The 461,373-nt window shown below is 64.1% G+C and carries 406 protein-coding genes, 1 tRNA gene and 3 pseudogenes (1 of these 410 running past the window's edge); 171 read left to right on the plus strand and 239 right to left on the minus strand.

The genetic code is table 11. From position 1 onward, the window contains the following. The 6 genes from ACN9M1_RS19985 to ACN9M1_RS20010 form a co-directional block, all read right to left on the minus strand. Window positions 1–1,039, minus strand: partial view of a TIGR03364 family FAD-dependent oxidoreductase gene (locus ACN9M1_RS19985; protein ID WP_426400291.1) — the 5' portion only. Its footprint begins 182 nt before the window's first position; the window shows 1,039 of its 1,221 coding nt (coding positions 1–1,039); its start codon is at window positions 1,037–1,039; its stop codon lies off the left edge, out of view. Window positions 1,040–1,048: 9 nt separating this feature from the next. Further along, entirely contained in the window at window positions 1,049–2,065 is a 1,017-nt protein-coding gene (locus ACN9M1_RS19990) for a putative 2-aminoethylphosphonate ABC transporter substrate-binding protein (RefSeq protein WP_426400292.1), read from the minus strand. Window positions 2,066–2,119: 54 nt separating this feature from the next. Further along, window positions 2,120–2,998 carry a phosphonoacetaldehyde hydrolase gene (phnX, locus tag ACN9M1_RS19995; protein WP_426400293.1) on the minus strand — a complete coding sequence of 293 codons (879 nt, stop codon included), beginning with the start codon at window positions 2,996–2,998 and terminating at the stop codon, window positions 2,120–2,122. A gap of 33 nt (window positions 2,999–3,031) precedes the next feature. Further along, window positions 3,032–4,783, minus strand: coding sequence for a putative 2-aminoethylphosphonate ABC transporter permease subunit (locus ACN9M1_RS20000; RefSeq protein ID WP_426400294.1), 1,752 nt, complete (start codon window positions 4,781–4,783; stop codon window positions 3,032–3,034). A gap of 7 nt (window positions 4,784–4,790) precedes the next feature. Continuing rightward, window positions 4,791–5,897, minus strand: coding sequence for a putative 2-aminoethylphosphonate ABC transporter ATP-binding protein (locus ACN9M1_RS20005; RefSeq protein WP_426400295.1), 1,107 nt, complete (start codon window positions 5,895–5,897; stop codon window positions 4,791–4,793). Between the two features lie 111 nt (window positions 5,898–6,008). After that, window positions 6,009–6,881: a LysR substrate-binding domain-containing protein gene (locus ACN9M1_RS20010; RefSeq protein ID WP_426400296.1), complete on the minus strand. Its 873-nt coding sequence runs from the start codon at window positions 6,879–6,881 to the stop codon at window positions 6,009–6,011. A 327-nt stretch (window positions 6,882–7,208) separates the two neighbouring features. Between ACN9M1_RS20010 and ACN9M1_RS20015 the strand changes: the two genes are divergently transcribed. Beyond that, entirely contained in the window at window positions 7,209–8,930 is a 1,722-nt protein-coding gene (locus ACN9M1_RS20015; RefSeq protein WP_426400297.1) for a M30 family zinc metallopeptidase, read from the plus strand. A 105-nt stretch (window positions 8,931–9,035) separates the two neighbouring features. On the opposite strand, the gene acnB is transcribed toward ACN9M1_RS20015, so the two are convergent. The 3 genes from acnB to ACN9M1_RS20030 all read right to left on the minus strand — a co-directional run bounded on the left by acnB (window position 9,036) and on the right by ACN9M1_RS20030 (window position 13,009). Next, window positions 9,036–11,621 carry a bifunctional aconitate hydratase 2/2-methylisocitrate dehydratase gene (gene acnB, locus ACN9M1_RS20020; RefSeq protein WP_426400298.1) on the minus strand — a complete coding sequence of 862 codons (2,586 nt, stop codon included), beginning with the start codon at window positions 11,619–11,621 and terminating at the stop codon, window positions 9,036–9,038. Window positions 11,622–11,789: 168 nt separating this feature from the next. Continuing rightward, window positions 11,790–12,197, minus strand: coding sequence for a VOC family protein (locus tag ACN9M1_RS20025; protein WP_426400299.1), 408 nt, complete (start codon window positions 12,195–12,197; stop codon window positions 11,790–11,792). Window positions 12,198–12,394: 197 nt separating this feature from the next. Beyond that, window positions 12,395–13,009: a TetR/AcrR family transcriptional regulator gene (locus ACN9M1_RS20030; RefSeq protein ID WP_426400300.1), complete on the minus strand. Its 615-nt coding sequence runs from the start codon at window positions 13,007–13,009 to the stop codon at window positions 12,395–12,397. 147 nt (window positions 13,010–13,156) lie between these two features. Here ACN9M1_RS20030 and fdxA point away from each other — a divergent pair, with 147 nt between their 5' ends. Then, window positions 13,157–13,495: a ferredoxin FdxA gene (gene fdxA / locus ACN9M1_RS20035; protein WP_426400301.1), complete on the plus strand. Its 339-nt coding sequence runs from the start codon at window positions 13,157–13,159 to the stop codon at window positions 13,493–13,495. A gap of 21 nt (window positions 13,496–13,516) precedes the next feature. Then, window positions 13,517–14,335 carry a crotonase/enoyl-CoA hydratase family protein gene (locus tag ACN9M1_RS20040; RefSeq protein WP_426400302.1) on the plus strand — a complete coding sequence of 273 codons (819 nt, stop codon included), beginning with the start codon at window positions 13,517–13,519 and terminating at the stop codon, window positions 14,333–14,335. 15 nt (window positions 14,336–14,350) lie between these two features. On the opposite strand, the gene ACN9M1_RS20045 is transcribed toward ACN9M1_RS20040, so the two are convergent. Continuing rightward, window positions 14,351–14,884 (minus strand): DUF962 domain-containing protein, encoded by a 534-nt coding sequence (locus ACN9M1_RS20045; protein ID WP_426400303.1) that lies wholly within the window; start codon window positions 14,882–14,884, stop codon window positions 14,351–14,353. A 160-nt stretch (window positions 14,885–15,044) separates the two neighbouring features. Between ACN9M1_RS20045 and ACN9M1_RS20050 the strand changes: the two genes are divergently transcribed. After that, the gene (locus tag ACN9M1_RS20050; RefSeq protein ID WP_426400304.1) at window positions 15,045–15,776 is read left to right on the plus strand and encodes a Crp/Fnr family transcriptional regulator; all 732 of its coding nucleotides are present in this window, start codon (window positions 15,045–15,047) and stop codon (window positions 15,774–15,776) included. Window positions 15,777–15,900: 124 nt separating this feature from the next. Beyond that, entirely contained in the window at window positions 15,901–18,003 is a 2,103-nt protein-coding gene (fusA, locus tag ACN9M1_RS20055) for an elongation factor G (RefSeq protein WP_426400305.1), read from the plus strand. Window positions 18,004–18,057: 54 nt separating this feature from the next. Here the strand turns inward: fusA and ACN9M1_RS20060 are convergent, their stop codons facing one another. After that, window positions 18,058–18,963, minus strand: coding sequence for a LysR family transcriptional regulator (locus tag ACN9M1_RS20060; protein ID WP_426400306.1), 906 nt, complete (start codon window positions 18,961–18,963; stop codon window positions 18,058–18,060). Between the two features lie 129 nt (window positions 18,964–19,092). Between ACN9M1_RS20060 and ACN9M1_RS20065 the strand changes: the two genes are divergently transcribed. Next, a complete protein-coding gene (locus ACN9M1_RS20065) occupies window positions 19,093–19,926 on the plus strand; it encodes an aldo/keto reductase (RefSeq protein ID WP_426400307.1) in 834 nt (277 codons plus the stop codon). Here ACN9M1_RS20065 and ACN9M1_RS20070 read toward each other — a convergent pair. The 5 genes from ACN9M1_RS20070 to imuA form a co-directional block, all read right to left on the minus strand. Continuing rightward, window positions 19,923–21,107 (minus strand): SLC13 family permease, encoded by a 1,185-nt coding sequence (locus ACN9M1_RS20070; RefSeq protein ID WP_426400308.1) that lies wholly within the window; start codon window positions 21,105–21,107, stop codon window positions 19,923–19,925. The genes ACN9M1_RS20065 and ACN9M1_RS20070 overlap by 4 nt on opposite strands. Before the next feature lie 158 nt (window positions 21,108–21,265). Further along, complete coding sequence (locus ACN9M1_RS20075; protein WP_426400309.1) at window positions 21,266–21,796, minus strand: helix-turn-helix domain-containing protein; 531 nt, start codon at window positions 21,794–21,796, stop codon at window positions 21,266–21,268. Window positions 21,797–22,343: 547 nt separating this feature from the next. Next, window positions 22,344–25,574 (minus strand): error-prone DNA polymerase, encoded by a 3,231-nt coding sequence (locus ACN9M1_RS20080; RefSeq protein WP_426400310.1) that lies wholly within the window; start codon window positions 25,572–25,574, stop codon window positions 22,344–22,346. Window positions 25,575–25,581: 7 nt separating this feature from the next. Further along, window positions 25,582–27,168 carry a Y-family DNA polymerase gene (locus ACN9M1_RS20085; protein WP_426400311.1) on the minus strand — a complete coding sequence of 529 codons (1,587 nt, stop codon included), beginning with the start codon at window positions 27,166–27,168 and terminating at the stop codon, window positions 25,582–25,584. Continuing rightward, a complete protein-coding gene (gene imuA / locus ACN9M1_RS20090) occupies window positions 27,101–28,057 on the minus strand; it encodes a translesion DNA synthesis-associated protein ImuA (RefSeq protein ID WP_426400312.1) in 957 nt (318 codons plus the stop codon). Before imuA ends, ACN9M1_RS20085 begins: the two co-directional genes overlap by 68 nt. Window positions 28,058–28,273: 216 nt before the next feature. Between imuA and ACN9M1_RS20095 the strand changes: the two genes are divergently transcribed. Beyond that, the gene (locus ACN9M1_RS20095) at window positions 28,274–28,459 is read left to right on the plus strand and encodes a hypothetical protein (RefSeq protein ID WP_426400313.1); all 186 of its coding nucleotides are present in this window, start codon (window positions 28,274–28,276) and stop codon (window positions 28,457–28,459) included. A gap of 14 nt (window positions 28,460–28,473) precedes the next feature. Then, window positions 28,474–29,868 carry an ATP-dependent RNA helicase DbpA gene (dbpA, locus tag ACN9M1_RS20100; RefSeq protein ID WP_426400314.1) on the plus strand — a complete coding sequence of 465 codons (1,395 nt, stop codon included), beginning with the start codon at window positions 28,474–28,476 and terminating at the stop codon, window positions 29,866–29,868. Between the two features lie 75 nt (window positions 29,869–29,943). Here dbpA and ACN9M1_RS20105 read toward each other — a convergent pair whose 3' ends face one another. Next, window positions 29,944–30,648, minus strand: a complete 705-nt coding sequence (locus ACN9M1_RS20105; protein ID WP_426400693.1) for a hypothetical protein — start codon at window positions 30,646–30,648, stop codon at window positions 29,944–29,946. 92 nt (window positions 30,649–30,740) lie between these two features. After that, on the minus strand, window positions 30,741–31,313 hold the full coding sequence (locus ACN9M1_RS20110) for a DUF4337 domain-containing protein (protein ID WP_426400315.1): 573 nt from the start codon (window positions 31,311–31,313) through the stop codon (window positions 30,741–30,743). 281 nt (window positions 31,314–31,594) lie between these two features. Between ACN9M1_RS20110 and ACN9M1_RS20115 the strand changes: the two genes are divergently transcribed. Together ACN9M1_RS20115 and ACN9M1_RS20120 are read left to right on the plus strand one after the other, a co-directional pair. After that, complete coding sequence (locus ACN9M1_RS20115; protein ID WP_426400316.1) at window positions 31,595–32,797, plus strand: sterol desaturase family protein; 1,203 nt, start codon at window positions 31,595–31,597, stop codon at window positions 32,795–32,797. 17 nt (window positions 32,798–32,814) lie between these two features. Continuing rightward, window positions 32,815–33,330, plus strand: a complete 516-nt coding sequence (locus ACN9M1_RS20120; protein WP_426400317.1) for a cupin domain-containing protein — start codon at window positions 32,815–32,817, stop codon at window positions 33,328–33,330. 355 nt (window positions 33,331–33,685) lie between these two features. On the opposite strand, the gene ACN9M1_RS20125 is transcribed toward ACN9M1_RS20120, so the two are convergent. From ACN9M1_RS20125 to ACN9M1_RS20195, 15 genes are all read right to left on the minus strand, one after another. After that, window positions 33,686–34,783, minus strand: a complete 1,098-nt coding sequence (locus tag ACN9M1_RS20125) for a porin (RefSeq protein WP_426400318.1) — start codon at window positions 34,781–34,783, stop codon at window positions 33,686–33,688. Between the two features lie 165 nt (window positions 34,784–34,948). Next, window positions 34,949–35,905: a PDR/VanB family oxidoreductase gene (locus ACN9M1_RS20130; RefSeq protein ID WP_426400319.1), complete on the minus strand. Its 957-nt coding sequence runs from the start codon at window positions 35,903–35,905 to the stop codon at window positions 34,949–34,951. 21 nt (window positions 35,906–35,926) lie between these two features. Beyond that, window positions 35,927–36,889: a VOC family protein gene (locus tag ACN9M1_RS20135; RefSeq protein WP_426400320.1), complete on the minus strand. Its 963-nt coding sequence runs from the start codon at window positions 36,887–36,889 to the stop codon at window positions 35,927–35,929. 75 nt (window positions 36,890–36,964) lie between these two features. After that, on the minus strand, window positions 36,965–38,245 hold the full coding sequence (locus ACN9M1_RS20140) for an MFS transporter (RefSeq protein WP_426400321.1): 1,281 nt from the start codon (window positions 38,243–38,245) through the stop codon (window positions 36,965–36,967). 28 nt (window positions 38,246–38,273) lie between these two features. Beyond that, window positions 38,274–39,770 (minus strand): aldehyde dehydrogenase, encoded by a 1,497-nt coding sequence (locus ACN9M1_RS20145; protein ID WP_426400322.1) that lies wholly within the window; start codon window positions 39,768–39,770, stop codon window positions 38,274–38,276. Between the two features lie 16 nt (window positions 39,771–39,786). After that, the gene (locus tag ACN9M1_RS20150) at window positions 39,787–40,590 is read right to left on the minus strand and encodes an aspartate dehydrogenase (RefSeq protein WP_426400323.1); all 804 of its coding nucleotides are present in this window, start codon (window positions 40,588–40,590) and stop codon (window positions 39,787–39,789) included. 32 nt (window positions 40,591–40,622) lie between these two features. Further along, window positions 40,623–42,338 (minus strand): thiamine pyrophosphate-binding protein, encoded by a 1,716-nt coding sequence (locus ACN9M1_RS20155; RefSeq protein ID WP_426400324.1) that lies wholly within the window; start codon window positions 42,336–42,338, stop codon window positions 40,623–40,625. Further along, entirely contained in the window at window positions 42,331–43,134 is an 804-nt protein-coding gene (locus ACN9M1_RS20160; RefSeq protein ID WP_426400325.1) for an SDR family oxidoreductase, read from the minus strand. The genes ACN9M1_RS20155 and ACN9M1_RS20160 overlap by 8 nt, the downstream gene beginning before the upstream one ends. A 2-nt stretch (window positions 43,135–43,136) precedes the next feature. After that, window positions 43,137–43,964 (minus strand): IclR family transcriptional regulator, encoded by an 828-nt coding sequence (locus ACN9M1_RS20165; protein ID WP_426400326.1) that lies wholly within the window; start codon window positions 43,962–43,964, stop codon window positions 43,137–43,139. 12 nt (window positions 43,965–43,976) lie between these two features. Further along, window positions 43,977–44,879, minus strand: a complete 903-nt coding sequence (locus ACN9M1_RS20170; RefSeq protein WP_426400327.1) for an alpha/beta fold hydrolase — start codon at window positions 44,877–44,879, stop codon at window positions 43,977–43,979. 4 nt (window positions 44,880–44,883) lie between these two features. Further along, window positions 44,884–45,420, minus strand: a complete 537-nt coding sequence (locus tag ACN9M1_RS20175) for a cupin domain-containing protein (RefSeq protein ID WP_426400328.1) — start codon at window positions 45,418–45,420, stop codon at window positions 44,884–44,886. Between the two features lie 44 nt (window positions 45,421–45,464). Continuing rightward, window positions 45,465–46,238, minus strand: a complete 774-nt coding sequence (locus ACN9M1_RS20180) for an SDR family oxidoreductase (RefSeq protein WP_426400329.1) — start codon at window positions 46,236–46,238, stop codon at window positions 45,465–45,467. Next, window positions 46,231–47,298 carry a Rieske 2Fe-2S domain-containing protein gene (locus ACN9M1_RS20185; protein WP_426400330.1) on the minus strand — a complete coding sequence of 356 codons (1,068 nt, stop codon included), beginning with the start codon at window positions 47,296–47,298 and terminating at the stop codon, window positions 46,231–46,233. The genes ACN9M1_RS20180 and ACN9M1_RS20185 overlap by 8 nt, the downstream gene beginning before the upstream one ends. Before the next feature lie 72 nt (window positions 47,299–47,370). Next, window positions 47,371–47,676: a recombinase-like helix-turn-helix domain-containing protein gene (locus ACN9M1_RS20190; RefSeq protein ID WP_426400694.1), complete on the minus strand. Its 306-nt coding sequence runs from the start codon at window positions 47,674–47,676 to the stop codon at window positions 47,371–47,373. Window positions 47,677–47,869: 193 nt separating this feature from the next. Continuing rightward, window positions 47,870–48,439, minus strand: coding sequence for a TetR/AcrR family transcriptional regulator (locus ACN9M1_RS20195; RefSeq protein ID WP_426400331.1), 570 nt, complete (start codon window positions 48,437–48,439; stop codon window positions 47,870–47,872). Window positions 48,440–48,528: 89 nt separating this feature from the next. Between ACN9M1_RS20195 and ACN9M1_RS20200 the strand changes: the two genes are divergently transcribed. Continuing rightward, window positions 48,529–48,942 carry a helix-turn-helix transcriptional regulator gene (locus ACN9M1_RS20200; protein ID WP_426400332.1) on the plus strand — a complete coding sequence of 138 codons (414 nt, stop codon included), beginning with the start codon at window positions 48,529–48,531 and terminating at the stop codon, window positions 48,940–48,942. Here ACN9M1_RS20200 and ACN9M1_RS20205 read toward each other — a convergent pair. Next, window positions 48,939–51,905 carry a Tn3 family transposase gene (locus ACN9M1_RS20205; protein ID WP_426400333.1) on the minus strand — a complete coding sequence of 989 codons (2,967 nt, stop codon included), beginning with the start codon at window positions 51,903–51,905 and terminating at the stop codon, window positions 48,939–48,941. The genes ACN9M1_RS20200 and ACN9M1_RS20205 overlap by 4 nt on opposite strands. A 3-nt stretch (window positions 51,906–51,908) precedes the next feature. Further along, entirely contained in the window at window positions 51,909–52,508 is a 600-nt protein-coding gene (locus tag ACN9M1_RS20210) for a recombinase family protein (RefSeq protein WP_426400334.1), read from the minus strand. Between the two features lie 151 nt (window positions 52,509–52,659). Between ACN9M1_RS20210 and ACN9M1_RS20215 the strand changes: the two genes are divergently transcribed. Further along, window positions 52,660–53,904, plus strand: coding sequence for a glycosyltransferase (locus ACN9M1_RS20215; RefSeq protein WP_426400335.1), 1,245 nt, complete (start codon window positions 52,660–52,662; stop codon window positions 53,902–53,904). Between the two features lie 263 nt (window positions 53,905–54,167). Here ACN9M1_RS20215 and ACN9M1_RS20220 read toward each other — a convergent pair whose 3' ends face one another. The 3 genes from ACN9M1_RS20220 to ACN9M1_RS20230 all read right to left on the minus strand — a co-directional run bounded on the left by ACN9M1_RS20220 (window position 54,168) and on the right by ACN9M1_RS20230 (window position 55,936). After that, window positions 54,168–54,653: a DUF1348 family protein gene (locus ACN9M1_RS20220; protein WP_426400336.1), complete on the minus strand. Its 486-nt coding sequence runs from the start codon at window positions 54,651–54,653 to the stop codon at window positions 54,168–54,170. 134 nt (window positions 54,654–54,787) lie between these two features. After that, window positions 54,788–55,255 carry a GNAT family N-acetyltransferase gene (locus ACN9M1_RS20225; RefSeq protein ID WP_426400337.1) on the minus strand — a complete coding sequence of 156 codons (468 nt, stop codon included), beginning with the start codon at window positions 55,253–55,255 and terminating at the stop codon, window positions 54,788–54,790. Between the two features lie 444 nt (window positions 55,256–55,699). Continuing rightward, window positions 55,700–55,936, minus strand: coding sequence for a DUF2798 domain-containing protein (locus ACN9M1_RS20230; RefSeq protein WP_426400338.1), 237 nt, complete (start codon window positions 55,934–55,936; stop codon window positions 55,700–55,702). A gap of 106 nt (window positions 55,937–56,042) precedes the next feature. On the opposite strand from ACN9M1_RS20230, the gene ACN9M1_RS20235 reads away from it, so the two are divergent. Beyond that, window positions 56,043–56,960: a LysR family transcriptional regulator gene (locus ACN9M1_RS20235; protein WP_426400339.1), complete on the plus strand. Its 918-nt coding sequence runs from the start codon at window positions 56,043–56,045 to the stop codon at window positions 56,958–56,960. Window positions 56,961–56,963: 3 nt separating this feature from the next. Here the strand turns inward: ACN9M1_RS20235 and ACN9M1_RS20240 are convergent, their stop codons facing one another. The 5 genes from ACN9M1_RS20240 to ACN9M1_RS20260 are packed head-to-tail and all read right to left on the minus strand — an operon-like array spanning window position 56,964 to window position 61,496. Beyond that, window positions 56,964–57,443, minus strand: a complete 480-nt coding sequence (locus tag ACN9M1_RS20240; protein WP_426400340.1) for a hypothetical protein — start codon at window positions 57,441–57,443, stop codon at window positions 56,964–56,966. A 17-nt stretch (window positions 57,444–57,460) separates the two neighbouring features. Next, window positions 57,461–58,234 (minus strand): FAD:protein FMN transferase, encoded by a 774-nt coding sequence (locus tag ACN9M1_RS20245; RefSeq protein ID WP_426400341.1) that lies wholly within the window; start codon window positions 58,232–58,234, stop codon window positions 57,461–57,463. Between the two features lie 8 nt (window positions 58,235–58,242). Further along, on the minus strand, window positions 58,243–58,803 hold the full coding sequence (locus tag ACN9M1_RS20250; protein ID WP_426400342.1) for an FMN-binding protein: 561 nt from the start codon (window positions 58,801–58,803) through the stop codon (window positions 58,243–58,245). A 37-nt stretch (window positions 58,804–58,840) separates the two neighbouring features. After that, entirely contained in the window at window positions 58,841–60,217 is a 1,377-nt protein-coding gene (locus ACN9M1_RS20255) for a porin (protein ID WP_426400343.1), read from the minus strand. A 37-nt stretch (window positions 60,218–60,254) separates the two neighbouring features. Beyond that, window positions 60,255–61,496, minus strand: a complete 1,242-nt coding sequence (locus ACN9M1_RS20260; protein ID WP_426400696.1) for a cytochrome-c peroxidase — start codon at window positions 61,494–61,496, stop codon at window positions 60,255–60,257. A 375-nt stretch (window positions 61,497–61,871) separates the two neighbouring features. Between ACN9M1_RS20260 and ACN9M1_RS20265 the strand changes: the two genes are divergently transcribed. Beyond that, complete coding sequence (locus ACN9M1_RS20265) at window positions 61,872–62,873, plus strand: alpha/beta fold hydrolase (protein WP_426400344.1); 1,002 nt, start codon at window positions 61,872–61,874, stop codon at window positions 62,871–62,873. Window positions 62,874–63,038: 165 nt separating this feature from the next. Continuing rightward, complete coding sequence (locus tag ACN9M1_RS20270; protein WP_426400345.1) at window positions 63,039–63,263, plus strand: hypothetical protein; 225 nt, start codon at window positions 63,039–63,041, stop codon at window positions 63,261–63,263. 16 nt (window positions 63,264–63,279) lie between these two features. On the opposite strand, the gene ACN9M1_RS20275 is transcribed toward ACN9M1_RS20270, so the two are convergent. Both ACN9M1_RS20275 and ACN9M1_RS20280 read right to left on the minus strand, forming a co-directional pair. Beyond that, window positions 63,280–63,807: a surface-adhesin E family protein gene (locus ACN9M1_RS20275; protein ID WP_426400347.1), complete on the minus strand. Its 528-nt coding sequence runs from the start codon at window positions 63,805–63,807 to the stop codon at window positions 63,280–63,282. A gap of 64 nt (window positions 63,808–63,871) precedes the next feature. Beyond that, window positions 63,872–64,744: a D-amino-acid transaminase gene (locus ACN9M1_RS20280; RefSeq protein WP_426400348.1), complete on the minus strand. Its 873-nt coding sequence runs from the start codon at window positions 64,742–64,744 to the stop codon at window positions 63,872–63,874. Between the two features lie 160 nt (window positions 64,745–64,904). On the opposite strand from ACN9M1_RS20280, the gene ACN9M1_RS20285 reads away from it, so the two are divergent. Further along, window positions 64,905–65,414 (plus strand): GNAT family N-acetyltransferase, encoded by a 510-nt coding sequence (locus tag ACN9M1_RS20285; protein WP_426400349.1) that lies wholly within the window; start codon window positions 64,905–64,907, stop codon window positions 65,412–65,414. Window positions 65,415–65,509: 95 nt separating this feature from the next. Then, on the plus strand, window positions 65,510–65,848 hold the full coding sequence (locus ACN9M1_RS20290) for a hypothetical protein (protein WP_426400698.1): 339 nt from the start codon (window positions 65,510–65,512) through the stop codon (window positions 65,846–65,848). Between the two features lie 18 nt (window positions 65,849–65,866). Here ACN9M1_RS20290 and ACN9M1_RS20295 read toward each other — a convergent pair whose 3' ends face one another. From ACN9M1_RS20295 to ACN9M1_RS20310, 4 genes are all read right to left on the minus strand, one after another. Further along, window positions 65,867–66,610 (minus strand): ABC transporter ATP-binding protein, encoded by a 744-nt coding sequence (locus ACN9M1_RS20295; protein WP_426400350.1) that lies wholly within the window; start codon window positions 66,608–66,610, stop codon window positions 65,867–65,869. A gap of 11 nt (window positions 66,611–66,621) precedes the next feature. Continuing rightward, the gene (locus ACN9M1_RS20300; RefSeq protein ID WP_426400351.1) at window positions 66,622–68,448 is read right to left on the minus strand and encodes an ABC transporter permease subunit; all 1,827 of its coding nucleotides are present in this window, start codon (window positions 68,446–68,448) and stop codon (window positions 66,622–66,624) included. A gap of 4 nt (window positions 68,449–68,452) precedes the next feature. Continuing rightward, window positions 68,453–69,505 carry a branched-chain amino acid ABC transporter permease gene (locus ACN9M1_RS20305; RefSeq protein ID WP_426400352.1) on the minus strand — a complete coding sequence of 351 codons (1,053 nt, stop codon included), beginning with the start codon at window positions 69,503–69,505 and terminating at the stop codon, window positions 68,453–68,455. A 126-nt stretch (window positions 69,506–69,631) separates the two neighbouring features. Further along, a complete protein-coding gene (locus tag ACN9M1_RS20310; protein WP_426400353.1) occupies window positions 69,632–70,513 on the minus strand; it encodes an IclR family transcriptional regulator in 882 nt (293 codons plus the stop codon). Between the two features lie 275 nt (window positions 70,514–70,788). Here ACN9M1_RS20310 and ACN9M1_RS20315 point away from each other — a divergent pair, with 275 nt between their 5' ends. From ACN9M1_RS20315 to prfH, 5 genes are all read left to right on the plus strand, one after another. Then, window positions 70,789–71,748, plus strand: a complete 960-nt coding sequence (locus ACN9M1_RS20315) for an MBL fold metallo-hydrolase (protein ID WP_426400354.1) — start codon at window positions 70,789–70,791, stop codon at window positions 71,746–71,748. A 2-nt stretch (window positions 71,749–71,750) separates the two neighbouring features. Further along, window positions 71,751–73,430 carry an FAD-dependent oxidoreductase gene (locus ACN9M1_RS20320; RefSeq protein WP_426400356.1) on the plus strand — a complete coding sequence of 560 codons (1,680 nt, stop codon included), beginning with the start codon at window positions 71,751–71,753 and terminating at the stop codon, window positions 73,428–73,430. A 5-nt stretch (window positions 73,431–73,435) separates the two neighbouring features. After that, window positions 73,436–73,642: a DUF2783 domain-containing protein gene (locus ACN9M1_RS20325; RefSeq protein WP_426400358.1), complete on the plus strand. Its 207-nt coding sequence runs from the start codon at window positions 73,436–73,438 to the stop codon at window positions 73,640–73,642. Between the two features lie 261 nt (window positions 73,643–73,903). Next, a complete protein-coding gene (locus ACN9M1_RS20330) occupies window positions 73,904–75,031 on the plus strand; it encodes an RNA ligase RtcB family protein (RefSeq protein WP_426400359.1) in 1,128 nt (375 codons plus the stop codon). Further along, a complete protein-coding gene (gene prfH, locus ACN9M1_RS20335; RefSeq protein ID WP_426400360.1) occupies window positions 75,031–75,663 on the plus strand; it encodes a peptide chain release factor H in 633 nt (210 codons plus the stop codon). The genes ACN9M1_RS20330 and prfH overlap by 1 nt, the downstream gene beginning before the upstream one ends. Here the strand turns inward: prfH and ACN9M1_RS20340 are convergent. The 4 genes from ACN9M1_RS20340 to kduI all read right to left on the minus strand — a co-directional run bounded on the left by ACN9M1_RS20340 (window position 75,660) and on the right by kduI (window position 79,344). Next, the gene (locus ACN9M1_RS20340; RefSeq protein WP_426400361.1) at window positions 75,660–76,712 is read right to left on the minus strand and encodes an aldo/keto reductase; all 1,053 of its coding nucleotides are present in this window, start codon (window positions 76,710–76,712) and stop codon (window positions 75,660–75,662) included. The two genes, prfH and ACN9M1_RS20340, sit on opposite strands and share 4 nt — an antisense overlap. Before the next feature lie 101 nt (window positions 76,713–76,813). Next, window positions 76,814–77,650, minus strand: coding sequence for a DNA-binding transcriptional regulator KdgR (gene kdgR, locus ACN9M1_RS20345; protein ID WP_426400362.1), 837 nt, complete (start codon window positions 77,648–77,650; stop codon window positions 76,814–76,816). 67 nt (window positions 77,651–77,717) lie between these two features. Beyond that, a complete protein-coding gene (kduD, locus tag ACN9M1_RS20350) occupies window positions 77,718–78,503 on the minus strand; it encodes a 2-dehydro-3-deoxy-D-gluconate 5-dehydrogenase KduD (protein WP_426400363.1) in 786 nt (261 codons plus the stop codon). 4 nt (window positions 78,504–78,507) lie between these two features. Further along, the gene (kduI, locus tag ACN9M1_RS20355; protein WP_426400699.1) at window positions 78,508–79,344 is read right to left on the minus strand and encodes a 5-dehydro-4-deoxy-D-glucuronate isomerase; all 837 of its coding nucleotides are present in this window, start codon (window positions 79,342–79,344) and stop codon (window positions 78,508–78,510) included. A 290-nt stretch (window positions 79,345–79,634) separates the two neighbouring features. On the opposite strand from kduI, the gene kdgT reads away from it, so the two are divergent. The 3 genes from kdgT (at window position 79,635) to ACN9M1_RS20370 (ending at window position 82,074) form a co-directional block, all read left to right on the plus strand. Continuing rightward, window positions 79,635–80,651 (plus strand): 2-keto-3-deoxygluconate transporter, encoded by a 1,017-nt coding sequence (kdgT, locus tag ACN9M1_RS20360; protein WP_426400364.1) that lies wholly within the window; start codon window positions 79,635–79,637, stop codon window positions 80,649–80,651. A gap of 46 nt (window positions 80,652–80,697) precedes the next feature. Beyond that, on the plus strand, window positions 80,698–81,156 hold the full coding sequence (locus ACN9M1_RS20365; protein ID WP_426400366.1) for a nuclear transport factor 2 family protein: 459 nt from the start codon (window positions 80,698–80,700) through the stop codon (window positions 81,154–81,156). Window positions 81,157–81,225: 69 nt separating this feature from the next. Further along, a complete protein-coding gene (locus tag ACN9M1_RS20370; RefSeq protein WP_426400367.1) occupies window positions 81,226–82,074 on the plus strand; it encodes an ureidoglycolate lyase in 849 nt (282 codons plus the stop codon). Here ACN9M1_RS20370 and ACN9M1_RS20375 read toward each other — a convergent pair. Then, window positions 82,071–82,988, minus strand: a complete 918-nt coding sequence (locus tag ACN9M1_RS20375; RefSeq protein WP_426400369.1) for a LysR family transcriptional regulator — start codon at window positions 82,986–82,988, stop codon at window positions 82,071–82,073. The genes ACN9M1_RS20370 and ACN9M1_RS20375 overlap by 4 nt on opposite strands. A 142-nt stretch (window positions 82,989–83,130) precedes the next feature. Between ACN9M1_RS20375 and ACN9M1_RS20380 the strand changes: the two genes are divergently transcribed. The 4 genes from ACN9M1_RS20380 to ACN9M1_RS20395 all read left to right on the plus strand — a co-directional run bounded on the left by ACN9M1_RS20380 (window position 83,131) and on the right by ACN9M1_RS20395 (window position 88,376). Continuing rightward, window positions 83,131–84,519, plus strand: coding sequence for an MFS transporter (locus tag ACN9M1_RS20380; RefSeq protein WP_426400370.1), 1,389 nt, complete (start codon window positions 83,131–83,133; stop codon window positions 84,517–84,519). 58 nt (window positions 84,520–84,577) lie between these two features. Then, the gene (gene hmgA / locus ACN9M1_RS20385; RefSeq protein WP_426400371.1) at window positions 84,578–85,936 is read left to right on the plus strand and encodes a homogentisate 1,2-dioxygenase; all 1,359 of its coding nucleotides are present in this window, start codon (window positions 84,578–84,580) and stop codon (window positions 85,934–85,936) included. Between the two features lie 308 nt (window positions 85,937–86,244). Beyond that, window positions 86,245–87,516 carry a fumarylacetoacetase gene (gene fahA, locus ACN9M1_RS20390; protein ID WP_426400372.1) on the plus strand — a complete coding sequence of 424 codons (1,272 nt, stop codon included), beginning with the start codon at window positions 86,245–86,247 and terminating at the stop codon, window positions 87,514–87,516. Window positions 87,517–87,833: 317 nt separating this feature from the next. After that, complete coding sequence (locus tag ACN9M1_RS20395) at window positions 87,834–88,376, plus strand: phosphatase PAP2 family protein (RefSeq protein ID WP_426400373.1); 543 nt, start codon at window positions 87,834–87,836, stop codon at window positions 88,374–88,376. Window positions 88,377–88,450: 74 nt separating this feature from the next. On the opposite strand, the gene ACN9M1_RS20400 is transcribed toward ACN9M1_RS20395, so the two are convergent. The 4 genes from ACN9M1_RS20400 to ACN9M1_RS20415 all read right to left on the minus strand — a co-directional run bounded on the left by ACN9M1_RS20400 (window position 88,451) and on the right by ACN9M1_RS20415 (window position 93,564). Beyond that, on the minus strand, window positions 88,451–89,092 hold the full coding sequence (locus tag ACN9M1_RS20400) for an FMN-binding negative transcriptional regulator (protein WP_426400374.1): 642 nt from the start codon (window positions 89,090–89,092) through the stop codon (window positions 88,451–88,453). A 121-nt stretch (window positions 89,093–89,213) separates the two neighbouring features. Beyond that, window positions 89,214–90,512, minus strand: a complete 1,299-nt coding sequence (locus ACN9M1_RS20405; protein WP_426400375.1) for a nitrate/sulfonate/bicarbonate ABC transporter ATP-binding protein — start codon at window positions 90,510–90,512, stop codon at window positions 89,214–89,216. Between the two features lie 5 nt (window positions 90,513–90,517). Further along, complete coding sequence (locus tag ACN9M1_RS20410) at window positions 90,518–92,251, minus strand: ABC transporter permease (protein ID WP_426400376.1); 1,734 nt, start codon at window positions 92,249–92,251, stop codon at window positions 90,518–90,520. Window positions 92,252–92,406: 155 nt separating this feature from the next. Then, entirely contained in the window at window positions 92,407–93,564 is a 1,158-nt protein-coding gene (locus ACN9M1_RS20415; RefSeq protein WP_426400377.1) for an acyl-CoA dehydrogenase family protein, read from the minus strand. A gap of 112 nt (window positions 93,565–93,676) precedes the next feature. Here ACN9M1_RS20415 and ACN9M1_RS20420 point away from each other — a divergent pair, with 112 nt between their 5' ends. Then, window positions 93,677–94,588 (plus strand): LysR substrate-binding domain-containing protein, encoded by a 912-nt coding sequence (locus tag ACN9M1_RS20420; protein ID WP_426400378.1) that lies wholly within the window; start codon window positions 93,677–93,679, stop codon window positions 94,586–94,588. Window positions 94,589–94,597: 9 nt separating this feature from the next. On the opposite strand, the gene ACN9M1_RS20425 is transcribed toward ACN9M1_RS20420, so the two are convergent. Continuing rightward, the gene (locus ACN9M1_RS20425; protein ID WP_426400379.1) at window positions 94,598–95,515 is read right to left on the minus strand and encodes a LysR family transcriptional regulator; all 918 of its coding nucleotides are present in this window, start codon (window positions 95,513–95,515) and stop codon (window positions 94,598–94,600) included. A 123-nt stretch (window positions 95,516–95,638) separates the two neighbouring features. Here ACN9M1_RS20425 and metE point away from each other — a divergent pair, with 123 nt between their 5' ends. After that, the gene (gene metE, locus ACN9M1_RS20430; RefSeq protein ID WP_426400380.1) at window positions 95,639–97,960 is read left to right on the plus strand and encodes a 5-methyltetrahydropteroyltriglutamate--homocysteine S-methyltransferase; all 2,322 of its coding nucleotides are present in this window, start codon (window positions 95,639–95,641) and stop codon (window positions 97,958–97,960) included. A gap of 151 nt (window positions 97,961–98,111) precedes the next feature. Beyond that, a complete protein-coding gene (locus ACN9M1_RS20435; protein ID WP_426400382.1) occupies window positions 98,112–98,486 on the plus strand; it encodes a hypothetical protein in 375 nt (124 codons plus the stop codon). 16 nt (window positions 98,487–98,502) lie between these two features. On the opposite strand, the gene ACN9M1_RS20440 is transcribed toward ACN9M1_RS20435, so the two are convergent. The 5 genes from ACN9M1_RS20440 to ACN9M1_RS20460 all read right to left on the minus strand — a co-directional run bounded on the left by ACN9M1_RS20440 (window position 98,503) and on the right by ACN9M1_RS20460 (window position 105,465). Further along, on the minus strand, window positions 98,503–99,291 hold the full coding sequence (locus ACN9M1_RS20440; RefSeq protein ID WP_426400383.1) for a crotonase/enoyl-CoA hydratase family protein: 789 nt from the start codon (window positions 99,289–99,291) through the stop codon (window positions 98,503–98,505). Between the two features lie 43 nt (window positions 99,292–99,334). Beyond that, on the minus strand, window positions 99,335–102,445 hold the full coding sequence (locus ACN9M1_RS20445) for an efflux RND transporter permease subunit (RefSeq protein WP_426400384.1): 3,111 nt from the start codon (window positions 102,443–102,445) through the stop codon (window positions 99,335–99,337). Beyond that, entirely contained in the window at window positions 102,442–103,611 is a 1,170-nt protein-coding gene (locus ACN9M1_RS20450) for an efflux RND transporter periplasmic adaptor subunit (RefSeq protein ID WP_426400385.1), read from the minus strand. Before ACN9M1_RS20450 ends, ACN9M1_RS20445 begins: the two co-directional genes overlap by 4 nt. Beyond that, entirely contained in the window at window positions 103,608–105,191 is a 1,584-nt protein-coding gene (locus tag ACN9M1_RS20455) for an efflux transporter outer membrane subunit (RefSeq protein ID WP_426400386.1), read from the minus strand. Before ACN9M1_RS20455 ends, ACN9M1_RS20450 begins: the two co-directional genes overlap by 4 nt. Before the next feature lie 118 nt (window positions 105,192–105,309). Beyond that, a complete protein-coding gene (locus ACN9M1_RS20460; protein ID WP_012430511.1) occupies window positions 105,310–105,465 on the minus strand; it encodes a DUF3309 family protein in 156 nt (51 codons plus the stop codon). A 187-nt stretch (window positions 105,466–105,652) separates the two neighbouring features. Here ACN9M1_RS20460 and ACN9M1_RS20465 point away from each other — a divergent pair, with 187 nt between their 5' ends. Both ACN9M1_RS20465 and ACN9M1_RS20470 read left to right on the plus strand, forming a co-directional pair. Then, window positions 105,653–106,534 (plus strand): Rossmann-like and DUF2520 domain-containing protein, encoded by an 882-nt coding sequence (locus tag ACN9M1_RS20465; RefSeq protein ID WP_426400387.1) that lies wholly within the window; start codon window positions 105,653–105,655, stop codon window positions 106,532–106,534. 88 nt (window positions 106,535–106,622) lie between these two features. Beyond that, window positions 106,623–107,837, plus strand: a complete 1,215-nt coding sequence (locus ACN9M1_RS20470; protein ID WP_426400388.1) for a CynX/NimT family MFS transporter — start codon at window positions 106,623–106,625, stop codon at window positions 107,835–107,837. 7 nt (window positions 107,838–107,844) lie between these two features. On the opposite strand, the gene ACN9M1_RS20475 is transcribed toward ACN9M1_RS20470, so the two are convergent. The 5 genes and pseudogenes from ACN9M1_RS20475 to ACN9M1_RS20495 form a co-directional block, all read right to left on the minus strand. Next, complete coding sequence (locus ACN9M1_RS20475; protein WP_426400389.1) at window positions 107,845–108,417, minus strand: DNA-3-methyladenine glycosylase I; 573 nt, start codon at window positions 108,415–108,417, stop codon at window positions 107,845–107,847. A gap of 19 nt (window positions 108,418–108,436) precedes the next feature. Next, entirely contained in the window at window positions 108,437–109,408 is a 972-nt protein-coding gene (locus tag ACN9M1_RS20480) for a magnesium and cobalt transport protein CorA (protein ID WP_426400390.1), read from the minus strand. 18 nt (window positions 109,409–109,426) lie between these two features. Further along, window positions 109,427–109,912, minus strand: coding sequence for a MarR family winged helix-turn-helix transcriptional regulator (locus ACN9M1_RS20485; protein ID WP_426400391.1), 486 nt, complete (start codon window positions 109,910–109,912; stop codon window positions 109,427–109,429). Window positions 109,913–109,971: 59 nt separating this feature from the next. Continuing rightward, a complete protein-coding gene (locus ACN9M1_RS20490) occupies window positions 109,972–111,573 on the minus strand; it encodes an MFS transporter (protein WP_426400392.1) in 1,602 nt (533 codons plus the stop codon). 161 nt (window positions 111,574–111,734) lie between these two features. Beyond that, window positions 111,735–112,701: pseudogene (locus tag ACN9M1_RS20495) on the minus strand (sensor domain-containing diguanylate cyclase); the annotation flags it as partial. Window positions 112,702–112,792: 91 nt separating this feature from the next. On the opposite strand from ACN9M1_RS20495, the gene tnpA reads away from it, so the two are divergent. From tnpA to tnpC, 3 genes are read left to right on the plus strand one after another with little or no spacing between them, the layout of a single operon-like run. After that, window positions 112,793–113,260, plus strand: coding sequence for an IS66-like element accessory protein TnpA (tnpA, locus tag ACN9M1_RS20500; RefSeq protein WP_426396463.1), 468 nt, complete (start codon window positions 112,793–112,795; stop codon window positions 113,258–113,260). Beyond that, entirely contained in the window at window positions 113,236–113,586 is a 351-nt protein-coding gene (gene tnpB, locus ACN9M1_RS20505) for an IS66 family insertion sequence element accessory protein TnpB (RefSeq protein WP_426396465.1), read from the plus strand. The genes tnpA and tnpB overlap by 25 nt, the downstream gene beginning before the upstream one ends. A 31-nt stretch (window positions 113,587–113,617) precedes the next feature. Then, on the plus strand, window positions 113,618–115,192 hold the full coding sequence (gene tnpC, locus ACN9M1_RS20510) for an IS66 family transposase (RefSeq protein ID WP_426400700.1): 1,575 nt from the start codon (window positions 113,618–113,620) through the stop codon (window positions 115,190–115,192). A gap of 25 nt (window positions 115,193–115,217) precedes the next feature. Here the strand turns inward: tnpC and ACN9M1_RS20515 are convergent. The 5 genes and pseudogenes from ACN9M1_RS20515 to ACN9M1_RS20535 form a co-directional block, all read right to left on the minus strand. Beyond that, window positions 115,218–115,790 (minus strand): annotated as a pseudogene (locus tag ACN9M1_RS20515) (PDC sensor domain-containing protein); the annotation flags it as partial. 545 nt (window positions 115,791–116,335) lie between these two features. Beyond that, window positions 116,336–116,905, minus strand: coding sequence for a TetR/AcrR family transcriptional regulator (locus tag ACN9M1_RS20520; RefSeq protein ID WP_426400393.1), 570 nt, complete (start codon window positions 116,903–116,905; stop codon window positions 116,336–116,338). A gap of 173 nt (window positions 116,906–117,078) precedes the next feature. After that, window positions 117,079–117,681 (minus strand): TetR/AcrR family transcriptional regulator, encoded by a 603-nt coding sequence (locus tag ACN9M1_RS20525; protein WP_426400394.1) that lies wholly within the window; start codon window positions 117,679–117,681, stop codon window positions 117,079–117,081. Window positions 117,682–118,197: 516 nt separating this feature from the next. Continuing rightward, entirely contained in the window at window positions 118,198–118,920 is a 723-nt protein-coding gene (locus ACN9M1_RS20530; RefSeq protein WP_426400396.1) for a hypothetical protein, read from the minus strand. A 185-nt stretch (window positions 118,921–119,105) separates the two neighbouring features. After that, on the minus strand, window positions 119,106–119,477 hold the full coding sequence (locus tag ACN9M1_RS20535; protein WP_426400397.1) for a hypothetical protein: 372 nt from the start codon (window positions 119,475–119,477) through the stop codon (window positions 119,106–119,108). Window positions 119,478–119,837: 360 nt separating this feature from the next. Between ACN9M1_RS20535 and ACN9M1_RS20540 the strand changes: the two genes are divergently transcribed. From ACN9M1_RS20540 to ACN9M1_RS20605, 14 genes are all read left to right on the plus strand, one after another. After that, entirely contained in the window at window positions 119,838–120,782 is a 945-nt protein-coding gene (locus ACN9M1_RS20540) for a hypothetical protein (RefSeq protein ID WP_426400398.1), read from the plus strand. A gap of 136 nt (window positions 120,783–120,918) precedes the next feature. Then, a complete protein-coding gene (locus ACN9M1_RS20545; RefSeq protein WP_426400400.1) occupies window positions 120,919–121,245 on the plus strand; it encodes a hypothetical protein in 327 nt (108 codons plus the stop codon). 639 nt (window positions 121,246–121,884) lie between these two features. Then, on the plus strand, window positions 121,885–122,595 hold the full coding sequence (locus ACN9M1_RS20550) for a hypothetical protein (RefSeq protein WP_426400401.1): 711 nt from the start codon (window positions 121,885–121,887) through the stop codon (window positions 122,593–122,595). Window positions 122,596–122,892: 297 nt separating this feature from the next. Further along, complete coding sequence (locus ACN9M1_RS20555; protein ID WP_426400402.1) at window positions 122,893–123,408, plus strand: hypothetical protein; 516 nt, start codon at window positions 122,893–122,895, stop codon at window positions 123,406–123,408. A 107-nt stretch (window positions 123,409–123,515) separates the two neighbouring features. Further along, window positions 123,516–125,387, plus strand: a complete 1,872-nt coding sequence (locus tag ACN9M1_RS20560; protein WP_426400404.1) for a hypothetical protein — start codon at window positions 123,516–123,518, stop codon at window positions 125,385–125,387. A 58-nt stretch (window positions 125,388–125,445) separates the two neighbouring features. Further along, on the plus strand, window positions 125,446–126,282 hold the full coding sequence (locus tag ACN9M1_RS20565) for a hypothetical protein (protein WP_426400405.1): 837 nt from the start codon (window positions 125,446–125,448) through the stop codon (window positions 126,280–126,282). A gap of 23 nt (window positions 126,283–126,305) precedes the next feature. Then, a complete protein-coding gene (locus ACN9M1_RS20570; protein ID WP_426400407.1) occupies window positions 126,306–127,079 on the plus strand; it encodes a hypothetical protein in 774 nt (257 codons plus the stop codon). A gap of 4 nt (window positions 127,080–127,083) precedes the next feature. After that, entirely contained in the window at window positions 127,084–127,728 is a 645-nt protein-coding gene (locus tag ACN9M1_RS20575) for a hypothetical protein (protein ID WP_426400408.1), read from the plus strand. 77 nt (window positions 127,729–127,805) lie between these two features. Next, on the plus strand, window positions 127,806–128,657 hold the full coding sequence (locus tag ACN9M1_RS20580) for a lysozyme inhibitor LprI family protein (protein WP_426400409.1): 852 nt from the start codon (window positions 127,806–127,808) through the stop codon (window positions 128,655–128,657). Window positions 128,658–128,726: 69 nt separating this feature from the next. Continuing rightward, window positions 128,727–129,332, plus strand: coding sequence for a hypothetical protein (locus ACN9M1_RS20585; protein WP_426400410.1), 606 nt, complete (start codon window positions 128,727–128,729; stop codon window positions 129,330–129,332). A gap of 348 nt (window positions 129,333–129,680) precedes the next feature. Beyond that, on the plus strand, window positions 129,681–130,064 hold the full coding sequence (locus ACN9M1_RS20590; protein WP_426400412.1) for a hypothetical protein: 384 nt from the start codon (window positions 129,681–129,683) through the stop codon (window positions 130,062–130,064). Window positions 130,065–130,387: 323 nt separating this feature from the next. Then, a complete protein-coding gene (locus ACN9M1_RS20595) occupies window positions 130,388–130,831 on the plus strand; it encodes an Hsp20/alpha crystallin family protein (RefSeq protein ID WP_426400413.1) in 444 nt (147 codons plus the stop codon). Between the two features lie 33 nt (window positions 130,832–130,864). Then, window positions 130,865–131,284: an Hsp20/alpha crystallin family protein gene (locus ACN9M1_RS20600; RefSeq protein ID WP_426400414.1), complete on the plus strand. Its 420-nt coding sequence runs from the start codon at window positions 130,865–130,867 to the stop codon at window positions 131,282–131,284. Window positions 131,285–131,377: 93 nt separating this feature from the next. Further along, a complete protein-coding gene (locus ACN9M1_RS20605) occupies window positions 131,378–131,632 on the plus strand; it encodes a hypothetical protein (protein ID WP_426400415.1) in 255 nt (84 codons plus the stop codon). A 70-nt stretch (window positions 131,633–131,702) separates the two neighbouring features. Here ACN9M1_RS20605 and ACN9M1_RS20610 read toward each other — a convergent pair whose 3' ends face one another. After that, window positions 131,703–136,748 (minus strand): putative Ig domain-containing protein, encoded by a 5,046-nt coding sequence (locus ACN9M1_RS20610; protein ID WP_426400417.1) that lies wholly within the window; start codon window positions 136,746–136,748, stop codon window positions 131,703–131,705. A 500-nt stretch (window positions 136,749–137,248) separates the two neighbouring features. On the opposite strand from ACN9M1_RS20610, the gene ACN9M1_RS20615 reads away from it, so the two are divergent. The 5 genes from ACN9M1_RS20615 (at window position 137,249) to ACN9M1_RS20635 (ending at window position 139,752) form a co-directional block, all read left to right on the plus strand. Then, window positions 137,249–137,782 (plus strand): phage tail protein, encoded by a 534-nt coding sequence (locus ACN9M1_RS20615; protein WP_426400418.1) that lies wholly within the window; start codon window positions 137,249–137,251, stop codon window positions 137,780–137,782. 10 nt (window positions 137,783–137,792) lie between these two features. Next, the gene (locus ACN9M1_RS20620; RefSeq protein ID WP_426400420.1) at window positions 137,793–138,326 is read left to right on the plus strand and encodes a phage tail protein; all 534 of its coding nucleotides are present in this window, start codon (window positions 137,793–137,795) and stop codon (window positions 138,324–138,326) included. A gap of 14 nt (window positions 138,327–138,340) precedes the next feature. Further along, the gene (locus ACN9M1_RS20625) at window positions 138,341–138,862 is read left to right on the plus strand and encodes a phage tail protein (protein WP_426400421.1); all 522 of its coding nucleotides are present in this window, start codon (window positions 138,341–138,343) and stop codon (window positions 138,860–138,862) included. A gap of 71 nt (window positions 138,863–138,933) precedes the next feature. Next, window positions 138,934–139,233, plus strand: coding sequence for a DUF6916 family protein (locus ACN9M1_RS20630; RefSeq protein WP_426400423.1), 300 nt, complete (start codon window positions 138,934–138,936; stop codon window positions 139,231–139,233). A gap of 18 nt (window positions 139,234–139,251) precedes the next feature. After that, a complete protein-coding gene (locus ACN9M1_RS20635; protein ID WP_426400424.1) occupies window positions 139,252–139,752 on the plus strand; it encodes a GNAT family N-acetyltransferase in 501 nt (166 codons plus the stop codon). A 71-nt stretch (window positions 139,753–139,823) separates the two neighbouring features. On the opposite strand, the gene ACN9M1_RS20640 is transcribed toward ACN9M1_RS20635, so the two are convergent. From ACN9M1_RS20640 to ACN9M1_RS20695, 12 genes are all read right to left on the minus strand, one after another. Continuing rightward, window positions 139,824–141,527, minus strand: coding sequence for a hypothetical protein (locus ACN9M1_RS20640; protein WP_426400426.1), 1,704 nt, complete (start codon window positions 141,525–141,527; stop codon window positions 139,824–139,826). 185 nt (window positions 141,528–141,712) lie between these two features. Continuing rightward, window positions 141,713–143,185 (minus strand): GDL motif peptide-associated radical SAM/SPASM maturase, encoded by a 1,473-nt coding sequence (locus ACN9M1_RS20645; protein WP_426400427.1) that lies wholly within the window; start codon window positions 143,183–143,185, stop codon window positions 141,713–141,715. Between the two features lie 98 nt (window positions 143,186–143,283). Then, window positions 143,284–143,868 (minus strand): DUF1842 domain-containing protein, encoded by a 585-nt coding sequence (locus ACN9M1_RS20650; RefSeq protein WP_426400428.1) that lies wholly within the window; start codon window positions 143,866–143,868, stop codon window positions 143,284–143,286. 51 nt (window positions 143,869–143,919) lie between these two features. Beyond that, on the minus strand, window positions 143,920–144,555 hold the full coding sequence (locus ACN9M1_RS20655) for a DUF1842 domain-containing protein (protein ID WP_426400429.1): 636 nt from the start codon (window positions 144,553–144,555) through the stop codon (window positions 143,920–143,922). A gap of 57 nt (window positions 144,556–144,612) precedes the next feature. Further along, window positions 144,613–144,804 (minus strand): DUF1843 domain-containing protein, encoded by a 192-nt coding sequence (locus ACN9M1_RS20660; RefSeq protein WP_426400430.1) that lies wholly within the window; start codon window positions 144,802–144,804, stop codon window positions 144,613–144,615. A gap of 552 nt (window positions 144,805–145,356) precedes the next feature. After that, window positions 145,357–146,418 (minus strand): tryptophan 7-halogenase, encoded by a 1,062-nt coding sequence (locus tag ACN9M1_RS20665; RefSeq protein WP_426400431.1) that lies wholly within the window; start codon window positions 146,416–146,418, stop codon window positions 145,357–145,359. After that, window positions 146,415–149,417 carry a LodA/GoxA family CTQ-dependent oxidase gene (locus tag ACN9M1_RS20670; RefSeq protein ID WP_426400433.1) on the minus strand — a complete coding sequence of 1,001 codons (3,003 nt, stop codon included), beginning with the start codon at window positions 149,415–149,417 and terminating at the stop codon, window positions 146,415–146,417. Before ACN9M1_RS20670 ends, ACN9M1_RS20665 begins: the two co-directional genes overlap by 4 nt. 375 nt (window positions 149,418–149,792) lie before the next feature. Then, window positions 149,793–150,812: an alpha/beta hydrolase gene (locus ACN9M1_RS20675; protein WP_426400434.1), complete on the minus strand. Its 1,020-nt coding sequence runs from the start codon at window positions 150,810–150,812 to the stop codon at window positions 149,793–149,795. Between the two features lie 37 nt (window positions 150,813–150,849). Beyond that, complete coding sequence (locus ACN9M1_RS20680; protein ID WP_426400435.1) at window positions 150,850–151,275, minus strand: organic hydroperoxide resistance protein; 426 nt, start codon at window positions 151,273–151,275, stop codon at window positions 150,850–150,852. A gap of 144 nt (window positions 151,276–151,419) precedes the next feature. After that, window positions 151,420–151,881 (minus strand): MarR family winged helix-turn-helix transcriptional regulator, encoded by a 462-nt coding sequence (locus ACN9M1_RS20685; protein ID WP_426400436.1) that lies wholly within the window; start codon window positions 151,879–151,881, stop codon window positions 151,420–151,422. A 121-nt stretch (window positions 151,882–152,002) separates the two neighbouring features. Beyond that, window positions 152,003–154,300: a LamG-like jellyroll fold domain-containing protein gene (locus tag ACN9M1_RS20690; RefSeq protein WP_426400437.1), complete on the minus strand. Its 2,298-nt coding sequence runs from the start codon at window positions 154,298–154,300 to the stop codon at window positions 152,003–152,005. A gap of 501 nt (window positions 154,301–154,801) precedes the next feature. Next, on the minus strand, window positions 154,802–155,827 hold the full coding sequence (locus tag ACN9M1_RS20695; protein ID WP_426400439.1) for a response regulator transcription factor: 1,026 nt from the start codon (window positions 155,825–155,827) through the stop codon (window positions 154,802–154,804). 385 nt (window positions 155,828–156,212) lie between these two features. Here ACN9M1_RS20695 and ACN9M1_RS20700 point away from each other — a divergent pair, with 385 nt between their 5' ends. After that, window positions 156,213–156,626 (plus strand): response regulator transcription factor, encoded by a 414-nt coding sequence (locus ACN9M1_RS20700; RefSeq protein WP_426400441.1) that lies wholly within the window; start codon window positions 156,213–156,215, stop codon window positions 156,624–156,626. Between the two features lie 101 nt (window positions 156,627–156,727). On the opposite strand, the gene ACN9M1_RS20705 is transcribed toward ACN9M1_RS20700, so the two are convergent. Next, window positions 156,728–157,744 carry a helix-turn-helix transcriptional regulator gene (locus ACN9M1_RS20705; protein WP_426400443.1) on the minus strand — a complete coding sequence of 339 codons (1,017 nt, stop codon included), beginning with the start codon at window positions 157,742–157,744 and terminating at the stop codon, window positions 156,728–156,730. A 128-nt stretch (window positions 157,745–157,872) separates the two neighbouring features. Next, window positions 157,873–159,210 (minus strand): hypothetical protein, encoded by a 1,338-nt coding sequence (locus ACN9M1_RS20710; protein WP_426400444.1) that lies wholly within the window; start codon window positions 159,208–159,210, stop codon window positions 157,873–157,875. Window positions 159,211–159,766: 556 nt separating this feature from the next. Between ACN9M1_RS20710 and ACN9M1_RS20715 the strand changes: the two genes are divergently transcribed. After that, window positions 159,767–161,176 carry a type IV pilus assembly protein FimV gene (locus tag ACN9M1_RS20715; RefSeq protein ID WP_426400445.1) on the plus strand — a complete coding sequence of 470 codons (1,410 nt, stop codon included), beginning with the start codon at window positions 159,767–159,769 and terminating at the stop codon, window positions 161,174–161,176. Window positions 161,177–161,219: 43 nt separating this feature from the next. Here the strand turns inward: ACN9M1_RS20715 and ACN9M1_RS20720 are convergent, their stop codons facing one another. From ACN9M1_RS20720 to ACN9M1_RS20735, 4 genes are all read right to left on the minus strand, one after another. Continuing rightward, a complete protein-coding gene (locus ACN9M1_RS20720) occupies window positions 161,220–161,930 on the minus strand; it encodes a hypothetical protein (RefSeq protein WP_426400446.1) in 711 nt (236 codons plus the stop codon). Next, window positions 161,833–162,618, minus strand: a complete 786-nt coding sequence (gene istB / locus ACN9M1_RS20725) for an IS21-like element helper ATPase IstB (RefSeq protein WP_426393935.1) — start codon at window positions 162,616–162,618, stop codon at window positions 161,833–161,835. Before istB ends, ACN9M1_RS20720 begins: the two co-directional genes overlap by 98 nt. Further along, entirely contained in the window at window positions 162,608–164,134 is a 1,527-nt protein-coding gene (gene istA / locus ACN9M1_RS20730; protein WP_012760797.1) for an IS21 family transposase, read from the minus strand. Before istA ends, istB begins: the two co-directional genes overlap by 11 nt. A gap of 98 nt (window positions 164,135–164,232) precedes the next feature. After that, on the minus strand, window positions 164,233–165,144 hold the full coding sequence (locus ACN9M1_RS20735; protein ID WP_426400448.1) for a hypothetical protein: 912 nt from the start codon (window positions 165,142–165,144) through the stop codon (window positions 164,233–164,235). A gap of 541 nt (window positions 165,145–165,685) precedes the next feature. Here ACN9M1_RS20735 and ACN9M1_RS20740 point away from each other — a divergent pair. Continuing rightward, window positions 165,686–165,886, plus strand: coding sequence for a hypothetical protein (locus ACN9M1_RS20740; RefSeq protein ID WP_426400449.1), 201 nt, complete (start codon window positions 165,686–165,688; stop codon window positions 165,884–165,886). Between the two features lie 64 nt (window positions 165,887–165,950). On the opposite strand, the gene ACN9M1_RS20745 is transcribed toward ACN9M1_RS20740, so the two are convergent. Then, the gene (locus ACN9M1_RS20745; RefSeq protein WP_426400451.1) at window positions 165,951–168,335 is read right to left on the minus strand and encodes a dockerin; all 2,385 of its coding nucleotides are present in this window, start codon (window positions 168,333–168,335) and stop codon (window positions 165,951–165,953) included. A 307-nt stretch (window positions 168,336–168,642) separates the two neighbouring features. Between ACN9M1_RS20745 and ACN9M1_RS20750 the strand changes: the two genes are divergently transcribed. Next, a complete protein-coding gene (locus ACN9M1_RS20750; protein WP_426400453.1) occupies window positions 168,643–169,596 on the plus strand; it encodes a LysR family transcriptional regulator in 954 nt (317 codons plus the stop codon). A gap of 50 nt (window positions 169,597–169,646) precedes the next feature. On the opposite strand, the gene ACN9M1_RS20755 is transcribed toward ACN9M1_RS20750, so the two are convergent. Then, window positions 169,647–170,654, minus strand: a complete 1,008-nt coding sequence (locus tag ACN9M1_RS20755; RefSeq protein WP_426400454.1) for a zinc-dependent alcohol dehydrogenase family protein — start codon at window positions 170,652–170,654, stop codon at window positions 169,647–169,649. A 142-nt stretch (window positions 170,655–170,796) separates the two neighbouring features. Between ACN9M1_RS20755 and ACN9M1_RS20760 the strand changes: the two genes are divergently transcribed. The 18 genes from ACN9M1_RS20760 to ACN9M1_RS20845 all read left to right on the plus strand — a co-directional run bounded on the left by ACN9M1_RS20760 (window position 170,797) and on the right by ACN9M1_RS20845 (window position 188,554). Then, window positions 170,797–171,195, plus strand: a complete 399-nt coding sequence (locus ACN9M1_RS20760; protein WP_426400455.1) for a winged helix-turn-helix transcriptional regulator — start codon at window positions 170,797–170,799, stop codon at window positions 171,193–171,195. Window positions 171,196–171,343: 148 nt separating this feature from the next. Next, window positions 171,344–171,775 carry a YciI family protein gene (locus tag ACN9M1_RS20765; RefSeq protein ID WP_426400456.1) on the plus strand — a complete coding sequence of 144 codons (432 nt, stop codon included), beginning with the start codon at window positions 171,344–171,346 and terminating at the stop codon, window positions 171,773–171,775. Window positions 171,776–171,798: 23 nt separating this feature from the next. Then, on the plus strand, window positions 171,799–173,070 hold the full coding sequence (locus ACN9M1_RS20770; RefSeq protein WP_426400457.1) for an RNA polymerase sigma factor: 1,272 nt from the start codon (window positions 171,799–171,801) through the stop codon (window positions 173,068–173,070). Between the two features lie 353 nt (window positions 173,071–173,423). Beyond that, window positions 173,424–174,005 (plus strand): FMN reductase, encoded by a 582-nt coding sequence (msuE, locus tag ACN9M1_RS20775; RefSeq protein WP_426400458.1) that lies wholly within the window; start codon window positions 173,424–173,426, stop codon window positions 174,003–174,005. 51 nt (window positions 174,006–174,056) lie between these two features. Further along, window positions 174,057–175,193, plus strand: coding sequence for a dimethylsulfone monooxygenase SfnG (gene sfnG / locus ACN9M1_RS20780; RefSeq protein WP_426400459.1), 1,137 nt, complete (start codon window positions 174,057–174,059; stop codon window positions 175,191–175,193). A gap of 90 nt (window positions 175,194–175,283) precedes the next feature. After that, window positions 175,284–176,198, plus strand: a complete 915-nt coding sequence (locus ACN9M1_RS20785; RefSeq protein WP_426400460.1) for an ABC transporter ATP-binding protein — start codon at window positions 175,284–175,286, stop codon at window positions 176,196–176,198. After that, complete coding sequence (locus ACN9M1_RS20790) at window positions 176,195–177,094, plus strand: branched-chain amino acid ABC transporter permease (RefSeq protein WP_426400461.1); 900 nt, start codon at window positions 176,195–176,197, stop codon at window positions 177,092–177,094. Before ACN9M1_RS20785 ends, ACN9M1_RS20790 begins: the two co-directional genes overlap by 4 nt. Before the next feature lie 12 nt (window positions 177,095–177,106). Beyond that, a complete protein-coding gene (locus tag ACN9M1_RS20795; RefSeq protein ID WP_426400462.1) occupies window positions 177,107–178,186 on the plus strand; it encodes a branched-chain amino acid ABC transporter permease in 1,080 nt (359 codons plus the stop codon). Between the two features lie 57 nt (window positions 178,187–178,243). Then, window positions 178,244–179,566, plus strand: coding sequence for an ABC transporter substrate-binding protein (locus ACN9M1_RS20800; protein ID WP_426400463.1), 1,323 nt, complete (start codon window positions 178,244–178,246; stop codon window positions 179,564–179,566). A 53-nt stretch (window positions 179,567–179,619) separates the two neighbouring features. Next, window positions 179,620–180,885, plus strand: coding sequence for a monooxygenase (locus ACN9M1_RS20805; RefSeq protein ID WP_426400464.1), 1,266 nt, complete (start codon window positions 179,620–179,622; stop codon window positions 180,883–180,885). An 11-nt stretch (window positions 180,886–180,896) separates the two neighbouring features. Beyond that, a complete protein-coding gene (locus ACN9M1_RS20810; protein ID WP_426400465.1) occupies window positions 180,897–181,673 on the plus strand; it encodes an ABC transporter ATP-binding protein in 777 nt (258 codons plus the stop codon). A gap of 39 nt (window positions 181,674–181,712) precedes the next feature. Further along, window positions 181,713–182,915: an acyl-CoA dehydrogenase family protein gene (locus ACN9M1_RS20815; protein WP_426400466.1), complete on the plus strand. Its 1,203-nt coding sequence runs from the start codon at window positions 181,713–181,715 to the stop codon at window positions 182,913–182,915. A 24-nt stretch (window positions 182,916–182,939) separates the two neighbouring features. Continuing rightward, the gene (locus ACN9M1_RS20820) at window positions 182,940–184,097 is read left to right on the plus strand and encodes a sigma-54 interaction domain-containing protein (protein ID WP_426400467.1); all 1,158 of its coding nucleotides are present in this window, start codon (window positions 182,940–182,942) and stop codon (window positions 184,095–184,097) included. Between the two features lie 41 nt (window positions 184,098–184,138). Beyond that, window positions 184,139–185,272, plus strand: coding sequence for an acyltransferase family protein (locus ACN9M1_RS20825; RefSeq protein WP_426400468.1), 1,134 nt, complete (start codon window positions 184,139–184,141; stop codon window positions 185,270–185,272). Between the two features lie 89 nt (window positions 185,273–185,361). After that, a complete protein-coding gene (locus ACN9M1_RS20830) occupies window positions 185,362–186,201 on the plus strand; it encodes a transporter substrate-binding domain-containing protein (protein WP_426400469.1) in 840 nt (279 codons plus the stop codon). A 35-nt stretch (window positions 186,202–186,236) separates the two neighbouring features. Then, the gene (locus ACN9M1_RS20835; protein ID WP_426400470.1) at window positions 186,237–187,025 is read left to right on the plus strand and encodes an amino acid ABC transporter permease; all 789 of its coding nucleotides are present in this window, start codon (window positions 186,237–186,239) and stop codon (window positions 187,023–187,025) included. Then, on the plus strand, window positions 187,018–187,701 hold the full coding sequence (locus tag ACN9M1_RS20840; protein ID WP_426400471.1) for an amino acid ABC transporter permease: 684 nt from the start codon (window positions 187,018–187,020) through the stop codon (window positions 187,699–187,701). The genes ACN9M1_RS20835 and ACN9M1_RS20840 overlap by 8 nt, the downstream gene beginning before the upstream one ends. Further along, window positions 187,688–188,554, plus strand: a complete 867-nt coding sequence (locus ACN9M1_RS20845) for an amino acid ABC transporter ATP-binding protein (RefSeq protein ID WP_426400473.1) — start codon at window positions 187,688–187,690, stop codon at window positions 188,552–188,554. Before ACN9M1_RS20840 ends, ACN9M1_RS20845 begins: the two co-directional genes overlap by 14 nt. 11 nt (window positions 188,555–188,565) lie before the next feature. On the opposite strand, the gene metC is transcribed toward ACN9M1_RS20845, so the two are convergent. Both metC and ACN9M1_RS20855 read right to left on the minus strand, forming a co-directional pair. After that, window positions 188,566–189,789, minus strand: a complete 1,224-nt coding sequence (metC, locus tag ACN9M1_RS20850) for a cystathionine beta-lyase (RefSeq protein ID WP_426400475.1) — start codon at window positions 189,787–189,789, stop codon at window positions 188,566–188,568. Then, window positions 189,786–191,423 carry a rhodanese-like domain-containing protein gene (locus ACN9M1_RS20855; protein ID WP_426400476.1) on the minus strand — a complete coding sequence of 546 codons (1,638 nt, stop codon included), beginning with the start codon at window positions 191,421–191,423 and terminating at the stop codon, window positions 189,786–189,788. Before ACN9M1_RS20855 ends, metC begins: the two co-directional genes overlap by 4 nt. Window positions 191,424–191,772: 349 nt before the next feature. On the opposite strand from ACN9M1_RS20855, the gene ACN9M1_RS20860 reads away from it, so the two are divergent. Further along, window positions 191,773–192,378 (plus strand): cysteine dioxygenase, encoded by a 606-nt coding sequence (locus ACN9M1_RS20860; protein ID WP_426400478.1) that lies wholly within the window; start codon window positions 191,773–191,775, stop codon window positions 192,376–192,378. 10 nt (window positions 192,379–192,388) lie between these two features. Here ACN9M1_RS20860 and ACN9M1_RS20865 read toward each other — a convergent pair whose 3' ends face one another. Then, window positions 192,389–193,207 (minus strand): class I SAM-dependent methyltransferase, encoded by an 819-nt coding sequence (locus tag ACN9M1_RS20865; protein ID WP_426400479.1) that lies wholly within the window; start codon window positions 193,205–193,207, stop codon window positions 192,389–192,391. Window positions 193,208–193,343: 136 nt separating this feature from the next. Continuing rightward, window positions 193,344–194,294, minus strand: coding sequence for a LysR family transcriptional regulator (locus ACN9M1_RS20870; protein WP_426400480.1), 951 nt, complete (start codon window positions 194,292–194,294; stop codon window positions 193,344–193,346). Between the two features lie 111 nt (window positions 194,295–194,405). Here ACN9M1_RS20870 and pcaD point away from each other — a divergent pair, with 111 nt between their 5' ends. Next, a complete protein-coding gene (pcaD, locus tag ACN9M1_RS20875) occupies window positions 194,406–195,221 on the plus strand; it encodes a 3-oxoadipate enol-lactonase (RefSeq protein WP_426400481.1) in 816 nt (271 codons plus the stop codon). A gap of 107 nt (window positions 195,222–195,328) precedes the next feature. Then, a complete protein-coding gene (locus ACN9M1_RS20880; RefSeq protein ID WP_426400483.1) occupies window positions 195,329–195,949 on the plus strand; it encodes a TetR/AcrR family transcriptional regulator in 621 nt (206 codons plus the stop codon). Window positions 195,950–195,952: 3 nt separating this feature from the next. Here the strand turns inward: ACN9M1_RS20880 and paaE are convergent, their stop codons facing one another. The 8 genes from paaE to ACN9M1_RS20920 form a co-directional block, all read right to left on the minus strand. Continuing rightward, window positions 195,953–197,047, minus strand: a complete 1,095-nt coding sequence (gene paaE, locus ACN9M1_RS20885; protein ID WP_426400485.1) for a 1,2-phenylacetyl-CoA epoxidase subunit PaaE — start codon at window positions 197,045–197,047, stop codon at window positions 195,953–195,955. A gap of 41 nt (window positions 197,048–197,088) precedes the next feature. Continuing rightward, window positions 197,089–197,601, minus strand: coding sequence for a 1,2-phenylacetyl-CoA epoxidase subunit PaaD (paaD, locus tag ACN9M1_RS20890; protein WP_426400486.1), 513 nt, complete (start codon window positions 197,599–197,601; stop codon window positions 197,089–197,091). Further along, a complete protein-coding gene (paaC, locus tag ACN9M1_RS20895; protein ID WP_426400487.1) occupies window positions 197,595–198,395 on the minus strand; it encodes a 1,2-phenylacetyl-CoA epoxidase subunit PaaC in 801 nt (266 codons plus the stop codon). The genes paaD and paaC overlap by 7 nt, the downstream gene beginning before the upstream one ends. 9 nt (window positions 198,396–198,404) lie before the next feature. Continuing rightward, the gene (gene paaB / locus ACN9M1_RS20900; protein ID WP_426400488.1) at window positions 198,405–198,704 is read right to left on the minus strand and encodes a 1,2-phenylacetyl-CoA epoxidase subunit PaaB; all 300 of its coding nucleotides are present in this window, start codon (window positions 198,702–198,704) and stop codon (window positions 198,405–198,407) included. Between the two features lie 9 nt (window positions 198,705–198,713). Beyond that, window positions 198,714–199,733 (minus strand): 1,2-phenylacetyl-CoA epoxidase subunit PaaA, encoded by a 1,020-nt coding sequence (gene paaA / locus ACN9M1_RS20905; RefSeq protein ID WP_426400489.1) that lies wholly within the window; start codon window positions 199,731–199,733, stop codon window positions 198,714–198,716. A gap of 159 nt (window positions 199,734–199,892) precedes the next feature. Further along, window positions 199,893–201,341 carry a DHA2 family efflux MFS transporter permease subunit gene (locus tag ACN9M1_RS20910; RefSeq protein WP_426400490.1) on the minus strand — a complete coding sequence of 483 codons (1,449 nt, stop codon included), beginning with the start codon at window positions 201,339–201,341 and terminating at the stop codon, window positions 199,893–199,895. A gap of 99 nt (window positions 201,342–201,440) precedes the next feature. Then, window positions 201,441–201,872 (minus strand): VOC family protein, encoded by a 432-nt coding sequence (locus tag ACN9M1_RS20915; protein WP_426400491.1) that lies wholly within the window; start codon window positions 201,870–201,872, stop codon window positions 201,441–201,443. Between the two features lie 89 nt (window positions 201,873–201,961). Continuing rightward, a complete protein-coding gene (locus ACN9M1_RS20920; protein WP_426400492.1) occupies window positions 201,962–202,393 on the minus strand; it encodes a YybH family protein in 432 nt (143 codons plus the stop codon). Between the two features lie 125 nt (window positions 202,394–202,518). Between ACN9M1_RS20920 and ACN9M1_RS20925 the strand changes: the two genes are divergently transcribed. From ACN9M1_RS20925 to ACN9M1_RS20935, 3 genes are all read left to right on the plus strand, one after another. Then, a complete protein-coding gene (locus ACN9M1_RS20925) occupies window positions 202,519–203,163 on the plus strand; it encodes a TetR/AcrR family transcriptional regulator (protein ID WP_426400493.1) in 645 nt (214 codons plus the stop codon). A gap of 162 nt (window positions 203,164–203,325) precedes the next feature. Then, window positions 203,326–204,165 carry a hypothetical protein gene (locus tag ACN9M1_RS20930; RefSeq protein ID WP_426400494.1) on the plus strand — a complete coding sequence of 280 codons (840 nt, stop codon included), beginning with the start codon at window positions 203,326–203,328 and terminating at the stop codon, window positions 204,163–204,165. A gap of 5 nt (window positions 204,166–204,170) precedes the next feature. Next, window positions 204,171–205,589: an LLM class flavin-dependent oxidoreductase gene (locus ACN9M1_RS20935; protein ID WP_426400495.1), complete on the plus strand. Its 1,419-nt coding sequence runs from the start codon at window positions 204,171–204,173 to the stop codon at window positions 205,587–205,589. Window positions 205,590–205,651: 62 nt separating this feature from the next. Here the strand turns inward: ACN9M1_RS20935 and ACN9M1_RS20940 are convergent, their stop codons facing one another. Genes ACN9M1_RS20940 through ACN9M1_RS20950 form a run of 3 tightly spaced genes read right to left on the minus strand, consistent with a single transcriptional unit; the run spans window position 205,652 to window position 212,586 of the window. Then, complete coding sequence (locus tag ACN9M1_RS20940; RefSeq protein ID WP_426400496.1) at window positions 205,652–206,551, minus strand: transglutaminase family protein; 900 nt, start codon at window positions 206,549–206,551, stop codon at window positions 205,652–205,654. Then, window positions 206,551–209,139 (minus strand): circularly permuted type 2 ATP-grasp protein, encoded by a 2,589-nt coding sequence (locus ACN9M1_RS20945; RefSeq protein ID WP_426400497.1) that lies wholly within the window; start codon window positions 209,137–209,139, stop codon window positions 206,551–206,553. The genes ACN9M1_RS20940 and ACN9M1_RS20945 overlap by 1 nt, the downstream gene beginning before the upstream one ends. A gap of 36 nt (window positions 209,140–209,175) precedes the next feature. Then, complete coding sequence (locus ACN9M1_RS20950) at window positions 209,176–212,586, minus strand: DUF2126 domain-containing protein (RefSeq protein WP_426400498.1); 3,411 nt, start codon at window positions 212,584–212,586, stop codon at window positions 209,176–209,178. A 244-nt stretch (window positions 212,587–212,830) separates the two neighbouring features. On the opposite strand from ACN9M1_RS20950, the gene ACN9M1_RS20955 reads away from it, so the two are divergent. Further along, complete coding sequence (locus ACN9M1_RS20955) at window positions 212,831–213,919, plus strand: zinc-binding metallopeptidase family protein (RefSeq protein WP_426400499.1); 1,089 nt, start codon at window positions 212,831–212,833, stop codon at window positions 213,917–213,919. A 111-nt stretch (window positions 213,920–214,030) separates the two neighbouring features. Further along, on the plus strand, window positions 214,031–214,546 hold the full coding sequence (locus ACN9M1_RS20960) for a hypothetical protein (RefSeq protein ID WP_426400500.1): 516 nt from the start codon (window positions 214,031–214,033) through the stop codon (window positions 214,544–214,546). A 65-nt stretch (window positions 214,547–214,611) separates the two neighbouring features. On the opposite strand, the gene ACN9M1_RS20965 is transcribed toward ACN9M1_RS20960, so the two are convergent. After that, the gene (locus ACN9M1_RS20965; protein WP_426400501.1) at window positions 214,612–215,565 is read right to left on the minus strand and encodes a chemotaxis protein; all 954 of its coding nucleotides are present in this window, start codon (window positions 215,563–215,565) and stop codon (window positions 214,612–214,614) included. Window positions 215,566–215,685: 120 nt separating this feature from the next. After that, window positions 215,686–216,591: a LysR family transcriptional regulator gene (locus ACN9M1_RS20970; RefSeq protein WP_426400502.1), complete on the minus strand. Its 906-nt coding sequence runs from the start codon at window positions 216,589–216,591 to the stop codon at window positions 215,686–215,688. A 105-nt stretch (window positions 216,592–216,696) separates the two neighbouring features. Here ACN9M1_RS20970 and ACN9M1_RS20975 point away from each other — a divergent pair, with 105 nt between their 5' ends. The 7 genes from ACN9M1_RS20975 (at window position 216,697) to ACN9M1_RS21005 (ending at window position 220,661) form a co-directional block, all read left to right on the plus strand. Then, window positions 216,697–217,758 (plus strand): SDR family oxidoreductase, encoded by a 1,062-nt coding sequence (locus ACN9M1_RS20975; protein ID WP_426400503.1) that lies wholly within the window; start codon window positions 216,697–216,699, stop codon window positions 217,756–217,758. 98 nt (window positions 217,759–217,856) lie between these two features. After that, window positions 217,857–217,933: transfer RNA gene (locus tag ACN9M1_RS20980), tRNA-OTHER, on the plus strand. A gap of 165 nt (window positions 217,934–218,098) precedes the next feature. Then, on the plus strand, window positions 218,099–218,629 hold the full coding sequence (locus ACN9M1_RS20985; RefSeq protein WP_426400504.1) for an Arm DNA-binding domain-containing protein: 531 nt from the start codon (window positions 218,099–218,101) through the stop codon (window positions 218,627–218,629). A 53-nt stretch (window positions 218,630–218,682) separates the two neighbouring features. Further along, complete coding sequence (locus ACN9M1_RS20990; protein WP_426400505.1) at window positions 218,683–218,820, plus strand: hypothetical protein; 138 nt, start codon at window positions 218,683–218,685, stop codon at window positions 218,818–218,820. Window positions 218,821–218,937: 117 nt separating this feature from the next. Then, complete coding sequence (locus tag ACN9M1_RS20995) at window positions 218,938–219,255, plus strand: hypothetical protein (RefSeq protein WP_426400506.1); 318 nt, start codon at window positions 218,938–218,940, stop codon at window positions 219,253–219,255. Between the two features lie 165 nt (window positions 219,256–219,420). Further along, a complete protein-coding gene (locus ACN9M1_RS21000; RefSeq protein WP_426400507.1) occupies window positions 219,421–219,705 on the plus strand; it encodes a hypothetical protein in 285 nt (94 codons plus the stop codon). A 95-nt stretch (window positions 219,706–219,800) separates the two neighbouring features. After that, on the plus strand, window positions 219,801–220,661 hold the full coding sequence (locus tag ACN9M1_RS21005; protein WP_426400509.1) for a transglutaminase-like domain-containing protein: 861 nt from the start codon (window positions 219,801–219,803) through the stop codon (window positions 220,659–220,661). Window positions 220,662–220,676: 15 nt separating this feature from the next. On the opposite strand, the gene ACN9M1_RS21010 is transcribed toward ACN9M1_RS21005, so the two are convergent. Both ACN9M1_RS21010 and ACN9M1_RS21015 read right to left on the minus strand, forming a co-directional pair. Then, window positions 220,677–220,937, minus strand: coding sequence for a hypothetical protein (locus tag ACN9M1_RS21010; protein WP_197386899.1), 261 nt, complete (start codon window positions 220,935–220,937; stop codon window positions 220,677–220,679). 723 nt (window positions 220,938–221,660) lie between these two features. Next, window positions 221,661–222,086 carry a universal stress protein gene (locus tag ACN9M1_RS21015; RefSeq protein WP_426400511.1) on the minus strand — a complete coding sequence of 142 codons (426 nt, stop codon included), beginning with the start codon at window positions 222,084–222,086 and terminating at the stop codon, window positions 221,661–221,663. Between the two features lie 505 nt (window positions 222,087–222,591). Between ACN9M1_RS21015 and ACN9M1_RS21020 the strand changes: the two genes are divergently transcribed. The 3 genes from ACN9M1_RS21020 (at window position 222,592) to ACN9M1_RS21030 (ending at window position 225,666) form a co-directional block, all read left to right on the plus strand. Beyond that, a complete protein-coding gene (locus ACN9M1_RS21020; protein WP_426400513.1) occupies window positions 222,592–224,565 on the plus strand; it encodes an APC family permease in 1,974 nt (657 codons plus the stop codon). Window positions 224,566–224,698: 133 nt separating this feature from the next. Beyond that, window positions 224,699–225,064, plus strand: coding sequence for a PAAR domain-containing protein (locus ACN9M1_RS21025; RefSeq protein ID WP_426400514.1), 366 nt, complete (start codon window positions 224,699–224,701; stop codon window positions 225,062–225,064). 128 nt (window positions 225,065–225,192) lie between these two features. Continuing rightward, on the plus strand, window positions 225,193–225,666 hold the full coding sequence (locus ACN9M1_RS21030; protein ID WP_426400515.1) for a hypothetical protein: 474 nt from the start codon (window positions 225,193–225,195) through the stop codon (window positions 225,664–225,666). Between the two features lie 134 nt (window positions 225,667–225,800). Here ACN9M1_RS21030 and ACN9M1_RS21035 read toward each other — a convergent pair whose 3' ends face one another. From ACN9M1_RS21035 to ACN9M1_RS21065, 7 genes are all read right to left on the minus strand, one after another. Next, window positions 225,801–226,031, minus strand: a complete 231-nt coding sequence (locus ACN9M1_RS21035) for a hypothetical protein (protein ID WP_426400516.1) — start codon at window positions 226,029–226,031, stop codon at window positions 225,801–225,803. A gap of 276 nt (window positions 226,032–226,307) precedes the next feature. Continuing rightward, the gene (locus tag ACN9M1_RS21040; protein WP_426400518.1) at window positions 226,308–226,565 is read right to left on the minus strand and encodes a hypothetical protein; all 258 of its coding nucleotides are present in this window, start codon (window positions 226,563–226,565) and stop codon (window positions 226,308–226,310) included. A 108-nt stretch (window positions 226,566–226,673) separates the two neighbouring features. After that, window positions 226,674–227,432, minus strand: coding sequence for a helix-turn-helix transcriptional regulator (locus ACN9M1_RS21045; RefSeq protein WP_426400519.1), 759 nt, complete (start codon window positions 227,430–227,432; stop codon window positions 226,674–226,676). Window positions 227,433–227,605: 173 nt separating this feature from the next. Then, window positions 227,606–228,553, minus strand: a complete 948-nt coding sequence (locus ACN9M1_RS21050) for a SphA family protein (protein ID WP_426400520.1) — start codon at window positions 228,551–228,553, stop codon at window positions 227,606–227,608. A gap of 100 nt (window positions 228,554–228,653) precedes the next feature. Next, window positions 228,654–228,833, minus strand: a complete 180-nt coding sequence (locus tag ACN9M1_RS21055; protein WP_426400521.1) for a hypothetical protein — start codon at window positions 228,831–228,833, stop codon at window positions 228,654–228,656. A 30-nt stretch (window positions 228,834–228,863) separates the two neighbouring features. Continuing rightward, window positions 228,864–229,631: a coniferyl-alcohol dehydrogenase gene (locus ACN9M1_RS21060; protein WP_426400522.1), complete on the minus strand. Its 768-nt coding sequence runs from the start codon at window positions 229,629–229,631 to the stop codon at window positions 228,864–228,866. Between the two features lie 37 nt (window positions 229,632–229,668). Next, complete coding sequence (locus ACN9M1_RS21065) at window positions 229,669–231,147, minus strand: benzaldehyde dehydrogenase (protein ID WP_426400524.1); 1,479 nt, start codon at window positions 231,145–231,147, stop codon at window positions 229,669–229,671. Between the two features lie 330 nt (window positions 231,148–231,477). Between ACN9M1_RS21065 and ACN9M1_RS21070 the strand changes: the two genes are divergently transcribed. Further along, the gene (locus ACN9M1_RS21070) at window positions 231,478–233,358 is read left to right on the plus strand and encodes a sigma 54-interacting transcriptional regulator (RefSeq protein ID WP_426400526.1); all 1,881 of its coding nucleotides are present in this window, start codon (window positions 231,478–231,480) and stop codon (window positions 233,356–233,358) included. Here the strand turns inward: ACN9M1_RS21070 and ACN9M1_RS21075 are convergent. Next, on the minus strand, window positions 233,344–235,224 hold the full coding sequence (locus ACN9M1_RS21075; protein ID WP_426400527.1) for a feruloyl-CoA synthase: 1,881 nt from the start codon (window positions 235,222–235,224) through the stop codon (window positions 233,344–233,346). The two genes, ACN9M1_RS21070 and ACN9M1_RS21075, sit on opposite strands and share 15 nt — an antisense overlap. Before the next feature lie 102 nt (window positions 235,225–235,326). Beyond that, window positions 235,327–236,160, minus strand: a complete 834-nt coding sequence (locus tag ACN9M1_RS21080; RefSeq protein WP_426400528.1) for a p-hydroxycinnamoyl CoA hydratase/lyase — start codon at window positions 236,158–236,160, stop codon at window positions 235,327–235,329. 182 nt (window positions 236,161–236,342) lie between these two features. Here ACN9M1_RS21080 and ACN9M1_RS21085 point away from each other — a divergent pair, with 182 nt between their 5' ends. Continuing rightward, window positions 236,343–236,807, plus strand: a complete 465-nt coding sequence (locus ACN9M1_RS21085; RefSeq protein WP_426400530.1) for a MarR family winged helix-turn-helix transcriptional regulator — start codon at window positions 236,343–236,345, stop codon at window positions 236,805–236,807. Here ACN9M1_RS21085 and ACN9M1_RS21090 read toward each other — a convergent pair. Further along, window positions 236,804–237,748, minus strand: coding sequence for a PDR/VanB family oxidoreductase (locus ACN9M1_RS21090; protein ID WP_426400531.1), 945 nt, complete (start codon window positions 237,746–237,748; stop codon window positions 236,804–236,806). The genes ACN9M1_RS21085 and ACN9M1_RS21090 overlap by 4 nt on opposite strands. Continuing rightward, the gene (locus tag ACN9M1_RS21095) at window positions 237,739–238,794 is read right to left on the minus strand and encodes a Rieske 2Fe-2S domain-containing protein (RefSeq protein WP_426400532.1); all 1,056 of its coding nucleotides are present in this window, start codon (window positions 238,792–238,794) and stop codon (window positions 237,739–237,741) included. The genes ACN9M1_RS21090 and ACN9M1_RS21095 overlap by 10 nt, the downstream gene beginning before the upstream one ends. 136 nt (window positions 238,795–238,930) lie before the next feature. Between ACN9M1_RS21095 and ACN9M1_RS21100 the strand changes: the two genes are divergently transcribed. After that, window positions 238,931–239,830 carry a LysR family transcriptional regulator gene (locus tag ACN9M1_RS21100; protein ID WP_426400533.1) on the plus strand — a complete coding sequence of 300 codons (900 nt, stop codon included), beginning with the start codon at window positions 238,931–238,933 and terminating at the stop codon, window positions 239,828–239,830. Between the two features lie 21 nt (window positions 239,831–239,851). Here the strand turns inward: ACN9M1_RS21100 and ACN9M1_RS21105 are convergent, their stop codons facing one another. Next, window positions 239,852–240,322, minus strand: coding sequence for an Lrp/AsnC family transcriptional regulator (locus tag ACN9M1_RS21105; RefSeq protein ID WP_426400535.1), 471 nt, complete (start codon window positions 240,320–240,322; stop codon window positions 239,852–239,854). Window positions 240,323–240,530: 208 nt separating this feature from the next. Here ACN9M1_RS21105 and ACN9M1_RS21110 point away from each other — a divergent pair, with 208 nt between their 5' ends. Then, entirely contained in the window at window positions 240,531–242,009 is a 1,479-nt protein-coding gene (locus tag ACN9M1_RS21110) for an aminotransferase class V-fold PLP-dependent enzyme (RefSeq protein WP_426400536.1), read from the plus strand. Window positions 242,010–242,072: 63 nt separating this feature from the next. Here ACN9M1_RS21110 and ACN9M1_RS21115 read toward each other — a convergent pair whose 3' ends face one another. From ACN9M1_RS21115 to ACN9M1_RS21125, 3 genes are all read right to left on the minus strand, one after another. Further along, window positions 242,073–244,670 (minus strand): 2-oxoglutarate dehydrogenase E1 component, encoded by a 2,598-nt coding sequence (locus ACN9M1_RS21115; protein WP_426400537.1) that lies wholly within the window; start codon window positions 244,668–244,670, stop codon window positions 242,073–242,075. A gap of 297 nt (window positions 244,671–244,967) precedes the next feature. Continuing rightward, a complete protein-coding gene (locus tag ACN9M1_RS21120) occupies window positions 244,968–246,581 on the minus strand; it encodes a methyl-accepting chemotaxis protein (RefSeq protein WP_426400538.1) in 1,614 nt (537 codons plus the stop codon). Window positions 246,582–247,140: 559 nt separating this feature from the next. Continuing rightward, window positions 247,141–249,243, minus strand: a complete 2,103-nt coding sequence (locus ACN9M1_RS21125) for a 3-hydroxybutyrate oligomer hydrolase family protein (protein WP_426400701.1) — start codon at window positions 249,241–249,243, stop codon at window positions 247,141–247,143. 485 nt (window positions 249,244–249,728) lie between these two features. Between ACN9M1_RS21125 and chrA the strand changes: the two genes are divergently transcribed. Then, window positions 249,729–250,964: a chromate efflux transporter gene (gene chrA, locus ACN9M1_RS21130; RefSeq protein WP_426400539.1), complete on the plus strand. Its 1,236-nt coding sequence runs from the start codon at window positions 249,729–249,731 to the stop codon at window positions 250,962–250,964. A gap of 70 nt (window positions 250,965–251,034) precedes the next feature. Here chrA and ACN9M1_RS21135 read toward each other — a convergent pair whose 3' ends face one another. The 12 genes from ACN9M1_RS21135 to ACN9M1_RS21190 form a co-directional block, all read right to left on the minus strand. Beyond that, window positions 251,035–251,463 (minus strand): HU family DNA-binding protein, encoded by a 429-nt coding sequence (locus ACN9M1_RS21135; RefSeq protein WP_426400540.1) that lies wholly within the window; start codon window positions 251,461–251,463, stop codon window positions 251,035–251,037. Between the two features lie 107 nt (window positions 251,464–251,570). After that, a complete protein-coding gene (locus tag ACN9M1_RS21140) occupies window positions 251,571–253,082 on the minus strand; it encodes a hypothetical protein (RefSeq protein ID WP_426400542.1) in 1,512 nt (503 codons plus the stop codon). A gap of 67 nt (window positions 253,083–253,149) precedes the next feature. Then, window positions 253,150–253,965 (minus strand): hypothetical protein, encoded by an 816-nt coding sequence (locus ACN9M1_RS21145; RefSeq protein WP_426400544.1) that lies wholly within the window; start codon window positions 253,963–253,965, stop codon window positions 253,150–253,152. Window positions 253,966–254,190: 225 nt separating this feature from the next. Further along, a complete protein-coding gene (locus tag ACN9M1_RS21150; RefSeq protein WP_426400545.1) occupies window positions 254,191–255,660 on the minus strand; it encodes an NAD-dependent succinate-semialdehyde dehydrogenase in 1,470 nt (489 codons plus the stop codon). Between the two features lie 26 nt (window positions 255,661–255,686). Then, window positions 255,687–256,775 carry a tartrate dehydrogenase gene (locus tag ACN9M1_RS21155; RefSeq protein WP_426400547.1) on the minus strand — a complete coding sequence of 363 codons (1,089 nt, stop codon included), beginning with the start codon at window positions 256,773–256,775 and terminating at the stop codon, window positions 255,687–255,689. Window positions 256,776–256,793: 18 nt separating this feature from the next. Beyond that, entirely contained in the window at window positions 256,794–258,434 is a 1,641-nt protein-coding gene (locus ACN9M1_RS21160) for an ABC transporter ATP-binding protein (protein WP_426400548.1), read from the minus strand. A gap of 2 nt (window positions 258,435–258,436) precedes the next feature. After that, a complete protein-coding gene (locus ACN9M1_RS21165; protein WP_426400702.1) occupies window positions 258,437–259,345 on the minus strand; it encodes an ABC transporter permease in 909 nt (302 codons plus the stop codon). Window positions 259,346–259,369: 24 nt separating this feature from the next. Further along, window positions 259,370–260,326, minus strand: a complete 957-nt coding sequence (locus ACN9M1_RS21170) for an ABC transporter permease (RefSeq protein ID WP_426400549.1) — start codon at window positions 260,324–260,326, stop codon at window positions 259,370–259,372. 33 nt (window positions 260,327–260,359) lie between these two features. After that, window positions 260,360–261,979, minus strand: a complete 1,620-nt coding sequence (locus ACN9M1_RS21175; protein WP_426400551.1) for an ABC transporter substrate-binding protein — start codon at window positions 261,977–261,979, stop codon at window positions 260,360–260,362. Window positions 261,980–262,054: 75 nt separating this feature from the next. Beyond that, a complete protein-coding gene (locus tag ACN9M1_RS21180) occupies window positions 262,055–263,344 on the minus strand; it encodes an NAD(P)/FAD-dependent oxidoreductase (RefSeq protein WP_426400552.1) in 1,290 nt (429 codons plus the stop codon). A gap of 43 nt (window positions 263,345–263,387) precedes the next feature. Further along, complete coding sequence (locus tag ACN9M1_RS21185; RefSeq protein ID WP_426400553.1) at window positions 263,388–264,053, minus strand: haloacid dehalogenase type II; 666 nt, start codon at window positions 264,051–264,053, stop codon at window positions 263,388–263,390. Between the two features lie 205 nt (window positions 264,054–264,258). Continuing rightward, window positions 264,259–265,788 (minus strand): aldehyde dehydrogenase family protein, encoded by a 1,530-nt coding sequence (locus ACN9M1_RS21190; RefSeq protein ID WP_426400555.1) that lies wholly within the window; start codon window positions 265,786–265,788, stop codon window positions 264,259–264,261. 194 nt (window positions 265,789–265,982) lie between these two features. Here ACN9M1_RS21190 and ACN9M1_RS21195 point away from each other — a divergent pair, with 194 nt between their 5' ends. The 6 genes from ACN9M1_RS21195 (at window position 265,983) to ACN9M1_RS21220 (ending at window position 272,432) form a co-directional block, all read left to right on the plus strand. Then, complete coding sequence (locus ACN9M1_RS21195; protein ID WP_426400557.1) at window positions 265,983–266,870, plus strand: GNAT family N-acetyltransferase; 888 nt, start codon at window positions 265,983–265,985, stop codon at window positions 266,868–266,870. A 41-nt stretch (window positions 266,871–266,911) separates the two neighbouring features. After that, window positions 266,912–267,844, plus strand: coding sequence for a 2-hydroxyacid dehydrogenase (locus tag ACN9M1_RS21200; RefSeq protein ID WP_426400559.1), 933 nt, complete (start codon window positions 266,912–266,914; stop codon window positions 267,842–267,844). 527 nt (window positions 267,845–268,371) lie between these two features. Further along, window positions 268,372–269,772, plus strand: a complete 1,401-nt coding sequence (locus ACN9M1_RS21205) for an aspartate aminotransferase family protein (protein ID WP_426400560.1) — start codon at window positions 268,372–268,374, stop codon at window positions 269,770–269,772. Window positions 269,773–269,842: 70 nt separating this feature from the next. Then, window positions 269,843–270,337 (plus strand): Lrp/AsnC family transcriptional regulator, encoded by a 495-nt coding sequence (locus ACN9M1_RS21210; protein ID WP_426400561.1) that lies wholly within the window; start codon window positions 269,843–269,845, stop codon window positions 270,335–270,337. A gap of 20 nt (window positions 270,338–270,357) precedes the next feature. Then, the gene (locus tag ACN9M1_RS21215) at window positions 270,358–271,086 is read left to right on the plus strand and encodes a cupin domain-containing protein (RefSeq protein ID WP_426400563.1); all 729 of its coding nucleotides are present in this window, start codon (window positions 270,358–270,360) and stop codon (window positions 271,084–271,086) included. A gap of 20 nt (window positions 271,087–271,106) precedes the next feature. Next, window positions 271,107–272,432, plus strand: a complete 1,326-nt coding sequence (locus tag ACN9M1_RS21220) for an NAD(P)/FAD-dependent oxidoreductase (protein WP_426400564.1) — start codon at window positions 271,107–271,109, stop codon at window positions 272,430–272,432. A 20-nt stretch (window positions 272,433–272,452) separates the two neighbouring features. Here ACN9M1_RS21220 and ACN9M1_RS21225 read toward each other — a convergent pair whose 3' ends face one another. The 5 genes from ACN9M1_RS21225 to ACN9M1_RS21245 all read right to left on the minus strand — a co-directional run bounded on the left by ACN9M1_RS21225 (window position 272,453) and on the right by ACN9M1_RS21245 (window position 277,773). Next, window positions 272,453–273,646 carry an amidohydrolase gene (locus ACN9M1_RS21225; RefSeq protein WP_426400565.1) on the minus strand — a complete coding sequence of 398 codons (1,194 nt, stop codon included), beginning with the start codon at window positions 273,644–273,646 and terminating at the stop codon, window positions 272,453–272,455. Then, window positions 273,643–274,341 carry an HAD-IA family hydrolase gene (locus tag ACN9M1_RS21230; RefSeq protein WP_426400566.1) on the minus strand — a complete coding sequence of 233 codons (699 nt, stop codon included), beginning with the start codon at window positions 274,339–274,341 and terminating at the stop codon, window positions 273,643–273,645. Before ACN9M1_RS21230 ends, ACN9M1_RS21225 begins: the two co-directional genes overlap by 4 nt. 267 nt (window positions 274,342–274,608) lie before the next feature. Continuing rightward, on the minus strand, window positions 274,609–275,613 hold the full coding sequence (locus ACN9M1_RS21235) for a GlxA family transcriptional regulator (RefSeq protein WP_426400568.1): 1,005 nt from the start codon (window positions 275,611–275,613) through the stop codon (window positions 274,609–274,611). Between the two features lie 113 nt (window positions 275,614–275,726). After that, on the minus strand, window positions 275,727–276,623 hold the full coding sequence (gene choW, locus ACN9M1_RS21240; RefSeq protein WP_426400569.1) for a choline ABC transporter permease subunit: 897 nt from the start codon (window positions 276,621–276,623) through the stop codon (window positions 275,727–275,729). Next, window positions 276,616–277,773 carry a quaternary amine ABC transporter ATP-binding protein gene (locus ACN9M1_RS21245; RefSeq protein WP_426400570.1) on the minus strand — a complete coding sequence of 386 codons (1,158 nt, stop codon included), beginning with the start codon at window positions 277,771–277,773 and terminating at the stop codon, window positions 276,616–276,618. The genes choW and ACN9M1_RS21245 overlap by 8 nt, the downstream gene beginning before the upstream one ends. 376 nt (window positions 277,774–278,149) lie before the next feature. Between ACN9M1_RS21245 and purU the strand changes: the two genes are divergently transcribed. Beyond that, the gene (gene purU, locus ACN9M1_RS21250) at window positions 278,150–279,022 is read left to right on the plus strand and encodes a formyltetrahydrofolate deformylase (RefSeq protein ID WP_426400571.1); all 873 of its coding nucleotides are present in this window, start codon (window positions 278,150–278,152) and stop codon (window positions 279,020–279,022) included. Window positions 279,023–279,093: 71 nt separating this feature from the next. Here the strand turns inward: purU and ACN9M1_RS21255 are convergent, their stop codons facing one another. The 10 genes from ACN9M1_RS21255 to ACN9M1_RS21300 all read right to left on the minus strand — a co-directional run bounded on the left by ACN9M1_RS21255 (window position 279,094) and on the right by ACN9M1_RS21300 (window position 291,476). After that, window positions 279,094–279,963: a glycine betaine ABC transporter substrate-binding protein gene (locus tag ACN9M1_RS21255; RefSeq protein WP_426400572.1), complete on the minus strand. Its 870-nt coding sequence runs from the start codon at window positions 279,961–279,963 to the stop codon at window positions 279,094–279,096. Between the two features lie 108 nt (window positions 279,964–280,071). Then, window positions 280,072–281,220, minus strand: coding sequence for an FAD-binding oxidoreductase (locus ACN9M1_RS21260; protein WP_426400573.1), 1,149 nt, complete (start codon window positions 281,218–281,220; stop codon window positions 280,072–280,074). 15 nt (window positions 281,221–281,235) lie between these two features. Next, window positions 281,236–282,486 (minus strand): aromatic ring-hydroxylating oxygenase subunit alpha, encoded by a 1,251-nt coding sequence (locus ACN9M1_RS21265; RefSeq protein WP_426400574.1) that lies wholly within the window; start codon window positions 282,484–282,486, stop codon window positions 281,236–281,238. 48 nt (window positions 282,487–282,534) lie between these two features. Beyond that, complete coding sequence (locus ACN9M1_RS21270; protein WP_426400575.1) at window positions 282,535–283,320, minus strand: electron transfer flavoprotein subunit beta/FixA family protein; 786 nt, start codon at window positions 283,318–283,320, stop codon at window positions 282,535–282,537. Then, complete coding sequence (locus tag ACN9M1_RS21275; RefSeq protein ID WP_426400576.1) at window positions 283,317–284,483, minus strand: electron transfer flavoprotein subunit alpha/FixB family protein; 1,167 nt, start codon at window positions 284,481–284,483, stop codon at window positions 283,317–283,319. Before ACN9M1_RS21275 ends, ACN9M1_RS21270 begins: the two co-directional genes overlap by 4 nt. Before the next feature lie 4 nt (window positions 284,484–284,487). After that, window positions 284,488–286,413 carry a (Fe-S)-binding protein gene (locus ACN9M1_RS21280; protein ID WP_426400577.1) on the minus strand — a complete coding sequence of 642 codons (1,926 nt, stop codon included), beginning with the start codon at window positions 286,411–286,413 and terminating at the stop codon, window positions 284,488–284,490. A gap of 4 nt (window positions 286,414–286,417) precedes the next feature. After that, entirely contained in the window at window positions 286,418–288,481 is a 2,064-nt protein-coding gene (locus tag ACN9M1_RS21285) for an FAD-dependent oxidoreductase (protein WP_426400578.1), read from the minus strand. 59 nt (window positions 288,482–288,540) lie between these two features. After that, window positions 288,541–289,074, minus strand: a complete 534-nt coding sequence (locus ACN9M1_RS21290) for a DUF5943 domain-containing protein (RefSeq protein WP_426400580.1) — start codon at window positions 289,072–289,074, stop codon at window positions 288,541–288,543. 127 nt (window positions 289,075–289,201) lie between these two features. Then, window positions 289,202–290,173, minus strand: coding sequence for a dipeptidase (locus ACN9M1_RS21295; RefSeq protein WP_426400582.1), 972 nt, complete (start codon window positions 290,171–290,173; stop codon window positions 289,202–289,204). 28 nt (window positions 290,174–290,201) lie between these two features. Beyond that, entirely contained in the window at window positions 290,202–291,476 is a 1,275-nt protein-coding gene (locus ACN9M1_RS21300) for a serine hydroxymethyltransferase (RefSeq protein ID WP_426400583.1), read from the minus strand. Window positions 291,477–291,947: 471 nt separating this feature from the next. Between ACN9M1_RS21300 and ACN9M1_RS21305 the strand changes: the two genes are divergently transcribed. After that, window positions 291,948–292,979 carry a GlxA family transcriptional regulator gene (locus ACN9M1_RS21305; protein WP_426400584.1) on the plus strand — a complete coding sequence of 344 codons (1,032 nt, stop codon included), beginning with the start codon at window positions 291,948–291,950 and terminating at the stop codon, window positions 292,977–292,979. Window positions 292,980–293,051: 72 nt separating this feature from the next. Here the strand turns inward: ACN9M1_RS21305 and fdhA are convergent, their stop codons facing one another. After that, on the minus strand, window positions 293,052–294,245 hold the full coding sequence (gene fdhA / locus ACN9M1_RS21310; protein WP_426400585.1) for a formaldehyde dehydrogenase, glutathione-independent: 1,194 nt from the start codon (window positions 294,243–294,245) through the stop codon (window positions 293,052–293,054). Between the two features lie 276 nt (window positions 294,246–294,521). Here fdhA and ACN9M1_RS21315 point away from each other — a divergent pair, with 276 nt between their 5' ends. Continuing rightward, window positions 294,522–295,952, plus strand: coding sequence for an MFS transporter (locus ACN9M1_RS21315; protein ID WP_426400587.1), 1,431 nt, complete (start codon window positions 294,522–294,524; stop codon window positions 295,950–295,952). A 194-nt stretch (window positions 295,953–296,146) separates the two neighbouring features. Here ACN9M1_RS21315 and ACN9M1_RS21320 read toward each other — a convergent pair whose 3' ends face one another. The 7 genes from ACN9M1_RS21320 to ACN9M1_RS21350 form a co-directional block, all read right to left on the minus strand. Further along, window positions 296,147–297,307 carry a porin gene (locus ACN9M1_RS21320; protein ID WP_426400588.1) on the minus strand — a complete coding sequence of 387 codons (1,161 nt, stop codon included), beginning with the start codon at window positions 297,305–297,307 and terminating at the stop codon, window positions 296,147–296,149. 150 nt (window positions 297,308–297,457) lie between these two features. After that, a complete protein-coding gene (locus ACN9M1_RS21325; RefSeq protein WP_426400589.1) occupies window positions 297,458–297,904 on the minus strand; it encodes a dihydroneopterin aldolase in 447 nt (148 codons plus the stop codon). Next, the gene (locus tag ACN9M1_RS21330) at window positions 297,901–298,533 is read right to left on the minus strand and encodes a sarcosine oxidase subunit gamma (protein WP_426400590.1); all 633 of its coding nucleotides are present in this window, start codon (window positions 298,531–298,533) and stop codon (window positions 297,901–297,903) included. Before ACN9M1_RS21330 ends, ACN9M1_RS21325 begins: the two co-directional genes overlap by 4 nt. Continuing rightward, window positions 298,523–301,546, minus strand: coding sequence for a sarcosine oxidase subunit alpha family protein (locus tag ACN9M1_RS21335; protein ID WP_426400591.1), 3,024 nt, complete (start codon window positions 301,544–301,546; stop codon window positions 298,523–298,525). Before ACN9M1_RS21335 ends, ACN9M1_RS21330 begins: the two co-directional genes overlap by 11 nt. Further along, window positions 301,543–301,857, minus strand: a complete 315-nt coding sequence (locus tag ACN9M1_RS21340) for a sarcosine oxidase subunit delta (RefSeq protein WP_426400592.1) — start codon at window positions 301,855–301,857, stop codon at window positions 301,543–301,545. Before ACN9M1_RS21340 ends, ACN9M1_RS21335 begins: the two co-directional genes overlap by 4 nt. A 25-nt stretch (window positions 301,858–301,882) precedes the next feature. Beyond that, window positions 301,883–303,127: a sarcosine oxidase subunit beta family protein gene (locus ACN9M1_RS21345; RefSeq protein WP_426400593.1), complete on the minus strand. Its 1,245-nt coding sequence runs from the start codon at window positions 303,125–303,127 to the stop codon at window positions 301,883–301,885. A gap of 16 nt (window positions 303,128–303,143) precedes the next feature. Beyond that, on the minus strand, window positions 303,144–304,529 hold the full coding sequence (locus ACN9M1_RS21350) for an L-serine ammonia-lyase (RefSeq protein WP_426400594.1): 1,386 nt from the start codon (window positions 304,527–304,529) through the stop codon (window positions 303,144–303,146). 275 nt (window positions 304,530–304,804) lie between these two features. Between ACN9M1_RS21350 and ACN9M1_RS21355 the strand changes: the two genes are divergently transcribed. From ACN9M1_RS21355 to ACN9M1_RS21370, 4 genes are all read left to right on the plus strand, one after another. Then, window positions 304,805–305,917, plus strand: coding sequence for a GlxA family transcriptional regulator (locus ACN9M1_RS21355; protein WP_426400595.1), 1,113 nt, complete (start codon window positions 304,805–304,807; stop codon window positions 305,915–305,917). Between the two features lie 582 nt (window positions 305,918–306,499). Further along, window positions 306,500–306,799, plus strand: coding sequence for a hypothetical protein (locus ACN9M1_RS21360; RefSeq protein WP_426400596.1), 300 nt, complete (start codon window positions 306,500–306,502; stop codon window positions 306,797–306,799). Window positions 306,800–306,808: 9 nt separating this feature from the next. Continuing rightward, window positions 306,809–308,551 (plus strand): DUF2334 domain-containing protein, encoded by a 1,743-nt coding sequence (locus ACN9M1_RS21365; protein WP_426400597.1) that lies wholly within the window; start codon window positions 306,809–306,811, stop codon window positions 308,549–308,551. A gap of 147 nt (window positions 308,552–308,698) precedes the next feature. Then, entirely contained in the window at window positions 308,699–308,992 is a 294-nt protein-coding gene (locus ACN9M1_RS21370; protein ID WP_426400598.1) for a hypothetical protein, read from the plus strand. Window positions 308,993–309,022: 30 nt separating this feature from the next. Here the strand turns inward: ACN9M1_RS21370 and ACN9M1_RS21375 are convergent, their stop codons facing one another. Beyond that, window positions 309,023–309,925: a type III effector protein gene (locus tag ACN9M1_RS21375; RefSeq protein ID WP_426400599.1), complete on the minus strand. Its 903-nt coding sequence runs from the start codon at window positions 309,923–309,925 to the stop codon at window positions 309,023–309,025. A 325-nt stretch (window positions 309,926–310,250) separates the two neighbouring features. Here ACN9M1_RS21375 and ACN9M1_RS21380 point away from each other — a divergent pair, with 325 nt between their 5' ends. Then, window positions 310,251–311,837 carry a glycoside hydrolase family 28 protein gene (locus tag ACN9M1_RS21380; RefSeq protein ID WP_426400600.1) on the plus strand — a complete coding sequence of 529 codons (1,587 nt, stop codon included), beginning with the start codon at window positions 310,251–310,253 and terminating at the stop codon, window positions 311,835–311,837. Between the two features lie 10 nt (window positions 311,838–311,847). Here ACN9M1_RS21380 and ACN9M1_RS21385 read toward each other — a convergent pair whose 3' ends face one another. Further along, on the minus strand, window positions 311,848–313,161 hold the full coding sequence (locus ACN9M1_RS21385; protein WP_426400601.1) for a hypothetical protein: 1,314 nt from the start codon (window positions 313,159–313,161) through the stop codon (window positions 311,848–311,850). Window positions 313,162–313,424: 263 nt separating this feature from the next. Between ACN9M1_RS21385 and ACN9M1_RS21390 the strand changes: the two genes are divergently transcribed. Next, window positions 313,425–315,743, plus strand: a complete 2,319-nt coding sequence (locus tag ACN9M1_RS21390) for a TonB-dependent siderophore receptor (RefSeq protein ID WP_426400602.1) — start codon at window positions 313,425–313,427, stop codon at window positions 315,741–315,743. A gap of 18 nt (window positions 315,744–315,761) precedes the next feature. Here the strand turns inward: ACN9M1_RS21390 and ACN9M1_RS21395 are convergent, their stop codons facing one another. Next, complete coding sequence (locus ACN9M1_RS21395) at window positions 315,762–316,151, minus strand: hypothetical protein (RefSeq protein ID WP_426400603.1); 390 nt, start codon at window positions 316,149–316,151, stop codon at window positions 315,762–315,764. A gap of 481 nt (window positions 316,152–316,632) precedes the next feature. Between ACN9M1_RS21395 and ACN9M1_RS21400 the strand changes: the two genes are divergently transcribed. From ACN9M1_RS21400 to ACN9M1_RS21415, 4 genes are all read left to right on the plus strand, one after another. Further along, window positions 316,633–318,009, plus strand: a complete 1,377-nt coding sequence (locus ACN9M1_RS21400) for a hypothetical protein (RefSeq protein ID WP_426400604.1) — start codon at window positions 316,633–316,635, stop codon at window positions 318,007–318,009. Window positions 318,010–318,078: 69 nt separating this feature from the next. Further along, entirely contained in the window at window positions 318,079–319,275 is a 1,197-nt protein-coding gene (locus ACN9M1_RS21405) for a hypothetical protein (RefSeq protein WP_426400605.1), read from the plus strand. A 137-nt stretch (window positions 319,276–319,412) separates the two neighbouring features. Further along, window positions 319,413–320,012 (plus strand): hypothetical protein, encoded by a 600-nt coding sequence (locus ACN9M1_RS21410; protein WP_426400606.1) that lies wholly within the window; start codon window positions 319,413–319,415, stop codon window positions 320,010–320,012. After that, window positions 319,975–321,492 carry a leucine-rich repeat domain-containing protein gene (locus ACN9M1_RS21415; protein WP_426400607.1) on the plus strand — a complete coding sequence of 506 codons (1,518 nt, stop codon included), beginning with the start codon at window positions 319,975–319,977 and terminating at the stop codon, window positions 321,490–321,492. Before ACN9M1_RS21410 ends, ACN9M1_RS21415 begins: the two co-directional genes overlap by 38 nt. Window positions 321,493–321,565: 73 nt before the next feature. Here the strand turns inward: ACN9M1_RS21415 and sctC are convergent, their stop codons facing one another. The 10 genes from sctC to ACN9M1_RS21465 form a co-directional block, all read right to left on the minus strand. After that, window positions 321,566–323,335 carry a type III secretion system outer membrane ring subunit SctC gene (gene sctC / locus ACN9M1_RS21420; RefSeq protein WP_426400609.1) on the minus strand — a complete coding sequence of 590 codons (1,770 nt, stop codon included), beginning with the start codon at window positions 323,333–323,335 and terminating at the stop codon, window positions 321,566–321,568. Between the two features lie 185 nt (window positions 323,336–323,520). Further along, a complete protein-coding gene (locus ACN9M1_RS21425; protein ID WP_426400611.1) occupies window positions 323,521–324,957 on the minus strand; it encodes a helix-turn-helix transcriptional regulator in 1,437 nt (478 codons plus the stop codon). Window positions 324,958–325,087: 130 nt separating this feature from the next. Continuing rightward, window positions 325,088–325,948 carry a type III secretion system export apparatus subunit SctT gene (sctT, locus tag ACN9M1_RS21430; protein ID WP_426400612.1) on the minus strand — a complete coding sequence of 287 codons (861 nt, stop codon included), beginning with the start codon at window positions 325,946–325,948 and terminating at the stop codon, window positions 325,088–325,090. A gap of 34 nt (window positions 325,949–325,982) precedes the next feature. Beyond that, window positions 325,983–326,480 (minus strand): flagellar FliJ family protein, encoded by a 498-nt coding sequence (locus tag ACN9M1_RS21435; protein WP_426400613.1) that lies wholly within the window; start codon window positions 326,478–326,480, stop codon window positions 325,983–325,985. Then, complete coding sequence (gene sctN, locus ACN9M1_RS21440; RefSeq protein WP_426400614.1) at window positions 326,477–327,796, minus strand: type III secretion system ATPase SctN; 1,320 nt, start codon at window positions 327,794–327,796, stop codon at window positions 326,477–326,479. Before sctN ends, ACN9M1_RS21435 begins: the two co-directional genes overlap by 4 nt. Next, window positions 327,793–328,527, minus strand: coding sequence for a type III secretion system stator protein SctL (gene sctL / locus ACN9M1_RS21445; RefSeq protein ID WP_426400615.1), 735 nt, complete (start codon window positions 328,525–328,527; stop codon window positions 327,793–327,795). The genes sctN and sctL overlap by 4 nt, the downstream gene beginning before the upstream one ends. Continuing rightward, window positions 328,512–329,162, minus strand: coding sequence for a type III secretion protein HrpB4 (locus ACN9M1_RS21450; protein ID WP_426400616.1), 651 nt, complete (start codon window positions 329,160–329,162; stop codon window positions 328,512–328,514). Before ACN9M1_RS21450 ends, sctL begins: the two co-directional genes overlap by 16 nt. Further along, on the minus strand, window positions 329,159–329,971 hold the full coding sequence (gene sctJ / locus ACN9M1_RS21455) for a type III secretion system inner membrane ring lipoprotein SctJ (protein WP_426400617.1): 813 nt from the start codon (window positions 329,969–329,971) through the stop codon (window positions 329,159–329,161). The genes ACN9M1_RS21450 and sctJ overlap by 4 nt, the downstream gene beginning before the upstream one ends. After that, window positions 329,971–330,366 (minus strand): type III secretion protein HrpB2, encoded by a 396-nt coding sequence (locus ACN9M1_RS21460; RefSeq protein ID WP_426400618.1) that lies wholly within the window; start codon window positions 330,364–330,366, stop codon window positions 329,971–329,973. The genes sctJ and ACN9M1_RS21460 overlap by 1 nt, the downstream gene beginning before the upstream one ends. Window positions 330,367–330,396: 30 nt before the next feature. After that, complete coding sequence (locus ACN9M1_RS21465) at window positions 330,397–330,897, minus strand: HrpB1 family type III secretion system apparatus protein (protein ID WP_426400619.1); 501 nt, start codon at window positions 330,895–330,897, stop codon at window positions 330,397–330,399. A 287-nt stretch (window positions 330,898–331,184) separates the two neighbouring features. Here ACN9M1_RS21465 and sctU point away from each other — a divergent pair, with 287 nt between their 5' ends. The 10 genes from sctU to ACN9M1_RS21515 all read left to right on the plus strand — a co-directional run bounded on the left by sctU (window position 331,185) and on the right by ACN9M1_RS21515 (window position 339,731). Continuing rightward, entirely contained in the window at window positions 331,185–332,252 is a 1,068-nt protein-coding gene (gene sctU, locus ACN9M1_RS21470; RefSeq protein WP_426400620.1) for a type III secretion system export apparatus subunit SctU, read from the plus strand. A gap of 195 nt (window positions 332,253–332,447) precedes the next feature. Further along, window positions 332,448–334,460, plus strand: a complete 2,013-nt coding sequence (locus ACN9M1_RS21475) for an FHIPEP family type III secretion protein (protein ID WP_426400621.1) — start codon at window positions 332,448–332,450, stop codon at window positions 334,458–334,460. 14 nt (window positions 334,461–334,474) lie between these two features. Further along, entirely contained in the window at window positions 334,475–335,083 is a 609-nt protein-coding gene (gene sctP, locus ACN9M1_RS21480) for a type III secretion system protein SctP (protein WP_426400622.1), read from the plus strand. Between the two features lie 42 nt (window positions 335,084–335,125). Then, a complete protein-coding gene (gene sctQ / locus ACN9M1_RS21485; protein WP_426400623.1) occupies window positions 335,126–336,190 on the plus strand; it encodes a type III secretion system cytoplasmic ring protein SctQ in 1,065 nt (354 codons plus the stop codon). After that, window positions 336,177–336,827, plus strand: a complete 651-nt coding sequence (sctR, locus tag ACN9M1_RS21490; RefSeq protein WP_426400624.1) for a type III secretion system export apparatus subunit SctR — start codon at window positions 336,177–336,179, stop codon at window positions 336,825–336,827. The genes sctQ and sctR overlap by 14 nt, the downstream gene beginning before the upstream one ends. 11 nt (window positions 336,828–336,838) lie before the next feature. Continuing rightward, complete coding sequence (gene sctS / locus ACN9M1_RS21495) at window positions 336,839–337,099, plus strand: type III secretion system export apparatus subunit SctS (protein WP_024978147.1); 261 nt, start codon at window positions 336,839–336,841, stop codon at window positions 337,097–337,099. A 10-nt stretch (window positions 337,100–337,109) separates the two neighbouring features. Then, complete coding sequence (locus tag ACN9M1_RS21500; protein WP_426400625.1) at window positions 337,110–338,051, plus strand: type III secretion protein HrpV; 942 nt, start codon at window positions 337,110–337,112, stop codon at window positions 338,049–338,051. Further along, window positions 338,048–339,022: an HrpD5 family protein gene (locus tag ACN9M1_RS21505; RefSeq protein WP_426400626.1), complete on the plus strand. Its 975-nt coding sequence runs from the start codon at window positions 338,048–338,050 to the stop codon at window positions 339,020–339,022. The genes ACN9M1_RS21500 and ACN9M1_RS21505 overlap by 4 nt, the downstream gene beginning before the upstream one ends. A gap of 52 nt (window positions 339,023–339,074) precedes the next feature. Then, on the plus strand, window positions 339,075–339,320 hold the full coding sequence (locus ACN9M1_RS21510) for a type III secretion protein HrpX (RefSeq protein ID WP_426400628.1): 246 nt from the start codon (window positions 339,075–339,077) through the stop codon (window positions 339,318–339,320). 210 nt (window positions 339,321–339,530) lie between these two features. Continuing rightward, window positions 339,531–339,731: a serine kinase/phosphatase gene (locus tag ACN9M1_RS21515; RefSeq protein WP_426400629.1), complete on the plus strand. Its 201-nt coding sequence runs from the start codon at window positions 339,531–339,533 to the stop codon at window positions 339,729–339,731. 227 nt (window positions 339,732–339,958) lie between these two features. Here ACN9M1_RS21515 and ACN9M1_RS21520 read toward each other — a convergent pair whose 3' ends face one another. After that, window positions 339,959–340,132, minus strand: coding sequence for a hypothetical protein (locus ACN9M1_RS21520; RefSeq protein ID WP_426400631.1), 174 nt, complete (start codon window positions 340,130–340,132; stop codon window positions 339,959–339,961). Between the two features lie 258 nt (window positions 340,133–340,390). On the opposite strand from ACN9M1_RS21520, the gene ACN9M1_RS21525 reads away from it, so the two are divergent. The 3 genes from ACN9M1_RS21525 (at window position 340,391) to ACN9M1_RS21535 (ending at window position 341,459) form a co-directional block, all read left to right on the plus strand. Then, a complete protein-coding gene (locus tag ACN9M1_RS21525) occupies window positions 340,391–340,591 on the plus strand; it encodes a serine kinase/phosphatase (protein ID WP_426400633.1) in 201 nt (66 codons plus the stop codon). A 175-nt stretch (window positions 340,592–340,766) separates the two neighbouring features. Next, window positions 340,767–341,000 carry a serine kinase/phosphatase gene (locus ACN9M1_RS21530; RefSeq protein ID WP_426400635.1) on the plus strand — a complete coding sequence of 78 codons (234 nt, stop codon included), beginning with the start codon at window positions 340,767–340,769 and terminating at the stop codon, window positions 340,998–341,000. 3 nt (window positions 341,001–341,003) lie between these two features. After that, window positions 341,004–341,459, plus strand: coding sequence for a molecular chaperone Tir (locus ACN9M1_RS21535; RefSeq protein WP_426400636.1), 456 nt, complete (start codon window positions 341,004–341,006; stop codon window positions 341,457–341,459). Between the two features lie 140 nt (window positions 341,460–341,599). On the opposite strand, the gene ACN9M1_RS21540 is transcribed toward ACN9M1_RS21535, so the two are convergent. After that, the gene (locus ACN9M1_RS21540; RefSeq protein WP_426400637.1) at window positions 341,600–342,421 is read right to left on the minus strand and encodes a spermidine synthase; all 822 of its coding nucleotides are present in this window, start codon (window positions 342,419–342,421) and stop codon (window positions 341,600–341,602) included. Window positions 342,422–342,803: 382 nt separating this feature from the next. On the opposite strand from ACN9M1_RS21540, the gene ACN9M1_RS21545 reads away from it, so the two are divergent. The 3 genes from ACN9M1_RS21545 (at window position 342,804) to ACN9M1_RS21555 (ending at window position 347,915) form a co-directional block, all read left to right on the plus strand. Continuing rightward, window positions 342,804–343,118 carry a hypothetical protein gene (locus ACN9M1_RS21545; protein ID WP_426400638.1) on the plus strand — a complete coding sequence of 105 codons (315 nt, stop codon included), beginning with the start codon at window positions 342,804–342,806 and terminating at the stop codon, window positions 343,116–343,118. A gap of 132 nt (window positions 343,119–343,250) precedes the next feature. Next, on the plus strand, window positions 343,251–346,889 hold the full coding sequence (locus tag ACN9M1_RS21550; protein WP_426400639.1) for a hypothetical protein: 3,639 nt from the start codon (window positions 343,251–343,253) through the stop codon (window positions 346,887–346,889). A gap of 288 nt (window positions 346,890–347,177) precedes the next feature. Then, window positions 347,178–347,915, plus strand: coding sequence for a winged helix-turn-helix domain-containing protein (locus tag ACN9M1_RS21555; protein WP_426400640.1), 738 nt, complete (start codon window positions 347,178–347,180; stop codon window positions 347,913–347,915). 192 nt (window positions 347,916–348,107) lie between these two features. On the opposite strand, the gene ACN9M1_RS21560 is transcribed toward ACN9M1_RS21555, so the two are convergent. The 3 genes from ACN9M1_RS21560 to ACN9M1_RS21570 all read right to left on the minus strand — a co-directional run bounded on the left by ACN9M1_RS21560 (window position 348,108) and on the right by ACN9M1_RS21570 (window position 350,243). After that, window positions 348,108–348,635 carry a response regulator transcription factor gene (locus ACN9M1_RS21560; RefSeq protein ID WP_426400641.1) on the minus strand — a complete coding sequence of 176 codons (528 nt, stop codon included), beginning with the start codon at window positions 348,633–348,635 and terminating at the stop codon, window positions 348,108–348,110. 151 nt (window positions 348,636–348,786) lie between these two features. Continuing rightward, window positions 348,787–349,737: a FecR domain-containing protein gene (locus tag ACN9M1_RS21565; RefSeq protein ID WP_426400643.1), complete on the minus strand. Its 951-nt coding sequence runs from the start codon at window positions 349,735–349,737 to the stop codon at window positions 348,787–348,789. Continuing rightward, a complete protein-coding gene (locus tag ACN9M1_RS21570) occupies window positions 349,734–350,243 on the minus strand; it encodes a sigma-70 family RNA polymerase sigma factor (RefSeq protein WP_426400644.1) in 510 nt (169 codons plus the stop codon). The genes ACN9M1_RS21565 and ACN9M1_RS21570 overlap by 4 nt, the downstream gene beginning before the upstream one ends. 244 nt (window positions 350,244–350,487) lie before the next feature. Between ACN9M1_RS21570 and ACN9M1_RS21575 the strand changes: the two genes are divergently transcribed. Both ACN9M1_RS21575 and ACN9M1_RS21580 read left to right on the plus strand, forming a co-directional pair. Then, window positions 350,488–350,862, plus strand: coding sequence for a hypothetical protein (locus ACN9M1_RS21575; protein WP_426400645.1), 375 nt, complete (start codon window positions 350,488–350,490; stop codon window positions 350,860–350,862). Between the two features lie 153 nt (window positions 350,863–351,015). Further along, complete coding sequence (locus ACN9M1_RS21580) at window positions 351,016–354,996, plus strand: type III effector protein (RefSeq protein ID WP_426400646.1); 3,981 nt, start codon at window positions 351,016–351,018, stop codon at window positions 354,994–354,996. 151 nt (window positions 354,997–355,147) lie between these two features. Here ACN9M1_RS21580 and ACN9M1_RS21585 read toward each other — a convergent pair whose 3' ends face one another. Continuing rightward, window positions 355,148–356,998: a leucine-rich repeat domain-containing protein gene (locus tag ACN9M1_RS21585; protein WP_426400647.1), complete on the minus strand. Its 1,851-nt coding sequence runs from the start codon at window positions 356,996–356,998 to the stop codon at window positions 355,148–355,150. 524 nt (window positions 356,999–357,522) lie between these two features. On the opposite strand from ACN9M1_RS21585, the pseudogene ACN9M1_RS21590 reads away from it, so the two are divergent. The 3 genes and pseudogenes from ACN9M1_RS21590 to ACN9M1_RS21600 form a co-directional block, all read left to right on the plus strand. After that, window positions 357,523–357,945 (plus strand): annotated as a pseudogene (locus tag ACN9M1_RS21590) (lytic transglycosylase domain-containing protein); the annotation flags it as partial. Between the two features lie 717 nt (window positions 357,946–358,662). Further along, window positions 358,663–359,109 carry a VirK family protein gene (locus ACN9M1_RS21595; RefSeq protein ID WP_426400649.1) on the plus strand — a complete coding sequence of 149 codons (447 nt, stop codon included), beginning with the start codon at window positions 358,663–358,665 and terminating at the stop codon, window positions 359,107–359,109. 133 nt (window positions 359,110–359,242) lie between these two features. Then, window positions 359,243–360,409 (plus strand): methyltransferase, encoded by a 1,167-nt coding sequence (locus ACN9M1_RS21600; protein WP_426400650.1) that lies wholly within the window; start codon window positions 359,243–359,245, stop codon window positions 360,407–360,409. Between the two features lies 1 nt (window position 360,410). Here the strand turns inward: ACN9M1_RS21600 and ACN9M1_RS21605 are convergent, their stop codons facing one another. Genes ACN9M1_RS21605 through ACN9M1_RS21615 form a run of 3 tightly spaced genes read right to left on the minus strand, consistent with a single transcriptional unit; the run spans window position 360,411 to window position 362,324 of the window. Further along, window positions 360,411–361,673 (minus strand): NAD(P)/FAD-dependent oxidoreductase, encoded by a 1,263-nt coding sequence (locus ACN9M1_RS21605; RefSeq protein WP_426400652.1) that lies wholly within the window; start codon window positions 361,671–361,673, stop codon window positions 360,411–360,413. A gap of 34 nt (window positions 361,674–361,707) precedes the next feature. Next, window positions 361,708–362,049 carry a type II toxin-antitoxin system RelE/ParE family toxin gene (locus tag ACN9M1_RS21610; protein WP_426400653.1) on the minus strand — a complete coding sequence of 114 codons (342 nt, stop codon included), beginning with the start codon at window positions 362,047–362,049 and terminating at the stop codon, window positions 361,708–361,710. After that, on the minus strand, window positions 362,049–362,324 hold the full coding sequence (locus ACN9M1_RS21615) for a type II toxin-antitoxin system Phd/YefM family antitoxin (RefSeq protein ID WP_426400654.1): 276 nt from the start codon (window positions 362,322–362,324) through the stop codon (window positions 362,049–362,051). Before ACN9M1_RS21615 ends, ACN9M1_RS21610 begins: the two co-directional genes overlap by 1 nt. Window positions 362,325–362,499: 175 nt before the next feature. Here ACN9M1_RS21615 and ACN9M1_RS21620 point away from each other — a divergent pair, with 175 nt between their 5' ends. Beyond that, entirely contained in the window at window positions 362,500–363,336 is an 837-nt protein-coding gene (locus tag ACN9M1_RS21620) for a class I SAM-dependent methyltransferase (protein ID WP_426400656.1), read from the plus strand. A gap of 93 nt (window positions 363,337–363,429) precedes the next feature. Here the strand turns inward: ACN9M1_RS21620 and ACN9M1_RS21625 are convergent, their stop codons facing one another. From ACN9M1_RS21625 to ACN9M1_RS21640, 4 genes are all read right to left on the minus strand, one after another. Then, a complete protein-coding gene (locus ACN9M1_RS21625; RefSeq protein ID WP_426400657.1) occupies window positions 363,430–363,888 on the minus strand; it encodes a fimbrial protein in 459 nt (152 codons plus the stop codon). Between the two features lie 636 nt (window positions 363,889–364,524). Beyond that, window positions 364,525–365,082: a fimbrial protein gene (locus tag ACN9M1_RS21630; protein WP_426400658.1), complete on the minus strand. Its 558-nt coding sequence runs from the start codon at window positions 365,080–365,082 to the stop codon at window positions 364,525–364,527. 85 nt (window positions 365,083–365,167) lie between these two features. Next, window positions 365,168–365,917 (minus strand): fimbrial biogenesis chaperone, encoded by a 750-nt coding sequence (locus ACN9M1_RS21635; RefSeq protein WP_426400659.1) that lies wholly within the window; start codon window positions 365,915–365,917, stop codon window positions 365,168–365,170. 302 nt (window positions 365,918–366,219) lie between these two features. Beyond that, window positions 366,220–366,495, minus strand: coding sequence for a hypothetical protein (locus tag ACN9M1_RS21640; protein WP_426400660.1), 276 nt, complete (start codon window positions 366,493–366,495; stop codon window positions 366,220–366,222). Window positions 366,496–367,047: 552 nt separating this feature from the next. Between ACN9M1_RS21640 and ACN9M1_RS21645 the strand changes: the two genes are divergently transcribed. The 4 genes from ACN9M1_RS21645 to ACN9M1_RS21660 all read left to right on the plus strand — a co-directional run bounded on the left by ACN9M1_RS21645 (window position 367,048) and on the right by ACN9M1_RS21660 (window position 373,149). Continuing rightward, window positions 367,048–367,284, plus strand: coding sequence for a hypothetical protein (locus ACN9M1_RS21645; protein ID WP_426400661.1), 237 nt, complete (start codon window positions 367,048–367,050; stop codon window positions 367,282–367,284). Window positions 367,285–367,781: 497 nt separating this feature from the next. Beyond that, a complete protein-coding gene (locus ACN9M1_RS21650) occupies window positions 367,782–368,252 on the plus strand; it encodes a hypothetical protein (RefSeq protein WP_426400662.1) in 471 nt (156 codons plus the stop codon). 246 nt (window positions 368,253–368,498) lie between these two features. Next, entirely contained in the window at window positions 368,499–372,137 is a 3,639-nt protein-coding gene (locus ACN9M1_RS21655; protein WP_426400663.1) for a YadA family autotransporter adhesin, read from the plus strand. 265 nt (window positions 372,138–372,402) lie between these two features. Then, window positions 372,403–373,149 (plus strand): response regulator, encoded by a 747-nt coding sequence (locus ACN9M1_RS21660; RefSeq protein WP_426400665.1) that lies wholly within the window; start codon window positions 372,403–372,405, stop codon window positions 373,147–373,149. 45 nt (window positions 373,150–373,194) lie between these two features. Here the strand turns inward: ACN9M1_RS21660 and ACN9M1_RS21665 are convergent, their stop codons facing one another. The 14 genes from ACN9M1_RS21665 to ACN9M1_RS21730 all read right to left on the minus strand — a co-directional run bounded on the left by ACN9M1_RS21665 (window position 373,195) and on the right by ACN9M1_RS21730 (window position 392,393). Next, window positions 373,195–376,188 carry an ATP-binding protein gene (locus ACN9M1_RS21665; protein ID WP_426400666.1) on the minus strand — a complete coding sequence of 998 codons (2,994 nt, stop codon included), beginning with the start codon at window positions 376,186–376,188 and terminating at the stop codon, window positions 373,195–373,197. Between the two features lie 134 nt (window positions 376,189–376,322). Next, the gene (locus ACN9M1_RS21670; protein ID WP_426400667.1) at window positions 376,323–379,607 is read right to left on the minus strand and encodes an autotransporter outer membrane beta-barrel domain-containing protein; all 3,285 of its coding nucleotides are present in this window, start codon (window positions 379,605–379,607) and stop codon (window positions 376,323–376,325) included. Between the two features lie 435 nt (window positions 379,608–380,042). Next, window positions 380,043–380,747, minus strand: coding sequence for an outer membrane protein (locus ACN9M1_RS21675; RefSeq protein WP_426400668.1), 705 nt, complete (start codon window positions 380,745–380,747; stop codon window positions 380,043–380,045). 244 nt (window positions 380,748–380,991) lie between these two features. Next, entirely contained in the window at window positions 380,992–381,525 is a 534-nt protein-coding gene (locus ACN9M1_RS21680) for a fimbrial protein (protein ID WP_426400669.1), read from the minus strand. Between the two features lie 2 nt (window positions 381,526–381,527). Beyond that, window positions 381,528–384,368, minus strand: a complete 2,841-nt coding sequence (locus tag ACN9M1_RS21685; RefSeq protein ID WP_426400670.1) for a fimbria/pilus outer membrane usher protein — start codon at window positions 384,366–384,368, stop codon at window positions 381,528–381,530. Window positions 384,369–384,487: 119 nt separating this feature from the next. Continuing rightward, a complete protein-coding gene (locus ACN9M1_RS21690) occupies window positions 384,488–385,234 on the minus strand; it encodes a fimbrial biogenesis chaperone (RefSeq protein ID WP_426400671.1) in 747 nt (248 codons plus the stop codon). A gap of 70 nt (window positions 385,235–385,304) precedes the next feature. Beyond that, window positions 385,305–385,877, minus strand: a complete 573-nt coding sequence (locus ACN9M1_RS21695) for a fimbrial protein (RefSeq protein ID WP_426400672.1) — start codon at window positions 385,875–385,877, stop codon at window positions 385,305–385,307. 291 nt (window positions 385,878–386,168) lie between these two features. After that, complete coding sequence (locus ACN9M1_RS21700; RefSeq protein ID WP_426400673.1) at window positions 386,169–386,831, minus strand: response regulator transcription factor; 663 nt, start codon at window positions 386,829–386,831, stop codon at window positions 386,169–386,171. Beyond that, window positions 386,828–388,267, minus strand: coding sequence for a sensor histidine kinase (locus ACN9M1_RS21705; protein WP_426400674.1), 1,440 nt, complete (start codon window positions 388,265–388,267; stop codon window positions 386,828–386,830). Before ACN9M1_RS21705 ends, ACN9M1_RS21700 begins: the two co-directional genes overlap by 4 nt. A gap of 14 nt (window positions 388,268–388,281) precedes the next feature. Further along, complete coding sequence (locus ACN9M1_RS21710) at window positions 388,282–389,145, minus strand: M23 family metallopeptidase (RefSeq protein WP_426400675.1); 864 nt, start codon at window positions 389,143–389,145, stop codon at window positions 388,282–388,284. A 380-nt stretch (window positions 389,146–389,525) separates the two neighbouring features. Continuing rightward, window positions 389,526–390,419 (minus strand): LysR family transcriptional regulator, encoded by an 894-nt coding sequence (locus ACN9M1_RS21715; protein WP_426400676.1) that lies wholly within the window; start codon window positions 390,417–390,419, stop codon window positions 389,526–389,528. A gap of 71 nt (window positions 390,420–390,490) precedes the next feature. Continuing rightward, window positions 390,491–391,201 (minus strand): cysteine hydrolase family protein, encoded by a 711-nt coding sequence (locus ACN9M1_RS21720; RefSeq protein ID WP_426400677.1) that lies wholly within the window; start codon window positions 391,199–391,201, stop codon window positions 390,491–390,493. Window positions 391,202–391,225: 24 nt separating this feature from the next. Continuing rightward, a complete protein-coding gene (locus tag ACN9M1_RS21725; RefSeq protein ID WP_426400678.1) occupies window positions 391,226–391,834 on the minus strand; it encodes a cysteine hydrolase family protein in 609 nt (202 codons plus the stop codon). A 250-nt stretch (window positions 391,835–392,084) separates the two neighbouring features. Next, the gene (locus ACN9M1_RS21730) at window positions 392,085–392,393 is read right to left on the minus strand and encodes a diguanylate cyclase domain-containing protein (protein WP_426398920.1); all 309 of its coding nucleotides are present in this window, start codon (window positions 392,391–392,393) and stop codon (window positions 392,085–392,087) included. 557 nt (window positions 392,394–392,950) lie between these two features. Between ACN9M1_RS21730 and ACN9M1_RS21735 the strand changes: the two genes are divergently transcribed. Next, window positions 392,951–395,155, plus strand: a complete 2,205-nt coding sequence (locus ACN9M1_RS21735) for a M1 family metallopeptidase (protein WP_426398921.1) — start codon at window positions 392,951–392,953, stop codon at window positions 395,153–395,155. Window positions 395,156–395,251: 96 nt separating this feature from the next. Here ACN9M1_RS21735 and ACN9M1_RS21740 read toward each other — a convergent pair whose 3' ends face one another. The 6 genes from ACN9M1_RS21740 to ACN9M1_RS21765 all read right to left on the minus strand — a co-directional run bounded on the left by ACN9M1_RS21740 (window position 395,252) and on the right by ACN9M1_RS21765 (window position 402,763). After that, the gene (locus tag ACN9M1_RS21740) at window positions 395,252–395,575 is read right to left on the minus strand and encodes a P-II family nitrogen regulator (RefSeq protein ID WP_426398922.1); all 324 of its coding nucleotides are present in this window, start codon (window positions 395,573–395,575) and stop codon (window positions 395,252–395,254) included. Further along, entirely contained in the window at window positions 395,572–398,721 is a 3,150-nt protein-coding gene (locus tag ACN9M1_RS21745; RefSeq protein ID WP_426398923.1) for an efflux RND transporter permease subunit, read from the minus strand. Before ACN9M1_RS21745 ends, ACN9M1_RS21740 begins: the two co-directional genes overlap by 4 nt. Then, window positions 398,718–399,938, minus strand: a complete 1,221-nt coding sequence (locus tag ACN9M1_RS21750; protein ID WP_426398924.1) for an efflux RND transporter periplasmic adaptor subunit — start codon at window positions 399,936–399,938, stop codon at window positions 398,718–398,720. Before ACN9M1_RS21750 ends, ACN9M1_RS21745 begins: the two co-directional genes overlap by 4 nt. Beyond that, complete coding sequence (locus ACN9M1_RS21755) at window positions 399,935–401,284, minus strand: TolC family protein (RefSeq protein WP_426398925.1); 1,350 nt, start codon at window positions 401,282–401,284, stop codon at window positions 399,935–399,937. The genes ACN9M1_RS21750 and ACN9M1_RS21755 overlap by 4 nt, the downstream gene beginning before the upstream one ends. A gap of 113 nt (window positions 401,285–401,397) precedes the next feature. Then, on the minus strand, window positions 401,398–401,925 hold the full coding sequence (locus ACN9M1_RS21760) for a hypothetical protein (RefSeq protein WP_426398926.1): 528 nt from the start codon (window positions 401,923–401,925) through the stop codon (window positions 401,398–401,400). Window positions 401,926–402,034: 109 nt separating this feature from the next. Further along, window positions 402,035–402,763 carry a pyridoxine 5'-phosphate synthase gene (locus tag ACN9M1_RS21765; RefSeq protein ID WP_426398927.1) on the minus strand — a complete coding sequence of 243 codons (729 nt, stop codon included), beginning with the start codon at window positions 402,761–402,763 and terminating at the stop codon, window positions 402,035–402,037. 303 nt (window positions 402,764–403,066) lie between these two features. Between ACN9M1_RS21765 and ACN9M1_RS21770 the strand changes: the two genes are divergently transcribed. Further along, window positions 403,067–403,501, plus strand: coding sequence for an Rrf2 family transcriptional regulator (locus ACN9M1_RS21770; RefSeq protein WP_426398928.1), 435 nt, complete (start codon window positions 403,067–403,069; stop codon window positions 403,499–403,501). Between the two features lie 90 nt (window positions 403,502–403,591). Next, window positions 403,592–404,203 carry an NAD(P)-dependent oxidoreductase gene (locus ACN9M1_RS21775; protein WP_426398929.1) on the plus strand — a complete coding sequence of 204 codons (612 nt, stop codon included), beginning with the start codon at window positions 403,592–403,594 and terminating at the stop codon, window positions 404,201–404,203. Between the two features lie 10 nt (window positions 404,204–404,213). Here ACN9M1_RS21775 and ACN9M1_RS21780 read toward each other — a convergent pair whose 3' ends face one another. Further along, the gene (locus tag ACN9M1_RS21780) at window positions 404,214–405,701 is read right to left on the minus strand and encodes an ATP-binding protein (RefSeq protein WP_426398930.1); all 1,488 of its coding nucleotides are present in this window, start codon (window positions 405,699–405,701) and stop codon (window positions 404,214–404,216) included. Continuing rightward, window positions 405,698–406,375 carry a response regulator gene (locus ACN9M1_RS21785; protein WP_426398931.1) on the minus strand — a complete coding sequence of 226 codons (678 nt, stop codon included), beginning with the start codon at window positions 406,373–406,375 and terminating at the stop codon, window positions 405,698–405,700. The genes ACN9M1_RS21780 and ACN9M1_RS21785 overlap by 4 nt, the downstream gene beginning before the upstream one ends. Before the next feature lie 361 nt (window positions 406,376–406,736). Between ACN9M1_RS21785 and ACN9M1_RS21790 the strand changes: the two genes are divergently transcribed. The 3 genes from ACN9M1_RS21790 to ACN9M1_RS21800 all read left to right on the plus strand — a co-directional run bounded on the left by ACN9M1_RS21790 (window position 406,737) and on the right by ACN9M1_RS21800 (window position 410,517). Next, complete coding sequence (locus ACN9M1_RS21790; protein ID WP_426398932.1) at window positions 406,737–408,062, plus strand: Nramp family divalent metal transporter; 1,326 nt, start codon at window positions 406,737–406,739, stop codon at window positions 408,060–408,062. Window positions 408,063–408,207: 145 nt separating this feature from the next. After that, on the plus strand, window positions 408,208–409,317 hold the full coding sequence (locus tag ACN9M1_RS21795; protein ID WP_426398933.1) for a diguanylate cyclase: 1,110 nt from the start codon (window positions 408,208–408,210) through the stop codon (window positions 409,315–409,317). Between the two features lie 66 nt (window positions 409,318–409,383). Further along, on the plus strand, window positions 409,384–410,517 hold the full coding sequence (locus ACN9M1_RS21800; RefSeq protein WP_426398934.1) for a mechanosensitive ion channel family protein: 1,134 nt from the start codon (window positions 409,384–409,386) through the stop codon (window positions 410,515–410,517). Here ACN9M1_RS21800 and ACN9M1_RS21805 read toward each other — a convergent pair. The 8 genes from ACN9M1_RS21805 to ACN9M1_RS21840 all read right to left on the minus strand — a co-directional run bounded on the left by ACN9M1_RS21805 (window position 410,507) and on the right by ACN9M1_RS21840 (window position 422,360). After that, complete coding sequence (locus ACN9M1_RS21805) at window positions 410,507–411,394, minus strand: hypothetical protein (RefSeq protein WP_426398935.1); 888 nt, start codon at window positions 411,392–411,394, stop codon at window positions 410,507–410,509. The two genes, ACN9M1_RS21800 and ACN9M1_RS21805, sit on opposite strands and share 11 nt — an antisense overlap. Window positions 411,395–411,396: 2 nt before the next feature. Then, a complete protein-coding gene (locus ACN9M1_RS21810) occupies window positions 411,397–413,115 on the minus strand; it encodes a DUF2334 domain-containing protein (RefSeq protein ID WP_426398936.1) in 1,719 nt (572 codons plus the stop codon). Between the two features lie 14 nt (window positions 413,116–413,129). Continuing rightward, the gene (locus ACN9M1_RS21815) at window positions 413,130–413,597 is read right to left on the minus strand and encodes a hypothetical protein (RefSeq protein WP_426398937.1); all 468 of its coding nucleotides are present in this window, start codon (window positions 413,595–413,597) and stop codon (window positions 413,130–413,132) included. Window positions 413,598–413,606: 9 nt separating this feature from the next. Next, window positions 413,607–414,863, minus strand: coding sequence for a non-hydrolyzing UDP-N-acetylglucosamine 2-epimerase (gene wecB, locus ACN9M1_RS21820; RefSeq protein WP_426398938.1), 1,257 nt, complete (start codon window positions 414,861–414,863; stop codon window positions 413,607–413,609). A gap of 249 nt (window positions 414,864–415,112) precedes the next feature. Further along, window positions 415,113–416,849 carry an NfrA family protein gene (locus ACN9M1_RS21825; RefSeq protein WP_426398939.1) on the minus strand — a complete coding sequence of 579 codons (1,737 nt, stop codon included), beginning with the start codon at window positions 416,847–416,849 and terminating at the stop codon, window positions 415,113–415,115. Continuing rightward, window positions 416,846–418,990 carry a glycosyl transferase family protein gene (locus tag ACN9M1_RS21830; RefSeq protein ID WP_426398940.1) on the minus strand — a complete coding sequence of 715 codons (2,145 nt, stop codon included), beginning with the start codon at window positions 418,988–418,990 and terminating at the stop codon, window positions 416,846–416,848. The genes ACN9M1_RS21825 and ACN9M1_RS21830 overlap by 4 nt, the downstream gene beginning before the upstream one ends. 747 nt (window positions 418,991–419,737) lie before the next feature. Further along, window positions 419,738–421,558 carry a methyl-accepting chemotaxis protein gene (locus ACN9M1_RS21835; protein WP_426398941.1) on the minus strand — a complete coding sequence of 607 codons (1,821 nt, stop codon included), beginning with the start codon at window positions 421,556–421,558 and terminating at the stop codon, window positions 419,738–419,740. Window positions 421,559–421,655: 97 nt separating this feature from the next. Next, complete coding sequence (locus ACN9M1_RS21840; protein WP_426398942.1) at window positions 421,656–422,360, minus strand: glycine zipper 2TM domain-containing protein; 705 nt, start codon at window positions 422,358–422,360, stop codon at window positions 421,656–421,658. Window positions 422,361–422,624: 264 nt separating this feature from the next. Here ACN9M1_RS21840 and ACN9M1_RS21845 point away from each other — a divergent pair, with 264 nt between their 5' ends. Further along, window positions 422,625–423,557: a 2-hydroxyacid dehydrogenase gene (locus ACN9M1_RS21845; protein WP_426398943.1), complete on the plus strand. Its 933-nt coding sequence runs from the start codon at window positions 422,625–422,627 to the stop codon at window positions 423,555–423,557. Between the two features lie 24 nt (window positions 423,558–423,581). On the opposite strand, the gene ACN9M1_RS21850 is transcribed toward ACN9M1_RS21845, so the two are convergent. After that, a complete protein-coding gene (locus ACN9M1_RS21850; protein ID WP_426398944.1) occupies window positions 423,582–424,823 on the minus strand; it encodes a branched-chain amino acid ABC transporter substrate-binding protein in 1,242 nt (413 codons plus the stop codon). Window positions 424,824–425,073: 250 nt separating this feature from the next. Between ACN9M1_RS21850 and ACN9M1_RS21855 the strand changes: the two genes are divergently transcribed. From ACN9M1_RS21855 to ACN9M1_RS21865, 3 genes are all read left to right on the plus strand, one after another. Continuing rightward, window positions 425,074–425,748 (plus strand): TetR/AcrR family transcriptional regulator, encoded by a 675-nt coding sequence (locus ACN9M1_RS21855; protein WP_426398945.1) that lies wholly within the window; start codon window positions 425,074–425,076, stop codon window positions 425,746–425,748. 41 nt (window positions 425,749–425,789) lie between these two features. Further along, window positions 425,790–427,235 carry an MFS transporter gene (locus ACN9M1_RS21860; RefSeq protein ID WP_426398946.1) on the plus strand — a complete coding sequence of 482 codons (1,446 nt, stop codon included), beginning with the start codon at window positions 425,790–425,792 and terminating at the stop codon, window positions 427,233–427,235. 84 nt (window positions 427,236–427,319) lie between these two features. Next, window positions 427,320–427,769: an HIT family protein gene (locus ACN9M1_RS21865; protein WP_426398947.1), complete on the plus strand. Its 450-nt coding sequence runs from the start codon at window positions 427,320–427,322 to the stop codon at window positions 427,767–427,769. A 9-nt stretch (window positions 427,770–427,778) separates the two neighbouring features. On the opposite strand, the gene ACN9M1_RS21870 is transcribed toward ACN9M1_RS21865, so the two are convergent. The 4 genes from ACN9M1_RS21870 to ACN9M1_RS21885 are packed head-to-tail and all read right to left on the minus strand — an operon-like array spanning window position 427,779 to window position 433,794. Beyond that, complete coding sequence (locus ACN9M1_RS21870) at window positions 427,779–430,955, minus strand: efflux RND transporter permease subunit (RefSeq protein ID WP_426398948.1); 3,177 nt, start codon at window positions 430,953–430,955, stop codon at window positions 427,779–427,781. Between the two features lie 11 nt (window positions 430,956–430,966). Next, window positions 430,967–432,172 (minus strand): efflux RND transporter periplasmic adaptor subunit, encoded by a 1,206-nt coding sequence (locus ACN9M1_RS21875; RefSeq protein ID WP_426398949.1) that lies wholly within the window; start codon window positions 432,170–432,172, stop codon window positions 430,967–430,969. Window positions 432,173–432,205: 33 nt separating this feature from the next. After that, window positions 432,206–433,435, minus strand: a complete 1,230-nt coding sequence (locus tag ACN9M1_RS21880) for a TolC family protein (protein WP_426398950.1) — start codon at window positions 433,433–433,435, stop codon at window positions 432,206–432,208. 41 nt (window positions 433,436–433,476) lie between these two features. After that, window positions 433,477–433,794, minus strand: a complete 318-nt coding sequence (locus ACN9M1_RS21885; protein ID WP_426398951.1) for a hypothetical protein — start codon at window positions 433,792–433,794, stop codon at window positions 433,477–433,479. Window positions 433,795–434,027: 233 nt separating this feature from the next. On the opposite strand from ACN9M1_RS21885, the gene ACN9M1_RS21890 reads away from it, so the two are divergent. Both ACN9M1_RS21890 and ACN9M1_RS21895 read left to right on the plus strand, forming a co-directional pair. Next, window positions 434,028–434,702: a heavy metal response regulator transcription factor gene (locus ACN9M1_RS21890; RefSeq protein WP_426398952.1), complete on the plus strand. Its 675-nt coding sequence runs from the start codon at window positions 434,028–434,030 to the stop codon at window positions 434,700–434,702. Between the two features lie 8 nt (window positions 434,703–434,710). Then, on the plus strand, window positions 434,711–436,129 hold the full coding sequence (locus tag ACN9M1_RS21895) for a heavy metal sensor histidine kinase (protein WP_426400703.1): 1,419 nt from the start codon (window positions 434,711–434,713) through the stop codon (window positions 436,127–436,129). A 4-nt stretch (window positions 436,130–436,133) separates the two neighbouring features. On the opposite strand, the gene ACN9M1_RS21900 is transcribed toward ACN9M1_RS21895, so the two are convergent. After that, complete coding sequence (locus ACN9M1_RS21900) at window positions 436,134–436,496, minus strand: DUF2917 domain-containing protein (protein ID WP_426398953.1); 363 nt, start codon at window positions 436,494–436,496, stop codon at window positions 436,134–436,136. 254 nt (window positions 436,497–436,750) lie between these two features. Between ACN9M1_RS21900 and ACN9M1_RS21905 the strand changes: the two genes are divergently transcribed. Further along, entirely contained in the window at window positions 436,751–437,707 is a 957-nt protein-coding gene (locus tag ACN9M1_RS21905; RefSeq protein WP_426398954.1) for a TauD/TfdA dioxygenase family protein, read from the plus strand. Between the two features lie 2 nt (window positions 437,708–437,709). Here the strand turns inward: ACN9M1_RS21905 and ACN9M1_RS21910 are convergent, their stop codons facing one another. Beyond that, window positions 437,710–439,242, minus strand: coding sequence for a M20 family peptidase (locus tag ACN9M1_RS21910; protein ID WP_426398955.1), 1,533 nt, complete (start codon window positions 439,240–439,242; stop codon window positions 437,710–437,712). A 159-nt stretch (window positions 439,243–439,401) separates the two neighbouring features. On the opposite strand from ACN9M1_RS21910, the gene ACN9M1_RS21915 reads away from it, so the two are divergent. From ACN9M1_RS21915 to ACN9M1_RS21925, 3 genes are read left to right on the plus strand one after another with little or no spacing between them, the layout of a single operon-like run. Next, entirely contained in the window at window positions 439,402–440,211 is an 810-nt protein-coding gene (locus tag ACN9M1_RS21915) for a MetQ/NlpA family ABC transporter substrate-binding protein (protein ID WP_426398956.1), read from the plus strand. A 20-nt stretch (window positions 440,212–440,231) separates the two neighbouring features. Beyond that, entirely contained in the window at window positions 440,232–441,368 is a 1,137-nt protein-coding gene (locus ACN9M1_RS21920; protein WP_426398957.1) for a methionine ABC transporter ATP-binding protein, read from the plus strand. Next, complete coding sequence (locus tag ACN9M1_RS21925) at window positions 441,349–442,002, plus strand: methionine ABC transporter permease (protein WP_426398958.1); 654 nt, start codon at window positions 441,349–441,351, stop codon at window positions 442,000–442,002. Before ACN9M1_RS21920 ends, ACN9M1_RS21925 begins: the two co-directional genes overlap by 20 nt. Window positions 442,003–442,628: 626 nt before the next feature. Here the strand turns inward: ACN9M1_RS21925 and ACN9M1_RS21930 are convergent. The 4 genes from ACN9M1_RS21930 to ACN9M1_RS21945 all read right to left on the minus strand — a co-directional run bounded on the left by ACN9M1_RS21930 (window position 442,629) and on the right by ACN9M1_RS21945 (window position 447,052). Beyond that, window positions 442,629–444,479: a family 2A encapsulin nanocompartment cargo protein cysteine desulfurase gene (locus ACN9M1_RS21930; protein ID WP_426398959.1), complete on the minus strand. Its 1,851-nt coding sequence runs from the start codon at window positions 444,477–444,479 to the stop codon at window positions 442,629–442,631. Continuing rightward, window positions 444,454–445,392 (minus strand): family 2A encapsulin nanocompartment shell protein, encoded by a 939-nt coding sequence (locus tag ACN9M1_RS21935; protein WP_426398960.1) that lies wholly within the window; start codon window positions 445,390–445,392, stop codon window positions 444,454–444,456. Before ACN9M1_RS21935 ends, ACN9M1_RS21930 begins: the two co-directional genes overlap by 26 nt. Before the next feature lie 90 nt (window positions 445,393–445,482). Continuing rightward, a complete protein-coding gene (epsC, locus tag ACN9M1_RS21940; RefSeq protein ID WP_426398961.1) occupies window positions 445,483–446,484 on the minus strand; it encodes a serine O-acetyltransferase EpsC in 1,002 nt (333 codons plus the stop codon). Between the two features lie 49 nt (window positions 446,485–446,533). After that, window positions 446,534–447,052, minus strand: coding sequence for a rhodanese-like domain-containing protein (locus ACN9M1_RS21945; protein WP_426398962.1), 519 nt, complete (start codon window positions 447,050–447,052; stop codon window positions 446,534–446,536). A 270-nt stretch (window positions 447,053–447,322) separates the two neighbouring features. Here ACN9M1_RS21945 and ACN9M1_RS21950 point away from each other — a divergent pair, with 270 nt between their 5' ends. Further along, on the plus strand, window positions 447,323–448,741 hold the full coding sequence (locus tag ACN9M1_RS21950; protein WP_426398963.1) for a PLP-dependent aminotransferase family protein: 1,419 nt from the start codon (window positions 447,323–447,325) through the stop codon (window positions 448,739–448,741). An 80-nt stretch (window positions 448,742–448,821) separates the two neighbouring features. Beyond that, the gene (locus tag ACN9M1_RS21955) at window positions 448,822–449,277 is read left to right on the plus strand and encodes a DUF3005 domain-containing protein (RefSeq protein WP_426398964.1); all 456 of its coding nucleotides are present in this window, start codon (window positions 448,822–448,824) and stop codon (window positions 449,275–449,277) included. Window positions 449,278–449,288: 11 nt separating this feature from the next. On the opposite strand, the gene ACN9M1_RS21960 is transcribed toward ACN9M1_RS21955, so the two are convergent. Beyond that, on the minus strand, window positions 449,289–450,014 hold the full coding sequence (locus ACN9M1_RS21960; protein ID WP_426398965.1) for an NUDIX hydrolase: 726 nt from the start codon (window positions 450,012–450,014) through the stop codon (window positions 449,289–449,291). Between the two features lie 97 nt (window positions 450,015–450,111). On the opposite strand from ACN9M1_RS21960, the gene ACN9M1_RS21965 reads away from it, so the two are divergent. Both ACN9M1_RS21965 and ACN9M1_RS21970 read left to right on the plus strand, forming a co-directional pair. Continuing rightward, window positions 450,112–451,152 carry an SPFH domain-containing protein gene (locus ACN9M1_RS21965; RefSeq protein ID WP_426398966.1) on the plus strand — a complete coding sequence of 347 codons (1,041 nt, stop codon included), beginning with the start codon at window positions 450,112–450,114 and terminating at the stop codon, window positions 451,150–451,152. Continuing rightward, a complete protein-coding gene (locus ACN9M1_RS21970; RefSeq protein WP_426398967.1) occupies window positions 451,149–452,081 on the plus strand; it encodes a sugar kinase in 933 nt (310 codons plus the stop codon). Before ACN9M1_RS21965 ends, ACN9M1_RS21970 begins: the two co-directional genes overlap by 4 nt. A gap of 49 nt (window positions 452,082–452,130) precedes the next feature. Here ACN9M1_RS21970 and ACN9M1_RS21975 read toward each other — a convergent pair whose 3' ends face one another. From ACN9M1_RS21975 to ACN9M1_RS21985, 3 genes are read right to left on the minus strand one after another with little or no spacing between them, the layout of a single operon-like run. Next, window positions 452,131–452,904, minus strand: coding sequence for an enoyl-CoA hydratase (locus ACN9M1_RS21975; protein WP_426398968.1), 774 nt, complete (start codon window positions 452,902–452,904; stop codon window positions 452,131–452,133). Next, window positions 452,901–453,335, minus strand: coding sequence for a MarR family winged helix-turn-helix transcriptional regulator (locus ACN9M1_RS21980; RefSeq protein ID WP_426398969.1), 435 nt, complete (start codon window positions 453,333–453,335; stop codon window positions 452,901–452,903). The genes ACN9M1_RS21975 and ACN9M1_RS21980 overlap by 4 nt, the downstream gene beginning before the upstream one ends. Further along, window positions 453,332–454,219 carry a serine aminopeptidase domain-containing protein gene (locus ACN9M1_RS21985; protein ID WP_426398970.1) on the minus strand — a complete coding sequence of 296 codons (888 nt, stop codon included), beginning with the start codon at window positions 454,217–454,219 and terminating at the stop codon, window positions 453,332–453,334. The genes ACN9M1_RS21980 and ACN9M1_RS21985 overlap by 4 nt, the downstream gene beginning before the upstream one ends. A gap of 118 nt (window positions 454,220–454,337) precedes the next feature. Between ACN9M1_RS21985 and ACN9M1_RS21990 the strand changes: the two genes are divergently transcribed. Continuing rightward, window positions 454,338–454,694 (plus strand): ArsR/SmtB family transcription factor, encoded by a 357-nt coding sequence (locus ACN9M1_RS21990; protein WP_426398971.1) that lies wholly within the window; start codon window positions 454,338–454,340, stop codon window positions 454,692–454,694. Continuing rightward, on the plus strand, window positions 454,678–455,637 hold the full coding sequence (locus tag ACN9M1_RS21995) for an SRPBCC family protein (RefSeq protein ID WP_426398972.1): 960 nt from the start codon (window positions 454,678–454,680) through the stop codon (window positions 455,635–455,637). The genes ACN9M1_RS21990 and ACN9M1_RS21995 overlap by 17 nt, the downstream gene beginning before the upstream one ends. Here the strand turns inward: ACN9M1_RS21995 and ACN9M1_RS22000 are convergent. Together ACN9M1_RS22000 and ACN9M1_RS22005 are read right to left on the minus strand one after the other, a co-directional pair. Then, window positions 455,627–455,752, minus strand: a complete 126-nt coding sequence (locus ACN9M1_RS22000) for a hypothetical protein (protein WP_426398973.1) — start codon at window positions 455,750–455,752, stop codon at window positions 455,627–455,629. The genes ACN9M1_RS21995 and ACN9M1_RS22000 overlap by 11 nt on opposite strands. An 8-nt stretch (window positions 455,753–455,760) precedes the next feature. Then, a complete protein-coding gene (locus ACN9M1_RS22005) occupies window positions 455,761–456,153 on the minus strand; it encodes a tautomerase family protein (RefSeq protein ID WP_426398974.1) in 393 nt (130 codons plus the stop codon). Between the two features lie 103 nt (window positions 456,154–456,256). Between ACN9M1_RS22005 and ACN9M1_RS22010 the strand changes: the two genes are divergently transcribed. From ACN9M1_RS22010 to ACN9M1_RS22020, 3 genes are all read left to right on the plus strand, one after another. Then, window positions 456,257–457,111: a LysR family transcriptional regulator gene (locus ACN9M1_RS22010; protein ID WP_426398975.1), complete on the plus strand. Its 855-nt coding sequence runs from the start codon at window positions 456,257–456,259 to the stop codon at window positions 457,109–457,111. A 76-nt stretch (window positions 457,112–457,187) separates the two neighbouring features. Beyond that, a complete protein-coding gene (locus tag ACN9M1_RS22015; RefSeq protein WP_426398976.1) occupies window positions 457,188–457,619 on the plus strand; it encodes a helix-turn-helix domain-containing protein in 432 nt (143 codons plus the stop codon). A 34-nt stretch (window positions 457,620–457,653) separates the two neighbouring features. Further along, a complete protein-coding gene (locus ACN9M1_RS22020; protein WP_426398977.1) occupies window positions 457,654–458,757 on the plus strand; it encodes an alpha/beta hydrolase family protein in 1,104 nt (367 codons plus the stop codon). Window positions 458,758–458,788: 31 nt separating this feature from the next. Here ACN9M1_RS22020 and ACN9M1_RS22025 read toward each other — a convergent pair whose 3' ends face one another. Next, a complete protein-coding gene (locus tag ACN9M1_RS22025; protein ID WP_426398978.1) occupies window positions 458,789–459,910 on the minus strand; it encodes a beta-ketoacyl-ACP synthase III in 1,122 nt (373 codons plus the stop codon). Between the two features lie 188 nt (window positions 459,911–460,098). Beyond that, entirely contained in the window at window positions 460,099–461,325 is a 1,227-nt protein-coding gene (locus ACN9M1_RS22030) for a M20/M25/M40 family metallo-hydrolase (protein WP_426398979.1), read from the minus strand. Between the last annotated feature and the right edge of the window lie 48 nt (window positions 461,326–461,373).

Consider the following 461,373-nt stretch of genomic DNA (forward strand, 5'->3'; position numbering starts at 1 on the left):
CCGGAAGATGGCACTTGGCGCCATACACGCCCTGCCAGCGCTCCACCACGCGCAGCTTGCCGCCGAAGGTGTCGCGGGCGAGGTCCAACAGGATGTTGTCGACCGACTCGGCGTTGAACGGGCGAGCGTCCTGGCTGTAGTCGTGCGAATCGCCGACGATCCAGTCGCCATAGGGCGTGGGGCTGACCAGCAGGTGGATGCCGTGGCGTGCCAGTTCGGGGCGTTGATGCTCGATCTGCATGGCGAGCGCCTGGGCGGTTGGCAGATCGGCAAACGCGCCGTAGTGCGTGCAGGACAGGCCGGTCAGCACGGCATGTTCTAGCTGGAAGCCGTCTTCCGGCGTGACGCGCAGCATCTGCAGGCGGCACACCTGGGGCTGCAGCGCGCGCAGTTGCTCGGCGCACAGCGTCTGGTAGTCGTGGCCGCTGCAGACGATGACGCGCTGGGCGTTGCACACGCCTGCCGTGGTCTCCAGCCGGCCGCCTTCCACGTGGCGCACCAGCGTGCCGAAGTGAAAGCGCACGCCTTGCGTCGCCAGCCACGTTGCCAGCGCCGGAATCGCTTCACGCGAATAGAGCTGCAAGTCGTCAAAACCTTGCAGCGCGGCGCGATGGCGCAAGAAACGTCCGCCGTAGAGGTTGGCTAGATCGGCGCTGCGCAGCAACTTCACGTTGTAGCCGAAGGCAGGCGCGCGGGTAGACATGAACTCGTCCAGCACCGCCTCTTCTGCCGTATTGCGCGCGAACAGCAGTGCGCCGTTGGCGCGCGCAAAAATGCCGGCGCGCTCTGCCCAGTCGAGATACAGCGCGCGGCTTTCGCGTGCGAGATCCAGCATGATGCCGGGCGGCTGGCCGGTCACCAGCATCTGCCCGAAGTTGCGGATGGAGGCGCCGACGGCCATTTCGCTGCGCTCGAACACCGTCACGCGCAGGCCGCGTTTGACGGCCGCAGCCGCGTGCGCCAAGCCCAGAATGCCCGCCCCGACGATGGCGACGTCGGTGCTGGCATCCAGGCTCCCAGGAGTTGCGGGAGCTTGCATTGGCATCGCTTACTTCTTCTCCGACTTGCCGTCGTAGCGCTTGGTCCACTCGGCGAGGATGCGGTCGCGATTGGCGCTGGCCCACGTGAAGTCGTTTTTGATCAGGCGCTTCTCGTAGTCGGCCGGCAGCAGCGGATCGGGCTTGGAGAAGCCCGGCGTGGCGACCACGGCAAAGTTCTTCTCGTACAGCGCCATGGCGGCCGGGCTGGCGGAGAAGTCAGCCAGTTTCTTGGCGGCGTCAAGGTTCTTCGTGCCCTTCATGATGCCGGTGGCTTCCACGTCCCAACCCAGGCCTTCAGACGGCAGCACGATGTCGATCGGCGCGCCTTCCTTCTTGGACTTCACAGCGCGGTATTCAAACGCGATCCCGATCGGGAACTCGCCCGACGCCGCCATCTTGCAAGGCTTGGAGCCCGAGTGCGTGTACTGGCCGATGTTCTGGTGCAGCGCGTCCATGTAGGCCCAGCCCTTCTGCTCGCCCAGCATTTGCAACCACGCGCTCACATCCAGATAGCCCGTGCCCGATGAGGCCGGGTTCGGCATGACGATCTTGCCGGCGTACACGGGCTTGGTCAGGTCGGCCCACGAGGTCGGCTTCGGCAGGTTCTGCTTTTGCGCCTCGACCGTGTTGAAGCAGATGGCAGCGCCCCAGGCGTCCATGCCCACCCATGCTGGCGGGTTGGCCTTGTCGCGGTACGTGGCACCGATCTTCGACAGATCGGTCGGCGCGTACGGCGTCAGCATGCCTTCCTTGTCCAGAATGGCCAGGCTCGATGCAGCCAGGCCCCACACCACGTCGGCGCGCGGGTTGGCCTTCTCGGCCAGCAGCTTGGCGGTGACGACGCCGGTAGAGTCGCGCACCCATTTGATTTCGATGTCCGGATTGGCCTTCTCGAAGGCGTCCTGGTACGCCTTCACTTGGTCAGCTTCCAGCGCTGTGTAGACGGTCAGCGTGGTCTTGGCAAAAGCCGACGTGGCGAACGCCATCGTAGCGGCAGCAGCCAGCAGGGAAAGACGTGCGGTCATGGTTTCCTCGATGTGTGTGATGCAAGGGAAAGGACAACAAACAGGACGACAAACTCAGAGGCACTGTGGGCGTTCACCGCGCGCCAGGCGGCGGTTGATGTCGGCCACGACTTCAGGCAGATCGGCAATCGTGTCGATCTCGTAATGGGGGCGGCAGGCGGCAAAGCCGGCCGAGATGGCAACGCGATGGTGGGCACGCTCGTCGGCCGACAGCGCGGCGTATTGCTCGTACGGCAAGCCCAGCGCGTTACCCGACATCAGCAGCGCCACCGTCCACATGCCGGCGCGGCGGCCCTCTTCGATACCGGGCACGGTGTCGTCCACCTTCACGCAGGCCGCTACGTCGCCAATGGCGAGATCGACCACGCAGCGCAGTGCCTGCGCTGGCCATGGGCGTGCACGCGGCACTTCATCGCAGGCGACCACGCAGTCGGGCGTGTAACCCGCCTGGGCGGCCAGATCGACCACGCGGTCCATCACCACGCGCGGGTAGCCCGAGCACGTGCCGATCTTCAGGCCCGCTTCGCGCAGCGCAGCGATGGTCTCCAGCGCGCCAGGAATCAACGCGGAATGCGCGCCCACCTTCTCGATCTGCAGCGGCATGAAGCGGTTGTAGATGGCGGTGACGTCGTCATCAGTCGGCATGCGGCCATGCGCGAGCGAGAAGCGCGCGGCAATCGCGCCGTCGTTGCACAGCGTGCGGATGTGGTCCCACTTGCCCAGCCCCATCGGGCCGCGCGCTTCGTCCAGCGTGATGGCGATACCGAATTCGGCAAACGCTTCGACGAAGATCTGCGTGGGGGCAAATGAGCCGAAATCGACCACGGTGCCGGCCCAGTCGAGCACGGCGGCTTCCAGGCGCAGCGGCGCGCTGCCCGGGTTGAGGCGGTCTGCGCCAGCCTGGCGCGCCGTGATTGGGGAGGAGTCACCCATGTGCATGCTTCCTTTGTTCTACAGACAACGAATTCAATGAGATGCCGTACGCCATGCCTGCGTGCGACGCACGATGCCGCGCATGGCAAATTCCAGCAGCAGCGATACGACAATCGACGTGACGAGAATGAGCGTGGACATGGCCGCAGCGGGGCCGATATCACCGGCGTCGTCCATGTTCAGCACGGCCACGGAGGCCAGCACGGTGTCGGGGCTGTAGAGGAAGATCACCGCCGACACGGTGGTCATGGCCGACACAAACAGATAGCGCGCGCACGACAGCACGGCCGGCAGGCACATCGGCAGCGTCACGCGCCAGTACGTGCGCAGCGCCGAGACCTTGAGCGAAGCCGATACCGCCTCAAACACCGGATCCATCTGCCCCAGCGCCGCCACCGACGTGAGGTGCGCCGCCGTGGCGCAATGCATGATCGTGCAGAGCACCATCAGCGCCATGCCGCCATACAGGCCGTTCAGCGGATTGGCTGGATGGTTGAAGAAGAAGACGTAGCCGAGACCCAGCACCAGGCCTGGCACCGCCATCGGCAGCAGCACGGCAAAGCGGATGGCCGCGTGCAGCCACGCTGCCGGGCGTGTCTTTTCGACCAGCCATGCGCCGGTAAAGATGAGCGCGGTGCCAAACACGGTGGTGAGCGCGGCCAGCTTCAGGCTGTTGCGGTACGCCAGCCAGCCGCCGCCGTCCATGTTGTCGAAGTCGTAATTGCGCAGCGATAGCTCAAGGTTGTACGGCCACAGCTTGACCAGCGACGCGCCCACGGCAGTCGCTAGCATCAGCAGAATCCCGCCGACCACCAGCAGGCTCAGTAGCAGGAAGAGTCCATCGCGCACGCGGTCGGGTTGCGGGTGATACGGCTGCGCCCGGCTGGCCAGCGCGGCGTGCTGACGACGTTGCACGAGGCGCTCCACCGCAAACGTCAACAGCGCTGGTAACAGCAGCATCAAACCGATGACGGCGCCGCGCGCAAACTGCTGCTGGCCCACCACGGCCTTGTAGGCTTCCACGGCCAGCACCTGATAGCTGCCGCCCACGACGGTCGGCACGCCAAAGTCCGTAGCAACCAGCGTGAAAACCAGCGCAAAGGCGCCAAACAGGCCGTAGCGTGCACCCGGCAGTGTGACCGTGCGGAACGTGCGCCACGGGCTGGCGCCCATTGCACGCGCGGCGTCATACAAGCGGCCATCCGCCAGCGTGAGCGTAGCCAGCAACAGCATCAGCGCATACGGAAACGTGTAGAACACCTCGCCCAGCACAATGCCCCAGAAGCCGTAGATGTTGCTGCCGCCCAGCCATGCCTTGAACAGCCCCTGGTTGCCGAACAGATAGACCAGCGCAATCCCCGGCAGCAACGACGGCGCAAACAGCGGCAGCATCGCGAGCGTGCGCAGCGTGCCTCGCAACGGTATGCGCGTGCGCTGCACCGCGTAGGCCAGCGCAAACGCCATCGGCACGACCATGCCAGCCACCGCACTGGACACCGCCAGCGTGCGGCCGACCATGTCGAGAAAGTTCGGCCCCTGCACCACATGCGCGACCAGCGCCAGGCCGTGCTCGTCCGTACTGCGCGCGCTGGCGACCAGGCCCGTGGCCTGCAGCAGCATCATCGCCGTGGGCAGCAGCAAGCCGATGGTCAACAGCAACAGCCAGCCGAGCTTCATGCCGGCCAATACCGGCACATCGGTGCGCCAGAACGGCGTGCGCGCGGCGCGGGTGGATTCGGGTCGGGCGGCGGCAACCACGTTGGCCTCTGGCGGCAACATCGACATGGCCGCCTCAGGCACGGTCGTGCGGATACAGCCGCAGGCCGTTGCGCTCCAGCGCGATCCACAACTTGCTGTCGCCCAGATCGCGGCCCAGCGCGCCCGATGCCACTTCGGCAACGACCGGCGCATCGGCCAGTCCGTCGATGGCCAGCGTCACGCGCGTGCGGCTGCCCAGGTAGATCTGGTCGACCACGCGGGCGAGATGGCGGTTGGGGGCATCGGCGTCCGGGTTCAATGTCACGGCTTCCGGGCGGCAGAACAGGCGGCCGTGGGCCGGCGCGGCGTCCGCAAAGGCGGGATCGAGCAGCAACGGCTGGCCTGCCAGCGTGGGCGTGCCGTCTTCCGTGCGCTCCAGCGGCAGCCAGTTGGCTTGCCCGACAAAGCCGGCGACGAACGCCGTGGCCGGGCGCGCATAGATGTCTGCCGGAGCGCCCGTCTGCTCGATGCGGCCGTTGGACATGACTGCAATGCGATCGGCCATCGCCATGGCCTCGTCCTGGTCGTGCGTGACCATCAGCGTGGTGATGTTCAGCTTGCGCTGCAGGCGGCGCAGCTCGGTGCGCAGATGCTCGCGCACCTGGGCATCCAGCGCCGACATCGGTTCATCCAGCAGCAACAGCGACGGCGCGGGCGCCAGTGCGCGGGCCAGCGCCACGCGCTGCTGCTGGCCGCCCGACAGTTGCGAGGGGTACTTGGCTTCGCTGCCGCCCAGGCCGACCAGCGACAGCATCTCCGACACCCGTTCCTGCGTGCGTGCGCGGTTGCCATTGCGGGTATCCAACCCGTAGGCGACGTTCTGCGCGACGGTCAGGTTCGGAAACAGCGCATACGACTGGAAGACAATGCCGTAGTCACGCTCGCGCGGCGCCAGATTGGAGATATCGCGTCCGCCGGCGACGATCTGGCCGCCGTCCTGCGCTTCCAGCCCCGCGATGATGCGCAGCAGGGTCGTCTTGCCGCAGCCCGAGGGGCCGAGCAGGCAAACGAACTCGCCCTGCGCCACGTCCAGCGATACGCCTTCGAGCGCGGTGAATGTGCCGAAGCGGCGCGACACTTGCCGCACAGACAAAAACGGCGTGGCGAAACCCGACGTCGGGTCATTGGCAGGCAGGGGCATCGGCGGGGGCGGTAGCGAAAACGCTCGCCACTGTAGCCAGCCGACATGTACCGCATGTGGCAGTTACCGCAAAAACGCCAATGCGCGCATTTCCGGATTTGGGTTGCGGAGTTACGCCACAGGGCGGACTTCCGCGAGGAAGGCGGCGATGAGCCGGGCATCGCGGCGGTCCTGCAGGCAGTAGAGGTACTCGCTCAGTTCCGGCGCCCCGCCCTCAATGCCCTCAAACGGCAGCACGCGCAAGTCTGTGTGGCTGGGCACCTCCTGGCGGGCGATTACGCTTACGCCCAGGTTGCGCATGATGGCCTCGCGGATGGACTCGCGGCTGCCAATCTCCACGGTGGAGGCTGCTGTCACGCCCGCCTGCGCCATCATCGTTTCGGTCATCGCGCGGGTGGTAGAGCCCACCTCCCGCACCAGCAGCCGGCATTGCGAGAGCGCGGTCACCGGCACGCTCGTCTGCGTGGCCAGCTGGTGGCTGCGATGCACCACCAGCACCAGCGGATCACGCGCCAGCTCAATGCGCAGAAACCGCGCGTCGTCCACCCGCTGCGACGACGAAGCCACGTCCACACGGTATTCCTGCAGCGCATCCAGCATCTGCACGGAGTTGCCCGCCTCGATGCTCACGTCGATGCCGGGGTGGCTCTTGCAGAAGCGGTCAACGATATCGAGCACGTAATACGGCGCCGTGGCGCCAATGCGCAGGTGGCCCGCGCCCATGTCGCCGGAATTGCGCAGGAAGAAGTCGATCTCGGTTTCCTGACGCACGAGCTGGTCAACCAGCGGCATCAGCCGCACGCCTGCATCCGACAGCGCCAGCCGACGCCCGCCCCGGTAGAACAGTTCCACGCCGTAGGCGTCTTCCAGGGCGCGGATCTGCGAAGTCACGGTCGGCTGAGACAAGCCGAGCTGCTTGGCGGCCAGCGTGATGCTGCCCAGGCGGGCGACCATGAAGAAGGATTTGAGCTGCGCGACGAGCATTGGCGGGTGGCGAATGAAGCACCGGGCGGTGCCGTGAGCGCACTGTGCGCAAACGCCGGCCATTCTAGCGGAGCGCTCCGCCCTTACCTTCCATGTGCGCGAGCCGGCTCTCGTCCGTTTTCTGCATCTACATCCTGCGGCTACGACTTTTTCAACCTTTTCGCCAACGCAAATGCTGCGCACCCCCGAATCGTGGGGAATTGGAGGCCGCCGGCCCTTTATTTCCACGGATCGAATTCATCACCCCGCCGGGAGAATCCATTCGCGCGCCACAGTCACGAGCCGACCGCGCGCAGCTTTCGGTGTTGGGGATTTGGAGAGAAGTGGATGGAACGCATCAGCAGCAACGTGCGCGGCAAGCGCGCGTTTAAGAAGCAGTGGACCGTCGCAATGATGGTGGCAGCAGCAGGCACGCTGGCAGCCTGTGGTGGTGGCGGTGGCAGCAGCAGTTCGGGGGCGACGCCCGCCGCTACGCAAAGTACGGCGTCCAACATCACCCTGGCACCGGCATGCAGCGGCAGTGGCTGTGGGGCACTGGGCAATACCTACGCCGGGTCCGGCGTGGGTGTGTGGCAGGCAACGAATACGGGTGGCACGGCCGGCACGGTGAATGTGTCGATCGCCGGGCTCACCGGCCAGAACGTCACGTTGGTCTACACCAACCAAGGAGCCACTGCGCAGCCGATGCCATCGGTGTCCCTCTCCATCTTGTCAAATAGCACCAGCCCATCGGTTGCCAAGCCGGCGGCGGATGTGGCGGGCAACGACGGCAATGCCGCGTTCGATCGCCAGCTCTCCGATTTCAACGCGCACGCACTGGACGGTTATGCCACGGGCGCCGCGCCAGGCACCAGCGCACTCAAAACGCAGAGCACGTCCAACAGCACGGTACTGCGTCCGCAATCCGTAGCGAGCGTGGGCGCACAGCGCTCGTGGAACCACCAGCGGCCGGACGGCACCGCCGTCGTCATCTCGGCAACGCTGCACCAGCAAACCACCGCCACGGACGGCCGCATCGTCAACCTGTGGGTGCAAGACACGGAATACGGCAGCAGCAAGATTTCCGACGGCATCATCAACACGCTGGTGACCAAGTTTGCATCGGGCGGCCAGTCGGTCTATTCGCTGGCGACTTCGCTGGTGGGCCAGCCGTGGGGCAGCTACTCCAGCTCCGCCAGCCTGATCGATCCGAACCAGGCGCTCGACATCGTCGTGCTCAACATCCAGCCCGATGGTCAGGCCTATGGCCGCGTGGGCTATTTCTGGGCGCGCAACAACTTCACGACCAGCGCACAGCCGCTGTCGAACCAGTCGCTGTCGTTGTACGTGGATTCGGAAACCATTTACCTGGGCGGTACGTCGGGCTTGAATACGGTGGTCTCCACCCTCGGCCACGAGTTCACCCACATGGCCAACTTCTACCAGCGTGGCGTGCTGCACGGCTCGCAATACATGTATGGCACGTGGCTGGAAGAAATGACGGCCATGACGATGGAAGACGTGCTCTCCAGCCAGATCGACCCGAGCTTCAACAACGTGCGCGACAGCCGCTTCCCGGCCTGGCTCCAAAGCGCCTATGACTGCTCGCTGACGGCGTTCGACCCATCGCTCAGCGCGTCGTGCCCGGGGTATCCGATCTCTGGCAGCCTGGGCGGCTTCCTGCTGCGCCAGTACGGCATTACGTATTACACGAACCTGCTGCAGAACTTCTCGTCCACCGACTCGGCCACGATGCTGAGCAACGCCATCCAGGCCGGCGGCGGCGCGGGCCTTGGGGATGCCGTGGGCCGCTGGGGCACGGCGGCGGCGCTGTTGCCGGTACCAGGCAGCCCGGCCGGCTTCGCGTATCCGGCGCGCTCGGACAGCGGCTTCTCGATTCTCGCCATCAATGGCCAGAACTACAGCGGCCAGCGTACGATGCCCAGCTCCGTGCCGGCCACGCTGCAAGGCTTCGGCCAATTCCCGGTCGCACGCGGCTTCAAGGTCGGCACGTATGCCGAAACGATTACAGTGCCAGCCAACTCCACCGTGTCGATCATCGCTAACTGAGTCGCCTCACGAAGCGGCAAAGAAAAAAGCGCCGCAGGCATTCCACCTGCGGCGCTTTGCTTCATCACGACGGCGAGGCTAACTCGCTGTCGTCCGACTGCATGCTTACATCTGCACGGTGTCGGCCACTTCCTTGAAGTCTTCGATCTGGTCGAAGTTCATGTACTGATAGATCTTGTCGCCGTTGGCGGTGAGCACGCCCATGTCGGCCATGTACTCTTCCTTGGTCGGGATCTTGCCCAGACGCGAGCAGATCGCCGCCAGTTCCGCCGAGCCGAGGTACACGTTCGTGTTCTTGCCCAGGCGGTTCGGGAAGTTACGGGTCGACGTCGACATGACCGTCGCGCCTTCGCGCACTTGTGCCTGGTTACCCATGCACAGCGAGCAGCCCGGCATTTCGGTACGCGCACCGGCCGTGCCGAACACGCCGTAGTGGCCTTCTTCGGTCAGCTGCTTCTGGTCCATCTTGGTCGGCGGCGCGACCCACAGCTTGACCGGGATGTCGCGCTTGCCTTCCAGCAGCTTCGACGCGGCACGGAAGTGGCCGATGTTGGTCATGCACGAGCCGATGAACACTTCGTCGATCTTGGCGCCGGCCACGTCGGACAGCGTCTTCACGTCGTCCGGGTCGTTCGGGCAGGCCACGATCGGCTCGTGGATGTCGGCCAAGTCGATCTCGATGACGGCCGCGTACTCGGCATCGGCATCCGGTTGCAGCAGTTCCGGGGCGGCCAGCCAGGCTTCCATCGCCTTGATGCGGCGTTGCAGGCTGCGGGCGTCTTGGTAGCCCTGGGCGATCATCCACTTGAGCAGCGTGATGTTGCTGTTCAGGTATTCGATGATCGGTTCCTTGTTCAGGTGCACCGTGCAACCGGCAGCCGAACGCTCAGCCGACGCATCCGACAGTTCGAACGCTTGCTCGACCTTCAGATCGGGCAGGCCTTCGATTTCGAGAATGCGGCCCGAGAAGATGTTCTTCTTGCCTTGCTTGGCGACCGTCAGCATGTCTTGCTTGATCGCGTACAGCGGGATCGCGTTGACGAGGTCACGCAGCGTGACGCCCGGCTGCATCTTGCCCTTGAAGCGGACCAGCACCGATTCCGGCATGTCCAGCGGCATCGTGCCGGTGGCGGCCGCGAACGCGACCAGGCCCGAGCCTGCCGGGAAGCTGATACCGATCGGGAAGCGCGTGTGCGAATCGCCGCCGGTGCCAACGGTGTCGGGCAGCAGCATGCGGTTCAGCCACGAGTGGATCACGCCGTCGCCCGGACGCAGCGCGATACCGCCGCGCGTGCTGATGAAGTTCGGCAGCGTCTGGTGTGTTTTCACGTCCACCGGCTTCGGATACGCGGCGGTGTGGCAGAACGACTGCATCACGAGGTCGGCCGAGAAACCCAGGCAGGCCAAGTCCTTCAGTTCGTCGCGGGTCATCGGGCCCGTGGTGTCCTGCGAGCCGACAGAGGTCATCTTCGGTTCGCAGTACGTGCCCGGGCGCACGCCCTGGCCTTCCGGCAGACCACATGCGCGGCCAACCATCTTCTGCGCCAGCGAGAAACCCTTGCCGCTGTTGGCCGGCTGGTGCGGCAGGCGGAACAGCGTCGACGGGGCTAGGCCCAGCGCTTCACGCGCCTTGGCGGTCAAGCCGCGGCCGATAATCAGCGGAATACGACCGCCAGCGCGCACTTCGTCAAACAGCACGTCGGACTTGACCTGGAATTCGGCGATGACCTTGCCGTCCTTCAGCGCCTTGCCTTCGTACGGGCGCAGTTCAACCACGTCGCCCATTTCCATTTGCGACACGTCGAGTTCGATCGGCAACGCGCCGGCGTCTTCCATCGTGTTGTAGAAGATCGGGGCGATCTTGCCGCCCAGGCACACGCCGCCGAAACGCTTGTTCGGGACGAACGGGATGTCTTCACCCGTGAACCACAGCACCGAGTTGGTGGCCGACTTGCGCGAAGAGCCGGTGCCGACCACGTCGCCCACGTAGGCGACCAGGTGACCCTTTTCCTTCAGCGACTCGATAAACTTGACCGGGCCGCGCTTGCCGTCTTCTTCAGGCGTGATGCCGGGGCGTGCGTTCTTCAGCATCGCCAGCGCGTGCATCGGGATGTCCGGGCGGGTGGTAGCGTCCGGGGCCGGCGACAGGTCGTCGGTGTTGGTTTCGCCCGTGACCTTGAACACGGTGATGGTCAGGCTTTGCGGCACTTCCGGACGGCTCGTGAACCATTCGGCGTCGGCCCAGCTTTGCAGCACGGCCTTGGCGTTCGCATTGCCCTTGTCGGCCAGTTCCTTCACGTCGTGGAACTGGTCGAACATCAGCAGCGTCTTTTTCAGCGCTTCGGCAGCGGTGGCGCCCACTTCGGCGTCGGACAGCAATTCGATCAGCGGCTGGATGTTGTAGCCGCCCAGCATCGTGCCGAGCAGTTCGGTAGCGTGGGCACGCGAGATCAGCGCGCAGGCGGTCTCGCCCTTCGCCACGGCGGCCAGGAAGCCGGCCTTCACGCGGGCGGCTTCGTCCACGCCGGCGGGCACACGGTGGGTGATCAGGTCGACCAGGGTCTGCTCTTCGCCAGCGGGCGGATTGGTCAGCAGTTCGACCAGTTCAGCGGTCTGTTGAGCCGTCAGCGGCAACGGGGGAATACCGAGCGCGGCGCGAGCGGCCACGTGAGCGCGATAGTTTTCAAGCATGGAAGACCTGCTGAGATGACGTTACTGGGGAAGGCTTTCTGGTTTCTGGCACCCCGAGGCGGACCACGGGCGCTGCGTGGGCGCGATTTTAATCGCAACATCCATACAACGTCAAATGTCTTATATCTTATATAAGACTGACCACTGGATCGCCCCCCCCTTTCCCGATCAATCGTCAAAGGTCCCCTGATATTCCGGGGCCGCATCCGCGCGCGTATTCAGCTCAAACATGACGCCGCCCGGCGCGCGGCAGAAGAAACGCGACCCGCGGCCATTGTTGAACACATCGGTTTCCATCTTCACGCCCTCTGCCTGGAAACGCGTATGCAGTTCCCGCACGGTGTCCAGGCTCGGCAGCTCGAAGCCGACGTGGAAATTCCGCGGCCAGTCCGGCGCTTCGCCATTGACATGGTCGATCACGACATCGAAGCCGGCCCGCTTGAGGATGCAAGACTTCTCCCACATTCCGGCGAGCGTGAAACCCAGGTGACGCTCGAAGAATTGGGCTGTTGCGAGGGCGTCGGCCGAAGGAAAGCTCAGGTGATTGAGCTTCATGTGTTGAATGATGGCTGTCATCGTCGTTCTCTGTTGGTGGCGGTGGCCCAATGCCGTAACCGCCTGACGACGTCAGAATATTGGCCAAAGCCCATACCCAACAACTCGCATCGAGCCAGGCCGCGCGTTGCCCGCAAACCCTTACCGCAGCTCGGTTTGCAGCGTGACGCGGGCCATGCCGAACTCGCTTGCTCACATTGCTGACGGCCAGCGCCCGTTTAGCGCCGGCCCGTTCTGGCCAGATAGCCGAACACGGCGGCGCCGACGCGGCGTTGCAGATCGTCGATGTCGCGTTCGCCGCGCTCGCCCGCCGCGTCGACCATGCCGCGAATCATGGCGAACAGGTCGTCCGCAGCCACTTGCGGTTGCGGATGCCGAGGCGCTGCACGCCGCACGATCGCGCCGACGAGCGCCTCCAGATCGGCGTCGTCCGCCTCTTCACGCAAGATGGGACGGCGCCCCTCTTCCATGTCGAGCAGCTTGGCCAGCACCGGGCGCTGCAACTGTTGCCGCACCGACGCCTGCAGCAGCGCCGCCAACGCCGCCTTGCCGCTACGCATGGCCAGCGCCGTGGCGATGTCTTCTTTGAACCGCGCCTTCTCACGCCGGATAAGGGCCGCCGTGAGCGCATCCTTGCCGGGGAAATATTGGTAGAGCGAACCGATGCTGACACCTGCGCGCCGGGCCACCGCGTTGGTGTTGAACCCGTCAAACCCATCCAGCTCCAGAACCTGCGCTGCCGCCTCGATGATGACGGCCACCGTTTCCTCGGAACGAGACTGGCTGGGCGCCTTCCTGGGCCGCAGCGCCGTACGTGGCGACCTTGAATTCATGCGAGAGAAGTGTGAACGGAGGAGGTAACTGCGTACGCGGTCGGCAGTGGTTGTCGGCAGTCATTCAATCGGTGCACACGTTGCTCCAGTCGGGATTCAAATCGATACGGCATAATTTTGGACAAATTTCGAAAGCTCCGCACCGCTATGCCGTACGTCGTCACCCAATCCTGCATCCAATGTAAGTACACCGACTGCGTAGCCGTCTGCCCCATGGACTGCTTCCACGCCGGACCCAACTTCCTCGTCATCGACCCGGACGAATGCATCGACTGCTCGATCTGCGTACCCGAATGTCCGGTGGGCGCGATCTATCCGGCGGCAGAAGTGCCGGCGGATCAGCAAGAGTTCATTGCCTTGAACGCGCAACTCTCACGCCGCGCAGATTGGCCCCGCCTGACCCAGATGGAGCCGCCACTACCCGACCATGCGCACTGGGCGCAGGTCAAAGACAAGCGCGATGCGTTGATCATCAGCGCCGAATAACACCTCCACACGGAACCCCTCATGACTGAACGCATCCTGCTCAGCATCGACGCTGGTGTTGCTGAAGTCCGGCTCAATCGGCCAGACAAGATGAACGCCATCGACCCAGCCATGTTCGAGGCGCTGGTCGACACGGGCACGCGGTTGATGCATGAGCCGGACCTGCGCGCTGTGGTGCTGTCCGGCGAGGGCCGCGCCTTCTGTGCGGGCCTCGACATGGCCAGCATGGCAAGCTTGGGCAATGGCACGGGGGCCGACATGGCCGGTGGCCGCCTCGCCAAGCGTACGCATGGTTTGGCCAATCTGCCGCAATACGCCTGCACGGTGTGGCGCGATCTGCCGGTGCCCGTTCTAGCAGCCGTGCATGGCGTCGCCTACGGCGGTGGCCTGCAGATTGCCCTCGGCGCCGACGTGCGCTATGTGCGCGCCGACACGCGGCTATCGATCATGGAAATCAAATGGGGCTTGGTGCCCGACATGGGCGGCATGGCGCTCGCGCGCGGCTTGGTACGGCCAGACCAGTTGCGGGCGCTGATCTACAGCGGCCGCGTCGTCAACGGCGAAGAAGCCTGCGCCCTCGGCTTGGCCACGCAGGTGGTGGACGACCCGCGCGCGGCGGCACTGGCTGCAGCGCGCGAGATCGCACAAAAGAGCCCCGATGCCATTCGCGCCGCCAAACGCCTGATGCGCGTGACGGAAGACGGCGACACCGCCACTATTCTGCTGGCGGAATCGGTCGAGCAGGACCGCTTGATCGGTGGCGCCAACCAGCGTGAAGCGGTGATTGCCGCGATGGAGAATCGCGCGCCAGTCTTTCAACCGGACGCGACAGACAACTAAGCGCAGGCGACGCACTCAGGCGGCAACGGGCTTGCCAGCCAAAGCCGCTCGCATCGCCTGCGAGCGGCTTACCACCTCATCGCGCAACGGTGCGCGCAAGCCCATCGCAAACGCCGTCTCCGCCACCAAAAATAGCGGGCCAATCACCAGCCCGACCAGATCGTCTACGAACGCCGGTTTGCGCCCCTCGTAATAGTGGCCGACAAACTGGATAATCCAGCCGATCACGAACAGGCCAAGTCCAGCCGACAGCCACGCTGCCATTGAGTGCGCCGCCACATGGCCGCCCACCCACACGCACACGCCGATCAGCGCAAACATCACCACGCCGAACGCCGCATCCAGACGCAGGTAGAACACCGTCACCGCCGTCAGGAGGATGAGCGCGGGCGTCACCGCTACACCGCCGAAGTCCGCCAACACAGGCCGCGACAGCAAGATCGCCACCGCCAGCACAATGGCCGGAATACCAACAAAGTGGGTGGCGATATTGCGGCCGTCCTGGTGGTAGGCGGCGTAGTTGGAAAGGTGGTCGGACAGGGTGCGCATGGGGCCTCCGATTTTGTGCGTTTGCAGCATGGACGCTGCCGTTTTCCGCTCGTTATGATCCTTTCATCGTAGTCAGTGGATTGCACTGTGTTCTGTCGCATAGCCGACACATTGGCCATCCGAGGCCACCTCTTCGCCCCAGCAACGCCGGCAACGCCCCATGGACCACCCTATTACGTCATCCGCCGCATCCGACGTCTCGCCATACCGCGAACGCCTGCGTGCCAGCAGTTGGTTCGGCACGCTTGCATCGCCATTGCAAGACGCATTGCTCGGCATTGCCACCGTCTGCCGCCTGCGTGCCGGCGAAGTGCTCTTCCGGCGCGGCGATCCGCCAGATGGGTTGTACTGCGTGATGGACGGCACGATTTGCATCGGCGCCACCAGCGCAGACGGGCGTGAAGCCTTGCTGGCCGTGCTGGAGCCGGTCAATTGGTTTGGCGAGATCGGCGTATTCGACCGCCAGCCGCGCACGCATGACGCCCGCGCGGATACCGCCGCGACCTTGCTGCACATGCCGCAAGCCGCGCTCATCGCCTTGCTCGAGGCCAACCCTGCGTTGTTGCACGCTTTCGCCCTGCTGCTCACCCACAAGCTGCGCCTGACTTTCACCGTGCTCGAAGAAACCGCCCTGCTGCCCGCCCCCGTGCGCGTGGCCCGGCGCCTGCTACTGATGGCCGATGGCTATGGCGACCTGCGCCTGGGCACCCGCCGTGTGCTGCGCGTGCCGCAGGAGCAGTTGGCGCAGTTGCTGGCGCTGTCCCGCCAGACCGTCAACCAGGTGCTGAAAGACTTGCAGGCGCGCGGCATCCTCAAACTGGCCTATGGAGAGATCGAGTTGCTGGACCTTGAAGGCCTGCAGGCACTGGCTCATACAATCGGCCGGGGGTGAAATTTCATCCAATACCCCTACATGCGGTGAGATAGGACAAATCCTATAATGTGTTCCCACTCGCACATTCGCCCTTCGCATGGTGTGGAGGGCGCGATGCGAGTCTTTCTCGAAGAGAACCATCATGCCCCGCCAGACCCCCATCGAGCGCTATCGCAACATCGGCATCTCGGCGCACATCGACGCCGGCAAAACCACCACGACCGAGCGCATCCTGTTCTACACCGGGGTCAATCACAAGATTGGCGAAGTGCATGATGGCGCCGCCACCATGGACTGGATGGAGCAGGAGCAAGAGCGCGGCATCACCATCACGTCCGCTGCGACCACCGCCTTCTGGAAGGGCATGGGCGGCAACTACCCCGAGCACCGCTTCAACATCATCGACACCCCGGGCCACGTGGACTTCACCATTGAGGTGGAGCGTTCCATGCGTGTGCTGGATGGCGCGTGCATGGTGTACTGCGCAGTGGGTGGCGTGCAACCGCAGTCGGAAACGGTCTGGCGCCAGGCCAACAAGTACAAGGTGCCGCGCATCGCGTTCGTCAACAAGATGGACCGCATCGGCGCAGACTTCTTCCGCGTTGAACGCCAGATGCGCGAGCGGCTAAAGGGCAATCCGGTGCCGGTCGTGGTGCCGATCGGCGCCGAAGACGGCTTCCGCGGCGTGGTTGACCTCGTCAAGATGAAAGAGATCCTGTGGGACGATGCCTCGCAGGGCGTGAAGTTCGAGTACACCGACATTGACCCCGCGCTGCTGGCCACCGCGCAGGAATGGCGCGAAAAGATGGTCGAAGCCGCAGCCGAGGCGGATGAAGAACTGCTCAACAAATACCTCGGCGGCGAAGAGTTGACCGAGGCAGAGATCAAGCGCGCCCTGCGCGAGCGCACGATCCGAGGCGAGATCGTGCCGATGCTGTGCGGCTCGGCCTTCAAGAACAAGGGCGTGCAGGCCATGCTCGATGCGGTGGTCGACTACCTGCCCTCGCCGGTGGACATTCCCGCCATCGTGGGCCACGGCGAGAAGGACGAGCCGCTGGAGCGCCATCCGAGCGACAGCGAGCCGTTCTCCGCGCTTGCCTTCAAGATCATGACCGACCCGTTTGTCGGCCAGCTCGCGTTCTTCCGCGTGTACTCGGGCAAGATCAATTCGGGCGACACGGTCTACAACTCGGTCAAGCAGAAGAAGGAGCGTCTGGGCCGCATCCTGCAGATGCACGCCAACCAGCGCGAAGAGATCAAGGAAGTGCTGGCGGGCGACATTGCCGCCGCCGTGGGCCTGAAAGACGTGACGACCGGCGAAACGCTGTGCGACCCGGATCACGTGATCGTGCTGGAGCGCATGGAATTCCCCGAGCCCGTCATCAGCCAGGCTGTGGAGCCCAAGACCAAGGCCGACCAGGAAAAGATGGGCATCGCGCTGAACCGCCTGGCACAGGAAGATCCGTCGTTCCGCGTGAAGACGGATGAGGAATCCGGCCAGACCATCATCTCGGGCATGGGCGAGCTGCACCTGGAAATTCTGGTCGACCGCATGAAGCGTGAATTCGGCGTGGAAGCGACCGTCGGCAAGCCGCAGGTGGCGTACCGCGAGACCATCAAGAAAGCCGCCGAAGACGTCGAAGGCAAGTTCGTCAAGCAATCGGGCGGGCGCGGCCAGTATGGGCATGCAGTCATCACGCTCGAGCCGAACGAGGGCAAGGGCTACGAGTTCGTCGACGAGATCAAGGGCGGCGTGATCCCGCGCGAGTTCATCCCGGCGGTGGACAAGGGCATCCGCGACACGCTCAATACCGGCGTGCTGGCTGGCTACCCGGTGGTGGATGTGAAGGTGCGCCTGACCTTCGGCTCCTACCACGATGTGGATTCGAACGAAAACGCGTTCCGCATGGCTGGCTCGATGGCCTTCAAGGACGCCATGCGCAAGGCCGGCCCGATCCTGCTCGAACCGATGATGGCCGTGGAAGTAGAAACGCCTGAAGACTACATGGGCAACGTGATGGGCGACCTCTCTTCACGGCGCGGCATGGTGCAAGGCACGGAAGACATTCCGGGCGGTGGCGGCAAGATCGTGCACGCCGAGGTGCCGCTGGCCGAGATGTTTGGGTACTCGACCGCGCTGCGCTCCGCCACGCAAGGCCGCGCGACGTACACGATGGAATTCAAGCACTACGCGGAAGCACCGCGCAATGTGTCCGAAGCGGTGATCTCGGCCAAGAAGGTCTGACGTTTCTTGCTTCACTCGTTGCGGCCGCCTCGTGCGGCCGCAGTGCTTTGTGAGCTAGCCCGCCGGCAGATTCTCGACGCAGAAGTCGATGAATGCATGCACCTTGGCCGGCAGATAGCGCCGCGACGGATACAGCGCATACAACGCAAAGCGCTCGTCCGGCCAGTCAGGAAACAGGTCGACCAGTTGGCCGCTGCGCCGCAGGTCTTCCGTGCCGAGCGCCATCACCTGGGCAATGCCCGCCCCCGCCACGCACGCCGCGTGCATCGTGCGCACGTCCGACACCATCAGCCGCCCAGCGGGCCGGATCTCGATACGCTCGGCGCCACGCCAGAACTCCCACTCGTAGGGGCGTCCCGTTACAGGGTTGTAGAACAGGATGCGTTCGTGTGATGGGACATCATGCGGATGCGCGGGCCGCCCATGCCGGGCAATATAGTCAGGCGACGCCACGGTGATGATGCGCGTCTCCACCAGCTTGCGCGCCACGAACGAGCCCACGGGCGGCGGCCCAAAGCGGATCGCCAGATCAAATCCATCCGCCACCAGATCGCCCACGTCGTCGCGCATGATGAGTTCGAGCGACAGATCCGGATGGCGCTCCAGAAAACCCGCCACCGGTGTAGCCAGCGCCATCCGCGAGAAAAACGGATCGACGTTCACCCGCAATCGCCCCTGCACCGCGCCGACCGCGCCCGAGGCCATCGCCGCGGCATCGGCAATACCGGTCAGGTGCGGGCTGACTTGCTCATAGAGGCGTCGCCCCTCATCCGTGAGCGTGAGCGAACGCGTGGTCCGCTCGATCAAGCGCACACCGATACGCGCCTCCAGCCGGCTGACCGCGCGGCTCACCCCCGACGGCGATAACCCCAATGCGTCGGCCGCGCGTACAAAACTGCCGCTTTCCACTACTGCTGCCAGCAGGGTAATGCCAGAGAACAATTGCCCATCGAATGTCATGCCACGCCCTTTCGCACGAAATCATTACGAGAGTTTTTTCACGAATGATTTGCATGGTACGCACTTTATTCAAAGATCGGCAGTCGGCACCATAGCGTCCATTCTTCCGGCAACCCAAAGGAGCCACAAATGCAGCAAGTCGTACATACGCAAGGTGTTTCCATTCCCCGCCTGGGGCTCGGCACATTCCGCATGCCCGGCAGCGACTGCCAGCCCGTGGTCGAGAGCGCGCTGGCGCTCGGCTACCGGCATATCGATACCGCCGCAATGTATGCCAACGAGGATGCGGTAGGCGCGGCCATCGCGGCATCGGGTCTGCCGCGCGATGCGGTCTTCGTCACCACCAAGGTCTGGCACGACCAACTGGCGCCGCACGCCATCCCGCAGGCGTTGGAGCAGAGCCTTGCCAAATTGAAGCTGGATTACGTGGATCTATACCTCGTCCACTGGCCGGCGCCCGACATGGACATGGCCGCAACGATGGAAGCCATGACGGCATTGCGCGAAAGCGGCCGCGTACGGGCCATCGGCGTGTGCAATTTCACCCTGCCGATGCTCAAAGCTGCGATCGACACGATCGGCGCGCCGCTGGCCTGCGTGCAGGTGGAATACCACCCGTTTCTGGATCAATCGGCACTGCTGGAGTATCTCGGTGGCAAGGGGATTCCGCTCACCGCCTATGCACCGCTGGCGCAGGGGCGCGCAGCCCAAGATGCCACACTGCAGGCCATCGACGATAAGCACGGCGCATCGGCATCGCAAGTGGCCATTGCGTGGCTGATGGATCAGCCCAACGTCATCGCCATCCCCAAGGCCCAGCGGCAAGCAAGCCTGCAAGCGAATCTCGATGCACTACGCCTGCACCTGGACGACGCCGACCGCGCCGCCATTGCCGCCCTGCCCAAGACGCTGCGCTATGTGCAACCCGCCTTCGCGCCGGATTGGGATGCCGTGCCGGCTTAACGCAACCACCTAAGCCACGCATACACGATGCCCGCCGCCGCAACCAGGAACGGCATCGAGTACGCGTGAAACACCCACCAGGCACGCCGGTCGCCCAGCATGCGCAACGCGATCAGGTTGGCCAGGGAACCGATCAGCGTGCCAAAACCACCCACGCTCACGGCAAAGGCAATGATGGGCCAGTCGTGTGAATACTCAGCCAGCAAAATCGCCGCCGGCACGTTGCTGATGAACTGCGACACGCCAATGCCCGCCCAGTACAGGTGCATCGGGTTACTCAGCGCCAGCGCATCCAGCGCCTGCCGCACGACACCAAGCTGCGCCACCAGCCGCAGGTCGATGAACATGAGCACGAACACCAGCAGCAAGCCCCAATCCACGCGCGCCAGCACATAGCGTGCGCCGACGAGGTACAGCACGATCAACCCCGCTGCGGCCGCCAGCGGGTGTCCCAGATCGGTCAACACCAGAAACGGCACGTACAGCACCAGTGCGGGCAACAGCAGGCGCTTGTGCAGCTCCACGTCGTCGGCCTCGGCATGCAGATGAATTTCGTGCGACGAAAACGCCAGCCACGTCAGTGCCAGCAGCAAAACCATCAGCAGCACCACCATCGGCGCCATCTGCCAAACAAATGCGCCGAACGACAGACCCGATTGGTGCCACAGGAAGAGGTTCTGCGGATTGCCGATCGGCGTGAGCGCGGACCCGGCATTGACCGCCAGCGCCTCGAATATCACCAGCCGCGACACCGGCAGCTTCGCCACCTCTCGCAGGCTCACGGTCAGCGGCACGATCACGAACAGCGCCACATCGTTGGTCAGCACTGTCGAGAGCACCGCTGAAGCTGCAACCAGGCTGAGCGCCAGCACACGCTGGCTACTGACCACCTCGACGAGGCGCCTGCCGAGCAGTTGCAGCATCCCGCTGGCTTCAACCGCCTTGGTGAGTATCAGCAACCCGGCCAACGCGGCGATGGTGTGCCAGTCCACCAGGCTCGGATACTCGGGAATCCGCCGCGGCGCCACGAGCGTGAGCGCCCCGCAAATCGCCAACAGCGACCAGAAAAAAACGTCCTGCTTGAGGTTGTGCCAGAACGGCGGGTGGGAATGCGCGGCAGACGCGGAAGAAGAAGGCGACACGGCTTCTGCCGTGCGCGAGCGAGGCGGATCGCCGTGCATAGAGACAAAAAAGGAAACGTTGGCGCAGGCGCGCACAAACCAACCGGGCGCGGTTTGCCCGGCGGATTGTACGTGCGCCGGCCTCGGGCGCTCAATCGCAGACCGGGCACGCCTGCTGGGCGCGCCCGATCAAAGCCCGGCGACTTAGCTCAGTTGGCTCAGGATTCGCGCGAGCCAGAACCCGAGCCCGGGCGGTCCGAACCACCCCCTGACGTGCCGCCCGCAGCCGGCCGGTCAGACGTGGCCGTGCGTGAACGGTCTTCGGTGTTGCCGGCATGCGGCGCGCCCTGTTGGCCCGCTTGGCTATGCGACGAAGCGCTCGGGTGATAAGCCGACTGCGGATGGCGCTCCGGGCCGCGGTACTGGCCCGCCAACCCATGGCCGCCGGTCGACCCACCCATCGAACCCGCTTGGCTGACGTCCGAGCTACCGGTGCTGCCGGACAGCGGCTGGGTCGGGTGACTGGCGATCACGCGTTCGATCTCGGCAACCGCCTCGCGCGGGGCCAGCACCACTTCCAGGCCCAGCGCGCCGGCCACGGCCATCAGCGTCGACAGGCGCGGGTCAGCACGACCGGATTCCGCGCGCAAATACGCCTCGCGGGAGATGCCAGCCATCTTGGCCACATCTTCCTGTTTGAGCTTGCGCGACTTGCGCAGACTGTGCAACTGCTTGAAGGGCTGTTCCATCTGTTCGCTCCTGCACCTGAGATGGGAAACACCGCCGGGCCGGGGAGACCCGTGCGATGGGCTGAAAATATGCGGATATCGGGTGGGCTGCACCTTGTCCGCGGTCATACACAAGCGCGGCAGCGGCGCCTTCGGAACAGTTACGTTGCCGATTGCACACCGTTGCACACGTTTTGGGTGGCGGCCTCCGTGATGTGTTTTCTACAGAGTAGACGTAATTTCGACTGCACCCAACATTGACGCGTGATGAAAGCGCATCCCGCCACGCCTCCTCTTGGTGACACGCCAGACGGGCTGTCGGTTCCCTCGCAAATGCCGCTTTCTGCGCTTGATGCACCGTTTTTGTGATGCATCAAGCGCAAATCCTGGCACCTGCACCCTGATCCGTCGATCCGCGCTTGCCCTATCCGTCAATCGGAGGAGAGCGCGGCGAGAGAGGACCACCGGCGTCTCCTACGTCACGGACGGGGTACTGCGCGCGGTTTCCGTCACGCAAATGCCGTGCCGGGACGTGACGCGGCGGCCAGTTGGCGGCGGGGCAAAAAGCTCAATGGAAGTCGCGGCTGGAGGTCGCCAGACGGCCCAGAAGTGGGGTCAGATCGACCAGGTGTTGGGCGACGAGGTGACGGGTCTCGCGCTCGCACTGCCATTTGCCGTAGACGCCCAGCAATTGGGCGTGCAGCACTTCCCGGCGCTGGCGCTCGATCAGGTGCGGCCAGAGGATGATGTTGATGGCGCCGGTTTCGTCTTCAATGGAGACGAAAATCGTACCGTTGGCCGTGCCCGGCCGCTGCCGCACGGTGACCAGACCGCAGGCGCGCGCCAGTTGGCCGTTGCGGTAGCCTCCCAGCGTAGCAGCCGTGGCAAAGCGCATGCGCGAGAGCCGATCCCGCAGCAGGCTCACCGGATGGCTTTGCAGCGACAAGCCCAGGCTGCCGTAATCGGCCATCACTTCTTCGCCGATGGGCGGTGCGGACAACACGAGCGGCGCCTCCACCGGGCGGGCTTGGCGCAGCAAGGCGTGGTCGTGACCGGGTTCTTGCAGGGCGAGCGTTTGCCATAGCGCCTGCCGACGGTTGCCGGCCAGCGGTTTGAGCGCGTTGGCGGCGGCGAGCACGTTCAGGTCATGGCGATCGAGGTCAGCACGGTGTGCGAGGTCGTCGACGCTGGTGAACGGCGCTTGGGCACGGGCTGCTTCGATACGCTCGGCGGCCGGCTGACGCATGCCTCGGATGCGGTTGAAACCCAGGCGGATATCGGGTTGCCCGGTACCGTCGTCGTCGGCGCGAGGGTGCAGCGTGCTGTCCCACATGCTGGCGGTGACATCGACAGGTAGCACCCGCACGTGGCTGCGCCGCGCCTCCTGCACCAGTTGCGACGGCGAATAAAACCCCATCGGCTGGCTATTGAGCAGGGCCGCAAAAAACGCCGCTGGCTCGTGGCATTTCAAGTAGCTGCTGATATAGGCCAGCTTGGCAAAGCCAGCAGCGTGGCTTTCGGGAAAGCCATATTCGGCAAAGCCTTCCATCTGATCGCACAGCGCTTTGACGAACGCGGGGTCATAGCCCTTTTCTTCCACCATCACCCTGAGCAACCGCTCCTGATGTTGCGTGAGATTGCCCTTGCGCTTCCAGGCGGCCATGTCGCGGCGCAGGCGATCGGCCTCATCGGGGGTGAAGTCTGCAGCGTCAATGGCGATCTGCATGACCTGCTCCTGGAAGATCGGCACGCCGAGCGTGCGCTTGAGCACGCCCTCCACCTCCTTGCCGGGATACGTCACGCAATCGGTTTGCCCGTTGCGCATGGCTTCGCGCCGCTGCAGATACGGATGCACCATGCCGCCCTGGATCGGCCCCGGGCGCACGATGGCGACCTGGATTACCAGGTCGTAGTACGTTTCGGGCCGCAAGCGCGGCAGCATCGACTGTTGCGCGCGCGATTCGATCTGGAACACGCCGATGGTGTCGGCGCGGCAGATCATCTCGTAGGTTTTCTGATCGCCATCGGGCAGGTTCTGCATGGCGATCTTGCCGGAGGCCTTGTAGTGCTCGTGACGCCCTGGCAGCGCATCGACCATATCCAGCGTGCGGCGGATGGCGGTGAGCATGCCAAGCGCCAGCACGTCGACTTTCAACAAGCGCAGCGATTCAAGATCGTCCTTGTCCCACTGGATGACGCGGCGGTTTTCCATGGCCGCGTTCTCGATCGGCACCAGGCGTGACAGCTTGCCCTGTGCAATCACGAACCCACCCACGTGCTGCGACAGATGGCGCGGGAAACCACGCAGTTGGTCCACCAGTTGCGCCCAGCGCAAGACCAGTGGCGATTCCGGGTCCAGCCCCTGCTGCCCGGCGCGCTGAGCGAACTCCTTGCGGCTGTCCCACCACGCTTGTCCCTTGGCCACCTGCTCGATGATGCCCAAATCAATGCCGAGCGCACGTCCAACATCGCGCAACGCGCTGCGCGTGCGGTAGGTGATAAGTGCGGCCGCCAGCGCGGTGCGCGTCACGCCGTATTTGTTGTAGATGTACTGGATGACTTCTTCACGGCGCTGGTGCTCGAAATCGACATCGATGTCGGGCGGCTCGTTTCGTGCGCGCGAGAGAAAACGCGCAAACAACGTGTTACCGCTTTCCGGGTTGACTTCGGTAATACCCAGGCAGTAGCACACCGCCGAGTTGGCCGCCGAGCCGCGCCCCTGGCAAAGAATGTCTTGGCTGCGGGCAAACTTGACCACGTCATAGACGGTGAGGAAGAACGGCTCGTAACGCAGTTCCGAGATCAGCCCGAGCTCTTCTTCAATCTGTTCACGCACCCTGCTGGGGATACCCTTCGGAAAGCGCAGAGCAGCGCCCGCCTCCACTTCGGCCCGCAGGTATTGCGCTGGCGTCATGCCCTCGGGCACGACTTCGCTCGGGTATTCGTATTCGATCTGGTCAAGTTCGAACGTGCACAGGCGCGCCAGCTCCACCGAGCGCAGCAACGCCTGCTCACCGCGTTTGCCCCGATAGAAGAATGCGAGTTGCATGCGCGTGCGCATGGCTTGCTCGGCGCTGGGAGCGAGTTCCAGACCGCATTCGGTCAGCGGCTTGGACAAGCGGATGGCCGTCAGCACGTCGTGCAGCGGCTTGCGCTGACGCGTGTGCATCTGCACGCCGCCGGTGGCAACCATGGGCACGTCGGTCTGCTCCGATACCGCGGCCACCGTGCCGCGATGGCGGTCGTCCGCATGGCGCAGCGGCATCTCCAGCGCAATCGATAGCCGGTCGCCAAACACGTGCTGGCACCACAGTGTCTGAGCCAGCAGGTGCTGTGGATCGGGGTCGTAATCGGGTAGCAGGATCGCCAGACAGCGGGGGACGCCGCACAGGTGGGTGAGCTCGCCTTTCGGTGCGGCTAGATCGTCAGCCAGCAGGCGGTATTCGCCCTTGGGCGCAGCCAGCCGGGCGTGTGTGATGACCTCGCTCAGGTTGCCGTAGCCTTCGATATCTTGTGCCAACAGCACCAGTCGCAGCCACGGTTCGCCTTGCGCATCACGCACGGTGAAGCGGCTGCCGATGATGAGCTTCACGTCCTCATCCCTGGCCGCCACGAGCGCGCGTGCAGTACCGGCCACGGAGCATTCGTCCGTCAGCGCCAGCGCTTGGTAGCCGTACAGCTTGGCACGCTCCACCAACTCCTGCGGATGCGACGCGCCGGTCAGGAACGTGAAGTTGCTGATGCAATGCAGCTCCGCATACTCGGGCAGGAGGATGGACGTTGGCGTGGTCGCAGCCATGATGTGCCTACCCAAACAGGCCGTGCAGATACCAGCGACCGTCTTCGTCGCTGGTCTGGGTAACGGCAGAAACGCGCTCGCGGTAGAGCCAGTAGCGCACGCCGCCCTCGCCTTCTGCGATGAAGTAGTCGCGCTTGATGAGCTCGTCATCCCACCAGCCCGATTCAATGCGCTCGGGCATCGACACCAGCCGCAGCGGCCCGCGGTAATACGGATAGTGCTGGCGCGTCAGCAGCGGGATCGGTTTCTCCAGCAGCCACAGCGGGCGCTCGGGCTGCTGTGCGTGCCATTGCGCAAGCGCCTGGCGCGCGGCGGCGCGGCTCTGGGCTGTCGTGGCGGCGTTCACGTCGACCCAGTGGTTGGCACGCTCGGGGCGGTGGTCGGCGCACGGTTGCGGGTGCCGTACGTTGCCGGCACCCAGGCGGGCGATGAGCGTGTCGATCAGCCGGGCGGCATCTTCAGCGCGGCCGCCTGGCTCGGGAAACAGCGACTCCGTGGGCGGGCTCAGCGGCGTGGCGTCAGTCACCGTCAAACGCAGTTCAACCACCGGCGCGATCAGCGCGAGACGATGCACGCGTTCGTGCAGCACACGGGATAGATGCGCCAGCGTGCGGACCGGCTGGGCCAGCGCGATCTCCACCGGCGTGGAGGATGCGGCATCTTCACTGCTCCGGCCGCGCCGACGTTCGTGCTCCAGCGTGAGCCGATACGTCTTGGCACCCAGCTGATGCGCCGATAACCAGCCGACCAATTGCAGCAACAGTTGCTCCGATGCCGCCAGTACCCCTTCCGCGCTGTCGATGCGGCCGGGCAGTTCCAGCGGCACATCAAAGCGCAGGGGCGCGGCAAACCACGTGAAGCTCTCGTGCCCGTTGCCCCCATTTCCATAGGCCGCATCCAGCGTATCGACCAGCAGCGCCCCGCAGCGACGGCGCAGGCCCGCGCGTGGCAAATCACGCAAATCCGCCAACGTGCGGCAACCCAGACCTTCGAGCCAATCGGGGCGCGTGAGACGAGCTACGGCATCGGCCGACAACTGATCCAGCAACGAAGACAGGCGCTCCTGCCGCACGGCGCGCCGCACGCAACCCTGGCGTGCCGCACGACGACGTCCCCGACTTGGCACCGGCCGTGCACTGGCCAACCATGCCGCGCCACGTGCCGTCGGCCCCGCGCCAAGCTGCGGCATGGCGCCCAGCCGAATCGCGCAATATTTCACCGCCCGGCACAACGCGCGATGTCCGCCAAACAGCCGCAGACTGGCTTCGACCTCCAACAGCACGGTCGCCTCATCCACCACATCCAAGGTGACATGCGGCGTGAAGGCCAGCAGCGCCAACGCCAGCGACTGCATCAGCCTCGCCTCGGCGGCCGGATCGCGCTCCAACTGAACGGCATGCGGCACCAGCGCCTGCGCGCCCGCCCTCCGCAAGCCAGCGTGCACGCCTTCGCGCATCGCCAAGCGGTTGGCCGCCACCACGCGCTCCTGCTCCAGCACCACCACCGGCAGAGGCAACGCAGCGGGGTCAGACCACTGGGGACGAAGTGCGTCGAGGGGCAGACGGGGCAGATGCACCGCGATCCAGAACGGCATGATCGAAGGTGTCCTGATCGGCAGCGCCCGATACGGCATCGAGCGCAGCAAAAGACGAAGGAGACGAAAGTGCAGCCAGCAACGCCGCCGTGGCCGGGTCCATGGTGAAGGTCTCGGCGGGCAGCACGGGCAACGGACGCACGGAGGCGCGGCCAGCCCGCAGCGGATCGGCCAGCGGCAGCAGCAACGGTGTTTCACGCAACGGCCCACGCCGCTTGTGGACGCGGATAGACAGCGCATCGCCCCCTGCCGGCTCCAGCCCCAGGCGCAGCACGGCCGGCGACGACTCGCGCAGCGCCTGCTCCGGCCGGAACACCCAGATCGCGCTCTCGCCGGCTTGGGCCAGCACCTGCAGCCGGCGCAACGCCCCGGGGCGCACCTGGTTCAACCAGATCAATACGCCGCCGAAGGCTTGGCTGCGCACGATCTGCTCGGCGGCCCATAGCAGGTCAGCCGGTTTGTCGGCGCGCACCCAGACGATCTGTTCAGGAGAGAAATCCCAGCCGACCAGTCGTACGGCATTCGGCAGATACGGCGGGCCGACCAAAGCTATGCGCCCGGCGCTTTCGCACAACGTGGATAACGCCGGACGCAGCAGCCGGCATTCGCCAATGCCGGGTTGCGGGCACAGCAGCTCCGTCAATCCGCCGAGGGGCCAGCCGCCACCGGGCAACTCGGTATTCAGTGCGTCATAACCCGTAGCCAGGACCCGTCCGCTGGCCCGCGCCAAGCTGCCGGCACGCCACAGCGCCGGGTGCAGCGTTTCGGGCGCTGGTACTATCCGGGCTCTTTGCGTAGTCTGGCGCGGCCCGTCCACCGCCGGCCCAGGGGCGACGAGGCGATCCGCTTCACCTTCAGCGGGAAAAAGAGACGGGGACGACGCAAACATGGAAAGCGCAAGGGCAAGCCGCGAATACTGTATGGATATACAGTATCACAACTTCTGCCCTATGTTGCCCTGTTTCTAAAGCATCCTCGTGCGTCTTCTTTCTGACAGACCCACCAGTGAAACCGGACCAGCGTTACCCTGTTTAACATTGCCGGGCGCGTTCCCGCCCCAGCCACCTCGTCACCGGGGTGCCACCGAATCCATTTAGAGAAAACCGTGTTCACTTGCATCAACCAAAGCTGCCGCGCGCAGTGGGAGCCGTCCGACGTCGTCATCAAGGATGAGGGCCAGGGGCCACTGTTCCGCTGCGCGCTATGCGGCGCGCGCAACTATGTCAAACGCGTCGAGACCAAAGACGGCCGGGTCATCTACAAGCAAACCGAAGGCAAGCCGCTCAAGTGATCCAACGCAATAACATGACCATCGAACCGACCGCCACGCCCTTTAGCACCCTTGCGCTCGCCCCCGCCGTGCTCGCGAATCTCGCGCAGCTTGGCTACACCGACATGACGCCGATCCAGGCGGCGAGCCTGCCGATTGCGCTCGCAGGCCACGACCTGATCGCGCAGGCGAAGACCGGCAGCGGTAAGACTGCGGCGTTCGCGCTTGCCTTGCTCGCACGGCTCGACGCACGCCGCTTTGATGTGCAAGCGATGGTGCTCTGCCCGACGCGCGAACTCGCCGATCAGGTCACGCAGGAAATCCGCCGTCTCGCGCGCGCCGAAGAAAACGTCAAGGTGCTGACGCTCTGCGGCGGCACGCCGATGCGTCCGCAGGCGGAGAGCCTCGAGCACGGCGCGCATATCGTCGTCGGCACGCCGGGGCGCATCATGGACCATCTCGAACGCGGCAACCTCACGCTCGGCGCGCTGAAGACGCTGGTGCTGGACGAAGCTGACCGGATGCTCGACATGGGCTTCTTCGACGATATCGCGACGGTTGTGCGCCAGTGCCCGACCGACCGGCAGACGCTGCTGTTTTCGGCGACCTACCCGGACGGGATCGCGAAGCTGAGCCAGCGCATCCTGCGCAATCCGAAGGAAGTGAAACTCGAAGAACGCCACGATGACAGCAAGATTCGTCAGCGCTTCTACGAGGTGACCGATAGCCAGCGGCTGCATGCGGTCGGACTGTTGCTCAAGCACTATCGGCCGGTCAGCACGCTGGCGTTCTGCAATACGAAGCAGCAATGCCGCGACCTGCTCGACGTGCTGCGTGCGCAGGGCATTCACGCGCTCGCGCTGCATGGCGAACTTGAGCAGCGCGAGCGCGATCAGGTGTTGATCCAGTTTGCGAACCGGAGCTGCTCGGTGCTCGTGGCGACCGACGTTGCCGCCCGCGGGCTCGACATCGCGCAGCTCGAAGCGGTGATCAACGTTGACGTGACGCCTGACCCCGAGGTGCACGTGCACCGGATCGGCCGCACGGGGCGTGCCGATCAGGACGGCTGGGCACTGAGCCTGGCGAGCATGGACGAGATGGGGCGTGTCGGCAACATCGAAGAGATGCTCGGGCGCGAGGTCGAATGGCACAAGCTCGATGAGCTCGATACCGGCAACGACGCGCCGCTGCTGCCGCCCATGGAAACGCTGCAGATTCTCGGCGGGCGCAAGGAGAAGATCCGCCCCGGCGATGTGCTCGGTGCGCTGACCGGCGACGCAGGTTTTCGCGGTGACCAGATCGGCAAGATCAACGTGACTGAGTTTTCGACCTATGTCGCGGTGGAGCGCAGCATTGCACGCGATGCGCTGCGCAAGCTCAACGGGGGCACGGTCAAGGGCAAGAAGGTCAGGGTCCGGTTGATGGACTGACAACCACCGCGCCCGCAAGGCAAAAAAGGCCGCTCCAACCTCAGTCGGAGAGGCCTTTTTTCTATGGATTGCCCGTCAGCGCTTGGCCGGCGCTTTGCACAACGCCTGGTTGTACAGGATCGCCTTGCTGGTCGATGCGTAGTTGTCGGCATCGCACGGGGGTAGGAAGCTGGAGCTATCGCCCTGCGAGCGCACGGCCACGGTATCGGATAACGCCGCCAGGCATTGCGCGCTATCGCCGCGGTGGTATTCCGTAACGGCGAGGTCGCTGCGGGCCTTGTCGCGTTCAATCCAATCCATGAAGGGGTCGCATTCGGAGAGCAACGCGCGCAGCGTCGTGCGGGCGGCGTCGTAGTTCTTGGCGGCGTATTGCTTGTGTGCCTGCCCGATGCGCGCCGTGCGCTGGCGATCGGTACAGGCGGCCGGCGCGCGGCGGTATTCACCGTCGAACATGGCGCGCATGCCGCAGAACCCACGGCAGGCGTCTTCTGTGGCCGAGGTGTCGATCTTGAGCGTGCCGTCGTTCGATACGCTCGAGATGGCGATGTGGCAGGCGTCGGCTACGCCAGTGCGGCCCTTGAGCGTGCCATCCACCGAACACGAATGGCAGTTCCCACCCATGGTTTCGATGTTGAAGCTGTTGCCCTTGATGCTCAGTACGCCGTGGGCGCTGCCGCCTTCAACGTAGACGTACTCGCCAGGCTCGACCGCCGGCGTTGGGCCAGCCGCCATGGCCAGCGTGCTCGCTGAAAAGCCCAGAACCATCAATGCGCGCCGCATGCGCATGCCGAGTGTCATCGTCTTTGCTCCAGATTGTGTGGGCGCCATTCTGGCGGTTGCGCTTGGCGCCGCGCAACCTCAATGCGATGAACTCAGATATGCAGCATGGCCAGCACAGCCAGCACGCCGCCCACAGCCCCCACGCCATACGACAACCCCTGCAGCCAGCGGCGCCGCGACAGCAGCGTGATGGCCGCCAGCGCAATCGACACCTGAATGGCCACCACCGCCTGCGCCCACCGGTGGTGATGGTGTACGGCAAGTTCGCTGGCTTCGTCGGCTTCCTTGGCCTGGCGCTCCTGGTCTTCGGCCTGGCGGCGGATGTCTTCTTTCTCGGCGGCGTAGCGTTGCGCGTCGCGTTTGGCGGCGGCCTGGTCGGTACCGGGCAGTTGCGCGGTCAACTCGGCAATCGCTTGCTTCTGCCCCTTGGCCTGGTAGTAGGCCCAGCGGTTGGCGGCCTCAGTCTTGTGGATGGCGGCTTCGTTCTTGGCGAGCAGCGCGGCGTTCTGTGTGGCGCCGCCCTGGTAGCCGAAGATGGCGCCGGCCGTCGACAGAATGGCCGTCATAACGGCGATGCGGCCGGCAAAGCTGTCGGCGTGGCCGCTTTCTGCGGCGTGTTCGAGCACGTGGTCGTGCGCCCCGTGCACGTGGAATCCTTCAGACATGTTGTTCCCCGTTTGATCTTGTGGTCCTGCGCCTGAGTTCCCGCTCGGCGCGGGCCTCACAATGCATGCACTTGCCGGGAAACGCAACGCCCCGGCGCGCAGCCAGTTCGCCCGGCCAGAATTGCCCAGGCGACAAAGAAACCGCCGTGCATTCACTGCCTCGGCTTTAACCCCGCACTCACGCAACCGTATAATCGCGCGGCGATGCGAACGGGGGCTGATGTTCAATCAATCGGCAGTCGCATTGTTAATAAAAGAAAACAATACGCGCGAACCAGCAAATGGATACCGAAAATAAGCCATCAATCTCACCCGAGGCGGGGCGTTCTCCCGTCATCGTTCGCGTGGCCGATGCCACGATCCGCGATGCCAATACGCTGCTGCACGCCAGCGGCGGGCTTCAATTCGGCAAGGGCATGATCGCGACGATCCTGGCGCTGGTGCTGGGTTTTCTGAGCCTGATGGGCGTGCTGGCCTTTCATTTTCCGCAGTACCTGACGACGCCGGAATTGCGCCACGCCTATTCGGTGGATGTGCTGCGGCAAATCCTGTTTGTCTCGCTGCTGATTTCGGGCGGGTTATCGCTGGCGAATATCGTGCTGGATAACCGCCGCCGCCTGAACGGGCTGGCGTTTTTGTTTGTGGTGGCGGCTGTGGCTCTGGGCGGCTCGCGCGTGCCGGTGGGCGACTTTCCGGATCACACGCCGTATATCGGCATGGATTGGTTCATTCTCGATCTGCTCGGCTCCACGGCGATCTTCGTGCTGCTGGAAAAGCTCTTCCCGCTCTACAAAAAGCAGCCGGTGTTCCGCGCTGAATGGCAGACCGACATGGTGCACTTTGCGGTGAACCACTTCATCGTCGGGCTGGTGCTGCTGGTGGTGAACTTCCTCATCCACCGCGTGTTCGGGTGGATGGTGCACGCGGATTTCCAGCAGATGGTGGCGCACATCTGGTTCATCCCGCAGTTGCTGCTGTGCATGCTGGTGGCCGATCTGATGGAATATGTCACGCACCGCGCGTATCACGAGGTGCCGTTCCTGTGGCGCTTCCATGCCGTGCACCACAGCGTGAAGACGATGGACTGGCTGGCCGGTTCGCGCCAGCACATTCTTGAGTTGATCGTGACGCGCGTGGCGGTGCTGGGACCGCTGTTCGTGCTCGGTTTCGACAAAGCCGTGGTGGATATCTACATCATCATCGTGGGCTTCCAGGCGGTGTTCAATCACGCCAACGTGCACCTGCCGTGGGGGCCGCTGAAATACATCTTCGTCACGCCGGATTTCCACCACTGGCACCATTCGTCGGAAGACGAGGCCATCGATAAGAACTACGCCGCGCACTTTGCCTTTATCGATTACCTGTTCGGTACGGCCGTGAAATCGAAGAAGGCGTTTCCGGAGAAGTACGGCGTGGTGGGTGACTACATGCCCGACGGCTTCGTCAACCAGCAGCGCTTTCCGTTCCGTCGTCAGCAGAGCTGAGTCGAAGGTTTCTCACCATGTCCATCACGCCCGCTGCACAGCGCCTCATCAGCCGCCTCGGTCTCGAACCGCACCCGGAAGGCGGCTTCTATCGCGAAACCTATCGCAGTGAGGAACGCGTCCAGCGAGGCATCCCGCCCGTCGAACGTGCGGCTGCCACCGCCATCTACTACTTGTTGGCCGATGATGCATATTCCGCCTGGCATCGGATCCAATCGGATGAGGTGTGGCACTTCCATGCGGGCGACTCACTCAATGTGCATGTGTTGGAAGACAACGGTACGGTGCGCACGCATCGTCTGGGCCATGCGGCCGAGGATGCGGTGGCGGTGTACCAGGCGGTGGTGCCGGCTGGCCGCTGGTTTGCGGCGGAGCGTGTGCCGGGCGAGCATGGGTATACGTTGGTTGGCTGTACGGTTGCACCCGGGTTCGAGTTCAGCGAATTCGAACTGGCGGACGGTCAGGCACTGCTGGCGAGCTATGCGGCACATGATGATCTGATCCGGCGGTTGTTACCCAAACCGGCGCGCTAATCAGCACCAGACCACACTTTCATAACCGACGGTACGGCGATAGACATTCATGCCCCGCCACGTGCTGTACTCCATGTACGCGCATGTCAGAACGACGATCCAGTTGGCTGCGTTGGTAGACATATCCCCTCCCATCCTTGCCTGTCCGATAGCTGTGTTATCGGCACGTTTTCAGTCTATGAGAGGGGTGCGCCAAACCATTGCGTGAGCAATGACGCTTCTTGGCGCTTATTCGCAGCCCTGGCTTTCGGGTGGGCACAACGCGCCGCTTGCATGCCGTAACCACCGCTACTCGCGCGCGCCGGAATGAATAGCAAATCACACCCGGCGCGCGCTCCCTCAGCGGATCAACCCATCAGAACGAGTGATGCACGCCCGTGCTCACCACAAGCTGACTGCGGTTGGCGGATACGCCCACACCGTTGATCGACGCGGATGGCGCATCGCCAGACGCCCGCTGATACGTCCCCTGCACATACACCTGCGTGCGCTTGGAGAACGCATACACGTTGCCGACGCTGAACTGGTTCCAGCGCGCGCTTTCGTACTTGCTGAAGGTGTAGCCAACATTGAGCGTGTTGGCCGCGCTGTAGTGCCATGCGGTGCCCAGATCGACGTTCTGCGCACGCGCATCGGCACCGCCCAGGGTGATGCGCGTTTGCGTATAGACCGCGTTGATCTGCACCGGCAGCCCCGTGAACTGATACAGCGCCCCAGCCCCGAATGATTTGACCGAATCCATCGATCGCATACCGGGCACCAGCGTTGTGCCCAGCGTATTGGTAATGCCCAATCGGCCTGCTATGTCGAGCGGCCGATCATTCGATGCGGTGTACGCCGCCGCCGCACGGAAACCGCCGTTGGTGTAATACGCGCCCAGGCTATAGCTGCGGCTCTTGGACGGGGAGCCCGGCACCTCGCCAAAGCCATACATACCGCCCAGTTGCAGCCCACCGAAGATGGGCGAGACGTAGCGCACGGCGTTGTCGATCTGGAACTGGTTGGCCAGGTTGTCGAAGTTGCCCGGATGGAACAGGTAGAAGTTGGTGAGCTGGAAGCCGTTACTCAGCCGCCCGAGGTAGTCGAACATGAAGTCCGCCTGGTGACCGAGCTGCAGGTTGCCGAAGGTCTCGTTGGACAGGCCAACCCACGCTGTCCGGTTGAACAGCTTGCCCGGCACGATGCTGGCACCGGTGTCACCAAAGAAGCCCGATTCCAGCTGAAAGATTGCCTGCGTGCCCTGCCCCAGGTTTTCCGAGCCCCGCAAGCCGAAGCGGTCCGGCTGCATGGTGCCAGGGTCCATGCGCACGGCCGAACCGCTGGTTGTGCCGTTCTTGATGTTGTTGATGTAGGCCAACCCCTGGTCGATGCTGCCGTACAGCGTCACGCTGCTTTGCGCAGCGGCCGTGCCAGCCAAGCCCATCGCCGCCATGGCGAGCAGTGTCTTCCTCATGTCATTCCTCCGGTGGCTGGGGGTTGGTTTGAGCCCCCTGCCGGTTGTTATCGCCGCCCTTTGGGGGCGGACTCTTGGTTATTCGTTTCGTATACGAAACGTTGTTTGATAAAAGAACCACAGACAAAAAAGAACGCGCGGCTGGTCAGGCACGCGCGCTCAGGCTTAAAGATCAATGACCAGGCGCTTACCCTTGCAGCCCGATACGCAGACCATCATGGTCTGGTTGGATGCGCGCTCGCTCTTGGAGAGCACGCTGTCGCGGTGCTCCGGTTCGCCTTCCAGCACGCGCGTTTCGCACGAGCCGCATACGCCCTCCTTGCAGCTGTGCTCCACCTCCACGCCCACTTCCAGCAGCGCGTCGAGCAGCGACTTGCCCGCCGGCACGCACAGCTCGGAACCCGTGCGCGCGAGCTTGACGGTGTATTCGCCCTCCTGCACCGACGCCACTGTGGCGTCCGCCGCAAAGCGTTCGATGTGGACGTTGGTGTAGCCGTGCGCCTCGCACGCCGCCTCGAAAGCGCGCAACATCGGGCCCGGGCCACAGCAGTAGAAATGCGTGTCTGCGGGGTGTCCAGCCAGCAAGTCCTTCAGATCGGGTGGGCCACCAGCTTCGGCATCAAAATGGAATCGCACCGCATCGCCATGCGCGGCCAGTTCATCGGCAAAGGCCGCTTCCTCACGCGAGCGCGCGCAGTACAGCATCGAGAACGCCTTACCGCGTTCCGCCAGCCGCCGCGCCATGCAGACGATCGGCGTGACGCCGATACCGCCAGCGACGAGCACCGTGCGTGGGGCTTCCTCATCCAGCGCAAAGTGATTGCGCGGGCCGCCAATCTTGAGCGTCGAACCCACGCGCAGTTGCTCATGGACATAGCGTGAGCCGCCGCGGCTGTTGCGATCGAGCAGCACACCAACGACATAACGGTCTCGCACTTCCGGCGCGCCGCACAGCGAATAGCTGCGTGTCAGACCATTGCCCAAATGCAGTTCGATATGCGCGCCGGGCGTGTACTCAGGCAGCGTGTTGCCGGCCACATCGCGCAGCTCCACGCTGACGATGCCCTGGGCTTCGTAGCGCATGGCCTGCACGCGCAAGTTGAGGGGGGGATTGGTACTCATGGCACGTCTCTCTGCAACGGTTCAGCGCTTCTCGGTCAGGAACTTGCCTTCCGGGCCACCAACGTTCTTCTGGCGGCGCGTATTGCCGTCGATTCCGCCTTCGATGGCCCATTCGGCAAACACGGTGGGGCCGGGCTCAAAGTCGCGCGGCTGCCATTCGCCGTTGAGCTGGTCCTCGTCGGCGTAGTACTCGATCAGCCCGCCGGCGGGGTTCTTGAAGTACCAGAAGTACGCCGACGAAATCGGGTGGCGTCCCGGGCCCAGTTGCGTATCCCAACCGCAACGCGACACATGCATGCCGCCGCCAAACACTTCGTGGATATCGCGCACGGTGAACGCGACATGGTTCAGCCCGCTCTTGGCCTGCGGCGTTTGCAGCAGGAACAAGTCATGGTGGCCACCTTCCGGCTCGCAGCGCAGGAACGCACCGCGCCCTGGGTAGTGGTCGGATGGCACGAAGCCGAGTTTTTCGACGTAGAAGCGCTCGGTGGCCACCACGTCCTTCACGAAGAACACCACGTGCCCGACTTCAATCGGCGTAGCGCGTTCGTAGATGGGGCTTGGCTGGTTCAGACGCGGCTTGTCGGTCCAGGTGTTCATGGCCGCGCATTGCACGTCGATGTCGCGCTTGGCCGTCAATTGCACGCGCACGGCCAGGCCGTTCGGGTCGGTGCAGCCGACGCGACCATCGGCATTGAGGTAGCCGGGTTGATCAGCCAGCTTGTCCGCCAAGCGGTCGAGCACGGCTTGCGAATCCGCACCCCAGATCACCTCGCGCAGCGTGGGGCCGGCTTCCATGGCCGGTGGCAACGTGGCGTCATCCGCGCGCTTGACGCGTACACGGCAACCGTTGAGCGTTTCGAACAGCAGGCCGCCTTCGTCTTCTGACTGCAGCGCGAGGCCCCAATCCAGAAAGAACTGCTTGCATGCCGCCAGGTCATCGGCACCGTAGACGATCTCGTCGATGCCCCGAATGGTGTTCATCTTCCTCTCCTGCTTTACGCCGCATGGCCCACGTGGCCGGCGGTCGCTTTGATTCGTTGCTGCGCGTGCGGTGGGTTACTTGTGCGCGACCGGCTGCGCACCGTGGGGCACGTTCTGCGAGGCTTGCGCGCCGTTGCGCAACAAGGCCAGCCCGCACAACAGCACCACGACCTGCGTGCCAACCAGGCTGCCAAAACCTGCCGCCAGGCCACCACCACTGCCCATTGCGATCACGACACCCATCAGGGCCGGCATGAACCCCGCCACCAGGGCGCCCACGCCATTGGTCACGCCAAAGGCGCACGCTACGTGTTCCGGTGCGGCGTGGTACTGCACCGTGCTGGGGATCGCCGGGCTCTGCAGGCCCCAGCACAAGCTGGCAGCGGTCAGCCAGTACGCGGCGGCATAACGGTCCGTGCTATTGATGGCCAGCAACACCGCCACGGCCACGCCAATGCTGCCCAACACAAAGATCAACGGGATACGGCGGCGCGGCAGAATGTCCAGCAGCAACCCGCCCAGGAACACGCCTGCCACCGCTGCGTACTGCGGCATGGATGCCATCCAGCCCATCTCGCGCAGAGAGAAGCCGCGCGCCTCCTTCAGATACGTCGGCAGCCAGTTGCTGCTGCCCCACAGGTAAGAGAGGAACGCGGCCGTCAACACCGTCATGGTCAGGATGTGGCGCGTATGGAAAGCGCCGCGGAACATCCCGCCCACCGTGCCCAGCGCAGCCCCGAAGGAGTCCGGCCGGGGAATCGCCGCATAGCGCGCCGGCATGCGCACGAACGCCAGCACCAGCGGAATACCGAGCAGCAGGTTGAGTAGTCCCAACAGGTGGAAAGACGCCTCCCAGTCGACACTGGCAATGGCATACCCGACCAGCGGATAGCCCACCGCCAAGCCAACGCCCGTGCCCATGTTGAAGATGGCATTCGGCTTGCCGCTTTCCCGGCTATCGAAGTGCGCCTTGATGTATGAGGCGCCCAGCGAAAACAACGGCCCTTCGGCAAAGCCCAGGATGAAGCGGGACGCCAACAGTTCAACGTAGCTGTTGAACCAGGGCGAAGCCATGGTAATCACACCCCACAGCGCGAGCCCGTAGATGAGGCTGCGGCGCACCCCAAACAGCGCGGCACAGAACGGCGTGAACACAATCGCCGACAACCCGTAGCCGGCCATGAACGCCGTGGCCAGCAGGCCCTGGCCACTACGATCGGTAGCCGCCAGACCCACGTGCTGAAGAAAATCGTGCTGCGTAATCAGTACGGCGATGTTGATGCGATCGACGTACGAAATGGCGACCACCAAAAACAGCGTGATCACGCCCAGCCAGCGTTGCGCTTTTGTATTCATGTTGTCTCCTCCACTCTGCTCTGTCGCGTCAGTTCGCCCAGGCCAGCGGTTGTTCGTTCAGGCCCCAGTAGAGGCTCTTCTGTTCCATGTATTGCAGGATGCCCAGGCGGCCCTTCTCGCGGCCCAAGCCGCTGTCGCGCCAGCCGCCAAACGGCGTCGAGATCGAGAACTGCTTGTACGTGTTGATCCACACGTTGCCGGCCTGCACGGCGCGGCCAACGCGCCAGGCGCGTTTGTAATCGCGAGTCCAGATGCCAGCGGCCAAGGCGTAGACGCTGTCGTTGGCTTGCTCGATCAGCTCGTCTTCATCATCGAACGGCATGGCGACGAGCACGGGGCCGAAAATTTCTTCCTGACAGATGCGCGCGCTGTTGTTGAGGCCTTCAATGATGGTGGGCGTGTAGAAGTAGCCCGACTCGCAGCCAGCGATGTGAGGGCGCAAACCGCCCGTACGCAGGTGTCCGCCGTCTTCCACACCCATGGCCACGTAGCGCTCGATGGACTCGCGGTGGCGATCGGTAATCAGCGGGCCCATCTGCGTAGCCTCATCGGCTGGGTTGCCAACGCGCAGGCGTGCGGCGCGAGCAGCCAGGCGATCCATAAACGCCTCATAGAGCGCGCGCGCCACAAACAAGCGCGACCCCGCAATGCACGACTCGCCCGACGAACTGAAGATGCCGTACAGCACGCCATTCACCGCATGGTCGAGATCGGCATCCTCAAACACCATGGTGGGCGACTTCCCGCCCAACTCCAGCGACACCGGCATCATCTTGTCGGCCGCGATGTGAGCGATATGTTTGCCCGTGGTCGTGCCACCCGTGAACGACACGCGGCGCACCAGCGGGTGCTTCGTAATCGCATCGCCAATGATCGAGCCTTTGCCCGGCAACACGCTGATCAGGCCCTTGGGCACGCCCGCCTCTTCGCAGATGGCGGCCAGCTCCAGCGCCATCAGCGGCGTGACTTCAGCGGGCTTGACGACGACGGCGTTGCCGGCCGCCAGCGCAGGCGCCATCTTCTGCGCTTCACTGGCGATGGGTGAATTCCACGGCGTGATAGCCGCCACCACGCCCATGGGCTCGTACACGCTCATCGTCAGGCAGTCGCCACGCTGCGGGGTGAGGCTTTCCTCCAGCGTCTCGCACGCGGCGCCAAAGAACTGGAACGTAGCAGCGGCACTCGCCACCAGGGCGCGTGTTTCGTTGATGGGCTTGCCGTTGTCCAGGCGCTGGCGCTGGGCCAGCGCTTCGCTGCGGGAGCGGATCAACTCCGCCACCCGGTACAGCACCGCTGCTCGCTCATGCAGTTTGCGTTGGGCCCAGCCGCTGGAGAGAAAGGCGCGGTAGGCGCCCGCAACCGCTTCTTCCACGTCGGCCACGCTGGCGGCATTGAGTTCGGCTACGACCTCGCCCGTGGCGGGGTAGCGCGTGGCATAGCGCTCGCCGGTGCCGAGCCGCCATTCGCCGGCAATGCAGATAGGCAGCAAGGAGGTTGCGGTTGCGTGCATGGTGGGATGCGTCATGGCGCAGGGATCTCGCTTAAATCGAAACGGCATGCGCGCGGTTGCCCAGCGCACGCACCACGCTGAACACCGTCAGCGCAGAAGTCTTGGGATTGGCAGCCAACGGCTTGCCGCGCATCGTCAACTCGAAGCCGCCGAACGCGCCGCGCGCTTCCACGTGGTGGACGTTCTCGTCGACCGTCGGGTCGGCCAGCAGCTTCACCTGCGTCTGCTCCAGCCCCAGCCCTGCCAACGACAGCGTGGCTGCCACGTTGGCGTTCTTGGGGAACAGGTGCGCGGCTTCGCGGGCGTTGCCCTCAAAGATCACGGTCGGCTCGCGCAACGCGTCGAGGTCGAACTGCGCTTCGGCTGGCGTGTCTTTCCAGGCACGCGGCGGTTTGCGGCCGGTGTAGACCACGGCATCCAGCCCACCGACGCGCGCTGCGGCCAGCGCGTCAATGGCACCGATGGCGCCCGACAGCAATTGCACCTGCGCATTGCCGCGCCGTGCGGCCGCTTCCAGCCGCTCAGCCAGGCCGGGCTCTGACAGCGCACCGACCGACACCACCAGGCAATCAATGCCCTGCTCCAAGGCGGGCACCACGTGCTCTTCTAGGGCAGCGTGGCCAGCGCACTCCACGAGCAAGTCGGGGTGTGCATCGGCAGACAGATGTGTCGCCACACGCGCATTCGGGGCAAGCGGTGCGATGGCTTCGCGCGCCTTGTCCATGGCTTGCTCGGGCACGATCACCGTGTCAAAGCAGACGTCGGGATCGCTCTTGAGCAGTTCCAGCACGCCCTGCCCGATCGCGCCACAACCGACCATCGAAACATGCAGCATGTCCGGCTCCTGGGTTCGGTACGGTTGCGCGCTCACGCCGCCACCGTGGCGGTTTCGGTCTGGCTTGCCGGGGCCTGCTGGTTGACCGGCGGCCCCGCGAAGATGGTCTTGAAGCTGCCGATGGAGAGCATGTCGATCTCCAGCAGGAACGGGCCTTCGCCAGAGTTCGCTTCGTTCAGCGCCTGACCGATATCAGCCAGATTCGACACACGGCGGTGACGCAATTGCAACGACTGCGAGAGCGCCGCGTAATCCGGCGTATGCAGGTCGACGTAGTGGCGGCGGCCACCGTATTGCGCGTCCTGGATGTTCTTGATGACGCCGTAGCCCTTGTCGTTCATCAGCACGATGACGAGGTCGGCGCGTTCCTGCACCGCAGTGGCCAGTTCGCCCAGGTTCAGGATGAAACCGCCGTCGCCAGCCAGGCAGAAGGTCTTCTTGCCCGACTCCGTCGCGGCTGCGCCGATGGCTGCGCCAATCCCCATCGCCAAGCCCTGCCCGATACCGCCGCCCAGCGCGTGCACGCCAGCGCGGGAATCAAAGATACGGAGTTGGCGATTGCCCCAGGTGCTGTTCGACACGGTCACGTCGCGCACCCAGTTGAACGCGCGGCCCACGGCTGCTTGCAGTGATTCCACCAGCGCCGCGTAGGGCCCAAGACCGTCCACCAGACCGCCGACGGCCTTGTCATGCGCCGCGCGCAGATCGCCCGCAAATGCTGCGTCGATCTGCAGTTTCTTTTCCAGACGATCAGCCAGGCCATCCAGCGCGAGGGCCGAGTCGCCGCAGACGAAATAGTCGCTGGCGTAGCAGCGGCCTTCCGCAGAGGCGTCTGCATCAATGCGGTACAGCGGGCGCGGCAGCTTCAGTTCGTACTTGAGCGTTTCGTTGCCGCGCAGGCGGGAGCCGACCACGAGCATGGCATCGCACGTCTGATAGAACGCTTCCACCGGCTTGTGCAGGTTGAATGCGCCCAGCGAGCGCGGGTCGTCTTCCGGCACGATGCCGCGGCCCTGCGTGCTGGTGACCACGCCAAAGCCAAGGTCCATCAGGCGCTTGACCTGTTCGGCAGCATGGCGGGCACCACCGCCCAGCCACAGCATCGGACGGCGCGCGCGCGACAGGCGCTCGGCCAGTTCATCCAGCGCGTGTGCCGAGGGCACATGCTGCGGCACCTGCAGCGGGCGCAGATCATCCGGCATCGGGATCAGCGCGGCCTGAATGTCGATCGGAATCTCCACGCTCACCGGGCCGGTGGGGGCCGTGAGCGCGGTCTGCACGGCCAGCTTCATCGTGCTGATGGCGGTGTCGGCGCTGCGCACGCGGAAGGCGGCCTTGGACACGGCCTTGAGCATGGTGAGCTGGTCCGGCGCTTCGTGGATGTAGGCCAGGCTCTGGTCGAGATATGGCGTTTCGATCTGCCCGGTGATGTGCAGCAGCGGCGTGCCAGCGGTCAGCGCTTCAACCATCGCGCCCGCAGCATTGCCCGCAGCCGTGCCCGTGCTGGTGAAGCAGACACCCAGGCTGCCAGTGGTACGGGCGTAGGCATCTGCCATGTTCGTGCCGCCCGCTTCGCCGCGCGCCATGATGAAGCGGATCTTGTCGCGCTCGCCCATCGCATCCAGGATGGGCATGTTGTGGATCGAAATCACACCAAAAGCGGCCTTGACCTCGCAGGCCTCCAGGAAGGCCGCAATCGCGTGGCCTACCGTGACCAGTTGTGGTGCCTGTTGTTGTCGTTTAAGCATGACGGGAGTGTCCTCCGGAGATATCGATATGGCTGCCCGTGGTGTACGAAGACAACGGCGAGGCAAGGAACAGAATGGCGCGGGCCGCCTCTTCGGGCAGGCCCAGGCGGCCGAGGGGAATATGCTTTTGCGCGGCAAGGCGGCGCGTCCACGCGGCCCAGTCGAGATGGCGATCTTCTTCGGGGCGCGCTTCAAAGCGGCGCCGCCACTGGCCGGACTCCACCAGCCCGATCAGGATGCCGTTCACACGGACGCCCTTCGGCGCAAACTCGGTCGCCATCGAGCGCACGAGGTTCAGCACACCGGCACGCGCCGCCGACGTGGCGACCATGTGTGGCTCGGGCTGCTGCGCCAGCAGTGAGTTCACGCAGACGATGGCGCCGTGTTCCGAACGTTCCAGCTGCGGCAAAAACGCCCGCGTTGGGTGAATGACCGAGAAGAATTTGAGATGCAGTTCATCCGTCCAAGCCGCATCTTCGGTATTGGCGAAGGTCGACACGCGGCCCTGGCCGGCGTTGTTCACCAGCATGTCGACGGGGCCGAGCGCCTGCTCCACCGCAGCGCCAAATGCGTTCATCTGCGCGGCATCGAGCACGTCGCACGTGGCAGCGAACAGTTTGCCGTCGGGAAAGCGATGACGCAGTCCTTGTTCTGCGGCCGCCAAACGCTCGGCATTGCGGCCGCACAGCGCCACGGCTGCACCCGCGTCCAGCAGCAATTCCACGGTGGCCAAGCCGATGCCGGAGGAGCCCCCCGTCACCACGGCCACCTTGCCGGTCAGGTCGATCATCGGCATGACTATTCCCGGAACAGGTTGACGACTTTGCCGGCAGCCGGGCGGTAGTCGAGCAGGTACGACAGCTCGCCAGCAGCGGCGCGCACCTTCTCGATCATCGGGTCCAGTTGCGCGGGGTCGATACGCGGGGATGGGATCGTCGTGCCAAGCGCGGCTACCACCTTGCCGGCGCGGTCGAGTACCGGCGCGGCAATGGTCGAGATGTTGGCCTCGAAGAAACCCTCTTCCAGCACGTAACCGTGTTCGCGGTCACGCTGCACCATCTCGAACAGGTCTTCCACCGTGCGCGGCGTGTTGTTTGAGAACACCTCCAACTGCGGCTCGGGATAGAGCTGGCGCAACTCGGCCAGCGACAGGTCCGCCAGCAGCACGCGACCCAGCACCGTGGCATGTGCGGGCAGACGCGTGCCGACATTCACCGAGCTCGTGAACGGCGTGGGCGCCACGGACTTCGCCACATAGACGATCGAGCGGCCATCACGCACGACAAGGTTGCACGGGTAGTGAATGTCGTCACGCAGGCGATCGAGCAGCGGGCGGCCCAGCTCGGTCAACTCCAGCGAGGCAAGGTATTCAAAGCCCAACCGCAGCACCGCCATGCCGAGGCGGAAATCGCGGCCGCCGTCCACGCGCTCGACAAAGCCCATCACTTCAAGCGTGGTCAACAGGCGGAACACTGTCGAGCGGGGCACTTTCAACCGGCGGGCCAGCTCGGGCGCCGACAGCACGCGGTCTTTATGGCTGAACTCGCACAGCAGGCGCAGGCCGCGTTCGAGCCCGGGCACGATGTATTTTTCCTGCACGTCTTCTGAGATGAGGTCGTTGCTCATACGTCTTCGCGCTTAGGCGTTTTGGAGTTGAGAGAGCGCAGCGTGTTCGATCCAGCCGGCAACCGCGTCGGGCGCATCGATATAGGAGGCATGGCCAGCGGCGGGCACCAGCGCAAAGGGCAGGCCAAACGCATCGGCCAGTGCCCGGCAGCCTTGCGGCGGCGTAATGCCATCCGCATCGCCACAGACGATTTGCGCAAGTGTCGATGCGGGCCGCTTGCGCAGATAGGCGCCAATGTCGTCGCCGCTGAGCATCGCCACGGCCTGGCGATAGCCGCCATCGTTCAGGCGTGCCATGTTCCAGCGCACCCATGCACATTCTTCGCTGGTGGCATCGGGGCGCAGCAGGTGCGCGTGGCGCGATTCGGCCATCCCCTCGATACCCAGTTGGTCAAGCGTGGCCAGGCGCTGCGCTTGCACACTGCGGGACTTGGCTTCCTGCCCCCGCTGGCCGTAACCCTGTGCAGGGTTCAACAGCAACAGGTGCTTCGGCTGCATCGCCAGCGGGGCGTCGGCCACGTAGGCGGATGCCATCAATGCGCCGAGGGAATGCCCGACAAGCACGTCCGGCTTGACGTGCAGCGCGGCGAGCCAGGCGCGCAGCCGCGCTGCATAGTCAGCCGCGCGCGGCTCGTGCCGCTCCAGGGGCGTGGAGTTGCCGTAGCCCGGTGCATCCCATGCAAGCACACGCGTGCTTTGCGAAAGCAACTGCGCGCAAAGCAGCCATGACGCCGCGCTGGAGCTGATGCCGTGCAACAGCACCACCACCGGCCCGCGATCGCCCCATTGTCGATAACCGACGCGATCGCCGCGCTCGCTGATCACAGCGGTGCGTTCGGCAAACTCAGCGCCCAGCAACGCCAGCGCATCGGCAACGCGAAATGGATGAGAAGACATGACAGCCTGCGCGCTCATGACATCAACGCTTGATCTTGGCGAGCGGATGCTCGGGCGGATACGTGGGCGTGATCGGCTTCTTGGCACCGAGCATCACGCACATCAGCGCGTCTTCGTCGCCGATGTTGATTTCTTCGCGGTACACGCCGGGCGGCACCGAGACGAGATCGCGGTCGGTCAGGATGGTCTCAAAGCGTTCGCCGTCCTTTTCCAACACCAGCTTGAGCTTGCCGCGGATGACGAAGAACACCTCTTCCACATCGGTGTGGAGGTGCGACGGGCCTTCGTGACCCGCCGGAATCACCATGGTCGAAAACGTGAAGTGCTCAGACGGCACCGTGTTGGTGTCAGCCGCCACGCCCGTGCCGCCCGTGCCCAGGTAGCGCATTTGCGCGCGGCGGTACTTCGGGTCGTAGTCAGCCTGGAACTTGAGGGCATCCCAGTCGTAACGGCGGGTGGCGAAACGCGCCACGCGGCTGTTCATCCAGTCTTCAAACGACGCGCCTTCCGGGCGGTCCCACGTACGTTGGATTTGCTGTTGTTCGGAGAGATCGCTCATCGAAATACCTCTTCTGAATGATGTGTGGTTGCAGGATGGGGGCGTTACTGCATGACAAAACCGCCGTTGACGGCCAGCGTCTGGCCCGTCACGAATCGGGAGAGATCGGACAGCGCGAACAGCACGGCGCCGCACACGTCGTCGGGCACTTGGTCGCGCGAGATGGCGCGCTGGTCGCGGTACAGCGCATGCCGATGCGCCGGCACGTATTCGGTGGCTTCCACCAGCGTCAGTCCCGGCGCGATGGCGTTGACGGTGATGCCGTCCGCGCCGCACTCGCGCGCCAATGACTTGGTCATGCCGATGATGGCGCTCTTGCTGGCCACATAGGCCAGCAGGTTCGGCGCGCCCCACAGCGGCGTGTCCGACGCCAAGTTGACGATGGCGCCGTGGCCTGATGCCTTGAGCGCCGGCAGGCAGGCCGTCGTCATCAACCAGGTGCCGCGCACGTTGACGTTCATCACGCGGTCCCAGGTGTCGACGTCGATGGACGATGCATCGCGCCCACCCGAGTTGGTGATGGCCGCGTTGTTGACGAGGCCGTCGAGCCCGCCCAGTGCCTGCGCAGCCGCAGCAGCGCAAGCCTGGATGGAAGCCGGGTCACCGAGATCCAGCGTGAAGCCATGAGCCAGGAAACCGGCTGCACGCAGCGCTGCAGCTTCTTCCTGCACGCGCTCGCCCAGAATGTCAGCCAGGGCAACCGCACCACCGGCTTCAGCGATGGACTTGGCGAACGCCAGACCCAGCCCGCGTGCGGCGCCCGTGACGAGCACCTTGCGGCCGGCCAGCAGCCCGGTGGTTGGATTGCGCTCAGGCATGTTGGGCTTCCACGGCAACGGGCTTGAGCATCGCGACCGGTGCATCCGCCAGTTCGGCGGCAGCGCGGCGCGCAAGAATGCGCCGGATGCGCGTGATACCGATGTCGTGCTGATACAGCGTTTCGTGATCGCGTGCTTCGGGCGCCAGCGATTCAAGCACCACGCGGTCTTGCTCGAGCACATCCCAGTGCAGGCCTTCCAGACGGTTGCGATACAGGAAGCGCCACACATCGCGCTCCCAGCCCTGCACGTGGCGCGTGCGCCAGAAATAGACGATGCAATGCTCTTCATCCACCGGCGTGGTAATACCGATGATGGTGAATGGGCCGCCCGGGCCCACCTTCGGCTGATACGGAATCGACAGGCGCAGCCACATCGTGCCGGTCTCGCCAAACTCGGTCCAATCGAAGTTCACGCCGCGCTGGCCGGTCTTCTGGAACATGATGCCGTGCTCGGTTTCGAGCACTTCCATCACGGCCTTTTTCTCGCCGCTGGCCATCGAGTGCGACACCGCGTGCAGATACGCGCCGTGCATCGGGTCCATGACGTTGTCGATGGCGTAGCGGTAGTTGACGTTCCAGTGCGCGAAGCAGAGGAAGTGGCTGTGCTCGTCGCTGGTCAGCTCTTCGGGCAGGCGCAGCGTGCTAACGGCGGCGTCGTATTCAGACGGGGCCTTGTCGCCAAACCACAGGAAGATCGCGCCGGCACGCTCTTGCACCGGGTAGCTGCGCACGCAGGTCTTGCCCTCCATCGGGCAGCTATCGACTGCCGGCACGCTGGTGACGGTGCCTGCGCCATTCACCTCAACGCCGTGGTACCAGCAAGCCACCTTGTCGCCCAGGTTCCAGCCCATCGACAGGCGCGCGCCGCGGTGCGGGCAACGGTCTTCCAGCGCATGCACCTGGCCTTCGGTGTCGCGCCACAGCACGATGTTCTGGCTCAGGCGGGTGATCCCCACCGGGGCGTTCTTCACATTCCACGACGCCGCCACCGGATACCAGTAGTTGCGCAGACCGGTGTTGATACGCGCTTCCTTCTGCGCTTCCTTGTTGCCTTCCATTGCTTACCTCGCTTGATGGGGTTGCGCCGGATCACCTCTGCGGGCGGTTCGGCGTCGAATCGTGTGCGGTGATCAGGCGCCCAGGCGGCGCATCTCGGCAAGGAACGCGTCTTCCGTCCAAGCCTCCCCGCCGGCCGGGTTGCGCGGGCCGCGTTCGTTCAGCACGGCGACGATGTCCGCAGGCGTCTTAGCGCCACCGAGAAACGCGGCTTCAAGCGAATCGCCCAGTTGGTTCTCATACGGGGTCGGCTCGGCTGCGCGCGTCTGCCACACCAGATTGGCCACTTGGCCCGGGCGCTCAACTCGGCCCTTGCCAGCAACGTTGTTCGGAGAAATCGGCTCCCACGGAGCGAGGTCGGGGTTGTATTGCGGCTGCATTTCTGTCGACTCCATCACGTTTCAGTTGTTTTACCTATGAAACGTCTGTTAATATCTGGAACACAGGTGCAACTATAGACCGCGTCTTCAAAATCGAAGATGCGGGATTACCCTATGGTTTTGTGAAAAATGGTGCGCCTGAAACCGTCCGATCCGGCGGATGGCGCGCCCGGCGCGGGTCTTCGCGCTACCCTTATTTCAACCGCGCGAGCAGACGTCGCCCGGCGTCCACAGCGGAGCGCTCGCCGGTCATCTGAAAGCGGACGATCATCCCCTCCACGCAGAGCAGCGCCTCCTCGGCAATCGCCTTCGGGCGCGCGTAGCCGAGGCGCTTCGCCAGTTCAGCCAGATAGACGCCCAGGTCGGCCTTGTGTGCCACGGCCTTCTCAATCAACTGCTCATCACCGGTTTCAGTGCCGGACTCGGCCACCAGGTTGATGAAGGCACAGCCGCGGTAGGTCTCGGTGGCAAACCATGCCGCCAGCACGTCGGCCAACACATCCAGATTCGCGCGCTTGGCGGTGCGGGCTTCGGCTTCTTCCCGGAACCACGCCATCCAGGTTTCATGCCGGGCATCCAGAAAGGCCGTGATCAAGTCGGTCTTCGACGGGAAATGCCGGTACAGCGACATCTTTGCCACCCCCGACTCGGCGATGATCCGGTCGATGCCCGTGGCCCGAAAGCCCTCCTGCAGGAATAGGCGCTCGGCCGTTTCCATGATTCGTTCGCGGGCGGAGAGGGTGTCGGCTGCTGCCTTGGCCATGTCGATGTGCCTTGTGCTTGCGTGGGATTAGCGCAGTATGGTCTTGACAGACAGACCTGTCTACTCAACGATGTAGACAGACCTGTCTCATGAAAATCTCGGGATCGCCCTCTGTGCCAAGCCTTGCACCCGCCGCCTTCAACAATTGCCGCCCCGCCGTATTGGCGCGTACACGGCCCGCGCTTTCGCCGCTGCCGCTATGGCGGCTGAAACTGGCCACCGCGTATATCGAAGCCAATCTGGGGCAGACGGTGCGATTGGAAGACGTAGCGCGCGCCGCGGGCCTCACGCGGATGCACTTTGCTGCGCAGTTCCGCGCGGCCACCGGCGTGCGCCCGCACGACTACCTGCTACACCGCCGCGTCGAACGGGCCAAGACGTTGTTGATGCACGCGGAGGCCCTTCTGGCGGACGTCGCGCTGGAGGTCGGCTTTCAGAATCAGGCGCACTTCTCGACGGTGTTCAAGGGGGCGTCTCAGAAAACGGATCGCAAAGTACGTTAAGCCGGTTGCAGCGGTCTTAGCGGCCTGAACTTACCCGCGCCGATCTTGGCGCTGCCACGCCAGAGGTAATCGCCGGTCAGGTTGATGTGCTCCCAGCCCAGCGGCGACAGGTACTGCAATAGCGCGGCATCAACGGCGTGGCCGTGACCGCACAAGGCGTTTGCAGCCCGCTCCAGATAGACTGTGTTCCACAGCACAATGGCCGCGGTGAGCAGGTTGAGGCCGCTGGCCCGGTAGCGCTGCTGCTCGAAACCACGGTCACGGATCTCGCCCAGCCGGTTGAAGAACACGGCGCGGGCCAGCGCGTTGCGGGCCTCGCCCTTGTTCAGCCCGGCATGCACGCGGCGGCGCAGCTCGACGCTTTGCAGCCAGTCGAGGATGAACAGCGTGCGCTCGATGCGCCCCAGCTCGCGCAGGGCAATGGCCAGGCCGTTCTGGCGTGGATAACTGCCGAGCTTGCGGAGCATCAGCGAGGCCGTCACCGTGCCCTGCTTGATCGAAGTGGCCAGCCGCAGGATTTCGTCCCAATGGGCGCGCACGTGCTTGATGTTGAGCGTGCCGCCAATCATCGGTTTCAGCCCGTCATAGGCGGTGGCGCCCTTCGGGATGTAGAGCTTGGTGTCGCCCAGATCGCGGATGCGTGGCGCGAAGCGGAAGCCCAACAGGTGCATCAAGGCGAAGACGTGATCGGTGAAGCCAGCCGTGTCAGTGTAGTGTTCCTCAATACGCAGGTCGGATTCGTGGTACAGCAGGCCATCGAGCACGTAGGTCGAGTCGCGCACGCCGACGTTGACAACCTTGGTGTGGAACGGCGCGTACTGGTCAGAGATGTGGGTGTAGAACGTTCGCCCTGGGGTGCTGCCGTATTTGGGGTTGATGTGGCCGGTGCTTTCGGCCTTGCTGCCGGTGCGGAAGTTCTGGCCATCCGACGATGAGGTGGTGCCGTCGCCCCAATGCTCGGTGAAGGGATGGCGGAATTGCGCGTTGACCAACTCGGCCAGCGCCGTCGAGTAGGTTTCGTCACGGATGTGCCAGGCTTGCAGCCAAGCCAGTTTGGCGTAGGTCGTGCCAGGGCACGATTCCGCCATCTTCGTCAGGCCCAGATTGATGGCGTCGGCCAGGATCGTGGTCAGCAGCAGGTTCTTGTCCTTGGTCGGATCGCCCGACTTCAGATGCGTGAAGTGGCGGGTGAAACCCGTCCATTCGTCAACCTCCAGCAGCAGTTCGGTGATCTTGACGTGCGGCAGAATCATCGCTGCCTGGTCAACCAGTGCCTGCGCGGTGTCGGGCACAGCCGCGTCAAGCGGCGTTATCTTCAGGCCAGACTCGGTGATGATGGCGTCCGGCAGCGCGTTGGCCAGCGCCATACGGTTGACCATGGCGAGCTGCGTTTCCAGCAGCGTCAGCCGCTCGTGCAGGTACTGGTCGCAGTCGGTGGTCACGGCCAGCGGCAATTCGCTGGCCTGCTTGAGGCTGGCGAACTTCGCGGGCGGAACCAGGTAGTCCTCGAAGTCCTTGAACTGGCGCGAGCCTTGTACCCAGATGTCGCCGGAGCGCAGCGCGTTCTTCATCTCCGACAGCGCGCACAGCTCGTAGTAGCGCCGGTCGATGCCGGTGTCGGTCATCACCAGCTTCTGCCAGCGCGGCTTGATGAAGGCGGTCGGCGCATCGGCGGGAACCTTGCGGGCGTTGTCGCTGTTCATGGAGCGCAGCACTTCGATGGCGTCGAGCACGTCCTTGGCGGCAGACGCGGCTCGCAGCTTGAGCACGTTGAGGAATTCCGGGGCGTAGCGGCGCAGCGTGGCGTAGCTCTCGCCGATGCGGTGCAGGAAATCGAAGTCTTCGGGTTGCGCGAGCTTCTGGGCCTCGGTGACGCTCTCGGCGAAGGCATCCCAGGACATGACCGCCTCGATGGCGGCGAATGGATCGCGGCCAGCTTGCTTGGCTTCGATCAGCGCCTGCCCGATGCGGCCGAACAGGCGCACCTTGGCGTTGATCGCCTTGCCAGATGCCTGGAACTGCTGCTGATGCTTCTTCTTGGCATCATTGAACAGCTTGCCGAGAATGCGGTCATGCAGGTCGATGATTTCATCGGTGACGGTGGCCATGCCTTCGATGGCCAGCGCCACAAGCGTGGCGTAGCGGCGTTGCGGCTCGAACTTGGCCAGGTCGGCGGGCGTCATCTGGCCACCCTCGCGGGCGATCTTGAGCAGCCGATTCTGATGCACCAGGCGCTCGATGCCGGCGGGCAGGTTGAGCGCCTGCCATGCCTTGAGGCGTTCGATGTGTTCCAGCATGTGCCGCGAATTCGGCTTGGCCGGTGACTGGCGCAGCCAGGCCAGCCAGGTCGTTTTGCCGTTGTTGCGGCGCTTGAGCAGGTCGTCGAGGCGGTGGCGATGCGAGTCCAACAGCGGTTCGACCAAGGTGTCGTAGATGCGACGGTTGGCACGGGTGATCGCCTCGGCGCAGATGCGCTCGATGACGCCGGGTGTTGGAAGAAGCACGCTCTTTCGGCGCAGGCTATCCACCAAAGCCGTGGCCAGCACAATGCCCTTGTCGGTTTGCCACGCCAGTTCGTCCAGGTCGTGAACGGCCGGGCGGTAGTGGCTCATAGTGAAAGTTTGGAAGCCAAAGGCCGTTTGCAATTCCGATAGGTGCTCGCGCCGCGTCTCGGCACGCTCACCGTACTGGCTCCAGGCGTCCACCGACACCTTGAGCTGCCCAGCCACCATGCGCAGCAGCGGCGCGAACGGCGGCGCATCGGCTGCCAGCATCACCCCCGGAAACCGCAGGTAGCAAAGCTGCACCGCAAAGCCCAGCCGGTTCGCCGGCCCCCGCCGCTGGCCGATGAGCGCCAGGTCGGCATCGCTGAACGTGTACAGCCGAATCAGTTCGTCGCGGGCCTCGGGAATTGCCACCAAGCCATCGCGTTCGGTGGCCGAAAGAATGGCGCGGCGCGGCATCGTTTACTTCGCCGGCGCTGCGGCGGATGATCGGGTTGCCTTCGGGCTCGGCTTACGCAAGTAGCAATACAAGGTCTCGCGGCAGATGCCCAGGTCGCGCGCGATGTCGCTCTTGCGCTCACCTTCGGCGACCCGGCGCATCAGTTCAGCCACTCCTTGTGCATCCAGCGACGGCTTGCGGCCTCGGTACACACCGCGCTGCTTGGCGAGCGTGATTCCCTCGCGCTGTCGCTCGCGCAGCAAGGCCCGCTCGAACTCGGCAAACGCCCCCATTACCGACAGCATCAGTTGCGCCATCGGTGAATCCTCGCCGGTGAATTTCAACCCTTCCTTGACGAACTCGATGCACACGCCGCGCGCCGTCAGCTCCTTGACGGTCTGACGCAGGTCGTCCAGGTTGCGCGCCAGGCGGTCCATGCTGTGCACCACCACGATGTCGCCCTCGCGCACGAAGCGCTTTAGCGCGATCAGCTCAGGCCGCGCCACGTCCTTGCCCGAAGCGCGGTCGGTGAAGCAGCGATCCAGTTCGATGCCTTCGAGCTGCCGGTCGGTATTCTGTTCAAGGGTGCTTACGCGCACGTACCCCACTCGCTGGCCCTTCATGGCGATCTCTTGTCCAGTTGAAATCTATGACCCTCGTCGGTGCTTGTCAGATAATCAGCAAGCGAACTCTAAACTGACGCGCTAGCGTATGGTCGCCTGACATCCGGTTAGGGTATAGCCTATTTTCACAACAGATGAGGAATCAGGGCAAATGGAAATTGTCGTCGTCGCAATCGGAAGCGCCGGGGACGTGCACCCATTCATGGGGGTCGCGATCCAACTCCAGCAGCGCGGCCATGCCGTCACGGTCTTGGCTAATGCCAGTTTCGAGCGGTCAGTGCTGAGCGCAGGTCTTCGGTTCCATCCAGTGGGCGATCCCGATGCCTACGCCAGGGCTGTCGATGACCCTGCCCTTTGGGACGCCAAGAAAGGAGTGGAGGTACTCTGGCGAGGCGTTTGCGAGCCGGCGGTGCGGCCCACATACGAATTCATCCGGTGCAAAGCAGCATCTGCGACGTGCATAGTGCTGGCTTCGCCCATGGCTTTCGGTGCCAGACTCGCGCACGAAACGCTTGGCGTTCGGTTGATCACCGGCTACCTCGCTCCCCAAAACATTCGGACGTGTCATGGCGCTCTTCGGATTGCGGGCTCAATAATCCCTGCGTGGGTGCCTCAATGGTGCCGTCGAATGCTGTGGCGCCAAATTGATCGGCGCATCCTTGACCCCTTGGTTTGCCCTTCACTGAACGAGTATCGGCGTGAGTTGGGTCTTGACCCTGTGCGGCGCGTATTCGATGACTGGTATCGGAAGGCAGATCTCTCGATCACGCTGTTTCCCGAGTGGTTTGCAGAGCGCCAACCTGATTGGCCCGAAAATCTCAAAGTGGGTACCTTCCCTCTGTTCGATAGTGCGTCGACCCATGAACTTCCGCCTGAGCTTGAAGCGTTCCTGGTCGAGGGTGATCGGCCTGTGGTCTTCATGCCTGGTTCGGCGATGCGACACGCGCAGGAATTTTTCCAGACATCGCTGGATGCCTGTGTCGCACGGGGATACCGAGCGATTTTCCTGACCCAGTTCCGTGAGCAGATACCGACCATCCTTCCGTCATCGGTGCGACATTTCGCCTACGTTCCGTTCGGCCAGCTCTTGCGGCGAACCGCCGGCCTGGTGCACCACGGCGGCATCGGGACTTGCGCCCAGGCGTTGCGAGCGGGAGTGCCACAACTCATCATGCCAATGGCCTACGATCAGTTCGATAACGCAGCGCGAGCCAAAGCGCTTGGTGTCAGCGACTCAGTGGCGCCGAACTTGTATAAGAACCCCTTGGTGGGGCAGCGGCTATACGCTCTCTTGAACTCGGAGAGTGTTCGAAAGAAGTGCCAAGAAGTCGCTCAGCGGCTTGGGGCCACCAATACAACTGACAAGGTCTGCCGGTTCGTGGAAGCACTGGCCTAACGTACTTTGCGATCCGTTTTCTGAGGCGACCCCTTCAAGCGGCTGGCCGGCGCCAGCCCGTCAAGCTGGCGGCGCCGCGTGCTCGACGCGCTGCATGGCTGACACCACTTAGCGCCGCTAACAAAACTGTCCTGGCTAGGCATGCCGACGCAGACAGTACAAGTCGTACCGAATGTTCGGCACTGCGGGAGGCGCAACGACGCCAGGGCGGTTTTGTTAGCGGCGCTTAGACAACGCCCGGCGCATGACCGGGCGTTGCTGCATCACAAGCCAAGGTCCGACAGGCCCGGGTGATCATCCGGACGGCGGCCCAGCGGCCAGAAGAACTTGCGCTCATGCGCCTGGATCGGCGCGTCGTTGATGCAGGCATAACGGCGCTGCATCACACCGTGCGCGTCGAACTCCCAGTTCTCGTTGCCGTATGAGCGATACCAGTTGCCGGAATCGTCGTGCCACTCATAGGCAAAGCGCACGCCGATCCGATTGCCGCCAAAGGCCCACAGCTCTTTGATGAGGCGATAGTCGAGTTCCTTCTGCCACTTGCGCGTGAGAAAGCCGACGATCTGCTCGCGGCCGGTCACAAACTCAGCACGGTTGCGCCACTGGCTGTCAGGTGTGTAGGCCAGCGCGACCTTCTCGGGGTTGCGGCTGTTCCAGCCGTCTTCAGCCAAGCGGACTTTCTCGGTGGCGGATTCCAGCGTGAACGGCGGGACCGGGGGACGTGTCGATTGGGCTTCGTTGGCAGACATGGGTGGCTCCTGTGGGCTCAGTTGGCCGCCCGCATAACGGCAAGACGGCATGCATTCAGTCTGCCGACCTGCCCCACATCGCGATATCGAGATCGCACGGCGCTTTGCCGAAGCGCACGATCAACTGCAACGGCTTAGAACAACTTGCGATAGACCACGAAGCCTGACTTGTCCGCCACCGCGTCGTACAAGCGCATGGCTGTCGTGTTGGTTTCGTGCGTCTGCCAGTAAACGCGTGGCAAGCCGTCGGCCTGCGCGCGACGATAGACCGCCTCGATCAATGCCCGCCCCACCCCCTGCCCGCGCGCGGCCTGCGCGGTGAACAGGTCCTGCAGATAGCAGCTCATGCCGATCTGCGTGGTGCTGCGATGGTAGAGAAAATGCACGATGCCGAGCAACGCACCCTCCCGCTCGGCGACCAGCGCGTAGACGGGCTCGGCCTCGTCAAAGAAGCGCTGCCACGTCGTCTGCGTGACGATCTCGGGCAAGGCGGTTTCGCCGGCGCGGCCGTAGAAGGCGTTGTAGCCGTCCCAGAGCGGTTTCCAGGCGGCAAAGTCGGCTTGGCGGATGGGGCGGATCTGCAGTTCGGCAGGCGTGGACATGGCGGCGGCGTAGTGTTGCGTTGCGTTGGGGAAACGCCATTTTGCCAGTGGGCCGGCGGGCCACTCACGACGCCGTTGCGTGCGGGTAAGCCCTGATCGGCCGCGAAAGTTTGGCGAAAGCCAGGAGGCCATACAGTGCACTCGCTGCTTGGCGAATTGATCTCTGTGCACGACAAGGCGGAGTCGGTCGGGTGTCAGGTAGACGCGCCTGGCGATAGCGCACGGCAAGCATGGGCTTGGGACGTGATTGGGGAATCCGCGCCACGGGCTCGTTGGAAGCTTGCCGTGCCGGTATTGCCATGCGCGATAGGGTTGGCGACGTCGCGAACGGGACTTCTGCGCGCCGCCAGCTTGGTATCGCACCGATTTTGATCGGTCTTTCCTGCTGTCAACCTTCCGGCCCGCCGGCCCTCCTGGCGGGCCTTTTCTTTGGGTGTCGGCGCGTCAGGGCGTCACCAGGCGCTGCGTCAGGCGCTGCACGGCGGGCGCGGCGATCAGCACGATGGTGAATGCGGCCGGCCACGCCAGCCCAAAGGCGTGTGCCCAGCGGGCCAGAAAGTCGGCGCTCAAGCCGGCGCTGATCCAGCCAATCCAGGCCGTCATCAACAGCGACATCAGGCCGGACATCAACCACGCAAACGTGACACGAAGGCGCGTGGGTGTCGAAACGAGTGTGGACATGGTGGTTCTCCTGCAACGTCATCGAATGTGATGAACGGTATGCTAGACAACCGCGTTTCAAGAAACTATAGACGTTTATTGAAACTTAAATTCCGAAAATGGAATCATGCTCGACGTACTCGACGATCTGGCCCTCTTCGTTTCCATCGTGGACCACGGCAGCCTGCAAGCTGCCGCCCGCCATGCCGACCTGCCCCCGGCCACGCTCACGCGGCGCCTGCAAAAGCTCGAAGCCACGCTCGGCTGCCAGCTCCTGCTGCGTAGCGCCCGCAGCCTGAAGCCCACGCCGGAAGGCCAGCAGTATTACGAGCAATGCCGCCCGCTGCTGATCGCGCTTGCGCAAACCACCGCCACGCTCGATGACGACCTCAACCAAGTCAAAGGCACCCTGCGCGTATTGGCGCCGCTCAACCTGTCGCGCGGGCTCTTTGCACCGGCGTTTGCGAGCTTCATGGCGATGTGGCCGGAGATCCGGCTGGAGTTGTCGCTCAGCAATCGCAATGAAGACGTGTGGCGGCACGGCGCCGATCTCGCCATCCGCGTCGGGCAGCAGGATGACCCCAAGCTGCGGCAGCGCCGGCTGGGTGTGATCGAGATGGTGTTGGTCGCCTCCCCCGCCTACGTGGCCGAGCATGGTGCGCCAGCGCACCCGCGTGAACTGGAGGCGCACCGGCTGCTGGTGTCGTCACCGCTTTCGACGTGGCGCTTCACCTCGCCCGACGGCGCAGAGACCGTCGAGCTGCAGCCGCAGGGTCGGTGCGATTTGAACGACATCGAGCTGGCGGTGACCCTGGCTGAAGCAGGCCTCGGATTGCTGTATTGCCCGCACACGCTCTGCCACGCAGCACTGCAGGCTGGTCGATTGGTTCGCCTGTTGCCGACGTGGCGCATGCCGCAGCGCCCCATCTATGCGGTTTGGCCGCAGCAGCAGTTGCCGCGCAAGGTGCGCACGCTGCTCGAACATCTCGCGGCCTTCGCGGCGGCCACACCGTTGCTGCAGGGTGAGCTTGAGCAGCCCACCTGACGCTCACATCTGGAACGCCGACACGGCCTTGCGCTTGCGGCGCCCGATCACGATGTGCACCCACAGCGCAATGCAGACGACAATACCCGCCACCCAATGCAGGATCTCCGCCCCCTGGCGCGGCAGTTCGCCGTTGACGTAGTACAGCGCATAGCCCGTCACGACCAGTACTGCGGTCAGCGAGCCAAACACGGCACCTGCCGCGCGGTTACGCCGACGCACCCAAGCATTGCGAATATGCGGGCCCCACAGCATGCCCAGCAGATACAAACCCGCCATGGCCGCCGCGCCATGCAGCTTCATGCTCCATGCCAGCGCGAGCATGCCCCCCTCGCTGCCGTCATCCAGAAAATGGAGCGCCAGCCAGACCAGCCCCGTCAGCAGCAGCACTGCGAATACGCCATACACCGTCCAGCGCCGGCGGCGGCTCAGGCGGAAAGCGCTTTCACGCAGATGATGAGAAAAACGGGGGGTAGCAGACATGACGGGCGGGCAACCGGTTAACCCGGCGAGTATACGACCACCGCCGCGCCGTATTCCGCCAGCAGCGGATGCGCGACATCGCCCGTGGCGAGCACGATCTTGGTCAACGCATCGGCCAACATGCAGGCAGGCGCCTGCACCGTCGCCCCCGCGAGCGCGGGTACAAGCTTACGCCGGGCGTCGTGGATGCGCGACGCGCCTTCGGCCTGTGCGCCCAGCCCCCCTGCCGTTGAGCTGGCAAGTGCCGCATTGTCGAGCGATACCGACGCCGCAACCCGCGCTGCATTGCGCGGATCACGCACCTGCACCGTCATCGGCCGCACGCCGTAGTGGCGCACATCCCCGCCCGCATTCACGACGGCGCGTTCGATGGCGAATGTGCGCAGCACCGCGATCGCACAGTCCACGGCATGGCCTTTGGCGATGCCACCGAGGTCCATCGGTGCGTCAGTCTGTTTGATGACGACATCGCCATCGAAGGCAACGGGAAAGCGCGCATCCGCTGGCGCGTCGACACGGCAATCGAATGCGCGCGCTGACGTCTCATACAACGCAGCCGCCAAGTGCAGCACCGCCCGTGTCCGGGGATCGACATGCTGCCGCGCACCGAGCGCCGCACGGTTGATCACCTGCAATTCGCTGTCGTGCGCATGAAAGCTCAGCAACGCATGCACGGCGGCAATCTCGTCAAAGGCTGCCGCCACAGCGGCATCCGCATCCGGCCCCTCAGCCTGGATATCGACAAGCGTGCCGAGCAGCGGACGCGCGCGCCTGCAAATCACCGCGTCCACCACGTGCCTCAGCGCTTGACCAGCGCGAGTTGCGCCATCACCGCAATACGCCGGATGCCGTCGGTCAGGTGCGTGCACGACAGCGTTGCGCCGCTGATGTTGTTGATGTCGTCGCCAATGCGTAACGCCGACTTGGCCGACTTGCCGAGAAACTGGGCGCGCCACGGTTTGTTGCGGACCTCGTAGCCGTGGCTCTCGCGGTAGGTGAGGATCTCGACGCCGCTGATCTCGCCTGCGGCATTCAAACCCACGGCGTAGTTGATCAGCTCGAACTTGCCGATGACGGCATCGGTCACGAAGTAGCCGAGCGTCTTGTCACCTTGCTTGGCCTGCCACGCGCGCCAGGCGCCGGGCTTGGCCGGGCCACCGGCGCGGTCGGCCAGTTGCTTGAGCTGATCGGCCGACAACGTGAGCAATACCGGCTCAAAGCTGGTGGCATCGGGAAACATCGCCTTCTGCGCCTCGGCCGCGGTCATGTAATCCGCTGCAAAGGCCTGGGTGATGACGACACCCGGTGCGCCCACGGCGGCGGCACACACGAGAACGATGGGCACTGGCTGGTAACGCATGGCTTGCGCCTCCTTCGGTTCGTTGGATCGCGGTGGCTTAGAACGAGACGCCCAGGCCCAGGTCGACGCGCGAGAAATCGCGGTTCTGCTTGAAGCGCTGGTAGTCGATCTTGAAGACCACGTTCGGGTTCAGGTAAAAGTTCGCGCCAATGGTGTACACCGTGTCCGCCAGCAACGGCCAGCCCGACGGCGATGCAAAGCCCGGTGCCAGGCCCTCGACCTTCTCAGCCATGTTGTAGCGCTCGTAGCGGACGAACGGTGCGACACGATAGTCGCCCTTCTGCCAGATGTTATAGGCGGCTTGCACGAACCAGCCGTAGAACGCCGAGGGCATCGGGTTGGCCGCGCCCGGATTCATTTGGTTGGCCATGTCGGCGTTGCTGAGCGTGCCGCGTGCGTACAGCGCCGACAGATCCCACTTGCCCGGCGTCCAGCGCGCGTGCGCCTCATACAGCGTGGCGCGCTGCTCCGGCAGCGGCGCATCGCTGCTCGAACGGCTGCTCTTGCCTGTAAAGACCGAGCCGCCCAGCGTCACGCCCGGAATGCCCGAGTAGTTGAGCGCCACGTACTGCGACAGGTTCTTCGCGCTCGCCAGCCCCAGTTCTTGGTGCGTCTGCTGCAGCGGGCCCGCGCCGTTGTTCTGCATCTCCAGGGCGGAGTTGAACAGTGGGTTTTCTGGGTTGAAATTCCACTTGGCCAGGTTCAGCCCAGTGGTCAGGCCCACATTCCAGTTCAGGCCAAAATCGGTATCGCCATACAGCGAGAGACCGCCCTCGCGCCACGTGCTCGGAATGATCAGCGTCTCGACAAAATTGCGATGCACGCCGTAGTAGTTGGTCGGCTCGTGGTTGCGGTTGATAAAGCCTGTCGGGATCAGAAACAGGCCCGCATTCAGGCCAACCTTGTCGGTCAGCTTGTGGTCGATGTAGAACTGCTCGACCTCGAACTCACCCGAGTCGGACGACGAGGCGATGGCATGCTCGACTTCAAACTCCGAGTTGAAGCGGGTCTTGTCGTTGAACTTGTAGCCGATGCCGAACACCGCGCGCGCAAGGTCCATCTTGGTGTCTTCGGAGCGGCGCGTCGGGCGGCTGTAGTTGACCTCGCCATAGCCCCACAGCGTGAGGTTGTCGAGCGGCGACGGCCGGGTCGATGCGAGCTGTGCCGTCTGCACGGTCTGCTGCACATCCTGCAGGGCAGCGGTCTGCTGCGCCTGGGCTGTCGCCTGTGTCTGCTGCTGCGTGGCCAGCGTCGCGTTCTGCGCCTTCACTTCCTTCAGCTCGGCCTTGAGCGCTTCGATCTGTGCGGCCATGGCATCGAGTTTCTGTTCGAGTTGCGCGGTGGTGGCGGCATTGGCTGCGCCGGCCCCCATCAGCGCAATGGCGGCGGCTACCGACAAGGCGGTTCGTTTCATGCTGTGACGCTCCCTGGTCTTTGAATTTTGAGTTGGTTTATTGGCTCGTTGCCGTGTTGCCCGGCGTGGCTCCGCCGGTAGAAACAGCTTGGATACGAGCGGCGCCCACGCTGGTTGCAGTGGACCCGCATTGCGCCGGCACGCGATAGGCCGACGGATTGGCCGGATCAAACCCATCGGTGAGCGTGCACAGGAAATGCACGAGATCGCTCATCTCCTGGTTCGTCAGCGACGGTGCCTTGGCCGGGTTGTATGGCACTTCCGCCACATTCACATTGCCATCGAATGCGACCGGCAGATCGTTGTACGGCACGTCAGGGGTCCCATCGACCTTCACATACCAGCGACCCGGATCGGTATCGCGCGTGACGTACCACGCCACCACTTGGTCCAGTGTCTGGAACACGCCGTTGTGGAAATACGGGCCGGTCAGCGCGATGTTGCGCAGCGTCGGCACCTTGAACTGGCCACACGTCGAGCCACCCACGCGGAAGTCGGTTCGCAGCGGGCCGCACAGGCCCATGTCGTAGTAGCTGTAGTTGGGATCGCCCAGCGCCAGGCCGTTCTTGGGCACATACGGCAGCGTGGTGCCTTCCTGGTTGGCGGCCATGCTCCAGTTGCGCGGAATGCCGACGTTGTCGTACGTGAAGTCGGTAAACAACGCCGGCGTGCTGCCCTTGCCGGTCGAGATATGGCAAGCGTTGCAGTTGCCCTTGGTCGGGTTATTGAACAGCAGCAGGCCGCGTGTCTCGGCATCCGTCAACGTTGTCTTGCCGGCGAGGTACGCATCGAATTTGCTGTCGAAGGTGTGGAAGCTCGGGTCTTCACTCTGGAATGCTGCCAGCGCACGGCCGATACTCTGCATCGCGGTCGCGCTGTCCTGCGTGCTGGCCGGGGTGAACACGGCCTTGAACTGATCCAGGTACGGGCGGGTCAGCAGCGTCTTGAATACATCGTCGGCCGAGCCGTTGGCCATCTCGAACGCGTTGGTGAACGGCTGCTGCGCCTGATCTGCCAACGATGCCGAACGGCCATCGCGGAAGAAACCACCGGAAGCCTTGCCGGTACTGTCAATCTTGAAGTTCGGCGTGAACGAAGCGTAATTCAGCGACGGCGCGTTCCGCAGACCGGGCAAATCAGAGTTTGGCCCGCCGATCGACACAGCCAGGTTGTTCGGATCGGCAAACCCACGCGCCGGGTCATGGCACGACGCGCAAGACTGCTTGCCCGAGGCCGAGAGCGCCTGATCGAAAAAGATCTGCTTGCCCACCTGCGCCATGGGCGAAAGCGTGTCAGTCGATGCTGATGCCGTCGATGACGTGCCGTTGCCGCCATCCCCGCCGCCGCACGCCGCTGCGAGCATGGCTGAAACCACAAGCCACACCACACGCATCGACACGCGCACGCCGTCTCCTCTCTGCTGTTTTTCTTGCATTTTCCTGATGCCGGCGGCTCTGCGGCCATCTCGGTCGGCTCAAATAATGGTAATAGGAACAATTCGCGTTCGCATTCTATGGACGTTTCTGCGGGAAAGCACGAAATTTGTTACGGCGCGCACGCACAACGTTAGGACCATTGCGCATTGTCAAACGGCGGAAGAGGCGCCTACCATGCCATCGATCGATGTCACCCTTGATCGACATGGAGCGCCCCGATGTCCATACCTGCCGCCTCCGCGCGCCCGAACAACGGTTTTCCATCCGCCGCCCGGCAGTCGTCCCACGTCGTGCGCTCAGGTGACGTCCGCCTGCATGCCCGCCTGAGCCAGCCCACTGATCCTTCTGCACGGCAGCGCCCCGCCATCGTTCTGGTGCACGGCTATCCAGACGACAGCTCCGTCTGGGATGGCGTGCGCGATGCGCTGGCGAGCCATGGCCGCGTCATCACCTTCGACGTGCGCGGCGCCGGCCTGTCGGACGCACCGGCCGACACGAGCGGCTACGGCATCCATCAGTTCGCTAATGACCTAGCCGCCGTGGCTGACGCATTGCTGCCCGGCGAGCGCTTCCACCTGGTCGGGCACGACTGGGGCTCCATCCACAGCTGGGAGTCAGTCACCACCGATCGACTGCGCGGGCGCATCGCGTCCTACACGTCGATCTCAGGGCCCTGTCTCGACCACGTTGGCCACTGGGTGCGCACGCAGTTGGACGCCGGCACATGGGCCGCCAAGCGCGCGGTATGGAAGCAGCGGCTGCAATCCTGGTACATCGGCTATTTCCACCTGCCGCTGGTGGCGGAGTGGTCTTGGCGGCTAGGGATGGCGCGCGCGTGGCCATGGTGGCTGCGCAAGACGGAAGGCGTACAGGGTGCGGCGCAACGGCCATCGCTCCTGCGCGATGCGTGCAATGGCCTGCAGATGTATCGCGCCAATTTTCGCGAGCGACTGGCGCAGCCTCAGACGCGTGCACCGCATGCGCCGGTGCAGCTGATCGTGCCGACGCGCGACCGCTACGTGAGCCCCGACGTCACCCGTGCGCTCGAGGCGTGGGTCTCGCACTATTGGCGTCATGAAGTCGACGCGGGCCATTGGTTGCCGCTGCATCGCCCCGAGTGGGTGGCCGATTGCATCCGCCGCTTTGCCGACTACATAGAGTCGGGCCACGAACCCGCTGCACTGCAGCAAGCACGGGTGCCTGGCACGTTGCCATATTAGAAGATCGCGTCAAACGCAAACGTTGACGTCCATTGCATCTGGCTGCAATCATCGTCCGCCAACCAACTGACGGCGCGCCACGACCTGGCGGCCGGACAGTTCGAGCCGCCAGCGTCGCGCGAACCGCGACGCCCGGTCATCGACACAAAAGACAGGGACAGGACAATGAAAAGCAAGGTCGTGGTGTACGGACCACTGTATGGGAAGTGGTACGCGATTCTCGTCAACGATGGCGTGGCCGCCGAGTCGAACCAGTTCGAGTCATACGAGGCCACCATCGATTTCGCCGCCCGCCGGTATCCGGAGCTCGAACAGGAACGGCAGCCCTACGCACGCGGGCGTGAAGACGACGACAACACCGGCTGCTCAGAGGAAGCCGCCCAGGTCTGAGCGGCTTTAAGGGGCGTTAGGGGTGCGGCACCGCGCAGAAGCGCCCGGCGATCCAATCGAACACGCTGCCCTCGCGCAGCGAGCGGCTTTGCGCGTCGTCACCATAGCGAATCTGGTAGAGCGGTTTGCCGCTGGCGTTGCGCGCGCGATAGAGCGTCTGTGCGATCACGGTGTAGGTGCGCTGCGCGCAGTCCAGCACTACTTGCTTGACCGACGAACGGATCGGCTGGCCGTCTGCCGTCTTGATCGTGAAGTCGGGCAGCACATTGCGCAGCAGTTGGAACTGCACGGTGTGCTGGCTGCTGGAGCCGGTATCCGCTGCGGCGCGGAGTGATTGCTTGTCGACGTAGGACACGACACCGGTGGCGCCCACAAAGCGGCGCCAGTGGCTATCGCTTCCAGGCTGCTCAGGCGCAACGGTTGCCGCCGGCGCAACGCTCAACGGCACGGAAGTTTGCGCAAACACGGGCACAGATGCCCACAGCGTAACGGCCAACGTGGTCGCCGCAATGGCGCCTCGCCGGCGCCAGCCTCCTGCTTTCATGGTGTCTCGCCTGGCTGCAAAAAACTGAGCGGGCGATTTTACCGTGCTGGCGTAACCGCTTTCGTCACATCTGATTGGCTGGCTCGGCCACATCCACGCCGGCAAAGCGCAGATACAGCACGCGCAGCGCCTGTGTGAGCGGCCCCGGCTGGCCATTGCCGATCTGCACACCATCAATGGACGCCACCGGCATCACGAACGTCGACGCGCTCGTGTAGAAGGCCTCGGCCGCCTGCTGGGCTTCCTGCACGGTAAAGGTGCGCTCTTCCAGCATCAGGCCGTGTTCGCGCGCCAGCGCCAGGATCGACACACGCGTGATGCCCGGCAGCACGGCGTTCGACAGCGGGCGCGTAATCAGGCGCTTGTCTGCGGTGATGATGAACGCGGTGGACGAGGCGCCTTCGGTCACGTGGTCGCCGTCGGTCATCCAGGCTTCGTGCGCGCCGGCGCGGGCGGCGATCTGCTTGGCCATCACCTGCGGCAACAAGCCGACGCTCTTGATATCGCAGCGCTTCCAGCGCAGGTCGGGCACCGTCACGACGGTGGCACCTTTCTTTGCCAAGGGGCTATCGACAATGGTCTTGACCTGCGTAAACGCCACGGCCGTCGGCGTGATGTCTGCGGGAATGCCAAAGTCGCGCTCGGCCACGCCACGCGTGACTTGCATGTACACCACGCCCTCGTCCAGCCCGTTGCGCGCCACCAGCTCTTCGCACACGCGAGTCCACTCCGCTTCGGTGTACGGGTTGTCGATGCCGATTTCGGACAGCGAGCGGGTCAGGCGTGCGAGGTGTGCGTCGTTGTCGACGAGCTTGCCGCGCGCCACGGCGGTCACTTCATAGATGCCATCGGCAAAGGTAAAGCCTCGGTCCATGATGGAAACGGTGGCCTCGGCGGCCGGCACGTATTGGCCGTTCAGGAAGACGATTCGGGACATGCTTGCAAGAAGAAATGGGGCAGCGGGACGACCCCGCAACGCACCCGACAGGATACGTGCGCCACGCTGCAAATGCCGGCGTGAGCCCCAGTTATGCGCAAACGGCATGAGGGCCGATGTGCGTCCGGTAAACTCGGCGGTTTTCCGCTCCACCTGCCCCATGTCCGAGCTCACCATTCGCCCGATCGTCGCGCACGACTTGCCCGGCATCTTGGCCGTGCAGCAGGCTTGCTACGGCGATGGCTTCCTCGAGCCGGGCGACGCGTTGGCCAGCCGCTGGGCGCGCAGCCCTGCCATGTGCCTGGTCGCGGTGGAGGGGACGGAGATCGTCGGCTACCTGCTCTCGCATGCATGGCATGCATGGAGTCCGCCCAAGTTGCACGTGCCGTTGCCGAAGGCGGATGCTGCGGATGTGCTCTGGTTCGTGCACGACATGGCCATCGCACCCGCCGGCCGTGGCCGCCGCCTGGGCGAACGCCTCTACACAACGGCCCGAAACGCCGCACAGTCCCACGGCCTGCGCCAATCGCGCCTGGTCGCCGTACAGGGCGCCGACGCCTTCTGGCAACGACTCGGCTATCGGCCTGCCCGGCTCGACGCCAAATCGGTCGCCACGCTACACAGCGTCTACGGTAACGACGCCCTGTTGATGGAGCGCACGCTCGCCTGACGCGACTTCGTTACATCTGGTAACGCCCGTATATTTTTTGTAAGACCGCGAGCATGCCACTCGACTACAGTGCAGCCGTGTCGAAGGAACTCATCATGCAAAAGCATTTGGCGCTGTGTGCGCTGGCCGCGCTCGCGGCATTGTCGTCCCAGGCTGCGCTGGCCCGGGTCAATGTGGATATCGGCATCGGCGTTCCGGTCGCCCCGGTCTATGTCGAGCCGGCGCCGGTTTATGCACCGGCACCCGTCTATGCTCCTCAGCCGGTGTATGCCCCCCAACCTGTGTACGTCCAACCGCAGCCGGTGGTGGTCGCGCCCGGCTACTACGAGGACGACTGGCGCGCCCGCAAGTGGCAGGAAAAGCAATGGCGTGAGCAACGCAAGTGGGAACGCAGGGAGTGGAAACATCGCCATCGCGACGATGACGACGATTGATCGCTTGCCCGGCGGCGCTCAAGCCGCCTTCTTTGCCAGTCCCAGATAGGTTTCGATGACGCGCGGGTTGACGGCCAGTTCATGCGCCGGGCCTTCGAGCGTCATGTCGCCCGTTTCCAGCACATAGCCGTAGTCGGCCACCTGCAAAGCGGCACGCGCGTTTTGTTCGATCAGCAGGGTTGCCACGCCGGTTTTGCGCAGGTCGCTGATGATGTGGAAGATCTCTTTCACGATGAGTGGCGCAAGACCGAGGCTCGGCTCGTCCAGCATCAGCAACTGCGGCTTGGCCATCAGCGCGCGGCCCACAGCCAGCATCTGGCGCTCGCCGCCGGAGAGCGTACCGGCTTCCTGCACGCGGCGCTCCTTCAGACGCGGGAAGAGGTCGTAGACCACCTCCATCTGGTCCAGGTAGTTGCGCTCGCCCGCACGCTTGCGGCGGTACGCGCCCAGCACGAGGTTGTCTTCCACGCTCATGGTGGCGAACAGCTCGCGCTTTTCCGGCACCAGGCACATGCCCCGCGCCACGCGCTTTTCCACCGGCAGCCCAGTCAGGTTGTGACCCAGATACGAGACCACGCCGCTGGCCGACCCTGTCGTCGGCAGTGCGCCCATGATGGCGCCTAGCATGGTCGACTTGCCCGCGCCGTTCGGGCCGATGACGGTGACGATCTGCCCCGCCCCCACCTTCAGGTTGGCGCCATGCAGCGCCTCCACCTTGCCGTAGCGGACGTACAGGTCTTTCACTTCGAGGATGACTGACATGCGCGTTCTCCTTATTCCACGCCGCCTAGGTAGGCTTCCAGAACGGCCGGGTTCTGCTGCACTTCCTGCGGCAACCCTTCGGCGATCTTGGTGCCGAATTCCATCACGACCAGCCGATCGGTCAGGTTCATGACAAAGTCCATGTCGTGCTCGACCAACAGCACGCTCATCCCCTCAGCCTTGAGCTTGGTGAGCAGCGCGGCCAAGGCCTGTTTCTCCTTGTAGCGCAGGCCAGCGGCAGGCTCATCGAGCAACAGCAATGCCGGATCGCAGCACAGCGCGCGGGCGATCTCCAGAATCCGTTGCTGGCCGAGCGCTAGGCTGCCGGCTTCCTGATACATGCAATCGGCCAGGCCCACGCGCTCCAGCTGGCGGCGGGCTTCGAACAACAGCTTCTGCTCTTCGGCTTGGTTCATGCGGACCACGCTGGCTAGCACCCCACCCTGCGCCGCGAAGTCACCACGCAGGTGAGCGCCGAGCGCCACGTTCTCGAGCACCGTCATGCCCGACAGCAGTTGCACATGCTGGAACGTGCGGCCGATGCCACGCTTGACGATCTCGCGCGAAGGCTTGCCGCTGATGCGTTCACCTCGGTAGAGCACCTCGCCGCGCGTGACTGGCAGCACGCCGGTGACGAGGTTAAAGGTGGTCGATTTTCCCGCGCCGTTGGGGCCGATCAGGCCGATGATCTCGCCGGCCCTCACCTGGAAGCTGACGTCGTTCACGGCGACAAGACCACCAAACTCCTTGCGCGCGGCGCGTACATCGAGAATCAGCTCGCCCGCCGCCGGCTTGTTACGCAGCCTGAGTTGCGGCGCGCTATCGGGCGCACGGGCTGTCGGCGCGGAAGGAAACAGCTTGCGGATGAACGGCCACACGCCATCACGCGCGTATTGCAGCAACAGCACCAGCAGCACACCAAACACGATGATCTCGAAGTTGCCGTTGGAGCCGAGCAGCTTGGGCAGGATGCTCTGCAGGCTGTCTTTCAGGATGGTCAGCAGCCCCGCGCCGAGCACCGCGCCCCACACGTGGCCCACGCCACCCACCACCGCCATGAACAGATATTCGATACCGTAGTTCAGGCCAAACGGCGTCGGGTTCACCGCGCGCTGCAAGTGCGCATACAGAAAGCCCGAGATGCACGCCAGCACCGCCGCAAACACGAAGATCACCACCTTCATCCACGCCGTGTTCACGCCCATGGCCTCGGCCATGGTGCCGCCGCCCTTGAGCGCGCGGATGGCGCGGCCCGGGCGGGAGTTCAACAGGTTCTGCACGGCCAGCACGGCCGCCACCACCACGGCCCAGATTAGGTAGAACATCTCGCGCCCGGTCTGCAGCGGCTTGCCGAGGAAGTTCAACACCGGAATGCCATTCAGCCCGTCGTATTTGCCCAGGAACTCCAGATTGCCAAACAGGAAGAACAGCGACAGCCCCCAGGCAATCGTCGCCAGCGGCAGGTAGTGGCCCGACATGCGCATCGTGATCAAGCCGATCACATAGGCCGACACCACCGTGATGACCAGCCCCGCCAGCAGGCCGATCCACGGCGACACACCATACTGCGTCGTCAGATACGCCGTGCTGTACGCGCCCAGGCCAACGAACGCCGCCTGCCCGAACGAGGTCAGGCCGCCCACGCCAGTCAGCAGCACCAGCCCCAGCGCGACAAGGCTATAGAGCCCGATGTAATTCAGCAGCGTGATCCAGAATTCGGGCGTAGGCACGATGGGGATCAACGCAAGCACGACCACGAACAAGGCGGTCAGCACGCGGTTGCGTGTGAGCCAGCCGCGTTGTGCCGCGTTCTCGGAAGATTTGATGAGCGTGTTCATCGGCTTATTCTTCTTCCTCGACATGCTTGGTGGTGAGCGACCGCCACAGCAGCACGGGAATGATGAGCGTGAACACGATCACCTCCTTGAACGCCGACGCCCAGAACGATGAATACGACTCCAGCAGCCCCACCAGCAGCGCACCCAGAGCCGCCACCGGATAGCTCACCAACCCGCCCACGATCGCACCCACGAAGCCCTTCAGGCCGATCAGGAAACCCGACTCGTAGTAGACCGTGGTGAGCGGTGCGATCAGGATGCCGCACAACGCGCCAAGCGCCGCCGCCAGCGTAAAGGCCAACCGCCCCGCCTGCGTGGTGCCGATGCCCACCAGCCGTGCGCCCAGCCGATTCACGGCCGTCGCCCGCAGCGCCTTGCCCGACACAGTGCGGCCAAAGTAGAAGTACAACCCCACAATCATCAGCACCGACACGGCCACCACCCACAGGCTCTGTCCCGACACCGAGAGCGCGCCCAGATCAAAGCGCGCATCGGAAAACGCGTCCGTACGCGAACCCTCCGCGCCGAACATGACGAGGCCGAGGCCCACCATCGCAAAGTGCACGCCCACCGAGACGATCAGCAGCACCAGCGTGCTCGCCTCGGCCAGCGGCTCGTAGGCCAGGCGGTAGATCATCGGGCCCATGGGAATGACGATCAGCAGCGCGAGCGCTACCTGCACGGCCATCGGCAGCGTCGTCGGCGCGAGCATGCGGGACGCCGCGTACACGGCGATCGGAAAGATCAGGTATTTGCCGGCGTAGATGGCGCCCGTGCGCAGCGCATGCAGGCGCAACTCCGGTTGCAGCAGCGTGCGGCCCATCTCCACGAGGAAGGTCAACACGCCAAGCACAACCAGCATGGAAGCGGACAGCGGTGCCTTATTGGCTTGGATCGCCGCCAGCGTGAGCGCGCCATAGGCCACGAACTCGCCCTGCGGGATGAAGATCACGCGCGTGACCGAAAACACCAGCACGAGCGCCAGTGCCAGCAGCGCGTAGATCGCGCCCGATGTCACGCCGTCTTGCGCCAGGATGGCGGCAATCGACAAATCCATGAGTTTCCTCGTTATGGGTGTCGCGGAATTCGCGCCGGCATGCCCCAAAAGCGGGGCCAGCGCGAGGGGGCGCCACGAGTTACGAGATAGTAAATTTCTTACGGCAGGATGAAATTGGCGACAACCCTAACGGGCCGGCTTCACACGTCGGGTTGCCTTGGGCGGTTCCGGCGCCGGAGTTTGCAGCATGGACGAAAGCTGGCTCACGAAACTGCGCAGCGTCGCCTCCAGCTCGCCGCCGCGTTCGGCATGAAACAGCGTTTGCAGATTCAACGCGATCAGCACCAACGCCAGGTGCCCGCGTGCGCCAAACACCGGCAGCGAGAGCGCGCTCACGCCCGGCAGCAGGCTGCCTGTCACCCACGCTGCGCCTTCGGTGCGGATGTCTTCGCACAGGCGGTAGTAATCGGTGAGGGACCGCGGCAACCCGGGCAGATCGTCGGTGGCACGCTCGTGCAGTTCGCGCTCCACCAGCGGCAGCGTCTGTTCGATCGGCAGATAGGCACCGAACAAGCGGCCGGTGGCGGAGTTGAGCATCGGCATGACATCGCCAATGCGCAGGTTCACACCCGGGGCGCCGCCTGCCTTTTCCCAATGCACCACCGTCGGGCCACGGTCGCTCCATACGGCAATGCCGATGGTGTGGCCGGTCTGGTCGCGCAAGCCGGCCAGCAAGGGCCGTGTGCGGACGATGGCCTCGGTCCGGTTCAGGCTGGCCAGCCCCAGGCGCAAGGCAAACGGGCCCAGTTCATAACGACCGGTGAGCGGATCCTGCGAGACCGCGCCCACACGTTGCAAGCTCACCAGATAGCGGTGTGCCTTGGAGGGATGCATGCCCGCCGCGCGCGCCAGATCGCCGAGCGCCATGGCGCGCATGGCCCGCGTCAAGGCCACCAGCAATTGCGAGCCAACTTCGATGGATTGAATACCCGAGCGGTCGCGACTGGCGCGCGCGTCTTCCGCATCGCCATCGGATGGCAGGTCGTCTTCGGCTTCAATGGTCTCCATGTCTCGGGGCGTATTGGCTAGGGCCGGCCGGCAAAGTGCTGGGAGCGTAGCATGCTGCGCGGCTTGGGCGGTCACATTCAATTTTTATGCATTGTATAAACGAAGCATCTAATCATAATCAACGTATACCCTAGAGGCAGGCGAAAACCGCGCGGTCTATCATTCGCCACGAGCGGCACCGCCTGACACCTGCGTGTCTCCAACCACGCTTTCGGGCTGAACTACGCCGCACAACAATTCCCCCAACCGTAATCCACTACACCAGGAGTGACAGAATGGCCAAAGCCTTCGCCTCGCAAGCTGATCTCGAGGCCAAACAAGTCACCTTCACCCAGCTCTCCCCCAACGCTTACGCCTACACCGCCGAGGGCGACCCGAACTCGGGCGTCATCATCGGTGACGACTCCGTGCTGATCGTCGACACCACGGCCACGCCGGCGATGGCGCAAGACCTGATTGCGCGCATTCGTGCCATCACCGACAAGCCGATCAAGCACGTGGTGCTGTCGCACTACCACGCGGTGCGGGTGCTGGGCGCGTCGGCCTACTTTGCCGAGGGCGCGCAGAACATCATCGCCAGCCGTGGCACGTACGAGATGATCGTCGAGCGGGGCGAGGCCGATATGAAATCCGAGATCGAACGCTTTCCGCGCCTGTTTGCCGGCGTGGAAACCGTGCCCGGCCTAACGTGGCCGACGCTGGTGTTCGAGCGCGAACTCACGCTGTTCCTGGGCAAGCTGGAAGTGAAGATCCTGCACCTTGGCCCCGGCCACACGAAGGGCGATACGGTGGTGTGGATTCCATCTCAGAAGGTGCTCTTCTCGGGCGATCTGGTCGAATACGACGCCGCCTGCTACTGCGGTGATGCGCAACTTGCAGAATGGCCCGCCACACTGGATGCCCTGCGCGCGCTCGGCGCCGACAAGCTGGTACCCGGCCGCGGCCCCGCGCTGCTGAATCCGGCCGAAGTCGAAAAGGGCCTCGCCTATACGCGCGATTTCGTGTCCACGCTACTTGAGCGCGGCAAGGAAGCCGTCGCCCAGAAGATGGACCTGAAAGCCGCCATGGCGCACACCCGCGCGGCAATGGACCCGAAGTTCGGCAACGTCTTCATCTACGAACACTGCCTGCCGTTCGACGTGACGCGCGCCTTTGATGAGGCCAGCGGCATCAAGCATCCGCGCATCTGGACAGCTGAGCGCGACAAGGAAATGTGGGCCGCCCTGCAAGGCTGAACATGAACGCCGACTTCCAGAACCGCGTCTTCGCGTACGCGCCATGCGCAGAGCAACAGGCCGGCGCATCAGCCGCACCTCGCCCCGTCGTCATCGTTGGTGCGGGGCCAGTGGGTTTGGCTACGGCCATCGATCTGGCGCAGCAAGGTGTGCCCGTCGTGCTTGTGGATGACGACTGCACGCTGTCCACCGGTTCGCGCGCGATCTGCTTTTCCAAGCGTTCGCTGGAGATTTTCGATCGCCTCGGTTGCGGCGATTGCATGGTCGAAAAAGGCGTGAGCTGGAACGTCGGCAAGGTCTATCTGAAGAACGAACTGCTCTACAGCTTCGACCTCCTGCCCGAAGCCGGGCACCGCCGGCCGGCGTTCATCAACCTGCAGCAGTACTACGTGGAAGGGTTTCTCGTTGAACGTGCGCAGGCCTTGCCGAACATCGAGCTGCGCTGGAGGAACAAGGTGACCGGCCTCACGCAGGATGCCGATGGCGTCACGCTCACCATCGAGACACCCGACGGCACGTACGAACAGCGCGCGCAATACGTGGTCGCCGCGGACGGCTCGCGCAGCCCAGTGCGCCAAATGATGGGCCTCGAGGCCCACGGGCAGACGTTCAAGGATCGCTTCCTGATCGCCGATGTGCGCATGGACGCGCCCTTCCCCAGTGAGCGCTGGTTCTGGTTTGATCCGCCGTTTCACCCGAACCAATCGGTGCTGCTGCACCACCAGCCCGATAACGTCTGGCGCATCGACTTCCAGCTCGGCTGGGACGCGGACCCGGTGGCCGAAAAGCGGCCCGAGCGCGTGATCCCGCGCGTGCGCGCATTGCTCGGTGAAGGTGTCGACTTCGAGCTGGAGTGGGTCAGCGTCTACACCTTCTCGTGCGAGCGCATGGACCGTTTCCGCCACGGCCGCGTGCTCTTCATCGGCGATGCGGCGCATCGCGTGTCGCCGTTCGGCGCACGCGGCGCCAACAGCGGTTTGCAGGATGCGGAGAACCTCGCATGGAAACTGCGCATGGTGCTCAATGGCGATGCGCCCGACACGCTGCTCGACACCTACGCGAGCGAGCGCGAATTCGCCGCCGACGACAACATCCGCCACTCCACCCGCTCGACGGACTTCATCACGCCCAAGAGCGCAGTCAGCAAACTCTTCCGCGATGCCACACTGCGCCTGGCCAAGCACTACCCGTTTGCGCGCACGCTGGTAAACAGTGGGCGGTTATCGGTGCCGACGGTGCTGGAAGGCTCCTCACTTTCCACCGCTGACGAGGCGCCCTTCACCTGCGCCCTTGTGCCGGGTGCCGTCGCCTTGGATGCACCGGTGCGCACCGCCGATGGTCGCGCCGCCTGGCTACTCAGCCATCTGTGCAGCGGCTTCACAGCACTGCGTTTCTGTCGTGCAGGAGAACACGTCGATGCGCTGCCGTTGCCGACGGTTGCCATCTTTCCGGCCGGTGGCGTGGGCGCGGTTTCGGCCAACGTGACGGCCCTTGAGGACATCGACGGACTCGTGGCACAGCGCTATGACGCACGGCCCGGCACGACGTATCTGCTCCGCCCGGACCAACACGTCTGCGCGCGCTGGCGTGCATTCGACCCGGCCAAACTGGCTGCTGCCTTGCTTCGTGCCTGCGGCCACGCCACCGCTGCCACCCCATCACGCACCGCCGCCACGGCCTGATTGCCATGCCGCTGAACACGCAACCCAACCTGCCACGCCCCGATGATTTTTACGAAGCGCTGATCGACGCGCACCGCAACCTGAGCGACGAGCACAGCGCGATGCTCAACGCGCAACTCATCCTGTTGCTCGCCAACCATATCGGCGATATGGCGGTGCTGCGCGAGGCGCTGGCGGCTGCGCGATTGGCATTGCCCGCAACCCCTGCGTGAGCGCACTCGCGTTTCCACAATCCAACACTCGCACTGCATCGCACTTGCGACTGCGCAAAGTGCAGTGCTAGTATCCGCCCCGCTTACCGATCAACCATTTTGCACAGGAGGAAAAACATCATGCGTCACCAAGCCTTCCCCTTTGCAGGCCCTCGCCTGGGTTGATCGAATCTCTCGCGCTGTAGTTCACAGCGTCTTCGCATTGCCCCGGCCTCCGGCCTGCCACATCAGATAGTTCTTCAGACCTGATATGGAATATTCATGGGCAATTGCATCTTGCATTTGTTCGACGGCGTCACCCTGATCGCCTCGGACGACACCTGGATCGAAGGCAACGCGATCCAACAACTTCAAACCACCAAAGCACTCGACGGCATGCGCCATGTGGCTGGCATGCCGGATCTGCACCCCGGTCGCGGCTACCCCGTCGGCGCCGCGTTTTTCTCCGTTGGCCGCTTGTATCCGGCACTGATCGGCAACGACATCGGCTGCGGCATGGCGCTGTGGGCCACCGATATGGATGCCAACAAGGTCAGCTTCGACAAGCTAGAAAAGCGGCTCGGCAACATCGACCCGCCGCTCGATGAAAGCTGGCGCGAGCTTGCCGCATCGTTGGCACCGGCTGGCACTGGCTTCGATGCAGCGTTGGGCACCATTGGCGGCGGCAACCACTTTGCCGAGCTGCAGCGCATCGACGAGATTTACGACGCCAGCGAACTGCCGCTGGACCCGCGCCAGCTTCTGCTGCTCGTGCACAGCGGCTCGCGCGGGCTCGGCCAGGCCATCCTGGCAGAGCAGGTGCGCGCGTATGGGCACGGCGGCCTCGCACAGGACGACGCCGCCTGCGCGGCCTACCTGGCGCGGCACGACACGGCGCTGCACTTCGCCAAGGCCAACCGCGAATTGATCGCACGGCGCATGCTCGATCGGCTGCATGCGCAAGGCAAAGCGTTGCTCGACGTGCACCACAACTTTGTCGCACCGGCCACGGTGTTTGGTGAACGCGGCTGGCTGCATCGCAAGGGCGCGACACCATCGGATGCGGGCGTGGTGGTCATCCCCGGTTCACGCGGGGATTACAGCTACCTCGTATCGCCGCGCCCGAGCGAGCATGGATTGTTTTCGCTCGCCCACGGCGCGGGCCGCAAGTGGATGCGCAGCGAGTGCAAAGACCGCCTCGTCCGTCGCTTCACCGCGGCGCAGCTCAACCGCACCAAGCTGGGCAGCCACGTCATCTGCGAAGACAAGCAGTTGATCTACGAAGAGGCCCCCGAGGCCTACAAGCCGATCGAAAGCGTCATCGCGCCGCTGGTGGATGCCGGCCTGGTGAAGGTGCTCGCGCGACTGCGCCCGGTGTTGACATACAAGACGCGTGGGGAGTGCTGCTGATGGTGTTGCTGCAACTCTCTTCTGCGCAAGGGCCGGCCGAATGCGAACTGGCGGTAGCGAAAGCGCTGGCGCGCCTGCAACGCGAATCGGCCGACGCAGGCGTCCAACTCGAACTGCTGGAACAGGAGGATGGCGAGCGCGCGGGCACGTTGCGCTCTGCCTTGATCAGCCTGGAAGGCGATGCTGAAGATGCCTTGGCGCGGGCATGGGAAGGCACGATCCAATGGACGTGCCCAAGCCCCTACCGACCACGGCATGCACGCAAGAACTGGTTCTTTGGCGTGGCGCGCTGTGCCGCGCCGTCGGAAACGCTGCCGAGCGAGATTCGCTTTGATGCCACGCGCTCGTCCGGTCCGGGCGGGCAGCATGTCAACAAGACGGAATCGGCGGTAAGGGCCACGCACATCGCCACGGGCATCAGCGTGAAGGTGCAGACCGAGCGCAGCCAGCACGCCAACAAGCGGCTGGCTGTGCTGCTGCTCGCGCACAAGCTGGCAGACCATGACGCGGCGGCCAACGCGGCGCAGCGTGCGGAGCGGCGCTCGCTCCATCATCAGGTGGAACGCGGCAACGCGCGCCGCATGTTCAAGGGCGAGCGGTTTGAGCCGCTTGGGCCAACCGCCGATGCCTAACGCCCGACCTGCCGCGTCCCAGCAAGCTGGCCACGGCGATACTCGCCTTGGCGCTCCAGCATCCAACCTGGGTACTCGGCGGGGAGTTTGCTCAGTTCATTGAGCTGCGCCAACTCTTCCGTCGTCAGTTCCACCTTGGTCGCGGCGATGTTGTCGTCGAGCTGTTCGACCTTCTTGGCGCCGACGATCACGGTGGTCACGGCATGCTGGTGCAACAGCCACGCCAGGGCGATCTGCGCGACAGACACCTTGCGCAGTTCGGCCATGACGCGCATCGCATCGATACAGGTATAGGCGCGTGCCTGATCCACGGGTGGGAAGTCGAACTTGTTGCGGCGGCTGTCATGTTCGCCGTGCTGCTCACGCGTGTACTTGCCGCTGAGCAAGCCGCCGGCCAGCGGGCTCCACACCATCAGGCCCAGGCCTTCGCTCTTGAGCATCGGCACCAGTTCGCGCTCCAGGTCACGGCCGGCGATGGTGTAGTAGGCCTGCAGGCTTTCAAACCGCGCACAACCCAGGCGCTCGGCAATGCCCAAGGCCTTGACGATCTGCCACGCAGCCCAGTTCGATACGCCCACGTAGCGCACATGCCCGTGCTGCACGAGCGTGTCCAGCGCACGCACGGTTTCTTCAATGGGCGTGGCCGGGTCGAAGCCGTGGATTTGATAAAGATCGATGTGGTCGAGCTGCATGCGTTTCAGGCCCGCCTTGATGCCATCCATGATGTGAAAGCGCGAGGCGCCCCGTGCGTTCACGCTCTCGCCCGTCTGGCCGAACACCTTGGTGGCGACAACCACGCTGTCGCGCGACACCTTCAGGTTCTTGAGCGCCTGGCCGGTCATCTGTTCGGCGACACCGTTCGAGTACACGTCGGCCGTGTCGATGAAATTGATGCCGGCGTCGAGTGCGCGGCCGATCAATCGCTCGGCATCAGCCTGCTGCAAATCACCGATGTGCTGCCAGATGCCATCGTTGCCGCCAAAGGTCATGGTGCCCAGGCACAGCTCCGAGACAAACAGGCCGGTCCGGCCCAATTGGTTGTAACGCATGTGATCGACTCCAATACGATGGGAATGGAATGCTGAGCGCACAGGCTCAGATGCGGAAGGCAACGCAGAGGATAGGACGGACTGACCAGTCTTGCAGGCGGTTACTCGGCCGGGTGATACCCGAGCCGGGACGAGATGGCCGCGCCGGCTTGCTGAAGCAGCGCCACGTAATGCGCCTTGGTATCCGCCCCGCACCGCATGGTCGGGAACGAGATCGACAGCCCGGCAATCACACGGCCGAACCGGTCCAACACGGGCACGGCAATGCACAGCAGCCCGTCTTCCTGCTCTTCATTGTCTTCGCCAAAGCCTTGCTGGCGCACGCGCGGCAGGATGCTGAGCACAGCCTCGGCCGAACCGAGCGTCTTCTGCGTGGACTTTTTGAACTCCACCTTCGACAGCACATCGCGTGCCTCTTCCAGCGGCATGTACGCCAACAGCACCTTGCCGATAGCCGTGCTGTACAGCGGATTACGTCGGCCGATGCGCGACTGCATGCGCAAGCCGTAATCGGCATCGATCTTGTGGATATAGATGATGGCGTCTTCGTCAAAGGCGCCCAGGTGCACGGCCTCGCGTGTGAGTTGGCCGATGCGCCGCATCTCGGTGTCGGCCTCGCGGACGAGGTCGACATTTTCCAGGGCCTTGGCGCCAAGCTCGAACAGGCGAATGGTCAGACGATAGCGCTCGGTGTCACCCTCCTGCGCCACGTAGCCGAGGCTCTTGAGCGTTTGCAGGAAGCGGTGCACGGTGGTCTTGGACATGCCGAGCCGCTGCGACAGTTCGCTGGGGCCGACCGCGCCAAGCTCGCCCATCGCGCCGAGAATGGTGAACACCTTATCGACCGCCGAAACCGATTCGGCTTTGTCCGCACCGCTTTCCGCAGCTTCATTGGTGGACGTGTCTTCCGGCTTGCGTGGCCGGCGCGTGGCTTTCATCTCTCGTGGTTCCGTGGAATCGAAATCGGGAGAGAGCATAACCGGTCTCATACCGTTATCCGCCGCACTAGCGCGCCAGCCAGCCGCCATCAACGGCGAGCGTATGGCCATGCACATAGTCCGACGCGGCCGAAGCGAGGAAGACCACCGCACCGGCAAGGTCGTCCGGCACACCCCAGCGCCCGGCCGGAATGCGCGCGAGGATCTCTTCGCTGCGTTGCGGGTCTTCGCGCAATTGCGCCGTGTTGTCGGTTTCCATATAGCCCGGTGCGATGGCGTTGACGTTGATGCCGCGCCCTGCCCATTCGTTGGCGAGCAGCCGTGTCAGCCCCAGCACGCCGCTCTTGGACGCCGTATACGACGGCACGCGAATGCCACCCTGGAATGACAGCATCGACGCCACGTTGATGATCTTGCCGCCGCGCTCCTGCTTCACAAGCTCGCGCGCCACGGCCTGCGAGAGAAAGAACACGCCCTTGAGGTTGACGTCGATCACCGCGTCCCAATCGGCCTCGGAAAATTCGAGCGCATCGCAACGGCGGATGATGCCCGCGTTATTGACGAGAATATCGACGCGGCCAAACGCGTCCATCGCGGCTTCGACAATGCTGTCGATGGGTTCGAGCGAAGACAAGTCCGCACGCACGTCAACGAACCGGCGACCAGCGGCTTCCACGCGTAATGCTGTCTCTGCCGGGTCGGAGCGGTTGGCGCCCACGATGTCGCAACCGGCGGCCGCCAGCGCCGTCGCCATGCCGGCGCCCAGCCCCGTGTTGCAGCCGGTAACGATGGCGACCTTACCCGTCAGGTCAAACAGACTGGCAGCCTGAAGATAGGGATTCTCGAGCCGCATGGTGTCAGCGCAGGTCGGCAATGGCGATGTGATCCATGTCGTGGAACACCTGGTTCTCGCCGACCATGCCCCAAATGAAGGTGTACGCCTGCGTGCCTACGCCCGAGTGGATCGACCAGCTCGGCGAGATCACGGCCTGCTCGTTGTGGACGAGGATGTGGCGCGTCTCCTGTGGCTCGCCGAGCATATGAAAGACGGCGGCGTTGTCCGGCAGGTTGAAGTAGAAATAGACCTCCATACGGCGCTCGTGCGTGTGGCACGGCATGGTGTTCCACAGGCTGCCGGGCTCAAGCTTGGTCATACCCATCGAGAGCTGGCAGGTGGGCAGCACGTCCGGCACGATGAACTTGTAGATCGTGCGCCGGTTGCTGGTGGCCGGATCGCCCAGGGTTTCGGGCGATGCCTGGGCCAGCGTGATCGTGCGTGTCGGATACGCCGTGTGGGCCGGCGCGCAGTTGATGTAGAACTTGGCGGGCCGCGCCGCATCGTCGCTGCCAAACACGACGTTCTGCCCGCCTTGGCCGATGTAGATGGCCTCTTCATTGCCGGCGGCGTGGCGCGTGCCGTCCACTTCCACCCAGCCCGGTCCGCCGATGTTGATGGCGCCCAGCTCCCGCCGCTCCAGCAGATGGCTCACGCCCATCGACTTGGCGAGCGACGCAGGCACCTCCACCGGCCGCGTTGCCGGCCACGCACCGCCCACGATGATGCGGTCGATATGGCTGTACGTGAGCTGGAGCGTATCGCGCGCAAACACCCGCTCCACCAGAAACTGGCGGCGCAACCCCGCCGTGTCGAGCGTCTTTGCGTGTTCGCTGTGGATACCCTGTCGTACTTCCATCGGTACTTCCATGCTGTTTCTCCGTGGAGGATGCACCGACACCTACCGCACAGCCGGCTGTTCTGGGTTGGATTGAAGCACAAAAGTCATCAATACGGAACGCCGATCCATATTCGTGATTTGGCGTGTGGCCCGGATGAATAGAGAAAGCCCGAGTGTAATTCTGGCAGTCGGGTAAACGATCACCCGATGAAACCAAAAACATGGAACATCGTTCCACATCATCCACTATAGTCACCCCACGATGCTGGACCCAACCAACCGAGCCCAGAGAGGCGCATGGAGGAGACGTGAAGATCAAGAAGGCGATTGACCGCATTCCGGGCGGGCTGATGCTCGTACCGCTGCTGCTGGGCGCTTGCGTGCACACGCTTGCACCCGACGCAGGCAAGTACTTCGGCTCGTTCACCAATGGCCTGATCACCGGCACAGTGCCGATCCTGGCGGTGTGGTTCTTCTGCATGGGCGCGACCATCGACCTGCATGCCACCGGCGTAGTGCTGCGCAAGTCGGGCACGCTGCTCATCACCAAGATTGCCGTGGCGTGGCTCGCAACGCTGGTGGCAGCGCAGTTCATTCCGGATGAGGGCATCAAGACGGGCATCCTTGCCGGCCTCTCGGTGCTGGCGATCACCACGTCGATGGACATGACCAACGGCGGGCTCTACGCCGCCGTCATGCAGCAGTACGGCACCAAGGAAGAAGCTGGCGCGTTCGTGCTGATGTCCATCGAGTCCGGCCCGCTGGTGAGCATGCTCATCCTGGGTGCGACGGGCATTGCGGTGTTCGAGCCGCGCCTGTTCGTGGGCGCGGTGCTGCCCTTCCTGGTCGGTTTTACGCTGGGCAATCTCGACAGCGACCTGCGCGAGCTGTTCGGCCGCTGCGTGCATCCGCTCATTCCGTTCTTCGGTTTTGCGCTGGGCAACGGCATTGACCTGCACGTGATCGCCAAGAGCGGGCTCCCCGGCCTAGTGCTGGGCCTGACGGTGATCGTCATCACGGGTGTGCCACTGATCCTCGCCGACAAGTTCGTCGCCGGCGGCAACGGGGCCGCGGGGCTGGCGGCATCGTCCACAGCGGGGGCGGCGGTCGCCAACCCGGCGATCATCGGCGAGATGATTCCCAAGTTCAAACCCCTGGTGCCGGCCGCAACCGCACTGGTGGCCACGGCCTGTTTGGTGACGGCGATTCTTGTGCCGATCCTCACCGCCATGTGGGTGCGGCGCATGGGCCGTGCGGCGCCATTGCCGGAACCGGAAGCCGCAGGCCTGCCACCGCACGCCGCACACCGCGAAGCCCATTTCTAAACACGCCCGCGATGCCCCCTACACAAAACCAGAGAGGAGAAGCTCAATGCTGTTGCACACGTTCGCCCGCCGCACTGCAGGCGTTGTCATGACCGCCGTACTGGCTGCCGGTAGCGCCCTCGCCTATGCCGCCACCGATGCTGACACGGTCGCGCAGGCCGTGGAGCGCATGCGCGTCGCCATGGTCGCCAGCGATGGCGCAACGCTCGCCAAGCTGATCGAAAACGATCTCACTTACGGCCATTCGTCGGGCAAGCTGGAAGACCACGCGGCCTTTCTCAAAACGCTGGACGGCACGAATTCGTTCAAGTCGATTGCGCTGAGCAACCAGACCGTCAAGGTGGACGGTGACAACGCCTGGGTGCGCCACGTGTTCGATGCCGTCAACAACCTGCCCGATGGCAAGACCAGCACCGCGCATATCGGCGTGCTCCAGGTATGGAAGAAGCGCCCGGACGGCTGGCGCCTGTTTGCGCGTCAGGCTTATCTTTTGCCGAAGGAGTGATGCGCGAATCGACGGCGGCGGGTCAAATTGATACCGTGATGCCTTCCCCCCAACCGATCTGAACCTTTCATGAAACTGCTGCGCTTCGGCCCTCAGGGCCAAGAGAAACCGGGCCTGCTCGATGCGTCCGGCACCATCCGCGATCTGTCTGGCATCGTCGATGACATTGCAGGCAACGTGTTGTCGGACGCATCGCTTGCCAAGCTGCGCGAGATCGATGCATCCAAACTGCCCACGGTGACCGGCCAACCACGCATCGGCCCGTGCGTCGGCCGTGTCGGCAAGTTCATCTGTATCGGTCTGAACTATGCTGACCACGCGGCGGAATCCGGCCTACCCGTGCCGACCGAACCCGTTGTCTTCAATAAATGGACCAGCGCCATCTGCGGCCCGAACGACAACGTCGAAATCCCGCGCGGCTCCGTCAAGACCGATTGGGAAGTCGAGCTGGGCGTGGTGATCGGCAAGCCGGCCAAGTACATCGACGAGGCCAACGCGCTCGATTACGTGGCGGGCTACTGCGTCATTAACGACGTCTCGGAACGCGAATGGCAGATCGAGCGCGGCGGCCAGTGGGACAAGGGCAAGGGCTTCGATACGTTCGGCCCACTCGGCCCGTGGCTCGTCACGCGTGACGAGGTGCCTGACCCGCAAGCGCTCGACCTGTGGCTAGAGGTGGACGGCTACCGCTACCAGAACGGCAACACACGCACGATGGTGTTTGGCGTGGCGCAACTAGTGGCCTATCTGAGCCGCTGCATGAGCCTGCAGCCGGGCGATGTCATCTCGACGGGTACGCCGCCAGGCGTGGGCCTGGGGATCAAGCCGACCCCGGTTTACCTCAAGCCGGGGCAGACGATGCGATTGGGCATCACCGGCCTGGGTGAGCAGTTGCAGCGCACGGTCTCGGCGGGCTAACGCTCAATCTCTGCAAACCGCTGCGCGACCACGTTGCGCAGCCACTGGTTGCCGGCATCCTGATGAAAGCGCCGGTGCCAGAACACGTTGGTCTGCAACGCCGGTAGCTTGAGCGGCGGCGCCACAAACTCCAGCCCAAACGGCGGCGCCGCGCGCTCGGCCAGCTTGCGCGGCACCGTCACCACCAAGTCCGTCGTGCTGATGATGTACGGCACCGCCACGAAGTGTGGCACCGAGAAGCGCGCCGACTGCGTGATCCCCGCCTTGTCGAGCAACGGCCCAATCGCGTTGTACGGACTGGCCGAACTCGCCACCACGAGGTGCGACGCGGCGCGAAAACGCTCCAGCGTCAACTCGCCCTCCGATAGCGCATGGCCGCGCCGAAACATCGTCACGTAGTCCTGCTGGAACAGGCGACGCTGGAAAACGCTCTCGCCCGACAGATCGTCAAACGCGCCGATGGCTAGGTCGATGGCGCCCGCCTCCATCTCCGCCTTCATATCGAACCCGCCTGCGCGCCGGGTGTCGATGCGCACGCCGGGCGCCTGCTCGGCACACAGTTGGGCCAGCACCGGCATGAAATACACCTCGCCGACGTCGCTCATTGCGATGGTGAAGGTGCGCATGGAGCTGGCCGCCTCAAAGTGCGTGCGCTGGCCGAAGGCGCGTTGCAGCGTGTCGAGCGCCATGGCCACCGGCTCGGCCAACTGCTCGGCAAGTGCAGTCGGCATCATGCCGCGCGGGGTACGCACGAACAGCTCGTCGTCGAAGGTCTGGCGCAATCGCGAAAGTGCATTGCTTACCGCCGGCTGTGACAGGCCCAACCGCTCGGCCACGACGGAAATGCGCTTCTCGCGCAGGATTTCCTGAAACAGCACCAGCAGGTTCAGGTCGACATCCCGCAGGTTCAGCATGGCAGCGCCTCGACATTCATAAAATCAATAGCATCCATTCTCGCATTGATATTCCAAATTTTCAGCCAATCCGGACAATACGCCTCACCCGAACCAGAACGACAGAGCGGCCGACAGATGCCGCCGATACCGGAGACCATCCATGCGCCCTGCCACCGCTGCACCTGCAGCGCCGTCCCCCGCCATTGACCTCGCCCGCCTGATCGACCAGGGCAAAGTCGGCGGCTTCCAGATGCTGCTGCTCGCCATCTGCGGGCTGTGCCTGATCATCGACGGCTTTGATGTGCAGGCCATGGGCTACGTGGCGCCGGCCATCATCAAGGACTGGGGCATCACCAAGGCGAGCCTAGGGCCGGTCTTCGGAGCGGGCCTGTTCGGCATGCTGGTCGGCTCGCTCGTGTTTGGCGTGCTGGGTGACCGCTTCGGGCGGCGGCCGGTGTTGATCGTTGCCACGTTCTTCTTTGCGGCCTGCATGCTGGCCACCACGCAGGTGCAGACGGTGCAGGCGCTGCTTATTCTTCGCTTCATCACCGGGCTGGGCCTGGGCTGCATCATGCCCAACGCGATGGCGCTGGCCGGCGAGTTCAGCCCCGCGCGCTCGCGCGTGACGTGGATGATGCTGGTGTCCTGCGGCTTTACCGTCGGCGCGGCACTGGGCGGCTTTGTGAGCGCGGCGCTGCTATCGCGCTTTGGGTGGCCGGCGGTGTTTCTCGTGGGCGGTCTGGTGCCGCTCGTCATTGGCGTGATGATGGTGCTGTGGCTGCCCGAATCCCTGCAATACCTTGTTCTCAAGGGCGATCCACAAACGCGCCATCAACGCCTCGCGCGCTGGCTGGGCAAGCTTGATCCGACGCTGCGTGTCGATGCGCAAACGCAGTTCGCGGTGCCCGAATCGGCCGCGCAAGGCATGCCGGTCTCTGCGCTCTTCACCGAGGGCCGCGCCAAAGTCACGCTGGTGCTGTGGGTCATCAACTTCATGAACCTGATTGACCTGTACTTCCTGTCGAACTGGCTGCCGACGCTGATTCGCGATGCGGGCTACCCGACCGATACCGCTGTACTGGTGGCGACCGCGCTGCAGGTGGGCGGCGTGATCGGCACGCTCACGCTCGGTCGGTTGATTGATCGCCTCGGCTTTGTGCGCGTGCTGGCCGTGTGCTTCCTGATTGCCTGCGCCACCGTCGCGCTGATCGGCCATGTGGCGGCGGCGCTGCCGGTGCTGGTTGCCATGGTGTTTATCGCCGGCTTCTGCATCGTCGGCGGGCAGCCTGCGGTGAATGCGCTGGCCGCCACGTATTACCCGACCACACTGCGCGCGACCGGCATCGGCTGGAGCCTGGGCGTGGGCCGCATCGGTTCGGTGATCGGCCCCGTGATCGGCGGGCAACTGATCGCCATGCAGTGGAGCGGCCCGGCGCTGTTCTCGGCTGCGGCGGTGCCGGCCCTGGTGTCGTTCGGGATGGTGCTGGCGTTGACGCTGGCCGCCAGTGGCCCGGACGCCGCACGCTTTGCCGCACGCAAACCTGCCTGATCCGTGCGCAACGACTACGCTTTCCTTTGATGCACCTCTTCAACTTGAGGACTTCACCATGAACATGCTCGCTCCGACGGCCCAGAGCGCATCCCCCCTCGCATTCACCCCCGCGTCGCTGGACCACCCCGCTTACCAAAGCGGCTTCGGCAACGAGTTCGCCACCGAAGCCCTGCCGGGCGCGCTACCGCATGGCCAGAACTCTCCGCAGAAGGCGCCGTATGGCCTGTATGCCGAGCAGCTTTCCGGCACCGCGTTCACCGCGCCGCGCGCGCACAACCGTCGCTCCTGGATGTACCGCATCCGCCCGGCGGCCGTGCATCTGCCGTTCGAGGCCATCAGCCAGCAGCGCTTCCACAGCAACTTCAACGAGGTGCCGCCCTCGCCCAACCAACTGCGTTGGGACCCGCTGCCCGCACCCGCCGCCGGCACGGATTTCATCGACGGCATCGTCACCTTCGCCGGCAATGGCGGCCCCGACGCGCAAACCGGCTGCGGCATCCACCTATACGCCGCCAATGCGTCGATGACCGACCGCTTCTTCTACAACGCTGACGGCGAACTGCTGATCGTGCCGCAGCAAGGCCGTCTACGCCTGCTGACGGAGATGGGCGTGGTCGATGTCGAGCCACTGGAAATCGTCGTCATCCCACGCGGCGTACGCTTCCGCGTCGAGCTGCCGGACGGTGAAGCGCGCGGGTACATCTGCGAGAACTTCGGCGCGCTCTTCCGCCTGCCGGATCTGGGCGTGATCGGCTCCAACGGCCTGGCCAACCCGCGTGATTTCCTCACGCCGCACGCCTGGTATGAAGACCGCGAAGGTGATTTCGAACTCGTCGCCAAATTCCAGGGCAACCTGTGGACCGCCAAGATCGGCCACTCCCCGCTGGACGTGGTGGCTTGGCACGGCAACTTCGCACCGTACAAGTACGACCTGCGCCTGTTCAACACCATCGGCTCGATCAGCTACGACCACCCGGACCCGTCGATCTTCCTGGTGCTGCAAAGCCCCTCCGACACGCCGGGCGTGGACACCATCGACTTCGTGATCTTCCCGCCGCGCTGGCTGGCGGCCGAAAACACCTTCCGCCCGCCCTGGTTCCACCGCAACGTCGCCAGCGAATTCATGGGCCTCATTCAAGGCGTGTACGACGCCAAGGCCGAAGGCTTCGTACCCGGCGGCGCCAGCCTGCACAACTGCATGAGCGGCCACGGCCCTGACGCGGAAACCTTCGAGAAAGCCAGCAACGGCGACACCAGCAAGCCGCACAAGGTAGACGCCACCATGGCCTTCATGTTCGAAACGCCGGCGGTCATTCGACCAACGCGCTTCGCAGCCGAATCGGCACAACTGCAAGCCAAGTACTTCGAATGCTGGCAAGGCCTGAAGAAGCATTTCGACCCAACCAAGCCCTAAAAAGAAGAAACATCCACCTCGGCGCCAAGGCAAGCCCCCAGAAGGTGTGGCCGTTGATGCCCTAGATGGCGCCTTGAATTTCTGTTGCAGATAGGAAAAAGGAAGGGGAACTGTCTGAGCGCAGCGAGTTTTCCCCTTCCCCTCTCTGCGACATAAATTCAAGGGGAAGTCGCCATCTCGGGCGCGCCTTTCTTTGCTTACTTTCTTTGGCAAGACAAAGAAAGTGAGTCGCCCCCGGCAGGGGGTGAAACAGAGGGTGAACCGACAGCGTCAACACAAACCGACAACAAACAAACCACCGCCCCATCATGACCAAACGCCAACTCAGCTGGCTCGAATCCGCCAACACCCCCGACACCCACTTCCCGCTGGAGAACCTGCCCTTCGGCATCTTCTCCACCAAAGAGAACCCCTCCCCGCGCGCCGGCGTAGCCCTGGGCGACCAGGTCATCGACCTCGGCGCGCTGGATGACGCAGGCCTGCTGCCCGCATCCACGCGCGGCGTGTTCCGCACCGGCAAGCTCAACACCTTCATCGCCCTGGGCAAGCCCGTGTGGCACGAAACCCGCAAGAAGCTGCAAGCACTCTTCAGCGTGGCCGACACGCACGTGCGCGACAACGCCACGCTGCACGCCCGCGCCCTCGTGCCGCAATCCCACGCCGTGATGCACCTGCCGATCGACATCCCCGGCTACACGGATTTCTATTCCTCCAAGGAGCACGCCACCAACGTCGGCCGCATGTTCCGCGACCCGGAAAACGCGCTGCTCCCCAATTGGCTGGAAATCCCCATCGGCTACAACGGCCGCGCCAGCTCGGTGGTCGTGAGCGGCACACCACTGCACCGCCCGATGGGCCAGATCAAGCTGCCCGACCAGCCGCGCCCCATCTTCAGCGCCTGCCGCAAGCTGGACTACGAACTGGAAATGGCCTTCGTGGTTGGCAAGCCGAGCTCGCTTGGCGAGGCGGTGTCCGTGGATGCCGCACCGGACCACATGTTCGGCGTGGTGCTGCTCAACGACTGGAGCGCCCGCGACATCCAGCAATGGGAATACGTGCCGCTGGGCCCGTTCAACTCGAAGGGGTTCGGCACGTCGATCTCGCCCTGGATCGTGACGATGGAAGCGCTGGAGCCGTTCCGCGTGGCCAACCCGGTACAGTCGCCAGAGCCGCTGGAATATCTGCGCCAAAGCAAACCCAACGCTTACGACATCGCCCTCGAAACTGCCCTGCGTCCGCACGGTGGCCAGCGCACCACCATCGCCCGCACGAACTTCCGCGCGATGTACTGGACGATGGCGCAGCAGTTGGCGCACCACACCGTGTCCGGCTGCAACGTGCGTGTGGGGGATCTGATGGGCTCCGGTACCATCAGCGGCACCACGCCCGATTCGTACGGCAGCCTGCTGGAGCTGACCACCAATGGCAAGCAGCCGCTGCAACTCGGCGATGGCACAACGCGTGCCTTCCTGGAAGACGGCGACGAAGTCATCATGACTGGCTGGTGCCAGGGCGACGGCTATCGCGTCGGCTTTGGTGACGTGCGCGGCGAAGTGCTGCCGGCTCGCAGCGTGAAGTAAGGCCCTAAAGCCCGGTTAAAGATCCGCCGACCCGGCTTCCGCAAATCATCGCGGGAGCCGCTTCAACGCCAGTTGAGTGCGTAAAGACATCGCTCGGATTGCGCAGCGTTTTTTTAAAAACCGCCAATTATGATCAATCGTTAATACAACGAACAACGCATTGGCTCGCCTAATTCCCCTTGGTCATGCATAATCCCGGCCCTTAAACGCTGAACGGGCCTCGCCGTTAAGCGCATCACTGACCTTGCAGGCGTGTCACACCTCGTCGTTCGATGCATACCTCTGACTACATTATCAATCTGACGCTGAGCGCCATCATGATTGTGGGTGCCTACCAGTTCTACTTCTGGTGCCAGCGCAACCCAATGCGCCCGACCCGCACGTTCCGCTCCCCGCTTGATGAAGCGATTCCGTATTGGCCTTTCTGGGCCTGGATCTACAGCTTCCTGTATTACCCTGCCATTCTGTATTTGAACCTGCTGGCGCCCAGCCCGGCAGCATTCACGCGCATGGCCATCAGCTTTATCCTCCTGCTGTTCATGCAGATGGTGTTCTTTGTGATCTTTCCGGTTGAAACGCCGGAGCACTGGCGCGAATTGAACCAAGGTAAAGGATTGAGCGAGCGCTTCCTGCAATTCGTGCGCCGGTTTGATGCCGCATCGAACTGCTTCCCGAGCATGCACACCTCGGTTGCCATGCTCACGGCGTTGTTTGCGCTGCCGACGATCGGTCCGATTGCGTTTGCGTTTCCGCTGCTGATCGGTTTGAGCTGCCTGTTCACCAAGCAGCACTACGTGCTGGATCTGCCCAGCGGCGCCGCGCTCGGCTGGCTGGCCTACCAATTCCACGGTTGGCTGTAATCGACTGACTCAAACGCAGCCTGCTCCGCAGATCATGCGGATGTCAGGCTGCCGCTGCTGCCTTTCCCCGCGTTTCAGCTCTCTGCCTTCGCCGCAAGTGCGGCCAGCATGGCGTCACCTACCACGTCTTCGCCGTTGGCTTTGAGCGCCTCCCCCGCGCCGCGAATATCGCGCGCTTCCTTGTTCTGGCTCAGCTTGAGCTTGCCTTCCAGGCGCGTGATTTCGATCTCGATGCCGACAATCATGTTGAGCAGCGAATCGGTGTAGTCCGCCGGCGCATCCGACATCTTCCACGGCACCGGCTGCGCGGCCTCATGCGTGCGCGTGAGGCGTGCGACCACGCCGCGCACAAAGCGCTCATCGTCGCGGATGGTGATGCGGCCATGTGCGTGCGCCACGCGGTAGTTCCACGTCGGCACCTGCTTGTGGGCTTCGTGCTTGCTCGGGTACCACGTGGGCGAGATATACGCGTCGCCCGCACGGAAGATGACCAGCACCTCATCGCCGTTGGCCACGTCTTGCCACACTGGGTTGGCGCGCGCTACGTGGGCGTGCAACACACCGAGCTGGCCCTCTTCCGGCAGCAGCAGAAACGGAATGTGGTTCGCGTCGAGCCCATTCTTGCCATGCGTGACCAGCGAGCCAAACGGGTTCTGCGCGATCAGCGTGTGGAGCACCCCGGTGCGCGATTCATCGAAGTGGGCGGGAACGTACATAACAAGCTCCAAAGCAGTGGCGGTGGACACGCAAATCAGCGGACATTGTGGCGCCAAACCGGCACGCGATATAGAGCCAGCACGCTACCGTTTGCGGGTACCAAGCCCCACGCCGGCTACGTCAAGCGGCGCTGAACATGTGCGTGCGGTCGTCGTAGTTGAAGAGGCCGGCGTAGCGGCCCCAGTCGATTGCGGTACGCAAGCTGGCTTCAGCATCGGCGGCATTGAGGTGGTCTTGCAGCTCGAGTGCGAAACGGGCACGTGGCGCGCGGCGCCCCTCGCGCTCTCTCAGTACGTCCAGGATGCGCGCCGCCAGTGGCACAAACCGCTGCAGGTGCTCGCGGAACAGACGCTTGCGCGTGTCGTCGTCGCTTTGCGCAAAGACGCGGCCGGCGGCCGTCAGCTTGAGCGTGCCGCCATGCAGGTCGGCAAACTCGAGCATGTGCAGCGCGGTGGCAATCGGAAACAGATCATGCAGCGACAGCATGAGTGCCGCGGCAATCTTGGGCAGCTCCACGCAATTGGCGTTTGCGGGGGCGGCCAGCGCTTCGATCAACTCGTCGATCTGGTGGCCAGACACCGCCGGTAGACGCATGGCCAGACCGCTGCGCGCCTGTGCCCGCGCATCCAGCGTGTCAGTCAGGCGCGCCGTCAAGATGGCATAGATGTCGTTGACGATGCTCTGGAATGCCGCATCCAGCCGGTTGCGCGGCTGTGGCAGCGGCACCTCGATCTCCGCCACGATATGGCCCGGATGGGCGCCCAGCACGAGGATGCGGTCGCACATCAAGACCGCCTCTTCGATGTTGTGCGTGACCATCAGCACGGCCCGCGTCGACAACTGCTGCTGGCCCCATAGATCGAGAAAATCCGTGCGCAGCGTCTCGGCGGTGAGCACGTCCAGGGCAGAGAACGGCTCGTCCATCAGCAGCAGCGTCGGCTCGCTGACCAGTGCGCGCGCAAACCCGACACGCTGGCGCATACCACCCGACAGCTCGCGCGGAAACGCCGATTCAAAGCCATCCAGCCCGATCAATTCAATGGCCGCCATTGCACGCTTGCGTGCCTCGTTCAACGGCAGGTTGAGGGCATCCAGCCCCAGTTCGACGTTGTCGAGCACCGTCAGCCATGGGTAAAGCGCAAAGGTCTGGAACACCACCGCAATGCCTTGTGCCGGGCCGGCGAGCGGCTGGCCGCAATAGCGCACCTCGCCCGATGTCGGTTGGACCAGCCCTGCAGCGATACGTAGCAAGGTCGATTTGCCCGACCCGGAGCGGCCCAGCAGCCCGAGGATCTCGCCGTCGTGCACCGCCAGGTCAATACCGGAAAGCACGGCAAGGGGCTCGCCAGACGGCTTGGCAAACGACTGACAGACTGCGCTCAACGCGATGATGGGGGCGGCAGTAGACGGTTTCGACATGGCGTTCAGTCCAGCCGCATGCGGCGCTCCGCATAGGCATACAGGGGCCGCCACACCAGGCGGTTCGTAGTAATCACCATCAACGACATGACCGCAATGCCGAGGGCAATGCGTGGGTAGTCGCCAGCCGCCGTCATTTGGGCGATATAAGCGCCCAGTCCGTCGGCGTGCAACTGCACAGCGCCCCAACTCACGGCTTCCGCGACGATGCTGGCATTCCAGGCGCCGCCCGATGCGGTAATCGCGCCCGTCACATAGTAGGGAAGGACGCCCGGCAGCATCACCTTGCGCCACCAGTTGGGCGGACGGATGCGGAAGCTGGTGGCGGTTTCGCGCAGGTCACTGGGGAACGCCGCCGCCCCCGCGATGACGTTGAAGAGGATGTACCACTGCGTCCCCAGAATCATGAGCGGGCTCAGCCAAATATTGGGTGACAGCCGGAAATGCACGATCAGGAACACCGCCACTGGAAACAGCAGGTTGGCCGGAAACGCCGCCAGAAACTGCGCCACGGGCTGCACCCGGGCGGTCCAGCGCGGGCTCAGGCCCACAGCCACGCCGATCGGCACCCAGATGACGGACGCCAGCGCAATCAGCACCGCCACGCGTGCGAGTGTGAACGTGCCAGCGCGCGCCACGGTAGCAACGTCCGCCCACGACACGGCCGGCCCCGCAATGCGGTAGAGCGCCATCGCGGCATAGCCTACGCCCGCCGCGCACAGCACCACCCAGAGCGCATCTGTCAGGCGGCGCGGCATGGCCACCCTCCACGCATCCGGCACAGGCGTCCAACGCAGGCGTGCACGCGCGGCCTTGTGCAGAGCGACGCCCACGGGCGCCGTCAACCGCTGCATCCAGACGGATCGGTGGAACAGATCAAGCAGCCAGCTTTTTGGCGCGACCTGGCTGGCCGTCTGCTCGAAGCGAAACTTGTCAGCCCACGTCACCATCGGACGGAAGAGCAACTGGTCAACCAGCACGATCGCCACGGCCATCGCCAGGATGGCCCAGCCGACCGCGCCCAGATCCCGCTGTGCAATCGCGCGCGCCACATACGCGCCGACGCCCGGCAGCGCAACCTGCACGTCGCCCACCGCAATCACCTCGGACGCCACCACAAAGAACCACCCGCCCGACATCGACATCATCATGTTCCAGACAAGACCGGGCATGGCGAACGGCACTTCCAGCCGCCAGAATCGCTGCCAAGCGGACGCGCGAAAACCTCGGCTTGCCTCGTCCAGATCCGTGGGGATGGTGCGCAGTGCCTGGTAGAAGCTGAACGCCATATTCCAGGCCTGGCTGGTGAAGATGGCGAAGATGGCGGCCAGCTCTGCCCCCAGCACATTGCCCGGAAACAGCGCCATGAAGAACACCACGGTGAAGGACAGATAACCGAGAATCGGCACCGATTGCAGCACGTCCAGCAGCGGAATCAGCACCCTCTCGGCACGCCGGCTCTTGGCCGCCAGCGTTGCGTAGGTCACGGTGAAGAGCAGGGACAACGCCAGCGCGGCCAGCATGCGCATCACGGTGCGCAGCACATACCCCGGCAGCGCCAATGGCGAAAGCGAAACATCGGGCTGGGTGGCCACCACGAGCGGCCCCACCATCTGCCGCGCGCCACCGCCCAGCAGCAGCACCATGCCAAGCACAAGCAGCATGGCCAGCAGGTCTCGCCAACGCGGAATATGCGGCAGCCATCGGCCACCGTTCAGCACCTCGGCATGGTGCTCCATGGTCTTCCCCTTCGGGCCAGCGGGCACGGGCACGGGCGCCGGCAATACCGGCCGCCCCACCCACCATCAAATATGGTGGACGAAGCAGCGAACCGGCCGTTGATGCACATCAACGGCCTGGGGTTCGTCATGGAACCGTCATCAGGACGGGCAACTCAGTCGCGCAGGAGGTTCTTGGCGATGATGAGCTGCTGGATCTGCGTCGTGCCCTCGTAGAGGCGCAGCAGACGCACATCGCGATAAAAACGCTCCACCTTGTATTCGGCGATGTAGCCCGCGCCGCCGTGAATCTGCACAGCGCGGTCCGCCACGCGGCCGACCATCTCGGTGCAGAACATCTTCGTGCAGGAGGCCAGCATGCTAACTTCATGGTCCTGCTTGCCGACAGGCTTGGCGTCATAGCGGCGGGCGCAGTCGCGCACCATCGACATGCCGGCGTACAGCTCGGCCTGGCTGTCAGCCAGCATGGCCTGGATCAGCTGAAAATCGGCGATGGGCTGGCCGAACTGCTTGCGCTCCTTGGCGTACGCCACAGCGTCGGTAATCAGGCGGTGCGCCATGCCGCATGCCAGCGACGAGATATGCAGCCGGCCGCGATCGAGCACCTTCATCGCCGTCTTGAAGCCCTGCCCTGCCACGCCGCCGATGATGTTGGCAGCGGGCACACGCACGTTCTCGAGCACGACGTCGCACGTCTTGGTGCCGCGCTGCCCCATCTTCTTGTCCGGTTTGCCGAGCGTGATGCCCGGCGTATCGGCCGGCACGATGAAAGCCGAGATGCCACCCGCGCCTTCGCCACCCGTGCGCGCCATCAGCGTAAAGGCTCCGGCGCGTGGTGCATTGGTGATGAAGCGCTTGGTGCCGTTGATGACGTAGTGGTCACCCTCCAGCGTGGCGCGGGTCTGCAGCGACGCCGCATCCGAACCCGCGCCCGGCTCCGTCAGCGCAAACGAGATGATCAGATCACCGCTGGCGATGCGCGGCAGGTAATCCGCCTTTTGCGCATCGGTGCCGTCCATCAGAATGCCCTGCGAGCCGATGCCGACGTTAGTGCCGAATACCGAGCGGAAGGCCAGCGCCGTGTGCCCGAGGTCGTACCCCACCTCGCATTCCTGCGCCATCGACAGGCCAATGCCGCCGTGCTCCTCTGGAATCGACAGCCCGAACAGGCCCATCTCCTTCATGTCGGCCACGATGTCGGCGGGCACGTCGTCCTCGTCTTCGAGGATGTTTTCCGCGGGCACCAGCCGTTCGTTGATGAAGCGCTGCACCGATTGCTGCAGCAGGCCGAAGGATTCGTCGTCGAGTGCCATGTCGCTGGTTCCTGTGGGATGTTCCCAACGATGGTACCGGGTTGTCGTGTTTTGACAATCTCACCCTATATCAACAGAATGTCGAATCGCCTTCACCAATTGCACCCGCTCTATGGACCTCAACGCGCTCAAGCTGTTCGTGGAAATCGTCGATGCGGGCAACCTGTCGGCGGCGGCGCGCAAGCTGCAGACCACGCGCTCCAACGTCAGCCACCGGCTCAAGGCGTTCGAGCGCGCGCTGGGCGTGCAGCTGCTGCGCCGGACCACCCGCCGCGTGGAGCCCACCGAGGTCGGCGCCGGCATCTATGAACACGGGCGCAGCATCCTGCGCGAGATGGCGGCGGCCGACGCGCTGGTGTCGTCGCTTGGCAAATCGCTGCAAGGGAGCGTGCGGTTGTCGGTGCCGACGGGGCTCGGGCATCTATTGGTGTCACCGCTGCTGGTGGCGTTCAAGCGCGCGTATCCGGACATCCGGCTCGACGTGCGGTTCGACAACCGTGTCTCCGACCTGATTGGCGAAGATGTCGATGTCGCGCTGCGCATCGTGTCGAACCCACCGGAATCACTCGTCGCCACGCTGCTGGATGAGGTGGATTGGGTGCTGTGCGCCGCGCCCGATTACCTCGCAGCGCACGGCGTGCCGAAGACGCTGGAGGCGCTGACCGAACACACCATCGTCAGCGCACCGGCGGTAGGGCAGCCATTGCGGCTATCGGCGCAACTGGGGGATGAGCGCACCCTCGTCACGCTCGACCCGGCTGTTTCGTCCGACAACTACTTGTTCTTGCAAGCAGCGGTGCGTGCCGGCAATGGGCTCGGCATCCTGCCCTACTACGCTGCTGCCGATGATTTGCGCGAGGGGCACGTCAAGCGCGTGTTGCCGGGGTATCGGTTCAGCGTGTTCGGCAGCCGGCTTTATATGCTGGCCATGCCGAGCCGGTATCGCACGCTGGCGACGCGGCATTTGCTGGATTTCTTGAAGGCGGGGTTGCAGGGGAAGTTGCCGCGATTAGCCCAGAAATAACGGGCTTGACTAGGCCTCCAACGGCATCAACCCCGGCAACTGCGCAAAACAAATCGCCTTGGCCGTCTCAATAAAATCCTGCGCGAACGGCGCCTGCGCATACTCGCGCGTCATGGCGGCGTAAAGGTCGCTCCACAGGCCCTCCTTGCCGACGCGCTTGGCCACCACGTACTCGTAGTCGACGTAGTTTTTGATGCCCCAACTCGGCAGCGCGGCCAAGCCGCGGCGGCTGGCGACGAGCTGCAGCACCGCAATCGTCAACTCCGCCGTGCGGCGATTGAACGTGATGCCTGAGGGCGCCAGCACCTGGCGAATCAAATCGATGCGCTCTTCGGGCACCGGGTAGGTGATGAGCGTCTGGTCGGCAAAGTCCTTCGCTTCCAGCCATTTCCTGTTGCGCAGTGCGTGGTCGACCGGCAGCACAGCCTGGATTTCGAAGCGGAACAGCGGCGCAAACACCACGCCCCGGCGCATCTTGGCGTCGGAGCCGATGATCACATCCGCGCGGCCGTCCTTGAGCAGCGCCAGCGGATCGGTGTGGAAGCCGGAGACGAGGTCCATCTCCACCTCTGGCCAGCGCTGGCGGAAAGCGTCCATCACGGGCATTAGCCAGTCGAAGCAGGTGTGGCATTCGAGTGCGATCCGCAGTGTGCCGGCCGCACGGCCTTTGATGCGCTCCAGATCCCGCTCGGTAGTCTGGATGTCGGCGACGACCTTTTGCGCCAATTCGAGCAGCCGCTCGCCAGCTTCGGTCAGCTCTACCGTCTGGCCCTTGCGGCGCACGACGGCCAACCCGTAGTGCGATTCCAACGCGCGCAACTGGTGTGACAGCGCCGATTGCGTCAGATGCAGCCGCTCAGCCGCCCGTGACACCGAGCCGCCATCGGCCAGGGCGATCAAGGTCCGCAGATGTCGAATTTCCAGCATGGCAAGGCGATTCCGAAATATGAATTTCATTCAATGTTATCGAAAATAATATCATTGGATTCATGATCGATCGTCGCCCATCATCGCAGGACTCCAAAACACATCCGCTCTCCTGCGACTCCTATGACGACCATCCACACCCTCGGCTACCCGCGCATCGGCGCGCAACGCGAGCTGAAGTTCGCCCTCGAATCGTTCTGGAAAGGCGCGTCCACTGAAGACGACCTGCGCGCCACTGGTCGTGCATTGCGCGAGCGCCACTGGGCGGCCCAGCGCGACGCCGGCCTCGACTACGTGACCGTTGGCGACTTCGCCTGGTACGACCAGGTGCTACAAACCGCGGCTCTGCTCGGCGCCATTCCCACACGCTACGGCTTCGACGCCGCGGAATTGACGCTGGCGCAATCGTTCGTACTCGCGCGCGGCAATGCCGACCACGCAGCCATGGAAATGACCAAGTGGTTCGACACCAACTACCACTACCTCGTGCCTGAACTCACGCCAGACTCGCGCTTCGGCCCCGGCACCGAATGGCTGTTCGACGAAGTACGTGAAGCACAGGCGCTCGGCCACTGCGTGAAGGTGGCGCTCGTCGGGCCGGTCACGTTCCTGCATCTGGCCAAGGCACGCGGCGGGCTAGCCGACAAGCTCGCGCTGCTGCCGCAACTGCTGCAGGCCTACACGAGTGTGCTGCAGCGCCTGGCCGCGCTCAACGTGGAATGGGTGCAGATCGACGAACCAGCGCTGGTGTTGGATCTGCCAAAGGCCTGGGTTGAAGCATTCGGCCCCACGTATCAGGCACTGGCTGCAGCCAACGGCCCGAAGCTGCTGCTGGCCACGTACTTTGAAGCTGCCTCACACCATGCTGCGTTGATTCAGTCGCTGCCCGTGGCCGGCGTGCATCTGGATCTCGTGCGTGCGCCGGAACAGCTCGCTGCGTTCGCGCCGTGGCCCGCCGACAAGGTGCTATCGGTTGGCGTCGTTGACGGCCGCAATATCTGGCGCGCAGATCTCGCCCGTGTGCTGGAGCGCGTGGCGCCCCTGGCCAAGGAACTCGGCGACCGCCTCTGGATTGCGCCGAGCTGCTCGCTGCTGCACGTGCCGGTCGACCTGTCCGCCGAAACCAAGCTCGACGACGAACTCAAGGGTTGGCTGGCCTTTGCACGCCAGAAGCTGGACGAACTGGCCGTGCTCAAACGCGCATTGGTCGAAGGGCCTGCTGCCGTGCAGAAGGCGCTGGACGACAACCGAGCCGCCATTGCATCACGCACCGCATCGCGTCGCGTGCACAACGCGGGCGTCAAGAAGCGCGTGGCGGCCATCCGCGCGGAACATGCTGAGCGCGCAGCCGAGTATCCGGTTCGCGCTCAAGCCCAACAGGCTCGCCTAAACCTGCCGTTGCTGCCCACCACCACCATCGGCTCGTTCCCGCAGACGGCAGAGATCCGCCAGGCACGCGCGCAACACAAGCGCGGCGAGTTGCCCGCACTGGACTACCTGCAACGCATGCGCGCCGAAATTGCCGACGTCGTGCGCCGCCAGGAGGCCCTCGGCCTGGACATGCTCGTGCACGGCGAAGCCGAGCGCAACGACATGGTCGAATACTTTGGCGAACTGCTGTGGGGCTATGCCTTCACGGCAAACGGCTGGGTGCAGAGCTACGGCTCGCGCTGCGTGAAGCCGCCCGTCATCTACGGTGATGTGTATCGCCCCGAGCCGATGACGGTCGAGTGGTCCAAGTACGCGCAGAGCCTGACGACCAAGCCGATGAAGGGCATGCTGACCGGCCCGGTGACCATGCTGCAGTGGTCGTTCGTGCGTGATGACCAGCCGCGCGAGCAGACCGCTTTGCAGATCGCCCTCGCCCTGCGCGACGAGGTGTGCGACTTGGAAGCGGCCGGCATTGCCGCCATCCAGATCGACGAGCCGGCGTTCCGCGAGGGCCTGCCGCTGCGCGCCACCGACGTACCTAGCTACCTAGAGTGGGCCGCGCGCGCATTCCGCGTGTCGGCCTCGGGCGTGCGCAACGACACACAGATCCACACGCACATGTGCTATTCGGAGTTCAACGACATCCTGCCGGCTATCGCGTCGATGGATGCCGATGTGATCACCATCGAGACCTCGCGCTCGAACATGGAGCTGCTGGATGCGTTTGGCGAGTTTGCCTACCCGAACGAGATCGGCCCCGGTGTGTACGACATCCACTCGCCGCGCGTGCCTCGTGTGGAAGAAATGGAAGCGTTGCTCGACAAGGCGGCGCAGGTGGTGCCGGTGCAGCGCCTGTGGGTGAACCCGGATTGCGGCCTGAAGACGCGCGGCTGGCCAGAAGTGGAAGCGGCACTGCAAGGCATGGTGGAGGCCACGCAGCGCTTGCGTGCCAAGCACGCCAAAGCGCGCCACGCGGGCAGCCACGCCGCGCTGGTTGAAGACGTGCCCGCCTGAGCGTGGGGCCACTCGGCATGCAAACGAGTGGCCCAGGACTAGCGTTCTGCCGCAACAACCGTGACGATCGCCCTCTGTTTGGAAAAGGATGGGCTGGCTAGGCTGACGACAGTCAGACCTTTGTCTGGCACCTTTTCCGAACGGAGCTCACATGCAAGCCAATCAACCCGCAATCGCAAACCACGCAAACACCATCTGGCAGTGGGTCAACAACGGTTGCCCCGGCACGGTCACCATCCTGCAACGCCCCAGCGCAGAGCAGTACCCGAATACCTTCGTGCTGATCTGGAGCAACCTCAATCTGCCGGGCGGCATCCAGCAGATCAGCCTGGATGTTCACTACCAAGGCACGCAACTGCAAGCCGGACAGCCTCTGCAGGCACTCGGCAGCCTATGGGTGAAAGGGATGACTGGCGCCCTCAAACCCGAGCAGCAGGCCACGCAGACACAGAAGCAACACCTGCTCGCGCAGATTGGCAATACGTCGCCCGACCCAAGCCTGTACGCCAAATACGGCAACTACTGAGCCGCCGGTATACCGCTCAGGACGCCGCGGCTGCACCTTCGCCGTGACGCCCTGCCCCGGCCACAAAGCGGGCGGCACCCGCCGCGCCCTCGGCAAACACCATCGGCGTGCCGCGCGCGCCCTCCTGGCGCAACGCGTCGGCCAGCGATAGATTCCACTGCTCGTAGGCCGACGCGCGGTCCGCCAGCATGCATTGCTGAGGAAACGCGGCAATCTCGCGCGCCAGTTGTTGTGCAATGGACAGCGATTCACCTGGCTCGACCACGCGGCTGGTGAGCCCTATGGCGAGTGCCTCTTCAGCGTGCACTGCGCGGCCGGTCAGGATCATGTCCAGCGCCCGCCCCATGCCAACGATGCGCGGCAAACGTACCGTGCCACCATCGATGAGCGGCACACCCCAGCGGCGGCAAAACACGCCGAACACCGCGTCGCGCTCCATCACGCGCAGGTCTGCCAGCAACGCCAGTTCCAACCCGCCCGCCACGGCATAGCCGCTCACCGCGGCGATGAGCGGCTTGGATAACGCCATGCGTGAGGGCCCCATCGGCCCAGGCGCCCCGCCATCGGGGTCGAGGTGGTTACGCCGCGCCGGATCACTCACGGCCGTCAGGTCGGCCCCTGCGCAGAAATGTCCGCCGGCACCGCCGAGCACCGCCACGCGCAGCGCCTCATCGGCCTCGAAGCGTTCAAACGCGGCAAGCAGGTCAGCGGCAGTCGGTCCATCCACCGCGTTGCGGCATTCGGGTCGGTTGAGCAGGATCGTGCAAACTGGGCCATCGGTCTGGAACAACACGGTATCGCGCATGGGCGGTCTCCTGTTCTGGGTCGATCTGGCCGATCACCCGAGGCTACATCTGCTGTGACGAGCGCTCCTGTGCAGGTTCAGGCTCGCGCTCGTTACGCTCGTGGTGGCGCGCACCCCGCAACTTGCGCAGCGCCCACTCCTTCACGTCGTCCACCTTTTCGAACACCACTGGCACCACCAGCAGGCTCAGCAGCGTGGAGGTCAGCAGACCGCCGATCACTGCGACGGCCATGGGCGCGCGGAAGCCCGCATCGCCTTCCAAACCGAGCGCCATCGGCACCATACCGGCCGTCATCGCCACCGTGGTCATGACGATCGGGCGGGCACGCTTGTGGCATGCGTCGATGATGGCCTCCGTGCGCGACATTCCCAGATCGCGCCGCGCGACGATGGCGTATTCCACCAGCAGGATCGAGTTCTTCGTCACGATGCCCATCAGCATCAGCAGGCCGATCAGCGCGGGCAGCGATAGGCTGAAGCCGAACAGTGCCAGTAAGCCGAACGCGCCACCCACCGACAACGGCAGCGCCGCCAGAATCGTCACCGGTTGCGTGAAGTCGTGGAACAGCAGCACCAGCACGGCATACACGCACAACACGCCGGCAAACATGGCGAGCAGGAATCCGCCGAACAATTCCTGCATGCCTTCCACATCGCCTGCAGCAATGCGGCGCACACCCGGCGGCAGGTTCTTGATGGACGGCAACGCCTCCACCGCTTGGTTGGTGTCGCCCAGGGCGCGGCCTTCCAGCCCCACGCTGATGGTGACATTGCGGCTGCGGTCGTAGCGGTCGATCTGCGCGGGGCCGCTGGCGATGGAGATATCGGCGATGTTCTCCAGCGGCACGGCACCGTTGCGACCCGGCACGCGCAGCTGCCGGATCGTGTCGATCTGGTGGCGCGCCTTCGGGTCCAGCTCCACGCGGATGTACACCTGCCGCTCTGGCAAGTTCAGCTTGGGCAGGTTGACGTCATAGTCACCCGCCGTGGCCACACGCACAGCTTGGCCGATGGCGGCGGCCGTCACGCCCTGCTGCGCAGCGCGCGCAAAGTCCGGGCGAATGACGATTTCCGGCCGCAGCAGACTCGCCGATGACGTAATCGCACCCAACCCCGGCACGGTACGCAAGTCGCGCATCACATCGCGCGAAACCTGCTGCAGCGTGGCCGGGTCATCGCCCGCCAGCACCACCTGCAATTGCTCGCCCGAACCGACGGCGCCAAAGGAAATGCGCACGCCCGGCACGCCCTCCAGCATCTCGCGCAACTGGCGCTGTACCTCTTGCTGTTTGAGGTGCCGATCATGCCGGTCCGTCAGCGAGATGGTGAGCGTACCGGTGCGCACCTCGCCACCGCTCGAACCCGGCACACCAGCCATCACGCCCGAGCCGATGGCCGTGTACACGCGCCGCACCTCCTTGTGCTGCATCACGATCTTGCGCACGCGCTCGGTGTTCTCGCGCGTCTGGGTGATGGTGCTTCCGGGGGCGCTCTCTACCGTCATCTGCAACTGCGCCCAATCTTCGGGCGGCAGGAACGTCGCGGGAATCAGCCCAATGATGGCGACCGACACCACGAAGAATGCGGCCGCCATGCCACCTGTCTTCCACGGATGCACGAGGCACCAGCGCGCGGCCTGCAGATAGCGCGTCATGATCCAGCCGTCGCGGTTGGGCTCGGCCTGGGGCTTGAGCATGTACGCGGCCATCATGGGTGTCAGCAACCGCGCCACCAGCAGCGAGGCCAGCACCGCCAGCGATGCCGTCCACCCGAACTGCTTGAAGAACTTGCCCGAGATGCCGCCCATGAACGCGGTGGGCAAGAACACCGCCACCAGCGTGAGCGAGGTGGCGACCACCGCCAGGCCGATTTCCTGCGCGGCCTCCATCGCTGCCTCAAACGGTTTCTTGCCGTTGCGCAGGTGGCGCACGATGTTCTCCACCTCCACGATGGCATCGTCGACCAAGATGCCGACCACCAGCGTGAGCGCCAGCAGTGTGATGCCGTTGAGCGTGAAGCCCAGCATGTCCATCGCCGCAAAAGTCGGGATGATGGACAACGGCAGCGCCACAGCGGACACAAACGTCGCGCGCCAATCGCGCAGGAACAGCCAGACCACCAGCACCGCCAGGATCGCCCCCTCATACAGCGCATCCATCGACGCCTTGTACGAATCCTCCACGGGCTTGACCATGTTGTAGACCTCGGTCACGTGCACGTTGGGGCGTTCGGCCTGCAGCTTGGCAATCGCCGCGCGCACCCCTTTTGCGACTGAGATTTCACTGGCACCGCGCGAGCGAAACACCTGGAAGCTCACCACCGGCTTGCCGTCGAGCAAGGCCATCTGGCGCGGCTCGGCAGCCGTGTCGCGCACGTCAGCCACGTCCGACAGGCGAATGCGACGCCCATCCGACAGTGGGATGTCCATCTGCGCCAGTTCGCGTGCGCTCTTCACGGTGCCGAGCGTGCGCACCGCCTGCTCCTGACCGCCGATGTTGCCGCGTCCGCCCGGCGCCTCCTGCTGCATGCCGCGCACCTGCGCGCTGATGTCGGCGGCCGTCACGTTCAACGCCTGCAGTCGCACAGGGTCGAGTTGCACACGCACCTCGCGGTCCACCCCGCCCTGGCGCGTCACCTTGGCCACGCCATGCACCGACAACAGCCGCTTGTTGACCGTGTTGTCGACGAACCAGGACAGGTCCTCCGGGTCCATGTCGGACGCATCCACCGCGTAGGTCAGCACCGGCAAGCCGGCAAAGGTCACGCGAGAGATCACGGGCTCCTGCACGTCCGACGGCAATTGCGCGCGAATGCGACTGACCGCATCACGCACGTCGTTCACTGCCTCCTGCACATCCTTTTCCAGCTCGAACTCGACCATCGTTGTCGAGCTGCCATCGTTGATGGTGGAGGTGATGTGCTTGATCGCGCCGATGCTCGCAATGCTGTCTTCAATCTTGCGCGTGACCTCGGTCTCCATCTGCGTGGGCGTGGCGCCGGGCAGGCTGGCCGTGACCGACACGGCGGGGAAGTCAATGTCCGGAAAATTCTGGATCGACAGCATCTTGAACGACACCAGCCCCGCCACCGTGATCAGGATGAACAGCAGGATCGACGGAATCGGCTTGCGGATCGCCCAGGCGGAAAAGTTCATCGCGTGGCTCCTATGGCTGCGGGTGCGGAGGCAGCGGGCGTTGAAGCCGCTGCCCCGGGCGCCACCACGCGCACGAAGTCACCATCGCTTAGGAAGGCGGCGCCCACGGCGACCACCGCATCGTTCTGGCCGATGCCCTGCAAGATCTCGACCTGACCGCCCTGGCGGCGGCCAAGCGCCACCTTGGTCTGGCGCACACGCCCTTGCGAAGCCACCACCATGACGTAGTCATAGCCATCGCGCGAGAACACGGCCGTCTCGGGCAAGGTCATGGCCGGCGCATCGCCCAGCAGCACATCGCCTGACAGATACATGCCCGCCTTCACGCCAGACGTTGCAGCCTCCGGCGGCAGATCGACATAGACGAGGCCGTTGCGCGTGTTGGCGTCGACCGTGGGGGCGACCTGGCGCACGCGGCCGTTCACGATGCCGCCGTCCATGCGGCGCAAGTGCACGGTCTGGCCGGGTTGCACGCGCGGCAGTACGTCGCCGTGCATTTCCGCGCGCCACTCCAGCCGGTTCTTGCGGATCAGCTTGAACAGCTCCGTGCCGGACGACACCACCGCACCCACGGTGGCCGTGCGCGCGCTGATCACGCCATCATCTGGCGCCACCACGCGCGTATAGCGCAAACGCAGTTGTTGGCTGTCGAATTGCGCGCGGGCGGCTGCCAGCTTGGCGGCAGCCGTCTTGGCCTGCGTGTCGTATTGCACAAGATCCTGCTGGCTGATGGCGCCGCTCTTGTCGAGCTCATGCGCGCGGCGCGCCTCACCAGCGGCCTGCGCGGCGGACGCTTCGGCCTCCGCCAATGTGGCGCGTTGCGCGGCCACATCGGCACGCACGGTTTCATCCGACATGCGCGCGAGCAATTGCCCTTGCTTGACCACATCGCCCACGTTGACGAGCACCTCCGCCAGCTTCAGCCCGTTCACCTCTGCGCCGATGCTGGCCTCCTGCCATGGCTGCACCGCGCCGCTGGCCGTGGCAGTGCGCGGCCACACTTGCTGTCCCATCTGCGTCACGTTGACGGCGAGCGCCGGCTTGGCCACCGGCTGGTCCTTGCTCTTGCCCTCGGACGCGGCCTTGCCGCACGCCGCAAGGGTGCCAGCCAGCATCACGGCAAATACGGCCAATGCTGCGGCCTTCCAAACACGTTGTCCTGTCATGAAGCGTTTCCGATGTGCGCGGGGCGCTGTGCGGCCGGCGCGGGAACTTGAGAAGAGTCTTGTTGAGGTTGAGCGGAAACATCCGTCGCGCCATCGTCGCGCCAACCACCGCCTGCCGCTTTGTATAGCGCCACCCACGCCTGCGCACGTTCAAGCCGAACGGCTGCCAACGATTGCGACGCCTGCAACGCCGTGCGCCGCACGTCTTCAAGCTGCAGCAGGCTGCCGGCGCCAAGGCGGTAACGCGCACTCGCGGCATCGAGCACCTTGGCGTATTGCGCATCTGCCGTAGAAGCGGCATCGACTCGCCGATCAGCGGCGTCCAGACGCACCAGCGCGTCTTCCACTTCTTGCACGGCCTGCCGCACCTTCGCGCGATAGCCGGCGAGCGCCTGGTCGTAGCGGGCGCGCGCCGTTTCTACACGGGCTGCGCCCGCCCCGCCATCGAAGATCGGCAGCGACACCGCTGGCCCGAACGACCACGATTTGCTCGTCAACGATTGGCCGCCAAGCCGATAGGAATTGATGCCGATGGACCCGGCCAGCGTCAGCGATGGCAAGCGGCTCGCCACGGCCACGCCAATGTCCGCGCTCGCGCCGGCCACTGCGCGCTCTGCTGAGGCCACATCCGGCCGCTGCGACAACACCTGCGCCGGCACATCCGGCACACCCGCATCCGGCGGCGCAGGAATCTGCGCATTGGCCTTGGCGAGCAAGCCGTTCAACGTGTCGTGGTCCAGCCCCGTGAGGGTAACCAGCTTGTCGATCCCCTGTGCGCATTGCGCGCGCTGGCCCTCGAGCACATTGGCCGCATCGGCCACGGTAGCCTGGGCTTGCGCGTAATCAGCGGGGGCGATAAAGCCTGCGCGGAACTTGCGCTCGGTCAGTTGCAGCGTCTCTTGCCGCGAGGCGAGCGTCGTTGCATCAATGTTGACCAGCGCTTCACATTGGCGCTGCTGCAGGTAGGTATTGGCGACCTCCGCCGCGAGGGAGACGCGAGCGTCATGCCAATCGGTCTCGCTGGCCGTCAGGCGCGCGTCTGCGCCCTCCAGGCTGCGGCGCTTGCCGCCGAATAGATCGATCTCCCACGAGGCATCGGCTTGCGCGGCCAGCGTGGTGATGGTGCCCAACCCCAGCGTGGGGTTGAGCGTGCTGGCACCGAGGCCGCCAGCGCCAAGCTGACTGCCTCCAAACCCGCCCTGCCGCGTGGCCGAGCCACTGCCCTTCAACTGCGGAAACAGCCCCGCCTGACTGCTCGAAACCGTGGCACGCGCCTCGCGCACGCGGCCCACCGCCTGGGCGATGGTCGGGCTGGTGGCGTCGGCCTGCTCCACCAATTGGGTGAGCACCGGGTCGTGAAACTGCTCCCACCAGCGCGCCAGCGCCATGCGACTGCCATGGTGTGGCAGCGTGGCATGCCAACCTGCAGGGGCTTCGGTGCCGCTCAGTTGCGGGGTCTTGTAGTCAGGCCCGACCGCGCAGCCGGCAAGCAGCATCGCCAGCCAGGGCGAAGCCAGCGGCAATGCATATCGCGCAAGACCGCCGGGCCATCGGCCGCCGGCGTGTCGACCAGTCTTCATGTGAGGTGTCCATTGGGAACGCAGCCGGAATTATGCCCAGTCAAGCGTCCGCAAGACACCCGCTCTGCCGTGATGCTCAGCTAACCTTCACGTTCGGCAAAGATCGAGCCCCTCTGTGTCAGATATAGCCGAGCAACACAAGAATGACGACGATCACCACAATCAGCCCGAGCCCGCCTGTCGGCCCGTAACCCCAACTGCGGCTGTACGGCCACGACGGCAACGCGCCAATCAGCAGCAGAATCAAAACGATGATGAGAATGGTGCTTAGCATGGGGCCTCCTGGCATTCATGTAGGTATGCCGCCGCGCGCTATTGCGACGGGCTTGTTCGCCACCTAGCACGCCCTGTTCCCATGCAAGCCTCGTCTTGTGGTCGTGGAAAAATCCTGGCGGTTAATTGCGCATATTCAGCATCACTCGGCTTATGATCCGGCCGGTTCTGACCAGGGAGTTGTAGGCATGCCTTCCATTGCGATCGAATCTCCGGCCTCGCTCGGCTGGATCGGTGCGGGGCGCTTGGCGCGAGCGCTGGCGGTGCGCGCACATGGCGTGGGCGTACGCACCGTAGCCGTCGCCAGTCGCACGCCGGCAACTGCCGCCTGGCTGGCCGGAGCGACCGATGCCCGGGCATTGGATGCACAAGGCGTGGCGGACGCTGCGGACTGGGTCTTCATCACCGTGCCGGATGACGCTATTGCCGATGTTGTTGGCAATGTGCGTTGGCGGCCCGGCCAGCTCGTCATCCATTGCAGCGGCGCAGGCGAGCGCGACCTACTGGCCGCCGCAGAACAGGCCGGCGCGCAGACCGCCAGCTTCCACCCGCTCTTCCTTTTTGCCGGTTTGCCGGACGACGCCGAGCGCCTGCGCGGCGCTTCCATCACCATCGATGCGGATGCGCCCCACGATGCCGTGCTGGCCAAATTCGCCATCGGGCTGGGCTGTACGCCGCTGCTGATGCAAGCCGGGCAACGCGCGCTGTACCACGCCGGTGCGAACTACGCCGCCAGCTTTCTGCTGTGCGCCCTACACGAAGCCGCCACCTTGTGGGCCGCAGCCGGTATCGACCGCGAAGCGGCCGTCGCCGCCATGTGGCCGCTGGTGGACGGCACGCTGGCCGCCGCCCGAGCGCGCGGCTTGCCCGGCGCATTGGCGGGCCCCGTTTCGCGCGGAGATTGCAGCGTCATTGATAAGCATCTGCAGGCTCTCAATACACTTGGCGGCGACCACGCGGCGCTGTACAGGGCACTCACACGACGGGCCCTGGCATTAGCCGCAGAACGTGGAGCGCCACCCGCCGACGTGCTGGCTGATTTAGCGAAACGGCTCGACACCGCGCAATAACTGCGTCGGCATCAATGGGATTGGGCTCGTGTGCACCCATCGGGTGCACGCCCTACAATCGGCACCCTCTCCGCAAACCCATCCCACCATGTCTTCCACGCCGCCGTCCTCTGCCGTATCCCACCCTCAGCATCGCTCGACAGGAGCGCTCGCGCTGTTGGTGATCGGCCTGGTGCTGGTGGGCGTTAACCTGCGGCCGGCGCTGTCGAGCCTGTCGCCGGTGCTCAAGCAAGTGGCGGCGGGCACGGGGTTATCGGGCGCCACAGCGGGCCTGCTGACGACCTTGCCCGTGCTGTGCCTGGGCGTGTTCGCGCCAGCGGCCGCCGTACTGGCCCGGCGCTTTGGCGCGGAACGTGCCGTGGGCGGTTTGCTGATCGCGCTGGCGGCGGGCATCGCATTGCGTAGCGCGGGCGGCGTGCTGCCGCTCTTCATCGGCACGGTGGCGGCGGGCGCATGCATTGGTGTCACGGGCATCCTGCTGCCGAGCATTCTCAAACGAGACTTCGGCCGGCAAGCGGATCTGATGACCGGCGTCTACACCATGGCGCTGTGCTTTGGGGCCGCCGTTGCCGCTGGCGCCAGCGCCCCGCTGTCGGCATGGCTGGGCGGATGGCAGCCCGCGCTGGCGTTCTGGGCGCTACCTGCGCTGCTGGCTTTCATCGGCTGGTGGCCGCACATGCGGCATGTGCATGGAAAGAATGCAGCGGCGCGCGTCGAACGGGTATCGCTATGGCGCCGGCCGATCGCCTGGCAGGTGACGCTGTATATGGGGCTGCAATCGTCGCTGGCGTACTGCGTGTTCGGCTGGTTGCCGGTCATTCTGCAAGACCGCGGGCTCTCGGCGCTGCAATCGGGGATGGTGGTGGCGGTGTCGATTCTCGTGCAGCTCATCACCGCGCTGGGCGGGCCGTTCATTGCGCGGCTCGGGCGGGATCAGCGCCCCGCCGTGCTGCTGATGATGCTGATGTGCTGGGCCGGCCTGTTGGGCTGCCTGTATGCGCCGCTCTCCACGCTGTGGTGGTGGGCCGTGCTGCTGGGACTGGGCCAGGGTGGCAACTTCAGTGTGGCGCTGTCGCTGATCGTGCTGCGCTCGGCCGATGCACGCGTGGCGGTCAGCCTTTCCGCCATGACGCAGGGCATCGGCTATACCCTCGCCGCGGCCGGCCCGTACCTCATGGGTGTACTGCATGACCTGACCGGCAACTGGGCCGTCATGGGCTGGCTGTTCAGCGCGATTGCGCTGGCTGCCGTCGTTGCAGGTGCCCTGGCGGGCCGCAATCGCACGCTGCACGCAAGCGAGTGAGCCGCGCCTACTTGGCCTTGGCCTTCGACTTGCCGGCGCGAAAGCACCCAGCCTCGTGGTCATCCACCATGCCCGTCGCTTGCATGAAGGCATAGCAGATGGTGGGACCGACAAACTTGAAGCCGCGCTTGACCAGCGCCTTGCTCATCGCCTTGGACGCATCGGTGGCAGCGGGCGCGTCGCGGTAGCTGTCCCAACGGTTGACGATGGTCTTGCCATCGACGAACGCCCACAGAAAAGCATCGAGCGAACCCACTTCTTCCTGCAGTTCGAGCACCTTGCGCGCGTTGATGACGGCGCCCTCCACCTTGGCGCGGTTACGCACGATGCCCGGGTCGGCGAGCAGCTTTTCGATGCGCGCGGGCGTGAAGCGCGCCACGCGTGCTGGATCAAACCCCTCGAACACTTCCTGGTAGCGCGCCCGCTTGCGCAGGATGGTCTGCCACGACAGTCCAGCCTGCGCGCCCTCCAGAATCAGCATTTCGTAGAGATGGCGATCATCGTGCGAAGGCACACCCCATTCGGTGTCGTGATAGTCGATCATCAATGGGTCGTCATTGACCCAGCAGCAGCGGGACATCTCAACGTCTCCTAATTGGCTAAATCCAACCGGACTTGCGCAGCTTGCGATACAGCACCACGCAGGCCAGCGCCGTGCACGTCAGCACGATGGGGTAGCCGGCCGGATGCTCCAGCTCCGGCATGCCTTTGAAGTTCATCCCGTAGTTGCTGAACACCACGGTCGGGATGGCGAGAATTGCGCCCCACCCCGCCAGCCGCTTCACGATGTCGTTCTGCGTCACGGACACCAGCGCCACATTCACGGAGATGGCCGTGGTCAGCATTTCGCGAATTACGTCGAGCGCGCCCACCACGCGGTGCGCATGGTCGGCAATGTCGCGGAAGTACGCGCGCAGCTCCTTGGGCACCACGTCTTCGTGCAGGCGCACGAGCTGGCCGGCGATGTCTTCCACCGGCAGCGCTGCATTGCGCAGGCGCAAGAGCTGACGCTTGAGCGTGTACAGCCGCTCGATGGCGGCGCGATCGAACGAGTCGCCAAAGATACGGCTCTCAATGGCCTCAAATTCTTCCTGCAGGCTCTCCAGCACCGGCTGGTAGTTGTCGACCACAAAGTCCATGACCGCATACAGCGCAAACGGCGCGCCCTTCGCCAGCAGTTGCGGCGTGCGTTCGCAGCGCTCGCGCACTGGCGAATACGACGCCGACGGCCCGTGCCGCACCGAGACAAGAAAATCCTTGCCGACAAACAGGTGCGTCTCGCCAAAGACGACGTTGCCCTGCTCTAGCTGCGCCGTGTTCAACACGATGAACAGCGTCTCGCCATAGACCTCCAGCTTGGGGCGCTGGTGGGCGTTGCGCGCATCTTCAATGGCGAGATCGTGCAGACCGAATTCTTCCTGCACGCGGTCGAGCATCGCGTTGTCCGGCTCATGCAAACCCAGCCAGACAAAGGAGCCGGGTGTGTGCAGCACGTCGCTGATGGCCTCGACAGAGAGGTCGCGTTCGCGCTTGCCGTTGCGGTACAGCGCGCTGTTGATCACCATGGGCATGGCGGGTCTCCGAGCACGTCAGCGGTCTTCGCGCTGATCGGCGCTTTTGGCATCAGGTGTGCCGGCAAGTACGGGCACTGCGGCAATGCGGTTTTCGATCTGCGCCAGCGCTTCGGACAGTGCGTGCACGAGATCGTCCGGCAGCCCATCGAGCGTGGCATTGAGGAAGGCGATGCGGCGCGGCATGCACTCGAGCACCACGGCCGAGCCGGCGTCTGACAGCGTGACGTTGGTCAGGCGGTTGTCGCGCGCGTCGGTGGTGCGTTCGATCCAGCCGAGCTGGTCGAGCACCTTGAGTTGGCGGGTCAGCGCGCCGGGGTCCATCTGCAGGCGCTCGGCCAGCTGCTTCTGCGCCATGCCGCCGCCGGTGTTGTCATGCAGCGCAAGCAGAATGCGCCAGCGCGGGATCGGCTGGCCGACATGCGCCTCGAAGGCGGCCATGAACGCACGGTACGTGCGTCCAAACTGGTGCATGACGGCGAAGCGTTCGCGTTCAGTGGTCATCGATCAGGGCTGAGATTGCTGGTGAACCGCGCATCCTAACCGCTCCGGCGCCTTCCCGCCTATTCAGGCTGTTGCACCGGCTCGACATGATGCAACGCCACCGGCGGCACCCGGCGCACGCGCCACAGGCCCACGAGTGCCACCACGGTGGCCACAATCAGGCCGATGTGGATGGCGCCCACCAGCACGTGCCGGGCCGCCTCCAGCAGCGCAGCGCCGTCATGGCCGGCCGCATGCATCTGCGCAAGCACGGCGGTTTGCGCGTCATGATCGATGAGAATTTCGGGATCGGCAAGCTGGTGCTGCCATTGCGCGGCATCGTCCGCACGCAGGACATCGCCCACGCCAGACGCATAGCGCTCGCTGACCAGCGTGCCGACCAGTGCGGTGCCGACCATCCCGCCCACCATGCGCAGCGATTGCAGCAGCGCCGTAGCGATCCCCAGGTGTGCGCGCCCTGCGGTCTGCTGCGCAAACACCGTCAGGTTGGGCAGCACAAAACCGAGCCCCAAGCCAGCGACCAGCATTAAACCCGTCAACACCACGTGCGGCATCGACCTTGACGACACCGACATGCCCGCCAGCGCCAGCGTCAGCAACGCAAACCCCGCGTAAAGCATGCTATTCGGCTTGGGAATGCGCGTGACAATACGCCCGTTGATGATGCTGCCCAACGTAATGCACACCACCAGCGGCGTGATGATCAGCCCCGCCTCTTGCGGCGACATGCCGAACCCACCCTGGAACAGCAAGGGCGCATAAAACAGCACCGCAAACATCGCAAAACCGGACAGCAGCGCCAGCATGAACAGCGCTGCCAGCGACGGATTGCGCAGCATGTCGAACGGCAGCAGCGGCTGCTCGGCACGCTGTTCCCACCACCAGAGCGCCACAAACGCGGCGGCTGACAGCGCCAACCAACCCAGCATCGGCAGCGACAGACCATGACGCGGCAGCCACTCCACGAACAGCTGCAGCGCGCCCAGCGCCACCGTAATCAGCAGCGCGCCCTGCCAGTCCAGCCGCATCTTTCCACCATGGCCGGTATGCGCGTTCTGGCGCAGATGCGGTAGAAAGCGCCACGCAAAACACAGCCCCATCACGCCAAACGGAATGTTCACGTAGAACACCGAGCGCCAGCCATACGCCTGCGTCATCCACCCACCCAGCGTCGGGCCGATGGCATTGGCGATGCCAAATGACGCGCTCAGCAGCACCTGCCAGCGCAACCGCACACGTGCATCCGGAAAGAGATCCGGGATACAGGCGTAGGCCGTGCCGACCAGCATGCCGCCGCCGACGCCCTGCAGCGCCCGCGACCACACCAGAAACGTCATGCTGCCGGCCATGCCGCACATCACCGAGGCCAGCGTGAACACGACGATGGACGCGATCACAAACGGCTTGCGCCCGTAGAAATCGCCCAGGCGGCCAAAGATCGGCACCGTCACCACCGAAGTCAGCAGATACGACGTCGCCACCCACGCGTACAGTTCGAAGCCTTTGAGCTCCGCCACCACCGTGGGCAGCGCCGTGCCGACCACCGTCTGGTCAAACGCAACGAGCACGACGACAAAGCAAATGCCGATCATCGCCAGCAGCGATTCTTTGAACGGCAAGACCTGGGTATGGGAATGCGGGAGCGCGGTGTGGACGGCCATGGCGGCGAGATGACGATACAAATGATACATCAATGATTGATGTGTCAATTAAATTGTAGCGAAATTCGGCGGGCTCTGCTTGGAGGTGATAGGGGGAAATAATGTCCGTCGGAGTGCACCATGTGTGACTCCACTGAAAGCTCGGGCCGCCACGCGCTCGCCTACACGAGACGTGGTTCCGACTGGGCCACCATATTGCGCCCAGCCGCCTTCGCGTCGTACAGCGCCTGATCAGCAGCCCGGATCACCGCGCTGACGTCAACATCCGCATCGGGCGTCCACGCTGCCGTACCAATGCTGGCCGTCACCCGCCCATAGCGACTCAGCGCGTGCTCGATGCCCAGATCGGAAATCGCCGTGCGGATCTTTTCGGCCATCGACACCGCGCCTTCCGGTGGTGTATCGGGCAGATACGATCACAAACTCTTCACCACCGTACCGTGCAGCGCTGTCGCCGGGTTGGCGAATGTTCTCGCCGATGCATTTCGCGACGGCCGCCAGCGCATCGTCTCCCGCCTGGTGCCCATAGGTGTCGTTGAAGAGCTTGAACCAGTCGATATCGACGAACAGCAGTGACAACACACTGTGGTTTCGCTTGGCGCGCCGCCACTCCTGATCGAGAATTTCGCCAAGCGTGCGCCGATTGTTCAGCCCCGTGAGCCCATCGGTACGCGCGAGCAATGCCAACTCCGATTCCGCGCGCATCCGGCGCTTGAGTTGCACCCCGAACGCAATGGAAAGGCCAACGAATCCAACGGCCAGCGCCCCCATCACCGACGCGATGACCAGCGCACGATGCCGCCACGCGGCGTAGATGTCGGAATGCGCCTGCGCCACCATGATGATGAGCGGCAGATTCGGAAGGTTCTTGAAGTAGTACTGTCGTTCAATCCCGTCAATCGTCGAGGTATCTGAGAAGCTTCCTTCCGGCGCCTGCAGGAACTGCTTGAACGTACTGGCGTTGCGGATATTGCGCCCAATGACTTTCTCATCGTAGGGCTGTCGCATGATCATCGCGCCGTCCCTGCCGATCAATGCGACCGACCCGTGCGGCCCCAGCGACAGCGTAGCGAACAGGTTACGAAAGTAGTCGAGTTGAACGGCAATCAGCACCACGCCCGCGAATGATCGTAAGGCGTCAATTATTGACGCCCTGGCGTCGCGCTGAGGGTTCACAGATGCTACGTGTCCATGTTGATGAACGTGGACAGGTGCACACATGGACGAGAGGGAAGAGAGTTTGCAGGATCGCCTCGTCATCGGCCGCAAGCGAGATGGCCGGCGGCAGTATGACGAGGTGGCTAAAGAGGAACTGATACAAGCCTGCTTAAAGCCAGGAGCTTCTATCGCCCGCACGGCAATGAAGTATGGCGTCAATCCGAATCTCGTGAGGACATGGATAGCAGCACACCAGCGCAAGCATCGCTGCACTACGGCGGTTGTCGACGAGCAGGAAGGCGGCGCCGACACCATTGAGTTGCCGCCCTCACGAGATGCATTTGTTCCCGTTGTCGCCGAGCCGGCATCGCTGGCAGGCCGACCGCCCAGCGTCGGCATGGCAATCGCCTTGCACGTGCGTTTGCCCAATGGAGTCGAGTTCGAATTAGGCGAAGCCAATCTCGATGAACTGGCCACGATCGTCCAGATGCTGGGGAGGCTGCCGTGTTCCGGTTCGACGACGGCCTGAAGGTCTTCCTGCATCGCGAGCCCGTCGACTTCCGGCTTGGCATCAACGGCCTGTCGATCCTGGTCGAGCAGGCGATGGCGCTCAATCCGATGGCCCAAGCCTTGTACGTGTTCGGCAATCGCCGGCGCGACCGCATCAAGATTCTCGGCTGGGGCGGCAACGGCTTCTGGATGTTGCTCAAACGATTGGAGGCCGACCGGTTCATCTGGCCCGACACGTCCGACATCGTCAAACTGAGCGTCGAGCAACTGCACTGGTTGCTCGACGGCATCGATATCGCCGTGGTCAAGAAGCATCCGCAGCGTTTCTACGCACGCGCAAGCTGAACCGCACCTGGGTATGTCGGTCCAAGCCGACATGCCCATCAACGTCACGATCGCCGCCGAGGAACTCCAGGAACTGCTGGCTGCGCGCGAGGCGCTTGGCCAGCTCCAGCGGGATCACGATGTGCTGCGTGGCGAGCTGCGCTTGGCAAAGGCCGAACGCGATCTGGCCGAGGAACGGTTGCGTGCCTATCGCCGCGAACTGTTCGGCGCGACCAGCGAGGCCCGCGATGCAGGCCAGCTCGGTCTGTTCAACGAAGCCGAAGCACTGACGGCCAGCGCGCAACCCGCACAGGAGGATGTCCCCGGCACGAAGGTCGCCGCGCACACGCGCAAGAAGCGCGGGCGCAAGCCGCTTGATCCCAATCTGCCTCGCGAAGTGGTGCGTCACGATCTGCCCGAGGCCGAGCGTTTCTGCGTCAACGATGGTCATGCGCTGGTCGAGATCGGCGTCGAAACCAGCGAGCAACTGGACGTGATTCCAGAACAGGTCCGCGTCATCCAGCACCAGCGCGTCAAGTACGCCTGCCCGTGTTGCGACCTGGGAATCAAGGTCACGCCGGCGCCGGCACGCATCATCCCTCGTGGGCTGTTCACCGAGTCAGCGCTGGCGTGGATCGCTACGGGCAAGTACCAGTTCGGCATGCCGCTGTACCGTCAGGCCGGCTTGCTGCGCCGCTTCGGCGGCGACATCTCGGCCAACACGATCGCCGCCAGCATGGTCCGCGTGGGCTTGGCGGTGCAGCCCGTGATCAACCTGCTGCGCGATACGCTGTTCGAGTCGGATCTGATCCATGGCGACGAGACGACATTCCAGGTCCTTAAGGAGCCAGGGCGCCGAGCGCAAGCCAAGAGCTATATCTGGGCGCAGATGAACGGATCGGGACCACCCGTGCGGCTGTTCAGTTACGCGCCGGGGCGCGGCGCTGCGCACGCCCGCGCGATCTACGCCGGAATCCGGCCGGGCACGGCATTGATCACCGACGGCTATGAACTCTACAACGGCCTGGCCGTCGACAACCAGCTCGTCCACTTGGGCTGCTGGGCTCACGCGCGCCGTGGCTTCATCAAGGCCGAGGAGGCGGTGCCGAAAGCCGCGCGCACGCCGCAGTTGACGGCTACGCGCTTCGTCAAGCTCATCGGTAGGTTGTTCGCTGCGGAATCGCGTTCGGCAGACTGGCCGGCGGCGCGCAGACAACGGCTGCGCCAGCGCTACAGCGCCCACGTCCTGCAGGCCATCGCAGCGTTGCTGCGCGAGCAGATGCCGGCCGTAGTGCCTGGCAGCTTGCTGGGCAAAGCCATGCAGTATCTACACGGCCAGTGGCACAAGCTCGCCCGCTACGTTGAGGACGGTACTTGGCCCATCTCCAACAATCCTTGCGAGAACGCGATCCGCCCGTTCGTGCTCGGAAGAAAGGGCTGGTTGTTTGCGACCACCGTGGCCGGCGCCAACGCAAGCGCCAACCTCTACTCGCTGGTCGAGACCTGCAAGGCCAACGGCGTCGATCCGTACCAGTATCTCGTCTGGCTGTTCAGGAAACTCCCGCTGGCGACAACCGTCGATGACTACGCCGCGCTCTTGCCGTGGGCCATGGCTGCGACACGCTGAGAGGCGTCGTTTAAAGACTGCTTACGAATGATCCATCAGGGCGCGAGAGCCGACGAGTCAGCGGAATACTCAGCGCCCCGCCACGCAATCGAGAGGCAAAGGGATCGCCAACATAGAGCCCAGCATTCGGATTGTCACGATGCACCTTGAAGTACTGCCGGTCCGAGAAGTTGCCGTGCCTTGGCGAATCGTAGGCGGCATCGATGACGATATTGCCTTGTGCGTCCAATACCAGCATCGACCCCAGATACGTCGCCGTCGCAGCGTGATCGAACAGGGCGAAGCCGCGCAACCGGGGCGACGCGGCCGCCACTTCAGGATCATTCACACGGTCGACGACGGCTTGAAGCGACAGGGAATAGAGTTCGAAATTACGTTCGATATCGCGCTCGGCAAGCAAGGCCAGGCTGCGCGAGGTAGCAGACGCGTGCGCCATCGCGTCCAGCCGGCTCTGGTACAGCACGGTCGCGCAAATCGATACCATCAACAGCGCCACCGCCGCACCCGCAATGACAATCGCACGGGGCGCCGTCAATCTCCGGTAATCCCACTGGCCCAAAAACCATCGCAGCGGGTTGATCTTGTTGCCGTCGGTCACTGTTGCACCCGATTCGTCCGGTCCGATAAGAAGTCCCTAGCAAGCTAGAGCCCTGCGGCAGCAACATTGCACTCGCGGCAACGGTCAACAGCTCAGGTCAGGGCTCGGCATGCACATGTCAGCATTTTCCACATCCTGCTGCCAAGTTGCACACTGTTCTTCAGTCCCGAGCCTGCAGACATTCACCCTAGCCGGCGTCTGAAACCAAGGGGCAGTCCGCTGAGATTCAAGCCGCGCAAGTGTGCGGATTGAGACCACGCCAGAACTCAGCATTTCAGTGAGAGCGATCCGAACTATCAGGATTCGGCCCAGATTGCGCACGCCTGCGCTGCATGGGCCAAGCACATGGCAATCATCGAAGGGCAATCGGAACGTACCGGAGGCTTCATCGCCGGTGCGTCATTCAGCTTGGACGACATTTCGATCGGCCTCTCGGCCAACCACTGTCCTGCCCCTCCCCCTTCACACTTGTCCCAGATGGGCTAGGCGTCTGCTCCTTGCCCGCCGATAGCTGGTTCAACCGCGATCGAAGCGCAAGTCTGCATTCAGGCGTGCCGCATGGCATCTTCGAGCAGCGCCTGAGCCGATTCCCAAGCGTGATTCGCAACATCAGGATCCCCATACGCACGCGCAGCTGCAATCGCCCCATCCAGGAACAATGCGTAGGTTTCGGCCAGTTGCTCTGCCCGGCGATGCGGAAGCAGTGTCCGCAAAATATCGGCCATGCGGCCCTGCAATGTCCGCTTGTAGCCAATGGCTACGTCCGAAATCCCGGTGGCATCTGTACCGAATTCCGAAAGCGCCCGCTCGAACAGGCACCCAGCAAATTCGGGCGTACGAAACCATGCGCCGTACCAGTCGAAGATGCCTTTGATCTTCCCCGCTGGATCGGGAATCGGTTTTAACGTTTGCTCGATGCTGACCAGAATGTCGGTGTACCGCTTCTTGAGGACGGCACGCACGAGGTCGTCCTTGTGTGGGAAGTGGCCATATAACGCCGGCAGCGAAACACCAGACGCATCGATCACCTGGTCGACGCTGACAACGTGAAAACCTCGCTTCGAAAAGAGCTCGGTCGCCTTGATCAAAATCTGGTTGCGCGTTTCCTGGTCCATGCCTATTCCCTAGCCTGCTGTATCCGAATTGCCTTACGACGCGCCAAGCGATGGATGGCAACGGCACGGCCCACCAGTATCACGAAAACAATCCGGCAAAGCTCAAGAATGCTGATGTGGTCTGGCAAACATGCCGCTGTAGGCAAGATCGACAAAGATCCTGCGCAGAGCACTCAACCCTGACGGCTACGCACGCTGCGAGCGCTGTCTGCTGCGGCTTTCGCCTGATCCAGCAGCACCTTGGCCGCCTGCCACGCTTGAGCGGCCGCGCGTGGATCGCCAATGGCGCGCGCGTCTGCCGTTGCGCCACTCAGCAACATCACGTACACGCCGGCGAGCTGACGAGCTCGGCTAGGCGGAATGATCTCGGACAGCAGTTGCTCCATGATGGCCAACAGGTCATCGCGGTAGCGCACCGCCACGTCGGTCGCCTTGGGACAGGTCGCGCCAAACTCAGCCAGCGCGCGTTCGAATAGACAGCCCGCAAACTCGGGGGTACGAAACCAGGCTCCATACCAGTCGAAAATCCCCTTCAAGCGCGCTTCGGCATTTGGCATAGGTTCGAGCTTGGCTGCCAGGCTTTCCATGATGAAGGTGTAGCGCTGTTCCAGCACTTCCTTGATCAGATCTTCCTTGCCCGCGAAGTGGTGATAGAGCGTCATGCGGGCAACGTCCGCCTCGGCGATGATCCAATCGATGCCGACCGGATGAAAGCCGTGGCGGGAAAACAGCTCACTGGCCTTATCCACCACTTGCTGGCGTTTGCTCGCGCGCATGCATCCGTCTCCTGACTATGGGGCGGCATCTTAGCACTGCACCCGCCGACGCAATTCCGCCGCCAAGTCGTGTTAAGCCGCTTCAGTACGTCTTGCTCCAGACCAGAATGGTGTCGCTCCTGAAATTACTGTAGACGTTCCCCGGCACTTGCGGCTCGCGCGTGGCGACATGCGTGCGCATTAACACGCTGACCGTACGCTCGTTCACTTCGATATAGATGTTTGGTCGAACATCTTGCCCCCCAGCCATCGGGGGGTGTCCTCGCGAGCCACACGGTGCGGCACGTGCTCGTCTCTGAATATCTCAGCGAGATCGACCACGGACTCATGCTCGATATCGTCAATCGAGGTCCAGCGCACGCGGGCGGGCGGCGGAAAAGTGGGCGGCCCTGCTCGGTTGATCGGTGGTAGAAGACCCGCCGGAAGGCATGAAGGTATGGGCAGATCGAGAACAACTGCGCTGTGCGTTTGGCAAGCTGGGATAGGGGTTTCATGATCCCCCAATGCCAGGGCGTTTCAGCAAGGCACCCGGCCACCGCCCATCATGCACCAACGCTGCGTCTCTTGTGGTGGTGGCGCATACGGCAATCCAGTCCTCGGATTAATCCCGTCGTATTGATGCGTGGGGTGCCTAGCCCTCCAATCCGCCATCTCCGCATACTGCTGCTCAACCGCAGCGTGCTGTTGAGCAAGATCCGCCTTTTGGGCGTCATCCAGTTTCTTTGTCATGGTGACCAGCCGCGCAAACTTTGGATCGCGCACATCCTGCAAGGGAGGCAGAGGTGCCGCTGGCGGCATGATAAGAAATGGGCCGTTGTACTTCGGTATCGGCAACTTCGATGGCCTCCCCCAGCTTGCTGCCAGATTGATCTCCCACATGGCAGCGTTCATGCCGAGCACAGATTCGTAGTCTCGATTCACGACTGCCAGCGTGGCAGGCCCCGACAGTGGAGGCAACGGCCGCAGAGCAGGCGGCAGCGCCTGCCGAGCCTCGGGATAGACGACGCGAACCCAACTCCCCGCAGCGGCTGAGTACTGCTGAAGAACGGCTTCATACGCTTCCAGTATTTGCGTACGGCTGTAGCTGCCTGGATTCTCGAACATCGGCTTATAGGCCAACACGCTTTGGGCATACCGCGCATTCGCATTCCGCTGCTCCACGACAAACTGCAGTTGCGGATCGACCGGCGCGGGTGTCGATATGGCAGCGCATCCGGAAAGCACACTGACGATGAACACAAGGCCTGCGGTTGCTCGAGCGGCCCGCCCCATATGACGTGAGATGACTGCCACCGCTCCATGCTTTCTCTGTGTGGCACAGCGAGTAGAAGGCTTAACCATCTTGAATAGAGTCCCAGTCATAACTGTGGATACAAAGCGCCGCACTTTGAAACACGCGAAGCCCCATTGCATTGAGATGAACATCAATCCAACACGCACCGCATGAGGATGCCTCGATCGACGAGCAACGCCAGCAACCCCGTATATGTCGGGCATGGCTCGGCAGCGTTGCGTGCCAGCACATCGTCGATTTCAGCGTTGTCACGACGCACGCACGCATACTGCCGCGCCGTAGAGGCGTGCAGCCGCGCAAAGGCGCCGCACACATGCACAAACGCAACAACTTCCTCAAACATTCTCATGTTGATCTCGATGGCGACCATCATCTCGGAGCCGTACCCGCACTCCGCATCGACCTTTGCGGTATAGGCCCGCATGTCATAGGCGGGTAGCCAGTGTGGGCCCAGCCCGTCGAGACACCGGGCGATTTCGTTGATGCTGGCTGCCAGAGTCATGTGAAATGTCGGTCTAAACGGCGCTCAACGGCCTCGCCCACCTGCCGCAACGCGCTAACTTGGGTGAGGCGACGCTGGGTGAAATCAATGTATACCAGTCAGTCTATTTTGACTAGACTCCTGAGCGCACGCTTGGATCACGACCTTGGTTACCAAACGATCATCATCGGAAACTAGATAGATCGGTATAGTTTCATTTCATGAATCCACCGCCGCGCAGCATCGGCACATGCCAGTCGCCAGCCGGCGAAGGCGGTTCCACGATTCATTGAAGGCAGCTCGCATGGCTTGATTGCCATTTGCCCGCGCACGGCAGGGTCGTGCATGCAGGTTCCGTTTGCATTTTTTCAAGGTGAATTCATGAAAACCGCTGCGCTGATCGCAATGACTTGTGTTGCACTCACTGCCTGTGGCGGCGGTGACCAGGCCTCTACGTCAGCGAGCGGCCCAAACACGGGAACGGGCACTGGCTCGGGCTCCAACAGCGGCGGCACGCTCACGCTGCGCTATGAAGCCCTGTCGCCCGCAGCAGATGCAGCGAGCTTCCTGGCGCTACTAAACAGCGAAGGCGCAAAAGGCTTCCGCTACTTGAGCGATCGATTCAACGCGTCGGGCAGCACGACGCCTTCGGTCTTCGTCAACGACGGTACCGCGCAGACATACACATACGAATTGGTTAGCGCACAGAGCGGCGAGTCCGCCTTTCTCGCGCAGGCCAATGCTGAGGGCGCACGCGGTTATCGCTTTGAAGGTCCGCTGACGTATGGAAACCTGTATCGCAGGGATGGTGGGTCATCTGCAACCTATACCTACGCGGCCGTGGCGTGGCCGACCAGCCAGGCCGCGTTCCTTACGCAGGCCAACGGGCAAGGACAGTCGGGCTACTGGCTGGTCGGCCCGATCATGCTCAACTCGACGAGCACAAGCCTGTACATGAAGAACAATGCCTCGAACGCGACCTATGCCTACCATGCGCTGACGCTGCCGACAACATCGAGCGATTTCATTGCGCAGACGAACAGCGAAGGTGCAAATGGCTATCGCGCGAAGGGGGCGCTGGCGTTCGGCACCGACTCCGCGTGGGTCTACGTCAAGGATCAGACTCAATCGCCCTCCTTCACGTACCAGGCGGCGACCATGCAAACGGCAAGCGCAGCGTACATCCAGCAACTGAACGACCTTGGCGCGCAAAGCAACGCATACCTTGGGGACCTCATGCTCGGCACGTCCGCGTCCTACTACTTCAAGGCCAGCAACTGCAGCGGATTCCTCTGCACGACGCTGAATCCGCTGACGCAGAACTAAAGGCCATCCCGTGTCACATCGGATACCCGACGCAGCCTGCGACTGAGTTGGCAGGATAAATGCCCGCTGTGGGTCCACTAAGAATCTCGGGCCCCTGTCCGGGCAGGCACCCCCTCCCTCTTTTCAAGGAGAAACCATGAAGAAAGCCCTGCATTGCACCGCACGAACCGCGCTGGGAATCGCCGTTGCAAGCTTCGTGTTGTCCGCTTGTGGCACGACGCAGATGAACATGGTCGACGTCCAGACCTCGACCGCAAAGACGCTCGGTCTCGCGTCGTCGGACGAGATCACGATCGCGAACGTGCAGTATGGGAAGAAGGACGGGCTGGGCGGTCAGAAAGTGAGTTACGACGCGACGACCGGCAAAGGGCGCCGTTTCAGCTGTACGGTGTTCATGATTCCGGGGCTCACGCCGATCGATCAGCCGACATACAACAACTGGGAATGCCATCCTCGACGCTGATGGCCACGAGATCGACGGCGCCCGTTGCTAGGCGCCCGTCGAACGCTTGGGTGGACGAGCAGCGCCCGACGTCTGGACATGATCGAACTGCTCGATTTCGTGCGGGTATTGGAAACTAACCCTCATCCCTTCATCAACATCCCTCTAGATGCACAGATGACGGCGTTGCCACGCTGCCGGAGCAATCGCGAAGAGCATCCCCCCGTATTAGCGAGGTCTCGTTGACCTCACGCCCCAGCAATCGGCTGACGAAGATGTCGCTGATATGTCTGCCACATATCGAACACACAGAGCGCTCAGCCAACGTATACCAGTCCGTCTACTTTGACTAGAATTCCGCAGAATCAGGGCATACGTGCAAAGAGATGGCAGCCGATTTGTTTCCGTTTCTTAATGTCTCTGAAGTGAACCCGAGCCTCACCCGCATGGCTCGGGCGTCTATGACTTGCTGAAACAGTTCGCGCTCTCGCAATCCCTGCTATGCCGCTTCGCTCTTCCCTATTCGCCTTCGCAACCACTACCGCATCGGACGCCCTCCACGGTGCGGCGCTAGGGCTCAGCCTCGCACTCGCAATACCGGCCGTTGCGCAAACGAATGCGCCTGCGCCACGCGTGGTGTCCGAGTTGAAGGACATCCGCATGAAGGCGCTCACCAACCTGCCCAGGGCAGGCGGCAGTGCAAGCGACCGCGATAGCTGCCCGCAGCTGGTCACCCAGCCGAAGTCGCCGGCCGCGAAACAGATCGCCGCGCAAGGCTGGGCTGTCATGTCGGACGTGCCACTGGGTTCCTACCGCGCTGTCAGCTTTGCAGGCCAGATGGAGGCCGCGACCAGCGGCGCTTGCAACGTCACGCAAGGCAACCTGGCCGTGTTTGACAACAACAGGCTCGTTGCACTGGCCTACGGTAAATCGGCAGAAGACACCGCGATTGGCAGATTGAGCCCGCTCGAAGGGGGCGCCGTGCGCGTATGGGACGGTGACATCTCCCCATTGCCTGTGGGTGACCTGCACGTCGACGACGACGGCACCCTGCGCCTGTCAAAGGTGGCCGACGAAGACAGCGTCTGTCAGGGCCGCGCCAAGGTGCCGAACGTCTACAACATGCCGATCGACAAGGCACGCAAGGCGCTGGCCGCCAAGGGTTGGAAGCCCGTACAGGGCGGCGCCAGCCGTGAGCCGCGTCAGGCTGCACTGGTCAAACGAGGCATCGTCGAGGCCGAGTCCTGCGCAGGCACGGGGTTCGCCTATTGCGATTTCAGTTACGTTGGTCCCGCTGGCAAGCTGGCCTTGACCACCGTCGGTGAAGACGCGCTGCCACATGTCGCGGAGTACAGCGTCAAGTGCCGCTGATGCTCCATCGTTGGCGCCCCACACTCCAAGCCCTAAGCGTGCTTTATGCAACGTCTAGCCATGCGAACCTTGCCCCATGTTCCGTGCGTGCTGTCTGCCTGCGCCCTGCTGGTCTGCCTAAGTGCGTGCGAGCGTAGCGCGCCACCCGCTAGCCAAAGCGCTGGACCTGTCTCCGCTGCGTCCGCCTCTGTAGCAGGAACGCCGGCGAAAACTGCGGCATCCCCCCTGCAAGCGCTGCTGGGTGTATTCGGAGGCCAGACCGCCGCCGGTTGGCCCACGTTCGACAACATAGCCGGCGTGCACTGGGATGACGCGAAGCCGCTCAACAACCCAGACGCCAACTCCCCCGACACCACGCACTACCGCGGCGGCAGCATGCTGCTCACGGGCTTTGGCGAGGTGGACGTGCCTGACGGCAAGGCTGGTGCAGAAGCCGGCATCAAGAAGGACAACGAAGGCCATGTCGGCGTCGTGCTCAACGGCGACGCCACCACCGTCGTGTCGATCGTGCTGCAGAAGTTCTATCCGAGTGATGACACGCAAAGCATCCTGCAGCGGCAGTTCGGCGGCGATGCCACGGTCAAGCCGATCGCCGACACCTGCATGCTCGACTACGGCACGACTGCCCCGAACATGCAAAAGAACGCGTTCTATCAAATCAGCATTGGCAACGCTGCCGTGCCGGTATTTGCGGAAACGTATGTCGATGAAGACGGCGGCAACCAGGGGCCAGGCATGACGAACTTTGTGTTCTATCGCGCCAAGCCGAACCAGCGGATCACGAGCATGCAGTGCAAGAGCGCGAACGCCTGAGCAGAAGAACGCGTGCGGCCCGCTGGCTTGCGACTGCCCCACTGGAACTGCCGATCGAATAGATGGACATCAACATGAAGCAAGCACCAAATGGGAGAAGCTGCATCATGATTTCCGCACGCCTGCGCCTGGCCTTCATTGGGCTGATGCTGAGTCTCGGCTGGCACCACGCCGCGGCTGCGGCTGGCTGCGAGGCCAATTTCAAGAGTGAACCCGACACCGGCTCCGGCGCACGCTTCTCAACCTTCTCTGCGGTGCCGGGCCTGGACGCACGCAACGCCATCGCCCAACTCAAGCAAATTGCTGCGGGTGACGGCTTCCTGATCGGCGACGAAAGCTACACCGGCTCAGCCGGCGAGCTGACAATCCAGCAAAAGCAGAGTGACCGCGCCCGTGGCTTCGCCATTACGCTGACGGCGAATCAAAACACGAAGACCATTTCCGTGGCGACAACGTTGCCCCCGGGGATGAACGCGGCACCAGAGGCCATCCGGGGCGGTATGTGCGGCATGCTCAGCCGCGTCGACATGAGCCGCAACGCAGCAAGCACGAGCGTGGCAGCTACGGCGCCAGCCCCATCGAACGATGCCTTTCTGACGGCACCCACTCTTGCCACCTGCACCTATAACTTCCGGCCCGCGCTGGACGGCGTCACAGGTCGCCACTACACCACCTGGGTACCCATCAAGGCGGTGAAACCGGCTGACGCAGCCTCCCGGCTGACGCAAGCAGCCACAACGGCCAAGTTGAGCGTGCAGTCGAACGAACAACACGGGACGCTGACCAGCGTCACGATTGTCCAGCCGCTCCCAGAGCAAGGGGAAAAGCGCTCCTTCCCGATACGCTTCATGCTGGAGGAAGCGCTGGGTGTTGTCTCCGTTGTCGCGCGGCTGAACCCGAAGCAGGAGATGGACGATCAAACGCTGCGCAAGGAAATCTGTTCGCTCGTCGTGGCCATGGTGGCGGCACCACTGAGCGAATCGAAAGAGCCGCCCGCACTCTCAAACCAGCGCAAGCAGGAAAGCTGGCACACCGGCATCGACTGGCTGATCAACCGCGCCATCGTTGCCGGCAAGGCGCTCGTCGTGGTACCCGCCATCAACCTCGACAAGAAGTACACCGTCGAAGAGGGCGTCACCCAGAAAAAATGGGCGTTCCGTACCGATGTCACGGCGACCACCATCTGGCAAAACAAGAACAACGCCGTTGACGTGATACGCGTGGGGCCAGATGAACCCTTTAACGAAGTGGGCCTGCACGGCTATGTGTCGACCTTTGTGGCAGGCAACGCCCAGTACTTTGTCTACATCGTCAATCCGGGCACGTACACCGTAGCCGGCAACACCTACGAGACAACGTCCGAGGCGATGTCGCAGCTTGGCACCAGTCAGAAGCCAGGCAGTTCCCCGCTGGGGCAGATCGCCTTGCTGCCTAAGAAGAACTCGGACTTCATTCAGTCGCAAGAATGGTTCAACGCCCAGTACCGGGACCGCCAGGTCGAGAACACATACTGCTCATCGATCTATGTCTACGGTGGTGGCTGCGCGTTCTGGGCAACGGAAAAGCGCACGGTCTCGGAAATGACCGAGCCCGCCGGATGGAAGACCGTCACCCGGGAAAAGTCCGTTGATGGGCTGGCGGTCTCGACCAAGCTCAAGCGCGAATTTGCTTCGTTCAGCGTCGCGCCGGGCGAAGCCATCGTGATCGACGGCCTGTACCCGACGCCGCCCAACGCCGACTACAACAAGCAGGCCTGCGAAATTGTAGGCGGCCAGATCCAGTGCGACCTGACACGCTACACGCTCACGCGCATCCCGGCCGATATGGCGCACATACAGGGGCTGGCGTCCGACCCAGGTTTCTACCCACGCGCCACACGCATTCTGTCCAACGCCACGTACCGCCCGCTCAAGCTGCAGGCCAAGGCGGGTGAACTGCGCTCGGTGTACGGGCAGGACTATTCGATCAGCGTGCGCTAAACGCACATTCAGCGCACATCAAGCGCATGCGCCTGCCAACACCCGACTCGGAGTCGCCATGACCGCCAAACTGCGCGTTGCGCACAGCTTGTTCCTGCTGGCTACCTTGTTGCTGGGCGCACAGGCCGCGCATGCCAACAGCGACACGTGCGGCAAACGCGCCGCCGCTATCGTGCGCAAGGCCTACCCCCACGCGAAGCCCAGTGGCGACAACTTCGTCATTGATGACTTGAATATCGTGACGCCTGAAAGCGACATGAATGGCGAGGTCGCCCACGTGATCTGCCGCACCTGGCCCGGCCGGCCCGACACCATGCTGGCGGCAATCCCGTTCACGAAGGACTGGGAAAGCAAGGAACGCGGGGGCCGGCTTGATCTGCTTGTACTCGACAAGCGCACCCTCAACGTGCAGCAACGGTGGCGACTGAACACCAACACGACCAACAGCGGGCTGTCGATCAACGCGATCCGCTTTGACAACACGCGCTATACGCTTGCGCCCGGGCAACCCGCCGTGGGCCTGCTGATGATGCGAGGACGTCAGGTGGACCCCAAATCCTTCTCCGAAGACGTCCTGTGGCTTTATGCCCTCGACGGCGATCAAGTCAAGCCAGTCGTAGACGGCCTGGTCGTGCAGGCCAACACCACCGTGATAGCTGAGCAGTGCTCCACCACATCGGTAGGCGGCCGGCGCACGCTGTCGATGGAACCGACTTCGCACAACGGCTATGCCGACATCGTGGTGACGGAAAAACGGCTCTCCCAGCAGGAGGCAAAGGGCAAGAATGGCATGTGTGAGTTGCGGCCGACCAGGTCAGAGACGGCAACACATCGGCTGGTCTATAGCGGCACGCAGTACGAGCTGCCCAAGGTGCTCCTCCAGCCCTTGGAATAGCCCCGCGCTGCACAACAACAGCCATGAAAAGCCTCGCCCTGCTCGCTCGCGGCAAGCACGAAGCTTCGTCCAACGCCATGGTCACCGCACGAACAAGCGCCATCATCGCCAGGCTCAAATGGGCGTGGGTAGCATGGGGTGTGGTCACTGCGGGGCTGGCCATGTATTGCACCATCGCCTCGGTTGCATCCACGGGCGGGCGGGCCGAGGTTGTACTGGCACCCGGACGCACGGCCCACTTGCCGGTGACGAGTCTATACGGCCATGCCCTGTCCTTTGAGTTGGACTTCGCGCGACACACAGGGGACACACGCGATACTGACCTCGGCAGCTGGACCCGGACGGAAGACGGACCGGGCACGTTGCGCTTCAGCACTCCTGGCGCGCGCGTGGCCGGCACCGTATCGGTCAACAGCGGCACGCCAATTCCGCTGGAAGCCATGCCGGCCAATGGATACGGTACCAACGTCATCTTCCGGGACTTCTCCGAGAGCCTGCCAGTGGCGCCAGGGGAATGGCGCTGGCCGCCGAATTCTGCGAAGGCCCATGCAACGCCCGGCCACAACGACGTGGTCGTCACCATTACCGATGTCGCTCCGGCACTGACCGGCGAGACGGTGGAACTTTGGGCACGCCCGCCGTTGTCGTTCAACGCCACCGCGCCAGACTACGGCTGGCTATGGCCGGCTTACCTGCTAAGACCACTCGGCGTGCCGCTGGTCACCGGCACAGGGTTGTTCCTGTCCTATCTCACGTGGCGCGCGCGCCGTAAAGCGCATCACCACTCACAGGGGTGACACGATGAAACGCGTCGCCTTGATCGCCACCGCGAGCACTCCAGACCGGCACGTCCTTCGACGTACGTTTGCCGTTGCTGCGCTGGCAGGCGGCTGTTGTCTGGCCACGCCGGCGTGCGCCCAATCACGAAGCATCGACATTCACGACAACCCGACCCCGAAGCGGGGATACGAGGTCACGCTGGAAGTCCACCAGCCGCCGGGGCCGTTCGACGGCGCGGCACGTGGCTGGGTGCTCTACCGCGTTGGCAACAGCCGCTGCCTGCCGCTCACACCGTTGGAAGGCGCCACGCTCTTTCCCGAGAAGACCATCGCGTTCAACGTCACGCGCGTGAGTGCCTCTGTGTATCGGGGCACGGTCTTCCTAGACCGCCTGCAAGACCAGGACTACTACGGCCTCGGCATCTGCCACTGGACCATCAACACGCTGGGCATTGAGCTCCTGGGCAATGGCGTCAAGTTCAATACCGCCATGAGCGGCAGCGAGCTGCTTGCCGGAAAGCCGGTCACCACCTACTACGTCGTGGCCGACTATCAAGGCGCGCTCGACCACGCGGATGCCGTCGGATTCACCAACCGTACGCTCTTTCGCACGACGCCGCCTGGCGGCATTTTCGACATGACATTGACAGCGCGGCCATCGCCGTGATGAGGCCGAGCAGTAGCGCTTGGACAGGAATCATCGTCATCACAGCCCAACTCTTTTTCGTCCCACACCCTGACCACATGACCGTCCTGCTCAGATACGCCACCTGCATCGCCCTGCTCACCAGCACCGCCGCTGCGCATGCAATCGACTGCAAAAAGGCCAGCAACCCTGTCGAACGTACGATCTGCGCCGATGAGAAGCTCAAGGCCGCCGACGCTGAGATGGGGAAGGCCTACGCAGCTGTCATGCAGCAGGCCGGCAATGACGCCGATGTGCGCGCGATGCTCGTCCGCGGCCAGAAGCGCTGGATCGAAGCGCGGGATAAGAGGTTCGCAGATCCGCAGGATTTCGCCGGCGCGCCGAACGGCAAGGCCCTACGCGCGAGCCTGCTCAAAGCAATCCGTCAGCGCACCGAGACCCTGAGCGAGCCCGGCAAGGCCAACCGTGGCACGCCGCGCTTGCTGGAAACAGCGCTGCAGCAGCGGAAGTTCCTGGCGCAATTCACGGGTGGGGCATTCGCAGGTTTCGAGACAGGATGCGATTTCCTGCCGGGCGGTCAGGAACTCAACTACGGCTGCTTCAGCGAACGCCGCTATCAGAACCGGGACCGGGTCTGCACCCTGCAAGATGATTGGGCGAGTGGCGGCTACTACCAGACACGCCTGGTGGGCAACGTCGTTCAGGGCCGGCTGGAAACCGTGGCGGCATGCGGCGACGGTTCAGAAGGCGGCAGCCCGTGCCCGGACACCGTGAACGAGGCGCGCAAAGCGATCGCAGGCTGGAATCTTCACCCGGGCCGCGCAGCCCTGGCGCCCAAGGCACTGCCCAAGCTGGATGCCGAAGTCGAGCTTGGCACCGAAGACACCGCCTGGCTGCACGCCTGCCTGACGGACAGCCGCTACCCGCAGAGCGCCGGTGCTGCGCGTTGAAAGGCCGATTGCTGACCCGACTCGATCCAGATCTCGCTAGCCGCGGATGCAAAAACAAGGGGGTGTTCCGTGTGTATTTCGTCCTTCTGGCTTCGAGCGTTGCTGGCACTTGGCATTACGGTGGCTCTTGCGCCCGGATGCGGTGCAGCCACGTCGCTCGATGGCCAGCAGAACATCGAGCCACCGGCGTTGACTCGACAAGTCCCCCTGCACTTCAAGCACCACAACTTCGAAGCGCTCTGCTACGACACCATTGGTTGTACCGTCGTGTACAACGGCCGCTACCAAGTGCGGGATGCCGACGACGCAATCGCCCGCCCGAAGCCCGCCGATGGCGACAAGGCCTGGCGATCGACGGAACTTGCTATCCGCAACTTTCCGGGCCCAGCCAAAGTTCGCTGGAAATCCAAGGATGGCGTGGCGCATGAGGCGAGCATCGACATCGGCCGGATCTTCAAAGACGAACTGATCTGGCACAACGTGCCCAAGGCGCAGATGGCGGACTTCTACAACGGCTCCGTCGCCGGATCGCCCGACATCTATCTCGAAGTCAACGGCCGCACCATCAACGTCTACACGGCGATGTTCATTCCCACGCGCGATGAACAGACTGTCGGCAACAAGGACAGCGATTTCAGGAAGGACATCTTCCTTGTCTGGAGCAAAACGTACTGAAAGGGATTGGCCTATGCGCAGTGCATGTTTTCGGCATAGGCCCGACTCACAATCGACCGCCACGAGGATTCAGCATGATGCAGACACAGAGCAGAAATCGCGTGGATTCAACCGCCCCCACCCGCCGCCGATTCTTCACGCCCACGACGGTCATGGCCGCACTGACCCTATGCCTGCCAGTTGGCAGCGTGCATGCCCAGCCCCCTGCTGAAGCCACGCCGGACCGCGCAAGCCAATCGCGCATCGAATCTCACGCTCCAATGGGCCTCAGCACCACGCAGGCGCTACAGGCCATGCTGGAGCTGATCCGGACCAGCCATCGCGTGGCCGACATTCACGCAAGACACCGTGGACCACATCTTTGGCGTACAGACCAAAGTGACGGCTCAAGACGAGTTTGGCTATGGTCAACGATTGCCAGGCAACTGGGCATTCAGCATCCAAAGGCTGGTGATTCCGGGTATCGGCACACGTGTGGATTTGGGCTTTGATCCGATTCCCGGAACACAGGCTGAACCGTTGACGGCATGCGAGCCCAATTTCGCTCAATTCACCGGGGCAATGGAATCCATGGGATTCAGCCGACGTAGCCTATATCGCGAGCACGGCCGCTGGATTGGCGACAGCTTCGAGCGTCCCGGCATGGTCGTGCAGGTCTATACCCTCAGAGCATTCACCGATACCGGTGAGCCACGTGGCCCCGTATGCGTAAGGATGGTGTTGGTGCAATAGGCCGGCCCAACTGCTTCTCCTCTGCGATACAGCTACCCATCAAGCGCCAGGGGATGATCCCGATCCGACAGGTGACGTCTCTGCCGCATGGACGGCCGCGATCTGTTCGTACCGCGCGTCGGAAACATCGATGAAGCCTCAAAACAAGGTCTCCAAGAGACTCTTGAAATTTCCGTTTGCCTCCCTATTTTAGGTTTCGTCAATGCAGTCGCGGTTCACGCGCTGCGTGTTTCGATTTGTTTGTCAGTGGCTCGCCACGGACGGATGAACTGGAGCGCGTAGTTCGGTTCAGCCTCCGTGCGGGCCCCTTTTAGGAGCCAGCCATGAGCGATCTGTTTTTTGGCACCGATCTGCTGGGCGAATTCGACCGCCTGCACCGGCAGATGGCCAGTCTCTTTGCGGGTACACCAGCAAGCCTGCGCGCCACGCGCATCGGCACGTTTCCTCCCGTCAACATCGGCAGCACCGATGATTCCGTCGAGATCGTCGCATTCGCCCCGGGGCTCGACCCCGCGCAGATCGATGTCTCCATCGATAAGGGGCTGCTGACCATCAGCGGTGAGCGCAAACGCCCCGATTTCGAGGTCACCGACGACACGCGTGTGTACGCTGACGAGCGGTTTGTTGGCGCATTCCGCCGGGTGATTGAGCTGCCACAGGACGTCGACCCCGAGAAAGTCAACGCGCGGTACAGCAACGGCTGCCTGACCATCAGCGTGGGCAAGTCGGAGGCCTCAAAGCCACGTCAAATCACTGTCCAAGGGTGAGCGTCGCCTTACCCATGAACGATGGAGGACATCATGAACGAGACCACCCGACTCGCCACATCCGCCCCAGCCGACAAGACCGCTGTTGCGAAGCAGCCGGCCGAGCAAGGCGCTGCACGTCAGACCCACTTGGCACCCCCGGTCGACATCTTCGAGAACCGCCACGGCATCACGCTCTATGCCGACCTGCCGGGCGTGCCGCGTGAGAAGCTCGATGTTCGGGTGCAGGACGGCACGCTCACTGTGGATGCGGAACTTCTGGTGCCCACACCGGCCGGGCTGCGTCTGCAGCATGGCGAAGTTCGGCACCCACATTTCTCGCGCACGTTCGTGCTGAGCCCCGACTTTGATGCCTCGCGCATCGATGCCCAACTGCGCGACGGCGTGCTCAAGCTGACGATTCCGCGTCGCGACGAAGCCAAGCCCCGCCGTATTGAAGTCCAGGCGGGCTGAACTGCTCACACGCCATTGTTTGGCTTCAGAAGCGGGCGCGCGTGCGCCCGCATTTGGCACCGTGCCGCTAGGGTCTGTTGCTGGGAGACAAAGATGCTGAGTGCACACGAATTCGCCACGCTGATGCTGGTCAGTCAGTCACCAGAGCAGGTGGACATGAATCGCGCTGAATTGGAAACGCTGCTGGAGCGGCAGTTGGTCATGCTCGAGCGCGCCGCAGAAGGCCATCGGCGACGCGCGCAGTTGACCGATACCGGGCGCTTGCTGCTGCAAGCACTGCATCCCGAGGATCGCCATGACCGGCCCGCGACCGAATCGGCCTACCGTGAGGACGGAGCGTTCGGGTAACGCGCGATTGCCATGAGTGGGACAGCCCGCCGCCAAGCAACTGCCTCGGCGGCGGGCGTTTATTGACGACTCAGAACGGCGCAGCAAACGTCAGCCGCACGCCCTGCTGCAAACCACCCATCCCCACCATCACGCTGTAGTCCAAGCCGAACGTGAGCGGCCCGGTACGGAACTTGGTGCCCAGCCCTACCTGCATACGATCGCGGCCATACGGGCTGCCGCTCACGGTATAGGCGGGGCCGAACGAGGCCATGTCCGCATAGGCCAGGCCGGCATTGCTCTGGCCATTGAAATCGTGCTGGTACTCCACGCGCGCATACGGCAGGAAGGTGCCCCAGCGGGTCTTCTGCGCGTGTTCGGTGCGCAGGCCTAGCGTGCCGGACAGTGTCGTCACGGTCTGCTGGAAGTACGTCAGCGCGTTGGTGCCTGCACCGGTTTCCGAGAACTGATCCAGCGTCGACTCCGAGACCGACAGGCGCCCGTATGGCGAGATCAGCCAGACGTTGTCGCGGTGCTCGTAGCCGGCGGAGACCGACGCGAAGACCTGCTTGCCGTTGCGCTTGCCGGTAGCGAAGTCGCTCGCGTCCGTCACCCAGCGGCGCGAGTCGAAGCTCAGCGTGCCGAAGCCCGCCACACCGTCGATGAACAGTGTGGGTTGCGGGCGGAAGCTGCCGTACAACGCCACGCTGTACGCATCGCCAGTGCTCTTGGTGCCGGCGCTGCCGATGTCAGTCGAATCACGCCCGTAGCCGAAGCCGGCGCCGACGGAGAGCTTGTCCGATACGCGGTAGTCCGCCCCCGCGGTGATGCCGCCCGTGGTGAAGCGGAAGCCGGAGCGCTGCGTGCCGGCGTTGGCAAAGCCGAAGTCGAGCGTGCCCGCGCTCCAGAACGCCAGGTTGGGCACATCCGCGTTACCTGGGCCGGCATCGGCACCGGGCAGGTCTGGGCCGGCGTCGGCGGCGCCTACCCCGTCCTTGGTGCCCTTGGCGTCGGTGATGCGCTTGCCGCGTGCCAACGGTCTGCCGACGGTGCTGTCGCCGCGCAGGCAGGCTTCGTGCGCGGCAATGCCGAACACGTCCTGGCAGCGGGCCTGGGCGTCACCGCGCGCGCTGGGTAGCGCCACCGTAATGCCGTTGCCTGACGGTGCGTGGCCTGTGCCGTGCAGCGCTTCGAGGCGCTGGTGGTAGTTGCTGATTTGCGTGGTCGCAAAGCGCTGCGCGGCCTGGATCTGCGCGTTGATCAGGCCACTGACGTCCGGATCGGTGGACGGATCCTTGCGCGGCGACACGCTGACCTGGATCGTGGCCGGCGTCGACGTAGCAATCGCGTTGCTGAGCGTGTACGTGATCGTGGCCGTGCCGCTGAAGGTGCTGGTGGGCGTGAAGCCGAGCAGATAGACCGGCGCCGCCGCCGCAATCGACTTGATTCCTGCCGTCGCCTGCGGGTTCTGCTGCGCGACTGTCGCCGTGCCGGCATTGGACGGGACGACCGAGACGATCGCCGCACCCGTGAACGGGCCGCCGGTTGCACCGTCCGTCAGGTCTACGTTGACGAGCTTGCCCGCCGTCGTGCTGGCAGTCTTCTGCGTCACGGCAATCGGCACGGCGTTGACGGTCACCGTCGCCTGGATTGGCGCGGAGGTGCCCGCCGTGTTGACCAGCGCAAAGGTGAAGGTGATGCTGCCCGACGTGGTGGGCGTGGGGGTGTAGACGATGTCCAGGCCGTTGACCACAGCCGTGCCGCTGGCCGGCGGGCTGACGATCACCACCGATGAGAACGGCCCGCCCGTCGCATTGGCGGTGGGGTGCAGCGTGACGGGTGCGGTGGACGTGGTGGTGGCGGTGATGGCCGATGCCGTGCCGATCGTCTGGCCGACCACGAGCGTGTAGCTGCGCGTACCGCTGTACGGTGCACCGGTGCCTGTGCTGCTGTCGGTGGCCCGCACGGTAAAGGTGCTGCTGCCCAGGGCGGTGGGCGTGCCGCTCAGCACACCGGTGGTGGCGTTGAGGCTCAGCCCCGTTGGCAGCGTGCCGGAGGCGACGGCGTACGTGTACGGTGCGATGCCGCCGCTGGCAGTCAACGTCTGGCTATAGGCCGTGGCAAGCGTGGCGCCCGGCACGGTTGCCGGGTTGAGTGCGATGGTTGCCGCACCAATGGTGACGGTGTACGCGCGGCTGGCAGTAAAGCTGTTGGCGTCGGTGGCCGTCACGGTAAAGCTGAAACTGCCGCCTGCCGTGGGCGTGCCGGACAACATGCCTGCGCTCGATAGCGACAGCCCTGCCGGCAGCGCACCGCTGGTGATTGCGAAGGTGTACGGCGCCGTGCCATTGCTGGCCGTCAGCGTCTGGCTGTAGGCCGTGCCGATGGCCGGGTTAGGCAACGTTGACGGGGCCACCGTCAACGTGGGTGCGCTGACCGTCAGCGTGTAGGTGCCCGACACGGCATAGGGGCCGGAGCCTGAGCTGCTGTCGGTGGCCGTGACACTAAAGCTGACGGCGCCGGCCGTGGTGGGCGTGCCGGAGAGCGTATGGGTGCCCGTGTTGAATGACAGGCCGGTGGGCATCGTGCCGGAATTGACCGTCAGCGCATAGGTGTAGGGGCTGCTGCCGCCGCTGGCGGTGAAGCTCTGGTTGTAACTGGTGCCGGCCACGCCGGTCAGCCCGGACGTGGATGACGGCGTGATCGTCAGCGTGGGGGTGCCCACGCTCAGCGTGTAGGCCCGGCTGCCGGTAAAGGGGCCGGTGCCGGTGCTGCTGTCGGTGGCTGTCACCGTGAAGTTGAAGCTGCCGCCGGCGGTCGGTGTGCCGGACAGCGTGCCCGAACTGCTGAGCGACAGGCCCGCCGGCAGTGCGCCGCTGGTCACCGCATACGTGTACGGCGCAGTCCCGCCGCTGGCCGTTACGCTCTGGCTGGTTGCGGTGCCGACGGTGGCACTGGTGAGTGTTGCCGGGCTCAGTGTGACAGTGGGTGCGGCAACGGTAAGGCTGTAAGCACGGGTGCCGCTATAGGTGTTGGCATCGGTGCCGCGCACCGTGAAGTTGAACGTGCCGGCAGCCGTGGGCGTGCCAGACAGCGTGCCCGTACTGGAGAGCGTCAGCCCTGCCGGCAGCGCACCGCTGATGAGCGTGTACGTATAGGGTGCGGTGCCCCCGCTGGCCGTCACACTCTGGCTGGTGGCCACGCCCACCGTGGCGCCGGACAGCGTGCTGGGCGACACCGTAATCGTGGGCGCCGAGGTGGTCAGCGTATAGGTGCCCGAAGCCGTATAGGGGCCGGTGCCCGTACTGCTGTCCGTGCCGGTAACCGTGAAGTTGACCGTGCCCGATGTGGTCGGCGTGCCGGACAGCACACCGGTGCCGGTATTGAACGACAGGCCGGTGGGCAGGGTGCCGGAGTTGACCGACAACGCATACGTGTATGGCGCAGTGCCGCCGGAAGCCACGAACGACTGGCTGTAGGCAACGCTGGTGGTTGCGCTGAGGCTACCCGACGCTGGCGTGAGCGACGGCGTCGGTGCGTTGACCGTGAGCGTGTAAGCGCGGCTGCCGGTGAAGGGCCCCGTACCGGTACTGCTATCCGTGGCGGTGATGGTGAAGTTGAACGAGCCCCCAGCGGTGGGGGTGCCCGACAGCACGCCGCTCGACGACAGGCTCATGCCTGCAGGCAGCGAACCCGCCGTGATCGCATAGGTGTAGGTTGCGGTGCCCCCGCTGGCGCTCACCGACTGCGACGAGGATGTGCCGACCGTTGCGCCCGTCAGCGTGCTGGGCGATACGGTGATGGTGGGCGCGCCGACGGTGAGGCTGAGTGCGCCGCTGGTTGCAGAGAACGGGCCGGTGCCGGTACTGCTGTCCGTGGCCGTGATCGTGAAGTTGAAGGTGCCAGCAGCCGTGGGGGTGCCGCTGAGCGTGCCACTGCTGCTCAAGGTCAGGCCCGCAGGCAGCGAACCCGAGGCCAGCGCGTAGGTATAAGGTGCGGTACCGCCGCTGGCAGAGGCAATCGACTGGCTATACGCGACCCCAACTGTGCCCGCTGTCGGTGACGACGGCGTATAGCTCACGGTCGCGCTGGAGACCGTGACCGTCACCGTGGCGGGTGACGACGTACCGCCCGCGTTGGTCGCGGTGTACGCAAACGTGTCGGTGCCCGAATACGCCGCATTGGGCGTATAGGTGATCGACGTACCGCTGGCATTGGCCGTGCCATGGCTGGCCGCCGTTGAAACCGCCACGCTGGTGGGCGCTCCGCCGGTGATGTTCAGGGTGATGGGGTTGCTACTGCTGCCGTGCGCCACGGTAGCGCTGCTCGCATTGGCCACGGGTGCAGCGATGTAGGTGAACTGGTTGGCGGCGCTGGTTGCACTGGTGCCGCCGGTTGTTGTGACCGTGACATTCACCGTGCCGGCCGTCCCGGCTGGCGACGTCGCCGTGATCGACGTTGCACTATTGACTGTAAACCCCGTGGCGTTAGTGCCGCCGAACTTGACCGCCGTTGTGCCCGCGAAGTTCGTGCCCGTGACGCTGACGGTGGTGCCACCGCTGGTGCCCCCCGAAGCAGGAGAAAGACTGGTGACCGTCGGCGTGGAGCTGATCACGGTGATGGACACCGTGCCGTTGGGTATCCAGGTGACCCCGTCGTTGCTGGTGTAGAACGTGGCGGTGTCGGTGCCGGAAAAATTCGTCGGGGGGTTGTAGACGAAACCGTTGGTGTTCGGGTCGCCCGATGGCGGCACCGAGCCGTTGTAGATGGCGATCGTGCCGCCCTGCGAGGTGGCCGTGTAGGACACCGGGCCCGACGAGCTGTTGGCATCGCCAGCGGAATCATAGGCAATGCCGATCAGGAAGGGGTCGCAATTGCTGGTGTCGGCGCCGGTGAAAATGTAGGGCTTCTGCGTATTGGCGTTGGTCGAAAACGAGACCGTACAAGGCGACGCCGATGCGGTGGACGGCAGCAACATCTGGCAAGCCGCCAACGCCAGCATCGCCAGCGTCCCCTGCCCTGTCCATGGGGCCCAGGCCCGCGCCCGTGTCCTGCTGCGGCCGAACAGGTGGACGAATGTCAGCCACCCGGCCAGCCAACGCCAGCCGGGCAGGATTGTTTTTGTCAGCGTACGCATGCCTTCCCTCGCTCCCACGTCTGTTTTAACGGACGTTTTTTATTAGTGTCGCAGGCGTATTAACCCGGACAACGCCTGATTTTTTTTGCCAAGCGAGGGAGGTTTTGTGCTGGGAGTTTCACTCGCAGCCCTGGGCTCAGTAAAAACCCTGTACGGATTACCCGCACCAACTTGTATGAATACTCCCCCGCAAAACGAAATGATTAGTTACTTTGGTTATGGGCATCATTTCGATTCGATTGGATGCTAGAAAGGAATCCATCCTTCCGCAAGCCGGCCATTCCAGCAACACAGTCAGCAAGCCCTTCTTACCCGATTCGATTGCCTGGACATCTGATCTAGCGCAAGGCCGAGTTAAAAATCACGCAGATGACTCGGCTATTCACCTCACGAGCCCGCGATCGCGTCGAATTGGCGGATGGAAATAGTCGGTGCTAAAAATCCACGTAGCCGTTGCAAGAATCCAATAACGTGGCACTGCCACATCGTAAGGAGGGGCTGTGGATCAATATCTTGGCGAGATTCGCTTATGTGCGTTCTCATTTCCGCCCAAAGGATGGGCCTTCTGTAACGGTGCCCTGCTGGCGATTAACCAGAACGCGGCACTGTTTTCGCTATTGAGCACGCAGTATGGCGGCGACGGCATCCGCACCTTTGCGTTGCCGGACCTGCGCGGCCGCACACCGCTGCATCGGGACACCACCAACACCATCGTCGGCAGCGTCGGCGGCGTAGAAACCGTCACGCTCAACGCCGCACAGATGCCGATGCACAACCACCTCTTCAACGCGTCGACCGACGCCGCCACCCAGGTGAACGTGGGGGCCACGCAAAACCATGTGCTCGCCACCAGCACCATCACGACACCTAGCGGGCCAGGCACCGCGCTCTATGCCGCGCCGGGCACCTTGACCGCGCTGTCTGCGGAGACCTGCGCCGATACGGGCGAGACGCAGCCGCACGAAAACATGCAGCCATCCCTGGTGCTGAACTACATCATCGCGCTGACCGGCATTTTCCCGTCGCGCAACTGAGGAGCGGACCATGGAACCCTTCATCGGCGAGATTCGCCTGTTTGCCGGCACCTATGCTCCCCAGGGCTGGCTGCTGTGCCAGGGCCAGGTGATCAGCATTTCCGACAATGAGACGCTCTTCACATTGCTGGGCACGACGTATGGCGGCGATGGCCAGTCCACCTTCGGGCTGCCGAACCTGCAAGGCACACTGCCCATCGGCCAGGGACAGGGGCTGGGTCTGACCAACCGCATCATCGGTCAGCAACTGGGTAGCGAAGACGTGACGCTCACCCAGCCCCAGATTCCGGCACACAGCCACACCGTGTGCGCGACCACCGGGACAGCCACCACCGTCACACCCGGCCCCGGCGTGATGCTGGCCACCGTGCCGAACGCGCAAGGCTTCTACGACGGTGGCACGGCGAACCCGCCCACCAAGGCGGCTTTTTCCGGCAAGGCTGTCGCTGTTGCGGGCAACAGCCAGCCGCACTCCAATCACATGCCCACGGCTTCCATCAACTACATCATCGCCACGGCGGGAATCTTCCCGTCGCAGAGCTGAACAAGGGGAGACACATGTCAGATCAATTCGTTGGTGAGGTCCGGCTCTTCGGCTTCAATTTCGCCCCCGTGGATTGGGCAGCCTGCGATGGTGCACTACTGCCGATTTCACAGAACACCACGCTGTTTGCCATCCTCGGCGCAACGTATGGCGGCAATGGCACCAGCACCTTCGGCCTGCCCGACCTGCGTGGCCGCGCGGTGATGGGTCCGGTGGGCGGCATCCTGGACGATCCGCAGGGCGATGACATGGTGACGCTGGTGCAAAGCGAAATGCCCATGCACACGCACACTGCCTATGGCGACAACGCACGGGCGGGCTCTCCCGAGGCCACAAGTCGGCTGCCGGCGCGCTTCATGGTGGCGCACAACGACGCTTTCGTTGCCGTGGACGCCACGCCCGCACCGGCCATGACCACGCTGTCCCCGCAAACCATCGGCACGGCTGGCGGCAGTACCGGGCACGAAAATCGCCAGCCCTTTCTGGCCGTGAATTACTGCATCGCATTGCAGGGCGCGTGGCCTGCGCGACCTTGACGCCGGACGCTTCACGCGCGGACGGTGCCACGCCGTCCGCGCCCGACTGACGCACGTACGCCATTGCTCCCATGACTGTTTCCGCAGAGCTGTTCCTGCCGCATGTCGGCACCGCATTTTCCGTGCACAACGCAGCGGGTGATGCGTCCGACCCACCGTTCACGCTGAGCCTAGATGAGGTGGCAAGCGCCACAACTGCGCCTGCCGGTGGACGCGCGTTCTCGTTGTTCTTCCAGGGCAGTGGCGCCCTGCTGCTGCAAGGCACCTATTTCCTGCGCCACGCGGTGCTGCCCGAGCAGCCGATGTTCCTCGTGCCGGTGGCGGGCTCGCGCGATGGCTATCGCTATCAAGCCTGTTTCAACCTCGCCTGAGTCGCCAACGCCAATCGCATGCCCAATTTCGCCATCGAACGACCGGGCACCGCCCTCCGTCCTGTTACGGCGCAGGACCAGCCATTCCTACTGAGCCTCTATGCCTCCACACGCGAGGCCGAGCTGCAGCTGACTGACTGGACCGATGCGCAGAAACAGCAGTTCGTGCGCATGCAGTTTGAGGCGCAGCAACGCGCTTATTTCGGTTATGCCGATGCGGAGTTCTTCCTGATCCTGCAGGACGGGGCGCCCGCGGGGCGAATCTATCTGCAGCACCGGCACGATGCGATCCTGGTGATCGATGTGTCTCTGTTGCCGGCGCATTGTGGCCAAGGGATCGGCAGCGCGGTGCTAGCGGCCGTGTTCCGGCAAGCGGCGGCGGCAGGCAAGCGTGTGCAGATCCACGTCGAACGCTTCAACCCAGCGCGGCGGCTGTATCAACGGCTGGGCTTTCGGCTGGTGGAAGACAAAGGGGTCTACCTGTTCCTTGAGTGGAACGCAGCGCCAATTCTGGCCTGACCTCGTCCCTCCCCAAAAAAAAGCATCCGGGGCCGCGACCCCGGATGCAGCCATGGTGCGCCGGATGCGGGTCAAGGCAGCGGCGTCAGCGTCCGGTAGATGTGGCTGACGGAAACCTTGTTCGTCGTGTGGCACGAGAAGCAATTCGCACTCGGATCCGACGGGGTCTTGCCCTGCACGAACGTTTCCAGCGTGGCGTTGGCGAGATGATTGGTGCCCACCTCGTTGCCTCCGTTCGGTGCCGCGCCGCCAATGGTCCACGTGGTACCGAGTTGGAAGTAGTTGCGCCGGATGTCTGCCGCATTCAACTGAGAAATCACGCTGGCGTTGGCGGAGATCACCTGGGTGTTCAAGGCCGCGGCATTGGCCGGGCTTCCGCCATCGTTGGAGCCCCAGGGCTTCGCACGCAGCACCATGGCCGGCGCAATCGGCGTCCCGGTGATCTCACTGCCCGTCCAACTGTTGCTGGTGGTGTTGAATGGCCCAGTCGCGCCGCTAGGTGTGAAGAGCCAGCTTCCCGTGGTGTTCTGCGCCACGGTCTTCAAGCCACTGGTGGAGTTGTAGGCATACGTTGCGTTGGGCGCATTGCCGACGTGCTCGAACGTGCCCCAGACCATCTCACCATGCCCGTTCGTGGAGCCCACCACGTGCAGGCCGAGCATGACAAGCTTCATCGCCGTCTGCCCGTTGGGCACCCACTTGTCGGGGTTGCTCTTGTCGAAGGTCGGCACCACCGCGGTGACCTGGATGTAGTCGTTCGGATTGGACACCTTGCTCGCCTCGACCCAACTCGACTTGGCTTCGATTGCCAGCGCGTTCGGATCTTTGATCGTGTGGCCCTTGCTGGCCGCAAAGCTCACCACCGCTGCGGCATCAGCCGCTGTCATCGGGAAAGTCAGCGTCGTGTTGAACGGAATGACGGCTGCCCCATGCATCGTGCGATGGAAGGCAAATACGTCGTTGACCGCGCTGATGTAGTAGATGAGCGAGCCATTCTCCGAGATCAGCACGCCGCTGTCCGCCTGGCCCGGTTCAACGTCAATCACGTTGCCCGCTGGGTCGATAAAGATGGGGATGTGGTTGACCACGATCTTGCGCGCCTGCAGCGCCGCCAACATCGCCTTCGCCGGCACGATCGGCGTGGGGCGCTCCGCAGACAGCATCGCCTGCTGCCGGACGATCGGTTGCAGCCTCAGCACCTTTGGCGCAAGCGGCTTGCCACGCGCATCGAGGAGTTCCAGCGTGCCCTGCTCCGTCTTGCGTGCGTTCGCAATCTGCGAGGCCGGGATCGACTTGCCAGTCGCCAGACGGACGAGGGGCGGCCGCTGCCGTGGCAGCTCACGCTGCACTTCCACCACCTGACCGGTACGCGCCATCACGATCGGCAAACCGTGCGGGCCCAGCTCGGTCGCGCGCAGGAACATGCGGATGGGCAGCCCCGGTGCGTTGGGAATGAAGGTGCGCCGATCGCTGCTATCCGGCGGGCTGACGGTGTAGAACTGCGGCGAGAACATGACGTGGCTGCCGCCACCATAGCTGGCCGGCGCGGGCGATGTCAGCCACAGAAACATCTGCTCGGTCCACTGGAAGAAGCCGCAGTTCGGCGCCAGCGGCAAAGTGCTGTCGGCCGGTTTGACGACACCATTGAGCGTGACCGAACCGCTCTCAAAAAAGCTGGCGACGGTTGCGGGTGGGATCGGGCACCCGCCCGCCGCGTCGGTCGGAACCGCCTGTGCAGAAGCCGTCTGTGCGTATCCCAGTGCGGCTGCCAGCATGGCGCCACATAAACGATGTTGGACCCTCGGACTCAGTGGCATAGCACTCTCCCTGTTTGGACGCATGGTTGCGTTCCGGTTGTCTCCTCGCGCTCAGAAGTTCACCCGTTGCAGCGCGCCGTTGCGCGATCGGCGCGTATCGAAGAGGCGCCCGTACAAGCGCCCTTCCCATTTCCGCAATCCATTCAGCCGCTTCTAAACGTCGATGCAGGCAGCCCGAGCAACTGCTCCAGGGTGTTGATCACCGCATGCCGATGGGCTGCGGCTTCACGATGCGCCTGTGCTGCCGCTTCAACGTCGGCGCCGCAATGCGGGCACGTCACCTCGTGCGGGTAGATGTAGCCATTGCAACTGCGGCACAGGCTGAGTTGCGGCGGCACCCGCCCGCGATCCGGCGCGCGCTTGCCTTTGTTCTTCCATGTCAGCTCGACCACCTGGCCCGATCGCACAATGCTGGACACGGGCGTGCCATCCGCAATGCGCTCCGTCACCAAGTCGAAACGGCCAACGGCGAAAGAGGTGTCGCTGGCCTCATGGACCTTGACGATCCGCTCGCGCAGCCCCTGCTTCTGCAGCTCGAGCACGCGGTAATGGCAATACGGGTTGTTGCCCGGCTTGCCGAGCAGCGAATGCGATGTCCAGGTGCATCCACCACGGCACGCATCGGCGTAGTAACAACTGCGGCAGAACCCCCACAGATCGTCTACCGAGCGCAGGCGCCCAAAGTGGATCGCTTCACTGGTGCGCCAGATGTCTTCCAGCGACAAGTCGCGGACATTGCCGCCAGCAAAGCCCACTGTCGCCAGCGATGGGCAGCCCTTGACGGTGCCGTCCGCTTCCAGTGCGATCACGGTCTGCCCAGCAGCACAGCCATTCCAGTGCACACGCTCGTCGCCAAAGCCACGCCACAGGTGTTCATACGGGCCGTAGTAGCCGATGTTGTTGCCGACGTTCATCAGCAGCCCGCGGCGCTCGCCTTCCTGATACAGCCGCGCGAGCAGCGGCATCAATTCCTGCAGTTGATACGGTTGCAGCAGCAGCGCGTCGTTGTCGACCGCGTTGCCCATGGCGACCGTCAACTGGATCTGCCAGTGCGTTGCGCCAAGTTCGATGATGGTGTCCATCAACGCGGGCAGGTCGGGCATGGTCTGCGCGCCGATCTGCGTGTTGACGCTGATGGCCAGCCCCGCGGCGCGGGCGCGCCTGAGCGTATCAACGGCCCGGTCGAACGAGCCAGGGACATTGCGCACCTTGTCGTGCAGCGGCGCAAGCCCATCAAGCGACACCCCGAGCCCGTTGAGGCCGGCCGCCACCGCTTGCTCCAGCCGCGCCGGCGTCAGGTTGCGCCCGCCAGTCTGGATGGCGCAGTACATATCGTGCGAGCGGATCGCCCGGATCAACTGCGTCCAGTCCTTGCGCAGATACGCTTCGCCGCCAATCAGCGAGACCTCCCGCGTCCCCAACCTGGCAAGCGACTCGATCACCTCCAGGCATTCCTCGGTATTCAGTTCGTTCGGTCGGCGGCGTCCGGCGCGGGAGCCGCAATGCAGGCATTTGAGATCGCACGCCAGGGTGATTTCCCAGACCACGTGCACGGGAACGTACCGATGGAAGTCGTCCGCACTCAGGTAGCGGGCCGGCTGCGGGTTCTGCGTCATGTCGCTTCCCTGTCTTGTGGGGTTCGCCGCATGCCCGGCCTGCGTGGCCCGAGCATGCGGCTGCAGGCCGAGGCCTGCGCGTCGCTCAGCCGAGAGCTTCAGGCACGGCCCTCAAGCCGGGCGATCTCCACATGCAGCTTGTCGAGCTCCGCCTTGAGGAGCGGCGCGTCAGCCAGTTGCTTCTCCGCCTGGCTCGCCAGTGCCTTCATCTGCCCAAGATCACCGGAGGCCTGAGCCTGTTGCATACCGACGCCGTACAGGGGAATGACGTGGTGCGGCGGCTGCGGCGCCACCGCTTGCTCGACGGTCATGACTGCGTACTCGACCTCGTGCCAGCGGCCGCCTTCGAAGTAGCGATAGCTGGCGTGCCCCGACTGCCAGTTCCCAGCCAGGATGCCGTGGAAATAGAAGGTGTCGGCCAGCGTGCTGGTCGGCCCGCTCGGGTTGCCCTGCAAGGTCAGGATGATGGAGGGCTGCGCGCCATCTTCCAGCCGGACGTAGCTGAAGTGCCCCCAGACATCCGCATGGAAATCCAGCGGCGGGTTGGTCGTCTGGGTAATCCGGGCGATGCCGGACACCTTCTTGGCAGGCGTATTGACCAGCAGCGACAAGGTCAGCCTTGGGGCACCAATGGCAGGCGTTGCAACAACATAGGTGACGGGAAACAAGCCGGTTGTACTCATGGGGTCACTCCAGAAAGAAAGGTGTGGATGGAACATGCACGGCGAACAACGTCACTGACGGCTCTCGAGCTTCTTGATCTCGGCACGCAGCGCCGCGTGCGCGTTCGAGATTTCCTGATGACTGTCCAGCTGCTGCTGCACGAACGCGGCGAGCGCCTTCATGTGCGCCAGATCGCCCGACGATGTGGCGCGCTGGATGGCCGGCCCGTACAAGGTGCGGCCGATGGTGAGTGAGTCCAGCGCGTTGGGCGAGTTGGGAATGACCGGCCCCGGCTCCAGCGGCACGAATTCGTGGTCAACACGGGCCGGCACGCTCTCCACTTCGTGCCACCGGCCATCGCTCCAATAGCTGTAGCTGGCAACGCCCGTCTGCCAATCGCTGTTCAGCACCAGATGCAGCCGGAAGGTCGGCATGGCGTTGGAGCTCGGCCCGCCGCTATTGCCCTGCAGCGTGACCAGAATGCGCGTGTTGGCGGGCGGCATCAGCGCCATGTAGGTGAAAGTGCCCCACACATCCACGTGCAGATCGAGCGGCGGCGATATGGGCTGCGTGATCGAAGCATTGCCGACCACGTTGCGCCTGGGCGTGTTGACCAGCAGGTTGAGCGTGAGCGTCGGCGCGCCCGGCAAGCCGGTGCCAATCACATAGCGAACCGGGAACAGCCCCACTGCGTTGTCTCCTGACATGCGTCCTCCTTGGGTAGACGATCGATCGAACTGGCGTGCCGGCGTGGCACTGCCGGGTCATGCGCGCTCAGCCTTGGCGATTTCGCGCTTGAGCAGTTCAAGCGCGGTATGCAGATCGCCTTGCTCGCGCACCACGGCCTCGGCCTGCGAGAGCAGTGCCCGCATCTTCTTGAGATCGCCATCGGCAATGGCTTCATGAATGGCAACCCCATACGGGGGAACAGCGGCTTGCCTGGATTCTTGGCTCATTTTCAGACCTCATTCATTACGTGTTGAATAAGCGAATTAAAATAAACTGCGATCTACCTTGCGCGATCATGAAAGACTAACTGCGCATTTAAATTTCGCGATGCCCGGTGGAAAACCCCATACCCCCGAACATGCAAAACACCACACGAAACCAAACCTACGGACGTCATTCGACGCCGGCAAAGATTGCCGTCTAACCGGGTCGATCAAGAGAAATATGCCCCACCCCGCGCCAGGCTGGCCCCAGGAGATACGAAGGCTCAGCAACCGCGTAAGCCCTCACCCATCGCTTGGTTCACAGGCCCCGACGCGACGCTTCGAGGCCGTCTCCCAACGTTTCGTATTTTTTAAGCCCCCACTTCACAACAGATCGATATACAGCCAAGATAGCGATCAATTTTTTCTGTTCCGTTTTTATAGTTTTTATCGAAACAGGTGTCAAACCAAAGAGCCACCTAAAACCGGAAAATCACCAATTCATACCAACAATAAATGACTGATAACCAAAAGAATGAATGCAACGAAGTTCATCCAAAGAAAACACGATGCGCCCTAGAGCGAATGATGACGACTGCGCCAAAACGGTAGGTCGGCCCAACGCTGCTCCATCCGGTAGTAGTGCGCAAGCCGTTGCCGGTATGTGTGGCGCACCTGTGCAAGCTGCTCGCCATATCGGCGTAATGGCGACGCATCGCCCGCCAACGCGCTGGACACAGCCTGCGCGCCCCGCAGCCCGGTATACAGCGCGTTGAACATGCCCTGCGAGGAGAGCGGATCGAACGACAGTGCGGCGTCTCCAATCGCAATCCATCGGTCTCCATACCACTGCGTCAGCGTTGCACCGCTCGCGTCGGTGCCGCGCGGCTGCGTCCACACGCCGTCAGGCGGACACACATGTTGCATTTGGTTCGTCGCGGCCAACTGTTCACGCCAGCCCTGCGGATTGCGCAGTACGCGGGCGCCTTCCGCCGCCTCGACGTGCAACACCGCCACGCGCCGTGCACCCGGCAATGGCGCGCTATACCACCAGCCATGGGGAACCGCTTCGATCAGGGTGCGCTCGTCTGGGGATATGTCGTCACACCAGGCGTACAGCGCGACCAGCGATTCATCGCATCGGCGCTCCACCCCCAAACGCTGCGCGAGAACGGCGCGGCGGCCACTGGCATCGATCAGCCATCGCGCGAAGACGTCACCATCGTCGAGGCGGACGCGCCAGCCGCCTTGGCACGATTCCACCGTCTGCAGGCGCGCCTCGCGCAAGCCGGCGCCTGCGTCGATGGCCGCGTCACGCAAACACTGATCGAACCGACGGCGATCGAGATGCCAGCCGGCGCCATTCGGGTCGTCAATGAAATCGGTGGCGACCAGCGCATCCGCATTCCACGCCGATGCGTTGCCGACATGGGCGCGCGGCATGCTGCGCTCCAGCCATGGCAACAGCCCCATGTCACGCAGCAGCGGCCGCGCCGCACCGGGCAAGCTCTCCCCCACCCGGTCGACTGGCTTTGCCGCATCGGCCAGCATCACGCTGTGGCCGGCCAACGCCAGCATGCGTGCCGCGGCGGCACCGGCCGGGCCGCCACCGGCCACCAACACATCAACGTCGCTCACGGCCGTACGATGCGCAGGAACTCTTCTCGCTGTTCGGCGCTGGCCCAGCCGGCACGGCTCAAGGTGTCCCCCGCGGGTTCGTCGTGCGCAGCAGCGGCAGCGAATACGGCTTGCAGCAACGGCGGCACCTTGTCGCCCGCAAGCGACTCGACAAAGATCACCGGCGGGAAGTCCGGATCGTTCTCCACACCGGGGCGCGCTTCCACGATGCCGAGCTGCGCGAAATGCTGCACCATCAGCATCATCACCTGCGGCGCCGGCGTCGGATTGGCAGGCGTGCCCAGCAACGCGCGCAGCCAATTCGCCCGTCGATTGAACGCGGCAATGCGCTGCTCGCGCGGCAACGCTTCGTTGATCACGATGCGATAGTCGGCGTCGCTCAGCACCTGATTGGGCACCCGCGCCGGCCAGAACGACGGCAGGTAGGGGTCGTATTCGTGGTCGTACCCCGAGCGGCAGAAGGCGGTGTCGCCCTGCCACGGCAGCGCCATCCATCGGCTCAGGTCGCCCGGCCCTTGCGCGTAGAGCGGCCCGCCGGGGCTCAGCGCAATGGGTTGGGTCAGCGTGGTGCCGTAATCGGGCTCGGCCACGCCTTCGGGCCGCTCGCGAATGCGAAACGGCGCGCGATACAGCGACGCGTGACGCATCGGCCAGGTCAGCTCGCAGCCCGGGTGGAACGCATCGGCCAGACAGAAATGCAGCGCCGCCTGATTGAGCATGGCAGGCTGGTCTGCCAGCGGCACTTCTGCCAGCGTCTGCGGCGGGGTGTATTCCGGGCTCCAGTCGTTGACAAAGTCGCCGCGCACCCAGCGCTGCAGCAGCGCCTCGCGCACCTTCGACAACGCCAGGTTGTTGCGCGGCGTAGGCACCGAGGATGACCCTTCCGCATCGCCATACAGCCATGGCCACAGGCGCACGTCGTCGACGGTGTTGCTGGCCGGCCGGAAGCAGTTGAAGATCACCTGCCGCAACTCCGCGTAGGGGTCGCCCTGGCCTTGTGCCGGTGTGTAGGCCAGCTTGGCGATCAGCGTCGGATCATTGAAATCGAACTGCCCGCCGCGGCCGAACAACGCGGCAAACCCCTTGTTGACCCATTGCAGGTTGGTCAGGCGCGCCAGGGCGGGCAGCACATCTTGCGTGAACGACACCGTTTCAGGAAACGGCAGCCAGCCACATTCGACGTAGGTATCGACCAGCAAGTCATACAGCGTGCGCCAGCCGATCACATCCGGCGCATAGTTGGGCGGCGCCACAACGGCCCAGGCTGAATCCACCGGAATGGCTTGGCCGTTGATGTTGACAGCCGCCCGGACCGGGCCATCCGAAATGTCGTCGTACCAGCCGTTGGCATTGTTGAAGCTGCTCGGATTGGCCGGGTCGTAGATCGGCATGCCCTCCGGCGAGGCCGATGTGCCCAGGCCACCCAGCACCAGCAGATGACCATGCTCGTCGGTGCGCAATTCGCCCAATGGCACCGGCACCCCTTGGAACGTACCGGTATCGAACTGGTACGCCGCGCCACTGGTGTTCTTGCCTTGGATATGTCGCACGCCCGGGTCAATGGCCAGCGCGTCGCGCGCCGCGCCACTCACATGCGGATTGCGCAGCGGCACAGCCACCGTGGCGGCCTCTGGAATATCCATCGCCACCTGAAACTGGAACCACTGCGACTTGCGGTTGACCAGGTGCGCCTGCCAGACGATCTCTGCGTTGTCTGGCGTCAACTCGCCCACCACCTCGCCAGCGGCGTTGTAGCCGTAGAGACGAAACCGCGCGGCCTGGCGCTTGATCGCGCCGGCGGCATCGCGCGTCTCACCCGCCAGCGTCAGCGGTGGATGCGTGACCTCCGGCCCGATGTAGAAACCATCCGGCGCTTTGCTGTTACCAATGCGCGCAATGCCGATGCCGGGATAGATAGCGGCGCGGACCACGCGCGTGTCTTTGGCGGCGGGCCAGACCGTATCCGGGCGCGGCACGATGGGTTCGCCCAAGGGCTCGCCATTCACGTCGCGGCGCAGCTCGGCCGAAGCGCGGTAGACCACCTTGCGCGCCTCGGCAATGCTGCCGACGGGCTCATGCACGGCCAGCGTGCGCCACGGGTTGAAAGCAAGCGTCTCGCCATAGTTGGACTGGCCACGCGCCGTGATGTCCTGGCGCGGCAGGACGAGCGTGGCGACATGAATCGGCGGCGATGCCTCTTCGCTCCACGGCACCATCGCCTTATCCAGCGGCATCGTGGCCGGGTCGGTTTGCAACTGCACCATGAAGCGAAAGCGTGCCTCGCCGTTGTTCAGGCGCTGTTCAAGGTCGATGCGCAGATAGTCGGGATCGTCGTAATCCGGCACAGGCCCCGGCGGCACCAACTCCGGCTCGAGCTTGTACTTGCAGTAGCGCTGCTCGCCAAAGCGGAACGGGATCACGCTCCACAAATCGGTTTCCAGCACGCTCGGCACCACCTTCTTCATGGCATCGAGAATGCGCTGCGTTTCCGGGTGGGCCTTCAGCCACGCATCGGCAGCAGCGGCACCGGTGAGCGATGCGCGCGTGAAGGCGCACATGTCGTGGGCGTCGTTCACGAAGAAGACGTCCATGTTCTGCAGCAGGATGTCCAGCGTAGGCGCGTGCACCTGCGGCGGCAGCATCTTGTCGCCTGCCACGTCGAACAGCTTGATGCCGATGCCGACCGTACTTTTCAGGTCAGGCACGCCATCCGGAATATCGCTGGAATAGCGCACCCACGCGGGATACGCCATGCGCTGCCCGAACAGCCCGACGCGCAGGTCCTCCGGCAAGTCCGGCACCACTTCAAAACGCCCATGCGCAACGCCATGCAGGCGCAGGAACACAGGCCGCTTGGCCGGACACTGCCCAGCCTTGATGCGGCCAAGCTGCACCATGTCAACAAACATCTGCTTCAGGCAACCGATCGGGTCCACCTCGCACTGGCACGGCACCGGCTGGCTTTTTGCGTCGGGATGGTCTGTCGTGGGCTTGTTCATGCGTCTCCTCCGGATTGGAATGTGGGAGGGCGACTCACATGCATGAGGCAGCCTGTCGGGTCGACATTGATTGGATTGGTGCCACCGGCCCGCCCGCAGGCAGGCTCACGGCCCGTTTATGTGCGACACGGCTGCTTGCGACAGAAATGGATCTGTCTCCCCCGCCCGTGCACTGATTCTAGAAAGCGCCCCAACGAAGCGCGCCCCAGCCATCGCTGAAATTTATTTACGTCTGAGCGACGCAAATCTAACTTCTGGGAGCAGAAGACACGCCCACAGGAATGGCCAACAAGCGCGCTTCTGACTTCTGCCTTCTGCATCAACGCAGCGATCGGGGAAAGGCGCCACCATCGCGCCCTCCCCGTCGCCAGCGTGTTACTTCAAGCGCTGCTTCAGCTCTTCGCTGGCCTGGTGCAAAGCGGCACGCGTGGCCGGCACCGCAGCGAGCGCATTCAGCAGCCCGAAGTCGTGGATCACGCCGTTGTAGCGCGTGGCCACCACGCTCACGCCCGCTGCATCGAGCTTGCGTGCATACGCTTCGCCTTCATCGCGCAGCACGTCTTTCTCTGCGGTTTGCACGAGTGCCGGCGGCAGGCCCTTCAACTGCTCGGGCGTAGCCAACAGCGGCGAGGCAAAGATCTCTTGCCGTTGCACCGGGCTGGTCGTGTAGGCATTCCAGAACCACTTCATCATCGGCTTGGTCAGGAAGTGCCCTTCGGCAAATTCGTCGTACGACGCATCTTCGAAGTTGGCATTCGTGACCGGCCAGAACAGCACCTGCACGCGCAACGCGGGCGTGCCCTTCTCTTTGGCCATCAACGCCACCACCGCTGCCATGTTGCCGCCCACGCTGTTACCGACCACAGCCAGGCGCTTGCCGTCCACGTGGATCTGCGCGCCGTTCTCCGCCACCCATTTCGTTGCGGCATAGGCCTGGTTGATGGCAACCGGGTAACGCGCTTCCGGCGACGGCGTGTAATTGACGAACACAGCGACGGCACCCGAATCGGCCACCAGGTCACGCACAAAGCGCTCGTGCGTCGGGTAGTCGCCGAGGATCCATCCGCCGCCGTGGAAGAACATAAACGCGGGCAGCTCGCCCTTGGCGCCAGCGGGTCGCACGATGGTGAGCTTCAACGGCTTGCCATCCACGGTGATGGTCTTCTCGCTTACGTCAGCGGGCGCGAGCGGTGCCTTGGCGGAAGCTTGAGCGCCCACCAGCACGGCACGCGCATCGGCCGGTGTGAGCGTTTCAAGCGGCTTGCCGCCACCCGCGGCGAGCGCCTCCAGGAAAGCCTGGGTGTTGTGTTCCACACCTGGGCTGCCAGCAGCAAGCGCGGCGCCCGCAGCAATGGACAACAGCGTGCCGGCGGCAAACTTGGCAATGCGGTTCATGACAGAGACTCCAGAAATCGATGAGGGCGTTGTGGTGTCAGATCAGGCTCAGGCGCACGTCGATGTTGCCCTGCGTGGCATTGGAGTACGGGCACACGATGTGGGCACGATCGATGAGCGTCTGTGCTTCGGCGCGGTCCATACCTGGCAGGCTGATGGCCAGATCGACCTCGATGCCAAAGCCAGTGGGGATGGGGCCGATCCCCACCGTGCCCTGCACGCTCGCGTCTGCTGGGATGCGCAGCTTGTCGCGCGCGGCAACGAACTTCATCGATCCGAAGAAGCAGGCGCTGTAGCCGGCCGCGAAGAGCTGCTCGGGGTTGGTGCCTTCGCCGCCCGGGCCGCCGAGTTCACGCGGGTTGGACAGGCGCACGTCCAGGCGGCCATCGCTGGCGGTGGCGCGGCCATCGCGGCCGCCGGTGACATTGGCTTGGGCACGGTAGAGGATGTTTTCGATCGACATGACAGTTCTCCTTGAGAGCGGGTGTTGCGCAGCGGCATTCGTGCGTTTGCGCGGGTTGAAGTTGCTTACTATTAAATAGCACGCTACTTATTAGATTCAAAAAAACGGGCGCGTTAGGGGCACCCGTTTCGGGATGAGGTGGTCTCAGGCAGCGTTCTTGAAGAGCCGTCCTCGCAATTCGTTCAACTGTGTACGCAAGACTTCCAGTTCGCCCGGCGCGCATTCCATGGCAGCCGCCACGCAGCCCGGCACCTCCCTGGCAGGCACTTCCAACGCCTTGCCCTGGGCAGACAGCGAAATGATCACCTGTCGCTCATCCATCTCGGAGCGCTGGCGGTCAATCAGGCCGGCTGCCTCCAGCCGTTTGAGCATGGGTGTGAGCGTGGCCGAATCCAGGAACAGCCGTTCGCCGATCTCCGATACCGTCTGTGCATCACGTTCCCACAGCACCAGCATGACGAGGTACTGCGAATACGTCAGACCCAGCGGCTTGAGCAGTGCCCGATACACCTTGTTCACGCCGATCATGGTCGAGTACAGGGCGAAGCAAAGGTGCTGGTCCAAAGCCAGGCCTGGCGATGCAGAGAGGGGCTTGTTTGCGTCCATGGACGACAATATATATAGCACGCTACTAAATAGCAAGCAATTTTAAGCATCCCGCCCCTGTTGCGTAGCCGCATGCCCCGCCTGGCGCGAAACCGCCAGGCGGGAACCCACCTCATGCCGGCTAGCTAGCGCGCGCCGTCAGCCATTGGCTCGGTGGCAGCGGCGCACCCACGATACGCATTTCGCCCAGGCTGCCGAAGAAGCCGTTGCCCATGCTGCCGCCATATTGCGACGCGCCGATGGCCATCTGCTGCGTGCTCGCCACGTAGCGGATGCCGTCCATGCCGCTGTTGTTGCGCAGGATGGGTGCGCCCTCCACGTACATCGTCGTGCTGCCTTTGCCATCATTGACGATGGCAACGTGCAGCCATTGCCCCGCGGATACACCACCCGACCAGCACGCAAGGTTCTGCGTGTTGTCGGTCGGCACGACCTCCCACTGGAATTCCATCAGGTTCGAAAATGCGAACATCGCCATAGTGTCGCCGGTGTCGACATCGCCGGGCCACGAGATGCCCGAGGCCGCGCTTCGTGCACCGAGGCGATACAGAATCCCCATCCACGCGTTGTTCTGCGCCGTCCAGGCGGCATCGATCTTGACGAACGCCTCGATGGTGTAGCCGTTGGCAAACGTTTGACTGTTCAGCGGCGAAGTGGCGTCGGTCGTGAAATACGAGCCCCTCGTCTGGTTGGCGTTCTTGAACTGCAGGCTGCCCGGCGCGGACGACAGCGGGTGATGGTCCTTCGACCACACCAGATCGCCCGCCTGCCCGCCCATCCAGGTGTTCAGCGAGATGGGGTTCACGCCGCCCGACGTATCGCCCGGCACGGAAACGTCTTTGATCTGAAAGCCAGGCTGGTATGGGGACAGCGCCTCGCCTTCCGCTGCTGCACTGTTATAGAAGCGCCAATGCGCCAGCGTATTTGCCACCACGGGGTAATCGTTCGGGCCCGTAGCGGGCTTGCCGGGTTCCTGCGGCGGGTTGTGATAGTTCGCGAGGATCAGGCCCTTGGCCACGTCGGTCAGGCTGCCCGATACCGAACCGGCGGCGGCCTTGAATGCCGGGTTGAAGCCGGCGAAGCGCTTGGCGAAATTGATGTCGACCGAGAAGTTCTGGTTGTCCGCCGTGAGCCAGGCGGAATCAAACTGCGTGAGGCTCGCTTCTGGTTTGACGGGCACCCACGGCGAGAACGAGCTGGCGATGATCTTGTTGTTCGTCAGGTCGAATTCGTACAGCCGCATCAGGCCGTTGCCGCCCATATAGGCCATCTGGTAATCGACGACCATGAACAGCACGTCGTTGCCGGCGGCGTTCTTCTTCGTCATCTTGCAGGCGCCATGATAGTGCCCAGAGACGGCCATGAAGATCTGATCGTTGTTCTTGATCAGCTTGTCCCAAAGGTAGTTGGAATACGCCGTGTCCACCGCCGTCACGGCATCGGGGCCGATCCCCGCAAGCTGATGGCAGATCAGGATGACCGGAACACTCGGGTTCTTGGCGATGACGGCATTGGCCCACGCAATCGCATCATCCGACGCGCGCCACGACATCGACAGCACCAGGAACGCGTTCCCCTCGGCGTTGAAGACGTGATACTCGTGGAAGCCCGAGCCATGTCGACCACCGAAGGTCGGCTGCTGCTGCGCCCGTACGGTCGGAAACACCTTCAGATACGGCTCCAGCAAGCCTTGCCGGTGGCTGCCGCCGTCTTGGTAGCCGTCGGTGTTATCAAACCCCGACACGCCGACACCCCAGTCCGGCCCCCACTGCATGGATGACCCGATGGCGCCAACGTCGTGGTTGCCCGCGCAAATCGAGTAATTGCAGCCGGCCTTCTCCAGCACCTGCATCGCCTGGCTGGCGAGTTCCCATTCCTTCGTAACGGTGCCGTTGCTCAACTGGCCGTTGCTGACCAAGTCCGTGCTTGCGCTCCACGGTGCCGAAGCCTCCGAGCTGTAGTACCAGGACTGGTCGACGATATCGCCGAGGTGCGTCGTGAACGCAAGCTTCAACGCCTTTGCGTTTTGTGCAATCCATTGCGTTTGCGCCTTGAACGGGTTGTCGTATTGGCCGTTGATGGTGGGATAGTTCTTCTGATACAGCGCCCCCATCTTTCCAGACGCATAGCGCGGATAGAACTGCGTATCCGGCAACGCCGCCAGCGTGAACGACGACACCTGCTTTGGCGCGGCGCCAGTGCCGGGAGCGTCCGTGCCGGGAGCGTCCGTGCCGGTGGAACCAGCCCCTGACGATGCGTCTTGCGAGGTTCCATCGCCGCAACCGGCAAGCAAGCCCGAAACGCCGACTGCAGTGGACGCGAGCATCATGCGCAGCAATTGCCGGCGTTTGAGCTCAGGAACCGACGCTAGCGTATCCAGCGTCGCCTGCCGCTGGTCAGCCACATGTTTGGTTGACATCTTTCTCTCCGTAACGTTGTTAGCAACCCCAGAAAATGCCGTCCATCGTCTGGGTCAGCCAACGCCGAAAGAGAAAAGAAGACGCCGTGGAACCTCGCCTCTCACCCGGAACAGGCCAACCGCTCCGAGTGCAAATGATCCGCAACCGATTGATCGTATTTCGGTGACGAATGCTTTTATTGTGGTTTGTTTATTTTTTAATAATTCGCATTGAACGGCACACGCATGCTAGAGACCACGTATGACAAAGCCATGTCTTTAAGGCACGGGTCTCATATCAAACGCCAGTTCACCAGATTGGCTTTAATTCGGTGCATTTGAGGATATTTGAAATTCAAGCCATCTAACTGATGCAGGCACGCTACACACCTACCGTGCCGCCGGGGTCATGGCTTAGAGCCGCTAACAAAACTGTCCTGGCTAGGCGTGCCGACGCAGACAGTACAAGTCGTACCGAGTGTTGGTCACTGCGGGAGGCGCAACGACGCCAGGGCGGTTTTGTTAGCGGCTCTTAGGCATTCCGCCCGCTTTGAGGGCGGCAAGCCCGATGGCGCTGCGCGAATCCACGCCGAGCTTTCTCATGATGTGCCCCACATGGGTGCGCACCGTCCAGTAGCTGATGTTCAGGGCCTGCGCGATCTGTTTGTCGGACATGCCCTTGAGCAGCAGATGGCAGACCTCCCCCTCGCGCAGCGTCACGCCAAACTGCTGTTGGAACCACGCAGATGAGCCGACGACCCGTGCGATGAGATGAACCTTGCACACCAGCCCGTGGTTGCCGTCCACCGGCCCGCGTTCCACGCAGAACCCGAACCCCTTCCATTGCCCGTGGGGCGATCCGTAAGCCGCTTCCAACACGTGTTGATAGAGTGCGTCGCGCTCGTCGACACTGAGTCCGGCTAAGAGGGCCCGCGCCTTGTCGTTCGGCCGTGGTGGGGACGTGCCTGCGAGCAGAAACCCCGGCACCTGCGTGTCGGCATCGGCACCGCGCTCCTGGGCCTGCTGGACTGCGCGAAGCTGCTGGGCGTTCAGCAGATGCGGCTTCAACAGGCTCAACAACAAGGTCTCGCGATCGCCGAAACGCTTTTTCGGATCGCTGGTGCTGAATCGATAATCCAGCAGCATCCCCCGGCTATCCGGTAAGCGGAGGCTGATGCCCGGATACGCCTGATGCCGGCAGAGATAATCGGTAAAGTACTCGGACCGCCCCCATTCTGAGCGACTGATCTTGCTCTCGATCACGATCGGTTCAAAGCTGTCCTGCAGCAGCGGCGCGATGGAGTCGATCGCGTGAAAATAGTGGCGATACTCGATGCGCATGCACTGGTCTCGCCCCCACAGTGCGCAGGGCTGTGGCAGGTACGCGCCGTCACGGTGCCACATCAGTTGTGCCATGAGATCGACGTGCAGCAGCCTGGCCAACTTCCCGGCCAGTTCGCTACGCTCGAGAACGCCGTCGCTCGAGGGCTCGTGTAGACGCCCCGTAATATCAAGCAGCGCTCGTAAATCAGCTGTGGAGAGATCCATCGATCGCTTCACCGGCTTGCCGCCGGGGTTGAGTCTGAGAGTCCATCTTGGGCATCCAAGCACATTTAAGACAAATTGATATATCGGCCCAACTGCGCGGCTCTATAGATGGCTTGCTTGCGAAAGTCCGATGGCCGCCTAGCGCACCGCCCCCACGCGGGCCATCCCTATCCATAGCGATGGTTGCCGGACGCCCCCTTTTGCGATAGTGCGCCTGCCGAGGGCTGCTTATCGTTTGCGAGCCGCCGCTCCAGCGCCTTGACTCACGTTGCACATTGCATTTCGAAGGGGAATCCGCATGCAACCGCGAACACGATCATCAACCTGTCCGCCCGACACATGCGCCCCCAACCTCCCATCGACCGCCATGGTGGCGCGCTGGGACGTGGTTCCTACATCGCTGGCCGTCATCTTTCTGGATGCATCGCTCCTGAATGACACGACCTGGCTTCCGTCGCAGCCGACGTTGCAGCCGGTGGCGCTGGAAGACGTCCAGCAAATGCTCAGCGGCGCGTTGAAAGCGCTCGCGCCCGCCACCGACGCGGAAGCCGCATTCACCGCATCGCCCGCCATGCTGGACCCCAAGCGCCTCACCCGTCGGCAATGCGACATCCTTCAGGAAGTGGCCAGCGGCCGCTCAAATTCCGAGATCGCGGAGCGGCTGCATATCAGCGTCGAGACCGTCAAATCGCACATGCGCCAGCTGCTGATGCGGCTGGGCGCACGCAATCGCACAGAGCTGGCCACCATCTACCAACGTGCCCGCAAGGATGAGCTGGGCGAGGCATCGTTTGGGTGACGCTCACCTCTGAAACGTTCTCGGTCTAAGCACAGGCAACGTCAGGCCGGCGTCGAAACCTCGCGTCTTCTCGTACGCGTACGATCCGCTCGCGCCGCCGCTCAGCACAGCTCGGCGGCACTCGTCACCACTTGGCCGATCGCCGCACGGGATTCGATCCCGAGCTTGTCGAGCACCCGCCCCACATGAACGCGCACAGTCCAGTAGCTGATGTTCAGCGCCACGGCAATCTGCTTGTCCGACTGGCCACAGAACATCAGATGGCACACCTCGCTTTCACGCGTGGTCATCTGGAACCGTTGCTTGAACCAGGCCGCAGACCCCGCGGTATGCGCAAACAAGTGCACGACTTTGGCGGGGCCTCCGCTGGCCAGATCGACGCGACGCTCCACGCACAGGTTGAAGCCGTTCCAACGAGCCTCGGCAGGCAACCCGGCCGCCACCCTCGACAGAATCATCAACAGCGATGTCTTCTGATGCGGCTCCAGCACCGACAGCAATACCGACGCCTGGCGATTGGGCCGCGGCGGCTTACCGGCGCGCAGCGTAAAGCTGGGGCTGACCCCGTCATCACGGCCTACGCTGCGTAGTTCGTTGGCAATCCGATGCAGCCGGTGCGCGTTGATCAAATGCGGCTTGAGCAGATCCAGCAGGCGAACTTCCCGCTCGCCAAATTGCTTGCCCGGGTCGCTGGCACCAAACCGGTAATCGAGCAATACGCCGCCGGCATCTTCCAGGTACATGCTGATGCCGGGATACGCCTCGTATTTGCAGAGGAAATCGCTGTAGTACTCCGATCGGCACAGCTCGCTTCGATCGACCAGGTTGGCCACGATGAGCGGATCGGTCTGGCTGCGCAGCATGGGCGCGAATGGGTCGAGCGCATGATAGTGCTCGCCGTACTCGGCATTCATGCGCGCATCGCGGCCCCACGTTCCGCGCTGCTCCAGTTGCCGGCCGTGATCGCTCCATGCCAGGTGCACCATCACGTCAGTGTTCAGCAGCGTAGCGAGCCCTCGCGTAAGGTCTGCGCGCTGCGTGAAACCCTCGTGCGATGACTCATGGAGGGACCCCGTCACCTCCAGCAGCATGCGCAGATCGTTCGTACTGAAACTCACCACTCCCACCCTGCAGCGGCGGCGCTAACGCAGAGCCGCTGCAACTTGCCTGCCCAGCTAACCCAACGCCGCCGCCCACCTGCCCGTTGACGGCGCTATCCAGCTGGCGCCGCCGACAACACATGGACTTATTGCAGCGTGGCGCCGCCTCCACCCAGGTACTGACCCAGCAGGCGTGCGAACTGCCCACCGTCGGTGTTGATCGTGGTTTGGTACGAGCCGCCCGAGCCAAAGACGATGGCGAACGTGTGGCCTGTGCCGTACTCCTGCGTGTTGCGCAGCATGTAGTCGACACGGTTGTCGCGGTAGTGCTGGTTGGTACCGCCCGGCGTGCTGGACGGCACACCCAGCGGCGTCTGCCACCACAGAATGGGCAACCCGTTGCCCAGCGCAGCCCGGTAATCCAGGTAGCTGCTTTGGGACTGATGGAAGTTGGGCGTATTGACGTTGGTCTCGTCCCAATAGAACGTACCGCCGCGGCCCGTGCACTCCGCCACCGCGGCCACTTCCAGGCAGCCGGCATCGCGGTCGCTGGTCTGGGCGACGATGAAATCGGCCAAGTGCGCACCAGCCGCTCGCATTTCGCCGCCCACCTCCGTCGGTGAGGCCGCCCAGAACGCCGGTGGGAATCCAATCAGCGCCTTGGGCGCAATCTGACGCGCCATCTGCACCAGACACTGGCCGATACCGGCGGCGGTGTTGGGCAGGCTGCTGCATTCGGGCTGGCTGTTCACCACCGCAGGCATCTGCGTGGGATCATGGTTGGGGGCCTGCGCCGACACGTAGCCCCAGAAATCGGGCTCCAGGTTGATCAGCACCGGCGCATTCAACGCAGCAATGCGTTGATACATCAACCGCGCCTGGCTCCAGTACGTGCTCATGAACGTCGCGTCGGTGATGCCGCTCAGGTTGCCGTCACCGTTCTGGGCCATCTGGTAGAAGGTGAACATCGGCGTTGCGCCATAGGCCTGGGCGGCCTGCGCTTGGTACGTAATGTACGCGCCGTCAGGGCTGTTCCAGTAAGGCCAGGAGCCCGGCCCCGCGCCCACCAGGTAGACGTCGACGATGTCCGGGCGAATGCCTTGGCTTTGCATGTCCGAAATCGATTGCCCCGAACCGAGGCCGACGAGTACGCGCGAAGGCTTGCCCAGCTTGGCGACGAGCGCGGCGCTTGCCGAAGTGTTGGCGGTGCCGCCGCCCGTGCTGCCCGTGCCACCGCCGCCGGTGCCACCAGTGCTGGTGCCGCCACCCCCGCCGCTACCGTTGCCACCTTGTGTTCCCGTACCGCTGCCCGCGCTTGTCGTACCGCCACTCTGCGCGCTATCGGTACCGCCGCCACCGCAGCCGAACAATGCCAGGGCAACTGCAGTCACCACGAGAAAGCGTCGCCCCGAAAGCACCCCGCCCCGCGAGCCCGCATCAAGGCCCGCTCCGGGCGCATTGCGCGCCCCGCCTGCTGTTTTCATCTTTCCCGACCTCTTTTAATTCGTTTTTATTGAACTGCAGCACTACCGTGCGTTTGGCCCGAAAACATCCGGCCAAACGCCTCTTTCAACTTGCATGGACAACCCGCAATGCTAGCCCCCCGGCCCGCTTTGTCGGCATCCGATTCTAGGGTGGCCGCGCTGCACGGCACAAACACCATCTGGGTATAGGAAACCATACCGGCTCGGCATAACTCGACGGCAAACCGCAATAGCATGGTCGAGGTTGGCCGCCGCTAGGTCGATTCCAGTGAGAATCGGTATAGACGGATTCCAAATCCGCATCAGATTCAATGCGCCTGGGCAATGACACGTATGTCGTATCAATCCTGAATTTTTCTCAACTCTCCGCGATCGGCGCCGGCACGCTGATGAAACGCTCTATCCTTTCCGACCACCCCCCAATCTATCTAATAAGTCGGGTGTAAAAAGTACTCGGGGAGCATTCAAAATGAAAACACGATTCCATGGAGGAATTGGGCATTGGCACGTCCGTCGGTCGCTGACCGCAGCTGCCGCAGCAGCACTCTGGGCAGCCATGCCAGTAGCGAATGCAGCCGAACTCGGCGTGCTGCATCTGCATTCAGGGATCGGCCAACCGCTTGATGCGGAAATCGATTTGATGGGCCTACGCCCTGAAGACGCGCAAACCCTGGTGCTGCATCCGGGCGGACGCGAAGCCTACCAGGCGGCGGGCCTGCCTTATGGCGCAAGCACGACCTCGCTGCGCACGACGTTGATACAGCGGCAAGACGGCAGCTACGGCGTTCACGTATCTTCAACCGTGCCGCACAGCGATCCCATTGCGGACGTCATCGTCGCCCTTGCTGGGCCAGGCGGCGAGCGCGTGGCTGCGTACACGGTGCTGCTCAGCCCACCGGGCAGGGCTGGCGCGCCGGACACCTTCCTGCAGACGCAGCGCAACGTCACACCCGCGTTGCGCGTGTCACCGGCCAGCAGCACCGCGGCGCAACGCGTCAACACCCTGCCGGTGACCACCGCATCTGCACCGGTGGCGATGACCGCATCGGCCAGCCAGCCGCGCGCACAGCAGCCGTCGACCACCACGACCGCTTCCGCGACTTCGGCCACTTCGGCCACGCCGGCCGGAAGCGAACACGACGAGGCCGCTGCAAACACCTACACCATCAAGGCCGGCGACAGCCTGTCCGGCATTGCACTGAACACGTTGTCGGATCGGAAGGAAGTCTCTTCCGGGCAAACACAACTCGCGCTGTATCGGAACAATCCGCAGGCTTTCATTGGAGGCAACATCAACCAGCTGCGCGTGGGCGCCACGTTGCATTTGCCGTCGCAAGAGCAAGCGCGTGCGGTAACACGCAGCGAGGCCGATCGCCAGATCCTCGCACTGACGCACGCCGATGCCACCGTCCCAGCCGGCGCCAAGCAGCCTCCGGAAGCAGATGCGGCAACGCACACGCAAGCGCGCCCGATACCCGCCGATGCGGCGGGCAAGGACACGCTGCGCCTGTCCGCCACAGGCACGCAAGACCGGATGGCAGAGCAACTCAACGACGAGCTGGTTGCGGCCAAGCAGAGAATCCGCGAGCTTGAATCGCGCCTCGCGCAGGTCGAGCAAAACGTGGCCGACATGCGGCGGCTCGCGGCGTTGAAGAGTGGGGCCACACCTGCCGCAGCGCAGAGCTCGCCCAAGCCAGCGGACGATGCATCGGGCACGCCCCGCGTGGACGGCACGACGCTCGCCACCGATGAGACGCCGCTGTGGATGCGTGCCGACATCGTCGGCCCGGCGGTGGGTGTCTTGCTCGCCGCGTTGGCAGGGGCGCTGGTGTTCTACCGTGTGCGCATGCGCAAGGTGCAATCTGCGCTCACCACCATCTACACGCAGTTCAACGAGGGTGATCCGCTGACCGAACGCGGGCGTCCTCAACAGCGCGATGAGCGGCCGGCAAAGAAAGCGGCTTAAAGCGTATAGGGCCTGTTCCCGTATGGAACAGGCCCTCTGGATTTCACTCTCCCTCGCCCATGTTCGGATCCACTCGGACTTTCATGTTGCGGCCTGCAGCACTGAGTGAGAGAGCGAAGACATCCGGCTCGGTCCTACTTTTGAAGTTCAGTTCTTTGAGCGTCGTGTTTTCAGCGAACGGCAGCAGGACATGGGCTCCAACCCAATCCACAGCGACGGTCAGAGATTCGAGCGCGGTGTTCCGGCCCAACGCCCTAAGGCCATCAATGCCGATTTTGTTGCCGGTGATATTCAGGGATTTGAGGGATGCATTGGCAGCCAATGCTTGCGTGCCCGCAGAGCCAATCTCACTGAACCTAACGTCGAGTTCGGCAAGCGTAGTGTTGGCTGCCAACACGTAAGCCCCAGCATCGCCAATTGGGTTGCCGCCGATGTGCAATGACCGCAACGTGGTGTTCTTAGCCAGTGCGTTGACGTCTGCATTCGACAATCCACCAAGGTTGTAACGGATCGCCAGCGCGGAAAGTGAGGTATTTTTGGCCAGCGCCGCGATACCCTGCCTCCCGATTGCGTTGTCAATGAGGTGGAGCGATTGTTGATTTGCACCGAATCCTGACCCAGGATTTGCATCGAAAACTGACCCACCCCAAAGGCTGTTAGGTGTTGCTTTGTGCGGGTTGTTTGGCGGTGCGTTTCTCCTTCTTGGGCTGGGTGGTGCTGTGCTTGAAACGATAGCTATCGTTGCCGGTTTCAACAATGTGGCAGTGGTGCGTGAGGCGATCCAATAGCGCGGTGGTCATCTTGGCGTCCCCGAAGACGCTGGACCATTCGCCGAAGCTCAGGTTGGTGGTGATGATGAGGCTGGTGCGCTCGTAGAGCTTGCTGATCAGGTGGAACAGCAATGCGCCGCCGGTCTGGCTGAACGGCAGATAGCCCAGCTCATCGAGGATCACCAGGTCGGCATACATGAGACGCGTGGCCAGATGGCCTGGTTTGCCGGAGACCTTCTCCAGTTCCAACGCGTTGACCAGCTCCACGGTCGAGAAGAAGCGCACCCGGCGGTGATGGTGCTCCACCGCCTGCACGCCGATGGCAGTGCCGAGATGGGTCTTGCCGGTCCCGGGGCCACCGACCAATACGATGTTGTGCGCTGACTCCAAGAACTCACAGCGGTGAAGCTGCCGCACCAGCGCCTCGTTGGCCTCGCTGCAACTGAAGTCGAAGCCAGTCAGGTCTCGGTAGGCCGGGAAGCGCGCCACCTTCATCTGATAGGCCAGCGAGCGCACCTCGCGCTCGGTGAGCTCGGCCTTGAGCAGACGCGACAGGATGGCCACGGCCGACTGGTAGGCCGGCGAGTCCTGCGCCGCCAGGTCGCCCAGCGCTTGTGCCATGCCGTGCAGCTTCAACGACTTGAGCATCTCCAACATGACTTCATGCTGCATGATGCACCTCCCGATCTCGCAAGCTGTCGTAGCGGCCGACGTTGGCCTGCGGTTCGACGTGCAGCGCCAGTGCCTGTGGTGAGGTGATCGGTGCCACGGGCTCGCCTTCCAGGAGGCGGCTGAGGATGTTCAGGATGGTTTGCTTGGACGGGGCACCCGCCTCCAGTGCGAGCTCCACCGCAGTGAGCACGGCCTGTTCGTCGTGCAACAGCACCAGCGCCAGGATCTCGACCATCTCGCGATCGCCACCAGGGCGTTTGAGCAGTGTGGATTGCAGGCGTCGGAAGCCCTCTGGCAGTTCGGCGAACGGTGCGCCGTTACGCAGCGCACCGGGCTTACGCTGCAGCACCGCGAGGTAGTGGTGCCAGTCATAGATTGTGCGCCCCGGAAGATGGCTACGGTCGATGTGCCGCACGTGCTCGGCAATCACCTGGCCTTCGGCCACGAACACGAGCCGATTGGCATAGACGCGCAGACTGATGGGCCGGTTGGCAAACGACGCCGGTACGCTGTAGCGGTTGCGCTCGAAGGTCACCAGGCAGGTTGGTGAGACGCGCTTGGTGTGCTCCACAAAGCCATCGAACGGCTGCCCCACGGGCATCAGGTGTGGCCGCTCCAGCGACCAGGCCTCCCAGAGGGTCATGTCCAGCTCAGGATGGCGGGTCTGCTGCCACAGCCGTACGCACTGGTCGGCCAGCCAGTCATTAAGTGCCGCCAGAGAGCCGAATGCAGGGATGCGTTGCCAGATGCGGTGACGGCTGTCCTGCACGTTCTTCTCTATCTGCCCCTTCTCCCAGCCCGAGGCCGGGTTACAGAACTCGGCGTCGAACAGGTAGTGGCTGACCATGGTGCTGAAGCGCAAGTTGACGTCACGCAACTTGCCCAGGCGCACGCGATCCACGGCGGTCTTCATGTTGTCGTAGATGCCGCGACGCGGGATACCGCCCCAGGCCACAAAGGCGTGGTGATGGGCATCGAACAGCATCTCGTGGGTCTGCAGCAGATACGCGCGCAGGAAGAATGCGCGGCTGTGGCTGAGCTTGAACTGAGCCACTTGCAGCTTGGTGCGCTCGCCGGCGATGACCGCCCAGTCCTCGCTCCAGTCGAACTGGAAGGCCTCACCCTCTGCGAAGCGCAGTGGGATAAAGGTGCCTCGCCCCGACGTGCGGGCTTGCTCCTGTTGCTCCTGGCGCCAGCGGCGAGCGAATGCGGCAACGCGATCGTAGGAGCCGGTGAAGCCCAAGGCACACAGATCAGTGTGGATCTGCTTGAGTGTGCGCCGTTGCTTGCGTGGCTTGTTGGCCTCGGTCTTGAGCCAAGCGGAGAGCTTGGCGGCATGGCCGTCGAGCTTGCTCGGACTCTGCCGTGCAGGATAGGCCGGTGCCGTGGTGTCAGCGCGCAGATAGCGCCTGACCGTGTTCCTGGAGATGCCCAGGCGTCTGGCGATCTCGCGCAGCGGGATCTGGTCGCGAAGATGCCAGCGTCGAATGATGCTCAGTATGGCCACGTCGATCACTCCGATCTCCCGCTCGTTGCCGAGCGGGACAGTGTTCTATACGTGGGTCAACATTCGATGCAAAAACCTACCTCGGGTGGGTCAGGATTCGGTGCAAATCAACAGTGGAGCGATGACAATGCCTTGTTGGCCGCCAACGCCTGCGCACCGGTGTCGGTGATGTTGTTACTGGAAACGTCGAGGGATTTCAGCGTCTGGTTAGCCGCGAGCGTCTGTGCGCCTTTGTCGCCAATCGCGTTTCCCATGACATTGAGAGACCGGAGCGTGGTGTTGGCAGCCAGCGCTTGCACGCCTTCCTCGCCAATATGAGCGGCAGCAAGGTTGAGCACCTCCAGCGTCGCATTCGCTGCAAGTGCCTTAGCGCCAGCCGGGCCGATGTTGTTCCGTCTGAGACTGAGTTCTTTCAGCGTCGTATTCTCCGCAAGTGCCTTTGCGCCGGCCGGCCCGACGTTGTTCCATTCGAGATCGAGCGATTCAAGCGTCCGGTTAGCAGCAAGCGCGCGCGCTCCCCGCTCGCCGATATGGCTCGCGCTGATATTGAGCGACTTGAGGCTGCGGCTGCTGGCCAGAATTTCCGCAGCCTCGTCGCCAAGGGAGGTCCCTCTGATTTGCAGCGTCTTGAGTGTGGGCTTTTCAGCCAAAATCTGAAGCGCCTTGATGCACAGGTTGCCCCCCTCCATCTTCAGGTGGACGAGCGGCAGCTTATGCAAGAACGCGAGATGGAGCGGATCGAGACGCACGACGCATTTGCTCACGTCCAGTTCCGATATCGAGGCAGGAAGATTGTGCAGATCCTGCGGTCTGAACCAGGTTCCGACCAGCGTGAGCTTCTTCGGGGCCAGTTTGGAGCGAGAAAGGGCCTGGATCTCATCTCTATACCTGAGCGTCAATTGCATTTCGCTATCTACCGCAGCGCGCATTTCGTGATTGACGGCCCGCAGATTCTTGCGGGTCTGCGGTGTGGCGCGGCTCGCAATGGCCGCCCACATCTCAGGCGGAAGCGGTGGCAACGGCCTTTCCGTGGCCGCTTGCTGTCGAGGGCGAGGGAGCGCTGCCTTCAACTGTCTCAAGCCCTGCAAGGGGCCTCCGGCGCGATGGGCCCTTGGCTGGCGCGAAGCGTCCGTTGCCGGCGCTGTGCTACTGGAGGTCGACGGGGAGTGGACTCCATCAAGCGTCCGGGGGGCACCAAGGCAAGCGGAGAAGATTTTCTTCATTGACGTCTATGTGTAATGGATTTTTTGTCATAGAAGTCTGGGCCGCGTAGCAGCCTCCCATGTCTGCGATGACGAAGGCGGGTTGTCGAGTGCGAACGCAGCAAGACCCCGTTGCTTTCCAGTGGCGCCTGCCACCCAACAGTCAGCCGACTGCGTCCGCAATCTCACACGCGCAATGATTTCGCTTTCGCGCCATCCGATTCGGCGCGAGGCCAATGCGCCGCGCGTTTCGCCTTTACAGTCCGGTGAGCTTTATCTTTGGCAGTTCATTTCTCGATGCTCGACGGAATGAACGCGCCCCTTCAACGCAGGCACCTCCGAATCCCAAGGAACCTTCATGAAAGCAAAAATTATCGTGACCGTGCTCCTCGCACTGATCAGCGCGACGGGGTTGTCGTCGGTCTTTGCTGACGACATGGTGGCCGCTCAGCAAGGTAGCGGTGGCGACATGACGTCTCAACAGCAAGGCAGCGGCGGCGACATGACGTTTCAACAGCAAGGCGAGTTCCCCGGCATGGTCTGCCAGGGCTGCCATTAAAAAACCCGAAAGCGGGTGGCCCACTTTCGGGTTGCGGTTGTTACCGGTCGATCGGTCGATCCGCTCAGTTGCTGAAGATCAGCCCGCGAGCAACACCATTGACGTAGATGCGGCCATAGGTGCTCCAGTCGCCCACCACCACAGCGTTGCCGCCGAACTGGTGCGCGTCATCGTTGAAGCGCGACCACGTTGCGCCGCCATCGTCGGAGCGGAAGATGCCCCACTGGCCGTTGACCGTGCCTTCCACGTAGACCGCAGCCGAGTACGGCGAGCCGGTTTGCGCCTTGCCCAGCGTGATATTGGTGGCGCCCAGCGTGCCGTTGGCGGTGGCAAAAGCGTTGAGCTTGGTCCAGGTCGCGCCCGAGTCCAGCGAGTGGTACACGGCATTGCCGTCGGCCACCCAGATGTCGCCTTCGGCGTTCGGGTTCACCACCATCGACGTATCGCCCCAGGCATTCCAGGCCATGTTCGCGTTCACCGAGCCCTGGCTCAGCGTGAACGTGTGACCAGCGTCGGTCGACACGTAGACCTTGCCACGCTGCCAGCTCCAGCTTGCACCGCCCGAATCGAAGGCATAGACCTTGTTCGGGTTCTTCCGGTCCACGGCCAGGCGATAAGCACGGAAGAAGCCGTTCCACGTGGCGGTGAACGCCGGCAGGTTGGTTTGCGTCCAGCTCGCGCCATTGTTCGTGGTGTATGACGGCACCGAGTCTTGCGGCGCCCAGACCAGGTTATTGCGCGACGTGACTGCCAGGCTTTGCACTGAGCTGGAGCTGTTCGAACCACCGTTAGGCATCGACGCGAACTGCGACCAGCTATTGCCGGAGTCGCCAGACCAGAAGGCCTTGACGACGGCACCGTTGGCGTTGTCGACGCCGGTGACAGCAATGTAGGACGGATCGGCCCACGCCATGTCGGCCGCATTGCCGCTGCTCCATCCGGGCATCGGCGCCCGCGTCGGCCGCGTCGCCAGGTCCGTGATCACCCAGGCGCCGATGTCGCCAGCGGCGTTGATCAGCTTGTACTGCGCGCCGGCCGGCGGTGCGGCGGCGAACAGCGTAGCGGTCTCTTCCAGGTTGTTGACCTTGGGGCTCCAGGTTGGCGTGGCTGCCGAGGCGTTCGTGGTTTCACAGATGCCGCCGCCGTGGATGTGCATGATGTGGTCGCGGTTGGCGGGGTCGATCGTGACGTTCTCGATCCAACCGCGGCAGGTGTCAGACGTATGCGGCATGTTGGCCTCGACTTCGCGCCAGGTGGTACCGCCATCATCGGACAGTTGAATTTGCTTGCTGCCGTCGCTCCAGCCTGTCATGCCCACCGCAATGCGGGCGGTCGAGCCGGTGCCATAGACGGACAGACCGGCCATCCCCATGCTGGTGGAGCTGGTGAGTTGGGTCCAGGTGCTGTTGTTGCTGCCACCGAACTTGTAGAGATAGCTGGGGCCGCTGCCACCCTGTACCTGAGGCGCTGTCGGGCGGAACGTCATGTAGAAGGTGCCGTCGGACGTCTTCACCACGTGCGGGATGTCGTAATTGGCGACGTTGGACGGAACCGCGACCGGCGCCCACGTGGCGCCGCCATTGGTGGACCGGTACAGCGTCGACGTCAGGCCTGCCGCCTGGGCGTAGTCGGAGGCGACGGTGGCCCAGATGATCCACGTCGGCTGCCCGGTGCCCTTGGATGGGGTATCGAACACGATTTGTTCGACGCCGATCGGGGTCCCACCGCCCGTCATCGTGGTGCTCGAGAAGCTCGTGACCTGGCTCCACGTGTGGCCCGAATCCGTGCTCTTCCAGATACCGGCCCTGCGCGAGCCGAACATCAGCGTCGATGGATTCTGCGGGTCAACCGCCAGGCGTTCACCGTAGCCCCGGGCGTTATCGTTGCCACCCACCGCGAACGGCAGGTCATAGTGCGTCCAGCTGTTGCCGCGGTCGCTGGAAATGTAGATGCGGCCGGGAGCATTCTGACTCACCGTATCGCCGGTCATCATGTACACCAGCTGGTCGTTGTTCGGGTCGAGGGCGATGCTCTCCACACCGTGGTACTGGCCTTCGCCGGCGCCGAAACCCAGGCCGTCAGTGATGGGCGTCCACGCCGAGTTGGTCGCGTCCCAGCGGTAGGCGCCGCCAACATCGGTGCGCGCGTACAGCAGGCTCGCGTTGCTCGGGTGGTAGATCAGCCCGGTCACATAACCGCCACCGCCCCATTTCACGCTGGTCCAGCTGGTGCCCTGCTGGGTGCTGGCGGGAGTGCCGCCGCTGGTCTTGCCCCCGCCGGTCTGGCCACCGCTACCATTGTTCGCGCCTGTGGCACCACCACCGGTGCCGCCTTGCGTCCCAGTACCCATCGTGCTGCTGCTCTGGGTGCCATCGGAGCCGCCACCGCAGCCAAATAGCACGCACGTCATAGCCGCCACGGCAATCCATCGCTGTTTCATTTTGCTCATTGATCCACCCGGTTTCTTTTTTGTCGTCAAACCTGCGGCTCTGCCGCACGAACCATCGCCACCCCCTGCTAAAGAGGGGTATCGAGATGTGTGCCGCCATTGAACACAGCATGTGCGCGCGCATCAACCTTGAAGCGGATTTAGTGAGCTTTGTTGAGAATCGTCGTACGCCAGCACGTCATGGTGTTACCGCGACGGACGAGGATGCGACCTCACTATTTGCGCAAGGCATGGATGGACGGACTTCCTTGACAAAGTCGAAGTGGACACACAAAGCTATGCCCACCCGGTATAGATCAAGGCAAGTATGGACATCCGCGAACTCAAAAGCTTCATCCGCGTGGCGCGTGCCGGCAGCTTCAGCCGCGCGGCGGCCGAGCTCTATATCGCGCAACCGGCGTTGAGCCGGCAGATTGCGAAGCTGGAAGCGGAGATTGGCGTGCCATTGCTGGTGCGACACGGCCGAGGGGTGCGGCTCACCGCCGCCGGCTCACGCTTGCTGGAGCGCGCCGAGATGATCACGCACCTGCTGAGCGAAACCAGCGAAGACGTGCGCGCCAGCGCCGACGAAGAGCGCGGTCACCTGGCGGTCGGTCTGCCGCCGACGATGGGCGCGCTGATCGGCGCCGAGCTGGTTCAGGACTTCTGCGCCCAATGGCCGCAGGTGTCGCTCCATGTGCGCGAGGGGCTGAGCGGTTCGCTGCAGGAATGGGTGCTGGATCGCCGGGTCGATCTGGCCGTGGTCTATAACCAGCCGCCGCTGGATGCCTTCAACGTGCGGCCACTCTTTAGCGAGCCGATGATTCTCGTGGGCCCGCCCGGCACCGACTCTGGCACCGAAGCCGGCAAGCGCGAATACCAGATCCGCGACCTGGCCAGCGTCCCGCTCATCCTGCCGGGGTTGCCGCACAGCAATCGACGCTTGATCGAACAGACCGCCATTCAACACGGTGTACGCCTGCGCGTTGCGTTGGAGGTGGATAGCGTGGCGCTCACCAAGCAATTGGTGAAAGCCGGTGCGGGGTATTCCATCCTCACCTATATCGCCATCCAGGAGGAAATCGCGCGCGGTGAACTCGTGGCGCATCGCATCGGCCGCCCGGGCATCCGGTCAAACGTGGCGATCACCACCCTGCGCGAGAATCCTCCCTCGCGCTTTGCCGCCGCGTGGGTCACCCTGCTGCAGAGCAAGCTGCGCCGATTCATCGCCACGGAATCGTGGAAGGCCGATGTGGTCTGGCCGAGCGACGCGGCGCCGTAATCGATAGCGTTATCGACGCGACGCGCCGCGCCGCGCCGTTGCTGCAGCGCTTAGATCGACAAGCACAGCTTGCCGAAATGCTTGCCCGCGGCCTGGTGGGCAAACGCCTGGGCAATCTCATCCAGCGGGAAGGTCTGGTCGATCACCGGCTTGAGGCCCGTGGCCTCAATCGCACGCACCATGTCTTGCTGGTGACGGCGGCTACCGACGATCAATCCTTGCAGCGTCTGGTGACGGCGCATCAGCTCGACCGTGGGCAGTTCGCCGGCAATCCCCGTCAGCACGCCAATCAGCGAAATATGCCCGCCCGTGCGGCAAGCACGAATCGACTGCGCCAGCGTATCCGGCCCACCCACTTCGATGACCTGATCCACCCCGTGGCCCTGGGTGATGTCGAGCACCTTGGCCGCCCAGTCAGCGTCGCGGCGGTAGTTGATCGTGTGATCCGCGCCGAGTGCACGCACGCGCTCAAGCTTGTCATCGGATGACGACGTCGCAATTACGCTCGCGCCCATCAGCTTGGCAAATTGCAGCGCAAAGATCGACACGCCGCCCGTGCCGAGCACGAGCACGGTATCGCCGGCCTTGATGCGTGCATCCACAACGAGGGCGCGCCATGCCGTGAGGCCGGCCGTCGTGAGCGTTGCCGCTTCGGCATGGCTGTAGCCGCGCGGCGCATGCGTGAACCACTGGGCGGGCCGGACCACGTATTCGCGGGCGTAACCGTCCACGCCGTCGCCGGGCACGGTCTGGAAGTCCGACAGCGTTGCGCCACCGTCCAGCCAGGTCGGGAAGAACGTCGACACGACGCTGTCGCCCACGGCGAATTCGTCCACGCCGTCGCCAACCGCTTCGACGATGCCGGCACCGTCCGACATCGGAATGCGCCCATCGGCGGTCGATATCCGACCGAGGACGACGCCCAGGTCATGGAAGTTCAACGAGCTGGCGTGGATGCGCACGCGGATCTCGCCCGCACGGGGCTGGCCGGGGTCGGGCAAATCAACACGTTGGAGATGGTCGAGGCCAGCGGGCTGGCGCAGGGTAATGGCTTTCATGCGGAGGACTCCTCTGTGAACGCTATGAGATGACAGCGCCACCGCAACACGGCGGCGATTGAGGGCATTGTCGAGGGCTACGTCGCTTGTCGCAAGAACGTACAATTTTCACCAGTACGATCATTTTTGTAGGTATCAACCCATGCGACTCAAACGTCTGGATGGCAAGAGCGGTTGCTCTGTGGAGGTCACGCTGTCGGTCATCGGCGGGGTGTGGAAGCCCGTGATCCTGTTCCATCTGCTGCCCGGCAAGAAGCGCTTTATGGAACTGACGCGGCTGATTCCCAATGCGACACAGCGCATGCTGACGCTGCAATTGCGCGAGTTGGAGGCCGATGGCGTCATCGTGCGGGAGGTCTATCCCCAAGTGCCGCCCAAGGTGGAATATGCGCTGACGCCGCTGGGCGAATCGCTCGCCCCGGTGCTGATCAGCCTGCGTGAATGGGGAGAGTCGTATCGCGCACGCGGGATGGGACAAGAGCGGGGGCAAGAGCAGGAACAAGAACAGGGTCGTCAGCAGCCCGAGGTGGCCTGCGTTTAGCGGAGGGCCGCTCAGCAGTCGGCGCGTTGTTACATTTTTTCTTTGCCCCGCCTGTCGCCACCTGTCGATTTCACGCTCCGTCATTCGACGTACAAAAGAGAGACGCGAATCTCTCGCGACTCCACCCTCAACCCCAAGGAGAAACAACATGCGATTCATGGTTCTGCGATTGGCCGACAAGGACACCGAAGCCGGTGTGATGCCCAGCGAAGAACTGCTGACCGCCATGGGCAAGTACATGGAAGAACTCGCCAAGGCGGGCGTGCTGCTCGGCGGCGAAGGGCTGCACCCCAGTTCACGCGGGGCCCGCGTGGAATTCCATGGCGGCAAGCCGACAGTGATCGATGGGCCATTTGCCGAGGCCAAGGAGTTGATTGCCGGCTACACAATGCTCCAGGTCAAATCGGAAGAAGAAGCGCTGGAATGGGTCAAGCGCTGGCCGGCGCTGGATGCCGGTGGCAATGTGCGGCTGGAAATCCGCCGCGTGTTCGAGGCGGAAGATTTTGGTGCGGAGTTCACACCCGAGGCGCGCGAGCGTGAAGACCGCCTGCGTGCCGAGCTGGCGGCCAAGCAACAGTAAGCGCCCCGACGACAATGGCCAAGATGGCCGACACCGTGCAGATCCACCGCACCATCGATGCGGTCTGGCGCATGGAGTCGGCCCGCATCATCGCCGGGCTCGCGCGCCTGCTGCGCGACGTGGGCCTGGCCGAAGAGCTGGCGCAGGATGCGCTGGTGGCGGCGCTGGAGCAGTGGCCCGCCTCCGGCATCCCCGACAACCCGGCGGCATGGCTCACCACCGCCGCCAAGCATCGGGCGATTGATCGGCTGCGTCATCACACACTGGCCGCGCAGAAGCATGCGTTGCTCGCCATCGAACTGGAAATCGAACAAGCGCTGGCGCAGACCGAGGCCGACTCCGCCCGCGACGAAGCGATCGGCGACGATCTGCTGCGCCTCGTCTTTATCGCTTGCCATCCGGTGCTGCCGCACGAGGGCCGTGTGGCGCTTACCTTACGGCTGCTCGGTGGCCTCACCACGGACGAGATCGCCCGCGCGTTTCTTGTGCCGGAGCCTACTGTGGCGCAACGCATTGTGCGCGCCAAGAAGACCCTTTCCGCCGCACACGTGCCGTTCGAACTGCCGGAGCCCGATCAGTTGGCCGAGCGGCTGTCGGCTGTGCTGCAGGTGATCTACCTGATCTTCAACGAGGGCTATGCCGCCACCTCAGGCGACGCATGGACGCGCCCCACGCTGTGCGAAGAAGCGCAGCGCCTGGGCCGCATCCTCGCCGCGCTGATGCCGAACGAACCGGAAGTGCATGGCCTGCTGGCGCTGATGGAGCTTCAGGCTTCACGCCTGCGCGCGCGTGTCGGCCCCGGCGGTCGCCCTGTCCTGCTGATGGATCAAGATCGCAGCCGGTGGGACTACCTGCTCATCCAGCGCGGCTTTGCAGCCCTGGCACGGGCGGAAGCGTGCGGGCGCGGATTGGGGCCATATGGTTTACAAGCCGCCATTGCGGCGTGCCATGCCAGCGCGCGCCGTGCAGACGACACTGACTGGATACGCATTGCCGCGCTGTATGACGCGCTGGCACAACTCGCGCCGTCGCCCGTGGTTGAACTGAACCGCGCGGTGGCGGTGGCCATGGCGTATGGGCCTGCGGCGGGGCTTGAAATCGTCGATGCGCTCACGGCCGAACCCGCACTGCGCCATTACCATCTGCTGCCCAGCGTTCGTGCGGATTTCCTCGCGCGCCTCAACCGCCTGGACGAGGCCCGTGCGGAATACGAGCGCGCAGCAGCCCAGGCGCAGAACGGGCAGGAGCGCGCGCTGTTGCTGGAACGTGCGGCCAAGTGCATCACACCCGAGTAACCGCACGCCATTGCCAGGGTGAGCCATTCACCACGAAGGCGACCACGATGCACTGATGCTGTAGAAGCACGGTTGCAGCAGATTGCGCGCTGTCGCACATCCGGAATTTGTCTTTCGATATAAGAACGCGCCATTGCAGATTGGCAACATCAAACACAGACTTCAATTCCCTTTACTGCTCAGAGACTTAGCGACAAACGCGAGCATTGAAATATAGATGCTCCGATTTCTACGTATGCCGCTGCGGGTTGTGCGACGCAGAATGATTTGCAAGCGCAGGAGGTGCCCTTGGGGCGACTGCGCTCACGCAGGTAAGTCATTCCGTTGGTTGCACAAGCGCAGAGGTGTTCAAGATGAGTCGCAAGTTCAAGGTCGTCGCTGTCTCGGGGAGCGTGCAAAGCCCCTCGCGGACACTCGTATTGGTTGAGCAGTTGCTGGCCGCCCTCGCCGAGGTCGCGCCCATCGACACACACCTCATCAAGCTTGAGGACCTCGCCCCCGCCATCGGCGGCGTGTCGTATCGCAACCAGCTGCCAAGCGCGGTGCAGGCTGAGCTTGCCGCCATTGAATCGGCCGATGCGCTGGTGGTGGCAAGCCCCGTGTATCGCGGTTCGTACACCGGGCTGTTCAAGCACCTATTCGATCTGGTCCACCACGAAGCGCTGATCGACGTGCCCGTCCTACTGGCGGCCACCGGCGGCAGCGACCGCCACGCACTGGTGATCGACCACCAGTTGCGGCCGCTCTTCAGCTTCTTCCAGGCGCGCACGTTGCCGCTGGGCGTGTACGCGTCCGAACAGGATTTCAGCGGCTACGAGATCACCGGCCAGGCGCTGCGCGACCGCATTGCGCTGGCCGCATCGCGCGCGCTGCCGCTGCTGACTGCACCGCAGTCTGAAGACATTCGCAGCGCCCCAGTGGCGCAAGCCGCCTGAAGCCTCGCTTCGTTTCGCCCCCAATCCAGTACCGGACAAAGGACCATTGCGATGAGCCAATCTTCTTCCAACGCTAACATCAAGTTTGCCTATTGGGTGCCGAACGTCAGCGGGGGGCTGGTGGTCAGCACCATCCCGCAGCGCACCGACTGGAGCCTCGAATACAACCAGACGCTGGCGCAGACGGCTGAGAATGCCGGCTTTGACTACGCGCTGAGCCAGATCCGTTTTACTGCCGGCTATGGCGCCGAACATCAACATGAATCGGTGTCGTTCAGCCAGGCCATCCTGCATGCCACGACCAAGCTGAAAGTGCTGGCGGCCATCCTGCCGGGGCCGTGGCATCCGGCGGTGGTGGCTAAGCAACTGGCCACCATCGACCACATCTCCAACGGCCGTATCGCCATCAACGTGGTCAGTGGTTGGTTCAAGGGCGAGTTCCAGGCGCTGGGCGAACCGTGGCTTGAGCACGACGAGCGCTATCGCCGCTCCAACGAATTCATCCGCGTGCTCAAGGGCATCTGGACGCAGGACAAGTTCACCTTCAAGGGCGACTTCTATCGCATCAACGACTACACCCTGAGCCCCAAGCCACTGCAGAAGCCGCACCCGGAAATCTTCCAAGGCGGCAGCTCGCGCGCTGCACGCGACAACGCCGCCAGCGTCTCGGACTGGTACTTCACCAACGGCAACACGCCCGAGGGAATCAAGGCGCAGATCGACGATATCCAGCAGAAGGCCAAGGCCAACGGCCACAAGGTCCGCATCGGGGTGAACGCGTTCATCATCGCGCGCGATACCGAAGAAGAAGCCAAGGCGGTGCTGCAAGACATCATCGACCACGCACACGTGGAGGCCGTCCACGCCTTTGGCGATGCGGTCAAACAAGCCGGCAAGGCCTCGCCCGAGGGCGAAGGCAACTGGGCCAAGTCGACGTTTGAAGATCTCGTCCAGTACAACGACGGCTTCCGCACCAACCTGATCGGCACGCCGCAGCAGATTGCCGAGCGCATCGTGCATCTGAAGTCGATTGGCGTGGACCTAGTCCTGACGGGCTTCCTGCACTTCATCGAAGAAGTCGAGTACTTCGGCCGCAAGGTGCTGCCGCTGGTGCGCGAACTGGAAGCCCAGCGCGCCGCCGCCAGCGCGCACGCGCCCCAGCCCGAGCCCGCCGCGTCCGTCGCCTGATCTGACACGCCTGCGTTTCCCTGCATCGCGCCCGCTCGGCTGAGTAGGCGCGAGGGAGTCGTGCTGCCCGTCGCTTTGCGGAGATCCACCATGCCTAACACGTCCGCTGAACTGCTTGTACCGCCGCCGCTTGCACGGCGCACCACCACGCACGATGCGGATGCGCCATCGCTCGCGCATGGCGTTGACGCCCATGCCGTACAGGCCGCAACACCTGCGCTCCGGCTGGCGGGCATCGACCTGTCGTTTGGCGGCATCCAGGCGCTCAGCGGTATCGACCTGACAGTGGCACCGGGGGAGATCCGCGCCATCATCGGCCCCAACGGGGCTGGCAAAAGCTCGCTGGTCAACGTCATCAGCGGCCTATACCGGCCGGACCGTGGCGGCATCTGGCTGGATGGCCGGGCGTTTTCCAAGGTATCGCCGGCACGGCTGGCCCGCCTGGGCATTGCCCGCACGTTCCAGAACCTGGCGTTGTTCAAGGGGTTGAGCGTGCGCGACAACATTGCGCTGGGCCGCGTGCAGCACAGCCGTTCCGTCTTCGTCGAGCAGTTGGTTGGCCTGGGCCGCGCGCGCCGCGAGCTGGCCGATGCGCGCGAGCGTGCCGCGCAAGCGATCGACTTTGTCGGCCTGACCGACGTGCAAGACCAACTGGCGGGCACGCTGTCTTACGGACAGCAGAAACGCGTGGAACTCGCGCGCGCGCTGGTGGCCCGCCCCCGCCTGTTGCTGCTCGATGAGCCGCTGGCCGGCATGACGGTCACGGAGAAGGCGCAGATGGCCGCGCTGATCCGCGCCGCGCGTGACCAGTGGGGCACCACCATCGTGTTGATCGAGCACGACATCGGCATCGTGCTGGGCCTGTCAGATCGCGTGGCCGTGCTCGACTACGGACGCAAGATCGCCGACGGCACACCAGACGCGGTGCGCGATGACCCGGCCGTCATTGATGCCTACCTCGGCGTTGCACACGAGGCCGAACACAACGAAAGCAAGGCCGCATGATGGGCGACTTCGATTTCGCGTTCTTTGCCGAGGTGCTGGTCGGCGGCCTGCTCTCCGGCGTGATGTATTCGCTGGTGGCGATTGGCTTTGTGCTGATCTACAAGACCTCGGGTGTACTCAATTTTGCGCAGGGTGCGCAGCTGCTGTTTGCAGCGCTCACCTTTGTAAGTCTGGTGGAGCGCGGTGTGCCGTTCCCGCTCGCGTTGCTGCTCACGTTCGCGTTGATGCTGCTGCTGGGCCTCGGCATCGAGCGCGTGGTGCTGCGGCCGCTGGTCAACCAGCCGCCCATCACGCTGTTCATGGCCACGCTCGGCCTGTCATACGTGATCGAGGGCGTAGCGCAATTGGCGTGGGGCACACAGGTCCACGAACTGAACCTCGGCATCTCCGATGCGCCATTGCAGATTGGCGGCATCCTCGTCTCCAGCTTCGACCTGTTTGCCGCCGGCACCGCGGCCGTCATGGTGACGGTGTTGTCGGTGTTCTTCCGCTACACCCGTGTGGGGCTGGCGTTCCGCGCCGTGGCGGACGACACGTTTGCGGCCATCGCTGTCGGCCTGCGCCTGCCGCGCATCTGGGCGACGGTGTGGGCCACGGCCGGGGTAATCGCCTTGGTGGCCGGGCTGCTGTGGGGCGCGCGCCTGGGCGTGCAGTTCTCGCTGTCGCTGGTGGTGCTCAAGGCGCTGCCGGTGCTGGTGCTGGGCGGCTTCGATTCGATTCTTGGCGCAGTCGTCGGCGGCTTGATCATCGGCGCGCTGGAGAAGCTGGCCGAGGTGTATCTCGGCCCGTTTGTCGGTGGTGGCATCGAGAGCTGGATCGCCTACGTGGCCGCGCTGGCCTTCCTGCTGGTCAAACCGGGCGGGCTGTTCGGCCTGCGCCACGCCGAAAGAGCCTGAGAGCACCACGCCATGACAACGACACTGGATTCCACGTCTGCCCCTGCGGCACACAACACCGTCGCGCGACGCACCTTGCGCTGGCCCATCTGGGCAACGCCTGCGGTGACCCTGCTGCTGGCCTACCTCGTGGTGCCGCTGGTGGCATCGGATTACTGGCTGGACGCCATCCTCATCCCCTTTCTAGCGCTGTCGCTGGCCTCGGTGGGCCTAAACCTGCTGACCGGCTACGCAGGCCAGTTGTCGGTGGGATCGGCCGCCTTCATGGCAGTGGGCGCGTTTGCGGCCTACAACTTCAACCTGCGCGTGGATGGCCTGCCGTTGCCGGTCAGCATCGTGCTGGCAGGGCTCGCCGCCACCGCTATCGGCGTGGTGTTCGGGTTGCCGAGCCTACGCTTGCGCGGCTTCTACCTGGCGGTGTCGACGCTGGCTGCGCAGTTCTTCGTGCAATGGGCGCTGACCAAATACGGCTGGTTCAGCAACAACAACGCGTCGGGTGTAATCGACGCACCGCCCATCGTGGTGGCCGGCTTCGCGTTCGATACGCCAGCGCTGCGCTATGTGTTCGCGCTCACGGTGGTGTCGATCCTTACCGCACTAGTCTGGCGGCTCGTGCACACACCCACTGGCCATCATTTCATTGCCGTGCGCGACAACGAACTGGCGGCGCGCGTGACTGGCGTGCCCGTGCTGCGCACCAAGCTGCTGGCCTTTGCCATCTCGTCGTTCGTCATTGGCGTGGCGGGTGTGCTGTGGGGCTTCGTCTACCTGCGCACGGTGGAGCCGGCGGGCTTCAATCTCGATCGCTCGTTCCAGATTCTGTTCATCGTCATCATCGGCGGCTTGGCCACCATCCGGGGCGCGTTCCTCGGCGCGGCGCTGGTGGTGGTGTTTCCATTGCTGCTGTCCCGCTTTGGGGCCTTCGTGTTTGGCAGCCGATTCGATTCCGGTGTGCTGGACCTCAGCCAGCGCATCGTGATCGGCGCGCTCATCGTCGCCTTCCTCATTGCCGAGCCCCAGGGGCTGGCTGCCCTGTTGCAGCGGGTGCTGCTTCGAATCGGCAAGGCAGCGCGCCCGGCTTCTCGAACCTGATTTCCCACGTTTTCTCCATTCAACCGACGTCGTATCGATACCAGGAGTTTTTGCACCATGTCTCTCCCCCGCACCATCAAGATGGCATTGCTGGCCGGCGCGCTTGCGATCTCCGGCCTGGGCGTGCAAGCCGCCCACGCGGATGAGCAGTTCTTTCCGCTGCAAAGCTACCGCGTCGGCCCCTACGCAGCCGGCGGCACGGGGTTCTTCGGCGGCTTCATCGATTACCTGAACCTCGTCAACACGCGCGACGGTGGCGTGGGCGGCGTCAAGCTGACCTGGGAAGAAGGTGAAACGCAGTACGAAGTGGAACGCGGCGTAGAGGTGTACGAGCGCCTGAAGACCCACCCCGGCATCGCCACGTGGAACCCGCTGTCGGTGGGCATTGCCTATGCGCTGCTCGACCGGGTGACGGCCGACAAGGTGCCGCTGCTGACCATCAACCACGGCCGCACCGACACCACCGACGGCCGCGTGTTCAAGTACATCTTCCCGCTGCTGCTCAACCCGTATAGCGAGACCTCGGGCATCGTCAACTACATCGGCACCAAGGAAGGCGGCCTCGACAAGCTCAAGGGCAAGAAGATCGTGGTGCTGTATCACGGCTCGCCGTACGGCAAGGAGACGATCCCCATCTACGAACTGCTGGCGAAGAAATACGGCTTTACGGTGCAGCAGATCGAGGTGCCGCACCCGGGTAACGAGCAGCAGTCGCAGTGGCTGGCCATCCGCCGCGCCAAACCCGATTACGTGGTGCTGCGCGGCTGGGGCGTGATGAACCCCGTGGCGCTCAAGACGGCGCAGAAGACGGGCTTCCCGGCCGACCACATCATCGGCAACGTGTGGTCCAACTCGGAAGAAGACGTGATCCCGGCCGGCGATGCAGCCAAGGGCTACGTGGCCATCACCACGGTGGCGGCGGGTGCGCAGTACCCGGTGCTTCAGCAGATCACCAAGACGCTGTACGACAACGGCAAGGGCAACCTGCAGGACAAAAAGCGCATCGGCAGCGTGTATCACAACCTCGGCGTGCTCAACGGCATCCTGAACGTGGAAGCCATCCGCATCGCGCAGGCCAAGTTCGGCAAGCGCACCTTGACGGGCGATGAAGTCCGCTGGGGCCTGGAGAACCTGAAGATCGACCAGGCCCGTGCGGCGGCGCTGGGCGCCAAGGGCCTGTTCCACTCCATCAACGTCACGTGGGACAACCACGAGGGCGATGGCCGCGTCGCCTTCCAGCAGTGGGATGGCACCAAGTGGAACGTGATCTCCGACTGGATCGCGCCGGACTGGAAGTTGCTGCGGCCGATCATCGAGAAATCGTCGCTGGCGTACGCCAAGGAGAAAAACATCAAGGTGCGTACCAGCATCAACGATTGACGGCAGCTCCCCGCCTACCCCCATCACCTTCCCCGATCTGACGGAGGTTTGACATGACCCAAGCGCACGCCAGCACCCTCTTTGGCACTGAATACGAGGCCCTTGCGCAGAAGTACCGCCCCATCTTCCAGCGCATCCGCGACACCGCCCTGCAGCGCGAACACGACCGTCAACTCGGCGTGGACGCCATCCAATGGCTCAAGCAAGCGCGCTTTGGCGCGGTGCGCGTGCCGGTGGAATATGGCGGCGACGGCGCCACGCTGCCGCAGTTGTTCCAACTGCTGATTGAACTGGCCGATGCCGATTCCAACATCGTGCAGGCGCTGCGTGGGCACTTCGCCTTTGTGGAAGACCGCCTGAACGCACCGCGCGATGCGCGCACCGAGGTGTGGCTGCGGCGCTTCGCGGCGGGGGATCTGGTCGGCAACGCCTGGACAGAGGTGGGCGACGTGGCCATCGGCGACGTCATTACCCGCGTGTCGAAGCGAGATGGCCGCTGGGTCGTCAACGGCCGCAAGTACTACAGCACCGGCAGCATCTTTGCGGACTGGGTGGACCTGTACGCGCGCCTGGAAGACGGCACCGACATCATCGCCGCAGTCAGCTCGCACCAGCCCGGCGTCACGCACCATGACGACTGGAATGGCTTCGGCCAGCGCACCACGGGCAGCGGCACCTCGGTGTATGAGAACGCCGCCGTGGAAGAGGAGAACATCTTCCCGTTCACCAGCCGCTTCAAGTACCAGACGGCGTTCTACCAGCTCTTCCACCTGGCCACGCTGGCCGGCATTGCACGCGCCATCACACGCGACGTGGCGCAGCAAGTGCGCGAGCGCAAGCGCATCTTCAGCACCGGCAACGCGCCGGCCGTGGCGCAAGACGTGCAGGTGCAACAGGTGGTGGGCGAGGTGTCCGCCCTCGCCTACGCAGCCGAAGCGACCGCCATCCGCGCGACCTTTGCGGCGCAGCGTGCCTACGATGCGCACTGGGCCGGCGATGCCGCGCAGGAGCACCAGGCCAACATCGACGCCGAACTGGAATCCGCACAAGGCCAAGTGGCGATCGCAGACCTCGTGCTGCGCGCGGCCACGCAATTCTTCAATGCGCTCAGCGCGTCGGCCACGGCCTCGGGCAAGGCGCTGGATCGTCACTGGCGCAACGCGCGCACGGTGGCATTGCACAATCCACTGATCTACAAGGCGCGCATCATCGGCGACTGGCACATCAATGGGACCGAACCGCCGTACGTTTGGCAGATCGGTGCGGGGCCCGGCACGGTGGCGGCAAGCACAACACCGCCAGTGGCCAAGGCGGCTTGAGCGCGCAGGCGATGAGTGACTCCGCTGCGCTGCTGCGCGTCGATGCCGTCGAGGCGACTTACCAGAACGCCATCGTCGCCCTGCACAACGTGAGCCTCACCGTGCTGCGGGGTGAGGTGCACGCGCTGCTGGGCGCGAATGGCGCGGGTAAATCGACCACGCTCAAGGCCATCTCAAACCTGCTGGTGCCTGAGCGAGGGCAAGTCACGGCCGGCACCATCCACTACGACGGCCATGATGTTGCGCGCACCACGCCTGCGCAACTTGTACGCCTGGGGCTTGTGCAGGTATTGGAGGGCCGGCGCTGCTTTCCCAATCTGTCCATCGAGGCCAACCTCGTCACGGGTGCACTGGGCCGCAGCGCTTCGCGCGCAGAAACTGCAGCCGATCTGGAGCGCGTGTACGCGATCTTCCCGCGTCTGTACGAGCGCCGCCGTATTGCCGCCGGCCTCACATCGGGCGGCGAGCAGCAGATGGCGGCCATTGGCCGCGCGCTGATGTCACGCCCGCGCCTGCTGGTGTTGGACGAGCCATCGATGGGTCTGGCGCCGCTGGTGGTGCAAGACATCTTTGCGCGACTGCGACAGCTCAACCGTGACGAAGGGCTATCGATCCTGGTGGCGGAGCAGAACTCCACGGTCGCACTGCAATACGCCCATCGCGCCACGGTACTGGAGGCCGGCGTCACGGTACTGAGTGACACGGCCCACGCGCTGCGCCGGCGCCAGGACATCCAGCACTTCTATTTCGGCCGCGACGTGGCGCGGCAAGCGCCGGCATTGGCGTAGTTGGTCTCACCTCTGGCCCCACCCTCTTTCCGATTTTCCATGACGACCGAGACGGCGATCCCTCCTGAAATCGACATTCCGGCGACACCCATCCGCCAGTCCGCCAAGGCACTGGCGGCACAGTTTGCGCAGACCGCTGTGGAACGCGATGCCGCAGGCGGCACGCCGCTGGCCGAGCGCAACGCGCTGCGGCGCAGCGGCCTGCTGGCGTTATCAATTCCCAAGCACTACGGCGGACACGGTGCCAGCTGGGCCGAAACGCTAGACACCGTGCGCGAGTTTGCGCAGGTGGATAGCTCCATTGCGCACGTCTACGGCTTTCACCATCTGCTGCTGGCGACCGTGCGCCTATTTGCGCGGCCAGACCAATGGGAGCCGTGGTACGAACAGACCGCGCGCAAGCACTGGTTCTGGGGCAACGCACTCAACCCGCTGGACGACCGCACCATCGTGCGCCGGTTCGACGGCTGGTACGAGTTTTCCGGCAAGAAAAGCTTCTGCTCCGGCGCGCTGGATTCGCAGATGCTGATTGCCTCGGGGCTGGACGAACACAGCCGCAAGCTGTTGATTGCCGCCGTACCCACGGCGCGTGCCGGCATCACCATCAACAACGACTGGAACGCCTTCGGGCAACGGCAGACCGACAGCGGCAGCGCCCTGTTTGAGAAAGTCCGTGTGGAAGATAACGAACTGCTGCGCGACCCGGGGCCACTGACCACACCGTTCTCTTCATTGCGTCCGCTGCTGGCCCAGCTTGTCTTCGTGCACGTATTTCTAGGGCTGGCGGAAGGCGCATTCGAACAGGCCAAGCACTACACGCTGCATGAAGCGCGCCCCTGGCATCGGTCCACCGCAGAACGCGCCAGCAAGGACGCCTACACGCTCGCGCACTATGGCGAGTTCTTCGTGGGCCTGGAAAGCGTGCGGCTGCTGGCACAGCAGGCGGCCACCCGGTTTGATGAAGCCTGGGCACAAGGCGCGGTGCTCACCGCGCACGAGCGCGGGCATGTGGCCGTTGCCGTGGCCACGGCCAAGGTGGCGGCCACGCGCGTCGGGCTGGATTTGACCAGCCGGATGTTTGAGACCACCGGCGCACGCGCCACGCACGGCGCGCTGGGGCTGGACCGCTTCTGGCGCAACCTGCGCACCCAAACACTGCACGACCCGGTCGACTACAAGCTCCACGAGCTGGGCGACTGGGCGCTGAACGGCGCGCTGCCCGAACCCTCCTTCTATTCCTGATCCCACCGAGCTGAATGGACAATCATGGCGACGTTCCCTGTATGGCCTCCGCCGCCGGGCCACGCGCCAGCGGCCAGCACTCCTGCGTGGATATTTGAAGACCCGCGCTCACGGGCGCTGCTCGATGAAGTCGAACAGGTGGCGCCCAGCGACGCCACCGTGTTGATCTCCGGCGAAACCGGCACCGGCAAGGAGCTGATCGCCCGCTATCTGCACAACCGCAGCACGCGGCAGGATGGCCCGTTCGTGGTGGTCAGCTGTGGCGCCTTTTCCGACGCGCTGGTCGATGCGGAACTCTTCGGTCACGAAAATGGCGCGTTTGCCGGCGCCTTCGGCACACAAGTCGGGTGGTTCGAGCAAGCCAACGGCGGCACCATTTTCCTGGACGAGGTCAACGATCTGCCGCTGCCGGTGCAGAACAAGCTGCTGCGTGTGCTGCAGGAGCGCGAAATCGTGCGCTTGGGTGGACGCACGCCCATCCCGGTCGATTTGCGCATCGTCGCCGCCACGACCGTCGACCTGGAAACGCTGGTCCAGGAGAAGCGCTTTCGCAAGGATCTCTATTACCGGCTGAACGTCGTCAACCTCAATGTCCTCACGCTGAAGGAACGGCCGGGCGATATCGTGCCGCTCGCGCGCTACTTCATCGACGCCTACAGCAAGCGGCTGGGCCATGCGCGCGCCATGCTCACGCCCGAGGCCGAGCGCCTGCTCACGCATGCACCCTGGCACGGCAACGTGCGCGAGCTTGAAAACGTGATCCACCGGACGCTGCTGCTCTGCGACGGCAACACCATCGACGCCACCAGCCTGCGCCTGTCGAACCGCTCCGCCTGCCCAGTCAACGCAGAGGTTTCACCGCCCACCTTGCCCGTCACCGCGCCGCCTGCACAGGTACCGGCAGCCTCCGCAGCAGACGATATCGGTGCGCTGCGCACGGCCATCCAACAGCTCTGCAATGCCAATGTTCCGGATGTCTATCAGGTGGTGGAAGACGCCCTGTTCCGCGAGGTGTTCCGGTACTGCCACTACAGCCAGAGCGAAACCGCGCGCTTGCTGGGCATCAGCCGCAACGTCGTGCGCGCCCGGCTCATTCGCTTGGGGGAGGTAGGCGCGCCACGCAAACCGCCGTTTGCATCCACAGCGTCGGCAACGCCACACCAAGACGCGGTCGGCACGTAGCTTGCTGGGCAGCTTGGGTTGCACGTTGACCGGCCCAAGTTGTGAACCGTTCCTCTTCTTCCCTCCAAAGCATCCAGGCCTTGCGGGGCTTTGCTGCGCTCTACGTCGTCGTATTCCACTCGGGCTTGGCACTCGCCCACGCGGACGTCCCTGCCCTGGCGTGGTTGACCACGCATGTGATCAAGCGCGGGCATGTCGGCGTGGATGTGTTCTTCGTCATCAGCGGCTTCATCATCGCGTGGGTTGCTGTGCTCGGCCAAGGTCGGGGCAAAGCACCGGAGGCGCCCGGCGAATTCCTCGTCAAGCGCGCGTTCCGGTTGGCGCCGCCGTACTGGTTGATGTCCATGCTGCATTCCGCCTGGCTCAACCCGGTATCGACGGGCGTGTTGCTAACCTCGCTCGCGTTCATGCCGCAGGCCAATGCGGATGCGCCGTACTTCGGGTATCCCGCGCTTTACGTGGGCTGGTCGCTCAACTACGAGGCGTTCTTCTATGCGTTGTGCGCGCTGGGCCTGGCACTGTTTGGCCGCCGCGCGCTGTGGCTGGTGGCGTTGGCGCTGTTCACCACGACGGTGATCGTGCCGTTCTGGCACAGCGGCGTGGTACTGCGCGACCCGGAAGTGCTCCACGCATGGGCGACGCCCGTACAGGCGATGGCCGCCAACCCGCTAGTGCTGGAATTTTTGCTAGGTGCGGGGCTGGCGTGGGTCTATGCGCTGCACCGACGCCGCCTGACACCCACCATCGCACGCGTGCTGCTGGCGGTTGGGCTGGGCGCGTTCCTGATCTCGGTGATCGCGCCGGCGCCGAAGTTCGACCTGTTCTGGCGTGGGCTGCCGGCGGGCGCGCTGTTGGCTGGGTTGGTCGCCATGGAGCACTGCGGCGAGTTGCGTGTGCCGCGCGTGGTCGTCTGGCTGGGTGAGCTTTCGTACGCGTTGTACTTGGTGCACCCTAGCGTGATCGAGGCGACGCACCGGCTGGTGGGCGTGCTGGCGCCAGAGTGGATCGGCTCGCAGTTGATGCTGTTTGCTGTCAACCTGACGCTGACGCTGGCGCTGGCCACGCTGCTGCATCGCTATGTCGAACAGCCTTCCATTACGCTCGGCCGCCGCACGATCGAATGGATGCGCAACCGGCCCACGTGGCGCGTATGGCTGGGGCTGCAGAAGTCGTGAACGGCGCATAACGTTTCCGGTTTTTATTCGTTCCCCGCACGACGGGTGTCTCACACAATGGCCGCCTCAGAAACAATCTGTCGCACGCCATGTCCGCTACGTCCACTGGGTTCCGCTTTGCTTCCGCCGCGCTGGCCGCCGCTTCTCTGTTGACGGCCGCGGCCGCGCATGCCGATGCCACGCTCGACAAAATTCAGCAGCGCAAGAAACTGGTGGTGGGCGTGGTGCTGTCGGGGGGCCCCTTTGGCTCCATCGACCCGGCCACGCAGCGGGCAACGGGCTTCAATGTGGACCTGGCACAAGCGCTGGCGCGCGGGCTGGGTGTGGAAGTGGAAACCGTGCAGGTGCAACCCTCCAACCGCGTGCAGTTTCTGCAGCAGGGCCGCGTGGATGTGCTGGTGGCATCCATGGAACTGAACCCCGAGCGTGCCGAACTGCTGGCCCATGTGCCCACGCCCTACTACCGCGTTGGCGGCGTGGCGCTGGTGCCCAAAGACAGCCCGGTGCGCCAGTGGAGCGACCTGAGGGGCAAGGACGTGTGCCTGTCGCAAGGCAGCAGCTATACCAAGCCGCTGGCCGCCGACATTGGCGCCACCCCCAAGGGCTTCAAGAGCCCGGCCGAATCGCTGCTGGCGCTGCGCGGCAACAACTGCGCCGCCGCCGTGCACGACGCCACGCTGCTGCAGCCGCTGCCGCGCTCCAACCCCGAATGGAAGGACTACCGCATCGTCGGCCCCGACCTCATCCCCGCGCCCACCGTCATCTGGGCGCGCAAAGGCGAGAACGATACCGTGGCCGCGCTCGACCGCGTGGTGCAAGGCTGGCACCGCACCGGCTGGCTGATCGAAACCGAAAAGAAGAACGGCATCCAGCCGCCATCGCCCGCGCTGGTGGAGTGGCATGACAAGCTGAAGGCCAATCGCAGCTGACCATTGCAGCTGAATGAAGCATTGAGGATCCGCCGTTGACCGACGATCTGCTCCTGCGCGCAATCGCGCTGGTCCGCCACACGGGCCTGGACTACAGCTTTCTGGCTGAGGCCTACGAGCGCAACTCGTTGCTGCAGGGCGCAAAGACCTCGCTGCTGGTGATGCTGAGTACCGTGGTGCTGAGCCTCATCTTTGGCGTGGGGCTGGCGCGCTTGCTGGTGTCGCCGCGCAGGCGTGTGGTGTGGCTCGCGCAGGTCTTTGTTGAACTCACACGCAACACGCCCACGCTGGTGCAGTTGTGCTGCGCATTCCTGGTCGTCAATACACTCATCACGCAAGCGTTGGCGCAGTGGCAATTGACCAATCCGCTCACGCCGTTCTTCTGGGCGGTGACGCTGCTGTCGCTGCACAAGGCGGCGTTCCACGCCGAAGCCTTGCGCGCGGGCATCGAAGCCGTGCCGCCCGCCATGCTCGAAGCCGCCACCTCGCTGGGCTTCAACGCACGTGAACGGCTGTGGCGCGTGCAGCTTCCGCTGGCGTTTCGCGCCGCGCTGCCATCCCTGATGAACAACACGGTGGAGCTGGTGAAAGCATCGTCGCTGGCGTCCGCCATTGCGGTGGGCGACATCACCTATAGCGCGCTGATGATCTGGACGCAGCGTGACAACGTGCTCGAATGCATGGTGCTGTTGCTGCTGTTCTACGGCGTGGTCACCTATGCCGTGCACGCCGCTGGGCTGTGGCTGGAGCGCCGGCTACGCATGCCCGGCTACGGCACGGCGGGCCAGGGTCATGCCATCACGGGAGCCCCTGCCCATGCCTGACAGTCTGTTTGCGACCTTGCTGCAATGGACACCCGCGCTGCTGCGTGGGTTGGGCATCAACATCGGCATCAGCCTGCTGGCAGTCGGCCTGGGCTCGCTGGCGGGGCTGGCGGTGGGGGCGCTGCATCTGTCGCCCGCGCGCGGCCTGCAGCGCATCGCCGGCACCTATGTGGTGGCCTTTCGCAATGCGCCGTGGCTCGTGCTGGTGTATGGCATTGCGTATGCCGTGCCGTTCGAAATGGTCGTGGGTGGCCATGTGGTGCCGTTTCCAGACTGGTTCAAGGTGACGCTCGCGTTGGCGCTCCCCGCCAGCGCACACGTGGCGGAAATCTTCCGTGGCGCAGTGCTGTCGATTCCGTCCACCCAATGGGAGGCGGCAGCATCGCTGGCGTTTACGCGTCGCGACGTCCTCTGGCGCATCGTGCTGCCGCAATGCGTGCGCCGCATGCTGCCCTCGTGGATGAACCTGTATGCCGTCATCACTATGGGCACGGCAATGGCCTCGCTCGTGGGCGTGCACGACCTGCTCGACACCGCGCAGATCGCCAGCAACACCATCAATCGCACGCCGTTTACGGTGTTGACGTACTTCACCGTGCTGGCCTTGTTCTTCGTCTATTGCTACCCGATTTCGCGCCTGACCCGGCGCCTGGAGCGCGCTCATGTCGTTGCCTGATCTTTTGCCATTGGAGGCGCCGCCTGCCGATGCGCGCGCCATTGCCCCACTGGTCGCGTTGCGCGATGTCCACCTGACCTTCGGGACCACGCAGGTGCTGCGCGGTATCGATCTCGATGTGCATCGCGGTCAGGCGGTCTCAATCATCGGGCCCTCGGGCTCGGGCAAGTCGACACTCTTGCGCTGCATCAGCGGGTTGCTGCGCCCGCAGCGCGGCAGCATTGCGGTGGATGGCATTCGCGTTGACCAGCTCGCCACCGAAGCCGAAACCATTGCCCTGCGCAAGCGCATCGGCTTCGTGTTCCAGCAATACAACCTGTTTCCGCATCTGTGCGTGCTGGACAACCTCACCGCTGCGCCTGTGCGCGTGCTGGGCCGCAGCCGCCAAGAGGCCGAAGCCGACGCGCACGCGCTACTCAAAAAGGTGGGCTTGGCCGACAAGGCACGCGCCTACCCCGGCCAACTCTCCGGCGGCCAACAGCAACGCGTGGCGATTGCCCGCGCGCTGGCAATGCGCCCGGAGCTGATCCTGTTTGATGAAGTCACCTCCGCGCTCGACCCCGAAACCGTGGGCGAAGTGCTCAACGTGATCGGTGAGCTGGTTGACGATGGGCTGACCTGCGTGCTCGTCACGCACGAAATGGCGTTTGCACGCGCCATCAGTGATGAGGTGGTGTTCACGGAACACGGCGTGGTGGTGGAGCGTGGGTCTGCGGAGCAACTGTTTTCCTCGCCCATCAGCGAACGCACGCGCGCGTTTCTGTCACGCGCGCTGTCCGGGCATGCCGGTGCACGGCCCGCTACGCATGCCCCTTGGCACGCCGCCTTTGCCAGCGCGGCGTTTGCGGTTTGATGGGCTAAAACTCACCCACCAATGGCATGCAACGCTGCCGCCGGCGCATGCTGCAACGCCTGCGCCAGATCAGCAATCAAGTCATCCGCATCTTCCAGCCCCACGTGCAGACGCAGCACAGCGCCAGCCTGGTTCCACTGTGCATGGTCCACAAGGCGCTCCGGCGCAACCACGGTGACCAGGCTTTCGTAACCACCCCACGATGCCCCGATGGCGAACAGGCGCAGGGCATCGGCCACGCGCTCTGCCGCACGGACATCTGCACCTTCGAGCACGAACGAAACCAGGCCGTTTGCGCCCTTGAAATCCCGCTTCCATAGCGCGTGCCCCGGGTCATCCGGCAGCGCTGGGTAATACACCCGGCCGACACCCGGTTGCGTTTGCAGCCATTGCGCGACGCGCGTGGCGTTGCGCTGGTGCTGCGCCATGCGCACTGGCAACGTGCGTACCCCGCGTAGGGCAAGGTAGGCATCGTCTGCACCGATGGTCAGGCCCAGCACATCGTGCGCGGCTGCAATGCGCGCGGCCACGGCTTCGGTGCGGGCGATGACGGCACCGAGCATCACATCCGAATGCCCGGCTACGTACTTGGTTGCCGCCAGCACGGACACATCCGCCCCCGCATCCAGCGGACGGAACAGGATGCCCGACGCCCAGGTGTTGTCCGTCGCCAGCACGATGTCATGGCGTCGCGCCACGCGGGCAATGGCAGCCAAGTCATTGATTTCGTACAGCAGCGACCCCGGGGACTCGGTATAGATCAGCCGCGTATGCGGCCGGATGGCTGCTTCGAGTTGTCCGTTGGATGGGTCCACGTACGACAACTCGATACCTAGCCGCTGCAACAGCGCCGCATCGAGCCGGCGCACGGGCGCGTAGATGCTGTCCGTCACGATGACGTGATCACCGGGTGAGAGCAGCGCCAGAAACGTCAGCGAAATCGCCGACAAACCCGACGGCACCAGGAACGCCCGCACGCCGCCTTCCAGCGCCAGCAATGCGTCTTCCAGCGCACGGTGCGTCTGTGAACCGTGGCGGCCGTAGCTGGCAACGTTCTCACCGGCCTTGCGACGCGCTTGCACGTCGTGCTGTGCGGCCGTGGTGGCGTGGCGCACGGTGCTGGTGCGCTCTACCGGCACGTTAACGGGCGCGGAGCCATTCACAAACGGTGGGCTGCCTGCGTGGATGATGCGCGTGGCAAGCGCTTCAGCGGCATGGCGAGTGTCGCGCGTCATTGCGCCTCCACTTCGTTCGCTTGAGCCGGCGCATGGGCGGTTGCGTCGGGCACGCCGGGCTTGAAACCGGCGCGCTCCTGCGCATCGAGTTGTGCGACGAGGCCAATTTCCCAGGCGAGGTAACCGCGTGCGGCGTCGAGGTTGCCGTCGTGGCGGTCGTGCACGAAGAAGAGGTAGTCGATGCGCTCGGCATCCGTCGGCAACTCGGGTGTGGCTTCCAGCGGATAGCCGGCGGCGTGCCAGGCCGCAATGCCGCCATCCAGGCGCCGCACGGACGCCGCACCCTGTTCGAACAGATCGACCGCGGCCAGTGCGCCGACGGCAGGATCATCATCCACCAGCACCATATGCGTGCCGCGTACATCGACCAACTGGCGCCGTGTCGACCACCGTGCGCCGGGAATGTGGCCCGCGCGATAAGCCGCGCTGCTGCGCAGATCGAACACCTGCACTTGTCCGTTCGCAAAGGCATTGCGCAGAGCACCGGCATCGATGCCCGATGGCGCAACGGGGTGCCAGGCCGCGTCGTCTTGCTCGAGCGCGGCGGCGTTCGCCTCGCTGAGGCCGCCCTCCAGCACGACGGCATCGTGGCCCATCTGCTGCAGCCAACTGACGATCACCGGCGCACGAATGCCATCGTCGTCAAAGACGATCAGCCGAGCGCCGCGTACGCCAACGTATTGGTCGGTCGCTTGCAGCAACTGGCCGCCCGGTGCATGCACCGCACCTGGGAGGCTGCCGCGTGCAAAGGCTTCGGCAGTGCGCACATCGAGCAGGAAGACGGTGCGTGCGCCGCGCTGCCGCTCGGCCTGTACGTCGGCGGCGGTGATGCTGGGCACGGCAAACCGGCGCGACAACTGGGTCACCACTTCCTGCGCACGGCGGCGGGTCGGCACGTCGATCGTGTCGGGGTAGCGTCGGTCCGCGCCGTGTTCCAGCGTGAGGCCATGCAGTTGCCAGCCCTGCGTGCCGTTTTCCAGCGCGTAGATCGGATTGCGCAATCCGAGATTGCGTAGCGTCTGCGCACCGATGATGCTGCGCGTGCGGCCCGCGCAGTTGACGACGACGGGCGTGTCGTCATCAGGGATGAGTGCAGGCGCCCGCAGCGCGAGTTCACCGTTCGGGCACGACACCGCACCGGGAATCGTCATGCGGCGGTATTCCGCGACGGTGCGTCCGTCCAGCAACACGTGCCGCTTGTGCTCGCGCTGCCAGGCTGCCAGCTCCCCCGCCGTGATATGCGGCGTGTGATAGGCCAGCTCGGCCAGTTCGCCAAACGTCTTGGACGGCACGTTGATGCCCTGGAACAGCGCCAGGCCGGCAGCCTGCCACCCGGCGTTACCGCCCTCCAGCACATGCACATTGCCGTAGCCCAGATCGGCAAGGCGCCGGGCAGCCAGTGTGGCGAGCGCGCCGCCATCGGCGTCTGTTACCACTAGGCGCACATCACGCCGGGGCGCCAGCCGCACCGCTTCCACCTCCAGCCGGCTATAGGGCACGGGCGTGGCAAGAAAGAGGTGCCCCTCGCCAAACTCGCCGGCTTCGCGCACGTCGAACAGCGCGATCTCTGCGCCGTCATGTAGCCAAGCTTTGAGCGTAGTGGCGTTGATGGAGGGAATGGCGGGAGTCGACATACATGCCTCGCGTATTGCTGCGTGTTTTGCGGGTTAGTCCGCCGAATCATTGAAATGGGAGGGGCAGGACATGCCATGCGGGATGCAGCGCTAGGCGGAAAGCGCAGCAATAGCTGGCGAGCATTTGCAACGACGCGATGCGCCCGCACGGCATGGCAAGCACCGATCAATTTCAGTGACTCAGTGGACTGGGAGGCAGCCATGGTAGGCACGCCGGCACGCGTGCACGAACGAAGCGATGCGTCTATCCATATGCAGGATCGTGCGTTGGTGGCACGGGCTCGGCGCTCTACACTGGGGCCTCATTCTTCTGCCTCCTTCTTGAGCCACCCCTCTGCGCCGAACCGCTATGAGCCTCGCCCAGCAACGCGAACACGCCATCCAACAAACCCTTGTCGCCATCCGCGCCATTGCCTCGCAGGATGGCATCACCCGTGCGTCGCTCGCGCGCATTGCCGACCGGCTGCAGGAGCTGGCCGCGCAGGAGGCCCTGTTTCCGTTCGACGCCTTTCCGCCGCCGCCTGCCAATGATGCCGACGCCTCGAGCCGCTATCTGCTGCATGAAGACAGCGACAAGACCTTCGCGCTGTATCTGAACTCCATCAACCCCGGCAAGACCACGCCGCCGCACAACCACACTACGTGGGCGGTGATCGTGGCGCTGGAAGGCGAAGAGCTGAACCGCGTCTACACCCGCACGGATGATGGTCGTGACCCGGAGCGCGCCACGCTCAATCTGTCGCAGGAGGTGGTGGTCCAGCCCGGCACGCCCATCGCCTTTCTGGACGACGACATCCACAGCATCCACGTGCTGGGCAACAAACCGACGCGCCACTTCCACCTGTATGGCCGTGCGCTGGAAACGCTCACAGGCCGCGTCGGTTATGACCTGACCACGGGGCGCGTGCTGAACTACAACCGCAACTACATGAGCGCGACCAAGCAGGCGGCTTGATTGCCCCCCCTTACGCGGTCACACTGAACATCAGCGCCTGGATCTTTCCGTCGACCGGGCCAGTGCCAAACTGCGCGGACAGGGCACGGGTACACACCTCTGTGGCGTCAGTGAGCGCATCGGGCCCAAATGCCTCCAGTTGGCTGCGCAATGGCGTGCCCTGGCAGTAAGCGGTCGCCACCACGCGCGCGGTGTCTGCCCGGCTGCGTGCAGTGACAACGTCGCATGCGACTTCTGTGGTGAAACCACCAAGGCGAGCGTCTCGCTGAATAGGCGCCGCATCGTAGTGGCCATGCGGCGTGCGCGCCAGAAACATCGGCGGGTTCTCGGGAAAGCGCTTCATCAGCGCGTTCGTCACCGCGTTGGCAAAATCGTTGTCTTCAATCCGGCCCCACACGCTGAAGAGCAGCGTGCCGCCCGGTGTCAGCACACGCCGCGCCTCGGCAAAGGCCTTGGGCCTGTCGGGAAAGAACATCACGCCAAATTGGCAGATCACCAGATCGCAACTGCCGTCGGGAAACGGCAGTTGCTGGGCATCGGCCTGTTGCCAAGTCACGGGGCGGACCGTGCCTACGGCGGCCGCGCGATCGAGCATCGGCGGGTTCAAGTCGGTTGCGACAATCTCGGTGGTTTCCGGCAGCGTACGTGCCAATGCCCGCGTCACCGCCCCGGTACCTGCCGCGACTTCCAGCACGCGCTTCGGCTTGCAGCGCGCAGCCCGCTCGGCCACCTCCACCGCATAGGGCTCGAAGATCAACGGGACCAGCAGCGTGTCATACAGTTCAGGAATCGAGCCGGCGAAGACCTTGTCGGTGCCATGTGCGTCCATCGTTCACCCCCTTTGCCCAAGGGGTTGGTTGGGCATGAATGGTTATAGTCTGGAACCGCGCAGTGGGCACTCCGCCAAGTCGACTAGAGGGCGCGCCTGCCTGGGCAGGGACGAGACGAAAGAGGCATGTGCGGAGCTACGCCCGCTTTCGGGTGGTCGCCCCCGCCTGACGCGGCATACGCCCCAATGCCGGCTTCAGCAACGGCGCATGGTTGCCGAGAAACTCCCACAACCGATTGGCGACCGGCCCATGCGGCTGATCCCGCCGGCGCGCGACCACCAGTTCCTGCACCATGCCGGGAAAATGCCGCCCTGCGATCGATAGCAGCTTCCCTTCGCGCAATTCCGCGTCGATCAGGAAGCGCGGCAGATGGCCCCACGCCATGCCGTGCAAGATCAGCTCCTTCTTCATCAACTGATCCGGCGCGGCGCATTGCGGGGCCCCTTCGATGACATAGTGGGATTGCTCGGGCGGCCGCCGCGCTGAATCATTGATCACGCATTGCATGAAGCGCTGCATCTGCTGCGGCGTGAGCGTCGATGTGATCGGAAACGGCAGAAAACCCGGCGCCACCACAGGCACCATGGCGATGGTGCCCAGGTCGATCCATTCCATGCGCACGTCGCCCTTGGGCACACGGTGGACGATCAGATCGGTCTCGCCCTCCAGCAGGCGCTCCCATGGGCCGGTCACGGCTTCGAACTGCAATTGCAGCCGCGTCTGCGGGCATTGGCCAAAGAACTGGCTAAGCAATGCCAGCACGGGCTGCAGCGGGCAGAGGTCTCCCAACACCACGCGCAACTCGGCCTCTTCGCCCATCGCCAATTGCCGGGCGTGGGTCCGTAACTCATCGCTCTCGCGCAGCAGGGATTGCACCTTGCGATGAAACGACTGCCCGGCTTCCGTCAGGCGCACGCGATAACCGCTGCGGTCCAGCAGGCTCAATCCCAGTTGATGCTCCAGCTTGGTCACCGCTGCAAACACCGAAGGGTGCGAGCGATGCAGCCGATCGGCTGCGGCCTGAAAGCTGCCGCCTGTCACCACCGCATCGAAGCATTGCAGCTCATGAAGCGTGAAGTTCTGCATTGTCGGCAAAACCTACAAGGTTTGTCAGAACTTCATAGTATCCACAAAACGACCCAGCTCCTACGATGACGCCATCCCAATCGTTTCAACTGTCCTGCTCAGGAGCCCATCATGACCCACCGCAACGACCTCTCCTTCATCACCACCGGCGAGGGCGTGCGCATCGCCTATCGCTTTGACGGCGCAGCGGACAAGCCCGTTCTCCTACTGTCGAACTCCATCGGCACCGATCTGCACATGTGGGACGTGACGGTGCCGGGGCTGGCCGAGCACTTCCACGTGCTGCGCTACGACGCGCGCGGCCATGGCGCTTCCGATGCACCGTCGGGCGCGTATTCGATGGACCGACTCGGGCGTGACGTGGTGGAGTTGCTCGATGCGCTTGGCATCCAGCGCGTGCACATGCTGGGGCTATCGCTGGGTGGCATCGTGGCGCAATGGCTGGCGATTCATGTGCCGGAGCGCCTTGATCGGCTGGTGCTCTCCAACACCGCCGCGCACATCGGCCCGACGCAATATTTCGATCAGGCCATCCAGGAGCTGCAGCAAGCGCCCGATATGCAGGCCACGGCAGAAACGTTCCTGCGCAACTGGTTCCCGGCACACATGCTGGAAGCGAACGACCCCGCCGTTGAACCGTTCCGCCGCACGCTGTTGGCCACGCCGCGCGAGGGCATCATCGGCGGCTGGACAGCGGTGCGCGATGCCGACCTGCGCCGCACCATCACGCTGATCCGGCAGCCGACGCTCGTCATTGCCGGCCTGCACGACACCGTGACGTCTGCCCGCCACGGCGAGGAAATCGCGGCCGCCATCCCCGGGGCGCAACTGCGCATGCTCGACACCGTGCACCTGGCCAACGTGGAGTTGCCTAACGCGTTCCTGGAAGCCGTGCTGGACTTCCTGGGCGTGCACGAAACGGCTTGATCCTGCTTGATCCGGTCGATGCCCCGGCACGCGGCATCGACACGGCACGACGCAGCCGGTTAACATGGCGGCCGTTCCGGCCAATGCGCACCGATGTGCCGCCCCACATGTCCCGCGTCAAGAACGAAGACGAATTCGAGCTGCGCCGTGAAAGCGTGCTCGACACCGCCGCCGAGGCCTTTGCCGCCGACAGCTACCCGAGCGTGTCGATGAACCAGCTCGCCGCAGCCTGCGGCGGCTCGAAGTCGCGCCTGTATCACTACTACGAAGGCAAGGAAGCGATCCTGTTCGACCTGCTCGACCGCTACACCAAGCGGCTGGCGGATCTGGTTGAGCGCGCCGAAAGCGACGCGCTGCACGCCAAGCTGTCGGCCCGCGCCACACTGCATCTGTTGGTCCGCACGTTTCTGGCCGAGTATGCGACCTCGCGCACCCGGCATGTGGCCCTGCTCAATGACGTGAAATACCTGTCGCCGGAACAACGCGACATCGTGCTCGCGCGCGAACGGGACGTCGTGGCCGCGGTGGGCCGGCAACTCGGCGCGGCCTATCCCGACAAGGTGGACGATGCCAATCGCACGCCCATCACCATGATGCTGTTCGGCATGATGAACTGGACGTTCACCTGGCTCAAACCCGACGGGCCGCTTTCATATGAGGGCTACGCCGAAATGGTGATCGACATGCTGGAGAGCGGACTCGCGGGTCCGAACCACATCGAGCGCTAGCGTTCAGCGCTCGTCGTAGCTGACCACGACACGCTGCGTGAGCGGCCGCGCCTGGCACGTCAGCACAAAGCCCTGCTGGATTTCCCAGTCTTCCAGCGTGAAGTTCTTGTCCATTTCCACGCGGCCCTCCAACACCTTGGCGCGGCACGTGCAACACACGCCGCCCTTGCAGGCATAGGGCAAATCGAGCCCCGCGCTGAGCGCGCTATCGAGCACCTTGGCGTCGCCGTCCATCGGCACCTCGTGCGATTTGCCGTCGAGCACTACCGTCAACGCCACATCACCCGCCACGGCGGCCCGCTTGCGTGGCTTGGCCGAGGCATCACCCACCGGCACACCAAAACGCTCAGCATGCACGCGCTCACGCGGCACGCCCCGCTCCAGCAGCGCGGCTTCCACCGCATCGATCATCGTGGAAGGGCCACAGATGAAGGCGGCATCGATGTCATCGGGCGGGATCAGGGCATCCAGAAATGCGTGCGTCTTCTCCCCATCCAGCCGGCCGTTGAACAGCGCAACCTCCTGCGGCTGCCGCGACAGCACGTGGTACAGCGCAAAGCGGTCGAGGTAACGGTCTTTCAGGTCTTCAAGCGCCTCGCCAAAGATGATGCTGTCGACACTGCGGTTGCCATAGACCAGCGTGAAACGGCTGTGTGGCTCGGCAGCCAAGGTGGTCTTGATAAGCGACAGGATAGGCGTGATACCGCTGCCCGCCGCAAAGGCCACGTAGTGGCGTGCGCTTTCGGCGGCCAACGGCACGTAGAAGCGGCCGTCTGGTGGCAACACATCCAACGATTGCCCCACGCGGATGCGGTCGTGCAGGTGGTTGGAAAAGACCCCCGCATCGACCCGTTTTACCGCCACGCGCAGTTCGCCATGCGCGTCGTAATCCTGCACGGCGCAGCAGATGGAATACGAACGGCGCAACTCATCCTGGCCAGGCAACTCGCCACGTGGCACGCGCAACGTCAGGAACTGGCCTTGCGTAAAACGGTAGGCGTCACGCAGATCCGGTGGCACGTCGAAGCGCACCGAGATCGTGTCGGCCGTCTCGCCACGCACTTCGGCGACACGCAGAGGGTGGAATTGCGGGGTCATGGCACTCGCTTGGTGTGGCCTCGGTGTGGCCTGGCTGCGGTCTAGTAGGGCTTGAAATAGTCGAACGGCTCGCGGCAGGCGCGGCAGCGGTACAGCGCCTTGCAAGCCGTCGACCCAAACGCAGAGACGAGGACCGTGTCATGCGACCCGCATTGCGGGCAGGCGATGTGCTCAGCCTGCGCGGGGCGCACGATGTGGATTGGGCGGGCGTCGCCTGCCGAGGCCAAATGCGCCGGCGGCGCGATGCCAAAGTCGCGCAGCTTGCGCGCCCCTTCTGCGGTAATCCAATCGGTGGTCCACGCGGGTGACAGCACCGAGCGCACGCGATACGCACCCACATCCGCCGCCTGCAACGCGCGGCTCACATCGTCGGCAATCTGGTCCATCGCCGGGCAACCTGAATAGGTGGGCGTGATCGTTGCCACGAGCGTTCCGGCCTCATCGACTTGCACGTCGCGCAGGATGCCAAGCTCGGCAATCGTGATGACGGGAATCTCGGGGTCGGTCACACCGTCCAGCGCGGTGCGTGCCCGACGCAAGCGTTCGGCTACCACGATGCCCCCGGAAATTGGCGCGCCAGCCCCTGCATCTCGGCCAGCAGATAGCCCATGTGCTCGGAATGCACGCCGTGTTTTCCGGTGCTGACATAGGGGCCAGAGTCGGGCCAGGCGAGCGTGGCCTCGTCCAGGGCGTCACGCACGATGGTTTCCCAGGCTTCGCGCAAATCCGCAGGGCGCACACCGATGCCTGCATCAGCCATGGCCTCTTCCACTCCGTCCGTGGCGAAGAATTCGTTGGTGTACGGCATCAGCCAATCGAGTGCGGCTTGCGCGCGTGCATGCGATTCGTCCGTGCCATCACCAAAGCGCACCAGCCAGTCGCGCGTATGGGCGAGGTGGTAGCGCATTTCCTTGAGCGACTTGGTGGCAATGGCTGCCAGCTCGCTGTCGGCCGAAGCGGTCAGTGCCTGCCACATCGGCACCATCAGCGCGGCATAGAGAAAGTGCCGCACGATGGCGACGGCGTAGTCGCGCATGGCAGCAGAGGTCGCCACCATCGGCCCTGCGTGCGGCAACTCAAGCAGCGTGTAATTGCGGAACGCGCTTTCCGCGCGCCAGAAGGCGTAGTCGTCTTCCGTGCGCGCGGTGCCTGTGAGCGCGCCTTCAATCTGCCCCGCGTGCGTGTAGAGCAAGCGCGCCTGGCCGATCAGGTCGAGGCTGAGGTTGGACAAGGCAATGTCTTCTTCCAGCACGGGCCCGTGGCCGGTCCATTCCGCGTTGCGCTGGCCGAGGATGAGGGCGTTGTCGGCGAGGCGAAGGAGGTATTGCAGATGCGCGTCGGAACTCATCGCCACAACTCACATGTGGTTGACTTCGTCGGGCAGCCGATAGAACGTCGGGTGCCGGTAGATCTTGTCGGCCATCGGGTCGAACAGCATGGGCTTATCGTCGGGCTCGCTGGCGGTGATGGCGGCCGAAGGCACGACCCAGATCGACACGCCTTCCTGCCGGCGCGTGTACACATCGCGCGCCATCTGCAAGGCCTGCTTGGCATCGACCGCATGCAGGCTGCCGCAATGCTTGTGCTCCAGCCCCTGCTTGCTGCGGATGAACACTTCCCACAGCGGCCATTCGTGTTGATGCGTGGTGGTCGTCATCGTGATTCCTCAGGCGGCTTGTTCGGTGGCGGCCGCGCGTTCGGCCTGCTTGCGCGCATAGGCGAGCGCAGCTTCGCGCACCCACTCACCCTCTTCGTGCGCGCGCTTGCGGGTGGCAAGACGCTCTCGATTGCATGGGCCATGGCCATCAAGCACGCGCTTGAACTCGGACCAATCGAGCGGCGAAAAATCGTAATGGCCGCGCGCGGCATTCCATTTGAGCCCGGGGTCGGGAAGCGTCACACCCAGCACGCGGGCCTGCTCGACGGTGGCATCGACAAAACGCTGCCGCAGATCATCATTCGAGATGCGCTTGATGCCCCAGGCCATGGTCTGCGCGCTGTTGGGCGATGCGGTATCGGGCGGCCCAAACATCATCAACACCGGAAACCACCAGCGGTTGACGGACTCTTGCACCATGTCACGCTGCGCCTGCGTGCCGCCCATCATCGTGAGCAACGATTCGTAGCCCTGCCGCTGGTGGAATGACTCCTCCTTGCAGATGCGGATCATGGCGCGCGCATAGGGGCCGTACGAACAGCGGCACAACGGCACCTGATTCATGATCGCCGCGCCATCCACCAGCCAGCCGATCACGCCCACGTCTGCCCAGGAGAGCGTCGGGTAATTGAAGATGGAGGAATACTTCGCGCGCCCTTCATGCAATGCGTCGATCATCTCGTCGCGCGAGCTGCCGAGCGTTTCTGCGGCGGAATACAGATAGAGGCCGTGGCCCGCCTCGTCCTGCACCTTGGCCAGCAGGATCGCCTTGCGCTTGAGCGAGGGCGCGCGGCTAATCCAGTTGCCCTCGGGCAGCATGCCCACCACCTCCGAATGCGCGTGCTGTGAGATCTGTCGCAGCAGGGTCTTGCGGTACGGCGCGGGCATCCAGTCTTGCGGCTCGATTTTGTGGTCTGCGCTAATGCGCGCGTCGAAGCGCGCCTGCAGCTCGGCTTCACCTTGGGGGACGGCGGCCAGTTCCTGTTCGGTGGGCACGCCACCGGGCTGGTCGAGACTTTGGGTGTACATCCGATCCTCCGGCCGCATTGGCGACGTGTGCACGGCACCGCATTCGCGCCGTGTTTGGCATGGATCGATTATAAACCGTCCGACCGGTCGGTCAATTGCATGTTTCACCGCATGCCTTGATAGAGACATGCGGTGAAACCCGCGTAGGGTGTATCCAGGTCAGATGGACGCTGCCGAAGATGCGTCGCCTTGCGCGTGCCCATGCGTGCGGGTGCGCACAAACGCACCGGCCAACACAGAAGCCACCACTGCGGCAATAGCACCTAGTAAGAACGCGAGGTGGTAACCGCCATTGAGCGCGGTCGCGGCATCAGCGCCTGCTGCGGCCAGACCCTCCGTGCGCGCGGCGGCCAGGCTCGCCAGAATGGCCAAGCCCAGCGCGCCGCCCATCATGAAGGACGTATTGACCACACCCGAAGCCAGGCCCGATTCGTCCGGTGCCACATCGCTCATGGCCGCCAGCAACACGGGGTTGAACGCCACGCCCGCCCCCAGCCCCAGTAGCAGCATGCCGGGCAGCACATCCAGCACGAAGCTGCCACCCGCCGGCGCACGCGCAAACAGCACCAGCCCCAATGCGGCCACCAGCAAGCCGAGCGACAGCGGCGCACGAATGCCAAACCGCATCACCAGCTTGGCCGACAGCCCCAACGAGAACACCGCCATGATGATGTTCGCCGGCAAGAACGCCAGGCCCACCTGCATGGCGCTGTAGTCCAGCACGCGCTGCATATACAGCGCAGAGATGAAGAACCAGGCGAACATTGCGGCAGCCCACAGCACGCCCACCACATTGGCAGTCGCCACGTTACGCAGCGCGAACATACGCAGCGGCATCAACGGATGCGATACGCGCGATTCGATGACGAGGAACGCAATCATCAACGCGATGGCGATGCCGAGTTGCGACAGCGTTTGCGTGGAAGTCCAGCCCGCTTCGTTGCCGTGCACGATGGCGTACACCGCGAGCATCAGCGATGCCGTTACGGAAATCGCGCCCGCCACATCCAGCTTGGTGCGATCGGCCAGCGGCTTGCCCGCCGGCAGCAGCGCGACACAGGCGGCATACACCGCCACGCCAATCGGCAGGTTGACGAGAAAGATCCAGTGCCAACTCAGCGCACTCGTCAGCAGGCCGCCCAACAGCACGCCGATGCTTCCGCCGCCCGCACACACAAAGCCGTAGATGCCCATCGCCTTGGCACGATCCGCCGGCGATGTGAACAGATTCATGATGAGCGACAGCGACACGGCCGAGACCACCGCCCCGCCCACGCCCTGCACCGCACGGGCGGCAATCAGCAACCCTTGCGAATTCGCCAGCCCGCACGCCGCCGATGCGAGCGTGAAGAGCGTAAGCCCCAGCAGGAACAGCTTGCGATGCCCAAACAGATCACCCAATCGCCCGCCGAGCAACAGGCACCCACCAAAAGTGAGCATGTACGCGTTGACCACCCAGACCAACGCGGTCTCGGTAAAGTGAAGATCCGCCTGAATGGACGGCAGTGCGACGTTCACGATGGTCGTGTCCAGCACGATCATCAGCACGCCCAGACACAGCACGATCAGGGCAAGCCATCGTTTACGTTCGTCGATGCCATGCGTCATGGAAGCACTCCTTGTTCAACGACGTTGAAGAGGTGAAACGCTTGATGGTATGCAAAAAAAGGCCGCGCTGCGGCGGCCGTTTTCGATGTGCAAGCGTGCTTACATCGGCTTGGGCGCGATCACCATCCACGTGATGCCAAAGCGGTCAGTCACCATGCCGAATGCGTGGGCGAAAAACGTTTCGGCCATCGGCATCGTGACCTGGCCGCCGTCGCCCAGCGCCTTGATGGTGCGCTCGGCGTCGGCCTTGTCAGCCACGCTGACAGACAGCCCGAAGCCCTTGAAATCCGCCTTGCCAGAAGCCATGCCGTCGGACGCCAGGATCTGGGTTTCACCCACGCGGAAAGCGGCGTGCATCACTTTATCGAGCGGAGGCGCCATGCCGCCGCATTGCTCGGCGGTGGGCTGTGCATCCTTGGGCGCATCCTTGTAGTGCATCACCACATCAACTTTGGCGCTCAGCGTCTTCTTGTAGAACTCGAGCGCTTCCTCACAACGGCCTTCGAAGAACAGATACGGTTGAACTTGCATCACAACTCCTTGGGGTAGGGACTGCAAAGCCGCGCATGGGTAACGCAATCACGCGGTTGGGGAAAGCGTTTCTTCGCTTTTCGATGGATTCAACTGCAAGCGGTCTCGGGCACCGGCATGGGTACCGAGGCGTGTTCGTGGACGACCAACCAGCGGCCATCGATTTTGCGGAAGCACACCGTGGCGCGCGTTTGCGCATCGTGCTTTGCACCGTCTCGATACCGCGCACGCAGGCGGTTCACGCTGAAGCAATAGGCCAGGTCACCGCTCACCTCAAGGTGCAATTCGACGAACTGGAAATCCGCCTGGCCATCCAGTGCGTCGAACCAACCTTGCCAGTTGCGGCGATAGGCGTCGGCGCCTTTGACAAACAACGGTGGCATAACGTCAAAAACCACCACGTCAGGCGCATAGTGGCGCATCACGGCATCGCTATCTTTAGCGCGCACGGCCGCTGCCCATGTTTCGATCAGGCTGCGCAACTGCGCTTCATCCTCCGCAACGTCAATTGCATTCGTCATATCAGCCTCCTGAAAGTGCTTGGCATCCTGCACGACAGCGCCTAGTGTTGATTTGTGAACACTGTCCACAAACGATAGCAGACATAATGAACAGTGTCCACATCGCCTTTGCGGAGTTTCATTGCATGACCCAGGAACCACCCCGCCCGCCCGTGCGCTCCACGTATCGCCATGGCGACTTGCGGCGCGCGTTGCTTGACGCAGGTATCGAGTTGGCGCGTGCCGGCGGGCCAGACGCCATCGTGCTGCGCGAGGCGACACGCCGTGCCGGTGTCGCGCCAAACGCGGCATACCGCCACTTCGCGGGGCGGCTGGATTTGCTGCAAGGGGTACGCGCAGCGGCACTCGCGGCGCTAGCGCGCGCCATGGAGGCCGAACTGGACGCCATTGACTCGACTTGGCCGGCAGACGCACAAGCGCGTGCTTCACTGCGCGCCATCGGTGTGGGTTACCTGCGTTTTGCGCAAATGGAAACCGGCCTGTTCCGCACCGCCTTTGCCGTGCCCGACGAGGTGGAAAACGACGCCGACCCCGCCAAAGCCGGCGACAGCGGGCTCAATCCGTTTCAGCTACTGAGCCTCGCGCTGGACCGCATGACCGCCGCCGGTGTGCTCCCCGCCGAGCGCCGCCCCGGTGCTGAATACCTCGCCTGGTCTGCCGTGCATGGGCTCGCCCTGCTCATCATCGATGGCCCCTTGCGCAGCCGCCCGCCGGAGCAAACCGGCGCCATCGCTCTGCGCGTGGTCGAGATGGTGGAGAACGGCCTATAGCCGAGCGACGAGCGCCTTGTGCGCATAGCGTCTGACGACATGCGCAACGCTTCGTTTGCCTGCGTAAGCTTCAATGCAACGATGACCGCCTCGCTGCACCTGCCCACCCGGCGGATGCATGCCCCATCAACCGGAGCGACCCTCCGCGACGAGGATGTCAACGTGACCCAAGCCCATCTCGAAACCACCGCCACCGCCCACACACGCTACGGCGCCGCGCTGGAAAAAGACCTGTTCGACCGCGTTGCCGCCGTGCATGCGCCACACCTGCCGCCCGCGCGTACGGAACCGCCGCGCGACGCGCAAACGCCAGAAGAACTGGAAGGCGTGATCGACTACGCAGCGTGGAACGCCGCGCACGATCTCTTCATCGTGCAACTGGCCAGCGCGGGGTTGGACCGGCTCTTTCGCGACGAGCCCGACTTTCAGCTCGCGCTGTCGCGCCAGATTGGTGATGACGGTTTTCACGCAGTCGCCTCGCGCGAGCGCATTCGCGTGCTGTCGGGGCGCGATCAGATCGAGCGCATCGCGCAGGATGTACGCCATCACTGGGACATCCTTGGCGACTACCCGCTGACAAGCCAGGCTGCCTTTCTCGCGTGGGAATTCCACTACGAGCATCACATCCTCGCACGGCTGCAGGTCAACCGACGCACGTCGCGCGTGCTCGATGTTGCCAACCGCGACTTTGCCGAGAACCGCATCATGCCGGACGAGGAAGTGCACCGCATCCTCATCACCGAGTGGTGGCACAACAAGCTCGACGCTGCGTCGGATGGCGAGCGCGAACAGCTCGTCGGTGAAGTGCTAGAAGCCGACGACAAGCTGCAAGTACTGCTCGGTGACTACCTGCGCGAATCGTGGGCGTTGAACGAACGCGCAGCCGGTATCGACACGCGCAACTACATACCGCTCTACGACGCATGGCGGCGCGAAATTCTGGGCGTACTGCTGCAACGCCCCGCCGACAGCCTGCCCGCCCTCACCAGCCTCGGCGCCTGACTGCAATGGCCAAGAAACCGATCCTGCTCAACGCGTTCAACATGAACTGCGTGGGCCACATCAACCACGGCCTGTGGACCCACCCGCGCGATACCTCCGCCGATTACCGCAAGCTCAGCTATTGGACCGACCTCGCCAAGCTGCTGGAACGCGGCTTGTTCGACGGCCTGTTCATCGCCGATATCGTGGGCGTATACGACGTCTATCAGCAATCGGCCGACCTGACGCTGCGCGAGTCGATCCAGTTGCCGGTGAATGATCCGCTGATGCTCGTTTCCGCCATGGCCGGCGTGACGGAGCATCTCGGCTTTGGCCTGACCGTCAACCTGACCTACGAGGCGCCGTACCTGTTTGCGCGGCGCTTTTCCACGCTCGACCACCTGACCGAAGGCCGCGTCGGCTGGAACATCGTGACCGGCTATCTGGACAGCGCCGCGCGTGCCATGGGCCTGCGCGAGCAGATCGCGCATGACGAGCGCTATGACCGCGCAGACGAGTTTCTCGATGTGGTCTACCAACTGTGGGAAGGCAGTTGGGAAGACGATGCGGTGCTGCGTGATCGCGCTGCACGCGTGTTTGCACAGCCCGACAAGGTGCACCGCATCCAGCATCACGGCCGCTACTACGACGTGGAGGGTTACCACCTGAGCGAGCCTTCTCCGCAGCGCACGCCGGTGCTGTTTCAGGCGGGTTCATCCGCGCGCGGGCAGACCTTTGCAGGGCAGCACGCGGAGTGCGTGTTCCTCTCGGGCCAGAGCCAATCGGCCACGCGCGATCAGGTGGCGCAGTTGCGGCAAGCCGCCGTGCAGGCTGGGCGCCGCGCGGAGGACGTCAAAGTCTTCATGGGCATCACCGTCGTGGTCGACAAGACGGAAAAGCTTGCACGCGAAAAGCTCGCCGAATACCAACGCTATGCCAGTGCGGAAGCCGGGCTTGCGCATTTCTCGGCGGGCTCTGGCGTCGACTACTCAATCTATGCGTTGGACGATCCGCTGCGCGCGGTGAAGACGAATGCGATTGAGTCATCCATCCGCCGCGCGACTGGCGGCGACACGCAGTTCACCGTGCGGCGCCTGCTCGATCAACTCGCTTTGGGGGGGCGCTACGCCACCATCGTTGGCGACCCGCAGCAGGTCGCGGACGCGCTGCAGCAGTGGATGGATGTCACCGACATCGACGGCTTCAACCTGGCGCGCACGGTAACGCCGGAAAGCTACGCCAACTTTATCGACCTAGTGGTGCCGGAGCTGCAGAACCGCGGTGTCTACAAGACCGCGTACGCACCGGGCACCTTGCGCCGCAAGCTGTTTGGCACCGACCGTTTGCCGGACGCGCACCCGGGCGCGCAACGGCGCCGGCAACCCGCACAGGAGCTGGCGGACCATCCCCAAGCATTGGTCGCCGGCGCGCCCAGCATCTGTTAAAGAGATGTCCTTGTTCATGAGGCTCCCCACTGCGCTACGCAATCTGCCTTTCGATCACGCGTTCAGGCAACCATCACGTCTCGCACGCTGACCGCCACGTCCACCTTGTGCTCACCGCCGCCGAGGATCATGCCGCGCAGCAATGAAACGTCGCTGTAATCGCGCCCGATGGCGAGGGTGACGTGATCCAGATCGGCCAGCACGTCGTTGGTCGGGTCCAGATCCACCCAGCCGCTTTGCGGGCAGAACACCGACACCCACGCGTGCGAGGCATCGGCACCAATCAGGCGCGGCTGTCCGGCCGGGGGTTCGGTCCGCAGATAGCCGCTCACGTAGCGCGCAGGCAGCCCCAGTGCACGCAGGCAGCCGATCATCACTTGCGCAAAGTCCTGGCAGACACCCCGGCGAAGCTCAAACGCTTGCGTGGCCGGCGTATCGAAAGCGGTGGCGGTGGGCGCGTACTCAAAGTCCGCATGCAGGCGATGCATCAGGTCGATGGCGCCTGCCACGATCGGCGTGTCCGCTGCAAAGCTTGCACGCGCATAGCGCTCCAACGCAGGGCTCAGTGCGATGTTGGGCGAGGCAAAACAGAACTCCGCTTCGGGGTAGAACACCGAACCGGCCTGATACCGCAGGCGCTGCGCCACAGACTCCCATGCCGGCGTGGCGGCTGGGTCCAGGTTGGTCCAGCGTGGCAGCAGGCGCACCGTGGTCTCGCTGGTCATGCGCAGGCTCTCGTGCGGGGTATCGAGCGAGAAATACAGCACGTCGTTGCCGAAGCCATCCACACGGCTGGTCAGGTATGACGGCGTGGGCTCGATCTGCTCATCGTGCGCGACGATCTCCTGCCATGGGCACGCACGCGGGCGAATGGTCGCCAGATGCTGCGCCGTCTCGACGGCCGTTGCGTAGTGATAGATCGTGCTGTGGGACACCGTCAGAAGCGCCGCGCGTGCATCCATCAGGCCACCTGCGCGGTTGGTGTGCTGGCGTGGCTGAAGTAGCGCGCGCTGATCTCGTTGGATGCGGCGGCCACATAGTCGCCCAGCTTGTCGCACAGGGCGATGAGGTTGGCGTAGCGGCCATCGGCATCGGTCTCGCACAGGGCTTCCAGCGAGGGCAGCGTCTCGACCGCAGGCATCAGGTCGGCAAATGGCGGACGGCGTGTATCGGCCGCAGCGTGCTCGATCTGCGCCAGCTTCGCCCGCAGCCGGTCGTACACGCCGTACAGTCCGCGCGGGTTGGTCGATTCGACCACCAGCAAGTCCAGCAGTGCCGGCACCTCCAACCGCCCCGGATACAGCGACCGATACGTGAGCGTGCTGTCGAACAGTTGCAGCAGCAGATCGAACCCCTCGGCGGTGGCCAGCTTGCCTCGCTCGGCCATCACGCGCAGGAACGTCGCCATGGCCCATACGCGCTCGATATGGCGGCCGGCAAACAGCAGGCGCCAAGCCTCGTCACGCGTCATGCGGTCACCCTGCGCACCGCTGATGGCGGAGAGCTGCGTCGCCAGATACTCGAGCAGATCGACCAGCGCCACACGGTCGGGCGGGCCTTCGGCCGTGAGGTTGGCCAGCCCGTCACGGAAATCATTGCGCGCGGCGAGGATGGTTCTCCAGTGGTCGTTCGACAGCCGCCCTCGCACCTCGCCCGACGAGCTCGCCTGTGCAGCCAGGCATTGGCCAATACCCGCTGTGCCCGACTGCTCGCTCAGCCCCGTCACCAGCGCGCGCTCAAACGCGCTCGGGCTGCTGCGCGCGAACACATCGGCACTGAAGATCAGGCCGCATTCGGCGGCCAGCTCCGTCAGCGTGCCGAACATGGTGTCGGCGTCGTTGGCCTCCAGCGAGCCGAGAATCAGGCGGCATAGGCGCACGCCGTTTTCCGCACGCTCGCCATAACGGCCGGACCAGAACAGGTTTTCTGCCGCGCGACTCGACACCGTGCGGTGCTTGCGCGCAAGGTCCGCCGGCCGCATCGGCGAGGGCAGCAACGTAAACGGCGCAGCCGGCTGCGGCTGATTCGACAGCACCCAGGTATCGACGCTGCTGCCCCCCATCTGCATGGAGGGGGAGACTTGTCGCTCGGCGGCCAGGCGCGTGAAGCCACCGGGCATGACGTGCCAGCCGCCGGCCATATCGGCAATCGCAAACACGCGCAGCACAGACGGCCGCCCCGCGAGCATGCCGGCCTCGTAGCGCGGTGCGCAGGAATACGGCAACGGGGCCTGTACCGTAAAGGTATCCGGCGCGCTGTCAATGCGGGCGCGCCAGTCGGCCAGCGATTGCGGGCCGCCCGCCATGCCGGGTGGGCCATCGGGATGGTTTCCGGGCCAGGTAGGCAACAGCAGCCCAGCGGACAGGCGGCCCTCCGCTTCATCGCGCGCCAATGCCTCGCCGCACCACCATGTCGGCACGCTGGGCAAAGCCAGCGGCTCGCCCAACAGCGCCCGCGCAATTCCCGGCAGGAAGCCCAGCATGGCTGGTGATTCGACAAACCCCGCGCCGGGCACATTCGACACCATCACGTTGCCCGCGCGCATCACCTGCAGCAGGCCCGGCACGCCAATGGTGGAATCGGCGCGCAACTCCACCGGGTCGCAGAACACGTCGTCCAGGCGGCGCAGCACCGCGTGCACACGCTCCAGCCCGTTGAACGTCTTCAGGTAGAGCTTGTCGCCGCGCACCGTCAGGTCCTTGCCCTCGACCAGCGTCACGCCCAGGTAGCGCGCCAGGAAAGCGTGCTCGAAATACGTTTCGCTGAACGGGCCGGGCGTAAGCAGCGCAATGTGCGGCGAATCGCCTGCCTCGTCGGCGGACATCGTGGTGCGCGCGGCGGCGGCCAGCGTGCTGATCAACTGCGAATACGTGGGCGCCAGGCGCGTGGCATGCAGCTCGCGAAAGGCATCGGCAAACAGGCCGGAAACGATCAGCCGGTTCTCCAGCGCATAGCCCAGGCCGGACGGGGCTTCGGTACGATGGCCGACGACCATCCAGTTGCCGGTGGGCGCGCGGGCCAAGTCCACCGCCACAATGTGCAGGTACTGCCCGCCCGGCGGCGTAAAGCCACGCACCGCACGCAGATAGCCAGGATGGCCAAACACCAGCGCCGGCGGCACCAGCCCCTGGGCGAGCAACGATTGCGGCCCGTAGGTATCCGCCACGATGGCGTTGAGCAACCGCGCGCGCTGCATCACGCCCTGCTCGATCACCGCCCAGCTTTCGTGGTCAATCAGAAAAGGCAGCAAGTCGAGCGCCCACGGACGCGGCTCGCCCTTGTCGGCGTAGACGTTGTAGCTGATGTCGTTGTCGCGCACCTGCTGCGCGACGGAAGCGCGGGCCTGCTCCAGCCCGACCAAGCCGCCGATCCCCCCCTCGCGCACATGCTCGAAAAACTGCCGCCACGGCCCGCGCAACGCGCCCGTGGCGTCGCGCAGCTCATCCCAGTGGCCCTCCCGCACCGGCAACATGCGGAGGAGGGCCAGCACATCCGCGTGGGCGGCTGCGGGCTGTAGTGGATCAAGCGGCAGGGTCGACTGATAAGACAAGATCGGCTTGGCTGGAAGAGCTTGGCTGGGAAAAAATTAATAGCGGCGCAAATCCAGCGTAAACGGAAACTCCAGACTGCGCTCGGGTGCCCGCACTTCCATGGGCCCGGGCGTGTGCCCGATGGTGAAGAAGCGCGCGCGGCGGCGGCTTTCCGCCTCGTAAGCGTTGACTGGAAACGTCTGGTAATTGCGTCCACCCGGATGCGCCACATGATACTGGCAACCACCCAGCGAGCGGCCGGTCCACGTGTCGGCCAAGTCGAACGTCAGCGGCGCATGCACGCCAATGGTCGGGTGCAACGCCGACGGCTGCGACCACGCCCGGAACCGCACCCCCGCCACCTGCTCGCTCACGCGGCCGGTTGGTTGCAATGGCAAGGGAGTGCCGTTGACCGTCACCACGTGCCGGTTCTCGTTCAAGCCCAGCACGCGCACCTCCAGCCGCTCGACCGACGAATCGACATAGCGCACCGTGCCGCCCTGCGCGCCCTCCTCGCCCATCACGTGCCAGGGCTCCAGCGCGCCGCTGAGCGTGAGGCAAATCCCGCCCGTATGCAGCTCGCCCACCAGTGGGAAGCGGAACGAAAAATGCGGTGCAAACCAGTGGGGCTCGAAGGCATAACCCGCTTCACGCAGGTCGGCCAGCACGTCGTCGAAATCCATCTGCACAAAGGTGCCGAGCAGGAACCGATCGTGCAACTCGGTGCCCCAGCGCGTGAGGCGCGTGGTGTACGGCGTCTTCCAGAAGCGGGCGACCAGCGCGCGCAGCAGCAGTTGCTGCACCAGGCTCATGCGCGCGTGCGGCGGCATTTCAAAGCCGCGCAGCTCCAGCAGGCCGAGGCGCCCCGTGGGGCCGTCGGGCGAATAGAGCTTGTCGATGCAGAACTCGGCGCGGTGCGTGTTGCCGGTCACGTCGATGAGGATGTTGCGCAGGATGCGGTCGATCAGCCAAGGCTGAACGTTGGCCGCACCCAGCCGATCGAGCTGGTGCTGCAGCTCAGCAAAAGCGATCTCCAGCTCGTACACCTGATCATTGCGGGCCTCATCCACGCGCGGCGCTTGGCTCGTCGGCCCGATGAACAGCCCCGAGAACAGATACGACAGCGACGGATGGTTGTGCCAGTACGCAATCAGGCTGGCCAGCAGATCGGGCCGGCGCAGGAACGGGCTATCCGCCGGCGTGGCCCCGCCCAGCACGAAGTGGTTGCCGCCGCCGGTACCGGTGTGGCGGCCGTCGAGCATGAACTTCTCGGTGCTCAGGTACGACTGGTGAGCCGACTCGTACAGGTATTCCGTATGGTCGACTAACTGGTCCCAGTTGCTGGCGGGGTGGATGTTGACCTCGATCACGCCGGGGTCGGGCGTCACCTGCAGCAGCTTCAGGCGCGGGTCGCGCGGCGGCGGATAGCCTTCGATGACGACCTGCACGCGCAGTTCGGCGGCGGTGGCTTCCACGGCGGCCAGCAGGTCGAGGTAGTCGTCCAACACCGTCAGCGGCGGCATGAAGACGTGCAGCTGGCTGTGGCCAGAGCCGAAGGTGTCGTTCTCGACCTTGGGGCCGGCGGCGCGGGCGGGGTCGCGCGCTTCCACGCACACCGCGGTGCGGTGGACCCACGAGGCGGATTCGTTCTGCGCGGGCATGCGGGCATCGGCCCGCGAGCCGGTGCCGAGCGCGGCCGATGCGGCTTTCGCTCCCACTGCAGCGCCGGCAGCGTCGCGCTGGTATTGCATGCGCAACTCCGTCGCCGTGCGCAGCGGCGCGCTCGGGCCGAACGGATCGTGCGCATGCTGATACGGGTAGTCGCTCTTGCTGACCCACGGCAGTGAGTCGAGCGGCAGGCGATAGCCCATTGGTGAATCGCCGGGAATCAGGTACATGCGGTCATCGCGGAAGACCCACTGGCCCGTCACCCAGCGCGCGCCAGCCAGCGTGGCATCGTCATTGCGCGCGAGCGGCAGCACGTAGCCCGTCACGGCAGACAGGCCGGCGTCGAACACGCGGCGCAAGCGCACGCGCTCCATTTCATCGTCGAGCCGCGATTCAAACGGGTCGACATTCACCGGCAGGCGCCGCTCGCGCCAGAGGTAGTACCACGTGTCTTCGTAGCCGGGCTGGATGCATTGCTCGTCCACCGACAGCTTGCGCGCCAGATGGTGGAGGAAGCGCTGCGCGTCGTCCGACGTGTAGCGGCCGGGCTCGCGCTCGTCGGCAAACAGCGTTGGATCGCTCCAGCAGGGCTGGCCGTCGGTGCGCCAGTAGAGCGACAGCGCCCAGCGCGGCAACTGCTCGCCGGGGTACCACTTGCCCTGGCCGATATGCAGGAAGCCGTTGGCGCCGTAGCGCTGGCGCAGCTTGTCCATCAGCCCGACGGCGTAGCTGCGCTTGGTGGGGCCGAGGGCGTCGGTATTCCACTCGGCAGCATCGCGGTCGCGCACGGCCACGAAGGTGGGCTCGCCGCCCATGGTGAGGCGCACGTCCATGGCGTCAAGGTCGGCGTCCACCTGCGCGCCCATGCGCACGACGTCTTCCCAGTGCGCTTCGGTGTAGGGCTTGGTCACGCGCGGCGCTTCCAGCACGCGCGTGATCGACATGGTGTGTTCGAACTCCACCTCGCATTCATCCACCGCACCCGAGATAGGTGCCGCGCTGCCAGGCTCCGGCGTGCAAGCCACAGGGATATGCCCCTCGCCCGCCAGCAGGCCAGAGGTGGGATCAAAGCCAATCCACCCGGCACCGGGCAGGTAGACCTCGCACCAGGCGTGCAGGTCGGTGAAGTCCACCTCCGTGCCGCTGGGGCCATCGACGGCTTTCACGTCGGGCGTGAGCTGCAGCAGGTAGCCGGATACAAAGCGCGCTGCCAACCCCAACTGGCGCAGCGTCTGCACCATCAGCCACCCCGTATCGCGGCACGAACCGGAGCCCAGCGACAGCGTTTCTTCCGGCGTCTGCACACCGGGCTCCATGCGGATCAGGTAGCGGATTTCCTGCTGCAGGCGCTGGTTCAACTCCACCAGGAAATCGATGGTGCGGCGCGGCGTGCGATCAATGCTGGCGACAAACGCGGCAAAGTGCGGCGTCATCTCGCGCTTGACGAGGTAGGGCGCCAGCTCGGCAGCCAACGCATCGTCGTAGGTGAAGGGAAACGCCTCCGCCTCGGGCGTCAGGAAGAAATCGAACGGGTTGTAGACCGCCATCTCGGCGACCAGGTCGATGGTGACCTTGAACTCCCGCGTCTTGTGCGGAAACACCAGCCGCGCCTGGTAGTTCGCAAAGGCGTCTTGCTGCCAGTTGATGAAATGCTCGGCCGGCTCCACCCGCATGGAATACGAATGGATGGGCGTGCGGCAGTGCGGCGCCGGCCGCAGGCGCACCACCTGCGGCGACAGCTCGACGAGCCGGTCATAGCGATAATGGGTAACGTGGTTCAGCGCGACTCGGATCGACACACGGACTCCTCGGTGGCTCGTAATGACGTGCCGGCGCGGTGCCGGCGGGCAGTTCAAGCAAGGTTCATGCCGTTTGTGCGGCATACCCGGCTTGGGGCGACGGACCATCGTGCCACGCGTGTACGACCGTGCGTATGACACGCCAATACGGTACAACGCTTGCTGGATGGCTCGCCACTGCAACACCACCATCTTGGTTGGGAAGCCCCCCAAAAGCCAGCCCTTGCCCCTCCCTTGGAGCACCATGAAAACGTTCCACTGCAACCGTTGCCAGCAACTCGTCTTCTTTGAAAACGTCTTGTGCGAGCGCTGCAACGCCCTGCTCGGCTACCTGCCCGACGTCGGCGAGATCAGCGCGTTTGAACCCGCCGACGCGCCAGCCGAGGCCGCAGACAAGCACTGGCGCAGCCTGCACCCCGAGGCACAGGGCCAGCTCTACCGCCAATGCCACAACTACGCGGTCGAGAACGTCTGCAACTGGATGATCCCGGCTGATTCGCCCGACACCCTGTGTCGCGCCTGCCAGTTCACCGAGACCATCCCCGACCTCCACGTGCCGGAAAACCGCTTCTACTGGTACCGACTGGAGGTCGCCAAGCGGCGGCTGCTCTATACGCTGATGACGCTGGGCTTGCCGCTGGAATCGCGCCTGGAGAACCCCGAGACCGGGCTGACGTTTGCGTTTCTGGAAAACAAGGAAGACAGCGAGCCCGTAATGACCGGCCACCACCACGGCCGCATCACGCTCAACATTGCCGAAGCCGACGACGCCGCGCGCGAAAAAGCCCGCACCGAACTGGGCGAGCCCTATCGCACGCTGCTCGGCCACTTCCGTCACGAATCCGGGCACTACTTCTTCGACCGGCTGATCGCTGGCAAGCCGATGTGGGAAGCCGCTTTCCGCCTGCGCTTTGGCGATGAACGCGCGAGCTATGCCGATGCCCTCAAGGCCTACTACGACAATGGCCCGCCGGCTGACTGGGCGCAGCACTGCATCAGCGCCTACGCCACCATGCACCCCTGGGAAGACTGGGCCGAAACCTGGGCGCACTACCTGCACATGGTCGACGCCCTGGACACCGCCGTGTCATACGGCCTGGCACTGCTGCCCGACCACCCGCAAGAGCCGGAACTGACCGACCAGACCCCCGTGGAAGAAGCCAGCTTCAACAGCCTGATGAGCCGCTGGTTTCCGCTCACCTACGTGCTGAACAGCCTCAATCGCAGCCTGGGCCAACCCGATGGCTACCCGTTTACGCTGGCATCCCCCGTGATCGACAAACTGCGTTTCGTGCACCGCATCATCGCGGCATCGGCCAAGAAGCCCGCTTGATCGCACCAATATTGTGCGGCACGGGCGCCAGTTTGGATCGAGGGAATATTTCGGGTGGCTGCGGGGTTTACCATCTGGAAGGGTCAATCCCCGCATCCCCCGGAGAACGCCATGCCAAACCAACTCGGCAGATGGATCAGCCTGGCGGCACTTGCGCTGTGCGCGTGTGCCTCGCTCAACCCCGTGCAAACCGCGCAAAAGATGATCGGCCAGCCGGAAAGCGCCGTGCGAGAAACCTTTGGCGCACCCACCGAGACCTATCAGTTGGCCAACGGTACGCACCGCTGGATCTACTCCAAGCAGCCGCTCGGGCACGAGGTGTATGCCGCCGATTTTGACGCCAACGGCAAGCTCACCAACTACCGGCAAATGTTGACCGAAAAGGAAATCTACGAAGCCCGCCCCGGTGTATGGACCAAGCGCGATGTGCTCGAACGCTTCGGCACACCGAAAGAGCCGACGCAGTACTACCGGCTCATGAAGCGCGAGGCGTGGTCATACCGGATGTACGTTGCCGGCTATCAGCAAGCGCATTTCAACGCCCTGTTCGATGACAACGGCGTGCTGGACCGCACCATGATTGTGGTCGACCCACTGGGCGGCAATGACCGCGACGCCCGCAAATAAGGCCGGGCGCGTGTCAAACCGGGCGGCGCATTGCACGCCGCCCTTGCATACGGAGGGGTGTTAGATCAGCCCAGCGCCGAGGCAATCGCCTGTGCCAGTTCGTTGGCCTCGAACTTGGCGACATAGCCATTGGCGCCGACGCGGCGCACGTGGTCTTCATTGGCCGAGCCCGACAGCGACGAGTGGATCACCACCGGAATCGACTGGAACGCCGGCTCAGTCTTGATCTTGCGCGTGAGCGTAAAGCCATCCATCTCGGGCATTTCCAGATCGGTCAGCACCAGGGCGATCTTGTCGCGCACGGTCTTGCCCTCGCGGGCGGCGTCACGCGCGATGTTCTGCAGCGTGTCCCACGCCTCCTGGCCGCTCTTGGTCATCACGTACGGTGCGCCCATGGCTTCCAGGCCGTTGGCGATCAGCGTGCGCGCCAGACCGGAATCGTCCGCCACCAGCAGCTTGGCGCCCGGGGGCAGCTTGATGGGGCGCTCGTCATTGTCGGGGGCGAGATCGGTGCGGCGCGTCGGGAACACGTCGACCAGGATCTGCTCAACGTCGATCACCTGCGCCAGGCGCGAGTTCTCGGCATTGCCGTCCAGGCGCGCCAGGCTGGTGATGTTGCTGCTGCCCACGCTCGCCTCGGCCGGGAAGATCTGGCTCCATTCCAGGCGCACGATCTCGTCCACCTCTTCCACCGCAAAACCCTGCGTGGTGCGCGCGTATTCCGTAATCAACAGAATGTTGGCGCTGCTGTTCTTGGTGCCGATCACGCTGGCGAGGTCGATCACCGGAATGATCTGGCCGCGCACATTCACCGCACCCAGGATGTGGGCGCCGGCATCCGCCACGTGCGTCACGGGCGGCATGACCATGATCTCGCGCACCTTGAACACGTTGATGCCGAACATCTCGCGCTGATTGGAGCGCGCAGATTCGCCCAGGCGGAACAGCAACAGTTCAAAGCGGTTGTTGTTCGTCAGATTGGTCCGTTCATCGACTTCGTGGTGCGAATGCTGTGACATTGCGTCTTCCCCCGGTTCAAGCACACGTTATGTGGCGGTAAACGGCATGCCGCCAGCCAACTTGAAGGGTTTTACACATGTGAACGTCACGCCCTTCCATCGGAGGGGGAAAACAGCCGCCTAGGCAACCTTGACGTGCGCGACCAGAAAGTCCAGAAATGCCCGCACCCGGGCCGGCAAATGTGCACCCTGGCCAACATAGACGGCATGGATGTCTTCGGTCTCGCCCGGGTCGTAGTCTTCCAGCACGGGCACCAGGCGGCCGGCGTCGAGATCGGCGTGCACTTGAAACGCCGCCAAGCGCGCCACGCCCAGGCCAGCCACGGTCACCGCACGCAGGGCCTCGCCATCGCTGATTTGCGTGTTGCCCTGCGGTATCACCTCGGTGCGGCGGCCCCGCTTGGTAAAAGTCCAGCCGCTGACCGCACGCGCGTAACTGAACGCCAGACAGTTGTGATTTGCCAGATCGGCCGGCGTGCGTGGCGTGCCCATGCGTGCCAAATAAGCGGGTGCGGCCACAACCATCAGCCGCGTCTGCCCCAGCTTGCGCGCAACCAGCCGCGAGCTCTTCAGCGGCCCACTGCGCAACGCAACATCGGTGCGATCTTCCAGCAGATCGATCACACGGTCGGTGAGTGCGATGTCGAGCGACACCTGCGGATGGCACGCCAGAAACGCCGGCACGATCGGCAGCAGCAAGTGGGTGCCGACCGGCACATTGGCGTTGACGCGCAACCGCCCCGAGGGCTGCGCGCCGGATGAAGCCTCGCGCTCTGCCTCATCCAGGTCCGCCAGCACCGCCACGCTGCGCTCATAGAAGGCCGCACCTTCGGGCGTGAGCTGGAAGCGCCGCGTGGAGCGATTCACCATCCGAGCGCCCAGCCGTGCCTCCAACCGCGCCACCAGCTTGCTCACCGCCGACGGCGTCATCCCGCACGCCCGTGCAGCCGCGGAAAAACCGCCCTGCTCCACCACCCGCACGAAGACTTCCATCTCGCCAAAGCGATTGACATCGAGCCGCGACATTGTGATTTCAATTCATAGATGTTGTGCTTCAAGGCAGTCTATCGCACAGATACCTCGCTTCGCATACTGGTCGTCTTCCTTGCCATCCACCTCAAAAACCACACCATGGCTACCGGAAACAAAGTCGCGCTCGTCGTCGGCGCGCAAGGCGTGATCGGCCGTAACTTGATCGACCACTTGGCCACGCTGGACGACTGGCACGTCGTCGGCCTGTCACGCCGTGGCGGTGAGTCGGCCGAACGTGTGCACCACATCGCCGTCGACCTGCTCGATGTGGCCGACACGCGCGCCAAGCTCAGCGCACTCAGCCACGTCACGCACGTCTTCTACGCTGCCTATCAAGACCGCCCCTCCTGGGCCGAACTCGTGCCGCCCAACCTCGCCATGCTGACCAACGTGGTCCATGCCATCGAGGCCGTGGCACCCAGCCTTGCACACATCAGCCTGATGCAGGGCTACAAGGTCTACGGCGGCCACCTTGGGCCCTTCAAAACCCCGGCGCGCGAAACCGACGCGCACTTCATGCCGCCCGAATTCATGTTCGACCAGCAGACGTTTCTGCAGGCGCGCCAACAAGGCAAGGCGTGGACATGGTCGGCTATTCGCCCGTCGGTGGTCGGCGGCTTTGCGCTGGGCAACCCGATGAATCTGGCGGTGGCGATTGCGGTGTATGCATCGATGTCGAAAGAACTCGGCCTGCCGCTGCGCTTTCCCGGCAAACCCGGCGCGTACGTCCGCCTGCTGGAGATGACCGACGCCGGTTTGCTCGCCCGCGCCACCGTGTGGGCCGCCACCGAACCACGCTGCGCCAACCAGGCCTTCAACATCAACAACGGCGACCTGTTCCGCTGGAGCGAAATGTGGCCCAAAATTGCGCGCTACTTTGATCTGGAGGTCGCCCCGCCGCTGCCCCTGTCGCTCGACACCGTCATGGCCGACAAGGCGCCGCTCTGGCAAAGCATGATCGCCAGACATGGCCTGGCCGACACGCCGTATCGCGATGTGTCTTCATGGCGCTTTGCCGACTTTGTGTTCTCGTGGGATTACGACATGTTCGGCGATGGCTCCAAGGCACGTCGCTTCGGCTTTCATGACTATGTGGAGACAGAAGCCATGTTCATGCGCATCTTCGATGACTTGCGGCAACGCAGAATCATTCCGGGTTAGAGCGTCCGGATGCCTCTGCCCACCCCATGAACTGGCCGATCGGGCTAAGGGGATGTCCCGACTCGGGTTTCCTCAGGAAGGGTCGATATAGTGAACACGGGACGGTAGCTCATGGGTCGAGCAGTAGCGGACAACCGCTGCAGGCAGGCAGGTTCAACTCCTGTACGTCCCACCATCTTCTTATTCGCTTACGATCAGCGAAATCCGAAAATCGTCGTATTTCAAGGCTTTGCGGACGATCTTTGTTCGCTAACGTCCGTTGCCATAAGTTGGCAGCCGACGAAACGCGGGGGCAACATTTGGGGGCAACGTTAGCCCTCAAGAACCAGTTGCCCCCAAGATGCCACTCATCGATATCGCAATCCGCAGCGCAAAGCCGGCCGACAAACTGCAACGCCTGTTCGACGGCAATGGCCTTTACCTCGAAGTGTCGCCGTCCGGCGGCAAATGGTGGCGCCTCAAGTATCGAATCGACGGAAAGGAGAAGCGGCTCTCCGTTGGCGTGTACCCAGATGTCAGCCTGCGCGCCGCGCGTGAGAAATGCTGGACGCTCCGAAAGCAAATCTCTGCCGGCATCGATCCCGCCCTGGTTCGCAGAACCGCCAAGATCATGGCTCGCAGGGCCGCCGACAATACGTTCAAGGCGGTGTCGCGCGAGTGGCACCTCAAGTTCCTGCCCACCTGGAACACAAAGCACGCCGAAAACATCCTCACCCACCTAGCGGCGTGTTCGCCTGGACACACGTTCCGAGTGCACAACCGCCATTGCGAGTGCCGTCAGAGCGCTGACACTCCTAGCATGAGGCGCCTTCGGCAAGCACTGCCAACCGTATTGCACCGTGCGGAAGATATTCCCCTGTGCCGGGGGTGAAGCGCGTATGCTGAGGACTGCCATCTGGCAAGCGATGCAACAGGAGTATCACCATGGCCAAGAGTCAATTGCGTGGCAATCGCGAGGCGAAGAAGCCTAAGCAACCGAAGAAACCTGCTGTGCCGGCGACTCCGTTCAGCACGGTTCAATCGCGGGTCGGGACCGAAGGTGCCGCCAAGAAGAAGACGTAATCGAGTTGGCCGCAGACCTGCAATGCAGGGCCGACGCGTAAAGCGTGACGCTCTCTATCGCGACTCTAACCATCCGCATTGAAAGTCGAAAGCGCAGACCAATTCGGGAGGCGCACCATGATCCACAGCGACACACATCAGACATTCCGAGGGCTTCCGCTAACGACCGAGCAAGAGGCGGAAGTCCGTCATTACTTGAACAGGCAGCGCCGGCTGGGCAAACCATGGAATACCCCGGAGTTGCGGGCGATGCTGAAAGATATGCTTCTGCCGCCAAGCACCGAGGACGACGGCCGGAGCGCCGCCACTCAGGAGGCGTCGACCGCTGCGGAGCGCGCAGCCACGCTCGTGGATGAGACCATGGAGCCAATTGAGGCGTACGAGGAATGGATCGCCGCCATGGAAACCGAGAACATGAAGAAAGACGTGCACTAGGTGCACGCGTCGGCAATTTCGCACCGAGAGAGATTATTTTTTGATGGTGCGGATACGTCTGCGTCGTCGCGCGAAGCCTGATGGTCTGCTATCAGGCAATGGAGAGTTCGATGATGCGGATGGAAAGAGCGTACAGTAGGCTACCCCCGTTCGACGGAGATCACTGTGGATGACTATCCAACTTGCTGCTACAAGGGGTTCGATGTTTATCCCCTGATCTACCTGTTCGACGCGCCCCGTGAGTGGCATGAGCGGCGCCCTGACCGGTCTTACAGCGCCTCCGTGTTGATCTGCCTGGCAGGCGAGTTGCCAAATTCCGAGCATGCCCGCATCTTCCCGCTGCTGGCGATTCAATGGGAGAACATCGGAACAGCCAGACGGGCGGCTGCGAAGATGGCCGAAGACATCATCGATGGATTTGTGCCTGGCCAATCCATGAGTGCCGAGTAGCTGCGTCAGACCTGCGGCCAGCGCCGCGCTGCGTCGCCCACTACCTGCGTTCGCCGACAACCAAACAACGCTTGAGGCAGGCAGCAGGAGGTCGTATGGTTCGCATGCGTTATGCGGTCGGCTTAGCTTATGAAGTGCGCGACCCGACCGCCGATTTCATCTTCAATTTCCACGCCGCGCAAACAGCGCGCCAGACGGTCGTCACCGAGTCATTGCAATTGACCCCGGCGTTGCCCGTTGAGCCGCACACGGAACCAACTCTGCTCAATCGACGCCTGCGTGTCCGGGCGCCCAAGGGGCACTTCTCCGTCAGCTACGCTGCAACCGTCGACATCGACCATCTGCTGACGCCTCCTGAGCAGTTGTTCGAAGTCCCCATCGCGGATCTCCCGCTTGATGTCATCACTTACCTGGCCCCCAGTCGCTACTGCGAGTCGGATCGCCTCATGGAATTTGCGCTGCGGGAGTTCGGCGGTTATCAACGTGGGTACCCGCTTGTCATATCGATTCGGGACTGGGTCTGCGGCTACGTGCGATTTGCCCCGCAATCGACGAACGAGAGGACGTCTGCTGTCAGCACCCTCGTGGAGCGCAAGGGCGTGTGCCGGGACTACGCGCACCTCATGATCGCCTTGTGTCGCGCATTGAGTATTCCGACGCGGTTCTCCAGCAGCCTCGACTACGGTGCAGATCCGCTGTTAGGCCCCTCGGATTTTCATGCGTTTGTGGAAGTGTTTCTGGGGCAACGATGGTATCTGGTCGATCCATCGAATGTGTCGGTGCCCATGGGACTCCCGCGAATTGGTACCGGGCGTGACGCAGCGGATGTCCCTATTGCCATGGTCTTTGGCAATGTCAAACCGTCGCGACCGCTGGTGGAAGTTCAGGCCATCGCAGGCAGTGCTCCAGGATTCAACATGCCGCTCGACACCGCGCAGGGGATCAGCACGTGGTGAGGGGATGACCGTAGCTCACCACTCGTCCGTTGAGGGCGGCTCCTCCACAACCCCAAGGATCACGTCGATCGCTGCCCGCCCAGCCAGCTCGCCGATCAAGTGCGCCCAACGTTGAGAGAAGGGGCCGCCGTGGACTTTGATGCGTTTACCGATTGCCGCGACGCCAGGGGGCTGTATTGGGCCTTCGATACAAAACCACAAATCAAACATGTCCTCGGATGTGCCCACAAGCTCCAAGTGAATTTCGTAACCACGGTATTCGGTCGTACGAGTCATCACGCTACTCCCGTTGCTAGTCACGATCGCATCTGGAAGAGTATGAGTTCGAATTTTTTACTGCAATGACTTTTGCGATGCAAACAATGGGAGTTCTGTTACGTCGAAACTGATGCCTTCGCATGCCCGACAATCCAGAGCACCTTGTCGAATTGCGCTGCTTCCTATCGGAGGGAAATTCAAGCATACGCGAGCGGCCGCTTCAGCCGAACTGAGTCAGACGATCTGACGCAGTCTGTTGGTGCAGTCAGCAGTTGGGCGAGTTTGCAGTAAGGGGAACACCGCATAAGTGAGCCGCATCATTCCGCATAGATTGGCAAGGCTCATGAGCACTTGGTGGGCCCTGATAAAGGCTGACTTCGGAACAACTCCGCACGTGCATAAAAACCGTTCAATGAAGCGCGCAGGTGAGGCGGGGTCCCAACCGCGCGCGCTGGGCCGGTTTGAGCCCCGGGGTGCACCTCCCCCTACCGCTCGCCGAGGGCTCTGCCGCCGCGCATACGGGCCATAGAGCGGCGAACGCACGCCCGGCAGCTCGCGAGCTGTATGCGCCGCAAAAGCACCCATAGGGCCGCACGTGCGGTGTGGGTGAATGAGGGTCGCCAAACGGCCACAAACAGACGTTCGTCACAACGGAAAGGACGCGAGGGACAGCAACCGTCGCAGTGTGGGAGATATCCCCCACCTCAACGCAACTCACTGTACCAAGCCAAGCCCAGTTACTTAACGGACCAGAGTTACCGGAATGCGCGACAGGCGCATCAGCCGATTCGACAGCCTGGCCCTCATCAAAGAGCCCAGGGGTGTACGCGCTGCCGAGCCCATCACGATCATGTCGCATTGGTTGGCGGCTGCGGTTTGCACGATGGTTTCGGCAATGCGGCCGACTCGGACTTGCGCGACGTAGCGCGCCCCGGCGTCGTCGAGAATGGTGCGCGCTTGGCGCAGCGCCGTTTCGCCGTCTTGTTCTTCAAGCTGGCGTAGCGCCTCCAGCGAGTGGTAAGCGCTGGCGCGACTGCCTTCGATTGGCGATTGCACATTCAGCAGCACGATGTCTGACGCGCAGCGGTCCTGGCAGAGGAAGGCGGCGTGGCGCACTGCATCCAGCGCGTGGCGGGAGCCGTTAACTGGCACGAGAAGTTTCAGCATTGCGAAGTCTGATCACGTTGATCGGCCGGCGGCTGGGTGAGTCGGGTGATCGCCTGCAGGTGCCGGGATAAGTTGGGCTCTGAGCGCTTCGTTAAGACAGGTCCGCCGTGTTCGAGTCCGAGGCCCCATGCTGGTCGATCGCGCGACCATAGCGTTCCTCCGCGCGCCGATCCGTGAGGTAGACAGCGACGAACAATGCGATGACGGCGACCATGGCTCCGATGCCGAGCAACCATCTGGATAGGATTTCCATTTCGGTGATGGCGCACCGCGCCTGGGTAGTGATGACATCTGAAGCGTAGCCAGCCGACCGTCAAAAACGTGTAGAGAGATCACCTGCGCGTGAAAAAATCGCGTAAACAAACCACCCTGGATGCCCTGTTCAAGCCAGTTCACGGGCAAAGGCCGCCTTAGCAGGCATTGGTGGCATTTGTGCGGGGGCTGCTCTAGATTGAGCAGTACAGCCAATCCGGCCCCACAAGACCATCCGCTGCACGGAGACGCCATGGCGACCATGACCAAGATGTGGCAACTGCTGGTCGGCAAGCCACTGGATCCACTGGACCCGCGCACACGCCACGCCATTGCCGTCACACCCTTGCTCGCGTGGGTTGGCCTGGGTGCGGATGGGTTGTCTTCTTCCTGCTACGGCCCGGAAGAAGCCTTTCTGGCGCTGGGCCAGCACACGCCGCTGGCGCTGTTTCTCGCGCTGGCCACGGCGGCCACGGTGTTCATCATCGCGCTGGGCTACAACCAGGTGATCGAGTTGTTTCCGACCGGTGGGGGCGGCTACCGTGTCGCCACGGCACTGCTCGGGCCGCGTCCGGGTTTGGTGTCCGGGGCGGCGCTGCTGGTGGACTACGTGTTGACCGTTGCCACCTCGTTGGCCAGCGGCGTGGACGCATTCTTCAGCCTGCTGCCCGTGAGCGCGCAAGCGTTCAAACTCGGCACCGAGATCGTCCTGGTCGTGTTGATGACCGGGCTCAACTTCCGGGGCATGCGTGAATCTATCCTGGTGTTACTGCCGATCTTCATCGGCTTTGTGGTGCTGCATCTCGGGCTGATCGTCTATGGCGTGGCCGCGCACGGCGATCATCTGGTCACGGTCGTGCCCGATGCCGTCAACGAGGCACATGGCATGTCGCAGGCGCTTGGGCCGCTGGTGATGCTCGCCTTGCTGATGCGCGCGTTCTCGATGGGCGGCGGTACCTATACCGGCCTGGAAGCCGTCTCGAACAACGTCAACATGCTGGCCGAGCCGCGTGTGCCCGCCGGCAAGCGCACCATGCTGTACATGGCGACGTCGCTGGCCTTTACGGCGGGCGGCATCATCCTGCTGTACATGCTGTGGCAGGCCAAGCCGGTGGAGGGCCAGACGCTTAACGCGGTGGTGTTTGGCAGCGTGATTGACCACATAGGGCTCGACTCCGCGCTTGCGCGCAGTGGGCTGCTGGCAGCCGTGCTGGCATTCGAGGCCGGTCTGCTGCTGGTCGGCGCGCAGACGGGTTTTCTGGATGGCCCGGCGGTGCTGTCGAACATGGCGCAGGACTCATGGGTGCCGCGACATTTCCGTGACCTGTCGACGCGGCTGGTGCGGCAGAACGGCATCATCGTGATGGGCGTGGCCAGCGTCATCATCCTGCTGTGGACGCACGGCGAGGTGGCGGTGCTGGTGGTGCTGTACAGCATCAACGTGTTCCTCACGTTCAGCCTGTCGCTGCTGGGCCTGTGCACGTACTGGTGGCGTCGCCGTAAAGACAGCGGCAACTGGCTCAAGCACTTCGCACTGTCCGCCCTGGGCCTGTCGGTCACCAGCACGGTGCTGGTCATCACGCTGGTCGAGAAATTCACGGCGGGTGGCTGGCTGACGGTGCTGGTCACCAGCGCGGTCGTGGCGCTGTGCTTCCTGATCCGGCAGCACTACGACGAGACCCGCGCCCTGATCGCCAAGGAAGATGCGTTGTTTGGCGGAGCGCCCCCTGCGGTGGACGAAAACAGCGCCCCCGCAAAGCCAGACCCTTCACAGCCGACTGCCATCCTGCTGGTCGGCAAGCATCGTGGTGCCAGCATGCATGCGCTGCTGTGGGTGAACCGGCTGTTTCCCGGCCACTTCAAGAACGTGATCTTCCTGGCCGTGGGTGAGGTGGACGCACAGAGCTATGAAGGCGCTGAACATCTGGACCACCTGCGCCAGACCATCAGCGCATCGTTGGCGTACTACGTGGCGCACTGCCGGCGCCACGGCATGGCTGCGGACTACCGCATCGCCTTCGGCACGCACCCGATTGCGGAATTCACGCGCCTGGCCGAAACCACGATGAACGACTTCCCGAACAGCGTGTGCTTTGCCAGCAAACTCATCTTCAAACAGGTCAACTTCCTGACCGCTTGGTTGCACAACCAGACGCCGCTTGAGATCCAGACGCGGCTACACGTGCAGGGCAAGCAGATGGTGCTGTTGCCGATGAACGTGGGGTAGCTAAAGAGCGCACCGCGACGCAACGTGAATGTGACGCCAAACTGAGGTCCATTCAGATCAGACTTCAAATTCTTTCAGCAACCAGCGAAACCTGCGCCCGCTAGCATGTCGCGCCCAGCCCAATAGTGGCAGCATGTCCGCAGGTCAGCCCTTTATCGTCGTGGGAGACAAGACCTCCCACGGCGGCATCGTCATCACAGGCGATGGCACCTCTTCCATGTACGGCAAGCCCATGGCGCGCTCTGGCGACATGACGGTTTGCCCAAAGTGCAAAGGCACCTTCCCTATCCTCAAAAGCAGCAGCATCGTGGTCGACGGTGTGGGCAACACCTACGCCCGCCACATGGACAAGACTTCGTGCGAGGCAAACCTTCTTGCTGGCGCTGGAGATCAAGCCGGACAACCTCGAAGAACGCGAGATCGTTGCAGGAAAGTAAACGCTTGGCTCAGCTCTTTAGCGCCGCGTTCGCGCGCTGCCAACGCTCAAAATCAGAACTAAAAATCTTTCACGGGGCGCCGGATCGGAATTTTCCTAGGCTGCTGCTTGGGCGGCCGTCACGTGCGCACGCCGCCCGAACCGCAGCACCGTCGCACATCAAACTCACCACCAAGCAAGAGGTTTGAGAAATGAAAGCAGCCCAAACGAAAGCTGTTGTTGCCCTTATGCTCGCGGCCCTTCTCGGCATTAGTTCCCAAGCGCTGGCCGAAAAGAGCAAGAAGAAGGGTCCGGTGAGCAAGCAAGCCACTTACACGCTCATCCTCCTGAATAACACTGGTTCTGACATCACCATGACTAGAACGGCAAGCCATTGCATGCACGATGCTGGGCCCGCCTCTTACACCGTCAGGAACGGTGTGCCGGGCTACTTCAATATCGTCGATAGCAACAGCTTCGGCTCAGACTGTACGAACGCTTGGAAGAACGTAATCTGGCAACTCAACAATGGCACCACGCTGCAGTGGCGCCATGAGATCCAAGCGGGTTCGTGGCAAACGCAAGTTCAAGGCCAGGTAAAGTCGGCAGAGTGCGATGGCCAAAATTGTCTGGCGCCTGCTTATGCCGACAATGACCACGCAACACCAATTGCCATCACGTTCTAAACCCTAGTTCGACAACATAGCGGGATCCGTTGCCTGAGGCATCCGCCGCCTCACTGGCAACGGATTCACAACTACGCTAGAACTGGAGATCAACCCGGACAGGCTGGAAGAATTGAGTACGCCCCCCTTATGACTCAACTCTCGAGCTCGACAATCATGGCGTCATGAAGTCGCCGATCTTCCGCATCTTCGGACCTGTCTCTGTCGGCTTCCAGCTTTTTCCTCAGCGCATTTTTGTAGTCCACGGTGAACGCCCGCTTCATAGTGGGCAGTGTTTCGGAGAGCGCCTCCAGCACTTGCATTCGATCCGCGCCGGTTACCTCGTCTTCCAACAGGCCAGCAAGGGTCTCGTCAAACACGGTCATGAGCCCGGAATTCAACTCGGCGCGCGCACCATCAACAGCCTTGTTGTTCGCTACCTTCGGGCCTGTCGCGGCAAACTCTTCGGATACACGCCACCGTGCGCATCGACGATGCTTGACATTGACCGGGTGGTGCCACCGCCAAACGCAGCGACATGCGGCTTTCCCTGTCAGGGTGTTTCAGGCCCTTGTCGATACGCATGTTTGCCGGCACACGTCCGGCCCTTTTCTATTTCCTTGTCTGTGCCCTCCTTTTTGCGGGCACGCCCGCTTCCCCGTTCATTCGTTTTCTTGTTCGTTGTCTTGAGAGCTGACCGCAAGCAGCATGGCAATGCAGCACACCTCGATGAGGAGCATCGCACCGCAAATTCCGGCTTTGACCAGCAACGCCACTTCGGGATCCGGAATGCATGCAATGCACGCGGCGGCAGGCTTCTGGATGAGTATTCCGATCGCAGTCACACACAGGGCAAGCAGGAGCAACCCGCCGCGCAATAGCGGCGATGCTGACGGCTGGCCATAAAGATTGCTCTGCATCCTGCCTCCCGTGTGTTCTGCGTTGGAATCCGGGCATTGCAGAAAAAGTCGTCCGCTCACCCAGGCGTTTTGTGGTGACGGAGAATAGCTGGCGGAGTAATAGGCGCGCTAGAGTACGTTTGTACCTATTCCGAGGCGGGATGCATCCCAGCGAGAGACCAGCACGGCGAGGCTGGTCCGATTCGCGCAGCCGGTCTTCTCCATGATGTTGCTCAGGTAGTTTCTGACCGTGTTTTCAGAGATGCCGGCCAACACGGCAATTTCGGCATTGCTCTTCCCCGTGCCGATCCATGAGGCGACCTGCTGTTCGCGCCGGCTCAGGCGTGCCATGGCCGCCGATGCTGTGACCAACGCCTTTTCCGCGTCAGAGATCGCTCGCATCAGCGTGCGGTGCAATACGGGCGTGAGTTCCGACAGGATTACCTCAAGGGATGGCTCGTCCACCGCAGGCAGTCGGTGGAAGCTGAAGTAAGTGCCGATGCAATGGGCTTCATCGTAGACGGCATCGGCCACGCCGTTTCGCAGGTCGTTGGCGGTGAATTTTGCAAGCCACTCGCGATCAATGTCTGGCCAAGGGGCAGCCGCATTGAAGTACACAGGGCGGCGCGTCGCCAGCCAGCGGCGCATCAACGGGGTGTCGATACCGCCAGCCGTGTTCTTGATCGCCAGAAGGTGCGCAACCGGGTAGTCAACGAGGACAATGTGGTCCATCAAGACGCCCGAAGACGTGATGCGTCCATGACCACAAGCCAGACACGCGTTTCCCACGATGGGGTTCACATGGCTTCGGATCCACGCTTTGAAAGCATCTACGTTTTGGACATCTGCTGACGCTGCAATACAGCGCTCAAGGGCGGCGTTATGCATCTTCAATTTATGCTGCTTGATTACCGTTTCTTAATCGAATAACCAAGCCTCCTCCGGCGAAGCGGGGCGCCATGCTGCCAGCGAGGAAAACGGTTGTCAAATCGGTTCCCATCGCTGTCGATCCTCGCCCCCAAGGTCCCCTGCTCGCAGGCTGTCTCCGTCGTAGTCAACTCTCAGAAATGGTGGTCGTAGCGGATCTCGAACTTGTCGCCCTGGGTGCGGTTGCGCACCGCAAATTCCCGGTAGTAGTGGAAAAACAGGAAATCCTTGGGCGATAGCGCCACCATCGCGGCCGGCCCCAGCCCGATGACCTGCTCGCGCCGCCCTGGCACGTTGACGCCGTTGACCTTCGTATCCGTGATCTGCTTGAGCCAGTAGCCGCTCAGACCGGCCACCAGCCCCTGCTTGATCTCGTACTCGACAGCGAAATTGCCGTGCAGCGCCTGACCGGCTTGGGCGGACGTGGCCCCGCTGCCGAAGGCGACGTTCGGATCGGTATTGCGGGCATTCCATAGATAGTTGAAGCGGCCGCTGAAACTCAGCTTTGGCGTCGCCCAGACCGTCACGGCCCAATACGGGTCGAACGACCAGAAGTTGCTGCCAGGGCTGACGGCGGCGGTACGGTCGTAGTGACCGGTGGGTGCAATCACCTGCAGCTCGAAGCGCTGCGAGAACAGCGGCCCTTGTGCCCCCATGACCGGATCAAACTGCAGAGACACACCGGCGGCCAGATCACCAATGCCGCGCGCGCCCTTGAGTACGGCGTTGTTCATCCCATCATCGACGCGTGCTGCGGCCACCCATGGCAGCAGCAGTTGGAAGCCCAGTTGTTTGTTGCCCCACTTGGCGCCCTCAGGCACGAAGATCAGCTGGCTGATGGGCACCGTCACATCAAATTTCTGCTTGGGCGGAAAGGCGGACTGATTGCCGGCGTTGTCCATCAGCTTGCTGGCCGAATACTGGGTCAGGTATTCGACGAAGTAGAAGCCCGGTCCGCCCGGCAGCGGCGCGCCGTCAAAGAAACTGGTGCCGCCCATGTTGACGGCCGGTTGATCGAAGGCCCAGGTGGCCGATGCGCATGCCGCCAGACAAGTGGCCAGCAGGGTGGTCTTCAGGTTCATGTGGTGTCTCCTTCGTGGGCCCGCTCAAGCGGGCGCGCAGACTTCGCTCGCGCGCCATGCCTGGGGGCCTTTCGGTGTGGTTTGTGAGGTGGGGAGCGCGTTATTTGTCGAGCTCAACCGCCATGGCTGCCATGCCGGATGGGCGTTGGCGTGACGGTGCGGTTTCCAGCAGGAAGAGCGACACCATGGCGCCGTAGACGAAGCCGCCAAGCGCAACGTGCAACCGGGTGGCCGGCCCGCGCGAACGCTGGGAGGCAGCCTCCTGGCTGCCCAACCTCAAAACCTCAAACCGGGTGAACGGGGTACCGCGTCAGTAGTAGGTGGAAGCGAGCCCGCCATCGACGGGCACGTTCACGCCGTTGACCCACCGGGTCTCATCCGCGCATAGCAGCGCGATCACGGGGGCGATCTCGTCCGGATAGGCGGGGCGCTTCATGCGGTGCGCGTCGTTCTCCACGCGCTCGGCGCCCAGCATGGCTACAAAATCGCCCAGGATGGGCGTGAACACCGGCCCCGGCGCTACGCAGTTCATGCGCACAGAGCGTTGCAGGAAGATCTTCTGCGCTTGCGTGAGCGCCCAGACGATCAGCGCTTCCTTGAAGTACTGGTAGCAGGTGGCCTGCGGCACCGGTCGCTCCTTCAGCCACGCAGCGCCCCCATCAAAGCCGCGGGTTTCGGCCAGGGCCTTGTGCAGGTCGACGCGCCGCGGCCATTCCGCACCCAGGATGGACGCCACGTTGACGATGGCACTACCCTCCCCCATACGTGGCAGCAACTGCTCGGTCAGATGCCGCAAGCCGAGATAGTTCACACGCGCCACAAGGTCCACCGGCGCGGTGCCCGGCACGCCGGCGATGTTGCAGAGCGCGTCGATCTGCGTTGGCAGTTGCGCGACGGCCTGGTCGATCCCCTCAACGGTGGACAGGTCGGCCTGGACATAGCCGTCCAGGGTGATACCGGGCGCGTTGCGGTCCACACCAATCACGCGTGCGCCGTGAAAGCGCAGCAGGCGCGCCGTCTCCGCGCCAATGCCCGACGATGCGCCGGTCACCACGATGGTCTTGTTGCTCAATTGCATGGTTGTCTCCTCTTGATTTCTATTTTTTGAAGCCGTTTCAGAACGGGTATTGCGGCGCGCGCTCCTTGACGGTCGTCCACTGCCACTGGGTGTATTCCTCCCAATCCGCTGGGCCGCCTACGCTCGTCCCGTTGCCGGCGATACCGGGTCCACCGAACGGGTTGACGCAGTCGTCGTTGACGGTCTGGTCATTGACGTGAACCATGCCGACGCGCAAGCGCTGGCCCAGCGCCATGGCACGCCCCACCGATGCGGAGATCACGCCCGCAGACAGCCCGCCCTGGCTGTTGTTGGCCAGCGCCACGGCCTCGTCGTCGCTCTGGAAGGTGATGATGTTCGCCACCGGCCCAAACACCTCTTCGTCGAACACGCGCATGCCGGGCCGTACGTCGCCGAGCACCGTGGGCCGATAGAACAGGGCTTCGTACGTGCCACCGGCCAGCAGCTTGGCGCCGGCAGCAAGGCTGTCCTGCACGATGGCGTGCACGCGTTGCAGTTGCTTCTGATCAATCAGCGGCCCAAGCGCGACCTGCCCGCTGGCGCCATCGCCCACCGGCAAGTGCTGGGCCTTGTCGACCAGCCGCGCCGTCAGCTCGGCCTCCAGCGAGGCGTGCACCAGAATGCGGTTGGACGCCATACAGATCTGCCCCTGATGCAGCCATGCCCCCCACGCCGCATTGCTGACAGCGAGGTCGAGGTCCGCATCGTCGAGGATGATCAGGGCGTTAGCGCCACCCAGTTCAAGCGACACCTTCTTCAGATGCTGCCCGGCCAGTGCACCAATGCGGCGGCCCACGGCCGGTGAACCGGTAAAGGCAATCATCGGCACCTGCGGGTGGACGACCAGCGCCTCGCCGGCTTCCACGCCGCCGGGCAGCACATGCAGCAGTCCGGCCGGCAAGCCCGCCTCTTCAAAGATGCGCGCGATCAGGTATCCCCCCGACACCGGCGTGCGCAGGTCCGGCTTGACCACCACCGCGTTGCCGGCAGCCAGCGCGGGCGCCACCGAGCGCAACGTCAGGATCAACGGAAAGTTGAACGGCGAAATCACGCCCACCACCCCAAACGGCGCGCGACGCGCATAGCTGAGCCGGCCAGCGGGGCTCGCCAGCACCTGGCCCTGCGCTGCGAGCGGCATGCCCGCGGCCAGATGGCACAGCGTGGCCGCCTCGCGCACTTCGTGCTGGCCCTTGAACAGCACCCCGCCCGTTTCGCGCGCCACGGCCAAGGCCAGCTCATCGAAATGCTGTTCGAACAGTGTGGCTGCGCGGCGGAATACCTCGGCACGCTCGCGCGGCGGCCGTAGCATCCAAGCCCGCTGGGCAACAGCCGCCGCCTGCACCGCAGCAGCCACATCATCGGCATCGGCCAGCCCGACACGGGTCAGCTTTTGGCCCGTCGCCGGCTCGATCACGTCAACCGCGTGCGGGTGCAGCGGCGGCACCCAACTGCCCTGGAACAGCAGCCCGTCCCATTGGGCGGCATCCAGAAAGCGCATGGTTTGAGGAGCATTCATCGATCGTGTCTCCTAGTGGTTGTTGTGGTGAGATCGTGTCCGGCGGCGTGTTGGCTGCGGGCTGCGGGCTGCGGGCTGCGGGCTGCCGGCTGTCGGCGCCCTGATTTGCAAGCGCTATGCCATTCGCGCCGGCACGCGGGCTTGCTGTTGAGCAGCAAGACGCGCGTGCCTTGACCCGTCTCGCTCTTCGCGCCGATCAGGCGGCAGTCAAGCTGCGATCTGCGGCGGCGCAGCAATGGGCTGGCCCCCACTGCGCTTGCGGATTTGATGAAATCGGGACAGTATCAGGCTGCCTGATATTTTCATTTGAAGAAACGACCCGGAGTTTCCATGGCGCAACTGCCCCGCATCTCCCTTGCCGAAGTGGCCCGCACCACGGGCAAGGTGCTCAGCCCGGCGGGCAGCGACCGCTGGAGCGCCGACTCGCAGCCCACCCTGGCGGACATCAGCGAATGCCTGTATTTCTCGCCCGGCGACGGACGCATCTGGCTGAACGACCAGCGCATGCTGTTGCTGCACAGTCGCGCCATGGGCACCTTGCGACGCGAGCTGATCGATAGCCTCGGCATCGACCGCGCACGGGGGCTGCTCACGCGCTCGGGCTACGTGTCAGGCGCGCACGATGCGCGGCTGGTGCGCGAGCGCTGGCCGGACGCCGAGCCTTCCGCCATCTTCATCGCCGGTACACGGCTGCACACGCTTGAAGGCGTGGTCAAAGTCGTGCCCGTCAACTTCAGCTACGAGCCCGAGAGCGGCCGCTACCAAGGCGAGTTCCTCTGGCACAACTCCAGCGAGGACGATGAGCACCTCGACGCCTACGGTGTCGGCACCTCGCCCGCCTGCTGGCTACAGCTCGGCTATGCCATCGGCTACGTCAGCACGCTGCTTGGGCATCTGGTGATCTTTCGGGAGGTGGAATGCCGCTCGATGGGCGCGGCGGTCTGCCGGGTCATCGGCAAATCGGCCGAGCTGTGGGACGACGCCAGTGAAGACCTGCGCTACCTGAACGCGCAGGACTTTGTCGACTCGGGCATGCTGGCCGCGAGCGTGCCCGCATCGGCACAACGGCCCGGCGATGCCGAAGCCACCGACGGCGCGGCAACACCAGAAGACCGCGACACCGAAGACAGCCCAGGCCCAGCGTTAGTAGGCGCATCCTCTGCATTCAACGCTGCCTGTCATCTGCTGCAACGGGTGGCGCCCACCGATGCCACCGTGCTCTTCACCGGCGAATCCGGCGTCGGCAAGGAGCGCTTTGCGCGCATGCTGCATCAAATCAGCCGGCGGCAAGACAAGCCGTTCATCGCCATCAACTGCGCCGCCATTCCCGAGACGCTGGTGGAAGCGGAACTCTTTGGCGTCGAGCGTGGCGCCTACACCGGTGCCACACACTCGCGCGCTGGGCGCTTTGAACTGGCGCACGAGGGCACGCTGTTCCTCGACGAGATCGGCACACTAAGCCTCGTGGCGCAAGGCAAGCTGCTGCGCGCGCTGCAAGAAGGCGAATTCGAGCGCGTGGGCTCTACCCGCACGCAGCGCGTCAACACACGCGTGGTGGCCGCCACCAACGAAGACTTGCAGCAGGCGGTGCGCGAGGGGCGCTTCCGCCAAGACCTGTTCTTCCGGCTCAATGTCTTCCCCATCCATCTGCCGCCGTTGCGCGAGCGCCGTGACGACATCCCGCTGCTGATGAGCCACTTCCTCAAAAGCTATGCGCACAAGCATGGGCTGGCCGTACGTGGGTTCAGCCTCCGGGCGGTCAAGGCGCTGGTCAACTACAGCTTTCCCGGCAACATCCGCGAGCTGCAGAATCTGGTGGAGCGCGGCGTGATCCTCGCGCAATCCGGGCTGGTGGACCTGTCGCACATGTTCATCAGCGGCGAGACCCTGAACCAGGAGGTGCTATCCCTGGCCATCGCTGGTGAAGTGGCTACGCTGACGTTGGGGCACGCGCAGGAACACGAGCAGCGACACGAAGCAGACGCGACATCGCCCCAGCCCGAAACGCTGCTGGACCTGGTGAACCACTGGAGCCAACAGACACGCGGCAGCAGCACATCGCTGCCGGCCCTGGAGCAGCAATTGCTGGAAGAGGCCGTGGCACGGGCCAACGGCAACCTCTCGTCGGCCGCGCGCACGCTTGGCATTACGCGCGCGCAACTGGCCTATCGGCTCCAACGGCGCGCCGATGCCCCGTCAGCCATGGGCTAAGCGGGCCTCCACCGCAATCACGTGGGCGTCGCCGCCGCTGTAGAGCGCGTCGATCAACGCGGCACGGCGGCCGAGGACAGCACGCTGGTTGATCGAGCCCTTGTCGGTGACCTCGCCGTGGTCGATCGACGGGGGTTCCTCCAGCAAATGCAGGCAAGCGATGCGGCTCGCAGACCCGGTGGCGGCGCGGTTGAGCCGATCCAGCAACGCCACGAAATGCGCGCGCACCGCCGCGCTACGCAGAATCTGCACAGCACTCGCATCCGGTGACAGCCCGGCCAACGCAGCACAGTGCTCCAGCCGCGGAAACACCAGCACGCGAACGTCATCGCGGTTCATGCCGGCCACCACGGCGTCCTGCACATAGGGCGCGCCCTCGCTGATGATCCGCGCGCGCATCGGCCCCACGCTCACGAAGGTGCCGGAGCTGAGCTTGAAATCTTCGGCGATGCGGCCGTCGAACATCAGGCCGATCTCGGGGTGCGCTTCATCGACGAAGCGCACGGCATCGCCGGAGCGGTAGTAGTCCTCGCCATCGAACGTCTCGACTGCCAGATGCGGTGCCCGCCAGTAGCCCGGCATCACGTGCGGCCCTTTGAAGCGCGCCTCCAGCTTGCCGTCGGTCCGCACCAGTTTGACCTCGCAACCCGGCGCCGGCAGCCCGATGTAGCCCGCCATCATCACGGGGCCGGTGGTGAAGGTGCAGGACGGCGCGGTCTCCGTCATGCCCAGGCCGGCCATGATGCGGATGCGTTCGCCGCAATGGACTTCGCTCACGTGTTCGAGGCGGTTCCAGGCGGCTTGCGAAAGCCCCGCGCCGGCAAAGAAGAACAACCGGACCTGCGCGTAAAAGTGCTCGCGCAAGGCCGCGTCGGCTTCGAGTGCTTCCGTCAGCATCTCCCAGCCTTTCGGCACGTTGAAGAACACCGTCGGCTGAATTTCGCGCAGGTTCTCCAGTGTTTGCGCGAATGCCTGGGGAGTCGGTTTGCCGCCGTCGATGTAGTACGTGCCGCCGTTGTACAGCGCGATACCGACGTTGTGACTGCCCCCAAAGGTGTGGTTCCACGGCAGCCAGTCCAGCAACACCGGCGGCACCTCGCCAAAGCACGGAAACGTCTGCAGCAGCATCTGCTGATTGGCACACAGCATGCGGTGCGTCGTCGTGACGGCCTTGGGCTGTTTGGTGGAGCCGGACGTGAAGAGAAACTTGGCGATCGTGTCCGGACCGACCTTGGCATTGGCGGCGTCGATGTCGGTGGGCACGCTCTCGCGCAGCGCCGCAAACGGGGTGACTGCGCGCCCTTGCAGCTCACCGCTGTCGATCACGATCTCGGTATCTGGCGGCGTGACCGCGCGCAGCGCATCGCCGAACTGCGCGGCATCGCTGGCGTACACCATGCCGGGCGTGAGGTGCTGCACGAGATAGGCTAGCCGGCTGTAGTCCTGCGTGAGCAGCGCGTACGCGGGCGAAACCGGGCTGTACGGAATGCCCGCATACATTGCCCCCATGGCCAGTTGCAGATGCTGCAGATCATTGCCCGACAGGATCATCAACGGCCGTTCCGCCGACAGCCCGCGCGCCAGCAGCGCCTGGCCAATGGCACGCGCACGCTCCAGCATCTGTGCATACGACATGCGCTGCCACTGGCCATCCGCGCCACGCTGCGCAACCAGCGTGCGATCCGGATACTCGCGGGCACCCCGCACCAGGCAGTCGGTCAATCGTGCAGGGTAGGTGCCGATCGGTTCCGTCGAACGCAGATACCACGTGCCGTTCGCTGTGCGGCGCACCTCCACCGGCGCCCCACCAATCGACACCGGGCGATAACGCGGCGCACGCGGGGGCGCCTCCGCTTGCTTCAACATGGCTGTCTCCTTCCATGACGGGCACTCGCGTGCCGGCATGACAATGCCCGCCGCGGCAGCTCCGTTTTTGTTGTTTGGTCCTTGTTGTGTGGCGCTTGCGGTTCAGCCGCGCTTGTAGGTCTGCAGACCCGGTTTGATGCTCTTGTCGTCGAGAAACTGCTTCAGACCATGCTGCCGGCCCTTCTCCGGATCGCGCTGACTGGATTGGTCCACCTTGGCGTACAGGTAGTCCTCGTTCTGCTCCCACGTCAGCTCGCGGCAACGCTTGAAGCCGTGTTTGGCATAACGCAGCACCACCGGGTTCTTCTCCAGCAGCTTGCCTGCCAACACCGCCACCGTCTCGCGCAATTGCGCGCGCGGCACGCTTTGGTTGATGAGCCCCATCTCAGCCGCCTCTTTGCCGGTAAAGGTCTCGCCAGTCATGATGTAGTGCAGCGCAGCGCGATGGCCCATGGTGTCGGCCACCGCCTTGCTTACCAGGTTGCCCGGCGGAATGCCCCAGTTGATCTCCGACAGGCCAAACACCGCGTCATCCGCCGCAATGGCCAGATCGCATGCCACGAGCGGCGAAAACGCACCACCAAAGCACCAGCCGTTGACCATGGCGATGGTCGGTTTGGAATAGAAGCGCAGCAGCTTCCACTGCCATTGCGAGCAATCGCGCCGGGCGCGCTCCTGCATGATTTCCGGTTGGCCGTCGGTCTCGCGAAAGTACTCCTTCAAATCCATGCCGGCCGACCAGGACTCGCCCGCGCCCGTCAGCACCAGCACCTTCGCATCGGCATCGAGTTCGAGCGTTTCCAGCACATCGATCATTTCGCGATTGAGCGTTGGGCTCATCGCGTTGCGCTTTTTTGGGCGATTCAACATCACCCAGGCGATGCCGTCTTCAACATCAACCTGAACGGTATTCCAACGGCCTTTGTACTGCGTCATGGTGGTGTCTCCTCTTTCTAAGTTTTTATCAGGAATCCTGATATTAAGTGCGAATATCGGGCGCGATGTACTACTGGCCCGCAAGTGAAAACGTGTTGATTCGCGCATGCGTTGGGGGATGGCCGCTTCAGCAGATATCAGGTCTACTGATATCCTTGGCGCAAGACATCCCTCAGCACAACATGCGAAAAACATCTCAATCGAAGCCGCGTTCCGCAGGCAAACCCATGGGGATTGCCTACTTGGTCGGCCGCCTCGATCACGTACTGAACCGCCGGCTACGCGACAACCTGCAACCGCTCGGACTGACCGTACCGCAATACACCACGCTATCGTTCCTGAGCACCCATGGGCAGCTCTCCAATGCGCAACTGGCCGAGCGCTCGTTGATCTCCCCACAGTCGGCCAACGAGATGGTCAAGATGATGGAGAGCCGCGGATGGATCCTGCGCGAGCCCGACCCCAATCACGGTCGCATCATCCACATCATGCTAACCGAGCAAGGGCAAGACCTGCTGCGCCAATGCGACATCGTCGTCGCGCAGGTCGAAGCCGCTATGCTGGCCGACATGGATGGCGGCACACGCGAGCAGTTTCATCATCAGTTGCGCGCCCTTGTCCGGACGCTGAGCGTGGACGCGGTCTAAATATCCAGCACCAGCAGCCCGCTGGCCCGCGATACGCAGGGCAGGAAGCAGCCTCCGGCGCGCTCTTCTTCCGTCAGGTAGTTGTCGTGGTGCTGCGCTTCGCCCTGCAGCACCTTGGTCAGGCACGTACCGCACACGCCCTGCTCGCACGAAGTCGGCCAATCGATGCCGCAGCTGCGCAACACATCGACCACTGTTTCTCCGGCACGCACCGTCATCGTCTTGCCGCTGTGTGCGAGCCGGACTTCGAACGCGCTCCCGTCCGTCTCGCCCGCTGCGGGCTTCGCCGCGCCAAAGTATTCGCGATGCAGGTTGGCCTCTGGCCAGCCCTGTACACGTGCTTGATGCAGGGCCGCGTCGATGAAGCCTGCGGGCCCACACACGTACACGTGCGCTCCAGCGTCCGGCTGCGACAGCAGTGCGGCCAGATCGAGCCGCCCATCCTGCGGGGCATCATCGACATAGCACCGTGTGTGCGGCGCCAGGTGCGCGGCGGCCAGACGATCGCGGAACGCCGTGCGCTCCGCTGAACGCGTGGCGTAGTGCAACGCAAACGAGGCCGCCTCCGCCGCGAGCTGTTCCGCCATCGCCAGCAGCGGCGTCACGCCAATACCACCGGCCAGCAGAATCGAATGCCGCGCCTCCGCGGCCAGGGGGAAGTGGTTCTTCGGCGCGCTGATCTCAAGCGTGTCCCCCACCGCCAGCGCATGCATGGCCACCGAGCCGCCGCGCGAGTTGGCATCGCGCAGCACGCCGATCTGGTAGCGGTGGGTTTCTCCTGGCCGGTTGCAGAGCGAGTACTGCCGCACCATGTCTCCCACATGTACGTCGATGTGGGCGCCGGCGCTGAACGGGGGTAGCGCATTCCCGTCGGGCGCCGCAAGCTCGAACGTCACGATGTCCTGCGCGGTATCCGCCTTGCTGAGGACGATCACTTGCATGGCACCGCCTCCTGCTGCTCCTGTTGCTCGCGCTCGATCAAGCGCTCCAGCACGCGGCGCGACTGCACGCCCCCGGCGTCGATGTTGAGCTTGAGCAGCTTGCGTTCCGGATAGGCCAGCAGGTTGCGCTGCTGTTGTTCGAGCATGTCGAGATCCTCGCTGAAGATCTTGCCCTGCCCGGTGCGGATGGTGTCGGTCAACGCCGCATCGTCCACGCAGAAGTTGCGCGCCATGCCCCAGAAATACCAGATGGAGGTCTCGGTTTCCGGCGTGATGAAGTCGACCACGATGCTGCTGACCTTGTGCTGCGGGTCCGCGTGGTATCCGCCCTTGCCGGCATGCGCCACGCCCACTTCAATCATCACGTGGCTGGGCGGCGTAAAGCGGCAGATCTGCCACCGGTCGCATGGCACGTTGTCTGCCAGGCCCGCGCCGCGCAGTGCGGTGGCCCAGAACGGCGGCGGCAGGATGTTCTCCATGAAGCGGCTGGTGATGACGGTGTCGCCGTCGGTCTTGGTGTGCGGCGCGGCTTCTTCAATTTCCGGCTGGCCGATGCTGGTGGCATGCACGTAGGTCTCGTGCGTGAGGTCCATCAGGTTGTCGATCATCAGCCGGTAGTCGCACTGGATGTGGTACAGCCCACCGCCGTACGCCCACGCCGGGCTCTCCGCCCATTCGAGGTGATGGATCAACGCGGGATCAGCCTGCGCAGCATCGCCGGGCCATACCCAGATGAAGCCGTAGCGCTCCACCACCGGAAAATGACGGATGCACGGAAACCCGCCCACGCGCTGGCCGGGCATGCTGGCGCACTTGCCATCGGCCTGCATCGTCAAGCCGTGGTAGCCGCAAACCAGTTGGCCATCGCGCACAAAGCCCAGTGACAGCGGCGCGCCACGGTGCGGGCAGAAGTCTTCCAGCGCAACCGCTTTGCCGCCCTCGCCGCGATAGAACACCATGCGTTCGCCACAGATGCGGCGGCCCAGCGGTTTGTCGGCGATTTCATCGGGGGTACAAGCCACGTACCACGCGTTCTTGAGGAACATGCGTGCGTCTCCTTGAAGTTCTGGTGGCCGTTTTACCGATCATGCGGCGGCCTCGTTTTTATCAGTCTGATATCAGGGTCTGGATACATCAAATTTATTGTTATGATGGTCGGCATTCATTTGGCGAATGCGCCCCATGCTGCCGAAACGACTTGATCTGAACCTGCTCAGCGTGTTCCAGGCAATCTATGAGACGCGCAACGTCACGACGGCGGCCAAGCACTACAACGTGACGCAGCCCGCCATGAGCAATGCGCTGGCACGGCTGCGTGAAGTGTTTGACGATCCGCTGTTTGTGCCAGGCCCCTACGGCATGCGGCCGACGTCCTATGCCGAGCAGCTTGCCGTACCGATCGAGCGCGCACTGCGTGAGGTGAGCCAGGCGCTGGAGCTAAGCAAGCACTTCGACCCGACCACCAGCGACCGCGAATTCCGCATGCACCTGACCGACTTTGCTCAGGTGGCGTTCTTGCCAAGCTTGCTGGCGCAACTGCAGGCGCAGGCGCCCAACGTGGTGATCAAGGTAGATGCGCTAGCCGCCGACACCATAGCCGCTGCGCTGGATGATGGACGTCTCGATTTCGCTTTCGGTCGCTTGCCCAAAGCGGTTGGGCAAGGCACTGCCCGGTACACGCTGTTCAAAGACCGCTATGTGGTGCTGATGCGCGCAACGCACGCGCTGGCGGGGAAGGCGCTGTCGCGTAAGGATTTCGCCGCATACGGGCATGCCCTGGTCTGCACGACGGGCCATGAAGTCGTCGAAGGCATGCTGGTCAAAATGGGGGCGCGCATCGCCCTGCGCCTGCCTAGCTTCCTGGTGGTCTCGCGCATCGTGGAAAGCTCGGACCTGATGGTCGTCATTCCCGCGCGCCTGGCGGAACAGTGTGTTGCGACGGGCCCGTTTGCGATGGCCGAAGTGCCGGCCGCCATACCGTCGTTTGATATCGACCTGTTCTGGGCGGACAGTCGCGCGACCGATCCGGCCCTGGTCTGGATGCGTGGGCTGCTCCAGCAATTGTTCGGCCCGCAGCCTTGAACGGTTGGGGCCAATACCGCGTCACCCTTGCTGGCCGGTGTCCCGCACGGGCAGCGCCGTCGAATACTTGATCTCCTCCATTACAAACGACGAGCTGACGTCCGACAGCGATACGGCGCGGATGAGCTGCCGGTACACGCGGTCGTAGTCGTCAATGCCGGACACCGCCACGCGCAGCAGATAGTCCATGTCGCCGCTCATCCGATAGACCTCGACCACCTCCGGGATATCGCGCACCACCTGGGTAAAACGCTGCGCCCACTTCTCCGTGTGCTGATCGGTGCGCACCGCAACGAACACCGTTGTCCCCACGCCCAGCTTGCGTGCATCGCACAGCGCCACCTGCGCACGGATGACGCCCGTTTCCTTCAACCGCTGCACCCGCTTCCAGCACGGCGTTTGCGAGAGATTCACACGCTGCGCAAGCTCGGCAATCGGCAACGTGACATCGGCCTGCAACAGCCTGACTAGCTCGCGGTCGATCGCATCCATGCTTCAGCTCCTGTGTTGAATCGAGGTCCGTCGGGTTGTATCTGAAGGGCCGGGAAACACCCGCCTTATCTGCACAGTATAAATATCTTCTCACGCGACATACAGGAGAATATTTATCTACAAAATGCGGATATTGCAGGTAATTTAGGATCATTTTTCCCACCGTCCGCCAGTATCATTTCTGCATTCCACCGCGCAAGACAATGACATGAGCGAACGCAACACGCCCCATTACCTCGACTACGCAGCCACCACGCCTGCGGACCCCCGGGTCATTGAATCGATGATGGCCTGCCTCGGCATCGAAGGCGCATTCGGCAACCCGGCTTCAAGCTCGCATGCCACCGGCCGCGTGGCCCGGAACAAGGTGGAGCAGGCTCGCGAACAAGTCGCCGCGCTGATTGGCGCCAACGCCGACGAGATCATCTGGACGTCCGGCGCCACTGAGTCCAACAACCTCGCGCTGAAGGGCTACGCCGATACGGCCACCGACAAGCGCCACCTCATCACCAGCCGCATCGAACACAAGGCCGTGCTCGACACGATGGCCAACCTGGCGGCGCGCGGCTGCTCAGTGACCTACGTGTCGCCGGCGCCTTCAGGTGAAATCACCGTCGACGCCGTCGCCGCGGCCATCGGCCCGAATACCGGCCTGGTTTCGCTCATGCTGGTGAACAACGAACTGGGCACGCTGACGGACATTCGCGCGATTGCCGAGATCGTTCACGCCGCTGGCGCGCTGCTTCATGTCGATGCAGCACAAGCGCTGGGCAAAACGCCGATTGATGTGCAGGCGCTTGGCATCGACATGCTGTCGATGTCCGCACACAAGGTCTATGGCCCGAAGGGCATTGGCGCGCTGTTCGTGCGTCGCGACATCGCGGCACGCATCGCCCCGCAAATGCACGGTGGCGGACACGAGCGTGGGTTGCGCTCGGGCACGCTGGCCACCCACCAGATCGTGGGCATGGGTACCGCCTGTGCGTTGGCAGCAGAGGATCTTGAACACGAAACGCAGCGGATTTCAGCGCTCAGCGCACGGCTGAAAGCGTCGGTTCTCGCCCTCGGCGATGTGGTGCAGAACGCAGAGGCAACGCGGCGCGTTCCCCATACCTTGAGCTTGACGGTCAACGCACCGGGCTTTTTCCCGTTCATGCTCGGCGATACGCTGGCCGTGTCGTCCACCTCGGCATGCAACTCCGCTGCTGGCACACCGTCCCACGTGCTGACGGCCATCGGGCTGGATGCCGCTGCGGCCGGGCGCACGGTGCGCGTGAGTCTGGGGCGCTTTACAACCGAGGCAGACGTCGATGCGGCAATCGCGTGCTTCCAGCAAGCCATTGCGCAATGCCGGGCCACGGTAGACGACGGGGTCACCACATCCCGACAGATCAGCCAGGCAGACCTCAAAGCGATTCGTGATGCAGGGTTCCGCTCCGTCATCTGCAACCGGCCCGACGGAGAATCCGCAGACCAGCCGGCCTTTGACGAGATCGCAGCAGCCGCCCGTGAATTGGGCATGGATGCACGCTACCTTCCGGTCACCCCGGATCAGATTGGCGATGCTGAAGTGGAAGCGTTTGGCGCGCTGATCGACGCCTTGCCGAAACCGATCCTCGCATATTGCCGAAGCGGCAACCGTGCCGGAATGCTGCGTAATCGCCTGACGGCGCAGCGCAACGGCTGATGGGGAACCGACGACGCGGCCAGCGTTGGCGCACAAGCGCTTGCCGGCCGCGTCGTCGTCCAATCAACGCAGCGTGCCTAGCGCAGCCGCAACCAGCCGGCGCTGCTCGGCCTCATGCGCCCGCACCGATGCATGCGCACCCGACGGCGTAGCGCTGCGGCAGACGCCAGTCAGCCGACGCCCCGCTGGTAAGCAAGCTTCCAGCGCTTCACGCACGAAACGCCACGCGCCCTGGTTGGCGTCTTCCTCCTGCGCCCAGACGATTTCCTTCAGGTTCGGGAACACTGCGAGCGCATCCACGAGCGCCGCCTGCGGAAACGGATAAAGCTGCTCGACGCGAATCAACGCTACATCCGTACGGGCATCCTGCTCCCGCCGGGCCCGCAGCTCATAGAAGAACTTGCCGCTGCTCAGCACCACCCGCGTAACGGCTTGCGGGTCAATCACACCTGCATCCGCCAACACCGACATGAAGCATCCGCCCACCAGATCGTTCACAGGCGAATGCGAGCGCCCGTTGCCATACAGTTCCGCCTTGGGCGACATAACAATGAGCGGCTTGGGCGCTGCCAACGTCGCCTGTTCGCGCAACAGATGGAACCACTGGCCCGAGGTTGACGGCATGACCACGCGCAGGTTGCCGTCTGCGCAGAGCTGCAGAAAGCGCCCCAGGAAGCCATTGGAGTGCTCCGGCCCGACACCTTCGTGACCGTGCGGAAGCAGCACAACCAGCGCCGATTGGTTGCCCCACTTGTACTCGCCCGACGCGATGTACTGATCGATAAAGACCTGCGCGCCGTTGACGAAATCGCCAAACTGCGCCTCCCACAACGTGAGCCGCGTGCGGGTCTGCACGCTGTAGCCGTATTCAAAGCCGAGCGCGGCTTCTTCCATCAACGGCGAGTTGACGATGTCAAACGCGCCCTGGCACTCACCCACCTGCTGCAGCGGGATGTACTGGCCACCCACGCCGGATGCTGCGGCTTGCGAATGCCACACCGCATGCCGGTGCATAAACGTACCGCGCCCCACGTCCATGCCAGACAAGCGGACGCTATGCCCCGCTTCCAGCAACGTGGCATGCGCCAGGTTTTCGGCCATGCACCAGTCGGCCCGATGTTCGCCATTCGACACCGCCGTACGCCACCGCTCGCACAAGCCACGCACGACATCGTGCAGCAGTACCCCGTCGGGCGGCGTGGTGAGCATGTGCGTCAGCGCCTGCAAGCGCGGCAGCGACGGCGGCGGAAGCGGACGACGCACGCCGCTGTGTGCGGTTGATGCGTCGACCGGAAGCGCAGCTGCGGCAGCGCCCGTCTGCAAGTCACGCAGGGCCGCTTCACGCAGATCCGCCAGGCGCGTCGCTTCCGCGCTGGCGGCGTGATACTGCTCGGTGACCGTCGGCTGCGAGGCAATGGCCACGTGCAACGCCGGCTGCGTCAGGGCCGGCGTGTCGTGCTCCGAGTGCCCCAGCCGGCGATAGCCGATCAAGTCGATCACGATGTCGGCGCCATGTTCCATGCGGTAGGCGATGGCGATGCGGGCGGCGCGCAGCACGGCTTCCGGGTCGTCTGCGTTGACGTGCAGCACCGGCGCATCGACCATGCGTGTCACATCGGTGCAGTAGTCGTTGGCGCGCACGTCCATCACATTGGGCGTGGTGAAGCCGATCTGGTTATTGACGATCACGTGCACAACGCCGCCCGCCGTATAGCCGGCGCGGCGCGTCATGGTCAGGGTCTCCATGACAACGCCTTGCCCCGCGAAGGCGGCATCGCCATGCACCATGATCGGCAGGCACGGCATGTCAGGATGCGCATCCACATGCGCGCGCGCCATGCCGCAGACCACCGGATACACGCTCTGCAAATGCGATGGGTTGGGGGCCAGCACCAGCGTGAGGTCATGGCCGGCAACCGTGCGCCGCGCGACGCCGCCCAGGTGATACGGCAGATCCCGCTGGGTGATGGCGACCTCGGAATCGGGATCGAGCCGATCCAGCATGCCTTGGGCGTCAAATCCCATCACGTTGACGAGCGTGTTCAGGCGCCCGCGATGCGGCAGGCCAAGAAAGACCTGGCGCACGCCGCAGCCACCGGCCGCCTCTACCAGCGTATCGAGCAGCGGCACCAGGCTCTCGCAGCCCTCCAGCGAGAACCGCTTGGCATGCGCGAACGTGCCGCCAGCCAAGCGCTCCCACATCTCTGCAGCCACCAGCCGGCTCAGCAGCCAGCGTTTCTGGTCTGGCGTCAGCGGCGGGGCCTGCAGTTCGGCTTCCATCCGCTCATAGAGCCACGTGCGACGCTGACGCTTGCGCACGCCGCTGCAATCGAGGCCGATCGCGCCGCAATACACATGCTTGAGCTGCCATTCGAGCTCCTGCAGGGTCGTGGCGGTGGGCAGCACATCGCCCGCCGGCTCGCGCTTGTGTGCGGGGTCCAGACCGTGGAACGACAGGCGGAGCTCCGGCACCTCAGGCAGCGGCGCGCGCGCGAGCGGGTCCAGGCGCGCGCGCCGATAGCCGAGCTCCCGGTAGGCATCGATCAGGTGGGTGACAGGGGTGGATGGAGGCGCCGCCACTGCGGCGCCCGCCGGCACAGGATGCGCGTCAACCGCTGCAGACACACCTGGGCCAGCCAATTGAGAAACGAGCGAGGACATGGTTGTTCAGGAGAAATGAGACACCGTGGATTGACCCCGCCATCGGCACGCCGACGTTCCCACGCGTACACCCCTCTGAACAACTCAGCGGTTGCGTAGCAGGCACGTGCTCGGCAGACAGCGGGACCGTTCGAAACGCCAGACCGGGGCAGATGCCCCGGGCGCTACGTCGATTCCTTCTTTTACGGGCCACCTGGCAGCGGCCCGTGCCTCCTCCGTTGGACTGCTTACAGCAACATCACTGCGGCAACATCAATGCAGCAGCACTGCAACTACGGACTGCAAAGGCATTTGATCTCAGCTCCAGGCGGCGCGCGCCATGAGGGCTTCGCCGCCTTGTGCGGCATGCGCGCGGCCGGATGCGTCGGCATGAAGCTTGAAGGTGCTGACCATGTCGGCCAGTTGGTCTGCCTGGTCCTGCAGGGACTGCGCCGCCGTGGCGCTTTCCTCCACCAGCGAGGCGTTTTCCTGCGTGGCCTTGTCCATCTGGGTGATGGCCTGGTTGATCTGCTCGATGCCGTCGCTCTGCTCGCGGCTCGATGCGCTGATCTCGGACACGATATTCGTCACGTTCTGGATGCCGGCCACCACGTCGCGGATGATCTGGCCCGCCTCTTCCACCTTGGCGGTGCCAGTGCCGACGTGGCTGACCGAATCCTCGATCAGCGCCTTGATCTCCTTGGCCGCTGCGGCACTGCGCTGCGCGAGGCTGCGCACCTCACCCGCCACCACGGCAAACCCGCGCCCCTGTTCGCCGGCGCGTGCGGCTTCCACCGCGGCGTTGAGTGCCAGAATGTTGGTCTGGAACGCAATGCTGTCGATCACGCCGATGATGTCGACGATCTTGCGCGACGACGCATTGATCGTACTCATGGTCTCGATCGCCTCACCCACGGCATCCCCGCCCTTGGTGGCAACCCGCGATGCGTTGGAAGCGAGGCGGCTGGCCTCTTGCGCGTTGTCGGCGTTCTGCTTGACGGTAGAGGTGAGCTGCTCCATGGCTGCTGCGGTTTCTTCCAGCGAGCTGGCCTGCTGCTCGGTGCGGTTGGAGAGGTCCATGTTGCCGCTGGCCACCTCGCGTGACGCCCGGGTGATGGTGTCCGTGCCATCGCGCACGCGGCCGACGATGCCGTGCAGGCTCTCCGTCATGCGCTTGAGCGCGGCCAGCAGACGGCCAATCTCGTCGTGCGTATCCGCCTCCAGACGGTGCGTCAGATCGCCCTGCGCAACCGCTTCGGCCAGATGCAGGGCATGGTGGATCGGACGCGTAATCGTGCGGGTGATGAAGCCCCCCGTGGCAATGGCCAGCAGCGTGGCCAGCACAGCCAGCACGATCATCTGGATCTTCGCGTTGGCGCCCTGCGCGGCGGCCTCGCTCACGTCGCGTTCCATCTCGCCGGCCTGGTGGTCCACCATCTTGTCGACCAGCACGTAGTACTGGTCTTGCAGACGGCTCATGTCCCCCTGGTAAAGCACGCGCGCATCTTCGGGCTTGTTGGCATCCACAAGCTCGAAGAACTTGCGCACGCTGGCACCGTAGGCAGAGCGCGCATCGAACTGTTCCTTGAAGAGCGCCTTGCCCTGATCGGTTGTCAGCAGCTTTTCCAGGCGGCCATAGGCTTGCCCGTTGGCCTGGCGGATCGCGGCGTAGTCGCTCATGTACTTCGCTTTCTGGTCCGCCGAAGTGGCCAGCAGCAGATTGCTCAGAATGCCGTTGGCTTTGTAGCCGTTGTTCTTGATCTGGTTGGAGAGCGCGATCAGCGAATAGCGCTCGCTGACGATCCGGCCCATCTTCGTGTTGTTGTCATCCAGCCGCTGGATGCCGACCGCCGCGGTACCGATCAGCAGCGCCACGACCAGCGCAAACGCGGCACCGAGTCGTACCCCGATCTTCATATCCGAGATTCTCATTTGCTTCTTCCTGTTTCACGGCTTCAAAGAGAGACGTCATGCCCTGCGCAATACATTGCCGAACGATTCGGCAATGAACGTCAGTTGCATGCGTTGAAGCAGGAGAAACTCGGGGAAAAACGCGGCTGTCGTTGACCGATCTTCAAAGCCGTCCCGCCCAAGATTGCCCAGGCTGCTTCCACCGAACATGTCGGCATCGGCAAAGGATTCTTGAGCGCGCTGTGGGTATCGCAATGGGCCGCAATGGGCCTCAAATCAGGGCATACCGGGCGGTACGTATGCCCGATGATGGCGTGCATGGCGCCAATACAGGTAAGAAGCGCACATGTCATCGCAACGGAGCGAATCAACGCGCACCAGAGGTGAGCTTTTTTGAATCTTGATGGCGCGGAATCTTCTGATCTGAAATTATTTTAATTCTCGTCTAAGGCCGTGTCACATTCATTGGAAAGACACGGCCCATCGATCAGACACGCAATGCGGGGCCGCCTTTCTGTCCGTTTCGCCATGGGCGAACGCACTTGAGGCGGCCCCGCTGTCTATTGCACCGGCGATGGCTTCAGTTGGGCACCGACACGGTCGCCACACCGCCCGATACGTTCACCGAGATGCGGTCTGCGGCGGCGGGCGTGTTCGTGAAGCTCGGCACATTGGCGGCGCTGATGGCCGGTGCGGCACCCGCCGTGCCCCCACGCGGCGTGGTACGCACCACCTGCGACGGCGGCAGCGGCGTGCCGTTCTTCAAGTTGGCGTACACCGCATCCAGCGCGCGTTGTTCATACAGCACCAGCGGCACGAACAGCGTGTCGTAGCCGGGCACTGCGTCGATGAACCCGTCGAAGTGCTGGGCGTTGGTCACCTCGATATACGACAGCTTGCTGTTTGCCTCCACCTGCGCGTTGAGCCCCAGGTACGGCCGCGCACCATGATTGACCGGCAGCAGCGCGTCGTTGCGCCCCTGCACGATCAGGGCTGGCCTGCCACCCAGGTTGCCAGTGCGCAGTGTCTGTGAAATGCCGAGCTGCAGCGCCTGTGAAGCGGCATCGCTGCCGGTGAGCAGGTTGCGCAGGCACAGGGCGCCATCCAGGTTGGCCGCCTGCGTGCCGGAGGAATCGACCGACTGCTTGCTCTGCGTGGCGCCACCCTGCGCAAGGTTGTTGATCAACTGCACGCCCGTGGTCGGCGGAATGCCATTGCCGGTGCCGGCCAGTTGCGCCAGCACCGTGGCGTTGACTGCGGTCGGGTGGAAAGATGCATCCACGGCAGCAAAGCTGAAGTTGCAGAGGTTGTCGAGCACGCTGGAGCGCGACAACGCGTTGCCGAACGTGGTGGCCACTGAGGGATCGATCTCGAAATACGCCATTGACGCATGTACGAGATCGGATTCGGGCTCCCATCCGTAGGTATGCAGCTTCTGGAGGGCCTCATCGGCCTGCGCGGCCGTGGTGGACGCCGACAGCAGGCCGTTGGCATGCAGCGCGGCACACCGGTTGGCCTGCACGCTGGCCGGCCAGCCGACGTTGCCGGCAAAGAACGACTGCGCGGGCGCCGACGAAACGCTGCTCGAAAGCGCCGCACACAACCGAAACTCATTGGCGTAGCTCACGTAGTCGAACAGCGGCTTGCCGCTCACAGGCAGCGTTACACCGCCGCGCTGCACCTGCACCGTGGTGGTGGCCGGCAGGTTGAGCCCCGGCTCCCCCACGGCCACGCCGTCAATGAGGTTGTTCGTATCCTGCTCGGCGGCCGCAATGGCCGCGCCGCCGCCGTTGGACACACTGGAGGCAATCACGATGGTGTTGTCCGGCCGCACAGGCAGCGTGCTGCTGCTGGCTGGACTGGAACCGCTAAGCTTGTCGTTGATGGCCCAGAACGCGAACTGCACCGCCTGCAGCGTGAAGCGGCCCCAGTCCTTCTCTGGGTTGCGCTGGGAATGCGCATGCTTGAACGCAAGCCGGTTCGGCGTGGCCACGTTAAATGCGGCCAACTGGGTGTCGGTGAGCGGCGCGGCAAACTGCGCCCTGCTGCCGGCCGCCGCGCGTGTGGTGCGTGTGCCGTCTTGCAGCGGCACGGTATCGGTGGCCAAGTCATGCGGGCCGGCGCCGGTGCCCTTGTCGGTATAGGCGACGGCGCACTTGCGCTTGAGCCCCCATTCGCCCGTCGAGATTGCGCCGTAAACACCGCGCGAGCCCGATGAGGTGGCCGTGATGATGCATGCGTTGGCCGCATCAAAGGCATCCGGAATCTGCACCAGCAGCACCACGTTCTGTTGGCCGGAGCCGTCGTCCGAATAGGCGATGTATTCCGTGCCCGGCACCATACCGCTGCCCGACGTGACGTTTCCGCTGGCATCGACGTTGGGCCCGTAGAGCGTGCCGTAACCGCCCTTGGCGTTGGTATCGACCAGCGCCCGGTAGTTGTTGTAGATGGTCAGGCGCCGCAGTTCTGCCGCAGTCGGCGCGGTGGCGTTGGCCACCGTGGGTGCCGTGGCCGAGGCAAGCCCCGATGCACCCAGCCCGGCCGTCAGCAAATCGTCGCTCACGCCGTCGAAATGCTTGACCGTGACGGCGCCCACAAACGACGGTTTGACGTTGCCCTCAGCCGGGTTGTTGTCATTACTGCCGCCGCAACCGGCCACCACGGGCAGCGCCGACGTAACCATCACCATCAGCAGTGCACCGCGCAATCGACGGCCGCGGCCCTTTCCTTGCATCGTTTTCATACGGTCTCCCTGTTATCGGTGTTGCGTGTGAAGCATTCCATGACGACGACATTACGACGAGACTGCCAAAGCCGAACGGCACAAACATGCATCGGTATAGGACGAATTGCCGCCGCCCGACAGGGACAGCCATTCGGGCGAGACCGGCGTAGGACCGACGAGTGCGTAGCCAAGGTCAGGCCATCGGCTATCCCATTTCAGTCGCCCTCCGGCATACGCGCAATCCGTTGTTCCCCCGTACCCTAGTCCACTGAATCACTAAAATTGGTCGGTGCTTGCCATGCCCTGCGGGCGCATCGCGTCGTTGCAAATGCTCGCAATAGCTCGCTATTGCTGCGCTTTGCGCCTAGCGCTGCATCCCGCAGGGCATGTCCCTCACCTCCCATTTCAGTGATTCAGCAGACTAGAATCCTTCATCCCTTCAGATGACAACCAGCATGACCGTGTCTCAGCCGGAACGCAGCGGCTCCGCCTTCGAGGTATTGGGCGTTTTTCTCAAACTGGGCCTGACGAGCTTTGGTGGCCCAATCGCCCACCTCGGCTATTTCCGCCACGCCTTTGTGGAACGCCGCCGCTGGCTTGATGACGCGGCATTCACCGATCTGGTTGCGCTTTGCCAGTTTCTGCCGGGGCCGGCCAGCAGCCAGGTGGGGTTTTCCATCGGCCTGCTGCGCGCTGGCTGGCTGGGCGGCTTGGCCGCGTGGTGCGGATTCACGCTGCCCTCGGTGTTCCTGCTGCTGGCCTTTGCCGCCGTTGCACCGAGCCTGACCGGCGCGCTGGGCAGTGGGCTCGTGCACGGGTTGAAGCTGGTGGCCGTCGCGGTGGTGGCGCAGGCGGTGTGGGACATGGCCCGCCGGCTGTGCCCGGACCACCGGCGTGCGGCCATCGCGCTGGTCGCCATTGCCCTGCTGAGCGTGCTGAGCACCATGTATGCGCAGTTGATCGTGATTGTTCTAGGCGCTGTGCTGGGGTTGCTGCTGTGTCGGACGTCGGACGCGCAGCCCCTGGGGCGAACCGGTGAACCGCAGCACGGGTTCCGCGTCGGGCATGTCGCGGGTGTCATCGCGCTGGTGTTGTTCTGCGTCTTGCTGTTTGGGCTGCCGGTGCTGGTCGGGCTGGATGCATCGCCATCGCTCAGAGTGTTCGACGCGTTTTATCGCTCCGGTGCACTGGTGTTTGGCGGCGGGCATGTCGTGCTGCCACTCCTGGAGCAGCAAACGGTGGCCACCGGCTGGGTGGCATCCAGTGATTTTCTGGCCGGTTATGGTGCCGCTCAGGCGGTTCCCGGGCCGTTGTTTACGTTTGCCGCGTTCCTGGGCTGGAACATTGCGCCGGGCCCGAACCACTGGGCAGGTGCGGCGCTTGCTACTGCCGGCATCTTTCTGCCGGGGTTGTTACTCGTGATTGCGGCATTGCCCTACTGGCAGGCGATGCGCGCCCGCCCTGCCATGGCATCGGGGCTGGCCGGCGTGAATGCGGCGGTGGTGGGGTTGCTGGCCACGGCGTTGTATTCACCGGTGTGGACGAGCGCGGTGCATTCCGCACGCGATTTCGCCATCGCAGCCATCGCGTTTCTACTGCTGGTGCGCTGGAAGGTTCCGCCGCTGGTTGTCGTGGTGCTGTGTGCGGCGGCAGGGATCGGCCAGGCCGTTCTGGGTTGATTCGCTCCTACGCATTTCGAGCGCGCATGAAAAAAAGGGGCCGAAGCCCCTTTTTTTCCCGTGGTACGGATTAGCCGTTCAGGGCTGCGTCCTTGACCTTCTTCAGGGCACGGACCTTCACGCGCACCGTGGCCGGCTTGGCTTCAAACCACTGCTCCAGGCCGGTGAACGGGTTCTTGCCGAAGCGGCGCTTGGTCGCCGGCACCTTGACCGACACCACCTTGAACAGGCCCGGCAGGGTGAATTCGCCAGCGCCCTTTTTGTGCAGCGCGCCGACGATGGCCTGCTCCAGATGCGCCAGCACGGCCTTCACGGCCTTGGCGTCAACCTGTGCCTGCTCAGCCAGGTGGCTCACGAGGCTGGATTTGGTGAACGTGTCCTTCAGCGGCTTCACCGACGCTGGTGCGGCGGCGGCCTTCTTCGCCGGCGCGGCTTTCTTTGCCGGCGCGGCCTTCTTCGGGGCAGCCTTCTTTGCTGTGGTCTTCGCTTTGGTCGCCATAGTTGAAATCAGAGTGAGGTGAATGGAGCTTCCAGGTTCAGCGTATCGCGGCTGCGATACGTTGCGCAGAAGCATAGCAAATCTAGGGTCTGTTTACTATGCAATGCTCAGCGTTCCGCCTGCAATAGCGGGCGATCGCGCTTATGCACCACCGGCGATGCGGCCAGCGCCTCCACAGCGGCACGTGCATCTGCACCCCGGCCCTGGGCGCGTAGCACGCGCGCTGCGTAGAACTGCAGGCTGGCCCATTCGGGGCGATCCGCCGGCACGGCACGCGCCGCATCTGCCGCCGGCAAATCGGCCGCGGATGGCTGGCGGGCCGTCATGAGTGCGGCAAGCAGCCAGGCGTTGTCTTTGGTCTCCTGCCAGCGTGCGAGCGCGTGGGCGTGTTCACCGTTGCACATGGCGGCGTCCGGCGCGCCCGGGCCACCCGCGCAGGCCTGCACGGCAATCACGAAGTCAAACCACGCGTGTTGGCGCATGGACTGCGCAAACGCCCCCGTGGGACGGTCGGGCGATACACGCGGATACAGCTCCTGGAAGAGGGCCAGCATGCCCAGGGAATACGGGCTGGTTTCCGGACGATCCATGGCGGTCATCACCCAGCTCAGCGGAATGGCGGGCGCCAGTTGCACCAGCATGCGGCGCACGGTGTAGTTGGTGGCGTCTTGCACAGGCGCGAATGCCGCATCGGCCTTGATCGCCTGCGCACGCGCCTCCAGCTCCTTCAACACTGCGCTGACGCGGGCATTGCGGCGCGCGGCGGGCTCGCGCACGGCCTCGTTGAAGGCAGCCCCGCGCAGGCCGCGTTTGGTCCAGGCGTCGTCCACGGCGGCTTCCCACTCGGTGTCGCGCACGGCGCCGCGCACGATGCTGCGAAACGCCCCCAGCGCGGCCCACGGCCGCATCGGGTTGGCCGGATCAGCGGCAATGGCGTCGAACTCGCGGCGGGCAGCGACAAAATCATCGCCATAGAACTGCGCGGCGGCGTGCTGGTAGGCGTAGAGCGCCTTCAGCTTGGTCGACGCATTCGCCGGCAGGGGCGCGGGCAGCGCGGGGGCGGGCGTGGTGCCGGGCGCCCAGGAGCAGCGCGCGAAAACGGCGTCCTGGCGCGTCACCCAGGTGCGGCGGTCGGCGTCCGTCAGCATGGTGTCGACCGTCATGCCGTTCAGCATGCGCGTGGCAAAGGCGTAGGCGTCGGGGCCGCACTGGCCGGTCTCGATGTCGATGGCGGGCAGCCCTACTACCTGCAACTTGCCGGGGCGGAAATACGCGGGCGCCACGGCCGGCGGCTTGGGCACCAGGGCAGCACGTGCCTTCAACCAGGCGTCAATTTCGTCCTCACCACGCTTGGCGACGGGCTTGGCGGGGCCGTTGACCCAGTCCCCCTGCCGCCGATGGCTCTCCTTGGCCACGGCACCCACGGGCAGATGCATGACGCGCCAGGCAACAAACAGCGACGCGCGGCCATAGGTCGGCCGGACCAACCCAAGCGTGCCATGTGCGTAAGCCGTGTCGTCCGCCGGGCCGACGATGGGGCCGACGTAACCGGTGCGCAGGCTTTCAGGCAGGTCGCGCTCATCGACGGCTGGCAGGGCGGCGTGGCCGGCAGATGCCAATGAAAGCGCTGCAAGGGCAAAACCAAAGCGGCGAAGCGAAGTGCATATCATCTTCATAGGACGATCTTCATGGAACGAGGTAGCGTGGAGGACGAGCAGGGTTCGACCAGGCGGACTCGTCGAACCAATAGGGGCGTGTCGTGCGGGCGAGCAATGCCGGCGACGGTGGATCGTTGGTGGCAAAACCGAGCGCGGGGCCGCGGCAGCGTTGCGCGAGGCCGGCATCGCTCTGCGTGAAGCGGCGGCGCCAGTCGTCCGCATGCGGGCCGAGGCGATACAGCATCGGCACAACCTCGTCGACGGGGAGGCGATCCAGCCAATCGCCCTGCGTGCACCAATGCGCCAGCACCGTGACGCTCAGGCGCACTTGCGCAGGCAGCGTGTTGCGTACGGCGGCGACCAGCGTGCGGTACGCCTCGCGCTGGCGCAGTGGCGCTTCGAAGTCGAGTTGCAGCAGACCGGCGCCCGCGACAGCGGTGGTAGCTTGCCTGCGCACGGCGGCAAGGATGGCGTCGACTTGGGTGGGCGTGGGTTCGGCAGAGGTGTCGGCGGCGGATTCAACATGCACCACGGGAATGATGCGCACGCCAGCAGGCAACGTCAGCGGTGCCGTGCGCGCGTTACGCTCAGTGCTGCCGTCAGCGCGCAGTACGAGCGATTCGACCAGGACGGCGGCCTCGCGGTATGGAGCCACATTGGTCGCCCGAGTCTGCGGGCCGTTGCTGTTGGGCCAGATCCACGCCACCCCGCGCGCAAGCGATGCGGCGACGTCGGTGGGGGAAACGGCCGGCGGCGTGTCAAGCCGGGCGCTGGCATGCCGGGCATACGCCAGCCAACCTGCGGCCAGCACCACGCCAGCGGCGATGCATAGCGCCGCCCGCATGACGCCCCGACGGCGTATGTACGCGTTGTGTGTGAACAGACCCGCCCCCCGTGTCCCGTCGCCTCCCTCCGCCGGCTTGGCGCGGAGGCGATCGGTACCATTTTTGTGGCGCTATTGTAGGGAGCATTCGGGGTGCGGTTGCGGACCTGTGTCCAAAATCGCACAGCCTTCTAGGGGGAAGCCCCCGGGCCATGACTGCACCGGGGGCACAGGGTTTCGCGCGCGTTAACCCAGTTGGCCCTGGCAGACGTACTTGGTGTGAAGGTAATCGTCCAGGCCGTGGACGGAACCCTCGCGGCCGTAGCCCGACTCCTTCACACCGCCAAATGGCGCGGCCTCCGCCGCCAGTGCCCCTTCGTTGATGCCGACGATGCCGCTTTCCAGCGCGTCGGCGACACGCCAGATGCGGCGCACGTCCTGGCTGTAGAAGTAGGCGGCCAGCCCGAACGGCGTGTCATTGGCGGCGGCAATGACCTCGTCTTCGGTCGTAAAGCGCGTCAGCGGCGCCACGGGGCCGAAGGTCTCTTCGCACGCGCACGCCATGGTGGCATCGGCGTTGGTCAAGACCGTGGGCGAGTAGTAGTTGGGGCCGAGCTGTGTCAGGCGCGCGCCACCGGTCAGCACCTTGGCGCCCTTGGCGACCGCATCCTGCACGTGCCGGTCAATCTTTTCGACGGCGCGCGCGTTGATCATGGGCCCGATCTGCGAGGCGGGGTCGCTGGCCGGCCCGACGTTGAGCGCAGCCACCCGTGCGGCGAGCTTGCTTGCAAACGCATCATGGACAGTGTCGTGCACGAACACGCGATTCGGGCATACGCAGGTCTGCCCACCGTTGCGGAACTTGGCCGCCATGAAGCCTTCCACCGCGGCGTCGATGTCGGCGTCTTCAAACACGATGAAGGGCGCGTTGCCGCCGAGTTCGAGCGACAGCTTCTTGAGCGTATCGGCGCTGCGGCGCGCCAGGTGCTTGCCGACCGCTGTCGACCCGGTGAACGTGAGCTTGCGTACGCGCGGGTCATCCAGCCACACGTCCACCACCTCGGGCGTACGTTCGCGCGACGCCGTGACGATATTGAGCACGCCGGGCGGTACGCCCGCTTCCTGCGCGAGCCGCACCAAGGCGAGTGAAGTCAGCGGCGTGTCCTCGGCCGGCTTGCAGACCACGGTGCAGCCCACCGCCAGCGCCGGCGCAATCTTGCGCGCGATCATCGCCGCCGGAAAATTCCACGGCGTAATGGCCGCCACCACACCCACCGGCTCCTTGAGCGCAAACATGCGCCGGCCCGGCACGGGCGCGGGGATGATCTCGCCGTTCATCCGCGTGGCCTGTTCTCCAAACCATTCGATGTAGCTCGCGGCGTAGGCCACTTCGCCCTTCCCTTCGGCCAGCGGTTTGCCTTGTTCGAGCGAGATGAGCTTGCCCAGGTCGTCCTGATGCGCGAGCACAAGATCGTTCCATCGCTTGATGATCTGCGCGCGCTGTTTGGCGGGCACCTTGCGCCAGGCGGGGAACGCTGCGTGGGCGGCATCCAGCGCGGCCTGAGCTTCCGTTGCACCTGAATCTGGCACGCGGGCGATGACGTTGCCCGTTGCCGGGTCGGAGACCTCCAGCAGCGGGCCAGCGGCAGCCGCCCATTCGCCAGCGATGTAGTTGGCGTTGCGGATCAGGTCGGTGCGGGTGAGCGTAAGAGACATGGTTCGAATCGGTAAAAAGTCAGCGATCAAGCGACAGCCACCAGCGCGGCAATCGCCTCGCCGATCTGCGTGGTGTTGGCCGTGCCGCCCAGGTCCGGCGTGTGCGGGCCGACTTTCAGCACCGTCTCAATGGCGGCGACGATGGCATCGTGTGCGGCCCGCCCGGCGCCCTGCCCTTGCGTGAGGAAGTCCAGCATCAGCGCGCCCGACCAGATCATGGCGATCGGGTTGGCGATGTTCTTGCCGTAGATGTCGGGCGCGGAGCCATGCACCGGTTCAAACAACGACGGGAACGTGCGCTCCGGGTTCAGGTTGGCTGACGGTGCCAGGCCGATCGTGCCGGTCGTCGCGGGGCCAAGGTCCGAGAGGATGTCGCCGAACAGATTGGTGGCGGCGACCACATCGAAGCGGCCCGGCTGCAGCACGAAGCGCGCGGTCAGGATGTCGATGTGCTGCTTGTCGAGTGCAACGTCGGGATACTGCTTCGCCACCTCCTCGGCGCGCGCATCCCACCACGGCATGCTGATGGCGATGCCATTGCTCTTGGTGGCGAGCGTCACGTGCTTGCGCGGGCGGCTCTGCGCGAGGTCGAAGGCGAACTTCAACAAACGTTCCGCACCACGGCGCGAGTAGACCGATTCCTGGATCACCACCTCGCGGTCGGTGCCTTCGTACATGATGCCGCCCAGCGAGGTGTACTCGCCCTCGGTGTTCTCGCGCACGACGTAGTAGTCGATGTCGCCCGGCTTGCGGTTGGCCAGCGGGCACGGCACGCCTTCGAACAGGCGCACGGGACGCAGGTTGATGTACTGGTCGAACTCGCGGCGGAATTTGAGCAACGAGCCCCACAGCGAGATGTGATCCGGCACCGTGGCCGGCCAGCCCACCGCGCCAAAAAAGATGGCGTCCATGCCCTTGAGTTGGGCCTTCCAGTCGTCCGGCATCATCTTGCCGTGTTGGGCGTAGTAATCGCAGCTGGCCCAGTCGATGTGATGGCACTCCAGCTCGAAGCCAAAGCGCTCGGCCGCTGCCTGAATCACACGCAGGCCCTCGGGCATGACTTCCTTGCCGATGCCGTCTCCGGGGATGATCGCAATGCGGAATGCAGGGTTCATGTCGCTCCTTTTGTCTTATTAGGCCGAGAGGGCCGCCGCCGGATGGGGCGTCACGTGATCCCGCTCGTCAAGCCAGCCTTGGCGCAGTTCAGGCACCGAGTTGGCGAGTTGCTCATAGTACGGGTGATGTGGGCCGCGATCGAAATCGGCGCGCGCCACCTGCGTGAGCTTACGGCCATGTTGCATGACGATGATCTTGTCGCACACGGCGCGCACGGTGTGCAAATCATGGCTGATGAAGAGGTACGACACGCCCAGATCGCGTCGCAGGTCGGCCATGAGGTTGAGCACGGCCGCGCCCACCACGGTGTCGAGCGCCGAGGTCACCTCGTCGCACAAGATCAGGTCGGGCTCGGCCGCCAGGGCGCGCGCCAGATTCACGCGCTGCTTCTGGCCGCCCGACAGCCCGCCCGGCAGGCGCTGCGCCACGCTGTGCGGCAGGCGCACGAGATCGAGCAGCTCGCGGATGCGCCGCTGCAAGGCCTCGCCCTTCAAACCCTTATAGAACTGCAGCGGCCGCGCGAGGATGCGCTCGATGGTATGCGACGGGTTGAGCGCCGTATCCGCCATCTGGAAGACGATCTGGATGCGGCGCAACTCCTCGTGGGTCCGGTTGGCCAGCAGCGGCTTGAGCTCGCGGCCGGCGAACGTCATGTTGCCCTGGCACGGCGCAATCAACCCAGCGATGGCGCGCGCCAGCGTGGTCTTGCCCGAGCCCGACTCGCCGATCACGCCAATGGCCTGCCCGCGATAGAGCTTGAAGTTGATGTCGTCGAGGATGCGTGTGGCGGGCTGGCCCTTGGCGTCCACGGGGCCGTAGCCGGCACCCAGTTCGTGTACGTCGAGCAGGAGTTCGCCCTCGCCCAGGCAGTGCTCGGCCGGGCGCGCCTGGGGGCGTGCCGCTGCCAGCAGGCTCTTGGTGTAGTCGTGATCGGGCGTTGCCAGGATGTGCGCCGTCGGGTTGATCTCCTGCATCTGGCCGCCGCGCAGCACCAGAATGTGATCGGCCATCTGCGCGACCACGGCCAGGTCATGACTCACGTAGACGGCGGTGGCGCTGCGCTCGCGCACCACGCGGCGGAACGCGCGCAGCACTTCGATCTGCGTGGTCACATCCAGCGCGGTGGTCGGCTCGTCCAGGATCACGAGGTCCGGATCGATGATGAGCGCCATGGCCGCCATCAGCCGTTGCAACTGCCCGCCCGACACCTGATGCGGATAGCGATCACCAATCGTTTCGGGATTGGGCAGCGCCAATTCGCGGAACAGCTCCACGGCCTTGGCCTCGGCTTCCGCGCGCGACATCGTGCCGTGAATGCGCGCTGGCTCCACCACCTGATCGAGGATGGTGCGCGACGGGTTGAACGACGCCGCCGCACTTTGCGCGATGTAGGCCACGGTGCGCCCACGCAAGGCGCGCTGCTCAGCAGGCGGCAGGTGCAGAACATCAATGTCGCCAATGCGCACACTGCCCGATGCGATCTCGCAGCCGCGGCGCACATAGCCCATCAGGGCGAGTGCGGTAGTGGTCTTGCCGGAGCCGGATTCACCAATCAGCGCCAGCACCTCGCCGGGCTGGATGGCAAAGCTCAGGTGGTCGACCAGGGTCTGTTCGCCTGCGGTGATGTGCAGGTCTTTGACGACAACGGACGCGCCCATGTTCAACGCCCTCCGCGTTCGCGGGCTGCGGGACGACCCCGGCCCGGCAGGTTGTCGATAACGAGGTTGACCGCGATGGTCAGGCTCGCAATGGCCAGCGCCGGCACGATGACGGAGGCGCCAGCATCGGGCAGCGCACCGATGTTCTCGCGCACCAGCGAGCCCCAGTCAGCCGACGGCGGTTGAATGCCCAGGCCCAGAAAGCTCAGGCTCGCCAGCAGCAGCACGACATAAACGAAACGCAAACCCAGATCGGCCAGCATGGGCCCGAGGATGTTGGGCAAGATCTCGCGCAGCATGATGTACAGCGTGCCCTCGCCGCGCGTGCGTGCCACGACCACGTAGTCCAGCGCGTTGATGTTGACCGCCAGCGAACGTGCAATGCGGTACGCCCCCGGCACATAGATGATGGCGGCGGTCACCACCAGCATCGTCACCGAAGAGCCAAAGCCCGCCACCATCAGCAGCGCAAACATCTTGCTTGGGATGGCGGTAAGCGTATCGAGTACGCGGCTCAATGTGGCATCCACCAGCCCGCCCATGGCGGCGGCAAACAGCGCCAGTACCGTGCCCGTGCCGCTTGCCAGCACGGTCGCCACCAGGGCTACGCCCACGGTGTACCGCGCGCCTTCCACCACGCGGACGAACATGTCACGGCCAAGATAATCCGTGCCGAACCAGTGAGCGGCGCTCATGGGGCCGAACACGTCGCCGTTGCCGTCACCGCTGGTGATCAGGTGCGCCGGCAGCAGTGCAGGGCCGGCCACCGCTGCCAACAACCAGAACAGCAGTACCGCCAGGCCGATCAGGCCGGCGGCACCAAAGCTGCGCAGCAGGCGCCGGAAGCGATGACGCGGCGCGGGCGGAGGCGTGGTAGCCGGCAAGGTTGGAGAGGTGGGCGTGGTTTCCATCGTCAGGCTCTTGTCCATGATGTCTCAGCGATGACGCAGACGCGGGTTGGCGAGAATGCCCAGCACATCCGCCGTGGTCACGAGCAGCAGATAGCCCGCGCAGAAGATCATGGCGCAGGCCTGCACCAGCGGCATGTCGCGCTGAGACACACCGTCCACCATCAGCTTGGCGATGCCGGGGTAGTTGAAGATCGTCTCGATGATGATCACGCCGCCCAGCAGATACGACAGCGACAGCGCCACCGCATTGGCGATCGGCCCCACCGCATTGGGCAAGGCATGCGCGAGCACCACGCGCATGGGCGACGCGCCCTTGAGGCGAACCATCTCGATGTAGGGGGCTTCGAGCTGATCGATCACAGCGGCACGGCTCATGCGGATCATCTGCGCGACGATCACGCAGCACAGGCTCAGCACCGGCATGGCAAACGCGCGCAGCATCTGCCCAAGCGATTCGATATCGCTGACGTAAGACAACGCGGGCAACCACCGCAGCTTGACGGCAAACACCAGCACCGCCAGCGTGGCCACCAGAAACTCCGGCACCGACACCACCGCCACCACCACACTTGATGCCACCCGGTCGAACCACGTGCCGCGCCATACCGCACATGCAATGCCCAGGCTTAGCGCGATCGGCACCGAGAACAGCGCCGTCACCGCCGCCAGCAGCAGCGAATTGGGCAGGCGGCTCGCCACCAGTTCTGCCACCGGCATCTGCGTGGTGGCAGATTGCCCCAGATCCCCGCGCGCAATGCCAGCCAGCCAGTGTGCGTAGCGCTGCGGCGCCGGCACGTTCAGGCCCATCTGCGCGCGCAAGGCGGCCAGCGCCTCGGGTGTGGCGTCCTGGCCCAGTTGCTCCTGCGCCGCATCGCCCGGCAGCACGGCGGTGATGGCAAACACAATCGCCGACACCGCCAGCAGCGACACCAGCGCCAGCAGCACACGCCGCGCCAGTAGCTTGAGGATGACTCGGTTCATGGCAACCCCTTCAGCAAGAACGCCCGCGCATCGTCAGGCATCCAGCCAGACGTGTTCGGCAAACGCATAGCCCATCAGGCCGCCCAGCGGAATCGCCGAAAAACCCTTGAGCTTGGACGTGTGCCCGTCAATGCTGGCCAGGAACATTGGGATACCGATGCCCGCTTCGTTGTGGATCATCGTCTGCATGTCGGCGTACATCTGCTTGCGCTTGGCAACGTCCGTTTCGGCGCGCGCGGCCGTCAGCAATTGATCGAACTTGGGGTTCTTCCAGCGCGATTCATTCCAGGCCGCATCGGACTTGAAGAACTGCGTGAGGATCGTGTCGGCGCTCGGGCGCGGGTTGACGTTGCCAAACCCCACCGGGCTGTTGAGCCAATGGTTGGACCAGTAGCCGTCAGCTGGCATGCGCTTGACGTCGAGGTCGAGCCCGATGCGCTGCGCGGTCTGCTGCATCACCAGCGCAATCTCCACCGAATACGTGGCAGCCGGCGAGGCCACCACCGGAATCTTGCCGCTCACACCGGATTTCTTCAGGTGGAACTTGGCTTTGTCCAGGTCGAACGGACGCTGAGGCAGATCCTTGAAGTAGAAGCGGTTGGTCGGGTCGATCGGTTGGTCGTTGGCGACGACGGCATTGCCCAGCGCGATGGTCTTCCTCATCTGCTCGCGGTCAAACAGGTACTTCATCGCCAGCGCGAAATCGGGGTTCGTACCCGGCCCCACATCGCCACGCATGATCAGATCGGAGTACTGGCCCGACTGCGTCGTGAAGATGGAATAGCCCGGCGTGCCCTTGACGCGCGCCACCGAGCGCGGGTCGACCGAGCCCACCAGATCCATCCCGCCGGAGAGCAGCGCGTTGACGCGTGCGCTGTCGTCGCCGATGCCCACAAACTCGATCTCATCCAGATATGGCTTGCCTGGCTTCCAGTAACCTTCGTTGCGCACCACCACCGTGCGCACGCCAGGCTTGAACTCCTTGAGTTTGTACGGGCCGGTGCCGATACCGGTGCTGAAGTCTTTCGTGCCGTCCTTGACGATGTGGAAATGGTACGTACCCAGCACCACCGGCAGGTCGGCGTTCGGGGCGGTCAGCACCACCGTCACCTCATTCTGGCCGCTGGCCTTGACGCTGTCGATCTGATCGGCCAGCACCTTGGCCTTGGAGGCCGTGGCCGGGTCCTTGTGGCGCTGGATGGAGTACACCACGTCGGCCGGCGACAGCGCCTTGCCATCGTGGAAGCTCACGCCCTTGCGCAAGGTGAAGACCCAGGTCTTGGCATCGGTGGTGTGGAACGACTCCGCCAGCGCAGGCTGCGGTGTCAGCGTGCCATCGAGTGCGAACAGGCCGTTGTAGACCATGTTGCAGCGCACGTAGTCACTCTGGTTTGACTGCTTGGCCGGGTCCAGCGTATCGGTGGCGGCCGCCGTGGCCGCTGCCACGCGGATGCGTCCGCCACGGCGCGGTGTCTGCGCATAGACCGACACGGCAGTGCCCGCCAGGCTACCGGCCAGCGTGGCCTGCATGCCGCCCGCCATGAGCATCTTCAACACGTCGCGCCGCGAGGCACCGCGCTTGAGTTGCGCCATCACGCGCTGGCTTTCGGCGGGGCCGACAAGGTTCTCGAACTCGTTACGGCTGTCGCTCATGGTGGGGCTCCTGATGACTCTGTAGTGGAAACAGCGAAGACGGTGTTGTGATGAGGAAACGGGTTGGATGCGCGACTAGGCGAACCTGTCCTTCAGCTTGTAGTACATACCCACCGCCGGCAGGAACCACGGCGGGCCAAAGTGACCGGGAATGGCGCGCCATGTGCGATCGCGCCACGGGTTGGCGGCAGCGTCGCCGGCCATCACCGCGGCCATGCATTCGCCCATGTGCACGGACATCTGCGTGCCGTGGCCGCTATAGCCCATGGAATAGAACAGGCCGTCGCGCTCGCCCGCGTGCGGCAGGCGGTCTTGTGTGATGTCGACCAGGCCGCCCCAGCAGTAATCGAGGCGCACGTCATGCAGCTGCGGGAAGGTCTGCGTCAGGCCGGCGCGCAGAACCTCCCCGCTCACCGCGTCCTGCTGCGGGCTCGACACGGCAAAGCGCGCCCGACCGCCAAACACCAACCGGTGGTCCGGTGTGAGGCGAAAGTAATGATGGATGTTGGCCACCGTCACATACGTGCGGCGCGCGGCCAGCAGCGCGTTTGCGCGGTCTGCACCCAGTGGCTCCGTGGTGACGATGAAGCTACCAATGGGGACGATGCGCCGGCGCAGCCAGCCGAACGTGCCGTAACCGCCGTGGCGCGAGGCTCCCGTGGCCAGCAGCACCTGCTTGGCCAGCACCGTGCCGCGCGAGGTATGCACGCGATGCACCTGCCCCTGCACACGCTCGACGCGCTGCACGCAGGTGCGCGTATGAATCTGGGCGCCCTGGCGTTGTGCCGCCATGGCCAAGCCTTGTGCGAAACGGCCCATATGCATCTGCCCGCTGCGCTTATAGAGCAGCCCACCATGAAAGCGCTCGCTCTGCACTTCGGCGCGCACGCGGGCAGCATCGAGGATTTCCACATCGGCATCCACACCATCAGCAATCAGGCGGTCTGCGCTGCGCTGTAGCGCGTCCATCTGATGCAGCCGGGTAGCGAGCTTGAGCTTGCCGTTGCGCTGGAAATCGCAAGCGATGCCTTCGTCGAACACGATGCGCTCCACCGTATCCACGGCAGCGTCATAGGCGTGATACCAGGCGCGGGCACGGTCCACGCCCACCTTGGCGGCCAACGCCGCGTAGTCAACGGCCAGGCCATTGTTCACGTGTCCGCCATTGCGTCCGGACGCCTCGGGCGCCACCCGCCCCCCTGCCTCCAGCACGACCACGCTGGCGCCACGCCGCGCCAGTGCCAGCGCCGCTGACAACCCCGTAAAGCCGCCGCCGACGATGACCACGTCTGCCTGCGCCGGCAGATCGTGCGCATCCAGCGCCAGTGCGGGCACCGAGTCGTTCCAGTAGGAGTCGAGTTTCATGGAGGTCATGTGGGGTGACTAGGGAGACTCGGCATGATTGGACTTAAAGACCAACCACACCCGGCAGCCCGCCGATGTCCTGGATCTCGGTATAGCGGTACGCCGGGTTGCCCGGGCCATGGCCGCGGTTGACGAACACCTTGTTGACGATGCCCAGATCGTCTGCCGACATCAGGTCGTAGCGCAGACTGGACGACACGTGCAGCACATCTTCCGGGTTGCAGCCGAGCGAATCGAACATGTATTCGAAGGCTTTCAGACGCGGCTTGTAGGCCTGGGCCTGCTGCGCGGTGTACACGCGGTGGAACGGCGCACCCAGCATCGCCACGTTCTTCTGGATCTGCGCGTCGTCTGCGTTGGACAGGATCACCAGCGGAATCTCCTTGGCCACCTTCGCCAGCCCGGCCGGTACGTCGGCATGCGGGTCCCATGTGGGCACGGCGTCGTAATAGGCCTGGCCGTCGGTGTCGAAGTACTGGATCTTCCATTTCTTGCACAGGCGGCGCACGGCGTTCTTCAACACCACCTCGTACGGCTTCCAGTCGCCCAGCACCTCATCGAAGCGGTAGGCGGTGAAGTCCGCAATGAACGCCTCCATCTGCTCGGCAGGAATGCGGTCGGCAAACAGTTCGCGCGTCATCTCGCCCATGCGAAAGCGCGTGAGCGTGCCGTAGCAGTCAAAGGTGATGTACTTGGGGCGGAAGGTCATGGCGTCGGGTCCTAAGGTCCTGGATGTGGCTGCTGTTATGCAGTCTTTGCAGCACGGTTATGACGAAATCATTGAAGCACGCAGACTCGCAGTCGTTATAGGGAAATGCACGGTCTCACGTGAGAAAGCTGCCGTTTCAGAGGGCACTCCCGGCATGCCATGCGGTCTGCACCGGTGGCGTGCCGCATGCACCGCCAATGCGCCGCTAATGCGCCGCAGCAAAGTCGATCAGCACGCTTTTGAAGCGCAGGTTGGCCTCCACGGCTTGCCGGCCCAGATCCTTGCCGATGCCCGACTGGTGATAGCCGCCGGTGGGGATGACGAAGTCTGTGCTGCGCCCGTAGCGGTTGATCCACACCGTGCCCGCCGCAATGCCACGCATGGCGCGCAGCGCACGGCCAATGTCGGCGGTATGCACGCCGGCGGCCAGGCCGTAGTGTTCGTGCGCGGCCAGGGCCAGGCCCTCCTCTTCGTCGTCAAAGGTCTGCACGGTCAGCACGGGGCCGAAGATCTCTTCCTGCACAGCCGGGCTATCCGCGCGTACACCTTCGAGAGTCGTCGGCTGGAAGTACGCGCCGCCCGGGCCATCGCCAAACAGGCCGCCACCGCAGCGCACCTGCGCGCCGGCATCACGCGCCCGCTCGACGATGTCGAGAATGCGCGCCGCCTGCGGCCCAGAAATGATGGGCGGCAGCGTGGCCGAGTCATCCCACGTGGCGCCGGGCCGCAACGCAGCAAAGCGGGTGGCAATGCGCTCGATCAATGCCTGGGCAATGCCCCGCTGCACGATCAGCCGCGAGCCCGCCACGCACACCTGCCCGGCATTCCCGGTGATGGCGCCTGCAATGATGCCGGCCAGCCGGTCGATGTCCGGCGCGTCATCAAACACGAGTTGCGGGCTCTTGCCACCCAGCTCCAGCGTGACGGGCTTAGGGCCGTGCGATGCGCACGCCCCCATGATGGCGGCACCCGTGCGCGTCGAGCCGGTGAACGTCATCTTGGAGATGAGCGGGTGCCGCGTAAGCGCATCGCCCGTGGTGCGGCCATCGCCCTGCACCACGTTGAACAGGCCCGGCGGCACGCCCGCCTCGATGGCCAGTTCAGCCAGGCGGATGGCGGTGTACGGCGTCAGTTCGGATGGTTTGAGTACCACCGCGTTGCCCGCTGCCAGCGCCGCACCCACCTTCCACGACACCATCACCAGCGGGAAATTCCACGGCGTAATTGCGCCGACCACGCCGTAGGGCTCGGCTACCACCATGCCCAGGTTGTCGTGCCGCGTGGCGGCCACGTCCCCGCCAAGCTTGTCGGCGTATTCGGCAAAGAAGCGCAGGCCTTCGGCGGTGAACGGCACGTCCCAGGCGGCCGCGTCACGCACCGGGCGGGTGGAGCAGACCGCCTCCAGCGGCGCCATGTGCGCCACGTCGGCGTCGATCAGATCAGCCCAGCGGCGCAGCACGCGAGCCCGGTCACGCGGGGCGCGGCGGGCCCAATCGCTCGTGCGCCAGGCTTGCCACGCGTCTTGCACGGCGGCATCGACGGTGGCGGCGTCGGCCAACGGCAGTTCGGCATGCACGGCGTTGTCGGACGGGCGCCGCACGGTGATGCGCCCAGCATCGGGCACCAACCTGCCGCCGATGAAATGGCCCGATGGGACGTGAAGGGTTCGGGGGTCGAAAGTGGTCACGAAAATAGGGGGAGCCGAAGCCCGGCACCCACATCGAATTGAGGTCATTGATGCTAGGCAGGATGGCTCGGCATTTGTGTTCGTAACCGAGGGCGCCACCGCATCGAATTGCGAAACCGATACCCTCGGCAGACGATGCTTGCAAATTGCGGGCAAACCCCAATTCGGTCTGGCCCAGCGGGGCGATGTCGTCCAAGATGAGTATCGGTGCCACCCTCCTCCTTCGTCAGAAGGCCCCTCCCATGTCTTCCTCATCCGTCCCCGCCCAGAACAGCCCCGCCGACGATGGTGTGGTGCTGCGTCCGATGACCGCCGATGACCTGGCCCAGGCGCACGCCCTATCGGAAGAGCAACGCTGGCCGCACCGCCCGGCCGACTGGGCGCAGAGCTTTGCGCATGCCGAAGGCTTCGTCGCTGAGCGCGACGGCCAGATCATCGCCACCGCGCAGCGCTGGCGCTGGGGCCCGCACCACGCCACCATCGGGCTGGTGATCGTCACGCCCGCATGCCAGGGCCGCCGCATCGGCCATCGACTGATGACTGCACTGCTGGATGGCCTGGAGGACCACACCGTGCTGCTGCATGCCACCGCTGAAGGGCGCGGCTTGTATGAGCGATTGGGCTTCGTGCGCATCGGAGAGGTTCGCCAGCACCAGGGCATTGCGCAACCCACACCGCTGATCGCCCTACCCCCCGGATGGCGCCTGCGCCCCGCCGGGCAGAACGAAGCCGAGGTCTTGCACCGCCTGGATGCCGAGGCACGCGGCATGCCACGCGATGCGCTGATCGACGACCTGCTCGCCAGCGCCGATGCCTGCGTCGTGCTGGACGACGACGGCGAACCACGCGGCTTCGCCATGCTGCGCCGCTTTGGCCGTGGCCACGTCATCGGCCCCGTGGTCGCCCCGGATGCCGAGAGCGCCAAAGCGCTGATCGCGCATCTGGCCGGCATTAACGCGGGCCACTTCACGCGCATCGATATCGATTTCGAGAGCGGCTTGGCTGAGTGGCTGGAGAGCATTGGCCTGCTGCGTGTGGATGCCCCCACCACCATGGTGCGCGGCGCACCGTTGACGACACCACCCGGCGCACCCGCGCTGTTTGCCATCGTGACCCAGGCGATGGGTTGAGCCTCCGACATTCCGCCTAACGTCAAACGCCCTGCCCCACCGTGACCACCACCTTCCTCTACAAGTCCGACCCGGTTCGCGGCCAGCAATGGGCCGACGTCTTCCGCCAGCACGCGCCTGAGATCGACTTCCGCATCTGGCCCGACATTGGTGATCCGCTGCGGGTGCGCTTTCTTGCGGCGTGGGAACCGCCGGCGGATATCGCTACACAGTTTCCGCATCTGGAGGTGCTGTTTTCATCGGGCGCCGGCGTCGACCAGTTCAACTTTGCGACGCTGCCGCCCGCGCTGCCCATCGTGCGCATGGTGGAACCGGGCATCGTGCGCGGCATGGTCGAGTACGTCACGCACGCCGTGCTGAGCCTGCACCGCGACATTCCCGCCTACCGGCGTCAGCAGCAGGCAGAGCAATGGCGCCCGCTGCCGGTGCGCCCGGCCGGTGAACGACGCATTGGTGTGCTCGGGCTCGGATCGCTCGGGCAGGCGGTGCTCGCGCAACTGCAAGGTTTTGGTTTCGATTGCGCGGGTTGGAGTCGATCGCGCCACGCGGTGGATGGCGTGCAGTGCTTTGCCGGGCAAGACGAATTGGCGGCATTCCTGGCACGCACCGACATCCTGATCTGCCTGCTGCCGCTGACCGATGCCACGCGCGGCGTGCTAAGCGCTGCCCTGTTCGCGCAATTACCGCAGGGCGCCATGCTGGTGCACGTGGGCCGTGGCCCGCAGCTTGTGAGCGACGACCTGCTCGCCGCGCTCGATAGCGGCCAGCTTAGCGAAGCCATGCTGGACGTGACCGACCCCGAGCCATTGCCCGCTGGCCATGCGCTGTGGAAGCACCCACGCATCCACATCACGCCGCACATTGCCAGCATGACGCAGCCGCGCTCCGCCGCCGTCGTGGTGATCGACAACCTGCGCCGCTTCCATGCCGGCGAGCCGATGGTCGGGCTGGTGGACCGCGCGCGCGGGTATTGAACGCCGACATCCGACCCGCAAGGCGCATCGTCCGAGCGCTGACCACCGATGCCGGGCCTCCAAGCTCCGGCGTCGGGCCTCTGACCTCCGTCAATGCGCCTCGGCGCTCGGCGACCTCGGACCTTTGATGTCCGATGTCGAGACTTTGAGCCTCACCCTCCGACCTTTTTGCTCCGCCGTCGGACCTCTCAAGGTCAGAAAGCGCCCCTTTCCGGTGCAGCGTCGGACCTCTGCCACTCCACCGTCGGACCTTTGAGGTCCGTCAATGCACCTTTGACCTCCGACGTTGGACCTCTGAGGTCCGGCATTGGCTTCCGAACATCCAGTGTTGACGCTCCAACATCCGTCGATGGATACCCGACCTCCGCTGCCGCCCGTCAGAGCACCGCACGATCTGCTGCGACGGCCCACACAACAGCAGCCTGCTTCGTTCCGCACCCGCAAAGCAGCATCACTCCATGCGCGGGTCGGCCTAATCTTGAGTCCATTGATGCACCAGCCATTGCCCTGCACGAATGGACTCCACCATGTCACAGCTCACCGATCTGCCCCAGCTTGCCTCGCTTGATGCCATTGACCGTGCGCACCTGATCCACCCGGTGGCCTCGTGGCGCACGCATGAGCAACGCGGGCCAACGGTGCTCTCATCTGGCCGTGGCGCGTGGCTGACCGATGCGCAAGGGCATGAGTTGCTGGACGCCTTTGCCGGCCTCTGGTGCGTCAACGTCGGCTATGGGCAAGAGAGCGTGGTGCAGGCCGCCGCCGAGCAGATGCGCCGCCTGCCCTACGCCACCGGCTATTTCCATTTCAGCAGCGAGCCCGCCATTCGCCTGGCCGACAAGCTGGTGCAGATCACGCCGCGCTCGCTCAATCACGTGTACCTCACGCTGGGCGGGTCGGAGGCGGTGGATGCGGCGGTGCGTTTCATCGTCCAGTACTTCAACGCCATCGGGAAACCGTCGAAGAAGCATTTCATTTCGCTAGAGCGCGGGTATCACGGCAGTTCGTCGACCGGTGCCGGTCTGACGGCGCTGCCGGCGTTCCATCGTGGCTTTGATCTGCCGCTGCCGACGCAGCACTACAATCCCTCGCCAAATCCATACCGAGCAGCCGACCCGGCCGACGCGCAGGCCATCATCGCGGCCTCGGTGGCGGCGTTGCGCGCCAAGGTGGCGGAGCTGGGCGCAGACAACGTCGCCGCGTTCTTCTGCGAGCCCATCCAGGGTTCCGGCGGCGTGATCGTGCCGCCCAAGGGCTGGCTCAAGGCTATGCGCGAAGCCGCGCGCGAACTCGGCATCCTGTTCGTGGTGGACGAGGTCATCACCGGCTTCGGGCGCACCGGCCCGATGTTTGCCTGCGAGGCCGAAGACGTCGACCCCGACATCATGACCATGGCCAAAGGGCTGACAGCGGGCTACGTGCCCATGGGCGCCACAATGATCTCGGACCAGCTCTACAACGGCATCGCCGACGGCGCCCCCGCAGGCGCCCCCATTGGTCACGGCGCCACCTATTCGGCGCACCCGGTGGGCGCTGCGGTGGCGCTGGAGGTGCTGCGCCTGTATGAGGAAGGCGGCATCCTCGCCAACGGCCAGCGCGGCGCGGCCAGCTTTGCGGCCGGGCTGGACGGCCTGCTCGCACACCCGCTGGTGGGCGACTCGCGCCACCGTGGCCTGCTCGGCGCGCTGGAACTCGTGAGCGACAAGACGACCAAGCGTGGTTTTGATGCGGCACTTGGCCTGCCCAACCTGATTGCCTCGGCTGCGTATCGCAACGGCCTGGTGTTCCGGGCGTTTGGCGACAACATCCTGGGCTTTGCGCCGGCGCTGACCTTTACCGAAGACGAGTTCGCACAGCTGTTCGCGCGGCTGAAGACCACGCTCGACGACGTGCTGGCCATGCCGGCCGTTCGCGCCGCACTGGACTGACGCAACAACCTGACACAAGAGACGCTGGCTGCCGCAGAATCGATCCATCTTCCACGCACGCGCCACCGCCATGACCGAAGCCCTCAAGATCGATCGTCTAGACCTGCGCATCCTCGCCCAACTGCAGAAGAACGGGCGCATGACCAACGTGGACCTGGCCGATGCCGTGGGCCTGTCGCCCAGCCCGTGCCTGATCCGCGTCAAGCGCCTGGAGCAGGCCGGCTACATCTCCGGCTATGGCGCGCACATCCGGATGGAGAAGCTGGGCGACACGCTCACGGTGTTCACCGAGGTCACACTGTCGGACCACCACCGCGAGACCTTCGTGCGCTTTGAAGCCGCCATCCGCGAGGTGGACGAGGTGCTCGAATGCCATCTGCTCTCCGGCGGCTACGACTACCTGCTGCGCTTCATCACGCGGGGCGTCAATCACTACCAGGAAGTGATTGAAGACCTGCTGGAACGCAACATCGGCATTGCCAAGTACTTCAGCTACATCGTCATCAAATCGCCGTTCATCAAAACGCACTGCCCGATCGAACGGTTGTTCCCCAACCAACGCTGACGCCTGTCGAACCCACCCGCATGACAACCGCCCTGATGCTGCACCGCGCCGATGGCGCCCCCCTCTCAACTGCGTTCCGGCAAGCCGCCCTGAGCCCCGATGACCCGTTCGCGCAAGAACGTGAGATTGCCTGGGAAGGGCCGAACGCAATGAGCGCCGGCCGGGCCAGCTTTGCGGGCAAACGGGATGTCGCGCGCTTTCCTCATACAGAGACACTTGCCGTCGTGGAGGGGGAACTCACCCTCACCGCACCGGGCACGGCGCCGCAGGTGATTGGCGTGGGTGCTGGCGCGGTCATCACATCCGGCACGGCCGTGCGCATCGAGGCGGCCGCCGGCGTTCGATTCGTGTTCTGCGCCGCAGCGGGTCATGCGCCCACGACGCCGGAGTTCATCCCCCTGCGTGCGGATGCGGACTTCAAGCCATCGGGCGGCCCGGCTGCGGAGGTGCTGATCGGGCCGGCCCCGCAGTGCCGCAGCGACAACGTCTTCACCGACGAGCCAACGCAATACCGCGCCGGCACGTGGGACTCGACCCCCTACCACCGCATCGTTCGTCCGCATCCGGTCAACGAGTTCATGTACGTGCTGGATGGCGGTGTGCGATTCGCCAGCCCCGATGACCCAGACGGCAGCGCGCTCTCCGTGAACACGGGGGATGCCATCTTCGTGCCGCAAGGCGCCTCCATTGGATGGGAGAGCACGGCGCGCGTCGCCAAGTTCTACGTGGTGCAGAACGCCCAGGCCTGAACGAACGAGGAAAGCGAGTGATGTCTCAACCGTTGCGCCTCATCGAGAGCGCCTCTCCCCTGCCCGCACAAGCCGACGTTGTCGTGATCGGCGGCGGCATCATCGGCGTCTTTGCCGCCTACTACCTGGCCCGGCGCGGCGTTTCGGTGTCTGTGGTCGAAAAGGGCCGCATCGGTGCCGAACAGTCGAGCCGCAATTGGGGCTGGTGCCGCCAGCAAAACCGCGATGCGCGTGAGCTGCCGATGGCGACCAAGAGCCTCGAACTGTGGGAGCAGTTTGCCGCAGATACCGGGGAAGACACGGGCTTCCGTCGGTGCGGCCTGCTCTATCTCAGCAACGACGAAGACGAACTGGCCCGCTGGACGAAGTGGCGCGATTTCGCCAGAACAGCCGGCGTGACCACGCATATGCTGAGCAGCGCTGAAGCCTCTGAGCGCGGCCGGCTTACAGGGCGCGCGTGGAAGGGCGGCGTGTTCTCCCCCAGCGATGGCACGGCGGACCCGGGCAAGGCGGCACCCGCTGTGGCCGCTGCGCTGATGAAACTCGGCGGCACCGTGCACCAGAACTGCGCTGCACGGGGCATTGAACTCGAGGGCGGGCGCGTGGGCGGTGTCGTCACGGAAGCCGGCACCATCAAGACCCGCACCGTGGTGTTTGCGGGCGGCGCCTGGGCATCGTCGTTCTGTCGCCAATTGGGCATCCGTTTTCCGCAGGCGACGGTGCGCCAGTCCATCGTGCGCGTGACCGGGGTGGCCGAGTCGGTGCCTGATGCCTTGCATACCACACACGTGTCCATCACCCGCCGCAGCGATGGCAGCTACAACCTCGCCATCAGCGGGCGCGGACGTGTGGACCCGACGGCGCAGCTGCTGCGCTTCGCGCCGCAGTTTCTGCCGATGTTCGCCAAGCGCTGGCGCAATGTGTTCCCCGGCGGGTTGGAAGGCATGCGCGCCGGCCACGAAACCCTCGCGCGGTGGCGGCTCGACGCCCCCACGCCCATGGAACGCATGCGCATTCTCGACCCCCGGCCCGATGCGGCGGCTGTCAGGCAAACCTACAACCGCGCCGTCGAACTGCTGCCGGTGTTCGGCAAAACTGGCATCGCCAATGCCTGGGCCGGTTTCGTCGACAACACGCCGGACGGTGTGCCCGGCATCGGTGAAGTGCCGGAGATCCCGGGCTTCATCCTCGCCGCTGGCTTCTCGGGCCACGGGTTCGGTATCGGCCCGGGCGCGGGTCATCTGATTGCCGATCTGGTGACGGGCGCAAAGCCGATCTTCGACCCTGCGCCCTATCATCCCGCGCGCTTCAAGCAGTCGGCCTGGGGCAAGGTGGCGGATTTCTAACGGATGAACATGGCTGCCGTTCAAGAACCTGATGGAACGGCGGCCAGCGCGCGGCGTGCAACCTCGCAGAACCAGCGCACGCCGAGTGGCAGCGCGTCGTCGTTAAAGTCGTAACAAGGGTGGTGCAACGGGTATTCGCCATCGGGGCCGGCGTCCGCACGACCTTGGCCGAGCCAGAGATAAGCGCCCGGCTTCTTCTGCAACATGAAAGCGAAATCTTCCGAGGTGAACGCTGCACGAGGCGCCACCTGCGCCTGCAAGCCGATCGCCTGTGCCGCCTCCAACGCGAGCGCGGCTTCGGCTGACGTGTTGATAGTGGCCGGGTAGTAGCGCCGGTAGTCCACCTCCACCTGCGTACCGCTGGCCAGCGCCATGCCATTGGCCGTATCGCGCAACGCCGCTTCAATGCGATCTTGCGATGCGGCATCAAAGCTGCGCACCGTACCGGTGATGCGCACTTCGGCGGGCAGCACGTTGTGGCTGTGTCCGCCTTCGATGCGGGTGACGGACAGGACGGCCGATTCGTTCGGATCAATGCGGCGCGACACGATGGTGTGCAACTGCGCCACAAGCTGGCTGGCCGCGAGGATGGCATCCGGCGTGTGGTGGGGCTGGGCCGCATGCCCGCCACGTCCGCGCACGGTGATGTCGAACCGGTCTGCCGCCGCCATGATCGGGCCCGGTCGCGTTTGTGCCTGCCCTAAAGGCAAGTCCGGCCAGTTGTGTAGCGCGTAGACGCTGTCGCAGGGGAAGCGTTCGAACAGGCCTTCTTCAATCATGCGGCGCGCGCCGGCCTGGCCTTCTTCGGCGGGCTGGAAGATGAATTGGACGGTGCCGTCGACACCCGTGCGCGCCAGTTGGCGCGCGGCGCCGATCAGCATGCTGGTGTGGCCGTCATGCCCACAGCCGTGGTGCTTGCCCTGCATGCGGCTGGCATGCGGCGCACGGCCCAACTCCACCATCGGCAGGGCATCCATATCGGCGCGCAGTGCAACGCTGCGGATACCATCACCGCCGCGCAACGTGCCCACCACGCCGGTACCACCAACGCCCTCTTCTACCTCCAGCCCCAGCACACGCAGCGATTGCGCCACGATGCCTGCCGTGCGGTGCTCTTCGTAGGCCAACTCCGGGTTGGCATGTAGGTCCCGACGCAGCGCGATGAGATCGGGCAGCAGATCGGCCACCGGCTCGACAATGGCGTCCGACTTCATTTGCCGGCCTCCACTGCATCAGCCAGTTGCGCCAGCGTATGGAAGTGGTAGTCGGGCACGGTGTGCTCGGATTCGATCGTGCCGCCGGAGCCCGGCATGCCGTGCCGGCGTTCGATCCAGCAGGTGGTGATGCCCAGCCGCTTGGCGATGCCGATGTCGTGATACTGGCTCTGCGCCACGTGCAGGTTGTCGGCTTGCTTGAAGCCCCACGCGCCTTCGTAGCGGCCGCGTGCGTAGGCGAAGTAGCGCGCATCGGGCTTCTCGCACAGGGCGTCGTCGCAGCTGAGCAGCAGGTCGAACGGCGCGCCCAGCGTCCGCTGGAAATGTTCGAGTGCCCAGGACTGCGCATTGGTCATGGTGACGAGCTTGAAGTGCTTGCGCAGCCGCTGCAGCGCCTCGACCGAATCGGGAAACGCCGGCCATTCGGTCACCGAATCGCGAAAGCCGCGCGCCAGTGCATCGCTATCAGGCAGGCCCAACTGCTGCGCGACGATGTGCCAGCACGGCACGAGATCGTCGGGGTACCACGCGGTCTGGCCGCGCTTGCGTGCTGCCCGGTAGGCCCCGAGAAAGTCCTCGTCCGTAACCTTGCTGTCGGGCACGGCACGGCGAAGGTAGGCGAGCATGCCGCTCTCGAAGTCGATCAACGTCCCGACGACGTCGAAGGTCAGTACTTTGAAATCGCGAAGGGCCATGCGCCTGCTCCTGAGTGGTTGGATGCCAAAACGAACGCGTGTGGCAAGCCACCCGCTGCATGGCATCAAGCTTAGAAGCAGCGGCGCAGACGATGTTACCGTTCACGCCGCACTGCACGGTAGTGAATTGCGTTTTGGCCGGTCAATCGGCGCGATTGTTGGCAAGGCCGCCCATGTTAGGGAAATGGCGAAATAGCGGGCGCGACAAGGAAATCGCCCTAGCACTGGACGTTGCCGAAAGCACCGTCAAGATCACGTGCAGAACGGCTAATCCTGTAGCCTGCGCTCATGGCTGGGCGCGTAACCAAACTGCGCCCGATACGCCTTGCTGAAATGGCATTGCGAATGAAAGCCGCAGACCGCCGTCACACGGGCAATGGACGCGTTCGTGGTCCGCAACAGATCGCGTGCGCGCTTGAGCCGCAGCGTCAGGTAGTAATGCGTGGGCGACACGTTCAGATAGCACTTGAACATCCGCTGCAGGTGCCGCTGCGATAGATTCACGAGCCGCGTCAGCTCTTCGAGCGAGAGCGGTTCTTCAATGTTCGCCTCCATCAACCGCAGCACTTCGATCAGCTCGGTCCGCAGGGCACCCACGCGCATGTCCACCGGAATCGGCTGCACGTCGGTGGTACCACGGATGCGCTCCAGCACGAACTGCTCCGCCACCTGCGCGGCCATCCGCTGGCCAAAGCGCATGCCGACGAGATTCAGCATCATGTCGATCGGCGCTGTGCCGCCCGTGCACGTCAGTCGATCGCGGTCCACCACAAACAGCTCATCGGCAAACTGCACGTGCGGAAACGCCTCTTGCAGCGCCGTGCGGTTCTCCCAATGGACGGAGCAGCGATATCCGTCCAGCAGTTGCGCCTGCATCAACGCATAGGCACCCGTGCAGATACCGCCCAGCGGTATGCCGCGCTGCGCGGTCGCGGCCAACGTGTCGCACAACTCGGCATCCACCACGTCGCGGATGCGAGTACCACCGCAAACGATCATCACGTCGGGCAGCTGTGTCGCATCTACAGGGCGCGTCGGGTGGACTTCAATGCCGTTGCTCGCCTGCACCGTCGTACCGGTGGGCGAATAGATCGACCACGTGTAATGCTCTGCACGGCCCACGTAGTTGGCCATGCGCAGCACTTCCACCGCGCTGGAGAACGCGATCATCGAGAAATGCGGCAGGGTCAAAAAGCCGAAATGCGCGAGGGTCGGCATCGACCGTGAAGCGCTGGCGCGCGGGGCCTCCAACGCAGCAACAGCAGACGACATATCGGTCTCCTGACAAGCGAAAGCGATGCGCGCGGCATCACCACAGCCGCTGCGGGCAACAGCAAGACGTTGGGGAAGGCCGCCGCCGCAACTTGGGGCGGCGGCGCAACGGATCAGGTCTGCACAGGCTGGGCCTTGGCGCTGAACAGTTGCTTCAGCCCAGAGAACATCGCCGCTTTCGCCGCACCGGGCGCACGACCGAAGCTCTCGGTGATGCGGTCCAGCATGATCGCCAGCAGCACCACGGAAAGACCGCTTTCAAATCCGAGGCCGATATCCAGCCGCTGGATACTCGCGAGCACCTCGTTGCCCAGGCCGCCGGCACCCACCATCGACGCGATGATCACCATCGACAGCGCCATCATGATGGTCTGGTTGACCCCCTGCATGATCGACGGCAGCGCATTGGGAATCTGCACCTTGTACAGCAGCTGTCGCGGCGTGCAGCCAAAGGCCAATCCAGCTTCAACCAACTCCATGTTGACCTGACGGATGCCGAGGCTCGTCAACCGCACGGCCGGCGGCATGGCAAAGATCACGGTCGACAGAATGCCGGGCACGCGCCCAAGGCCAAACAGCATCGCAGCGGGAATCAGATAGACGAAGGCGGGCATCGTCTGCATGAGGTCCAGGATGGGGCGAACAATGGCCGCGACCGCACGGTTGCGTGCCGCCCAGATCCCCAGCGGCACACCGAGCGCCAGGCTGATGATGGTGGACGACAGCGTCAGGCCCAGCGTGATGACGGTCTGCCCCCAAAAACCTGTCGCCGAGATGAGGAATAGCGACGCCGCGGTAAACAGTGCAAACCGCCAGCCGACACGCCAAAGCCCGATGCCGATGAAGAACGCCATCATGGCCCACATCGGTACGGCCTGAAGACCGTGTTCGATCCATTCGGCAAGACCCTCAATGGCGCGGCCGACCGCGTCGAACGCTGCCGCGTCGTGGTCCAACAGGTAGTGAACGGCCCGGTCAACCCAATGACCGATGGGGAGCATGTCAGACATGATGGCCTCGCGAGCGCGTAATGGCTTTCAGGATGAGGGCACGGCTGACCGAGCCACGGTAGCAGCCGTCGTGATCGACCACCGGCAATGCGTTGGGATTCTCGACCACCCGTTCGACCACGTGCTCGAGCGACGCATCGTGGCGGATGCTCTCCACCGGCTGCAGGTTCGGTGCGGCGGCACGCGTGACGCAACCACGAACGCGGCGTTGCGTATCGAGCACGAAGGCATAGTCGGCGCCGCCATCCAGCGTGGCGCCAATACTGGCCGCATCGAGCCCGGACACGACCGGCACGGCGTCCGTCTGCATCAGGTCACCCGCGGTGAGGTATCGGCTGGTGTCGATGCCGTCGAAGAACGTGCGAACGTAGTCGTTGGCAGGGTTGCAGATGATCTCTTGCGGGGTGCCCACCTGCACAAGACGCCCGCCCTCCATGATGGCGATCCGGCTGCCGATACGCAGCGCTTCTTCCAGATCGTGGGACACGAACATGATCGTGCGCTGGTGATCCTTCTGCAGTTGCAGCAGCACATTCTGCATTTCCTTGCGCTTGAGCGGGTCCAGCGCGGAAAACGCCTCGTCCATGATCATCAGCGACGGGTTGACGGTGAGCGCACGCGCCAGGCCTACACGCTGCTGCATGCCGCCTGACAGTTCGCGCGGCAGCTTCTGCGCGAAGGCGGCCAGACCCACCTGCTCCAGCACAACCATGGCGCGGCGCTCGCGCTCAGCCCGACCCACGCCGGCCACTTCCAGCCCGAACGCCGCATTCGACAGTACGGTGCGCTGGGGCATCAGCGCAAACGACTGGAACACCATGCTCATATCCGTGCGGCGCAGCGCGATCAGCTCAGAACGGCTCATGACGGCCACGTCTTGACCACCAATCAGGATCTTGCCGGCCGTCGGCTCAACCAGACGGTTGACCAGCCGGATCAGTGTGGACTTGCCGGAGCCAGACAAGCCCATCAGCACGAAAATCTCGCCTTCCTGCACGTCAAACGACACGTCATGCACGCCGACGACCTGACCAGTCCGGCGGAACACTTCGTCTTTCGTTGACCCGGCAGCGAGCATGTCAAACGCCTGACGCGGGTTGCTGCCAAATACCTTGCTCAGACCTTCGACTACCACCTTGGGACTATTCATCGAAACCCTCTCTTGGTACTGCTGGAGCCACACGTCACATGGCGTGCCGCCGGAATCAAACCAACTCGTCCGATTCCCCTACATGGTTGCCAAAAGCCGCCATCGCCTGCCGACGATTTCCGACAACTGCTTGTTCAAATGCGACAGCCGAAACGCCCTTTAACAATAGCGGACATCCGCTTGGTCGCGAGCGACACAGGCCCTACAAAAACGGCAGGCAAGTCCCGCCGATTGCCCTGCGCTGAGGTTGGCGGCTCAATACCAGCCCAGTGGCGATTCGGTTCTATCGTTGCCGCCGCCCACCCTGCTTTACTGCGCGCATGGCCGGCGCTTGTCAACCGTGCAGCGCCGGCGTTCAAACCGAAAAAGGAACCGCATGGACGCGCCATCCCGATCGCCCGCCTTCATCCTGACGCTGACCTGCCAGAGCGGCCCCGGTCAGGTGGCTGCCGTTGTCGGCCTGCTCGAACGCCACCGCTGTTACATCGACGAGCTGACCGTCTTTGACGACGACCTCAGCCAGCGCTTCTTCGTCCGCTGCGTGTTCCACCCGACCGGCGCCGAAAGCCTCCACATCGACATGCTGCGCCGCGAGTTCACGCCCATTGCAGCATCCTTCGGTATGCAATGGTCCATCCACGATGCCCAGGCCCGACCGAAGGTGCTGATCATGGTGTCGAAGCTGGAACATTGCCTGGCCAATCTGCTGTTCCGTTGGCGGATGGGTGAGCTGAAAATGGACATTGTCGGTATTGCATCCAACCACGCCGACCTTGAGCCGCTCGCTCGCCAGCATGGTTTGCCGTTCCGCCATTTCCCCATCACCCCGGAGACCAAAGCGCAGCAGGAAGCGCAGTGGCTCGACCTGTTCGAGTCCAGTGGTGCAGAACTGGTGATCCTCGCGCGGTACATGCAAGTGCTCTCGCCGGAAACCAGTGCCAAGCTGGTCAACCGCGCCATCAACATCCACCACTCGTTCCTACCGGGGTTCAAAGGTGCCAAGCCCTATCACCAGGCCCATGCGCGCGGCGTCAAGCTGATCGGCGCCACGGCGCATTTCGTCACGGATGACCTTGATGAGGGTCCGATCATCGAGCAGGTCGTGGAGCGCGTCGACCACTCCTATCGGCCGGAACAACTGCTGGCGGTCGGCCGTGATGTGGAATGCCTGACGCTGTCGCGCGCAGTGAAGGCATTCATCGAGCGCAAGGTGTTCCTCAACGGCGACCGGACTGTCGTGTTCCAGTAAGCATCACGCCAAACGCAAACCGGCCACGATCGCGGTGCGAACGTGGCCGGTTTCTTCTTTGGCGCGTGGGGTTATTGCGATTGCGCACCCTCAAGCCAGCCGTTCACACGGTCGGCATGCGCGGCAATCCACGCATCAGCTGCTGCGTCGGGCTTCGTACCGTTTTGGATGGCCAACATCACGCTGTCGATCTCGCCCGGCTTCCACTGGAATTTCTTGAGGAACGCCACCACGGGTTTCGCCTTGGTTTCCAAGCCCGGATTCACCACGTTGTCGACGTGTTCGGCATCGCCAAACACCTTCTTCGGATCGTCCAGGAAACGCAGCTTCCACTTGGCGAACATCCAGTGCGGTGCCCAGCCCGTGACGATCACCGGCTTTTTCGCGTTCATTGAGCGCGCCAACTCCGCCGTCATTGCGCTACCAGAACTCGGCATCAGCGAATAGGTCAGCCCATAGGCTTTGATCGCGTCGTCCGTCTTGCGCATCACACCCGCCCCGGCATCGATGCCGACGATCCGTCCCTCGAACGCAGCCTTGTTTGCATTCAGGTCGTCAATACTCTTCGCGCTGACAGCATCCGGAACGATCAAGCCAATACGCGCATCGGTAAAGTTGGGGCCGAGGTCGACCACTTTGGTCTTGAACTGATCCCAATAGGCACCTTGCGTAACCGGTAGCCACGCCGACAGCGTCGCATCCAGATCACCCCGCGCAACGCCCTGCCACATCACCCCAGCCGCCACCGGCACGAGCTGCACCGGATACCCCAGCTTCTTTTCAATGATGCGGGCCGCCACGTTGGTGGTGGCAACACTGTCGTCCCATCCTTCGACATAACCGATCTTCAAGGCAGGTTTTGTTGCTCCGATGGCCAATGCGCTCCACGTCAACATCACCGAAGCGGCACTGGCAAAAACCAGCTTTTCGAGAAACTTCATGGTGCTTCCTCCTATATTCCGCATTTGAGCGCGGTTGTTTACTGACGACCCACAGTCGCAATCCGTGGCCGGCGTTCGGCACCCACGCGGGGATACCGATGCCGGCTTCTATTTGTCAATCACCAGATCCGACAACGGTTTGCTGCAACACAGCAACACCATCCCCTGGTCGATTTCACGCTGGCGGATGCCGCCGTTGTGCTTCATATCGACCTGGCCAGACACGAGCTTGACCTTGCAGGTACCGCACATCCCCTGCGTGCAAGACGCCGGCAGCCGCACGCCAGCCTGGCGCGCCGCCTCCAACACATGCTGGCTGGAACCGCAGGCGATCTCGCGGCCGCTCTTTGCAAAGCTGATGCTGAACTGCGGCGCGGTGGCGTCCGCGTCCATCGCTGCTGCGACGTCCGGAGCCGGCACATCGGCGGCAGCCTCGGCCATCAGGGATTCAAACGAGAAGCTTTCTTCGTGATAGTGCGCGCGGTCGAACCCAGCTTCATCCAACAAGCCGCGCACGGCTTTCATATAGGGAGCGGGGCCGCAGGTAAAGATCTCGCGCTCCATGAAATCCGGCGCGATCAGCTTCAACAGCGGCAACGACAAGAAACCGGTGATGCCCGGCCAATTGGTGCGTGTGCCGACGCGCTCCACAACGAACGATGCACGGAAGTTCGTGTGGTTTGCCGCGATGAGATCCAGCTCGCGCGCGAAGATGATGTCATCCGGCGTGCGGGCGCTGTGCACGAACACGATGTCGCGATCCTCAGCAAGATCGTGGTGGGCGCGGCTCATTGACATGAGCGGCGTGACACCCGATCCCGCCGAGAGAAACAGGTACTTGCGTGCCGGATGCCGGGCACACGTGAATTCGCCCGCCGGGCCCAGCACGCGAATCGCCATGCCGGGCTGGAGGTTGTCATGCAGCCAGTTCGACACCTTGCCGCCCAGCACACGCTTGACGGTGATGGACAGCGTGTGCGGCCGCGCCGGCGACGACGAGATCGTGTAGCACCGGTTGATCGTCTCGCCGTCGATCTCCAGCTCGAGCGTGATGAACTGGCCCGGCTCGAACGAGAATGCGTGGCCACGCGGTGAACGGAAGAAGAAGCTCTTCACATCGTGCGTTTCCTGCCGGACGTGGCAGCACACCAGGGTTTCTTCAACATCGCTCGTCCAGCGTTCCGGCAGCGCTGCCCAGAACGCCGGCCGTGTCACGCGGCTGTCCATGAGCTCGAGTTGGGCCGCATCTCGCATCATGTCGTGCTCCTGTTGTCAGGCTGGTTGCGAGGCTTCGATCTGCTCGGCCAGCCGGGCGATATACCAAGCGGAGAACTTTTCGACGAGACCTTCGGTGTACGGCGAATACGGGCCCGGCTCGTACGCGCTGCTTTCCGAGCCGCGCTGCGAATACTCCACCAACGCGCGGTCCTGGTCATTCGTCGCGTTCCATACGGCGGTGAGGTTCTTCACGTCATAGTCGACACCTTCCACCGCATCCTTGTGCACCAGCCACTTCGTGCGCACCAACGTCTCGCCCGCCGAGAGTGGAATCACCGAAAACGCCACGATGTGGTCGCTCATGAAGTGGTTCCAAGAATTCGGCTGCGTCCAGAACGACAGGCCGCCGAGGTCAGCCTGCTTGAAGCCGCCGAGCAATTTCTTTGACGCGACCCTGGCGTCCAGCGTCTGCGATTCGCCGCTGCGGTCCAGCGGCAGGCGTTGCGTGCGGAAGCCAGTGACCTCGAGCAGCCGCTCGATCTCTTCCGACGGCAGGCCCATCTCGGCCCACTGCTTGCCACGGGTGATGCACGTCTGCACAAAGGCGTCCATGCCTTCGGCGTTGGCGTCGGAGCGTTGATAGCCGAAACCGTACTCGTACAGCGACACCGTCAACTCTGGATGGTTGGCCACGCAGTGATAGCACTCGCGGTTGTTCTCCAGCGTCAGCTTCCAGTTGCCCTTTTCGATGATGTCGACCTGCGCGGCAATCTTCGTGTTCGGCAAGTCGTGCGGCAGCAGATAGGGCTCCATCGCCTCGCGCATCGCCGAAAAATCAGGCGGGTTGTCCGCCAGGCAAATGAAGATCAGACCCGCCAGGTTCTGCACGTGTACCGGCTTGAGGCTGTGCTTGCACCGGTCGAACTTCTCGCCCATGTGCTCGGCAAACATCAGTTGGCCGGTCAGGTTGTACGTCCAGCTGTGATATGGGCAGACGATGTTGCCCACCGTGCCCTTGTCGGCATTGCACAGGCGTGCGCCCCGATGCCGGCAGACGTTGTGGAAGGCGCGGATGGCCATATCGTCGTCGCGCACGATGAGGATGGAGTCACTGCCTAGCTCCACCGTCACATAGTCGCCCGGCTCGGGCACATCGGGTTCCACCGCAACCTGGATCCAGTGCTGGCGGAAAATCGCCTCCATATCGAGCGCGAAGATCGCTTCGCTATGGTAGAAGGGCGCCTCAAGGCTGTAACCGGCTTTGCGCCGTTCAATCAACGCACGAATGTCTGCCGATACTTTCATTGTCTGCTCCGGATTCCTTGCATCCTTGGTTCTTGCGACAGGCGCTTATCAGTAATCGATGAGTTGATGCTCGCGCAAATAGGCGAGGATCACTTGTGCTTTTTCGACGGAAGTTCCTTCAATTACGACGTTGCCTCCGCGGCTTTCGGTGGTGGTGGCCGACAGCATCCGGGCATGCCCTGAACGCTTCTCTGCGGCGGCAAGCTTGACGGGTTTGCGTTCGACGGGGCCGATCTTCCATGCGGCCGCCTGTGAATCTGCGCCAGGGGCGACCCGCGTTGGACGGACCACACCCGCTCGCAGCCGAGCGTAGGCGTAACGCGGCTGCGCGTTCGCCAGTGGGTGCACGGCCACCACGGCTGGCAACGTCGTCTCCACACGCCGGCGTACCCCCTTGGGCAGAAACTGGCGAACCGCTACCCGGCCGTCGTCAATCGAGACGTCCACAGCGGCCCCGACCAGCGGATACCCAAGTGCCTCGGCCACGCGATAAGGGAGCATCCCCGTGTCGAACGCGCCTTCCGCACGTGTGCCGGTCAGCACGAGGTCGTAGCCCTGCAGGTGCCCGGCGAGTGCTGCGACAGCATCGTCGCCCTCGTCGCAAGCCAGGAGAACGATCTCCTTTGCACCAAGTGCCAAGTATTCGGCCAGCGCCGGATTGCCCGGTTCGCCCGCGTGGATGACATCCAATTGCGCCAGATGCCGTTCGGCCAGTCGACGCCCAATTTCCAGCGCGACTGCGTCATTGCGGCTATAGCGCGCCGTGCCGCTGACTGGATGCCGCCCCACCGACACCAGCACGGCAAAGCGTTTGAGTTTTCGGGGCGCGTTCATGCTGCCATCTCCTCTGCTTCACGGCGCTCCGACGCCGCCGAGGGCTGTCCGCGCTTGGCACGTGCGGCCTGCACCTGTTCGATGAGTGCGGCGATGGTCGCCTGCGCATCTGCCACCACGGTCAGGTCTGCACGCTTGGCAATCGGCGCGCTGCCATCGAGGTTCACCGCGATCACATGCCGGCAGTCTTTGATGCCCTGCAAATGCTGTACGGCGCCGGAGATGCCGAACGCAATGTAGACGCTCGCCTCCACCGTCTTGCCCGTCGCTCCGACCTGCTTGTCTCGCGTAAAGTGGCCGTTATCGACTGCCACGCGGCTTGCGGCAATTGCCGCGCCGAACGCACTTGCGAGCCGCTCAAACGCACCGATATCCGACACGCCGTTGCCCGCCGACACGATGAAGTCCGCTTCTTCAAGGGCGACCTGTGCGGCATCGACTTCCTCTAGATCGAGGTCTCGCATGCGTTGCGCGGCGCCGGCGGCCGGGGCGACAAAGTCGGCTGCAACCCGCTCCCCCGCTCCCACGAAGGGCAGCTTCGCCTCGACCGTATTCGGCGCCAGCAGGATGACTTCAGGAAGCGTTCGGGTAGCAAAAGCACGTTTCGCCTGGGCATATGCGCCAACGTGCTGCGCGTCAATCTCGACCACGTGCGTGGCCACACTTGCGCCGGAAGATGCCGCATAGCGACGGCCGAGGTCTCCGTCGCCGGTTGCGTTGTCGGGTAGAAAAACGTGCTTGGGTGCAAAGGCCGCCACGCACGCCTGCACAACGTGGAGTTCCTGCTCCGGTGCGAACACGCGGCGGTCGAACTCCGGCAGCACAACAACTTTGTCGGCGCCCAGCGCAGCCGCATCATCCTTCAATTCGCCAAACACGAGCAGTACCACTTCGGTCTGCGCGTCTGCCAACAACGCTGCGGCTGCCACGGCTTGGCGGGCGTGGTCATCCAGCGCGCCGCGATCGGTATGTGCGACCACGAGCAGCGCGTTTGCTGGCGCATTCAATGCGCGGCGCGGCTTGGCAGTTGTGCCATGTGCACGGGCTGGCCAATGATCGGCACCGGCGCCCGCACTGCCCACCTCACCCAGGGTGATGCGCTTGAGGCCGGCGGCCGTGATGATGAACGGCCGGCGCGGATCGATTCGTTTGATCGTATGCATCGATTCACTCCAGCGAAGCAGCAACGAGTTCAGCCACATCCAGCACATCGGGCCGCGGACCGACGACGCCCTCCAGCATGGCCGTGCAGTTCGGGCATGCCACGGCAACCACCTCGGCATTGATCGCCCGTGCATCGGCGATACGGATGTCGGGAATGCGCTGCTTGCCGGGAATGTCCGTCAACGGCGCCCCGCCACCGCCGCCGCAGCAGCGGCCGCGCAGCCCGCTGCGCTCCATTTCCATGACTTGAATGCCGATCGACTTCAACAGCTTGCGGGGTGCCTCTGTCTCGCCGTTATAGCGGCCGAGGTAGCAGGGGTCGTGATACGTGGTGCGTTTTTCGCGCAAGGCATCGACAGCCTTAGGCGCAATCTTTCCGCTTGCGGCGAGTTCCGCCAGATACGTAGTGTGATGCTTGACCGTGACACGCAACCCAAGCGCGCGGTACTCGTTGCGCAGGCTGTGCATGACGTGCGGGTCAGCCGTCACGATCTGCTGATACGAGAGCGTATTCAGCGCGCCGATAAGCCGCTTCGCCATCTGCTGAAACGTCGCCTCATCGCCCAGCCGACGGGCTACGTCACCGGTATCGGTTTCGGCGCCACCCATCACGGCGTAGTTGACGCCGGCCTTGTTCAACACTTTCACAAAAGCGCGCAACGTCCGCTGATAGCGCATATCGAAGGCACCCTCGCCCGCCACAAACAGCACGTCGACTGGCTTGCCAGCCTGCGCGATCGGGGCATTCAGGTCAACCGCCCAGTCGTAGCGCGCAGCGGTGTCATAGCCGCCCATCGTGCCGGTTTCGCGCAGATTGGCCAGCACTTCTGGGCCCTTGCCCGGCACCGTGCCGTGTACCAGCGTCTGGTTGCGGCGCATGTCGACAATTGCGTCGACGTGCTCGATCAGCATCGGGCATTCCTGCACGCAGGCGCGGCACGTCGTGCATGACCACAGCGTTTGCGCCTCGATCAGGCCGGAGACGATTGCGCCGTTCGGCTCGCCGCGATGCTGGCCGACCGCGATGCCCGGCGTTGGGCTCCCGGTATAGGCCGCATCTGTCCCCCCCGCCATGCCAACGACCAGATCCTGGATCAGTTTCTTGGGGTTCAACGGCTGGCCCGAGGCAAACGCCGGACACGCGGCCTCGCACTTACCGCACTGCACGCATGCGTCGAAGCTCAGCAGCTGGTTCCAACGGAATTCGACGGGCTTGGCCACGCCATACTCTTGCCGCTCAATCTCGGGCAGCTTCAGTGCCGTCGGCGGCGTGGCCGTACCGCTGCCGGTGTACGACGCCGGCGAACCCGCAAAGCGCTCCTGACGCGGGTGGAACGCCAAATGCATCAGCCCCGCAATCGCGTGCTTCATCGGCCCGCCACTGGCGGCACCGAACGTCATCGCAAACGCACCCACGCCAATCAGCGCGGCGCAGAGCACGGCAAACGCGCCCGACATTGCGCTGGTCGGCACCACCATGTACAGGGCCAGCCCCAGCGCAAACGCGCCGAGCAGCCACGGCAACGTATTCCAGGGCCCGCGAGACAACCGTGCCGGCACATCTTTCGCCGCGCGGCGGCGCCACACAAACACCACGCCGATCAACATGGCCAGCGCCGCCAGCAAGATCAGCCGATCCAACCATGGCGAATAGATCGCAAACCCATAGTTGACGAACACGAGTGCCAGTGCAGCAATCGCCCCGCCAGCCGTTGCAACGTGGGTCTTGGCGATGTACGGGTCGCGTGCAACAACGTGATGCAGGTCCACGAAATAGCGCTTGGGAATGGCGAAAAGGTTCGCCACGCTGAACGCGCCGGGGACCGTGGACCGCCCGAGCCGCCAGTAGGACGCCCGCTTGGCCGCCGCAAACGCGAGCCCCGCCACCGACAGCCACAGCAATACGGTAATCAGGAAGGACGGATTCATGGCGTCAGAAATCCTTCGTCAAGCGCAGCGCGTCGTAAATCGCGCCGTGGATGTTGTGCATGGAGATGCAGTCGCCAACGCGGAACAGCAGGAAGCGCCCGTTACCGAGTTCTTCCGACAGCCAGGGTTGCGGCTCGGCGGCAAACAGCTTGTGCACGTCGACCTGGCCGAGGTTCAGCGACTCGGGCTTGAGCTTCCAGTACAAGTCATCGTTGGGCGTGATGCCGTTCTCGATGACGACCTGGTCGACGGCGCGCTCCTCCTGCTCTTCCGTGTACTCATTGCGCAGTACGGCGATGGTCTTGCCATCTTCCTGGTACACGCGGTCGAGCCAGTAGTTCGGCGTCTGGATCACGCCCTGCGCATACAGGCGGCGGTAGAAGATGGGGAACGTCGTGCCGCCGCAGTCGTCGGCCACCTTCACGTCGGGCGTGACGATTTCGACTTTCGAGCCGCGGCTGGCAATGAAATCCGCCACGCCAGATCCGGCATGCGTGCTGACGCCGTCGTACACGAGTACGTTCTGTTTCGGCTCCACCTTGCCGGATAGGATGTCCCACGAGCTGACGGCCAGCCCCTCTGCAACACCCCACGCCGGCACCTGGCCGGTAAAGCTCGATCCGCCCGTCGCCAGCACGATGATGTCCGGCTTTTCCGCCATGATCATCTTCGTATCGGCCGCGACGCCCAGCCGACGGTCCACACCAAGCCGTTTCGTTTCCATGTCGAACCAGCGCACGATGCCGGCCATCTGCTCACGCTGCGGCGCCTTGGCCGCAAGCAGGATCTGGCCGCCTACCTCATGCTGTTTCTCAAACAGCACCACATCGTGCCCGCGCGACCGCGCCACGCGCGCGGCTTCCAACCCGGCCGGGCCCGCGCCGACCACCACCACCTTGCGCTTTGGCCCGCGCGATTTCTCGATGACGTGCGGCATCGTTTCTTCACGCGAAGTGGCCGCGTTCTGGATGCACAGCACGTCTAGCCCGTTGTACTGGCGATCGATGCAGTAATTGGCGCCCACGCATTGCTTGATCTCGTCTTCACGGCCATCGCGAATCTTGATCACCATGTGCGGATCGGCCATCTGCGCGCGCGTCATGCCAACAAGGTCGATCATGCCGGTGGCCAGCAGCCGCTCGGCCTGACCCGCATCGCGAATGCTCTGTGCGTGCATGATGGGCAGCTTGACCACCGACTTGATACCAGCCGCAAGATGCACGAACGGCTCGGGCGGCAGCGCCATCGGCGGCATGCAGTTCGCCAGGGTGTTGTGGGTGTCCGCGCCGGAGCCGATCACGCCGAGATAGTCGATCAAGCCCGTCTCGGCCATCGCCTGGGCAATCTCCTTCAACTGCGTGTGGTCCAGGCCGTCTTCGTGGAACTCGTCGCCGCACATCCGCAGGCCAACGCAGAAATCCTTGCCGACCGCTTCGCGCACGGCTTTCAGCACTTCAACGCCGAAGCGCAGGCGGTTCTCAAGGGTGCCGCCCCATTCGTCCGTGCGATGGTTGGTGCGCGGGCTCCAGAACTGGTCAATCAGGTGCTGGTGCGCGGCCGAAATTTCGATACCGTCCATGCCCGCCGCTTTCACGCGCTTGGCCGCCGCTGCAAAGTCATTGATGATCCGGCGGATTTCTTCCACCTCGATGATCTTGGCGTTGCCACGGTGTACCGGCTCACGCACGCCTGAGGGTGACATCAGATGCGGCCAGTGCTCGCCGTGGAATGCCGAACGCCGACCCATATGTGTGGCTTGGATCATGATCTTCGCGCCATGGCGATGCATGGCTTCGGCAAGCCGCGCCAGCGGGTCGATCACTTTGTCGGTCGCCAGGTTCACGGATTTCCACCAGCCTTGCGGGCTGTCGATCGATACCGGGCTCGAACCGCCACAGACGGCCAGGCCAACACCGCCCTTCGCCTTTTCCTCGTAGTAGCGGATATAGCGCTCGCCCGGCAGGCCGCCTGGTTCTGCATACACCTCCGCATGCGCGGTACTGACGATCCGGTTGCGCAGCGTCAGCTGGTTGAGCTGCATGGGCTTGAACAAGTGGGGATAGCGCATCGCTGGCGACCTCTGGTATGCGTGAATCTGGTAGTGCGGATGGGGACGGAGCCGCTGCGTCAGTGCGCGATTGGTGAGACCTCGAAGATGCAGTGGTCATGCCCCTCGGCAGCGCACTGCACCTCCTTCGACTGCGCACGGGGCGCGCCCTGACCTTGCGGGGTGTTGTCGTTCACCCAGTCCATGGCTCCAGCAAACCAGCCGGCAAACATGTAGCAAAGCTTGCCTTCCTTGCCGGGTTGCGCGAGCACGAACGACGAGTGACATAGCTCGATCCGGGCATGCGCACGGGCGGGGTCGGCTTCCAAAATCGAGAACAGCCCCCAACCGCGTTGCGACAGCCGCTTCAGGTAGTGCTCGAACACCGCCATCCCCTGCATGCCGTGCAGCTTGGCTTCCTTGTCGCACCAGTGGTAGGCGGATTTGTAGCCGGCCTTGTAGAGGATCTCGGCATAGGTGTCGCGGCCCAGCGCGTCTTCCACAGCCGTGTGGTTGTTCGTGAAGAAATGGCGCGGCACGTACAGCATCGGCAACGCATCGGTGGTCCAAACGCCGGTGTTCGGGTCAACGTTGATGGGCAGTTGAGGTTGCATGTGTGGCTCCGTGAGGAAGAATGTCGGCACACCGCCTGATCGCAGGCGCGGCCTCGCCCGCGCACCCACGCAGCTTGCGCGGGTACGTCCGGTTTCTTGTTAGTGAAATCGCTTGTTCTGGCCGGGCTTATGCGCCCCACACGTCCTTGAACACGCGCACCCAGTTCTCGCCCATGATCTTGCGGATGCGCGTTTCCTTCCAACCGTGTCGCTCCATCGCGGCGGTCAGGTTCGGAAATTCACCGATCGTGCGGATGCCTTCCGGGTTGATGATCTTGCCGAAGTTCGTGAGCTGGCGATAACGCCCCTTGTCATGCGTCAGCATGTCAAAGAATTCCTTCGCGAAATCCTGCGTGAAATCCGTGCCGATGCCGACCGCGTCTTCGCCGATCAGGTTCACGACATAGCCGATGGCCTCGATGTAGTCGTCGATGTTCGCTTCGATGCCGCGCTTAAGGAACGGCGCGAACATCGTCACACCGACAAAGCCACCCGCATCGGCAATTTCCTTGAGCTGGGCGTCGCTCTTGTTGCGCGGATGCTCCTTCAGGCCCGACGGCAAGCAGTGCGAGTAGCACACCGGCTTTTTCGAAAACGCGATCGCTTCCGACGACGTGTTGCCGCCCACATGCGACAGGTCAACCATGATGCCGACGCGGTTCATCTCGGTGATCACTTCGCGGCCGAAATCCGACAGCCCGCCATCGCGCTCATAGCAGCCGGTGCCGACCAGGTTCTGCGTGTTGTAGCAAAGCTGGACGACACGCACGCCCATGTCGGCAAACGCTTCGATGTAGCCGAGGTTGTCCTCAAACGCATGCGCGTTCTGGAAGCCCAGAATGATCCCGGTTTTGCCGTCCTTCTTCGCGTGGAAGATGTCGTCCGTCGTACGCACGAGCGTCAGCAGTTCGCTGTTCTCGCGGATCTTCTGCTTCATCACGCCGATGTTGTCGACGGTCTTGGTGAAGTTCTCCCACACCGACACGGTGCAGTTGGCGGCGGTAATGCCGCCCTTTCGCATGTCTTCAAAGACTGGCCGCTCGAATTTCGAGATGTTCAGACCGTCGATGATGATGCTGTCTTGGTGCAGCGTTTCCATGGTGGCTCCAGCGCGTTCGGTCATCAGGTCAGTAGATCGGGAAGCGGTCGCACAGCGCGAAGATCTCGCGGCGCACACGCTGCTCGGTGGCTTGGTCGCCCTCCGGGTTAGCGCGCAACGCTTCGAACACTTGCAGGATCAGCCGGCCGACCAGCTCGAATTCCGGAACACCAAAGCCGCGCGTGGTGGCCGCGGGTGCGCCAAGGCGAATCCCCGACGTAATGGTGGGCTTCTCGGTATCGAACGGAATGCCGTTCTTGTTGCAGGTGATGCCCGCGCGCTCCAGCGCCTGTTCCACCTGCGTGCCCTTGAGCCCCTTGGGCCGCAGATCAACCAGCAGCAGATGGTTGTCGGTGCCGCCCGTCACCAAGTCCACACCGCCGGCCTTCAGCACCTCACCGAGCGCCTTGGCGTTGGCCAGCACGTTGTCGATGTAGGTTTTGAACTCGGGCCGAAGTGCCTCGCCAAACGCAACCGCCTTACCTGCAATCACGTGCATCAGCGGGCCGCCCTGCAAGCCTGGGAACACGGCCGAGTTGATCTTCTTGGCGATGTCTTCATCGTTCGTCAGCACAAAGCCGCCACGCGGGCCCCGCAGCGTCTTGTGCGTAGTGGAGGTAACGACGTGAGCGTGATCAACCGGGTTCTCATGACGCCCTGCGGCAATCACGCCGGCAATGTGCGCCATATCGACCATCAGCTTGGCGCCCACGCTATCGGCAATCGCGCGGAAGCGTGCAAAGTCGAGCCTGCGCGGGTAGGCCGAGAAGCCGGCGATGATGAGGGTGGGCTTATGCTCGCGCGCCAACGTTTCGACCTGGTCGTAGTCGATCAGCATCGTGTCGCGGCTCACACCGTACTGCACCGCGTTGAACCACTTTCCGGAGAGCGCAGGCTTTGCACCATGTGTGAGGTGGCCACCGGCGTCGAGCGACATGCCGAGCACCGTATCACCCGGCTTGGTCAGCGCCAGCATCACCGCGCCATTTGCCTGCGCTCCGGAGTGTGGTTGCACGTTGGCGAAACCGGCATTGAACAGCTGCTTCACACGGTCAATGGCCAGCGTCTCAACCTCGTCGGCATATTCGCACCCGCCGTAGTAACGCTTGCCCGGATAGCCCTCTGCATACTTGTTGGTAAAGACGGAGCCCTGCGCCTCCAACACCGCACGCGAGACGATGTTTTCCGAGGCAATCAATTCCACCTGCGACTGCTGTCGTTCGAGTTCCTTCAGGAGGGTGCTGCGCACCGGCGCGTCGCGCTCGGCAAGGGGCTGCGAGAAGAAAGACGGCGTGTTCGACATGGGGCGTCCGTGAGGGGTTGGGGGCTGCCTGAAGGCTTGCAGAACCGGCTTGCAAAAACCGACGGTGCCGAGCGTTCCTGTCTGGTCGGCGCTGCGTGGTTGACGGCTCTATTCTTGACGCCCGGATTCATCGTCGATTGATGAATTCAGACGTGTTCTTTCCCTTTTCCGCCATTCGCGTCCGATTTGTACAAATTCGGAATCTGCTGACATAGCAGGCCCGAACTGTTCCACACGCATGTCGCATCGCAGCAAGCGCGCACCACGAACGTGCCGATCGCGCGCGTCACAGGTGCGGCTCCTCACACATCGGGTGCAACGTGTTGTCGCTACAGCGCGTTGCACCCCGTTGAGTAGGGTTTCGCCGTATGGCCCGATAGTTGCAATCCCACTATCAATAAGCGACAGAGCCTAAGCTGGTACCAGGGATTACCTGGACCCAACGGCCAATCGAAATCAAGGAACGCCCCCATGTCCTCCGACCGAACTGCGTCGTTGCAGCACTTCGCGTTCATGCCGCTGCCCAACTTCACAATGATCGCGTTCACCAATGCGATCGAAGTCCTGCGCATGGCGAATTATCTGAGCGGTCAGGAGCTTTACCGCTGGTCCATCGTCAGCCCCGAGGGCGGGCCGGTCGCAGCCAGCAACGGGCTAGCGATCGATACCAAGCCGGCGGACAGCGTCGGCCGGCCCGATATCGTTTTTGTCTGCGGCGGCATCGACGTGCAACGCGCGACCACTGCCGCGCATCTCTCGACACTGCGGCGTGCGGCGCGTGAGGGCATCCTCCTGGGCAGCCTGTGCACCGGCACGTATGCGCTGGCCAAGTCAGGCCTGTTGGCCGGCTATGCCTGCGCCATCCATTGGGAAAACATGTCGGCGCTGAAAGAGGAATTTCCCGACACGCGTTTCCTGAAGGAACTGTTCGTCGTCGACCGCGACCGCGTCACGTGCACCGGCGGTGTGGCACCGCTCGACATGATGCTGAACCTGATTGCCAAGCGGATCGGCACAGCACGTGTCACGCAGATCGCCGAGCAGTTCATCGTCGAGCACGTCCGAGACACGGGCGCACAGCAGAAGATGCCGCTGGTGGCGCGCTTGGGTTCAGCCAACAAGTCGCTGTTCGAGGTGATCTCGCTGATGGAGAACAACATTGAAGAGCCGCTGTCGCGCGAGGAGCTTGCGCGCCTGGCCAGCATGTCACAGCGCCAGTTGCAGCGCCTGTTTCGCGACCACCTTGGGATGACGCCGACGCATTACTACCTGACACTGCGCCTGCGCCGCGCACGGGAGCTTCTGCTGCAGACAGACATGTCGATCATGCACATCACGATGGCGTGCGGCTTTCAGTCGGCCTGCCATTTCAGCAAGAGCTACCGGGATGCGTTTGGCGTGGCGCCCACGCGCGAACGCCGGGCGCAAGCCGCCCCGTTGGCACGCGCCTCTGTGCCCACCGTGTCGCCGTCGTATTCCGCACAGGTGATGTACGCCGGCTGACCCGAGGCACCTGGGCACCGATGAAAAAAGGGCAGCCGATACGGGCTGCCCTTTTTCGCTTCCGGTGACCAATCAGGCTGCCAGCAACCCATGCGGGTCGATGACGAATTTGCGCGGCGCGCCGCCATCAAACTGGCGGTAGCCTTCTGGCGCATTGTCGAGCGAGATCACCGTCACGTTGACGATCTCCGCAATTGGCAGGCGGTTGTGCAAGATCGCCTGCATCAGGTTGCGGTTGTATTTCAGCACCGGTGTCTGCCCAGTATGGAACGAATGCGACTTCGCCCAGCCAAGGCCGAAGCGGATGCTCAGTCCGCCATGCTTTGCGGCGACATCCTTCGCGCCGGGGTCATCCGTTACGTACAACCCAGGGATGCCGATGGCGCCGGCCGGACGCGTGATCTCCATCAGCGAATTCAGCACCGTGGCGGGCGCTTCTTCCGCGTGATCGGAACCGTGGCCGTGCGCCTCGAAGCCGACGCAATCGACTGCGCAATCCACCTCGGGCGTGCCGAGAATGGCGGCAATCTGCTCGCCAAGCGTCGCGTCCTTCGATAGATCGACCACTTCAAAGCCCATCGCCTTGGCGTGCGCCAGACGCGCCGGATTCATGTCGCCGACAATCGTGCAGGCCGCGCCCAGCAAGCGCGCCGACGCGGCCGCTGCCATGCCGACCGGACCGGCCCCGGCAATGTAGACCGTAGAGCCGGGCTTGACGCCAGCAGTCACGGCGCCGTGATAACCCGTCGGCAGGATGTCCGACAGGCAGGTCAGATCGCGGATCTTGGCCATCGCCTGATCGCGGTCGGGGAACTTCAGCAGGTTGAAGTCGGCATACGGCACCAGTACGTATTCCGCCTGTCCGCCAATCCAGCCGCCCATGTCGACGTAACCGTACGCACCGCCCGCGCGTGCCGGGTTGACGCTCAGGCACACACCGGTGTGTTGCTCCTTGCACATCGCGCAGCGCCCGCAGGCAACGTTGAATGGCACCGACACCAGATCGCCAATCTTCAGCGTCTCGACATCGCGGCCGACCTCGACCACTTCACCGGTGATCTCGTGACCGAGCACCAGCCCCACCGGCGCAGTCGTGCGCCCACGCACCATGTGCTGATCCGACCCGCAGATGTTCGTGCTCACCACCTTGAGGATCACCCCATGGCCGATCGAGCGGCCACTGGGGTCGACCATTTTCGGATAGTCGATGTTCTGCACCTCGACCTTGCCTGGGCCAAGATAGACGACGCCTCGGTTGTTGCTCATAGCCTTGTCTCCATGTCTTGTAGATTCGCGCGGCTGCCACATAGGCCAAGTAGACCAGCACGGCAGCGTCTTTGAGCGTAGCCGTGAGCCCCAGGGTGCCGATGTGCAAAACACGACGCGCGCTTGGCCGGCACCGACATCGCAACGAGATGCCACAAGCGGCATAGCGGACGCCATGTCGTAATTACGCAGACCCGCGACGGTTTTGCTCCAGAGCGGCAGTGTCCAACCGCGTCTACTGGTGATCCAACCCCTTCACTCAAGGATGAGGACGCCATGCCTACCACGTTTCCAGATGCTGCCCACGCGAGCGCCGGCGCGCGGCTCGAACGCCTGCCGTTTTCCGGTTATCACAAGCTGATCTTCGTCATCATCGCCATCGCCTTCTTCTTTGATTCGGTCGACCTGGCGACGATGACGTTCGTGCTCGGCTCGATCAAGAAGGAGTTCGGGCTATCCACCGCCACGGCCGGCCTGGTCGCTAGTTCCAGCTTCTTCGGCATGGTGATCGGCGCGGCGGTTGCCGGTCTGCTGGCAGACCGCTTTGGGCGCCGGCCGGTGTTCCAGTGGAGCATGGTGTTGTGGGGCGTGGCGTCGTACCTGTGTTCAACCGCCCAAAACGTGGAGGCGCTGATCGTGTGGCGCGTGCTGCTGGGTATTGGGATGGGGATGGAGTTTCCGGTGGCGCAAACGCTGCTGTCGGAATTCGTGCCCGCCGCAAACCGGGGCCGTCTGATTGCATTGATGGATGGCTTCTGGCCGCTAGGCTTCATCACGGCCGGCATCGTTTCGTACTTCGTGCTGCCTCAGTTTGGCTGGCGCGCGGTGTTTGCGTTGCTGGCGGTGCCTGCGTTCTTTGTGCTGATCGTGCGTCGCGCAGTACCGGAATCGCCGCGCTGGCTGGAACACGCCGGCCGGCATGCCGAAGCGGATACCGTCATGCGCAATATCGAAGCCAAGGTGATGCGATCGACCGGCCTATCTGCGCTGCCCACCCCAGCACCGCACCGGGCCGCCACGCCGGCACAGGGGCATAGCGCCTTGCGCGAAATCTGGAGCGAGCCCTATCGCCGCCGCACAACAATGGTCTGGCTGTTGTGGTTCTTCGCATTGCTCGGCTTCTATGGACTGACGTCGTGGCTGGGTGCGCTACTGCAGCAGGCGGGTTTCGCGGTCACGCAGTCGGTGTACTACACGGTATTGATCTCATTGGGCGGTGTGCCGGGTTTTCTGTGCGCAGCGTGGTTGGTAGAACGCTGGGGGCGTAAGCCGACCTGTATTGCGTCCTTGCTGGGTGGTGGCGCCATGGCGTATCTGTACGGCCAGAGTGCGCTGCACGGTGGCAGCGTCACGCTGCTCATCTGCACCGGTTTAGCCATGCAGTTCTTCCTGTTCGGCATGTGGGCGGTGCTGTACACGTACACGCCTGAGCAATATGGCACCGGCGCGCGCGCGACCGGGTCGGGCTTCGCATCGGCCATCGGCCGCGTCGGCTCGCTGATTGGCCCTTACGTAGTGGGGGTGGTGTTGCCGGTCTTCGGCCAAGGCGGTGTGTTCACCCTGGGCGCGCTGTCATTTACGGTGGCGGCAGCAGCGGTATGGGCGCTCGGCATCGAAACCCGTGGCGTTGCCTTGGAGGCATTGGCATCGGACGAAACGGCTGGTCAAACTGCGCCCTACTCAGCCGCGGCGGACAATCTCTCGTAGAAAAAAAACCGGCCCCCGCGTCATGCGGAGGGCCGGGCAATTTCCCAATCTATCTGCCTGTCTACCTAGGGTCCGTTTACATATGGAACGTACGCCCGCAAGGGGCATTTGGGTTGGCCCCGGATCTCGCAAATTCGGGGACAACGGGCGCACGTTGCATAGGTAAACAGACCCTGGAGACAGGCAGCGCAACATCAGAACTTGTGGCGGAGCGCGATGCGGGCCTGGAACTGATTCGCCGTCGACGAAGCATTTGCCGCTCCGGGCAGATCAGCCAAATCCAATGCTGTACCCGTCTTGCCGCCGGCAACGTGCAGATAGGCGCCCTGGAAGTAGATGTCCGTGCGCTTGGAGAAGTTGTAGTCTGCCATCACCCCGAAGGCATGCACTTTCGGCGTGGCATCACCGGACGACCCATGGAAGTTCTCCAAGGTAAGCGTATACAGCGCACCGGCATAGAACGCGGGGGTGAACTGGTATTTGAAGTTCGCCTCAAGGTTCTGGAAGCGCAGTGAATTCAATGTCCCGCCGGCTGGCACGATCGACCCGGAAATGTACTCGGTCGACTGCGGCTGGTTCAGATTCGTATTGGAGTACGCGAAACCTACCGTCGCTGCGCCGAACGTGTAATTGATGCCAGCACCAAAGATGCGCAGACGGTTGGCGAGAAAGTTCTGGTCGCCGCCATTGTTGATGGCGCCGCCCGCCGTAGACGATGGGTTGTCTGCCTGTAGATACCCGGCTGCCAGCAACAGCCCGCCATTCGTGTATTGCATCCCCGCGCTGTACTGGCGGTTCTTTGCGAAGCTCGTATCGTTGCTGAAGCCGTAGGTGCCGCCAAACTGGAATCCCGACCAGACCGGGCTCGTGTACTTGACGCTGTGGTTGACGCGGAACGAGTAGATGAAGTTGTCGTTGTCGTAAGGGTGGCCGAACATGGTGCCGCCCCAGTTTCCGGCAGCCGTGGTCTGCGACAGATAGTCGATCACCGAGTCGTACTGGCGCCCGAACGTAACGGTGCCGAACCGATTGTCGGAAAGCCCAACGTATGCCTGGCGCCCGAAGAGCAAGCCGCCTTGGCCCGCCCTGCCGGTGTCGGCATTGAAGCCGCTTTCGAGCTGGAACAGCGCCTTGGTGCCGCCGCCGAGGTCTTCGGAGCCCTTCAGCCCCCAGCGGCTGCCTTGCGCAAAACCGCTGGCCATTTCGACCAGGCTCTTTCCGCCGACGTTGTTCGTGTAGTTGATGCCTTGGTCGATCACGCCGTAGAGCGTGACGCTGCTTTGTGCAAAAGCGGGCGCGGACAGCATCAGCGCGATGCTCGAGCCAAGCGCCGAGCCCAGTGCGACTTTTTTCATTGGATTTCCTCCTCGTATTGTCGAATCGCGCCGCTGCCCAGCCCGTCAGCAAGACAGCGGCGACACTACGAGAGTAGTCTCCAGAACCCCAATATTTGATGCTAAAACCGACACGCGCTTGAACGCCGACGCCATCGGCGCGAGGGCTGATCAGGCAGCCTTTCCACTGCGCCGAAGGTAGTCGGCACGCGTCCATTCCAGCGCAACGCCCACGCGCTGCGTGCCCGGCCGGATCTTCGGCTTATGCACCGCCAAACTCAGGGTGCCGAGCGCCGGCCATTCTCGGAACGAGAACGCTGCCAACTCCGCCACCAGCGTCTCCAGCAAGCGCGTATGCGCTTTTTCTGCGAGGAACGCAGTGATGCCCGCGCAATAGCGCTCGTAGTCGATCCAGTCGGATTCCTCGCGCGGCTCGCAGGCGTAGCCGAGGCGCGCGTCAATCACGATGGGCTGCGGCGCATTGTGTTCGTGCGGATGAATGCCAATGCGCACCGGCACAGTGAGCGCGTCGACAAACACGCTCCAGCCGCGCCCGGGCAGCAACGGCATATCGAGCGCGGGGAGCGAAGCATGGAACGCGGTTTCGATCGGCTTCATGTCGTCAGCGGCGTGGCCGCATCGAGCATGATGCGGATGAAGTAATCAGCAAAGCTGCGACGCACGACGATCTCGTATGCGTCATCCCCAGTCGGGATCAACACGATCGATGCCTTGAAGTAGTGCGATTGCGCACACTGCCCCGGCTTGAAGATGCGCGGATGCAAGTCGAGCGGGCACCCGCGCGCCAGCACATCGCGCGTGCAATTGCCGCTGATCTCGACCACCGCGTAGCCACTGCCCACGTCCACAGCTGCCGCATACGAGCCCTGCACGGCTTCGGCCAGCTTCGCCTCCAGCACCCCGGTCTGCACCGGCACCGCCGAGCGCACGAGCCATTCGTCAGGGCCGAGCCACAGCACGTCGTAGTCGGTACTGCGCGCAACGGTGTTGGGTGTAACCGGTGGGCGACAACCCACCACGCGTTCAAAGGCGGACACAAACGCCGGGTCGTTCAACTCGCCGCGCACGTTGACGAGGTCAAGAAACGGCCGCTCGCGCAGCATGAACTTTTCTGGCGCCCGGGCCTGCCGCGACTTCAGCAGGTCAGCTGCACCAACGAAGGGCGACTCAAGACGGACGCTGCTCATGCTCGCCACCTGCGCTTCGGCTCTCGATTCATTCCACATGTTGGCGCACCCCTTCCGTATCGTAGAAAACCGGGCTTGAGATCGTCGCAGTGACGCGCTTGCCATTGGCCAGCGGAATCACCACGCTCTCGCCCATCTTGCTCAAACCGCCCTTCACCACCGCCAGCGCAATCGAGCGTTTCAGGATCGGGCTGTAGTAGCTCGAAGTGACATGGCCCAGCATCGGCACGGGGGCCGGCGTCCACTCGACGGTCCCCACCTGCGTGTCCTTCGCCACAATCTGCGCGCCTTCCGGCAGCACGAACTGGTCATCTTCGGTGAGCAGGCCGACGAACTGCTTGCGGCCTTCCTTGGCCGTGTCCGAACGCGTGAGCGAACGCTTACCGAGGAAATCCTTCGATTTGGCGACCAGGCCACCCATGCCCAGGTCATACGGCGTGACCGAACCGTCCGTGTCCTGGCCGACGATGATGTAGCCCTTCTCCGCGCGCAGCACGTGCATGGTTTCGGTGCCGTACGGCGTAATGTCGAACTCGGCACCGGCCGCCATCAGCGCTTCCCACACGGCGCGGCCCGCGTTGGCCGGCACGTTCACCTCGTAGGCCAGTTCACCCGAGAAGCTGATGCGCATCACGCGCGCCTTCGCACCGGCCACCGTGCCGTTGCGGTAGCTCATGAACGGGAATGCCTCGTTGGCGAAGTCGATGTCCTGACACACCTTCTGCACGACCTTGCGGCTCTTGGGGCCCACCACAGCAAACGTCGCCCAGTGGTCCGTCACCGACGACAGCCGCACCTTCATGTCCGGCCACTCGGTTTGCAGCCAGCGCTCCAGCCACGTAAGCACGCGCGCGGCGCCACCCGTGGTGGTCGTCATCATGAAATGCTGGTCGGCCAGGCGCACGGTCACGCCATCGTCGAACACCATGCCGTTCTCGTCGAGCATCAGCCCATAGCGGCACTTGCCGACTTCCAGCTTGCCCCACGGGTTGGTGTACATCCAGTTCAGCAGCTTGACCGCATCCGGGCCCTGGATGTCGATCTTGCCGAGCGTGGAAGCATCCAGAATGCCGACGCTGTTGCGCACCGCCAGGCATTCGCGCTTCACGGCGGCGTGCAGGTCTTCCCCCTTCTTCGGGAAATACCACGGGCGCTTCCAGTTGCCGACGTCTTCAAACAACGCGCCATGCTCGACGTGCCATTCGTGCACGCAAGTCTTGCGTACCGGGTCGAGGAAGTTGCCCAACTCACGCCCGGCAAACGTGCCGAACGACACCGGCGTGTAGTTGGGGCGGAACGTGGTCGTACCCGTCTCCGGAATCGACTTGCCCAACGCCTGCGCCAGAATCGCCATGCCGTTGATGTTGCCGAGCTTGCCCTGATCGGTGCCGAAGCCCATGGCGGTATAGCGCTTGACGTGCTCCACCGACTCAAAGCCCTCGCGCGCGGCAAGCAGGATGTCCGTCACCGCCACGTCGTTCTGGAAGTCGACAAACTGCTTCGGCCCGCGCGTGGCGGCTTCGGGTGTGCCGATCAGCCAGAGCGGCTGCAAGACGCCCTCGGCCACCTCCGTAACCCTAGGTGCTGCAGGAGACTGCACAGCGGGCAAACCCGCAGCTTGCGCTGCCTGAACGCCGGCATCCATCGCCTGTTGCAACGCGGCCGCAAAGCTGAATTCACCCGCCGCAGCGCCAATGCTCTGCTCCGCCTGCAGGCTCTTGCCCGGTACAAAGCAAACCTTGCTGTCGCTCCACTGCGCTTTGCCGCCCGATTGCGCAAACAAGTGCAATACCGGGCTGAAGCCGCCCGACGTGGCAACCAGATCGCACGGCAGCGTCGCCAGCTTGGCACCGAGCTTGCCATTTGCGTACGAGGCGACTTCCACCGACGACACGCGCAACTTGCCGGCCGCCGTCGTCACCACCGCCCCGCTCATCACCGTCACGCCCTGATGTTTTGCAGCGGCAGGCAGTGCGCCATTACTGGCAGCACGCGAATCCACCAGCGTCACCTTCGCGCCGCAAGCCTTCAGATCGAGCGCAGCCTGGTAGCCGTGGTCGTTGTTCGTGAACACGACCGTCTCGCGCCCGGGCAGCACGCCGTAGCGATGGATATACGCCGAGACCGCGCCCGCGAGCATCACCCCCGGCAGGTCGTTGTTGCCGAACACGATAGGCCGCTCTTGCGCGCCCGTGGCCAGAATCACGCGCTTCGCACGTACCTTCCACAGCAGCTCGCGCGTGCCCTTGCGCATCGAGATCGGCAGATGATCCGTCAGGCGCTGCGTAACGGTGACCAAGTTGTGATCCTGATAACCGAATGCCGTGCTACGCGAGAGGATGGTCACATCGGGCAGCTTGCGCAGTTGCGCCTCGATCTTCTCGACCCACTGCAGCGCGGGCTTGCCGTCGATCTCCGCGCGGCTCGACAGCAGGCTGCCGCCAAGCTCGCGCTGGTCGTCGACGAGGATGACCCGTGCGCCCGATACCGCCGCAGCATGCGCCGCCGCGAGCCCCGTCGGTCCACCGCCCACGACGAGCACGTCGCAGTGTGCGTAGCACTTGTCGTAGCGTTCGGCGTCGCGCATGTCGGGGGCCTTGCCCAAGCCGGCGGCTTCGCGAATCTTTGCTTCGTATTTCGGCCACATCTTGCGCGGCCACATGAACGTCTTGTAGTAGAAGCCCGCCGGCAGGAAACGCGCGAACTTCTGGTTGATCGCATAGCGATCATTCTCCAGCGACGGCTCGGCGTTCACGCTCGTGGCCACCAGCCCCTGATACAGCTCGATCTCGGTCGCGCGGGCATTCGGCACCGTGTACGGCCCGGTTTCCAACTGCACCACCGCATTCGGCTCGGCGACGTCGGCCGTCATGATGCCGCGTGGGCGGTGGTACTTGAAGCTGCGCGCGACAAAGTGCACGCCGTTCGCCAGCAGCGCGGACGCCAGCGTGTCGCCCTGGAACCCCTGATACGTACGGCCGTTGAACGTGAACGTCAGCGGAATCGCACGGTTGATACGGCCACCTGTACCGAGACGGTCTTTCTGGCTCATTTGCTCGCCCCTTCTTGCTTAGCGTTGGCATCGGCTTGGCCGGCATTGGCGCCGCCGCCGAATCGTTCGTAGCCCTTGATGTCGTAGGTAACCGTATCGCGCGTGACCTTGAACCAGCGGCGGCAGCCTTGCGCGTGCAACCATTGCTCCTTGTGCAGCCCGCGCTTGTTCTCACGCATGAACACGTACTCGCCCCATTCGCGGTCGGACATGGTCTCGTTGTCCACGGGGCGCACGATGTCGGCTTCCCCGCCGCAAGAGAATTCAGATTCGGCGCGCGGCCCGCACCACGGACATTCGATCAGCAACATATTGGGTTCTCCTCGTGGTGGTGCATCAGTGCGCGACGGCGGCGGCACCGTGCTCGTCGATCAGGTGGCCGGTGTAGAAGCGGTCGAGCGAGAACGGCGCGTTCAGCGGGTGCGGTTCGTCACGCGCGATGGTGTGTGCGAACACCCAGCCTGAGCCCGGCGTCGCCTTGAAGCCGCCGGTCCCCCAGCCGCAGTTGAAATAGAGACCTTTCACGTCGGTCTTGCTGATGATCGGGCAGGCGTCCGGCGACACGTCCACAATGCCGCCCCACTGGCGGTTCATCCGCACGCGCGAGAACACCGGGAACATCTCGACAATCGCCTGCAGCGTGCCTTCGATGATGTGGAAGCTGCCGCGCTGGCCAAAGCCCGTGTACTGGTCGATGCCCGCGCCGATCACGAGGTCGCCCTTGTCGGACTGGCTGATGTACGCGTGCACCGCGTTGGACATGATCACCGAGTTGACCACCGGCTTGATCGGCTCGGACACCAACGCCTGCAGCGGGTGGCTTTCGATCGGCAAACGGATGCCGGCCATGTCGGCCAGCGTGGTTGTGTTGCCGGCGGCCACCACCGCCACCTTCTTCGCCTTGATAAAGCCCTTGACCGTATCCACGCCGACCACCGCACCGCCTTCGCGGCGAATGCCTGTGACCTGGCAGTTCTGGATGATGTCGACACCCGCACGGTCTGCCCCGCGCGCAAAGCCCCAGGCCACCGCGTCATGGCGGGCAACGCCCGCACGGCGCTGGATCGACGCACCGAGCACCGGGTAGCGGCTGTTCAGGTTGATGGTCGGCTCGATCTCCTTGATCTGCGCGGGTGTCAGGAATTCAGCATCGACGCCGTTCAGCCGGTTCGCATTCACGCGGCGCTCGGTGTCGCGCACGTCCTGCAGCGTATGGGCTAGGTTCAACACGCCGCGCTGGCTGAACATCACGTTGTAGTTCAGGTCTTGCGACAGCCCTTCCCACAGCTTCATGGCCTTCTCATACAGCGCGGCCGACTCGTCCCACAGATAGTTCGAGCGCACGATCGTCGTATTGCGTGCGGTGTTGCCCCCGCCGATCCAGCCCTTCTCCAGGATCGCCACGTTCGTGATGCCGTGCTCCTTGGCCAGGTAGTACGCCGTGGCCAGGCCATGCCCGCCGCCGCCGACGATCACGACGTCGTATTCCTGCTTCGGCTCCGGGCTCTTCCACTGCTTTTCCCAGTTCTCGTGATACGAGAGGCCGTTGCGGAACAGGCTGAATATCGAGTAGCGGCTCATTGTGGTTGCCCCTTCATTAGCATTCGATGACGTTCACGGCCAATCCGCCGCGCGACGTTTCCTTGTATTTCGTTTTCATATCGGCGCCGGTTTCGCGCATCGTCTTGATGACGGAATCGAGCGACACGTAGTGGGTGCCGTCGCCCTTGAGCGCCATGCGCGACGCGTTCAGCGCCTTGATCGCACCCATCGCATTGCGCTCGATGCACGGAATCTGCACCAGGCCGCCTACCGGGTCGCAAGTCATGCCGAGGTTGTGTTCCATGCCGATCTCGGCGGCGTTTTCGACCTGGTCTGGCGTGCCGCCCATCACAGCAGCCAGCGCGGCAGCGGCCATCGAGCACGCAACGCCCACTTCGCCCTGACAGCCGACTTCTGCGCCCGAGATCGAAGCGGTTTCCTTGTAGATGATCCCGATGGCCGCTGCGGTGAGCAGGAATTCAACGATGCCGGCATCGTTCGAGCCCGGCACAAACTTCACGTAGTAATGCAGCACGGCAGGGATCACGCCGGCCGCGCCATTCGTGGGCGCGGTCACAACGCGGCCGCCCGCAGCGTTCTCTTCGTTGACGGCCATCGCATACAGGTTGACCCAGTCGAGCATCGACAGCGGATCGCGCAGCGATTCTTCCGAGCGGGCGCGCAGGCGGGCGTTCAGTTCGGCCGCGCGGCGCTTTACGCGCATCGGGCCGGGCAACTCGCCTTCGGCCTTGCAGCCGCGCTCCACGCAGGCGGCCATCGTGCGCCAGATCGTGAGCAGGCCTTCGCGCACGGCTGGCTCGGGGCGCAGCGCACATTCGTTGCGCAGCATCAGCTCAGCAATCGACAGCCCGTGCTCGCGGCACTGCCGCATCAAGTCGTCGCCCGTGCGGAACGGATACGGCACTTCGGCCGCCGCGCGCACGCCGTTCACACGATCGCCTTCGCGGTTGACGACGAAGCCGCCGCCGACCGAGTAATACTCCTTCTCGACCAGCAGTTGCCCGTGCTCGTCAAACGCCTGGAAGCGCATGCCGTTCGGGTGCACGATGCCCGTGCCGCTCATCAGCTTGCGGTAGAAGCCGATCTGCTCCTTTTCTTCAAAGCGGATCGCCTGCTTGCCAAGCAGCAGCAGCGACTTGTCTGTACGGATGGCCGCGAGGCGTGGCGCGATCAGGTCGGGGTCGATGGTGTCAGGCAGATGGCCTTCCAGGCCGAGTAGCACGGCCTTATCAGTGCCATGCCCCTTGCCCGTGGCGCCCAGCGATCCGTACAACTCCACTCGCACGCGGCGCACGAAGCCCAGCAGGTTGGCGTCTTCGATATGCGAGGCGAAGCGGCAAGCGGCAATCATCGGGCCGACCGTGTGCGAGCTGGACGGGCCGATGCCGATCTTGAACAGGTCGAACGCGCTGACGTTCATCTGGCAGCCTTTGCGTGGGGACGCGTTGAATGACGTTGGCCGCCAGTACACCAAAGCCTAAAATTGGCAGATAGAACAAAAACGGCATCGGCGTGGGATAGCGCCGCCAAGCCCCCGCAGGCCCACCGCCGTGGACGTATTGGCGATGATTTGCGGCGGAAAACCACAAGTCCGCGCACAACCAATCGGCGACGCTGACAGCACCGTGCGGGCGCAGATTGCCGGTTTTACCCAATACACAGACGCTGCCCGCCGGGCACCCAAGACTGGCCGCAATGACACCCGACGCACCCGATGTACGCGCCTTAGCCGCTTCAGCCGCCTCCGAATCCGTGCCTGCCGCGGCCTCCAAGCGCATCCGCTTTGGCATCGTGCTGCTGCCGAACTTCACGCTGACCGCGTTCTCGGGGTTCGTCGACATGCTGCGGCTGTCTGCCGACGACGGCGACTACAGCAAACCCGTACGGTGCGCGTGGAGTGTGATTGGCGAGACACTCGCTCCGGTGCGCGCCAGTTGCGGTATCCAGATCACGCCGTGGGAAACCTTTGACGAGGCCCAACCGTTCGATTACGTGGTGGTCGTGGGCGGGCTGCTGCACTCGGGCCCGCAGGCGGGGCCGGAAACGCTGGAGTTCATCCGCCGCACGGCCGCCGCGGGTGCAACCATCGTGGGCATCTGCACCGGCGTGTTCACACTGATGCGCGCGGGCGTATTGGAGGGTCATCGCGCGTGCGTGAGCTGGTTCCACTACTGGGATTTCCTCGAACGCTTTCCCGCTGCCAACCCGGATCTGCTGATCGCCGATCGTCTGTTCGTAATCGACCGGCGCCGCATCACCTGTTCGGGCGGGCGGGCATCGATTGATGTGGCGGCGGCGATCCTCCTGCGCCATTTCGATCATGCAACCGTGCAGAAGGCGCTGCGCATCCTGCTCGTCGGAGAAATGCAGAAGGGCAACGCGCCACAGCCGCATCCTCCGGGGTTGGAGCCAGCCACGCACCCGAAGGTCAAACGCGCGATTCTGTTGATGGAGCAGCACGTTGGGCGTGCGCTGCCGCTGGAGGAGCTGGCCTACAAGCTCGACATGTCCACCCGGCAACTCGAGCGCCTGTTCAAGGCCGAAACCGGCAAGAGCCCACAGGCGTTTGCGAAGCAGGTGCGCCTGCGCACGGCCGCGTGGCTGCTGACCAGCTCCGACCGCACGGTGGCCGACATCGCCCTGGGTTGCGGCTTTGCCGATGCATCCCACCTGGGCCGCGAGTTCCGCAAGCAGTTTGGCGTGCCGCCCGCCGCCTACCGGGAAAAGGGTGCACCGGCCCACCCTCCCGGGCTGCCGGAAAGCGACGACACGGCATTGCCGGAAGACGAGCCGATACCACTCGAGTAAGTTTCTGCGTGCCCAGGCAGGCAACACAACAGGCCCCAAAAGGGCTCAAAACCCGCCGAATGCCGATTCAAGAATGAAACAGAATCGGCAAGTTTCCGTCGTCGCCGCCACACGCTGTTTCAGAAAGCCAAGCAAATTCAAACCCCTGCGGCGGGTGGCATGATCTTCGCTCGCTTTTGAAATCCACACCGCGCCTCATGGATACGGCCAACGGCAATGGCGTGAACCCGCGACGGTTCTGCCGCTGACGTGGCCGCATGGAGGCCGCCCATGCTAACCACCGCACGCGTCTTCGGCACTTACCGGCACCCCATGCAAGGGCGCCCGGCATGCGGCTGTGCACCACCATCCAAAAACGAAACAGAATCCGCCCACGTCAGCCAGAGGGCGCGAGCGCGCACGATGCCGTCCGCACCATGGAGGCCCAAGCCACGTCACTAGAACGGTAGTACGCACACTTTTCAGGGGGACACCGCGCCAGATAGCCCACGCGCCTATCTGCCGTCGGGAAACTGGGACAGGCACGCCGCAGCGGAGTGCGCGCGGCGTTCGGCTTTGTTGTTTTGGCAAAGGAGACACAGCATGACGACCAAACAACGATTGCTGGCATTGGCATGGGCCAGTTTGCTGGCGGCAGGTAGCGGTATGGCGGTGGCCGCCGGGCCGACCGGCACGGGCGCCGGCGGTGCCCCACCCCAACCCAATTCCCACATGAAAGACGGCAAGGTGGTTCCCCCGCCGCAACCCACGGTGCCGACGATGGTCCTGCCCGGCATGCCACGTTCCTTGATGCGCGAAGCCGAGCACGGGCACAGCCGGGGCGGCGCCATGGCAGCGCCCGACGCAGTGCAGCGCCAGAACGGCAATGTGTGGGTGAACTAGGGGCCGATCATGAAAAAACTGCTATTGACTGGCCTGCTGGCGCTCTGCCTGCTGGTGGCAATGACGCGCCCGTCGACGGTGCCGTCTGCGCAAGCCGCAACACCCATCAATGTGCTCGTGCTGTACGACGCGCCGCCTAACACGCCCTATACCAACCTGGGTTTTGCGTACGCGATCATGCTGCGCAACCTGCTGGGCCACTGGAACACCAACGTCAACCTGATGCCGGTGCAGAACTACACGGCCGGGATGGCGCAGGCCAATCAGGTCACGTTCTATATGGGCAGCTACTACAACAACCCCATTCCACCGGCGTTTCTGCACGACGTCATGACCACCACCACCTCCGTGGTGTGGTTCAAGTACAACCTGTGGGAACTCGCCTGGGACACGACCGACTACGCCAACCCAACCTTTACGCAAAAGTTCGGGGTGCAGTTCAACCAGCTCTATGGCTTCAACGGCAATGTCTACCCATCGTCGAGCAATCCAAACCCCGGGTTCTACGACACCGTGACGTACAAGGGCATGTCGATGGTGAAGTACTACGCCTTCAATGCCACCACCGGCGCGGTCAGTGCCGACCCCGACATCGGCATCACGCAGGTGACGGACGCCACCAAGGCCAAGGTGCTGGTCAACATCACCGACAGCCAGACCAGTGCCGTGGCGCCCTACGTGGTGCAGGCCGGCAACTTCTGGTATGTCGCCGACATTCCGTTTTCCTACATCGGGCCCCGTGACCGCTACCTGGCGTTCTGCGACTTGCTGCACGACATCATGGGCGACAGCCCATCTACGGTGTATACGCACCGGGCCATGGTGCGCTTTGAAGACCTGAACGCCTACACCACCACCAGCTCGATGAAGAAGCTGACGGACTATCTGTACTCGGTGCACGTTCCGTTTTCGATGGCGACCATCCCCGTGTACACCGACCCAAACGGCTACTACAACGGCGGCGTGCCGGAAACCATCCCGCTGGCCAATGCAACGGGGCTGCGATCGGCGCTGAACTATGCACTCAAACATGGCGGCAAGGTGGTGATGCACGGCTACACCCACCAGTACGAGAACGTGGCCAACATCGACAACGCCGTCAGCGGCAATGACTTCGAGTTCTGGTATGCGGTCAACAACACGCCCACTGACGACGACTCCGTGCAATGGGCGGGTGGACGGCTCGATGCGGGCCTGCAGCAGTTCACCAGCAACGGCTACACCCCCTTTGCATGGGAGGCGCCGCACTATGAGTCCTCGCCGCTGTCGATCCAGGCGGTGCCGCCGCGCTTTACGTCGACGTACCAGCGCGTCGTGTACTTCGCGTGCACCAACAACACCTACAACAGCGTCACGAAGCTCTACAACACCTGCAGCAATTCGGATCTGTACACGCTCAATTCCACGGCTAACAACCATGCGTTTGCGGTGGGGCAGTTCTTCCCCTACGTGATCAATGCCGACTACTACGGGCAACGCATCATTCCGGAGAACCTGGGCAATATCGAATACAACATCTGCAGCGTCGATCCGTTCTCGTGTCTGACCTACACATGGCAAGACCTCTATCTGAACGCGCAGTACGCATGGGTGGTGCGTGATGGTTTTGCATCGTTTTTCTTCCATCCGTTCTGGATCGATTCGGACATGCAGGGTACGGCCGCATCCAATGCGTTCCACGATTTTCAAAGCCTGGTGAACGGCATTACCAAGCTTGGCTACCAGTGGGTGGACGCGAGCACGGTCAAGTAAACACCGCCGACGGGCCGGAACAGGGCCGGCCCCGGTGGGAGGGGACGAGAATTGTTGAGCTTTTCAGCTGGCGGGCGGCCGCACAATCGACGCAGCGTCCCGCCTGGCGGCGTGGGCGCGATATGTTGCTGCCCCACCTGAACCGCGATGATCGATCCAAACGAGCTTGAGGCGTTGAACGCCTCGATCAACACCAACCTCGCCAATGTCTCAAAACTCGGTGCACGCGTTGTCGTACTGAGCCGCTTCATTGCCGCAGTCTTTCCGCACGTGCCCGCCAGCGAATGCGCCGCCATCGAGCAAGCCTTCCGGCGCGAGATCAACAACGCCATGTTGATGACCAGCGACGAACCCGTGCCGGGCATCTACGAAGAAGCGCTGCTCGACGAAGTCAACCTGCTGATTGCCGCGCTCAAGCAGCGCTCGCAGATGCTGCAATAGGCAGCGGCAACCCAGCTCCCACCACCGCACTCAATCGGCGGGGCGGGCACCAAACCGCTGCCTGATTAGCGTCGACGGGTAACGATAGTTCCAACGCAGTTCGGTGCCGGCCGCCACAGGCTCGGTAGTAAAGAACGCGCGGATGGAAAAGCGCCGCCCGCAGCGTGACGCAGCCAGGAACACGGCGGCCTCCATGTTGTAGCCCACCTCGGCCTGCCGATCCGGTTCGTTGCCGGTGTAGGCAAACACGGTGTTGGCCATCGCCAGGATGTTCTCGCCGTCCACCCACGATTCGATACCGTCTGCCGTAGTGGACAGCACGAACGAATCCTCAGTGCACGTGTAGTAGGTGGCGGGCGTCATCAGCCGGCCTCCGTACACACCCAGGCATTCGCCCGCCGCAATATCCCGCACCGCAAACACGCCGCGTTCGCCGACGAGGGCGTGTTCGCGCGCGTCGCGCAGGTCTTCAAAGCGCATGGGCCGGCACAGCAGCTTGCGGTGGTACAGCGCGCCGCGCGCGTCGGGCGCGGCCTCGGCCTGCAGATAGGGCCAGACCGCATCGGCCGGGTAGCTTCGCGAGGTCCCCGCCGGGTGACCGGCTTCGGACAGCGTATGGATGATGATCGGCTCAGCCGCTGCGTCCCGAAACGGATAGCGCGTATCCAGCTCGGGCGAGTACGGCAACCGCGCAACCGGGTGCATCTGCTTGAACGCGGCAACCTGCTCGTGCAGCGCCTGTACGCAGCGCATGACAGCCTCGTCGTCCGGCTCTTTGGACGCGAATTCCAGAATCTCGGACTTGAGCGTCTGCGCGACCGCGTAGAGCGCCTCATGCCGGGCCACGAGTTCGGCGGCCTCGGCTGCCTGGCGGATGCATCGATCAATGCGCGCAATCAGCGCGTCTGCAGAAGGCAATGCGGACGAATACATGGGGCAATCGTGGCGAAAGTCGACAGGCGGGCGACGGGCGCCAAATGCGCCAAGTCCAACCGTACAGCAGCCACCATAGCGGCTAGGCCTCGAGCCACACAGCACAGAGGCGAAGCCAGCCATCACGGGGCGAAGGACAACGCCGCCCGCCTGCCCGCTTTCTCAAAAAAGCTCACCAAATCTGCCGTTTCTTTGACGCAAGCGACGCACGGCGTCAGGACACGCTGTAGTACGTGGCACCCCTCGCCCTGGGGGTATATGGCATGGTTCGTGCGGATTTGCGTGAAGTTTGACCACAACCGATCTTCACGAGACCTCCTCAGCGATGAAAGCCACACCCTTCCTGGCCCTACTGACAACCCTGGCAAGCGCCACCGCCGCCCATGCAGCCGGCGCCCCCGTCTCCACACAATGGGGCACCGTGAGCGAACCAAGCCTGCCCACCGCCGTGTGCGGCACGCCGCTTGTCGCGACCATCACGCCGGTCAACGGCTCGGTGGATGCGGTGGACGGCAACGCCTCCAACTCGCAGCCGGATACCAAACGCATCCAGGCCGCCATCAACGCGTGCCCCGCTGGGCAAGCCGTCAAACTCGTGACGGGCGCCGCCGGGCAAACGGGCTTTCTCTCCGGCCCGCTGACCATCAAATCCGGCGTGACGCTGTGGATCGACAAAGGCGTCACGCTATTCGCCTCGCGCAACCCGGCCGATTACGACAACGGCCTGGGCACCTGCGGCACCGCCACCGTGGCCAACGACAAATCGTGCAACTCGCTCATCACCGCGCGCGACACCGTGGGCAGCGGCATCGTGGGTGACGGCACCATCGACGGGCGCGGCGGCAGCCTCGTCACCAGCGGCCCGAACGCCAACCGCCTCACGTGGTGGGACATCGCCTACCTGAACAAGACCAAGGGCCTGAACCAGCAGAACCCACGCTTGGTGCAGCTCTTCAACGGCAGCAATTTCACGCTATACCGCGTGACGGTGCAGAACTCGCCCAACTTCCATATCGTGACGACAGGCACGGCGGGCGTCACCGCCTGGGGCATCAAGATCGTGACGCCGAGCCTGGTGTACTCCGTGCCCGGTTACAAGTGCGCGGCCGGCACCACGCCCGACCAGGTCACCCCCGCCACATGCTTCACGCCGGAAACCGTCAAAAACACCGATGGCTTCGACCCCGGGCAGTCCACCAACGTGCTGCTCGCGTATTCGTACATCAGCACGGGCGATGACCACGTAGCCGTCAAGGCCAGCAGCGGCGCCGTCAAGAACCTGACCTTCGCGCACAACCACTTCTACTACGGCCATGGTCTGTCGATCGGCAGTGAAACCAACGCGGGCGTGAGCAACATGCTGGTCACCGACCTCGTCATGGACGGCTACGACAGCTCGGGCGGCGGCGGCCTGCGCATCAAGTCCGACGCATCGCGCGGCGGCCATGTCGACAACGTCGTCTACAACGGCATCTGCATGCGCAACGTCAAGGCACCGTTGGTGTTCGATCCGTTCTACAGCAGCAGCAAAGGCAAGCTGTATCCCAGCTTTACCAACATCGTTGTGAAGAACTTCCACGACACGGGCACCGCCAAGCTCAAGGCGCGCAGCATGACCTTCCTCGGCTACGAGGCCAAGAAGCAGAAGCACCCACTGATGATCACGCTGGACAACGTGGTCTTTGACGGCGCACAGCCGACGTTCGAGGGCGCGCACGACGGCGGCCCCGCCTCTCCGGCTGATGTGCACTTCACGTTTGGCGGCACGGGGCCGGTCGGCTTTGCCAGCGGCATCGTCACGTCGTCGTCCAATGACGTGACCGTGACCGGCGCACCGGGCTCGGCCGCACCCGTCGATTGCAGCAACGTGTTTGTACCGCTGAAGTCGGTGGCGCCCAGTTCGCCGATCTGATGCGTCCGCTTTAAAGCCCGTGCTGCGCCCGGTAGTGGGCTTCCGCACCGGCGTGGTCAGGCATTTCGTTGAAATGGTGTGCGCGGGCGTCTTCATTCTGGTGAATCATCTGCAGCTCCTGCGCGGTCAATTGACGCGGTTGCATACGCGCAGTGTGCGATGTGCGACGCACCGAGCTTGGCCGAGCCACCGGGCGCTGAGCCAGGTGATCGGCGTAAGCCTGCTGGTAGTTCGGCATTTCGTTGTGATAGCGGGCGCGCCCATCTTCAGTGTGGCGAATCTGCGCACGCTCGTGATGGCTCAACACGGGGGCCGCGGCGCTCTGCATGCGGGGCGGGGCCGATGCCGCACGCTGCGGCGCGGGATTGCGGCGCGCCAGGTAGCTTGCGTAGTCCGCATGTGCCTGAGCGTAGTCGGGGCGCACAAAGCCGTCGTATTTCGCCTCCTTTTCCGCATCGCGCTCGAAGTCTTCGAGCGTCAACTCGGGGGCAGCCTGCGTGTGCACGGGTTGCGGCATGGCCGCAGTCGGACGAGCGTACTGGCGACCGTACTGCGGTGCCTGCGCGTGAGCCGCTTGCACGGGCGCACTTTGGCGAGGACGCAGCGCCGCCAATCCCTCAAAGTCCTTGAAGGACAGCTTTGCAGGCTGCGGCTGTTGTCTCTGCATAGCCGGCTGCGGTTGCTGTCTCTGCATGGGCGGCTGTGGCTGCTGTCTCTGCATGGGCGGCTGTGGCTGCTGTCTTTGCATGGCTGGCTGCGGTTGCTGTCTTTGCATAGCCGGCTGTGGCTGCTGCCTGTGCATGGGCGGCTGCAGGCTCGCAGCAAACTGCTGCAGATGGGCGTCACGCGTGCGGGTGTCCTTGATGCTCAGGATCACCTGCATCTGCTGCAACAGCCTGATCGTCTGCGCGGGCGGCAGGTGCGCGACGTGGCGGTCGAGCAGCTCCATGGTCTCGATCGGCTTGCGCCAGGCACGCTTGCCGCCTTCGGTGGGCAGGTGTTCGATCTGGGTCAGCACCCGATCGCGATGATGCTGAATGGCGATCTGGCTGCCCTGCGTGCCGTGTCCCGGCGTGCGCATCGAACGCGGCTTGGCGGAAGTGGCAACGGGTGCTGGCTGCCGCGCGGTCACATTGACCTGCGCTGCTCGCAACGGCGCCCGAGCCGTGCCGCGCGGGCTGGCGTTCAGTTCGGCCAGCGCGCCCTGGCGGGACCGTGCAGCGCGTCCATTCGACGTCTGTTGTGGCGCCACGTTTTCTTTGTCGGCCGTGCTGCGGCGATGCGTCCCGATGGCAGGTTGGAGCCCGATCCGATAGTTACTCATGATGTGTCATTTGATTGAGAACCGCCATTCAGAGCGCTCGGCTGGCACACGGCGTTGTTGGCCATGCTAGCCTTGCCCACGCATGAGGCACGTCGCCACAGCCGAAGAGCGACAGCCTCGGCCGAAGTCATCCGTCGCTCCCAATGCCATGGCCCGGCTGGTGAGGCGAACGTCCACACACAACCCCGCGGCGAGGCTCGGCAACGCATGCCATTCCAGATCGTTTTCGAACATCCGACTGCACGATGCCCGCATTGCCTTCCATGACATCTGTGGCCCTCGCCGTTCGTCGCCGTTCCCGCGTTACCGCCCTGCTCATCGCGCTGTCCATCACGCGGCACGCCTACGGTCTTACCGAAGACGATCCGCACCGGTTTCATATCGAACGCGCATCGCTCGAACACGTGCTGATGGAAATCACGCGCGTGAGCGGGCACACGGTCTCGTTCGCATCCAGTCTGGTCAAGGACCGCGTGGCAGGCCCGATTGAAGGCACCATGACGGCCGCAGAGGCGGCCCGGCGCGCGCTGCAGGACAGCGGGTTGGCACTGGCCGCATTGCCCGACGGCACACTCACCGTGGTCACCACCACGGCGGGCGCAGGCGACACCGAACCAGAGCCCAACATCGGCACGCTGCCGCCATCCGAAGTGCGTGGAACGGCGGGCCAGGGGTTCGCGGAGTTCTCCACCAGCGCCATCACCCGCGTCGAAATGCCGATGACGAGCATGCCGCATGCCGTCAACACCATCACCAACGGCCTGCTGACCAGCCAGCGGCCGCCGTCACTGGCCGTGGCGCTGGCGCAAGCGGGCGTCACCTCGGTGCAGACGGACCCAACCGCGCCGCCGCTATACGCCATCCGTGGGTTCATGACCGATACGATCTCGGTGGATGGCCTGCCCGACAGGCTCGCCCCCTTGCGCCCGATGGAGGCCCTCGAAGACATCAACGTCATCAAGGGGCCGAATGCCGATGTGGCAGGCGTGACCATGGCGGGGGGCGCCATCAACGCCAACTTGAAAGCACCCACCAAAACCACGCAGCGCAGCGTGGCCGTGGAACTGGGCTCGCACGCAGAACGCAAGGTTGCAACCGACCTGGCGGGGGCCATCGGGTCGAATGGTTTGTCGTACCGCGTGGTAGCGCTCAACGACACCACAGCCAACAGCGAGGGCGGCTATGCCGGGCACCGCGTCAGCTACGGTCACGGCGCGCTCGGCTGGCATGACGGCGCCACGGACATCACCGTGGGGGCGGAAACGCTGTCCAGCCGGCAGCCGGTTCAGCCATTCACATTTGCTCTGAGCGGCACCCCCGCGCGCATTCCCGCGCAAACGCCGCTCGGCAATGCCGACGATCGTGTGAACGGCACTGGTAGCCGCGTGTACTACACCGTCTCGCACAACCTGTCGGACGACTGGGCCGTGCATTCGCGCGCCAGCTATGAATCCGTGTCGGAACAGTCCGTTCAATGGAGCCTGGCATCTGCGTCGGCCAGTACCGCGCCGAGCGCCATACTCAACACCATGTGTGGCATGGGCTACCGCACGGACAGCCACCTCTGGGCGTTCTCCAATGAATTGACCGGCGCCTTCTCGCACGGCGCGCTGCGCCACACGTTCACCCTCGGTTGGGACGAGCTTCACGAGCGGCAGGACATGCTCACGCCGGGCGCCGATTCACTGGCAACGCAAGACCCGTTTGCGCCGGTGCCACTGCCAGCGCCGGTCTTCATTCCGGGAATGCCACTGTCGCAAACGGGGCGGCAATCGATCTTCCGCTTGCGAGATCGCATCGCCATTGGCGAGCGCTGGGAGATATCGGCCTCCATTCGCGCAAACGACTATGTCGCCAAGCTGCCTCACGCGCATCTTCAGGGGCTGGCATGGACGCCGGCCGCAGGCGTGCTGTACAAGCTGACGCCGCACACTGCGTGGTTTGCCGATTATTCACGCGGGTTCCAGATCAACACGGGCTACTTCTATGACGGCAGCGCCATGCAGCCCGAACGCAGCCGGCAACTCGAAACCGGCCTGCGCTGGGAGAACACCGCGCACACGCTGACAGCGCAAGCGGCGCTCTATCGCATCCGCGCCAGCAACGTCAGCGTGGCCGACGTCGCACATCCGGGCTACTACACGCAGATCACCGACCAGACCAGCCAAGGGCTGGAGCTGTCCATGCAAGGCACGGTGGCCCCTGGTTGGGAGGCTGCACTGTGGCTGGCGCTGTCTCGCATCTCGGGCGCGCTGCCGGGTGGCGCCCTGCCGAGAACGCCCACGCGCGGCGGTTCACTGTGGACGACGTACACCGTCCAAGGCGGCGCACTCGCAGGCTTCGGTGCAGGCCTCGGTATCAACGCGCAGAGCAGCGTCGATTCCTATGGCCAAACGCCCTACCGCCTGCCGGGTGCCGTGCGCATCGACAGCAGCCTGTTCTGGCATCAGAAGCCATGGCGGGTCGATCTGTTTGCACGCAACCTCTTCAATGTGCGCGCCTACGGCAACACGCTCGCGGGCAACTTCATTCCGATCCTGCCCGGCCGCACGCTGGCGCTGCGCGTGACGCGCGATTTCTGAACCCTCACCCGGCGCGCGTTAGTTGATCAGGTCCTTGGCGGCCTTGCTGCCTTCTTCCATCAGCTTGGCGAGCGTGTTGGCGCGGTTGAGCGCGTTCTGCATCTCTGCGCTGCGGATCATGGTGTCGGCCTGCATCTGCATGATGCGCTCCATGCGCGAATCGGCATCGGCCTGGGTGCGTGGAAGGGCCGTCTGGCGGCGCTTGGCCTGAGGATGCGCAGCGGTATCGTCGCCGGCTTCCTTCGAACGCTTCTTGCCGCGTGTCGACAACGCGCCCAGTTCACCCTGCGAGGTGCGTGCGGCACGCTCCGGTGCGGCTGGCGTTTTCGCCGGCGATGTGCCCGGCGTGCTGTTGCGGCTGATGTGGGGCCGGACGTTCAGTCCGCTGATCTTCAATGGCAATGGCATGGCAGGCACCCATGAGTGAAGGACGCCTGCATGCTAGGTAGCGCATCGCTGCATGCATCGCTATCACCCGAAAACATGCGCGCCTGCGCGAAGCTTGTCGATGTACCCACATTCCGGCCGCGCGCAGCCTGCTTTTCGCGCCTGTTCCATTTCGCCCCAGCGATCAGCGCTTCGGCCCTTCAGGGTCGCATGACAGGCCGCATTCACTAACGTTCCACCAAAGTCGCCCGACCTGCTATTTCGCCTTGCGAGTGGCCTGTCGGCACGCGGCTGCCCTGGGCTGCGCGGCCCGGCACGGGCAGCCCCTAGGCCATCCCCGGCCCCGCGACCCGAACCGGAATCGGAAGCGATTGCGGTGCCGGCGTTTCTCTGGAAGCGCCGGTCACGCAGCGTTTCCCTCCTCTCTGTATTGGCATTGCCTCCAGTCAGCGGCCTGGGCAGTGCCAAGCATTACGCCCGCCCACTGAGGTGACTCATGAACATGAAAGTCCAAGACAACGCATCACTCAATATCTCGACCCAGTTGCAGTTGGATCAAGCCAACAAGCAGCCGAACCAGGCAGAAAGCCCGCTGCAGCATCTCGTGCAAGACATCCTGAAGGTGATCGAAGCGATGCTGCGCAATGCCACGGCAAACGGCGGTGCCAATGCGGGTGCCGGCGGTGGATCGGGTGCGCCGGCCGGCGGCGGTGCACCTGCCGCTGGCGGCGCGCATGGCCCGTCTGCAAACCAGGGCTCGCAAGGCGCCCAAGGCTCTCAAGGCTCTCAAGGCGCGCAGGGTGCCAACAAGGGCCAGCAAGTGGGCGACGACAACGGCGACTCGAGCAGCCAAGACCCGATGCAAGCGCTCATGAAACTGCTGGAAGACCTGCTCAAGTTCATGAAGCTCAGCGAGCAGATGCAGCACAAGCTCGACACCGGCGAAGGCGCCAAGGGCGTCGACGGCGCAGGTGGTGCCAGCGGCGGTAAGGGCCTCAACATGGACGACATGCTGCAGATGCTCGACGACGCGCTGCAACTGATGCAGCAGCAGATGATGTCGAATGCCTTCGGTGGTGCTGGCGGCGCTGGCGGTGCCGATGGCGGCGCTGGTGGTGCAGGCGGTGCTGACGGCTCGGCTGGTGCTGATGCATCGGGCGGTGCTGATGCATCGGGCAGTGCTGACGCTTCGGGCAGTGCTGACGCTTCGGGCAGTGCTGATGCCTCGGGCAGTGCTGACGCCTCGGGCGGCGCCGACGCTTCGGGCGGTGCTGATGCTTCGGGTGGTGCTGATGCTTCGGGCGGTGCTGATGCTTCGGGCGGTGCTGATGCCTCGGGCAGTGCTGACGCCTCGGGCGGCGCCGACGCTTCGGGCGGTGCTGACGGTTCCAGCGACGCCCAAGGTGCAACAGGCGCGGATGGCGCAAACGGCACCGACGCCACCGGTCAGAAGAGCAATGACTCCATGATCGAACAACTGCTGAAGGTCCTGGACGACATCCTCAAGATGCTGGCCCAGCAACAACAGCAGGCGCTGGGCGGTGATCAATCGCAAGGTGGCGGCGCTGGCGCTGGCGCTGGTGCGGGCGCCGCGGGCGGAGCGAGCGGCGCAGGCGGCACGCAGGGTGCCGGTGGCGCAGCTGGCGGCCAGGCAGCCGGCGGTGCAAACGGTGCGTCGGGTGCAAACGGTGCATCAGGCACGCCGAACACCTCCGCAGCCGATGGCGCGAACGGCGCAGACGGCACGGGCAACGGCGCCAACAACCCGATGGCGCAGCTCGAAACCTTGCTCAAAGACATGATCAAGGTGCTGGAACAACTGCAAGCCCAAAAGGCTGGCGGCGCGCAACAGCAGCACACCCAGGTGCAAGGCGCCTAACGCCAAGCCACCTCACCCGACGGCCGGCAACGGCCGTCATTTTTGCCATCTCAAGCAAGGAGACTCACCATGAGTATCTTCAGCAAAATCAAGCACGCCTTTCAGCACATCGGCGAAGACATCGCCAAGGTCGGCAAGGGCTTTGTCCACGCCGCCGAAAGCGTAGGCAAGACCCTCGTCCACGACGTGGAAGCCGTTGCCAAGCAAACGGCAGCCCTGACCAACGACCTAGTGCATCTGCGCCTCCAAAAAGCGCTGCACGACGCCGTGGGCGTTGGCGAAACCGCCTTCAAGGGCATGCGGGACCTGAACACCGCCGCCTTCGACGTGGCTGAGAAATCGCTGGAAAACGCCCACCTGAGCAAGGGCCTGGACAAGGCACTGAGCAAGGTGGACAAGGCCCGCGGTTTCGTCAACGACATCGCCGACCGCACGGTCAAGGGCATCGGTGACAGCGTCAACGGCGTTGCAGACAGCAGCATCGCTGCGGCCAAGGCGGCGGCGCACGGCCACTTTGGCGAAGCGCTGGGCGATATTGGCTCGGCCGCCGGCAACGCTGCACAGCTGGCCTCGGACCTGACGCCCGAGGGCCTGGCTGCCAGCGCTGCCGCAGCAACGCTGCAAAAGACGCATCTTGGCGGCGCGGTGGTCGACTCTGTCGTAGAAGGCGCGCTGACGGGTGGCCGTAGTGGCATCAAGGATGCGGTCAAGCTCGCCGCCAAGGAAGGCGCCAAGGCCGAAGTTGGCGTTCAGGCGCAAAACCTGTTCGACAAGGCCGCCAGCAGCGGCAATGGCAAGGGCGCCATGCTGCTCGACGCAGCGGCGACGGGTGCCGGCCTGGCAGGCGATCTCCACGCCTCGCGCAAAACGCGCCACGCCTCGCAACCTGAGGCGCACTACGCCACCGAGCAGCATCCGGCCCACACCAGCGAGCAAGACGGCGCTGGCCGCAAGGGCAAGAAGAAGCACGAGGCCGAAGTGGATTCGAGCAACGGCAACGGGAACAGCACCGGCAAGACGGGCAACGGGAACAACGCGCAGCCCAACGGCGCCGACCCGACCGGGCAAGACGCGCTGCTGGAGCTGCAACTCCTGCAACAACAGTCCGCCCAGCAGCGCACGCTGGCCGCCATCAAGTCGAACGGCAACGACGACGATGATGACGATGGCGACGACGTCACCTCCAAGGCCCCCATCTCGGCACCGCAATCCTCGGGTTCGAGCCAAGTGAGCGCCAGCGCGTCGACGCACAAGAAGGCCGCGTAAGCCGCCGCTTGTTCTTGCCTCACCTCGGCCCCACGCGATGTTTGCGTGGGGCTGATGCTTTGAGCACGCGCCGTGCTCACTCAGACCCTCATCGGGCTCCCACACCTTCGTCGCGCCGTTTATTCGTCTCGATCTCCATGCCCTCGATCAATCCATTTCGCCGGACCTCGCACGCCCCGGCTGCCGACTCCACGCCGACACGCGGCGGTGTCCCGCCCTATGTGACGCCCCTGCGCCAAGAACCCGCACAACAACCACGTCGACGCGGCATTGCCGGGCTGTTCGGGCGACGCCGCGCATCGACCCATGCCGGTGAGGGTTCCACCGCCCGCCCCCACGTCACGGCCGGTACGCCAGCCGGCACAGCGCGCACGGCGCCGAACAGTCCGCTCCATGGGGCCGCCTCGGCGTCGAACCACCCGATGCATGGCGCCGCCGCCATGGACGCGCGCATCGCCGCCTCTGGCGTTCGTCAGGCACTGGAACAATGGCACGCGCAGATGCTGTCCCAGATTGCCGACTATCGCCCGGCCGACCCGCCCGCCGGCTTCAGCGCAGCACGCCAGCTCAACAACGCGCGAGAGCGCATCGAAGACGTGGCCCGAGGCCGCTGGGACTCCGCAGACAAGATCGTGCTAAAGACGACACCCGTGCTCCAACTGCCGGAGTTCGTTTCCGAAATCGCCCACCTCAAGGCGCTTGCTGTCGGATTGCGACCTGCGCGAGTTGCCGCATGATCTGGGCAACCTCGGCATGCTGGAAACGCTCAAGCTGCACGACAACCGGCGTTTGCAGACCCTCCCCAATACGCTGGGGCAACTGCCGCAACTCAAGCACCTCGAACTCGTGGGAAGCGGCGTGCGCGATTTGCCGCCCTTGCACGGCCTGGTGAACCTTGAGCACCTTGCGATCAAGAGCACACCGCTCACGTCGGTGCCGCGTGACATTGGCAACGCGCAGAAGCTGAAGACGCTGTCCTTGGCACATACCTACCTACGCGACGTGCCGGCCAGCATCGGCAATCTGTCCAGGCTCACTGCGCTGAAGTTGAACAACAACGTGGGGCTGACCGCGATACCCGAATCCATTGGGAACCTGCGGAACCTGCACACCCTCGACCTCTCGCACTGTCCGCAACTGCGCGCCATACCGGCTTCTGTCGGAAAACTGCGCAACGTCACCATCGATTTGCGCGGTTGCACAGGCCTCACCATGGAAGGCCTGCCGAAATCGCTCGTCACGCCCAAGCCAGGCCGCAAGGTTCACTTTCCCGAACACCTCCGAGACGAGATCGGTAAAGCCCGTGCAGAGCTGGCCATGAAGCACGACCCGCGGCTTCAACTTCTGCACGCCGACATCGATCGCAAGAACGAGGAAATGGAAGATGCCGTCTTCGGCTCGGCCGACATGAACAACGCACAACTGGTATCGGTGGCGTTCCGCCTGAAGGGCGCGCACGACAGACTACCGGCGGTGCAAAACCAAGCTGTGCGCAACCTGATGGCCCCGCAGGCCAACGATTCCGCCGCCATGCGGCAGGCACTGGCCGAGGCGTTCAACACCGAGCCGAACCGCGAAGTTTCCAACCGATTGAATACCGCGGCGCGCGCATTGCCGCGCACCTTGCAGCATGAACTTGCCGACCTGGTGCCCTCCAGCGCCGGGCGCCAACTGGTGATCGCCATTGGCGAAAGCGCCTTCGGCGTACGCGGCAACAGCCGGCTCCAACAGCGGCTGCCCGCATTCGCGCACAACATTGCTAGCCACCCGCAAATCAAAGCGCTGCGCGAGCAGGCACGGCGCTTTCCATCCGCCAATCTTCCGCACGAAACGGCTGCCAAGCTGATGCCCATCGTCCAGCAGTTGTGGGACACCACACTGGCCAAGGCTGCACTCGAAGCCCTTCCAGTGGATTTGCAGAAGGAAATGAAGCCCATGCTGGCGTCGGCCGACGGCCGGCAATTCGTACAGGAACTCAGCAAGGTGGCCGACGGTGCCCGAGGCACGAGCGCGCTCAGGGCGCTTTTGCCGCAACTGGCGATGCGGATGGCGCAAGACCCGCAAGCAAAGGCCCTCCATCGGCTGATGCAAGCAGACCGGCAAGCCAGCCCGGATGAGCGTAGTGCAGGCCTTGCCGTGGCGTTGCTGCCCATCGCTCAGCAGCACTGGCAGACACTTCAGCGAGAAGGCACTGCCGGTCCGTCACGCCAAGCCTGACGGTTTTCGGGTGCCCACAATGAACAAAGCCTCCCACTGGGAGGCTTTGCTACAGGTGCATGAGGATTGTGCGTTAAAGCGCGATGACCCGCGGCGTCAGCAGGAACAACCGCTGAAACCGCTGCCCCGTCGTCTGGTCATGCCGGAACAGCGCACCCAGCAGCGGAATTTTTGACAGCCCCGGCACAGCATCCACGCCCTTGGTCTGCTGGTCCACCGAGTAGCCGGCAATCAGCAGGCTCTCGCCTTCGTTGATGAGCGCTTGCGTGTTGATCTCACTCTTGTTGACCACCGGCAGGTTGCCGACCATCTGGTTGGTGATCTGGCCATCCTCAATGTGGATGTTCAGGCGGATGCGCGAGGTGCCACCGTCCGACACCACCATCGGCAACACACGCAGCGACACCCCCGCCGAGATGTTGTACAGATCCGCCGACTGATACCCCGCCACCGGCACGTAGAAGTTCTGCTTGCTGTCCATGATGGCTTCGGTGTTGTCCAGCGTCGCCACCTTGGGGCTGGCGGTGATGTGCGCCTGGTTGGTCTGCTGCAGCGCGCTGATGCGTGCCATCAGGTAGCGCGATGCCCCGCCAATGACGGCCGTGAGCACGCCACCGGTGGGCGTGGCCGCAATGGCCGCCGCAGCGTTGACCGTGGTGGCCACCGAGTCGAGCGAACCCGGGTTGGCGAGTTGCGTGTTGGAGCCATAACCCGTTTGCAGATCGACGCGGCTGTTGTGCAGGCGCCAGTCAACGCCCAGGTCTTCCAATGCGCTCTCGCTGATCTCGATGATGCTGGCGCTGATCTCCAGCACCGCCGGCCGCGTGTCGAGCGATTCGATCAACGACTGGTGTGCGGCCATGCGATCGGCCCGGTCACGCACGAGCACCGAGTTGCTGCGCGGGTCGGCACGGATAATGGGCGCGCTGCCACCATCGTCCTGGAAGCCGTCGGTGCGGCTGCGCGTTTCACCCGCCGGCAAGGGCGCCGCCGAATTGCCGCCGGCATACTGGCCGACACCGCCCGGCGGCAGCGGCGGCTTGCCGCCCAGACCTGAGAGTGCGCGCGTGCCGCCACGGCCAGCATTCGCCTCACCGGGGGCGACGCTGTCGACGCGACGATCACCACCGCGCGGCGCCTGCGTGCTCTCAGTACTCGGCGCGTTGTTGGCGTACATGCTATTGAGGATCGACGCCACACCGCGAATGTTCATGCTTTGCCCATCAACCACCATGGTGTGATCGGTGGCCCATGCATAGCGCAATGGGAACGTGCGGACCACGGTACGGTTGGCATCTTCGCGGCCACGGTCAATCAGGCGTGCGATGTCCTGCACCAGCTCCACCAGGCGCGGCGGTCCGGACACGACCACGCTGCCCGTCTCATCGTCATACAGCACCGGAAAGCGTGGGTCCGTCACACCCAGGCGCGTAAGCGCACGCTTGACCTGCGAGGTGGACGCACGCTGCAGCGCGATGGTGGCGCTCTGCGCTTCGTTGGCGCCCGTCACGCGCAGCACCGCGCCGTCGTAGTACCACGCAAAACCAAACGTGGCGGCCATCCGGTCCAGAAACTTCTGCGGCGCTTCATTGAAGTTGCCCGTCACGCTGCCTTCCACCTGGGGCGAGATCCATGTCATCACATGTTGGCTCGCGCCGAGGTCGCGCAACACGTCTTTGACGTCCTTGCGGTCTGCCACGTATTCAAATTTCTGCGATTGCCATGGGATGACCGCCGCCATGGCGCTGCCCGCCAATGACAGCGCCGCGACCGCCACGCCCATCAGGCGCAGGAACACAGCACGCACGCCGCGCGTCCGGCTCGCTGTTCGAGTCAGATGCATGATTGCACTCCGAGAGGATGAAGAAGACAGGCCGTGCGCGCATGCGCTCGACCCGTAAGCGCCCGAACCGGTTCACGATCCGTAGCGAGCGGCCCGAGGTTGGACTGAGAAGCACAGCCGTACAGGAGTACGGCGAGCATCGCAGGTTCAAGATCGGGCCGCACAGTCGGATCGTGGGCCGGTTCTTAGCGCCAGATGGTTTCCGAGGGTGCCTCGTTGAACTGCTTGCGATAGCCCTTGACCAGCGCCGAACGGCTACGAATACCCCAGCGCGATGCGGTGTCGATGATGTTCGACGGTCCACGCCCTTCGTCCAGCAGGTCAGAACGGATGCCTTCGAGACGCAGGCGGCGGATAACCGAGCTGGGCGACATGCCCACCGCGCTCTTGAAGGCCAGTTGCAGCGCGCGCTCCGTCACGTTGATATGCGCGGCCACCTCACGCGTGGTCAGGTCACTGCGCTCGATGTTGTCGAGGATGTAGTGATACGCACGGCGGTACTTGGCGGACAGCCGCGCGCTCACGTCATCCGATGCACGCGAGGCAGCCGGCGTGGTCTGCGCGATGCGGCGCACGCCCGGCGATTCCGTACGCAGGCAGCGCAGCGCGTCTTGCATGTAGGCGGTGTAGTACTTCAGCGCGCCGGCTGCATCGCCGCGTTGCGCAGCCATCTTGGCGCGGCAGTACAGGTAATCGAAGTTCCAGCGGCGCGCGCCGAAGGAGGTATCGCGGTTGCAGATCTGGTCGAACACCCTGCCCGCTACGTCATGCTGCTCACCGCTGAGCGCGGCCAGCACGACCTCCACCTTGGTCTGCATCAACAGGCGGCTACCCATGCGGCGCGATTGCCCCATGATCGCCATGAGCGGATCGATGGCAGTGCGGTCGCCATCGGCCATGCGGCGCAGCAGGCTGAGATATTCGGCGCGGCGTTGGACCATGACGGGAATGGCCGCGTCATGCTTGCCATTGCCGGCCCAGCCATCGCGGCCGCCGTGGTGGTGCAGCAGCGCGGCACCCACTTCTGCCGATTGCCAGAACGCGTGTTCCAGCAAGCGGTTGGAGCAGCGAATGCCGGACTGCACGGCAAATTCATAGACGATCAGATCGAGCGTGGCGATCCAACCAGTGTCCTTATGTTCGCTCGCGATCTCACGGGCGGACTGCAATGCTTCGTCTGCGGCATCCTGCTGGCCAAGCTGATGGTGCACCAGTGCCAGGCCCATCATGCCTTCAACGCGCTGCGACCATGTCGCGCCTTCATCTTCAGCCATGCGCGAGAAGCAGCCGGCCGCAGCGGAATAACGATCACGCAGCAGCGATTGCCAACCCGTGTTGCGGCACGACACCACCCGCAGTTGATCATCCGAATGGCGTATGAGCCGCTGTGCGGCGCGGAAGGCCTCTTCGGCATCTTCCTCGCACTCCAGCAGCATGGAGGCATCCGCCATGGCCAGCACGCCGACGTAGTCGCCCGCATCTTTGCCTTGCAAGCCCTGGTGGTCATCGACCAATTGATACGCGCGCTCGAATTCCTCGGCGAAGACAGCCTTCGCATAGTCGGGCAGACGTTCGCGCGTGGCGAGCCCGGAGGCCAAGGCAAAGTAGATATTTCCCAGCATGACGATGCTCCCGTTGAGGTCGTGACAGCCGGCGTGGCGCCGGCAATTCCGTGTTGAATCTTCTAAGGACATCCTAAGAAATCACGGGCTCGACAATCTCAACAAAGCTTCGTCACGCGCTGAACAATCCTCACTGCGGAAGTTTCGGTTTTGACGACCTGCCGTCGCCCGCTGTGTCACCCACCAGCCCGCTCTTGACCCGCTGCAGCAACTGGCTGTAGGTGAGCGTGTCTCGCACCTGGCTGGACATGGCGATCACCATTGCCGTCACCATGAGGATGGCCACGGCGCCCTTGATGGGCTGGCCGAGCGATGCAGGTTCCAGCTTGTCAGCCGCGCGCGAAAGCAGCCCGATACCCGCGTCGATCAGGAAGAGCGTCATCATCACCGGCGCGGCCAGCTTGACCGCCGTGGAGAAGATGGAATCGGTCTGCTGCAGCAGAAAGCTCTGCGCCACGGCGCTCATGTCGGGCAACGTCGCGCCCAGTGGCCACCAGCGAAACGATTCAAACACCACGCCCAGCAAGAAGAGCATGCCGCCTGCGGCATAGAACAATGTCACGGCCAGGTTCAGCAGCGTGTTGCCGATGGGCGTGTTCTGGTCACCCTGCAACGGGTTGCTCATCTGCACGCTGTTGAAGCCCGCCATGTTGTCGACGATCGTGCCGGCTGTCTGCGCGACCCAGAACACCGTGGAGCCCGCGTAGCCGAGACACGCCCCAAGAAAAATCTCCTTGCCCGCCAGCAGGAACCACTTGGCCGCGCTGAGGTGCTCGGCCACGGCGGGCGGCTGTGCCGCTGCCACGATGATGGCCAGCGTGTAGACCACGCCATTGCGCGCTGTGCCGGGCACCGACTGATCGCTCGTGGCGGGCAGGATGGCGAAGATGGTCATGATGCGCACGCACGACAGCGCGAGCAGCGCCAGGATGACTTCGGCGCTTTCGTCAACATCAAACCAAGCGCGCAGAACGGTATCAATAGCTTCCATAGGAATGCGTGAAGGTCGTCAGACGTGTCGGGCCTCAAGCCCCGGCACGGGGGCGTGGCCGCGCGAGAATGGCTTCCACGGCCTCTTCTTCTGTGGCGAGCTCGCGCTCGGTGGCGTCTTGTTGGTCGAGGCGTTCTGCGGTCTTGCGGCATTGGTCCAGCATGGCATCTAGCCGGGCCAGTGCTTGCTTGCGCGCCACCAGTTCCGCTTCGCGCTCGGCCACGGCGGCGTTTGCAGCAGCCACGGTCTGCTCGGCTTGTACGACCGCATCGTCCAGCTCGCCGCGAAACGCGTCGTAGCACAGGTACGCATCGGCCAGCAACACAGGGGCGGCGATCAACGCGTCCATGCGTTGGATGTGGCCGCGCAGCCGGTCGTGCGCAAGCTCACAGGCGTGCTCGCTCTCTGCCACTGCCTCCCGCGCGTCGGCCACGGCCTGCTGCGCAAGGGTGATCTCTGCTTCTACGCGGCGGCGCTGGCGCGTCTTGGCCTCGATCAGCGTGTGCCATACGTGCGAGCGCTTGCGCGTCATGCCTGCGCTACCTCGCCCAGCAGCCGCGCGGTCTCATCGGGGCTGCACCACTCGTCGGTGCGCTGGCGCAGGAAGTCTTCCATCCAGCCGTTCCACTGCACGGCGGTGTCGGCCACGGCATCACTGCCTTCCTTGTACTCGCCCATCTGCAGCAGCGTTTCCACCTCGTTGTATTTCGCTAGCAACTGGCGCATGCGGCCAGCAGCGGCGCAATGGTCGGGCGGTGCCACCTGCGTCATCACGCGGCTCAAGCTGTTGAGGATGTCGATTGCCGGGTAACGGTTACGCGCGGCAATGTCGCGCGACAGGATCAAGTGACCATCCAGAATGCCGCGCACTTCTTCGGCCACGGGGTCGTTGCCGGATTCGTCTTCGGCCAGCACCGTGTAGAGCGCGGTGATGGAACCGGCTGCACTCATACCGGCACGTTCCAGCAAGCGCGGCAGCTCGGCAAATACCGATGGCGGAAAACCGCGCCGCGTTGGTGGCTCACCCGCAGCCAGGCCGATCTCGCGCTGGGCGCGTGCAAAACGCGTGAGCGAATCCATCATCAACAGCACGCGCAGGCCCTGGTCTCGGAAGTACTCCGCGATGGCGGTGCCAACGTGTGCCGCCTTGGCGCGCTCCACCGACGAACGGTCCGACGTGGCGCACACCAGCACGGAGCGGCGCATGCCCTCCTCGCCCAGGATCTGCTCGATGAACTCGCGCACTTCACGCCCACGCTCGCCAATCAGCACGATCACGTTGACGTCGCATTCGGTGCCGCGGGCCAGCATGCCGAGCAACGTGCTCTTGCCCACGCCGGCCGGCGCGAAGATGCCCATGCGCTGGCCTTCCGCAAGCGTGGCCAAGCCGTCGATCACGCGCACGCCCGTGGCAAGCGGCAGCTCCACCAAGCGGCGCGACATCGGGTCGGGCGCCTGCGCAAACACCGGCATGTAGCCAACCACATCCAGCGGCGGCCCACCATCGGCCGGCCGGCCCAGCCCGTCGAGCACGCGCCCCAGCAAGCCGGGGCCAATGCCCACGGAAAGCGTGCGCCCGCTCGGCACCACGCGGGTCGAGCGCGACAAGCCCACCACGCCGCCAAACGGTGCCAGCAGTGCAAAGTGCTCGCTAAAGCCGACCACCTCGCCCTGCTGCAGTTCAGTGCCGTCGGGCGTGGTCAACGTGCACAACTCGCCGAGCTTGACGTCCACGCCACCCACACGCAGCAAGGTGCCGGTCACTTCCACCACCTTGCCGAACCGCTGGACGGTGACCGTGCTGCGGATGGCTTCGTCCAGGGCGTCGATGAGCGCGGCTTTGGTCATTCCGCGTCCTCGTCGTACGTGTATTCGTCGTCGGCATCGGTGGCGCTCGGCTCGGCAGGCGTACGGCGCTTGCTCGACAGCGCTTGCCGCAGCGCGGCCAGTTGCACGCGCAGGCTGGCATCGGCCACGCCGTGGTCCCATTCGCACTGGCAGTGGCCAGGTTCAGCGCGATCATCGGCCAGCACTTCGAACGCCGCGCTGAGTGTGCCGGTTTGCACAGCCTTGGCGAATGCCGCGCGGGCGGCGTCAATTTCGTCGGCGCATACACGCACCGTCAGCCGCGACTGGCTTTGCAGCACGCGGCCGAGCGTTGCCGCCACGCGGGCGAACAGCGCTTGCCGGTCGGTTTCCAGCACCACATGTTCGACCGCCTGCATGACGGTGGTGGCAAGACGATCTTCCTCCCGGCGCGTGGCCTCCGCATCCTCATAGGCGCGTGCGGCCATCGAAGCGTGAAAGTCTTCCAGCGCGCGACGTTGGCCCGCTGCATAGCCAAGCTTGGCGCTGCGTTGGGCACGTTGATCGGCTTGTCGCAGCATCTCGTCGGCGGTGGCCTGCGCCTGCGCGACGATGGCGTCGGCCTGTGCTCGTGCATCGGCCAGGGCGGCATCGCGCGCCGCCTGCACGGACTGCCATGCGGCATCCAAGTCCGCCACGTGCCGGTAGTCTTCAGCGCGGATGACATCCGAGCCAACGCCCAACGCGGCGTCGCGTCTCAGCCAAATAACCATGACAACTCCGGAAAGAGAACGGGCAACGCAGCCATGAACTGCGCGGTTTGCTCCTCAACTGCGGGCGCATCCGGGCCTACCGCCACGGGCGCTTGCATGTTGATCGTCAGGCGCATCAGCTGCGCCAGCGATGGATCGGTCACCGCGCCTTCGGCAATCAGTGCGTGCAAGCCCGCCTGTGCCAGTTGCTGCAAGTCCAGCGTCGGCAGGGGGCCACCCGGGTCGGCAGCCCAGTGCTCGCGCTGCGTCAGCGCCGCGAAGGCTGCGTCACCCAATAGCGCTTCAAGGCTCGCCAGGTAGGTGCCATCGATGCATCGGGCCAGCGCACCGCGCCTGGCGATCAAGACGCGGGCGGCCAACACGTGCCGGAGGTGTTCTGCATCCAGCACCGCCAGGCGGTGTGCCTGCGCCAGCAAGGTGGGCAACCCGACCTGGCGCACCCCCAGCACAAGACACGCCTGGCGCCAGTCTTTGGCCAAGTCCACCGGTAAGCCATTCGCCTCAGCTGCCCATGTCGACGCGTCGACCACGAGCGGCAAGCTCTGCAGCCGCTCCTGATAGGCGTGCAGCATGCGCAGGATCATGGTGGCACCCGGCGTGGTGGCAAAAGCAGGGGCGGCGCTGGCGTGGCTCATGCGGTTGCGCGCTTCTTCCAGCGTGCCGGCAGTTTGTCTTCCAGGCGCGCGCGCACTGCGTCAAGTCGCGTCCGGACGGCAGCCAGCCGGGTCGCGGCACGCCACAGCAACAGGATCACGCCCAGCGCACCCACCACGCCACCCAGCGTTGCCCACGCCACACCAGCCGGTGCGCGATTGGCAGCGTCGGTTGTGGCCGATGCGTCCACCGTGCCGGGCACGAGCGTGACGCTCACGTTTTCATAGGTGAGCCCTTCCACGCTATGCACGACCAGGTTCTTGATGCTGGGCACCAGCGACGACACGTTGGCGCTCGGCCGGTACTTGATGAACACCGATGCGCTGGATGGCTTGACCACAGTGGCCAGCGGATCGTTGTTCGGCAGCACGATCTGCACGTTGGCCACCGCCACGCCATCAATGCGCGAGAGCGTTTGCGAGAGCTGCTGCGACACGCCGTAGATAAAGCGCACGCGCTCTTCGGTGGGTGTGGAGATCAGCCCGTCCTTCTTGAAAATATCGCCCAGGCTCGCGTACTTCTCGTGCGGCAGGCCATGGTTGTGCAAGACCTCCATCGCGCGCGCGAAGGCATCCTGCTCCACCATCACCGTCCAGGTCTTGCCGTCGTCGGGCGAGTTCTTCTGTGCGTCGATACCGGCTTGCAGCAGCACGGTGAGCATGTCGTTGGCATCGGCCTCGCTCAGTTGTGCGAACAGCTGCTTGTTACAGCCGGCCAGCAACGCGCTCAGCACGAACAGCAGTGCCAGCGCGCCACGCCGCGTGCGGGAGGATGCAAGCGCGGTTTGCATTATTGGTTCCGCATCAAGGTCTGCACGGCATTCTTGCCGGAATGCGCGATGGTGCTGCCCAGGTGGATCTTCGTCATGGTGGCCGCGCACTCCATCTGCACGCGTACGCCTTCGGCTACGACTTCCTGCACGGACATGCCGCGCTCGGCTTCGGTCATGGCTTCTACACGCGCCATGGAGGCCTGCACGGCGGCATCCTCTTTCTTCACCAGTTCGCCCACGGCCGACGGCCCTTTGCTGTGGTGCTGGCTGTGCTTGGCGTTTTGCAGCATGGATTCGAAACGCGCGACAAGCTCGGGCGAAGGCGCCGCGGTGGTAGCCGCTTCAGTGGGGACAATGGCGGGCGCCTGCGTGCCCGCAGTCACGGGCGGAATGGCGGTCGGACCTTGGATCATGATGGACTCCCAACAGGATGATGAGGATGGTTAGACGCGGGTGAAGTAGTGCGCGCTGTGGTATGCGCTCAAGTCCACGCTTTCGGCGGCCGGCGCGGCAGCGGCACCGGCACCGGTAGTACCGGTGAAGGTGCCCGCATCCATTTCTTCCTGCACGCCAACCAGCGTGCGCACCAGTGCGACGGAATCGGGGTCTTCGTCGCGCGCGAGCACCTCGTTGGCATACACGTGCCATTCCTGGTCGCCCAGGGCGTTCAGGCACAGGGCCATCATGGCCGAGGCAAATGGCACCACGCTCTCGGCGCGCTCGCCGTTGTGCAGTTCACGCAAGATGCGCGCGGCGTCGGCGTATTGATGGCGGCCGACCAAGAGCCAGCCTTCCACCAGATCGAGCTCGCGGAAGTTCGGGCGCAGCGTGCGCAGCGCAGTCAGCAGCGACTGCGCGTTATCGAACTGCCCGCTGCGGGTCGCATACATCAGGACTTCCAGCAGCCCGCCCAGCAGGCGGTTGCTGCATTGAATCGGTTCCATATCGCAGGGTTCTCCGTGTCAGGTCATGTCGATGCCGGCATGGGAATGAACCGGCCGACCTCGGGTGGAACCATAGACCCCCGTATGCAACCCGCCGGCCGACCGGGGCGAAGAAAAGCGCCGCACCCCGAAGTCTGGCCCTTCTGTGCTTCGGCGTGCACACCGTGGAGCCACGCGATTTGCGTGCGGGCTTCGTAACAGCGCATCCGCCTTCGCCCGCAGTGCGAGAGGGCATCACCCGACTCCCCACAATGCCCTGCATCACCACGGCCGCTTGCGCTCGCACCATGTCGGACGAAAAAACCGAAGAGCCCACAGACAAGAAACTCAAAGACGCGCACAAGGACGGCGAGACCGCCAAGAGCGCGGACCTGATCGCCGCCATCGTGCTGCTGGCGGGCTGTCTGCTGCTTGCCATGACGGCATCGCTATTGGGCGACCGCTGGCGGGCGCTGGTGGACCTTGCGCTCGATGTCGACAACAGTCGACACCCCACCATGACGCTCAAGCAGACCATCGGCCATGTCGCACTTCAGCTTGCGCTGATGACGCTGCCCGTGAGCTTCGTGTTTGCGCTGGTCGCGTGGATCGGCACCTGGGGCCAGACCGGCATCGTGCTCTCGACCAAGCCGCTGGAGTTGAAGATGAGCGCCATCAACCCGGCATCGGGCCTCAAGCGCATGTTCTCCATGCGCTCGATGATCGATCTACTGAAGATGGTGGTGAAGGCGGTGGCGGTGGGCGCCGCGCTGTGGAAGCTGATCCTGATGCTGTTGCCCACCATCGTCGGCACGCCGTATCAGCCCATCATGGATATCGCGCAGATCGGCATGTCGATGCTGGTGAAGCTGCTGGGCGCGGGCGGCCTGCTGTTTCTGCTGCTAGGTGGCGTGGATTTTGGCATTCAGCGCTGGCTCTTCATCCGCGACCACCGCATGAGCAAAGACGAAGTCAAGCGCGAGCACAAGAACAGCGAAGGCGATCCCCACATCAAGGGCCAGCGCAAGCAAATCGCGCGCGAGATGGTGGAGGAGGCCAAGCCGAAGCAGACCGTGGCCGGCGCGCAGGCCGTGATCGTCAACCCCACGCACTACGCAGTGGCGATCCGCTACGCGCCCGAAGAATGCGGCCTGCCAGTGATCTGTGCCAAGGGCGTCGACGACGAGGCCCTCAAGCTTCGTGAAGAAGCCCAGGTACTGGGCATTCCCATCATCGGCAACCCACCGCTGGCGCGCGCGCTTCACTTGGTGGAGCTGAACGCCCCGGTTCCCGAAGCGCTGTTTGAAACCGTGGCTGAAGTGCTGGCCTGGGTGAGCGAGATCGGCGCGAAAGACCCTAGTCCACTGAATCACTGAAATTGGTCGGTGCTTGCCATGCCATACGGGCGCATCGCGTCGTTGCAAATGCTCGCAATAGCCAGCTATTGCTGCGCTTTGCGCCTAGCGCTGCATCCCGCACGGCATGTCCTTCACCTTCCATTTCAATGATCCAGCGGACTAGCGCCAAACACATGGGCGTCAGCCCTTCCATCTTGAACTGAGGCATCCGACATGGCCAAGAAAACCGCCGTTTCCGAATTCAGCGGCGAAATCGGCATCGCCGCACTGGTGGTGGCCGTCATCGCGTTGATGGTGCTGCCGCTGCCAACCGTCCTGATCGATTCGCTGCTGGGGCTGAACATCACGCTCTCGGTGGTGCTGCTGATGGTGACGATGTACATCCCGGCGGCGACGTCGCTGTCGGCGTTTCCGTCGCTGCTGCTGTTCACCACGCTGCTGCGGCTGTCACTGAACATCGCCTCCACCAAATCCATCCTGCTGCATGCGGATGCAGGCCACATCATCGAGAGCTTCGGCAAGCTGGTGGTGGGCGGCAACCTGGTGGTGGGCCTGGTGGTGTTCCTGATCATCACCACGGTGCAGTTCATCGTGATTGCCAAGGGCTCCGAACGCGTGGCGGAAGTCGGGGCGCGCTTTACGCTCGATGCCATGCCCGGCAAGCAGATGAGTATCGACGCCGACCTGCGCGCCGGCCACCTGAGCGCAGACGAAGCCCGCAAGCGCCGCGCGCTGCTGGCCATGGAAAGCCAACTGCACGGCGGCATGGACGGCGCCATGAAGTTCGTCAAGGGCGACGCGATTGCCGGGCTGGTCATCACGCTGGTCAACATCCTGGCCGGCATCGTGATCGGCATCACGTATCACGGCATGACCGCCGGCGACGCTGCAAACCGCTTTGCCGTGCTGTCGATTGGCGATGCCATGGTGTCGCAGATCCCGTCGCTGCTGATCTCCGTGGCGGCTGGCGTGATGATCACCCGCGTTTCGGATGACGACCACGGCGCCAAGCCAAGCTCGCTTGGCAAAGAGATCGTGCGCCAGCTCTCTACCAGTGCGCGTGCGATGTTCACCGCCAGCGCGCTGCTGGCGGGCTTTGCGCTGGTGCCGGGCTTTCCGTCGTTCCTGTTTGTGGCGCTGGCGGGTGTGGTGTTCGGCTTTGGCTACACACTGCGCAAGCGCCTGAACACGAGCAGCACTGTCGATTCCGAAGCCCTGCCGGCGCTGCTGCGCGAGGGCTCGAAAGACAAGGCGCCGACCATTGCGGACAAGGCGCCCTCTTTTACCGCGCCGCTGGGTGTGCGACTTGGCACGCGGCTGGCAGAAGGTCTCGACATTCCCAAGCTGGACGCCGCATTCCAGCAAGGACGCCATGCACTGGCCGAAGAGCTGGGCCTGCCCTTCCCCGGCATTGCCGTCTGGAAGAGCGCCACGCAACCCGAAGATGCGTACGAAGTGCTGGTGCATGACATCCCCGGCGAAGCCGTGAGCGTGCCCGAAGGTAAGGTGTCGACGGAGGCGCTGCCGGAACCGTTGCGCGCCAAGGTACTCGCTACGCCAGACACGCCGCCGCAAGCCGAACAGGTAATCGCCGATCACGTTGTGCACGTGCTGCGCAAGAACGCGCATCTGTTCATCGGCCTGCAGGAAACCCAGTGGATCATGGAACGCGTGACCACCGAATACCCCGGCCTGGTAGCCGAAGCGCAGAAGGCCGTGCCCGCGCAGCGCATGGCCGATGTGCTGCGCCGCCTGCTGGAAGAACAGGTGCCGATCCGCAACATGCGCGCGATTCTGGAAAGCCTCGTCATCTGGGGCCCGAAAGAGAAGGACACGCTGATGCTCGTGGAATACGTGCGCGGCGATCTCGGCCGGCAGATTGCGCACCAGGCCACCAGCGGCTCGCGCAAGATGCCCGCCATCCTGCTCGACCCCACGGTGGAGCAGACCGTGCGGCAGGCGATCAAGCCCACGCCGGCGGGCAACTTCCTGACGCTGGACCCGCAGCAGGTCGACAACATCGTCACGCGGCTGGAACACATGAGCCGCAGCGCGCCGCAGTCCGCCGCCGCACAGGCGGGTGCGCTGGCCATCGTCACATCAATGGACATCCGCCGCTACGTCCGCCGCATGATCGAACCACGGCTGCAGGCATTGAACGTGTACTCGTTCCAAGAGCTGGGGCCGCACGTCGATCTGCAGCCCGTGGGCAAGCTGACGCTGTGAACGTGTAAACGGCCATGACCACCTCTGTACGCCTGTGGCGGGCGCCGCCCTCCACGCCTGCACCCCACCCCGTCACGCCTCCCCGGCGCACGGCCACCGCACGCTTGGCGGAACCGCGCAGCGGCACGCTGGTTGAGTCCAGCCCCATCGAGCATCCGCTGTGGCTGCCGCCCGACGCGGACCACGACAGCGCACGCGAAGACGTGACCGAGCGTGAGTCCTCTTCAGACGACGGCGCCGATGCCCAGCCGGAAGAGGCGGCCCCCGATGCCCCGAACGCGCAGCACACACCGGCCATGGCCAATCGCCTGGTCCGCGCGTGTTCGGAGATCAGCGTGGGCAACACCGTGACTGAACACCTGGCGCAACTTCTCTCACGGTTCTGCGGCTCGCGCGTCGTCAAGGCGGGCGGCGAATGCTGGGAGGTCACGCTCGACCTCGACCCCCGCGTGCTGCCCGAAACCCGGCTCACGCTGCAGCTTTCGCCCCACACGCTATGGCTTCGCTTCCATGCCGGACACCCCAGGGCGCGCGACTTACTCTCCGAACATGGCGATGCACTGCGCCAACGCATCCACGTTTTGCTGGAGCAGCGCATCGATGTTGAACTCGAAGTGTGGTGACGCCCTGCCGGCGCCCCCGCACACGCACTCTGCCGACTCGCTATGAACCACGGGCTTTCGCCGTCCCCGCTCGATGCGCATCTGCTTGCGTTCACGCCGGCCGAGGCTGCGTTGACGCGGCTGATCGGCACGCCGTTTTCTGGTGACGACGCTGGTGCGTGGCAGTTGCGCATCGCTGACCATGCTGATCACTCCGCGCCGATGCAAGCGCCGCTGCGCCTGGGCATCCGCGCGCCGCAATGCGCGGCGGACGTCGTGATTGACGGCGCAAACCATCCGGCACTGCATGCCATCGCCCAGGAAAGCGATGCCGAACGCCGCACCGCGCTAGCCGGGCTTTGGCTCACGCCATTGCTCGACGGGTTGTCCACCGCCGGCCTGGCGGATGCCGCATTGGCGGCGTTTGCACCCGAGCCCGCCAGCGCGCCGTCCTCGGCCAGCGCGGCGTTGGCCATGCGCCTTGAGGGCCCGCACGGTGAAACGCCCTGCCGCATCGCCGCGCTGGATTGGCACAGCGCACCGCCCGCCCCACCGATGGCCGATCGCCGTGCCGTGCTGGCGCGACTTGGCGCGATCGGCCTGCCCGTGCACGTGCGCATCGCCAGCCGCCGATGTGCGACCTCCACGCTGCAGTCCCTGGCCCCCGGCGACGTGCTGCTCGGCTGGGGCCAGCACACCTATCGGCCCGATACCGAAGACGGTGCCATGCACCTGACCTTCGGCAACAGCCGACAGCTCCACTTCACTGCCCATGCTCACTACAAGGAAGGCACCGTGACGATCCTCGATGTTCCCGCGCTCGCAGACGACGACACACCCACGGCGGACCACACCACGCAAGATGGCGCCCATGACGCTGCAGACGGCATCGCCGTGGAAGCACTGGAAGTACCGGTGCACCTGGAGGTGGCCGTGATGAGCCTGCCCTTGGCCGAGTTGGCTGCGCTGGCACCCTCGCACGTCCTGCAATTGCCCGTACTGCTGCGCGATGCCACCGTGCGTCTGGTCTGCCACGGCCAAACGCTGGGTCACGGCCAGCTCGTCGCGGTGGGCGATCACCTTGGCCTGCAGATCTCGGCAATGAGCGCCCGCCATGCAGAACATTGAGTTCGCCTCGCTCATCATCGCGGCGGTTGCCATTGCGCTGCTGCCGTTTGCCGCCATGGTGGTCACGTCCTACACCAAGATCGTGGTGGTACTTGGCCTGCTGCGTAACGCACTGGGCGTGCAGCAGGTACCGCCCAGCATGGTGCTCAATGGCATTGCGATGATCGTGTCGTGCTTCGTGATGGCGCCCGTCGGCATGGAAGCCATGCAGCGCGCGCACATGCAGCTCAATGACTCGAGCGCGAACGTGAGCCAAGTCATGCCACTGCTCGACGCCGCGCGCGAGCCCTTCCGCCAGTTCCTCGACAAGCACACCAACGCGCGTGAAAAGGCGTTCTTCATGCGTTCCGCGCAGCAACTGTGGCCGCCGGCCAAGGCAGCGCAGCTCAAGGAAGACGATCTCATCATCCTCGCGCCCGCCTTCACGCTCACGGAGCTGACCTCCGCCTTTCGCATCGGCTTTCTGCTGTATCTCGTCTTCATCGTCATCGACCTCGTGATCGCCAACCTGCTGATGGCGCTGGGCCTGTCTCAGGTCACGCCCAGCAACGTCGCCATTCCGTTCAAGCTGCTGCTGTTCGTGGTCATGGATGGGTGGTCGGTGCTGATTCACGGGCTGGTCAACACCTACCGCTAAAAGGGGCCGCAATGGACTACGACAACATCACTCGGCTGACCAGCACGGCGCTCATGCTGTGCCTGCTCGTCTCGCTGCCCGCTGTGGCGGTGTCGGCCATTGCAGGCTTGCTGATCTCGTTCGTGCAGGCGGTGACCTCGTTGCAGGACAGCAGCATCTCGCATGGGTTGAAGCTCATCATCGTGTCGGTGGTGATCGTGGTTGCGGCACCGTGGGGCGCGGCGTCGATCCTGCAGTTCGGCAACACGATCCTGCAGTCGCTCTTCCAGTAAGGGGCGTGCCATGACGCGTATCTCCGCCTCGTCGTCGGGCCTGTACTCACTGCCCGATCCCGTACAGACGCAACCGTCGACTCCGGTCACACCGCACCACCGCAAGCACCATCGGCATGGTGTGCATGGCCACGGCCATGACGCGGCCGAATTGCAGGCCGAAGAGCAGCTTCATCACCACCACAAGCACCTGGCGCAGGTCGCCAAACGCGTACGCAGGCCACGCACGGGCAAGCGCAGCGGCGCCGGCTCGCCCGAAGAACCCATCACCGACAGCACGTTTGAAGAACTGCTGCTCATGCTCGAAGAGCATGCGAAGAAGGTTGAGCCGTTGGTCGTCGGGTTGTCACCCCGGCAAGGCCAGAGCGATGGCGACGACGACCAGGCAAGAGATCGCCGAAGCTCCCAGGGCCGCCGCGCGATGCTGCTGCAGTACTTGCAGGAAGCCGCAAACGAAGCCTCAGCCGCCGTGGGCAAAAAGGCCTCGGTTGCCGAAGCCGGTGCATCGTCCGCCGACGCATTGTTGGCGGAGGTGCAAGCCTCCGGCTACCAGCGTCTTGAGCAAGAGTTGCTGGCGGTGCGACACGCCATGCGTACTGGCCACCCGATGCCGCTGCGCATGGCGTTTGACATTCTGCGCAGTTACTTGAACCAGGCGCCTGTCGAAGGCACGCCCGCCACGCTGCTTGCGGTCAAAGATCGCCTGCTGGCAACAACGGGCGCGCAACACCCAGCCGCCAGCGCACTGACGGACCGCGAGAAGACGTTCAACCTGCTGTTTCCCCTGCTACTGCTGAGCCCATCCCGGCCGCGCCTCGGCCGCGAGCGCAGCGAAAGCATTGCCCGCAGCAGCGCCGTGGCGCGCCGCTGGACAACCGAGCTCTGGTCCTATCGGGCCGGGCTCGGTCTGGCCCTGCCACCGATTCCTGATCCTTCCCTGCAATCACCATGAACAAGCACATCCGCGTGTTGGCAGGCGCGCATGCCGGCGCCTGCCTCGACCTGACCCCGGGCCGCTGGACGGTGGGCCCCGACGCGCAAGCCAGTATCCGCATCACCGACTGGACTGCCGATCTGCTCGCCCTGCGTGTCGATGCCGAGCACGGCGTCCTGCTGGAATCGGAGGACGGTGAAACGGCCTGGGACGACTTGTCGCCTCGCCGCTTCGGCGACGTGGTCCTCTGCGTTGGTCCCGCCGATGAGGCATGGCCCTCCGACCTGACCCTCCTGGAACGGGTGCTGTCGCCCACGTCCACAGACGCAAACCCTGACAGCGTTGCCCCCGCGCACGCCCCCGTGTCCGATGCGCCTGCGCCGGCCCGGCCTCGCTCGCGCAAGGGCTGGATGGGTGTGACGGCAGTCGCGTTGCTCACGCCATGTGCCCTGCTGCTGGCGTCTACGCGAGAAACGACCCTCGCCGCGCATTCCACCTCCTCGGCCCAGCCGCCGCTGCTGGAACGCGTACGGCTGTGCCTGGCACAGCATCGCATCGACGGCCTGCAGCTCGAGCAGCACGACAACGAGATCATCGTGCACGGCATCGTTACCTCGGCGGCCGAAGAGCTCTCCACGCTGCGCGATCTGCGTGCGCTGTCGCCGTCCATCCACACCGATCTGTCGATCGCGCAAGAGGTGATTGAAAACCTGCGCGAATCGCTGCAGGAGCCGGCGCTGCGCATCAGTTATCTGGGCGGCAACCGGTTCTCCATCGCTGGCCCGGCGGTTCATCCCGAGCGTGTACGCGCGACGGCAGACCACGTGCGAAGCGACCTGGGCGGCAACGTCAAAGACATCGTCCTGGACATCACGCAAGCCCGCTTGCGCAATGGCAAGGCGGATGCCACGTCAGCGCTTTCCGTCGATGAGCTCAGCTACATCGAAAGCTCTGACGGCACCAAGGATTTTCTCGCCGCGCAGCACTAAGCGCTAACGCGGCTCACGCTCGACCTTTCTCTTTCTTGTTTTGGAGACTCACATGTTTGATCACTTCACGCTCGACATCATCGAAACGTTTGACGGCATTCAGGCCTTTGCCAAACAAGAAGGCCCCAAGGATTTCGGCCCGCTGCACAAGGCCGTCGAAGCACTCCAGCGCACTGCCATCGACATGGAACAGCGCGCCATTCGTGCCATTGACGTCAACCAGCGCGAGCAGCTGCGCGTCCTGTCGCACGGCTTTTCGAGCGCCGCGCAAGTGTGCTCTGGCCTGATCCCCGCGTAAGGCGCGTACTGCGCTTTCTGGCTTCGCGAGACGACATCCGGCTTCGCATCTTTGCCAGTTCAGCACCGAGAAATCCACGATGATGTCTTCACGGCGAACACAACAGCAACACGTTCGCTGAACCAAATCGACGACATGCTTCTTCTGGCTTGTTGTTGAAAAACCCGGCTCTCATCCGAGACCATTCATCCACTGCAAAAGGAGTTTTCTATGTCCGCTTTGACCTCTGCCGCTGGCCTGGGCGATGCTGCTAGCCGTCTGTCGTTCAACGCTCAAAACGAAGCCATCACCAAGGAAGGCGAGCAAGACATGCTGAACGCGGCCAAGCTGCAAAACGAACTGAACCGCGTCAACATGTTCGCCAAGCTGATGGAAGCGGGCCCGAAGGCCGCCAAGGACCTGATCTCGTAATGATCGGTTCCGGACGGCACATCCTGTGCCGCCGACGTTCGGGAACGGGGCCGCGCCGTTCCCGAACGGTTTTTTCTTTGGCATCCCCCGCGCGCTTCTGCTTCTCCTCACTCGGCCCATCGCGCCGCAGCCGATTCACTGAACACTGAATCCGGCCCCGCCACCGCGATCCCGACACCACACTGATCCACCGCAACACCTTCACCGCTGCGCAAGCCCGTAAGCAACTACCGGGCGAATCGACATCGCTCGCTGGCCGTGGCCACGCTGCCTGACGCGCGCAGGATGCCCTGCAAGCCGTGGTATCCACCGGCACTCGATCGCCCGCCATCGACATGGAACAACGCGCCAGTCGCGTCATTGACGCCAACCAGCGCGAGCAGCTGTGCGTGCTGTCGCATGGCTTTTCGAGCGTGGCGCAAGTGTGCTCGGGGCCGATCCCAGCATAAGGTCAACACGTCGCTTTCGCGCTTCGCGAGACGACATCCGACTTCGCATCTTCGCCAGTTCCGCACCGAGAAATCCGCGATGATGTCTTCACGGCGAACACAACAGCAGCAAGTTCGCTGAACCGAATCGACGACATGCTTCCTCTGGCTTGTTGTTGAAAAACCCGGCTCTCACCCGAGACCATTCATCCACCGCAAAAGGAGTTTTCTATGTCCGCATTGACCTCTGCCGCTGGCCTGGGCGACGCAGCTAGCCGCCTGTCGTTCAACGCTCAAAACGAAGCCGTCACCAAGGAAGGCGAGCAAGACATGCTCAACGCTGCCAAGCTGCAAAACGAACTGAACCGCGTCAACATGTTCGCCAAGCTGATGGAAGCGGGCCCGAAGGCCGCCAAGGACCTGATCTCGTAATGATCAGTTCCGGACGGCACGCTCTGTGCCGCCAACGTTCGGGAACGGGGCCGCGCCGTTCCCGGGCGGTTTTTTCTTAGGCATCCCCCGCGCGCTTCTGCTTCTCCTCACTCGGCCCATCGCGCCGCAGCCGATTCACTGAACACCGAATCCGACCCGCCACCGCGATCCCGACATGACACCGCTCCACCGCAACACCTTCAGCGCTGCGCAAGTCCGTATCCAACCGCCAGGCGAACCGACATTGCACGCTGCCACGCAAGCCCAGGATGCCCTGCAAGCCGTGGTGTCCGCCGGCACCGATGACATGCGCAACGCCGCCCGGCTGGAAGACGCGCTGAACCGCACACAGGCGCTTGCCAAGCTGATGGAAGCCGGCCCCAAGGCCGCCAAAGACCTGCTGGCCTAAACCATGAGCACAGAACAGCGCGACAGCCTCATCCGCGACATGTGCATGCATCTGCAGATTCCGGATGCCGATGCCATCATTGCGGCTGGACGCCTCGCGGTAGAAGGCTTTGAAGTCATCATCGACGCCGTCGAAGACGACCCGGAAGCGTTCTACCTGAACTTCGACTACGGCATCGTCACCGGCGGCCGAACGCTGCGGGTGTTCCGGCTGATGCTGGAAGCCAACCTCACCATCTACGCGCAGGACCACGCGCAGCTCGGGCTGGATGGCGACACGGGCGGCATCATCCTGATCGTGCGCGTGGCCTACGATCCGGACCTCGACGGCGAACAGCTAGCCGAGTTGCTCGGCCACTACGCCGAACACGGCCGCTACTGGCGCGACAACATCCTGCAGACCACGGACGACATGTTCGAGAGCCTCTCGAACGGTACCTACGTGTGGATCCGCGCCTAAGCGCCGCTAACAAAAGCCCTGCGGAGCGTTCCTGGTAAGCCGGAGCGACAACACCGGAAGGGTTTTCTTAGCGGCGCTTAGGCGCGCACCCATGCGCTGCCATACCGGCGCGCCTTGCAAGCCGCGCCGGTGACTTTCCATCAGAGCGTCAGCACACTGCCCTGTTGATGCGGGTTCGCCCGGCGCAAACCCTCAATCCAATCTGCCGTCGGCAACCCGAATGTGGATTGCAGCGCCTCGGCACGCGCCTGCAGCGCAGCCCACTCAACGGTGATGGTCGGGCCGTTGAACGCCAGCGCGATCGTGTTCTCCACCATGGTGATCGGGAACATCAGCACGCGGTAGTCAAACGCCTCGCAAATGCGCTCCATGTTGCGGCCAAAGCCTTCGTTGGAACAATGCAGGTTGATCGCCATCACGCCAGGTGCACGCAGCACTTGCCGACACGCGCGATAGAACGCCAGCGATTGCAGCGTCGGGTTGCCATCGTGCGCACCGTCGTACACGTCGACCTGCAAGGCGTCGACCGTGCCTTGCTGTGCGGGGTCCATGACCCAGTCCAGCGCGTCTTGCGCCAGTACCTGCAAGCGGTGGTCATCGGGTGGCAGATGAAACGCAGTGCGGGCCGCCTCGATCACCAGCGGGTTGATTTCCACTGCCGTGACACGCGCCTCGGGCAGCTTGCGGTAACAGAAACCTGTCAGCGAACCGGGGCCCAAGCCAAGCTGTGCGACATGTGCTTCGCTCAGTTGCTCTGCCTCCAGAAACAACAGCCACGCCATCATCTGCTGCGCATAGGGCAACAGCAGGCGGTCAGGCTCGGACAGCAGGATGGCGCCCTGCGTGCACTCCTCGGCGCCCGCAAAATGCAGGAACCGAACACCGTTGTGTTCCGAATAGCTGATCGGCGTGGGAGCAGGAGTGACGGCGGAAGCCGCGCAGTGAAGGTCTTGGTGTGTCATGGGCGTAGAGGGTAGATAAGAGGCCACGTGGAAGAACATCACACAGACACGGCTGTGCACCGCGACAGCCTGCCACACCCAACCACACACGGCAGACATCGCTTCGTTTCCGCGGACGTGGCATCGCGCCGACCACCCTGAGGTTTCAACACCCAGGCAGCTTGCTTCGCCATGCCCATGTCGATTTCGTGAATGCGCACACGCACCAAAATGCACGGTCGTACGCTCACGGCATTGCATGTAGGTGCACGCCGCTGCCGGCTGACCGGCGCACGGGGCATCGCTCACCCATTCCATGTCTGCCTCACGCACGCCGCAACTTCCTCACGCTACTGTTCCGCATTTCCGTGCGGACGATCCCGCAGTATTTACGGCCTCCCCTTTGCGCATCGGCATCTATCAGCTTTGGTTTGCCTTTGATACGCTCGACGGCCCATCGGATTCAGTCACGGTCTGCATTGACCTGGGTGAGCCCGTCGGCGTAGACCTGCAAGCGGCGCTCCACCTCATGCTTGGCCTGTGCCTTGATCTGCCGGCTGCGTCGCGCGGCAGCGTGGTCCTGCACCCGCCCTCGGGCCGGCTGATCTACCGCTTTGCCTACGTGTTGGATGACGACCCCACCGGCACGCGCCTGGTCAACGCGATGGCCGCCTTGGCTGCGCCCGCTACCCTATCCGCGCATTTGGCGGTGCACTGACGCGGAGTCCGAGTCAGGCTCGACTCGGCTTCGCTGCAATCACCGAGGCTTCGCGTGCGCGGCGCGGTTGTCACGCGGTCGCGTCAAAGTGGTGTCTCGATTCACCCGCGCGATGCCAGACCGTTCATCTCCATGCCACGCTCACGTCTGTCTCCTCTCAGCACGCCCGCTTCCCAGTCGGAGTACGAAACACTCCACGACTTTGCTGCGCGCACGCCGTCGCCCACCAATGGCCCCGAGGGGGCCGTTGCGCAACCACGCAAGAAGGGCTGGCTCAGCAATCTGAAGTCGCGCGTGCGCGAGAAGCTGCCGAACAGCGACGAGACGGAACTGGCCACGCTGCTGACCGACCGCAAGCGCTCAGGAAAAACGCTCGATACGGTCAACGACTACAAACCGCCCACGCGCGGCACGCTGACCACCACGCCGCAAACGACACCGCAAACCACACCGCAGGCATCAGCGCATGGCGCGTCGGCACCGGCAACGCCCAACGCGCAGGAGATGGGCGATATACGCCGTGCAGAGCGCTCGCAGCGCAAGACCTCATCCATGATGCAACGCGCACAACAGGGTGCCCAGCGCCTGCGCGAGCGCGGAAAGACATCGCCGGCACCGGCCACCCCTTCGCATGCGCCACTCACGGTACCCACCACGCCCGAGGGGTTTCGTGGCGCGATCACGCAGTTGTTTCCTGGCGCACACAACGCCGCCGAACGTGAGGCATTGAGCGAGCGGCTCGGCGTGCTGGCCGCGCCGGCCGAAGGCACGTCATCTGCGGCGGGCAGCTATGTGCGGCCGATGTTGGCCGCCCGCGCGCTCGCGGCCAGCAGTGGCGGCAACGCATCGGATGCGCTGCGCGTGCTGCAGCATGTCGCCCAGACGGTGCGCTTTGACCCGGCTGCCTTTACCGCGCCTGAAACGCCGAGGTCATCCGCGCGCTCCAGCACCTCCAACCCGGACTTGCAGCCGCCGTCTGGCGAGGGCGAAGCCTCTGTGCACGGCTCCGAACTGAGCTTGGCCGCAATGGTTGACCACGGGAGCGCAGAAGCCGTGTCCCGCCAATCGAGCCTGTCCGTACAGTACGGCTCGGAGGCGCAATCGCTGCACGCGCCGCCGTCTCCCACGCCAGAGCCGATGAGCGAGGCGGGTGTCACAAGCGCCGCGTGGCGTACCGCGCAATTGCTGTCGCACACCCACCATGGATTCGAAACGCTGTGCAGCCTCATGCAGTCGCCGCCTACGCCGGAGTTGCGCCAGACCGCGCGCAGCTTTCTACAGGCGGCGGACCATCTGCACACCGCTGTCACATCGGCATCGGACCCGGTTTCCCTCTTGCAGGCACATGCTGCCGGCAGCGGCACGCACGCAACGTCACTGGCTGTGAGCGTGTTGCATGCCGCGGCCGGCAAGCTGCGCGCCGAACCCGTGAGCGCGCAAGCCGCCGGTGCGCTGTTTGCCTGGCGCCAGGGCTTTCGTGAAGAGGGCCCTGGCTCGGATCTGGCCAACACCAAGGCACGCCTGGCCAAGTTTGTTGGCCGCAGCATCCCGCGTGTGGAAAAGCAAGGCGTGAGCCGCCACTTCTGGCAGATGATCGGCAAGAAGAAATCGCCGCTGTCCGCCGCAGCGCTCGGCATGCATGGCGCGCATCGGGCAGGCATGGTCAAGGAGCTGGACAACTACACCGCGGCACTGCGCACCATGATCGACACGCTCGCCCACACCGGCGAGACCCCCGCACCGCACCGCATTGCGCACCCCGGAGACTTGTGGCGCAACGCCATCCTCGCGCATTGGGCCGAACTGGCAGCCACCAACGCACCGCTGAGCGAATACGCGCTCACGCCCGAGAAGCTGCGCGAGCTGCAGCCTGAAGTGGGCGCTGAGGTCAGTCTCCTGCAACACGAAATGTCAGCCGCAATGGCCACTGCCCGTATTCCGGGAAGCTCGCCGGCTCACCGGGAGTTCGCGCAGCTCGCAGCGCAAGCTGGCCTGAACGAAATTGCGCAGGGCCAGGACTGGGCGCAGCATCGGGCGGGGGACCTTGCGCTGCCGCCTGTGAATGCGGCGCAGGCGCATTTTGCGAAGCTGGTCGACCACGCCGGCCTGGCTGGCGAGCCGCCGGCGTATCTCGTCGGGTTGCAGCCGTCGGCGTCGCTCCTGCGCTACTGGAGCGGTTACGCCAGCGAAACCGCCCAGGCGCCGGAATTCCACAGAGCACTGCAAGCCGCCGACAAGCTCGAACACCCCGACGACCTCAAGATGCAGGCGCCCACCATGGAAGACGCCCGCAAGACGCTCGAGACACTGCTCTCCACCATGGAATCCGGCAACAAGGTGCGGATGTCCAACGGTGGCTGGATGGGCCTGAGCACCTCTGGCGTGTCGACCGGCCTGTCACATGTGGGCAAGGCGTTGCCTGTGCCCGTGTCGGTGCAACTGGACGCCAACGTCGGCACCAGCCGGCAGGCCATGGTGGAAATCGGGCGCAGTTCGCATGGGCGCGACCTGTTTCTGGGTACCGACCGAATGAATCGCGTCTCGGTCGGCGTGGGCGCTTCTGTCGGTTACGACATCCCCGGGTGGGACAAGCGCCGGCGCGCCAATCTGTTTGGCGTCAAGGTCACGCCGTTCGACCGTGAATCCAGCGAGCCACGCGGGGTGGTCATTCGCGCCACGCGGCCCACGCAGCGCCCGGTGGGAGGTCATGACGACTGGGAAGCCATCAAGTACGACGACAAGGCCGCAGCCAATACCATCGTCAAGGCCGCCAACCTGCTGTTCGAGCAGGCTGCCGCCGGGCCCGCGCACCGTCCCGATGCCAACACGCTGTGGAACACGCTGGCCCAGCACAGTGGCGATAACGAGCACCTTTCCGTTGGCTGGGTCGACCAGACGAAAAAGCGCTGGCGCGCATCGCTCGAAGGCAGCGTCGGCTTCAGCGTACGCGTGAGCAGCAAACACACGCCGGTGCGCGTCGGCCCCTCCGCGCGGCTGCGTGGCGAGAAAACGCTCAGCAACACCGCCACCGTGCACGAAACCACCGGCGCCCTCCGCGTGGAGCAGTTCAGCATCAGCACGGCCCACAAAGTGACGGCACGGGCGGGGCTGGCGTTCTCGGTGGGCGAGACGTTCTACACTGCCGCACCGAACGACAACGCATCGGCCAAGGCCGGCGAGAGCGGCAAGATTACGCAGGGATTCGTGGGCGGCATGCCGCTTGGCTTCAACTGGAAGCTGGCCGAAGGCGGCCACACCACCAAGGTCAAAATGGCCTACCACAACGGCAAGATTGCCGACCGCGTGTGCTACTTCGACACCGAATACCGCAGCGCCAAGGAGTACCTAGCCGTGGTGCGCAGCGAGCGCGATGCCTGGATCGAGATGCTGGCCCACAAGCCCGGCGGCACGGTCGAAAAGGCCACCAAAGAGTTCGAAGCCTATTGCGAAACGGTCGAAAAGCACCAGCGCCCCAACCAGCGCTATCTGCACCGGCACCGCCTCCGCCCCGCCGCCGCGCGCGAGATGGAAGGCCACCTGGACCTGGCCGACCTGCACCGCAGCCTCGACCCCAACTCCGCCGACGCGCAGGCCTCCGATGCGCTGGCGCAAGCGATCTTGCATGCACCCGAAGCACGCCTGCCGGAAAAGCTCGCCATCGTGGAGCAGGCCTCTACCAGCCACAGCCTGGGCCTGACGAGCACCATCCAGGCCCGCGCAAACAACGAGGTAGAAGGCACCCGGGAGTTGGCCGCCGTCAAATTCGGCTGATTCGGCTGAACGTGCATTCATCTAGTTGTATGAAGACCCGTCAACCCGACGAAATGCCGAAATACTCCGTTATGTATGGCTGTCTTCGCATGCTGAAGCCGGTTGAATTCACAAGGCACATGATCAGACGGCACTCAATCGGTGCCTTAAAAAAACTAATTCAGAGTTAAGTGCAATTTCACTCTTTGTAGGGATGTTTGGAGAAATCGTGAACGTTATGCTGGGCTCCTGTTTAAAGCGTCCCTCTAATGACCTGTCGTTGGGGGGAGGCAAGAAAGGGGAAGCACCATGAAGTTCGCAATACTGACTGCCAATACATCCGCCTTTACCTACGTGGAAAGCTGCCTGCCCATGCAGGACATGGAGTGTGTCCGGTTTGACGATGCCCTGTCGCTGCTTCGCGCGCGCCGTACAGAAACGTTTGATCTACTGATGATCGACGCGCAGCAGTTCCGCACCGCCGGCCAGCTCGTGCTGTCGTGGCGCGAGTGCAATGCCGACATGTGCTGGCCCACCCTCGTGTTCGGGCAGTTTGCCGACCGGGGCGACATGGCGCTGGCCTTTGATGCCGGGGTGGACGACGTGCTCACCGGCCACTTCACCGCCGAGGAACTGCAGGCCCGCGTGCAACGCGCCCTGCGTCGCGCCGAGCCCGTGCGCAAGAACGCCGGCGTCCATGTTGTAGTCGGGCCGTATCGCCTGTGCCGCCTCACGCGGACGGCCACGATCAACAACGTGCCCATCCGCATGACCGCGCGCGAGTTTGCGACGGCGTGGCTGCTGTTCTCATCGCCGGGCGCGTTCTTGTCGCGCCAGCAGATCGCCTCTGCCGTGTGGGGGGCGGATGCCAGCATCGTCGAACGCTCCATCGAGCAGCACATCTACAAGCTGCGCAAGAAGCTCCAGCTGGGCGCGGAAGTCGGCGTCGAACTCAAGACCGTGTATGCGCGCGGGTATCAGCTCACCGTCCAGACGGCGCAGAACACCTCGCCCGCCGACCTGCCTCCACCGGCACTCGCCGCGTAACCAGGCCGCGCAACGCGGCCTTTTGCGCAAACGATTGCGCACCACGCAGCCCTCTAGCTCGCAGCGAATTGCATTTCAGTTTTTCAGTAAACACTTCAGGACGAAGTGTTTTCAGTTCCGGCTTAATAAACTCAGTGCCGGCCCAATATAATCTTTGCTGTGTTAATCATTACCGCGTTAATCATTACCGCGTTAATGATTTTCCCCTGCTCGATTTTCGCGGACGCATTGCTGATAGAGCGCAGCCAATTCCGTCCGATTACGCGCTTGCAGGCGCATCAAAATCTGCCGCACGTGCGATTTCACGGTTTCCACGCCGATATGCAGCGCCTGTGCAATCTCCACGTTGGACTTGCCTGACGCCGCCTCGCGCAGGATGTCGCGCTGGCGCCGCGTCAGCGCCGACAGCGCTGTCTTTTCTGACCGCACAGAAGACTTTTGGCGCCGTGCCTCCAGCATCCGCCCGAGCATGGCGTGCGCCTGCTCGAGCGTGACGGGCTGCGGCGGCGCAGGTTCGCCGGCAGCCTCGGCCAACTCCGTCAGGTCGATCAGGAGCATGCCGGGAGCGGCCAAAACGGCCCGCGCGGTCGCCACGGGAAGCGATGCACCTGCAGGCGCACGCCAGCCCCCCGCAACCGTTGGCAGGGAAGAGAAATACCGGTTTTCGGCGGTCGTGTCGGCTGCTTGTAGCAGCACGTCGTTCTGGACTCGGGCGTTCATGTCGTCCTTCGCTCTGATGTGAGCATTGCATCGGGATGCAATCGGCGCGCCGGGTTATCCGTACCGCGGCGCCCTCTTACTCTCTCTGTGCAACGTACGCGGAAAACCGGAACCGGAATCCCAAAAAAATTTGCGTGCGGTCGGCTGCCGCTCAACGGGCGGCGATGCGCACCCATACGCCGGCCAGTTCCCGCACCTGGATCGGCAGCGTTTCAGCCAGCATCTGCAGGGCGCGATGCACGTCGAGCGGAAACCGCCCCGTCACGCGCAGGCTGGCCACGTCGGAGTGCAGCTCGATCACGCCATGGTGGTATGGGCGCAGGGCGTCGATCACGTTGGCCAGCGGTTGGTGTTCGACTTCCACCAGGCCGCGCGTCCACGCCGCGGCGGAGCGCGCCAGCACATCCAGCGTCTGAATGCCGCTCGGGCTCAGGCGTCGCACTTCCCCTGCACGTACCGTCGACACCGCGCCGGCTGCCGTGGCAACCGAGGCGGTGCCCTCCAGCACGGCCACGCGCATCGTTCCGCCGGGTTCCAGCGTTGCGCAGACCATGCCGCCCGCGCATTCGATCGACCCCGCCGCCGACCACACCCGCACCTGCGCCGATGGCGACGCGGCCACAGCGAGCACATTACCGCGGCGCAAGCGGACATCGGCACCAGCCGCATTCACCGACGCATCGACCGCGCTGCGTGCGTTCAAGCGCAACAGCGAACCATCGGCCAGCCTGAAATCACGGCGCTCCGCGGTGGCCGTGCGCATATCGGCGCCGAGGCCAGACAGCGGAATCTGCAGATCCACCAGCGCCGCCACGCCAGCGCCGATCCCGCCCAGGATCAACGCGCGCCGCACGTGCCGCATCGGCGATGGTGGCGTGTCCAAAATGTGCCGTGCCGCCTGCCGATGCGGCGCCGACACCGACGGCAACCTCAGCGAGCCCAGACCGCCTTGCAGACGCTGCACCGCCGCCGCGTGCGCGGGGTCGGCTTCCTGCCAGGCCGCAAAGCGCTGGTGGTCTGTGTCCGAGGCCAGGCCCGAGCGCAACAACACCAGCCATTGGATGGCCTGCTCGGCGATCCGGTCATCCAACGGCTGTTTCACGATACGTCGGCCAGGTAGCACAGGCGCAAGGCCTGCGTCATGTATTTCTGCACCATGCGCACCGACACATCCAGGCGCTCGGCGATCTCGGGGTAGGTCAGCCCATCCAACTGGCTATAGAGGAACGCAGTACGTGCCTTGGCAGGCAGTCCATCGAGCACGCGGTCGATGGTCGTGAGCGCCTCCAGAAGCAGGGCCCGCTCTTCGGGGGAGGGCAGCGTAACCTGCGGCTGGTCGGCAGCCCAGGTCAGATAAGCCTGTTCCAGATCGCGCCGGCGCCAGATCTCATACAGCAGCCGCTGCGCAATCGTGGTCAGCAGCGCGCGCGGCTCGCGGGTGTTCTGCCAACCCGGCTTTTGCAGCATTTGCGCAAACGCCTCCGACGCCAAGTCCTCGGCGCCAAAGCGGCAGCCTGTCTTGCGGCCCATGCGGCCGGCGAGCCAAGCGTAGTGTTGTCGGAACCAGTCGGATGCCAGCGCGTTGGCTGGTTCGCAGGCTTGCGTCACGGTTTTACCCTCCGCGAGATTCAGTGCGGGCCGTTCACAACAAGCGGCCCCGCTCAGACCGGGGTTCCAAATGGCCCCACCGGAATGTCAAATTTTACCCAGGAGTGATATTTCAGGTGAGCGTTTTTTCGGGGGGGATACCGATATTTCGGTGGCCCTGCAACATCGCAGCCCCCCCAACTGGCATCGTTTTCCGGTGCAACCGGGTTGCTGCACTGTGTTGCAGCGCCCCCTCCCCCGAGCCATGCCCCCCCACGAATCCGCCCCTTCCCCCCTGCCAGACGACGACACCACGCCCGCGCGCGCGCTGCACATCGGCCGCCGCCGCATCTGGCTGGCCTACGACGGCTACACCGAACCCGACGCGCTGGTCGTCTACCTCGAACTCGGCACGCGCGACACGCTGGACGTGGCGCTCACGCTCAACCTGTTGCTCAGCCTCTGCCTGGAAATCGAGGGAGCCGCGCGCGGCACGGTCGTTCGCCACCCCCAGAGCGGCCAGATTATCTACCGCTTTTGTTACACCCTCGACGACGATCCCGAGGCCACCAGCCTGCTCGACGCCATTGCCACGCTGACGGCCGAGCTGGATGCAGGCGTGGATCCCAGCACGTACTAAGCCAACGACAGCACACCAGCGTGGCCAGCTTCGGCTGCCGACGCACCGCTTCGGCGTGCGTGACATTCGCCGGCAGGGGCTGGCTACGCTTGCAAGGTCCACTGTGCCGGGGTGCGGCTGCGCTGCCCAGGCATGCCAACCTCGGAGCCTCCTATGCCCTTCCCGAAAATATTTTCCCGCTCCTCGGGCACGACAGCGCCCGCTGCGACGACGCCCACGCCCACGAGCACTTCCGCCACGCCACAGCCATCGTTGCCGCGCGCGCGCAAGACCTCGCAACTGCCGGCTAGCCTGCGGGGCCTGGCCGATAAGGCCTTTGCAGGCAAGGAGAAAGAGGCCGCGAAATCAATGAGCAACGCGCACCTCAAGATTGCGCTGTCCAGCAGTAATTTGAGCGGCCGCGGCACGCGCGCCGTGCACCGGGAGGCTCAGAAGCGCATCCGCGAGGGCAAGTTGCAATGGCCGCCGCAACAACCGACGGCGGCACCACACTCTGCTGCTACACAAGCGCCTGAGCACACGGCCAGCACCAGCGGCACAGCGGAGGAGGCCGTGCACCACCACGAAACGCACGCACCCCCACCGGTCACGCACACCGTGCACGCCGAGTCATCGGCCCACGGCGGTATGGCCCTCGGCCTGACGCCGCCGCCACTCTCCCGCCACCCCTCTTCGGCGAGCTCCACCCACGCGGAGGGCCGTCATGCTCCGCCGGATGCCCCCGTCTTTGACCCTGACACCGGGGCACTGAACAAGCCCCAGTTGCGCCAGATGGTGAGCGCGTTGAAAGACGCACTGCCAGCCGTGCCCGTTGCACTGACGCACTCGCACGGACACAGCATCGAACTGCACGCCAAGCTCCAGCAGCAGCTCACGAAGATCAACACCATCGCCGCCGACAACAGCCACAAGCCAGCGCACGAAGTGGGGCTGGCCGTGCGCGATGCCTTTGCTGCGGCGGCCAAGACGGCGCGCAAGCTCGGTAAATCGCTGGGCCGCCATGACCCTGCCGATGCCTACAAGGGCATCGCCGCGCTGCTCACCGAGCTCAAACGCACGCACCTGAGCGGTAGCGCGAACGACGTGCTCACGCATTACGCCGCCAAGGAAACCGCCAATCTGGAAGTCAAGGCGCCTGGCATCAGCACCGGCAAGTCGGGCTCCAACGTGAACACCAGCACCTCGGGCAGCCTGGCGGTATCTGCATTCCCGACCAACAAATACGCAGCGGCCCACGTGACAGCCAGCGCAGGCGGTAGCACCAGCCGCCTGTACACGGCCGATGACGACGGCGACGTCGACTTCATTCCCGGCAAGCAGGCCTTTGCTCAAGCGGCGCTGGGCGGCAAGCTGGGCGAGTGGGCAGCGAACCTGGCCGGCAAGTATGCCTTCTCAGGCCACAACGTCTACCTTGAACACGACGACCTGCAGCAGCTCGTCAAGATTGTCGCCAACCACGATGCCAACCACGCCTGGCTGAAGACGAGCTCCGCCGGCCCGCACGCACGCCAGTTGATGCATCAGCTCGAATCGCTGGCCAACCTGGTGTCGCACGCCGTGGGGCGCAACTACACCGAGGCCGCCGGCAAGCCGTACTTCCTCACCGATGCCAAGATCGCCAAGGGCTTCAACACCTTCAAGATGACGCTGCTGGCCGGCGCGATCGACCACAAGCTTGGCGGCGACCGCTTCAGCACGCTGATGAAGACGGCCTATCCGCCCATCGCCGACGTGCTGACGGAACGCGTCCGCACTGGCCAGCCCCTGCCAGCGCAGCCGCGCCGCGATATTCCCGATTCGGTGGCCTATGGCGATCGCTTCCTGGCCTATCGCCAGCACACCGTCGCCGTGGACGCAAGCGCCGGCGACAAGACGCACGGCGGCACCAACCTGGAGGCCAACGGCAACTTTGACATCACCGGCCGCGTCGACAACGCAAAGTGGTATACGGAAAGCGCCGCCGCACCGCACGCGCTGCTCGACCCCGGCTATCACAAGGACTACCAGGCCACCTTCAAGCTGCATCAGCAACTGGATGAAGCCTGCAGCGGCGACGTGCCGCCAGCGCAGCTCCATCTGTACAACGAGACACGCAAGGCGCTGACGCAAGATCTGCACGCCGGCCCTGCACTGCCGTTCACGGAGGCCGAGCGCCTGCACTACGGTGAAGAAGCCAACATCCCGGCGCAGTTCCACAACGCCATCACCCATGCGACGCCTGAGCAACTGAATCACGCGACGGACCAGCTCGAACACATCGTGAACACGTACCAGCATTTCGCAAAGGATGCCGGTGCCGTGCTCGCCAAAAACGACCGCTTCATGCCTGCTGAACAGCGCGGCGCGCTCACACAGCAACGCGAAGCCGCCTTTGCGCAGATCAACCAGGCCGTCTGGCACGGGCGATACCCGCAGAAGGACGCGCTGGCCAAGCCCGAGGAATTCATCGCCAAAAGCCATGCCGCCATCAGCCTGGCACTGGGCTGCGTGGGCGCGCACATCTCGGTGATCAAGCAGCAGATGGCACAACGCGCGGCCGGTGCCGACCCGCATGTGGATCAAGAAACCGCCATCCTGACGGCGGACTCGATGTACAAGACGGCGCGCGAGATGCTTGACAAGACCTACCTGCCGCTCAAGAACTACGACGTGCAGAAGAACGGCCCGCTGAAGGACAAATCGCTGTGGGAGCGAACGGACGTCAGAGTCAGGGCCACGGTGTCGGGTGGCGCGCAAAGCAGCGCACTCAATGCCGTCCTGAACCGTTTCCACCGGTCGACCGCCCAGGTGGATCTAGGCCACCTGACGGGCTCCGTTTCGATCGGCAACAGCGCTGGGCAGGTCTCCCTCAGCGTGGAAGCCCGCTGGATGAATGCCACGCACCAGCCCAACCCCAGCCGCACGGGCAAGTTCTGGCAGTTCACGGTCACCGCGCAAGGCGGCGCGCCTATTACTGGCGTGATGGTCAACAAGGCCATCGAGGCGGCCATCGAGAAGTTCGCGCCCAACCTGCGCCTGCAGGGGCAGAAGATCGATGCACACGAACTGATGCGCCAGACGCAGGGCCTGGTATTGGACGTCACCGACGGCGCGAGCCTGGTCTTCAAGCTGCGCCAGCCGCCCGATGTGGAGAACGCGCCAATGGAGCTGCAATACGCACGCCTGCTGCGCAACAAGAACAGCGGCATGAACCTGTCGGTCACGGTGCCCACACCAAAGGGCACCTTCACGCCCAGCGTTTCGCACACCGACAGCGCGCAGAGCTTCGCCGGCGAAATCGTGGGCACCGACACGAGCTACCTGATCATGCAGCACCCGTTCCTATCCAAGATTGTCGATGCCGAAGCCAACCGCGAAGATGCAGCACTGCGGCAGGCCTTTGACGCCAACCCGATGCAGCGCGACCGCTATCTGGCCAACCCGAACCTCATGGTCGACGTGGTGGCCAAGTACGCCGCAGCCCGGCAGGAGATCGACACGGCAGCGGCAGAGAATCGCGCGCCCGTGATCAAGAACGAGTTCGTGCGTTACCACGCCGCAACACCCTTTGCCCGCGCCGCACAGGTGTCGGCACAGGTGGCCGCGCATGCGCCGGGCTCCACCGCCAAGGGCGAGGAAGCGTTCAAGCTGGCCGAGCCGCTGACCAAGCCCATCGACGTCAGCCACCTCGATCTGAACGCCATGCGTGCGCACCTGCAGTCCTTGCCGACCATCGAAGCGCGCGCCGACTATCTGTGCAACTCGAACGAGGGCCGACCGCTGCTCGACGCGTTCTCCAAGATCATCGGCAACACGCGGGCAATCAACTCGGCGGCACTGCTCCACGCCGATCAGCGCAACACCGGCCTACAGACCCTGCTGCGCGATCCGAAGGGCTTGCAACGCGAGAACAGGCGCACACAGACCGCCCTGCACGGCGCGCCGCAACCGACCGGTACCGCCGGCCAGTTGCGCACGCGCCTGCAGCCGGCCAAGGCGTCGGTCAAGCAGGCAAGCCTCGACCAGCTGCAACAACTCGGCAGCCCCAACCTGGCCGGTCTGCCGATCGGGAAACGGGCGCAGTCTGAACTCGAGCGCCGCAAGGCCCTGCTGGGCAACGCCTTCCCAGCCGAGAACGGCGGCGCTGAGTCCTAAGCTGCCGCAACGCTACCGCCAGCCTACGCACGACGTAGGCTGGCGTTTTTTTGTCCTTCCTTTTGTCCTTCCGACAGGTAGCGTAGCTGCCGCCAGAAACAACAAGGCCGGCATTTGCCGGCCTCGGGTACATCAGAGCACAAGCAGCGCTTTAGCCAGCCCGCAGCCAGGTGCGCGCCACGGCAATGTGCCTGCGCGCGCCATCCCCACTCGCCCCAACATAGCGTTCGACATAGCCTTGAAGCGGCGCCCACTGTGCAAGCTGCTGGACGGCCTCATCGATGGAGCCATCGGCGGCGTCGCGCTCCAGCAGCGTGGCAAAGGCCTCCGTGCGCAGCAGATTGCTCGCGGCGTCCTCAGGCAATGCGTGGTCGCACAGGCGCTCGTTGAGCAGCAAGGTCATCAGTTCATTGAGCGGCAACCCGCCGTCATCCAGATCCCCGAGTGCATAACGCTCGTGCGCGCGCTGAAAGACGTGGCTGCGTAGCACCGCCGAATCGCACAAGCCATCGACCAGCTGGGCCAGGCGACGGGAATCGCGATGCGCGCGCACCACGTCGGGCGTGACGGTGTTGATGTAACGCTCCAGCCAGATATGCAGCGCGTCGCTGCCGTATTCGCCGCCATAGGGCTGCAAGCGTGCGCGCCAGCTCTCACGCAGCGCATTCCAGTCGATGACGCTGACGGCGCGGCGCTCGCTGGCATGCGGTGTGCCGGGCCGCAAGTCGGCCAGACGGGCCAGCAGGTGCGCCGGCACATCGATGCGGCAGCCCGCGGGCAGGGCGCGCAGCGTATCGGGCAAGTCGGACAGCGCATAGCAGCCGCGCAGGTCCAGATGTTCCAGCTTGGTCAACTGCCCGACAGACGCCGGCAAGGCGCGCAGCGAGAAGCAATCGCGCAACCGCAGCGTACGCAGCGCGATGCACTGGCCGATGCTCTCTGGCAACGCCGCCAGTGCCGACATACCCGATGCATCCAGGTGGTGCAGCTTGTGCAGGCGGCCGAGCGTATCGGGCAGCGCGGTCATCGTATGGGCGTCGCGCAGGTCTAGGCGTTCGAGCAGGGACAGATTGCCCAGCGTGTCAGGCAGTGCAGCCAACAATGGGTTGCCACGCAGATTCAGCCGGCGCAACTGACCCAGCTGGCCCAGGCTGATGGGCAATTGCGTCAGCAAGCGGCTAGACACCAGGCTCAGCGTTTGCAGGTGCGCGAGCGCGCCCAACTCCACCGGCACGATGCGCAGCTCGGTGCCCTGCAGCACCAGGCGTTCAAGCCGGGGCAGTTGCGACAGCGACGTCGGCAACGCCCGCAGCGGCGAATCCAGCACCACCACTTCACGCAGTTGCAGCAGCTTGCCGATGCGCCCGGGCAGCGCGGTCAGGCGAGGATTGCGCGAGAAGTGCAGCACGCTCAGGTTCAGCGGCAACCCGCCCGAGGCCGGCCACTCAAACACATCGCAATCGTGGATGACCAACTGCTCAAGCTGCTCCGCCAGGCACAGCGCGGCGGGCAGGCGCATCACCGGAATGCTGTCGAGCACGAGATGCCGATTGTGCTGCTGCATGGCCAGCAGCATGCGCGTGGCAGCCAGTGCCAGGCCTTGCGCGGTCGGCTGGCGGGTATCGGCCAGCAGGGGGCCGCTATAGCGGTGCAGGCGTCGTGCCATGTCTTGCTGCCAGCCGGCCACGGCATCGCACACCGCCAGCCAGCGGTTGCCCTCCGTTGCCGGCTCGGCGGCGCGCAAGGCATGGCCATGTGGCACCGCTTGTTGAATGCGCAAGGCATCGCGCGCGGCCACGGCACGCAGTTGATGTTGCGCGCGTGAAGACGCCGGCGCCGGCTGGCGCTCGTGATGCGGCATTAGCACATGCGCGCGAGCCGAAACCGGCGACGGCTTGCCATGGACAACGCGCTGCAGCGCACGCCGCAACGCGCGCGACAGCCGGCCCGCAAACGCGCCCGGCTCTGGATGCAAAGAGGCACTCTCGAAATGTGATTGCATGATGTCGCCTGAAGAAGATGAAGTGGCAATCGGCAGAAAGCAGTGTGCGCCGCTAGAAAAACCCAGCGCAGCGGTCCTGGCTAGGCGTGCCGACGCAGACAGTACTGAAGTACGGCAAGACGGCACAACGACGCCAGGAGGGTTTTGCTAGCGGCGCCAACCCTTTCCGCCTGTTCCTCCATCGTATGGGGCATGACACACCGCACCGCGTGCCGGCACGAACCCTTCGCGCTCGCGCCGAACCCAATGTGCGGCCAACAAGGCGATGCCGCTTCGCTCCAGCGCAGGCGAGTTCGCAGCGGGTGGGGCTGCCACGCCGCGCGCGTTTCTATGATCGGCGCATCTTCATTGCACGAGAGTCACCATGCATGCCCCATCGCCCCGCACCCTGGCCGCGCGCGAACGTCGCGCCATTGCCCACGTTGCGCGACCGGCCGTGCGCCGAGACACGCATCACACGTGGCAGCAACAACGTCTGCATCAACGCCACCCCATCGCACGCCGCTGCGCCGGCACCCAGCCGCATGCGAACGCGTAATGCATGGGCGCGCAGCCTGCTCGCGCTGCTGGCGTGCCTGCCGACACACGCACTGGCTGATTGCATTGACGATGCCGCCGCCTATCACGGGGTGAACCCGCAAGTGCTGCGCGCCATCGGCTATCAGGAATCGCACCTGAACCCGCAGGCGCACAACCGCAACCGCAACGGCAGCGAAGATCTGGGCATGTTCCAGATCAACACGATTCACCTGCCCGAGTTGTCCCGCTACGGCATCGGCCGCCAGGCACTGTACGACCCCTGCGTGAGCGCCTACGTGGCCGCGTGGCATCTGGCGCGCAAGGTGCAGTTGCACGGCAACAGCTGGCGGGCCATCGGCGCGTACCACTCGGAATCGCCCGGAGAAAACGGCGTCTACGCGCGCGCGGTGGAAGGCATTCTCAATCGCAAGCTCGGAGCCCGCGCACCGGTGGCCCCCACACGTGCGCCGGAGCCCGCTGCCCAGCCGCTGCGCGATACCGCGCAACCCATGCGCGCCGTCACCCTGCGGCACACGGAAAGCCGGACAGCTGACCACCAGGCGCCGCCCGACGACCATTGGCTCGATGCCATGCTGACCAACCTCAACCAGAGCGCCAGCCTGCGCGAGCGGTTCAGCCGATAGGCCTGCAAGGGCGTTGGTCACGCTGAAAAATCATCAATCCTCAGAACAGCGCGGACGGTATGGATTCAGCACGGCGGCGCTGCTAAAGTCGCGCCCAGCTTGACACGACCGCAGGCCCAGCGCCGTGCCGGGTAAGGCGGAATCATGGCCCCTCCATGGTTCCGCCGCCATGTCTCCGGCATGGCGTGCAGGCGAATGTGTCAACGCTGCACGATCTAGCGATCGCGCCATGACAACGCTGCCGCGTTGTCTCCCTGTTGTGTGTTTTTGGACGATCCAAACCCGCCTCCATGGCGGGTTCTTTTTTGCCTGCGCGCGGCAGGCGCTGAACAAAGTTGAGACTTGAAGCCGGACATCGGGCAGAGCTTCGCCTACGCTGCTTCTCATAGAAAGAACAAGCGCGACCTCACACATCCGCGCATGCCAACCACAAGGGGGCCCGGCTTCGACAGCGGGTCCCTTTTTGTTTCTACTGTTTCCGTTGACTCACCCAAACCAACCATGACGCAAATGTTGATTCGCTCCATCGCCAGCATCGCCGCCTGTGTGGCGGTTTCGCCCGCACTCGCACAGGGCCCCCGCATCCCCGTGCAAGACGTCGTGGCCGTCGAGCAAGCCCTGGCCGCCGGCAAGCAACTGAACGCCACCATCGACCTCACCCGCTGCACGGGCGACACGCCCACCACCCCGGCCGGCACCACACGCGGCGGACTGACCGTCGGCGCCTATCGCATCCTGCCCGACCACACGCTCAGCTTTGCCGACACGCACGTCACCGTGCGCCAGGATGGCACGCCCATCACCCAATTCCTGCGCTACACCATCGACGCCACCGGCACGGCGCACTTCGCGTCATACATCTTCGCCATGCCGGCCTACATGCTGCAAAGCCAGGTGTCGTACACCTGCAAGCTGGGCGACGGCGTGAAGCTGTTCGTCCAATATTGAGCGCAAACCGCACCGCGCCAGCCGCCAACGTGCACGCCCCGGCACCTCGCCGGCATTGTGCGTTGGCGTAACGGGCGGTATCGTGTCGCGGTTTCCCCGGCCCACGCCGGCCCGCCGCTTTCCGATACCACCCGTGACCGATCACCCTACTCTCAGCTGGACCGACGACCGTCCTGAAACCACCTGCGACGCCGTCCACACTGCCCTCTGGCGCTCCGAAGCCGGCAACCCGCCGCCCAAGCGCGTCGTCATTGCAGACGACCGCACCTCGGCCGACACCGCCTACCGCCTCGCTTGCGAAGGCACGGCACTGCTCTGGCAAGGCGACTTCCAGAACGCGCGTCAGCTGCTGCAGGCACTGTCCCGCCGCACCGACCACCGTAAATCCGGCAAGCCGCGCAAGGAAGCCACCTCGCCCATCGATGCGTTCAACCAGCACCGCCTGGCCCAATCGCAGCGGGCCCGCACGCTCGGCATGCTGCTGATTCCGCTCGATGCCGATTACGCCATCCCCCTGCGCCGTGCCCCCGATGTGCGCGACGCCTGCACCGAGGCCTACGGCGCCGGCCATGCTGACTCCGTTGTCTCGCTGCGCGAACTGCTCGGTCTGATTGGCGCGCACGAGTGGCGCAAGAAGGGTGTCGAGATTCCCGCGCTAAGCACGTTGGGCGACGGGCGCATTCACCCGCATTACGGCGTGTTCTCGCCGGTGCGCGGGGAATACATCGATCTGGTGGCCAATGCGCCGTTGCCCTCGAAGGCGCTCGCATTCGACATCGGCACGGGCACGGGCGTGCTGGCTGCGGTGCTCGCCAAGCGCGGCGTCAAGCGCGTCATCGGCACCGACCAGGACCCGCGTGCCCTCGCCTGCGCGCGTGAGAACGTGGCGCGTCTCGGCCTGCAAACCCAGGTGGACGTTGTGGAGGCCGATCTCTTTCCCGAAGGCCGCGCGCCGCTGGTCGTGTGCAACCCGCCGTGGGTGCCGGCACGGCCCAGCTCGCCGATCGAGCGTGCCGTCTATGACCCGGAGAGCCGCATGCTGCGCGGCTTCCTCGACGGCCTGGCCGCACATCTGGAGCCCAATGGCGAAGGCTGGCTGATCCTGTCGGACTTTGCCGAGCATCTGGGCCTGCGCACACGTGAAGCCCTGCTGGCGATGATCGACGCAGCCGGCCTACAAGTTGTCGGCCGCGAAGACATCAAGCCAAAGCACCCGAAGGCATCCGACGAGAACGACCCGCTGTACAAGGCGCGCGTTGCCGAAGTGACGTCGTTGTGGCGCCTGAAGGCGCGTCAGTAAGCTAGCGGCGCAATGCCGCTAGATAGTCGAGCACGCCCTGCCCCGCAGCGGCGCCGCTCGCAAAGCACGCCGTGAGCAGATAGCCGCCCGTCGGCGCTTCCCAATCGAGCATCTCGCCCGCGCAGAACACGCCGGGCAAGCGCTCGATCATCAACTGTGCATTCAACGCTTCAAACGCCACGCCGCCAGCACTGCTGATCGCCTCGTCAATGGGTCGGGCGCGCGTAAGGCGCAGCGGCAGCGCCTTGATGGCCTTGGCGAGTTGAGGCAGATCGGCAAACGTCTCTTTGCTCAGGCATTCACGCAGCAGCCCCAGCTTCACGCCCGTGATGTTCAGCTTGCTCTGCAGATGGCTCGACATGGAGCGCGCGCCGCGCGGGCGCATCAGCTCGTCGGCTACGCGTTGCGCACTCCAGCCGGGCGCCAGGTCCAGCCAGACCGTGGCTTCACCGTCTGCCGACAGCGCATCGCGAATGGGCGCAGATAGCGCATAGACGAGGCTGCCCTCAATGCCCGTCTGCGTGACGACGAACTCGCCCTGGCGGAACTGCAACGCACCGCCCTCACCAGACGGCAAACCGATGGCGACCGACTTGACCGGCTGCCCCGCAAAGCGCTCCTGAAAGTGCGCGCTCCAATCCGCATCGAACCCGCAGTTGGCAGGCTTGAGCGGCTGCACCTGCACGCCGCGCGCTTCCAGCAGCGGTACCCATGCACCATCGGAGCCCAGGCGCGGCCAGCTGCCGCCGCCCATGGCCAGCACCACAGCGTCGGCTTGCGCGAGCCGTTCACCATCGGGTGTTGCAAAACGCAGCACGTGCGCATGGTTCGACGGCGCCGCCCACCCGACCCAGCGATGCCGCATGTGCAACCGCACGCCCGCTTCGCGCAGCCGATGCAGCCACGCGCGCAGCAACGGCGCCGCCTTCATCTCGGTCGGAAACACACGGCCCGAGCTGCCGACAAACGTATCGATGCCCAGCCCGTGAATCCACGCGCGCAGTGCATCGGGGTTGAAGCGATTGATGAGCGGCGCCAGCACATCACGGCGCGCGCGATAGCGGCCCAGAAACGCCTCCATCGGCTCCGAGTGCGTGATGTTCATCCCGCCGATGCCCGCCAGCAGAAACTTGCGCCCCGCCGACGGCATGGCGTCAAACACCTCCACCCGCACGCCATGGCGGGACAACACTTCAGCGGCCATCAGCCCGGCAGGGCCGGCGCCGATGACGGCAACGAGGGGAGCGTTCTTGGGGTCAGACATACGAGGGGAATGCGGGGGATGTTGTTAGCGGCGCTTAAGCACCAAGCAGCCTGCGCGCCAGCACGGATTGCATATCGCGCCGGCCATCAACGATGAGGTAAATGATGACTTGGTTGCCCACGACGCGATAAATCACCCGATACGGCTTGAACGTGGTCTGCCGAAATTCCTTGATGCCGAGGGCTGCCAGCTCTTTCGGGTAGTTGCCGCGCTCGGGGTGCATCGCCAAGCTCTCGACCACCTCCTGAAGCTGGTCGAGCACGTAATTGGCGTTGGCAACGCAATCAAACTCGGCGATGTAGTCGTAGATCGACTCCAGATCCTGCTCCGCACCCTGTGTCAGCAGCACCTGAAACGTTGCAGACGCTCTCGCCATTAGCCACCCGAACGCTTGGTGCGCAACCGTGCCAGCACATCGGCAGCGGGTTTCACCTTGCCGTCCGCCACCTCCTGTGTGCCTAGCGCCAGCACCTTCAGCAGCGCAAGCGTTTCCTGCGTCTCTTCATAAGACGCAACGTCTTGCAGCACGGCCTTGGCTTCGCCGTTCTGGGTAATGACCAAGGGCTCCCGCTGCTCGGCCAGTTGCGTAAGCACCTCGGCGGCGTTGGCCTTGAGATAGCTGATCGGTTTGACTTGGGATGAGTAGCGCATGGGAGGTTCCGGGCACCTTTGAAGTGGACTGAATATAGTCTTTTTATGATCCCCGAACAACCCTCTGGGCCTGAGCGAACGCGCTTTTCGGTAAACTGGCGCCCTCTTTCCCGTTTTTCTCCGCGCTGCGCACCTGCCATTGCCCGTGCGATATGCCGCCCGAGCTGTCCTGACGATGTCCAACAACACCCACGAAATCCGCCCCAACCAGTCCATCGAGCTGCTCAAGGAACTGCACATCCTGACGCGCGACGGCAAGATGAACCAGGACAGCCGGCGCAAGCTCAAGCAGGTCTATCACCTGTTCCAGTTCATCGAGCCGCTGCTGGCCGACGTGCAGCAAGCCAAGGGGCACGTCTCGCTCGTCGATCATGGCGCGGGCAAGTCGTACCTCGGCTTCATCCTGTACGACCTGTTCTGCAAGGAACAACCCGGCGATGGCACCTCACACATCTACGGCATTGAAACGCGTGAAGAGCTGGTCACCAAGTCGACCGAGCTTGCTGCACGGCTGGGCTTCAAGGGGATGTCGTTCCTGAACCTGTCAGTAGCGGAGTCGATTACATCCGATCGCCTGCCGGCCACCATCGACGTGGTCACCGCGCTGCATGCGTGCAATACCGCCACGGACGATGCGATCCGCTTCGCGCTCGAAAAGCACGCGCAGTACATCGTGCTCGTGCCGTGCTGCCAGGCCGAGGTGGCCGGGGTGCTGCGCAAGAACAAGGGCAAGTCGCTCGGCAATGCGCTCACGGAAATCTGGCGCCACCCGCTGCACACGCGCGAGTTCGGCAGCCAGGTCACCAACGTGCTGCGCTGCCTGCAGCTTGAAGCCCACGGCTATCAGGTGAGCGTGACAGAGCTGGTCGGCTGGGAGCATTCGATGAAGAACGAGCTGATCATCGCGCAATACAAAGACCTGCCGCGTCGGCGCCCGACTGAGCGGCTGCAAGAAGTGATCAGCACCCTGGGGCTGGAAGAACTGCACGAGCGGTTTTTTGCACCGGCTTGATGGCGCCACGCGCTTGAGCGCACCCAACATGCAGAAAGGGCTTGAACCGTCGTTGGTTCAAGCCCTTTCTTCTTTGCCAGTGGCCGAGCAGCCTCAGTTGTAGTCGAACCGCAGTGTCGGGCTCGCATTTGCAGTGCCTGCCGTCACGTTGCCAATGCGGTAATAGCGCGCGGCAACGGGCACAGTCAACGTAGCGCCAGCAGCAGCGCTCACAACCGTCGGGGTCGCAGAGTTGACGACCAGCGGGTTACCGCCATAAAGAATCTGCACGCCGATGCCCTGGGCAACACCAGCGCCCCCCGCGCCCGTCAGGGCCACCGTCGTATTGGGGCCACCAGCGGCTTGCGTGCCTTGCAACGTCATTCTGACGCGCGGCGAATACGCGCAAGTCAGCCCAATGTTCTGCGCAGCGCTGGTGGTGGAGACCGCACCAACACTACCGAATGAGCCGCCCGGGACATTGCCCAGCGGAATGTTGACGCTCCCGGTGTTGACGGTGCAAGTGGGCGTCTGTCGGGTGAAGCCATTCACGCAGGCACCGATCGTAGCCAAGTAACTGCCCGTGCCGTCACTTGCCGACAAAGTACCTATGCCAGTTTGCGACGAACAGAACCCATTAACGAGACTGGTATTGGCACTTGTCTTGATCAATTGCGCTGTGAGACCCGAAGGAAACTGATCATAGTTGCCCGCGGCCGAATACGTTCTATAGACAACCTGGCTGCGCAATGGGGCCCCGTTATATAAAAGCCTGACCGATGCACCGCTAATATGAATACTCGGCACATCTCCGCTGCTGGCTGGCCGAAGATTGGACCCCCCGTTTGCACGCGTGCCATTGACAAGCGTGCAAGCCAAGGTAGACGCATAGGTTCCTGAATCAACAACGGTGGCCGTTGACAAGACGCTGCCGACTGGAATGGTTGGATTGTCTACGACATTATTGAATGTCGCCGTCCAAACTCCGCTTCGCCCGATCGTGCTCCAAGGTTGGCATACGGTATAGGTCGCCATCGCACTGCCTGACGCGCAAAAGAAGGCCACGACCCCAAGCAGCCAGGTAGATAGCCTGCGATAGCGCTTAAAGAAGATTGGCCTTTGCATATCAAATCTCAATTCAATCGAATATGGATGCGGGTGCAACCGCCGAATGCCGCTGCCCCATCGTTCGCTAGCGACGCTGCGCGCTTAGTTGATGGTGAACGTCAACGTGGCTGTCGTATTGGCCGTACCGGCCACCATCGTTGCCAACGTTTGGACATAGCGCGCACCAACGCGCACCGTGACCGTGGTGCCAGTGGGGATCGTGACAGCGCCGTTGCGCACCAGCACCGTCGTAGGGGTGCCGGTCGTGGCGGTGCTATACAGCAGTTGCACGGCCGCGCCTCTTGCAACACCTGCCCCGCCCGCACCGGTCAAGGCCAGCAAGGTCGTGTTCGTTGGCAGGTCGGCATTTTGCGTACCGCTCATCGTCATCCGGATACCGGGGCTCGCGGTACACGTGAGCGTGATGTTTTGCATCCCTGCCGTAGTAGAGGGGGTGCCAACCCCCGCGAACGAGCTGACGGGAACGTCGCCAAGCGGGATCGTGAGCGACGTGCCCCCCGTAATCCGACACTCACCGGTGATGTTGCCCGTCACGTTCACGGTGGACACTTGAGCAAAAGCCTCGGTAGCGCCGCCGGCCATCAGCAGCAGGGCAGCCAGTGCATGGGGCAGGTAACGCTTGTGGTTCGCAATCTTCATGAAAAACTCTGTGAGGGGAAGGTTCGGCAATGGCGCCGGTTACGGTTAAAACTGTGCAGTGCAAGCGCATCTGCAGAACATCGGGTTAAGGCACAAGCGGCGCTTCCTGCGCGCTGGATCCGCCGGAATCGTCAATCACCTCAAAACTGGCCCGGACGTCGCCACTGGGGCGGCTCGTCAGCTTGAGCGGTGCGAGCGAAAACGTGGTCGTGGCGCCGGGTGCCACCATGCCGCCGTCGTCATTGCGCTTGAGCACGCCGTCGACTTTCAGCCCGACATCCGCAAAGTTGACGTAGTACGGCGTGGGGTTGGTGACCTCCAGGGCGAAACCCTTGCCGCCCTCGCCCGTCACCCATTTCCAACGGAGCTGCTTGAATGCCTCGGTGGCATTGCCCTGCAAGCCCGACGGCCGAAAGATCAGCTTGATGCGCGTGCGCACCGCAAACTGAACGTGATTGCTGCCCGCTGCATTCGCTGCTTTGGGCGGCACCTCCAGCACGTTCAGCCAGTACATGGTTTCCTGGTTGTCCGGCAGCGGGTCGCCTGTGTAGGTCAACCGCGCTGCGTGGCCGCTGCCCGGCTCCATACGAAACATGGGTGGCCGGATGAAGAATGGCGACTTGATCGCATCGGGGGTTTCCAGCGGGTCTCCGGTGTCCACCCACACCTGCACCAGCACAGGCTGCTTGCCCTGGTTCTCCAAGGGGACCGTCACCTCCTTCTCATTGGAGGGATAGATCACGCGCGTTCCGCCGATCACCACACTGGCTTGCACTGCGCTGGCGCCGCACCCCATCACCAAGAGGCAAGCGGCCATGAAACGGCGGACGGACATACGTCACCTCATGGTTGGAGTCGGGATCAAGGTGGTCTGGCCAGCGCGCACGCGTGCGGCACGCAGGCGTGCAATCTCTTGCGGCAGGGGGAACCTCTGCGGGCGCTCAGCCGCGCTGGCGGCGGAGCCAATGGACAGACCGGAAATTGCAGGCCTGATTCTGGAGACTGGTGGGCGAAAGCGTTATGAGACTGCTCCTAAATTTGAAGGCACAGTCGTCAATATTTGACTGAGAGCGAGGCATTGCGCCCGCTTGGAGGCATCCCCGCCCGTCTCGGGGAACCGTCTTGCTATCGATATTGTTACTGGCTTTCGCCAGCCCGCTCTACGGCGGTCAGCACTTCCCACGTTTCAGGGTTGACCTGACACCCTTCCAGCACCATCGACACAAACGCGCCGATGCCGTCCAGAAACCCCGCCCGATATTCCGGCGGGCGAGAGCTGGCGTGGGCCAGTGCCCAGCGCAGCGCGTCGGGCCGGAATTGGCGATGTATGCGCAGGTCTGCCTGCGTGCGGCAGAGGTAGTCCCGCGCGGCCAGGGCACCGGTCAGGTAGGTGCGGCGTTGGGTGGGGGTCATTGCGCGCCTCCTGACCGGCGAGGATCGGGGCGGCGTTGGGGTGGGGATGGGTAAGACGCGGGGCGGTGCCCGCTTGCGACTCCAGACATAGAACCTCCTGTGAGATAACAGAGGCCCTGCCATTCGCTGCTACACGAGGGTGGCGGGCCTGACGGCAGGGGTAGCAGACCGGTCTCACAGGACACCGGCAGACCCGAAGGTCTCCCTGCCCGGCCCGCCATAAAAACGATAGGCGTGCACAAGCTCCGGATGAAAAAAGCCGCGTGGCAGCGGCTATCCGGCCTGTGAGAAAAAGAGACGGGCTGCTACACCCGGCTGCCGTTGGTGCGGCAGCGGGGGCAATTATAGCGACGCGAATCGGGCTTGGATTCCGATTCTTGGGCTGCTCCGCTAAGGCCATCATCGGAAAACAAAGACCGGGCGCGGCACTTGGCCGATGTATCCCTCGCGTCTCTAGACAAAACGCTCCGGCGTTCATACGGTATTCTCAGTTGAGCATGCCGCGCACAGACGGCGCCGAGCTTGCGGGGGGAGCGCAATGCGGAGGCTTCGATGGAAACGATCGTAAAAGCCAAGCATGGCCATCTCGAAATACAGACCAAGCAAGGAAACAACCACCGATGGGCCAGCGAATTCCGCTATGTGCCCCGCCAAGGCCCACCGTCGGAGTGGACTTCTGCGTCGTCGCCAGAAGGCTTCGTGACGGAAGGGATGGCGCTGAGCGCCGCCATCCTGCTGGGCAAGGAAACCGCAGAGCAAATCGCGGCAGAAAAGGCAGGCGCTACCTAGGGCGGGCCAGACCCGCACGGCCCCTCGCCGACGGCGGATCTTTGCGCCCCGATGGCCCAGCGACACAGGCCAATGGCGTGCTAAACACCGCCTCCGCCGGACCTTTGACCTCCGGCGCCGGACCTCTCTACCTCCGCCATCGGACCTTTTAGCTCCGGCATCGGACCTCTGACCTGCACGCACGCACCTTTTAGGTGCAAAGGCGGACCCTCAGACCTCCGGCATCGGACCTTTAACCTCCGACGCCGGACCTTAAACCCGCGTGCACGCACCTTTTAGGTGGAGCGCCGGACCTTCTGGGCTCCGACACCGGAGCTTTGCGCTGCGCCGCCGGACCTCAGACCTCCGCCAACAAACCCACGGGTGCCACCCGCATAGGAGTTTTCTGAAAATGCGCCCAAAACCCGCCCCCAGCCTTGCGATACGCCCCATTGCCCGCCACTCTCGCGCGGTCATGCCGGTTGGCATGGCGTGTTTGCAGTTCACCAAGGAATCCAATGTCACAAAACCTGATCTCATTTGCGCCCAGCACCGCAGACCTCGCCGCCATTGACGGCGCGCTCAAAACGCTGGAAGACAGGCTCATCAGCCTGATCGACCTGTCGACCGAGCAGCGCGGCGCGCTCGTCAAGATGGGCGATAAATCCGAAGCCTTCTGCCGCAAAGCGGTGGAAGTGCTGGCCGCCAACCCCAACGTGCTGCCGCCCACCTTCAACGTGGCAGAAATGCGGCGTGACCTCGCGGGCTTCGATACGCTGCGCCCGCGCATGGTCCGCATGGAAAAGCTCTACGAAAAGATGCGCGACTCGCAACTCGCACTCGGCAGCGATGTGATGAGCGCCGCGCTGGAGGGCTACGCCCTGCTGAAGGTGGCCGGCAAGGGTGAAGCGCTGGATACCGCGCGCAAAGCGCTGTCGGTGCGCTTCAGCAGCCGGCCGGTGAAGAAGGAAGAGGCCGCGGCCCAGTAACACGGCACCGGCACCGCACTAGCACCGCATTAGCACCGCACTAGCACCGCATTAGCACCACCTGGCCCTCGCCCCAGCGCGAGGGCCTTTGCTTTGGGCCAGCGCCCATTGGGGTGTTGCGGATGACGCGAAACCCGCCGCCCGAATGTGCACTCGCACAAGAATAGGACTTTTCTCATTTTGCCCAAGCGGCCCGCTCCCTAGCATGACCCTGTCACCGACACCAACCTCGAAGGAACAGGGAATATGAACAAGGTTTATCGCAGCGTCTGGAACACCACCACCAATACGTGGGCAGCGGCAGCCGAAACGGCCAAGTCGCGCTCGAAGGGTTCGGCGCGCGTTGCGCGCACCGCCGTGGCAGCCCTCGTGCTGGGCGGCGCGTCCATGACGGGCGCATTCGCGGCAGAAGTGGATGCAACCGAAGAAGACGAAAAGACCTCGCAGACCGTCAGCGTGCGTCAAGCACCGAGCACCGGCACGGCTGGCGCGGGCTCGATCGGCACGCAATCGATCGGCACCAGCGCCATTGGCACCACGGCCGCGCTGGATGACGCCTACATCAAGGTGAATCCGAACACCCTCAACCAAGCCGCCACCGCCACCGGTAGCGCCGCTGTTGCGCTTGGCTCTGCCGCATCGGCCGGGGCTGCCTATGGCGTGGCGCTCGGCTCCAATGCCCAAACCGGCACGGGCACGCTCGCAACAGCAGTGGGTACGGATTCCCTGGCCTCGGCTGCGCGCTCCACCGTGATTGGCGCATCGTCAACGGCCTCGGGTGCTAACGCATTTGCTGGTGGCACGTTTGCCACGGCGGCTGGCGCCAATTCCATCGCCATTGGCGGTGCGGGTACCGCTGCCACGGGGTCAAAAGCCAACACCCTCAATTCCATTGCCATCGGCAACGGCGCAACCTCCGGTGTGGCTGGTGATGCCACGAACACCAGCCAAGTGGCCATTGGCGTCTCGTCCAATGCGCAAGGGCTTTCTGCCGTAGCGCTGGGTAACTCTGCATCGACCAACGGTTCTGGCGCGGTTGCTGTGGGCCGTCTGGCTAACGCGGCGTCGGCCAATGCGACAGCGATTGGTAACGCGGCCAGCAGCGCTAACGGTGGGCTGGTTGCAATTGGCAACGCCGCAAAGGCCGACGGTACCTCTGCAACGGCTGTGGGCGCCAACAGCAGTGCAGCAGGTACAGCCGCGACCGCTCTGGGCGACGGCGCCACCGTCACCGGCAACAACAGCACAGCAGTGGGGCGCGGTGCCAGCGCAACTGGCACGGGCGTCAACGTGCTGGGCAATGCCGCGACAGGCAATGCCGACCTTGCAACCGCAATCGGCCATGTGGCCAATGTGCAGGCAGCGGGCGGAACGGCCTTGGGTGCGAGCACGTCGGTAACGGCTGCTGGCACGGGCAGCGTCGCGTTGGGCAATGGTTCGGTTGCTGACCGCGCCAACACCGTCTCCGTCGGCACCGCCACCGCACAACGCCAGATCGTCAACGTTGCCAATGGCACGCAAAACACTGACGCCGTCAACCTCGGCCAGATGAACACGGCGCTGTCGACGAAGGTGGACAACGACTACATCAAGGTCAACGGCACTGTTGCCGCAACCTCCATCGCCAGTGGCATTGCAATCGGCGACGGTGCCAAGTCGGACGCCACGGGCGCTGCGTACCAAGCCATTGCGCTGGGTCGTAATGCATCTGCAACAGGCAATGCGACCGCTCTTGGCAGCGGCACGACAGCAGTCAATCGCGGCACGGCCGTGGGTGGTGCTGCGCAAGCTACGGGCGCATCCGCAACCTCCATTGGCTACCAGTCGGTCGCCTCGGGCGACTTCACGACAGCGTTGGGTCAAGCGGCCGTAGCGACGGCCGATAACTCGACTGCGCTGGGACGCGGAGCTTCCACCACGGGTGCAAACTCCGTCGCCTTGGGCTACGGGTCCGTCGCAGACGCCGCCAACACCGTCTCGGTGGGCGCAGTCGGCAGCGAACGCAAGATCGTGAACATGGCTGCTGGCACGGCCGGCACCGACGCCGTGAACGTCAGCCAACTCACGCCGGTTGTTGCGGCACTGGGTGGCGGCGCTGCCATCAACCCGACCACGGGCGCTGTGACCGGCCCGACTTACACGCTGGCCAACGGCGGCACGCAAACCACCGTTGGTGGCGCACTCGCTGGGCTGGATACCTCCTTGACTAAGGCCCACACCGACATCGGCGATCTACAAAAGGGCATCGGTGATGGCTCGGTGGGTCTGGTGCAGCAAGACGCCACCACGCGCAACATCAAGGTGGCAGCGGGCACGGACGGCACCACGGTGGACTTCCACAACAGCACCAACAGCGCACGCAAGCTGACCGGCGTGGCCGATGGCAACCTGGCGAACAACAGCACCGATGCCGTCAACGGCTCGCAACTGTTTGCCACCAACGACAACGTGACCAAGCTCACGGGCCGCATGACCACGGCCGAGGGCAACATCACCGATCTTCAAACCAAGATCGGCGATGGCACGGTGGGCCTGGTGCAGCAAGACGCCACCTCCAAGAACATCACCGTGGCAGCCGCCACGGCTGGGACTTCGGTGGACTTCAAGGGCACCAGCGGCGAGCGCAAGCTGACCGGCGTGGCCGCTGGCGACCTGGCGAACAACAGCACCGATGCTGTCAACGGCGCGCAACTGTATGCAACCAACGGCCGCGTTACCACGGCGGAAACCAACATCACCAAGCTGCAGCAAGACGTCAGCAACGGCGCGGTGGGTCTGGTCAAGCAAGACGCGACCACCAACGACGTTACCGTGGCAGCAGGCACGGCCGGCACGGTGGTCAACTTTGCCGGCACGGCGGGCGACCGCAGGCTGACTGGCGTTGCCAACGGCACGGCCGACAACGATGCGGCTTCGATCGCCCAGCTCAAGGCCATGGGCCTGTTCGACCCGAACAACGGCCGCGCGCTGGGTGCGGTGGTGTATGACGGCGTCAATTTGGATAGCGTGACGCTTGGCGGCACCGGCGGTACGTACCTGAACAACGTCAGGGGTGGCCTGATCGCCAAGGACAGCATGCAAGCGGTCAACGGCGGCCAGTTGTTCGATCTGGACCAGAAGCTCGAGGGCTATTACTCCAGCCTGGATGGCCGTGTGGGTGCCATCGAAGCAGGTGGTACTGGCGGCGGCGCTGGCGGTGGTTCGGGCGGCGGTGCCGAACAGGGCAAGGGCGGCCCCGGCTCGATCGTCGTGGGTGCCGGTGCGGATGCCTCGGGCTCCAACAGCTCGGCCATTGGCCAAGGTGCAGCGGCATCGGGCTCGAACGGCACGGCTATCGGCCAAGGCTCGGCGGCATCGGGTTCGAACGGCACGGCTATCGGCCAAGGTTCGAGCGCTGCGGGTTCGAACGGCACGGCCATTGGCCAAGGTTCGAGCGCTTCGGGTTCGGGCGGCACGGCCATCGGCCAGGGTTCGTCCGCAACGCACGACAACTCGGTGGCACTGGGCGCAGGCTCGACCACGGATCGTAATGACTCGGTGTCGGTGGGTTCGGCAGGTGCCGAGCGTCAGATCACCAACGTGAAGGCCGGTACGGCCCCGACCGATGCGGTGAACGTGCAGCAGCTGAACAACAGCGTGCACAGCGCGCGTCAGGATGCGATGGGTGGCGTGGCTGCCGCGATGGCGGTGGCAGGCTTGCCGCAGTCGACGCTGCCGGGCCGCACGTTCATGGCGATCTCGGGCAGCACGTACGGCAGTGAGTACGGCACGGCCATCGGCGCGTCTTACATGACCAAGGACGGCAAGTGGATTGTCAAGGGTGCGGTGAACACCAGCAGCCGCGGTGAAGTTGGCGCGGTGGTGGGTGGTGGCTTCTACTGGTAAGCCGCACAACCAGCTCTAGAACGCACAGAAACCGCGCTGGCTCGCACGTCTTGTTCCTGTTCCTCCTCCAGAAGGGGCTGGTGCGGCGGGTGTGCGTTTAAATGAGGGAAGGGCTCCGGGCAACCGGGGCCCTTTTTTTGTGCACCACGTTTGACATGGTTTTCAGACGCTTCCGCTGTTCGTGTCCGGCCCCCGGGCCATAGAGTCGGGGCTTGGTCCGAAAGACCCACCGGTGCATGTGCAGCGGCGGTCCAGCAAATGCCCCATGAACCCTGTCCCGATCCGCGTTGCGGTGGCGGATGACCATCCGGCCATCCTCTTCGGCATCAAACACGAATTTGCCGCCAGCCAGTCGATTTCGGTCGATGGTCTTGCGCGCAATTCCTCTGATCTGATCGCACTGCTCAACCGCGTCAGCGTCGACGTGCTGGTGTGCGACTACGCCATGCCGGGCGGCAGCCATGGCGACGGCACGGCGCTCTTGTCGTTGATTCGGCAGCGCTATCCACAGGTGCGCATTGTCGTGCTGACGATGATCGAGAACCCCGCCATCTTGCAGGTGCTCATGCAGGAAGTCCGCTGCGTCGTGAGCAAGGCAGATTTGATGAGTCACCTGTCGTTGGCGGTGCATGCGGCATTCGCCAATGGCCACTATGTCTCGCCCACCATCGAACGCATCCTGCGCACCGCCACGCCAGCCCGACGCAAGCGCAGCGATGAAACGCCGCTGACCCCGCGCGAACTGGAGGTGGTGCGCCTGTTTGTATCCGGCCTGACGGTGAACGAGATTGCGGCGCGGGTGCAGCGCAGCAAGAAGACGATCAGCACGCAAAAGACGGCAGCCATGCGCAAGCTCGGTCTCGAGCGTGACCTGGATCTTGTGCACTACGGCATCGAGACGGGGCTGATCCCATCGACCATCCGCCCCCATGTCAAACCCGAGCACGGGGATGCGCCGCCAGATGCGCCAGATGCACCAGACGCTGCAGATGCACCAGCGGACGACGCGTAAGGTCGCCCGCCCCTTCAGGGAGAAAAGCGCAGAAGCGGGGCCTGGTTACATGCCACGCCGCGCCAACGCCTCTTGCGCCATGGCCGCAAGCTGGTCGAGCGCTGGCTGCAGGTGGGCAAGGTCCTCGCCCTCTTTGGTTTGCTGCTCCATTGCGGCGCAGGCGTTGGAGACCGCCTGCTCGTAGATCATCGCAAAGGTGCCTTTCATGGCGTGCAAGTCGCGCAACGCGGCCTTGCGGTCGTCGGTCGACAACGCCACGCGCAAGTTGGCAAGCTGCTCTTGCGTGGACCGGGTGAGCGCGGCAAGGATGGCGTCCGGCAAGCGGCCTTCACCAATGCTCGCGCGGGGTGTGGGTTCTGCCGGCGCCTCGCGTTTCTGTACTGGCGGGGCCTTGGCGCGCAGCATGCGGCGCAGCGTGGCATCCAGCGTCTTGAGCAGCACCGGCTTGACGAGCACACCATCAATGCCTTCCTGCACACAGCGGCGATGTTCGTCCACCTCGGCGTTGGCCGTCAGGGCGATGATGGGCACGCGTGAGCCCTGGTCGCGCAGGCGGCGCGCCAGCGCATAGCCATCCATGCCGGGCATGTTGAGATCGGTGAGCACGAGGTCGTAGGGTTGCGCATTGAAGCGCTGCAGTGCGTCGTTGCCATCCTCGGCCATGTTGACGCGGTAGCCGAGCGCCTCCAGTTGCATGCGGATCAACTCGCGGTTGGCCGCCTGGTCGTCTGCGGCCAGCACACGAATGTTGGCGGGCGCGGTTCCGGCGTCGGGTGCTTGTGCCGGGTCTTCGTTGGCCTCGGGCGCAACATCGGCCACCGCAAAGGGCAGCGTCACGACAAACTCGCTGCCCTCCCCCGGTGCGCTGTGCAACGTGATCGCGCCCCCCATCAAGCCCACCAGTCGACGGCAGAGCGCCAGCCCGAGCCCCGTGCCCCCAAAGCGGCGTGTGATGGTGGAGTCCGCCTGCATGAAGGGCTCGAACAGGTGCGCCTGCTGCTCTTTGCTCATGCCGATGCCGCTGTCGGCCACGCTCAGCACAATCGTGCCGTCCGGGGCGTCCGCGGTGTGAAGTGCAACCCGCACGCTGCCCTGGTCGGTGAACTTGATGGCGTTGCTCAGCAGGTTCGATGCAATCTGCCGCAGGCGCGTGGGGTCGCCCATGTATTGCGCGGCGACGCCTGCATCGATGGTGCATTCGAACTGCAACCTCTTCTCTTGCGCGATGGGCGCGAAGATGGCGGCCGCATCGCGCAGGACGGCTGCTGCATCAAACGCAATCGATTCGATGGACAACTGCCCGGCTTCGATCTTGGAGAAATCGAGCACGTCATTGATGATGCCGAGCAGCGCGTTGGACGACGAAGACACGGTCTGCAAGCGCTTGCCCAAGGCGGGCGGCAACGGCAGGCGCTGCACGAGTTCGAGGTTGCCGAGAATCGCGTTGAGCGGCGTGCGGATCTCGTGGCTCATCGTGGCAAGGAAGACGGACTTGGCGTGGTTGGCGTTGTCCGCCGCTTGCTTAGCCTCTCGCAATGCCAGCTCGGTGCGCTTCTTGTCGGTGATGTCGGTAAAGGCGGTGACCAGCACGTTGGTGTTGCGATAGTGCGCGGGCGCCAGGTTGACGGCCAGGTCGACGTGGCCACCGTCTGTGGTGGTGACGGCCAGCTCGTCTCGCACCACGCCGTCTCGCACCACGCCCGCACCGCCGCGTTTGGCATAGCGCTGCGCGATCTCTGCGGACAGGGACGGTGCGTGGGCGATCGTCTTGCCGGCCACCTCGTCCATGACCGGGCTGCTCAGCATGGGTTCGCCGGTGTGGGCGTCGATCACACCCAGGCCGATGGGCGCCAACTCAATCAGCATCCGGTTCAGGCGCTCGGTTTCAACCATGCGTTCGGAGCGTTCGAGCATCGGCACGAACACACGGCGATTGAACCACCACAGCAGAATCCACAGCGCAGCGATCAACCCCGCCGTCAGCAAGGTGGTGGCACGAATCTCTGGCCAGATGCCCGTCAACACATCCTGCAGGGTCAGGGCATAGACGATCCGCCCGCCGGCCAGACCGGGCGGCGAGCTGATCATGAAGATGCCGTTGCTCGCGCGCTGCAAGGTCATCGCCTTCTCGGCAGAGGACTCGCGCACCGCAGCCAGGACATCGGGGCGCGCGTCGCCGCCGGCGCTGGTCGTGATGGGCGTGCCGTTGCGGCTCAACACGACAAACGTGCCATGGAACCGCTGCGTCGAGAGCCCATCCAGTACGGCAGAGGCCGGGATCTCGCACACGAACACGGCAAAGGGCTTGCCTTGCGCATCCAACCCATAGATCGACATGCGGGTCGACATCACTCCCGTCAGCGGGTTGCGATACGGCGGAAGCCAGCGCACGGTGTGCAAGTCGGTGCCGGGGTCGTGCAAGGTGGCGGGTGCGATCGGCCCATCGGCATCTTGCGTTAGCGCCCCGAAGAGGGCCTGCCGGTTTGCCATTGCCGAGTCGAGCGTTGCCTGACCCGGCCAGGGAAACGGCGACACCGCAATGAAGTCCGCCGACGGCGTATAGAAGTAGGTGCTGAGCCGGTAGCCTTGAATGCTGGCGGTGGCGGCCAGTGTGCGAGAAACACCGTCCGTCATGGCGATCAGCCGTTCAAGCTCGGGCACGGGCGTCTGCGGCGTACTGCTGGCAAACAAGACAGAGTGCAGCCCACCACTGTGCTGCTGCACCAATTGCCCGCCGCCCGCACGAAAACGTGCGGCCACATCGGTGGAGGTAGCCGCACGCTGGTTCCACACCAGTTCTGCCAGATAGACTGTGCTGCGCACGATGGCCTCTGCCTTCATGACCTCGCTGGCCATGCGCTCGCCCTCGACCTGCAAGTTGCGTCGTTCGCCGTCGACGTGCGCGCGAACAATGGACGCCACCGCAATACCGAACGTGAGCAGCGCCATGACGGTGAGGACGATGCCGCCGCCAAACAGCGCGGAACGCCGAAAGCGGCGCATGGCCGAGAGCACGGTGGACGACTGGGCATTAGGCATGGTGTGGCAACCCTTTGGCGGCGCGGGATAGTGCGCGCCATCTTACGTGAGCCGAAAGCAAAACAACCCGCTGCGCAGATGCCAGCGGGTTGTTTGCAAGCGCCGGTGCAACCGGCTTGGACAGCGTCACAGCATTACCAGGCCCACCGCACGCCGGCATTGCCCATGAGCGTGCGCTGATGCTCGCCGCCCAGGTTGGCCAGATAGCTGATCGTGGCATAGGCGCTGGCCTGCTTGGTCACCTGCGCGACGAGGCCCGCGCCGATCTGCCCGGCGGTCTGGCCGATCTGCGTACCGATGGTGGTGCTGTTGCCGAAGGTGGTCTTGTCATCCGTGCCGAAAGCGCGCAGCACATTCAGGCGCAGATACGGCTTCCAGTTCACGCCGCTGGACGTGAACGACCATTGCAGGCGCGCGCCCGCGCGGGCCAGGAACGTGTTGCCGTTGTTCCAGTTCACGTCGGAAGCGCCATCGTTGAATGCGTTCAACGAGGTCCATCGCCACACGAGTTGTGCCTGCGGCTCCAGCATCAGGTTTTGCGCGAGCGGAATCGGCAGCCCCGCTTCGACCGAACCGGTCAGTGCCTTACCGTTTGCGGAGCCGCGCACGTTGTCGTTCGCGCTCGTGCGCACCGTCAGGGCGCTGCCCATCAGGATGGCATCGGTGTACCAGCCGCTCGGGGCAACGTGTGTCCAGTAGCCACCGAGGTCGTATGCGTTGACTTGCAGCGAGCCCACGCCCAGGCCTTGCTGCGCCAGCGCGAAGCCGTTCACATCGCCCACCGCACGCGAGAAACCGAGCAGCACGCCGTAGTGATTGCGATGGCCGTTCGATTGGGTATCCGCGTACAGGTCTTGCCCGACCTGCATGCCCCACACCGTGCCATCGAACGAGGGGTTCACATCGCCCTTCTGCGACAACTTGGTATTGCCGCCCCACACGCGTGCCCACGATGCAGGCAGCGATCCGTTCTCGGTCAACAGACCTTGCTCGCCTTGGCGGTCGTGGAAGGTGTCGATCTGCAGCAAGCCAAGCTGGCGCGCAACGGCCGGCGCTTCGGCGTACAGGGGTACAGAGTCGCGGTAGATGGGCACGGGATTGGCGCCCGGCGTGGCCTCTGCAATGGCTTCGGTAATGGCGGTTGGCGTACCGACTGCCGCATCCACGGGTGCCGTCGGCGTGGTCGCCGTCACGGTGTTGCGCAAGTACCAGTTGTTGGCCGACCCTGCCGACGCGCCGCCCCGCGCCAGGTAGTACGAATACGCGCCGGCGTTGACCGTGCCGCCCGAGAGCATGAATGCGCCAGCGCTGGTGGTCGCACCGTTGGTCGCCTGCACGACCTGGATGCCGTCGGCCATCGTTTGCGCGCCCGGGCCGCCAACGTTCGTCACCTTGAGCGTGCTTGTGCCGCTGGCGGCGCCGCCGCTGAGGATGAGTTTGTCCGATGCGGCACCGTCGCCAGCCAGGAACGTGTTCAGGCCAATCGTCCCACTCTGGCCGACGTAGTTGCCGGCGACCGTGAGCGTATTGCCGACACCACTGCCACCGAGCTGCACGAGCCCGGCGTTTGTCAGATTGCCGTTGATCTGGAAATTGCCGATGGCGCCACCGGCGAGGCCAGCCACCGCATTGGCGGCCGCAATCGTGCCGTTGTTCGACACGTTGCCCGTGACGCTGCCATAGCCGCCAAGCGTTGCACCGGCTGCGACGGCAACGGGGCCACCGCCGCTCAATGCCGCCGATGCGCTCGTGCCATCGCCAACGACCACGGTGCCGGCATTCACGTTCGTGCCACCCGCGTAAGTGTTGACACCGTTGAGCGTGAGCGTGCCGCTGCCGAGCTTGGTCAACGCGCCGGCGCCCGTGATGCCTTGCGCCATCGTCGAATTGAAGCCCTGTGTATCGATCGTGCCGTTGTTGGCCGTGATCGACACCGCGCGGCTGGCTGCCAGGTTGAATGTGCTGGCAAGCTGCAGCGTGCCGCCGTTGAGCGCAAGACTGCCCGACGATGCACCCAACGCGTTGTCTGCGGCGACCGACAGCACGCCTTGCGTAATGGTCGTGCCGCCCGAATACGTATTGGCACCGGATACCGTCAATGTGCCGGCGCCGGTCTTTTCCACGGCACCACTGCCACTGATCGCCCCCGTGTACGTGCCCGCGCTGTCCTGCTGGAAGCGGACGAGCCCGTTGTCCGTAACCGACAACGGCAGGTTCGTCGCATTGGCCTGCAGGGTCGCGCCGCTGTTGACCGTGGCCACCACCGATGCCGTGGTCGTGCCCAGCGTACCGGTCAAATTCAGCGTGCCGCTTTGCACCAGTGCGGTCGAAAACGTGCCGGTGCCGGCCCACGTCCAGTCGGTGCCGGCCATCGTCAGGCTCTGGAAGTTCGTGAACGCGTTCGCCGCGGTGCCCGTGCCTTGCAGCGTGACCGTGTTGGTGCCGGCGCCACCGTTGGCCGTACCGATGATCTGCGAGCCCGTCTGCAGGATCAGCGTCACATTGCCGTTGCCGCCCTGGATGGCCGTGCCGCCACCGCCCTGGATCAAGCCGGCGTTGGTGATGGTCGTGGCGCCGTTGGTCGAGCGCACGCCGATGCCGTTGTTGCTGATGATCCGGCCGCCGGCCTGGTTGGTGATCGTTGCATTGAACGAGCTGCCAAGCGTGTTCGACACCACGGCGTCGACACTGCCGCCGCTAGTGGCGGTGCCCGTCGTCTGGATCGTGCCGCTGTTGACGAGCGTGTCGTTGTTGCCCTGCATGTAGACGGCAGGTGCGTCGCGGCCATTGGTGGTCAACGTACCGCTGTTGGTGATCGTGCCGCTGCCGCCGAGCAACGATGCCGCACGCGCGTTGTTGCCGGACGTCGTCACCGTGCCGGTGTTGGTAATCGTGTTGCCCGAGGCGCCCGTATTGCTTTGCCCCCAAGCGGCCGTCATCCCATAGGAATTGTTGCCGGTCGTTGTAATGGTGCCGTTGTTGACGAGCGTATTGTTGTTGCCGTTTGCGGCAACGCCATCGTTGTAGGCGCCCGTGGTTGAAATCACCCCGCCCGTGGCGTTGGTGATCGTATTGCCGTTGTTCACGCCAAGCAGCACCGCACCGCGATTGGCGACGCCGGTGCCATTACCCGACATCGACAAATTACCGCTACTGGTAATGGCGCTTGAGGTATCGACGGAGAACGGCGTCGGACTGGTCGACAACGCATAACTGCCCGTCGCGGTCGAATCGATATTGATCGTAACGTTGGTGCTGCCACCAGCCGCCACCACCGAAGGAATACCCGCACCCGAACAGGTCACGGTGGTATTGCTGGCCGGCGCGGTGGCCGAACACGCTGCGTAAGCGCCCACCGGCAGTGCGCCTGTGAGAATCGTGACGCCTCCAACACCCAACTTCCACGCATTTCTTTTCATTTTTACGCTCGCAATTGACGGGGGGATCTTGCCGAGACTCGTGTGAATTTGTTACGTGGAATGGGTTATATCACCTGATTGAAATTGATCGCAAGACTGGTTTTTCAATACTGCAGAGCGGTATGTGGTGATAGTTGGCGCACCGCACGAGCCGGTGGGCCGGCATCGTATTCAATAATCGCTCCAGATTTGCACTCTCGACTGAATCGACCTAGATTGCATGATTCCCCGAAGCACCTCCCAATCCGAAGCGTCAGGCGTAAACAAAAACGGCTCTGCCGGACATTGCGTCCGGACAGAGCCGTTTTTTTTCTTTGCATCGCCGACCCCGTTGCTGGTCAGCGGAACACGGGCCGTATCAACACCCCGGGAGGGTGAAACCGGCGCAATCAGTCATGCCGACATGACGACGATGCATCGATCGTGAATGCGCTTTCAGAACTTGTAACGCGCGCCCAGGTAGATTTCATGCGACGCAACGTTCGCGCTCATCTTTTCGTCACGCAGGCCACGAGCGTTCGGGAAGGCGTTCCAGCCGCTTTCCGCCTTGCCCATGTCGACATAGCGGTAGCCCAGGTCCAGAGCCAGCTTCTTCATCGGGGAATACGTCACGCCTGCACCCAGCGACCATGCCAGGTTGGTTTGGCTAGCCGACTCGTATTGACGGCCCACGTTACCCTGCCAACCCTCCGACTTCAGCATCGCCAGCCCCAGGCCGCCCATGGCGTACACCGACACGTTCTTGGCCACGGCAAAGTCGCGATACACATTGGCCATCAGGCGTTGCGAGCGGATCTTGTGGTGGTTCAGGCTGGCAGCAAACGGGCCCGTCGGCGTACCGTTCGTGAACTCATCATGGCTCGGCAGCGTGTATTCACCCTCCACACGCCAGCCATTGCCGTAGTCATAACCGAGCGCCAACGAACCCGTCACGTGGTTACTGCTGTCATCGATCGAGACAAACTGAGAAATGCCTGGGCGAGCCGATTGATCCATATTGCTGGCCTTGTGCTTGGCGCCAACGATGCGCGCGGCGCCGTAGTAGCCTTCTTCCTTCGTGGCATCTGCAGCGGTTTGGGCAAACGCCGCATTCGAGAACAGGAGCGCCAGGGCACCCGGCAGCGCGAAAGTCTTGATCATGGAAACGGTCCTTAGTCTTTGAGAGGAGAGAGACCGTCATCGTAGGAAGCTCGCCGTTTTCTTTGAACCCGGTTGGCTACGGGTTGCGCCTCCGTAGCGCTACGGAGGCCACGCTACGATCGGAAGCGCAAGCCGCGCGCAAAAGAAATGCGCTGGCGTTGATGGACAACGCCAGCGCATCCGAAACGCCGACACGAAGGGGCGACACGAATCGCCCACATGCGTGCGTCTCTATCCGACCTTTCTAGTTGTACTGGATCGTAAAGGTGATACCGGAATCGACGGAGCCACCCGAGGCACGTGCCGCAACCTGCCAATAACCCGCCTGCAGGGGGAGTGTGACCTGATTGCCTGTGACGTTGGCTGTGCGTTGATTGTTGGTGCCATCAGCACCGATCGTCCTGCCATCGCTCGATTGGAGTTCGACGGCCACACCCGTTGCCGTACCGACGTTGCGATAGCGCAATTTGTCCGTGGCATCCGATGTTCCTGAAAAGGTGAACGTTGCGCTGACCATCCTTGCGGCGCAATTGGTGAGAGAAAGGCTGAACGTCTTGAGCCCAGCCACTTGCCCTTGCCTGAGCTGAGAAACGTTGATCGGATCCAAGAGGACTGCGTGGTCAGAACCACCGACACCCCACTGGCACGTTCCCGCCGTCAGACTCCCGGTCACACTCACGGCGGACTGCGCCAAGGCGGCGGAAGACGCGCCGCCGCACAGCGCCAACACCGCCAATGAGAGCCACAGCGTATGGATCGACGAATAGCGTTGTCGCATGGTTAGCCCTGCATTTCAGTGCGCGGTGACGGCGTCAACCGCATGGAAGAGACACGCGCCTTCGTCAGCATCGCGCCATGGGGCTGCGGTGCCTGACTGAAAGCGTCGGAAAGATTGACTGGCTGCGCCACGGGTGCAGCAGGCTCGCAAACCGCGTCAAAGCGCTCGAAACCGCTCGCAGCCGGCTTGTCGGGCAGGGTCACGTTGATACGACAGCTGTTTTCCGCCCCTTCGCCCCAGCGCACCGTCAGCGCCCCCGAAGCCAACAGGCCTGTGGCGATGACGCGACTGGCCTGTCCGACCACGCCAACGTTCGTACCTTGATCGTCCACCACTTCCGCACCGAAAGGCAGCGGCTGTCCGTCGGGCTTTTGGCTGTCGATAATCACAGCACGTCCGGCCTTGGTCTCATACGTCAGCTTGACCACCGAGCCAGCGCGCGGCGCGACACTCACCGTGGTTGACTTCAATTCCGTGCCAGCCGCCATCCCCTTGGGGTCAAGCGTGACCGTATTGAGCTCGTACGGATTCAGGTTCGAGACAACGGCGTAGCCCTTGCGATCGACAACGGCACCCTGGCCGTTTTGCACACGGGCCCCGGCAGCATCGGGGGCATACACCAAGCCAATGGTGTCACCCAGCGTCGGGGCGAATGTCACGCCACCGCCGTGGACAACGAGACCACCCGATGCGCCCACGCCAACCTGGCGATATCCGTTGCCCTGACTGTAGTTGGCGCCGACCTGGCCGAAGGCACCGTTGTATCGGGTATTGGCACTCAAGGCCGAGCTGCCGTCGTTGCGGCCCACCGTCACGCCGTAGCCGATACGCTGGTTCTCACCGGCATTGCCGGACAGGCTGACCTGGCTGTTGCTGCCGTCTCGATGCGACTGGTTATGCGTGCCCGAGAGCGTTGGCGAGGTGGCCTTCGAGCCGAGCGGGATGCTCACAGTAAAGAAGAGCCGCGTATCCCAGCGGGAGTCGAGCGTCGGCGTGGGTGTATCGATCGCGCCGGGAATCTGGTTGAAATCGCTCCAACGCCCCACGCTGGCAATCGACTCCCGCGTACGTTGCGCGGTAATGCTGTAGGTCAGGTTACGCCACCGGTTTGAATAGCCAATGGTGTAGTCCAACTGATTGCCGCCGCCCCCCCAGTAGTTGCGCATGGAGGCCGACACGTTGAGCGAGCCCGCCTTCTCGCCCAGAGACTGGGCGAGGTTCAAGTCGACGCGGCTGCGCTGGCGCAGTACGGTATCCGTCGGCAAGCCACGCGCCGCTGCGTCGCGAACGGCGACCATATCGCTCAATCCAACGAATCCGCTCGTGGAATAGCGATAGGCCGCGACTGCCAGGTTCGTGCCGGTATTGACGATGTTCTTGTTGTAACCCACGCGCACCGACACGCCATCGGACGTAGGTTGCCCCGACACCGATTGATTCGCATGCGTGACGTCCAGCGAGAACGCACCGACATCGGTGTTCACGGCGCTACCCGCAAGCACCGAACGATAGCCGGAGGCCAGCGTGACACCACCGTAGGCCGTCAGGATGTTCGTGAGGCCACGCTGGTACGTGCCCTGCAGGATATTGGGCGCGTCCTGCAGATTCAGCCCGTTGACTTTCCCTACGGTGGCGCTCCACCGGCTGATGCCCGGACGAAGCAATTGAGTAACCGTTGAGAACGGGACGACGAAGCGCTTGACGCGCCCATCGGCCTCGAACACTTCCACGTGAAGATCACCGCCGTACCCGGTGGGGTACAGGTCATCAATCACGAACGGCCCCGGGGCTGCGTTGGTTTCGTAGATCAGATAGCCGTTCTGGCGAACCACCACGCGCGCGTTGGTCTCGGCAACGCCGCGCACGACTGGAGCAAAGCCACGCAACGACTGTGGCAGCATGCGATCTTCCGTCGCCAGGCGCACGCCACGCACGCGCACGCTGTCAAACAGTTCGCCAGAGGTGAACAAGTCCCCAGCCGTGAGCTGCTCTCGCCATGCCGGCAGGTCGTGTTGAAGGTAAGTTGCAGCGGATTGGTAGCCTGACCCACCTTGAGACGATACATTCAGCGCGCCCTGGTGATAGACATGCCAGGACCCTTTGTGCACGGCGGCATTGAGCCCCAGGTACCCGCTGGAATAGTTGGTGCCGCCATTATTTGTGTAGGCGTTTGCGTTATAGCTGAGAGTGGCTGCGGTCGTGCCGGCATCCCATTGCGATGGGTCGACATAGCCACGGGCATTGCGTTGCTCGTAGATCTGGGGAACCGTGAGCGTCAGCTCCTGGTTGCCCATATCGAAGCGCATGGTCGCATCGGGAATGTAGCGACTCAGGGGTGCACAAAAACGCCCTTCCGGCAGCCGCTCGGCCTTGCCCTCTGCCGCCGCCATTGCGACTTTCCAGACGTCTACGCCGTAACGCGACAGCGATTGTGCGTCAAGGCACAGCTGCGTCTCCTGCGAGCCTGGCTCCGTCACAAACGTCACGTCTTCACGGGCACGCCACTGCTGGTTCAGCACCACGTCGGCACGATAGGTCCCGGGCGTGATGTACCCACTCTTCTCGAAGCGAGAAATGTCGACCTGGCTCGTCGTACCCTTTGGAAAGAAGTCCGGGTCGAACGTCACGGTGCCCGAGGCCGATGGAGCTGCGTCGGTCTCTGTTGGCTCGGCATAGGCCTTCGGTGCCAGTGCGGCAGCGATCATCGCAGACAGCACATAGCCACGCGGTAGGCCCAACGCTCGCGCATGTTTTGTCATGGCGTCACGAGACAACATCCTTACCTTCTCCAGATAAAAAGCAGCAGGCGGCCGCGCCGTCTCACCAGAGGCGGCATGAGCCATCAAACTTGGGGGAAATGTGGGGGGCGTCGCCGGCGTTTGTTGCAGCCCGACACGCAGAAGCAGCTGCCGGCGCGACCGCTTCGTCAGAAGCGGCCCCCTCTATGACTACGGAGAAACGATCAGCGTGTGAGCGGTGCTTGCTTCTGGACCAGTGAGCCGTAGTCGGTAATGACCGTGAAATCGGCCTTGATGTCACCGGATGGGGTGTGCGTTACACCCTTGAGCGGAAGCGTCGTGCTCTGCCCGGGGGCCACCATGCCACCGTCGCCGTCCATGGTTTTGCCGTTGGCATCAATGCCGACCCGGGCAAAGTTGACATGGTATGGCGTGGGATTGGTCACTTGCAGCGCCAAGTCTTTACCTGCCTCTGGGGGCATCAGCTTCCAGCTGAGCTTGTCTGCGGCGTGGTCCACGTCACCAACAAGATTCGTTGGGCGGAAAAACAACTTGATGCGCGTACGGAATGCGAACTGCAGCCTGTTGCGGCCGTCCTTGTTATCCGCCTTGGGCGGAACTTCCAGTACGTTCACCCAAAACAGGGATTCTTTGTCTGTCGGCAGCGGCTCTCCGGTGTACACCAGGCGCACTGCCTGCCCCTTTCCTCCGTCCATGCGGAAGATGGGCGGTGTCACCGTAAACGGAACCTTGGCCGAATCCGGTGTTGATTTTTCGTCGCCGTCATCCAGCCAAACCTGAACCAGTGAGGGGATCTTGGCCTCATTGCTCAGCTTGACCGTGACTTCCTTTTCATCGGCAGGGTAGACGACGCGTGTACCACCAATGACAACGGTAGCGTCAGCACGCGCCGCGAACAGCCCAGCAACGACCGCCACGCCGGCCACAAGATTACGCAACACAGTGTTCATTTTTGGCACCTCGATTGGTTAATAGCAGCACCGGAGCTGCATGCAGCTCCGGTGCCTTTACAGCCGCGGCTTAGCGGTAGGTCACGCCGTACTGCACGCTGGTGTCAACCAGGCCAGGCGTCGCTGCGCCCGTGGCGTAGTACTGCGCGCCCAGGCCGATCGTAGCGGTGTTGTTGGCGATCGCCGGGCTCGAAATGACGGTAGCCGGGCTAGCCAGGTCCAGCGCCGTGCCAGTCGCATTCGTCAACTGAACGTTGGTGTGGGTTGCCTGATCCGCGAGTGCGTTGGTCAGCGTACCGGTAGAAGCGTCGATACGCGGGCTAGCAACGTTGAAGCGCAGGTCGGCGATCTTGCCGTTGACGCACGAGCCTTGGCCCGGGCCACCGATGATCAGGTTGAATGCCTTACGGTTGGCGGTATCGCCAGCCTTGGCCAAGGACGTGGCGGCAACCGGCTCCAGCGCCACGCCAACGTTACCCGTGCCACCGTCGGTACCCGTACCGCCGGTGATCGTGCAGGTTGCGTCGGTCACGGCACCGGTGATACGGATCGTGCCGCCGTTGGCAGCTTGAGCTTGAGCGTTACCCATCACCAGAACGCCTGCGGCCAGTGCGATGGCGGAAGCAAACTTGATGCTCTTCATGAGATTGATTCCCTACTGAATAAATAAACATGTTTACTCATCAACGCGATGAGATCTTTGTTGACAGCCCCACGACAAGCCCTGTCCCAGACAGCAACCAACAGGCACAACCTTATCGGTGGCAACCCGTGCCATAAATAAGATGTGTCTGATATCTGGGTGCTGCGGGAACGCGGCTTGGCGTGTTGGCGCATATTAGGAACGGCAAGCACTGGAGACCATCAGACTAGGCTGAATTTGCGCCGAAGCCGGGCCATAGGGAGCGCATGGGTAAAGCCGCGATGCCGCCCGTTATGCCAGCGGTGCGTTGGGCCCCATGGTGGCGTTGTCTAGCAATCTCGCGTACGTGCGCACAAGTTCAACCACCGAACTCGTGCGCAGCTTGTCGAACACATTGGCGCGATAGGTCTCCACGGTCCGTGGCGACAGGCCGCCCAGGTCGCGTGCAATCTCCTTGTTGCTCAGGCCTCGAACGATGCCATTGAGCACCTCGCGTTCACGTGTGCTGAGTGTTGCGATGCGCGCGGTGTGCTCCTGCTGTGCGCTGCTGCGGCCTCGCGACTGCATGTGGCGGCGGATCGCCTGCTGAACCACGCCGATCAGCTCGTCGTCGTCCACGGGCTTGCGCAGGAAATCGAGCGCCCCGCCCTTGAATGCCCGCCGGCAGGCATCGACGTTGCCATGACCCGTCATGATGATGATCGGCAAATCGGGGCGGTTGCCCAGGCGATCCAGCAAGTCCAGACCACTCATGCCGGGCATCCGGACGTCAAGGAGTGCGCAACCGAGCGCGCTATCGTCGGCATCGGCAAGAAAAGCGCTCGCGTCCGCGTAACAGCGTGCCTGCAAGCCGACCGTACGCAGCAGCAGTGCGAGGCCGTCACGCACGGCTTCGTCGTCGTCGACGATCGCGACGATGGAGGTGGTTGTATGCGAGTCCAGGTTTGCGTTCATGCGGGTTCCTCTACAAGCGGGAGCATCAGCACGGCCTCGGCACCGCCGGATGGCAGGTTCTGTAGCGTCAGCGCACCATCCAGACGCTGGGCCAGCGTGTCGCACAGCGGCAGGCCAAGGCCCAGCCCACCTGCGCGTGTCGTGAAGAACGGCTCGAACAGGTGCGGCAGTACATCGGCGGGCACGCCCGGGCCGTTGTCGACGACGCGTAGGCGATAGCGCCGGCCGACCCGTTCGCCACTGACACGGATCTCGCCACGGGTGCTGCGATGCATGGCCGCGAGTGCATCTCGCGCATTGCGGATCAGGTTGTACAGAATCTGCTCCACGGCCACCTGCTCGCCCAGCGGCTGCGCGCGCGGAGCCGCGTTGCTCCAGGCCAGGTCGATGTTGTCTCGCGCCAGCTCATCACGCAGCAGGAACAACAATGTGCCCATCAGCGCGTCAGGGTCGAGTGCGCTGCGTTTGCCCGCTTGCGTGGAGGTGACGGCCGCCCGCAGCCGATCGAGGATGGCAGCAGCACGCTTGGCTTGCACGACGCTGGTCTGCAGGGCACGGCGGATGCTGTCTTGTTCACTCTGCATGTCGAGCATCCGTTCAGCGGCGCGCGTGTGCATGATGATGGCGGTCAGCGGTTGGTTGAGCTCGTGCGCAAGACCGGCCGCCATCTCGCCAAAGGTGTCGAGCCGGCTGAAACGATCAATGCGCGCACGCGTGTGCTCGCGGCGATGCGCCTCGCGCAACCGCCACACGCCCGATGTGCCCAGAACGATGAGGATGACGACGGCATTCCACAGGGCAATCGGCAGCCAGGGCAGATCGGCCGGTGTCAGGGTGCGGGTCGTGTCCAGCACGAAGGCTTGTGGTTGCACCGGGAGGTGCTTCGCGAGATGGAAGGTCCAGCTCAGCTGCGTGGTGGACTCGGTACGCCGCAGCAACCCGAAAGCGTGGTCCCGCAAGCGCAAGGTGGCGGACGATACCGATTCTGGCCAATCCCCCGCATCGAGCATCTGCAACGGATCGACCCGGACAGCCCACCCGCTGTCAGCAACAAGCCAATACGCTTGCGCTCCGTCAAACTCAAGGGCGAACTTTCCGTTGTCGGCACGGGCCAGCGCTGCGGTTGGTAGGGCCTCGCCCGCACCTTGCCAGCCGGCACCGGGCTTCCAGAAGGCGATGGCCGTCACTTGCGGCATGCGCTCACGCAAGCCGCTGAGCATGTCGCTCGGCAGCGCGGAAAGCGGCGTCGCGCCGAGCGTTGTCAGGATGGCCTCGTGTTGCGCAGCCTTTTGGCTGAGTTGCCGGATGGCGATACTCGAATCCTGGAAGAAGCGGTTGTACGCGTCCGAAACAGAACGCGAGACGATCAACGCCGTGCCTGCCAGACTCAGGACTAGCCACGCCAATGGCAGGATGACGCGGGCGGACATCTTCATGGGTATCCTCGGGATCAGCAGACCTCGCCCGGTGCCTTGGCCGCCGCGCGCAGGGATTCGGCATCGGCAGCAGCCAGCTGCAATCGCGCCGCACCGACCACGCGCTGGAAAGCCGCGAGCTGCGCGCCTTGCAGCGCAGGTGGGTTCGTCTTGCGGATCAGGGCGAGCGGATCGATCGGGGCGTTGCCGCGTTTGACTTCGAAATGCAAATGCGGCCCAGTCGCAGTCCCGGTACTGCCGACTGCGCCGACACGTTGTGCACGGGCAATGTGCATGCCACGACGCAAGCTGCGTTCAATCTTGGACAAATGCGCGTAGTACGACGCGTAGCCGTTCGCATGCCGGATCACCACGTATTTTCCGTAGCCACGTGGGTCGTTGCCGATGTGCGAGACAACGCCATCGGCGGATGCATGCACCGCCCTGCCCATCGGCGCTGCGAGGTCGACACCAGAATGCACGTGCTGCGCCCCGGAGACCGGGTGCACACGTCCGCCAAAAGTTGAGCTGACCCGCGTTGCCACCACCGGAAACGTAAAGCGCAGTCCGCCCATGAGCGTGCCGTCAAACCGGTAGTAGTCGCCGCGTGGCCGCTCGGCCGTCGCGAACCAGACGCCGCTGTGATTGCCCCCGCGGAACTGCACTTCGAGCGCGGTCATGCGAACGTCCTGGCCGCAACAGCTGCCGTCTACCGGTTCGTAGATCACGCGAAAGTAATCGCCCGGCGAGGCTTGCGCCGACACGTCGACTGAATCGCGCAGCAGACGCTGGATCTGCTGCGAAAGACCGCTCGGCAGATCCGCTTGAGCGAGCGCATTGCGCAATGTGGTCGTGATGGCACCGGCGCGGGAACCCGATGGCGATGGTTGGGCAGGCACGCCGAAAAGGTCGATTGCTGACGCAGTGGATCGCGTTTGTGCAGGCGTATCGGGTGCGGACATCACACCGAACACGGCAACGGGAACCACCGCAGTCACGAACCCGGACAGCAAGGCCAGGCACGCCAATGACCGTCGCACTCGACGCTTGGCGGCTGCATGGCCCACGGGTCGACCTTGTTCGCGTGCGAGACGGGAAGGCAGGTCAAACCGCATGGCGTCATCACTCGCTGGAAAAATTCAGAAGCAGGAAATCGGATCGTGCCGGGAGCAGACCCGAGGCCCGCGTCACAATTCGGCACGAGTCGAATGTACCGGCGCGTGGATGGACGGCGTATCGGAACGGTCTGAATCGACCTGAGACTTAGCGTCGCGGCCGGCTACTGTGCGCGATAGTGCTCGCACATGTAGTCGACGAACGCTCGCACTTTGGGTGCAACGTGGCGTGTTTGCGGATACAGCGCGTAGTAGATGCGCTTCCCGACCGTACAGTTAGGAAGCACACGCACGAGATGACCACGTGCCACGCCGGGCTGCACGGTGTTCCAAGTGAACGCGGCAATGCCCATGCCGGCCACGGCGGCCGAGTAGGTGGCGGTAATGGCATCGGTTGTCAGCCGGCCCGCCAGAGCAATGCGCACCGGCTCACCCTGATCAGACTCAACCCGCCATTCAGCACTGCCGGCAGCGCTGGAAAAGCTCAGCAACTCGTGCGCTTGCAGATCATGCGGAACAGCGGGCAGCCCGCGTCGTGCAATGTAGGTAGGCGACGCCACCAGCACGATGTCGGACTCGACCAGCTTCTTCGCCATCAGGCTGCTATCGCCCAGCGGGCCGCTGATCCGCAGCGCAACGTCAAACCCGTCTGCAACGAGGTCGACCATCTGGTCGCTGCATGAGAGGTCCAGTTGAATGTCGGGATAGCGCTGCTGAAACGCCGGCAACCAGTCGGCAAGTTCAAGCGTACCGATGGCCAGTGGCACGCTCACGCGCAATGTGCCCGAAACGTGCTCGCGCTCGTTGGCCATGGCGTGCGATGCGGCTTCGACTCGCCCAAGGATGTCGACGCAGGAGGCGTAATAACGCTCGCCAGCCGCCGTCAGCGCAAACCGCCGCGTCGTGCGGTTGAGCAACTGCACGCCAAGCGCGGTTTCGAGATTCTTCAGTTGCCGCGACACCGACGAGTGCGTGCTGTCGAGTCGATCCGCCGCAGCGGAAAACCCGCCGGCCTCGACGATGCAGCAGAACACGCGCATTGCTTGCAGTTGGTCCATGGCCCGATGACAAGATGTCAACAACGCAAAAAAGCGGGCTTAACGCCCGCTCCGGAACTTCCGACGAAGCATCAACGCAGCGGCAGCTTCGTGATCTCCGAGGTGGTCATGACAGAGCCGAAAGTGTCTTCCACTTCAGCCAGCGACGCATTGTGGAGCGCCTTATGGTCAACCTTCGCACCGTTGGCACGCGTGATATCGCGCGTTGCGGTGGCGTCGGATGCTACCACGACGTCAAAGCCCAGCGGCACGGCGTCACGCGCGGCACCAGCGACGCAAGCGTGCGTCATCAGGCCGGCGATCACGATGGTCTTGATGCCCTTGTCCTTCAGTTGCTTGTCCAGGTTGGTGCTCGGGAACACGCTCACGGTGTTTTTCTTCACCAAGATGTCGTGCGCGCGTGGCTCCATGCCCGGCTGGAACTTGACGGTCTCGCCATCTTCCGCAAACACCGCCGAACCTGCCGGCGTGACGTGCTGGACCTGGAACACCGGCATCTTGTTCTTGTCTGCGAACGCGATCAGCTTCTTGGCGTTTTCCATGGCCTTGGCGCCATCCGGAATCGGCATGCGGCCGCCGGGGAAGTATTCCTTCTGGAAGTCGATCACCACCAGGGCGGTCGTCTTCGGATCCAGATGGTCCACTTGGTTTGCGCCAGCCATCGCGCGGATGGTCGGGTGCGCATTGGGCGTGGCTGCCGTTGCGGTTGTGATAGAGGCGGCGGCCATCGTGACAGCAATGGCGGCACCCTTCAGGAGGTTGGAAATACGGAACTTCATCATGAACTCCAATGAATTGGCGGATTATTAAGCGGCGTTCAACGCCAGCACGTCAGCGGTGTTCATCACCGAGCCGAACGTGTCGGACACCTCGATCAGTGCGGCTTGATGCAGAACGTCGTGCGACACACGCAGTGATTCGCTGACGGCGATATCACGCGTTGCGCTGGCGTCATCAACCACGATGATTTCGAAACCGGCGGCTGCGCCATCGCGCGCGGCGCCGGCCACGCAGGCGTGCGTCATCAGGCCGCAGATCACCAGGTGCGTGATGCCGTTCTGCTTGAGTTGCTCGGCGAAGTCGGTGCCGGCAAACACGCTGACATTCGGCTTCTGGAACACGCGGTGCGTGGGCTTCTGCACGACGTCGGCATGAATGCCAACGTATGGGCCCTCAACCGCAAACAGCGGCGATTCCTTCGGGGCCACGTGCTGCACGTGGATAACCTTCCAGCCCTTTTCATCGGCGTGGTTGATCAGTTTGTTTGCCTGACGCAGCGCTTCTGCGCCGTTCGGGATCGGCAGCGAGCCGGTGTAGTACTCGTACTGGAAATCGATGGCGATCAGCGCGGTGCTGGTCGGCAGTGCCTTGGGAGCGGTCGCGCCGAGGATGCTACGGAGAGTTTGCTTCGACATGTTTGCGTCCTTGGAAGAGGTTCGGAAAGGAGTGTAGGAACTGCACCCGTTCCACACCATATCCGGTGGACCACAGGATCTGTGCAAAACATGAACAAATTTTCAACAACACCGGCAATGCCAGTCGATGGCACCACGGGATTTGTGTTTGCGCCGAGATATCGACGCAATTGAGCTCGCACGACACGCGAATGCGCCGGCATGGCGAGCCCCGCATGAAGCTCGCCGGTTAGAAAGACGCTGGCAGTCGCTATGCCAAGCGCCTGCCTTCATGCTGGATGCGTTTGTCTTCATACATGGCGACATCGGCATCGCGCAGGGCGTCTTCCAGCCGCCCGCCGTCATCGCAGGTGGCGCAGCCCATCGAGAAGCCCAGCACCGGGCCGGAGTAGAACTGGTTGTTGAGCTCGACCAGCGTGCGCAGGCTTTCCATGAGCGTCTGGCCTGCATGCGCATCCGCGCCGGGCATGAGCACGGCAAACTCGTCGCCACCGGTACGCGCGGCGTGGGACGGTTTGTCAACGGCCTTGCCAAGTACGCTATCAGACGCGGATTGCATGAATCGCTCTATGGGAAACATTTCATCAACCGCATGAGCGTACCGGTTTTGTGCAACGCCGCGCTGCGTGCTGGCCTCGTCCGGAAGAACTACCCCCGCTTTGCGCCGCGCTGGCGACAGGCATCAGCAAATCGTCAGGATATATCCAGTGATTTTTAGCGCCGCATAATCGACCGGTGCGGCGCGTACAGTTTTGCTTTATCTGCGCTTGTAATAATGCGCCATCTTTGTTGGCGGAGTATTCAAGGGCTGCATTTAACCTTTCCAATTTTCAACGCCGCTTGAAGAACTCACACGCTCCTATCGTCATGCTGGCCCGTGCCGCGCCATTCCAAGCCAAAAACTACAAAAAGCCCGGCCGCAAATTGATTTTCCCGACTTAAAAAACTTCGTCTCGATTCAGAGAACTTTTCCTCCAGAATCCGTGCATCCCGTGCGCGGGTTGTGATTTACACCGCGCAAGACGCGGGAAATTCCTTGTGCCGATTCAGCGGCCAGCCCCCCTTTTCTTTCTGAGCTCTGGGCCGCCGATTCGTTTCCATCTCAGGAGAAATGCAATGCGGGATTCGACAACCCACCGTCGTGCGGCCACGACACGTACGTTCAAACTGGCATTGGTCGCGCAGGCTGCGGCAGCGCTGATTCTGGCGGCCTGCGGCGGCGGCGGCGACGACGCACTCACCCCGGCCGGCGGCAAGCTCGACAACAACGGCTCGCAGCAGCAAGGCAATACCAACAACGGCAATGGCAACGCGCAGGCACCGGCCGTTGATGCATCGGTGCCACCGGTGGAGCTGCCGGACTACATCAAGCCGATCAATTACAAGCTGTGGTTCCGCCCCAGCGCCGATCTCAACAGCTTCTCGGGCCGCGCAGATGTCGAGATCAAGGTCACCAAGCAGACCGGCGCCGTTTCGCTGGCCGTGCGCGACCTGAAGTTCGATGCCTCGCGTCTGACGCTCACGCCCACGTCGGGCGGTCCGTCGCGCGTGCTGGTGCCGATTCCGCAATCGCAAGGTGCCTTCTATGACCTGCGCGACCCGACCGGCGACATCAAGCCCGGCAACTACGTGCTCCATATGGAATGGACGGGCACGATCAACTTCACCAAGGCCGAGGGCATCTTCAAGCTGGGCCTGCAGGCGGCCACGGGTGAAAGCTCGGATGCCATCGTCACGCAGGGCGAATCCAACTTTGCGCGCGAATGGTTCCCGAGCTGGGACGAACCTGCCTTCCGCAACACGTTTGAGGTGACGGCCGAGATTCCGGGTGACTGGAAGGCCGTCGCCAATGGCAAGCAGACCGGCGCGACCAAGCTGCCGGATGGCTATCAGCAGGTGACGTTTGCCAAGACGCCGTCGATGCCGGCGTACCTGCTGTTCTTCGGCGCCGGCAAGTTCGACATTGCTGAAGACACGTTCACCAACCCGCTGGACGGCAGCAGCATGCGCCTGCGCTGGTGGGTGCCGCCTGGCGAGGCACACTCGGCAACGGCGGGCATGCAGTTTACGAAGGAAGCGTTGAACCACTACTACAACTACTTCCAGATCCCGTTGCCGTTCGACAAGATGGACACCATCGCCGCCAACGACAGCTACAACAACAAGAATGCCGGCTTTGGCGGCATGGAGAACTGGGGCGCCATCTTCGAGTTTGCCGACCAGGTGCTGGTGCCGCCCGATGGTGCGCCAACGTCGGTCCACACGATGGGCAAGGCGCGCTCGTTCGTGGTGGTGTCGCATGAACTGGCGCACCAGTGGTTTGGCGACCTCGTCACGCTCGACTGGTGGGACGACATCTGGCTCAACGAATCCTTCGCCAACTGGTTCGAGAACGTCACCAAGATCACGCTGCACCCCGAGTTCCCGGGCAACACGTGGGATGGCTATGCAGCGGTCAAGCAGCGCGTCTACACGCTCGACCTGCAGCCGACCTCCGTGCCGGTGCAGCACAACCTGAGCGATGCCGGTTCGATGGACTTCCTGGACCGCTTTGCCTACAACAAGGGCGGCCATGTTCTGCAGATGATCGAGAACTACGTCGGCAAGGATGCAATGCGCCGTGGCCTGCAGAACTACCTGAACAAATACAAGTTCGGCAACGGCACGCCGCCGCGCCTGTGGGCAGAACTGGAAGCCGCCAGCGGCAAACCCGTTGGCAAGGTAGGCGACAGCTTCGTGCGCCAGACCGGCGTGCCGCTCGTCACCATCGACGCGCAGTGCAACCCGGCCACCAACCAGAACGTGCTGACAATCACGCAGAAGGCGTTCCCGAACAAGAACGTCTATTCCGGCTATCAGTGGAATATTCCGCTCACGATCGCCTACGGTGACGGCCTGGCGCAAACGCAGACGGTGGTGCTGGATCAGCAGACAGCGCAGGTGACATTGCCGACGTGCTCGGCCGTGCTGGCCAACCCGACGGGCCTGGACTACTACGTGACCAACTACAGCCCGACGCTGTGGAGCGCGCTGCTGGCGCAGGCTGGGTCCATCACCAACAAGGCTGCCACGACCAACATCGCGGGCGATGCGACGCAGTTGTACAACGCGCAGATCATCGACAAGGCGCTGTATGACCAGATCGTCGGCATCCAGAACTTCCAGCCGACCGTCGCAACACTGCGCGCTCAGGGCGTCACGCCGACCGGTTCGCTGCGTCCGCAGGCGGTGCAGCAGCAGCAGATGCAGTCGATGGATCGCCCGATCCACAGCTTCCGCTACGAAGGTCTGATGAAGCATCTGACCGACATCAAGCGCTAAGCCTCAAAGCAAGCGGGCCGCTTCTGGTGAAGTGGCCCGCTGCAACGTTGGCTCCTGATTTCTGGCGGACAGAGTCCGCCGTTTTTCATTGCGACATCACCCCGTGCGGTGCAGGAAGGCGGCCTGGATCACGTCCGTCATCCAGATCGCGCTCTCGCCGGTCTGACCGTGCTCGAGCACCTTCACTGCAGTCTCGAACAGCACACCGGCCAGTGCATCGGAGGCAACGATCTCAATGCGCACACGCGGCACGAACTCCGTCAGATCGTCCTTGATGGAATGCGCGCCCGCTTGCGAGGCCGCCGGCGGATAGCCGTTGACTTCGCCCACCGTCATGCCCGGAAACCCCGGACAACCGCGCAGCGCCTCATGCACGCGATCGAGCAACTGAGGGCGCACTACGATACGGATTTCCTTCATGCCTTGGCCTCCTCATCAAACCATTTGTACAGCGTGGGCAGCATCACCAGCGTGAGCAGCGTACAAGTCAGCAGACCGCCGATCACCACGATGGCCAGCGGCCGCTGCACCTCCGAACCCGGCCCCGTGGCAAACAGGAAGGGGATCAAGCCCAGCATAGCCACGGTGGCCGTCATCATCACGGGGCGGAAACGCATGCGCGAGCCCAGTCGTACGGACTCTTCCACCGACATGCCCTGCTCCCGCAAGCTGCGGATCGTGCTGACCAGCACCACGCCGTTAAGCACCGCGATACCCCATAGCGCCACGAAGCCCACCGATGCCGGCACGGACAGGTATTCCCCGGTGACGAACAACCCGATGATCCCGCCCACCGATGCGAACGGCAGCACGAGAATGATCAACGTGGCGTAGCGCACCGAGTTGAACAACAGGAACAGCAGGAAGAAGATGGCCGCCACCGTAATCGGCACGATCACCTTGAGGTGGCCCATGGCGCGTTCCATGTTCTGAAACTGGCCACCCCACTCCAGGTAATAGCCTTCGGGCAACTTCACCTTTTGCGCCACGGCCGATTGCAGCTCGGCCACGAAGCCGCCCAAGTCACGGTCACGCACGTTCACGCCCACCACCACGCGGCGCTTGCCGAGTTCACGGCTGATCTGCGCGGGGCCATCGGTCACCTCAATGCGCGCGATGCTTTCCATCGGCACCTGCGCACCGTTGGGCGCTGCCACAATCAGATTGCGAATGGCCTCAACGCTGCCGCGATACGCCTCGGGCAATCGCACCACCGCGCTGAAGCGGCGTTCGCCCTCGAAGATTTCCGTGGCCTCCTTGCCGCCGATAGCGGTTTCGATGACGTTGTGCACATCCGCCGCGTTCAGCCCATGACGTGCGATGGCCTGGCGGTCAATGGCGATCTGCAGATACTGCTGACCCGTGATGCGCTCCACGCGCATGTCCTGCGCGCCCTGAATGCCCTGCGCCACCTTGGCAATCGCTTCAGCCTTCTCGCGCAGCGTGTTCAGATCGTCGCCAAACACCTTGATGGCCACGTCCGAACGCACGCCGGTCACCATCTCGTCCACGCGGTCGGAAATCGGCTGGGCCATAACGATCTGCACGCCGGGCAGTACCTGCAGCGCCTTGCGCATCGCCTCGGCTATGTCGTCCTGGTTCCAGCCCTTGGGCCACTCGTCACGCGGCTTGAGTGAGACAATCGGCGTCGATTCATTCTGGCCCTGCGGGTCGGCCGGAGACTCACCTCGGCCCACACCGGAAACCGCCGACTTCACGCCCGGCACCTGCATCACTAGGCGCATGGCTTCCATCTCCATGCGGATCGATTCTTCCAGCGAGATGTTCGGCGCGCGGTTGATACCGGGCACCACCGAGCCCTCCTTCATCTCGGGGATGAACGCCGTGCCCAGGAACGGCAACAGCGCGCCGGTCGCGAGGAACACTGCCACCGCCACGATGACCGTCTTGCGGCCGTTGTTCAGGCTCCACTCCAGCATGCGCAGATACGGCTTCTTCATCTTGCGGATCAGCCACGTATCGTGCGCGTCGTGCTCCGCATGCGGGTCATCGCTGTGCACACCCGCCACATGTTTGTGCGCCTTGGGCTTGAGCAGATACGAAGACAGCACCGGCGTCAGCGTGAGCGACAGCACCAGCGAGAAGAACAGCGCAATCGCAATCGTGAAGGCCAGCGGCGCAAACATCTTGCCTTCCATGCCTTGCAGCGTCATCAACGGCAGAAACACCAGGATGATGATGCCCACGCCGAAGATCACGGGCGTCGCCACCTCCGTTACGGCATGCAGGATGATGCGGACGCGGCTTTCGTTCGGGTCACGTGGTTTCGCCAAATGCGCGAACGCGTTTTCCACTACCACCACGGAGCCATCCACCATCAAGCCAATCGCAATCGCCAGCCCGCCCAACGACATCAAATTGGCCGAGATACCGAGCTTGTTCATCGCGATGAAGGTCAGCAGCGGCGTGAGAATCAACGTACCGACCACGATGAGCGACGAGCGGATATCACCCAAGAACAGCAGCAGCACGATCACCACCAGCACCACGCCTTCGGCCAGCACCTTGATGACGGTCTGCAGGGCCGAGTCCACAAGGTCGGAACGCTCGTAGTACGGCACGATCTTCAGGCCGTCGGGCAGCATGCCATCGTTGTTGATGGCCTTGACGCGGTCCTGGATGCGCGCGACGACTTCCTTGGCGTTGCCGCCACGCATCATCATGACCACACCGCCAACGGATTCCGTCACGCCGTTCTTGACCACCGCACCCGCGCGCACCGCTGTACCGATCTTCACCTCGGCCACATCGCGGAGGGTAAGCGGCGTGCCGTTGACCTCCTTGAGCACGATGGCGCCAATGTCATTCGTGTCACGCACCAGGCCCACGCCGCGAATCAAGTATTGCTCGGCGAAGTGCGGCAGCACGCCACCGCCCGAGTTGGCATTGTTGGCCGCCAGCGCCTCGAACACTTGCTTGACCGTCACGTTGTGATGGCGCAGGCGCTCCGGATTGACGAGCACCTGGTACTGCTTCTCGTAGCCGCCCTGCGAGTTGATTTCCGCCACGCCCGGAATCGAGCGCAGCAGCGGGCGTACGACCCAATCCTGCGCAATGCGGCGCTGGGTGAGCTCTTCAACCGAGAGTTCCTTGTCCCCATCGTCCGGCCGGTCGAGCGTGTACTGATACACCTCGCCCAAGCCCGTCGATACGGGGCCGAGCACCGGTGTCACGCCTGCGGGCATGCGCGACTGCACTTCGATCAGCCGCTCCATCACGAGCTGGCGCGCAAAGTACACATCGGTCTCATCCGTAAAGACGAGCGTGATGAGCGACAAGCCAGGTTTGTTGAGCGAGCGCATCTCGGTCAACGCCGGCAAGCCGGTCATGGCCATCTCCACCGGCACAGTCACGAAGCGCTCGACCTCTTCCGGCGAGCGGCCCGGTGCCTCGGTGGCAATCTGCACCTGCACGTTGGTCACGTCCGGGAACGCGTCCAACGACAACTTGCGCGCGGCATCCAGCCCAAAGAACAGCAGCACGGCAGCCACGACGGCCACCACGAGCCGCTGCTTGAGTGCGCCGCGAATCAATGCGTCAATCATGCGCCCTCCATCTCGGCGCGCTTGCGCTCGTTGTTTAGATGGAAGCCGCCTTCCACGACGATGGGTTGACCGGCCTGCACGCCGGAGACCACTGGGCGCACGCCATTCGACTCGTCGCCCAGCTTGACCGGCGTGAGACGGAAGTTGGTGTCGCTGGCGCGCACGAACACGTAGTCGCGGTTGTCTTCTCGCACCACGGCTGAGGTCGGCACCACCAGCTTTTCTTCCGGGCGCGACTGGATCAGCAGCGTGGCTAGCATCGACGGCTTGAGCGTGCGCTCGGCGTTGTCGACTTCGGTGCGCACCGTCACCGTCCTCGTTTGCGGGTCAACGATGTCGGATACCCAGATCAGCTTGCCGACCATGCGTTCGCCCGCGCCGGTGTCGATCTCCACAGCCTGCCCTGCGCGCACGCCAGCTGCGGCGTTCTCCGGCACCTCACCCACCACCCACACGCGCGACAGGTCCGCCACGGTGAACAGTTCATCGGCCGGCTGCACCACCTGGCCGCGCGTGACCTTGCGCTCCACCACCGTGCCGCTGATGCTCGCCACCACGGGCGAGATCGACGACATACCGCCGGCACGCCTCTTGGAAAGCGTGCCGGCCGACACGCCCATCACGCGCAGTTGGTCGACCGCCGCGCGCACTTCCGCATCGGCCATCGCCAATTCGCTCTGGCGCTTCTGCAACTCGGCCGAACCGATCACATCAGCGGCCAGCAGCAACTTGGCGCGTTCCAACGCACGCGCCTGCAAATCACGCTGCGCGGCGGCCTTCTGATACGCGAGCTGCGCGGCGCCGAGCTCCGTGCTATGCAGTTGCGCGAGGATGTCGCCCGCTTTCACGCTCTGCCCCGGCGTGGCAATCAGCTCCGTCACACGCCCCGTGACCGTGGCACCAATACGCGCGACACGTTGTTCATCGAAGGCAATTTGCCCTGGCACGTGCAGACGCTCGGCAATCGGCTGCTTGCCGACCGGTGCCACTTTCAAACGCTGCACCAGCGTGGGTTGCGCGACGACGAGGTTTGGGTCAGTGGCTTGTTGTGCGGCCTTGGCGTCGGCTGGGGCGTCTTTGCCGCAAGCGCCGAGCAACAGCATCGCCGCCAGGGCAACGCCGGCCAGCCGGATCGAAGAAGAGAAAGAAGACGGTGTGTTCATGATCAGACTGGATTCGTGAGTTCGGGAAGCGGCGCGATGGCACGGGCGTGTCATGGGGCCTCCGGGCGCAGGCGGTCGAGTTCAACAGCAGCGGTGCGCAAATCAGCGCGCGCGGCAATGAGGTCGTTGCGTGCCTGGCGGAAAACGCGCTGGGCATCGAGGTAATCCAAGATGCCGCGCTCGCCGTGGCGGTACGCGGCTTCGGCCACACGCAGGGCGGACTCGGCCTGCTTGACCACGCCCGACTCCAGCGCACTCACTTGCGACTCGGCGATCTCGTATTGGCGATAGGCGGATTCAACGGCCTGCCGTGTGCGCAGCTCACGATCGCGCAGCAAGGCGCGGGCGCGTTCGAGCGCCGCCACGGCCTCGCCAACCGGCCCTTCGCGGCGGTCAAACAGCGGAATCGACATCACCAGGCCAACGCGGCTGTCTTGCAAATCGGGCTGGCGATCCACTGAGCCGCGCAGCGCGATCGACGGCCAGCGCTGGCTGCGCTCATGCGCGAGGCGTGCCTCGGCTTCGCGTACGGCGGCGCGGTCGGCTTCCAGATCAGGATGCGTCGCGACCACCTGACTGAGGAGATCGGCCAGCGGCGGCAGATGCGCGACGGAAGGCGTGTCGGCGCCCGCATCCACATCAAAGGTCAGCGGCAGATCGGCACCGACGGCCCGGCGCAGTTCCGCCAACGCCTGCTGCACGCGCAGCGCGGCGGCCTGCTCGGTGCGTTGGGCGTTGAGCAATTCAGCATCGCCGCGGATCAGTTCGTAGCGCGGTGCTTCGCCGGTTTCCACGCGCACGGCTACGCGGCGGCGGATCTGCTCGACCAGCGTTACGTCTTCGCGTGCATTACGCTGCTCGGCTTCGCGGCGTACGACATCGAAAAAGCGCAGCTTGAGCGTCGCCTCCACATCGCGTGCGCTGGATTGTGCGACGGCCTGTGAACCTTCGTACGCAGCATCGGCGGCCCGTGTGCGGGCAGCCCGCTGCCACGGCAGATCGAGCTTCTGCGTGATCGACATGCTATTGGTGCGACCTTCTACCGCGCCCGGCATGCGGGCACGCTGTCGGCCGGCCATGGCTTCCACCTCGGGGTTCGGCCAGGCACGTGCGGTGGTGATACCCGCCTGCGCGGCTTGCACCTGGGCCTGTGAAGCCGCCAGCGCGGGGTGATTGGCGCGGGCCAGTTCCAGCAACTGCGGCAGGGTGTAGCGCGGTTGAGGTAGCACCTCGTCGCGCTGCGGCTGGACGGCCGCTGTGACGGTAGGCGGGGAAGACGCAGGAGGTGCTGCGTGGGCGGGAACCGCCATCACGGCCAGCACGGCGAAAACAACAAAGCGTCGCGACGCGCGCGCACCCGTTGCGGGGCGCGGGTCGGCCGCATCCTGATTGGACAACATCCGAAATCATCCTGAAAAAGAAGAACAGGCAAGCGCGAGCGTCCAACCGGTCAAAACGCCGGTTGGCACTGCGCTAACAACTCAAGGGGATGGTTTCCGGCGAATGCCGGAGATCAGGCACGTGCGGGAGGACGCAGCATCGGGGCCGGCGTGGGGCCAGCCAGGAATGGCGGAAGTGCAACACGGACACGTGCAACACGCAGGCCGTGCGTCAGAACCATGGGAGGCGGCGGCAGCCAGAGTTCTGGCGCGTCGCTGGGGTGATCGGGGGCAGCGGCGTTGGTGGCCGGCGCATCTGGGGCATCTTGCCCTTGCGCGGCCCAATGCTCGGCACTGAAGCACTGGCTGAGCTGCGTGATGCGCTTGTCGAGCGCGGCGCTCGTGGCGCGCTCGCCCCCCTGGCTGGGCTTCATTACCGGGGTCGCATCCGCAAGCCCATCGTCCATCGCGGCGTCGATAGCTTCCAGCGCCTCGTCCGCGGCTTGCCCGTCAGGGAAATGCGTGGCCGAAAACACCGACACCGTGAACAACAGGCACCAGATTGTGAGGACCCATCGCACGCCGCGCATGCGCGAACGCAGCCCACGCGCATTCGCACGCGGCAGCACAGGCGAGGAGGAAAAAAAGTCCGTCACAAACATTGACCCGGATACTAGCAGGAAAATTGCTGCACCTGCACACAACTGCCGTCAGCGGGCCGCAATGTCAAACGCAGAAGACGCGTTTGCTGGAGCCGTTTGTACTGAGCCTTCAGGCGCGAACGATCTTCAGGTACTGCGCAACCACGTCGTCCAGGCCTTGCTCTAGGCACTCGACCACGAAGGCGTGTCCGATCGACACCTCTGATACGTTGAACGCCTTCAGCAAGGTGGAGAGGTTCTGCAGGTTGAGGTCGTGACCAGCATTCACGTCGATGCCGCAAGACTGCGCAGCCCGCGCCGTCTCCTGATATGCCGTCAGGAGTGCGCGAACATCGCCAGCCGCATAGGCGGCCGCATACGGGCCGGTATACAGCTCGACCCGCTGTGCACCCACAGCAGCCGCGTCGCGCGCGTCCTGCGGATTTGCGCTGATAAACAACGACACGCGGCACCCAAGTGCGTTCAGCCGCGCCACGACGCCCTGAAGAAATGGCGCGTGAGCCTGCACGTCCCAGCCATGATCCGACGTGAGCTGCTGCGGGGCATCTGGCACGAGCGTCACCTGTGCCGGCCGGATGTCCGCCATCGCGTCCATGAAACGCTCCGACGGATAGCCCTCGACGTTCAGTTCCCGGCCGAAGCGGGCGCAAATCGCCGCGATCTCAGGCAGGTCAGCAAAGCGCACATGCCGCTCGTCCGGCCGGGGATGGAGCGTAATGCCGTCCACGCCTTGCTTGAGACACTGCTCCGCGAACCGGCCCAGATCCGGATAGTTGCCTCCTCTGGCATTCCGGATCAGCGCGATCTTGTTGAGATTGATCGATAGTTTGGTGCTCACGTTATTCCTTTCAATTTGACGAGGATCTCTTGCGCTGTTGGGGATTCGGCATCCACGAGAACGCCGGATTGTATGCGCTGACATGCCGGACCGGAAGGCGCGCAACACACGTCTTCCTTGGCCCCCATAACGTCAATCGACCATGCCGGGCGCGAACTGCGGGGCATTCTGCAGACGTGGATGCGGGCTCGCAAAGGGTCGGCTCAAACTAGCCGGCGTGGCGGTCCCAGCGGGAGCGCGCAATGCAGAGTTGACATCATCCCGCATCTGTATCTACACTGGTTACACTTCATTTTGCTCACCATGACCAGCAGCCGTTTCGCCGTCGCCGTGCACATCCTCACCCTGCTCGCCAGCGCGGAGGGGCCGGTGCCGTCGTCACTGATCGCGGGCAGTGTGGGCACCAACCCAGCGTTGATCCGCCGGTTGGTGGCGCAGCTGGCCGATGCCGGTTTCGTGACTTCGCAGATGGGCGCGACGGGCGGCGCCACGCTGGCACAGCCGGCAGACCGCATCACCTTGCTCGATGTGTTTCGCCTGGTGGAGTCGCCGGTGCTGATTGCACTGCCGCCCAATGCGCCCAACCCGGCATGCGAGGTCGGCCGCGAGATCACCGGCGTGCTGGAAAGCGTGACCCACCGCGCGCAAGCTGCGCTGGAAGCTGAACTGGCTGCACGCACCATTGCGAGCATCCTTGACGAGGTCGGACACGCGCAACGACGTCGCCGCCGGGCCTAGTAGGCCGGCATATTTTTTTGTCCGTATATGTAACTAAACTAATTACATATCTATCATCAACCACCGGAACTGTTCCACAAGGAGTTCATCATGAAGATTGCAATCATCGGCGCCACGGGGCGCGTGGGTACCCGCCTGATCGACGAAGCGCTGCGTCGCGGCCATCAGGTGACAGCCATTGCGCGCACCGCGTCGAAGCTGCCGGCACGCGCCGGCTTGACCACCAAGGATGTGGATGTCGCCGATCAGGCAGCGCTCAGTGCCGCGCTCGTGGGACATGACGTCGCTCATAGCACCGTGCGCTTCCTGCAAGCCAATGCCGACCAGATCGTGGGTGCGGTGAAAAAAGCCGGCGTGCCGCGTCTGCTGGTGGTGGGCGGCGCAGGCAGCCTCGAAGTTGCTCCGGGCGTGGCATTGATCGACACGCCGCAGTTCCCCAAGGAGTACTTTGATGAAGCCTCGGCTGGCCGCGATTTCCTCAACGCGCTGCGCAAAGAAACCGAGCTGAACTGGACGTTCGTATCGCCGGCAGCCATCTTCGAGCCGGGCGAGCGCACGGGGCACTTCCGTGTCGGCAAGGACACGCTGCTGGTGGACGCCAACGGCAAGCCGTGGATTTCCATGGAAGACTACGCAATCGCCTTCCTCGACGAGACGGAAAAGCCGGCGCACCCGCGCCAGCGCTTCACGGTCGGCTACTGATCCGGGTAAATCAATGGCCCGGCGCGTCCGCCATGCCTGGCGGCACGTCGTCGGGCTCAATGGGTTCGGGCACGGCATCGAGTGCCGGCAGGCGGATGACGATCGCGCATCCCCGGCCGTCCGCATGAACCAAACCGTCTTCAATGGCGACCGAACCATTCCCGAGTTCGGCGATACGGCGCACGATCGCCAGCCCGAGGCCGCTGCCCTGCGACTGGCTGGTGCGCGGGCGATAGAACCGCTCGAACACGCGCTCGCGCTCGTCGGGCGGTATACCGGGGCCGGAGTCTTCGATACGCAGTTCGACCATGGGCACACCGGCCTGATCGACGCGCCTCGCGGACACCCGCACCTCACCGCCGTTGGGCGTTTCGCGCACCGCGTTGTCGAGCACGTTTTCGACCAGCGTGGCGGCGTCTTCATGCGACACCGAGACCCATGCCTGATTGGCACCCTCGTACGACAACGTGATGTTGCGACGCTCTGCGCGTGACGCCTGCTGGATTACGCCGCTGCGCGCACAACCGGCCAGGTCAGACAACGCGCCTTGCGCCAGCTGCGCCTCCACACGACGCGCATCAAGCCGCGCAATGGCCAGCAGCTTGGCCAACGATTGCGTCGCGCGTGAAATCCCGCGATCGAACTCGCGCAGCGCGGTCGAGCGATCTTCCTCGCTGTCGGAATGAGACACCACGTAGGCCTGCGCCTGGATGGCCGCCAGCGGCGTACGCAGCTCGTGCGCAGCATCGGCAAAGAAACGGCGGTCGGCCTCAATGCCGCGCCGCACGCGCGCGAACAAGCCGTTCAATGCGTCAACGAGCGGTTTCAACTCGGCATGTTCGACGCTCTGCACGGGTTCGAGATCGGCGGAATCGCGCGCTTCTACTTGCCGCGTAAGCGTGCGCAGTGGCTTGAGCCCCTGGTGCGCCGCCCAGCCCACCATCACCATCAGCGCGATCGCCAGAATGGCCAGCGCAATGGCCACTTCCTGAAAGAGATCGCGAATGGCGCGCTCGTAGGCCGACAGCGGCTGCGCCACCGTGGCAGAGAGCTTGCCATCGACGCTATCCACCGTGTAACTGCGCCACGGCTTGCCCTCGAGCATGACTTCAACCACAGTGTCGTGCGCCTTGCCGCAGGGCATGGTCGGCGCGCCGGGGAACGCGGTCACAACGTTGCCGGCCCGATCGCACAGCACGTAGCGGAATTCACCGGGCAGGATATTGGGCAGCGACAGACCCAGCTTGATGTCGGTGAGGCGGCGCAGGAATTCTTCGCGGCGCGGCACGTCATCCATGTTGAGCGTGGTCAGATCCGCATAGGCCTGCGCGGACATGCGCAAGTCGCTCACCACTTGGCGGCTGTTGGTGCGCGAGATTTCCAGATGCGCGATGACGAGCTGCACCAGCAGCATCAACACCAGCGCCAGCAGGATCAGCACATACAGCCGGAACGACAGCGAGCGAACCCGCAGGATGGCCGGAACCGCCAGCTTCATTGGGCAGCTCCACGGTTGCCGCCGATCATGTAGCCGACACCGCGGATGGTCTGAATGGTTTCGTTGCCGAGCTTGCGGCGCAGGTGGTGGATGACGACCTCCAGCGCATTGGCGCTCACGCTGTCGCCTTCGCGGTAGAGCGCGTCCATGAGCGTTTCACGCGGCACCCAGCGGTGCGCGCGGCGCACGAGTTCGAGCAGCAACTGGTATTCGCGCGGCGTGAGTTCGATGACCTGGCCCTCTTGCGTCACGCGCTTCTGCGAAGGCTCCACCACGAGGTTGCCGACGTTCCACTGGTTGGTGCTCTGCCCCGCGTGGCGACGCAGCACGGCACGCAGGCGGGCGATCAGTTCATCCACCGGGAACGGCTTGACGAGGAAGTCGTCCGCGCCGGCATCCAGCCCTTTCAAACGTTCGGACAAGGCATCGCGCGCGCTGGCAATGATGACGGGCACATCGCGGTGCGCGGCGCGCAGCTCTTCCAGAAAGACATGGCCCTCGCCATCGGGCAGGCCGAGGTCGAGCACGATGGCCTCGAAGGTGTTGGTGGTCATCCATTTCTGCGCGTCGACCAGGCGGCGCACCCAGGTCGCGTTGTAGCCGGCCTGACGCAACGCGCGGGCCAGTGCGGTGCCCAGCGGCAAGTCGTCTTCGATGAGGAGGATGGCGTTCATGCGCGGAAATCTCGGCGGAGAGTGGCGACGGTAAGAGCCGCTAACAAAACCGTCCTGGCTAGGCGTGCCGACGCAGACAGTACAAAGGTACGGCAAGGAGGCACAACGACGCCAGGGCGGTTTTGTTAGCGGCTCGAAGACGGCCGTCACAACGGTAAACGGAGAGCCGGCACCTGGGAAACCGGCGCCGGCAAAGGTCGAAATCTACCGCAACGGACTGAGCTTTGCCTTAAATGTGTGGCGCCATGTGACGGCCGATGTGCCCGCAAACCGGCTTGGCACGACGGCGGCGGCGCTCAAATCAAGCCTTAGCTATCATGATGCCGTTTTAATTGATTTTTCCTCAAACGGCCGCCGCCCCATGTTCCACCTACCCACCACCGCCACCGCGCCTTTCTGCCCATCTGAGGTGCGCGGCACCGTGGCCGTCCCGCCTGGTCTGCCGCTGTGGAAGAAGCTGCTGCGCTTTGCGGGGCCGGGGTTGCTGGTGTCCGTGGGCTATATGGACCCAGGCAACTGGGCGACCGATATCGAGGCCGGCTCGCGCTATGGGTACGGGCTGCTGTTCGTGGTGCTGCTGTCCAGCCTGGCGGCCATCGTGCTGCAGTGTCTGTCGGCACGGCTGGGCATTGTCACTGGCATGGATCTGGCGCGGGCCTCGCGCGAACGGTATCAACGCCACCCCGGCGCACTGCGGACGCAATGGCTGCTGGCGGAACTCTCGATCATCGCGTGCGACTTGGCCGAGGTGCTGGGTTGCGCGCTGGCCTTCCATCTGCTGCTGGGTGTGCCGATTCTGGCAGGCGTGGCACTAACGGCGCTGGACACGCTGATCGTGCTGGGCCTGAAGGGCAAGAATTTCCGGCAACTGGAGGCCATCGTTCTGGGCCTCATCCTGACCATCGGCCTGTGCTACTTCGTTGAGCTGGTGCTCATCAAGCCGCACTGGCCGTCGGTAGCGGCTGGGCTGATGCCGTCTTGGCAAACCCTGAGCGAGCGCGAACCGCTGTACCTTGCCATCGGCATCCTCGGTGCCACGGTGATGCCGCATAACCTGTATCTGCACTCATCCATCGTGCAGACACGCATGACGGCCAACACCGAAGCTGCCAAGCGCGAAGCCATCGGCTTGTCGCGCCTCGACACCATCGTGTCACTCGGCCTGGCGCTGTTGGTGAACGGCGCCATCCTGATTCTGGCCGCCGCTGCATTCCATGCCCACGGCCATCAAAACGTGGCCGACATTCAAGACGCCTACCATCTGCTGGAGCCGATTGTCGGCACTGCGCTGGCCGGGTTGCTGTTCGGCATCGCCCTGCTGGCGGCGGGGCAAAGCTCCACATTTACCGGCACCATCGCCGGGCAGATCCTGATGGAAGGGTTTCTGGACTTGCGCATCCCCTGCTGGCAGCGACGGCTGATCACGCGGGCGCTGGCGTTGATTCCGGCGTTCATCGGCGTGGCGATGCTGGGCGATCATGCTATTGGCAAGCTGCTCGTCATCAGCCAGGTGGTACTGGGCCTGCAGCTGCCGTTTGCGATGTTTCCGCTGATCCGCATGACCGGCGACCGCACGCTGATGGGCGCGTTTGTTAACAGTCGGTTAACGTCAATGCTGGCGTGGGCGCTGTTCGTCATCATCAGCGTGGCCAACGTGTGGCTGGTGTGGCAGGTGCTGGCCGGCTGAGTGCTTGTGCGGCGTCGGAAAATCCGTGTACGAATTCGCACGGAACGCGCACACAACCGGCACGGCCCCATTAGAATGCGCGCTTTGCTGCGCAATCCGGCCCCACCCGCGCCATCCGCCGCGCCCGAGGCCGGCTCATCCTGCCTTGAGCGCGAACCCGCCACCCCTTCTCGACGCATCTGCCCTGCCCGACGCGCGCACGCCATCGCGCGACTATCAGGCACGCCATTTCGTACCGATGATCCTGGCGCTCGCCAAGTGCGGCGTGTTGGCGTATGCCTTTGCCGTGCTGCTGGGCTGGTCGACGGGCATGCTGCAAACGCTCGTCCCGCTTGGGGTGACGCTCGGCGTGCTGATCGCCATCGTGCTGACCGCAGAGCGGCACCAGCACACGGGGCTGTGGCCGCCGCTGGCGCTCGCGCACCTGCTGACGGAAGAAATCGCCATCGTGCTCTTCGGGCATCAGGCCGGGCTTGAATGGGTGCTGCCAGCCTTCTACCTGATGCCGCTGGCCACCAGCCCCGCATGGCTGACGCGGCGCGATTTCGTGATCGCCATGGCGTTGTGCGCGGCCGGGCCGCTGGTGGCGATGTTCACGACGAGCACATCGCCAGCCGCGTTGCATAAGGCATGGCTCGGCCTGGTGCTGTATCTGCCGATCTGCATCGGCGCAGCAGCCGTGATTCACACTTACCTGCTGCGTGCGATGGCGCGCCACTTTGCGGCCGAACGCACCTTGGCCGACCGTGCCAACACCGACCACCTGACCGGCATGCTGGCGCGCCAGCGCTTTTTCGAGTTGGGCAGCTTTGCGGTGGAGCGCGCTCAGCACCATGCCGAGCCGCTGTGCGCACTGTATCTGGACGTCGATCACTTCAAATCCATCAACGATGCCTGGGGACATGCCGCCGGTGACGAGGCGCTGATTGCGCTGTCCGACGCGCTCGCGCAAGTGTTGCGCCCGCATGATCTGTTCGGCCGCCTGGGCGGTGACGAGTTTGCCGTGCTGCTGCCCAACTGCGGGTTGACCGATGCGCTGGCCGTGGTCGAGCGGCTCAAGGCCGCGGTGGCCGCCTCGCAAACGCCCGTGGGGCCGCTGACGATCAGCGCGGGCGCCGCACCGCTGCGGCCAGGGCAAGACTTGGCGCATCTGCTGGCTGATGCCGACGTTGGCCTGATCGAAGCCAAACGGCAAGGGCGCAACCGCGTGTGCGTGCCGCCTGATCTGCAAGGGCTTGCCACTACCATGACGTAGCGCGGGCACATTTAGGCAGGCACATTTTGTGCGGCGCCACATCCGTGACCAATCACGGAGATGCTGATGGAGTGGCTCAACGCCCACACCTTCCTGCGCGTGCCGGCCCGCGACTGGGCCGCCGCCACACTGACCGTCATCGTGGCGTATGTGGCGTTGTCCAGCGTGCTGCACTTGATCTGCAACCGGTTTGACGCCCGCGCCCAACGCACCGGTTATCGCTTCGACATTCTTGTCACCGCCGTCCTGCGCGATACACATCCGCTGTTCATCGCGCTGGCTGCATTGCTTGCGGGTTCGTATTTCATTGACCTGCCCACGCGTATTGCCAACAAGCTCGATCACATCTGGTTCGTCATCATCGGTTTCCAGATTGCGCTGTGGCTCAACCGCGGTGTGAAGCTGTGGGCGCGCGATCGGCTTTCCACACAAACCCATGCCACGCGCAACCCCGTCATCACATCGATGACTGCGTGGGTGCTACGGTTTGCGCTGTGGTCGATGCTGCTGTTGGCCATCCTGGCCAATGTGGGCATCAATATCACGGCCTTTGTTGCGAGTCTGGGTGTGGGCGGTGTGGCGGTCGCACTGGCGGTGCAGAGCATCTTGAGCGATCTGTTTGCCTCGCTGGCGATCGGGCTGGACAAGCCATTCGAGATTGGCGATTTCATCCTCTTTGAATCCATTGCCGGCACGGTGCAGCACGTGGGCCTGAAGACCACACGCATCCGCAGCCTGTCGGGCGAAGAGATCGTCGCTTCCAATACGGCACTACTCAAGAGCACGATCCACAATTACAAACGGATGTCAGAACGGCGCATCGTCTTCAACTTTGGGGTGACGTACGATGCGCGCGCGGCGCAACTGCAGAAGATTCCCGACATCGTGCGCAAGGCGGTGGAAGCCGCCGGCAACACGCGCTTCGATCGCGCGCACTTCAAGGAGTTTGGCGAAAACGCGCTGAACTTTGAGGTGGTGTACTTCGTGACCGACCCCGACTTCAACCTGTACATGGACATTCAGCAGCAGATCAATCTGACGATCCTGGAAGGGCTGGAAAACCTGGGCACCTCGTTCGCGCTACCCACACGTACCATCCAGCTGGTGCGTCGTGATGGCGAACCCGTTGAACCTGAAGACGTGGCCGGCAAAAAGCCATCGGCAAATGCACAACGCGTCAGCGCCCGCGCTAGCGGCTAGGCGCCGTCGGCATGGCCAGCAATGCCGCATCGAGGGTGCGCCACAGCGGTCTTGACCGCGGCACCATGTCCTGCCGGAAGTACCACCAGAAGTAGCCGCCCACAAAGCGCGCGTGTGCAATCGTCAGGCCGTAGTAGCGCGTGAGCAGTGCCGCTTTGCGCGGGGCCTGGCGTGTGCCGACTTCCCCGAAACCGAGCATGGCGTGCGGAAACAGCTCGCCCAGGCGGTTGAACACCGCGTTCCAATCCGGCGGTGCGATCTTGCAGTCGTCTTCATAGAAGCTGATGAACACGTAGTCGAGCCCATCGCGTAGGCGCTGCGGCACGTTGCGTTCGGTCCAGTCGAACATCGCGCGTGCGGGTTGCTCGGCACAGCCCTCGTTGTAGTAGAGCGTGAGTGCGGTGCGACCGCTGCGCTGGCGGACGGCATCGTAGGCGGCCAGGGTCTTGTCGACCACGTCGCGTGTGGGGCCGGTCCACTCCCCGTTGATCTCGTTGCCGATCTCCCACACGTCGACGTTGCTGCCGAGTGTGTCGATATAGGCGATGGCGCGTGCGCGCAGTTGCGTTGCGGTGGTTTGCTTGAGCGTGGAGGAATCGGCCAGTTCGCCCATCACGTAGGCTGCGCGGCGGATGGCGGTGACGGGCGCAGCATAGTGCGCGGCACTCATGCCTTCATCAAAGACGATGCGTACGGTTGGCGTGCGAGACAGATGCGCAAGTGCGTCCACCACTGCCGGCACGTTGTCCACCGCATCGACCGTGACGCCATATAACGGCACAGGGCCGGCAGGCATCACACCCACCGGCCCTGCGGCCTGCGTGGATGCGCTCAATGCCAGCATGGCCGCTGCCAACAATGAGCGCATCCCGCACATGACTACTGCACGGTGCTGGCATCCGCCCAGGTATAGCCCAGGGACGTGATGCCGGTAATGATGGTTTGGAAATCCGTATACCCCGGCGTGCCGACTTCCGGTTCCAGCCAGAACGGGTGGAAGAAGAACGAGGCAAAGCCGTCGCGCACGACCAGCGCATAGTTCGCGTTGGTCAGGATGTCCTGCGCGGTGTACGTCAGGCACGATGACGGATCAATATTGCAGATGTTGTATTCCACGTTGCCGAGGTTCTCCGGAATGATCCGCTGGTTGTAGTAGTCCTTCTGAATGATGTAGGGGAAGAACTGGCCAACCGAGAAATCATGCCCCGCCGTGGCGGCATTCAGCGTTTGCGGGTTGTCGGACGTGTAATACACCACGCGCTGATACGTGTTCTTGAAGTACTGCGGCACCGCCTTGATGGCCAGTGGTGAAGACTGGTAGTGCGGCGCTTCCCACGCAAACGGGAAGTAGCCGTTGAGCTGAAGCTCCAGCAACCCCGAAGACAATCGCCCGGCTGCCCATTGGGTCGAGTCTTCGTTCACCGGCCGGTTTTGCGTGGCAAACCAGAACTCGAAGTCGTTCGCGCTGACCGCGTTGATCAGGTTCGGGATGTTGCTGTACTGGTGGGTATAGCCGTGCATCAGGATCTTCCCGCCGCGCGCCAGCGCATGGTTCAGCGCCGACTTCAGCCCCGTTGCATTGACCAGGTGAATCGTCTGCGACACACCGCCGTTGTAGACCCCATTCGGATCCTTGTACAGCGGGATCGTGGCGAGCGAGAACGGAATCTTCTGGCTGTACAGGTAGTCCGTCAGCGTGTTGATGGACGTGACGGTATTGGTGGCGTTGATGTCTTCCAGACGCACCAGCGCACGATGCAGCGTGGCCGCATTGGTGCCCAGGATGTCATGCAGCAGATCGCACATTGCGAGGTAACGATCGCGCGGCCCGATGTACGAGAACGGCATGTCAGCGAAGTACCAGAAATTGCCGGAGCGAATGACGTACGGCGCGGTCTCCTTGGTGACGGAGTTGGTGATGGTCACCAGGCTGGTGGCCTTGGTGGCATCGGCCACGGAGGTCACGCCAATGTCCGGGTCCGCGGTGACGGCACCGGTGGTGGCATTGAAGGCGTAGTACTTTGTCATGGTCTGGTTCTTGTACGTCACCGTATCGAAGAACCCGGGGTTGGGCGCGCTGGCAGATGGCGCCGCGTTCATGCCGCGCAGGCCGACAAAGTTGATGCCGTAGCGCGAGGTGAACGGATACGCCGTGTTCCAGGCCAGCTCCCACAGGTTGTACTTGAACCAGACGACGGTCTTCTGCGTGGTGCTCACGTCTGACAGGAACGCCGCGGGTATGGGGTTGGTGTAGTAGCTCCCCATGTAGAACGTGGCGGTGTACTGCTCGGTCATGCCAGCCGTGTAGCTCTGCACGGGCAGCATGGTGATCGTCGTGTTGAAGTGCGCGAGCAGGTTGTACAGCATGATCGCGTACGCCTTGCCGAGGTTGGTGTACGGATCATTTGCCGGCGCGTCGTACAGCACGAGGATGGGCGCCGGCGTAATTTGGGCCGATGCCGTGCCACCCACCGTCACGCAGATGGGGCCAAGCCCGATGGTGCAGGTGGCCGCTTGCGCAGGTCCGCCCACCGAGACGCCGAGCATCCCGCCAACCAATACCAGCGCGCACAATAACTTCCGAAAGAGGGTCTTCATGATGGTGCTCCGACTCATGGGCGATACACCGAGCCATCCGCTTGACGGTAGAGCCCGAGGTTGAAAGTGGGGCCACGATCGTGGCCGCGTTCCGTACCAGAGACTTCCGTCTCCGGCATGCCAGGTCGGATTTCTGTCATAACGGCTGGCCGTGGCGGGGGGACCACTTGTCCGTTTTCATCCATCACGCCGTAGCCGTAGGCACGCGGGCCACCGGTCACGGGTTTGGGCGTGGCGACTGCCACCATGGTCGGTTGTACGGGCTGCATGGGTTGCGCGACCATGACCGTGCCCTGTGAAGCGGTGGGCGCGGCTTTTTGCTTGCCTGCTGCATCACTGCCCGGAGATACCGCCGGGTTGGAGGCGCCGCCAAGCCGGGCCGGCGCCTCCGTATTGCCGGCCCAGGGGGGGGCCATCATCAGCCAGCCGGCAACCAGTGCGGAGGCGAGCAACGCGCCGCCCCCGATGTGTTTCGCTTTCATCAAGACCTCCTAGCCACTTGAGCGGTGTTGCGCCGATGGCCCTTGCGCAATGGCACGAGCCGCTTCCAGATGGATGATCTCGGCCTCGGTGGCCGGCTTGCGAATGAGCTGCGGGCCGCGGGCCACCTGCGGCTGCGTGGAAAACGCCGCCTTCAGCGCGTCGACAATGCGCCGGCAAGCCTGCCCATCGCCATACGGGTTGTGGGCCTGCGCCATGCGCGCGTATTCCGCGGCGTTGCCCAGCAGCGTTTCCGCCTCATCGACGATGCGTTGCGTATCCGTGCCCACCAGGCGCGCGGTGCCAGAAGCCACCGCCTCCGGCCGTTCGGTGGTGTCACGTGTCACCAACACAGGCTTGCCCAGCGCGGGCGCCTCTTCCTGGATGCCACCGGAATCGGTGACGATCAGGTAGGCACGGTCCATCAGGTACACAAACGGCAGATAGTCCTGCGGCGCGATCAGATGCACGTTTTCATGGCCGGAAAGAATGGCGTTGACCGGCTGCTGCACGTTCGGGTTCAGGTGCACCGGATACACGATTTGCACATCCGGATGCCGCGCCGCCAGCACGCGCAGCGCCACGCAGAAACGCTCGAACGGCTCGCCAAAGTTCTCGCGCCGATGGCCCGTCACAAGAATCATCCGCCGGCGCGTATCGAGAAACGGGTAGCGCGCCGCAATCTCCGCCGACAGCGCAGCGTCCTCATCCAGCCGGTGCTTGACGGCCAACAGCGCGTCGATGACGGTGTTGCCGGTGAGCGTGACCTGCCCTGGGTCGATGCCCTCGTCCAGCAGGTTCTGGCGCGATTCCGCCGTGGGCGCGAAGTGCCACGTGGTGACCGCGTCCGTTACGCGCCGGTTCAGCTCTTCCGGCCATGGCGACCAGATGTTTCCTGTGCGCAACCCCGCCTCGACATGCCCGACCGGAATGCGCCGATAGAACGCGGCCAAGCTCGCGGCCAGCGTGGTCGTCGTATCGCCGTGCACGAGCACCGCATCGGGCTGATACGCGTCCAGCACGCCGTCGATGCCGCCCAGCACGTTAGACGTGATGTCCGACAGCGTCTGCCCAGGCCGCATCAGGTTCAGATCAAAGTCCGGCACGATGCCGAACAGCTCCAGCACCTGGTCGAGCATCTGCCTGTGCTGCGCACTCACGCACACGGCCGAGGCAAAACCTGCCTCGGCTTGCAATGCCTTCACCAGCGGCGCCATCTTGATGGCCTCCGGGCGTGTGCCGAACACGGTCAAAATTTTTCCTGTCATGGTTTCCCCCCCGTTCATCTGCCTCAACGCACAACAAAGCGCGGCGACGAGCGCGCCGCTTCCCACGCTGGTGCAGCCTTCACCCCAGAGCGAAGGCCGTGCCATGCGCACGACTTTGTCCAGTCTTGGCGATGCGACGCCGTCCTGCCGTGCGTCGCTGCCGCCTGTGTTCTTGACCCGCTTGCCTCGGTGCTCAGAAACGTTTCATTCGTGACACCTCTGACGGGGTCAACGTGAATGTGTGGCTCGTCAGAACCACAGGATGGCGCGTGCCACCACCCCCTTCGCCCGGTCCGCGTGGGTCAGCGGCAGGCGGTATTGCACGGTCAGATCCAGCCAACTGGCCGGTGCTGCGTATTGCGATTCGCGAAACCAGTAGCGGAAGTTGATGCCGGGGCCGACGCCCAGCGCGAGCTGGCGGTCAGCCTTGTTGTCGTGGTCGCCCGCCAGCACGATGTGCGGATACACCGTCAGGTGGTCGCTGATGGTTTCCACCCGCCACGTGTGCCCATAGCGCGCTTCGCTGCTGATGATCAAGCGGCCCTGGTTGACGAAATACGCGGCTTCCCCGTACACCTGCCAGGTCTGCCAGCGCGGTTTGGTCACCTGCAGATCGATACCCTGGTCGGTGGAAAAACCGATACGCAGCAGCGTGTCGTTGGTGGTCAGGTGGCCGATGCGGAACAGGCGCTCGGCGGTAAAGACGAGATTGAGGTCCTTGATCGGCTTGTAGCGCGCGCCGACCGAGCCCTGGGCCGTGGGCAAGCCCGTGGTGCCGCTGCGGTCGTACACGCTGTCATAACCGCGTGCGAACACCTGGAAGACGCTGCCATCGCGGTAGCCAATGCCGGGCGGCTGCCAGTACACCTCCGCGCCGGCCTGCGCCATGCTGACGGTGTTGGGCAACCCGAAGGCCGAGGTCTGATAGGCGCCCGAAAGCACCATGCCCCACGTGCGCTGCATCTGTTCGATCTCGCGGCGATACCCGAAGCGGCGATCGGCTGGGAGGCGGTCATCACCGTTGCCTCCGCTGTCGCCTTTGGCATCAGCATCAGCGTGGTCCAGGCTGTCGTGGAACAGCTGGATGGCGGTGGGGTTGTCGCCCAGGCGCTTGGCGGCATACGCGGCATCGGCGTAGTGGCTCCAGTTGCCCTGGCCGGTGGCGAAGCCGCGCTGGAACGCCGCCAACGCGGCGCGGTCATCTCGCGCACGCAGATGGGCATAGGCGTCGTTCAAGGCGCGTTGGCCTGCCGCGCTCGGCGTGTCGGGCGCAGCTGCATCGCCCTGAGCAGCCGTGGCCTGGGCAAGCAGCGCTTGCGCGTAGCGTTGGCGGTCGGGGTCGTTGGTGTGCTCGGCGGCAAGCTTGGCTGCCTGCGCGGCCCCGGTGCGGTTCCCCAACTGCAGGCGGGATTGCGCCAGCCGCAGTTGCACATCGGCGTCGGGCTGATCCTGCAGGCCGCTGAGCGCATCCAGCGCGGCCTGCGGATGCTTGGCGGAATAGGCGCTATCCGACCACGCCACGTGCAGGTTGCGCTGCTCCTGCGGCGTCCAGTCGGTGCCCTGCACTGCGTGTGCAAAATCCTGCTCAGCGACGGCCGGGTCGTTCGCCTTCTGCGCAAGGAAGCCATGCTGCGCGTATACACGTGGCTCATCGGGGTACTTGCGCAATAACGCATCGGCTTGCGCGCGCGCGGCATCCAGTTGGCCCTTGCGGGTGAGCACATCGAGCAGCAGCAGATTCAGTTGCAGGCTATCGGGCTGAACGGCCAGCGCTGCACGCGTCGCAGCCTCGGCATCGTCGAGCTTGTTGGCCTCGATGGCGCGATACGCGCGGTCGGCGCGGAAGTACGCATCGGGCTGCAACGGTTGCACAGCCTGCTCCGCCAGCGACACGCCATGACACAGCGTCCACACCGCCACGGCAATCGGCCAGCGCAGTGCATGCAGACGGCGCACAGGAGAACGGTGATCTCGTTTGGGGTTCATGCCACACCTCCCGCGACAGATGGATTGGGGCGTGCCTCCGGCCCAGGCTTCGGGTCAGGCGGCACAGACATCGGGGGGATGGTGGAAACCTCGGGTGCGGGTGCCGTGCCAGGGAGCGCTGAGAGCGCTGGGAACGTATCGGGGCCGGCGCCCGTCATGGATTCTGTAGACAACGTGGCCGCCAGCACGGCGGGTTGCGCCGCCGGGCCAAAGACCACCGTGGGACGGCGGTGCGGTGGTGCCGCCATGTGGGCCAGTTCGGCCAGCATTTCGTGGTCGCAGGCCATGAAGCACGCCACCCTGCGGCCCGCCGCGTGTGCCAGCTCTTCCAGCGCCGCGCCATCGGGCAGCTCCGACACCGCAATGTTGAGCGAGCCATCTTCACCAATGGAAAACGGCACCACGTGATGCCGCACGGCCAGGTCACGTGGCAGACAATCCACCAGCGCGCCCAGCACCACGTTGGTCAAGCTCACGCGTGGCAGGTCGGCCTGTTCGGCCAACGCATCAGCCAGGGTGTCGGGCGTGACCAACCCCTGCTGCACCAGCACCTGGCCGAGGCGACGCCCGGTTTTCTGCTGAATGGCCAACGCGGCATCCAACTGCTCTGGCGTAAGCACTTCCCACTTGAGCAACGTTTCACCCAGCTTGCACCGCGTGCGGCCGAGCGCATCGTTCGACAGATAGGTGTGCTGCGTCTTGTCCCACGCAATCGGTTTGCCGGTCAGGCAGTAGATCAGGAAGATCTTCCACGCCCGGCATACCGAGAAGAAGTTGATGAAGTTGTTCACCACCAGCCTGGGCAGGCACAACACACCCTGCAGCGGGCCATTGAGCCGGCCCACAAAGTACACACGCTGCGCCAGCCGGTTGATGAGCAGCGTGGCATTGATGGCCAGCAGATCCTGCATCCACCAAGACCCCACCACCAACGAGCCTTCGGGCACCGCGATCCAACCCTTGAGTTGCAGCGCCCCAACCAGCAGGTAGTTGAGCGACAGCACATACGCCAGGATGGAGAACAGCGCCGTCAGCACGCCCTTGCGGTCGCGGAAGAACATGTACTTGGTGATGAGGTTGCCCTTCCACCCCATCTGCAGCCAGCCCTGAAACGCAATACCCAACACCCAGCGCGCGCGCTGCCGATACGCAGTGCGGAACGTGCTGGGAAAGTACTCGCGCGTGGCCAGCAGTTGCGGGCGCGTACCTGGCCGCCGATGGTGCAGGGAATGGGTGCGCATCACGTCGTCGGCATCCGATGGCGGTGCTGCGTCCTCGCAGATCGGGAAGTGCACGAAGGCCTCGCGCATGCCCAGTTCGCGCAGGCGGAAGCTGAAGTCGTAGTCTTCAGTGAGCGTGCTGGTGTTGAAGGGGGAATCGCCACGCACCTTCATCACCGCCTCGATGGCGCGGCGGCTGTAGCACAGCGCTACGCCGGCCCCAGGTACCGTGCCAGTCAGCGCCTGACGGGCCACGAGGTCCTTCTGGTGCGTCTCGGAAAAGTCGTCCATGTAGGTGCCGGCCACCCACTCGTACCACTTGCGTTCAAGCGAGAGCACGGGCAGCTGCACGAGGTCCTGGTCGCTGATGAAGTAGTTGAAGTACTTCAGCTCCAGCGGGTGGATCACGTCTTCGCAGTCGTGCATGATCACGCCCGCAAAGCGGATGCCGTGGCCGGCCTCGTAGCGCACGATGGTCTGGATGATCGTGTTCAGGCAGTCGGCCTTGCAGGTGGGGCCGTCATGCGTGACGGCGGCGCGCACCACTCGGCCGGGATAGCGGCGCACCATGCGCTCCACCTCGGTGGTGGTCTCGGCATCGTTGCGGTAGGCGCCGGCAAAGATGATGAAGTGCGTGTACTCCATCGTCGCCAAGGTGTTTTCCACCATCTTGGCGATGACGTCGTACTCCTTCCAGGCTGGCACCATGATGGCGAGCCACTGCTCTTCGCGCTCGCGCAAGGACTGCGCGGAAATCGTGACGGGCGTGCGGCCGCGCTGCGGCCAGAGCCACAGCTCGCGCACCCAGTAGAAGGCGTCGAGGAAAAAATCGTCGGCGGTGCTGATGAGGATGACGAGCGTGGTCGCCACCGTCAGCGTATTGAGCAGCGCCACATAGAGGTCCCATGGCACATCGCTCATGGTCTCTCTCCGGTGCTGGCAAGCAGCCCTCGGCAGGCACGCTCGTCCTGATGCCTCTCGTTCTGCGCTGTGGCGCCCATCGTTTCCCCCAGGTCTTTATCCATGCCCGGCGCCTCGTGTGCAAACGATGGTCGCCAGAGCAACGTTCTGTTGCCCGCTTCGGGAGGAGGAAACGCGAGGACCATACCAACGCCCGCGCAGCGCGCCGTTGTGCGGTACGGCACTGTGCGCACGCACGTTGGCACGCGTCGAACGCGTGGCTTTGTTGCATGGGTGAACGCAAGACAAGGTGCACAGCGGCAAGGTGATTGCCGCCATGGCATGCAAGGCGCGCTGTCGGCACGCGGCACTCATCCACGCAGCCGATAGGGTCGCCGTACAAATGATGGATGCGGGGTGCCCTCGGGCACAGGGTGTTCGGGTTAAGCGTGCCGTGGGCCGCAGCACGGCACATTGCGGGCGGTTTGCCCCGCAGATGGCGCAGTTCCAGCCGCTACATCCACAAACCCTTGCCGCGCAAGGCCGCGCGGAACGCGGCACATGTCCGATGCAAGATGCACGTAGAAACGCGGCGAACGCCGTGAGGGACATATGCCGGTCGCCCACTGCCCTCGCCGTGCCAATCCACTGCAGCGGCAATGTTGATCAACCCCACCGCACGATTTGGTTGCAACCCTGAAACACAAAGCCGCGCACGAGGCGCGGCTTGCATGCGTTGCTACCAACTGCGTTACGTCTGGATCTGCGTCAGAACTGTTCCCAGTCGTCCGCGTCATCGGAGGTGGTTGCCAGGGCGAGCTTGCCGGGCTTCGACGCAGCAGGAGCGGCGGCAACCGGAACAGGTGCCGGAGCTGGCGCAGACGCGACAGGCGCAGCGGATGTGGGAGCGGGAGCCGCAGCGGACTTGCGCGCAGCACGTGCCGTTGTGGTGGTTTTCACAACGGGCTTGCGCGGCACCGGCTTGGCGGCAGCCGGAACGGAAGATGCCTTCGGCGCAGCAACCGACGCAGTCGGGCTGCTCCCATCCGGCAAGCGGAACGACGCCACAGCCGCGCGCAGCACGCCGGCCTGCTCTTCCAGCGACTGCGCGGCGGCAGCCGCTTCCTCCACCAGCGCGGCGTTCTGCTGTGTGACCTGGTCCATCTGGTTCACAGCCTGGTTGACCTGTTCGATGCCGGAGCTTTGCTCGTCCGACGCGGCCGAGATCTCGCCCATGATGTCAGTCACGCGCTTGACGGCCACCACCACTTCGTCAATCACCGCGCCAGCCTCCGTCACCAACGCCGACCCGTTTTCCACGCGGCCCACGGAATCGCTGATGAGTTCCTTGATCTCCTTGGCCGCCGTCGCCGAGCGCTGCGCCAGGCTGCGTACCTCGCCCGCCACCACCGCAAAGCCACGACCTTGCTCGCCTGCCCGTGCGGCTTCCACCGCAGCATTCAAAGCGAGGATGTTGGTCTGGAAAGCGATGCCTTCAATCACGCCAATGATGTCGGCGATCTTCTTGCTGCTGTCATTGATGCCCGACATCGTTTCGATGACGCGGCCCACCACTTCGCCACCCTTGACGGCGACGTCCGACGCGCTGCCCGCGAGCTGGCTCGCCTGGCGTGCGTTGTCCGCGTTCTGCTTCACGATGCTGGTCAGCTCCTCCATGCTGGAAGCGGTTTCCTCCAGCGAGCTGGCTTGCTCTTCCGTGCGCTGCGACAGGTCCATGTTGCCGGCCGCAATCTGCTTGGTGGCGGTGGCAATGGATTCGCTGCCCCCGCGCATCGTTTGAATGGTGCGGATCAAGCCGCCCTGCATGTCGATGAGGCCACGCGTGAGCGCGCCCATCTCGTCCTGGCTGGTCACCGTGATGTGCTCGGTCAGGTTGCCGCGCGAGATCTCGCCAAAGTGGCCCAGCATGCGTGACAGCGGCACGGAGATCGCGCGATGCAGCCCGAACGCACAGCCGAGCGCTGCCGCAATGCCGACCACGATGGCGCCGATGGACAACGTCAGAAACGCCTGCGTGCGCGCCACCGCGCCGTCATACGCGGCCTTGGCTTGTTCGGCCTGGTTGCGGTCCAGCGCCTCCACAGCGGCGGACAGCGCCACAAACTGCGGCGGAATGATCTTCATCACCACCTTGTCGGCCGTCGCAACATCGTGGGCACGCAGCGCGGCAATCAGCGGCTCGATACCGTCGCGGAACAGCGCTGCGCGCTTGGCCTCGACTTCAGCCGCCAAGCGGGATTCTTCCGCGCTCATCGGCAGCGCCTTGTATTGCTTCCAAGCGTCTTCCGACTTAGCTCGGTAGCCGTTGGCCTTGTCGATGATGGCGCCGATGTCAGCCGCATCGGGGTGGAACACCGCGCGGTCCAGTGTCGTGCGCACGATGGCGGCATTCAACTGTGCCTTGCCGACGAGCGACGTCGAGGCCAGCTGATTGCCATAGATGTCTTTGATGTTCGCGTCGGACGCGCGCATGCCGACCACGCCGATGGTGCCGATGGTGGCCAGCAACACCGCCAGCAGCGCCAGCGCGGCATTGAGTCGGAAGCGGATAGAGAGTCGATTAAGCATGGCAGTCGGAGCGGGTTATCGCTTCCGGTATATCGGCCGGCTTGCCGCATTTCTTAAGCGGGCCGGCCTCCCATGCCGGGGTATTGCTCAGATGTGGTTAGTACGGCACCGCCATGTTGTTTTCGATGCGCGCGCGATCACCCGGGCGCAAGCCGTTCGGGTTGTTCTGCGTGAGCGTGACGCGGGAGTTGTCATTCAGGCGCATCGTCACCTGATAGGTCTGACCGACCACGGTGTTGCCTTCCACCGCGTTGCCAGCCATCGCACCCGCCACCGCGCCGCCAATGGTTGCCACGGTGTTACCGCGTCCGCCGCCCACCTGATGGCCCAGCAGGCCGCCCACCACACCGCCCAGCACCGCACCCACACCCGAGGGTTGGCCACGCACCGGCACGGCGTCGATGCGTTCGACCACGCCGTAGCGGTTGTCCGCGGGCGCCTGATAGGCAGAGCCATTGTCCGAGGGATACGGCGAATAGTTGGGTTGCGAATAGACCGGCGCCGGCTGCTGCGACGGATACGGCTGCTGCGGATAAGGCTGCGGCGCGTTCTGGTCGTAGTTGTTATAGCCATTGCTGTACGTGCTGGTGCTGTCGTACCCGCCGGTATAGCCGTTGCTGTAGGTGGTGGTGCCGTAGCTGTTGCTGTAGGCACTGCTGCCTGCGGCATAGCCTGCGCCGTAGCCCGCGCCATAGCCGGGGTACGGCGCGGTCACACAGCCCGTCAGCCCTGCTGCTGCGGCTGCCAACGTCGCCACCGCCACCCACCGCCCTGCGCGTGCTGCCTTGTTCATTGCTTGCATGATGAATCCCGTCTTGTGGACGAGGCGTCTGGTCCGGGCCGGTGTCTATCCCGCCCGCGGCAATGCGCCTCTTGCCGCAAAGTCTATGCCGCCGCCTTGATTGCCCGTGAAACCAAACCCGTTCATTGGTAACGCGGTGTAACCGCACCGGGGCCTGGGCTTCACGCCCAGGCTAAACGGCATGCCGCAGCGCGCGCTATCATCGCCGGGCGCCGTACGCGGCACCCCCTACGACAAGACGCGGCCGCCATTCACCTCCTCACCATGCAACCGACGCTCCTGATCCTCATTGCGATGACGCCCGACAACGTGGCGCAGATCGCCGAACACTTTCACGTGATCCACGCTCCCACCCGCGCGGAACGCGATGCTGCCATCGCCCGCGAAGGCGCCGACATCCGCATCGTGCTCACCAATGGCTCGACGGGCCTCACCGGTGCGGAAATGGCAGCGATGCCCAAGTTGGAACTCGCGTGCGCGCTGGGCGCAGGCTACGAGAACATCGATGTGGAAGCCGCACGCGCACGCGGTGTGGTGGTCGCCAATGGCGCCGGCACCAACGACGCCTGCGTGGCCGACCACGCGTTCGGCCTGCTGCTGGCTGCGGTGCGGGGCATCCCCAAGCTGGACCGCGCCACGCGCAACGGCGTCTGGCGCGACGACATTCCGCTGCAACCCGGCGTGTGCGGCAAGCGCCTAGGTATCGTTGGGCTGGGCACCATCGGCATGCAGATCGCGCGCCGTGCGGCCGGCTTCGATATGCAAATCGGCTATCACAACCGCAGGCCGCGCGAAGGGGTGTCGTACCGCTACTTTGATGCGCTCAAGGACATGGCCGAGTGGGCCGACTTTTTGATCGTCGCGACCCCGGGCGGCGCGCAGACCAAGCACCTCGTCAACCAGACGATTCTGGAAGCGCTGGGCCCGAACGGCACCGTGGTGAACATCGCGCGCGGCAGCGTGGTCGATACGGCAGCGCTGGAGGCGGCCATCCGCGCAGGCAAGCTGGGCGGCGCGGGGCTGGATGTGTATGAGAGCGAGCCCAAGCCGCCGGCGGGGCTGCTGGACCTGGAGCAGGTCGTGCTGAGCCCGCACATTGCGGGCTGGTCGCCGGAATCGGTGCAGGCCACGGTGGATCGTTTTCTGGAGAACGCCCGCGGACACCTGGTGGGCACAGGCGTGGTGTCCCCGGTCTAAGCCAGGGACACCTGCATCACAGAGTTACGACGTCGGCCTCTTCATCTGGCACGACGTCGGCTGTGCGCCCAGGTGTGGCTCCAGCGTGACGTCGGTGCGCCAGCCGTAGCCGGTGTTTTCCTGGTCGTACTTAATCTTCTTGCCGTCGGCCTTGACCCAGGTAGTTACGTACAGCGTCTGCTGGGCCTGGTGATCGGTCTTGCGCATCTCGACGGGGCCGTTCAGGCTGTCGACCGTCATGCCTTCCATGACCTTCGCCACCTTGGCCGGCTCGGCGGAACCGCTGGTCTTGATGGCCTTCGCCAGGAAGGCAATGCCGGTGTAGACATCCGCGTTGAAGAAGTCGTCGTTGTACTTCTTCTTGAAGCCGTCGAGCACAGCGCTCGTCTTCGGGTTGCCGTCGTTCGGCGCGAAGTAGCTGATCACCTTCACGCGGTCTGCGCCCGATGCGCCCATCGCTGTCGGCACACCCGTGGTGCCGGCGTAGTACGTATAGAAGTTGGTGGTCAGGCCCGCATCCTTTGATGCGCGAATCAGCAGCGCCAGATCGCTCCCCCAGTTGCCGGTGATGACCGTGTCGGCACCCGACGCACGAATCTTCGCCACATACGGGGAGAAATCCTTCACCTGCGCCAGCGGGTGCAAGTCTTCACCCACGATCTGGATATCCGGGCGCTTGCGTTTCAAGTACTCCTTGGCGGCACGCGCCACCTGGTGGCCGAACGAATAGTTCTGGTTCAGCAGATAGACCTTCTTGATGTTCTGATCCTTGGCCAGGTAGCTGGTCAGGGCCTCCATCTTCATATCGGAGTTGGCGTCCAGGCGGAAGTGCCAGTAGTTGCACTTGCTGTTGGTCATGTCCGGATCGACCGCGGCGTAGTTGAGATAGATGATCTCCTTGCCGGGGTTGCGGTCGTTGTACTTGGCAATGGCGTCCTGCAGCGCCATGCCTACGCTGGAACCATCGCCCTGGGCGACGTAGCGGATGCCCTGATCGGTGATCTGCTTGAGGATCGTCAGGCTCTCTTGCGGCGAGACCTTGTTGTCAAAGCCGACGACTTCAAACCTGGTGCCGTTGCCGCTCCAGTTCTGCTGGTTGGCGAGGTCGGCCGCGTATTGCCAGCTGCGCAACTGGTTCTGGCCCAGCGCGCCCATCAAGCCCGAGAGCGGATCGATCCAGGCGATCTTGACGGTCTCGGCGTGCGCCGTGCCAGCCAATGCGCCAACGGTGGCCGCTGCGCACAGCGCGAGTCGGAATGCCTTCATGCAAATGTCTCCTGATGTCTTATCTCTTATCGGTGGACGCCGTGCTGAAGGCATCGTCGAGCATGGTTCTTGCCGGGGTCTGTTGACACCGCTCCGCAAACCAAGGCTTACGGCAGCTCGATCCTTCCATACACAAACGTATGTGCATGGTAGGAAGGCGTTTGTTGACGTGTCAACCCTCGCAAACCTGGGGGCGTCAGCCTGCTTTAAGCGCTGGACAGCCGTGTTAGCGCGGCTAGAATCCGCCTTCATGCCCAAGCCCTCCCCGCTGATCGACGAACACGACGCATCCGCTGACGCCGATGCCGCTGAAGCCGATGCCTCCGCCGCCACTGCGCCGCGCGCGCAGCTCACGCCCAACGACTGGGTGCGCGCCGCCACCGATCTGCTCGTCACCAAGAGCATCGATGCCGTGCGCGTGGACGTGCTCGCCAAGCAGTTGGACGTCACGCGGGGCAGCTTCTACTGGCACTTCAAGAACCGCGATGATCTGCTCCACCAAGTGCTGCAAGACTGGAGCGAACGCACGCGCATCGGCCCCAAGCTCGAACGACAGAACGCATCCGTGCAGGGCCTGGTGCGTGACCTGCTAGCACTGCCGTTTCGCGGTCGCAGCGCACGACGTACAGCGATGATCGAATTCGCCATCCGCGCCTGGGCACGGCGTGACCCGATGGCACAGGAAGCCGTTGACGCGGTGGACGAACACCGCATCGATTACTACATCCAGCACTTCCAGGCGATCGGCTTTGCGCGCAAGGATGCCAAGACGCGCGCGTTCATGCTCTACGCCTACCAGCTCTCCGAGGCGCTGCTGTGGAACCAGGGCAGCAAGCCCGACAAGGATGCGCGCCGCCGCTTCTTTGAAGACACGCTGCTGGCTGATGCGCCGCTTGCCGCCTCGCGCGACGCCGCGCAGGAATAAAACGTGCTGCATGGCGCGCATGCCATCCTGCGTGCGCTGCGATGCCCGGTTCCGCCACTGCCCACTCCTCCGATCTGCCCAGCCGGCTTGACCGCCTGCCCTGGAGCCGCTTCCACACGCGCGTGGTCATCGCGCTGGGCATCACGTGGCTGCTGGATGGGCTGGAGGTAACGCTGGCCGGCGCGGTGGCCGGCGCCCTCAAGCAAAGCCCTGCGCTGCACCTCAGCAACGCGCAGGTTGGCGTGGCCAGCAGCGCTTACCTGGTGGGCGCGGTGCTGGGGGCGCTGCTGTTTGGCTGGCTGACGGATCGATGGGGCCGCCGCAAGCTGTTCTTCATCACGCTGGGCGTGTACATCTCGGCGACAGCGGCGACGGCGTTTTCATGGAACTTCGCCAGCCTCGTCCTCTTTCGGATGCTCACGGGCGCGGGCATCGGCGGGGAATACGCGGCCATCAACTCGACCATCCAGGAGCTGACGCCGGCGCGCGTGCGCGGGTGGACGGACCTCGCCATCAACGGCACGTTCTGGGTGGGCGCGGCGCTGGGTGCCGGAGCAACGCTGTGGTTGCTGGACCCAGCACACATGAGCGTGGATACCGGCTGGCGGCTGTGCTTCCTCATCGGCGCGGTGCTGGGGTTCGTCATTCTGGTGATGCGCTTCTGGATTCCGGAGAGCCCGCGCTGGCTCATTACGCGCGGCCGGCATGACGAAGCGCAAGCCATTGTGTGCGACATCGAACGCGACATCACCGCACGTGGCCATTGCTTCGACACCGCACCGCTGCCCGCGCTGCGCCTGCGCAGCCGCGGCCATCCGGGCCTGCTTGAAGTGGCGCGCGTGGTCTTCGTGCAGCACCGTCAGCGCGCATTGGTGGGGCTCGCGCTAATGGCAGCGCAGGCGTTCTTCTACAACGCGATCTTCTTTACCTATGCGCTGGTGCTGACGGATTTCTATGACGTGGCAGCCACGAAGGTGGGCACGTATCTGCTGCCGTTCGCGTTGGGCAACTTCCTCGGGCCGCTACTGCTCGGGCGCTTGTTTGACGTGGTTGGCCGGCGCACGATGATTGCCGCCACCTATGCGATCAGCGGTGTGTTGCTGCTGGCAAGCGGCGTGCTGTTCAAGGCAGGCGTGCTGGACAGCGCCACGCAGACGCTTGCGTGGACGGTGGTGTTCTTCTTTGCGTCGGCCGCCGCCAGCTCGGCGTATCTGACGGTCAGTGAAACGTTTCCGCTGGAAGTGCGTGCGCTGGCCATCGCGCTGTTCTATGCCGTCGGCACGGGGCTGGGTGGCGTGGCCGGCCCCGTGCTGTTCGGCTGGCTCATTGACACCCATTCGCGCAGCGCGGTGTTGAGTGGCTATGTGTTCGGTGCCGTGTTGATGCTGCTGGCCGCCGCCGTGCAGGCCCGCTGGGGGACCGCTGCGGAACGCAAACCGCTCGAGCACGTCGCCGCGCCGCTGTCGTTGGACGACCGCACGGCTTGATCCAGGCCAAGTCTAGGCTGCGCGCGCGGTCGCCTGCGGCATATATACTGCCCGCTGCCATTTTCCCGTTTGCCGGAGACACCCATGCCCGAAGCGACCACCCCCGCGACGTACAACGACCAAAACATCTTCGCCAAGATCCTGCGCGGCGAGCTGCCCTGCATCAAGGTGTACGAAGACGAGCACACGCTGGCCTTCATGGACATCATGCCGCAGGCCGAGGGCCACGTGCTGGTGCTGCCCAAGGAGGGCGCGGCGGAGTTATTCGACCTGTCGGACGAGGCTGCTTCGGCCGCCATCCGCACCACGCGCAAGCTGGCGCGTGCCGTGCGCGCAGCGTTCACGCCGCCGGGCATCGCCATCTTCCAGCTCAACGGCAGCGCCGCCGGCCAGACCGTGCCGCACGTGCACTTCCACGTGCTGCCACGCTACAGCGATACCCCGCTCCAACCGCACGCTCGCGTGCAGGCCGACAACGACAAGCTGAAGGCCCACGCCGAGAAGATCATCGCGGCACTGCAGGCCGACCAGTAACGCCCTTCCCTACGGCGCGGCGGACGGCACGGCCGAATCCGCCTGCGCCGCGACGTTTCGTGCGTCATCCCGTCGATAGGCCAACCGGTACAGCACCGGCAGCACCAGCAGCGTGAGCGCCGTCGACGACAGAATCCCGCCGATCACCACCGTTGCCAGCGGACGCTGCACCTCTGCGCCCGTCCCGGTCGCCAGCGCCATCGGCACGAAACCGAGCGATGCCACCAGAGCCGTCATCAGCACCGGGCGTAGACGTGTCAGTGCGCCCTCACGCACGGCAACGTCGACCGACTTGCCGTCCTCGCGCAGGCTGCGGATGAAGCTCAGCATCACCAGCCCGTTGAGCACCGCCACGCCCGACAGCGCGATAAACCCCACCGCCGCCGAAATCGACAACGGAATGCCGCGCAACGCCAGCGCCAGAATGCCGCCCGACAGTGCAAACGGAATCCCCGAGAACACGAGCAGTCCATCCTTCAGGTTGCCGAACATCATGAACAGCAGCGTGAACACCATGGCCAGTGCCAGCGGCACCACAAGCTGCAGGCGCCCGGTGGCGGACTGCAACTGTTCGAACTGCCCACCCCACGCCATCCAGTAGCCGGTCGGCAGACGCACCTGCGCATCCAGCACGGCCTGCGCTTCTTCGACGAACGAAGCGATGTCGCGCCCGCGCACGTTGGCGCTGACGACGATGCGGCGTTTGCCGTCTTCCCGGCTGACTTGGTTGGGGCCGGTCACTTCATTGAGCGTGGCCACGTCGGATAGCGGCACGTAGCCCTGGCCGTTGGGCAATGCGAGTGGGAGACGACCCAGTGCAGCGGGGTCACTACGTGCGGTTTCCGGCAGGCGCACAACGATGCCGAAGCGGCGGTCACCCTGGAACACCGTGCCCGCATCCTTGCCGCCGATAGCAGCGGACAGCGTGTCCTGGATTGCTCCGATGGAGAGGCCATAACGCGCCGCCTTGTCCCGATCAATATCGACGTTGAGGAACGGCAGACCGCCGGTCTGTTCGATCTTCACCTCAGCGGCGCCGGCCAGTTTGCCGAGTTGCGCCGCGATGAGTCTCGCCTGGGCCTCTAGTACGCTCATGTCGTCACCAAACACCTTGACAGCCACATCGCTGCGCACGCCGGAGATCAGCTCGTTGAAGCGCAGCTGGATCGGCTGCGAGAACTCGTACGCATTGCCGGGCAGTGCATCCACCGTCGCCTGGATGTCGGCGAGCAACTGGTCGCGAGTGCGCCGTTTGCCGTCTGGTCCGTTAGGCCAGTCTTTCTCAGGCTTGAGCATGATGTAGCCATCGGAGATGCTGGGCGGCATCACATCGGTGGCCACCTCGGCGGTGCCGGTGCGCGCGAAGACGCGTTCGATCTCGGGAAACTTCGCCTTGAGCGTGCGCTCGATCTGCATCTGCATCTCCAGCGATTGCGCCAACCCCGTGCCCGGCACCCGCATCGCCTGGATGGAGAAATCGCCTTCGTTCAGGTTGGGCACGAACTCTGCACCGAGGCGCGTGGCAGCCACCAGCGAGACCGTCACGGCCACCGCAGCAAACGTGAGCACCACAGCGGGCGCCGCGAGTACACGCTCGAGCAGCGGCGCATACAGATTGCGCGCCCAGGTCATCAAGCGGTTCTCTTTCTCGGCCACCCGATCGCCAATGAACAACGCTACGGCTGCGGGCACAAACGTGATTGAGAGCACCATGGCCGCAGCCAGCGCCAGCACCACCGTAATCGCCATCGGGTGGAACATCTTCCCCTCCACGCCCGAGAGCGCAAAGATCGGCAGGTACACCACCATGATGATGAGTTGACCGTACAGCAGCGGGCGCCGTGCTTCGCGGGCGGCTTCGAATACCTCTTCGAAGCGTTCCGCGCGCGTGAGTGGTCGGCCACGTGCCTCCTGCGCATGCGCGAGACGCCGCACGCAGTTCTCGACGATCACCACCGCGCCGTCAACGATGATGCCGAAATCCAGCGCGCCCAGGCTCATCAGGTTGGCGCTCACCTTGGCCGAGACCATACCGCTGAAGGTCATCAGCATCGACAACGGAATCACCAGCGCAGTCAGCAGCGCCGCACGCAGGTTGCCGAGGAAGAGGAACAGAACAGCCATGACCAGAATGGCGCCTTCCAGCAGGTTCTTCTTGACCGTGGCGATGGCCTTGTCGACCAGCACCGTGCGGTCGTACACCGATTCCACGCGGATGCCCGCCGGCAGCGTTTTACGGATCTCCTGCATGCGCTTGTCCACCGCCTGCGAAACGGTGCGGCTGTTCTCGCCCATCAGCAGGAAGGCGGTGCCCAGCACGACCTCGCGGCCGTTGCTGGTGGCGGCACCCGTGCGCAACTCACTGCCGCTCTCGATGGTGGCAACGTCACGCAAGCGCACCGGCGTGCCGTTGGGGCTGGCGAGCACGACGTTGCCGATATCGGCCGCGTCACGCAACTGGCCTGGCGCGCGGACGAGATATTGCTCGCCCTTGCGCTCGATATAGCCAGCGCCGACGTTGGCGTTGTTGCGCTCCAGCGCGGTCACCACATCAGCCAGCGCGAGCTTGTACGACGCCAATCGTTCGGGGCTCGTAGCAACCAAGAACTCCTTTGCGAATCCGCCGATGGTGTTCACTTCGGTCACGCCCGGCACGTTGCGGATCTGTGGGCGGATCACCCAGTCCTGCAGTTCGCGCAGGTCGGCCGGCGTATACGCGGTGCCATCGGGCTTGCGCGCGTTGGCATCCGCCTCGACGGTCCATAGATAGATCTCGCCAAGGCCCGTGGAGACCGGCCCCATGCTCGGTGAGATACCGGCGGGCAACTGTTCCTTGGCGGCCTGCAAGCGCTCGCTCACCAACTGGCGGGCAAAGTAGATATCGGTGCCCTCCTTGAAGATCACCGTCACCTGCGACAGGCCATAGCGCGAGAGCGAACGCGTCTGCTCCAGCTTCGGCAGACCGGCCATCGCCGTTTCCAGCGCGTAGGTAATGCGCTGCTCGGTCTCCAGCGGTGAATAGCCCGGCGCAGGCGTGTTGATCTGCACCTGCACGTTGGTGATGTCGGGCACCGCATCAATCGATAGGCGTGTGTAGCTGTACGCGCCGAATGCAGCGGTGGCCAGCACAGCCAGCAGCACCAGCCAGCGTTGCGCGATGACGGTGCGCAGAAGGCGTTCAAACATGGCGCCTCCGTTTAGTGGCCGTGGTCGGCAGACTTGCCGGCTTCGGCCTTCAGCACGTAGCTGTTGGCAGCGGCGTAGCGCGTGCCGGCGGGCAGGCCTTCGAGGATTTCCGTCCAGGTGCCGTCCGTGCGGCCGGTCTTGACGGGGCGCACCTCAAAGCCGGTCGGCACGGGCACGAACACGGAAGGCTTGTCGTCGACGTTCTGTACGGCATCGGCACGCACGGCCACCGGCACCTGCACGCAGCCCGATTCAACCGACACGTTGACGAACATGCCGGGGCGCCAGGCCAGCTTGGGGTTGTCCAACGTCACGCGTGCTGGGGCAGTACGGGTCTGTTCACCCAGCAATGCACCCACGTACGACACCTTGCCCTGCACGGCCGTGCCGGTGGCCGTGGCGCGCACGGTGGCGGCGGCGTTGGCGGTCACCGCCTCCAGGTCTTTTGCCGTGACGGAGAAGTCCGCCCATACGGTGCGCAAGTCCGCCACGGTAAAGACGGCGGTTTCCGCCTGCACAGCCTCGCCCTGCGACAGATGCTTGGCGACGACCACGCCATCAAACGGCGCACGCAACTCAAAGCGGTTCAACGCCGAACCGGCCGGTGCCGCGCCAATGGCTGCTAGCTTCTGGCGCGCGTTGTCTGCGGCGATGCGCGCTTCCTGCAACGCAGTACGTGCCTGCTGATAGTCCTGCTCGGCGGCGATGCCCTGTTCCCACAGGCGCTTTTCGCGCGCGTGCGTTTCCTGCGCGAGTGCGAGGCGCTGCTGCGCGGCTTGCAGTTCGCTGCGCTGGTCCGACAGCGCGGGGCTCGACAGCACGGCCAACAGTTGCCCACGCGTCACCGGCTGGCCCAGCTCCACCGCCACCTTCTCGGCCACGCCGGCCACACGCGGCACGACGTGGGCGGTGCGGTCTTCGTTCAGCTTGATCTCTCCGGGCAGAACGACTTCCGTGCTCAACTCGGTCGCGCCTGCGGTTTCCACACCGATCTTGGCGTTCGTGATGGCCTCGGCCGTCATGGCCAGGGTTTCGGCATGAGGCGCCTCTTCGCCATGCCCCTCTGCCTGTTGCGCGGTGGCGGGCACGGGGGCCGCTTCCGCCTCGGAGGCGGCTGTCTGGCGCGCGCCCATGCCGAACCACAGCCCGGCGGCGGCCAGCGCGCCCAGCATGACGATGAGCGCGATGGCGCGCCGTTGTTGCGGTGGAAGTGTCATATCAGCAGGGTCAGCAGAAAAGGGATGGCGGCATCACCGGCCGAGAATGCGGTCAATGCCGGCCGCCGCCTGATGCGCGCGCGACAGCGCGGCCAAGTACTGCGCACGCGCCTGGAACAGCGTGCGCTGGGCGTCCAGCACATCGAGAAAATTGAACTTGCCGGCATCAAAACCGATGCGAGCGGCGTCATAGGCGCGCTGCGCGCCGGGCAATACGTCTTGCCGCAGCGATTGCACGGCGGTGCGGGCCGCATCGAGCCGCGCAACATCCTGCGCAAGCGTGGCGTTCTGTTCAAGCTGCAAGGCGCGGTAGTCTTCAAACGCCTTGTCGGCCAGCCGCTGCGCTTCGAGCTGGGCGCCCTGGTTGCGGTCGAACAGCGGCAGCGGCACAGCAATGCCGAGTACCGCCATGTTGTTGTTCGCGGCGCTGTCGCGCTTGGCCCCGACGCTGAGCGTCACGTCGGGCACGCGCTTGCTGCGCTCGACGTTGGCGAGTGCTTGGCGGCGGTCGATCTCCAACCGGGCGCGCACGGCGCGCGGCGTGTTCACTAAGGCGCCGGTAGCCTGACGCGCTTCGGGCGGCACGATGGGTAAGGTCTCTGCAGTGCCGTCAGCTTCGGGCATGGCAGAGGCGCTGCCCCAGAAGGCAGCCAATGCACGCTGCGCCACCTGCAGCTCAGCGCGCGCATCGCGCAGTTCGATGGCGGCGCTGGCACGGGCAACGCCGGCCTTGGTCTGTTCCACCGGTGACACCTTCCCCGCTTGCACACGCCGCGTGGCGGCCGATTCTGCCTGCGCGGCCAATGTGTCGGAGGCCTGCGCGAGCGTCAAGCGCTCCTGCGCAATCACCAGATCAAAAAAAGCGCGCGTGACATCGGCACGCAACTGGGCCTGCAGCACGGCGGCATCTTGTGCTGCGGCATCTCGGGCGATTTCCGCGGCGCGCGTGCGTGCACTGCGCTTGCCGCCGAGTTCTAGTGGGATGTTCAGTTGCGCCGTTATCGTGGCGCGGTCGCGGCGGACGTCCTCTGTCGTGAAGGCGGCCTCGGGATTGCGCAGCCGGCGGGCCTGATCGAGCGCGCCTTCGCTGGCGGCGACTTCATAACCGGCCGCGGCCAACGCGGGATGCGTCTGCACCGCGCGCTCGACAGCCTGCTGCAGCGTCACGCGTTCAGACGCCGTAGCAGCCGGTTCACCTGGCGTAGAAAGCGCCACCGCGGCAACCGGGTCAGCCGCCGCCGCGGTAGCCAAAGGGGCAGCCAAAAGACACGCAAGAGCTGCCCCGACGGACTGAAAGCCACGCATTACGCGTTGGCGCCATCGGTGTACGGATCACGGCCGCGCGGGCTGATGAGGCCGCCGTCGGTGTACGGGTCGCGCGTGCCGGCGCGGGCTTCGAGCGCGGCTCGTGCGGCACCGTCGGTGTATGGGTCACGTGCACCGGACCGGGCGCCATCGGTATAGGCATCGCGCGCGCCAATCCGGGCGCCATCGGTGTACGGGTCACGCGCGCTGTTCTTGGCCTGCGGCACTGTCACCGATTGCGCAGCCACGGCCGTGCCCGTTGCCAGCAGGGCAGCCAGAGCCGCCAGGGGAAGCACACGTTGGAATCGAATCGCCATGAGAATCTCCTTCGAAAAGCCCGACACCAGCAAATAGGGAGCAAACAGGAAGGGGGGCGGTGTCAGTGCGGCCAGTCTAGGGAGGCGTGCCCCACGCGGGCATGACCCGAAAATGACAAACTTGTCATCTTCAGCCCAGCGTGCGGCGTTTTGGCATATCGTGGCGGCAATCGGTAATCACGGGTCACCACGGCAGCCACGGCGGGGCCAGACGCGCCCGCCCTTTTGTTCTCATGCGACTGCTCATTGTTGAAGACGAGCCCAAGGCGGGCGACTACCTGCTCAAGGGTCTGACGGAATCCGGCTTTGTGGCCGACCTCGCCCGCACGGGCCCCGATGGCCTTTTCCAGGCCATGGAACACGACTACGACCTGATCGTGCTCGACGTCATGCTGCCCGGCATGGACGGCTGGCAGGTCCTGCAGGAACTGCGTCGCCGCAAGAGCACGCCGGTGTTGTGCCTGACCGCCCGCGACGAACTGGCCGACCGCCTGAAGGGCCTCGAGCTGGGCGCGGACGACTACCTCGTCAAACCCTTCGCCTTTGCCGAACTGGTGATGCGCGTGCGCACCATCCTGCGGCGCGGCCCGATGCGCGAAAGCGACGTCCTCGAAATTGCAGACCTGACCATCGACACCATCAAGCGCCGCGTCACGCGCGCTGGGCAACGCATCGACCTGACCGCCAAGGAATACGCGCTGCTGCACCTGCTGGCGCGCCGCGCGGGCGAGGTGCTCTCGCGCTCGCTGATTGCCTCACAGGTGTGGGACGTCAATTTCGACAGCAACACCAACGTGGTCGACGTGTCGATCCGCCGCCTGCGCGCCAAGGTGGACGACCCGTTCGAGCACAAGCTGATCCACACGTTGCGCGGCATGGGCTACGTGCTGGATCCGGTGGGTCGCTGATGGGCCCGTTGATGCGCTGGCCTGCGTCCCTTGCCGGCAGGCTTGTGCTGACGTTCGTGGTGGTGGCATCGGTCACGCTCACGGCGGCAGGCGCGTATCTGTACTACGCGCTCAACGCGCAATTGCGTGCGACCGATGATGCCATGCTGATCGGCAAGATCACGCAGTTGCGCCACCTGGCCAGCGAAGCGCAGAGCGCTGACGACCTGGCGCGCACCGCGCACCGCTATACCGATGTGGTATCCGGCCACGATGGCCTGATCCTGCGCATTGCCACGCCCGAAGGCCGCACGCTGGTGGAGGTGAACCCCGAGGGCGAACAGGTCACGATGCCGCCGCTGGTGCGGGCGGCGGCGGTGCCGTCGGAATCGGCCGTGCATACGTGGACGTCGATGACCGGCATGGCATCGCGGGCGGTGGCGGCAGAGGCACCGCTGGGACAAAGCGGCGCAAACGTCATCGTGCTGGTCGCGCAGGATGGCGACAGCCGTGCCGTGCTGCTGACCAATTACCAGCGCCACATCGTGTTTGCGGTGATTGGCGGCGTGGTGGCGGTCGCACTGTTGAGCCTGTTGCTCGTGCGCAGCACGTTGCGCGGCCTGGCACGCATTGGCAAGCAAGCGGCGGCCGTGGTGCCCAGTCAGCTCGATACACGCCTCACGCTGCAAGGCGCGCCGCGCGAGTTGGCCGATCTGCTGGTTTCGCTCAACGCCATGCTCACGCGCCTGCAGGATGGCTTTGCGCGGCTGACGCAGTTCTCGGCGGACTTGGCACACGACTTCCGCACGCCGCTCGCCAACCTCGTCGGCCAGACTGAGGTCACGCTCGCGCACCCGCGCACGGGTGAGGAATACCGCAGCGTGCTCGAATCCAACTTGGAGGAATATGCGCGCCTGTCGCACATGATCGAAGACATGCTGTTCCTCGCCCGCGCGGACCACGCGCGCGTGGCGCTATCCATCGCGCCGCTGGATGCGCGGCACGAGGTGCAAGTGCTGGTCGATTATTTCGAGGCGGTGGCAGCGGACCGCGACATCGCCATCGACGTGAGCGGCGATGCGCAACTGCATGCCGATGCCACGCTGCTGCGCCGAGCGATCAACAACCTGCTCGACAACGCGCTGCGCCACACGCCTTCTGGCGCGCGCATCGACGTGGTGATCGAACAAACCACGGACGGGATCGGCATTGCCGTGCGCAACCCAGGGCCGGGCATTCCGGCCGCCAGCCTGCCGCTGCTGTTCGAGCGGTTCTACCGGGGCGACCCCTCGCGAGCGCAATCCGGGGCGCAATCGAACCAGTCCACGGGCTTGGGACTGGCCATCGTGAAGACCATCATGGACCTGCACGGCGGTCGCGTGCAGGCCAGCAGCCCGCCCGAAGGAGGCTCCGGGCAGACCGAGTTCCGGCTGGTGTTTCCCACTTAGGCACTCAGGTGCCAATCCGCAATGCCGACGGCGTACGCGCTGCATCTTGCCCGTCGTCGCGCAGCAGCCGGCGATAGGTGGCACCCACCAGCAGCGCAATGAAGCGCAGCAGGCGGCGCGGTGCGTTGATGTCTTCCGTCACGGCAAAGCGCGCAGGCGTGCCTTCGACCGGTTCGCCCGACAGCCAGAAACGCACACCCGCCGGCACGTCGATCGATTGGCCAGGCTTGAGCCAGATGTCCTGCAACTGATGCTCTTGCGTGACCCACAACCGCCCGGCCTGTGCGGCGATGGTTTGGGCCCGTGCCGACCGCCAGCTCACCGGCACGCCCGGCCGGTCAAGTTCAAAGATCCTGATTTCGCGCATGATGGAGACTCCTGTGCCGGGGTTCGTGGTGGATTTTTTATGGGGACTGCGGATCGGCACGACTCCATCTTGCGCGGCGGGCCACACCGTTGACATGAACAGTTGCGAACACTTTGGCTGAACTGTTCAGCATCTTTCGCGAACAGTTCAGCGAAATGACGGACTGAACTGCATTTGGATATGTGGAACCGTTCGTTTTCCGCCCCGCGCCGGCTGGCTAGCATGGGGGGATCCTTGTTCTTGCCGGAGCCCCTATGTCGCACGATCGCCACACCCACATCGACACTACGTTTGGCGCGCTGCGCGTCCGCCGCGTGGCCGGGCACATTGGCGGCGAGGTACTCGATATCAAGCTGGGGGATGACCTGCCGGAAGACACGTTTGCCAGCGTGTATGCGGCGCTGTTGAAGTACAAGGTGTTGTTCTTCCGCGATCAGCAACACCTGGACGACGACCGCCACCAAGCGTTCGGCAAGCGTTTCGGCCGCATCGTTGCGCACCCGACCGTGCCGGCGCCCACCGGCACGCAACTGTTTGAACTCGATGCTTCAAAGGGTGGCGGCCGCGCGGATTCCTGGCACACCGACGTGACCTTCCTCGATGCGTTTCCGAAGGTGTCGATCCTCCGCGCGGTGACGATTCCGGCCTATGGCGGCGATACGGTCTGGGCCAACACGGCACGCGCCTACGAACAATTGCCCGACACGCTCAAGCAACTGGCCGAGCAACTCTGGGCCGTGCACACCAACGACTACGACTACGGTGCCGAGCGCACGCAACTGGATGGCGCCCGCCTGCGGCATCACCGGGATGTGTTTGCCGCCGCGGTGTATGAAGCCTCGCACCCGGTGGTGCATGTGCACCCGGAAACCAGCGAGCGCGCCCTGCTGCTCGGCCACTTCGTCAAGCGCTTTGCCGGCCTGCCGGGCAGCGAGTCCACGCGCCTGTTCGAGCTACTGCAGAGCCGCGTCACGCGGCTGGAGAACACCGCGCGCTGGCAATGGCGGCAGCACGACGTGGCCATCTGGGACAACCGCGCTACGCAGCACTACGCCATCAACGACTATGGCAACCAGCCGCGCGTGGTGCGCCGCGTGACGGTGCACGGCGACACGGCCATCTCCGTGGACGGCAGCCGCAGCACGCAACTGCGCCGCCCCGAAGCCATCAACGACGCGCACATCGACGCGCTGGTGGCGGCTGCCCACTGACATCAGCCCGCCGCCTGCTGCACCAGCCGGTGGTAGAAGCGGATCAGCTCCACGAGGTTCGCCTCGCTAATCCGCTCGTTGGTGCCATGAAAACGCGGCAGGTCTTCTGGCTTGGCACGCACGGGGGAAAAGCGATACACATGGTCGGCGATCTCGGTCATGTGGCGCGAATCCGTGGCGCCGATCATCAGCCCCGGCGCTACCACCGTGCCCGGAAACAGCTCACGCACCGTCTTGTTGATCAGCTGATACGACGCCGACTGCGTGGGCGAGATGGACGATAGCGGCGACGCCTCGCTTGCGCCCGGCAGCTTGCTCAGTTCGAACTTGCCCTGCGGTGCGGCCGTCTTGGCCGCGTCTTCCACGTGCGCGGTGACGGAGGCAATGGTGTCACCCGGCAGCAAGCGGAAGTTGACCGTAGCCTCGGCGCGGCCGGGCAACACGTTGTCTTTATTGCCGGCCTGGAAGATGGTCAACGCCGTGGTAGTGCGCAGCATGGCGTTGGAGCTGCCCGAGGCCTCCAACTGCTTCTGCACCATCGGCCCGAACAGCCACAGATTGGACAGTGCCACGCGGCTGAAACCCTGCATCTCGGGCGCCAGCGTCGCAAACATCTCTTGCGCCACGCCGCGAATGCCGGCCGGTAGTTGATCATCGTCCAGCCGCTTGAGCGTGGCGCTCATCATGGCGATGGCGCTCTGGCCATGCGGCGGCGGCATCGACGAATGCCCCGGCGTGGCCGCCACCTTGAGCTGCACGGAGAGGAAACCCTTCTCCGCCACCCCAATCAACGCGGCCGGCTTGCTCAGGCCCGGCAGCACGCCTTCGGTAATCAGCAGGCCTTCGTCGATCACGAAATCGAGCCGCTCGCCGCGCGACTTGAGCAGCGCGGCGATCTGCTTGGCGCCACGCTCGCCGCCCACTTCCTCGTCGGCGCCAAAGGCCAGGTGGATGGTGCGGCGCGGTTTGAAGCCGCTGGCGGCCAGCAGCTCGATGGCTTCCATCTGCGAGATGAGGTTGCCCTTGTCGTCCCATGCGCCACGGCCCCAGACCATGCCGTCTTTCACCACGCCGTCGAAGGGTGGTTGGGTCCAGTCGCCCTCGGTGCCGGGCGCGATAGGTACCACGTCCTGGTGCGCCATCAGCATGATGGGTGGCAACGATGGGTCGGACCCCTTCCATGTATAGAGCAGCGCGAAGTCGCCAACGGGCTCGCGTTGCAGCACGGCGTGCGCCTGGGGGTAGCGCGCCTGCAACATCGCATGCAGCTGGCGGAACTGGTCGGCATTCAACTGTGCATCGGTGACGCTGGATACGGTGCGTGCGCGCACGGCTTCGGCAAGGTGCGCCGCTGCGGCTGCGCCATCCACGGCCACCGGCGTGACGGCGGGCACGTCCAACTGGCGGGAGCCGTGTCGCCACGTATTCACGCCAACAACCGCCGTCAGCCCCAGCAGGACGACGGCGATTGCCAACAGCAAACGCCCCACCACCCGCCCCGCCATCGCACGCCTGCGTTTGAAAGATGCTTGCATCGAAGCGACCCCTCCTTGAGATTGAACCGCCGGCCGAGCGCAAATATCGCCCCAACCCAGACCGAGTAACCATCTACGCAAATATTCGTGGGAATCGGGCGGGTTGCCATGCTGGAATCACCGCATGTTCCCTATGTTCCTTTTGCGGTATCCATGCCCATGAAACTCATCAAACGACTCTCCCTCGCCCTCTCCGCCCTCACCTTTGCGGCTGCCGCGCACGCGGCGCCGTTGCGCATTGGCGTCACGCCCGGTGCGCTGGCCGACTCCGTGGAGGTGGCCGCCGCCGAAGCCCGCAAGCAGGGGCTGGATGTCAAGGTGGTGGAGCTGACCGACTGGACCACGCCGAACGTCGCGCTCGCTGCCGGCGATCTGGATCTCAACTACTTCCAGCACCAGCCCTTCCTGGAAAACGCCATCAAAGAGCGTGGCTATGCGTTCAAGAGCGTGGGCATTGGCGTGCTGGGCAACATCGGCCTGTACTCCAGCAAGATCAAACGCCTGAGCGATTTGAAGGACGGCGCGCGCGTGGCGGTGGCCAATGACCCGGTCAACCAGGGCCGTGGCCTGTTGCTGCTGCAAAAGGCAGGGCTGATCAAGCTGCGCGATGGTGTCGGCGCACGCGGCACGCTGGGCGACGTGGTCGCCAATCCGAAGAAGCTGAAGTTTGTCGAAATCGAAGGCCCGCAGCTTGTACGCGCGCTGGATGACGTGGACTTGGCGCAGGGCTATCCCGCACACCTCGTCAACGCCGGCAAGGCCGACGTAGCCAGCGCCGGCCTGTTGTATTCGGGCATCGATGACGAGTACTTCGCCATCCGCTTCGTTGCCCGCAACGACAACGCCAACGACCCGCGCATCGCGCGTTTCATCAAGCTGTATCAGGATTCGCCAGCCGTGCGCCAGCAAGTGCGCACGTCCTATGCCAACGACGACAAGCTCTTCACCCTGCCCTGGGTGAAACGGTAAGACGGCAAAACGGTAAGGCCATGACCACACTCGTCTCAAACCCCGCACACCTCTGGACCGACGCGATCGCGCCGCATGCCAGACACGCCGACGCCGCCATCACCACACCCACCGCCGGCACCATCACCTTCCGCAACGTCGGCAAGACGTATCGCGCGGCGGCAGGCGATGTACATGCGCTGCAAGAGATCGACCTCGACATTCCGGCTGGGGGCATCTTCGGCATCATCGGGCGCAGTGGTGCCGGCAAATCCAGCCTGCTGCGCACCATCAACGGGTTGGAACGGCCCACCAGCGGACACGTGCTGGTGGATGGCGTGGATGTCGGCACGCTCGGCACGGCCGCGCTTGTGGGGCTGCGCCGGCGCATCGGCATGATCTTCCAGCACTTCAATCTGCTTTCCGCCAAGACGGTGTGGGAGAACGTCGCACTGCCGCTGAAGGTAGCGGGCGTGCCGGCCGCCGAGATCGCAGAGCGCGTGGACGCGCTACTGGCGCTGGTCGGGTTGGAGGGCAAGCAGCATGTGTATCCGGGGCGCTTGTCCGGCGGGCAGAAGCAACGCGTTGGCATTGCCCGCGCACTCGTGCATCGCCCCGAAATTCTGCTGTGCGATGAAGCCACCTCCGCGCTCGACCCTGAAACCACCGACGCCATCCTCGCCCTGCTGCGCGACATCAACCGCCGCCTGGGTCTGACTATCGTGCTCATCACGCATGAGATGGGCGTGATCCGCGATATCTGTGACAACGTGCTCGTGCTCGAAGCTGGCCGCATTGCCGAGCAAGGCCCCGTATGGCGCGTGTTTGGCGACCCGCAGCACGACGCCACACGGGCGTTGCTCGAACCGCTGCGCGGCGGCCTGCCCGAAGACGTGGCCCTGCGTTTGCTGCCGACGCCGCCCGCGCGTGCGCCGTTCGAGCAACTGATCGAACTCAGCTACACCGGCGCCGCTGCCGTGCCGGAGCTCGCGCACATTGCACAGGCACTGCACCAACCCACACGCCTGCTGCGCGCCGACCTTGACCGCATCCAGGGCCGCACGCAAGGGCGCGTACTGGTCGCGGCTGCGGGCAGCACGCTCTCAGCCAATGCGCTCGCGGCGCTGCAGTTGTCCCAACACACCCGGAGCCTCGGCTATGTCGCCGCTCACGATTGACCGCATCTGGCAGGGCTTGTTCGACACGCTGACGATGGTGTCGGCCTCTGCGCTGATCGCCGCGCTGGCCGGCATTCCGCTGGCGCTCATTCTGGTGCTGACGGCGCCGGGCAATGCGCTGGAATCGCCGCGCGTGCATCGCGTGCTGGGCGCGCTCATCAACGGCTTTCGGGCCACGCCGTTCATCATCCTGCTGGTGGCGTTGCTGCCGTTCACGCGGCTGGTGGTGGGTGCCACGATTGGCGTGTGGGCGGCCGTGGTGCCGCTGTCGATCAGCGCCACACCGTTCTTCGCGCGCATTGCCGAGATCAGCCTGCGCGAGGTCGACCGTGGGTTAGTGGAAGCCGCGCAGGCCATGGGCTGCGAGCGTCGTCACATCGTCTGGCACGTGCTGCTGCCCGAGGCCCTGCCGGGCATCATCGGTGGCTTTACGCTGACCGTGGTGTCGTTGATTGGCGCATCGGCTATGGCGGGTGCCGTGGGTGCGGGTGGGCTGGGCGATATCGCCATCCGCTATGGGTATCAGCGCTTCGATACTACTGTCATGGCGGTGGTGATCGTGGTGTTGATCGGGCTGGTGAGCTTGGTGCAGTGGGTGGGGGATGTTTCGGTGCGGCGACTGAAGGCTCGGTGAGAGCGCGGTGAGTTTTTTTGTTTGTGGTCCATCCCTTGTTTCATCCCCTGCCGGGGCTGACTCACTTTCTTTGTCTTGCCAAAGAAAGTAAGCAAAGAAAGGCGCGCCCGATGCGGCGAAAGACTCCTTGAATTTCTGTCGCAAGGAGGGAGGGGAGGCAAACTCGCTTCGCTCAGACAAGCCTCCCCTCTTTTTCCTCCTTGCAACAGAAATTCAAGGCGCCGCATAGGGCAGGAAAGTCAAAAGCCAAACCGTTGGCATACCAGCCAAAACGACAAGGCCAACCTCGCGATGGGTTGGCCTTTGTCTTTTGACGTTAGGCCCTTGATGGCGCCTTGAATTTCTGTGGGCGGGCGGATAAAGGAAGGAGGCCTGTCTGAGCGCAGCGAGTTTGCCTCCTTCCCCGCACGGTCACATAAATTCAAGGGGGTGTCGCCATCTCAAGCGCGCCTTTCTTTTGCTTACTTTTCTTTGGCAAGACAAAGAAAAGTGAGTCGGCCCCGGCAGGGGACGATACCGAGGATGGACCACAAACACCCGCCCCCGGGCAAAGGCCAAAACAAAAAACACCCCGCCAGCCCTAACACAGAGCCGACAGGGCGCCTTTCTCCAACGGTCCTAAAAGCTCACCGCCGCGCCAACGCCCCCACCACCCGCACGAGTTCATCCACCTCCTCGCACGTGTTGTAGAACGCCAGTGATGGCCGCACTGTGGCCTCCACCCCAAAGCGCCGCAGGATCGGCTGCGCGCAGTGGTGGCCGGAGCGCACGGCAATGCCTTCGCGGTTGAGCGCTGCGCCCACCTCCTCCGTGCGATACCCGGCCAACGTGAACGACAGCACGCTCGCCTTGTCGGCGGCCGTACCGATCGGCCGCAAACCGGGGATGCGCGACAGCCCATGCGTGGCATACACCAGCAGGTCATGCTCATAGCGCGCGATGTTCTCCAGGCCAATGCGATCGACGTAATCGAGCGCAGCGCCCAGCCCCACCGCATCGGCGATGTTGCCGGTGCCCGCCTCGAAGCGCGCGGGTGCGGGCTGGTACAGCGTCTTCTCGAACGTGACGTCGGCGATCATGTTGCCGCCGCCCTGCCACGGTGGCAGCGTATCGAGCAGATCCTGCTTGCCATACACCACGCCAATGCCCGTCGGCCCAAAAATCTTGTGGCCGGAGAACACGTAGAAGTCCGCATCCAGCGCCTGCATGTTCACACGCAAGTGCGAGACCGCCTGTGCGCCATCCACCAGCACGCGCGCACCTGCCGCATGTGCCAGCGCGATGATCTCCTGCACCGGCGTCACCGTCCCCAGCGCATTCGACACCTGCGTGACGGACACCAGCTTCGTCCGGCTGCTCAGCAGCTTGCGGTATTCGTCCAGCAGGATCTGGCCGCTGTCGTCCACCGGAATCACACGGATGCGCGCGCCCACCTGCGCGGCAAGCTGCTGCCACGGCACGATGTTGGCGTGGTGCTCCAGGTGCGAGACGATGATCTCGTCCCCCGCGCCGATGTGCTGACGGCCGAATGTCTGCGCGACGAGGTTGATCGCCTCGGTGGCGCCGCGCACGAAGATGATCTCGCTGGACGACTTCGCACCGAGGAAGCGCGCGACCTTGTTGCGTGCACCCTCGTAGGCATCCGTGGCACGCGCGGCCAGTTCATGCGCCGCGCGGTGGATGTTGGAGTTCTCGTGCGCGTAGAAATACGCCAGCCGATCGATCACCGCTTGCGGCTTGTGCGTGGTGGCAGCGTTGTCCAGCCAGATCAGCGGCCGGCCATTCACGCGCTCGGCCAGGATCGGAAAGTCACGCCGAACCGCTTGCACGTCGAACGTGCTGGCGCGATGCGGCTGGTGGCTGGTGTCACGTGACGCTTCCAACGTAGGCACCGTGGGTGGCGCAAGGAAGTAGAACTGCCCGGCCTGCGCCGCACCGCCCGGCTGCTGCAACGCGTCCGGCCCCGCGGGTGGCGTGCCGGCCGCGCCATCGATCAACCGTGCCAGCGCATCCGTGCCCGGCAGGTGGAACGGCTGCGCCGAGACGCGATCATCCGGCACACCCGCCTCCGATGCCGCCACCCCCGCATGCGGCACAGCGGACTGGTAGCCGCTCGCCTCACCCAGGAAGTAGTACGGCGAACTGGGTGCCGACACGGGATGAGCAGGTACTGGCTGGCCATGACCGGAAGCCACCTGCGGCAGCGCTGCCGCGTACTGCGTGGGCACGCCCAGCACAGGCACCTGCGGTGCAATCGGTGCAGCATCCGCAACGGGCAACGCACTCAGTTGCGGCGATGTGCCCACCGGTGTCAGATCGATGGCGGGCTCCGGCTCGCTGCCAGGTAGCGCCGTGAAGAATGCGTTGGCCAGTTGCGCCAGCGCAGCCACGTCCGGCAAACCCGCCGGCACATCCCCCGTCGGCAGCGCCAAGCCACTCACGCCGGGCGCATTACTTGTAGGTGTCGGGATAGTCATGGTACTTGCCGATCTCCACGTCTTCGAGCACCGCCAGCGCGTCTTCGGTCAGCACGGCCAGCGAGCAGTACAGCGAAATCAGATACGACGCGATGGCGTTCCGGTTGATGCCCATGAAGCGCACCGACAGGCCCGGGCTTTGCTCGCCCGCCACGCCCGGCTGGTACAGGCCGACCACGCCCTGGCGCTTGTCGCCCACGCGCAGCAGCAGAATCTTCGTGAGGCCGTTCTCGTCGATGGGCACCTTGTCCGAAGGAATCAACGGCAGGCCGCGCCATGTGAGGAACTGCGAGCCGAACAGGCTGACGGTGGGCGGTGGCACGCCACGGCGCGTGCATTCGCGGCCAAACGCGGCAATCGCCAGCGGATGCGCGAGGAAGAACGCCGGCTCTTTCCACACCTTGGTGATCAGCTCGTCCAGATCGTCCGGCGTGGGCGCGCCGGTGAGCGTGGAGATGCGCTGTGTTTCATCCACATTGGCCAGCAGGCCGTAGTCGGGGTTGTTGATCAGCTCGCTTTCCTGGCGCTCCTTGATGGTCTCGATGGTCAGGCGCAGTTGCTGCTGAATCTGGTCGTGCGGGCTGCTGTACAGGTCGGACACACGCGTATGCACGTCCAGCACCGTCGTCACCGCGTTGAGGAAGTACTCGCGCGGATGTTGGTCGTAGTCGACAAAGGTCTGCGGCAGCTCTGCCTCGTCGCGCTGCGAGCAGGCGACACGCACATCGCGCGGATTCTTCACGCGGTTCAGGCGGAAGATGCCCGCCTCCACCGGCTGCCATTGCAGCAAGTGCACCAGCCAGCGCGGGCTGATGGTGGACAACTGCGGAACGGTCTTGGTCGCGTTCGCCAACTGGCGTGCTGCGCTGTCGCCTAGCGCAGTGCGCACGTCCTGGGTATCTGCTTCTGCCATGCAATGACTCCCAACTTCACGTAGAAAAATGCCCCCGTTTCTCTGGCGGGTGCGGTGGAAAAAACCGGTAGAAGCGACGCGTCGGGCGAATCAGCGCGCGGGGTGAGCCTCGCTGTCGCGGCGCGGGTGCGGCCGAGGGTCGTGAACTCCGTCCTGAACCCCGCTCTGTACGTTGGCCTGGGTGACGCTGCTGCCCGGCGGCACGCTGCGCGTGAGCCACACGTTGCCGCCAATGGACGAACCGCGCCCGATGGTGATGCGCCCGAGGATGGTGGCGCCGGCGTAGATAACGACGTCGTCTTCCACCACTGGATGGCGCGGCGCGCCTTTCTCCAGGTGGCCATCGGCATCGGCGGAGAACCGCTTGGCGCCCAGCGTCACCGCCTGGTAGATGCGCACGCGTTCGCCAATCACCGCCGTCTCGCCAATCACCACGCCCGTGCCGTGGTCGATGAAGAAACCGCTGCCGATCTGTGCGCCGGGGTGGATGTCGATGCCGGTGTCGGCATGGGCGGTCTCAGCCACCATGCGGGCGAGTAGCGGCAAGCCAGCGCGGTACAGGTGATGGGCGATGCGGTGATGGATGACGGCGAGGATGCCCGGGTAGCACAGCAGCACCTCATCGACGCTGCGTGCGGCCGGATCACCGTGGTAGGCGGCCAGCACATCGGTGTCGAGCAAGCGGCGCAGCGTGGGGAGTGCCGCCGCGAAATCGCGCGCGAGTTGCACAGCCTCGGCGTCGGGATCGCGATCCACGGCACGCGCTTGGCGCACGGTGTGACGCAGTTCCAGCCGCACCTGTGCCACCAGCGCATTGAGTGCCGCGTCGAGCGTATGACCGACGTAGAAGTCTTCGCTTTCTTCACGCAGGTCCGTGGGCCCGAGCCGCATGGGGAAGAGTGCCCCGCGCAGCGCCTCCAGAATCTGCCGCACGGCCTCGCGCGAGGGCAGCTCGCGGCCCGTGACTTCGGTACGGCCGTTGCGGGCGCGCCAATCGGCCCGGGCCGCATGCAACTCGCTGACGATGCTATCCAATTGCCAGCCCGTGTCTTGCGCGGGCGCAGGCCTCCCCGCGATGACGCTATCGCTCATCGTCGCTCCCCTGTTCTGTTAGTTCGGCTGCTAGCCGGTACGGTGACGCTTAGTCCTGCTGCCAGGGCAGGCCCCAGCGACGCCAGCCGCCGGCTTCACCGCGCTGCTGCTGTTCGTCCAGGTCGCCCTCAAAGCCTTCCAGCACATTGAACACGTTCTGAAATCCGGCAGCGGCGGCCGCTTCCGCGGCGGCTGCAGAGCGTTTGCCACTGCGGCACAGCAGCAGCACCACGGCGCTCTTGGGCGCAGCTTTCTCCAGCTCGCGCAGGAAGCGCGGGTTCTTGATCATGGCTGGCCCCGTCTGCCATGCGGCGTGCGGGGTGTCCGGCACGCGGCCCACGAACTTGCGTTCTTCAGCGGTGCGGACATCCACGAGCACGGCGTCGCCACGACTGACCAGCGCCCAGGCTTCTGCCGGTGTCAGGCCGCCTGCATAGCGCAGGCCTTGCTCGCTGGCGTGACTGCGTGCGCGCTCCAGCAGCGTTGACGACGGTGTAGACAGCACGCTATCGAGCACGGCTTGCACAGCCGGATCGCGCGGGGCAGTTTGAATGGGGGTAGCAGACATCGAATCTCCGGCTTAATGGGTACGAGCGAGGTACGAGTGCGGTACGAGCGCGCAATGCGTGACGGACAAGCCCACTCTAGCCGTGGGTGATATTTGCCAAAACGAATAAAACCGCCCTTCGATGGTTGCCGAATGCATAAGCCAGCCCCGGCGCGGCACTTGGGCGATCGGCTTTCCGTTGGGCGCAGCCCCACTACAATACGAACACTGCCGAACAGTTGCCGATGACTGTTCGGCATCTTCCGCTGCCGTCACGACATTGCCCGCCCCATGAAACTCCAGATCGACGCCACCACTCGCGTGCCCATTGCCGACCAGATCGTGGCGGGCGTGCAGGCCTGGATCGGCGACAACGACGTACGCCCCGGCGCCAAGCTGCCGTCGATCCGACAGTTGGCGGCCGAACACGGCATCAGCCGCTTCCCGGTGATCGAGGCATATGACCGGCTGGTGTCGCTGGGCTTGCTGGATTCACGCCACGGCTCGGGTTTCTACGTGGCGGAGAGCAGCCTCACGGGGCGCGATGGGCGTGGCTGGTCCGACCCGCGCCGCGCGGAGGCCGAGTCCAAGCACATCTTCGAGCAGTTCAGTTACCCAGACGGCATGCTCAAGCTCGGCGGCGGTTTTGTGCCGGCCGACTGGCGCGACATGGAAGGCCTCACGCAGGCCATCCGCCAGGTCTCGCGCACCGACACGCATGCCGTGATCGACTACGGCATGCCGCTGGGCAACCCCGCGCTGCGCCAGCAGATCGTGATGCGCGCGCGCCAACTCGGTATCCATGCGGAGCCGGCCAACGTGTTGAGCACCGCAGGCGCCAGTCAGGCGATCGACCTGGTCATGCGTCACCTGCTCAAGCCCGGTGACACGGTGTTTGTAGAAGACCCCGGCTACTACACCGTGTTCGGCCTGCTGCGGCTGCATGGTGTCAAGCTGGTCGGCATTCCGCGCAAGGCCGACGGCCCGGATGTGGAAGTGGCCGAGGCCATGTTGCGCGAGCATCGGCCCAAGCTGTTCTTCATCAACAGCGTGCTGCAGAACCCGACCGGCTCCACGCTGTCGCCGCCGGTTGCGTTTCGGTTGCTGGAATTGGCACGGCGCCACGGGTTCGTGTTTGTGGAAGACGACATCTTTGCCGACCTGCAGTCCGACCCGACCGCGCGGCTGGCCACGCTGGACCAGCTTGAACATGTGATCTACGTGGGCGGGTTCTCCAAGACAGTGTCGGCATCGCTGCCGGTGGGCTACCTGATAGCCAAGCGTGAACTGGTGCACGACCTGACCAACGTGAAGATGCTCACCAGCGTCGGTGGATCGCGCTTTGCGGAGGCCGTGGTGACCACGCTGTTGGAGCGCGGCGCCTATCGCAAGTATGTGGAGCGGCTGCGTCAGCGCGCCGGCGACTCGGTCATCGCCTCGCTCAACGTGCTGAGTGACGCGGGCTGGGAGGTGTTTCACCAGCCATCGGGCGGCAATTTCCTGTGGGCGCGTGTGCCGCATGTGGAGGATTCACGGGACCTGGCCGCCACAGCGGAAAAGCACGGCGTGACGCTGGCCCCAGGCCATTACTTCCGCCCCAACCTGGAGGTCTCACCTTGGGTGCGCATCAACAGCGCCTACGCAACGGAGCCGCGTGCACAGGCCTTCCTGCAAGACGCCGGACGTCGCCCTACCCGCAAGCGGGCTTAGACGGGCAGGCGCCAAGATCAGGCACGCACGTTGCGGCGGCATGCAACGCGATGCCGCTGCCGCGGCGCAGGAGCCCGATCATGCACAACGCGGAACACAACCAAGCGCAGCCCCAACCCGAAGAACCCGTCACGCATCAACCCGAGCGCGCCAAGCTGACCGAGCCGCCGCCCGATACCCCGCAGAACGACCCACTGGCGCGTGCGTCACGCCGCATTCGCTCGGTGGATGCCGCCGGCACCGAAGCCTCCGACAACACGATCGACACCGACGGCAAAGGCCTGGAAGCGGCCAAGAACCCGTCGCACTGGCAGGACAACGTCATCTACTCCAACGCGTCGCTCGCCAACGCCAACCCCGAGCCCGATCCGGAAGCCCCCATTGCCGGGGTCGACAGCCGCCCCAGCCAAGGACAGCCGACCGTCGCCACTGAAGCTGGGCACAAACTGGTGCATCGGGGCGTAGTCGACGAGACGGTACGCAACGGGACGCGTGCCGCGCAGCGCTTTTCATTGGAAGACGACGAGTCGGCCTGAAGCCGTTCCGTTCAATCGCCGCCGCGCGGGCTGAAGGTGCGCGGAAAAACGACTGGCGCGCTGCGATCAATCAGGCGATAGCCCTTGGCGGGGCGGTAGGAATCGCCCTCGGCCACGCCCGCCTCTTCCAGGAAATTAGCCGCCAGCATGCGCGTGCGGAAGCCGCTTTTATCCACCGGTCGGCCCAACACGATCTCGTACATGCGCTGGAGCTGCGGCAGCGAGAACGGCTCGGCCAACAGGAACGCCGGCAATGACGTGTATTCCACCTTGCTGCGCAGGCGCTCAACAGCGGTGCGCAGAATCTCCGCATGGTCGAACGCGAGCTCGGGTGCGCGCAGCACGTCGTCCACCGCAAACCAGCCGACGTCTGCAGCGTTTGCCCCCTTGGCGAGCACCACGTCCTGCGCGGGCATCAACGCAAAGTAGACGTGCGTGGCCGACCAGCCGCGCGGGTCGCGCGTGGCCCCGCCCCAACTGCCGAGCTGCTCCAGATACGGGCTGCCTACGCCGGTCTTCTCCAGCAGCTTGCGGCGCGCGCAATCCTCCAGGTTGGCATCGATAGCCGTATCGACAAACCCGCCCGGCAGCGCCCACGCGCCCGGGAAAGGCTCAGTCTCCGTGCTCGGGCGCTGCACCAGCAGCACGCGCAGCACATCCTCCAGCACGGTAAAGATCACCACATCCACCGTCGTCAACGGCAAAGGGAACGTCTTGGGGGCGGATCGGGAAGCCATGGTCTGCTCACAAATGTCTTGACACCCACATAGTAAGTTGTATTATCCAACTCAATCAAGTTGTGCTGTACAACCCAAACAAGACGGGGAGGTCATCATGTTCGGTATCCGCTTTATCAAGTCGCAGCCCACCGTTCATCTCATGCAGTTCCGCGCCGGCAAGGTCGTGCGCGAAGGCTCGGGCCTGTCGTTCTTCTATTACGGCCCGACGACCACGCTGGTGGCCGTGCCGGTGGCCAGCCAGGATCGCCCGTTCATCCTGGAATTGGTGACGGCGGATTTCCAAAGCGTGACGGTGCAGGGTCAGGTGACCTACCGCATCAGCGATCCGCGCCACACGGCGGCCATGATGGATTTCTCGCTCGCCAAGAACGGGCAGAGCTATGTGTCGGAAGACCCGAAGCGCTTGGGCGATCGCGTCGCGCAGCAAGTGGAAGTGATCGTGCAGCAAGCCGTGCAGGCGATGGAGCTGAAGGCCGCACTGCGCGCTTCGGCCGCCATCGCGCGCACCGCACAGGCTGAGTTGGCCGCACAACCGGAGATTGCCGCGCTGGGATTGGAGATACTGGGCGTGTCAGTCATGGCGGTGAAGCCGACGCCCGACATCGCACGCGCACTCGAAGCTGAGGCACGCGAGTCCAACCTGAAGGCCGCCGACGATGCGGTGTATCTGCGGCGCATGTCCGCCGTGGAAAACGAACGCGCGATCCGCCAGAACGAACTGGACACCGACATCGCCGTCGAGCAGAAGAAGCGCCAGATCCGCGAGACGCAGATGGAAGCCAAGGCTACGCTGATGCGCAAGGAGAACGCCCTGCGCAACGAACAGATGGCTGCCGACGTGGAACTGGAAAGCCAACGCAAGGCATTCGTGGCGGGCCAGGCCGACAACAGCCGCACGCTGGCCGAAGCCGAGGCCTACCGCGTGGCCGCCGTCATGCAGGCATTGGAGAAGGCCGACCCGCGCATCGTCAACGCACTCGCTGCGGCCGGCATGCAGCCGGGCCAGCTCATCGCACAGGCCTTCGGCGGCATTGCGGAACGCGCAGAGCGCATCGGCCAGCTCAACGTATCGCCCGACCTGCTGCAAGGGTTGATGAACGCCGGCACCAACGCAACCGGCAGGGCCGCATCATGAGCACCGATGGCCGCAAGGTGGTACTGGTGACACGCCGTACCCGGCTCGAAGAGCTGGTGGCGCGCCACCACACCCTGGCACAGGCGAAGTTCTATCTCGAACACCTAGGCGCGGATTTCTCCGACTACCTGGCCGAAAACGCCGCCTATGCACGCAGCCTGGAGATCACCGTGCGCGCGCTGGAGGCCTGGGGCCGCTATCAGGTGGTGGACCGCAGCTATCTGCCCAACTTCATCTTTGCGCCAGACGACATCGTTGTGGCGCTCGGGCAGGATGGGCTCGTCGCCAATTCGATGAAGTATCTCGATGGTCAGCCGCTCATCGGCCTGAACCCCGAGCCCGGCCGGTGGGATGGCGTGCTGTTGCCCTTCGAGCCAAAGGATCTCGGCAAGGTGCTGACTGACGTGGCACGCGACAAGCGCCCCACCAAAGCCGTGACGATGGCCGAAGCGCGGCTCTCTGACGGGCAGGTGCTGCGCGCCGTCAATGACCTCTTCATCGGCCCGCGCACGCATGCCTCTGCGCTGTATGAAATCGAGCTGGGCGAGCGGCGTGAGGCGCAGTCCTCGTCGGGGATCATCGTTGCAACGGGCTTGGGCTCCACAGCATGGCTCAAGAGCATCGTGACGGGCTCGATGGGCGTGGCGCGCGCCATGCACGCCGGTGGCGATGGTTTCCGCTATGAGCCAGAACCGTGGGACACGCCACAACTGACGTTTGCCGTGCGCGAGCCGTTTCCGAGCCGCGCGTCGCAAGCCACGCTGGTGTTCGGGCATGTGGATGCAACGCAGCCACTCAAGCTGCGCTCGCGCATGCCGGAGAACGGCGTGATCTTTTCTGACGGCATGGAGGCGGATTACCTGCGCTTTACCGCTGGCATGGAAGCGACGATTTCCGTGGCGGGCACGCAGGGACGATTGGCGGTTTGAATGAAAAAAGGCGGCCGGACCAGGGCCGCCGAAGGAGACACCGCCGCGCTCAGTGCGCCACGGCGTTGAAATTGGGCGGCCGTCGATCGACGAACGCCCGAAAGGCTTCATGCGCCTCGGGAGACTTCAAGCGCTTGGAAAAGCTGGCGTTCTCCGCCTCCATCTGCTGCTTGAGCAACTCGGCATCGCGCATCAGGCGCTTCGTTTCGGTCAGCGCACCGAGCGGCTGACGCGCCAATCGCTCAGCAATCGCCATCGCCTCCGTACCTAGCTGATACAGCGGCACTACGCGGTTGGCCAAACCCCAGGCTAGCGCCGATTCCGCACTCACCGCATCGCCCAGCGCGAACATCTCAAACGCACGCACGTGGCCCAGGCGCGCAGGCATCAACAGGCTCGACGCGGCCTCCGGCACCAGCGCCAGATTGACGAAGGGCGTGGAGAGCTGCGCGTTGTCCGCCAGCAGCACGAAATCGCAATGCAGCAGCACGGTCGTGCCGATGCCGACCGCCCGGCCCTGCACCGCCGCCACCAGCGGACGCGTGGCACGCGCCAGCGCATGCAGGAAGCGGACGACGTTGCGCTGGCCACCACCCTCGCCCATGGCAATCGATGCGAATTCGCCAATATCGTTGCCGGCAGAAAACATGTCGCCTTCGGCGCGCAACAGCACCACGCGCACAGTGTGGTCGCGCTCGGCGGCGTCCAATGCATCGGCCAGCGCGCCGTACATCGCATCGGTGATGGCGTTCTTCTTGTCTGCGCGGGCCAGGGTGAGCGTCAGCACGCCGTCGGCGTTGTGTCGCTGGATGTGTTCAGTCATTGCTCGTCTCCGGTGGGGAATTTGGTTTGCAGGCTGGCCAGCCAGCGTGCAACCACGTCGATCTCGGCATCGGTAAAACCTTCGGTCATGCGCGCGTTGAGTTCAGCCAGCCCGGTGCGGGTTTCAGCCAGGGCTTCGCGGCCAGCGGGCGTGATCCAGAGTTGCCAAGCGCGGCCGTCCTTGGCATCGGCGCGGCGCTCGATCAGGCCCGCGTCGACGGTGCGATCGACCAGGCCACTCATGGCGGAAGGGCCGAGGTCCAGCGCGGCACCGGCTTCGCGCATCAGCGCGCCGTCGTTCTTCTCCAGGAAGAACAGCAGACCGGATTGCGCGGCGGTCACGCCCTCGCCGGTACGCGTTTGAATCCAACGCTGCAGGCGGCGTTGCCCGACGTTGATCAGATAGACGAGGCGGCGATCGGGTGCGGTCATGCGGCCTCTGCCTCAGCACGCGACGCCGTAGCGTGCTCCTTCAGCCAGTCCGCCAAACCCGGCCATAGCGTGGTGGCGAACTGCGGGCGGAAGAACCCCAGGTGTCCCACCGCACCGCCGGCCTGCGCTGGCGCAATCTGCCGGCGCTCGACCCACGTGTTCGTGAAGTGCGCCGTCAACGCGTTGATGGCGGCTGGCGTGGCCCAGGGGTCGTCGTCAAAGCCGTAGACGAGCACGGGGTGCGTGACACGGTTGAAGCGCTCGATGGCGCCGAGCGTGGGGTCGTCGAAAAAGTAGCGCGGCATGCCGGCCCAGGCGCCCCATTCGATGGCGACGCCGCCGGGCAGGTCTTCGCCGAGGCCCAGGCGCTTGCCGGGCACGTAGCCGATCAGCCGGGCCATCAAGGGCCCAAGGCCGCGCAGGATCAGCTCGACACGCCAGCGCTCGCCGCGTTGGCGGATGAAGCGCGAGTTGCCTGTGTGGCAGGCCACCTGCACGACGCCCGCGACATCCCAGTCTGCGCAGCACAGCCCGATGGCGTGGCCGCCCACCGAATGTCCGACTGCCAGTTGCGGCAGCTCCGGATAGCGCGCCCTCGCCCATCGCGTCACGCCATCTGCATCGAACAGCGCCCAGTCACGCATGCGTGCAGCAAAGCGGCGCAGGCTCTTGGGCCGGGATGCGCCGATGCCGCGGTAGTCATACGTGATGGTGTGAAAGCCGCGCTCCGCCAAAAAGTTGGCAAAGGCTTGGTAGATGCGCTGCGGCACGCCCGTTGCCGGGTGCATGACCACCACACCCTGCGGCGTGCCTTGGGCCGTCCACAGCATGGCGCCGAGCGGGTAGCCATCGGTGGCGGGAATGCGTTGGGGTGTGCTGTTCATCGTGCCTGATTTAGTTCGCATACGAAGTGTTTTACTTTGTATGCGAACTAAATTGGCCTGTCAACCACAGAAAGATAAAGTACTTGCTTAACTATTCGGAGTCGCTATAGTTAACCACATGCTTAACCATGACACCTCTCTCGATCTCGCCTTCCAGGCCCTGGCAGACGGCAACCGGCGCGCGATGCTGGTCCAGCTCGTGCGCGGGCCCGCGTCGGTGAGCGAATTGGCGGAACCGCTCGACATCTCATTGCCTGCCGTGATGCAGCACCTGTCGGTGCTGGAGAACTCCGGTCTTGTGCGATCGGAAAAGGTGGGCCGCGTGCGCACGTGCCGTATCGAACCCGAGGCGTTGAGCCTCGCCGAGCAGTGGATCAACCAACGACGCCTGGAGTGGGAGCAGCACTTCGACCGCCTGGGCGCCTATCTCGAAACGCTGAAAACCCAAGGAGACCCGCATGACGACGACCGTTGACCAGCCCGCAGGCACCGCCCTGCGCCCACTCGTGATCTCTCGCACCTTCCCCGTATCGCGCGACTGGGTCTTCAAGGCCTGGAGCACCGCTGAACACATCAAGCGCTGGTTCTGCCCGACGCACTACACGGTGCCGGATGCGACGGTCGAGTTTCGCGTGGGTGGCAAGTTTGACGTGTGCATGCGCTCGCCTGAAGGGCACGACCACTGGTCGCGCGGCCACTTTCTGGAGATCGTGCCCAACGCCCGCCTCGTCATCGACATGAACGTGGTGGACGGTGACAACCGCCCACTGATGAACGCGCACACCGTCGTCACGTTTGCCGAAGAATGCGGTGGCACGCGCATGGAAGTCACGCAGACCCACACGCCGCTCGCCCCGATTGCCGAGATGATGATCAAGGGCGCGTCTGAAGGCTGGAAGCAAACGCTCGACAAGCTGGAGCGCGAAGCCGCAAGCGTGCCGCTGGCCGACGGCATCCAGCGCTCGGTCGTGCATGCCACCTTTACGGTGGAGCGCACGTACGATGCACCGCGCTCGCGCGTGTTCAAGGCGCTGACGGACCCGGCGGCCAAAGCGAAGTGGTTTGCCGGCGGCAACGGCTACACCCTGCTCGTGCGTGAAATGGACGCCACGCCGGGTGGCCGCGAAGTCGTCAAGGGGCGGTGGGACAGCGGTGTCGTGTCCAGCTTCGAGGCGCTGTATCACGACGTCATCCCCAACGAGCGCGTCGTCTATTCGTACGTGATGCACCTGGACGATCGCAAGATCTCCGCCTCGCTCGCCACGCTGGAACTGCGTGAACCCAAGGATGGCTCGGGCGGCACACACCTCGTCATGACCGAGCAAGGCGCCTTCCTGGATGGCTACGACGACTCCGGATCGCGCGAACGCGGCACGCAATTCCTGCTGGACATGCTGGGCAATTCGCTCAAGGACTGACCGCCCGTAACACGTCGCGCGCGACGGTCGCCACGGTGACCGCCGCGCCGACGATCAGCGCCATCCCCCACACCAAGCCACCTACGTAGGCAAACAGCATCTGGCGCGACGTCATGGGGCGCCTCAGCCCTTGTCCGCCACGTACTGCGCAATGCCGTGGCCGAACGACCAGTTCTCGGGCAGCACCTCCACGAGGTTGATGAACACGTCTTCGGGCCGCAGGCCGGGCTTGTCGCCCAGCAGCTCGACGATGCGCCGATACAGCGCTTGTTTCTGCTCGCGCGTGCGAGTGTTGCTGACGGTGAGCTGCAGGATGACCGCATCTTCACTGCGCTGGATATTCATGTACGTCGGGCTGACGCTGAAGGTGCTGGCGTCATGCTCGGTCACGGTCATGAAGCGGTCGTCTTCCGGCACGTTGAACGTCTCACGCAGCGCGCGATAGACGCCGTCAAAAATGGCTTGGTGATAGGCGGCAGGCTTGCCGCGGCGTAGCGATACTTGAACGAGAGGCATGGTGAACTCCCTGGTTTGTGGTGTACACAGCATGCCTCACGTTGATCATTTCAAAAAGCCATCCTAAGATATTTCAATCATTCTATTTTTTAATGATTGAATCATGAGGATGCTCGATCTGGAGGCCGTTCAAGCCTTCGTACTGACCGCCGATCTAAAGAGCTTCACGCGCGCGGCGGAGGCGATGGACTCCACGCAATCCGCCGTGAGCCTGAAGATCAAGCGGCTGGAAGATGCGCTCGGCCGTCGCCTGCTGGAACGTACGCCGCGCCTGGTGCGGTTGTCGCAGGATGGCGCGGCGTTCCTCTCGCCCGCACGCGAGCTGGTGGCTGCGCACGAGGGCGCGCTCGGCTCGTTTGGCGTGGAACGGCGGCGGCTGTCGGTCGGCATGAGCCACCACATTGTCGGCGCCGAACTGCCGCGATTGCTGCGTCAAATGGGGCGGGCCGAACCGGCGTTGACGCTGGAGATCCGCATCGACAGCTCACGCGAAATTCTGGATGCATTCGAGAGCGGCCTGCTGGATGCGGCCGTCGTGCTGCGCCACGACACACGCCGCACCGACGGCGAAGTCCTGATGGAAGAGCCCTTCGGCTGGATGGCCGCGCCGGACTTTGAGCACCGCACCGGTGAGCCGCTCTACCTTGCCACCCAGTCCGAGCCCTGCCGCGTGCGCGAGATGGCCGTAACCGCACTGGATGCCGCCGGGATTGCATGGCAGGAAGTGTTTGTTGGCGGCGGCATGGGCACCATTGGCGCAGCGGTGGCGGCCGGCTTGGCTGTCGCCGCGCTCAGCCGCCGCGTGGCGCCTGCGGGCACCATCGATGTGGGCGAAACGCTTGGACTGCCCCCGCTTCCACCCCGCAGCGTGGTGCTGTATTCGCGCCTAGCCGACCCTGTGGCGAAGAAGGCGCTGCGGACGTTCGCTTCTACCCTGCGGGCCACGGCGGGGCGTTAGGCTGGCCAGAGCGGCGGGTGCATTTTGCGCAATCGCTGCACCGCATGCCGCCCACCGGGCGACTATGCTTTGCCGCATGAAACCCCGCACCGTTCACGACTACCACCGCCGCATCGCCCGCGTCATCGAGGCGATCCTGGCCGACCCCGCCGCCCCGCACACGGTGCAGAGCCTGGCGGCGGTGGCGCATTTGTCGCCGTTTCACTTTCACCGCATCTATCGGGCGCTCACGGGTGAAGGCGTGTTTGAGACGGTTCAGCGCCTGCGGCTGGCGCAAGCCGCGCAGCGCTTGAGCGTGGCGGACGATTCCATCACCGACGTCGCCTTCAACGTCGGCTACGGCAGCCCGCAGGCTTTCGCGCGCGCCTTTCGCGAGTTCACCGGCGTGAGCCCACGCGCATTCCAAACCCGGCAGCAAGCGCTGAACGTGCCCTCTGACACCACGGCCCTGCCGCCCCTCGAATTGATCGAGCAGCCGCCGCTGAACGCACTGTGCCTGCGTGCGTGACCGACCTGATGATCCCCATCCGTAAGGAGTAACGATGTTGCGTCACTGCGTTGCCGCCGCGCTGGCGGCCTTTGTCATGGGCGCTGCCTGCGCCGCCGAGCCCGCTGCACCGTACCACGTGGGCGAAACCACTCGCGTGTTCCATCCGCAAGCCGAGCGGCATTGGCGCGGGGCGCACACACAGGCCCTCGTCACCAACGTCTGGTACCCGGTGGATGCGTCGGTACCTGAAGCGCCGCGCAACATCGGCGAGCCTGGTCGGCCGACGTTCCGCGGCCACCCATCGGCCGGCGAAGCGGCGCTTGCACCCGCCCACTCCACCTACCCGCTGCTGATGCTCTCGCACGGCACCGGCGGCACGGCAGACAGCCTCGACTGGCTGGCCGCCGCATTGGCCGCCAACGGCTACATCGTCGCGGGCGTGAATCACCCGGGCAACAACGCGTTGGAGCCCCTCACGCGCGACGGTTTCATGCTGTGGTGGGAGCGCGCAACGGATGTGAGCGAGGCACTCGACGGCATCCTCGCTGATGCGGTCTTGGGCACGCATGTCGACCGCACACGCATTGGCGCAGTGGGTTTCTCGCTTGGGGGTTATACGGTGTTAGAGCTAGCGGGTGCGCGCACCAATGTGGCGGCGTTCGAGGCGTTCTGCGGCGGGCCGCAAGGCGATGCGATCTGCCGGCCACCGGAAATGGATCGCATGCAGCCGAGCCCCACGCCCGACGCGCCAAAGACCGCAGCAACGCAAGCCTCGCTTGCCCGGTCAGGCGCGTCCTATCGTGATGCACGCATCCAGGCCGTTTTTGCCATCGCACCGGCGCTGGGCATGGCGTTGGATGCAACGTCCCTCCGCAGTATTGCGCTGCCCGTCTCGCTGATGGCGGGTGACGCCGATGTGACGGTGCCCGTGGACACCAACGTGCACCGCGTCGCCAGCCTGGTGCCGAACGCCGACGTGCTGCTGGTGCCTGGCGCGTCGCACTACACCTTCATCGATACGTGCCACCCGGGGGCGGTACCGCACCTGCCCCTGTTGTGCCAGGACAAACCCGGCGTGGATCGCGATGCGGTGCATGCCCTGGCCGTGCGCCGCGCGCTGGATTTCTTCCGGACGACGCTGCAGGGTCAAACCTGAGTGTCGTCGCCCGCAAGGTGCACCACAGCGATTACAGCTTCTGCACCGCCACGCTGCCAATCGAATAGCCCGCACCAAACGAGCAGATCATGCCCACGTCGCCCGACTTCAAGTCAGCACGATGGCGGTGGAACGCAATGATGGAACCCGCCGATGCCGTGTTGGCGAATTCATCCAGAATGACTGGCGCCTCATCGGCCGATGCCTCATGGCCCAGCAAGCGCTTGCCGATCAACTGGTTCATCGCCAGGTTGGCCTGGTGCAGCCAGAAGCGTCGCACTCCGGCCGGCGCATGGCCGATCGATTGCAGATGCGTGGCGATATGCTCCGCCGCCATCGGGCAGACCTCCTTGAACACCTTGCGGCCTTCCTGGCGGAAGAGCTGGTCGCGGTCGTCGGGGTTGCGGTCTTCGCTGCGCGATAGGTAGCCGGCGTTGTTGCGGATGTTGTTGGAGAAGCTGGTCGCGCACTGCGTGCCGAGTACGCGCCATGCGTCGGTGGAGCGCGTGTCTTCGGCGCGCTCGACTAGTACGGCGGTGCACACATCGCCGAAGATGAAGTGGCAGTCGCGGTCTTTCCAGTCGAGGTGGCCGGAGGTGATTTCAGGACTCACCACCAGCGCGGCCCGCGCGGTGCCGCTGCGCACGGCGTTGATGGCCTGCTCCAGCCCGAACGTGGCCGACGAGCAGGCGACGTTCATGTCGAACGCATAACCGCCTGCGCCGATGCCGTTCTGAATCTCCACGCCGAGCGCCGGATACGGGCGCTGGAAGTTCGACGTGGCGCAGATCAGCATGTCGACGTCGGCGGCATCGCGGCCGGCTGCGGCCAGCGCTTCGCGTGCGGCGGCCACGCCAATTTCCGCTTGCAGGGATAGGGCGTCATCCGGGCGCGGCGTCAGCTTGGGGCGCATGCGCGTCGGGTCCAGCACGCCAGATTTTTCCACCACATAGCGCTGGCGGATGCCCGACGCCTTCTCGATGAACTCCGCCGACGACTCCGCCAGCGCCGTCAGCTCACCCGCGGCGATGGCCGCTGCATGCTCTGCGTTGTAGCGCTGCGCATAAGCGTTGTAGGAAGCGACCAGCTCCTCGTTGGTGATGACCTCCGGCGCGACCCACAGGCCCGTACCGCTGATGACGACGTCGTGCATACCCGGTAGATGTGAAATTTTCGTGGCGGCGACGATAGCACATCGAACCTGCCGCGCGGGGCGAGCGGTGTGGTCGTTTACATCTAGTCCGCCGTTTGCCGTCCTTGCGCTGCCCACGCCACATGGCAAAACAAAGCGGGTGGCCCCAACCGCTGCCACCCGCGCTTTTACTTGCCTAACCGCGGCGCTTACTTGCTGCCGGCCAACTCCATAATCATGCGCGACAGCAGATACAAGCGCGGCACCACGCTTTCCACTTCTGCGTATTCGTCCGGCGTGTGAATGCCGCCACCGACAATGCCAAAGCCGTCGAGCGTGGGCGTGCCAACGCCAGCAGAAAGGCTCGAATCGGCCGCGCCGCCGCTGCCTTCCAGCGTGAGCTTGCGACCGATCTCGGCGTAGATGGCCTGTGCCTTGTCGGCAAGCGCATCGGATGCGGCATTCCGCGGCATCGGCGGGAAGCCACGCACCAGCGAGGTCTTCACTTCAGTATCGGGGATCAGCTTGTTGGCCGACACGCGCGCAAGATCGCGTTCCACACGGTCAAACTCTTCGGGCACAGCCACGCGCACGTCCGCATACGCGGTGGCGTGGTCGGGGATGACGTTGGTCGCATCCCCCGCCTTCAGCACGGTGATGTTGAAGGTGGTCTGCTTGGCGCTGTCGCCCAGCTTGCCGAGTTGCAGCGTCTGGTGCGCCAGCTCGGTGGCAGCATTGCGGCCGGACTCCGGCGCCACGCCCGCATGCGCGGCCTTGCCCTTGATGTCGATTTCGGCCGTGCCGCTGCCCTTGCGCCACACGACCAGCCCATCGGCGGGCCGGCCCGGCTCCAGGTTCAGCGTCACGTCATGCTGCTTGGCCTCGCGCTCGATCAGCGCGCGCGTGCCCTTGGAGCCCGTTTCCTCGTTGGTGTTGAGCAGCAGCGTCACCTGCCCGTACTGCTTGAAATCGAGCTGCTGCAGGATCTTCATCGCATACAGCCCCGCGACGATACCGCCCTTGTCGTCCATCACGCCGGGGCCGTAGGCGCGCTTGTCCTTGATGACGAACGGCTTGGCGCGGGCGGTGCCGTCCTTGAAGACAGTGTCCATATGCGCCATCAGCAAGATGCGCGTCTTGCCCGTGCCCTTCCACGTGGCCAGGATGTTGTTGCCCACCGCCGCCGGTGCTGAGGACACCGTTTCCACGTGCGCGCCCGTCTTGCGCAGCTCTTCGGTGACGATGGTGCCGATCTGGCTCAGTCCGGCCTCGTTGCCGGTGCCCGAGTCGATGTTGACCAGGCGCTCCAACAGATGCAGCGCATCGGCCCGATAGGCTTCAGCAGCGGTCAGGACCTTGGGGTTGGCATCAGCGGCGCTGGACAGACGTGCGCCACACAACAGCAGCGCGGCAAGCGCAAGGCGGGAGGGTTTCATGCGTGGACCTTGGTAGCGGAGTGGCAAAACAGCCATTACACACAAGTT

Source organism: Ralstonia sp. R-29 (assembly GCF_049913345.1).
GTDB lineage: Bacteria > Pseudomonadota > Gammaproteobacteria > Burkholderiales > Burkholderiaceae > Ralstonia.

Coding starts and splice junctions, on each gene's coding strand:
- ACN9M1_RS20275 (WP_426400347.1), bottom strand. CDS start 63,807: ATGAAAGCAGGAGGCTGGCGCCGGCGAGGCGCCATTGCGGCGACCACG.
- ACN9M1_RS21610 (WP_426400653.1), bottom strand. CDS start 362,049: ATGGCGAGAGCGTCTGCAACGTTTCAGGTGCTGCTGACACAGGGTGCG.
- ACN9M1_RS21955 (WP_426398964.1), top strand. CDS start 448,822: ATGCACAACGCGGAACACAACCAAGCGCAGCCCCAACCCGAAGAACCC.
- ACN9M1_RS21760 (WP_426398926.1), bottom strand. CDS start 401,925: ATGTTTGTGACGGACTTTTTTTCCTCCTCGCCTGTGCTGCCGCGTGCG.
- ACN9M1_RS20830 (WP_426400469.1), top strand. CDS start 185,362: ATGTCCGCTACGTCCACTGGGTTCCGCTTTGCTTCCGCCGCGCTGGCC.
- ACN9M1_RS20690 (WP_426400437.1), bottom strand. CDS start 154,300: ATGTCAACCAAACATGTGGCTGACCAGCGGCAGGCGACGCTGGATACG.
- ACN9M1_RS21235 (WP_426400568.1), bottom strand. CDS start 275,613: ATGTCGTCTGCTGTTGCTGCGTTGGAGGCCCCGCGCGCCAGCGCTTCA.
- ACN9M1_RS20650 (WP_426400428.1), bottom strand. CDS start 143,868: ATGAGTACAACCGGCTTGTTTCCCGTCACCTATGTTGTTGCAACGCCT.
- ACN9M1_RS21500 (WP_426400625.1), top strand. CDS start 337,110: ATGACGCGTATCTCCGCCTCGTCGTCGGGCCTGTACTCACTGCCCGAT.
- sctU (WP_426400620.1), top strand. CDS start 331,185: ATGTCGGACGAAAAAACCGAAGAGCCCACAGACAAGAAACTCAAAGAC.
- sctC (WP_426400609.1), bottom strand. CDS start 323,335: ATGCATCTGACTCGAACAGCGAGCCGGACGCGCGGCGTGCGTGCTGTG.
- ACN9M1_RS20440 (WP_426400383.1), bottom strand. CDS start 99,291: ATGCGCGATACCGTGTTGTTCCAGACCGATGGCCCAGTTTGCACGATC.
- ACN9M1_RS21095 (WP_426400532.1), bottom strand. CDS start 238,794: ATGTTCCTCAAGAACGCGTGGTACGTGGCTTGTACCCCCGATGAAATC.
- ACN9M1_RS20545 (WP_426400400.1), top strand. CDS start 120,919: ATGAAGAAAGCCCTGCATTGCACCGCACGAACCGCGCTGGGAATCGCC.
- ACN9M1_RS20760 (WP_426400455.1), top strand. CDS start 170,797: ATGCGACTCAAACGTCTGGATGGCAAGAGCGGTTGCTCTGTGGAGGTC.
- ACN9M1_RS21755 (WP_426398925.1), bottom strand. CDS start 401,284: ATGTTGTCCAATCAGGATGCGGCCGACCCGCGCCCCGCAACGGGTGCG.
- ACN9M1_RS20620 (WP_426400420.1), top strand. CDS start 137,793: ATGGAACCCTTCATCGGCGAGATTCGCCTGTTTGCCGGCACCTATGCT.
- ACN9M1_RS21695 (WP_426400672.1), bottom strand. CDS start 385,877: ATGAAGAGCATCAAGTTTGCTTCCGCCATCGCACTGGCCGCAGGCGTT.
- ACN9M1_RS21180 (WP_426400552.1), bottom strand. CDS start 263,344: ATGAAACTCGACTCCTACTGGAACGACTCGGTGCCCGCACTGGCGCTG.
- ACN9M1_RS21015 (WP_426400511.1), bottom strand. CDS start 222,086: ATGCTGAAACTTCTCGTGCCAGTTAACGGCTCCCGCCACGCGCTGGAT.
- ACN9M1_RS20970 (WP_426400502.1), bottom strand. CDS start 216,591: ATGTCGCGGCTCGATGTCAATCGCTTTGGCGAGATGGAAGTCTTCGTG.
- ACN9M1_RS20040 (WP_426400302.1), top strand. CDS start 13,517: ATGACTGAACGCATCCTGCTCAGCATCGACGCTGGTGTTGCTGAAGTC.
- ACN9M1_RS20470 (WP_426400388.1), top strand. CDS start 106,623: ATGTCTTCCACGCCGCCGTCCTCTGCCGTATCCCACCCTCAGCATCGC.
- ACN9M1_RS21170 (WP_426400549.1), bottom strand. CDS start 260,326: ATGAACCGAGTCATCCTCAAGCTACTGGCGCGGCGTGTGCTGCTGGCG.
- ACN9M1_RS21325 (WP_426400589.1), bottom strand. CDS start 297,904: ATGAAGCCGATCGAAACCGCGTTCCATGCTTCGCTCCCCGCGCTCGAT.
- ACN9M1_RS20910 (WP_426400490.1), bottom strand. CDS start 201,341: ATGACGCATGGCATCGACGAACGTAAACGATGGCTTGCCCTGATCGTG.
- ACN9M1_RS20420 (WP_426400378.1), top strand. CDS start 93,677: ATGGACCTCAACGCGCTCAAGCTGTTCGTGGAAATCGTCGATGCGGGC.
- ACN9M1_RS21965 (WP_426398966.1), top strand. CDS start 450,112: ATGTTCGGTATCCGCTTTATCAAGTCGCAGCCCACCGTTCATCTCATG.
- ACN9M1_RS21780 (WP_426398930.1), bottom strand. CDS start 405,701: ATGAAGCTGGCGGTTCCGGCCATCCTGCGGGTTCGCTCGCTGTCGTTC.
- ACN9M1_RS21465 (WP_426400619.1), bottom strand. CDS start 330,897: ATGGAACCGATTCAATGCAGCAACCGCCTGCTGGGCGGGCTGCTGGAA.
- imuA (WP_426400312.1), bottom strand. CDS start 28,057: ATGTTTGCGTCGTCCCCGTCTCTTTTTCCCGCTGAAGGTGAAGCGGAT.
- ACN9M1_RS20215 (WP_426400335.1), top strand. CDS start 52,660: ATGGAAATTGTCGTCGTCGCAATCGGAAGCGCCGGGGACGTGCACCCA.
- ACN9M1_RS21210 (WP_426400561.1), top strand. CDS start 269,843: ATGACCGAAGCCCTCAAGATCGATCGTCTAGACCTGCGCATCCTCGCC.
- ACN9M1_RS21560 (WP_426400641.1), bottom strand. CDS start 348,635: ATGAACGCCCGAGTCCAGAACGACGTGCTGCTACAAGCAGCCGACACG.
- ACN9M1_RS21705 (WP_426400674.1), bottom strand. CDS start 388,267: ATGAAGATGTCCGCCCGCGTCATCCTGCCATTGGCGTGGCTAGTCCTG.
- ACN9M1_RS21785 (WP_426398931.1), bottom strand. CDS start 406,375: ATGAACGCCATCCTCCTCATCGAAGACGACTTGCCGCTGGGCACCGCA.
- ACN9M1_RS20750 (WP_426400453.1), top strand. CDS start 168,643: ATGGACATCCGCGAACTCAAAAGCTTCATCCGCGTGGCGCGTGCCGGC.
- kduI (WP_426400699.1), bottom strand. CDS start 79,344: ATGGAAGTACGACAGGGTATCCACAGCGAACACGCAAAGACGCTCGAC.
- ACN9M1_RS20985 (WP_426400504.1), top strand. CDS start 218,099: ATGCCACTCATCGATATCGCAATCCGCAGCGCAAAGCCGGCCGACAAA.
- ACN9M1_RS21320 (WP_426400588.1), bottom strand. CDS start 297,307: ATGAAAAAAGTCGCACTGGGCTCGGCGCTTGGCTCGAGCATCGCGCTG.
- ACN9M1_RS20915 (WP_426400491.1), bottom strand. CDS start 201,872: ATGCAAGTTCAACCGTATCTGTTCTTCGAAGGCCGTTGTGAGGAAGCG.
- ACN9M1_RS21700 (WP_426400673.1), bottom strand. CDS start 386,831: ATGAACGCAAACCTGGACTCGCATACAACCACCTCCATCGTCGCGATC.
- sfnG (WP_426400459.1), top strand. CDS start 174,057: ATGAGCCAATCTTCTTCCAACGCTAACATCAAGTTTGCCTATTGGGTG.
- ACN9M1_RS20395 (WP_426400373.1), top strand. CDS start 87,834: ATGATTGTGGGTGCCTACCAGTTCTACTTCTGGTGCCAGCGCAACCCA.
- ACN9M1_RS20115 (WP_426400316.1), top strand. CDS start 31,595: ATGGATACCGAAAATAAGCCATCAATCTCACCCGAGGCGGGGCGTTCT.
- ACN9M1_RS21330 (WP_426400590.1), bottom strand. CDS start 298,533: ATGTGGAATGAATCGAGAGCCGAAGCGCAGGTGGCGAGCATGAGCAGC.
- ACN9M1_RS20460 (WP_012430511.1), bottom strand. CDS start 105,465: ATGCTAAGCACCATTCTCATCATCGTTTTGATTCTGCTGCTGATTGGC.
- ACN9M1_RS22010 (WP_426398975.1), top strand. CDS start 456,257: ATGAGGATGCTCGATCTGGAGGCCGTTCAAGCCTTCGTACTGACCGCC.
- ACN9M1_RS21635 (WP_426400659.1), bottom strand. CDS start 365,917: ATGTCCGTCCGCCGTTTCATGGCCGCTTGCCTCTTGGTGATGGGGTGC.
- ACN9M1_RS21410 (WP_426400606.1), top strand. CDS start 319,413: ATGCCCTCGATCAATCCATTTCGCCGGACCTCGCACGCCCCGGCTGCC.
- ACN9M1_RS20840 (WP_426400471.1), top strand. CDS start 187,018: ATGCCTGACAGTCTGTTTGCGACCTTGCTGCAATGGACACCCGCGCTG.
- ACN9M1_RS20865 (WP_426400479.1), bottom strand. CDS start 193,207: ATGGACGCACATGGCACCGACAAGGTCTTCGCCGGCTCGATTCCTGAA.
- ACN9M1_RS21505 (WP_426400626.1), top strand. CDS start 338,048: ATGAACAAGCACATCCGCGTGTTGGCAGGCGCGCATGCCGGCGCCTGC.
- purU (WP_426400571.1), top strand. CDS start 278,150: ATGGACGCGCCATCCCGATCGCCCGCCTTCATCCTGACGCTGACCTGC.
- ACN9M1_RS20280 (WP_426400348.1), bottom strand. CDS start 64,744: ATGTCCCGAATCGTCTTCCTGAACGGCCAATACGTGCCGGCCGCCGAG.
- ACN9M1_RS21370 (WP_426400598.1), top strand. CDS start 308,699: ATGATCGATCCAAACGAGCTTGAGGCGTTGAACGCCTCGATCAACACC.
- ACN9M1_RS20800 (WP_426400463.1), top strand. CDS start 178,244: ATGTCTCTCCCCCGCACCATCAAGATGGCATTGCTGGCCGGCGCGCTT.
- ACN9M1_RS20380 (WP_426400370.1), top strand. CDS start 83,131: ATGCGCCCTGCCACCGCTGCACCTGCAGCGCCGTCCCCCGCCATTGAC.
- ACN9M1_RS21110 (WP_426400536.1), top strand. CDS start 240,531: ATGAGCGAACGCAACACGCCCCATTACCTCGACTACGCAGCCACCACG.
- ACN9M1_RS21280 (WP_426400577.1), bottom strand. CDS start 286,413: ATGAATCCGTCCTTCCTGATTACCGTATTGCTGTGGCTGTCGGTGGCG.
- fdxA (WP_426400301.1), top strand. CDS start 13,157: ATGCCGTACGTCGTCACCCAATCCTGCATCCAATGTAAGTACACCGAC.
- ACN9M1_RS20575 (WP_426400408.1), top strand. CDS start 127,084: ATGAAACGCGTCGCCTTGATCGCCACCGCGAGCACTCCAGACCGGCAC.
- ACN9M1_RS20305 (WP_426400352.1), bottom strand. CDS start 69,505: ATGGATTTGTCGATTGCCGCCATCCTGGCGCAAGACGGCGTGACATCG.
- ACN9M1_RS20785 (WP_426400460.1), top strand. CDS start 175,284: ATGCCTAACACGTCCGCTGAACTGCTTGTACCGCCGCCGCTTGCACGG.
- ACN9M1_RS21575 (WP_426400645.1), top strand. CDS start 350,488: ATGCCCCCCCACGAATCCGCCCCTTCCCCCCTGCCAGACGACGACACC.
- ACN9M1_RS21435 (WP_426400613.1), bottom strand. CDS start 326,480: ATGACGCGCAAGCGCTCGCACGTATGGCACACGCTGATCGAGGCCAAG.
- ACN9M1_RS20320 (WP_426400356.1), top strand. CDS start 71,751: ATGAACGCCGACTTCCAGAACCGCGTCTTCGCGTACGCGCCATGCGCA.
- ACN9M1_RS21975 (WP_426398968.1), bottom strand. CDS start 452,904: ATGACTGAACACATCCAGCGACACAACGCCGACGGCGTGCTGACGCTC.
- ACN9M1_RS20375 (WP_426400369.1), bottom strand. CDS start 82,988: ATGCTGAACCTGCGGGATGTCGACCTGAACCTGCTGGTGCTGTTTCAG.
- paaB (WP_426400488.1), bottom strand. CDS start 198,704: ATGACGACCACCACGCATCAACACGAATGGCCGCTGTGGGAAGTGTTC.
- ACN9M1_RS21090 (WP_426400531.1), bottom strand. CDS start 237,748: ATGCAAGTGATCGTCCTCAGCAAGGCGGATACCGCGCAGGACATCGTG.
- ACN9M1_RS21920 (WP_426398957.1), top strand. CDS start 440,232: ATGACCACACTCGTCTCAAACCCCGCACACCTCTGGACCGACGCGATC.
- fusA (WP_426400305.1), top strand. CDS start 15,901: ATGCCCCGCCAGACCCCCATCGAGCGCTATCGCAACATCGGCATCTCG.
- ACN9M1_RS21850 (WP_426398944.1), bottom strand. CDS start 424,823: ATGAAGGCATTCCGACTCGCGCTGTGCGCAGCGGCCACCGTTGGCGCA.
- ACN9M1_RS21275 (WP_426400576.1), bottom strand. CDS start 284,483: ATGCATACGATCAAACGAATCGATCCGCGCCGGCCGTTCATCATCACG.
- ACN9M1_RS20210 (WP_426400334.1), bottom strand. CDS start 52,508: ATGAAGGGCCAGCGAGTGGGGTACGTGCGCGTAAGCACCCTTGAACAG.
- ACN9M1_RS21925 (WP_426398958.1), top strand. CDS start 441,349: ATGTCGCCGCTCACGATTGACCGCATCTGGCAGGGCTTGTTCGACACG.
- ACN9M1_RS21800 (WP_426398934.1), top strand. CDS start 409,384: ATGGAGTGGCTCAACGCCCACACCTTCCTGCGCGTGCCGGCCCGCGAC.
- ACN9M1_RS20160 (WP_426400325.1), bottom strand. CDS start 43,134: ATGCCGATGATCGACCTGACCGGCAAGGTGGCCGTGGTGACGGGGGGC.
- ACN9M1_RS21345 (WP_426400593.1), bottom strand. CDS start 303,127: ATGAGCCGCTACTCGATATTCAGCCTGTTCCGCAACGGCCTCTCGTAT.
- sctJ (WP_426400617.1), bottom strand. CDS start 329,971: ATGCAAACCGCGCTTGCATCCTCCCGCACGCGGCGTGGCGCGCTGGCA.
- ACN9M1_RS20455 (WP_426400386.1), bottom strand. CDS start 105,191: ATGAAGACTGGTCGACACGCCGGCGGCCGATGGCCCGGCGGTCTTGCG.
- ACN9M1_RS20845 (WP_426400473.1), top strand. CDS start 187,688: ATGTCGTTGCCTGATCTTTTGCCATTGGAGGCGCCGCCTGCCGATGCG.
- ACN9M1_RS21655 (WP_426400663.1), top strand. CDS start 368,499: ATGAACAAGGTTTATCGCAGCGTCTGGAACACCACCACCAATACGTGG.
- ACN9M1_RS21255 (WP_426400572.1), bottom strand. CDS start 279,963: ATGAAGTTTCTCGAAAAGCTGGTTTTTGCCAGTGCCGCTTCGGTGATG.
- ACN9M1_RS20955 (WP_426400499.1), top strand. CDS start 212,831: ATGAAAACGTTCCACTGCAACCGTTGCCAGCAACTCGTCTTCTTTGAA.
- ACN9M1_RS21980 (WP_426398969.1), bottom strand. CDS start 453,335: ATGACCGCACCCGATCGCCGCCTCGTCTATCTGATCAACGTCGGGCAA.
- ACN9M1_RS21685 (WP_426400670.1), bottom strand. CDS start 384,368: ATGGCTCATGCCGCCTCTGGTGAGACGGCGCGGCCGCCTGCTGCTTTT.
- ACN9M1_RS21355 (WP_426400595.1), top strand. CDS start 304,805: ATGACACCCGACGCACCCGATGTACGCGCCTTAGCCGCTTCAGCCGCC.
- ACN9M1_RS21340 (WP_426400592.1), bottom strand. CDS start 301,857: ATGTTGCTGATCGAATGTCCGTGGTGCGGGCCGCGCGCCGAATCTGAA.
- ACN9M1_RS20085 (WP_426400311.1), bottom strand. CDS start 27,168: ATGCCGTTCTGGATCGCGGTGCATCTGCCCCGTCTGCCCCTCGACGCA.
- ACN9M1_RS21845 (WP_426398943.1), top strand. CDS start 422,625: ATGCAACCGACGCTCCTGATCCTCATTGCGATGACGCCCGACAACGTG.
- ACN9M1_RS20120 (WP_426400317.1), top strand. CDS start 32,815: ATGTCCATCACGCCCGCTGCACAGCGCCTCATCAGCCGCCTCGGTCTC.
- ACN9M1_RS20425 (WP_426400379.1), bottom strand. CDS start 95,515: ATGCTGGAAATTCGACATCTGCGGACCTTGATCGCCCTGGCCGATGGC.
- ACN9M1_RS20770 (WP_426400457.1), top strand. CDS start 171,799: ATGGCCGACACCGTGCAGATCCACCGCACCATCGATGCGGTCTGGCGC.
- ACN9M1_RS20535 (WP_426400397.1), bottom strand. CDS start 119,477: ATGACTCTGGCAGCCAGCATCAACGAAATCGCCCGGTGTCTCGACGGG.
- ACN9M1_RS22030 (WP_426398979.1), bottom strand. CDS start 461,325: ATGAAACCCTCCCGCCTTGCGCTTGCCGCGCTGCTGTTGTGTGGCGCA.
- ACN9M1_RS20240 (WP_426400340.1), bottom strand. CDS start 57,443: ATGTCTGCTACCCCCCGTTTTTCTCATCATCTGCGTGAAAGCGCTTTC.
- metE (WP_426400380.1), top strand. CDS start 95,639: ATGACGACCATCCACACCCTCGGCTACCCGCGCATCGGCGCGCAACGC.
- dbpA (WP_426400314.1), top strand. CDS start 28,474: ATGACCATCGAACCGACCGCCACGCCCTTTAGCACCCTTGCGCTCGCC.
- sctT (WP_426400612.1), bottom strand. CDS start 325,948: ATGGAAGCTATTGATACCGTTCTGCGCGCTTGGTTTGATGTTGACGAA.
- ACN9M1_RS21665 (WP_426400666.1), bottom strand. CDS start 376,188: ATGCCTAATGCCCAGTCGTCCACCGTGCTCTCGGCCATGCGCCGCTTT.
- ACN9M1_RS20070 (WP_426400308.1), bottom strand. CDS start 21,107: ATGCACGGCGATCCGCCTCGCTCGCGCACGGCAGAAGCCGTGTCGCCT.
- ACN9M1_RS21745 (WP_426398923.1), bottom strand. CDS start 398,721: ATGATTGACGCATTGATTCGCGGCGCACTCAAGCAGCGGCTCGTGGTG.
- ACN9M1_RS20480 (WP_426400390.1), bottom strand. CDS start 109,408: ATGCCCATGGTGATCAACAGCGCGCTGTACCGCAACGGCAAGCGCGAA.
- ACN9M1_RS20550 (WP_426400401.1), top strand. CDS start 121,885: ATGAAGGCGCTCACCAACCTGCCCAGGGCAGGCGGCAGTGCAAGCGAC.
- ACN9M1_RS21195 (WP_426400557.1), top strand. CDS start 265,983: ATGTCTTCCTCATCCGTCCCCGCCCAGAACAGCCCCGCCGACGATGGT.
- ACN9M1_RS20250 (WP_426400342.1), bottom strand. CDS start 58,803: ATGCGTTACCAGCCAGTGCCCATCGTTCTCGTGTGTGCCGCCGCCGTG.
- fahA (WP_426400372.1), top strand. CDS start 86,245: ATGACCAAACGCCAACTCAGCTGGCTCGAATCCGCCAACACCCCCGAC.
- ACN9M1_RS21205 (WP_426400560.1), top strand. CDS start 268,372: ATGTCACAGCTCACCGATCTGCCCCAGCTTGCCTCGCTTGATGCCATT.
- ACN9M1_RS21150 (WP_426400545.1), bottom strand. CDS start 255,660: ATGTCTCTTACGCTCACCCGCACCGACCTGATCCGCAACGCCAACTAC.
- ACN9M1_RS21060 (WP_426400522.1), bottom strand. CDS start 229,631: ATGCAATTGAGCAACAAGACCATCGTGGTGACCGGCGCATCGTCGGGC.
- ACN9M1_RS21530 (WP_426400635.1), top strand. CDS start 340,767: ATGACACCGCTCCACCGCAACACCTTCAGCGCTGCGCAAGTCCGTATC.
- ACN9M1_RS21805 (WP_426398935.1), bottom strand. CDS start 411,394: ATGTGCGGGATGCGCTCATTGTTGGCAGCGGCCATGCTGGCATTGAGC.
- ACN9M1_RS20060 (WP_426400306.1), bottom strand. CDS start 18,963: ATGACATTCGATGGGCAATTGTTCTCTGGCATTACCCTGCTGGCAGCA.
- ACN9M1_RS21900 (WP_426398953.1), bottom strand. CDS start 436,496: ATGCGCGAAATCAGGATCTTTGAACTTGACCGGCCGGGCGTGCCGGTG.
- ACN9M1_RS21735 (WP_426398921.1), top strand. CDS start 392,951: ATGCGGGATTCGACAACCCACCGTCGTGCGGCCACGACACGTACGTTC.
- ACN9M1_RS20015 (WP_426400297.1), top strand. CDS start 7,209: ATGGAACGCATCAGCAGCAACGTGCGCGGCAAGCGCGCGTTTAAGAAG.
- ACN9M1_RS21690 (WP_426400671.1), bottom strand. CDS start 385,234: ATGAACACTGTGTTGCGTAATCTTGTGGCCGGCGTGGCGGTCGTTGCT.
- ACN9M1_RS20300 (WP_426400351.1), bottom strand. CDS start 68,448: ATGAACACGCTCATCAAATCTTCCGAGAACGCGGCACAACGCGGCTGG.
- ACN9M1_RS20005 (WP_426400295.1), bottom strand. CDS start 5,897: ATGCCCCTGCCTGCCAATGACCCGACGTCGGGTTTCGCCACGCCGTTT.
- ACN9M1_RS20315 (WP_426400354.1), top strand. CDS start 70,789: ATGGCCAAAGCCTTCGCCTCGCAAGCTGATCTCGAGGCCAAACAAGTC.
- ACN9M1_RS21580 (WP_426400646.1), top strand. CDS start 351,016: ATGCCCTTCCCGAAAATATTTTCCCGCTCCTCGGGCACGACAGCGCCC.
- ACN9M1_RS21115 (WP_426400537.1), bottom strand. CDS start 244,670: ATGTCCTCGCTCGTTTCTCAATTGGCTGGCCCAGGTGTGTCTGCAGCG.
- ACN9M1_RS20110 (WP_426400315.1), bottom strand. CDS start 31,313: ATGTCTGAAGGATTCCACGTGCACGGGGCGCACGACCACGTGCTCGAA.
- kduD (WP_426400363.1), bottom strand. CDS start 78,503: ATGCGGCTCGAGAATCCCTATCTTCAGGCTGCCAGTCTGTTTGACCTG.
- ACN9M1_RS20170 (WP_426400327.1), bottom strand. CDS start 44,879: ATGAGCGCGCAGGCTGTCATGTCTTCTCATCCATTTCGCGTTGCCGAT.
- ACN9M1_RS21525 (WP_426400633.1), top strand. CDS start 340,391: ATGTCCGCATTGACCTCTGCCGCTGGCCTGGGCGACGCAGCTAGCCGC.
- ACN9M1_RS22005 (WP_426398974.1), bottom strand. CDS start 456,153: ATGCCTCTCGTTCAAGTATCGCTACGCCGCGGCAAGCCTGCCGCCTAT.
- ACN9M1_RS20675 (WP_426400434.1), bottom strand. CDS start 150,812: ATGAACCGCATTGCCAAGTTTGCCGCCGGCACGCTGTTGTCCATTGCT.
- ACN9M1_RS20990 (WP_426400505.1), top strand. CDS start 218,683: ATGGCCAAGAGTCAATTGCGTGGCAATCGCGAGGCGAAGAAGCCTAAG.
- ACN9M1_RS20810 (WP_426400465.1), top strand. CDS start 180,897: ATGAGTGACTCCGCTGCGCTGCTGCGCGTCGATGCCGTCGAGGCGACT.
- ACN9M1_RS21085 (WP_426400530.1), top strand. CDS start 236,343: ATGCGAAAAACATCTCAATCGAAGCCGCGTTCCGCAGGCAAACCCATG.
- paaC (WP_426400487.1), bottom strand. CDS start 198,395: ATGAGTTCCGACGCGCATCTGCAATACCTCCTTCGCCTCGCCGACAAC.
- ACN9M1_RS20155 (WP_426400324.1), bottom strand. CDS start 42,338: ATGCTTAAACGACAACAACAGGCACCACAACTGGTCACGGTAGGCCAC.
- ACN9M1_RS22015 (WP_426398976.1), top strand. CDS start 457,188: ATGAAACCCCGCACCGTTCACGACTACCACCGCCGCATCGCCCGCGTC.
- ACN9M1_RS21050 (WP_426400520.1), bottom strand. CDS start 228,553: ATGAACCTGAAGACCACCCTGCTGGCCACTTGTCTGGCGGCATGCGCA.
- ACN9M1_RS20610 (WP_426400417.1), bottom strand. CDS start 136,748: ATGCGTACGCTGACAAAAACAATCCTGCCCGGCTGGCGTTGGCTGGCC.
- ACN9M1_RS21030 (WP_426400515.1), top strand. CDS start 225,193: ATGAAAGCAGCCCAAACGAAAGCTGTTGTTGCCCTTATGCTCGCGGCC.
- ACN9M1_RS20435 (WP_426400382.1), top strand. CDS start 98,112: ATGCAAGCCAATCAACCCGCAATCGCAAACCACGCAAACACCATCTGG.
- ACN9M1_RS21540 (WP_426400637.1), bottom strand. CDS start 342,421: ATGACACACCAAGACCTTCACTGCGCGGCTTCCGCCGTCACTCCTGCT.
- ACN9M1_RS20030 (WP_426400300.1), bottom strand. CDS start 13,009: ATGAATTCAAGGTCGCCACGTACGGCGCTGCGGCCCAGGAAGGCGCCC.
- ACN9M1_RS20105 (WP_426400693.1), bottom strand. CDS start 30,648: ATGCGGCGCGCATTGATGGTTCTGGGCTTTTCAGCGAGCACGCTGGCC.
- ACN9M1_RS20660 (WP_426400430.1), bottom strand. CDS start 144,804: ATGAGCCAAGAATCCAGGCAAGCCGCTGTTCCCCCGTATGGGGTTGCC.
- ACN9M1_RS20570 (WP_426400407.1), top strand. CDS start 126,306: ATGAAAAGCCTCGCCCTGCTCGCTCGCGGCAAGCACGAAGCTTCGTCC.
- ACN9M1_RS21145 (WP_426400544.1), bottom strand. CDS start 253,965: ATGCGGGCGGCGCTATGCATCGCCGCTGGCGTGGTGCTGGCCGCAGGT.
- ACN9M1_RS21365 (WP_426400597.1), top strand. CDS start 306,809: ATGAAAAAACTGCTATTGACTGGCCTGCTGGCGCTCTGCCTGCTGGTG.
- ACN9M1_RS22025 (WP_426398978.1), bottom strand. CDS start 459,910: ATGCACGACGTCGTCATCAGCGGTACGGGCCTGTGGGTCGCGCCGGAG.
- ACN9M1_RS21750 (WP_426398924.1), bottom strand. CDS start 399,938: ATGACACGCCCGTGCCATCGCGCCGCTTCCCGAACTCACGAATCCAGT.
- ACN9M1_RS21890 (WP_426398952.1), top strand. CDS start 434,028: ATGCGACTGCTCATTGTTGAAGACGAGCCCAAGGCGGGCGACTACCTG.
- ACN9M1_RS20805 (WP_426400464.1), top strand. CDS start 179,620: ATGACCCAAGCGCACGCCAGCACCCTCTTTGGCACTGAATACGAGGCC.
- ACN9M1_RS21450 (WP_426400616.1), bottom strand. CDS start 329,162: ATGAGCCACGCCAGCGCCGCCCCTGCTTTTGCCACCACGCCGGGTGCC.
- ACN9M1_RS20025 (WP_426400299.1), bottom strand. CDS start 12,197: ATGACAGCCATCATTCAACACATGAAGCTCAATCACCTGAGCTTTCCT.
- ACN9M1_RS20870 (WP_426400480.1), bottom strand. CDS start 194,294: ATGCAGAACTTCACGCTTCATGAGCTGCAATGCTTCGATGCGGTGGTG.
- ACN9M1_RS21245 (WP_426400570.1), bottom strand. CDS start 277,773: ATGAATAGTCCCAAGGTGGTAGTCGAAGGTCTGAGCAAGGTATTTGGC.
- ACN9M1_RS21950 (WP_426398963.1), top strand. CDS start 447,323: ATGAAACTCCAGATCGACGCCACCACTCGCGTGCCCATTGCCGACCAG.
- ACN9M1_RS21605 (WP_426400652.1), bottom strand. CDS start 361,673: ATGTCTGACCCCAAGAACGCTCCCCTCGTTGCCGTCATCGGCGCCGGC.
- ACN9M1_RS20670 (WP_426400433.1), bottom strand. CDS start 149,417: ATGAACAAGCCCACGACAGACCATCCCGACGCAAAAAGCCAGCCGGTG.
- ACN9M1_RS21995 (WP_426398972.1), top strand. CDS start 454,678: ATGACGACGACCGTTGACCAGCCCGCAGGCACCGCCCTGCGCCCACTC.
- ACN9M1_RS20640 (WP_426400426.1), bottom strand. CDS start 141,527: ATGCTGGCAGCCGCACTGGGATACGCACAGACGGCTTCTGCACAGGCG.
- ACN9M1_RS21385 (WP_426400601.1), bottom strand. CDS start 313,161: ATGAGTAACTATCGGATCGGGCTCCAACCTGCCATCGGGACGCATCGC.
- pcaD (WP_426400481.1), top strand. CDS start 194,406: ATGACCCACCGCAACGACCTCTCCTTCATCACCACCGGCGAGGGCGTG.
- ACN9M1_RS20295 (WP_426400350.1), bottom strand. CDS start 66,610: ATGTCAGTCATCCTCGAAGTGAAAGACCTGTACGTCCGCTACGGCAAG.
- ACN9M1_RS21840 (WP_426398942.1), bottom strand. CDS start 422,360: ATGCAAGCAATGAACAAGGCAGCACGCGCAGGGCGGTGGGTGGCGGTG.
- ACN9M1_RS19990 (WP_426400292.1), bottom strand. CDS start 2,065: ATGACCGCACGTCTTTCCCTGCTGGCTGCTGCCGCTACGATGGCGTTC.
- ACN9M1_RS21395 (WP_426400603.1), bottom strand. CDS start 316,151: ATGCCATTGCCATTGAAGATCAGCGGACTGAACGTCCGGCCCCACATC.
- ACN9M1_RS21405 (WP_426400605.1), top strand. CDS start 318,079: ATGAGTATCTTCAGCAAAATCAAGCACGCCTTTCAGCACATCGGCGAA.
- ACN9M1_RS20405 (WP_426400375.1), bottom strand. CDS start 90,512: ATGTCGAAACCGTCTACTGCCGCCCCCATCATCGCGTTGAGCGCAGTC.
- tnpA (WP_426396463.1), top strand. CDS start 112,793: ATGGACGAGAGGGAAGAGAGTTTGCAGGATCGCCTCGTCATCGGCCGC.
- ACN9M1_RS21715 (WP_426400676.1), bottom strand. CDS start 390,419: ATGGACCAACTGCAAGCAATGCGCGTGTTCTGCTGCATCGTCGAGGCC.
- ACN9M1_RS20165 (WP_426400326.1), bottom strand. CDS start 43,964: ATGAGCAACGACCTCATCTCAGAAGACGTGCAGGAAAAATACATCGTG.
- ACN9M1_RS20880 (WP_426400483.1), top strand. CDS start 195,329: ATGTCCCGCGTCAAGAACGAAGACGAATTCGAGCTGCGCCGTGAAAGC.
- ACN9M1_RS21425 (WP_426400611.1), bottom strand. CDS start 324,957: ATGCTGGGAAATATCTACTTTGCCTTGGCCTCCGGGCTCGCCACGCGC.
- ACN9M1_RS21640 (WP_426400660.1), bottom strand. CDS start 366,495: ATGACCCCCACCCAACGCCGCACCTACCTGACCGGTGCCCTGGCCGCG.
- ACN9M1_RS21010 (WP_197386899.1), bottom strand. CDS start 220,937: ATGACTCGTACGACCGAATACCGTGGTTACGAAATTCACTTGGAGCTT.
- sctL (WP_426400615.1), bottom strand. CDS start 328,527: ATGGTTATTTGGCTGAGACGCGACGCCGCGTTGGGCGTTGGCTCGGAT.
- metC (WP_426400475.1), bottom strand. CDS start 189,789: ATGACGCGCGACACTCGCCATGCCGCTGAAGCGCTTGCCACGCGCATC.
- ACN9M1_RS20400 (WP_426400374.1), bottom strand. CDS start 89,092: ATGTACGTTCCCGCCCACTTCGATGAATCGCGCACCGGGGTGCTCCAC.
- ACN9M1_RS21285 (WP_426400578.1), bottom strand. CDS start 288,481: ATGCGCTATCCCCACTTGTTCAAGCCCATGCAGCTCAACCAGCTGACG.
- tnpC (WP_426400700.1), top strand. CDS start 113,618: ATGCCCATCAACGTCACGATCGCCGCCGAGGAACTCCAGGAACTGCTG.
- ACN9M1_RS21970 (WP_426398967.1), top strand. CDS start 451,149: ATGAGCACCGATGGCCGCAAGGTGGTACTGGTGACACGCCGTACCCGG.
- ACN9M1_RS21535 (WP_426400636.1), top strand. CDS start 341,004: ATGAGCACAGAACAGCGCGACAGCCTCATCCGCGACATGTGCATGCAT.
- ACN9M1_RS21815 (WP_426398937.1), bottom strand. CDS start 413,597: ATGAAAGCGAAACACATCGGGGGCGGCGCGTTGCTCGCCTCCGCACTG.
- ACN9M1_RS21595 (WP_426400649.1), top strand. CDS start 358,663: ATGACGCAAATGTTGATTCGCTCCATCGCCAGCATCGCCGCCTGTGTG.
- ACN9M1_RS21100 (WP_426400533.1), top strand. CDS start 238,931: ATGCTGCCGAAACGACTTGATCTGAACCTGCTCAGCGTGTTCCAGGCA.
- ACN9M1_RS21070 (WP_426400526.1), top strand. CDS start 231,478: ATGGCGCAACTGCCCCGCATCTCCCTTGCCGAAGTGGCCCGCACCACG.
- ACN9M1_RS21290 (WP_426400580.1), bottom strand. CDS start 289,074: ATGCAACCTCAACTGCCCATCAACGTTGACCCGAACACCGGCGTTTGG.
- ACN9M1_RS20205 (WP_426400333.1), bottom strand. CDS start 51,905: ATGCCGCGCCGCGCCATTCTTTCGGCCACCGAACGCGATGGCTTGGTG.
- sctN (WP_426400614.1), bottom strand. CDS start 327,796: ATGACCAAAGCCGCGCTCATCGACGCCCTGGACGAAGCCATCCGCAGC.
- ACN9M1_RS21870 (WP_426398948.1), bottom strand. CDS start 430,955: ATGTTTGAACGCCTTCTGCGCACCGTCATCGCGCAACGCTGGCTGGTG.
- ACN9M1_RS21650 (WP_426400662.1), top strand. CDS start 367,782: ATGTCACAAAACCTGATCTCATTTGCGCCCAGCACCGCAGACCTCGCC.
- ACN9M1_RS21230 (WP_426400566.1), bottom strand. CDS start 274,341: ATGGCCCTTCGCGATTTCAAAGTACTGACCTTCGACGTCGTCGGGACG.
- hmgA (WP_426400371.1), top strand. CDS start 84,578: ATGAACATGCTCGCTCCGACGGCCCAGAGCGCATCCCCCCTCGCATTC.
- ACN9M1_RS20145 (WP_426400322.1), bottom strand. CDS start 39,770: ATGACGCATCCCACCATGCACGCAACCGCAACCTCCTTGCTGCCTATC.
- ACN9M1_RS21160 (WP_426400548.1), bottom strand. CDS start 258,434: ATGGGCGCGTCCGTTGTCGTCAAAGACCTGCACATCACCGCAGGCGAA.
- ACN9M1_RS21775 (WP_426398929.1), top strand. CDS start 403,592: ATGAAGATTGCAATCATCGGCGCCACGGGGCGCGTGGGTACCCGCCTG.
- ACN9M1_RS20765 (WP_426400456.1), top strand. CDS start 171,344: ATGCGATTCATGGTTCTGCGATTGGCCGACAAGGACACCGAAGCCGGT.
- acnB (WP_426400298.1), bottom strand. CDS start 11,621: ATGCTTGAAAACTATCGCGCTCACGTGGCCGCTCGCGCCGCGCTCGGT.
- ACN9M1_RS20415 (WP_426400377.1), bottom strand. CDS start 93,564: ATGGCACTCGACGACGAATCCTTCGGCCTGCTGCAGCAATCGGTGCAG.
- ACN9M1_RS21725 (WP_426400678.1), bottom strand. CDS start 391,834: ATGTCGAAGCAAACTCTCCGTAGCATCCTCGGCGCGACCGCTCCCAAG.
- ACN9M1_RS20255 (WP_426400343.1), bottom strand. CDS start 60,217: ATGAAACGAACCGCCTTGTCGGTAGCCGCCGCCATTGCGCTGATGGGG.
- ACN9M1_RS21380 (WP_426400600.1), top strand. CDS start 310,251: ATGAAAGCCACACCCTTCCTGGCCCTACTGACAACCCTGGCAAGCGCC.
- sctR (WP_426400624.1), top strand. CDS start 336,177: ATGCAGAACATTGAGTTCGCCTCGCTCATCATCGCGGCGGTTGCCATT.
- ACN9M1_RS21045 (WP_426400519.1), bottom strand. CDS start 227,432: ATGCATAACGCCGCCCTTGAGCGCTGTATTGCAGCGTCAGCAGATGTC.
- ACN9M1_RS21985 (WP_426398970.1), bottom strand. CDS start 454,219: ATGAACAGCACACCCCAACGCATTCCCGCCACCGATGGCTACCCGCTC.
- ACN9M1_RS20175 (WP_426400328.1), bottom strand. CDS start 45,420: ATGAGCGATCTCTCCGAACAACAGCAAATCCAACGTACGTGGGACCGC.
- ACN9M1_RS20645 (WP_426400427.1), bottom strand. CDS start 143,185: ATGACGCAGAACCCGCAGCCGGCCCGCTACCTGAGTGCGGACGACTTC.
- ACN9M1_RS20935 (WP_426400495.1), top strand. CDS start 204,171: ATGGCCAAGAAACCGATCCTGCTCAACGCGTTCAACATGAACTGCGTG.
- epsC (WP_426398961.1), bottom strand. CDS start 446,484: ATGAGCGATAGCGTCATCGCGGGGAGGCCTGCGCCCGCGCAAGACACG.
- ACN9M1_RS20630 (WP_426400423.1), top strand. CDS start 138,934: ATGACTGTTTCCGCAGAGCTGTTCCTGCCGCATGTCGGCACCGCATTT.
- ACN9M1_RS21835 (WP_426398941.1), bottom strand. CDS start 421,558: ATGCTTAATCGACTCTCTATCCGCTTCCGACTCAATGCCGCGCTGGCG.
- sctS (WP_024978147.1), top strand. CDS start 336,839: ATGGACTACGACAACATCACTCGGCTGACCAGCACGGCGCTCATGCTG.
- ACN9M1_RS20580 (WP_426400409.1), top strand. CDS start 127,806: ATGACCGTCCTGCTCAGATACGCCACCTGCATCGCCCTGCTCACCAGC.
- ACN9M1_RS20595 (WP_426400413.1), top strand. CDS start 130,388: ATGAGCGATCTGTTTTTTGGCACCGATCTGCTGGGCGAATTCGACCGC.
- ACN9M1_RS20485 (WP_426400391.1), bottom strand. CDS start 109,912: ATGACCACTGAACGCGAACGCTTCGCCGTCATGCACCAGTTTGGACGC.
- ACN9M1_RS20445 (WP_426400384.1), bottom strand. CDS start 102,445: ATGAACTTTTCCGCCTGGGCGATCCGCAAGCCGATTCCGTCGATCCTG.
- ACN9M1_RS20855 (WP_426400476.1), bottom strand. CDS start 191,423: ATGTCGACTCCCGCCATTCCCTCCATCAACGCCACTACGCTCAAAGCT.
- ACN9M1_RS20940 (WP_426400496.1), bottom strand. CDS start 206,551: ATGGATGCACGCGCGGCGCTTCTGACGGTGTCCCACAGCACGATCTAT.
- ACN9M1_RS21910 (WP_426398955.1), bottom strand. CDS start 439,242: ATGCAAGCATCTTTCAAACGCAGGCGTGCGATGGCGGGGCGGGTGGTG.
- paaE (WP_426400485.1), bottom strand. CDS start 197,047: ATGACCCCGCAATTCCACCCTCTGCGTGTCGCCGAAGTGCGTGGCGAG.
- ACN9M1_RS20200 (WP_426400332.1), top strand. CDS start 48,529: ATGAAAATCTCGGGATCGCCCTCTGTGCCAAGCCTTGCACCCGCCGCC.
- ACN9M1_RS21550 (WP_426400639.1), top strand. CDS start 343,251: ATGCCACGCTCACGTCTGTCTCCTCTCAGCACGCCCGCTTCCCAGTCG.
- ACN9M1_RS20565 (WP_426400405.1), top strand. CDS start 125,446: ATGACCGCCAAACTGCGCGTTGCGCACAGCTTGTTCCTGCTGGCTACC.
- ACN9M1_RS21190 (WP_426400555.1), bottom strand. CDS start 265,788: ATGACCTCAATTCGATGTGGGTGCCGGGCTTCGGCTCCCCCTATTTTC.
- ACN9M1_RS21080 (WP_426400528.1), bottom strand. CDS start 236,160: ATGACGCAGTACAAAGGCCGTTGGAATACCGTTCAGGTTGATGTTGAA.
- ACN9M1_RS20820 (WP_426400467.1), top strand. CDS start 182,940: ATGGCGACGTTCCCTGTATGGCCTCCGCCGCCGGGCCACGCGCCAGCG.
- ACN9M1_RS20520 (WP_426400393.1), bottom strand. CDS start 116,905: ATGGACCAGGAAACGCGCAACCAGATTTTGATCAAGGCGACCGAGCTC.
- ACN9M1_RS20740 (WP_426400449.1), top strand. CDS start 165,686: ATGAAAGCAAAAATTATCGTGACCGTGCTCCTCGCACTGATCAGCGCG.
- ACN9M1_RS20995 (WP_426400506.1), top strand. CDS start 218,938: ATGATCCACAGCGACACACATCAGACATTCCGAGGGCTTCCGCTAACG.
- ACN9M1_RS21005 (WP_426400509.1), top strand. CDS start 219,801: ATGGTTCGCATGCGTTATGCGGTCGGCTTAGCTTATGAAGTGCGCGAC.
- ACN9M1_RS20965 (WP_426400501.1), bottom strand. CDS start 215,565: ATGTCACAGCATTCGCACCACGAAGTCGATGAACGGACCAATCTGACG.
- ACN9M1_RS21905 (WP_426398954.1), top strand. CDS start 436,751: ATGTCGCACGATCGCCACACCCACATCGACACTACGTTTGGCGCGCTG.
- ACN9M1_RS21645 (WP_426400661.1), top strand. CDS start 367,048: ATGGAAACGATCGTAAAAGCCAAGCATGGCCATCTCGAAATACAGACC.
- sctQ (WP_426400623.1), top strand. CDS start 335,126: ATGAACCACGGGCTTTCGCCGTCCCCGCTCGATGCGCATCTGCTTGCG.
- ACN9M1_RS20230 (WP_426400338.1), bottom strand. CDS start 55,936: ATGTCCACACTCGTTTCGACACCCACGCGCCTTCGTGTCACGTTTGCG.
- ACN9M1_RS20185 (WP_426400330.1), bottom strand. CDS start 47,298: ATGGAAGGCAACAAGGAAGCGCAGAAGGAAGCGCGTATCAACACCGGT.
- ACN9M1_RS21460 (WP_426400618.1), bottom strand. CDS start 330,366: ATGATCCAAGGTCCGACCGCCATTCCGCCCGTGACTGCGGGCACGCAG.
- ACN9M1_RS21875 (WP_426398949.1), bottom strand. CDS start 432,172: ATGACACTTCCACCGCAACAACGGCGCGCCATCGCGCTCATCGTCATG.
- ACN9M1_RS20310 (WP_426400353.1), bottom strand. CDS start 70,513: ATGGAGACCATTGAAGCCGAAGACGACCTGCCATCCGATGGCGATGCG.
- ACN9M1_RS21865 (WP_426398947.1), top strand. CDS start 427,320: ATGCCCGAAGCGACCACCCCCGCGACGTACAACGACCAAAACATCTTC.
- ACN9M1_RS21305 (WP_426400584.1), top strand. CDS start 291,948: ATGTCCTCCGACCGAACTGCGTCGTTGCAGCACTTCGCGTTCATGCCG.
- ACN9M1_RS21620 (WP_426400656.1), top strand. CDS start 362,500: ATGTCCAACAACACCCACGAAATCCGCCCCAACCAGTCCATCGAGCTG.
- ACN9M1_RS20265 (WP_426400344.1), top strand. CDS start 61,872: ATGTCCATACCTGCCGCCTCCGCGCGCCCGAACAACGGTTTTCCATCC.
- phnX (WP_426400293.1), bottom strand. CDS start 2,998: ATGGGTGACTCCTCCCCAATCACGGCGCGCCAGGCTGGCGCAGACCGC.
- wecB (WP_426398938.1), bottom strand. CDS start 414,863: ATGACAGGAAAAATTTTGACCGTGTTCGGCACACGCCCGGAGGCCATC.
- ACN9M1_RS21065 (WP_426400524.1), bottom strand. CDS start 231,147: ATGAATGCTCCTCAAACCATGCGCTTTCTGGATGCCGCCCAATGGGAC.
- ACN9M1_RS21810 (WP_426398936.1), bottom strand. CDS start 413,115: ATGAAGACCCTCTTTCGGAAGTTATTGTGCGCGCTGGTATTGGTTGGC.
- ACN9M1_RS20815 (WP_426400466.1), top strand. CDS start 181,713: ATGACGACCGAGACGGCGATCCCTCCTGAAATCGACATTCCGGCGACA.
- ACN9M1_RS21740 (WP_426398922.1), bottom strand. CDS start 395,575: ATGAAGGAAATCCGTATCGTAGTGCGCCCTCAGTTGCTCGATCGCGTG.
- ACN9M1_RS21075 (WP_426400527.1), bottom strand. CDS start 235,224: ATGTTGAAGCAAGCGGAGGCGCCCCCGCGTGCGCCGCGTTATCGCCCG.
- sctP (WP_426400622.1), top strand. CDS start 334,475: ATGACCACCTCTGTACGCCTGTGGCGGGCGCCGCCCTCCACGCCTGCA.
- ACN9M1_RS21350 (WP_426400594.1), bottom strand. CDS start 304,529: ATGAACGTCAGCGCGTTCGACCTGTTCAAGATCGGCATCGGCCCGTCC.
- ACN9M1_RS20860 (WP_426400478.1), top strand. CDS start 191,773: ATGAGCCTCGCCCAGCAACGCGAACACGCCATCCAACAAACCCTTGTC.
- ACN9M1_RS20920 (WP_426400492.1), bottom strand. CDS start 202,393: ATGACGAATGCAATTGACGTTGCGGAGGATGAAGCGCAGTTGCGCAGC.
- ACN9M1_RS21040 (WP_426400518.1), bottom strand. CDS start 226,565: ATGCAGAGCAATCTTTATGGCCAGCCGTCAGCATCGCCGCTATTGCGC.
- ACN9M1_RS21945 (WP_426398962.1), bottom strand. CDS start 447,052: ATGTCTGCTACCCCCATTCAAACTGCCCCGCGCGATCCGGCTGTGCAA.
- ACN9M1_RS20465 (WP_426400387.1), top strand. CDS start 105,653: ATGCCTTCCATTGCGATCGAATCTCCGGCCTCGCTCGGCTGGATCGGT.
- ACN9M1_RS21510 (WP_426400628.1), top strand. CDS start 339,075: ATGTTTGATCACTTCACGCTCGACATCATCGAAACGTTTGACGGCATT.
- ACN9M1_RS21670 (WP_426400667.1), bottom strand. CDS start 379,607: ATGAAAAGAAATGCGTGGAAGTTGGGTGTTGGAGGCGTCACGATTCTC.
- ACN9M1_RS20410 (WP_426400376.1), bottom strand. CDS start 92,251: ATGGAGCACCATGCCGAGGTGCTGAACGGTGGCCGATGGCTGCCGCAT.
- ACN9M1_RS20325 (WP_426400358.1), top strand. CDS start 73,436: ATGCCGCTGAACACGCAACCCAACCTGCCACGCCCCGATGATTTTTAC.
- ACN9M1_RS20285 (WP_426400349.1), top strand. CDS start 64,905: ATGTCCGAGCTCACCATTCGCCCGATCGTCGCGCACGACTTGCCCGGC.
- ACN9M1_RS20790 (WP_426400461.1), top strand. CDS start 176,195: ATGATGGGCGACTTCGATTTCGCGTTCTTTGCCGAGGTGCTGGTCGGC.
- ACN9M1_RS20080 (WP_426400310.1), bottom strand. CDS start 25,574: ATGGCTGCGACCACGCCAACGTCCATCCTCCTGCCCGAGTATGCGGAG.
- ACN9M1_RS21360 (WP_426400596.1), top strand. CDS start 306,500: ATGACGACCAAACAACGATTGCTGGCATTGGCATGGGCCAGTTTGCTG.
- msuE (WP_426400458.1), top strand. CDS start 173,424: ATGAGTCGCAAGTTCAAGGTCGTCGCTGTCTCGGGGAGCGTGCAAAGC.
- ACN9M1_RS20340 (WP_426400361.1), bottom strand. CDS start 76,712: ATGCGTTACAACCAATTGGGCCGGACCGGCCTGTTTGTCTCGGAGCTG.
- ACN9M1_RS20010 (WP_426400296.1), bottom strand. CDS start 6,881: ATGCTCGTCGCGCAGCTCAAATCCTTCTTCATGGTCGCCCGCCTGGGC.
- ACN9M1_RS20755 (WP_426400454.1), bottom strand. CDS start 170,654: ATGAAAGCCATTACCCTGCGCCAGCCCGCTGGCCTCGACCATCTCCAA.
- ACN9M1_RS21475 (WP_426400621.1), top strand. CDS start 332,448: ATGGCCAAGAAAACCGCCGTTTCCGAATTCAGCGGCGAAATCGGCATC.
- ACN9M1_RS20290 (WP_426400698.1), top strand. CDS start 65,510: ATGCAAAAGCATTTGGCGCTGTGTGCGCTGGCCGCGCTCGCGGCATTG.
- ACN9M1_RS22000 (WP_426398973.1), bottom strand. CDS start 455,752: ATGACGTCGCGCCAGATGCTGTTTGCCTACGTAGGTGGCTTGGTGTGG.
- ACN9M1_RS20450 (WP_426400385.1), bottom strand. CDS start 103,611: ATGACAGGACAACGTGTTTGGAAGGCCGCAGCATTGGCCGTATTTGCC.
- ACN9M1_RS20220 (WP_426400336.1), bottom strand. CDS start 54,653: ATGTCTGCCAACGAAGCCCAATCGACACGTCCCCCGGTCCCGCCGTTC.
- ACN9M1_RS21225 (WP_426400565.1), bottom strand. CDS start 273,646: ATGAAGTCGGACGCCATTGTCGAGCCGGTGGCCGATCTGCTGCCCGAT.
- ACN9M1_RS20475 (WP_426400389.1), bottom strand. CDS start 108,417: ATGTCCCGCTGCTGCTGGGTCAATGACGACCCATTGATGATCGACTAT.
- prfH (WP_426400360.1), top strand. CDS start 75,031: ATGGTGTTGCTGCAACTCTCTTCTGCGCAAGGGCCGGCCGAATGCGAA.
- ACN9M1_RS20150 (WP_426400323.1), bottom strand. CDS start 40,590: ATGCTGCATGTTTCGATGGTCGGTTGTGGCGCGATCGGGCAGGGCGTG.
- ACN9M1_RS21790 (WP_426398932.1), top strand. CDS start 406,737: ATGTTCCACCTACCCACCACCGCCACCGCGCCTTTCTGCCCATCTGAG.
- ACN9M1_RS21770 (WP_426398928.1), top strand. CDS start 403,067: ATGACCAGCAGCCGTTTCGCCGTCGCCGTGCACATCCTCACCCTGCTC.
- ACN9M1_RS21020 (WP_426400513.1), top strand. CDS start 222,592: ATGGCGACCATGACCAAGATGTGGCAACTGCTGGTCGGCAAGCCACTG.
- ACN9M1_RS21185 (WP_426400553.1), bottom strand. CDS start 264,053: ATGACCTTCCGCCCCAAGTACATCACCTTTGACTGCTACGGCACGCTC.
- ACN9M1_RS20685 (WP_426400436.1), bottom strand. CDS start 151,881: ATGGACGCAAACAAGCCCCTCTCTGCATCGCCAGGCCTGGCTTTGGAC.
- ACN9M1_RS20050 (WP_426400304.1), top strand. CDS start 15,045: ATGGACCACCCTATTACGTCATCCGCCGCATCCGACGTCTCGCCATAC.
- ACN9M1_RS20600 (WP_426400414.1), top strand. CDS start 130,865: ATGAACGAGACCACCCGACTCGCCACATCCGCCCCAGCCGACAAGACC.
- ACN9M1_RS21265 (WP_426400574.1), bottom strand. CDS start 282,486: ATGAAAGTATCGGCAGACATTCGTGCGTTGATTGAACGGCGCAAAGCC.
- ACN9M1_RS20135 (WP_426400320.1), bottom strand. CDS start 36,889: ATGAACACCATTCGGGGCATCGACGAGATCGTCTACGGTGCCGATGAC.
- ACN9M1_RS20260 (WP_426400696.1), bottom strand. CDS start 61,496: ATGGCGCAGGTGGGCAAGCAGATCTTTTTCGATCAGGCGCTCTCGGCC.
- ACN9M1_RS21215 (WP_426400563.1), top strand. CDS start 270,358: ATGACAACCGCCCTGATGCTGCACCGCGCCGATGGCGCCCCCCTCTCA.
- ACN9M1_RS21120 (WP_426400538.1), bottom strand. CDS start 246,581: ATGAGAATCTCGGATATGAAGATCGGGGTACGACTCGGTGCCGCGTTT.
- ACN9M1_RS20140 (WP_426400321.1), bottom strand. CDS start 38,245: ATGAATACAAAAGCGCAACGCTGGCTGGGCGTGATCACGCTGTTTTTG.
- ACN9M1_RS20680 (WP_426400435.1), bottom strand. CDS start 151,275: ATGTCGATCGAAAACATCCTCTACCGTGCCCAAGCCAATGTCACCGGC.
- ACN9M1_RS21585 (WP_426400647.1), bottom strand. CDS start 356,998: ATGCAATCACATTTCGAGAGTGCCTCTTTGCATCCAGAGCCGGGCGCG.
- ACN9M1_RS20560 (WP_426400404.1), top strand. CDS start 123,516: ATGATTTCCGCACGCCTGCGCCTGGCCTTCATTGGGCTGATGCTGAGT.
- ACN9M1_RS21375 (WP_426400599.1), bottom strand. CDS start 309,925: ATGTATTCGTCCGCATTGCCTTCTGCAGACGCGCTGATTGCGCGCATT.
- istB (WP_426393935.1), bottom strand. CDS start 162,618: ATGCAGCATGAAGTCATGTTGGAGATGCTCAAGTCGTTGAAGCTGCAC.
- ACN9M1_RS21035 (WP_426400516.1), bottom strand. CDS start 226,031: ATGACCGTGTTTGACGAGACCCTTGCTGGCCTGTTGGAAGACGAGGTA.
- ACN9M1_RS20225 (WP_426400337.1), bottom strand. CDS start 55,255: ATGTCCACGCCTGCCGAACTGCAGATCCGCCCCATCCGCCAAGCCGAC.
- ACN9M1_RS21400 (WP_426400604.1), top strand. CDS start 316,633: ATGAAAGTCCAAGACAACGCATCACTCAATATCTCGACCCAGTTGCAG.
- ACN9M1_RS20745 (WP_426400451.1), bottom strand. CDS start 168,335: ATGAGCAAAATGAAACAGCGATGGATTGCCGTGGCGGCTATGACGTGC.
- ACN9M1_RS20540 (WP_426400398.1), top strand. CDS start 119,838: ATGAAAACCGCTGCGCTGATCGCAATGACTTGTGTTGCACTCACTGCC.
- ACN9M1_RS20190 (WP_426400694.1), bottom strand. CDS start 47,676: ATGCAGCCGCAATACAACCCCGACCTCGCTCCGTGGGAGCCGATTTCT.
- choW (WP_426400569.1), bottom strand. CDS start 276,623: ATGTCTGACATGCTCCCCATCGGTCATTGGGTTGACCGGGCCGTTCAC.
- ACN9M1_RS21165 (WP_426400702.1), bottom strand. CDS start 259,345: ATGGAAACCACGCCCACCTCTCCAACCTTGCCGGCTACCACGCCTCCG.
- ACN9M1_RS21135 (WP_426400540.1), bottom strand. CDS start 251,463: ATGGCGACCAAAGCGAAGACCACAGCAAAGAAGGCTGCCCCGAAGAAG.
- ACN9M1_RS20180 (WP_426400329.1), bottom strand. CDS start 46,238: ATGCCTGAGCGCAATCCAACCACCGGGCTGCTGGCCGGCCGCAAGGTG.
- ACN9M1_RS20490 (WP_426400392.1), bottom strand. CDS start 111,573: ATGGCCGTCCACACCGCGCTCCCGCATTCCCATACCCAGGTCTTGCCG.
- ACN9M1_RS20625 (WP_426400421.1), top strand. CDS start 138,341: ATGTCAGATCAATTCGTTGGTGAGGTCCGGCTCTTCGGCTTCAATTTC.
- ACN9M1_RS21855 (WP_426398945.1), top strand. CDS start 425,074: ATGCCCAAGCCCTCCCCGCTGATCGACGAACACGACGCATCCGCTGAC.
- ACN9M1_RS21515 (WP_426400629.1), top strand. CDS start 339,531: ATGTCCGCTTTGACCTCTGCCGCTGGCCTGGGCGATGCTGCTAGCCGT.
- ACN9M1_RS21260 (WP_426400573.1), bottom strand. CDS start 281,220: ATGATGCGAGATGCGGCCCAACTCGAGCTCATGGACAGCCGCGTGACA.
- ACN9M1_RS21675 (WP_426400668.1), bottom strand. CDS start 380,747: ATGATCAAGACTTTCGCGCTGCCGGGTGCCCTGGCGCTCCTGTTCTCG.
- ACN9M1_RS21270 (WP_426400575.1), bottom strand. CDS start 283,320: ATGAACGCGCCCCGAAAACTCAAACGCTTTGCCGTGCTGGTGTCGGTG.
- ACN9M1_RS20795 (WP_426400462.1), top strand. CDS start 177,107: ATGACAACGACACTGGATTCCACGTCTGCCCCTGCGGCACACAACACC.
- ACN9M1_RS21885 (WP_426398951.1), bottom strand. CDS start 433,794: ATGGCGATTCGATTCCAACGTGTGCTTCCCCTGGCGGCTCTGGCTGCC.
- ACN9M1_RS21630 (WP_426400658.1), bottom strand. CDS start 365,082: ATGAAGATTGCGAACCACAAGCGTTACCTGCCCCATGCACTGGCTGCC.
- ACN9M1_RS21990 (WP_426398971.1), top strand. CDS start 454,338: ATGCTTAACCATGACACCTCTCTCGATCTCGCCTTCCAGGCCCTGGCA.
- ACN9M1_RS20075 (WP_426400309.1), bottom strand. CDS start 21,796: ATGGAACAGCCCTTCAAGCAGTTGCACAGTCTGCGCAAGTCGCGCAAG.
- ACN9M1_RS20125 (WP_426400318.1), bottom strand. CDS start 34,783: ATGAGGAAGACACTGCTCGCCATGGCGGCGATGGGCTTGGCTGGCACG.
- ACN9M1_RS20330 (WP_426400359.1), top strand. CDS start 73,904: ATGGGCAATTGCATCTTGCATTTGTTCGACGGCGTCACCCTGATCGCC.
- ACN9M1_RS20605 (WP_426400415.1), top strand. CDS start 131,378: ATGCTGAGTGCACACGAATTCGCCACGCTGATGCTGGTCAGTCAGTCA.
- ACN9M1_RS20710 (WP_426400444.1), bottom strand. CDS start 159,210: ATGAAAACAGCAGGCGGGGCGCGCAATGCGCCCGGAGCGGGCCTTGAT.
- ACN9M1_RS21915 (WP_426398956.1), top strand. CDS start 439,402: ATGAAACTCATCAAACGACTCTCCCTCGCCCTCTCCGCCCTCACCTTT.
- ACN9M1_RS21660 (WP_426400665.1), top strand. CDS start 372,403: ATGAACCCTGTCCCGATCCGCGTTGCGGTGGCGGATGACCATCCGGCC.
- ACN9M1_RS21390 (WP_426400602.1), top strand. CDS start 313,425: ATGACATCTGTGGCCCTCGCCGTTCGTCGCCGTTCCCGCGTTACCGCC.
- ACN9M1_RS21335 (WP_426400591.1), bottom strand. CDS start 301,546: ATGAGCCAGAAAGACCGTCTCGGTACAGGTGGCCGTATCAACCGTGCG.
- ACN9M1_RS21830 (WP_426398940.1), bottom strand. CDS start 418,990: ATGAGCGATGTGCCATGGGACCTCTATGTGGCGCTGCTCAATACGCTG.
- ACN9M1_RS21025 (WP_426400514.1), top strand. CDS start 224,699: ATGTCCGCAGGTCAGCCCTTTATCGTCGTGGGAGACAAGACCTCCCAC.
- ACN9M1_RS20715 (WP_426400445.1), top strand. CDS start 159,767: ATGCCAGTAGCGAATGCAGCCGAACTCGGCGTGCTGCATCTGCATTCA.
- ACN9M1_RS21680 (WP_426400669.1), bottom strand. CDS start 381,525: ATGCGACAACGCTATTCGTCGATCCATACGCTGTGGCTCTCATTGGCG.
- ACN9M1_RS21860 (WP_426398946.1), top strand. CDS start 425,790: ATGCCCGGTTCCGCCACTGCCCACTCCTCCGATCTGCCCAGCCGGCTT.
- paaA (WP_426400489.1), bottom strand. CDS start 199,733: ATGTACACCCAAAGTCTCGACCAGCCCGGTGGCGTGCCCACCGAACAG.
- chrA (WP_426400539.1), top strand. CDS start 249,729: ATGACAACCAGCATGACCGTGTCTCAGCCGGAACGCAGCGGCTCCGCC.
- fdhA (WP_426400585.1), bottom strand. CDS start 294,245: ATGAGCAACAACCGAGGCGTCGTCTATCTTGGCCCAGGCAAGGTCGAG.
- ACN9M1_RS20045 (WP_426400303.1), bottom strand. CDS start 14,884: ATGCGCACCCTGTCCGACCACCTTTCCAACTACGCCGCCTACCACCAG.
- ACN9M1_RS21105 (WP_426400535.1), bottom strand. CDS start 240,322: ATGGATGCGATCGACCGCGAGCTAGTCAGGCTGTTGCAGGCCGATGTC.
- ACN9M1_RS20065 (WP_426400307.1), top strand. CDS start 19,093: ATGCAGCAAGTCGTACATACGCAAGGTGTTTCCATTCCCCGCCTGGGG.
- ACN9M1_RS20270 (WP_426400345.1), top strand. CDS start 63,039: ATGAAAAGCAAGGTCGTGGTGTACGGACCACTGTATGGGAAGTGGTAC.
- ACN9M1_RS20195 (WP_426400331.1), bottom strand. CDS start 48,439: ATGGCCAAGGCAGCAGCCGACACCCTCTCCGCCCGCGAACGAATCATG.
- ACN9M1_RS20975 (WP_426400503.1), top strand. CDS start 216,697: ATGGCTACCGGAAACAAAGTCGCGCTCGTCGTCGGCGCGCAAGGCGTG.
- ACN9M1_RS20960 (WP_426400500.1), top strand. CDS start 214,031: ATGCCAAACCAACTCGGCAGATGGATCAGCCTGGCGGCACTTGCGCTG.
- ACN9M1_RS21720 (WP_426400677.1), bottom strand. CDS start 391,201: ATGATGAAGTTCCGTATTTCCAACCTCCTGAAGGGTGCCGCCATTGCT.
- ACN9M1_RS20525 (WP_426400394.1), bottom strand. CDS start 117,681: ATGCGCGCGAGCAAACGCCAGCAAGTGGTGGATAAGGCCAGTGAGCTG.
- ACN9M1_RS20695 (WP_426400439.1), bottom strand. CDS start 155,827: ATGGATCTCTCCACAGCTGATTTACGAGCGCTGCTTGATATTACGGGG.
- ACN9M1_RS21730 (WP_426398920.1), bottom strand. CDS start 392,393: ATGCAATCCGCGTCTGATAGCGTACTTGGCAAGGCCGTTGACAAACCG.
- ACN9M1_RS21300 (WP_426400583.1), bottom strand. CDS start 291,476: ATGTCGAACACGCCGTCTTTCTTCTCGCAGCCCCTTGCCGAGCGCGAC.
- ACN9M1_RS20370 (WP_426400367.1), top strand. CDS start 81,226: ATGAAACTGCTGCGCTTCGGCCCTCAGGGCCAAGAGAAACCGGGCCTG.
- ACN9M1_RS20635 (WP_426400424.1), top strand. CDS start 139,252: ATGCCCAATTTCGCCATCGAACGACCGGGCACCGCCCTCCGTCCTGTT.
- ACN9M1_RS20000 (WP_426400294.1), bottom strand. CDS start 4,783: ATGTCGATGTTGCCGCCAGAGGCCAACGTGGTTGCCGCCGCCCGACCC.
- ACN9M1_RS21175 (WP_426400551.1), bottom strand. CDS start 261,979: ATGAGCGACAGCCGTAACGAGTTCGAGAACCTTGTCGGCCCCGCCGAA.
- ACN9M1_RS21555 (WP_426400640.1), top strand. CDS start 347,178: ATGAAGTTCGCAATACTGACTGCCAATACATCCGCCTTTACCTACGTG.
- ACN9M1_RS21825 (WP_426398939.1), bottom strand. CDS start 416,849: ATGAACCCCAAACGAGATCACCGTTCTCCTGTGCGCCGTCTGCATGCA.
- ACN9M1_RS21315 (WP_426400587.1), top strand. CDS start 294,522: ATGCCTACCACGTTTCCAGATGCTGCCCACGCGAGCGCCGGCGCGCGG.
- ACN9M1_RS20365 (WP_426400366.1), top strand. CDS start 80,698: ATGCTGTTGCACACGTTCGCCCGCCGCACTGCAGGCGTTGTCATGACC.
- ACN9M1_RS21295 (WP_426400582.1), bottom strand. CDS start 290,173: ATGGAAACGCTGCACCAAGACAGCATCATCATCGACGGTCTGAACATC.
- ACN9M1_RS20655 (WP_426400429.1), bottom strand. CDS start 144,555: ATGTCAGGAGACAACGCAGTGGGGCTGTTCCCGGTTCGCTATGTGATT.
- ACN9M1_RS20130 (WP_426400319.1), bottom strand. CDS start 35,905: ATGAGTACCAATCCCCCCCTCAACTTGCGCGTGCAGGCCATGCGCTAC.
- ACN9M1_RS21520 (WP_426400631.1), bottom strand. CDS start 340,132: ATGCGACAGCACGCACAGCTGCTCGCGCTGGTTGGCGTCAATGACGCG.
- ACN9M1_RS21935 (WP_426398960.1), bottom strand. CDS start 445,392: ATGGCAGAAGCAGATACCCAGGACGTGCGCACTGCGCTAGGCGACAGC.
- ACN9M1_RS20235 (WP_426400339.1), top strand. CDS start 56,043: ATGCTCGACGTACTCGACGATCTGGCCCTCTTCGTTTCCATCGTGGAC.
- ACN9M1_RS22020 (WP_426398977.1), top strand. CDS start 457,654: ATGTTGCGTCACTGCGTTGCCGCCGCGCTGGCGGCCTTTGTCATGGGC.
- ACN9M1_RS21615 (WP_426400654.1), bottom strand. CDS start 362,324: ATGCGCTACTCATCCCAAGTCAAACCGATCAGCTATCTCAAGGCCAAC.
- ACN9M1_RS20925 (WP_426400493.1), top strand. CDS start 202,519: ATGACCCAGGAACCACCCCGCCCGCCCGTGCGCTCCACGTATCGCCAT.
- ACN9M1_RS21960 (WP_426398965.1), bottom strand. CDS start 450,014: ATGGCTTCCCGATCCGCCCCCAAGACGTTCCCTTTGCCGTTGACGACG.
- kdgR (WP_426400362.1), bottom strand. CDS start 77,650: ATGAAAGCCACGCGCCGGCCACGCAAGCCGGAAGACACGTCCACCAAT.
- ACN9M1_RS21930 (WP_426398959.1), bottom strand. CDS start 444,479: ATGACTATCCCGACACCTACAAGTAATGCGCCCGGCGTGAGTGGCTTG.
- ACN9M1_RS21125 (WP_426400701.1), bottom strand. CDS start 249,243: ATGGTTACGTCGGCGCTGCCCGTGGTGGCCGGTTGCGGCGGCAGTAAT.
- ACN9M1_RS21220 (WP_426400564.1), top strand. CDS start 271,107: ATGTCTCAACCGTTGCGCCTCATCGAGAGCGCCTCTCCCCTGCCCGCA.
- ACN9M1_RS21155 (WP_426400547.1), bottom strand. CDS start 256,775: ATGAACCCTGCATTCCGCATTGCGATCATCCCCGGAGACGGCATCGGC.